The 457,196-nt window shown below is 73.0% G+C and carries 394 protein-coding genes, 1 tRNA gene, 2 rRNA genes, 10 pseudogenes and 3 riboswitches (1 of these 410 cut by a window edge); of the genes and pseudogenes, 175 read left to right on the top strand and 232 right to left on the bottom strand.

The window, feature by feature from the left end:
- The 3 genes from ACSU6Z_RS05685 to ACSU6Z_RS05695 form a co-directional block, all read right to left on the bottom strand.
- A 23S ribosomal RNA gene (locus ACSU6Z_RS05685) occupies positions 1–2,470 on the bottom strand; it reaches 652 nt to the left of the window's first position.
- Between the two features lie 306 nt (positions 2,471–2,776).
- A 16S ribosomal RNA gene (locus ACSU6Z_RS05690) occupies positions 2,777–4,303 on the bottom strand.
- The 16S and 23S rRNA genes sit together here, the layout of an rRNA operon.
- A 601-nt stretch (positions 4,304–4,904) precedes the next feature.
- Positions 4,905–5,546 (bottom strand): DNA-3-methyladenine glycosylase, encoded by a 642-nt coding sequence (locus ACSU6Z_RS05695; RefSeq protein WP_437043470.1) that lies wholly within the window; start codon positions 5,544–5,546, stop codon positions 4,905–4,907.
- A gap of 150 nt (positions 5,547–5,696) precedes the next feature.
- On the opposite strand from ACSU6Z_RS05695, the gene ACSU6Z_RS05700 reads away from it, so the two are divergent.
- The 3 genes from ACSU6Z_RS05700 (at position 5,697) to ACSU6Z_RS05710 (ending at position 7,795) form a co-directional block, all read left to right on the top strand.
- A complete protein-coding gene (locus tag ACSU6Z_RS05700) occupies positions 5,697–6,479 on the top strand; it encodes a sporulation protein (protein ID WP_437043472.1) in 783 nt (260 codons plus the stop codon).
- A gap of 72 nt (positions 6,480–6,551) precedes the next feature.
- A complete protein-coding gene (locus ACSU6Z_RS05705; protein ID WP_437043474.1) occupies positions 6,552–7,091 on the top strand; it encodes a YbhB/YbcL family Raf kinase inhibitor-like protein in 540 nt (179 codons plus the stop codon).
- A gap of 197 nt (positions 7,092–7,288) precedes the next feature.
- Positions 7,289–7,795 carry an HNH endonuclease gene (locus ACSU6Z_RS05710; RefSeq protein ID WP_437043476.1) on the top strand — a complete coding sequence of 169 codons (507 nt, stop codon included), beginning with the start codon at positions 7,289–7,291 and terminating at the stop codon, positions 7,793–7,795.
- Positions 7,796–7,901: 106 nt separating this feature from the next.
- Here ACSU6Z_RS05710 and ACSU6Z_RS05715 read toward each other — a convergent pair whose 3' ends face one another.
- The 3 genes and pseudogenes from ACSU6Z_RS05715 to ACSU6Z_RS05725 form a co-directional block, all read right to left on the bottom strand.
- Positions 7,902–8,849, bottom strand: coding sequence for an SPFH domain-containing protein (locus ACSU6Z_RS05715; RefSeq protein ID WP_437043478.1), 948 nt, complete (start codon positions 8,847–8,849; stop codon positions 7,902–7,904).
- A 158-nt stretch (positions 8,850–9,007) separates the two neighbouring features.
- On the bottom strand, positions 9,008–9,439 hold the full coding sequence (locus ACSU6Z_RS05720) for an NfeD family protein (RefSeq protein ID WP_437043480.1): 432 nt from the start codon (positions 9,437–9,439) through the stop codon (positions 9,008–9,010).
- Positions 9,440–9,811: 372 nt separating this feature from the next.
- Positions 9,812–10,342 (bottom strand): annotated as a pseudogene (locus tag ACSU6Z_RS05725) (ABC transporter ATP-binding protein); the annotation flags it as partial.
- A gap of 149 nt (positions 10,343–10,491) precedes the next feature.
- On the opposite strand from ACSU6Z_RS05725, the gene ACSU6Z_RS05730 reads away from it, so the two are divergent.
- Positions 10,492–11,280 (top strand): hypothetical protein, encoded by a 789-nt coding sequence (locus tag ACSU6Z_RS05730; RefSeq protein WP_437043482.1) that lies wholly within the window; start codon positions 10,492–10,494, stop codon positions 11,278–11,280.
- A 138-nt stretch (positions 11,281–11,418) separates the two neighbouring features.
- Here ACSU6Z_RS05730 and chpE read toward each other — a convergent pair whose 3' ends face one another.
- The 3 genes from chpE to ACSU6Z_RS05745 form a co-directional block, all read right to left on the bottom strand.
- Positions 11,419–11,664 carry a chaplin ChpE gene (gene chpE, locus ACSU6Z_RS05735; RefSeq protein WP_437043484.1) on the bottom strand — a complete coding sequence of 82 codons (246 nt, stop codon included), beginning with the start codon at positions 11,662–11,664 and terminating at the stop codon, positions 11,419–11,421.
- A 205-nt stretch (positions 11,665–11,869) separates the two neighbouring features.
- Positions 11,870–12,511 (bottom strand): response regulator, encoded by a 642-nt coding sequence (locus tag ACSU6Z_RS05740; protein WP_437043486.1) that lies wholly within the window; start codon positions 12,509–12,511, stop codon positions 11,870–11,872.
- On the bottom strand, positions 12,504–13,649 hold the full coding sequence (locus tag ACSU6Z_RS05745) for a GAF domain-containing sensor histidine kinase (protein ID WP_437043488.1): 1,146 nt from the start codon (positions 13,647–13,649) through the stop codon (positions 12,504–12,506). The genes ACSU6Z_RS05740 and ACSU6Z_RS05745 overlap by 8 nt, the downstream gene beginning before the upstream one ends.
- Before the next feature lie 903 nt (positions 13,650–14,552).
- On the opposite strand from ACSU6Z_RS05745, the gene ACSU6Z_RS05750 reads away from it, so the two are divergent.
- Complete coding sequence (locus tag ACSU6Z_RS05750; RefSeq protein ID WP_437043490.1) at positions 14,553–15,278, top strand: transglycosylase SLT domain-containing protein; 726 nt, start codon at positions 14,553–14,555, stop codon at positions 15,276–15,278.
- A gap of 93 nt (positions 15,279–15,371) precedes the next feature.
- On the opposite strand, the gene ACSU6Z_RS05755 is transcribed toward ACSU6Z_RS05750, so the two are convergent.
- On the bottom strand, positions 15,372–17,891 hold the full coding sequence (locus ACSU6Z_RS05755) for an FHA domain-containing protein (RefSeq protein ID WP_437043492.1): 2,520 nt from the start codon (positions 17,889–17,891) through the stop codon (positions 15,372–15,374).
- A gap of 244 nt (positions 17,892–18,135) precedes the next feature.
- Here ACSU6Z_RS05755 and ACSU6Z_RS05760 point away from each other — a divergent pair, with 244 nt between their 5' ends.
- Positions 18,136–19,932: a streptophobe family protein gene (locus ACSU6Z_RS05760; RefSeq protein WP_437043494.1), complete on the top strand. Its 1,797-nt coding sequence runs from the start codon at positions 18,136–18,138 to the stop codon at positions 19,930–19,932.
- A 151-nt stretch (positions 19,933–20,083) separates the two neighbouring features.
- Positions 20,084–21,316, top strand: coding sequence for a phosphoserine phosphatase SerB (gene serB, locus ACSU6Z_RS05765; protein WP_437043497.1), 1,233 nt, complete (start codon positions 20,084–20,086; stop codon positions 21,314–21,316).
- Between the two features lie 185 nt (positions 21,317–21,501).
- Here serB and ACSU6Z_RS05770 read toward each other — a convergent pair whose 3' ends face one another.
- The 4 genes from ACSU6Z_RS05770 to ACSU6Z_RS05785 form a co-directional block, all read right to left on the bottom strand.
- Complete coding sequence (locus tag ACSU6Z_RS05770) at positions 21,502–22,020, bottom strand: SixA phosphatase family protein (RefSeq protein WP_437043499.1); 519 nt, start codon at positions 22,018–22,020, stop codon at positions 21,502–21,504.
- 166 nt (positions 22,021–22,186) lie between these two features.
- Positions 22,187–22,396: a hypothetical protein gene (locus ACSU6Z_RS05775; RefSeq protein ID WP_437043501.1), complete on the bottom strand. Its 210-nt coding sequence runs from the start codon at positions 22,394–22,396 to the stop codon at positions 22,187–22,189.
- 268 nt (positions 22,397–22,664) lie between these two features.
- Positions 22,665–22,781 (bottom strand): SGM_5486 family transporter-associated protein, encoded by a 117-nt coding sequence (locus ACSU6Z_RS05780; protein ID WP_437043503.1) that lies wholly within the window; start codon positions 22,779–22,781, stop codon positions 22,665–22,667.
- 34 nt (positions 22,782–22,815) lie between these two features.
- Positions 22,816–24,198: a CynX/NimT family MFS transporter gene (locus ACSU6Z_RS05785; RefSeq protein ID WP_437043505.1), complete on the bottom strand. Its 1,383-nt coding sequence runs from the start codon at positions 24,196–24,198 to the stop codon at positions 22,816–22,818.
- Between the two features lie 115 nt (positions 24,199–24,313).
- Here ACSU6Z_RS05785 and ACSU6Z_RS05790 point away from each other — a divergent pair, with 115 nt between their 5' ends.
- Positions 24,314–25,006: a FadR/GntR family transcriptional regulator gene (locus ACSU6Z_RS05790; RefSeq protein ID WP_437043507.1), complete on the top strand. Its 693-nt coding sequence runs from the start codon at positions 24,314–24,316 to the stop codon at positions 25,004–25,006.
- Here ACSU6Z_RS05790 and ACSU6Z_RS05795 read toward each other — a convergent pair.
- The 3 genes from ACSU6Z_RS05795 to fabG form a co-directional block, all read right to left on the bottom strand.
- Complete coding sequence (locus tag ACSU6Z_RS05795; protein ID WP_437043509.1) at positions 24,984–25,364, bottom strand: hypothetical protein; 381 nt, start codon at positions 25,362–25,364, stop codon at positions 24,984–24,986. The two genes, ACSU6Z_RS05790 and ACSU6Z_RS05795, sit on opposite strands and share 23 nt — an antisense overlap.
- A 174-nt stretch (positions 25,365–25,538) precedes the next feature.
- The gene (gene fabI, locus ACSU6Z_RS05800) at positions 25,539–26,306 is read right to left on the bottom strand and encodes an enoyl-ACP reductase FabI (RefSeq protein WP_437020802.1); all 768 of its coding nucleotides are present in this window, start codon (positions 26,304–26,306) and stop codon (positions 25,539–25,541) included.
- 5 nt (positions 26,307–26,311) lie between these two features.
- Positions 26,312–27,031, bottom strand: coding sequence for a 3-oxoacyl-[acyl-carrier-protein] reductase (gene fabG / locus ACSU6Z_RS05805; protein WP_437043511.1), 720 nt, complete (start codon positions 27,029–27,031; stop codon positions 26,312–26,314).
- Positions 27,032–27,298: 267 nt separating this feature from the next.
- Here fabG and ACSU6Z_RS05810 point away from each other — a divergent pair, with 267 nt between their 5' ends.
- From ACSU6Z_RS05810 to tyrS, 3 genes are all read left to right on the top strand, one after another.
- Entirely contained in the window at positions 27,299–28,822 is a 1,524-nt protein-coding gene (locus tag ACSU6Z_RS05810) for a TldD/PmbA family protein (protein ID WP_437043513.1), read from the top strand.
- Complete coding sequence (locus tag ACSU6Z_RS05815) at positions 28,819–30,213, top strand: metallopeptidase TldD-related protein (protein WP_437043515.1); 1,395 nt, start codon at positions 28,819–28,821, stop codon at positions 30,211–30,213. The genes ACSU6Z_RS05810 and ACSU6Z_RS05815 overlap by 4 nt, the downstream gene beginning before the upstream one ends.
- A 78-nt stretch (positions 30,214–30,291) precedes the next feature.
- Positions 30,292–31,563, top strand: a complete 1,272-nt coding sequence (tyrS, locus tag ACSU6Z_RS05820; RefSeq protein ID WP_437043517.1) for a tyrosine--tRNA ligase — start codon at positions 30,292–30,294, stop codon at positions 31,561–31,563.
- Positions 31,564–31,659: 96 nt separating this feature from the next.
- Here the strand turns inward: tyrS and ACSU6Z_RS05825 are convergent, their stop codons facing one another.
- The gene (locus tag ACSU6Z_RS05825; RefSeq protein ID WP_437043519.1) at positions 31,660–31,938 is read right to left on the bottom strand and encodes a GlsB/YeaQ/YmgE family stress response membrane protein; all 279 of its coding nucleotides are present in this window, start codon (positions 31,936–31,938) and stop codon (positions 31,660–31,662) included.
- Positions 31,939–32,183: 245 nt separating this feature from the next.
- Here ACSU6Z_RS05825 and ACSU6Z_RS05830 point away from each other — a divergent pair, with 245 nt between their 5' ends.
- Positions 32,184–32,582 (top strand): DUF3099 domain-containing protein, encoded by a 399-nt coding sequence (locus ACSU6Z_RS05830; RefSeq protein WP_437043521.1) that lies wholly within the window; start codon positions 32,184–32,186, stop codon positions 32,580–32,582.
- A gap of 255 nt (positions 32,583–32,837) precedes the next feature.
- Entirely contained in the window at positions 32,838–33,074 is a 237-nt protein-coding gene (locus tag ACSU6Z_RS05835) for a hypothetical protein (RefSeq protein ID WP_437043523.1), read from the top strand.
- On the opposite strand, the gene moaA is transcribed toward ACSU6Z_RS05835, so the two are convergent.
- The 3 genes from moaA to ACSU6Z_RS05850 all read right to left on the bottom strand — a co-directional run bounded on the left by moaA (position 33,071) and on the right by ACSU6Z_RS05850 (position 36,198).
- Positions 33,071–34,060, bottom strand: a complete 990-nt coding sequence (moaA, locus tag ACSU6Z_RS05840; RefSeq protein WP_437043525.1) for a GTP 3',8-cyclase MoaA — start codon at positions 34,058–34,060, stop codon at positions 33,071–33,073. The two genes, ACSU6Z_RS05835 and moaA, sit on opposite strands and share 4 nt — an antisense overlap.
- Positions 34,061–34,225: 165 nt before the next feature.
- On the bottom strand, positions 34,226–35,845 hold the full coding sequence (locus ACSU6Z_RS05845; protein WP_437043527.1) for a solute symporter family protein: 1,620 nt from the start codon (positions 35,843–35,845) through the stop codon (positions 34,226–34,228).
- Positions 35,842–36,198, bottom strand: coding sequence for a DUF485 domain-containing protein (locus tag ACSU6Z_RS05850; RefSeq protein ID WP_437020784.1), 357 nt, complete (start codon positions 36,196–36,198; stop codon positions 35,842–35,844). The genes ACSU6Z_RS05845 and ACSU6Z_RS05850 overlap by 4 nt, the downstream gene beginning before the upstream one ends.
- A 324-nt stretch (positions 36,199–36,522) precedes the next feature.
- Here ACSU6Z_RS05850 and ACSU6Z_RS05855 point away from each other — a divergent pair, with 324 nt between their 5' ends.
- The 7 genes from ACSU6Z_RS05855 to ACSU6Z_RS05885 all read left to right on the top strand — a co-directional run bounded on the left by ACSU6Z_RS05855 (position 36,523) and on the right by ACSU6Z_RS05885 (position 44,252).
- A complete protein-coding gene (locus ACSU6Z_RS05855) occupies positions 36,523–38,055 on the top strand; it encodes a S8 family peptidase (protein ID WP_437043529.1) in 1,533 nt (510 codons plus the stop codon).
- 242 nt (positions 38,056–38,297) lie between these two features.
- Entirely contained in the window at positions 38,298–39,302 is a 1,005-nt protein-coding gene (locus ACSU6Z_RS05860) for a CopD family protein (protein ID WP_437043531.1), read from the top strand.
- 159 nt (positions 39,303–39,461) lie between these two features.
- Positions 39,462–40,448 (top strand): DEDDh family exonuclease, encoded by a 987-nt coding sequence (locus tag ACSU6Z_RS05865; protein ID WP_437043533.1) that lies wholly within the window; start codon positions 39,462–39,464, stop codon positions 40,446–40,448.
- A 91-nt stretch (positions 40,449–40,539) separates the two neighbouring features.
- Complete coding sequence (locus tag ACSU6Z_RS05870) at positions 40,540–40,773, top strand: hypothetical protein (RefSeq protein WP_078957636.1); 234 nt, start codon at positions 40,540–40,542, stop codon at positions 40,771–40,773.
- A gap of 48 nt (positions 40,774–40,821) precedes the next feature.
- Positions 40,822–41,616 (top strand): SURF1 family cytochrome oxidase biogenesis protein, encoded by a 795-nt coding sequence (locus tag ACSU6Z_RS05875; protein ID WP_437043535.1) that lies wholly within the window; start codon positions 40,822–40,824, stop codon positions 41,614–41,616.
- A gap of 93 nt (positions 41,617–41,709) precedes the next feature.
- Positions 41,710–43,491 (top strand): glycoside hydrolase family 15 protein, encoded by a 1,782-nt coding sequence (locus ACSU6Z_RS05880; RefSeq protein WP_437043537.1) that lies wholly within the window; start codon positions 41,710–41,712, stop codon positions 43,489–43,491.
- 5 nt (positions 43,492–43,496) lie between these two features.
- Positions 43,497–44,252: an SDR family oxidoreductase gene (locus tag ACSU6Z_RS05885; protein WP_437043539.1), complete on the top strand. Its 756-nt coding sequence runs from the start codon at positions 43,497–43,499 to the stop codon at positions 44,250–44,252.
- Between the two features lie 66 nt (positions 44,253–44,318).
- On the opposite strand, the gene amaP is transcribed toward ACSU6Z_RS05885, so the two are convergent.
- From amaP to ACSU6Z_RS05910, 5 genes are all read right to left on the bottom strand, one after another.
- Entirely contained in the window at positions 44,319–44,906 is a 588-nt protein-coding gene (gene amaP, locus ACSU6Z_RS05890; protein WP_437043541.1) for an alkaline shock response membrane anchor protein AmaP, read from the bottom strand.
- Positions 44,903–45,538, bottom strand: a complete 636-nt coding sequence (locus ACSU6Z_RS05895; RefSeq protein WP_437043543.1) for a DUF6286 domain-containing protein — start codon at positions 45,536–45,538, stop codon at positions 44,903–44,905. The genes amaP and ACSU6Z_RS05895 overlap by 4 nt, the downstream gene beginning before the upstream one ends.
- Positions 45,535–45,918 (bottom strand): hypothetical protein, encoded by a 384-nt coding sequence (locus ACSU6Z_RS05900; protein WP_437043545.1) that lies wholly within the window; start codon positions 45,916–45,918, stop codon positions 45,535–45,537. Before ACSU6Z_RS05900 ends, ACSU6Z_RS05895 begins: the two co-directional genes overlap by 4 nt.
- Positions 45,915–46,100: a hypothetical protein gene (locus ACSU6Z_RS05905; protein WP_437043547.1), complete on the bottom strand. Its 186-nt coding sequence runs from the start codon at positions 46,098–46,100 to the stop codon at positions 45,915–45,917. The genes ACSU6Z_RS05900 and ACSU6Z_RS05905 overlap by 4 nt, the downstream gene beginning before the upstream one ends.
- Positions 46,101–46,199: 99 nt before the next feature.
- Positions 46,200–46,667 carry an Asp23/Gls24 family envelope stress response protein gene (locus tag ACSU6Z_RS05910; RefSeq protein WP_437043549.1) on the bottom strand — a complete coding sequence of 156 codons (468 nt, stop codon included), beginning with the start codon at positions 46,665–46,667 and terminating at the stop codon, positions 46,200–46,202.
- 87 nt (positions 46,668–46,754) lie between these two features.
- Between ACSU6Z_RS05910 and ACSU6Z_RS05915 the strand changes: the two genes are divergently transcribed.
- Positions 46,755–47,489: a nucleopolyhedrovirus P10 family protein gene (locus ACSU6Z_RS05915; protein WP_437043551.1), complete on the top strand. Its 735-nt coding sequence runs from the start codon at positions 46,755–46,757 to the stop codon at positions 47,487–47,489.
- A 106-nt stretch (positions 47,490–47,595) separates the two neighbouring features.
- Here ACSU6Z_RS05915 and ACSU6Z_RS05920 read toward each other — a convergent pair whose 3' ends face one another.
- The 6 genes from ACSU6Z_RS05920 to ACSU6Z_RS05945 all read right to left on the bottom strand — a co-directional run bounded on the left by ACSU6Z_RS05920 (position 47,596) and on the right by ACSU6Z_RS05945 (position 54,712).
- Positions 47,596–48,408: an enoyl-CoA hydratase/isomerase family protein gene (locus tag ACSU6Z_RS05920; RefSeq protein WP_437043553.1), complete on the bottom strand. Its 813-nt coding sequence runs from the start codon at positions 48,406–48,408 to the stop codon at positions 47,596–47,598.
- A 142-nt stretch (positions 48,409–48,550) separates the two neighbouring features.
- Positions 48,551–48,772, bottom strand: coding sequence for a helix-turn-helix domain-containing protein (locus ACSU6Z_RS05925; protein ID WP_029385158.1), 222 nt, complete (start codon positions 48,770–48,772; stop codon positions 48,551–48,553).
- A gap of 335 nt (positions 48,773–49,107) precedes the next feature.
- Positions 49,108–50,706: an ABC-F family ATP-binding cassette domain-containing protein gene (locus ACSU6Z_RS05930; RefSeq protein ID WP_437043555.1), complete on the bottom strand. Its 1,599-nt coding sequence runs from the start codon at positions 50,704–50,706 to the stop codon at positions 49,108–49,110.
- A gap of 163 nt (positions 50,707–50,869) precedes the next feature.
- Positions 50,870–52,270, bottom strand: coding sequence for a hypothetical protein (locus tag ACSU6Z_RS05935; RefSeq protein WP_437043558.1), 1,401 nt, complete (start codon positions 52,268–52,270; stop codon positions 50,870–50,872).
- Between the two features lie 416 nt (positions 52,271–52,686).
- Positions 52,687–53,811, bottom strand: a complete 1,125-nt coding sequence (locus tag ACSU6Z_RS05940) for an alpha/beta hydrolase (protein WP_437043560.1) — start codon at positions 53,809–53,811, stop codon at positions 52,687–52,689.
- A 157-nt stretch (positions 53,812–53,968) separates the two neighbouring features.
- Positions 53,969–54,712: a class II aldolase/adducin family protein gene (locus tag ACSU6Z_RS05945; protein WP_437043562.1), complete on the bottom strand. Its 744-nt coding sequence runs from the start codon at positions 54,710–54,712 to the stop codon at positions 53,969–53,971.
- Positions 54,713–55,194: 482 nt separating this feature from the next.
- Between ACSU6Z_RS05945 and ACSU6Z_RS05950 the strand changes: the two genes are divergently transcribed.
- The 9 genes from ACSU6Z_RS05950 to cobI all read left to right on the top strand — a co-directional run bounded on the left by ACSU6Z_RS05950 (position 55,195) and on the right by cobI (position 67,923).
- Positions 55,195–56,454 carry an anion permease gene (locus tag ACSU6Z_RS05950; protein WP_437043564.1) on the top strand — a complete coding sequence of 420 codons (1,260 nt, stop codon included), beginning with the start codon at positions 55,195–55,197 and terminating at the stop codon, positions 56,452–56,454.
- Between the two features lie 34 nt (positions 56,455–56,488).
- A complete protein-coding gene (locus ACSU6Z_RS05955; protein WP_437043567.1) occupies positions 56,489–56,710 on the top strand; it encodes a hypothetical protein in 222 nt (73 codons plus the stop codon).
- A gap of 134 nt (positions 56,711–56,844) precedes the next feature.
- Positions 56,845–56,987, top strand: a riboswitch (cobalamin riboswitch).
- A gap of 109 nt (positions 56,988–57,096) precedes the next feature.
- Positions 57,097–58,071, top strand: a complete 975-nt coding sequence (locus tag ACSU6Z_RS05960; RefSeq protein WP_437043569.1) for a cobalamin biosynthesis protein — start codon at positions 57,097–57,099, stop codon at positions 58,069–58,071.
- Positions 58,068–59,579: a cobyric acid synthase gene (locus ACSU6Z_RS05965; RefSeq protein WP_437043571.1), complete on the top strand. Its 1,512-nt coding sequence runs from the start codon at positions 58,068–58,070 to the stop codon at positions 59,577–59,579. The genes ACSU6Z_RS05960 and ACSU6Z_RS05965 overlap by 4 nt, the downstream gene beginning before the upstream one ends.
- The gene (gene cobN, locus ACSU6Z_RS05970; protein WP_437043573.1) at positions 59,576–63,229 is read left to right on the top strand and encodes a cobaltochelatase subunit CobN; all 3,654 of its coding nucleotides are present in this window, start codon (positions 59,576–59,578) and stop codon (positions 63,227–63,229) included. Before ACSU6Z_RS05965 ends, cobN begins: the two co-directional genes overlap by 4 nt.
- Entirely contained in the window at positions 63,226–65,238 is a 2,013-nt protein-coding gene (locus tag ACSU6Z_RS05975; RefSeq protein ID WP_437043575.1) for a putative cobaltochelatase, read from the top strand. Before cobN ends, ACSU6Z_RS05975 begins: the two co-directional genes overlap by 4 nt.
- The gene (gene cobO / locus ACSU6Z_RS05980) at positions 65,238–65,837 is read left to right on the top strand and encodes a cob(I)yrinic acid a,c-diamide adenosyltransferase (RefSeq protein WP_437043578.1); all 600 of its coding nucleotides are present in this window, start codon (positions 65,238–65,240) and stop codon (positions 65,835–65,837) included. Before ACSU6Z_RS05975 ends, cobO begins: the two co-directional genes overlap by 1 nt.
- On the top strand, positions 65,834–67,186 hold the full coding sequence (locus tag ACSU6Z_RS05985; RefSeq protein ID WP_437043580.1) for a cobyrinate a,c-diamide synthase: 1,353 nt from the start codon (positions 65,834–65,836) through the stop codon (positions 67,184–67,186). The genes cobO and ACSU6Z_RS05985 overlap by 4 nt, the downstream gene beginning before the upstream one ends.
- Positions 67,171–67,923, top strand: a complete 753-nt coding sequence (gene cobI / locus ACSU6Z_RS05990; RefSeq protein ID WP_437043582.1) for a precorrin-2 C(20)-methyltransferase — start codon at positions 67,171–67,173, stop codon at positions 67,921–67,923. The genes ACSU6Z_RS05985 and cobI overlap by 16 nt, the downstream gene beginning before the upstream one ends.
- A gap of 89 nt (positions 67,924–68,012) precedes the next feature.
- On the opposite strand, the pseudogene ACSU6Z_RS05995 reads toward cobI, so the two are convergent.
- Positions 68,013–68,267: pseudogene (locus tag ACSU6Z_RS05995) on the bottom strand (permease); the annotation flags it as partial.
- Positions 68,268–68,445: 178 nt separating this feature from the next.
- Here ACSU6Z_RS05995 and cobM point away from each other — a divergent pair.
- The 6 genes from cobM to cobC are packed head-to-tail and all read left to right on the top strand — an operon-like array spanning position 68,446 to position 74,757.
- Positions 68,446–69,264: a precorrin-4 C(11)-methyltransferase gene (cobM, locus tag ACSU6Z_RS06000; protein WP_437043584.1), complete on the top strand. Its 819-nt coding sequence runs from the start codon at positions 68,446–68,448 to the stop codon at positions 69,262–69,264.
- 5 nt (positions 69,265–69,269) lie between these two features.
- Positions 69,270–70,511: a precorrin-6y C5,15-methyltransferase (decarboxylating) subunit CbiE gene (gene cbiE / locus ACSU6Z_RS06005; RefSeq protein ID WP_437050195.1), complete on the top strand. Its 1,242-nt coding sequence runs from the start codon at positions 69,270–69,272 to the stop codon at positions 70,509–70,511.
- Positions 70,508–72,193 (top strand): precorrin-3B C(17)-methyltransferase, encoded by a 1,686-nt coding sequence (gene cobJ, locus ACSU6Z_RS06010; RefSeq protein WP_437043586.1) that lies wholly within the window; start codon positions 70,508–70,510, stop codon positions 72,191–72,193. The genes cbiE and cobJ overlap by 4 nt, the downstream gene beginning before the upstream one ends.
- A complete protein-coding gene (locus ACSU6Z_RS06015) occupies positions 72,190–72,795 on the top strand; it encodes a precorrin-8X methylmutase (RefSeq protein WP_437043588.1) in 606 nt (201 codons plus the stop codon). Before cobJ ends, ACSU6Z_RS06015 begins: the two co-directional genes overlap by 4 nt.
- Complete coding sequence (locus ACSU6Z_RS06020; protein ID WP_437043589.1) at positions 72,792–73,706, top strand: sirohydrochlorin chelatase; 915 nt, start codon at positions 72,792–72,794, stop codon at positions 73,704–73,706. Before ACSU6Z_RS06015 ends, ACSU6Z_RS06020 begins: the two co-directional genes overlap by 4 nt.
- On the top strand, positions 73,696–74,757 hold the full coding sequence (gene cobC, locus ACSU6Z_RS06025; RefSeq protein WP_437043591.1) for an Rv2231c family pyridoxal phosphate-dependent protein CobC: 1,062 nt from the start codon (positions 73,696–73,698) through the stop codon (positions 74,755–74,757). The genes ACSU6Z_RS06020 and cobC overlap by 11 nt, the downstream gene beginning before the upstream one ends.
- A gap of 222 nt (positions 74,758–74,979) precedes the next feature.
- Here cobC and ACSU6Z_RS06030 read toward each other — a convergent pair whose 3' ends face one another.
- Positions 74,980–76,071 carry an amidohydrolase family protein gene (locus tag ACSU6Z_RS06030; RefSeq protein ID WP_437043593.1) on the bottom strand — a complete coding sequence of 364 codons (1,092 nt, stop codon included), beginning with the start codon at positions 76,069–76,071 and terminating at the stop codon, positions 74,980–74,982.
- Between the two features lie 53 nt (positions 76,072–76,124).
- Between ACSU6Z_RS06030 and ACSU6Z_RS06035 the strand changes: the two are divergent.
- Positions 76,125–76,414: pseudogene (locus ACSU6Z_RS06035) on the top strand (transposase); the annotation flags it as partial.
- 151 nt (positions 76,415–76,565) lie between these two features.
- Here the strand turns inward: ACSU6Z_RS06035 and ACSU6Z_RS06040 are convergent.
- A complete protein-coding gene (locus ACSU6Z_RS06040) occupies positions 76,566–77,756 on the bottom strand; it encodes an MFS transporter (protein ID WP_437043595.1) in 1,191 nt (396 codons plus the stop codon).
- A 123-nt stretch (positions 77,757–77,879) separates the two neighbouring features.
- The gene (locus tag ACSU6Z_RS06045; RefSeq protein WP_437043596.1) at positions 77,880–78,476 is read right to left on the bottom strand and encodes a TetR/AcrR family transcriptional regulator; all 597 of its coding nucleotides are present in this window, start codon (positions 78,474–78,476) and stop codon (positions 77,880–77,882) included.
- A gap of 286 nt (positions 78,477–78,762) precedes the next feature.
- Between ACSU6Z_RS06045 and ACSU6Z_RS06050 the strand changes: the two are divergent.
- The 7 genes and pseudogenes from ACSU6Z_RS06050 to thpD form a co-directional block, all read left to right on the top strand.
- A pseudogene (locus ACSU6Z_RS06050) lies at positions 78,763–79,069 on the top strand (transposase); the annotation flags it as partial.
- Positions 79,028–79,207: pseudogene (locus ACSU6Z_RS06055) on the top strand (hypothetical protein); the annotation flags it as partial. The pseudogenes ACSU6Z_RS06050 and ACSU6Z_RS06055, both read left to right, overlap by 42 nt.
- A 196-nt stretch (positions 79,208–79,403) precedes the next feature.
- Entirely contained in the window at positions 79,404–80,504 is a 1,101-nt protein-coding gene (locus ACSU6Z_RS06060; protein ID WP_437043598.1) for a pyridoxal-phosphate-dependent aminotransferase family protein, read from the top strand.
- A gap of 343 nt (positions 80,505–80,847) precedes the next feature.
- Entirely contained in the window at positions 80,848–81,363 is a 516-nt protein-coding gene (gene ectA / locus ACSU6Z_RS06065; protein WP_437043601.1) for a diaminobutyrate acetyltransferase, read from the top strand.
- Between the two features lie 104 nt (positions 81,364–81,467).
- A complete protein-coding gene (ectB, locus tag ACSU6Z_RS06070; RefSeq protein ID WP_437043603.1) occupies positions 81,468–82,739 on the top strand; it encodes a diaminobutyrate--2-oxoglutarate transaminase in 1,272 nt (423 codons plus the stop codon).
- Positions 82,740–82,798: 59 nt separating this feature from the next.
- Positions 82,799–83,197 carry an ectoine synthase gene (locus tag ACSU6Z_RS06075; RefSeq protein WP_437043604.1) on the top strand — a complete coding sequence of 133 codons (399 nt, stop codon included), beginning with the start codon at positions 82,799–82,801 and terminating at the stop codon, positions 83,195–83,197.
- A gap of 6 nt (positions 83,198–83,203) precedes the next feature.
- Entirely contained in the window at positions 83,204–84,100 is an 897-nt protein-coding gene (thpD, locus tag ACSU6Z_RS06080; protein WP_437043606.1) for an ectoine hydroxylase, read from the top strand.
- An 80-nt stretch (positions 84,101–84,180) separates the two neighbouring features.
- Here the strand turns inward: thpD and ACSU6Z_RS06085 are convergent, their stop codons facing one another.
- The 3 genes from ACSU6Z_RS06085 to ACSU6Z_RS06095 form a co-directional block, all read right to left on the bottom strand.
- Positions 84,181–85,224 (bottom strand): aminotransferase class V-fold PLP-dependent enzyme, encoded by a 1,044-nt coding sequence (locus tag ACSU6Z_RS06085; RefSeq protein WP_437043608.1) that lies wholly within the window; start codon positions 85,222–85,224, stop codon positions 84,181–84,183.
- Between the two features lie 96 nt (positions 85,225–85,320).
- Positions 85,321–86,034 carry a DsbA family oxidoreductase gene (locus ACSU6Z_RS06090; protein WP_437043610.1) on the bottom strand — a complete coding sequence of 238 codons (714 nt, stop codon included), beginning with the start codon at positions 86,032–86,034 and terminating at the stop codon, positions 85,321–85,323.
- Between the two features lie 240 nt (positions 86,035–86,274).
- The gene (locus tag ACSU6Z_RS06095) at positions 86,275–87,804 is read right to left on the bottom strand and encodes an aldehyde dehydrogenase (NADP(+)) (protein ID WP_437043611.1); all 1,530 of its coding nucleotides are present in this window, start codon (positions 87,802–87,804) and stop codon (positions 86,275–86,277) included.
- Positions 87,805–87,963: 159 nt separating this feature from the next.
- Between ACSU6Z_RS06095 and ACSU6Z_RS06100 the strand changes: the two genes are divergently transcribed.
- Together ACSU6Z_RS06100 and ACSU6Z_RS06105 are read left to right on the top strand one after the other, a co-directional pair.
- Positions 87,964–88,737 (top strand): IclR family transcriptional regulator, encoded by a 774-nt coding sequence (locus ACSU6Z_RS06100; protein ID WP_437043612.1) that lies wholly within the window; start codon positions 87,964–87,966, stop codon positions 88,735–88,737.
- Positions 88,738–89,027: 290 nt separating this feature from the next.
- Complete coding sequence (locus ACSU6Z_RS06105) at positions 89,028–90,485, top strand: peptidoglycan D,D-transpeptidase FtsI family protein (protein WP_437043614.1); 1,458 nt, start codon at positions 89,028–89,030, stop codon at positions 90,483–90,485.
- Positions 90,486–90,540: 55 nt separating this feature from the next.
- Here ACSU6Z_RS06105 and ACSU6Z_RS06110 read toward each other — a convergent pair whose 3' ends face one another.
- From ACSU6Z_RS06110 to ACSU6Z_RS06190, 17 genes are all read right to left on the bottom strand, one after another.
- A complete protein-coding gene (locus ACSU6Z_RS06110; protein WP_437043616.1) occupies positions 90,541–91,602 on the bottom strand; it encodes a dienelactone hydrolase family protein in 1,062 nt (353 codons plus the stop codon).
- Entirely contained in the window at positions 91,589–92,698 is a 1,110-nt protein-coding gene (locus ACSU6Z_RS06115; protein ID WP_437043618.1) for a pectinesterase family protein, read from the bottom strand. The genes ACSU6Z_RS06110 and ACSU6Z_RS06115 overlap by 14 nt, the downstream gene beginning before the upstream one ends.
- A gap of 111 nt (positions 92,699–92,809) precedes the next feature.
- Complete coding sequence (locus tag ACSU6Z_RS06120; protein WP_437043620.1) at positions 92,810–94,135, bottom strand: pectate lyase family protein; 1,326 nt, start codon at positions 94,133–94,135, stop codon at positions 92,810–92,812.
- A 30-nt stretch (positions 94,136–94,165) separates the two neighbouring features.
- Positions 94,166–94,966 (bottom strand): rhamnogalacturonan acetylesterase, encoded by an 801-nt coding sequence (locus tag ACSU6Z_RS06125; RefSeq protein ID WP_437043621.1) that lies wholly within the window; start codon positions 94,964–94,966, stop codon positions 94,166–94,168.
- 82 nt (positions 94,967–95,048) lie between these two features.
- Positions 95,049–96,410 (bottom strand): ABC transporter substrate-binding protein, encoded by a 1,362-nt coding sequence (locus ACSU6Z_RS06130; RefSeq protein ID WP_437043623.1) that lies wholly within the window; start codon positions 96,408–96,410, stop codon positions 95,049–95,051.
- Positions 96,411–96,470: 60 nt separating this feature from the next.
- The gene (locus tag ACSU6Z_RS06135) at positions 96,471–98,477 is read right to left on the bottom strand and encodes a pectinesterase family protein (RefSeq protein ID WP_437043625.1); all 2,007 of its coding nucleotides are present in this window, start codon (positions 98,475–98,477) and stop codon (positions 96,471–96,473) included.
- A 35-nt stretch (positions 98,478–98,512) separates the two neighbouring features.
- Entirely contained in the window at positions 98,513–100,021 is a 1,509-nt protein-coding gene (locus ACSU6Z_RS06140; protein ID WP_437050197.1) for a family 43 glycosylhydrolase, read from the bottom strand.
- Positions 100,022–100,026: 5 nt separating this feature from the next.
- A complete protein-coding gene (locus ACSU6Z_RS06145) occupies positions 100,027–100,872 on the bottom strand; it encodes a PmoA family protein (protein WP_437043627.1) in 846 nt (281 codons plus the stop codon).
- Complete coding sequence (locus tag ACSU6Z_RS06150) at positions 100,869–102,047, bottom strand: Gfo/Idh/MocA family protein (protein WP_437043628.1); 1,179 nt, start codon at positions 102,045–102,047, stop codon at positions 100,869–100,871. The genes ACSU6Z_RS06145 and ACSU6Z_RS06150 overlap by 4 nt, the downstream gene beginning before the upstream one ends.
- Positions 102,044–103,339: a pectate lyase family protein gene (locus tag ACSU6Z_RS06155; protein ID WP_437043630.1), complete on the bottom strand. Its 1,296-nt coding sequence runs from the start codon at positions 103,337–103,339 to the stop codon at positions 102,044–102,046. Before ACSU6Z_RS06155 ends, ACSU6Z_RS06150 begins: the two co-directional genes overlap by 4 nt.
- Positions 103,336–104,232: a carbohydrate ABC transporter permease gene (locus tag ACSU6Z_RS06160; protein ID WP_437043632.1), complete on the bottom strand. Its 897-nt coding sequence runs from the start codon at positions 104,230–104,232 to the stop codon at positions 103,336–103,338. The genes ACSU6Z_RS06155 and ACSU6Z_RS06160 overlap by 4 nt, the downstream gene beginning before the upstream one ends.
- Positions 104,229–105,164 (bottom strand): carbohydrate ABC transporter permease, encoded by a 936-nt coding sequence (locus tag ACSU6Z_RS06165; protein WP_437043634.1) that lies wholly within the window; start codon positions 105,162–105,164, stop codon positions 104,229–104,231. The genes ACSU6Z_RS06160 and ACSU6Z_RS06165 overlap by 4 nt, the downstream gene beginning before the upstream one ends.
- Before the next feature lie 137 nt (positions 105,165–105,301).
- Complete coding sequence (araD, locus tag ACSU6Z_RS06170) at positions 105,302–107,032, bottom strand: L-arabinonate dehydratase (protein ID WP_437050199.1); 1,731 nt, start codon at positions 107,030–107,032, stop codon at positions 105,302–105,304.
- A gap of 14 nt (positions 107,033–107,046) precedes the next feature.
- A complete protein-coding gene (locus ACSU6Z_RS06175; RefSeq protein ID WP_437043637.1) occupies positions 107,047–107,955 on the bottom strand; it encodes a dihydrodipicolinate synthase family protein in 909 nt (302 codons plus the stop codon).
- Entirely contained in the window at positions 107,952–108,620 is a 669-nt protein-coding gene (locus ACSU6Z_RS06180) for a GntR family transcriptional regulator (RefSeq protein WP_437020672.1), read from the bottom strand. Before ACSU6Z_RS06180 ends, ACSU6Z_RS06175 begins: the two co-directional genes overlap by 4 nt.
- Positions 108,621–109,395: 775 nt before the next feature.
- The gene (locus tag ACSU6Z_RS06185; RefSeq protein WP_437043639.1) at positions 109,396–110,559 is read right to left on the bottom strand and encodes a hypothetical protein; all 1,164 of its coding nucleotides are present in this window, start codon (positions 110,557–110,559) and stop codon (positions 109,396–109,398) included.
- A complete protein-coding gene (locus tag ACSU6Z_RS06190; RefSeq protein ID WP_437043641.1) occupies positions 110,556–111,497 on the bottom strand; it encodes a 5-dehydro-4-deoxyglucarate dehydratase in 942 nt (313 codons plus the stop codon). Before ACSU6Z_RS06190 ends, ACSU6Z_RS06185 begins: the two co-directional genes overlap by 4 nt.
- A gap of 239 nt (positions 111,498–111,736) precedes the next feature.
- On the opposite strand from ACSU6Z_RS06190, the gene ACSU6Z_RS06195 reads away from it, so the two are divergent.
- Both ACSU6Z_RS06195 and ACSU6Z_RS06200 read left to right on the top strand, forming a co-directional pair.
- Complete coding sequence (locus tag ACSU6Z_RS06195) at positions 111,737–112,546, top strand: NAD-dependent epimerase/dehydratase family protein (RefSeq protein WP_437043643.1); 810 nt, start codon at positions 111,737–111,739, stop codon at positions 112,544–112,546.
- Positions 112,547–112,645: 99 nt separating this feature from the next.
- Positions 112,646–113,836 carry a TerD family protein gene (locus ACSU6Z_RS06200; RefSeq protein WP_437050200.1) on the top strand — a complete coding sequence of 397 codons (1,191 nt, stop codon included), beginning with the start codon at positions 112,646–112,648 and terminating at the stop codon, positions 113,834–113,836.
- Positions 113,837–113,921: 85 nt separating this feature from the next.
- Here the strand turns inward: ACSU6Z_RS06200 and ACSU6Z_RS06205 are convergent, their stop codons facing one another.
- The 3 genes from ACSU6Z_RS06205 to ACSU6Z_RS06215 all read right to left on the bottom strand — a co-directional run bounded on the left by ACSU6Z_RS06205 (position 113,922) and on the right by ACSU6Z_RS06215 (position 117,836).
- The gene (locus ACSU6Z_RS06205; protein ID WP_437043645.1) at positions 113,922–114,500 is read right to left on the bottom strand and encodes a TetR/AcrR family transcriptional regulator; all 579 of its coding nucleotides are present in this window, start codon (positions 114,498–114,500) and stop codon (positions 113,922–113,924) included.
- Between the two features lie 115 nt (positions 114,501–114,615).
- Positions 114,616–116,064, bottom strand: a complete 1,449-nt coding sequence (locus ACSU6Z_RS06210; RefSeq protein ID WP_437043646.1) for an alkaline phosphatase PhoX — start codon at positions 116,062–116,064, stop codon at positions 114,616–114,618.
- A 329-nt stretch (positions 116,065–116,393) separates the two neighbouring features.
- Positions 116,394–117,836 (bottom strand): hypothetical protein, encoded by a 1,443-nt coding sequence (locus ACSU6Z_RS06215; protein ID WP_437043648.1) that lies wholly within the window; start codon positions 117,834–117,836, stop codon positions 116,394–116,396.
- A 417-nt stretch (positions 117,837–118,253) separates the two neighbouring features.
- On the opposite strand from ACSU6Z_RS06215, the gene ACSU6Z_RS06220 reads away from it, so the two are divergent.
- Positions 118,254–120,080, top strand: a complete 1,827-nt coding sequence (locus ACSU6Z_RS06220) for an endonuclease/exonuclease/phosphatase family protein (protein ID WP_437043650.1) — start codon at positions 118,254–118,256, stop codon at positions 120,078–120,080.
- 313 nt (positions 120,081–120,393) lie between these two features.
- Here the strand turns inward: ACSU6Z_RS06220 and ACSU6Z_RS06225 are convergent, their stop codons facing one another.
- Positions 120,394–120,828: a DUF3618 domain-containing protein gene (locus ACSU6Z_RS06225; RefSeq protein WP_437043651.1), complete on the bottom strand. Its 435-nt coding sequence runs from the start codon at positions 120,826–120,828 to the stop codon at positions 120,394–120,396.
- The gene (locus tag ACSU6Z_RS06230; protein ID WP_437043652.1) at positions 120,825–121,244 is read right to left on the bottom strand and encodes a phage holin family protein; all 420 of its coding nucleotides are present in this window, start codon (positions 121,242–121,244) and stop codon (positions 120,825–120,827) included. The genes ACSU6Z_RS06225 and ACSU6Z_RS06230 overlap by 4 nt, the downstream gene beginning before the upstream one ends.
- Positions 121,245–121,407: 163 nt before the next feature.
- On the opposite strand from ACSU6Z_RS06230, the gene ACSU6Z_RS06235 reads away from it, so the two are divergent.
- Positions 121,408–121,923, top strand: coding sequence for a dihydrodipicolinate synthase family protein (locus ACSU6Z_RS06235; RefSeq protein ID WP_437043654.1), 516 nt, complete (start codon positions 121,408–121,410; stop codon positions 121,921–121,923).
- Here ACSU6Z_RS06235 and ACSU6Z_RS06240 read toward each other — a convergent pair.
- A complete protein-coding gene (locus tag ACSU6Z_RS06240) occupies positions 121,908–122,132 on the bottom strand; it encodes a hypothetical protein (RefSeq protein ID WP_437050201.1) in 225 nt (74 codons plus the stop codon). The genes ACSU6Z_RS06235 and ACSU6Z_RS06240 overlap by 16 nt on opposite strands.
- 422 nt (positions 122,133–122,554) lie before the next feature.
- Between ACSU6Z_RS06240 and ACSU6Z_RS06245 the strand changes: the two genes are divergently transcribed.
- Both ACSU6Z_RS06245 and ACSU6Z_RS06250 read left to right on the top strand, forming a co-directional pair.
- Positions 122,555–123,217, top strand: coding sequence for a fascin domain-containing protein (locus ACSU6Z_RS06245; protein ID WP_437050203.1), 663 nt, complete (start codon positions 122,555–122,557; stop codon positions 123,215–123,217).
- A gap of 164 nt (positions 123,218–123,381) precedes the next feature.
- Positions 123,382–124,221, top strand: a complete 840-nt coding sequence (locus ACSU6Z_RS06250; RefSeq protein ID WP_437043655.1) for an arginase family protein — start codon at positions 123,382–123,384, stop codon at positions 124,219–124,221.
- A gap of 398 nt (positions 124,222–124,619) precedes the next feature.
- On the opposite strand, the gene dapD is transcribed toward ACSU6Z_RS06250, so the two are convergent.
- The 11 genes and pseudogenes from dapD to ACSU6Z_RS06305 all read right to left on the bottom strand — a co-directional run bounded on the left by dapD (position 124,620) and on the right by ACSU6Z_RS06305 (position 132,976).
- Positions 124,620–125,609: a 2,3,4,5-tetrahydropyridine-2,6-dicarboxylate N-succinyltransferase gene (gene dapD / locus ACSU6Z_RS06255; RefSeq protein ID WP_437043657.1), complete on the bottom strand. Its 990-nt coding sequence runs from the start codon at positions 125,607–125,609 to the stop codon at positions 124,620–124,622.
- A 107-nt stretch (positions 125,610–125,716) separates the two neighbouring features.
- Positions 125,717–125,845: pseudogene (locus ACSU6Z_RS06260) on the bottom strand (TetR family transcriptional regulator); the annotation flags it as partial.
- Positions 125,846–125,928: 83 nt separating this feature from the next.
- Entirely contained in the window at positions 125,929–126,249 is a 321-nt protein-coding gene (locus ACSU6Z_RS06265; RefSeq protein ID WP_437043659.1) for a DMT family transporter, read from the bottom strand.
- Between the two features lie 100 nt (positions 126,250–126,349).
- Positions 126,350–126,688, bottom strand: coding sequence for a metal-sulfur cluster assembly factor (locus ACSU6Z_RS06270; protein WP_358781251.1), 339 nt, complete (start codon positions 126,686–126,688; stop codon positions 126,350–126,352).
- Positions 126,685–127,152: a Fe-S cluster assembly sulfur transfer protein SufU gene (gene sufU, locus ACSU6Z_RS06275; RefSeq protein ID WP_437043662.1), complete on the bottom strand. Its 468-nt coding sequence runs from the start codon at positions 127,150–127,152 to the stop codon at positions 126,685–126,687. The genes ACSU6Z_RS06270 and sufU overlap by 4 nt, the downstream gene beginning before the upstream one ends.
- 16 nt (positions 127,153–127,168) lie before the next feature.
- Positions 127,169–128,425, bottom strand: a complete 1,257-nt coding sequence (locus tag ACSU6Z_RS06280) for a cysteine desulfurase (protein ID WP_029386122.1) — start codon at positions 128,423–128,425, stop codon at positions 127,169–127,171.
- The gene (gene sufC / locus ACSU6Z_RS06285) at positions 128,422–129,186 is read right to left on the bottom strand and encodes a Fe-S cluster assembly ATPase SufC (RefSeq protein WP_358781248.1); all 765 of its coding nucleotides are present in this window, start codon (positions 129,184–129,186) and stop codon (positions 128,422–128,424) included. The genes ACSU6Z_RS06280 and sufC overlap by 4 nt, the downstream gene beginning before the upstream one ends.
- A 7-nt stretch (positions 129,187–129,193) precedes the next feature.
- Complete coding sequence (locus tag ACSU6Z_RS06290; RefSeq protein WP_437043665.1) at positions 129,194–129,511, bottom strand: non-heme iron oxygenase ferredoxin subunit; 318 nt, start codon at positions 129,509–129,511, stop codon at positions 129,194–129,196.
- Positions 129,508–130,734, bottom strand: a complete 1,227-nt coding sequence (gene sufD, locus ACSU6Z_RS06295; protein WP_437043666.1) for a Fe-S cluster assembly protein SufD — start codon at positions 130,732–130,734, stop codon at positions 129,508–129,510. The genes ACSU6Z_RS06290 and sufD overlap by 4 nt, the downstream gene beginning before the upstream one ends.
- A gap of 83 nt (positions 130,735–130,817) precedes the next feature.
- On the bottom strand, positions 130,818–132,239 hold the full coding sequence (gene sufB / locus ACSU6Z_RS06300) for a Fe-S cluster assembly protein SufB (RefSeq protein WP_437020632.1): 1,422 nt from the start codon (positions 132,237–132,239) through the stop codon (positions 130,818–130,820).
- Positions 132,236–132,976 carry a helix-turn-helix transcriptional regulator gene (locus ACSU6Z_RS06305; protein ID WP_437043669.1) on the bottom strand — a complete coding sequence of 247 codons (741 nt, stop codon included), beginning with the start codon at positions 132,974–132,976 and terminating at the stop codon, positions 132,236–132,238. Before ACSU6Z_RS06305 ends, sufB begins: the two co-directional genes overlap by 4 nt.
- A gap of 161 nt (positions 132,977–133,137) precedes the next feature.
- On the opposite strand from ACSU6Z_RS06305, the gene ACSU6Z_RS06310 reads away from it, so the two are divergent.
- Genes ACSU6Z_RS06310 through ACSU6Z_RS06325 form a run of 4 tightly spaced genes read left to right on the top strand, consistent with a single transcriptional unit; the run spans position 133,138 to position 136,738 of the window.
- A complete protein-coding gene (locus ACSU6Z_RS06310) occupies positions 133,138–133,950 on the top strand; it encodes an aminoglycoside N(3)-acetyltransferase (protein WP_437043671.1) in 813 nt (270 codons plus the stop codon).
- A 30-nt stretch (positions 133,951–133,980) separates the two neighbouring features.
- A complete protein-coding gene (locus tag ACSU6Z_RS06315; RefSeq protein WP_437043673.1) occupies positions 133,981–134,904 on the top strand; it encodes an ABC transporter ATP-binding protein in 924 nt (307 codons plus the stop codon).
- 50 nt (positions 134,905–134,954) lie between these two features.
- The gene (locus ACSU6Z_RS06320) at positions 134,955–135,671 is read left to right on the top strand and encodes an ABC transporter permease (RefSeq protein WP_437050204.1); all 717 of its coding nucleotides are present in this window, start codon (positions 134,955–134,957) and stop codon (positions 135,669–135,671) included.
- Between the two features lie 53 nt (positions 135,672–135,724).
- The gene (locus tag ACSU6Z_RS06325; RefSeq protein WP_437043676.1) at positions 135,725–136,738 is read left to right on the top strand and encodes a COX15/CtaA family protein; all 1,014 of its coding nucleotides are present in this window, start codon (positions 135,725–135,727) and stop codon (positions 136,736–136,738) included.
- Between the two features lie 191 nt (positions 136,739–136,929).
- Here ACSU6Z_RS06325 and ACSU6Z_RS06330 read toward each other — a convergent pair whose 3' ends face one another.
- The 3 genes from ACSU6Z_RS06330 to ACSU6Z_RS06340 form a co-directional block, all read right to left on the bottom strand.
- Positions 136,930–138,039 (bottom strand): amidohydrolase family protein, encoded by a 1,110-nt coding sequence (locus tag ACSU6Z_RS06330; RefSeq protein WP_437043677.1) that lies wholly within the window; start codon positions 138,037–138,039, stop codon positions 136,930–136,932.
- Positions 138,040–138,159: 120 nt separating this feature from the next.
- A complete protein-coding gene (locus tag ACSU6Z_RS06335; protein WP_437043679.1) occupies positions 138,160–138,492 on the bottom strand; it encodes a hypothetical protein in 333 nt (110 codons plus the stop codon).
- 122 nt (positions 138,493–138,614) lie between these two features.
- Positions 138,615–139,601, bottom strand: a complete 987-nt coding sequence (locus ACSU6Z_RS06340) for a heme o synthase (RefSeq protein ID WP_437050206.1) — start codon at positions 139,599–139,601, stop codon at positions 138,615–138,617.
- 595 nt (positions 139,602–140,196) lie between these two features.
- Between ACSU6Z_RS06340 and tkt the strand changes: the two genes are divergently transcribed.
- From tkt to pgl, 5 genes are read left to right on the top strand one after another with little or no spacing between them, the layout of a single operon-like run.
- Positions 140,197–142,299 (top strand): transketolase, encoded by a 2,103-nt coding sequence (gene tkt / locus ACSU6Z_RS06345; protein ID WP_437043681.1) that lies wholly within the window; start codon positions 140,197–140,199, stop codon positions 142,297–142,299.
- 34 nt (positions 142,300–142,333) lie between these two features.
- Positions 142,334–143,452: a transaldolase gene (tal, locus tag ACSU6Z_RS06350; protein WP_437043683.1), complete on the top strand. Its 1,119-nt coding sequence runs from the start codon at positions 142,334–142,336 to the stop codon at positions 143,450–143,452.
- Between the two features lie 4 nt (positions 143,453–143,456).
- Positions 143,457–144,980: a glucose-6-phosphate dehydrogenase gene (zwf, locus tag ACSU6Z_RS06355; RefSeq protein ID WP_437043685.1), complete on the top strand. Its 1,524-nt coding sequence runs from the start codon at positions 143,457–143,459 to the stop codon at positions 144,978–144,980.
- Complete coding sequence (gene opcA / locus ACSU6Z_RS06360) at positions 144,977–146,029, top strand: glucose-6-phosphate dehydrogenase assembly protein OpcA (RefSeq protein WP_437043687.1); 1,053 nt, start codon at positions 144,977–144,979, stop codon at positions 146,027–146,029. Before zwf ends, opcA begins: the two co-directional genes overlap by 4 nt.
- Complete coding sequence (pgl, locus tag ACSU6Z_RS06365) at positions 146,026–146,808, top strand: 6-phosphogluconolactonase (protein ID WP_437043689.1); 783 nt, start codon at positions 146,026–146,028, stop codon at positions 146,806–146,808. Before opcA ends, pgl begins: the two co-directional genes overlap by 4 nt.
- A 413-nt stretch (positions 146,809–147,221) precedes the next feature.
- Here pgl and pgi read toward each other — a convergent pair whose 3' ends face one another.
- From pgi to ACSU6Z_RS06430, 13 genes are all read right to left on the bottom strand, one after another.
- Complete coding sequence (pgi, locus tag ACSU6Z_RS06370; protein WP_437043691.1) at positions 147,222–148,877, bottom strand: glucose-6-phosphate isomerase; 1,656 nt, start codon at positions 148,875–148,877, stop codon at positions 147,222–147,224.
- 73 nt (positions 148,878–148,950) lie between these two features.
- A complete protein-coding gene (locus tag ACSU6Z_RS06375; protein ID WP_437043692.1) occupies positions 148,951–150,219 on the bottom strand; it encodes an MFS transporter in 1,269 nt (422 codons plus the stop codon).
- Between the two features lie 159 nt (positions 150,220–150,378).
- Positions 150,379–150,714 (bottom strand): RNA polymerase-binding protein RbpA, encoded by a 336-nt coding sequence (locus ACSU6Z_RS06380; protein ID WP_003976875.1) that lies wholly within the window; start codon positions 150,712–150,714, stop codon positions 150,379–150,381.
- 216 nt (positions 150,715–150,930) lie between these two features.
- On the bottom strand, positions 150,931–151,167 hold the full coding sequence (gene secG / locus ACSU6Z_RS06385; RefSeq protein ID WP_437043694.1) for a preprotein translocase subunit SecG: 237 nt from the start codon (positions 151,165–151,167) through the stop codon (positions 150,931–150,933).
- A gap of 98 nt (positions 151,168–151,265) precedes the next feature.
- Positions 151,266–152,054, bottom strand: coding sequence for a triose-phosphate isomerase (gene tpiA / locus ACSU6Z_RS06390; protein WP_437043697.1), 789 nt, complete (start codon positions 152,052–152,054; stop codon positions 151,266–151,268).
- 6 nt (positions 152,055–152,060) lie between these two features.
- A complete protein-coding gene (locus ACSU6Z_RS06395) occupies positions 152,061–153,272 on the bottom strand; it encodes a phosphoglycerate kinase (RefSeq protein ID WP_437043699.1) in 1,212 nt (403 codons plus the stop codon).
- A 179-nt stretch (positions 153,273–153,451) separates the two neighbouring features.
- Positions 153,452–154,459, bottom strand: a complete 1,008-nt coding sequence (gap, locus tag ACSU6Z_RS06400; RefSeq protein WP_437043701.1) for a type I glyceraldehyde-3-phosphate dehydrogenase — start codon at positions 154,457–154,459, stop codon at positions 153,452–153,454.
- A 226-nt stretch (positions 154,460–154,685) separates the two neighbouring features.
- Positions 154,686–157,640: a M14 family zinc carboxypeptidase gene (locus tag ACSU6Z_RS06405; RefSeq protein WP_437043703.1), complete on the bottom strand. Its 2,955-nt coding sequence runs from the start codon at positions 157,638–157,640 to the stop codon at positions 154,686–154,688.
- Between the two features lie 148 nt (positions 157,641–157,788).
- Positions 157,789–158,778 carry a DNA-binding protein WhiA gene (gene whiA, locus ACSU6Z_RS06410; protein WP_437043704.1) on the bottom strand — a complete coding sequence of 330 codons (990 nt, stop codon included), beginning with the start codon at positions 158,776–158,778 and terminating at the stop codon, positions 157,789–157,791.
- On the bottom strand, positions 158,769–159,845 hold the full coding sequence (locus tag ACSU6Z_RS06415; protein WP_437043706.1) for a gluconeogenesis factor YvcK family protein: 1,077 nt from the start codon (positions 159,843–159,845) through the stop codon (positions 158,769–158,771). Before ACSU6Z_RS06415 ends, whiA begins: the two co-directional genes overlap by 10 nt.
- The gene (rapZ, locus tag ACSU6Z_RS06420; RefSeq protein ID WP_437043708.1) at positions 159,842–160,870 is read right to left on the bottom strand and encodes an RNase adapter RapZ; all 1,029 of its coding nucleotides are present in this window, start codon (positions 160,868–160,870) and stop codon (positions 159,842–159,844) included. The genes ACSU6Z_RS06415 and rapZ overlap by 4 nt, the downstream gene beginning before the upstream one ends.
- Complete coding sequence (gene uvrC / locus ACSU6Z_RS06425; RefSeq protein WP_437043710.1) at positions 160,867–162,930, bottom strand: excinuclease ABC subunit UvrC; 2,064 nt, start codon at positions 162,928–162,930, stop codon at positions 160,867–160,869. The genes rapZ and uvrC overlap by 4 nt, the downstream gene beginning before the upstream one ends.
- A 132-nt stretch (positions 162,931–163,062) precedes the next feature.
- Positions 163,063–163,482 carry a Rieske 2Fe-2S domain-containing protein gene (locus ACSU6Z_RS06430; protein WP_437043712.1) on the bottom strand — a complete coding sequence of 140 codons (420 nt, stop codon included), beginning with the start codon at positions 163,480–163,482 and terminating at the stop codon, positions 163,063–163,065.
- Between the two features lie 211 nt (positions 163,483–163,693).
- Here ACSU6Z_RS06430 and ACSU6Z_RS06435 point away from each other — a divergent pair.
- Positions 163,694–164,601: pseudogene (locus ACSU6Z_RS06435) on the top strand (carbohydrate kinase family protein).
- Between the two features lie 192 nt (positions 164,602–164,793).
- Here ACSU6Z_RS06435 and uvrA read toward each other — a convergent pair.
- Complete coding sequence (gene uvrA, locus ACSU6Z_RS06440) at positions 164,794–167,835, bottom strand: excinuclease ABC subunit UvrA (RefSeq protein ID WP_437043714.1); 3,042 nt, start codon at positions 167,833–167,835, stop codon at positions 164,794–164,796.
- Positions 167,836–168,059: 224 nt separating this feature from the next.
- Here uvrA and ACSU6Z_RS06445 point away from each other — a divergent pair, with 224 nt between their 5' ends.
- Positions 168,060–168,746: a maleylpyruvate isomerase family mycothiol-dependent enzyme gene (locus ACSU6Z_RS06445; RefSeq protein WP_437043716.1), complete on the top strand. Its 687-nt coding sequence runs from the start codon at positions 168,060–168,062 to the stop codon at positions 168,744–168,746.
- A 305-nt stretch (positions 168,747–169,051) separates the two neighbouring features.
- A complete protein-coding gene (locus ACSU6Z_RS06450; RefSeq protein WP_437043718.1) occupies positions 169,052–169,708 on the top strand; it encodes an MBL fold metallo-hydrolase in 657 nt (218 codons plus the stop codon).
- A 68-nt stretch (positions 169,709–169,776) separates the two neighbouring features.
- On the opposite strand, the gene aroQ is transcribed toward ACSU6Z_RS06450, so the two are convergent.
- Positions 169,777–170,250: a type II 3-dehydroquinate dehydratase gene (gene aroQ / locus ACSU6Z_RS06455; RefSeq protein WP_437043719.1), complete on the bottom strand. Its 474-nt coding sequence runs from the start codon at positions 170,248–170,250 to the stop codon at positions 169,777–169,779.
- A 104-nt stretch (positions 170,251–170,354) separates the two neighbouring features.
- Between aroQ and ACSU6Z_RS06460 the strand changes: the two genes are divergently transcribed.
- The 3 genes and pseudogenes from ACSU6Z_RS06460 to ACSU6Z_RS06470 all read left to right on the top strand — a co-directional run bounded on the left by ACSU6Z_RS06460 (position 170,355) and on the right by ACSU6Z_RS06470 (position 172,220).
- A complete protein-coding gene (locus ACSU6Z_RS06460) occupies positions 170,355–171,401 on the top strand; it encodes a S66 family peptidase (RefSeq protein WP_437043721.1) in 1,047 nt (348 codons plus the stop codon).
- A 118-nt stretch (positions 171,402–171,519) separates the two neighbouring features.
- Positions 171,520–171,678 (top strand): annotated as a pseudogene (locus ACSU6Z_RS06465) (MFS transporter); the annotation flags it as partial.
- A 164-nt stretch (positions 171,679–171,842) separates the two neighbouring features.
- Positions 171,843–172,220 (top strand): nuclear transport factor 2 family protein, encoded by a 378-nt coding sequence (locus ACSU6Z_RS06470; RefSeq protein WP_437043723.1) that lies wholly within the window; start codon positions 171,843–171,845, stop codon positions 172,218–172,220.
- A 188-nt stretch (positions 172,221–172,408) separates the two neighbouring features.
- On the opposite strand, the gene ACSU6Z_RS06475 is transcribed toward ACSU6Z_RS06470, so the two are convergent.
- The 5 genes from ACSU6Z_RS06475 to ACSU6Z_RS06495 all read right to left on the bottom strand — a co-directional run bounded on the left by ACSU6Z_RS06475 (position 172,409) and on the right by ACSU6Z_RS06495 (position 179,640).
- Positions 172,409–173,410, bottom strand: coding sequence for a TerC family protein (locus tag ACSU6Z_RS06475; protein ID WP_437043725.1), 1,002 nt, complete (start codon positions 173,408–173,410; stop codon positions 172,409–172,411).
- Positions 173,411–173,698: 288 nt separating this feature from the next.
- Positions 173,699–175,738, bottom strand: a complete 2,040-nt coding sequence (locus ACSU6Z_RS06480) for a TerD family protein (RefSeq protein ID WP_437043727.1) — start codon at positions 175,736–175,738, stop codon at positions 173,699–173,701.
- Positions 175,739–175,820: 82 nt separating this feature from the next.
- Complete coding sequence (locus ACSU6Z_RS06485) at positions 175,821–176,396, bottom strand: TerD family protein (protein ID WP_437043729.1); 576 nt, start codon at positions 176,394–176,396, stop codon at positions 175,821–175,823.
- 171 nt (positions 176,397–176,567) lie between these two features.
- Positions 176,568–178,721, bottom strand: coding sequence for an excinuclease ABC subunit UvrB (gene uvrB / locus ACSU6Z_RS06490; protein ID WP_437043730.1), 2,154 nt, complete (start codon positions 178,719–178,721; stop codon positions 176,568–176,570).
- A gap of 40 nt (positions 178,722–178,761) precedes the next feature.
- On the bottom strand, positions 178,762–179,640 hold the full coding sequence (locus tag ACSU6Z_RS06495; RefSeq protein WP_437043732.1) for an MHYT domain-containing protein: 879 nt from the start codon (positions 179,638–179,640) through the stop codon (positions 178,762–178,764).
- Positions 179,641–179,917: 277 nt separating this feature from the next.
- Here ACSU6Z_RS06495 and ACSU6Z_RS06500 point away from each other — a divergent pair, with 277 nt between their 5' ends.
- Both ACSU6Z_RS06500 and ACSU6Z_RS06505 read left to right on the top strand, forming a co-directional pair.
- The gene (locus tag ACSU6Z_RS06500) at positions 179,918–180,799 is read left to right on the top strand and encodes a glycerophosphodiester phosphodiesterase (protein WP_437043734.1); all 882 of its coding nucleotides are present in this window, start codon (positions 179,918–179,920) and stop codon (positions 180,797–180,799) included.
- Positions 180,800–180,881: 82 nt separating this feature from the next.
- The gene (locus ACSU6Z_RS06505; protein ID WP_437043736.1) at positions 180,882–181,436 is read left to right on the top strand and encodes a methylated-DNA--[protein]-cysteine S-methyltransferase; all 555 of its coding nucleotides are present in this window, start codon (positions 180,882–180,884) and stop codon (positions 181,434–181,436) included.
- Positions 181,437–181,751: 315 nt separating this feature from the next.
- On the opposite strand, the gene ACSU6Z_RS06510 is transcribed toward ACSU6Z_RS06505, so the two are convergent.
- Complete coding sequence (locus tag ACSU6Z_RS06510; RefSeq protein ID WP_437043738.1) at positions 181,752–182,180, bottom strand: VOC family protein; 429 nt, start codon at positions 182,178–182,180, stop codon at positions 181,752–181,754.
- A 101-nt stretch (positions 182,181–182,281) separates the two neighbouring features.
- Between ACSU6Z_RS06510 and ACSU6Z_RS06515 the strand changes: the two genes are divergently transcribed.
- Both ACSU6Z_RS06515 and ACSU6Z_RS06520 read left to right on the top strand, forming a co-directional pair.
- Positions 182,282–183,190 carry a pseudouridine-5'-phosphate glycosidase gene (locus ACSU6Z_RS06515; protein WP_437043740.1) on the top strand — a complete coding sequence of 303 codons (909 nt, stop codon included), beginning with the start codon at positions 182,282–182,284 and terminating at the stop codon, positions 183,188–183,190.
- Positions 183,187–184,089, top strand: coding sequence for a carbohydrate kinase family protein (locus ACSU6Z_RS06520; RefSeq protein ID WP_437043741.1), 903 nt, complete (start codon positions 183,187–183,189; stop codon positions 184,087–184,089). The genes ACSU6Z_RS06515 and ACSU6Z_RS06520 overlap by 4 nt, the downstream gene beginning before the upstream one ends.
- Positions 184,090–184,220: 131 nt before the next feature.
- On the opposite strand, the gene ACSU6Z_RS06525 is transcribed toward ACSU6Z_RS06520, so the two are convergent.
- A complete protein-coding gene (locus tag ACSU6Z_RS06525; protein ID WP_437043743.1) occupies positions 184,221–185,015 on the bottom strand; it encodes a methyltransferase domain-containing protein in 795 nt (264 codons plus the stop codon).
- 307 nt (positions 185,016–185,322) lie between these two features.
- Between ACSU6Z_RS06525 and ACSU6Z_RS06530 the strand changes: the two genes are divergently transcribed.
- The gene (locus ACSU6Z_RS06530; protein WP_437043744.1) at positions 185,323–186,450 is read left to right on the top strand and encodes a magnesium and cobalt transport protein CorA; all 1,128 of its coding nucleotides are present in this window, start codon (positions 185,323–185,325) and stop codon (positions 186,448–186,450) included.
- Positions 186,451–186,490: 40 nt separating this feature from the next.
- Here the strand turns inward: ACSU6Z_RS06530 and ACSU6Z_RS06535 are convergent, their stop codons facing one another.
- Positions 186,491–187,123 carry a uridine kinase gene (locus ACSU6Z_RS06535; protein ID WP_437043746.1) on the bottom strand — a complete coding sequence of 211 codons (633 nt, stop codon included), beginning with the start codon at positions 187,121–187,123 and terminating at the stop codon, positions 186,491–186,493.
- A gap of 108 nt (positions 187,124–187,231) precedes the next feature.
- Between ACSU6Z_RS06535 and ACSU6Z_RS06540 the strand changes: the two are divergent.
- A pseudogene (locus tag ACSU6Z_RS06540) lies at positions 187,232–188,106 on the top strand (hypothetical protein).
- Here the strand turns inward: ACSU6Z_RS06540 and ACSU6Z_RS06545 are convergent.
- The 3 genes from ACSU6Z_RS06545 to ACSU6Z_RS06555 form a co-directional block, all read right to left on the bottom strand.
- Positions 188,069–188,872 carry an SAM-dependent methyltransferase gene (locus ACSU6Z_RS06545; RefSeq protein ID WP_437043748.1) on the bottom strand — a complete coding sequence of 268 codons (804 nt, stop codon included), beginning with the start codon at positions 188,870–188,872 and terminating at the stop codon, positions 188,069–188,071. The pseudogene ACSU6Z_RS06540 and the gene ACSU6Z_RS06545 sit on opposite strands and share 38 nt — an antisense overlap.
- A gap of 212 nt (positions 188,873–189,084) precedes the next feature.
- The gene (locus ACSU6Z_RS06550) at positions 189,085–189,360 is read right to left on the bottom strand and encodes a DUF397 domain-containing protein (RefSeq protein WP_437043749.1); all 276 of its coding nucleotides are present in this window, start codon (positions 189,358–189,360) and stop codon (positions 189,085–189,087) included.
- A complete protein-coding gene (locus ACSU6Z_RS06555) occupies positions 189,361–190,221 on the bottom strand; it encodes a helix-turn-helix domain-containing protein (protein ID WP_437043751.1) in 861 nt (286 codons plus the stop codon).
- 249 nt (positions 190,222–190,470) lie between these two features.
- On the opposite strand from ACSU6Z_RS06555, the gene ACSU6Z_RS06560 reads away from it, so the two are divergent.
- The gene (locus ACSU6Z_RS06560; RefSeq protein WP_437043753.1) at positions 190,471–191,202 is read left to right on the top strand and encodes an ATP-binding protein; all 732 of its coding nucleotides are present in this window, start codon (positions 190,471–190,473) and stop codon (positions 191,200–191,202) included.
- A 5-nt stretch (positions 191,203–191,207) separates the two neighbouring features.
- Complete coding sequence (locus ACSU6Z_RS06565) at positions 191,208–191,633, top strand: hypothetical protein (protein ID WP_437043754.1); 426 nt, start codon at positions 191,208–191,210, stop codon at positions 191,631–191,633.
- Positions 191,634–191,830: 197 nt separating this feature from the next.
- Here the strand turns inward: ACSU6Z_RS06565 and ACSU6Z_RS06570 are convergent, their stop codons facing one another.
- From ACSU6Z_RS06570 to ACSU6Z_RS06590, 5 genes are all read right to left on the bottom strand, one after another.
- Complete coding sequence (locus tag ACSU6Z_RS06570; protein ID WP_437020542.1) at positions 191,831–192,016, bottom strand: hypothetical protein; 186 nt, start codon at positions 192,014–192,016, stop codon at positions 191,831–191,833.
- A gap of 386 nt (positions 192,017–192,402) precedes the next feature.
- A complete protein-coding gene (locus tag ACSU6Z_RS06575) occupies positions 192,403–193,776 on the bottom strand; it encodes an amidohydrolase (protein ID WP_437043757.1) in 1,374 nt (457 codons plus the stop codon).
- 177 nt (positions 193,777–193,953) lie between these two features.
- Positions 193,954–194,733, bottom strand: coding sequence for a nucleotidyltransferase domain-containing protein (locus ACSU6Z_RS06580; protein WP_437050208.1), 780 nt, complete (start codon positions 194,731–194,733; stop codon positions 193,954–193,956).
- Positions 194,734–194,895: 162 nt separating this feature from the next.
- The gene (gene pip / locus ACSU6Z_RS06585; protein WP_437043759.1) at positions 194,896–195,858 is read right to left on the bottom strand and encodes a prolyl aminopeptidase; all 963 of its coding nucleotides are present in this window, start codon (positions 195,856–195,858) and stop codon (positions 194,896–194,898) included.
- A 37-nt stretch (positions 195,859–195,895) separates the two neighbouring features.
- Positions 195,896–196,627, bottom strand: a complete 732-nt coding sequence (locus ACSU6Z_RS06590; RefSeq protein WP_437043761.1) for a uracil-DNA glycosylase — start codon at positions 196,625–196,627, stop codon at positions 195,896–195,898.
- A gap of 93 nt (positions 196,628–196,720) precedes the next feature.
- Between ACSU6Z_RS06590 and ACSU6Z_RS06595 the strand changes: the two genes are divergently transcribed.
- Both ACSU6Z_RS06595 and ACSU6Z_RS06600 read left to right on the top strand, forming a co-directional pair.
- Positions 196,721–197,335 (top strand): RNA-binding S4 domain-containing protein, encoded by a 615-nt coding sequence (locus tag ACSU6Z_RS06595; protein ID WP_437043762.1) that lies wholly within the window; start codon positions 196,721–196,723, stop codon positions 197,333–197,335.
- A 226-nt stretch (positions 197,336–197,561) separates the two neighbouring features.
- The gene (locus tag ACSU6Z_RS06600) at positions 197,562–197,831 is read left to right on the top strand and encodes a DUF6343 family protein (RefSeq protein ID WP_437043764.1); all 270 of its coding nucleotides are present in this window, start codon (positions 197,562–197,564) and stop codon (positions 197,829–197,831) included.
- Positions 197,832–197,896: 65 nt separating this feature from the next.
- Here ACSU6Z_RS06600 and ACSU6Z_RS06605 read toward each other — a convergent pair whose 3' ends face one another.
- From ACSU6Z_RS06605 to rpsA, 4 genes are all read right to left on the bottom strand, one after another.
- Complete coding sequence (locus ACSU6Z_RS06605) at positions 197,897–198,277, bottom strand: tetratricopeptide repeat protein (RefSeq protein WP_437043766.1); 381 nt, start codon at positions 198,275–198,277, stop codon at positions 197,897–197,899.
- 49 nt (positions 198,278–198,326) lie between these two features.
- On the bottom strand, positions 198,327–198,965 hold the full coding sequence (coaE, locus tag ACSU6Z_RS06610; protein ID WP_437043768.1) for a dephospho-CoA kinase: 639 nt from the start codon (positions 198,963–198,965) through the stop codon (positions 198,327–198,329).
- A gap of 132 nt (positions 198,966–199,097) precedes the next feature.
- A complete protein-coding gene (locus ACSU6Z_RS06615; RefSeq protein WP_437043770.1) occupies positions 199,098–200,036 on the bottom strand; it encodes a PAC2 family protein in 939 nt (312 codons plus the stop codon).
- 735 nt (positions 200,037–200,771) lie between these two features.
- Positions 200,772–202,262, bottom strand: a complete 1,491-nt coding sequence (rpsA, locus tag ACSU6Z_RS06620; RefSeq protein ID WP_437020524.1) for a 30S ribosomal protein S1 — start codon at positions 202,260–202,262, stop codon at positions 200,772–200,774.
- 363 nt (positions 202,263–202,625) lie between these two features.
- Here rpsA and ACSU6Z_RS06625 point away from each other — a divergent pair, with 363 nt between their 5' ends.
- Entirely contained in the window at positions 202,626–203,456 is an 831-nt protein-coding gene (locus ACSU6Z_RS06625) for a class I SAM-dependent methyltransferase (protein WP_437050209.1), read from the top strand.
- Between the two features lie 83 nt (positions 203,457–203,539).
- Positions 203,540–206,128 carry an ATP-dependent helicase HrpB gene (gene hrpB, locus ACSU6Z_RS06630; RefSeq protein ID WP_437043772.1) on the top strand — a complete coding sequence of 863 codons (2,589 nt, stop codon included), beginning with the start codon at positions 203,540–203,542 and terminating at the stop codon, positions 206,126–206,128.
- A 49-nt stretch (positions 206,129–206,177) separates the two neighbouring features.
- On the opposite strand, the gene ACSU6Z_RS06635 is transcribed toward hrpB, so the two are convergent.
- Entirely contained in the window at positions 206,178–207,983 is a 1,806-nt protein-coding gene (locus tag ACSU6Z_RS06635; protein ID WP_437043774.1) for a lytic murein transglycosylase, read from the bottom strand.
- Positions 207,984–208,252: 269 nt separating this feature from the next.
- Here ACSU6Z_RS06635 and ACSU6Z_RS06640 point away from each other — a divergent pair, with 269 nt between their 5' ends.
- A complete protein-coding gene (locus ACSU6Z_RS06640) occupies positions 208,253–209,107 on the top strand; it encodes a DUF4184 family protein (protein ID WP_437043776.1) in 855 nt (284 codons plus the stop codon).
- On the opposite strand, the gene ACSU6Z_RS06645 is transcribed toward ACSU6Z_RS06640, so the two are convergent.
- Together ACSU6Z_RS06645 and polA are read right to left on the bottom strand one after the other, a co-directional pair.
- The gene (locus ACSU6Z_RS06645) at positions 209,028–209,441 is read right to left on the bottom strand and encodes a hypothetical protein (RefSeq protein WP_437043778.1); all 414 of its coding nucleotides are present in this window, start codon (positions 209,439–209,441) and stop codon (positions 209,028–209,030) included. The two genes, ACSU6Z_RS06640 and ACSU6Z_RS06645, sit on opposite strands and share 80 nt — an antisense overlap.
- Positions 209,442–209,808: 367 nt before the next feature.
- Positions 209,809–212,532 (bottom strand): DNA polymerase I, encoded by a 2,724-nt coding sequence (gene polA, locus ACSU6Z_RS06650; RefSeq protein ID WP_437043779.1) that lies wholly within the window; start codon positions 212,530–212,532, stop codon positions 209,809–209,811.
- Between the two features lie 253 nt (positions 212,533–212,785).
- Here polA and ACSU6Z_RS06655 point away from each other — a divergent pair, with 253 nt between their 5' ends.
- The 7 genes from ACSU6Z_RS06655 (at position 212,786) to ACSU6Z_RS06685 (ending at position 222,528) form a co-directional block, all read left to right on the top strand.
- The gene (locus tag ACSU6Z_RS06655) at positions 212,786–215,065 is read left to right on the top strand and encodes an FdhF/YdeP family oxidoreductase (RefSeq protein WP_437043781.1); all 2,280 of its coding nucleotides are present in this window, start codon (positions 212,786–212,788) and stop codon (positions 215,063–215,065) included.
- A 66-nt stretch (positions 215,066–215,131) separates the two neighbouring features.
- Positions 215,132–215,620, top strand: a complete 489-nt coding sequence (locus ACSU6Z_RS06660; RefSeq protein WP_437043783.1) for a hotdog fold thioesterase — start codon at positions 215,132–215,134, stop codon at positions 215,618–215,620.
- A 1,166-nt stretch (positions 215,621–216,786) separates the two neighbouring features.
- Complete coding sequence (locus ACSU6Z_RS06665; RefSeq protein WP_437043785.1) at positions 216,787–218,019, top strand: branched-chain amino acid ABC transporter substrate-binding protein; 1,233 nt, start codon at positions 216,787–216,789, stop codon at positions 218,017–218,019.
- Positions 218,020–218,133: 114 nt separating this feature from the next.
- Positions 218,134–219,066, top strand: coding sequence for a branched-chain amino acid ABC transporter permease (locus tag ACSU6Z_RS06670; protein ID WP_437043787.1), 933 nt, complete (start codon positions 218,134–218,136; stop codon positions 219,064–219,066).
- 5 nt (positions 219,067–219,071) lie between these two features.
- Positions 219,072–220,898: a branched-chain amino acid ABC transporter permease gene (locus ACSU6Z_RS06675; protein WP_437043788.1), complete on the top strand. Its 1,827-nt coding sequence runs from the start codon at positions 219,072–219,074 to the stop codon at positions 220,896–220,898.
- Between the two features lie 5 nt (positions 220,899–220,903).
- Positions 220,904–221,815 (top strand): ABC transporter ATP-binding protein, encoded by a 912-nt coding sequence (locus ACSU6Z_RS06680; protein WP_437043790.1) that lies wholly within the window; start codon positions 220,904–220,906, stop codon positions 221,813–221,815.
- Positions 221,812–222,528, top strand: a complete 717-nt coding sequence (locus ACSU6Z_RS06685; protein ID WP_437043792.1) for an ABC transporter ATP-binding protein — start codon at positions 221,812–221,814, stop codon at positions 222,526–222,528. The genes ACSU6Z_RS06680 and ACSU6Z_RS06685 overlap by 4 nt, the downstream gene beginning before the upstream one ends.
- Before the next feature lie 61 nt (positions 222,529–222,589).
- Here ACSU6Z_RS06685 and ACSU6Z_RS06690 read toward each other — a convergent pair whose 3' ends face one another.
- Positions 222,590–223,246 carry an ANTAR domain-containing response regulator gene (locus ACSU6Z_RS06690; protein ID WP_437043794.1) on the bottom strand — a complete coding sequence of 219 codons (657 nt, stop codon included), beginning with the start codon at positions 223,244–223,246 and terminating at the stop codon, positions 222,590–222,592.
- Positions 223,247–223,348: 102 nt separating this feature from the next.
- On the opposite strand from ACSU6Z_RS06690, the gene ACSU6Z_RS06695 reads away from it, so the two are divergent.
- A tRNA-Leu gene (locus tag ACSU6Z_RS06695) sits at positions 223,349–223,421 on the top strand.
- A 476-nt stretch (positions 223,422–223,897) separates the two neighbouring features.
- Here ACSU6Z_RS06695 and pyk read toward each other — a convergent pair.
- Positions 223,898–225,325 (bottom strand): pyruvate kinase, encoded by a 1,428-nt coding sequence (pyk, locus tag ACSU6Z_RS06700; RefSeq protein WP_437043796.1) that lies wholly within the window; start codon positions 225,323–225,325, stop codon positions 223,898–223,900.
- Between the two features lie 351 nt (positions 225,326–225,676).
- On the opposite strand from pyk, the gene ACSU6Z_RS06705 reads away from it, so the two are divergent.
- Complete coding sequence (locus ACSU6Z_RS06705; RefSeq protein ID WP_437043798.1) at positions 225,677–227,479, top strand: bifunctional metallophosphatase/5'-nucleotidase; 1,803 nt, start codon at positions 225,677–225,679, stop codon at positions 227,477–227,479.
- Between the two features lie 109 nt (positions 227,480–227,588).
- Here the strand turns inward: ACSU6Z_RS06705 and ACSU6Z_RS06710 are convergent, their stop codons facing one another.
- The 5 genes from ACSU6Z_RS06710 to ACSU6Z_RS06730 form a co-directional block, all read right to left on the bottom strand.
- Entirely contained in the window at positions 227,589–229,013 is a 1,425-nt protein-coding gene (locus ACSU6Z_RS06710; protein WP_437043799.1) for a lysine N(6)-hydroxylase/L-ornithine N(5)-oxygenase family protein, read from the bottom strand.
- Entirely contained in the window at positions 229,010–230,368 is a 1,359-nt protein-coding gene (locus tag ACSU6Z_RS06715; protein WP_437043801.1) for a pyridoxal phosphate-dependent decarboxylase family protein, read from the bottom strand. The genes ACSU6Z_RS06710 and ACSU6Z_RS06715 overlap by 4 nt, the downstream gene beginning before the upstream one ends.
- A gap of 175 nt (positions 230,369–230,543) precedes the next feature.
- Positions 230,544–231,368 carry an NmrA family NAD(P)-binding protein gene (locus ACSU6Z_RS06720; protein WP_437043803.1) on the bottom strand — a complete coding sequence of 275 codons (825 nt, stop codon included), beginning with the start codon at positions 231,366–231,368 and terminating at the stop codon, positions 230,544–230,546.
- Positions 231,369–231,478: 110 nt separating this feature from the next.
- Positions 231,479–233,974 (bottom strand): aminopeptidase N, encoded by a 2,496-nt coding sequence (gene pepN, locus ACSU6Z_RS06725; protein WP_437043804.1) that lies wholly within the window; start codon positions 233,972–233,974, stop codon positions 231,479–231,481.
- Between the two features lie 129 nt (positions 233,975–234,103).
- Positions 234,104–234,454 carry a chorismate mutase gene (locus ACSU6Z_RS06730; protein WP_437043807.1) on the bottom strand — a complete coding sequence of 117 codons (351 nt, stop codon included), beginning with the start codon at positions 234,452–234,454 and terminating at the stop codon, positions 234,104–234,106.
- A 509-nt stretch (positions 234,455–234,963) separates the two neighbouring features.
- Between ACSU6Z_RS06730 and ACSU6Z_RS06735 the strand changes: the two genes are divergently transcribed.
- Positions 234,964–235,869 carry a hypothetical protein gene (locus ACSU6Z_RS06735; protein WP_437043809.1) on the top strand — a complete coding sequence of 302 codons (906 nt, stop codon included), beginning with the start codon at positions 234,964–234,966 and terminating at the stop codon, positions 235,867–235,869.
- Positions 235,870–236,087: 218 nt separating this feature from the next.
- On the opposite strand, the gene ACSU6Z_RS06740 is transcribed toward ACSU6Z_RS06735, so the two are convergent.
- A complete protein-coding gene (locus tag ACSU6Z_RS06740) occupies positions 236,088–236,429 on the bottom strand; it encodes a MerR family transcriptional regulator (protein ID WP_437043811.1) in 342 nt (113 codons plus the stop codon).
- Between the two features lie 69 nt (positions 236,430–236,498).
- On the opposite strand from ACSU6Z_RS06740, the gene ACSU6Z_RS06745 reads away from it, so the two are divergent.
- Both ACSU6Z_RS06745 and ACSU6Z_RS06750 read left to right on the top strand, forming a co-directional pair.
- Positions 236,499–237,365: an aldo/keto reductase gene (locus tag ACSU6Z_RS06745; RefSeq protein WP_437043813.1), complete on the top strand. Its 867-nt coding sequence runs from the start codon at positions 236,499–236,501 to the stop codon at positions 237,363–237,365.
- 361 nt (positions 237,366–237,726) lie between these two features.
- The gene (locus ACSU6Z_RS06750; RefSeq protein ID WP_437043815.1) at positions 237,727–238,632 is read left to right on the top strand and encodes a chitosanase; all 906 of its coding nucleotides are present in this window, start codon (positions 237,727–237,729) and stop codon (positions 238,630–238,632) included.
- A gap of 256 nt (positions 238,633–238,888) precedes the next feature.
- Here ACSU6Z_RS06750 and ACSU6Z_RS06755 read toward each other — a convergent pair whose 3' ends face one another.
- The 3 genes from ACSU6Z_RS06755 to ACSU6Z_RS06765 all read right to left on the bottom strand — a co-directional run bounded on the left by ACSU6Z_RS06755 (position 238,889) and on the right by ACSU6Z_RS06765 (position 246,070).
- Positions 238,889–240,352, bottom strand: a complete 1,464-nt coding sequence (locus ACSU6Z_RS06755) for a glutamate synthase subunit beta (protein WP_437043817.1) — start codon at positions 240,350–240,352, stop codon at positions 238,889–238,891.
- Positions 240,345–244,886, bottom strand: a complete 4,542-nt coding sequence (gltB, locus tag ACSU6Z_RS06760; RefSeq protein WP_437050211.1) for a glutamate synthase large subunit — start codon at positions 244,884–244,886, stop codon at positions 240,345–240,347. Before gltB ends, ACSU6Z_RS06755 begins: the two co-directional genes overlap by 8 nt.
- Positions 244,887–245,338: 452 nt before the next feature.
- Entirely contained in the window at positions 245,339–246,070 is a 732-nt protein-coding gene (locus ACSU6Z_RS06765; RefSeq protein WP_437043818.1) for a VIT1/CCC1 transporter family protein, read from the bottom strand.
- 289 nt (positions 246,071–246,359) lie between these two features.
- Between ACSU6Z_RS06765 and ACSU6Z_RS06770 the strand changes: the two genes are divergently transcribed.
- The 7 genes and pseudogenes from ACSU6Z_RS06770 (at position 246,360) to ACSU6Z_RS06800 (ending at position 254,231) form a co-directional block, all read left to right on the top strand.
- Positions 246,360–247,613, top strand: a complete 1,254-nt coding sequence (locus ACSU6Z_RS06770; protein ID WP_437043820.1) for an ADP-ribosylglycohydrolase family protein — start codon at positions 246,360–246,362, stop codon at positions 247,611–247,613.
- On the top strand, positions 247,610–248,884 hold the full coding sequence (locus tag ACSU6Z_RS06775; RefSeq protein WP_437043822.1) for an ADP-ribosylglycohydrolase family protein: 1,275 nt from the start codon (positions 247,610–247,612) through the stop codon (positions 248,882–248,884). The genes ACSU6Z_RS06770 and ACSU6Z_RS06775 overlap by 4 nt, the downstream gene beginning before the upstream one ends.
- An 8-nt stretch (positions 248,885–248,892) precedes the next feature.
- Complete coding sequence (locus ACSU6Z_RS06780) at positions 248,893–250,239, top strand: ADP-ribosylglycohydrolase family protein (RefSeq protein ID WP_437043823.1); 1,347 nt, start codon at positions 248,893–248,895, stop codon at positions 250,237–250,239.
- Positions 250,227–251,594: an ADP-ribosylglycohydrolase family protein gene (locus ACSU6Z_RS06785; RefSeq protein WP_437043825.1), complete on the top strand. Its 1,368-nt coding sequence runs from the start codon at positions 250,227–250,229 to the stop codon at positions 251,592–251,594. The genes ACSU6Z_RS06780 and ACSU6Z_RS06785 overlap by 13 nt, the downstream gene beginning before the upstream one ends.
- Before the next feature lie 35 nt (positions 251,595–251,629).
- Positions 251,630–252,094 (top strand): annotated as a pseudogene (locus tag ACSU6Z_RS06790) (PfkB family carbohydrate kinase); the annotation flags it as partial.
- Entirely contained in the window at positions 252,091–253,326 is a 1,236-nt protein-coding gene (locus ACSU6Z_RS06795; RefSeq protein WP_437043826.1) for a CaiB/BaiF CoA transferase family protein, read from the top strand. The pseudogene ACSU6Z_RS06790 and the gene ACSU6Z_RS06795, both read left to right, overlap by 4 nt.
- Positions 253,323–254,231 (top strand): HpcH/HpaI aldolase/citrate lyase family protein, encoded by a 909-nt coding sequence (locus tag ACSU6Z_RS06800; protein WP_437043827.1) that lies wholly within the window; start codon positions 253,323–253,325, stop codon positions 254,229–254,231. Before ACSU6Z_RS06795 ends, ACSU6Z_RS06800 begins: the two co-directional genes overlap by 4 nt.
- 64 nt (positions 254,232–254,295) lie before the next feature.
- Here ACSU6Z_RS06800 and lgt read toward each other — a convergent pair whose 3' ends face one another.
- From lgt to hisI, 10 genes are all read right to left on the bottom strand, one after another.
- Positions 254,296–255,282 (bottom strand): prolipoprotein diacylglyceryl transferase, encoded by a 987-nt coding sequence (lgt, locus tag ACSU6Z_RS06805; protein WP_437043828.1) that lies wholly within the window; start codon positions 255,280–255,282, stop codon positions 254,296–254,298.
- 108 nt (positions 255,283–255,390) lie between these two features.
- Positions 255,391–256,164: a DsbA family protein gene (locus ACSU6Z_RS06810; protein ID WP_437043830.1), complete on the bottom strand. Its 774-nt coding sequence runs from the start codon at positions 256,162–256,164 to the stop codon at positions 255,391–255,393.
- An 86-nt stretch (positions 256,165–256,250) separates the two neighbouring features.
- The gene (trpA, locus tag ACSU6Z_RS06815; protein WP_437043832.1) at positions 256,251–257,066 is read right to left on the bottom strand and encodes a tryptophan synthase subunit alpha; all 816 of its coding nucleotides are present in this window, start codon (positions 257,064–257,066) and stop codon (positions 256,251–256,253) included.
- Complete coding sequence (trpB, locus tag ACSU6Z_RS06820; RefSeq protein ID WP_437043834.1) at positions 257,063–258,349, bottom strand: tryptophan synthase subunit beta; 1,287 nt, start codon at positions 258,347–258,349, stop codon at positions 257,063–257,065. Before trpB ends, trpA begins: the two co-directional genes overlap by 4 nt.
- Before the next feature lie 330 nt (positions 258,350–258,679).
- Complete coding sequence (gene trpC, locus ACSU6Z_RS06825) at positions 258,680–259,489, bottom strand: indole-3-glycerol phosphate synthase TrpC (protein ID WP_437043835.1); 810 nt, start codon at positions 259,487–259,489, stop codon at positions 258,680–258,682.
- A gap of 174 nt (positions 259,490–259,663) precedes the next feature.
- A complete protein-coding gene (locus ACSU6Z_RS06830; RefSeq protein ID WP_437043837.1) occupies positions 259,664–260,137 on the bottom strand; it encodes a DUF2752 domain-containing protein in 474 nt (157 codons plus the stop codon).
- 184 nt (positions 260,138–260,321) lie between these two features.
- Positions 260,322–260,588: an HGxxPAAW family protein gene (locus tag ACSU6Z_RS06835; protein WP_437043839.1), complete on the bottom strand. Its 267-nt coding sequence runs from the start codon at positions 260,586–260,588 to the stop codon at positions 260,322–260,324.
- A gap of 197 nt (positions 260,589–260,785) precedes the next feature.
- Positions 260,786–261,427, bottom strand: coding sequence for a TIGR02234 family membrane protein (locus ACSU6Z_RS06840; protein ID WP_437043841.1), 642 nt, complete (start codon positions 261,425–261,427; stop codon positions 260,786–260,788).
- A 41-nt stretch (positions 261,428–261,468) separates the two neighbouring features.
- The gene (locus ACSU6Z_RS06845; RefSeq protein WP_437043843.1) at positions 261,469–262,992 is read right to left on the bottom strand and encodes an anthranilate synthase component I; all 1,524 of its coding nucleotides are present in this window, start codon (positions 262,990–262,992) and stop codon (positions 261,469–261,471) included.
- Between the two features lie 11 nt (positions 262,993–263,003).
- Positions 263,004–263,408: a phosphoribosyl-AMP cyclohydrolase gene (gene hisI / locus ACSU6Z_RS06850; RefSeq protein WP_437043844.1), complete on the bottom strand. Its 405-nt coding sequence runs from the start codon at positions 263,406–263,408 to the stop codon at positions 263,004–263,006.
- A gap of 82 nt (positions 263,409–263,490) precedes the next feature.
- Between hisI and ACSU6Z_RS06855 the strand changes: the two genes are divergently transcribed.
- Positions 263,491–264,126 (top strand): TIGR03085 family metal-binding protein, encoded by a 636-nt coding sequence (locus ACSU6Z_RS06855; protein ID WP_437043846.1) that lies wholly within the window; start codon positions 263,491–263,493, stop codon positions 264,124–264,126.
- A gap of 31 nt (positions 264,127–264,157) precedes the next feature.
- Here the strand turns inward: ACSU6Z_RS06855 and hisF are convergent, their stop codons facing one another.
- From hisF to hisD, 8 genes are read right to left on the bottom strand one after another with little or no spacing between them, the layout of a single operon-like run.
- Entirely contained in the window at positions 264,158–264,913 is a 756-nt protein-coding gene (gene hisF / locus ACSU6Z_RS06860; RefSeq protein WP_437043848.1) for an imidazole glycerol phosphate synthase subunit HisF, read from the bottom strand.
- Positions 264,910–265,314: a RidA family protein gene (locus ACSU6Z_RS06865; protein ID WP_437043850.1), complete on the bottom strand. Its 405-nt coding sequence runs from the start codon at positions 265,312–265,314 to the stop codon at positions 264,910–264,912. The genes hisF and ACSU6Z_RS06865 overlap by 4 nt, the downstream gene beginning before the upstream one ends.
- Positions 265,311–266,036 carry a bifunctional 1-(5-phosphoribosyl)-5-((5-phosphoribosylamino)methylideneamino)imidazole-4-carboxamide isomerase/phosphoribosylanthranilate isomerase PriA gene (priA, locus tag ACSU6Z_RS06870; RefSeq protein ID WP_437043852.1) on the bottom strand — a complete coding sequence of 242 codons (726 nt, stop codon included), beginning with the start codon at positions 266,034–266,036 and terminating at the stop codon, positions 265,311–265,313. The genes ACSU6Z_RS06865 and priA overlap by 4 nt, the downstream gene beginning before the upstream one ends.
- Positions 266,037–266,040: 4 nt before the next feature.
- Entirely contained in the window at positions 266,041–266,685 is a 645-nt protein-coding gene (hisH, locus tag ACSU6Z_RS06875) for an imidazole glycerol phosphate synthase subunit HisH (protein WP_437043854.1), read from the bottom strand.
- Between the two features lie 5 nt (positions 266,686–266,690).
- Positions 266,691–266,855, bottom strand: a complete 165-nt coding sequence (locus tag ACSU6Z_RS06880; protein ID WP_437043856.1) for a hypothetical protein — start codon at positions 266,853–266,855, stop codon at positions 266,691–266,693.
- Entirely contained in the window at positions 266,852–267,445 is a 594-nt protein-coding gene (gene hisB / locus ACSU6Z_RS06885; RefSeq protein WP_437043858.1) for an imidazoleglycerol-phosphate dehydratase HisB, read from the bottom strand. The genes ACSU6Z_RS06880 and hisB overlap by 4 nt, the downstream gene beginning before the upstream one ends.
- Complete coding sequence (locus ACSU6Z_RS06890) at positions 267,442–268,566, bottom strand: histidinol-phosphate transaminase (RefSeq protein WP_437043860.1); 1,125 nt, start codon at positions 268,564–268,566, stop codon at positions 267,442–267,444. Before ACSU6Z_RS06890 ends, hisB begins: the two co-directional genes overlap by 4 nt.
- Positions 268,563–269,888 (bottom strand): histidinol dehydrogenase, encoded by a 1,326-nt coding sequence (hisD, locus tag ACSU6Z_RS06895; protein ID WP_437043861.1) that lies wholly within the window; start codon positions 269,886–269,888, stop codon positions 268,563–268,565. The genes ACSU6Z_RS06890 and hisD overlap by 4 nt, the downstream gene beginning before the upstream one ends.
- Before the next feature lie 207 nt (positions 269,889–270,095).
- Between hisD and ACSU6Z_RS06900 the strand changes: the two genes are divergently transcribed.
- From ACSU6Z_RS06900 to ybaK, 3 genes are all read left to right on the top strand, one after another.
- Positions 270,096–271,673, top strand: coding sequence for an oxidoreductase (locus tag ACSU6Z_RS06900; RefSeq protein WP_437043863.1), 1,578 nt, complete (start codon positions 270,096–270,098; stop codon positions 271,671–271,673).
- Between the two features lie 338 nt (positions 271,674–272,011).
- Positions 272,012–272,752 (top strand): LON peptidase substrate-binding domain-containing protein, encoded by a 741-nt coding sequence (locus ACSU6Z_RS06905; protein ID WP_437043865.1) that lies wholly within the window; start codon positions 272,012–272,014, stop codon positions 272,750–272,752.
- A gap of 43 nt (positions 272,753–272,795) precedes the next feature.
- The gene (ybaK, locus tag ACSU6Z_RS06910) at positions 272,796–273,296 is read left to right on the top strand and encodes a Cys-tRNA(Pro) deacylase (RefSeq protein ID WP_437043868.1); all 501 of its coding nucleotides are present in this window, start codon (positions 272,796–272,798) and stop codon (positions 273,294–273,296) included.
- A gap of 43 nt (positions 273,297–273,339) precedes the next feature.
- On the opposite strand, the gene ACSU6Z_RS06915 is transcribed toward ybaK, so the two are convergent.
- From ACSU6Z_RS06915 to ACSU6Z_RS06930, 4 genes are all read right to left on the bottom strand, one after another.
- Positions 273,340–274,047, bottom strand: coding sequence for an AAA family ATPase (locus ACSU6Z_RS06915; RefSeq protein WP_437043870.1), 708 nt, complete (start codon positions 274,045–274,047; stop codon positions 273,340–273,342).
- A gap of 34 nt (positions 274,048–274,081) precedes the next feature.
- Positions 274,082–274,903, bottom strand: a complete 822-nt coding sequence (locus tag ACSU6Z_RS06920) for an ABC transporter permease (protein WP_437043872.1) — start codon at positions 274,901–274,903, stop codon at positions 274,082–274,084.
- Positions 274,904–275,049: 146 nt separating this feature from the next.
- Positions 275,050–276,024: an ABC transporter ATP-binding protein gene (locus ACSU6Z_RS06925; RefSeq protein ID WP_437043873.1), complete on the bottom strand. Its 975-nt coding sequence runs from the start codon at positions 276,022–276,024 to the stop codon at positions 275,050–275,052.
- Between the two features lie 142 nt (positions 276,025–276,166).
- On the bottom strand, positions 276,167–277,387 hold the full coding sequence (locus tag ACSU6Z_RS06930) for an NYN domain-containing protein (protein ID WP_437043875.1): 1,221 nt from the start codon (positions 277,385–277,387) through the stop codon (positions 276,167–276,169).
- Between the two features lie 224 nt (positions 277,388–277,611).
- Between ACSU6Z_RS06930 and ACSU6Z_RS06935 the strand changes: the two genes are divergently transcribed.
- Positions 277,612–277,779, top strand: coding sequence for a hypothetical protein (locus ACSU6Z_RS06935; protein WP_437043877.1), 168 nt, complete (start codon positions 277,612–277,614; stop codon positions 277,777–277,779).
- Between the two features lie 110 nt (positions 277,780–277,889).
- Here the strand turns inward: ACSU6Z_RS06935 and dnaE are convergent, their stop codons facing one another.
- The gene (dnaE, locus tag ACSU6Z_RS06940; protein ID WP_437043879.1) at positions 277,890–281,429 is read right to left on the bottom strand and encodes a DNA polymerase III subunit alpha; all 3,540 of its coding nucleotides are present in this window, start codon (positions 281,427–281,429) and stop codon (positions 277,890–277,892) included.
- A 255-nt stretch (positions 281,430–281,684) separates the two neighbouring features.
- Between dnaE and ACSU6Z_RS06945 the strand changes: the two genes are divergently transcribed.
- The 4 genes from ACSU6Z_RS06945 (at position 281,685) to ACSU6Z_RS06960 (ending at position 286,527) form a co-directional block, all read left to right on the top strand.
- Entirely contained in the window at positions 281,685–283,034 is a 1,350-nt protein-coding gene (locus ACSU6Z_RS06945) for a DUF2252 domain-containing protein (protein ID WP_437043880.1), read from the top strand.
- An 87-nt stretch (positions 283,035–283,121) separates the two neighbouring features.
- Positions 283,122–283,826 carry a hypothetical protein gene (locus ACSU6Z_RS06950; RefSeq protein ID WP_437043882.1) on the top strand — a complete coding sequence of 235 codons (705 nt, stop codon included), beginning with the start codon at positions 283,122–283,124 and terminating at the stop codon, positions 283,824–283,826.
- A 79-nt stretch (positions 283,827–283,905) separates the two neighbouring features.
- Entirely contained in the window at positions 283,906–284,751 is an 846-nt protein-coding gene (locus ACSU6Z_RS06955; protein ID WP_437043883.1) for a thioredoxin domain-containing protein, read from the top strand.
- A 90-nt stretch (positions 284,752–284,841) separates the two neighbouring features.
- On the top strand, positions 284,842–286,527 hold the full coding sequence (locus ACSU6Z_RS06960; RefSeq protein ID WP_437043885.1) for an alkaline phosphatase D family protein: 1,686 nt from the start codon (positions 284,842–284,844) through the stop codon (positions 286,525–286,527).
- Here ACSU6Z_RS06960 and ACSU6Z_RS06965 read toward each other — a convergent pair.
- Entirely contained in the window at positions 286,512–287,117 is a 606-nt protein-coding gene (locus ACSU6Z_RS06965) for a dienelactone hydrolase family protein (RefSeq protein ID WP_437043887.1), read from the bottom strand. The two genes, ACSU6Z_RS06960 and ACSU6Z_RS06965, sit on opposite strands and share 16 nt — an antisense overlap.
- A gap of 107 nt (positions 287,118–287,224) precedes the next feature.
- On the opposite strand from ACSU6Z_RS06965, the gene ACSU6Z_RS06970 reads away from it, so the two are divergent.
- Positions 287,225–288,337, top strand: a complete 1,113-nt coding sequence (locus ACSU6Z_RS06970; RefSeq protein WP_437043889.1) for a mechanosensitive ion channel family protein — start codon at positions 287,225–287,227, stop codon at positions 288,335–288,337.
- 69 nt (positions 288,338–288,406) lie between these two features.
- Here the strand turns inward: ACSU6Z_RS06970 and ACSU6Z_RS06975 are convergent, their stop codons facing one another.
- From ACSU6Z_RS06975 to ACSU6Z_RS06995, 5 genes are all read right to left on the bottom strand, one after another.
- Positions 288,407–289,993 (bottom strand): Na+/H+ antiporter, encoded by a 1,587-nt coding sequence (locus tag ACSU6Z_RS06975; RefSeq protein ID WP_437050212.1) that lies wholly within the window; start codon positions 289,991–289,993, stop codon positions 288,407–288,409.
- A 165-nt stretch (positions 289,994–290,158) separates the two neighbouring features.
- Entirely contained in the window at positions 290,159–290,629 is a 471-nt protein-coding gene (locus ACSU6Z_RS06980) for a GNAT family N-acetyltransferase (RefSeq protein ID WP_437043891.1), read from the bottom strand.
- Positions 290,626–291,570, bottom strand: coding sequence for an RluA family pseudouridine synthase (locus tag ACSU6Z_RS06985; protein ID WP_437043893.1), 945 nt, complete (start codon positions 291,568–291,570; stop codon positions 290,626–290,628). The genes ACSU6Z_RS06980 and ACSU6Z_RS06985 overlap by 4 nt, the downstream gene beginning before the upstream one ends.
- A gap of 75 nt (positions 291,571–291,645) precedes the next feature.
- Positions 291,646–292,368, bottom strand: coding sequence for a signal peptidase II (lspA, locus tag ACSU6Z_RS06990; RefSeq protein ID WP_437043895.1), 723 nt, complete (start codon positions 292,366–292,368; stop codon positions 291,646–291,648).
- 89 nt (positions 292,369–292,457) lie between these two features.
- Positions 292,458–293,330, bottom strand: a complete 873-nt coding sequence (locus ACSU6Z_RS06995) for a TraR/DksA family transcriptional regulator (RefSeq protein WP_437043896.1) — start codon at positions 293,328–293,330, stop codon at positions 292,458–292,460.
- 559 nt (positions 293,331–293,889) lie between these two features.
- Here ACSU6Z_RS06995 and ileS point away from each other — a divergent pair.
- Positions 293,890–297,090 carry an isoleucine--tRNA ligase gene (ileS, locus tag ACSU6Z_RS07000; protein WP_437043898.1) on the top strand — a complete coding sequence of 1,067 codons (3,201 nt, stop codon included), beginning with the start codon at positions 293,890–293,892 and terminating at the stop codon, positions 297,088–297,090.
- Between the two features lie 205 nt (positions 297,091–297,295).
- Here the strand turns inward: ileS and ACSU6Z_RS07005 are convergent, their stop codons facing one another.
- The 16 genes from ACSU6Z_RS07005 to rsmH all read right to left on the bottom strand — a co-directional run bounded on the left by ACSU6Z_RS07005 (position 297,296) and on the right by rsmH (position 314,919).
- Positions 297,296–298,405 (bottom strand): DivIVA domain-containing protein, encoded by a 1,110-nt coding sequence (locus ACSU6Z_RS07005; RefSeq protein ID WP_437020381.1) that lies wholly within the window; start codon positions 298,403–298,405, stop codon positions 297,296–297,298.
- Positions 298,406–298,458: 53 nt separating this feature from the next.
- Positions 298,459–298,743: a YggT family protein gene (locus tag ACSU6Z_RS07010; RefSeq protein WP_007448661.1), complete on the bottom strand. Its 285-nt coding sequence runs from the start codon at positions 298,741–298,743 to the stop codon at positions 298,459–298,461.
- Between the two features lie 61 nt (positions 298,744–298,804).
- Entirely contained in the window at positions 298,805–299,446 is a 642-nt protein-coding gene (gene sepF, locus ACSU6Z_RS07015; protein ID WP_437043900.1) for a cell division protein SepF, read from the bottom strand.
- 129 nt (positions 299,447–299,575) lie between these two features.
- A complete protein-coding gene (locus ACSU6Z_RS07020; protein ID WP_437043902.1) occupies positions 299,576–300,295 on the bottom strand; it encodes a YggS family pyridoxal phosphate-dependent enzyme in 720 nt (239 codons plus the stop codon).
- A gap of 6 nt (positions 300,296–300,301) precedes the next feature.
- Positions 300,302–301,030 carry a peptidoglycan editing factor PgeF gene (gene pgeF / locus ACSU6Z_RS07025; RefSeq protein ID WP_437043904.1) on the bottom strand — a complete coding sequence of 243 codons (729 nt, stop codon included), beginning with the start codon at positions 301,028–301,030 and terminating at the stop codon, positions 300,302–300,304.
- The gene (gene ftsZ, locus ACSU6Z_RS07030; protein WP_437043906.1) at positions 301,027–302,250 is read right to left on the bottom strand and encodes a cell division protein FtsZ; all 1,224 of its coding nucleotides are present in this window, start codon (positions 302,248–302,250) and stop codon (positions 301,027–301,029) included. Before ftsZ ends, pgeF begins: the two co-directional genes overlap by 4 nt.
- Before the next feature lie 287 nt (positions 302,251–302,537).
- Complete coding sequence (locus ACSU6Z_RS07035) at positions 302,538–303,332, bottom strand: cell division protein FtsQ/DivIB (RefSeq protein WP_437043908.1); 795 nt, start codon at positions 303,330–303,332, stop codon at positions 302,538–302,540.
- A 32-nt stretch (positions 303,333–303,364) separates the two neighbouring features.
- Complete coding sequence (murG, locus tag ACSU6Z_RS07040) at positions 303,365–304,462, bottom strand: undecaprenyldiphospho-muramoylpentapeptide beta-N-acetylglucosaminyltransferase (protein ID WP_437043910.1); 1,098 nt, start codon at positions 304,460–304,462, stop codon at positions 303,365–303,367.
- Positions 304,463–304,468: 6 nt separating this feature from the next.
- Positions 304,469–305,821 (bottom strand): putative lipid II flippase FtsW, encoded by a 1,353-nt coding sequence (gene ftsW / locus ACSU6Z_RS07045; protein WP_437043912.1) that lies wholly within the window; start codon positions 305,819–305,821, stop codon positions 304,469–304,471.
- Positions 305,822–305,895: 74 nt separating this feature from the next.
- Entirely contained in the window at positions 305,896–307,314 is a 1,419-nt protein-coding gene (gene murD, locus ACSU6Z_RS07050; RefSeq protein WP_437043915.1) for a UDP-N-acetylmuramoyl-L-alanine--D-glutamate ligase, read from the bottom strand.
- A complete protein-coding gene (gene mraY / locus ACSU6Z_RS07055; protein WP_029386498.1) occupies positions 307,296–308,369 on the bottom strand; it encodes a phospho-N-acetylmuramoyl-pentapeptide-transferase in 1,074 nt (357 codons plus the stop codon). The genes murD and mraY overlap by 19 nt, the downstream gene beginning before the upstream one ends.
- Entirely contained in the window at positions 308,366–309,772 is a 1,407-nt protein-coding gene (locus tag ACSU6Z_RS07060; RefSeq protein ID WP_437043917.1) for a UDP-N-acetylmuramoyl-tripeptide--D-alanyl-D-alanine ligase, read from the bottom strand. Before ACSU6Z_RS07060 ends, mraY begins: the two co-directional genes overlap by 4 nt.
- 4 nt (positions 309,773–309,776) lie before the next feature.
- Entirely contained in the window at positions 309,777–311,297 is a 1,521-nt protein-coding gene (locus ACSU6Z_RS07065) for a UDP-N-acetylmuramoyl-L-alanyl-D-glutamate--2,6-diaminopimelate ligase (RefSeq protein ID WP_437050214.1), read from the bottom strand.
- Positions 311,298–311,471: 174 nt separating this feature from the next.
- Complete coding sequence (locus ACSU6Z_RS07070) at positions 311,472–313,466, bottom strand: peptidoglycan D,D-transpeptidase FtsI family protein (protein ID WP_437043919.1); 1,995 nt, start codon at positions 313,464–313,466, stop codon at positions 311,472–311,474.
- A complete protein-coding gene (locus tag ACSU6Z_RS07075) occupies positions 313,463–313,921 on the bottom strand; it encodes a hypothetical protein (RefSeq protein ID WP_437043921.1) in 459 nt (152 codons plus the stop codon). Before ACSU6Z_RS07075 ends, ACSU6Z_RS07070 begins: the two co-directional genes overlap by 4 nt.
- Before the next feature lie 41 nt (positions 313,922–313,962).
- Positions 313,963–314,919 carry a 16S rRNA (cytosine(1402)-N(4))-methyltransferase RsmH gene (rsmH, locus tag ACSU6Z_RS07080; protein WP_437043922.1) on the bottom strand — a complete coding sequence of 319 codons (957 nt, stop codon included), beginning with the start codon at positions 314,917–314,919 and terminating at the stop codon, positions 313,963–313,965.
- 471 nt (positions 314,920–315,390) lie between these two features.
- Here rsmH and ACSU6Z_RS07085 point away from each other — a divergent pair, with 471 nt between their 5' ends.
- From ACSU6Z_RS07085 to ACSU6Z_RS07100, 4 genes are all read left to right on the top strand, one after another.
- On the top strand, positions 315,391–315,912 hold the full coding sequence (locus ACSU6Z_RS07085; RefSeq protein WP_437043924.1) for a beta-class carbonic anhydrase: 522 nt from the start codon (positions 315,391–315,393) through the stop codon (positions 315,910–315,912).
- A gap of 262 nt (positions 315,913–316,174) precedes the next feature.
- A complete protein-coding gene (locus ACSU6Z_RS07090) occupies positions 316,175–317,212 on the top strand; it encodes an AAA family ATPase (protein ID WP_437043926.1) in 1,038 nt (345 codons plus the stop codon).
- Positions 317,212–318,570 carry a DUF58 domain-containing protein gene (locus ACSU6Z_RS07095; RefSeq protein ID WP_437043928.1) on the top strand — a complete coding sequence of 453 codons (1,359 nt, stop codon included), beginning with the start codon at positions 317,212–317,214 and terminating at the stop codon, positions 318,568–318,570. Before ACSU6Z_RS07090 ends, ACSU6Z_RS07095 begins: the two co-directional genes overlap by 1 nt.
- Entirely contained in the window at positions 318,570–320,939 is a 2,370-nt protein-coding gene (locus tag ACSU6Z_RS07100) for a transglutaminaseTgpA domain-containing protein (protein ID WP_437043929.1), read from the top strand. The genes ACSU6Z_RS07095 and ACSU6Z_RS07100 overlap by 1 nt, the downstream gene beginning before the upstream one ends.
- A 133-nt stretch (positions 320,940–321,072) precedes the next feature.
- On the opposite strand, the gene ACSU6Z_RS07105 is transcribed toward ACSU6Z_RS07100, so the two are convergent.
- The 3 genes from ACSU6Z_RS07105 to ACSU6Z_RS07115 form a co-directional block, all read right to left on the bottom strand.
- Positions 321,073–321,468: a DUF3040 domain-containing protein gene (locus ACSU6Z_RS07105; protein WP_437043931.1), complete on the bottom strand. Its 396-nt coding sequence runs from the start codon at positions 321,466–321,468 to the stop codon at positions 321,073–321,075.
- 277 nt (positions 321,469–321,745) lie between these two features.
- Positions 321,746–322,516: a methyltransferase gene (locus ACSU6Z_RS07110; RefSeq protein WP_437043933.1), complete on the bottom strand. Its 771-nt coding sequence runs from the start codon at positions 322,514–322,516 to the stop codon at positions 321,746–321,748.
- 274 nt (positions 322,517–322,790) lie between these two features.
- Positions 322,791–323,351, bottom strand: a complete 561-nt coding sequence (locus tag ACSU6Z_RS07115; RefSeq protein ID WP_437043935.1) for an SAV_6107 family HEPN domain-containing protein — start codon at positions 323,349–323,351, stop codon at positions 322,791–322,793.
- Positions 323,352–323,502: 151 nt separating this feature from the next.
- On the opposite strand from ACSU6Z_RS07115, the gene ACSU6Z_RS07120 reads away from it, so the two are divergent.
- From ACSU6Z_RS07120 to ACSU6Z_RS07135, 4 genes are all read left to right on the top strand, one after another.
- Positions 323,503–324,261 carry an ATP-binding cassette domain-containing protein gene (locus ACSU6Z_RS07120; protein ID WP_437043937.1) on the top strand — a complete coding sequence of 253 codons (759 nt, stop codon included), beginning with the start codon at positions 323,503–323,505 and terminating at the stop codon, positions 324,259–324,261.
- Positions 324,233–326,317: a YhgE/Pip family protein gene (locus ACSU6Z_RS07125; protein WP_437043939.1), complete on the top strand. Its 2,085-nt coding sequence runs from the start codon at positions 324,233–324,235 to the stop codon at positions 326,315–326,317. The genes ACSU6Z_RS07120 and ACSU6Z_RS07125 overlap by 29 nt, the downstream gene beginning before the upstream one ends.
- 46 nt (positions 326,318–326,363) lie before the next feature.
- On the top strand, positions 326,364–326,996 hold the full coding sequence (locus ACSU6Z_RS07130; protein WP_437043940.1) for a TetR/AcrR family transcriptional regulator: 633 nt from the start codon (positions 326,364–326,366) through the stop codon (positions 326,994–326,996).
- A gap of 459 nt (positions 326,997–327,455) precedes the next feature.
- Complete coding sequence (locus tag ACSU6Z_RS07135; protein ID WP_437043941.1) at positions 327,456–328,952, top strand: phytoene desaturase family protein; 1,497 nt, start codon at positions 327,456–327,458, stop codon at positions 328,950–328,952.
- Positions 328,953–328,976: 24 nt separating this feature from the next.
- On the opposite strand, the gene ACSU6Z_RS07140 is transcribed toward ACSU6Z_RS07135, so the two are convergent.
- The 6 genes from ACSU6Z_RS07140 to ACSU6Z_RS07165 all read right to left on the bottom strand — a co-directional run bounded on the left by ACSU6Z_RS07140 (position 328,977) and on the right by ACSU6Z_RS07165 (position 334,137).
- A complete protein-coding gene (locus ACSU6Z_RS07140; protein WP_437043942.1) occupies positions 328,977–330,002 on the bottom strand; it encodes a hypothetical protein in 1,026 nt (341 codons plus the stop codon).
- 56 nt (positions 330,003–330,058) lie between these two features.
- Positions 330,059–330,982, bottom strand: coding sequence for a methylenetetrahydrofolate reductase [NAD(P)H] (metF, locus tag ACSU6Z_RS07145; RefSeq protein ID WP_437043943.1), 924 nt, complete (start codon positions 330,980–330,982; stop codon positions 330,059–330,061).
- 136 nt (positions 330,983–331,118) lie between these two features.
- The gene (thiE, locus tag ACSU6Z_RS07150; RefSeq protein WP_437043944.1) at positions 331,119–331,775 is read right to left on the bottom strand and encodes a thiamine phosphate synthase; all 657 of its coding nucleotides are present in this window, start codon (positions 331,773–331,775) and stop codon (positions 331,119–331,121) included.
- 250 nt (positions 331,776–332,025) lie between these two features.
- Positions 332,026–332,391, bottom strand: a complete 366-nt coding sequence (locus ACSU6Z_RS07155) for an Rv2175c family DNA-binding protein (RefSeq protein WP_164391998.1) — start codon at positions 332,389–332,391, stop codon at positions 332,026–332,028.
- Positions 332,392–332,474: 83 nt separating this feature from the next.
- Entirely contained in the window at positions 332,475–333,731 is a 1,257-nt protein-coding gene (locus tag ACSU6Z_RS07160) for an NAD(P)/FAD-dependent oxidoreductase (protein WP_437043945.1), read from the bottom strand.
- Positions 333,732–333,774: 43 nt separating this feature from the next.
- Entirely contained in the window at positions 333,775–334,137 is a 363-nt protein-coding gene (locus tag ACSU6Z_RS07165) for a hypothetical protein (RefSeq protein WP_437043946.1), read from the bottom strand.
- Between the two features lie 52 nt (positions 334,138–334,189).
- Positions 334,190–334,301, top strand: a riboswitch (TPP riboswitch).
- On the opposite strand from ACSU6Z_RS07165, the gene thiO reads away from it, so the two are divergent.
- The 5 genes from thiO to ACSU6Z_RS07190 all read left to right on the top strand — a co-directional run bounded on the left by thiO (position 334,299) and on the right by ACSU6Z_RS07190 (position 339,517).
- On the top strand, positions 334,299–335,468 hold the full coding sequence (thiO, locus tag ACSU6Z_RS07170) for a glycine oxidase ThiO (RefSeq protein WP_437043947.1): 1,170 nt from the start codon (positions 334,299–334,301) through the stop codon (positions 335,466–335,468). (Overlaps the previous riboswitch by 3 nt.)
- Positions 335,465–335,665 carry a sulfur carrier protein ThiS gene (thiS, locus tag ACSU6Z_RS07175; protein ID WP_358781900.1) on the top strand — a complete coding sequence of 67 codons (201 nt, stop codon included), beginning with the start codon at positions 335,465–335,467 and terminating at the stop codon, positions 335,663–335,665. Before thiO ends, thiS begins: the two co-directional genes overlap by 4 nt.
- A gap of 3 nt (positions 335,666–335,668) precedes the next feature.
- The gene (locus ACSU6Z_RS07180; RefSeq protein WP_437043948.1) at positions 335,669–336,463 is read left to right on the top strand and encodes a thiazole synthase; all 795 of its coding nucleotides are present in this window, start codon (positions 335,669–335,671) and stop codon (positions 336,461–336,463) included.
- 88 nt (positions 336,464–336,551) lie between these two features.
- A complete protein-coding gene (pknB, locus tag ACSU6Z_RS07185) occupies positions 336,552–338,522 on the top strand; it encodes a Stk1 family PASTA domain-containing Ser/Thr kinase (protein ID WP_437043949.1) in 1,971 nt (656 codons plus the stop codon).
- A 92-nt stretch (positions 338,523–338,614) separates the two neighbouring features.
- Positions 338,615–339,517: a deoxyribonuclease IV gene (locus tag ACSU6Z_RS07190; protein ID WP_437043950.1), complete on the top strand. Its 903-nt coding sequence runs from the start codon at positions 338,615–338,617 to the stop codon at positions 339,515–339,517.
- 122 nt (positions 339,518–339,639) lie between these two features.
- On the opposite strand, the gene ACSU6Z_RS07195 is transcribed toward ACSU6Z_RS07190, so the two are convergent.
- On the bottom strand, positions 339,640–340,272 hold the full coding sequence (locus ACSU6Z_RS07195; protein WP_437043951.1) for a sulfite oxidase-like oxidoreductase: 633 nt from the start codon (positions 340,270–340,272) through the stop codon (positions 339,640–339,642).
- Positions 340,273–340,448: 176 nt separating this feature from the next.
- On the opposite strand from ACSU6Z_RS07195, the gene bfr reads away from it, so the two are divergent.
- Positions 340,449–340,967, top strand: coding sequence for a bacterioferritin (bfr, locus tag ACSU6Z_RS07200; protein ID WP_437043952.1), 519 nt, complete (start codon positions 340,449–340,451; stop codon positions 340,965–340,967).
- 21 nt (positions 340,968–340,988) lie between these two features.
- Here the strand turns inward: bfr and ACSU6Z_RS07205 are convergent, their stop codons facing one another.
- Together ACSU6Z_RS07205 and ACSU6Z_RS07210 are read right to left on the bottom strand one after the other, a co-directional pair.
- On the bottom strand, positions 340,989–341,237 hold the full coding sequence (locus tag ACSU6Z_RS07205) for a (2Fe-2S)-binding protein (RefSeq protein WP_437043953.1): 249 nt from the start codon (positions 341,235–341,237) through the stop codon (positions 340,989–340,991).
- 156 nt (positions 341,238–341,393) lie between these two features.
- Positions 341,394–342,749 carry a class II 3-deoxy-7-phosphoheptulonate synthase gene (locus ACSU6Z_RS07210; protein WP_437043954.1) on the bottom strand — a complete coding sequence of 452 codons (1,356 nt, stop codon included), beginning with the start codon at positions 342,747–342,749 and terminating at the stop codon, positions 341,394–341,396.
- A gap of 164 nt (positions 342,750–342,913) precedes the next feature.
- On the opposite strand from ACSU6Z_RS07210, the gene ACSU6Z_RS07215 reads away from it, so the two are divergent.
- Positions 342,914–342,970 carry a trp operon leader peptide gene (locus tag ACSU6Z_RS07215; protein WP_437035471.1) on the top strand — a complete coding sequence of 19 codons (57 nt, stop codon included), beginning with the start codon at positions 342,914–342,916 and terminating at the stop codon, positions 342,968–342,970.
- A 106-nt stretch (positions 342,971–343,076) separates the two neighbouring features.
- A complete protein-coding gene (locus tag ACSU6Z_RS07220) occupies positions 343,077–344,969 on the top strand; it encodes an anthranilate synthase family protein (protein ID WP_437043955.1) in 1,893 nt (630 codons plus the stop codon).
- Here the strand turns inward: ACSU6Z_RS07220 and ACSU6Z_RS07225 are convergent.
- From ACSU6Z_RS07225 to ACSU6Z_RS07245, 5 genes are all read right to left on the bottom strand, one after another.
- Entirely contained in the window at positions 344,921–345,916 is a 996-nt protein-coding gene (locus ACSU6Z_RS07225) for a 2-hydroxyacid dehydrogenase (RefSeq protein WP_437043956.1), read from the bottom strand. The genes ACSU6Z_RS07220 and ACSU6Z_RS07225 overlap by 49 nt on opposite strands.
- Positions 345,917–346,054: 138 nt before the next feature.
- Positions 346,055–347,083 (bottom strand): 6-phosphofructokinase, encoded by a 1,029-nt coding sequence (locus ACSU6Z_RS07230; RefSeq protein ID WP_437043957.1) that lies wholly within the window; start codon positions 347,081–347,083, stop codon positions 346,055–346,057.
- A gap of 100 nt (positions 347,084–347,183) precedes the next feature.
- The gene (locus ACSU6Z_RS07235; protein ID WP_437050216.1) at positions 347,184–347,831 is read right to left on the bottom strand and encodes a response regulator; all 648 of its coding nucleotides are present in this window, start codon (positions 347,829–347,831) and stop codon (positions 347,184–347,186) included.
- 50 nt (positions 347,832–347,881) lie between these two features.
- Complete coding sequence (gene macS, locus ACSU6Z_RS07240; protein WP_437043958.1) at positions 347,882–349,111, bottom strand: MacS family sensor histidine kinase; 1,230 nt, start codon at positions 349,109–349,111, stop codon at positions 347,882–347,884.
- Between the two features lie 75 nt (positions 349,112–349,186).
- A complete protein-coding gene (locus ACSU6Z_RS07245) occupies positions 349,187–349,960 on the bottom strand; it encodes a lysophospholipid acyltransferase family protein (protein ID WP_437050218.1) in 774 nt (257 codons plus the stop codon).
- A 216-nt stretch (positions 349,961–350,176) separates the two neighbouring features.
- Between ACSU6Z_RS07245 and ACSU6Z_RS07250 the strand changes: the two genes are divergently transcribed.
- Together ACSU6Z_RS07250 and ACSU6Z_RS07255 are read left to right on the top strand one after the other, a co-directional pair.
- Positions 350,177–350,980 carry an alpha/beta hydrolase gene (locus ACSU6Z_RS07250; RefSeq protein WP_437043959.1) on the top strand — a complete coding sequence of 268 codons (804 nt, stop codon included), beginning with the start codon at positions 350,177–350,179 and terminating at the stop codon, positions 350,978–350,980.
- Positions 350,973–351,593 (top strand): hypothetical protein, encoded by a 621-nt coding sequence (locus ACSU6Z_RS07255; protein WP_437043960.1) that lies wholly within the window; start codon positions 350,973–350,975, stop codon positions 351,591–351,593. The genes ACSU6Z_RS07250 and ACSU6Z_RS07255 overlap by 8 nt, the downstream gene beginning before the upstream one ends.
- A 145-nt stretch (positions 351,594–351,738) precedes the next feature.
- On the opposite strand, the gene ACSU6Z_RS07260 is transcribed toward ACSU6Z_RS07255, so the two are convergent.
- From ACSU6Z_RS07260 to ACSU6Z_RS07285, 6 genes are all read right to left on the bottom strand, one after another.
- Positions 351,739–352,497 (bottom strand): endonuclease/exonuclease/phosphatase family protein, encoded by a 759-nt coding sequence (locus ACSU6Z_RS07260; protein WP_437043961.1) that lies wholly within the window; start codon positions 352,495–352,497, stop codon positions 351,739–351,741.
- A gap of 88 nt (positions 352,498–352,585) precedes the next feature.
- The gene (locus ACSU6Z_RS07265; protein ID WP_437020300.1) at positions 352,586–353,539 is read right to left on the bottom strand and encodes an ROK family glucokinase; all 954 of its coding nucleotides are present in this window, start codon (positions 353,537–353,539) and stop codon (positions 352,586–352,588) included.
- A 123-nt stretch (positions 353,540–353,662) separates the two neighbouring features.
- Positions 353,663–354,199 (bottom strand): DUF5304 domain-containing protein, encoded by a 537-nt coding sequence (locus tag ACSU6Z_RS07270; protein ID WP_437043962.1) that lies wholly within the window; start codon positions 354,197–354,199, stop codon positions 353,663–353,665.
- Positions 354,200–354,301: 102 nt separating this feature from the next.
- Positions 354,302–355,474, bottom strand: a complete 1,173-nt coding sequence (locus ACSU6Z_RS07275; RefSeq protein WP_437043963.1) for an ArsA family ATPase — start codon at positions 355,472–355,474, stop codon at positions 354,302–354,304.
- 44 nt (positions 355,475–355,518) lie between these two features.
- Positions 355,519–355,962 carry an SRPBCC family protein gene (locus ACSU6Z_RS07280; protein ID WP_437043964.1) on the bottom strand — a complete coding sequence of 148 codons (444 nt, stop codon included), beginning with the start codon at positions 355,960–355,962 and terminating at the stop codon, positions 355,519–355,521.
- Between the two features lie 126 nt (positions 355,963–356,088).
- Complete coding sequence (locus ACSU6Z_RS07285) at positions 356,089–356,886, bottom strand: metallophosphoesterase family protein (protein WP_437043965.1); 798 nt, start codon at positions 356,884–356,886, stop codon at positions 356,089–356,091.
- A gap of 307 nt (positions 356,887–357,193) precedes the next feature.
- Here ACSU6Z_RS07285 and ACSU6Z_RS07290 point away from each other — a divergent pair, with 307 nt between their 5' ends.
- On the top strand, positions 357,194–358,990 hold the full coding sequence (locus ACSU6Z_RS07290; RefSeq protein ID WP_437043966.1) for an AMP-dependent synthetase/ligase: 1,797 nt from the start codon (positions 357,194–357,196) through the stop codon (positions 358,988–358,990).
- A gap of 43 nt (positions 358,991–359,033) precedes the next feature.
- On the opposite strand, the gene ACSU6Z_RS07295 is transcribed toward ACSU6Z_RS07290, so the two are convergent.
- Positions 359,034–360,176, bottom strand: coding sequence for a glycosyltransferase family 4 protein (locus ACSU6Z_RS07295; protein ID WP_437043967.1), 1,143 nt, complete (start codon positions 360,174–360,176; stop codon positions 359,034–359,036).
- Positions 360,177–360,294: 118 nt separating this feature from the next.
- Between ACSU6Z_RS07295 and ACSU6Z_RS07300 the strand changes: the two genes are divergently transcribed.
- On the top strand, positions 360,295–361,530 hold the full coding sequence (locus tag ACSU6Z_RS07300) for a glycosyltransferase 87 family protein (protein ID WP_437043968.1): 1,236 nt from the start codon (positions 360,295–360,297) through the stop codon (positions 361,528–361,530).
- A 111-nt stretch (positions 361,531–361,641) separates the two neighbouring features.
- Here ACSU6Z_RS07300 and ACSU6Z_RS07305 read toward each other — a convergent pair whose 3' ends face one another.
- The 3 genes from ACSU6Z_RS07305 to ACSU6Z_RS07315 all read right to left on the bottom strand — a co-directional run bounded on the left by ACSU6Z_RS07305 (position 361,642) and on the right by ACSU6Z_RS07315 (position 365,162).
- Positions 361,642–362,844, bottom strand: a complete 1,203-nt coding sequence (locus tag ACSU6Z_RS07305) for a hypothetical protein (protein WP_437043969.1) — start codon at positions 362,842–362,844, stop codon at positions 361,642–361,644.
- Between the two features lie 44 nt (positions 362,845–362,888).
- Positions 362,889–363,905, bottom strand: a complete 1,017-nt coding sequence (locus ACSU6Z_RS07310; RefSeq protein WP_437043970.1) for an NlpC/P60 family protein — start codon at positions 363,903–363,905, stop codon at positions 362,889–362,891.
- A gap of 213 nt (positions 363,906–364,118) precedes the next feature.
- Positions 364,119–365,162 (bottom strand): NlpC/P60 family protein, encoded by a 1,044-nt coding sequence (locus ACSU6Z_RS07315; protein ID WP_437043971.1) that lies wholly within the window; start codon positions 365,160–365,162, stop codon positions 364,119–364,121.
- A gap of 224 nt (positions 365,163–365,386) precedes the next feature.
- On the opposite strand from ACSU6Z_RS07315, the gene ACSU6Z_RS07320 reads away from it, so the two are divergent.
- Together ACSU6Z_RS07320 and ACSU6Z_RS07325 are read left to right on the top strand one after the other, a co-directional pair.
- A complete protein-coding gene (locus ACSU6Z_RS07320) occupies positions 365,387–366,508 on the top strand; it encodes an IS630 family transposase (protein ID WP_437043972.1) in 1,122 nt (373 codons plus the stop codon).
- A 155-nt stretch (positions 366,509–366,663) separates the two neighbouring features.
- On the top strand, positions 366,664–367,380 hold the full coding sequence (locus ACSU6Z_RS07325; RefSeq protein ID WP_437043973.1) for a VOC family protein: 717 nt from the start codon (positions 366,664–366,666) through the stop codon (positions 367,378–367,380).
- 128 nt (positions 367,381–367,508) lie between these two features.
- On the opposite strand, the gene ACSU6Z_RS07330 is transcribed toward ACSU6Z_RS07325, so the two are convergent.
- On the bottom strand, positions 367,509–368,852 hold the full coding sequence (locus tag ACSU6Z_RS07330; protein WP_437043974.1) for an NYN domain-containing protein: 1,344 nt from the start codon (positions 368,850–368,852) through the stop codon (positions 367,509–367,511).
- A 64-nt stretch (positions 368,853–368,916) separates the two neighbouring features.
- The gene (locus ACSU6Z_RS07335) at positions 368,917–369,156 is read right to left on the bottom strand and encodes a hypothetical protein (protein WP_437043975.1); all 240 of its coding nucleotides are present in this window, start codon (positions 369,154–369,156) and stop codon (positions 368,917–368,919) included.
- Between the two features lie 156 nt (positions 369,157–369,312).
- On the opposite strand from ACSU6Z_RS07335, the gene ACSU6Z_RS07340 reads away from it, so the two are divergent.
- The 7 genes from ACSU6Z_RS07340 to ACSU6Z_RS07370 all read left to right on the top strand — a co-directional run bounded on the left by ACSU6Z_RS07340 (position 369,313) and on the right by ACSU6Z_RS07370 (position 375,618).
- The gene (locus ACSU6Z_RS07340; protein WP_437043976.1) at positions 369,313–370,092 is read left to right on the top strand and encodes a rhomboid family intramembrane serine protease; all 780 of its coding nucleotides are present in this window, start codon (positions 369,313–369,315) and stop codon (positions 370,090–370,092) included.
- Positions 370,089–370,370, top strand: coding sequence for an Lrp/AsnC family transcriptional regulator (locus ACSU6Z_RS07345; protein ID WP_437020277.1), 282 nt, complete (start codon positions 370,089–370,091; stop codon positions 370,368–370,370). The genes ACSU6Z_RS07340 and ACSU6Z_RS07345 overlap by 4 nt, the downstream gene beginning before the upstream one ends.
- Before the next feature lie 97 nt (positions 370,371–370,467).
- On the top strand, positions 370,468–370,815 hold the full coding sequence (locus ACSU6Z_RS07350; protein WP_437043977.1) for a small secreted hydrophilic protein: 348 nt from the start codon (positions 370,468–370,470) through the stop codon (positions 370,813–370,815).
- The gene (locus ACSU6Z_RS07355) at positions 370,721–372,238 is read left to right on the top strand and encodes an ATP-binding protein (RefSeq protein WP_437043979.1); all 1,518 of its coding nucleotides are present in this window, start codon (positions 370,721–370,723) and stop codon (positions 372,236–372,238) included. The genes ACSU6Z_RS07350 and ACSU6Z_RS07355 overlap by 95 nt, the downstream gene beginning before the upstream one ends.
- Positions 372,235–372,900: a response regulator transcription factor gene (locus ACSU6Z_RS07360; protein ID WP_437043981.1), complete on the top strand. Its 666-nt coding sequence runs from the start codon at positions 372,235–372,237 to the stop codon at positions 372,898–372,900. The genes ACSU6Z_RS07355 and ACSU6Z_RS07360 overlap by 4 nt, the downstream gene beginning before the upstream one ends.
- A 57-nt stretch (positions 372,901–372,957) precedes the next feature.
- Positions 372,958–374,373, top strand: a complete 1,416-nt coding sequence (locus ACSU6Z_RS07365) for an SLC13 family permease (RefSeq protein WP_437043983.1) — start codon at positions 372,958–372,960, stop codon at positions 374,371–374,373.
- Between the two features lie 33 nt (positions 374,374–374,406).
- Positions 374,407–375,618 carry a glycerate kinase gene (locus ACSU6Z_RS07370; protein WP_437043985.1) on the top strand — a complete coding sequence of 404 codons (1,212 nt, stop codon included), beginning with the start codon at positions 374,407–374,409 and terminating at the stop codon, positions 375,616–375,618.
- Here ACSU6Z_RS07370 and ACSU6Z_RS07375 read toward each other — a convergent pair.
- The 6 genes from ACSU6Z_RS07375 to ctaE form a co-directional block, all read right to left on the bottom strand.
- Positions 375,564–376,940 (bottom strand): aminotransferase class V-fold PLP-dependent enzyme, encoded by a 1,377-nt coding sequence (locus ACSU6Z_RS07375; protein WP_437043987.1) that lies wholly within the window; start codon positions 376,938–376,940, stop codon positions 375,564–375,566. The two genes, ACSU6Z_RS07370 and ACSU6Z_RS07375, sit on opposite strands and share 55 nt — an antisense overlap.
- A 194-nt stretch (positions 376,941–377,134) precedes the next feature.
- Positions 377,135–377,251, bottom strand: a riboswitch (SAM riboswitch).
- A 79-nt stretch (positions 377,252–377,330) separates the two neighbouring features.
- Positions 377,331–378,395 (bottom strand): anthranilate phosphoribosyltransferase, encoded by a 1,065-nt coding sequence (gene trpD, locus ACSU6Z_RS07380; protein ID WP_437043989.1) that lies wholly within the window; start codon positions 378,393–378,395, stop codon positions 377,331–377,333.
- Positions 378,396–378,524: 129 nt separating this feature from the next.
- Positions 378,525–380,162: a cytochrome bc1 complex cytochrome b subunit gene (gene qcrB / locus ACSU6Z_RS07385; RefSeq protein ID WP_437043991.1), complete on the bottom strand. Its 1,638-nt coding sequence runs from the start codon at positions 380,160–380,162 to the stop codon at positions 378,525–378,527.
- Entirely contained in the window at positions 380,159–381,211 is a 1,053-nt protein-coding gene (gene qcrA, locus ACSU6Z_RS07390) for a cytochrome bc1 complex Rieske iron-sulfur subunit (RefSeq protein ID WP_437043993.1), read from the bottom strand. The genes qcrB and qcrA overlap by 4 nt, the downstream gene beginning before the upstream one ends.
- Positions 381,208–382,017: a cytochrome bc1 complex diheme cytochrome c subunit gene (qcrC, locus tag ACSU6Z_RS07395; RefSeq protein ID WP_437043995.1), complete on the bottom strand. Its 810-nt coding sequence runs from the start codon at positions 382,015–382,017 to the stop codon at positions 381,208–381,210. The genes qcrA and qcrC overlap by 4 nt, the downstream gene beginning before the upstream one ends.
- Before the next feature lie 65 nt (positions 382,018–382,082).
- Complete coding sequence (gene ctaE, locus ACSU6Z_RS07400; protein WP_358781861.1) at positions 382,083–382,703, bottom strand: aa3-type cytochrome oxidase subunit III; 621 nt, start codon at positions 382,701–382,703, stop codon at positions 382,083–382,085.
- Between the two features lie 189 nt (positions 382,704–382,892).
- Here ctaE and ACSU6Z_RS07405 point away from each other — a divergent pair, with 189 nt between their 5' ends.
- Positions 382,893–383,294, top strand: a complete 402-nt coding sequence (locus ACSU6Z_RS07405; protein WP_358781860.1) for a hypothetical protein — start codon at positions 382,893–382,895, stop codon at positions 383,292–383,294.
- Between the two features lie 15 nt (positions 383,295–383,309).
- On the opposite strand, the gene ACSU6Z_RS07410 is transcribed toward ACSU6Z_RS07405, so the two are convergent.
- The 4 genes from ACSU6Z_RS07410 to ctaC form a co-directional block, all read right to left on the bottom strand.
- Positions 383,310–384,584 carry an Ig-like domain-containing protein gene (locus ACSU6Z_RS07410; protein ID WP_437043998.1) on the bottom strand — a complete coding sequence of 425 codons (1,275 nt, stop codon included), beginning with the start codon at positions 384,582–384,584 and terminating at the stop codon, positions 383,310–383,312.
- A 131-nt stretch (positions 384,585–384,715) separates the two neighbouring features.
- Positions 384,716–385,114, bottom strand: a complete 399-nt coding sequence (locus ACSU6Z_RS07415; protein WP_437044000.1) for a cytochrome c oxidase subunit 4 — start codon at positions 385,112–385,114, stop codon at positions 384,716–384,718.
- A complete protein-coding gene (gene ctaD / locus ACSU6Z_RS07420) occupies positions 385,111–386,847 on the bottom strand; it encodes an aa3-type cytochrome oxidase subunit I (protein WP_437044003.1) in 1,737 nt (578 codons plus the stop codon). The genes ACSU6Z_RS07415 and ctaD overlap by 4 nt, the downstream gene beginning before the upstream one ends.
- Positions 386,844–387,803: an aa3-type cytochrome oxidase subunit II gene (ctaC, locus tag ACSU6Z_RS07425; RefSeq protein ID WP_437044005.1), complete on the bottom strand. Its 960-nt coding sequence runs from the start codon at positions 387,801–387,803 to the stop codon at positions 386,844–386,846. The genes ctaD and ctaC overlap by 4 nt, the downstream gene beginning before the upstream one ends.
- 236 nt (positions 387,804–388,039) lie before the next feature.
- Between ctaC and ACSU6Z_RS07430 the strand changes: the two genes are divergently transcribed.
- Positions 388,040–389,422: a cysteine desulfurase/sulfurtransferase TusA family protein gene (locus ACSU6Z_RS07430; protein WP_437044007.1), complete on the top strand. Its 1,383-nt coding sequence runs from the start codon at positions 388,040–388,042 to the stop codon at positions 389,420–389,422.
- A gap of 24 nt (positions 389,423–389,446) precedes the next feature.
- Here ACSU6Z_RS07430 and ACSU6Z_RS07435 read toward each other — a convergent pair whose 3' ends face one another.
- A complete protein-coding gene (locus ACSU6Z_RS07435) occupies positions 389,447–390,421 on the bottom strand; it encodes a carbohydrate kinase family protein (protein WP_437044009.1) in 975 nt (324 codons plus the stop codon).
- Between the two features lie 132 nt (positions 390,422–390,553).
- On the opposite strand from ACSU6Z_RS07435, the gene ACSU6Z_RS07440 reads away from it, so the two are divergent.
- Together ACSU6Z_RS07440 and ACSU6Z_RS07445 are read left to right on the top strand one after the other, a co-directional pair.
- Positions 390,554–390,763, top strand: a complete 210-nt coding sequence (locus ACSU6Z_RS07440; protein ID WP_437044011.1) for a hypothetical protein — start codon at positions 390,554–390,556, stop codon at positions 390,761–390,763.
- A gap of 163 nt (positions 390,764–390,926) precedes the next feature.
- Positions 390,927–392,474, top strand: a complete 1,548-nt coding sequence (locus tag ACSU6Z_RS07445; RefSeq protein WP_437044014.1) for a hypothetical protein — start codon at positions 390,927–390,929, stop codon at positions 392,472–392,474.
- An 81-nt stretch (positions 392,475–392,555) separates the two neighbouring features.
- On the opposite strand, the gene ACSU6Z_RS07450 is transcribed toward ACSU6Z_RS07445, so the two are convergent.
- Positions 392,556–392,912: an iron-sulfur cluster assembly accessory protein gene (locus ACSU6Z_RS07450; protein ID WP_028422454.1), complete on the bottom strand. Its 357-nt coding sequence runs from the start codon at positions 392,910–392,912 to the stop codon at positions 392,556–392,558.
- 337 nt (positions 392,913–393,249) lie between these two features.
- Here ACSU6Z_RS07450 and nadA point away from each other — a divergent pair, with 337 nt between their 5' ends.
- On the top strand, positions 393,250–394,434 hold the full coding sequence (gene nadA / locus ACSU6Z_RS07455; RefSeq protein ID WP_437044016.1) for a quinolinate synthase NadA: 1,185 nt from the start codon (positions 393,250–393,252) through the stop codon (positions 394,432–394,434).
- Positions 394,435–394,656: 222 nt separating this feature from the next.
- Here nadA and ACSU6Z_RS07460 read toward each other — a convergent pair whose 3' ends face one another.
- The 5 genes from ACSU6Z_RS07460 to ACSU6Z_RS07480 form a co-directional block, all read right to left on the bottom strand.
- Positions 394,657–397,776, bottom strand: coding sequence for an efflux RND transporter permease subunit (locus tag ACSU6Z_RS07460; RefSeq protein ID WP_437044018.1), 3,120 nt, complete (start codon positions 397,774–397,776; stop codon positions 394,657–394,659).
- A gap of 174 nt (positions 397,777–397,950) precedes the next feature.
- Complete coding sequence (locus tag ACSU6Z_RS07465) at positions 397,951–398,637, bottom strand: response regulator (RefSeq protein ID WP_437044020.1); 687 nt, start codon at positions 398,635–398,637, stop codon at positions 397,951–397,953.
- Between the two features lie 18 nt (positions 398,638–398,655).
- Positions 398,656–399,885 carry a sensor histidine kinase gene (locus ACSU6Z_RS07470; protein WP_437044022.1) on the bottom strand — a complete coding sequence of 410 codons (1,230 nt, stop codon included), beginning with the start codon at positions 399,883–399,885 and terminating at the stop codon, positions 398,656–398,658.
- 128 nt (positions 399,886–400,013) lie between these two features.
- On the bottom strand, positions 400,014–400,295 hold the full coding sequence (gene pspAA, locus ACSU6Z_RS07475; RefSeq protein WP_437044024.1) for a PspA-associated protein PspAA: 282 nt from the start codon (positions 400,293–400,295) through the stop codon (positions 400,014–400,016).
- 40 nt (positions 400,296–400,335) lie between these two features.
- The gene (locus ACSU6Z_RS07480) at positions 400,336–401,121 is read right to left on the bottom strand and encodes a PspA/IM30 family protein (protein ID WP_358781841.1); all 786 of its coding nucleotides are present in this window, start codon (positions 401,119–401,121) and stop codon (positions 400,336–400,338) included.
- Positions 401,122–401,436: 315 nt separating this feature from the next.
- On the opposite strand from ACSU6Z_RS07480, the gene ACSU6Z_RS07485 reads away from it, so the two are divergent.
- From ACSU6Z_RS07485 to ACSU6Z_RS07495, 3 genes are all read left to right on the top strand, one after another.
- Positions 401,437–402,036, top strand: a complete 600-nt coding sequence (locus ACSU6Z_RS07485) for a DUF3043 domain-containing protein (protein ID WP_437044027.1) — start codon at positions 401,437–401,439, stop codon at positions 402,034–402,036.
- A 74-nt stretch (positions 402,037–402,110) separates the two neighbouring features.
- A complete protein-coding gene (locus ACSU6Z_RS07490) occupies positions 402,111–402,881 on the top strand; it encodes a class I SAM-dependent methyltransferase (protein WP_437050219.1) in 771 nt (256 codons plus the stop codon).
- A 217-nt stretch (positions 402,882–403,098) separates the two neighbouring features.
- Positions 403,099–404,196: a S1C family serine protease gene (locus ACSU6Z_RS07495; protein ID WP_437044029.1), complete on the top strand. Its 1,098-nt coding sequence runs from the start codon at positions 403,099–403,101 to the stop codon at positions 404,194–404,196.
- A gap of 39 nt (positions 404,197–404,235) precedes the next feature.
- On the opposite strand, the gene ACSU6Z_RS07500 is transcribed toward ACSU6Z_RS07495, so the two are convergent.
- Positions 404,236–404,448 carry a hypothetical protein gene (locus tag ACSU6Z_RS07500; protein WP_437044031.1) on the bottom strand — a complete coding sequence of 71 codons (213 nt, stop codon included), beginning with the start codon at positions 404,446–404,448 and terminating at the stop codon, positions 404,236–404,238.
- 206 nt (positions 404,449–404,654) lie between these two features.
- Here ACSU6Z_RS07500 and ACSU6Z_RS07505 point away from each other — a divergent pair, with 206 nt between their 5' ends.
- Positions 404,655–405,854, top strand: coding sequence for a bifunctional adenosylcobinamide kinase/adenosylcobinamide-phosphate guanylyltransferase (locus ACSU6Z_RS07505; protein ID WP_437044033.1), 1,200 nt, complete (start codon positions 404,655–404,657; stop codon positions 405,852–405,854).
- Here the strand turns inward: ACSU6Z_RS07505 and ACSU6Z_RS07510 are convergent.
- A complete protein-coding gene (locus ACSU6Z_RS07510) occupies positions 405,843–406,883 on the bottom strand; it encodes a class I SAM-dependent methyltransferase (protein ID WP_437044035.1) in 1,041 nt (346 codons plus the stop codon). The two genes, ACSU6Z_RS07505 and ACSU6Z_RS07510, sit on opposite strands and share 12 nt — an antisense overlap.
- A gap of 234 nt (positions 406,884–407,117) precedes the next feature.
- On the opposite strand from ACSU6Z_RS07510, the gene cobT reads away from it, so the two are divergent.
- The 9 genes from cobT to ACSU6Z_RS07555 all read left to right on the top strand — a co-directional run bounded on the left by cobT (position 407,118) and on the right by ACSU6Z_RS07555 (position 420,225).
- Entirely contained in the window at positions 407,118–408,254 is a 1,137-nt protein-coding gene (gene cobT / locus ACSU6Z_RS07515; protein WP_437044038.1) for a nicotinate-nucleotide--dimethylbenzimidazole phosphoribosyltransferase, read from the top strand.
- An 8-nt stretch (positions 408,255–408,262) separates the two neighbouring features.
- Complete coding sequence (locus tag ACSU6Z_RS07520; protein ID WP_437050220.1) at positions 408,263–409,093, top strand: adenosylcobinamide-GDP ribazoletransferase; 831 nt, start codon at positions 408,263–408,265, stop codon at positions 409,091–409,093.
- Between the two features lie 531 nt (positions 409,094–409,624).
- On the top strand, positions 409,625–411,172 hold the full coding sequence (locus ACSU6Z_RS07525; protein ID WP_437044040.1) for a leucyl aminopeptidase: 1,548 nt from the start codon (positions 409,625–409,627) through the stop codon (positions 411,170–411,172).
- Positions 411,173–411,465: 293 nt separating this feature from the next.
- The gene (gene lpdA / locus ACSU6Z_RS07530) at positions 411,466–412,854 is read left to right on the top strand and encodes a dihydrolipoyl dehydrogenase (protein ID WP_437044042.1); all 1,389 of its coding nucleotides are present in this window, start codon (positions 411,466–411,468) and stop codon (positions 412,852–412,854) included.
- A gap of 61 nt (positions 412,855–412,915) precedes the next feature.
- The gene (gene sucB, locus ACSU6Z_RS07535; protein WP_437044044.1) at positions 412,916–414,790 is read left to right on the top strand and encodes a 2-oxoglutarate dehydrogenase, E2 component, dihydrolipoamide succinyltransferase; all 1,875 of its coding nucleotides are present in this window, start codon (positions 412,916–412,918) and stop codon (positions 414,788–414,790) included.
- Positions 414,791–414,982: 192 nt separating this feature from the next.
- Positions 414,983–415,615 carry a GntR family transcriptional regulator gene (locus ACSU6Z_RS07540; RefSeq protein WP_437044046.1) on the top strand — a complete coding sequence of 211 codons (633 nt, stop codon included), beginning with the start codon at positions 414,983–414,985 and terminating at the stop codon, positions 415,613–415,615.
- Positions 415,616–415,876: 261 nt separating this feature from the next.
- The gene (gene aceE, locus ACSU6Z_RS07545; RefSeq protein WP_437044048.1) at positions 415,877–418,579 is read left to right on the top strand and encodes a pyruvate dehydrogenase (acetyl-transferring), homodimeric type; all 2,703 of its coding nucleotides are present in this window, start codon (positions 415,877–415,879) and stop codon (positions 418,577–418,579) included.
- A gap of 55 nt (positions 418,580–418,634) precedes the next feature.
- Positions 418,635–419,627 (top strand): helix-turn-helix transcriptional regulator, encoded by a 993-nt coding sequence (locus ACSU6Z_RS07550; RefSeq protein ID WP_437044050.1) that lies wholly within the window; start codon positions 418,635–418,637, stop codon positions 419,625–419,627.
- 79 nt (positions 419,628–419,706) lie between these two features.
- Complete coding sequence (locus ACSU6Z_RS07555; RefSeq protein WP_437050222.1) at positions 419,707–420,225, top strand: DUF4240 domain-containing protein; 519 nt, start codon at positions 419,707–419,709, stop codon at positions 420,223–420,225.
- 16 nt (positions 420,226–420,241) lie between these two features.
- Here ACSU6Z_RS07555 and ACSU6Z_RS07560 read toward each other — a convergent pair whose 3' ends face one another.
- Positions 420,242–421,018 carry a peptidoglycan recognition protein family protein gene (locus tag ACSU6Z_RS07560; protein WP_437044052.1) on the bottom strand — a complete coding sequence of 259 codons (777 nt, stop codon included), beginning with the start codon at positions 421,016–421,018 and terminating at the stop codon, positions 420,242–420,244.
- Positions 421,019–421,188: 170 nt separating this feature from the next.
- The gene (locus ACSU6Z_RS07565) at positions 421,189–421,677 is read right to left on the bottom strand and encodes an N-acetyltransferase family protein (protein ID WP_437044054.1); all 489 of its coding nucleotides are present in this window, start codon (positions 421,675–421,677) and stop codon (positions 421,189–421,191) included.
- Between the two features lie 70 nt (positions 421,678–421,747).
- Here ACSU6Z_RS07565 and ACSU6Z_RS07570 point away from each other — a divergent pair, with 70 nt between their 5' ends.
- Together ACSU6Z_RS07570 and ACSU6Z_RS07575 are read left to right on the top strand one after the other, a co-directional pair.
- Positions 421,748–422,644 (top strand): TIGR01777 family oxidoreductase, encoded by an 897-nt coding sequence (locus tag ACSU6Z_RS07570; protein ID WP_437044056.1) that lies wholly within the window; start codon positions 421,748–421,750, stop codon positions 422,642–422,644.
- A 204-nt stretch (positions 422,645–422,848) separates the two neighbouring features.
- Complete coding sequence (locus ACSU6Z_RS07575; RefSeq protein ID WP_437044058.1) at positions 422,849–424,276, top strand: NAD(P)/FAD-dependent oxidoreductase; 1,428 nt, start codon at positions 422,849–422,851, stop codon at positions 424,274–424,276.
- 40 nt (positions 424,277–424,316) lie between these two features.
- Here ACSU6Z_RS07575 and ACSU6Z_RS07580 read toward each other — a convergent pair whose 3' ends face one another.
- Positions 424,317–425,795 (bottom strand): regulator, encoded by a 1,479-nt coding sequence (locus ACSU6Z_RS07580; protein ID WP_437044060.1) that lies wholly within the window; start codon positions 425,793–425,795, stop codon positions 424,317–424,319.
- 207 nt (positions 425,796–426,002) lie between these two features.
- Here ACSU6Z_RS07580 and lipB point away from each other — a divergent pair, with 207 nt between their 5' ends.
- From lipB to ACSU6Z_RS07600, 4 genes are all read left to right on the top strand, one after another.
- Positions 426,003–426,845 (top strand): lipoyl(octanoyl) transferase LipB, encoded by an 843-nt coding sequence (gene lipB / locus ACSU6Z_RS07585; RefSeq protein WP_437044062.1) that lies wholly within the window; start codon positions 426,003–426,005, stop codon positions 426,843–426,845.
- 117 nt (positions 426,846–426,962) lie between these two features.
- Complete coding sequence (gene lipA, locus ACSU6Z_RS07590; protein ID WP_437044064.1) at positions 426,963–427,928, top strand: lipoyl synthase; 966 nt, start codon at positions 426,963–426,965, stop codon at positions 427,926–427,928.
- A gap of 252 nt (positions 427,929–428,180) precedes the next feature.
- The gene (locus tag ACSU6Z_RS07595) at positions 428,181–428,384 is read left to right on the top strand and encodes an SCO2195 family GlnR-regulated protein (RefSeq protein ID WP_437044066.1); all 204 of its coding nucleotides are present in this window, start codon (positions 428,181–428,183) and stop codon (positions 428,382–428,384) included.
- A 66-nt stretch (positions 428,385–428,450) separates the two neighbouring features.
- The gene (locus ACSU6Z_RS07600; protein WP_437044068.1) at positions 428,451–429,152 is read left to right on the top strand and encodes a DUF4191 domain-containing protein; all 702 of its coding nucleotides are present in this window, start codon (positions 428,451–428,453) and stop codon (positions 429,150–429,152) included.
- 87 nt (positions 429,153–429,239) lie between these two features.
- On the opposite strand, the gene ACSU6Z_RS07605 is transcribed toward ACSU6Z_RS07600, so the two are convergent.
- Positions 429,240–429,707, bottom strand: coding sequence for an RDD family protein (locus tag ACSU6Z_RS07605; RefSeq protein WP_437044070.1), 468 nt, complete (start codon positions 429,705–429,707; stop codon positions 429,240–429,242).
- A 231-nt stretch (positions 429,708–429,938) separates the two neighbouring features.
- Between ACSU6Z_RS07605 and glnA the strand changes: the two genes are divergently transcribed.
- Positions 429,939–431,348 (top strand): type I glutamate--ammonia ligase, encoded by a 1,410-nt coding sequence (gene glnA / locus ACSU6Z_RS07610; protein ID WP_437044072.1) that lies wholly within the window; start codon positions 429,939–429,941, stop codon positions 431,346–431,348.
- An 89-nt stretch (positions 431,349–431,437) separates the two neighbouring features.
- Here glnA and ACSU6Z_RS07615 read toward each other — a convergent pair whose 3' ends face one another.
- A complete protein-coding gene (locus ACSU6Z_RS07615) occupies positions 431,438–432,400 on the bottom strand; it encodes a hypothetical protein (protein WP_437044075.1) in 963 nt (320 codons plus the stop codon).
- Positions 432,401–432,806: 406 nt separating this feature from the next.
- Here ACSU6Z_RS07615 and ACSU6Z_RS07620 point away from each other — a divergent pair, with 406 nt between their 5' ends.
- The 3 genes from ACSU6Z_RS07620 (at position 432,807) to ACSU6Z_RS07630 (ending at position 435,144) form a co-directional block, all read left to right on the top strand.
- Positions 432,807–434,006, top strand: a complete 1,200-nt coding sequence (locus ACSU6Z_RS07620; protein WP_437044077.1) for a hypothetical protein — start codon at positions 432,807–432,809, stop codon at positions 434,004–434,006.
- Positions 434,007–434,473: 467 nt separating this feature from the next.
- Positions 434,474–434,737 carry a hypothetical protein gene (locus ACSU6Z_RS07625; protein WP_437044079.1) on the top strand — a complete coding sequence of 88 codons (264 nt, stop codon included), beginning with the start codon at positions 434,474–434,476 and terminating at the stop codon, positions 434,735–434,737.
- A 149-nt stretch (positions 434,738–434,886) separates the two neighbouring features.
- Positions 434,887–435,144, top strand: coding sequence for a hypothetical protein (locus ACSU6Z_RS07630; RefSeq protein WP_437044081.1), 258 nt, complete (start codon positions 434,887–434,889; stop codon positions 435,142–435,144).
- Between the two features lie 236 nt (positions 435,145–435,380).
- On the opposite strand, the gene ACSU6Z_RS07635 is transcribed toward ACSU6Z_RS07630, so the two are convergent.
- Complete coding sequence (locus ACSU6Z_RS07635; RefSeq protein ID WP_437044083.1) at positions 435,381–435,695, bottom strand: hypothetical protein; 315 nt, start codon at positions 435,693–435,695, stop codon at positions 435,381–435,383.
- A gap of 188 nt (positions 435,696–435,883) precedes the next feature.
- On the opposite strand from ACSU6Z_RS07635, the gene ACSU6Z_RS07640 reads away from it, so the two are divergent.
- From ACSU6Z_RS07640 to ACSU6Z_RS07670, 7 genes are all read left to right on the top strand, one after another.
- Positions 435,884–436,243, top strand: coding sequence for an arsenate reductase family protein (locus tag ACSU6Z_RS07640; RefSeq protein WP_437044086.1), 360 nt, complete (start codon positions 435,884–435,886; stop codon positions 436,241–436,243).
- Positions 436,244–436,569: 326 nt separating this feature from the next.
- On the top strand, positions 436,570–437,601 hold the full coding sequence (glnII, locus tag ACSU6Z_RS07645; protein ID WP_437044088.1) for a glutamine synthetase: 1,032 nt from the start codon (positions 436,570–436,572) through the stop codon (positions 437,599–437,601).
- Positions 437,602–437,745: 144 nt separating this feature from the next.
- Positions 437,746–437,868 (top strand): hypothetical protein, encoded by a 123-nt coding sequence (locus ACSU6Z_RS07650; RefSeq protein WP_437044090.1) that lies wholly within the window; start codon positions 437,746–437,748, stop codon positions 437,866–437,868.
- A 157-nt stretch (positions 437,869–438,025) separates the two neighbouring features.
- Positions 438,026–438,616: a winged helix-turn-helix domain-containing protein gene (locus ACSU6Z_RS07655; RefSeq protein WP_437044092.1), complete on the top strand. Its 591-nt coding sequence runs from the start codon at positions 438,026–438,028 to the stop codon at positions 438,614–438,616.
- A gap of 325 nt (positions 438,617–438,941) precedes the next feature.
- Positions 438,942–439,466 (top strand): tetratricopeptide repeat protein, encoded by a 525-nt coding sequence (locus tag ACSU6Z_RS07660; RefSeq protein WP_437044094.1) that lies wholly within the window; start codon positions 438,942–438,944, stop codon positions 439,464–439,466.
- A 49-nt stretch (positions 439,467–439,515) separates the two neighbouring features.
- The gene (locus tag ACSU6Z_RS07665) at positions 439,516–441,447 is read left to right on the top strand and encodes a hypothetical protein (protein ID WP_437044096.1); all 1,932 of its coding nucleotides are present in this window, start codon (positions 439,516–439,518) and stop codon (positions 441,445–441,447) included.
- A 361-nt stretch (positions 441,448–441,808) separates the two neighbouring features.
- Positions 441,809–442,525, top strand: coding sequence for a TetR/AcrR family transcriptional regulator (locus ACSU6Z_RS07670; protein ID WP_437044098.1), 717 nt, complete (start codon positions 441,809–441,811; stop codon positions 442,523–442,525).
- A 163-nt stretch (positions 442,526–442,688) separates the two neighbouring features.
- Here ACSU6Z_RS07670 and ACSU6Z_RS07675 read toward each other — a convergent pair whose 3' ends face one another.
- The 4 genes from ACSU6Z_RS07675 to ACSU6Z_RS07690 all read right to left on the bottom strand — a co-directional run bounded on the left by ACSU6Z_RS07675 (position 442,689) and on the right by ACSU6Z_RS07690 (position 450,972).
- A complete protein-coding gene (locus ACSU6Z_RS07675; RefSeq protein ID WP_437044100.1) occupies positions 442,689–443,051 on the bottom strand; it encodes a 5-carboxymethyl-2-hydroxymuconate Delta-isomerase in 363 nt (120 codons plus the stop codon).
- A 53-nt stretch (positions 443,052–443,104) separates the two neighbouring features.
- On the bottom strand, positions 443,105–448,507 hold the full coding sequence (gene pulA / locus ACSU6Z_RS07680) for a pullulanase-type alpha-1,6-glucosidase (RefSeq protein ID WP_437044102.1): 5,403 nt from the start codon (positions 448,505–448,507) through the stop codon (positions 443,105–443,107).
- 131 nt (positions 448,508–448,638) lie between these two features.
- Positions 448,639–450,021 (bottom strand): alpha-amylase, encoded by a 1,383-nt coding sequence (locus tag ACSU6Z_RS07685; RefSeq protein ID WP_437044104.1) that lies wholly within the window; start codon positions 450,019–450,021, stop codon positions 448,639–448,641.
- Positions 450,022–450,189: 168 nt separating this feature from the next.
- Positions 450,190–450,972, bottom strand: a complete 783-nt coding sequence (locus tag ACSU6Z_RS07690) for an SDR family NAD(P)-dependent oxidoreductase (RefSeq protein WP_437044106.1) — start codon at positions 450,970–450,972, stop codon at positions 450,190–450,192.
- Between the two features lie 138 nt (positions 450,973–451,110).
- Here ACSU6Z_RS07690 and ACSU6Z_RS07695 point away from each other — a divergent pair, with 138 nt between their 5' ends.
- Positions 451,111–451,698, top strand: coding sequence for a TetR/AcrR family transcriptional regulator (locus ACSU6Z_RS07695; RefSeq protein ID WP_437044108.1), 588 nt, complete (start codon positions 451,111–451,113; stop codon positions 451,696–451,698).
- A 76-nt stretch (positions 451,699–451,774) separates the two neighbouring features.
- Here ACSU6Z_RS07695 and ACSU6Z_RS07700 read toward each other — a convergent pair whose 3' ends face one another.
- The 4 genes from ACSU6Z_RS07700 to ACSU6Z_RS07715 all read right to left on the bottom strand — a co-directional run bounded on the left by ACSU6Z_RS07700 (position 451,775) and on the right by ACSU6Z_RS07715 (position 456,989).
- Entirely contained in the window at positions 451,775–453,529 is a 1,755-nt protein-coding gene (locus tag ACSU6Z_RS07700) for a glycoside hydrolase family 13 protein (RefSeq protein WP_437044110.1), read from the bottom strand.
- A 157-nt stretch (positions 453,530–453,686) separates the two neighbouring features.
- Positions 453,687–454,601 carry a sugar ABC transporter permease gene (locus tag ACSU6Z_RS07705; protein WP_437044112.1) on the bottom strand — a complete coding sequence of 305 codons (915 nt, stop codon included), beginning with the start codon at positions 454,599–454,601 and terminating at the stop codon, positions 453,687–453,689.
- Between the two features lie 7 nt (positions 454,602–454,608).
- Positions 454,609–455,613, bottom strand: coding sequence for a carbohydrate ABC transporter permease (locus ACSU6Z_RS07710; RefSeq protein WP_437044114.1), 1,005 nt, complete (start codon positions 455,611–455,613; stop codon positions 454,609–454,611).
- 107 nt (positions 455,614–455,720) lie between these two features.
- On the bottom strand, positions 455,721–456,989 hold the full coding sequence (locus ACSU6Z_RS07715; protein ID WP_437044116.1) for an extracellular solute-binding protein: 1,269 nt from the start codon (positions 456,987–456,989) through the stop codon (positions 455,721–455,723).
- Positions 456,990–457,196: the final 207 nt, after the last annotated feature.

Genomic DNA, 457,196 nt, shown 5'->3' on the forward strand with positions numbered 1-457,196 from the left:
GTTAAACTACCCATCAGACACTGTCCCTGATCCGGATCACGGACCCAGGTTAGACATCCAGCACGACCAGACTGGTATTTCAACGACGACTCCACCCCAACTGGCGTTGGAACTTCACAGTCTCCCAGCTATCCTACACAAGCCGAACCGAACACCAATATCAAACTGTAGTAAAGGTCCCGGGGTCTTTCCGTCCTGCTGCGCGAAACGAGCATCTTTACTCGTAGTGCAATTTCACCGGGCCTATGGTTGAGACAGTCGAGAAGTCGTTACGCCATTCGTGCAGGTCGGAACTTACCCGACAAGGAATTTCGCTACCTTAGGATGGTTATAGTTACCACCGCCGTTTACTGGCGCTTAAGTTCTCAGCTTCGCCTGGACGAATCCAAGCTAACCGGTCCCCTTAACGTTCCAGCACCGGGCAGGCGTCAGTCCGTATACATCGCCTTACGGCTTCGCACGGACCTGTGTTTTTAGTAAACAGTCGCTTCTCGCTGGTCTCTGCGGCCACACCCAGCTCCGGCAGCACGTGCCTTCACCAGACGTGGCCCCCCTTCTCCCGAAGTTACGGGGGCATTTTGCCGAGTTCCTTAACCATAGTTCACCCGAACGCCTCGGTATTCTCTACCTGACCACCTGAGTCGGTTTAGGGTACGGGCCGCCATGAAACTCGCTAGAGGCTTTTCTCGACAGCATAGGATCATCCACTTCACCACAATCGGCTCGGCATCAGGTCTCAGCCCCATGTGCGACGGATTTACCTACCGCACGGCCTACACCCTTACCCCGGGACAACCACCGCCCGGGATGGACTACCTTCCTGCGTCACCCCATCACTCACCTACTACCAGCTCGGGCCACCGGCTCCACCACTCCGACCTCGTCCGAAGACTCGGCCGACGGCTTCACGGGCTTAGCATCACTGGATTCGATGTTTGACGCTTCACAGCGGGTACCGGAATATCAACCGGTTATCCATCGACTACGCCTGTCGGCCTCGCCTTAGGTCCCGACTTACCCTGGGCAGATCAGCTTGACCCAGGAACCCTTAGTCAATCGGCGCACACGTTTCTCACGTGTGAATCGCTACTCATGCCTGCATTCTCACTCGTCAACCGTCCACAACTACCTTCCGGTGCTGCTTCACCCGGCAGACGACGCTCCCCTACCCATCACAGCAGGCGTTGGCCCGTATGCTGCAATGACACGACTTCGGCGGTACGCTTGAGCCCCGCTACATTGTCGGCGCGGAATCACTAGACCAGTGAGCTATTACGCACTCTTTCAAGGGTGGCTGCTTCTAAGCCAACCTCCTGGTTGTCTCTGCGACTCCACATCCTTTCCCACTTAGCGTACGCTTAGGGGCCTTAGTCGATGCTCTGGGCTGTTTCCCTCTCGACCATGGAGCTTATCCCCCACAGTCTCACTGCCGCGCTCTCACTTACCGGCATTCGGAGTTTGGCTAAGGTCAGTAACCCGGTAGGGCCCATCGCCTATCCAGTGCTCTACCTCCGGCAAGAAACACACGACGCTGCACCTAAATGCATTTCGGGGAGAACCAGCTATCACGGAGTTTGATTGGCCTTTCACCCCTAACCACAGGTCATCCCCCAGGTTTTCAACCCTGGTGGGTTCGGTCCTCCACGAAGTCTTACCTCCGCTTCAACCTGCCCATGGCTAGATCACTCCGCTTCGGGTCTTGAGCGTGCTACTCCACCGCCCTATTCGGACTCGCTTTCGCTACGGCTACCCCACCCGGGTTAACCTTGCAACACACCGCAAACTCGCAGGCTCATTCTTCAAAAGGCACGCAGTCACGAGAGTGAAGCAAGCTCCACTCCGACGCTCCCACGGCTTGTAGGCACACGGTTTCAGGTACTATTTCACTCCCCTCCCGGGGTACTTTTCACCATTCCCTCACGGTACTATCCGCTATCGGTCACCAGGGAATATTTAGGCTTAGCGGGTGGTCCCGCCAGATTCACACGGGATTTCTCGGGCCCCGTGCTACTTGGGTGTCTCTCAAACGAGCCGCTGACGTTTCGACTACGGGGGTCTTACCCTCTACGCCGGACCTTTCGCATGTCCTTCGCCTACATCAACGGTTTCTCACTCGTCTCACGGCCGGCAGACCGTGAAAGAGAGATCCCACAACCCCGCATACGCAACCCCTGCCGGGTCTCACACGCATACGGTTTGGCCTCATCCGGTTTCGCTCGCCACTACTCCCGGAATCACGGTTGTTTTCTCTTCCTGCGGGTACTGAGATGTTTCACTTCCCCGCGTTCCCTCCACACTGCCTATGTGTTCAGCAGCGGGTGACAGCCCATGACGACTGCCGGGTTTCCCCATTCGGACACCCCCGGATCAAAGCCTGGTTGACGACTCCCCGGGGCCTATCGCGGCCTCCCACGTCCTTCATCGGTTCCTGGTGCCAAGGCATCCACCGTGCGCCCTTAAAAACTTGGCCACAGATGCTCGCGTCCACTGTGCAGTTCTCAAACAACGACCAGCCACCCGTCACAACCCGCCGAAGCAGACCTTTACCGGGGCCGGCGACTGAAGGCGACCTTGCGGCCGAACCCTCAGACACCCAACAGCGTGCCCGACACCCCTCGCTGACAAGAACCACGTTCCACGCCGAAGCAGTACTAGCGCTCTCATCATCCGAAGTGTGCCGAGTAGTCAACGTTCCACCCATGAGCAACCAGTGCGAGACGTTCGCTCGCATGCTGGCCTCTGACCCGGACAAGTCCGAGTAAGAAGTGCTCCTTAGAAAGGAGGTGATCCAGCCGCACCTTCCGGTACGGCTACCTTGTTACGACTTCGTCCCAATCGCCAGTCCCACCTTCGACAGCTCCCTCCCACAAGGGGTTAGGCCACCGGCTTCGGGTGTTACCGACTTTCGTGACGTGACGGGCGGTGTGTACAAGGCCCGGGAACGTATTCACCGCAGCAATGCTGATCTGCGATTACTAGCGACTCCGACTTCATGGGGTCGAGTTGCAGACCCCAATCCGAACTGAGACCGGCTTTTTGAGATTCGCTCCACCTCACGGTATCGCAGCTCATTGTACCGGCCATTGTAGCACGTGTGCAGCCCAAGACATAAGGGGCATGATGACTTGACGTCGTCCCCACCTTCCTCCGAGTTGACCCCGGCGGTCTCCCGTGAGTCCCCAGCACCACAAGGGCCTGCTGGCAACACGGGACAAGGGTTGCGCTCGTTGCGGGACTTAACCCAACATCTCACGACACGAGCTGACGACAGCCATGCACCACCTGTACACCGACCACAAGGGGGACCCTGTCTCCAGGGTTTTCCGGTGTATGTCAAGCCTTGGTAAGGTTCTTCGCGTTGCGTCGAATTAAGCCACATGCTCCGCCGCTTGTGCGGGCCCCCGTCAATTCCTTTGAGTTTTAGCCTTGCGGCCGTACTCCCCAGGCGGGGCACTTAATGCGTTAGCTGCGGCACGGACGACGTGGAATGTCGCCCACACCTAGTGCCCACCGTTTACGGCGTGGACTACCAGGGTATCTAATCCTGTTCGCTCCCCACGCTTTCGCTCCTCAGCGTCAGTATCGGCCCAGAGATCCGCCTTCGCCACCGGTGTTCCTCCTGATATCTGCGCATTTCACCGCTACACCAGGAATTCCGATCTCCCCTACCGAACTCTAGCCTGCCCGTATCGACTGCAGACCCGGGGTTAAGCCCCGGGCTTTCACAACCGACGCGACAAGCCGCCTACGAGCTCTTTACGCCCAATAATTCCGGACAACGCTCGCGCCCTACGTATTACCGCGGCTGCTGGCACGTAGTTAGCCGGCGCTTCTTCTGCAGGTACCGTCACTTGCGCTTCTTCCCTGCTGAAAGAGGTTTACAACCCGAAGGCCGTCATCCCTCACGCGGCGTCGCTGCATCAGGCTTGCGCCCATTGTGCAATATTCCCCACTGCTGCCTCCCGTAGGAGTCTGGGCCGTGTCTCAGTCCCAGTGTGGCCGGTCGCCCTCTCAGGCCGGCTACCCGTCGTCGCCTTGGTGAGCCATTACCTCACCAACAAGCTGATAGGCCGCGGGCTCATCCTGCACCGCCGGAGCTTTCCAGCCTCACGGATGCCCGTGAAACTCGTATCCGGTATTAGACCCCGTTTCCAGGGCTTGTCCCAGAGTGCAGGGCAGATTGCCCACGTGTTACTCACCCGTTCGCCACTAATCCACCCCCGAAGGGGCTTCATCGTTCGACTTGCATGTGTTAAGCACGCCGCCAGCGTTCGTCCTGAGCCAGGATCAAACTCTCCGTGAATGCTTCCCCGTACTCGGGGCGACACACACGAGAGCGGTGCGAGAGGAGGAATAATCCTCCCGCACACAGCATCCTCGCTGTGATTTTTCAAAGGAACCTCGACCATCGGAAAGATCCGACGGACGGGGCATCAACATATCTGGCGTTGACTTTTGGCACGCTGTTGAGTTCTCAAGGAACGGACGCTTCCTTCGTACTCACCCTCTCGGGCTTTCCTCCGGGCGCTTCCCTTCGGTGTCTCCGACTCTATCAGATCGTTTCCCGATCCGATTTCCTCGGTGCTTTCCAGGTTCCCGCTTCCGCGTTTCCCTTTCCGGCGATCCCGACTTTATCAGATCCTTTCGGGCCTGATTCCCAGTCAGCGGGAGTCGTCTGAGGCTTCCGGACTTCCGCCCGTCGGCCTTTCGACATTCACTACGTTAGCCGATCTCCCTGCGGACTCATAATCGAGTCCTGCGAGTCCGAATTCAGGCATGCGGACACGCCGAATTCATCCCCGTCGAGGGAGAGTCGTAGGTAGTGGGTTGGCCGCTTCGGCTGCAGGCGATTGCCGTACCCGGTTCAGCGGCTCGGAATACACTACGCATCCTGCGTCGGCGTGTCAACTGCGGCGGCGCCTCGGGGTGTGGGGGCGATATGGACTCACCGTCGGGTCGTCGGTGATCCAGAAGCGCCAGGGGTGGACGCCGCCCTCGCCGGCCACTCCGGTGCGCGGGCCGCTGCTGACCTGGTCGCGCGGTGCGGGGGCGCCGGTGAAGATGCTCAGGGGAGCGTCCTCGGCGGAACAGGCGTCCGCGCCGTCCAAGGTCCGGTCCACGTCCAGGGCGGTGGCGAGACGGGCGGGACCTTTGGCCAGTTCCTTGTCGTTGCGGGCCGAGAGCCGACGGGTGCGGGCCAGTTCGGCGCCCTCGATGATTTCGCCGGCACGGAGCAGAACGCCGCTCGCCCGGCCTTCGGGACCGCACACGAGGTTCATGCAGAACCACATGCCGTAGGTGAAGTAGACGTACACGTGTCCGGGAGGGCCGAACATCACCGCGTTGCGGGCCGTGCGACCGCGGTAGGCGTGGGAACCGGGGTCGTTCGGGCCGTCGTAGGCCTCGACCTCGGTCAGGCGGAGAGCGATCGGACCGTCGGGGGTGCTGCGGACGAGGACGCGGCCCAGGAGGTCGGGGGCGACGTCGAGGACGGGCCGGTCGAAGAAGCTCCTGGGCAGGGGCGTACGGTCAGGCGTCGCGATCATGCCGTACGAGCGTACTGCAGACGAGTGCCGCACCGGGGGACAGGCGACCCCCCGCCTTGCCGGGCGGGAAGCGGAACCGGGCACGGCCGGATCGCGTTCCTAGGGGACAGATGTCCGCGGTGACCAGCCGTCCACTGATAAGGGAGAGACATGGCGTTCAAGAAGCTGCTCGCGAGCCTGGGAGCCGGCGGGGCTTCGGTCGAGACGGTGCTGAACGAGGTCAACGTCGTTCCCGGCGGTGTCGTCCAGGGTGAGGTGCGGATCCAGGGCGGGTCCGTCAACCAGCAGATCGAGACGCTCTCGGTCGGGCTGCAGGCCAAGGTCGAGGTGGAGAGCGGCGACCAGGAGTACAAGCAGGACATCGAGTTCACGAAGGTGCAGCTCGGCGGTGCTTTCGAGCTCCAGGCGAACGCCGTGCACGCGGTGCCGTTCGGGTTGGAGATCCCGTGGGAGACGCCGATCACGATGATCGACGGACAGCCGCTGCGCGGGATGAACATCGGTGTGACCACGGAGCTGGCGATCGCGCGGGCCGTGGACTCCGGCGACCTGGACCCGATCAACGTGCACCCGTTGCCGGTGCAGAAGGCGATCCTGGACGCCTTCGTCCAGCTGGGCTTCCGGTTCAAGAACGCGGACCTGGAGCGCGGCCACATCCGGGGCACGCGGCAGAAGCTGCCGTTCTACCAGGAGATCGAGTTCCTCCCGCCGCAGCAGTACCGGGGGCTGAACCAGGTGGAACTGAGCTTCGTGGCCGACGAGCACGCCATGGACGTCGTCCTGGAGATGGACAAGAAGCCGGGGCTGTTCAGCGAGGGGAGCGACACGTTCCGGTCGTTCCAGGTGGGGCTGAACGACTACCAGGCGACCGACTGGGCGGCGTACCTGAACCAGTGGCTGTCCGAGGTCGGCAGCAAGCGCAACTGGTTCTAGGCTCGGGAACTACCGATTCCGCCGATCGGCGGAATCGGGAATCCCCCCAGGAACCGATCAGGAGGTACCGAGGTGACCGAGCTGAAGAGGCCGCCGCTCCCCCATGACTTCCATCCGCCCGTGCCGTCGTTCACGGTGACGAGCGAGGACGTCGAGGAGGGCGCGAGGCTCAAGGACGCTCAGGTCTACGCGGAGGGCAACACCTCGCCGCAGCTGCGGTGGGAAGGCTTCCCGGCCGAGACCAAGAGCTTCGCCGTGACCTGCTACGACCCGGACGCCCCGACGGGCAGCGGGTTCTGGCACTGGGTGGTGTTCGACATCCCGGCCTCGGTGACCGAGCTGCCGGCGGGTGCGGGCAGCGGGAAGTTCGAGGGGCTGCCGGAGGGTGCCGTCCAGGTCCGCAACGATTACGGCACCAAGGACTTCGGCGGTGCCGCGCCGCCGGCCGGCGACGGCCCGCACCGGTACGTCTTCACCGTGTACGCCGTGGACCAGGAGAAGCTGGGGCCGGACGCGGACGCGACGCCCGCGGTCGTGGGTTTCAACCTGCGGTTCCACACGATCGCGCGGGCCCAGCTGATCGGTGAGTACGAGGTGCCCGCCCACAGCTGATCGGCCGAGCGTTCACGGAACGTTTGCCCGTCTCCGGTCTTGGAAGTGATCGGAGACGGGCATTTTTTTGTTGCCGGGGGGCGGCGGGGTTCCCTCGTGGGGGCAGCGGATATTGCGTTGTCCCTCCCGGTGTGCCCGGCCAGAGTTGATCCCAGCCCGCCAGGGGGTGGGCCGGTGCACACGGGAGGTGGGCTGGTATGCGGGACACGCTGGTGCTGAACGCGAGCTTCGAGCCGCTGTCGACGGTGACGCTGAACCGAGCCGTCGTTCTGGTGCTTCAGGACAAGGCCGTCGTCGAACAGGCCCACCCCGAAGTGCGGATGCGGGGAGCGACGGTCGACATACCGGCGCCCCGGGTGATCCGGCTCTGCCAGTACGTACGGGTGCCGTTCCGAAGACGAGCGCCGTGGTCGAGGCGGGGTGTGCTGGTCCGGGACCGGCACCGGTGCGCGTACTGCGGCGGGCGCGCGACGACCGTGGACCACGTGGTGCCGCGGTCCCAGGGTGGGCAGGACACGTGGCTGAACACGGTCGCCGCGTGCGCGCAGGACAACCACCGCAAGGCCGACCGGACGCCGGAGGAGGCGGGGATGACGCTGCTGCGGCAGCCGTTCGAGCCGACGCCGGCGGACGCGATGCTGCTGGCGCTGGGACAGGAGGACCTCTCGGCGCTGCCGGACTGGTTGGCTCTGGGCGCTGCGTGACGAGCGCCGCGAGGACTTGAGGGGCTGATCGGCTGCGGGGGGGCCGGTCGCGCGGTGCCCCGCGTCCCTCGGGAGGGCGCGGGGCACCGTGTGCCGGGAGCGGCTGTCAGTCGATCGACGGCTTCTCGCGGCGTTCCGTGCCGCTGTTGCCGTTGCCGCCGTTGGCCGAACCGCCGCCCATGGCGCCGAAGTTGCCCACGGCGCCGGACAGGCCCTTGAGTGCGTCCCCGATCTCGCTGGGGACGATCCAGAGCTTGTTGGCGTCGCCTTCGGCGATCTTCGGCAGCATCTGGAGGTACTGGTAGGAGAGCAGCTTCTGGTCCGGGTCTCCGGCGTGGATGGCCTCGAAGACCGTGCGGACGGCTTGGGCCTCGCCCTCGGCGCGCAGCGCGGCGGCCTTGGCCTCACCTTCGGCGCGCAGGATCTGGGACTGCTTCTCGCCCTCGGCGCGCAGGATCTCGGACTGCCGGACACCTTCGGCCTGGAGGATCGCGGCGCGCTTGTCACGGTCGGCGCGCATCTGCTTCTCCATCGAGTCCTGGATGGAGGTGGGCGGCTCGATCGCCTTGAGTTCGACGCGGTTGACGCGGATGCCCCACTTGCCGGTGGCCTCGTCGAGGACGCCGCGCAGGGCCGCGTTGATCTCCTCGCGGGAGGTCAGGGTCCGTTCCAGGTCCATGCCGCCGATGATGTTGCGCAGCGTGGTGACGGTGAGCTGTTCGATGGCCTGGATGTAGCTGGCGACCTCATAGGTGGCGGCCCGGGCGTCGGTGACCTGGTAGTAGATGACGGTGTCGATGTTGACGACCAGGTTGTCCTGGGTGATCACCGGTTGCGGCGGGAACGGGACTACCTGTTCACGCAGGTCGATGCGGTTGCGGATGGTGTCGATGAACGGGACGACGATGTTGAGGCCCGCGTTCAGGGTCCGTGTGTAGCGGCCGAAGCGCTCGACGATGGCGGCGCTGGCCTGTGGGATGACCTGGATCGTCTTGATCAGGGCGATGAAGACCAACACCACCAGGATGATCAGGACGATGATGACCGGTTGCATCGTCGTTCCCCGTCCCCTTCTCCGTCTTCGCCCCTCGGCGCTTTCGGCAGCTCTTGCGAATCGTGCACGATCTTACGGCTGTTGAAGATCTTGCTGGTCGAGTCTGACAGACCGTCGCGTGCCCTGGGGGGAGTTCGCGCCACTTGCGTCAGGGGGGATCACAGGACGATCGCCGTGGCCCCCTCGATGTCCACGACGTCCACCTCCTGCCCCACTTCGTAGGCGCGGCCGGTGTCGAGGGCGCGCGCGGACCAGACTTCGCCGGCGAGCTTGATCCGGCCGCCGGAGCCGTCGACGCGCTCCAGGACGACGGCCTGTCTGCCCTTCAACGCCTCGACACCGGAGACCAGTTGGGGCCGCTGGCGGTGGTGCCGCGCGGCGATGGGCCGCACGACGGCGATGAGGGCGACCGAGACGACGGCGAAGACGAGGACCTGGATCACGAGGCCCGCGCCCAGTCCGGAGGCGACCGCGGCGGCGACCGCGCCCACGGCGAGCATCCCGAACTCCGGCATCGCGGTCACGACGAGCGGGATTCCGAGCGCTGCCGCGGCGACGAGCCACCACACCCATGCGTCGATGTTGGTCACATGGTCATGGTAGGTCCGCGAGCCGGGGCGCGGACAGGGCGCCGTGCGGCTCACGGCGGCATCCGGCCCGCGCACCGGCGCGGTGTCGGCGGGTACCGGGAAGGGTCAGGACAGCGGGAGGCCCTGGGCGGTCCAGCGGTCCCCGACCCGCTCGACGACGAGCGGCAGACCGAAGCAGAGGGAGAGGTTGCGGGAGGTGAGTTCGAGCTCGATCGGGCCGGCGGCGAGGACCTTGCCCTGACGGATCATCAGGACGTGGGTGAAGCCGGGGGCGATCTCCTCAACGTGGTGGGTGACCGTGATCATCGAGGGGGCGATCGGGTCGCGGGCGAGGCGTCCGAGACGGCGGACGAGGTCTTCGCGGCCGCCGAGGTCGAGGCCGGCGGCGGGCTCGTCGAGGAGCAGCAGTTCGGGGTCGCTCATCAGGGCGCGGGCGATGAGGGTGCGCTTGCGCTCGCCCTCGGAGAGGGTGCCGAACCGGCGGTCGAGGTAGTCGGACATGCCGAGGCGGTCGAGGAAGGCTCGGGCGCGCTGTTCGTCGATGTCCTCGTAGTCCTCCCGCCAGGTGGCGGTCATGCCGTACGCGGCGGTCAGGACGGTCTGCAGGACGGTCTGGCGCTTGGGGAGCTTGTCGGCCATGGCGATGCCGGCCATGCCGATGCGCGGACGCAGTTCGAAGACGTCGGTGCCGGGCCTGCCGAGGGTCTCGCCGAGGATGGTGGCGGTGCCCGTGGTGGGGTAGAGGTAGCTGGAGGCGACGTTGAGGAGGGTGGTCTTGCCGGCGCCGTTGGGGCCGAGGATGACCCAGCGCTCGCCCTCCTTGACCGACCAGGAGACCTGGTCCACCAGAGCCCGGCCCTCGCGGACCACGGATACGTTCTGAAGCTCCAGAACATCGCTCATGAGCGCGTTGTCTCCCCTTGCAGTGTGGCCGGTCTCGGCTGTCGCGTACGCCTGTGGCTCGGTGGACCCGCCGGTGGGCGGGGCCCTCAACGAATCTACGCCACCGGTCGGCTTATCCGTTCCATCGGTCCGGTCCTTAGGGTGGGGGCATGCTCTCGGAACCACGTTCAGGCCGACTGGCCGCCTGGGGAAATGCCCTTCTCGCCGGACTTGTCGCTCCGGATGACGCGGCGCTCGCGATCGTGGGCGAGGACGCGGTGCACCGGGTGGAGGGGCTGCCGGGCGAGTCGGCGCCGGTCGGGCTCACGCTCGCGCTGGGGCGGTTGCGGACGCTCGGCGCGACCGGGCTGCGGGTCGCGCTGCCCGCGCCGGGGCATCCGCTGGGGCTGAGCGGGCCGCCGGAGTTCAACGCGCGGGCGCTGGAGGCGGAGGAGGCGGTGGTCTGCCACGGCACCGCGCTCGGGCTGGTACCCGAGGTGTACGAGGCCGGGCCCGAGGGCGATGTGCACGTGGAGGTCGTCTGGCACTGCCTACCGGTGCGGCAGGCGCCGCCCGCCGACGTGCCCTCGCTCGGGGAGGCGGAGCGGGAGCTGGCCGAGGCGCTGCGGGAGGCGACCGAGGTGCTGACGCGGCTGGACGTGGCCGCTTCGGGGCCGGTGGCGCAGGCGGCGATCGAGGCGTACCGGGCGCGGGCGGAAGCGGGGCGTCAGGTGCTGGCGCCGGGGTATCCGCCGCGGGCGGTGCGGGTGCTGGAGCTGGCGCAACGGGTCGGGGCGCTGATCTCGCTGGCGCACGGCAGTGGACACGGGGGCGCGGTCAGCGCCTCGGAGATGGCGGCGCGGTCGGCCGCTTTGCGGCCGGTGGAGCGGACGGCTCGGCGGGCGCAGGTGGCGGCGTACAACTCCGTCGTGGAGGAACGGGAGCGGGGGGCACGGTGACGGGTGGCCGGCATCCGGTGGCGGGGCCGTGCTCGGGGTTTCCCGGCGCCGGAACCTGACGCCGGGGGCGCCGGACCCTGACGACCGGCCTCCCGGGCGAGCCCGGGAGGCCGTGGTCCGCGGCGGCTCCGCGACGGGTCAGCGGTTGACGCCGAGGTTGCCGAAGGCGGGGTTCAGCACACCGACGACGTTCACGCTGTTGCCGACCGCGTTCACCGGGACGTGCACCGGCACCTGGACGAGGTTGCCGGAGAGGACGCCCGGCGAGCCCTCGGCCTTGCCGTGGGCGACGGCGCCGTCGGTGGCGGAGGCCATCCCGGCACCGGCGGCGAGCAGCCCACCGGTCACCATCGTCACAGCGGCTGCCTTCTTCAGGTTCTTCACTTTCAAGCCCTCCTTGCGACGGCTGCGGCAGTCGCCGCAGCACGCACTGGAGAACGGCCGGGGTTCGCGGAGGATGCGCCATCCGGGTGACATTCCCACGACGGTATGAATCTCGGCTCGGAGCGGAACCCTCCGTACTGCCGCGGCGTCGCGTCGGCGTGGTCGCCGTGGCCGGTGGGCGGTGAGTGGCGGGCGAGCCGGTCGGTCAGCCGGTCAGGCCGTGCCGTACGGCCCACAGGGCGGCCTGGGTGCGGTCCGCGAGGTCGAGCTTCATCAGGATGTTCGAGACGTGCGTCTTCACGGTCTTCTCGGAGAGGACCAGCGCACGGGCGATCTCCCGGTTGGAACGGCCGTCCGCTATCAGACCGAGCACCTCGCGCTCCCGGTCCGTGAGCGTGCCCGCCCTGCTCTGGCCGGTGGTGCCCGCCTCCTGGGACAGCAGTGCCTTCGCGACCTCGGGCTGGAGCAGGACGTGCCCGGCGTGCACGGAGCGGATGGCGCCGGCGAGCGCGTCGGGGTCGATGTCCTTGTAGACGTACCCGGCGGCGCCCGCGCGCAGGGCCGGGACGACGGTGCGCTGCTCGGTGAAACTGGTGACGACCAGCACGCGCGCGGGGTTCTCCAGCTCACGGAGTCTGCGCAGTGCCGCGACGCCGTCCATGCCCGGCATCTTGACGTCCATGAGGATCACGTCGGGTTTCAGCTCCTCGGCGCGGTCGACTCCCTCGGCGCCGTCCGCGGCCTCGCCCACCACCTCTATGTCGTCCTGCACCTCCAGGAAGGTGCGCAGGCCCCGGCGGACCACCTGGTGGTCGTCGACGAGCAGCACCCTGATCGCGTCAGCCACCGGGAACCTCCATCTCGATCGTGGTGCCCTTGCCGGGCGCCGATTCCACGGTCAGCGCGCCACCGACGCCGCTGGCCCGGTCCCGCATGGAGACCAGGCCCAGATGGCGTCCCGCGCGGCGGACCGCCTGCGGGTCGAAGCCGCCGCCGTCGTCCGTGACCCGCAGGAGCGCACCGGCGCCGTGGCGGTCCAGGGTCACGTCGACGTGCCGCGCCCCGGAGTGCCGCAGGGCGTTGTGCAGCGCTTCCTGGGCGACGCGCAGCAGCGCTTCCTCCTGGGCGGCGGGCAGGGCGCGCACGTTGCGGCCGGTGAAGGTCACGCGCGCGCTGTGGGCGCGGTCCAGGACCTGGGTCTGGGTGCGCAGGGTGGCGACGAGGCCGTCCTCGTCGAGGGCGGCGGGACGCAGCTCGACGACGGCGGCACGCAGTTCGTCGGCGGCTTCCGCGGCGAGTGCGGCGACCTGCTGGAGCTCGCCCTTCGCGCGGGAGGGGTCGCGGTCCACCAGACGGGCCGCGGCCTGGGCGGTCAGACGCAGGGAGAAGAGCTTCTGGCTGACCGCGTCGTGCAGCTCGTGGGCGAGGCGGGAGCGCTCCTCGGCGATGGTCAGCTCGCGGCTGCGCTCGTACAGGCGCGCGTTGGTGAGGGCGATCGCCGCGTGCTGGGCGAGGATGCCGAGCAGGTCCTCGTCCTCCTCGGTGAAGCCGCAGCCGCCCTGGGGCTTGGGGCAGTTCTTGTTGGCGAGGAAGAGGGCGCCGAGGACCTCGTCGCCGTCGCGGACGGGCAGGCCCAGGAAGTCGGCGAGATCGGGATGGGCGGACGGCCAGCCCTCGAAGCGGGGGTCCTCGCGGACGTCGGCGAGGCGCTCGGCCCTGGCCTCGTGCAGCATCGCGGCGAGGATGCCGTGCTGACGCGGCAGCGGGCCGATGGCCTTCCACTGCTCGTCGCTGACGCCATCGACGACGAACTGGGCGAAGCCGCCGTGGTCGTCGGGGACGCCGAGCGCGGCGTACTGGGCGTCGAGCAGCTCGCGGGCGGAGGAGACGATCGTCTTGAGGACGTCGCGCACCTCCAGGTGCCTGCTCATGGCCAGCAGCGCGGAGCTCACCGCGGCGAGGCCGGACCGGGGGCCGTGACTCATGTCCTCACGGTACCGGCGAGGGGTGACAGCGCGGATCGGACCTGTGACGGCCGTCGCCCGGGACGGTGGACGTAGGGCCGGGGGCCCATCCCCCGGGGCCGCTCCCGTCCCCGGGGGGAGGAAGCGGCCCCGGAATCGTGACGGGCACGGGCGCGAGCGGGCGGACACGGCCGGCCACGCGCGCGTGGCGGTGCGCTGCGGACCGTCCCCTCCCGTCCGGGGCGGCCTGGCGGGGGCCGGGCCACGAGGCCCGGAGCGGAGGGACTGACGTACTCCGCGCGTGCGGGCGCGTGCGCGTGCGGGCCCGCGGACAAGGGCGGACGGCCGGACCGGGCGCGGTGGCGGGTCCCCCTCCCGGACGTGGGACACGTCCGCGGGCCGACGAGGGCGCCTCCATCGGGCCGGCTCCTCACGGGCGCGGGCGCGGGGGCACGGGCCGGTGAAGGCGCACGGGCCGTTGTCCTGCCGCGTCCGGGGGCGGCGGCCGGTGCCGCATGCCCCGGTGGGGCGGAGCCGCGCCGCCAGGTGGCCGCCGCGGTCGCGGTGAGGCACCGACAGCCTCGTCCAGGCACTCACAGAGAGCATTGCTTGAGCAACTAAGGGTGAGAGGGACAGGGGGGCGGTGTGAGGCCGCGCATAGGGCGCAGATCACCTACGAAGAGGAGTAGGAGAGCAAGACGCCCCTTTTGAGCGGCGCAAACAATCCCGTCTGCCCGGTTTTACCCCACCCTGATCCACTACCCGGGATCGTACGTCACACCTTTGCCACGAATTTTTGCGGCCGCTAAGAATTGCTCACGTCGCTCAGCGCTGCAGGTCCCTTCCGCGGCGTTTGTGCCGGAAGCACCACCGTCCCCGTTGGACATGAGCGACCTCCGCGCTACACGAAGAGGTCCCCTTCCCATGCCCAAGAACTTCCTTGCCCGTGGCCTTGGTCTTCCCCTGGCCCGCAATCGCAAGATCGCGATCGCCGGTGTCGGCACGCTGGGCGCCGCCGCCCTCGCCTTCTCCGCGGTGCCGGGCGGCGGGCAGACGACCACGGCCGAGGCCGCCGCCCCGGCCAAGGTGGCGTACAGCACCGAGCAGATCCAGGGCGTCAAGGCGGGCATCACCGACCAGCTCGCCGACGCGAGCGAGAAGGCCGCCTCCATCGAGGCGAAGAAGAAGGCCGCCGACGAGGCCGCCGCGAAGAAGAAGGCGGCCGCCCGGGCCGCCGCGGAGAAGTCCGCCCGGGAGCGCCAGGCGCAGGAGGCCGCGAGCCGCTCCGCCAAGCGCGCCCCCGTCAAGCAGGTCTCCGCGAAGACCTACCCGGACAACCTCGACGGCTGGATCCGCGAGTCGCTCGCCATCATGAGGAAGCACGGCATCCCGGGCACGTACTCGGGCATCCACCGCAACATCATGCGGGAGTCCTCCGGCAACCCGATGGCCATCAACAACTGGGACATCAACGCCATCAACGGCATCCCGTCCAAGGGCCTGCTCCAGGTCATCCCGCCGACCTTCAAGGCCTACCACGTGCCCGGAACGTCCTGGAACATCTACGACCCGGTCGCCAACATCACCGCCGCCTGCAACTACGCGGCCGACCGCTACGGCTCCATGGACAACGTCAACAGCGCCTACTGAGAGGCCGGCGCGGACCTCTTCTCGCGATCACCGACGCCGAAGGGCGGCACCCCCCTGACGGGATGCCGCCCTTCGGCGTCGTGCGGCCGGATCCTACTTGCGCATGACCTCGGGCTCGTGGCGGCGCAGGAAGCGTGCCGCGAGGAAGCCGCAGATCACGCCGAGGGCGATGAGCGCGAGCATGTCGGCGGTCCAGGCACCCGCGGTGTGCTCCCACAGCGGGTCGGGGCCGGCGCCGTCCTCCGGCGGGCTGATCCTGTTGAGGTCCAGCGTGGCGCCGGCGGCGGCGACCGCCCAGCGGGAGGGCATCAGGTACGAGACCTCGTTGGCGCCGGCCGCGCCGTTCAGGGCGAACAGGCAGCCGGTGAAGACGACCTGGACGATCGCGAACATGACCAGCAGCGGCATGGTCTTCTCCGCGGTCCTCACCAGCGACGAGACGATCAGACCGAACATCATCGAGGTGAAGCCGAGCGCCATGATCGGCAGGGAGAGCTCGATCAGCGTGGCGCCGCCGAGGACCAGCCCCTCCTCGGGGATCTCCCGGCCCGCGAAACCGATGACGCCGATCAGCAGGCCCTGCGCCACGGTGATCAGGCCGAGGACGGACACCTTCGACATCAGGTACGCCGACCGGGACAGGCCGGTGGCGCGCTCCCGTTCGTAGATGACCCGTTCCTTGATCAGCTCGCGGACCGAGTTGGCGGCCCCCGCGAAGCAGGCGCCGACGGCGAGGATCAGCAGGACGGTGGTGGCCGTGCCGTTCGGGACGATCCGGCCGCTCCCCGGTTCGGGCGGATCGGGCAGCAGGCCGTGGCCGGGGTCGATGAGCAGGCTCACCGCGCCGAGGACGGCGGGCAGGATCACCATCAGTGCGAGGAAGCCCCGGTCGGAGGCGATCACCGACAGGTAGCGGCGCACCAGGGTGCCCCACTGGGAGAACCAGCCCTGCGGCTTCGGCGGCCCGACCGCCCGTGAAGGCGGCGTGTGTACGGGCTGCGGGGCGGCGGCGTCGACCTCCGCGGCGTACAGCCGGTAGTGGTGCGAGCCCTTCCAGCGGCCCGCCCAGTCGTAGTCGCGGTAGTTCTCGAAGGCGGAGAAGACGTCGGCCCAGGAGTCGTAGCCGAAGAAGTCCAGCGCCTCCTCGGGCGGGCCGAAGTAGGCGACCGCGCCGCCCGGTGCCATCACCAGCAGCTTGTCGCACAGCGCCAGCTCGGCGACGGAATGGGTGACGACCAGGACGGTACGGCCGTCGTCGGCCAGGCGCCGCAGCAACTGCATGACGTCGCGGTCCATGCCCGGGTCGAGGCCGGAGGTCGGCTCGTCCAGGAAGATCAGCGACGGCTTGGTGAGCAGTTCCAGGGCGACGGAGACGCGCTTGCGCTGGCCGCCGGAGAGCGAGGTGACCTTCTTGTCCTGGTGGAGGTCGAGCTTCAGCTCGCGCAGCACCTCGTCGATGCGGGCGTCGCGCTCGGCGGCCGTGGTGTCGGCCGGGAAGCGCAGCTTGGCCGCGTACTTGAGGGCCTTCCTGACGGTCAGTTCCTTGTGCAGGATGTCGTCCTGCGGGACCAGGCCGATGCGCCGGCGCAGCTCGGCGAAGTGCTCGTAGAGGTTCCGGTCGTCGTAGAGGACCTCGCCCCGGTCGGCGGGCCGGTAACCGGTGAGCGCCTTCAGCAGGGTCGACTTGCCGGAGCCCGAGGGGCCGATGACCGCGATCAGCGACTTCTCGGGTACGCCGAAGGAGACGTCCTTGAGGATCTGCTTGCCGCCGTCGACCGTGACGGTCAGACGGCGGGCGGAGAAGGACACCTCGCCGGTGTCGACGAACTCCTCCAGCCGGTCGCCGACGATCCGGAACGCGGAGTGCCCGATGCCGACGATGTCGGCCGGGCCGAGCGTGCGGGAACCGCCCTTGGGGATCTGCCGGCCGTTGACGTACGTGCCGTTGTGCGACCCCAGGTCGCGGATCTCGAAGCGGCCGTCGGGCGCGGCGTGGAACTCGGCGTGGTGGCGGGAGACCTGGAGGTCGGAGACGACCAGGTCGTTCTCCAGGGCGCGGCCGATGCGCATCACGCGGCCGATCGCGAACCGGTGGAACGTGGTCGGGCCGCGGTCGCCGTGCCCCGGCGGCGCCCCCGCGCCGCCGGGGCCCTGCTGCCGGGGGACGTGCGGCGCGGGCCGCTGCCGCGGGCCGGGGTCCTTCCGGGCGGGCTCCTGCGGGGCGGCCGGGGTCTGCCGGGCAGCAGGGCCGGGGTTCACGCCCTGTGCGGCGTAGGGCTGCCGAGGCCGGGGCCGGACCCGGGGTGCGTCCGCGTCGGCCGCGGCGGCGGACAGGTTCAGCCGCGGTCCGTCGGTGGCGTTGCCCAGGTGCACCGCCGTGCCGGGTACGAGTTCCAGCCGCTGGATCCGCCGTCCCTGCACGAAGGTGCCGTTGGTGCTGCCGTGGTCCTCGAGGACCCAACTGCGGCCGTCGAAGCTGATCGTGGCGTGGCGCCAGGAGACCCTGGCGTCGTGGAACACGATGTCCCCTTGCGGATCGCGTCCGAGGGCGTAGGACGCGGACGGATCGAGCGTCCACGTCCGTCCGTCGGTTTCCAGTACGAGTTCCGGCACTCCATGCCCCACTGAGTTGTCCCCCGAATTGCCCCCATCACAGGGAGTCTAGGGATGTCGAACATCGGGAGGAACTATTTCAGGCTCGGTCCCCTGGCCGGAACTCGGGCCTTGCAGAGACCGTGTACGTGCGCATCCGAGGACGCCGTTGACGGGGCCGGAAACTACCCGGACAGTGGTAATCCACGCGAGGAGGACACACGCGGCGGAATGCCGCGCCGCCACCGCGGATCGGGGGTCTGCCATGAGCGCGTCCACGAGCAGCGGCGCCGTGGGCCGCGGCGCGAAGGTGCCCTGGGGGGACGTGGTGCTGTCCGCGATCGCCTCGGTGAGCTGGGCGTTGATCGGCATGGCCGGCACGGCCGCGCTCGGGTTGCATCTGCTGCGGGCGGACGCGGCCGGCTCGTTGGGGTCCATGACCGCGGCGGTCGTGGCGCTCGCGTCGGGTGGGTCGGTCACGCCGTCCGGGGACGTGTCGGTGTTCGGGTTGACGGGGGCGGAGGCGACCACCGCCATCGAGATCACGCCACTGGGCGTGAGCCTGGTCGGCGCGGTGCTGCTGTCCTTCTTCTTCCTGCGGTCCCTGCGTGCCGCGGGAGTCGTGGTGTCGCCGGCCGAACTCCTCGCGCGCGCGGGCGCGGTGGTCGCGTTGTACGTGGCGATGCTGGGCGCGTTGGCGTGGGCGGGGCGGGACGCCGTCACGATCGACGGCGGCTCGCTGGGGCCGGACGGTCCTGCGGGCGGTGGTGACGGCAGCGGCGCGGACGGGGACGGTGCCGGAATTCCGGACCTCGGCGACCTCGGGGAGTGGGGGGACCTCGGGGGGCTGCTGCCGGACCGGGTGGGCGACCTCGCCGGCGCGCAGGCGGCCGTGGGTTTCACCGTGGACACCGCGCCCAGCCTGCTGGGCGGGCTCGGCTGGTCGGCCGGGGTGCTGCTGATCGCCCTGCTGGCCTCGCGCCGCACTCCCCTGCCGCGTGCCTGGCAGGCCGTGCACCACGTGGTGCGTCCAGCCGTGTCCGCCCTGGTGACGGTGTTGCTGGTGGCGGTGGCGGCGGGGCTCTCGGCGGCGGCGTACGCGGCGGCCGGTGACGACCGTCCGGAGCGGATCGCGGGCGCCGCGCTGCTGGGCACGCCGAACGGCGTGTGGCTCGGCCTTCCGATCGGCCTGTTCGTGCCGTGGGAGGGGCGGGCCACGGAGGGGGCGGCGCGCTTCCTGCCGGATCCGCTGGACGAGCTGCTGGGCGCGCGCTCCGACGAACCGGTCGTCCTGGCACGGCTGGCGGAACTGGACGGGAGGGTGTGGCTGCTGGGGGTGGCGGCCGCCGCGGCGATGCTGCTGGCGGGGGTGCTGACGGCGGTGCGGACGCCGGTGGCGGTGGCGCGGACGCCGCCGGTGGGTACCGGCGCCCAGGTGGCACGGGGGCCGGGCGCGCTCGGTTTCGCGGGGCGGTGCGCGCTGCGGCTGGGCACCGCGACCGCGCTGGTGCTTTCGCTGTCGGTCCGGTTGACGGAGGTGTCCGTGCAGGCATCGCTGTCGGTCCTCGGCTTCGACGCGTTCGGCGCCGGGGTCGAACTGCGCGGGCATCCCGGCATGGCACTGCTGCTCGGTGCCGCCTGGGGCGCGGGGGCGGGTGCCGCGGGAGCGCTGCTGGCGTGGGTGAGCGGAGCCGCGGGGCGGCAGGTGGTGGTGCCGGGCGGAGGAGTGCGGAGCGGGCCGGGTGCGTGGGGGCCGCCGGACGGCGGTGGCGGGGAGGCGGCGGGGGGTGCCCCTCCGCCGGGGGCGCGTCCCGTCGAGGAAGCGGGGCGGCCGGGGGACCCGTCGGAGGCCGGCCGGCGGCAGCCCGTCGGGGACGACGTGTACGGCGCGCCCACGGTGACCCGGCCGATCGGACCGCTTCCGCGCGCGCCCCGGCGGCCACCGGACTCCGGTGGGCGGCGGCGGTCCCGGTGGGGTGAGGCTTTGCCGCCTCCCCCTCCACCGCCCCCTCCCCCTCCACCGCCGCCTCCGCCGCCGCGGCGGCCGGGTGGCGGGGGATGACCCTCGGGGGACGGATCGCGGAACCCCGGAAGGGGGGTCGTGGAAGCGGAACGTGCGGGCACCCGCCGTCCGGGCCGCGCCCGTCGCTCCCTGTCCGGCAGGCGGACCTCGGGGGCGGAAGGCGCCGCGTGCCGGATACGGTGGGAACACCATGAGCGCATCGCAGACCTCTGACGTCCCCACTCTCCTTGTCAAGATCTTCGGCAAGGACCGGCCGGGCATCACGGCCGGCTTGTTCGACACCCTCGCCGCCTACTCCGTCGACGTGGTCGACATCGAGCAGGTCGTCACCCGTGGCCGGATCGTGCTGTGCGCGCTCGTGACCGAGCCGCCCCGGGGGCTGGAGGGCGATCTGCGGGCGACCGTCCACAGCTGGGCGGAGTCGATGAAGATGCAGGCGGAGATCATCTCCGGTATCGGTGACAACCGGCCGCGCGGCCTGGGCCGCTCCCTGGTGACGGTCCTCGGGCACCCGCTCACCTCCGAGGCCACGGCTGCGATCACCGCCCGGATCACCAAGGCCGGCGGCAACATCGACCGTATCTTCCGGCTGGCCAAGTATCCGGTGACGGCGGTCGAGTTCGCCGTGTCCGGCGTGGAGACCGAAGCGCTGCGCACGGCCCTGGTGACGGATGCGGCGGCGCTCGGTGTCGACGTCGCGGTCGTGGCGGCCGGGCTGCACCGCAGGGCGCAGCGCCTGGTCGTCATGGACGTGGACTCCACGCTCATCCAGGACGAGGTCATCGAGCTGTTCGCCGCGCACGCCGGCTGCGAGGATCGGGTCGCCGAGGTGACGGCGGCCGCGATGCGCGGGGAGCTGGACTTCGAGCAGTCGCTGCACGCGCGTGTGGCGCTGCTGGAGGGACTGGACGCCTCGGTGGTGGAGAAGGTGCGCAGCGAGGTGCGGCTGACGCCGGGCGCGCGCACCCTGATCCGTACGCTGAAGCGCCTCGGCTGCCAGGTGGGCGTCGTCTCGGGTGGGTTCACGCAGGTCACCGATGATCTGAAGGAGCGCCTGGGGCTGGACTTCGCCCAGGCCAACACGCTGGAGATCGTCGACGGGAAGCTGACGGGACGGGTCACCGGCGAGATCGTGGACCGGGCGGGCAAGGCGCGGCTGCTGCGCCGGTTCGCGGCCGAGGCCGGCGTGCCGCTGTCGCAGACGGTGGCCATCGGCGACGGCGCCAACGACCTGGACATGCTGAACGCGGCCGGTCTCGGGGTCGCCTTCAACGCCAAGCCGGTGGTGCGCGAGGCCGCGCACACGGCGGTGAACGTGCCGTTCCTGGACACCGTCCTGTACCTGCTGGGCATCACCCGCGAGGAGGTCGAGGCCGCGGACACGCTCGAGCAGGACCCGGAGGCGGACCCCGGCCGGCGCTGAACCGCCCCGGCGGGCGGCCGCGACCGCCAGGGGAGCAGCAACCGCCGTACCACTGTGCGCGCCGCGCCCGCCACGGACGCCCCGGAGCCGGTGCCGCATCGGTGCCCGGCCCCTGCCGTGCGGTCCGGTCCCGCCCGTGGACCGCTCCGGCCCGGTCCGTCCCCGGGCCCGGTCCGCGAGCCGGGTCAGTCGGCCGGCGCCCAGTAGTCGAGCAGCGTGGCCACGCCCGGTTCCAGGGTCTTCCAGGGGCCGGTGAAGGAGAGCACGGCGAAGGCGGCGGTCGGGAATCCGCGGCCGGCCATCCTGGCGCGGGCGTTCTCCTCGGCCGAACCGGCCAGGATGTCGGTGAGCCCCTGGATCCCCGGGTTGTGGCCGACCAGCAGGGCGTTCTGCACATCGTCGGGGGTCTCGTTGAGCACGGCGATCAGCTCGCCGGGCGAGGCTTCGTACACCCGCTCCTCATAGACGGTTTTCGGCCGGTGCGGGAACTCCTGGACGGCAAGCTTCCAGGTCTCGCGGGTCCGGGCCGCGGTGGAGCACAGGGCCAGCTCGAACGGGATGCCGGTGTCGGCCAGTCGGCGTCCGGCCTCTGCGGCGTCCTTGCGGCCCCGCTCGGCGAGCGGCCGCTCGTGGTCGGTCACCTGTGGCCAGTCGGCTTTCGCATGCCGGAAGAGGACGATCCTGCGGGGTTCTGCGACGCTCATGGAACCCAGCTTCGCATGAAACAGGCCACGAGGCGCAGGGAGTTGACATGCGGTTCCACCGCTGGGCACCCGGCCGCGCGTCCGGCCCGGCGCCCGTTCCCCCGTGCCCGCCCACCGGCGCCGACGGGGCCGGCGATTTCCCGCGGCCGGTTCCGGAGGGCAGGACTCAGCGCGCGATCAGCTGCCGCGCCCACTCCAGGAGGCGGGTGAGCGCCTGCTCGGCGGGGGCCGCGTGGGCCTCCGCCGGGTCGAGTATCAGCAGGAGCAGGGTGACGAAGGCGAGCGTGGGCAGGGCCAGCGCCCACCAGGGCAGCCGGATCTCGGCGCCGTCGCCCCGGGGCGCCGGGTGGGGCCGGGTGTGCGTACGGGCCGGCATGGGTGCCTCCGATGATCTCCGAGCGCCGTGGACCGGGGGGCCCGCGGACGGCGGCCCGTCGTGCGGTTTCGGCCCGTGGTCCGCCTGGTGCGGCCACATCTCGAAGTTACGGAATCCGCGGCCCCCGGCCCATCCGGAGATCCACCCACTCGACCCTGACCCCTGCCCCCTAGGGGACAGGGGGGCAGGCCCCACCACCGGCCGGACGCGCGGAGGCCGGCCCCGTCCCCGCCGCCCGCGCGCGGGGGGGTACGGGCGGACAGCGCGGTCAGGGAGAGGCGATCGACGCGATGATGCCGATGATCAGGAAGATCCCGAAGAAGGCGCCGAAGACGAGCAGCATCTTCTTCTGACCGTGCTGGGGATTCGGGTCGAGGACTGGCATGGGCCCAGTGTCGCACCCCCGGCCGGCCCCGGGATCAGCGGCCCGCCTCGTCCTCCACCGTGCGGTCGCGTCCCGCCAGGACACCGACCGCCATCTGCGGCACCATCAGGGCCGTCATCAGCGCGATCGGCAGACCCCAACCACCGCTGTGCTGGTAGAGCACGCCCACCAGGAGCGGACCCGGAATGGAGATCAGGTAGCCGGTGCTCTGCGCGAAGGCCGACAGCTGGGCGACGCCCGCGCCCGTCCGGGCCCGCATCCCGACCATGGTCAGGGCGAGCGGGAAGGCGCAGTTGGAGACGCCGAGCAGCACCGCCCAGGCCCAGGCACCGCCGGCCGGGGCGAAGTACAGGCCGGCGTACCCGGCGAGGCCGCACCCGCCCAGCACCAGGACGATCGGGCCCTGGTTCGGCAGCCGTGCGGCGACGCGCGGGATGACGAAGGCGAGCGGCACGCCCATCACCATGGTGACGGCCAGCAGCAGTCCGGCCGTGCCGGCGGAGACGCCCGCGTCCCGGAAGATCTGCGCCATCCAGCCCATCGTGATGTAGGCGGCGGTGGCCTGGAGCCCGAAGAAGACGGCGAGCGCCCAGGCGGTGCGGCTGCGGGTGATCCGCAGCGCGGGCCGCCCGGCGGCCCGCGGCTCGCCCTGCGGTTGGGGCCGCACCTCACGCGCGGGCTCCGCGGCCCGTGCGCGGGCCTCCCCGGCGGTGGGCGCCTCCCGGTCCCGCACGAACGCCAGCCACGGCAGGACGGCCGCCACCGCGAGCACGGCCCACACCGCGAGGCCGGGCTGCCAGTCGCCGCCCAGCGCCTCCGTCAGGGGCACGGTCGCCGCGGCGGCGACCGAGGTGCCGAAGGCGAGCGCCATCGAGTACAGGCCGGTCATGGAGCCGACCCGGTCGGGGAACCAGCGCTTGACGATGACCGGCATCAGGACGTTGCTGACCGCGATGCCCATGAGCGCCAGAGCGCTGGCGGCCAGGAAGCCGGGCGTGCCGCCCGTGTACGGGCGCATCAGCAGACCGGCGGCGATGGCCGCCATGCCCGCGCACACCACCGCGCCGGGGCCGAAACGGCGGGCCAGCCGCGAGGCGGTGACGCCGAAGACGGCGAAGCACAGCGGGGGGACCGAGGTGAGCAGCCCCGCCACGCTGCCGCTCATGCCGAGCCCGTCGCGGACCTCTTCCAGGAGGGCGCCGAGGCTGGTGATGGCGGGGCGGAGATTGAGCGCGGCCAGCACGATGCCGAGGACGAGCAGGCGTGTCGTCCACGCCGTCCACGCGCGCGGGGACGGCTTCTCCGGCACGGCGTGCCCACCGGGCTCCCCGGCCTCCCGGGCCCTGGGCGCGGCCGAGCTGACGGCGGTCGTGGACTTCGGCGTCCGGGGTTCCTCACTAGCCATGAGCCCCATCATAGAATCATGGGATGATTGGTTGTGCGTTCCGCGGTGTCCGCGAAGGCTCCGGCGAACCCGGCGCTCCCGCGGTCCCGGGCCGCCCGCGGCCGGAACCAGCGTGCGAAGGTGTGCCATGCCCTTGAGCCATCCCCGTCGTTCGGCACTGTCCGAGCAGGTCATCGCCGCGCTGCGGCAGCAGATCACCTCGGGCGAGTGGCCGGTCGGCTCGCGCATCCCCACGGAGCCCGAGCTGGTGGAGCAGCTCGGGGTCGCCCGCAACACGGTCCGCGAGGCGGTCCGCGCGCTGGCCCACAACGGCCTGCTGGACATCCGCCAGGGCTCCGGCACGTACGTCGTGGCGACCAGCGAGCTGGCGGGCGTGATGCACCGCCGCTTCGCCGGAGCCGACCCCCGGCACGTCGCCGAGCTGCGTTCCACGCTGGAGTCGGCCGCGGCGCGGCTGGCGGCCGAGCGGCGCACGGAGAAGGACCTCAGGCAGCTCGACGCGCTGCTCGCGCGCCGGGAGGAGGCGTGGCGGTCGGGCGACGCGGAGGCGTTCGTGGCGGCGGATGCCACCTTCCACCTGGCCGTGGTGGCCGCTTCCCACAACGACGTCATGACCGCGATGTACGCGGACCTCGGCGAGGTGATGCGGGACTGGCTGCGCGAGGACGTCGGCGAGGCGCTGACACCGGAGACGCACATGGACCACGCGCGGCTGGTCGACGCGATCCGCGCCGGTGACGCCGACACCGCCCAGGCGGAGGCGGCGGGCTATCCGTTCCTGTGCCGGCCGGGCCGGGTCAGCCCGCCCGGCGGTGGCTGACCCAGGCGGAGCCGACCTCATCCCAGCAGCGGCCGGTCAGCCGTACGGTCTGCGCGGGACCGGCCTCCACCGGGGCTCCGTCGCCGTCGAGGTCCCACCAGTGGACGCACTCGACGTGCAGACTCACGTGATCGGGGTCGGGATAGGGGTTGTGGCAGTAGGCGGTGACCCGGGAACCGGTGACGCGGAGCCGGCACGCGGCGCCGAAGGGACGGGACGGGTCCGCCTCCTCCCCGGCGGACACGCGCGCGGGGGGCACGGCGCCGTCCGGGCGGGCGTGGGCCGCCGCCGCGTACGGCGGGGCCGTCACGCAGACGACGGCGACGGTCGCTGAGGCCAGGCTGCGGAACAAGCGCACAAGGGGACCTCCTCGGCCGTGCTGGGGAGGGGGGCGGCGGGGTGGACCACCTCTTCCAGAGTGCCCGTGACCCGGCCCGCACCGCCCGGCCGGCTGCGCCGAACGGGTGACGCGCCGAGGGCCCGCACCCGGCCGGGTGCGGGCCCTCAACGGCGGGCCGGGCGGCGTGCGCGGTTAGGCGCCGATGGCGTGCAGGCCGCCGTCCACGTGGATGATCTCGCCGGTGGTCTTGGGGAACCAGTCGCTCAGCAGGGCGACCACACCGCGGCCGGCCGGCTCCGGGTCCTTCAGGTCCCACTCCAGCGGGGAACGGGAGTCCCACACGGAGGCCAGCTCGCTAAAGCCCGGGATGGACTTGGCGGCCATCGAGCCGATCGGGCCCGCCGAGATCAGGTTGCAGCGGATGTTCTGCTTGCCCAGGTCGCGCGCCATGTAGCGGCTGGTGGCCTCCAGGGCGGCCTTGGCGGGGCCCATCCAGTCGTACTGCGGCCAGGCGTACTGGGCGTCGAAGGTGAGGCCCACGACGGAGCCGCCGTTCTGCATCAGCGGCAGGCAGGCCATGGTCAGCGACTTCAGGGAGTACGCCGAGACGTGCATGGCGGTGGCGACCGACTCGAACGGCGTGTTCAGGAAGTTGCCGCCGAGGGCGTCCTGCGGCGCGAAGCCGATGGAGTGCACGACGCCGTCCAGGCCGCCCAGCTCCTCGCCGACGAGGTCCGCCAGGCGCCCCAGGTGCTCGTCGTTGGTGACGTCGAGCTCGATGACCTTGGTGGGCTTGGGCAGCTTCTTGGCGATGCGCTCGGTCAGCGTGGGCCGCGGGAACGCGGTCAGGATGATCTCGGCGCCCTGCTCCTGGGCCAGCTTGGCCGTGTGGAAGGCGATGGAGGACTCCATCAGCACGCCGGTGATCAGGACGCGCTTGCCCTCGAGAATTCCGCTCATGGTGATCAGTGACCCATTCCCAGTCCGCCGTCAACGGGGATGACGGCTCCAGTGATGTACGAGGCGTCGTCCGAGGCGAGGAACCGCACCGTCGCGGCGATCTCCTCCGGCTGCGCGTACCGGCCGAGCGGGACCTGCGACACGATGGCGGCGCGCTGGTCCTCGCTGAGCGCCTTGGTCATGTCGGTGTCGACGAAGCCGGGCGCGACGACGTTGAAGGTGATGTTGCGCGAGCCCAGTTCCCGGGCGAGCGAACGCGCGAAGCCGACCAGGGCGGCCTTGGAGGCGGCGTAGTTCGCCTGTCCCGCCGAGCCGAGCAGCCCGACCACTGACGAGATGAGGACGACGCGGCCCTTCTTGGCGCGCAGCATGCCGCGGTTGGCGCGCTTGACGACGCGGAAGGTGCCGGTGAGGTTGGTGTCGAGGACGGAGGTGAAGTCCTCCTCCGACATGCGCATCAGGAGCTGGTCCTTGGTGATGCCGGCGTTGGCGACGAGGACCTCGACGGGGCCGTGCGCGTCCTCGATCTCCTTGTAGGCCTGCTCCACCTGCTCGGTGTCGGTGATGTCGCACTTGACGGCGAGGACGCCCAGATCCGTCAGGGCCGCGGGCGGCTCGCCCGAGCGGTACGTGATCGCGACCTTGTCGCCGGCCCCGGCGAACGCGCGGGCGATGGCGAGGCCGATGCCCCGGTTGCCTCCGGTGACGAGAACCGAGCGGCTCAACGGATCACCCTTTCCATAGCGGTTTGGTACCCCGCCCGAACACCTGGACGACAGGTGGCGATGACAGGCGGCTTCCTCGAAAACCTATCGGTCGCCGTGGCGCGGCGGACAATCGGGCACCCACAGTGGCTTGGGGGGCTCACTGTCGGGTCCCTACAGAAAAGGCCGGGATCCTCGGGGAAAGGTGTGGCCCGCGGACCGGCCCGCGCGACATGATCGGGGCATCCATCAGGTCACCACGGCCCACGACAGCAGGGAGAGACCTCGGTGCCCCATACCATCGACGAAGCCTTCACGGCCCTTCCCCTGAGGGCCCTCGCCGACGCCGCCCTGGCCCGCGCGCGGGCGCTCGGGGCCGAGCACGCCGACTTCCGGCTGGAGCGGGTGCGCAGCGCCTCCTGGCGGCTGCGGGACGCCCGGCCCGCCGGGTCCTCGGACACCACCGACCTCGGCTACGCGGTGCGCGTGGTGCACGGCGGCACCTGGGGCTTCGCCTCCGGTGTCGACCTGACGATGGACGCCGCCGCCAGGGTGGCCTCGCAGGCGGTGGCGATGGCGAAGCTCTCCGCCCAGGTGATCAGGGCCGCCGGATCGGACGAGCGCGTCGAGCTGGCCGACGAGCCGGTGCACGCCGACCGGACGTGGATCTCGTCGTACGAGATCGACCCGTTCACCGTGCCCGACCGGGACAAGGCCGGGCTGCTGGCCGAGTGGAGCGCGCGGCTGCTGGCGGCCGACGGGGTCGACCACGTGGACGCCTCGCTGCTGACCGTGCACGAGAACAAGTTCTACGCCGACACGGCCGGGACCGTGACGACCCAGCAGCGGGTGCGGCTGCATCCGCAGCTCACCGCGGTGTCGGTGGACGACTCCAGCGGCGGGTTCGACTCCATGCGCACCCTCGCGCCGCCGGTCGGGCGCGGCTGGGAGTACCTGACCGGCACCGGCTGGGACTGGGACGCCGAGCTGGCGCGGATGCCCGAGCTGCTCGCCGAGAAGATGCGGGCGCCGAGCGTCGAGCCGGGCCGGTACGACCTGGTCGTGGACCCCTCCAACCTGTGGCTGACCATCCACGAGTCCATCGGGCACGCCACCGAGCTGGACCGCGCCCTCGGGTACGAGGCCGCCTACGCCGGCACCTCCTTCGCCACCTTCGACCAGCTCGGCAGGCTCCGCTACGGCTCGGAGCTGATGAACGTCACCGGCGACCGCACCGCCGAGCACGGCCTGGCGACCGTCGGGTACGACGACGAGGGCGTCGAGGCGCAGGCCTGGGACCTGGTGAAGGACGGCACGCTGGTCGGCTACCAGCTCGACCGGCGGATCGCGCGCCTGACCGGCTTCGAGCGGTCCAACGGGTGCGCGTACGCCGACTCCCCCGCCCATGTGCCGGTGCAGCGCATGGCCAACGTGTCGTTGCGGCCGGATCCGGCCGGAGGGTCGACGCAGGACCTGATCGAGGGCGTGGAGCGGGGCATCTACGTCGTCGGGGACCGGTCCTGGTCGATCGACATGCAGCGGTACAACTTCCAGTTCACCGGGCAGCGCTTCTTCAGGATCGAGAACGGGCGGCTGACCGGCCAGCTGCGGGACGTGGCCTACCAGGCGACGACCACCGACTTCTGGGGGTCCATGGCGGCCGTCGGCGGCCCGCAGACGTACGTCCTGGGCGGCGCGTTCAACTGCGGCAAGGCCCAGCCGGGGCAGATCGCGGCCGTCTCGCACGGCTGCCCGTCCGCCCTCTTCAAGGACGTCACCATCCTCAACACCACCCAGGAGGCCGGCCGATGAGCGCGCCCGCGACCAAGCCGCACGAGATCGTCGAGCGGGCCCTGGAGCTGTCCCGGGCCGACGGGTGCGTCGTCATCGCCGACGAGCACTCCACCGCCAACCTGCGCTGGGCCGGCAACGCGCTGACGACGAACGGCGTCACGCGCGGGCGCACGCTCACCGTCGTCGCCACCGTCGACGGCCGGGAGGGCACCGCCTGCGGGGTGGTGTCGCGCTCCGCCGTCACCGCCGGCGACCTGGAGCCGCTGGTGCGGGCCGCCGAGGACGCGGCGCGCGGGGCCGCCCCCGCCGAGGACGCGCAGCCGCTGGTCACGGGGGTGCCGGCGTCGCCCGACTTCACCGACGCGCCCGCCGAGACGTCGTCGGCGGTCTTCGCCGGCTTCGCCCCGGCGCTCGGGGATGCGTTCGCCCGCGCGCGTGCGGGCGGCCGGGAGCTGTACGGCTTCGCCCGCCACGAGCTGGTGTCGACGTACCTGGGGACGTCGACGGGGCTGCGGCTGCGGTCCGACCAGCCCACCGGGACGCTGGAGCTGAACGCCAAGTCGCCCGACCGCACCCGGTCGGCGTGGGCCGGGCGCTCCACCCGGGACTTCGAGGACGTCGACCCGGCGGCGCTCGACGCCGAGCTGGCCGTACGCCTGGGCTGGGCCGAGCGGCGGGTGGAGCTGCCCGCGGGCCGGTACGAGACGCTGCTGCCGCCGACCGCGGTCGCGGACCTGCTGATCTACCAGCTGTGGTCGGCCTCGGGGCGGGACGCCGCCGAGGGGCGGACGGTGTTCTCCAGGCCGGGCGGCGGCACGCGCGTGGGCGAGCGGCTGAGCAGGCTGCCGCTGACCTTGCGCAGCGATCCGCGCGAGCCGGGGCTGGAGACCGCGCCGTTCCTGGTCGCCCACTCCTCCGGCGGCGACCGGTCCGTGTTCGACAACGGGCTGCCGGTCGGTGCCACCGACTGGATCCGCGACGGGGAGCTCACCCGCCTGACGACCACGCGGCACAGCGCTGCGCTGACCGGGCTGCCCCTGGCCCCGGCGCTCGGGAACCTGGTCCTGGAGGGCGGCGAGGACCTCTCCCTGGAGGAGATGGTCGCGGGCACCGGACGGGGGCTGCTGCTGACCTGCCTGTGGTACATCCGCGAGGTCGACCCGGCGACGCTGCTGCTGACCGGCCTGACCCGGGACGGCGTGTACCTGGTGGAGAACGGCGAGGTGACCGGCGAGGTCAACAACTTCCGGTTCAACGAGTCGCCGGTGGACCTGCTGGGCCGGGCCACGCAGGCCGGGCGCACGGAGAAGACGTTGCCGAGGGAGTGGGGCGACTGGTTCACCAGGGCCGCGATGCCCCCGCTGCGGGTGCCGGACTTCAACATGAGCTCGGTCAGCCGGGGCGTCTGAGCCGTCGGCGACCCCCCATAGACTGGGGGGACCCGCCACCACGGGGATCCTGTTCACCGTTCAAGGAGACATACGACCGTGACGGACATCGTCGACGAGCTGAAGTGGCGCGGGCTGTTCGCCCAGTCCACTGACGAGGACGCTTTGCGCAAGGCGCTCGCGGACGGTCCCGTCACCTACTATTGCGGCTTCGACCCGACCGCGCCGTCCCTGCACGTGGGGCACCTGGTGCAGGTGCTCACCCTGCGCCGGCTCCAGCAGGCCGGTCACCGGCCGCTGGCGCTGGTCGGCGGCGCGACGGGCCTGATCGGCGACCCCCGCCCCACCGCGGAGCGCACGCTGAACGACCCGGAGACGGTCGCCGGCTGGGTGGAGAAGCTGCGCCGCCAGATCGAGCCGTTCCTCTCCTTCGAGGGCGAGAACGCGGCCGTGATGGTCAACAACCTCGACTGGACGCAGGGCCTGTCCGCGATCGAGTTCCTCCGGGACGTCGGCAAGCACTTCCGCGTCAACAAGATGCTGACGAAGGAGTCCGTCGCCCGGCGCCTGGAGTCCTCCGAGGGCATCAGCTACACCGAGTTCAGCTACCAGCTGCTGCAGGCGACGGACTTCCTCCAGCTGTACCGCCGCTACGGCTGCACGCTCCAGCAGGGCGGCAGCGACCAGTGGGGCAATCTGACGGCGGGCCTGGACCTGATCCACCGGCTGGAGCCCGGCGCCACCGTGCACGCCTACGCGACGCCGCTGATGACCAAGGCGGACGGCACCAAGTTCGGCAAGACCGAGGGCGGCGCCGTCTGGCTCGACCCGGAGATGACCACGCCGTACGCGTTCTACCAGTTCTGGCTGAACACGGACGACCGGGACATCTCGCGGTACATGCGGATCCTCTCCTTCAGGTCCCGTGAGGAGCTGGAGGAGCTGGAGCGGCAGACCGAGGAACGCCCCCAGGCCCGGGCGGCGCAGCGGGCGCTGGCCGAGGAGCTGACGACGCTGGTGCACGGAGCCGAGCAGACCGCCGCCGTGATCGACGCGTCCAAGGCCCTGTTCGGCCAGGGCGAGCTGGCGGAGCTGGACGAGCGGACGCTGGCCGCGGCCCTGTCGGAGGTGCCGCACATCCGGGTCGCCGAGCTCGGCGCTCCGGTCGTGGACCTGTTCGCCGAGGTCGGCCTGGTCGCCAGCAAGTCCGCCGCACGCCGCACGGTCAAGGAGGGCGGCGCCTACGTGAACAACGCGAAGGTGTCCTCCGAGGAGGCGGTCCCCGCCCGGGAGGACCTTCTGCACGGACGCTGGCTGGTGCTGCGCCGGGGCAAGAAGAACCTGGCCGCGGTGGAGGTCACGGGCGCGTAGCGCCCGGGGGTGGGCATCCACGCGGGTGCCCACCCCTTCCCGGCTTCCCCCGGCTCCTCCGGCAGGCCGGTGCCGGGGAAGCCGTCGTGCGCCGGCTCAGGCCCGCTGCTTGCGCTTTCCCAGCGTCGCCCGGTACAGCGCGTCGCCGGCGGCGACGATGAGGATGGCGGCGACGAGCTGGAAGACGTGGCGCCACCAGTCGATGCCCCTGGTCGCGGCGACGCCGAGCGCCCGGGCGATCGCGTTGCCGGCGATCGCCCCGAGCAGGCCGAAGAGAGTGGTCAGCCACAGAGGACTGTGCTGCTTGCCTGGGATGATCGCTTTGGCGAGCATGCCCAGCACGAATCCGACGATGATCGCCCACAACCAGCCCATGACTGCCTCCTCGTACGGCTTGACGCGAGCATCACCGCCAGTGTCGGGCCGTACCGCGTCCGGCGCATGCCGGGAGGCGGCCGTACGCGGTACGGGGCACCGCCGCTTCCCGGGCACGGGTGCCCCGACCTCGTGGGAGACGCGGACGCGGCGTACCGTGGGAGCTGTCCGGGACCGGTGTCCCCGAGCGGTCGCGGACGGCTGCGCGGCGGGGAGAGTCCGAGACGGGCGGATGGTGGAATGTGATGCGGAAGCAGCATGCCGGCGGCAACGCCCAGGTGTTCCGGATCACCGGAGCCCGGACGGGCCTGGCGGAGGATGTGCGCGGGCGGCAGCGCCGGTACGTGATCTCGATGTCGGCCCGTACGCTGTCGGTGATCCTCGCGGCCTGCCTGTGGAACGTGGAACGGCACGTCGCGGTCGTGGCGCTGGTCCTCGGCGTGATCCTGCCCTACATCGCGGTGGTGATCGCCAACGCGGGACGGGAGAACGCGCCCTCGCTGCCGTCGACGTTCGTGACGGCACCGACGCGGCCCATGATCGCGCCGCCGCGGGCGGACGAGGGCTCCGCGCGATCCGCCCCGGAAGACGTCGTGTCCGAAGCGGTGCCGGGCGCGCGAGGCGAGCCCCGTCACCAGCCGTGACGGTGGCGGCCCGCCGGCCGGCGAAGGTCACCGCCGCATCAAGCTCAAGAAAAGCTCAGATCAATCATGTTGTTCCGGTGCCGGGCGACGGGTGAGCCGTGACATACTTCGTAGGCGCTCCGCATCCCCCGTCGGAGCGACGGACCGACGCCGGGCAGCTCCCCCCGTGGCTGCTCGGCGTCGCCTTTTCCCCCCTTTTTTCCGGCCCTTCCCGGGTCTTCCCGGCGTGACCGTACGCAGTTGTGAGACGAACCTGTGAGTGACGAGACCACCCCGATCTGTTCCGCCAAGGGCTGCCGCGCCGCCGCCGTGTGGGTGCTGGCATGGAACAACCCCAAGATCCACACGCCGGAGCGCCGCAAGACGTGGCTCGCGTGCGAGGAGCACCGGGAGCACCTGTCCCAGTTCCTCGGGGTGCGCGGGTTCCTGAAGGAAGTGGTCCCGCTGGCGGAGTGGGAGTCCCGTGACGGCGCCCGGGGCGCCGCCGGCTAGCCGCCGATCGCCGACATCGGGCGGTCGGGCTGGACGAACGACGGGTCGTCCAGGCCGGCGCCCGCCTTCTTGCCCCACATGGCCAGGCGCCAGATGCGGGCGATCTCCTCGTCCGCGGCGCCGGAGCGCAGGGCCGCGCGCAGGTCCGTCTCCTCGGTGGCGAACAGACAGGTGCGTATCTGGCCGTCGGCGGTCAGGCGGGTGCGGTCGCAGGCGGCGCAGAACGGGCGGGTGACGGAGGCGATGACGCCGACCCGGTGCGGGCCGCCGTCGACGATCCAGCGTTCGGCCGGTGCGGAGCCGCGCTCCTCGGCATCCTCGGGGGTCAGCTCGAAGCGGGTGCGCAGCGAGGCGAGGATGTCCCCCGCGGTGACCATGCCGTCGCGCTTCCAGCCGTGCTGGGCGTCCAGCGGCATCTGCTCGATGAAGCGCAGCTCGTAGTCGTGCTCGACCGCCCAGGCGAGCAGGTTGGGGGCCTCGTCGTCGTTGAGTCCTGGCATCAGGACCGAGTTGACCTTGACCGGGGTGAGACCGGCCTCGTGGGCGGCGGAGAGGCCCTCCAGGACGTCCTTGTGGCGGTCGCGGCGGGTGAGGGCCTTGAAGACGTCGGGGCGGAGGGTGTCCAGCGAGACGTTGACCCGGTCCAGGCCGGCCGCCCTCAGGGCCGTCGCCGTGCGCTTGAGGCCGATGCCGTTGGTGGTGAGGGACGTCCGGGGGCGCGGGTCGAGGGCGGCGACGCGCTCGACGATGCCCACCAGGCCGGGGCGCAGCAGGGGCTCGCCGCCGGTGAAGCGGACCTCCTCGATGCCGAGGGAGGTGACCGCGATGCCGATGAGGCGGACGATCTCGTCGTCCGTGAGCAGGTCGGGCTTGGCCAGCCACTGCAGGCCCTCCTCGGGCATGCAGTAGGTGCACCGCAGGTTGCAGCGGTCGGTCAGCGAGACCCTCAGGTCGGTGGCCACTCGGCCGTAGGTGTCGATGAGCACGTGGGGCCCCTCCCTCGACGCGGATCGGTGGAGCGCTTCCCTCCTCCGATACCCGCGAGCCTACGCGACCGCACCGACAACGGCAGCGGCCCGATCCCACGGCTGTGGCCCGGCCCCGTCGCGGGATCAGCACACCGATCCACGACGGGGCCGCGCCGGGCGGGTTCAGTGGGCGCCGGTGCCGGTCAGGGACCGTACCTCCAGCTCCGCGTACTTGCCGGCGTCCGGCTCCTCCTTGGACAGGGCCGTGCCGAGCCAGCCCATCAGGAAGCCGAACGGGATGGAGACGATGCCCGGGTTCTTCAGCGGGAACCAGGCGAAGTCCACGCCGGGGAACATCGCCTTGGGGTCGCCGGAGACGACGGGCGAGAACAGCACCAGGCCGACGGCGACGATCAGGCCGCCGTAGATCGACCACAGCGCGCCCCGGGTGGTGAACCGCTTCCAGAACAGGCTGTAGAGGATCGTCGGCAGGTTGGCGGAGGCGGCGACGGCGAAGGCCAGGGCGACCAGGCCGGCCACGTTCAGGTCGCGGGCGAGGGCGCCCAGGCCGATGGAGACGACGCCGATGAAGAGGGTCGCCCAGCGGGCCGCGCGGACCTCCTCCGCGCCGGTGGCCTTCCCCTTGCGGATGACGTTGGCGTAGATGTCGTGCGCGAAGGACGACGACGAGGCGAGGGTGAGGCCGGCGACGACGGCGAGGATGGTGGCGAAGGCGACCGCCGAGATGGTGGCGAGCAGGGCCGCGCCCCAGGCCGAGTCGACACCGCCCAGGTGCAGGGCGAGCAGTGGCGCGGCCGTGTTCCCCGACGGGTTGGACGCGATGATCTCCTCCTGGGAGATCAGCGCGGCGGCGCCGAAACCGAGTGCGATGGTCATGAGGTAGAAGGCGCCGATGATGCCGATGGCCCAGTTGACGGACTTGCGGGCGGCCTTGGCGTTGGGGACGGTGTAGAAGCGGATCAGGATGTGCGGCAGGCCGGCGGTGCCGAGCACCAGGGCGATCCCCAGGGAGATGAAGTCCAGCTTGGAGGTGCCGGTGGCGCCGTACTGGAGGCCGGGCTCCAGGAAGGCGGCGCCCTTGCCGCTGTTCTCGGCGGCCCGGCCGAGCAGGTCGGAGATGTTGAAGTTGAACTTCAGCAGCACCAGGAAGGTGATTAGGAGGGTGCCGCCGATGAGCAGCACGGCCTTGACCATCTGGACCCAGGTGGTGCCCTTCATGCCGCCGATGGACACGTACACGATCATCAGGATGCCGACGAGGGCGACGATGAGGATCTTGCCGGCGTCGGAGGTGATGCCGAGGAGCAGCGAGACCAGGACGCCGGCGCCCGCCATCTGGGCCAGCAGGTAGAAGATCGACACCACGATGGTGGAGGTGCCGGCGGCGGTGCGCACCGGGCGCTGGCGCATCCGGTAGGCGAGGACGTCGCCCATGGTGTAGCGGCCGGAGTTCCTGAGCGGCTCGGCGACCAGGAGCAGGGCGACCAGCCAGGCGACGAGGAAGCCGATGGAGTACAGGAAGCCGTCGTAGCCGAAGATGGCGATGGCGCCGGCGATGCCGAGGAAGGACGCGGCCGACATGTAGTCGCCGGAGACGGCGAGTCCGTTCTGGAAGGCGCTGAACTGCCGTCCGCCGGCGTAGAAGTCGGCGGCGTCCTTGGTCTGGCGGCCCGCCCAGACGGTGATGACGAGGGTCGCCAGGACGAAGACCGCGAACAGGGAGATGATCAGCGGCCGGTGCTCGCTGGCCTCGTTGGCCGCGAGAGTCGTCGCGAGGTTCATGCGCCGCCCTCCATCCGGGACTTGATGGCCTCGGCCTTGGGGTCGAGCTTGGCGGCGGCGTGCCGCGAGTACCACCAGGCGATGAGGAACGTGGTGACGAACTGGGCGAGGCCCAGGACGAGGGCGACGTTGATGTTGCCGAACAGCCTGGCGCCCATGAAGCCGCCGGCGTAGTTCGACAGCAGCACGTACAGCAGGTACCAGGCGACGAAGGCGATCGTCAGCGGGAAGGCGAAGGAGCGGAAGGAACGGCGCAGTTCACCGAAGTCCGCGCTCTGCTGCACCTCGGTGAACTCCTCGGTGGAGGGGAGCCGGTGCTGCTCCTTCGAGGGGGGCGGTGCGTCGGTGGCCACGGAGTCTCCTCGTACGACGGACATGACGGCTTGGACCTCACAGTGATGTGGATCACCTGAGCCGGGTCGCGATGGTAGGCGCCCGGGGTGCGATCCGACAGGGGGCACGACGCTGCTCGTGCCCCCTGTCCAACGTCACGGCGCGAAGCGGGTACCGGTTCACGTCCCCGGTCCACTTTCCCAAGTCCCGCAAGTCGCTCCCCGTCGGCCATTGCTGACCAGCGAGTTCGGGCGATAGCTTCACTCTGCACTACCCGTCATGTACCTGCCCGAGGACCACGCGTGTCCCGGGCCGGTTTCGTTTCCGGATGATGTGGAGACCCCATGGCTCATCTGCCTTCCCGGCGCCGGCTCGCCCTCGCCGTCCCGGTCGTGCTGTCGCTGACCGCCTCGCTCGGCTTCCTGCCGGCGGCCGCGTCGGCCGCCCCGGGCGCCGCGCCCGCCGCGCGGACCGCGAACGCGCCGGAGCTGGCGTACGTCGTCAACACGTCGACGGACCACCGCACCATCGCGTCGGTGAAGAAGGCGATCGCGGCGGCCGGCGGCAGCGTGGTGGCCACGTACGAGAAGATCGGCGTGTTCGTCGTCCACTCGGCCGACCCCGACTTCGGCCGGCAGATACGCACCGCGCGCGGGGTGCAGTCGGCGGGTGCGACGCGCACCGCGCCGCTGACCGCCGCGGGGACCACGGACGAGGGCGCGGCGGAGGTCCTGACGAAGGAGCAGGCCGCGCGGATCGCGCGGGCCTCCGCCGCCGAGGCGGGCAGCGAGCCCCTCGAAGCCGACCAGTGGGACCTGCGCGCGATAGGCGCCGACAAGGCCGCGCGGATCAACCCGGGCAGCAGCAAGGTGACCGTCGCCGTCATCGACACCGGCGTCGACGACACCCATCCGGACCTCGCCCCGAACTTCTCCGCCGCCCAGTCCGCCAACTGCGTCGGCGGCAAGGCGGACACCAGCGAGGGCGCCTGGCGGCCGTACACCGCCGAGGACTACCACGGCACGCACGTGGCCGGCGAGATAGCCGCCGCCCGCAACGGCGTCGGCGTGGCCGGTGTCGCTCCGGGCGTGAAGGTGTCGAGCATCAAGGTGAGCGACCCGGACAGCGGCCTGTTCTACCCCGAGAACGTGGTGTGCGCCTTCATGTTCGCCGCCGACCACGGCGTGGAGATCACGAACAACAGCTACTACGTGGACCCGTGGCTGTACAACTGCATGGACGACCCCGACCAGCGGGCCATCGTCGACGCGGTCAACCGGGCCCAGCTGTACGCCCAGCGCAAGGGCACCCTTCACCTGGCCGCGGCGGGCAACTCCAACCACGACCTCGACGCCGACGCGATCGTCGACAAGACCAGCCCCAACGACTCCACGCCGGTCGTGCGGACCATCGACCCGCACAAGTGCTACGACGTGCCGACCCAGCTGCCGGGCATCGTCACGGTCAGCGCGACGGGCGTGCAGAACCTCAAGTCGTACTACTCCTCCTACGGCCGGGGCGTGGTGGACGTCGCGGCACCGGGCGGCGACCGGCTCTACCAGCTCCCGGACACCCCGTCGAAGGACGGCCGCATCCTGTCCACCATGCCGAACGACGAGTACGCCTTCCTGCAGGGCACGTCGATGGCCTCGCCGCACGCCGCGGGCGTCGCCGCGCTGCTGAAGTCGAAGTACCCGCACGCCACCCCCGCCTGGCTCCAGGCGCTGCTGAAGGCGCAGGCGGACAACCCGGGCTGCCCGGCGTCGTACGACCAGAACGGTGACGGCACCCAGGACGCGGTGTGCGAGGGCGGCAAGCGTGACAACGGCTTCTACGGGGCCGGCATCGTCAACGCGCTGCGTGCGGTGACGAAGTGACGAAGTGAGGCGCACGCGCGCGTGGGGCCGGGCCGGCTCCTCCCGGCACGAGGGCCGATCGCGCAGGGGGCGCACGCGCGCGTGGGGCCGGGTGGCGCGCCCGGCCCCGCGCCCGGGCCGGTCCGGCTGGCCGGAGCGGCCGGGCCGGGCGGGGCTGAAAACATCCCACCGAGCGGAATGCCGTACCACCGGTTGTTTTCCTCGACTTGCCCGGTTCTGCGCGAGCTGGTGAAGATCTTGAGGTGACCCTGATAAGACCCACCTCCCGGGTGGCCGGCGGCGGGCAGGCCCGGCGCTCCGGCACCGGCCGGGCCGCCGCGGCCCTGGTCCTGGTGGCGCTGGCCGCGCTCGTGCCGCTGCTCGGGCCGTCCCCCGCGCTGCACGGGACCGGGGAGGCCGCCGCGCCCGGCACCGGCGGCATAGCCCTGCTGCGCACGGTGCTGTTCGCGGCGCTGAGCGTCCCCGTGGGCGAACTGTTCGTCAACCGGCTGGCCCGGTCCCTCCCCGGCGCTCCCCCGCGCCCGCCCCGCAGCTGGTCCCCCCACGCGGCCGCCGCCGGTGCCGTCGCGGCGCTGGGCCTCGCTTCGGTGGTGGCCACCGGCAACCTGGTGCCGCACGGTCTCGCCGACATCGACGTCGGCGGCCTCCACCAGTCCCGCGACGGCAAGCTGGCGCTCCTGGAGGTCAACGCGTTCCTCCTGGCCGGGCTGTGCGCCGCCTCGCGCCGGCCGGCCTCCCAGATCTGGCCGCTGGCCGCCGTCGCCGTCGCCGAGGCCCTGCGCGCCCATCCCGTCACCGAGCACACGCCGCTGATCGGGTCCGGGCTGACGCTGGTGCACCTGACCTGTGCCTCGCTGTGGGCGGGCGGGCTGCTGCACGCGCTGCGGACGCTGCGGCGGTGGGGCGGCGACGGGCCCGGAGCGGCCCTGCTGGGCCTCTACGCGCGCGTGGCGGCCGTGCTGCTCGCCGCCGTCACGGCGACGGGCGTGTGCAGCACGCTGCGCCGGATGCCCCCGGGGACGATCGCGGACCAGCTGACGGGTACGGCGTACGGGCGCGTGCTGCTCGCGAAGGCACTCCTCGTGGCGGGCGTCGCCGTGCTCGCCCTGTGGGCGAGGATCCGGCTGGGCCGGGCGGCCGACCCGCTCACCGCCTGCTCCCCCGCGCGCGCGGAGGTCGCGCTCCTGGGGCTGGTCGTCGCGGTGTCGGGGCTGCTGACGGCGGTTCCGGTGCCGATCCGCTGGTGATCCGGCGCCGCCCGTGGACCACCCGGCCGGACGGACCCGGGCAGGAGCCGCCGGCAACGCCACCGAAGGGCGCATATCGGCCATTGCCGACTCCGCGGACGCGGGCCGGGAGCACCTGAGGGACGGTCCTGTCAGTCGCGGCCCGTATCCTCAGGGACCATGCTCGAAGACCCCACGACCGCAGTGCCCTCTCCCCCGGTGTGGCCGGCCGCGTACCCGCGGGGATACGCGGTCGTCGACGTGGAGACCACCGGCCTGGCCCGCGACGACCGGATCATCTCCGCGGCCGTCTACCGGCTGGACGCGCGCGGCGAGGTCGAGGACCACTGGTACACGCTGGTCAACCCCGAACGCGATCCGGGTCCGGTGTGGATACACGGTCTGACGAGCGAGGTGCTGGAAGGGGCGCCCCTGTTCCAGGACGTCGCCGAGGAGTTCGCGGCCCGGCTCGAGGGCCGGGTGCTGGTCGCGCACAACGCCGTCTTCGACTGGCAGATGATCGCCCGCGAGTACGCGCGCGCCCGGCGCGAGGCCCCGGTGCGGCAGCGGCTGTGCACCATCGCGCTCTCCAAGGAGCTCGGCCTGCCGCTGCCCAACCACAAGCTGGAGTCGCTGGCCGCCCACTTCGGCGTCGTCCAGCGGCGGGCGCACCACGCGCTGGACGACGCGCGCGTGCTGGCGGAGGCGTTCCGGCCCAGCCTGGCCGCCGCGGCGGCGAGCGGCATCCGGCTGCCGCTGCACGAGTGCCGGCCCCTGACCGAGTGGTCGGACCGGCCCGCACCCCCGACCGGACGGCAGGCGGGGTACGGCGGCTACCGGGCGAGCAGCTGGCGCCCCTCCCGCAAGAGGCCCGCGTGCCCCTACCCCAATCCCGGACGGTACGAAGCGGGCAAGCCCCTCAAGCAGGGCATGCGGGTCGCCTTCTCCGGCGACACCTCGACCGAGCGGGAGCTGCTGGAGGACCGGGCGGCCGAGGCGGGGCTGCACGTCGCCACCAGCCTGTCCCGGCTGACCAGCCTGCTGGTCACCAACGACCCGGACTCGGGCACGTCGAAGGTGGTCAAGGCGCGGCAGTACGGGACGCCGATCGTGGACGAGGCGGCCTTCGGCCAGCTGCTGCGGGACGTCGAACCGGCGGACGGCTGAACCGGGCGGGACCCGCGCGGACGGGTGATTGCCGGGCGACTCGCCCGGCGTCCGCTCGCCCGCGCCACGGCTACGGCTCACCCTGTGGCCCATGGCGACATGCGAAGTATGCGGCAACAACTACGGAATGACCTTCGAGGTCCACGCCCAGGGCGCGGTGCACGTCTTCGACTGCTTCTCCTGCGCGATCCACCGCATGGCCCCCATCTGCGAGCACTGCCGGGTGCAGATCATCGGGCAGGGCGTCGAGGTCGAGGGCCACTGGTACTGCGGCGCCCACTGTGCCCGCGCCGAGGGGAAGGCGGGAATCGTCGACCGGGTCTGAGCACCACCCGGGTGAGGACACCCCACGCCCGGGTTGTACCGTCGTGGGGTGTACCGCTTCCTGCTGTCCCGCCAGTGGGTGATCCTCACCCTCGTGGCGCTCGCGCTCGTCCCGACAATGATCGAGCTGGGCTTCTGGCAGCTGCACCGCCACGAGCACAAGGTCGCGCTGAACCGGGTGATCGCCGCCTCCCTGGCGGCCGAGCCCGTACCCGCCGAGTCGCTGACCGCGCCCGGCGCCGCCGTCGAGCGGGACAAGCTGTACCGCCGGGTGACGGCGACGGGGCACTTCGACACCGCCGACGAGGTCGTCGTACGCCGCCGTACCAACGCCGACGACGAGGTCGGCTACCACGTGCTGACCCCCTTCGTCCTCGACGACGGCAAGGTCCTCCTGGTCAACCGGGGCTGGGTCCCCGCGGACGGCCCGAGCCAGACCGCATTCCCGAAGATCCCGGCGCCCCCGAAGGGCGAGATCACCGTCACCGGCCGGATGATGCCGGACGAGACGACCGAGGACAGCGGCATCAAGGACGTGCGGGGCCTGCCGGCCCGCCAGATCATGCTGATCAACAGCCGGCAGCAGGCCGAGCGCCTCGGCAGGCAGGTCCTCGGCGGCTACGTCGAGCTGACCGCGCCCGAGCCCGCGGGCGGCACGCCCGAACCGATCCCGGCCCCCGACCACGACGACATCGGCCCGCACCTGGCCTACGCCGTCCAGTGGTGGCTGTTCGCCGCGGCCGTCCCGTTCGGCTGGTTCCTCCTGGTCCGCCGCGAGGCCCGCGACCGGGCGGGGAAGGCGGCCGAGGAGGAGACCGAGCGGGCGGAACCGGCGGCGGTGTAGCGTCCGGCCCGCTCCGCCGCCCCCGGCGTCCGGTCCTCCTGATTGCTCCGTCACCCGCGGGGAAGACGGAAGACCGTGCATCCTCCTGTACCCGTGCATCCCCGCATAGAGGACTACGCGCTCATCGGCGACGAGCAGGCCGCGGCCCTGGTCGGCAGGGACGGGTCCGTCGACTGGCTGTGCCTGCCCCGGTTCGACTCGGCGGCCTGTTTCGCCAAGCTGCTCGGTGACGAGGACAACGGCCACTGGCGCATCGCCCCCCGGGGCGCCGAGCTCTGCACCCGGCGCGCCTACCGCCGCGACACCCTCGTCCTGGACACCGAGTGGGAGACCGACGAGGGCGCGGTCCGCGTCACCGACTTCATGCCGCAGCGCGACCGCGCCCCGGACCTCGTGCGCATCGTGGAGGGCCTGCGCGGCGAGGTCACCATGCACAGCGTGCTGCGGCTGCGCTTCGACTACGGCTCGATCGTGCCGTGGATGCGCCGCACCGACGGCCACCGGGTGGCCGTCGCGGGCCCGGACGCGGCGTGGCTGCGCAGCGAGCCGGAGGTCCCCACCCGGGGCCACGACTTCGGGACGCACTCCGAGTTCACCGTCGCCGCCGGCGAGAAGGTCGCGTTCGTCCTCACCTGGCACCCCTCGCACGAGCCGCGCCCCGTGCAGATCGACCCGTACGAGGCGCTGCGCCACAGCGTCGACGACTGGCGGGCGTGGGCGGCCCGCTGCCGTTACGAGGGCCCGTACCGGGACGCCGTGGTGCGCTCCCTGATCACGCTCAAGGCGCTCACCTACAAGCCGACCGGCGGCATCGTGGCCGCCCCCACCACCTCGCTGCCCGAGGAACCGGGCGGCGTCCGCAACTGGGACTACCGCTACTGCTGGCTGCGCGACTCGACCCTCACCCTGGGCGCGCTGCTGGCGGCCGGCTACCTGGAGGAGGCGGAGGCGTGGCGCGACTGGCTGCTGCGCGCGGTCGCGGGCAACCCGTCGGACCTCCAGATCATGTACGGGCTGGCGGGTGAGCGGCGGCTGCCGGAGTTCGAACTGCCGTGGCTGTCGGGGTTCGACGAGTCGACGCCCGTGCGGATCGGGAACGACGCCGTGAACCAGCTCCAGCTGGACGTGTACGGCGAGGTCATGGACACCCTGACGCTGGCGCACAAGGCGGGCCTGCCCGACAAGCCGCAGATCTGGCAGCTCCAGCGCTCCTTGATGAGGTTCCTGCGGACGGCGTGGCGGCAGCCGGACGAGGGGCTGTGGGAGGTGCGCGGCGGGCGCCGCCACTTCGTGCACTCCAAGGTGATGGTCTGGGTGGCCGCCGACCGGGCCGTGCGCGCCCTGGAGGAGTACCCGGAGCTGGAGGGGGACCTGGAGCAGTGGCGCGCGCTGCGCGAGGAGGTGCACCGCGAGGTGTGCGAGCGCGGCTACGACCCCGAGCGGGGCACCTTCACCCAGTCGTACGGCTCGCGCGAGCTGGACGCCGCTCTGCTGTTCATCCCGCGCGTGGGCTTCCTGCCGCCCGACGATCCGCGGGTCCTGGGCACCATCGACGCCGTCGAGAAGGAACTGACGCGCGACGGACTGGTGCGCCGCTACAGCACCGAGGACCCCGTCGACGGGCTGCCCGGCGGCGAGGGCACCTTCCTGGTGTGCTCCTTCTGGCTCGCGGACGCCCTGCACATGGCGGGCCGCACCGACGAGGCCAAGAAGCTGTTCGAACGGCTGGTGGGGCTCGCCAACGACGTGGGGCTGCTGGCCGAGGAGTACGACCCGGCGACCGGCCGCCAGCTCGGCAACTTCCCGCAGGCCTTCAGCCACATCGGCCTGGTCCACACCGCCCTCGCCCTGTTCGGGGGCGAGAGGGCAGGATAGGGGCCATGGATCTTGGACTGAAGGACCGGGTGTACGTCGTCACCGGCGCCACCCGGGGCCTGGGCAACGCCGCCGCGCGGGAACTGGTCGCCGACGGCGCGAAGGTGGTCGTCACGGGGCGGGACGAGAGGAGCGTCGCCGACGCCGCATCCGCGCTGGGCCCGAACGCGGTCGGCGTGGCCGCCGACAACGCCGACCCCGAGGCGGCCGGACGGCTGGTCGCCGCCGCGCGCGAGCACTTCGGCGCCTTCCACGGTGTCCTGGTCAGCGTCGGCGGGCCGCCGCCCGGCTTCGTCGCCGACACCACCGACGAGCAGTGGCGGGCGGCGTTCGAGTCGGTGTTCCTCGGCGCGGTGCGCCTGGCCCGGACGGCCGCGGCGGAGCTGGGGGAGGGCGGTGTCATCGGTTTCGTGCTGTCCGGCTCGGTGCACGAGCCGATCCCGGGGCTGACCATCTCCAACGGGCTGCGCCCGGGACTGGCCGGCTTCGCCAAGTCCCTCGCGGACGAACTGGGCCCGCGCGGCATCCGCGTCGTCGGTCTGCTGCCGGGCCGCATCGACACCGACCGGGTGCGGGAGCTGGACGGGATGTCCGCCGACCCCCAGGCGACGCGTGCGGCGGCCGAGTCGCGCATCCCGCTGCGCCGGTACGGCGCCCCGGACGAGTTCGGCCGCGCGGCGGCGTTCCTGCTGTCCCCGGCGGCGTCGTACGTGACAGGCGTCATGCTGCCGGTGGACGGCGGCGTGCGGCACGGGTTCTAGGGGGCTGCCGCCCCGTCCGCCGTTCAGGTCCGATCGTCCGGCCGGTCGTCCGGCCGGTCGCAGCGGTCAGCCGACGCGTTCGGCGCGGTGCCGGACGCCCTTGAGCCGTACCTCCGTCGGCAGGGAGGCGAGCCCCACGGCCTCCCGGGCGTGGGCCAGCGGGCCGGTGGTGAAATCGCGCAGCGCGCTCTCGGGGTCCAGGTGCGGCGCGAGCAGCAGCCGTACGCGGGACCGGGGGGCGCCGCGCCGCCCGGTGAGCCGCACGTGCGCGCGTTCCACGCCGTCCGGGCGGCCCGCCTCCGCGGCCAGCGCGCCCTCCAGGGCCCGTGCGCGCAGCACCGCGCCCTCGCCGTCGCCGGTGTCGACGAGGACCTCGTCCAGGCGGTGCCGGCGCAGGACCGAGGCCAGCCACCACAGGGCGAGCAGCAGGAGCACGGCGAGCGCGGCGAGGACTACCGGCCACCACCAGTCGGCCTCCCGCCAGCGGGTCCGTTCGGCGTCGCCGAGCAGCACGTCGCGCCGGCCGTCGTGGATCCACCAGGAGGGCGCGGGGGCGCCCAGTCCGACGGCCAGCACGGAGCCGCCGAGGACGGTCAGGACGAGGCCCACGGCCCCGAGCAGGACACGGTTGACGGTGGTGCGCACCGCCCTCACCCCTTCCGTCCGGGCCGCGCCACCCGCACCGACAGGGCGGGCGGGTGGGCCAGCCCGAGTCCGTGCACCGCGTCGGTGAGCGCGGTGCCGAGGTCGGCGCGGACGGCGTCCGGTTCCCGGAAGTGCGCGACCGCGCGGACCTTCGCCCTCCGCCGGCCCATCCGCACCTGGGCCGACTGCACGCCGGGGACCTCCACGGCCCGGTCGCGCAGCACCCTGGCGGCGGCGTCCCGGTGGAGTGCGGCGCGTACGTCGGGGCGGGTGCGCCGCATCGGCAGCAGGTCCCGCAGGCCGGGGGTGGCGGCCAGGAGCAGCAGCCAGAGCCCGAGCGCGGTGGCGGCGCCCGCGCCGATCAGCACCCAGGCGTCCTCCAGGGGCCGCCGGGCGAGCTGACGGGCCAGCTCCCGGCGCCAGGCCATGGCGGGCCGGTCGGCGCGCACGGCGGCGACGTCGTACAGGAAGGCACCCGCGAGGAACAGGAGCAGCAGGGCGGCGATGCCCGCGGGGACGCGGCGCGCCGACCAGAGGCGGCCGGCTCGCCCGGGGGCGGGGGCGGGCGGCTGCCCGGGGTCCGCCGTCTTCTCCAGGACCGGCGGCCGCCCGGTGCCCCGGGTGCCCTGGGGTTCGGTCATCGCGTCCTCCCCTGCGCCGGGCGGTGTTCCGGTGTCGGGTGCAGCCGTTCCACCAGGACGGCGACCTCCGGCACCCTCATGCCCGCCAGCGTGCCCACCCGCTCGACGACCCGGCGGCGCACCCGGCCGCAGCGGGCGCCGATGTCACCGGGGTAGCCGAGTTCGACGTGGACGCGGACCCGGGCCGTGTCGCGGTGCACGACGACGGTGGCGCGGGGGCGCGACGCGTCCGGCGGCAGCTCGCCCACCGCCTCGCGCGCCGCCTGGGCGGCGATCTTCGCGACGACCCGGTCGGCGATCGTGGTGGCACCGCGCTCCCCGGGCGGGACGACGGCCGGGGGTTCGCGGAGCTCACCGGCGCCCGTGCTCACGCCGGTCACCGTCGGCGGTCGCCGCGTGCGTGGAAGAAGTCGCCGAGCTCCCAGTCCCCCTCCAGGAACCGGCCGACGACGAGGCCGACGGCACCCAGGGCCGCCACCAGGAGGAACGCGCCGAAACCGCCGAAGTATCCGGCGAAGCCCAGTGCCATTCCGGCGATCACGCCGATCGCGGCCATGCTCATGGTGCGCTCCTCAGCTCCTCGAGCCGTTCGGGTGTGCAGGTGTCCAGGCCTTCGGGCGGCGGGCTACGCGGCGGGGTCGCGCGGCCGCTCGGCGAAGGATCACTGGAGCCGGGGCTCCGGTGCCTCTTCCTCCTCTTCGTCCGGGAGCTTGACGTCGCTCACCGCGATGTTGACCTCGACCACTTCCAGGCCGGTCATCCGCTCCACCGCGGCGATCACGTTCTCCCGCACGTCCCGGGCGACGTCGGAGATGGGCACGCCGTACTCGACGACGATCTCCAGGTCGAGCGCGGTCTGCTTCTCACCGACCTCGGCCTTCACGCCGCGCGTCACCGACTTGGTCCCGCCGGGCACCCGGTCGCGTACGGCTCCGAAGGTGCGCGACATGCCGCTGCCCATGGCGTGCACGCCGTCGACGTCGCGTGCGGCCATCCCGGTGATCTTCTCCACGACACCGTCGGCGATGGTGGTCCGCCCGCGGGAACCGGGGTCCGTCCCGCCCCGCCTGGCACTCTGCGCCTTGACCGCCCCGCCCGGATCCTGGTTCCGCTCCGTGGTCTCGCTCATGGCCGTACGTCCCTCTCGGTCGTCGTTCCCCGACCACGGTAAGCGGGGCTCCGCGGCCGCGCGCCCGGGATACGGCAGGCTGAAGGAATGACGACGGCGAACCGGTTGGCACAGGCGGTGCGGGATCAACTGGGGCTCGGCAGGTTCCTGCCCCTGGGCGGGCCGCGGGACGGCTCGTGGATCACCGAGCGGGCGGTACGGGGAGTGCTGCGGGATGCGGTGCGGGGTGTGGCGGGCGTGCGCGTGGGCGGCCTGCGGGTAGCGCCCGCCGATCCGCACGGCGCGGACGAGCCGGTCGTACCGCCGCCGCCGAGCGCCCTGCCGCCCGGGCCGCTGCGGGTGTCGGCCGACTGCGCGGCGACGGTGTCCGAGCCGCTGCCGGTGGTGGCCGCCCGCCTGCGCGCGGCGCTCGCGGCGGCGGCGACGCGGCGCCTGGGCCTGACGGTCGAGGAGGTGGACCTGCGGGTGACCGGACTGCTGGAGGACCCGGACGACGAGGCCGCGCCGCGGGAGGAGACGGCGCGCGAAGAGGGCGCGCGGGAGGCGCCGGCCGCCGTTCCGGCGGAGGGCGACGAGGGCCGGGTGGCGGCCGCCGCGCTGGCGGTCGCCGGCGTGACCCGGCTGACGGCCCTGCTGGGCCGACCGGTCCGCATCGGCGGACGCGCGCGGGAGGCGGCCCTGGCGCGCCGGTACGTCCGGCTGGAGTGCGCGGTGGGCGCGGACCACCGGACCGTGGACGTGACCCGGCGGGTCCGCACGGCGGTGTCGAAGGCCCTGCCGGACCACCCGGCGGTGACGGTCCTGGTGACGGCGGTCGAGTGACGGGGCCGCGGGTCCGGGCGGCCTTGGTCCGGCCCCCGGCACCCCGGCCCCCGGCACTTCGGACGCCGTCGCCTCGGCGCTTCGCGGCCCCGGGAGCCGTCCCGGGCTATTCGCCGAGGCCGGCCAGGTCCCGCAGGCGGCGGGCCTGGGCGGCCCGCTCCGCGGCGCGCTGGGCCTCGTAGTCCCGGTCCGGTGCCCCTTGCAGCAGGGCCTTGGTCTCGATCACGGCGTCGCGCGGCGCGGCGAGGACCGCCGACGCCAGGTCCCGCACGGCGCCGTCGAGCTGGTCGGCGGGTACCGCGAGGTTCGCCAGCCCCGTGCTCACGGCCTCGTCGGCCAGGACGAACCGCCCGGTCACGCAGATCTCCAGCGCGCGGGCGTATCCGACCAGCCGCACCAGCGGGTGCGTACCCGCCAGGTCGGGGACGAGGCCGAGGCCGGTCTCGCGCATGGCGAGCTGCGCGTCGTCGGCGACGACACGCAGGTCGCAGGCGAGGGCGAGCTGGAAGCCGGCCCCGATGGCGTGTCCCTGCACGGCGGCGATCGACAGGATGTCACCGCGCCGCCACCAGGTGAACGCCTCCTGGTACTCGGCGATGGTCGCGTCCAGCTCGGCGTCGCCGCCGCGCGCGAGGTCGAGGAAGGACGGCTCGCCGTCGAAGCCCTCGGGCGTGAACGCCTGCCGGTCGAGCCCGGCCGAGAAGGACTTGCCCTCGGCCCGCAGGACGACGACGCGCACGGACCCCGGCAGCCGCCGGCCCGCATCGGTCAGCGCCCGCCACAGGGCGGGGCTCTGCGCGTTGCGCTTGGCCGGGTTGTTCAACGTCACCGTGGCGATCGCGTCGTCGACGGTGAGCCGTACGCCGTCCTGATCGAGGACGGGGCTTTGCGAACCGTGGTCCTGCGCGGGCGAAGCCATGGGGCGCCTCCGATGGGTGCACTCGTCCGAGGGCCGTGCGGAACTCCGCACGGCCTTCCTAAGTGACTGCACAGTAACCACCCGGTCGGCCGGGAGACCGACCGGGTGGCCACCATCGAAGCCGAGGGGCCGCCCGGGGAGATCAGGCCGATGGGGCCTTCTTGCCCCGTGTCGCCCCGCCGCGCCCTCGCAGCGTGACCCCCGATTCACTGAGCATGCGGTGCACGAAGCCATACGAGCGGCCGGTCTCCTCGGCCAACGCCCGGATGCTCGCACCGGCGTCGTACTTCTTCTTCAGGTCTGCCGCGAGCTTGTCGCGCGCGGCGCCGGTCACCCGGCTGCCCTTCTTCAGAGTCTCGGCCACCCGTGCCTCCTCATGGGAAGTGCGCTCTGGTCTCCTCATGATCACCCCTCCGGGGCCTGATGGCCACCCATTCGGCAAGGTCTGTGAGACAAGTCCGTGACGACAGGAGCGCGTACCCACACACGGAATGCACCATTCCACACCAAGGCGTCCGGAGGGCCGAACAGATTGTTCCGCGAAGTGGCAGGTCAGGGGGGTGCGGAGGCCGGCTCCCCGACAGAGGGGGGACCGGCCGTGTGATCGGTGTAGGACACACCTCGGTACGAGGAGATCTCACACAGATGATGGATCACGGCTCGGCCGAATGATCCATACGCGGGGGATCATCCGTTCGATCAAGCGAGGGCGACGAGGTCCGCGTAGTCGGCGCCCCACAGGTCCTCGACACCGTCCGGCAGCAGGATGATCCGCTCCGGCTGGAGCGCCTCGACGGCGCCCTCGTCGTGGGTGACCAGCACGACCGCGCCCTTGTAGGTGCGCAGGGCGCCGAGGATCTCCTCGCGGCTGGCCGGGTCGAGGTTGTTGGTGGGCTCGTCGAGCAGCAGCACGTTGGCGGAGGACACCACGAGGGTGGCCAGCGCCAGGCGGGTCTTCTCGCCGCCGGAGAGGACGCCGGCCGGCTTGTCGACGTCGTCGCCGGAGAACAGGAACGAGCCGAGCACCTTGCGGACCTCGACGAGGTCCATGTCGGGGGCGGCGGAGCGCATGTTCTCCAGGACCGTGCGGTCCGGGTCGAGGGTCTCGTGCTCCTGGGCGTAGTAGCCGAGCTTGAGGCCGTGCCCGGGGACGACGGCGCCCGTGTCGGGCTGCTCGACGCCCGCGAGCAGGCGCAGCAGGGTCGTCTTGCCGGCGCCGTTGAGGCCGAGGATGACGACGCGGGACCCCTTGTCGATGGCCAGGTCGACGTCGGTGAAGATCTCCAGGGAGCCGTACGACTTCGACAGGCCCTCGGCCCTCAGCGGGGTCTTGCCGCAGGGCGCGGGCTCGGGGAAGCGGAGCTTTGCGACCTTGTCCTGCCGGCGGACCTCCTCCAGGCCGGACAGCAGCTTCTCGGCGCGGCGGGCCATGTTCTGCGCGGCGACCGTCTTGGTGGCCTTGGCGCGCATCTTGTCGGCCTGGGCGTTGAGCGCGGCGGCCTTCTTCTCGGCGTTCTGCCGCTCCCGCCTGCGGCGCTTCTCGTCGGCCTCGCGCTGCTGCTGGTAGAGCTTCCAGCCCATGTTGTAGATGTCGATCGTGGCGCGGTTGGCGTCCAGGTAGAACACCTTGTTCACGACCGTCTCGACCAGGTCGACGTCGTGGGAGATCACGATGAAGCCGCCGCGGTAGGTCTTGAGGTAGTCGCGCAGCCAGACGATCGAGTCGGCGTCGAGGTGGTTCGTCGGCTCGTCCAGGAGCAGGGTGTCCGCGTCCGAGAACAGGATCCGGGCCAGCTCGACGCGGCGGCGCTGGCCGCCGGAGAGCGTGTGCAGCGGCTGGCCCAGCACCCGGTCGGGCAGGTTCAGCGCGGCGGCGATGGTGGCGGCCTCGGCCTCGGCGGAGTAGCCGCCCTTGGTGAGGAACTCCGTCTCCTGGCGCTCGTACTGCCTCATCGCCTTGTCGCGGGTGGCGCCCTGGCCGTTGGCGATGCGCTGCTCGTTCTCGCGCATCTTGCGGATCAGGACGTCCAGGCCGCGCGCGGAGAGGATGCGGTCGCGGGCGAGCACGTCGAGGTCGCCGGTGCGGGGATCCTGCGGGAGGTAGCCGACCTCGCCGGAACGGGTGATGGTGCCGGCGGCGGGGACACCCTCGCCGGCGAGGCACTTGGTGAGGGTGGTCTTGCCGGCGCCGTTGCGGCCGACGAGGCCGATGCGGTCGCCCTTGGTGACGCGGAAGGTGGCGTTTTCGATGAGGACGCGGGCACCGGCGCGCAGCTCGATGCCGGAAGCGGAGATCACGGACAGACTCCTGGGCGGTGGGGAGGGCGGGATGGGCGGCTGAGGACGGTCCCGCCGTCTAATGCGCGAGGAGAATGGCCATGGGGCCAGTCTAACGGGGGCGCGCAAGCGCTTTTCCCGGCCCGCGGCGCCGCGGGCCGCCGACCCGGCCGGCGGGACCGGATCAGGTGCCGCCCGTGTGCACCTGGAACGCCGCCCGGCGCACGGCCTTGGCCAGGGCCGGGTCGGGGTGCGCGGCGGCCAGCGCCACCAGGACCTGCACGGTGCGGGGATGGCCGACGGCCCGCACCTCCTCCAGCAGCGCCGGGACGGTGGGCTGGATCGCGGACTCCAGGTGCCGCACCAGCATCGGGGCCTCGCCGTGGTCGGCGACGGCGGCGGCGGTGTCGACCCACAGCCACGTGGCCTCCTCCCGGGTGAGGACCTCGTGGGCGTCCTCCGGGTCGGCCCCGTCGTGCTCGGCCAGCCACAGCAGGGCGTAGGGCCGCAGGGTCGGCTCGTCGAGCACGGCGCGGACGTCGGGCTCGGCCGGGGCGCCGACCACGCGCAGCGCCTCGAAGGCGAGGCCGCGCAGCAGGGCGTCGTCGCCGCGGGCGGCCGCGAGCAGCTCGGTGACGGCGCTGCCGACGGGGCGGGCGGCGAGCCAGGCCCGGTACTCGGCGCGGGCCGCGTTGGGGCGGAGCTGCGCGCAGCCGCGGAGCATGTCCTCGGCGGACTGCTCGATGTTCCCGGCGGGGCTCTGCGCGGCGACGCAGATCTGCTCCAGCTTGACCCAGACCGCCCAGCTGCCGAGCGGGGTGAGCGTGGCCTGCCCGTCACCGTAGGTGAGGGCGCCGACCGAGGCGAGGGCGCGCAGGGCCCAGTCCAGGAGCGGGGCGAGCGGGGTGTCGTCGCCGGGCGTGGGGGCCTCGGGCCGGGGGTGCGGGCCGTAGGAGACCTCGCAGCGCTCGGTGCGCAGTTCGGTGACGCGCTGCTCCAGGAGGTCGAGGAGCTGTGCCAGGGGGACGGGCCCGGCGGACAGCTGGAGGAAGGAGAGCACCTGGGGCATGGCCGAGACGACCTCGGCGACGGTGGCCGGCTCGTGGTCCGAGGGCTCGGGGTAGGCGAGCGACCAGGCGTCGAAGAGGGCGACCCAGCCGCGCAGGGCGGCGTTGTCGTCGCGGTCCCAGGCGCGCAGCCGCCAGCCGGGGCGGGCGCTGTCGCCGTGCACCTCGACGAGACCGGCCAGGCGGGCGATGTCCCAGTCCGCGCGGACCTGGGCGACGGTCAGGCCCAGCTCGGCCGCGGCGCGCTCGGCGGTCGCGTCGGAGAGCGTGGCCTTGCCGTCGGAGGACGCGCCCGCCCGGCCGGGGCCGAGGGCGGCGTCGGCCCAGCGGGCGACACGGACCGCGCCGGCCAGACCGGAGCGAGCCATCCTGGCCAGCTCCGGCCGGGCCGGTGTGCCCTCCGGGGGGCGCGGTGCGGGGCGGCGCGGGTGCCGCTGGTTCACGGCTCTGGGGGCGGCGGCCAGGGGTCGCGGGCGGACGAGTCGAAGCCTGGAGTCGCGCGGGATACGGGACGTCACGGGTGCAGTCTTCCGGTTGACGGTCCGAAAACCCAAACGGAATGTCACGGCGGGCGACGGGGATGGCCAACGCAACCATGTGCGGGTGGGGTGCGGGAGAGGTCCGGACCAGGGGTGGGGCCCTAAGCGGAATGACCGGGGCGGGCTGGGGCCGGAGGGGCGCGGGCGCGCGGAGGGGTGAGCGGGGCGAAGGACCGGTGGTGTGCCGCCGTCGGGTGGCACGGGAGATCACGGCCGGGCGGGGTGCGGACGTCGGGACCGGTGATCGGCGCGGCCGGGTGGCGCGCCGGGCGGGCGGCGACGGCAGCGCACCGTGGGCAGGCGGCGACGGCCGCGCACCGGGGGCAGGCGGCGACGGCCGCGCACCGGGGGCGGGCGGTGACGGCCGCGCACCGTGGGGGGGCGGCCCCGTGGTCTCACATCAGCGGGGTGAGGAAGCGCCGCAGGGTCTCCTCGTAGATGTCGGGGGCGGCGTTCCACATGGCCGCGTGCGGGGCCCGGGCGACCGTGCGGAGGGAGATCAGGCGGGGGCGGGCCGCGGCGAGGCGGCGCGAGAGGTGCCAGGGGGCCACCGTGTCGTCCGGGCCGTGGATGATCAGGGCCGGGACCGCGAGGTGGTCGCGGCCGGCGTCGGCGACGCGGCCGGCGTGGAATCCGGCGCGGCCCCGGGCGGCGCGGACCGCGAGCGGCAGCAGGACCCCCGGCGCGTGCCGGGCCGCGGCCAGGGAGCGCAGGGTGGTCTCCCAGCTGAGGACCGGGGAGTCCAGGACGATCCCCGCGATCCGGTCGCGCACCCCGGAGTGCAGGGCGGCGCGCAGGGCCATGGTGGCGCCGGTGGACCAGCCGAGCAGGACGATCCGCCGGGCGCCGTACCGCAGCGCGTAGCGGATCGCCGCGTCCAGGTCGTGCCACTCGCTCTCGCCGAGGTGGTTCAGGCCGTCCGGCGGCCGGGGCGCGCCGAGGTCGCCGCGGTAGGAGAGGGCGAGCACGGGCAGGCGCAGGCCGTGCAGGAGGCCCATGAGGTTCAGGGTGTGCTCCCGGGTGGTGCCCAGGCCGTGCACGGCGATCACCCAGGTGTCGCGGGAGGACGGCACGAACCAGGCCGGCAGCGGGCCGAGCTCGCCGGGGATGTCGACGTCGGCGTGGTCCAGGCCGAGGGCGGTGCCCGGGTCGCCGACGTGCAGGTTCGGGGTGAGCCACACCTTGTCGCCGGGCCGCAGGGTGCCGTGGGTGACGCGTTCGAGGCGGCGTACGACGGTGTCGGCGGGGTGCCGGGCCGTGTCGAGGACGGGGCCCACGACCGCGTGGGAGCCGTCGCCGGCGAGGCCGTAGCGACCGGGCCGCAGCGCGGCCGGGTCCCGGGTGAGCGTGATCTGCCCGGCGGCGGTGCCGTGCACGGTGAGCCGGGGTTCGGTGGGCAGGGGCCGGCCTGCGGGCGCCTTGAGCGCGGCGTCGCTGGCGAGCCGGCCGGCGACGACGCTGGCTGTGCCGGCGGCCAGGGCTGCGGTGACGGCGGTGGCCGCCGCGGTGACGGTGCGCACGTCCTCCAGTGTCCGGGCGGAACCGGCGACCGGCCAGTGGGCGGGCGGCCGGGGGTGACGGGGAGGGGCAGCGGCCGGGAAGGGAACCGGCGTGCGCGGGGGCGTGCGGGCGGTGGCGCACCGCCCGCACGGGAACGGGAGGGGGAGGCGGTGGCGGTCACCCCCGGGATGCCGGCCGCCGGCTCCCCTGGCCGTAGTCCCGCAGCTTCTCGCCGACCTCGGCGAGTTGCTCCTCCGTCAGCAGGGACGGTGCCAGGCCCGGTACGGAGGAGGCGGTCAGCCACAGGCGGCACATCCACTCCAGCTGGGCGGTGCGGTCGTAGGCCTGGTCCAGGGTGGCGCCGTGGGTGAGCGTGCCGTGGTTCTGGAGGAGGCAGCCGAAGCGGCCGGCGAGGGCGTGGAGCATGTTCTCGGCCAGCGCGCCGGTGCCGTACGTGGCGTACGGGGCGACCCGGACGGGGCCGCCGAGGGCGGCGGCCATGTAGTGGATCGGCGGGAGCTCCCGGACGAGCGTGGAGACGGCCGTCGCGTGCACGGCGTGGGTGTGGACGACGGCGCGGGCGCCGGTGGTGCGGTACACGGCGAGGTGCAGGGGCAGCTCGCTGGTCGGGGCGAGGGTGCCGAGCACCTGGCGGCCGTCGAGGCCGACGCCGGTGACGTCCTGCGGCGTCAGCCGGTCGTACGGCACCCCCGACGGTGTGACCAGGACGGTGTCGCCGACGCGCACCGAGACGTTGCCGGACGTGCCGACCACCAGCCCCTCGGCCGCCGTCCGCCGGGCCGTGGCGACCAGGGCCTCCCAGGCGCGCGCCTCCTCGGGCCGGGCTCCCCTCTCCCGGGCCCCGTCCGCGCCCCGCGCCCCCTCCGGGGCGTCCTGCCGGTTCCATGAGTGCTCGGTCATGCCGCGATCCTCCCAGGTGCCGTCCGGGCCGTCCGCCGGCCGGGGGCACCGCGGGCGGCGCCCTGCGTGAGCGCCGACGGCGGCCGGACGCCGCCCCCGGCGCTCGGCACAGCGTACGGACCGGGTGCGGCCCGTACGGCGGGGGAAGCGCCACGGCCCGGACCGCGGAGGGGCCGGCCGGGCGGGCCGCCCGCCACAGCGCGTCGGCCGGCCGGCGTGGCTCCCGGCCGTACGACGGCGGTCGGCGCCTGCGGAGGTGACCAGGATCTCCTCGGCGGTTCCGCGGTCCGGCCGGGGAGGCCCGCCGCGGGCGTCCGGGCCCGTGCTCAAGGGGCCGTCGGGGTGCGAGCCGGGCACGGCTGACGCAAGAGGGAGCGGTGGCCCCGCTTCCGGACATCGCTCCGCTCCCCCGAGTTCATCTTCCGTTCACCCTTGTTACCTACGTTCGAGCAGCCAATGACCTCGAACGATTGCCTGGGTAAATGGAAAGCTTCTCGCTGATCCTCGCGATTGTGGTGGTAACCGCACTCGCGTTCGATTTCACGAACGGTTTCCACGACACCGCGAACGCGATGGCGACCACCATTTCGACCGGTGCCCTGAAGCCCAAGGTCGCGGTGGCCATGTCCGCCGTCCTCAACCTCGTCGGCGCCTTCCTGTCCGTGGAGGTCGCCAACACCATCTCCAAGGGGCTCGTCGACGAGAGCGGCATCCGCCCCGAGGTCATCTTCGCCGCCCTGGTGGGCGCGATCCTCTGGAACCTGCTGACCTGGCTGGTCGGCCTTCCGTCCAGCTCCTCCCACGCCCTCATGGGCGGCCTGGTCGGCGCCACCGTCGCCTCGGCGGGCGTCGGCGCGGTCCACGGCGACGTGCTCGTCACCAAGGTGCTCCTCCCGGCCGTCGCCGCCCCGGTCGTCGCGGGCCTCGCGGCCCTGGTCGCCACGCGGCTGACGTACACCCTCGGCAGGAAGGCGGACGGCGAGGCCGCCAAGAAGGGCTACCGCGCCGGGCAGATCGCCTCCGCCGGGCTGGTGTCGCTGGCCCACGGCACCAACGACGCGCAGAAGACGATGGGCATCATCACCCTGGCGCTGGTCGCCGGCGGCACCCTGGCCCCCGACTCCGACCCGCCGATGTGGGTCATCCTCTCCGCGGGCCTGGCCATCGCGCTCGGCACCTACCTCGGCGGCTGGCGCATCATCCGCACCATGGGCAAGGGTCTGACCGACCTCCAGCCGCAGCAGGGCTTCGCCGCCCAGACCAGCGCCGCCACGGCCATCCTGGCCTCCTCCCACCTGGGCTTCTCCCTCTCCACCACGCACGTCGTCTCCGGTTCGGTGATGGGTGCGGGCCTCGGCCGCAAGGGCGGCGTCGTGCGCTGGTCCACGGCGACGCGGATGTTCGCCGCCTGGGGCCTGACCCTGCCGGCCGCGGCCCTGGTCGGCGCGCTCGCCGAGTGGGTCTGCGGCCTCGGCGACTGGGGCACGGCGCTCGTCGCGGTCTTCCTGGTCGCCTCCAGCGCCGCGATCTGGAAGATCTCCCGCCGCGAGGTCGTCGACCACACCAACGTCAACGACACCGAGGACGGCGGGAGCGCCGAGCCGGCCGGTGTGGTCACCACCGCGATCGCCGCCGTGACCCCGCCCCCGGCGGGCGCCGCCGGAGAGTTGACCGCCACCATCCCGGCCCAGGTCTCCGCCGCCCCCGACGCCAAGGCCCCCTCGGCCGCCACCCCCGTCTGAGCCCGCGCTCACCCGGTACGAAGGAAGAAGCAGGATGAAGATCGACTGGGCAGCCCTCGGCTCCGTCTTCGGGGTCAGCCTCGTGGTCACCGTGGCCCTGGTGGCCCTGTTCACCCTGGGCATCGCCGGGCTCTCCCGCCGGGAGCGGACCGCCGCCCGGGGCGGCTCCGCGGCCCTCGCGGTCACCGGCGCCTACGCGTGCTTCGCGGCCTGCGCGGCGGCGGTGGCGTACGGGATCTACCTGATCGTCGTCTGACCGGCGGCGCGCACGCGCGGAAGCGGGGTGCGGGACGGTGATCCGTCCCGCACCCCGCTTCCGCGCGCCCGGGGCACACCCGCCGCGTGTGGGCCTTCGCACACTCCCCCTGTGCAGGTCAACGGCAAGTTGACTGGTGTTCGCGGGCCGTGGTGGACTGCCTGGGCCATGTACGGCGGCAGGAGAGGAAGGCCGGTGTGAATCCGGCGCGGTCCCGCCACTGTGACCGGGGTGGAACCCCGGGAGCCAGGAACTCTCACCGCCGGTCTCGTCGAACCAGGGCGTGGACACCCTGAGTGAGGACACAACGCGATGCTCGGCTGCCGTTCGAGGTTCAGTACCAGGCCTCTCCCCGCCTTCCCCGACCGTGTGACCGGCTGAGCTCCATGCGTGCCGAACGCGTCTTCGCGTACGGCGCCGCCGCGGGCCTCCTCGGCGACCTCCTCCTCGGCGATCCCCGCCGCGGGCATCCGGTCGCCGCGTTCGGCCGTGCCGCCGGTGCCGTGGAACGTGTGCTCTGGCGGGACCACCGCGGCCGGGGCGCGGTCCACACCGCCGTGTGCGCCGGCGGTGCCGTGGCGCTCGGCGCCCTCGCCTCCCGCGCCGCACGCCCCTGGCCCGCCGCCTCCGTCGCGCTGACCGCCACCGCCACCTGGGCCGTCGTCGGCGGCACCTCGCTCGCGCGCGAGGCGCGCGCCATCGGGCGGGCGCTGGAGGCGGGCGACGTCGAGGCCGCCCGCCGGCGGCTGCCGCACCTGTGCGGGCGCGATCCGCAGGCCCTGGACGCCGACGGGATCGCGCGGGCCGTCGTGGAATCCGTCGCCGAGAACACCTCCGACGCGGTGGTGGGCGCCCTGGTGTGGGGCGCCGCCGGCGGGGTGCCGGGCCTGCTCGGCTTCCGGGCCGTCAACACCCTCGACGCCATGGTCGGCCACAAGTCGCCCCGGTACCGCCGCTACGGCTGGGCCTCCGCCCGTCTCGACGACCTGGCCGGCTGGCCCGGCGCGCGGCTGACCGCCGCCCTCGCCGCCGTCGCCGGCGGGAACCCGCGCGGCGCCGTGCGGGCCTGGCGGGCCGACGCCGTCAGGCACCCGAGCCCCAACGCCGGGCCCGTCGAGGCGTCGTTCGCGGGCGCCCTCGGCGTCCGGCTCGGCGGGACGCTGTCGTACGGCGGGCGGGTGGAGCACCGGCCCGTGCTCAACGGGGCCGCGGGCCGGGCCGTCCGCGCCGGCGACATCGACCGGGCGGTACGGCTGTCCCGGCGCGTGGGCTGGCTGGCGCTGGGCGTGTGCGCGGGCGCGCGGCTGCTGGCGTCGGGCCTCGTGACGTCGCGCCCGCCGAAGAGAGGACACGGATCATGAGAAGCGGGGGCCTCCTCGTCGCCGGCACCACCTCCGACGCCGGCAAGAGCGTCGTCACCGCCGGAATCTGCCGGTGGCTGGTGCGGCAGGGCGTGAAGGTGGCGCCGTTCAAGGCGCAGAACATGTCGCTGAACTCGTTCGTGACGCGCGAGGGCGCCGAGATCGGGCGGGCGCAGGCGATGCAGGCGCAGGCATGCCGGATCGAGCCGACCGCGCAGATGAACCCGGTGCTGCTCAAGCCGGGCGGCGAGCAGAGCAGCCAGGTGGTGCTGCTGGGCAAGCCGGTCGGCGAGCTGAGCGCGCGCGGCTACCACGGCGGCCGGCAGCAGGCGCTGCTCGGCACCGTCCTCGACTGCCTGGCCGAGCTGCGGGGCGCGTACGACGCGGTGATCTGCGAGGGTGCGGGCAGCCCGGCGGAGATCAACCTGCGCCGGACCGACATCGTGAACATGGGCATCGCCCGGGGCGCCGGACTGCCCGTGGTGGTCGTCGGCGACATCGACCGCGGGGGCGTGTTCGCCTCGTTCTTCGGGACGGTGGCGCTGCTCGCGCCGGAGGACCAGGCGCTGGTCGCCGGGTTCCTGGTGAACAAGTTCCGCGGGGACGTGTCCCTGCTGGAGCCGGGCCTGGAGATGCTGCACGGCCTCACCGGGCGGCACACCTACGGGGTGCTGCCGTTCCGGCACGGGCTCGGCATCGACGAGGAGGACGGGCTGCGCGTCTCGCTGCGCGGCACCGTGCGGGAGTCCGCCGTCGCGCCGCCGGTCGGCGAGGACGTGCTGCGGGTCGCCGTCTGCGCGGTCCCGCTGATGTCCAACTTCACGGACGTGGACGCGCTGGCCGCCGAACCGGGTGTCGTGGTGCGGTTCGTGGACCGGCCGGAGGAGCTGGCCGACGCCGACCTCGTGGTGGTGCCGGGCACCCGGGGCACGGTCCGGGCGCTGGACTGGCTGCGGGAGCGGGGGCTCGCGGACGCCCTGCGGCGCAGGGCCGCCGAGCAGCGGCCCGTGCTCGGCGTCTGCGGCGGCTTCCAGCTGCTCGGCGAGCACATCGAGGACGACGTCGAGAGCCGCCGCGGCCACGTGGACGGGCTCGGCGTCCTGCCGGTGCGGGTGCGGTTCGCCCGCGAGAAGACCCTCGCCCGGCCGGTGGGCGAGGCCCTCGGCGAGCGGGTCGAGGGCTACGAGATCCACCACGGCGTCGCCGAGGTCACCGGCGGCGACCCCTTCCTGGACGGCTGCCGGGTGGGCCAGACCTGGGGCACCCACTGGCACGGCTCGCTGGAGTCGGACGGCTTCCGGCGGGCGTTCCTGCGCGAGGTGGCGGCCGCCGCGGGCCGCCGCTTCGTGCCGGCCCCGGACACCTCGTTCGCCGCGCTGCGCGAGGAGCAGCTCGACCGGCTCGGCGACCTGATCGAACAGCACGCGGACACGGACGCGCTGTGGCGGCTCATCGAGTCCGGCGCGCCGCAAGGACTGCCCTTCATCCCCCCGGGAGCGCCCGCATGAGCACAGTGTTGTTGTTGTCGACCGCCGACACGGATCTGCTGGCGGCCCGGGCCTCCGGCGCCTCCTACCGGATCGGCAATCCGACCCGGGTCGACGTGCGGGAGGAGCTGCCCGCGCTGCTCGACGGCGCGGACATCGCCGTCGTACGGCTGCTGGGCGGCAAACGCGCCTGGGAGGACGGGCTCGCCGCGCTGAAGGCGTCCGGCGTGCCGACCGTGCTGCTGGGCGGGGAGGCCGTGCCGGACGCGGAGCTGATGGCCGAGTCCAGCGTGCCCGCCGGTGTCGTCGCCGAGGCGCTGAAGTACCTCGTGGAGGGCGGCCCGGCGAACCTGGCCGAGCTGGCGCGGTTCCTGTCCGACACCGTGCTGCTCACAGGCGAGGGGTTCGCCGCGCCCCACGCGATGCCGGAGTACGGCGTGCACGGCGCGTACGAGCGGCGGGAGGGCCGCCCGACGGTCGGCGTGCTCTTCTACCGCGCGCACGAACTGAGCGGCAACACCGCCTTCGTGGACACCCTGTGCGAGGCGATCGAGGCGCACGGCGCCAACGCCCTGCCGGTGTACTGCGGTTCGCTGCGCGGTGCCGACGCCGGGCTGTACGAGCTCCTGGGCCGGGCGGACGCGCTGGTCGCCACCGTCCTGGCCGCCGGCGGCACGCACGCCTCGCAGGCCTCGGCGGGCGGCGACGAGGAGGCCTGGGACGTCGGCGCGCTCGCCGAGCTGGACGTCCCCGTGCTGCAGGGGCTGTGCCTCACCTCCTCGCGCGCGGCGTGGGAGGAGTCGGACGCCGCCCTGTCCCCCATGGACGCGGCGATGCAGGTCGCCATCCCCGAGTTCGACGGCCGGCTGGTCACCGTCCCGTTCTCCTTCAAGGAGCAGGGCCCCGACGACGTGCCCGTGTACGTCGTCGACCCGGAGCGGGCCGCGCGGGTCGCCGGGATCGCCGTACGGCACGCGCGCCTGCGGCACAAGCCGAACGCGCGGAAGAGGATCGCGCTCGTCTTCACCGCCTACCCGACCAAGCACTCCCGGGTCGGCAACGCGGTCGGCCTGGACACGCCCGCCTCGGCGGTGCGGGTGCTGGACGCGCTGCGGGACGCCGGGTACGCCGTCGACGGGTATCCGGACAACGGCGACGAGCTGATCCACCGGCTGATCGAGGCCGGCGGGCACGACGTGGAGTGGCTGACGGAGGAGCAGCTGGCCGCCGCGCCCGCCCGGGTGCCGCTGGCCGACTACCGGGCGTGGTTCGAGAAGCTGGACCCCGGGCTGCGGGAGGCCATGCGGGAGGCGTGGGGCGAGCCGCCGGGCTCGCTGTACGTCGACGGCGACGACATCGTGCTGGCGTCCTTGCAGTTCGGGAACGTCGTCGTCATGATCCAGCCGCCGCGCGGCTTCGGCGAGAACCCGATCGCGATCTACCACGACCCGGACATGCCGCCGTCGCACCACTACCTGGCGGCCTACCGGTGGCTGGAGAACAGCTTCGGCGCCGACGCGATCGTGCACATGGGCAAGCACGGCACGATGGAGTGGCTGCCGGGCAAGGGCCTCGGGCTGAGCGCCGGCTGCGCGCCGGACGCCGTCCTCGGCGACCTCCCCCTGGTCTACCCCTTCATCGTCAACGACCCCGGCGAGGGCACCCAGGCCAAGCGGCGCGGGCACGCGACGGTGGTCGACCACCTCGTCCCGCCGATGGCCCGCGCCGACACCTACGGCGACCTGGCCAAGCTGGAGCAGCTCCTGGACGAGTACGCGCTCGTCAGCGACCTGGACCCGGCGAAGGCGCCGGCCGTGCGGGCGCAGATCTGGACCCTGGTCAAGGCGGCCGAGCTCCACCACGACCTGCACGTCGACGAGCAGCCGGACGACGACGAGTTCGACGAGTTCGTCATGCACATCGACGGCTACCTGTGCGAGATCAAGGACGTGCAGATCCGCGACGGCCTGCACGTCCTGGGCGGCGGGCCGGTCGGCGAGCCGCGCGTGAACCTGGTCCTGGCCGTGCTGCGCGCCTCGCAGGTGTGGGGCGGGCAGGCGAACGCGCTGCCGGGCCTGCGGGCCGCGCTGGCCGAGCACTTCGGACTGGTGGAGAAGGAACTGCTGGCCGCGCCGGGCGCGCCGGTGAAGGTGCCGGCGGAGCTGACGGACCTGGTGGAGGGCCCGGCACGGACCGCCGCCGACGCGATCGACCTGCTGGAGCAGCTGTGCCGGCGGGTCGCGGAGGGCATGGAGGCGCGGGCGTGGGACGCCGGCGCCGTACCGGGCCTGGTGCGCGAGGTGCTCGGCACCGAACTGCCCGACGCCGTCGCCGTGCTGGAGTTCGCCTGCACCGAGGTCGTCCCGCGCCTGGCCCGCACCACCGACGAGATCGGGCACATCCTGCGGGCGCTCGACGGCGGGTACGTGCCCGCGGGCCCCTCCGGGTCGCCGACCCGGGGCCTGGTCAACGTCCTGCCGACCGGCCGGAACTTCTACTCCGTCGACCCCAAGGCGATCCCGTCCCGGCTGAGCTGGGAGGTCGGCCAGTCGCTCGCGGACTCGCTGGTGCAGCGGTACCTGCAGGACACGGGCGCCTACCCGAAGTCCGTCGGCCTCACCGTGTGGGGCACCTCCGCGATGCGCACCCAGGGCGACGACATCGCCGAGATCCTCGCGCTGCTGGGGTGCCGCCCGGTGTGGGACGACGCCTCGCGCCGGGTCACCGGCTTCGAGATCGTCCCCCTGGCGGAGCTGGGCCGGCCGCGCATCGACGTCACCGTGCGGATCTCCGGCTTCTTCCGCGACGCGTTCCCGCACGTGGTCGGGTTGATCGACGACGCGGTGCGGGCGGTGGCCGAGCTGGAGGAGCCCGCCGAGTCCAACTACGTGCGGGCGCACGTGGAACAGGACACCGCCGAGCACGGCGACCGGCGCCGGGCCACCGCCCGCGTCTTCGGTTCCAAGCCGGGCGCCTACGGCGCGGGCCTGCTGCCGCTGATCGACGCCCGCAACTGGCGCTCCGACGCGGACCTCGCCGAGGTGTACGCGGTGTGGGGCGGCTACGCCTACGGGCGCGGGCTCGACGGGCGCGCCGCGCGCGGCGACATGGAGAAGGCGTTCCGGCGGATCGCGGTCGCGGCGAAGAACGTGGACACCCGCGAGCACGACCTGGTCGACGCGGACGACTACTTCCAGTACCACGGCGGCATGGTCGCCATGGTGCGCCACCTGACCGGCGAGAGCCCCGAGGCGTACGTCGGCGACTCCGCCACCCCCGACCAGGTGAGGACCCGCACGCTGGGCGAGGAGACGCACCGCGTCTTCCGCGCCCGGGTGGTCAACCCGCGCTGGATGGCGGCGATGCGGCGCCACGGCTACAAGGGCGCCTTCGAGATGGCGGCCACCGTGGACTACCTGTTCGGGTACGACGCCACGGCCGGGGTCGTGGACGACTGGATGTACGAGAAGCTCAGCGCCGAGTACGTCTTCGACCCGGAGAACCGGGACTTCATGAAGAAGTCCAACCCGTGGGCGCTGCGCGGGATCACCGAGCGGCTGCTGGAGGCCGCCGACCGAGGGCTGTGGGCGGAGCCGGACGCGGACACGCTGGAGCGGCTGCGCGCCACCTACCTGGAGCTCGAAGGCGACTTGGAGGGCGACGACAAGTGACCACCCCGTTCCCGTTCACGGCCGTCGTCGGCCAGGACGACCTGCGGCTCGCGCTGCTGCTGAACGCCGTCTCCCCGGCGGTCGGCGGAGTGCTGGTGCGCGGGGAGAAGGGCACCGCCAAGTCGACGGCCGTGCGGGCGCTGTCGGCGCTGCTGCCCGCGGTGGCCGTCGTGCCCGGGTGCCGTTTCTCCTGCGACCCGGCCGCCCCCGACCCGGGCTGCCCGGACGGCCCGCACGAGCCGGGCGCCGGGACCGAACGGCCCGCCCGCATGGTGGAGCTGCCGGTCGGCGCCTCCGAGGACCGGCTGGTCGGCGCGCTCGACATCGAGCGGGCGCTCGCCGAGGGCGTGAAGGCGTTCGAGCCGGGCCTGCTGGCCGACGCGCACCGGGGCATCCTCTACGTCGACGAGGTCAACCTCCTCCACGACCACCTGGTCGACCTGCTGCTGGACGCGGCGGCGATGGGCGCGTCGTACGTGGAGCGCGAGGGCGTCTCCGTGCGGCACGCCGCCCGGTTCCTGCTGGTCGGCACCATGAACCCCGAGGAGGGCGAGCTGCGGCCGCAGCTCCTGGACCGGTTCGGGCTGACCGTGGAGGTCGCCGCCTCGCGCGAACCCGACCAGCGGGTGGAGGTCGTGCGGCGCCGGCTGGCGTACGACGACGATCCGGCCGGCTTCGCGGCGCGCTGGGCCGAGGAGGAGGCCGCCGTACGGGCGCGGATCGCGGCGGCGCGGGAGCTGCTGCCGTCGGTGCGGCTCGGCGACGGGGCGCTGCGGCAGATCGCGGCGACCTGCGCGGCGTTCGAGGTGGACGGCATGCGCGCCGACATCGTGATGGCCCGCACGGCGACCGCGCTGGCGGCGTGGGCCGGGCGCACGGACGTCCTCGCGGAGGACGTGCGGCAGGCGGCCCTGCTGGCCCTCCCCCACCGGCGGCGGCGCAACCCGTTCGACGCGCCGGGACTGGACGAGGACAAGCTGGACGAGACGCTGGAGCGGTTCGGCGGGCAGGACGGGAACGACGACGACCCCGACCCGGACGGCGGCCCCGGCGGGCCCGGCGGCGGGGGCGGGCAGCCGCCCTCCCAGGGCCCCGAGGGTCCCGGGGGCGGTGACACCGCCGCGCGGCCCGAGGCTGGCGGGGAGGGGGAGCCGCAGCCGTCCGGCGCCGGGGAGCAGCCCGCCGCGCGGGCCGCGGAGCCGTTCCGCACGAAGGTGCTGAGCGTGCCCGGTATCGGCGAGGGCACCGCCGGGCGCCGGTCGCGGGCGCGTACCGAGCACGGCCGGACCACCGGCGCCCGGCGCCCGCGCGGGGCGCTGACCAGGCTGCACCTGGCGGCGACCGTGCAGGCCGCCGCCCCGCACCAGCGGGCGCGCGGGCGCAGCGGCCCGGGGCTCGTGGTGCGCCGGGACGATCTGCGGCAGACGGTGCGCGAGGGCCGCGAGGGCAACCTCGTGCTGTTCGTCGTGGACGCCTCCGGGTCCATGGCCGCGCGGCAGCGCATGGGCGCCGTCAAGGGCGCCGTGCTGTCGCTGCTGCTCGACGCCTACCAGCGGCGGGACAAGGTGGGGCTGGTGACCTTCCGGGGTTCGGCCGCCGAGGTCGCGCTGCCGCCCACCTCCTCCGTGGACGCCGCGGCCGCGCGGCTGGAGTCGTTGCCCACCGGCGGCCGTACGCCGCTGGCCGCCGGGCTGCTCAAGGCGCACGAGGTGCTGCGGGTGGAGCGGCTGCGGGACGCGGCGCGGCGGCCGCTGGTGGTCGTGGTGACGGACGGGCGGGCCACGGGCGGCCCGGAGCCGCTGCTGCTGGCCTCGAAGGCGGCCGGGCTGCTGGCGGCCGAGAAGGTCGCCTCGGTCGTCGTGGACTGCGAGTCCGGGCCGGTGCGGCTGGGGCTCGCCGGGAAGCTCGCCGGCGAGCTGGGCGGGACCGCCGTGACGCTGGAGGAGCTGCGCGCCGACAGCATCGCCGCTCTGGTGAGGGACGTACAGGGAAGCAGGAGGGCCGCGTAGTGCCGCAGGGACAGCCGAGCGTGATTCCGGACGATGGTCTGACGACCCGTCAGCGGCGCAACCGTCCGCTGGTGGTCGTGCACACGGGCGTCGGCAAGGGCAAGTCGACCGCCGCCTTCGGGCTGGCGCTGCGCGCCTGGAACCAGGGGTGGCCGATCGGGGTGTTCCAGTTCGTCAAGTCGGCGAAGTGGAAGGTCGGCGAGGAGCGGGCGCTGCGGGTGCTCGGCGACTCCGGCGAGGGCGGGACCGTCGCCTGGCACAAGATGGGCGAGGGCTGGTCCTGGGTGCAGCGCGACGCGCAGATGGACAACGAGGAGAAGGCCCGGGAGGGCTGGGAGCAGGTCAAGCGGGACCTGGCCGCCGAGACGTACCGGCTGTACGTGCTGGACGAGTTCGCCTACCCGATGCACTGGGGCTGGGTGGACACCGACGAGGTCGTGGAGGTGCTGCGCGGCCGGCCCGGCACCCAGCACGTGGTGATCACCGGGCGGAACGCGCCGGGGAAGCTGGTGGACTTCGCCGATCTCGTCACCGACATGTCCAAGGTCAAGCACCCGATGGACGTGGGGCAGAAGGGGCAGAGGGGCATCGAGTGGTGACCTTCGCCGTTCCCCGGCTGGTCATCGCCGCGCCCTCCTCGGGGAGCGGCAAGACCACCGTCGCCACGGGGCTGATGGCCGCGTTCGCCGCGCGGGGACTGACCGTCTCCCCGCACAAGGTCGGGCCGGACTACATCGACCCCGGCTACCACGCGCTCGCCACCGGGCGCGCGGGACGCAACCTCGACGCCTACCTGTGCGGGCCCGAGCTGGTCGGACCGCTGTTCCTGCACGGGGCGCGGGGCTGCGACATCGCCGTCGTCGAAGGTGTGATGGGCCTGTACGACGGGGCCGCCGGGGAGGGGGAGCTGGCGTCCACCGCGCAGGTGGCCAAGCTGCTGCGGGCGCCGGTGGTGCTGGTGGTGGACGCGTCCTCGCAGTCGCGGTCGGTGGCGGCGCTGGTGCACGGGTTCGCGTCCTGGGACCCGCGGGTGCGCATCGGGGGCGTGATCTTGAACAAGGTCGCCTCCGACCGGCACGAGGAGCTGCTGCGGGACGCGCTGGACGCGTCCGGGGTGCCGGTGCTGGGCGTGCTGCGACGGGCGCCGCAGGTGGACACGCCGTCCCGGCACCTGGGGCTGGTGCCGGCCGCCGAGCGGCAGGCGGCGGCGGTGGAGGCGGTGGCCGCCATGGCCGCGCAGGTGCGGGCCGGGTGCGACCTGGAGGCGCTGGAGGCGCTGGCGCGGACGGCGGGCCCGGTGCCCGGCGACCCGTGGGAGCCGCCCGCGGCCGGGGTCGGCGGGACGCGTGCGGTGGTCGCCGTCGCCGGGGGCCCCGCGTTCACCTTCTCCTACGCCGAGCACGCCGAGCTGCTCGCCGCGGCCGGTGCCGAGGTGGTGCCGTTCGACCCGCTGCGGGACGAGGCGCTGCCCGAGGGGACGCGCGGACTGGTGATCGGGGGCGGGTTCCCGGAGGTGTACGCCGACGAGCTGTCCGCCAACGAGCCGCTGCGCGGGGCGGTCGCGGAGCTGGCGGCGGGCGGGGCGCCGGTCGCCGCCGAGTGCGCGGGGCTGCTGTACCTGTGCCGGGAGCTGGACGGGCGGCCGATGTGCGGGGTGCTGGACGCCACCGCCCGGATGTCCGAGCGGCTCACCCTCGGCTACCGGGACGCGGTCGCGGTGTCCGACAGCGCGCTCGCGGCGGCGGGGACGCGGATGCGGGGGCACGAGTTCCACCGGACGGTGGTGGAGCCGGTGGCCGGGTCCGCTCCCGCCTGGGGGGTGCGCGCCCCGCGCCGGCGCGTCGAAGGTTTCGTACAGGGCGGTGTGCACGCGAGCTACCTGCACACGCACTGGGCGTCCGAGCCCGGTGTCGCCCGTCGGTTCGTGGAGAGGTGCCGGACGTCATGAGCGGCGTGAACAGCAGGCTGGTCGGGGTCGGGGTGGGGCCCGGGGACCCGGAGCTGGTGACGGTCAAGGGGGTCAACGCGCTGCGCGCGGCCGAGGTCGTCGTCGTGCCCGTGATGGACACGGGCGAGCGGGGACGGGCCGAGGCGACGGTGCTGCACTACGTGCCCGGGGAGAAGGTCGTCCGGGTGGTGTTCGCGCTGAACGAGCGCACCGACCGGGCGCGGCGCGAGGCCGCCTGGGACGCGGCGGGCGAGCGGGTGGCCGGGCTGCTGCGGCGGCACGGCAGCGTGGCGTTCGCGACGATCGGCGACCCCAACGTGTACTCGACGTTCACCTATCTGGCGCAGACGATCGCCTCCCTGGTGCCCGGGACGGTGGTGGAGACGGTGCCCGGCATCACCGCGATGCAGGACCTCGCGGCGCGGTCGGGCGCGGTGCTGACGGAGGGGACGGAGCCGCTCACGCTGGTGCCGGTCACCGCCGGTTCGGCCGTGCTGAAGGAGGCGCTGAACGGGCCGGGGACGGTCGTGGCCTACAAGTTCGGCCGGCAGGCCGGCGAGGTCGCCGAGGCGCTGCGGGAGACCGGGCGGCTCGGCGACGCGGTGTGGGGGTCGGCGCTCGGGCTGGAGGAGGAGTCGATCCGTCCGGCCGCCGAGCTCGACGGTGCTCCGCTGCCGTACCTGTCGACGCTGATCGCGCCCGCCCGGCGCGACGGCGGGCGCGGCGGCAAACTGTGAACCGGCCGTCGCGGGGCCCGGGCTCGCTCGGCGACGCCCACCACCAGCCGGACGAACGCCGCCCCGGCGACCGTGCGCAGCGGGGTCGAGCGGGCGGCGAGCAGGCGTTCCACCAGGTGGGCGAGGAGGAACCCGGCGACGGACAGCAGCAGCGCCTCCGGAACGGCGAACACCTCGCCGCCGGCCGCCTCCGGGGCCTCCGGCAGCAGGTCCAGGCCGACCGCACCGGGCATCAGCCCGCCGGCCAGGCCCGGCACCAGGTGGCGGCGGTCGGTCACGCGCCGTGCCGTCCAGCCGCCGGCCGACGTCGTCGGGAACGCGCCGAGCGCGACGAGGACCGCCATGGGCCCCTGCCATCCGATCGCCGCGTGGTCGCGCACGTCCGCCACCGGCAACCGCAGTACCCGTAGGACTCCGCCGCTCCCGGCCGCACGCGCGGCGCTCCCGGGAACGGGCGGCGCTTTCAGCATCTCCCGGCTCCTCAAGGGGTCGGCAGGACTTCCAGGAGAGGACCGATTCCCCATGGCCGATGCCCCCACCGGCAAGGTGACCTTCGTCGGTGCCGGCCCCGGCGCCGCCGATCTGCTGACGTTCCGGGCCGCGCGCGCCATCGCCGAGGCCGACGTGGTGATCTGGGCGGCGAGCCTGGTGCAGGCGGAGGTCCTCGAGCACGCGCGCGAGGACGCGGAGGTCCTCGACTCGGCGACGATGTCGCTGGAGGACGTCGTCGCCGTCTACCGCCGCGCCCACGACGAGGGCCTGCGGGTGGCCCGCATCCACTCCGGCGACCCGGCGCTGTGGGGCGGTACGCAGGAGCAGCTCGACCGGTGCCACGAGATCGGCATCGCCACGGAGGTCGTCCCGGGCGTGTCGTCGTTCTCCGCGGTGGCCGCGCTCGCACAGCGGGAGCTGACCGTTCCGGAGGTCGCGCAGTCGGTGGTGCTGACCCGGCTGGGCGGCGGCAAGACGCCGATGCCGCCCGGCGAGGAGGTCCGGGAGTTCGCCCGGCACGGCACCACCATGGCGATCTTCCTGTCGGCCGCCCGCAGCGGGCAGCTGGTGCGGGAGCTGCTGGAGGGCGGCTACCCGACGACCACCCCGGTCGTCGTCGCCTACCAGGCGACCTGGCCGGAGGAGCTGGTCGTGAAGTGCACGATCGGCACGCTGGAGGAGACGGTCAAGGAACACAAGCTGTGGAAGCACACGCTGTTCCTGGTCGGCCCGGCGCTCGACGCGCACGGCACCCGCTCGCACCTGTACCACCCCGGTCACTTCCACGGCTACCGCAAGGCCGACCCCCAGGCCCGCCGGGCCCTGCGCGCGCGGGGTGCCAGCACGTGACGGCGGTGATCACCGTCGTCGGCACGGGGACGGGGGCGGCGCGCGCCGAGGACGTCGCCGGGGCGGACCTCGTCGTCGGCGGGCGGCGGCACCTGGACGCCGTACCGCTGCCCGAGACGGCCGAGCGGGTGGTGCTCGGGCCGCTGGCGCCCGCGCTGGAGACCGTCGCGCGGTACGTGGCACGGGACCGGCGGGTCGTGGTGCTGGCCTCCGGCGATCCGGGGTTCTTCGGGATCGTGCGGGCGCTGGCCGAGCGGTTCGGCGCCGAGCGGCTGGAGGTGCGGCCCGGGGTGTCGTCCGTGGCCGCGGCGTTCGCGCGGGCCGGGCTGCCGTGGGAGGACGCCGTGGTGGTCAGCGCGCACGGGCGCGACCTGCGCACGGCGGTCGCCGTGTGCCGGGCCCGGCCGAAGGTCGCCGTGCTGACCGGGCCGGGCGCCGGTCCGGCGGAGCTCGGGGCGGCGCTGGAGGACACCGGGCGGGTCCTGGTGGTCGCCTCCGCGCTGGGCGACCCCCGGCGGGAGCGGGTGGAGCGGGTGACGCCCGCCGAGGCCGCCGCCCGCGACTGGGGCGGCGCGGTCAGCGTCGTGCTGTGCCTGGACGAGGCGCGGGCGCTGGGACCGGTGCGGACGGTGGCGGGGCCGGACGCCGGGCCCGCCGGGTGGGCGCTCGCGGAGTCCGCGTTCGCCCACCGCGACTCGATGATCACCAAGTTCGAGGTGCGGGCGCTGGCCCTGGCCCGGCTCGGACCCCGCCTCGGCGACCTGGTCTGGGACGTCGGCGCGGGCTCCGGCTCGGTGGCCGTGGAGTGCGCGCGGCTCGGTGCCGCCGCCGTCGCCGTGGAGAAGACCGCCGACGGCGTGGAGCGGATCCGCGCCAACGCCGCCGCGCACGGCGTGGACGTGCGCGTGGTGCACGGGCAGGCGCCGGACGCCCTGTCCGGCCTGTCCCCCCTCGACGACCCGGACGCCGTGTTCGTCGGCGGCGGCGGCAGCGAGTTGCCCGCCGTCGTGGCGGCGTGCGCGCGGCGGGCCCGGCGCACGGTGGTCGTGGCGATGGCCGCGCTCGACCGGGTGCCGGCCGCGCGCGGCGCGCTCACCGCCGCCGGGTTCGACTGCGACGGCGTGCTGCTGCAGTCGTCGCGGCTCGCGCCGCTGCCGGGGGACGTGACCCGGCTCGCGGCGACCAACCCCGTCTTCCTGCTGTGGGGCACGCGGCCCCACGCCCGTACCGAAGGAGTTCCCCAGTGATCGGCCTCATCTCCGCCACCGCGGCGGGAGCGGCTGCCCGGGACCGGCTGGCCGCGGCCTGGCCGGACCGCACGCGTGTGTACGACGGTCCCGTCGCGGACGCCGTACGGACCGCGTTCGCCCAGTGCGAGCAGCTCGTGTGCTTCCTGGCCACGGGTGCCGTGGTCCGGCTGGTGGCGCCGCTGCTCGGGGACAAGCGGACCGACCCCGGTGTGGTGTGCGTCGACGAGGGCGGGCGGTTCGCCGTGTCGCTGGTCGGCGGGCACGGCGGTGGCGCCAACGATCTCGCGCGCGCGGTGGGCGAGGTGCTGGGCGCGCAGCCGGTGGTGACGACGGCGACGGACGCGGCCGGCCTGCCCGGCCTGGACACCCTCGGCCTGCCGGTGGAGGGCGATGTCGCCGCCGTGTCGCGGGCCCTGCTCGACGGCGAACCGGTCGCCCTGCGGTCCGAGGTGAACTGGCCGCTGCCGCCGCTGCCGGTCGCCGACGACGGCCCGTACACCGTCCGGGTGACGGACCGGCTGGTCGAGCCCGCCGAGCGGGAGGTGGTGCTGCGCCCGCCGACCCTGGTCGTGGGCGTCGGCGCCTCCAGGGGCGCGCCCGCCGAGGAGGTGCTCGCCCTGATCGAGGACGCCCTGCGGGACGCCGGTCTGTCCGCGGCGTCGCTCGCCGAACTGGCCACCGTGGACGCCAAGGCCCAGGAGCCGGGGATCGTCCGGGCCGCCGAACGGCTCGGGGTGCCCCTGGTGACGTACTCCGCGCGGGAACTGGCGGACGTGGCGGTGCCCAATCCGTCCGACGCGCCGCTCGCCGCCGTCGGCACCCCCTCGGTCGCGGAGGCGGCGGCCCTGCTGCGCGGGGGCGAACTCCTCGTCCCCAAGCGGAAGTCGGCCGCCTCCCCCGCGATGGCGACCTGTGCCGTCGCGCGGCGGCCGGGGCGCGGGCGGCTCGCGGTGGTCGGGCTCGGGCCGGGCGCCCGCGACCTGCTCACACCGCGCGCGAAGGCGGAGCTGCGGCGCGCGTCGGTGCTGGTCGGGCTGGACCAGTACGTCGACCAGATCCGCGACCTGCTGCGGCCCGGCACCCGCGTCCTGGAGTCCGGGCTCGGCGCCGAGGAGGAGCGGGCCCGCACGGCCGTGGCCGAGGCGCGGCGCGGGCACGCCGTGGCGCTGATCGGCAGCGGGGACGCGGGCGTGTACGCCATGGCCTCGCCCGCGCTCGCCGAGGCGTCCGACGACATCGACGTGGTCGGTGTGCCGGGCGTGACGGCGGCGCTCGCGGCCGGGGCGGTCCTGGGGGCTCCGCTGGGCCACGACCACGTCTCGATCAGCCTGTCCGACCTGCACACGCCGTGGGAGGTCATCGAGCGGCGGGTGCGGGCGGCGGCCGAGGCCGACCTCGTCGTGACGTTCTACAACCCGCGCAGCCGGGGCCGCGACTGGCAGTTGCCCAAGGCGCTCGCGATCCTCGCCGGGCACCGGGAGCCGGCGACGCCGGTCGGTGTCGTCCGCAACGCCTCGCGGCCCGACGAGTCCAGCCGGGTCACGACGCTCGCCGCGCTGGACCCGGCGACGGTCGACATGATGACGGTCGTGACGGTGGGCAACACCGCGACCCGCGAGATCGCGGGCCGCATGGTGACGCCGCGCGGCTACCGCTGGCAGGAGGGACCCACCCCGTGAACCGTGTCGTGCACCCCATCGAGCAGGAGTCCTTCCGGCGGCTGCGCGCCCGCCTGGACACCTCGCGCTTCCCGCCGCTGACGCGGGCGGTGGTGGAGCGGGTCATCCACTCCGCGGCCGACCTGGAGTACGCGGACGACCTCGTGATGGCCGAGGACGACCTGGTGGCGGCGCACGCGGCGCTGCACGCCGGGGCGCCCGTCGTCGTGGACGTGGAGATGGTCGCGGCCGGGATCACGCGCCGCGAGACCGTGTGCCGGCTGAGGGACGCCGTCGCGGGCCCCGGCCTGACCCGGTCCGCCCACGCCATGCGGCTGGCGTACGAGCAGGTCGGCCCCGGCGCGCTGTGGGTGATCGGCTGCGCGCCGACCGCGCTGGAGGAGTTGCTGACCCTGGACGCCTCCCCCGCGCTCGTCATCGGGCTGCCCGTCGGTTTCGTCGGCGCGGCCGAGTCCAAGGCGGCGCTGCGCGCCAGCGGACTGCCCGCCGTCAGCAACGTGTCCGAGAAGGGCGGCTCGGCGGTGGCCGCCGCCGCGCTCAACGCCCTGCTGTACCACCCCGTTTCCCCCGCGGAGCCGGAAGAACCCGAGGAGAACCTGTGACCACCCCGCCCGCCCTGCTCATCGCCGGCCACGGCACCCGGGACGACGCCGGAGCCGAGGCGTTCCGCGACTTCGTGCGGGAGCTGGGGCGCCGCCACCCCGAGCTGCCCGTCGCCGGCGGCTTCATCGAGCTGTCCCCGCCGCCGCTGGGCGAGGCCGTCGCCGCACTGGTCGAGCAGGGGGTGCGCCGGTTCGCCGCCGTGCCGCTGATGCTGGTGGCCGCCGGGCACGCCAAGGGCGACATCCCGGCGGCGCTGGCCCGCGAGAAGGAGCGCCACCCGGGCATCTCGTACACGTACGGACGTCCGCTGGGTCCGCACCCGGCGCTGCTGGACGTGCTCCAGCGGCGGCTGGACGAGGCGGTCGACCCCTCCTGGGACCGGTCCGAGGTGACGGTGCTGCTGGTGGGGCGCGGGTCGACGGACCCGGACGCCAACGCCGAGGTGTTCAAGGCGGCGCGGCTGCTGTGGGAGGGCCGCGGGTACGCGGGCGTGGAGACGGCGTTCGTGTCGCTGGCGGCGCCGGACGTGCCGAGCGGCCTGGACCGGTGCGCGAGGCTGGGCGCCGGGCGGATCGTGGTCCTGCCGTACTTCCTGTTCACCGGCATCCTGCCGGACCGGGTGCGGCGGCAGACCGAGGAGTGGGCCGCCGCGCACCCGGGTACCGAGGTGCGGTCCGCGGACGTGATCGGGCCCGAGCCGGAGCTGCTGGACCTGGTGTGGGAGCGGTACGAGGAGGCCGTCGGGGGTGATCTGCGGATGAACTGCGACTCCTGCGTGTACCGGATCGCGCTGCCCGGTTTCGAGGACAAGGTGGGGCTGCCGCAGCAGCCGCACTTCCACCCCGACGACGACGGCCACCACCACGGGCACCACCACGGCCACGGGCACGCGCACTCCCATGCGCACTGACGGCGACGACGGCGGCCACGACCTGCGGCACCACGGGGACGCCGAGGTCCGCGACGGCGGCTTCGCGCTGGTGGACCTCGCGGTCAACGTGCGCGCGGGCACGCCGCCGGACTGGCTGCTCGCCCGCCTCGCCGACTCGCTCGGCTCCCTCGCGGCCTACCCGGACGGGCGGGCCGCGCGGGCGGCGGTGGCGGCGCGGCACGGGCTGCCGGTGGAGCGGGTGCTGCTGACGGCCGGGGCGGCGGAGGCGTTCGTGCTGCTGGCGCGGGCCCTGAAGGTGTCCCGGCCGGTCGTGGTGCATCCGCAGTTCACGGAGCCGGAGGCGGCGCTGCGGGACGCGGGGCACGCGGTCGGCCGGGTGGTGCTGCGGGAGGCGGACGGCTTCCGGCTCGACCCGGCGGCCGTGCCCGAGGACGCCGACCTGGTGGTCGTCGGCAACCCGACCAACCCGACGTCCGTGCTGCACCCCGCCGACGCGATCACCGCCCTCGCCCGTCCCGGGCGGACGCTGGTGGTGGACGAGGCGTTCATGGACGCGGTGCCGGACGAGCGGGAGGCCCTGGCCGGGCGCACGGACGTGCCGGGACTGGTGGTGCTGCGCAGCCTGACCAAGACGTGGGGGCTGGCCGGGCTGCGGATCGGGTACGTGCTGGCGGCGCCGGAGACGGTCGCGGAGCTGGAACGGGCCCAGCCGCTGTGGCCGGTGTCCACGCCCGCCCTCGCGGCGGCCGAGGCGTGCGTGGGGCCGCGGGCGCTGGCGGAGGCCGCCCGCGCGGCCCGCCGCATCGCCGCCGACCGGGCGCACCTCGTCGCCGGGCTCGGGGAACTGGCCCCCGCGGGGCTGCGGGTGACCGGGCCCGCCGAGGGTCCCTTCGTCCTCGTCCGGCTGCCGGAGGCCGCCGCCGTGCGGCACCGGCTGCGCGGCCTGGGGTACGCGGTCCGGCGCGGGGACACCTTCCCGGGGCTCGGCGCGCAGTGGCTGCGGCTGGCGGTCCGGGACCGGGCGACGACGGACGGCTTCCTGGCGGCGCTGCGGCGGGCGATGGGCTGAACCGGTGGGCGGCGCCCTGCGGGCGGGGCCGGTGGGCGGCGCCCCGCGGGCGGGGCCGGTGGGCGACGGCGGTCGGCGACGGCCCGCGGGGGTGAGGCGGCGAGCGGCGGCGGCCCGCCGGGGAACCACCGGCGTCGCGGGGGCACCTCGCTCCATCGCGACGCTCCGGCGAGCGCGTGCGAGTGGAGCGGCACGGGTGCTCCCCGGCGCCACGCGCGTCGGCTACCCGACGATCCGCCCGTTCAGCACCACCCGGCGCGGAGCGGCGAGCACGCGCACGTCCGCGCGCGGGTCCTCGTCGTAGACCACCAGGTCCGCCGGGGCGCCCTCCTCCAGGCCGGGGCGGCCCAGCCACTCCCGGGCGGCCCAGGTCGTCGCCGACAGCGCCCGCAGCGGGGGGATGCCGGCGGTGACGAGTTCCGCGACCTCGGCCGCCGCCAGGCCGTGCGGGAGGGCGCCGCCCGCGTCGGTGCCGACGAAGACGGGGATGCCGGCGTCGTAGGCGCTGCGCACGGTGTCGTAGCGGCGCTCGTGCAGTCGGCGCATGTGGGCCGACCAGCGGGGGAACCTGGCCTCTCCGCCGTCGGCGAGCCGCGGGAAGGTGGCGATGTTGACGAGGGTGGGGACGATGGCGACGCCCCGCTCGGCGAACAGGGGGATGGTGTCGTCCGTCAGGCCGGTGGCGTGCTCGACGCAGTCGATGCCGGCCTCGACCAGGTCGCGCAGGGAGTCCTCGGCGAAGCAGTGGGCGGTGACGCGGGCGCCCAGGCGGTGGGCCTCGGCGATGGCCGCCCGGACCGCCTCGCGGGGCCAGCAGGCCGACAGGTCGCCGAGGTCGCGGTCGATCCAGTCGCCGACCAGCTTCACCCAGCCGTCGCCGCGCCGGGCCTCCCGGGCGACGTACGCGACGAGCTCCTCCGGCTCGATCTCCCAGGCGTAGTTGCGGATGTAGCGGCGGGTGCGGGCGATGTGCCGGCCGGCCCGGATGATCTTCGGGAGGTCCTCGCGGGCGTCGGTCCAGCGGGTGTCGGAGGGCGAGCCCGCGTCGCGGATCAGGAGGGTGCCCGCGTCGCGGTCGGTCAGCGCCTGCTTCTCGGCGACGTCCCGCTCGACCGCGCCGTGCCGGTCGAGGCCGACGTGGCAGTGCGCGTCGACCAGGCCGGGCAGCGCCCAGCCCTCGACGGTGCGGACGTCTCCGGCCGCGGCGGGACGGTCGTACGAGATCCGGCCGCCGACCACCCACAGCTCGTCGCGGACGTCCTCCGGCCCGACGAGCACCCGCCCCTTCACGTGCAGCACCGCGCGATCGCTCATGTCCCGCACCTTAGAGGTAGTTGCAATTGGTGTGATCGGTGGTCCGCGTATCCGTGACGATCGTGGAACGTTTGGTCCCCGATGGGCTGTGGGAGTTGTGCCAGCGCGTGGTGCCGGTAGCACCGGTCCGGCCACAAGGCGGTGGCCGGACCGGTGCTACGGCGACCGGGGGGTTTTGGCAGCAATCATGTCCGTGGCTACCTCCGGCTGTACCTGGCGACGGACTCCGGAGACGTTCGGACCGTCCTGGTCGACCGTGTACCGACGGTTCACCGAGTGGAGCAGGGCTCGGGCCTGGGCCAAGCCGCACCGGCTGGTGCTGGACGGACTCGGCCGGGGGGACACCGGTGGACTGGTGAGCGCACCGTGAGCCGGCCGGGCGGCTTCCGTCGGTTGCACCGCCGTTACGAGCGCAAGGCCGAGCACTTCCTCGCCTTCACCGCATTGCCGTGGCCGTCATCTGCTACCGCCGCCTTGCCGGGTGACGCAATGGCTCACACTCGTTCTGTCTGCTCGGCAGGGCGCGGAGAGGCAAGGCCTGTTGCGGGGGCGGAGCGGCGGGCGAGCTCGGGCAGGACTGTGGCCAGGCCCAGCAGTGCCATGGCCGCGCCGAGCCAGAGCGGGGCGCGCAGCCCCCAGGCGTCGATAGCGACGGCCCCGGTGGAGGAGCCGAGGATGATGCCGAGGGTGATGAAGGAGGAGTGGACGGTGTTGACCAGCGGGCCGGCGTTTCCGGTGCGCTGGACGCGGGTCACCATGGCCGGGTTCATGGTGACGCCGACCAGGCCGATGCCCATCATGCAGATGACGGCCGGCACGGGCAGGTCGGCGAGGATGGCGAAGCCGGTCAGAAACACGGCGTTGAGAGCGAGGCCGATGGCGAGGACAGGGTTGGTGTGGCGGTCGGCGAAGCGGCCGACGATGTTGTTGCCGACGACGGTGGCGGCGCCGTAGGCGATCAGCAGGAGGGGGATGGTGCCGGTGGAGAAGCCGGTGAGGTCGGTGAGGATGGGGTTGAAGTAGCTGAAGGCGGAGAAGGTGGCGCCGATGATGAGCGTGCTGGTGGACAGCACCAGCCACAGCTTGGGCTTCTTGAAGACGCCGACCTCCTGCCGGAAGCCGCCGCCGCCCATGGCGCGCTCGATGCGGGGCACGCCGAACCAGGTGGCCACGGCGGCGATCACGGCGATGAGGCCGATGGTCCAGAACGCCGCGCGCCACCCGAAGCGCTCGCCGACCAGGGTGGAGACGGGCAGTCCGAGCAGGGTGCCGAGCATGAGGCCGTTCATCGCGACGGCGATCGCACGGCCGCGGATCTCGGGGCGGGTGATCTGGGCGCACATCGAGATGCCCACGCCGAAGAAGGCCTGTGAGGCGATGCCGGTGATGATCCGCGCGGCCATCATCGTGGAGTAGCCGGTCGCGGTGGCAGCCAGGAGGTTACCCGCCAGGAAGATGGCGAACAGCGCCATCAGTGCCGTCCGCGGCATAAGTTTTATGAGAGCCACGGTGAGGAACGGCCCGCCGGCCGCCATGGCCACCGCGAACGCGGTGATGAGGTATCCGATCTGCGGGATGGTCGCGTTCAGGCCGTCGGCCATCTGCGGCATCAGTCCGGCGACCACGAACTCGCTGGTCACCATGGCGAAGATGCCGAGTGCCAGGACGTACACGGCACGGGGCACGGTCTTGTCTCCTCGGGGTGGACGCCACCCGGCGTGGGGGCCGGGTGGCGTGGTGACGAAGGGTTATGGATTGGTCAGTTCAAAACATGGACATGTGTAGGCATCGCCCGGGTGGCGCGCGGGTCAGTGGGTCAGTGCGTCGAGGGCGACTTCGGCGATCGACTCCAATGCGGTCCGGTCGGCCCCGCCCTGGCTGGAGATGCGCATGCCTCCGATCGCCGCGTTGACGAAGCGGGCCAGCGCTCCGGCCTCCCGCCGGGAGGTGATGCTGCCGTCACGGCGGCCTTCCTCGATCACCGCGCGCAGCGCCGCGAGCCTGCGGGCCGTGTCGCGCTCCAGCAGTTCCGCCGCCCGGCTGTCGCGAGCGGCTAGTTCGACTGTGGTGTTCACGGTCAGGCAACCAAGGCCGCGGCCGCCGACACGGCGCTCGGCCTCGCCGTCGATGACCATGGCGAACAGGCCGCGGATGCGGTCGGCGGCACGGCGCCGCGTGTCCTCCAGGACGGCCAGCTGGGCGGTGGTCATGGTGTCGATGTAATGGGCCAGCGCACGCTCGAACAGGTCGTGCTTGCTCTTGAACGTGTTGTAAATGCTGCTGCGCCCCAGCCCGGTGGCTTCACACAGGTCCTGGGTGGAAGTGGCCTCGTAGCCCTTCTCCCAGAACGTATGCATCGCCGCGTCCAGGGCCCGTTCCTCGTCGAACATCCGCGGTCGGGCCATGCCGCCAGCTTAGCTATTTTGAATCGATCGTTGCAATACATGCTTGCAAGCCTCCCGCTCACCACCACCTGAGGCCCACGGTGCGGAGCGAGCCGGCGGGACCGCCCGGCCCCTCATCGAAGCCCCTCCTCCTGGACGCGACGCCCCTGCAGCCATCCCCTCGCCAAGCGCAACGGCGTCCAAGCGGGCGGTTCGTGAGTCTTTGGGTGGTCCTGCTGTCGCCTGGTGGTGTGGCGGCAGGGCGGAATCCGCCGGTCCATGGGTGCTGATCTGGTGATGTGACCGGGTGAGTGAACGCAAGCCGTACCCGAGTGACTTGCCGGACGAGCAGTGGTCATCGATCGAACCGGCGATCACCACGTGGAAGGACCGGCACCGCTCGGTCAGCGGCCACCAGGGCGCCTACGGCATGCGGAAGATCGTGAACGCGATCCTCCACCAGGGGCGAACCGGCTGCCAGTGGGCTTATCCCCCGCACGACCCGCCGCCCAGGAACGCGACGTACCACCACTTCGCCGCCTGGCGAGACGACGGCACCGATCAGGTCATCCATGAACTCCCGCGCTGCCGGGTCCGTGAACGCGCCGGCCGAGGAGGAGGCGCCCGCCGCGGCCGTCGTGCCGCGGCGGAAGCCGGTGGGGCCGCGCCGGGCGGTGCCCCACCGGGACGACGCGGCCGGGGTCGGGGTGTTGCCGGTGGACTACCAGGCGTTGATGGCCGCCGCCCTGGAGCAGGTCACCCGATCCAGGACGCCGTTCGCACCGGACCGAGCACACGACCGGACAGGGAACGGCCGGTCAGACGGTGGGTGAGGGGGTGCCGGAAGGGCCGGTCCCGGACGTCCGGCCGCGGGGGCGCCGCGGGCTGCGGCTAGTCTCGGACCCGTCCGTTTCCGCACCACCTGCCGTGAGCGAAGAGAGCACCGCCGTGACCCACCCCTTCCTGGACCTCGCCCCCTTGAGCGCCGACCGCTTCGCCTCGATCGAGGACCGGGTGGCGCGGCTGCTCGGCACCGCTCAGGAAGTCGTGATCATGCAGGGCGAGGCACTGCTGCCGCTGGAGGGCGCGATCCGCGGGACGGCCGGTCCCGGCACCACCGCGCTGAACGTGATCACCGGGCCGTACGGCCGGACCTTCGGCGACTGGCTGCGGGACTGCGGGGCCACGGTGCACGACCTCGCCGTCCCGTTCCACACGGCGGTCACCGCCGACCAGGTCCGCCAGGCCCTCGCCGCGCATCCGGAGATCGACTTCGTCTCCCTGGTGCACGCGGAGGCGGCCACCGGCAACACCAACCCGGTCGCGGAGATCGGCGAGGTGGTGCGGGAGCACGGCGCGCTGTTCTACCTGGACGCGGTCGCCTCCGTCGGGGCCGAGCCGGTGCTGCCGGACGCGTGGGGCGTGGACCTGTGCGTGATCGGGGCGCAGAAGGCGATGGGCGGTCCCGCCGGGGTGTCGGCGGTGTCGGTGAGTCAGCGGGCGTGGGCCCGGATGGCGGCCAACCCTCGGGCACCGCGCCGCTCCTACCTCTCCCTGCTGGACTGGAAGGAGCGCTGGATCGACGGCGGGCGCAGGGCACTGCCGCACGCGCCGGCGCAGCTGGAGATGCTGGCGCTGGAGGCGTGCGTGGAGCGGATCGAGGCCGAGGGGCTGGAGTCGGTGATGGCGCGGCACGCGTCGGCCGCGGCGGCCACCCGGGCCGGGGCGCTCGCGCTGGGCGGCGGCCTGGAGCCGTACGTGTACGACGCCCGGGACGCGGCGCCGGTCGCCACCACGCTGCGGACCCCCTCGGGGGTGGTCGCCTCGGAGCTGGTGGCGCGGGCCCTGCGGTCCGACCCCGCGCTGCCGCTGGCGGCGGGCGGGGGCGCGCTGGCCGCGGAGATGATCCGCGTGAACCACTACGGGCCGGACGCCACGCCCGGGGCCGTGCAGGGCAGTCTGGCGGCGCTGGGCTCGGCGCTGGCCGAGCAGGGGCTGGACGTGGACCTGGAATCCGCCCGGCGGGCCGTGGAGGAGGCCTGGAAGTAGGCCCGGCCACACCGAATTCACGGCAATTTCGGAATTCACCCGGAGCACAATTCCACAATTCTTTTCGGGGTAGCTTCCCGTCTTCTCCTGCCCACTCCTCCCGAGGCTAAACGCGTGGATTAGGTGAACACCGATCGACGCGGTCCGGGCGGATCTTGTGAAGGCGGCGCGCGTGTGACGCGTTACACATAGCGTTCGTTTTGCCCGTTAATTTCCGGACAGAACACCCCATATATCCGGCTCGTCGCGCAGGCGTCACGCCCGCGCGATAACACGAAACGCGCCTGTACGTAACCCCGCCCGGCGATGCGATTTCATTTTCCGCTGGGTAAATTCATTTCGCATGACTGCCGCACAAGCAGACCTGCAGATCGACTCTCCGACGGTGGCGGACGGAGCCGCGCTGTGGCGGATGGCCAGGGATTCGAAGGTCCTCGACCTGAACTCGTCGTACAGCTATCTGCTGTGGTGCCGGGACTTCGCCGCCACGTCGGCCGTCGCCCGTGACGAGCGCGGGGAGGCGGTCGGCTTCGTCACCGGCTACGTGCGGCCGGACCGCCCCGACACGCTGCTGGTGTGGCAGGTGGCGGTGGACGAGGCCCGTCGCGGGCGCGGGATCGCCGCCGCGCTGCTCGACGGGCTGGCCGCGCGGACCGTCGCGGAGCGCGGGCTGTCCGCCGTGGAGACCACCATCACGCCGGGCAACACCGCCTCCGAGCGGCTGTTCACCTCGTTCGCCGAGCGTCACGGCGCCCGGCTGGAGCGCGAGGAGCTGTTCGGCACGGCCCTGTTCCCCGACGGCCCGCACGAGCCCGAGGTCCTGTACCGCATCGGCCCCCTGTCCGCCTCCTCCTTCTGATCCGTCGTACCCAGTCCCCCCTTCACCCCGGCATCGCACCGGTTCCCCTTCGTCCGTGCCGGGCTTCCTCCCACCGACCCTCACCCGACGAGGAGCGATCCGACGTGACCATCACCCAGCCCGACCTGAGCGTCTTCGAGACCGTGGAGTCCGAGGTGCGCAGCTACTGCCGCGGCTGGCCCACCGTCTTCGACCGCGCGCAGGGCAGCCGCATGTACGACGAGGACGGCCGCGCGTACCTGGACTTCTTCGCCGGCGCCGGCTCACTCAACTACGGCCACAACAACCCGGTCCTGAAACGGGCGCTGATCGACTACCTGGAGCGGGACGGCGTCACACACGGGCTCGACATGTCGACCACCGCCAAACGCGCCTTCCTGGAATCCTTCCAGGACTTCGTCCTGCGCCCCCGCGACCTGCCGTACAAGGTCATGTTCCCGGGGCCGACCGGCACCAACGCCGTGGAGGCCGCGCTGAAGCTGGCCCGGAAGGTGAAGGGGCGCGAGTCGATCGTGTCGTTCACCAACGCCTTCCACGGGATGTCGCTGGGCTCGCTCGCCGTGACCGGCAACGCCTTCAAGCGGGCCGGCGCCGGTGTCCCGCTGGTGCACGGCACGCCGATGCCCTTCGACCACTACCTCGACGGCCGGGTGCCGGACTTCCTGTGGTTCGAACGGCTCCTGGAGGACCAGGGCTCGGGCCTCAACCACCCGGCCGCCGTGATCGTCGAGACCGTGCAGGGCGAGGGCGGCATCAACGTCGCCCGGCCCGAGTGGCTGCGCTCCCTCGCCGAGCTGTGCGAGCGGCGGGACATGCTGCTGATCGTCGACGACATCCAGATGGGCTGCGGCCGCACCGGCGCGTTCTTCTCCTTCGAGGAGGCCGGCATCACGCCGGACATCGTCACCGTCTCCAAGTCGATCAGCGGCTACGGACTGCCCATGTCGCTGTGCCTGTTCAAGCCCGAGCTGGACGTGTGGGAGCCGGGCGAGCACAACGGCACCTTCCGCGGCAACAACCCCGCGTTCGTCACCGCCACCGCCGCGCTCGGCGCCTACTGGGCCGACGGCGCGGCGATGGAGAAGCAGACCCGCACGCGCGGCGAGCAGGTCGAGCAGGGCCTGATCGCCATCACCGAGGAGAACCTCGCCGACGTCAAGGAGTACCGGGGCCGCGGCCTGGTGTGGGGCCTGGAGTTCCACGACAAGGAGCGGGCGGGCCGCGTCGCCCGGCGCGCCTTCGAACTCGGCCTGCTGATCGAGACGTCCGGCCCCGAGAGCGAGGTCGTCAAGCTGCTCCCGGCCCTCACCATCACGCCCGAGGAGCTGGACGAGGGGATGGAGACCCTCGCCCGCGCGGTCCGCGAGACCGCCTGAACCCCGGTCCCCGACCGCGCACCCCCACGTATCCCCCACCTAGGAGGCATCGCAGCACCGTGATCGTCCGTTCGTTCAAGGAGATCGAAGGCACCGACCGGCACGTGAAGGCCGCGTCCGGCACCTGGGAGAGCAAGCGCATCGTCCTCGCCAAGGAGAAGGTCGGCTTCTCCCTGCACGAGACGATCCTGTACGCGGGTACGGAAACGGACATGTGGTACGCGAACCACATCGAGGCCGTCGTCTGCACCAAGGGCGACGCCGAGCTGACCGACCGCGAGACCGGGGAGACGTACCACATCACCCCGGGGACCATGTACCTCCTCGACGGCCACGAGCGGCACACGCTCAAGGTCAAGGAGGACTTCCACTGCATCTGCGTCTTCAACCCGCCCGTGACCGGACGGGAGGACCACGACGAGAACGGCGTCTACCCCCTGCTCACCGAGGAGGTGTGAGTCACCGTGACCACGACCGCGACCGTCACCGACCTCTACCCCAGCCGCGGCACCGCGGAGGTGTCCGTCCCCCGGCAGGACCCGGTGGTCTGGGGCGCCCCGGACACGCCCGGCCCGATCGCGCCGGCCGACCTGCTGTCCTATGAGCGCGACGGCTTCCTCGCCGTCGACCAGCTCATCGGCCCGGACGAGGTGGACGTCTACCGGCGGGAGCTGGACCGGCTGGTGAGCGACCCGGGGATCCGCGCCGACGAGCGCTCGATCGTCGAACCGAAGTCGAAGGAGATCCGGTCCGTCTTCGAGGTCCACAGGATCAGCGAGGTCTTCGCGGGCCTGGTGCGCGACGAGCGGGTCGTGGGCCGGGCGCGGCAGATCCTCGGCTCGGACGTGTACGTCCACCAGTCGCGGATCAACGTCAAGCCGGGCTTCGGCGCCAGCGGGTTCTACTGGCACTCGGACTTCGAGACCTGGCACGCCGAGGACGGGCTGCCCCGCATGCGCACGGTGTCGGTGTCGATCGCGCTGACCGAGAACCACGACACCAACGGCGGGCTCATGATCATGCCGGGGTCGCACAAGACGTTCCTCGGCTGTGCGGGCGCCACGCCGAAGGACAACTACAAGAAGTCGCTGCAGATGCAGGACGCGGGCACGCCGTCCGACGAGGCGCTGACCGAGATGGCCTCCGCGTACGGCATCAGGCTGTTCACCGGCAGGGCCGGGTCGGCGACCTGGTTCGACTGCAACGCCATGCACGGCTCGGGCGACAACATCACGCCGTTCCCGCGCAGCAACGTCTTCATCGTGTTCAACAGCGTGGAGAACACGGCGGTGGAGCCGTTCGCGGCGCCGGTGCGGCGGCCGGAGTTCATCGGGGCGCGGGACTTCACCCCGGTGCGGTGAGCGTGTGAGACGGCCACCGGGCCGGTGCCTTCCCCCTGCGGGACGCGGAGGCACCGGCCCGGCCGTGCGGACGGGGCGCCCTACAGGGCGTCCAGCAGCCGGTCGACGTCCTGCGCCGTGTTGTACACGTGGAACGCGGCCCGCAGGTTGCCCGCCCGGTCGGAGACCTGGATGCCGGCCCGGCCCAGCTCCTCCCGCCGGTGGCCGAGGCCGGGCACGGAGACGATCGCCGAACCGGGCGCGGCCACCGGCTCGTGGCCCAGTGAGGCCAGTCCGTCGCGGAACCGGTCGGCGAGCGCGAGGTCGTGGGCGTGCACGGCGTCCACGCCGAGCTCCTCCACCAGTGCCAGGGACTGCCGGGCGCCGGTGTACGACAGCAGCGCCGGGCTCTCGTCGTACCGGCGTGCCGAGCGGGCGAGTTCGGCCACCGGGCCGTAGGTGCTGTCCCAGGGGCGCTCGCCGGCGGCCCAGCCCGCGAACAGCGGCGTCAGACCGCCGAGGTCCTCGGGAACGACGAGGAAGGCGACGCCGCGGGGGCAGAACACCCACTTGTAGGCGACCACGGCGACGTAGTCGAAGTCGCCGGCGGCGAGCGGCAGCCAGCCGGCCGACTGCGAGGCGTCGACGAGCGTCCGCGCCCCGTGCGCCCGGGCGGCGTCGCGCAGCGCGGCCAGGTCGGCGATCCGCCCGTCGGCGGACTGTACGGAGCTGACGGCGACGAGGGCGGTGTCCGGGCCGACCGACTCGGCGATCAGCTCCAGCGGCACGGCCCGCACCTTCAGGTCGCCGCGCATGTGGAAGGGGTTGACCAGGGAGCTGAAGTCCCCCTCGGCGGTGAGGACTTCGGCGCCCGCGGGCAGCGAGGCCGCGATCAGGCCGCTGTAGACGGCGACCGACGCCCCGGCGGCGACGCGGGTGGCGGGGACACCGGCGATCCGGGCGAAGGCGGCCCGGGACGCCTCCACGTCGGCGAACAGGTCGGACGGCTCCCCCGCCGCCGCGGACGCCATGGCGTCCCGCATGGCGACGACGGTGCGGGCGGGCAGCAGACCCAGAGCGGCGGTGTTGAGGTAGGTGTTCCTCGGGGCGAACTCGGCGCGGACGAGGCTGTCGAAGGTCTCCATGCCCTTACTGTGCGGCTTCCCGGGACCCCGGTCCATGCCTCCGTCTCGCGCGTTCCCCCCCCAGCGGGGCTTGTACGGGGCGTTCCGTCCGCGGGTTCAGCCCCGCTCGGGCACCGCGCAGCCGTCGGGGCCGCAGGCGTCGCCGCCGCCGTCGACCATCGTCAGCGGGGACCGCGCCTGCCAGGCCCGGCCGAGGGCCTGCGCGAAGACCTCGACGGGCTGGGCGCCGGAGACGCCGTACGCCCGGTCCAGGACGAAGAACGGAACGCCCCGCGCGCCGAGTTCGGCGGCCTCCCGCTCGTCGGCGCGGACGTCGTCGGCGTAGGCGGCGGGGTCGGCGAGCACCGCGCGGGCGGCACCGGCGTCCAGCCCGGCGGCGGCGGCGAGTTCGACCAGCCGCTCGTCGTCGGCGAAGACGGACCGCTCCTCGGCGAAGTTGGCCCGGTACAGGGCGTCCAGGAGCGCCTCCTGCCTCCCCTCGGTCTTGGCGAAGTGCAGCAGGCGGTGCATGTCGAAGGTGCTGCCGTGGTCCCGGCCGCGGGTGCGGTACGGCAGGCCCTCGGCGGCGGCCTGTGCCCCGAGGTTGTCCTCGCCGGCCTGGGCCTGGGCCTCGCTCATGCCGTACTTGGCGGTGAGCATCGTCAGCACCGGCTGGACGTCGTCCTTGGCGCGGCCGGGGTCCAGTTCGAAGGAGCGGTGCACCACCTCGACGCCGTCGCGGTGCGGGAAGGCCGCCAGCGCCTTGTCGAAGCGGGCCTTGCCCACGTAGCACCAGGGGCAGGCGATGTCGCTCCAGATCTCGACGCGCATGTCTCGGCTCTTCTCCCGGGGATCGTACGGGCGCGGAGAACCTCTCCGCGCCCGTAGGTGAACGTTCAAGCGTCCGGTGGCATTCCCGGACGGCTCGGGAGACGGCGGGGGGTGGCCAGGCGGGTGTACTGCGCGCGGCAGGCGCTCGGAGCGAGTCCGGTGCGGCGGACCGGATGGGCGCGGAACGGGCCGGCGGGAGGCGGCCCGACGGGGGCCCGGCGGACCGGGCCCCCGCGGGGGTCAGCGCTCCAGCCGCCCGTCGAACCGCCGGGGCAGCCCCAGCGGGTTGTCGTCCCGCAGCTCCGGCGGCAGCAGCGCCTCCGGCGCGTTCTGGTAGACCACCGGCCGCAGCCACCGCTCGATGGCCGTGCCGCCCACCGACGTGGACGTGGAGGTCGTCGCCGGGTAGGGGCCGCCGTGGTGCTGGGCGGGCGCCACCGCGACCCCGGTGGGCCAGCCGTTGACGAGCACGCGCCCGGCCAGCGGGGTGAGCTCGGCGAGGATCTCGGCGCCCCGGCCCTGCCCCGCGGCCTCCCCCTCGGAGAGGTGGACGGTCGCGGTGAGGTTGCCGGGCAGGCGGGTGAGGACGGAGCGGACCTCGCCCTCGTCCTCGTAGCGGGCCACCACGGTGACCGGGCCGAAGCACTCCTCCAGCAGCAGGTCGTGCTCGCCCTCCTCGGCCAGCCGGCTCGCCGGCACGGCCAGGAAGCCGGCGCTGACGGTGTGCTCGTCGCCCGCGCCCGGGGTCACCGGCGCCTCGACGTCGGGCAGCTGGGCGCGCTCGGCGACGCCGGCGACGAAGTTGTCGCGCATGCGGTGGTCGAGGAGGACCCCGGCGCCGGTGCCGGCGACACCGTCGGCCAGGGACTTCACCAGGCGGTCGCCCGCGTCGCCGGAGGGGACGAGGACCAGGCCGGGCTTCACGCAGAACTGGCCGACGCCCAGCGTCATGGAGCCGGCCAGCCCCGAGCCGATCTCCTCGGCGCGCTCGGCCGCGGCGGCCTCGGTGACGACGACCGGGTTCAGGGAGCCCAGCTCGCCGTGGAAGGGGATCGGGACCGGGCGGGCGGCGGCCGCGTCGAAGAGGGCGCGGCCGCCGCGGACGGAGCCGGTGAAGCCGGCCGCGGCGATCAGCGGGTGCTTGATCAGCTCGATGCCCGCCTCGAAGCCGTGCACCAGACCCACGACGGCCTCGGGGACGCCGTGCCGGGCGGCGGCCCGGCGCAGCACCGCGGCGACCTGCTCGGACAGGGCCGGGTGGTCGGGGTGGGCCTTGACCACGACCGGGCAGCCCGCCGCGAGCGCGCTCGCGGTGTCGCCGCCGGGGACGGAGAAGGCGAAGGGGAAGTTGGAGGCGGAGTAGACGGCGACGACGCCGAGGGGCACCTTGTAGCGGCGCAGGTCCGGGACGGGCGGGGTCGCGGTGTCGTCGGGGTGGTCGATGACCACGTCGAGGAAGGCGCCCTCGTCGACGATGTCCGCGAAGGCCCGCAGCTGGTAGCAGGTGCGGGCGAGTTCGCCGGTCAGGCGGACCGTGCCGAGCGCGGTCTCGGCGTCGGCGGTCTCGACGAGGCCGTCCTTGGCCGCCTCCAGTTCCTCGGCCGCGGCGCGCAGGAACGCCGCGCGGACGCCGCGGTCGGCGAGGGCGCCGCGCGCGTCGTGCGCGGCGCGGACGGCGGCGTCCACCTCCTGGGCCGTGGCCTCCACCGCAACCTGTTCACGCTGCTTCCCGGTTCGGGGGTCGACACTCCAGACTGGTGCTGCTGCCACGCGGGCCCTCCCTCTGATGCCGCATGCGAGTCGCATGCATGCCGCAGGATGTACGTCATCCATCAGGGACGTTCGATATACTGAACGCTGTCTCTGATGATGAATGGCTGTTCGGAGACTATATCTCCAGCTTCCCGTCGAACGAAGGGGTCAACGGCGATGGCGGCAGGCGAGACAGGCGGCGGGGCGCAGGTCAAGTCCGCGGTGCGGACGGTGGAACTGCTCGAATACTTCGCCGGGCGCCCCGGGATGCACTCCCTGGCGGCGGTCCAGGAGGCCGTCGGCTACCCCAAGTCCAGCCTGTACATGCTGCTGCGCACCCTCGTGGAGCTGGGCTGGGTGGAGACGGACGCGACGGGCACGCGGTACGGCATCGGCGTACGGGCGCTGCTGGTGGGCACCTCCTACATCGACGGCGACGAGGTGGTCGCGGCGGCCCGTCCGACGCTGGACCGCCTCTCGGACGACACCACCGAGACCATCCACCTCGCCCGCCTGGACGGCACCAACGTCGTCTACCTCGCCACCCGCCAGTCCCAGCACTACCTGCGGCCCTTCACCCGGGTCGGCCGCCGGCTGCCCGCGCACTCCACCTCCCTCGGCAAGGCGATCCTGGCCACCTGCTCCGACGAGCAGGTCCGCAAGATGCTCCCCGAGACGCTCCCGGCGCTGACCGAGAACACCATCACCGACCGGGAGGAGCTCATCGAGGAGCTGCACCAGGTACGGGAGCAGGGCTTCGCCGTGGACCGCGAGGAGAACACGCTGGGGCTGCGCTGCTTCGGCGTGGCGATCCCCTACCGCACCCCCGCGCGGGACGCGATCAGCTGCTCGGTGCCGGTGGCGCGGCTGACGCCCGCGCACGAGCAGACGGTGAAGGACGCGCTGTTCGACGCGCGTGACCGGCTGACGCTGGCGACCCGGAGGCTCTGACCGGCGCGGGTGGCGCCGCGCGCCCTGCCGGCCGAGGTGCCCGAGCGCCCGCTGTACGCGCGCGGCGGGTGCCGGAGAAGTGCGGGTTCCGCCTCACCGCCCGGACGCGGGGGTTCGCCCGGGCCCGCGGTGCGGGGAACCGACGAGGTCGCGCCGGCGCCGGAGGGCCGAGCGGCACCTCCGGGGCGACCGGCCGGACACCCCGGACACCGGCGGCTTCCATGAACGGATGATGAGAAATCCGGCCGGAAGGGAACGTTCCACCCTCGTCCGTTCGTCCTGTCGGCGGGATGAACACGACGATCAGGCGCGCATCGGTCTTCACGCTGCTCCTGGTGCTCGCCCTGCTGGTCAGGGCGACCTGGGTGCAGTTCTACCAAGGCCAGGCACTCGCGGACGACAAGGACAACCGGCGCAATGCGATCAAGACGTACGCGGAGCCGCTGGGGGACATCATCGTGGCCGGGGAGGCGGTCACCGGTTCGGCCCGGACGGAGGGCGGCGACCTCGCGTACAAGCGGACGTACGGGAACGGCGAGCTGTACGCGGCGGTGACGGGCTACGCCTCGCAGGCCTACGCGCCCACCCAGCTGGAGGGCATCTACGCCGACCTGCTCAACGGCACGGACAACCGGCTGAAGACCGTGATGGACACGGTCACCGGAAAGCGGGCCGACCCGGGCCACGTGGTCACGACGATCGACCCGGACGTGCAGCGGGCCGGGTACGAGGCGCTCGGGGGCAAGAAGGGCGCGGCCGTCGCGATCGACCCGAAGACGGGCAGGATCCTCGCGGTCGTCTCGACGCCGTCGTACGACCCCTCGGCGCTGACCGACGCCAACACCGCCGGGACGGCGTGGAAACGGCTCAACGCCGACCCGGACAAGCCGCTCACCAACCGGGCGCTGCGCCAGCCGCTGCCACCGGGCTCGACGTTCAAGCTGGTGGTCGCGGCGGCGGCGCTGGAGGACGGGCTGTACTCGTCGGTGGACCAGCCCACCGACAGCCCCGACCCCTACCGGCTGCCGGGCACGGTCCGGGACCTGACCAACGAGAACCCCAGCGCCCCGTGCGAGAACGCCACGATCCGCACCGCGCTCCAGTACTCCTGCAACAACGTCTTCGCCAAGATGGCGGTCGCCCTGGGCCAGGACAAGGTGAGGGCGATGGCGGAGAAGTTCGGGTTCAACGACGAGACGCAGGACGTGCCGGTGCGCGCGTACCCCAGCGTCTACCCGTCCGGCATGAACGACTCCGAGACCGCCCTGACGGGCATCGGCCAGTTCGACGTGACGGCGACCCCGCTGCAGATGGCCATGGTCTCCGCGGCCCTCGCCAACGGCGGCGAGCTGGTCTCCCCGCACATGGTGGCGCAGATCACCGACGGCAACGGCGACGTGCTGGAGGACTACGACGACGGCGCGGAGACGAAGCGGATCGTCGGTTCCGCCACCGCCGAGCAGCTGGAGTCGGCGATGCGGACGGTGGTGGAGGAGGGCACGGGCTCCAACGCGCAGATCGCGGGCGCGACCGTCGGCGGCAAGACGGGCACGGCCCAGCACGGCGAGAACAACAGCAAGACGCCGTACGCCTGGTTCACCTCGTACGCCACCTCGGACTCCACCGGCGAGGAGGTCGCCGTGGCGGTCCTGGTCGAGCAGTCGGACGCGGCCCGCTCCGAGGTCAGCGGCAACGGGCTGGCGGCGCCGGTGGCCAAGGCGATGATGGAGGCGGCGCTGAAGGGCTAGAACCGCCGGCCTCCCGGGCGGGGCGGCGGTGGCCCGCGGCCGGGTTGCGGCCGCGTCACGCAGCGGCGTCCAGCCAGGCGAGGACCTCCTCCTGCATGCGGACGGTGAAGTCGTGGCCGGCTGCCGGCCACAGCTCCGTGCGCAGCCGCTCCCCCGCGTGGAGGGAGCCCCACACGGCGCGCAGCCTGGCGTGCGCGGCCCGCACGCCCTCGGGGGTGAACAGCGGGTCCCGCCCGCCGTTGAGGAACAGCATCGGCTTGGGGGCGGCGAGGGACGCCACGTCCGGGATGTCCAGGTACCGGGCGAGCCCGGGGTGGAGCATGTGGAACGCCGACTGGCCGCGCAGGGTGTTGTTGCCGGGCACCGTCAACCCCTTCAGCCCGGTCATCCAGCACACGCTCGCCGCGGCCGTGACGGCGTCGCTGAGGGCGGCGGCCTGCCAGGCGCGGTAGCCGCCCAGGGAGAAGCCGAGGGCCGCGACCCGCCGGGCGTCCACCCGGTCCAGCCCGGCGAGGAAGGCGGCGGCCCGCTCGTCCTCGCGGGCCAGCAGACCGGCGAGCGAACTGCCGAGGTGGTAGAGGTTGCTCGCCAGTGCCTGCTGCCGCTCGTAGACGAGGGGGCCGCGCTCTCCCCAGCCGAGGGCGTCCAGGCAGAGCACCACGTGGCCGCGCCGGGCGAGTTCGTCGCCGAGGAAGCGCCCGCCGTAGCACTGCCGCGTCCACTGGCGGGCGGAGGCGAGGCGGGTGTCGTCGTACCAGGGCCGGACCAGTTTCTCCTTGCCGATGTCGAACCGGGAGCCGTGGTCGTGCAGGAGGAGGACGGCCGGGAAGGGGCCGGTGCCGTGCGGGGTGAGCAGGACGCCGGGGACGCGTTCGTAGCGGGTGAGGGAGACGGTCACCCGCTCCCGCGTGTAGCCGTCGGCCTCCGCGCGGTCGGTGAACTCCGGGGCGTACGGGGTGCCGTCCTGCCGGTCGACGAGGAGCAGTTCCTCGACCTTGGCGCGGGCGGCGCGCCGCCAGGTGCCGAAGTCGCGGATCGGCGAGGTGCCCCAGGCGAGCGGGAAGCGCAGCTCGTCCCTCAGCGCCCAATGGAAGCCGGGGAGGTCACCGGCGAGCATAGGGCCGCCAGTCCCCCAGGTACGCCTCGCGGGTGTGCGCCGCCGCCTCGGCACGGTCGAGCTGGGGCCGGTTCTCCGGGACGGTGATCGAGGCGCCGGGGCCGGTGTTGCGGTACTCCGCGAAGCGCATGCTCTGCCAGGGGTGGGCGTCGCGCATGTTGGCGTAGGGCGCGACCGCGTCGATGCCGGGGCCGAGGTGGGTGTCGCGGACGGTGAGCATGGGGTGGGCGGTGGGATCGGAGCTGGGCACCCAGGGACGGGCCAGCTTGTAGAAGCCGTCGGGGGCCTCGCTGGTGATGCGGCTCCTCGTCACCAGGTAGCCGCGCGGGTTGGCGCCCGCGGTGGAGGGCGCGAAGACGAAGCCGTAGGGGGCGCCGGACAGGTCGGTGCGGTCCAGGGTGCGGAAGTGGCAGTGCTCGAAGACGGCGGTGGCCCGGCCGAAGACGAAGTCGACGTCGCCCTCGGCGTAGCAGTGGGCGAAGTACTGGCGGGCGAAGGCGCCCAGGTCGCGGGTGTCGGCGTACAGGGTGTCCTGGTGGCCGAGGAAGCGGCAGTGGTGGAAGGCGGAGCGGTCGCCCTGCACCTTGAGGGCGACGGCCTGGGTGCCGGTCGTGCCGGGGTGGTCGGCGCGCAGCCAGTCGTTGGCGAAGGTGATCCGGTGGGCGGTGAAGCCGTCGGCCTGCACGGTGACGGTGGCCGAGCCGCTGGTGCCGTACGTGCCGCCGCCGGGCCTGGGGGTGCCGGCCGCGTTGTCGTACACGATCACGACGTCGCGGGGGTCCTCACCGGCGCCGATCCAGGTGGCCCCGGTGCGGCCGGCGTCGACGGAGACCGTCTCCCGGTAGGTGCCGGGGGCGATCACCAGGGTCCGGCCGCTGCCGGTCGCCGCGGTCACGGCGGCCTGGACGGAGGTGAAGTCGCCGCGGCCGTGCGGATCGACGTACAGGGTGCCGGGGGTGAGCCGGGCGGCCGGGGAGCCGTACCGCCCGAAGGGGCGGGGACGGGCCGCGGCGGGGACGGCGGCGAGGCCGAGCGCGGCGCCGGCGCCGGCGCCGGCCAGGAGGAGGCTTCTGCGGGAGAGGGGAGGGCGGTGCATGGGTGTGCTCCTTCGGGGGTGCGCGGGTGCGGGACCGGCGGTGGAACCGGTGGCCGGGGCCGGTGGGCCGGGGCGGTGCGGGCGCCCCGGCCCGGTCGGGGTGACCCGGCGTCAGCGCAGGCGGCCGGCGCCCGCGCCGTGGCCGACGATCGCGGGGACCGCCTTGGCCGGGTGGACCGTGGTGCGCAGGGTGGGGGTCCAGCCCGCACCCGACTGGAGGGTCTCCTGCGGGATCTCCGCGTTGTGCACGGCGATCAGGTCGACGGTGCGGCCGTTGACGCGGTTGTGCGCGGCGGTGACCGGCGCCTCGCTCCACTTCTTCAGGACCTTCGCGGGACTGATCCCCTCGGGCAGCGTGAAGGCGTTGTGCTCGGCGACGAGCCGGGACTCCTTGCCGATGCCGAAGCTGTAGGAGTACGACGCGTCGGCCACGAAGTGGTTGTTGTACGAGTCGACCTGGCCGAAGCGGATGCGGGGCGCGCGCTCGACGAGGTTCTCGAACAGGTTGTGGTGGAAGGTGACCTTCAGGTGCCCGCGGTCGACGGCGGCGGCGGACTCGCCGTCGCTGTTGCCGATCAGGATGGTCTTGTCGTGGTCGGCGAAGACGTTCCAGGAGGCGGTGACGTGGTCGGCGCCGCGCACGACGTCCAGCTGGCCGTCGTGCTGCTGGTAGAGCATGCCGAAGTAGGTCGGTGCCGCGCGGTCGGGGTGCTCGCCGTCGGTGAAGGTGTTGTGGTCCAGCCAGACGTGGGTGGAGCCGTACACGACGGCGCTGTCGTACTCGGAGTTCCAGTTGCCCTTGCTGCCGTCGGTGGGGTCCCACTGCGGGAAGCAGTCCAGGGGGCTCTCGAAGGTGAGGTTGCGGACGATGACGTTGTCCACGCCCTTGATCTGGAGGCTGGCGCCCTTGAAGCCGGCGCCGCGGCCGACGCCGATGATCGTGGTGTTGGCGGGGACGTTCGCCTTGATGGCCCGGTCCTGGCGGGCGGCGGAGGCGCGGCGCAGGCCCTCGGGGCTGTCGGCGGGCTCGCCGCTCAGGTCGGTGTCCAGGCCCCACTTCTCGGGTGCGTACTTCTCCAGGTAGGCGTCGAAGTCGTAGCCGGGCACGGCGAAGGCGTCGCAGCCGTCGGCGGCCGCGTCGATGGTGCCCTTCACCTTGATGATCTTCGGTGCGCTGCCGCCGGCGGCGAGGGCGGCCTTGAACCCGTCCCAGGTGGTGACGGTGTACACGTGCTCGGCGTCGGCGGCGGCACCGCCGGTGGTGCCGGTGCCGTGGGAGGCCCAGCCGTCGTTCGCCGGGAGGGTCTGGCGGGCGGGGTCGCGGGCGCCGTCCCGGGCCTGGGCGGCGGTGCCGGTCAGGGCCAGCACGAGGGCGGTGCAGCCGGCCAGCACCACACCCTTCCTTATTACATGGGCATGACACACAGATCCGTTCACGGTGCGGCTCTCCTTCTCGCGGTCGGGGGGTCAGGCGGTGGCCGGTGCCGGCCAGTCGATCCAGGACGCGGGGATCTCCTCGTCCAGCCGGCGCACGTCCCGGGGCGCCAGCACCCGCGTGCGCAGCAACTCCCGGGCGACCAGCCGGGCCACCTCGATCGCGCCCGGCGGGTTGAAGTGCGTGTTGTCCTGCTCGGCGGGCGTCCAGTTGAAGTACGCCTTGGTGGCCTCCACGCCGAGCCGCTGCCACAGCTCCAGCGACAGTGCCTGGACGTCCAGCAGGGCCACGCCCTCCTCGGCGGCCAGCGCCCGCATCGCCGCCGGGTACTCGCCGTGGCTCGGCACGGCGATGCCCTCCGCGTCGAACCGGCGCCGCTCCACGGGCGTGGCGAGCACGGGCCGCGCCCCCCGGGCCCGGGCGCCGTCGACGTACCGGCGCAGGTACTCCTGGTACGTCGTCCAGGGCTCGGTGTACCGGGAGGGGTCGGTGGCCTTCTCGTCGTTGTGCGCGAACTGGGCGAGGAGGAAGTCGCCGGGCCGGATCACGTCGAGGATCGCGTCGAGCCGTCCCTCGTCGACGAAGCTCTTCGAACTGCGGCCGTTCACGGCGTGGTTGGCGACGGCCAGGTCCCGCCGCAGGAAGAACGGCAGGGCCATGCCCCACCCGGTCTCGGGGGCGGCGTCGGCGTACTTCGGGGCGGCGGTGGAGTCGCCCGCGATGTGGAGGGTGCGGGGGCGGGGGGCGGCGGCCCCGGCGGTGCCGGCGGCGCCGAGGACGAGCGGGACGGCGGCGACGGCCGCGGTGGCCATCCGTCTGCGGGTGAGGGTCATGCCGGTGCCTTTCGACAGGTGACGTCGGGTGCCGCCGGGGACGGCCCGCGCGCCGCGGGCCGTCCCACGGTGGGGGCCGGGATCAGCCGTTCTGCTGCTTCCACTCGGCCTGCGCCTCGTTGAGCTGCTCGGCCATCTGGTCCAGGAAGTCCTTGGCGCTCATCTTCCCGAGCAGCACCTTCTGGAAGTTCGGCTCGTTCTCGGCCTTGGAGATGGTGTTCCAGTCCGGCAGGTAGTACGGCAGCTGGACGATGGTCGTCGACCCGTCCGACAGCGCGTCGGCCGCCAGCTTCGTCGGCTCCGCCTCGGAGACCCAGGCGTCCTTCGCCGCCTCCGTGTTCGCCGGCACCTGCCCGGCCGACTCGTTGAACTTCGAGTTCTCCTCGTGGCTGAGGGCGAACTCGATGAACTTCCAGGCGGCCTCCTTGTTCTTGGAGCTCTTGAACAGGGCGAGTCCGTCGACCGGGTTGGAGACCTGGACCCGCTTGCCGCCGGGCCCGGTCGGCTGCGGGATGCCCCGGAACTTGTCGGTGCCCAGCGCCTTGACGTGGTCCTGGTACGACCCGAGGTTGTGATTGAGCATGCCAATCCGGCCGGAGTCCCACTGGGCGACCATCTTGGTGAAGTCATTGTTCAGGTCGGCGGCCGGGGTGACCTTCTTGTAGAGGCCGGCGTACTTCTCCAGCGCCTTCACGTTCCTCGGGTCGTTGACCGTGGTCTTCTCCTCGCCCGAGTCCCAGAACGAGGTGATGCCGGACTGCCCGTACATCGCGTCCAGGGCCTGGGCGATGGAGCCGGCGCCGCCGCGGATGGTGTAGCCGAACTGGTTCCTGCCCTTGTCGGTGAGCTTCCGCGCGGCCTCGAAGAAGTTGTCCCAGGTGGTCGGCGCGTCCAGCCCGGCCTCCTCGAACAGGTCGGTGCGGTAGTACAGCACGCCGTTGTTGGCGGAGGTCGGCACCGAGTACAGCTTGCCGTCGCCTCCGCCGGCCGCCTTCATCGACTCCAGCATGTCCTCGTTGAGCCTGCCGTTCAGGGACGACCCGGTGACCCGGTAGTCCAGCGGCTCCAGCACGCCCTGCGCGGCGAACCCGGCGAGCATCGCGGTGCCGACGCCGCCGACGTCCGGCAGCCCGCCGCCCTGGATGGCGGTGTCGACCTTGGACTGGTACTCGGTGGAGGCGATGCCGACGTACTCGACGTCGATGTCCGGGTTCGCCTTCTCGAAGTCGGCGATGATCTCCTTCCAGATGTCGGTGCGGACACCGCCGTTGTTGTCCCAGAAGACGATCTTGCCCGTGCCGCTGCCCTCGGCGCCCTTGTCGCCGCCCACCCCGCTGCCGTCGTCACCGCAGGCGGTGGCGGTCAGCGCGAGCACGGCCCCCAGGGCGACGGCGGCCGACGTCCGGCGCCTGCCTGTGCTGTTGCTGCGAATGCTGATCTTCATTGGTCGGCTCTCTTCTTCAGGATCCAGCGTCGGATGTGCGGTGCGTGTGTGCGGGGGGGATCAGTGGCGGGTGTGCGGCGCCCAGCCGTCCGTGCCCTTCAGGTACGCGGCGACGGTGTACCCGCGTGCCTCCTCGGCCCCGAGCTGCGGCCGGTCCGCGGTGACGGCCGCGCCCGGCCCGCTGTTGCGGTACTCGGCGAAGCGGGCCTCCCTCCACGAGAAGCCGCTCATGTCGGTCCACGGCGCGGCCTTGATCGCCGCGGGCAGCCAGGTGTCCCGGATCAGCACCTGCCCGACGGCGTCCGGGTCGCCGCCCGGGTGCCAGGGCCGCCCGAGGTGGAAGGTCCCGGCGGGCGCGTCGCTCACGATCCGCGACCCGGTGATGAGGAACCCGTACGGATTGCCCTTCCAGGTGGAGGGAGCGGTGATGTAGCCGTTGTTGGTGTCCGAGCCGCGGCTCAGCGCCCTGATGACGCTGTGCTCGACGACGGTGGTGGCCCGTCCGTAGAGGAAGTCGACGTCTCCCTCGATGAAGGAGTCGCGGATGTAGACCCGGCTGACGGTGGTCGGCTTCGGGCTGTCGGTCATCAGGGTGTCCTGGTTGCCCAGGAAGGCGGTGTCCTCGAAGACGATCCGGTCGCCGGTCGTCTTCACCGCCAGCGCCTGCTCGCCGTTCAGTTCGTGTGCGGCCTCGTCGAAGTCGTTGGCGAAGGTGAGGTTGCGCGCCGTGACGTCGTTCGCGGCGATGCGCACGGTGGCACTCCCGGTGGAGCCGCCGTACGCGGCGGGCGTGTCATGGACGATGACGGTGTCGGACCGCTCCTGTCCAGTCCCCTGCAGCGAGATGTTCGGCTTGGCCGCCGGGATGTACACCTTCTCGCGGTACGTCCCCGGCGCCACGGCGATCACCACCCGGCCGTCGTTGCCGGCGGGCACGGCGTCCACGGCCGCCTGCACGGTGGGGTGGTCGGCCGGGACGCGCAGCACCACGGCGTCCCCGATCTGCTTCTGCGGCCCGGAGAACCGCTTGACCAGCGCCGGGACGGCCGCCGCCGGGTCCGGCCGGTAGGCGTAGAAGGCGTGCGGGTCGAACGCCTCGCCCCACTCGTCGTGCCGCCCGGTGGTGTTCCTCAGGATCGACCCGCGCTCCACCAGCTCGGCGCTCGCGTCGGCCTGGTAGGGGTGCTGGACGTCCTGGTAGTAGCTGTTCTCGATGACCATCCTGGTCCTGCCGCGCGACCAGTTCCCGTACGTCCACACCGGGTCGCCGGGGTCCGCCTGGGCGGTCAGGTAGTTGTTGTACAGGTGCGCGTAGGCGGCGTTGTCCACCGACGGGTTGCGCTGCTTGGTGCGGGAGAACCAGTTGTGGTCGATGGTGATCTGCGTCTTGACGTTGCTCGTCCAGCCGATGCCGAAGGTCTTGTTGTTGTCCTCGAAGCGGTTGTAGGAGACGGTCACGTACTCGCTGTCCTTGCGGATGTCGAGCTGCCCGTCGCAGATGTTCGCGAAGCGGTTGTGGTCGACCCACACGTGGTGGACGGCGTCCATCTGGATGCCGTCGAAGTCGGTGTCCTTGCAGTCCCAGTCGCCCTCGACCGCCGAGTCGCGGATCGTCAGGTTGCGGATGATCACGTTGTGGGTGCCGGGGCCCAGGTGCAGCTCGCCGTGGACGAGCTCGGCGGTGTCCCCCACGCCGACGATCGTCTTGTCCGAGGCGACCTCGATCCGCGCGCCGAACGGCTCGGCGGCGATCGAGCCCCGCACCCGGATGACGTACGGTTCCCCGGCCGCCGCGTACTTCGCCAGCGCCGCCTGGTCGGTGACGGTGACGACCTTGCCCCCCGCGCCGCCGGTGGTGCCGCCGGCGAGGGAGGCGAACCCGTGCGCGACCTCGGACCAGCGGTCCGGGCCGGCTCCCTGGACGGAGCCGGCGGACGGGCCGGCCGGGGCCGGCCCGGCGGCCCGGGCCTCCCCGACCGTTCCGAGGGCCAGGGCGGCGGCCAGGCCGAGGACGGCGGCCAGGGTTCTGCCCGGCTGGGACAAGCGCTTGCTGGGGAGGTGCGGCATGGCGGCTCCAACAGGCTCGCGGATGGGGTGGGACGTCACAGGGCTCTGATGCGGAACTGGGTGAAGGCGGCCGCCCCGGCGTGCCCCTCGCCGGCGGGCGCGAGCGCGAACAGGCCGAGCAGCGCGCCGACCCAGCGCCAGGGGGTGGCGGCGAAGACCTGGCCCGCCTCGCGGAAGCCGTCACCGACGTCGCAGGAGAAGCGGCAGCGCGCGCCCGCACCGATCTCGATGCGCAGCCGGGCTTGTGCCTCGGGGGCGAGCCGCGCGTGGGCGGCGTCCCGTTCCTGGTCGGCCACCGCCTCCGCGAACCGCTGCACGAGGTGTACGTGCCCGTCCGCGCCCCGCTGGAGCCCGATCCAGCGGTACGCGTCCCCGAGTACCGCCAGCCCGGCCCGCGCGCCCGGCTCCTCGCTGTCCAGCCGCAGTCCCACCTCGACCACGCAGGGCAGGCCGGGCAGCCGCTGGGTGAGCACGTTCGGCAGTTTGCGCAGGTCGTGGGCGTCGGCCGAGCGGACGCAGGTCAGCTTCAGCCCGTCACCGGAGTGCTGGGTGGCCCAGCCCTCGCGCGGGTTGGCCGTCCACTGCCACTGGCGTCCGTACCGTCCGCCGGGAAAGTCGTCGTCGGTGGCGGGCGCGGCGGACGGCTGCGGCGGGAGACCGGGCCTGCGGTGCTCGGTGACGGGGGCGCCCTCGTCGCCGAGGACCGGCCAGCCGTCGTCGTCCCAGCGCATCGGCTGGAGGTGGACGACCCGGCCGTAGGCGCCGCGCTGCTGGAAGTGCAGGAACCAGTCCTCGCCGGAGGCCGTGCGCACCCAGCCGCCCTGATGCGGCCCGTTGACGTCGGTGTCCTTCTGCTCCAGGACGACCCTCTCCTCGTACGGCCCGAAGAAGCCGCGCGAGCGGAAGGCGCCCTGCCAGCCGGTCTCCACGCCCCCGGCCGGGGCGAAGATCCAGAACCAGCCGTCGTGCCGGTAGAGCTTGGGGCCCTCCAGGGTGAACCAACCGGGGATGCGGTCGGCGTCGACGATCACCTCGCCCTCGTCGAGGAGCCCGGTGGCGTCGGGGCGCATGCGGTGGCCGGTGAGGCGGTTCTTGACGCCGGAGCGGGACTTGGCCCAGGCGTGCACGAGGTACGCCTCGCCGGTCTCCTCGTCCCACAGCGGACACGGGTCGATCAGTCCCCTGCCCGGCTTCAGCAGGTGCGGGCGGGTCCACGGGCCGCGGATCCCCGGGGCGTTGATCTGGAAGATGCCCTGGTCGGGGTCGCCCCAGAAGATCCAGAAGCGGTCGTCGTGGTGGCGCAGGGACGGGGCCCACACGCCGCAGTCGTGGCGGGGCGCCGCGAACCGCTCCTCCGGTTCCAGCCGGTCCAGGGCGTGGCCGACGAGGGTCCAGTTGACCAGGTCGCGGGAGTGCAGCAGCGGCAGGCCGGGGGCGCGGCCGAAGCTGGAGGCGGTCAGGTAGAAGTCGTCGCCGACGCGGACCACGTCCGGGTCGGACCAGTCGGCGTTCAGGACCGGGTTGCGGTAGGTGCCGGGGTCCACGGAGGTCACGGGCTCACCGCCTTGCGGACGAGGGTGGCGGCGCCGCCGGCGTCGAGGCGGCCGTCGGCGACGACGGTGACGATCCGGCGGACCACGGTGTCGCCGGGGGCGATCGCGAGTCGTTCGTCGTGCGCCAGGGACGAGCCGACGCCGGGGTACTCCGCGGTGCGGACGAACCAGGGGTCCCGGCGGGTGCGGTCGGTGGCCCCGGCGAAGACCAGCGACCAGCCCCCGCCGGTCAGGGCCAGCCAGTCGGCGCACCGGCCGTGGACCGCTTCCTCGCCCTCGGCGTCGGCGGTGAAGACGTCCGGCGCGGCGGACTCCTTGCGGGCCCGCCAGAAGAATCCGCCGTAGGCCGCGCCGGGGCGTCCGTTGGTGGCGGGGCTGCCGATGGTGAGGGGGCCGGAGGTGGTGTTGGTGAGGGAGAAGGTGAAGTCCAGCGACCAGGCGGTGTCGGTGAGGGCGCCGGCGGCGACCGTGCGGCGCTCGCGCAGCAGCTCGCGCCCGTCGGCCACCCAGCGCAGCTCCTCGACGAAGCCGTCCGGGTCGCGCAGCTGGAAGGCGGTGTGCCGCTGGCTGCCGTGGTTGTCCAGCTCGGTCGGCCCCCGGTCGCGGACGAAGGTGCGCCCGCCCCAGAAGTTGTGCCCCTCGACGTCGGGAACGGCGACACCGACGCCGAGGTGGTGCAGGTGGTCGGCCGGACTGAGCTCGGTGACCGCGGTGCCGGCCAGGGTGGTGACCGGGTGCAGGTACGGGCGCGGGGAGAGCCGGTCGGGCAGGGTGGGCCGGGTGACGTACCGGCCCACCGGGCGGCCCGCCACGCGCAGGACGAGGTGGTCGTCGTCGGTCATCGGGTGCTCACCTCCTTCGGGGCGGCCGGGCGGGCCCAGGGGGCGCCCAGCTCGGAGTAGAGGGCGAGGGTGTCGGCGGCGGCGGCCACGAGGGCGTCGATGCCGGGGACGACGCGGCGGTCCTCACCGGGGACGCGGCGCCAGGCGGTGTCCGGCAGCGGCGCCGGGTCGGGGGCCCGCCGGATCTCCTCCACCACCCGCATGAAGGCGCCGGTCGCCGCCGGGGGGACCAGGAGGCCGGCGCCGGTGGTGAGGTGGCCGACGAGGTTCTCCAGCAGGTCGGTGCGGCCGTGGACCTGCTCCACGGGACCGTGGTCGGCGCGCTGGAGCAGCACGCGGTCCTGCTTGTACCAGAAGGTGATCCGGCCGCGGCTGCCGTGCACCAGGACGTACGGCTCGTCCGGCCGTTCGGCGCACAGGGTGGCGGCGACGGTGACCCGGTGGCCGGGGGCGGTGGTGATCCGCACGCAGGAGGTGTCGTCGGCCTCGATGGCGTTGGCGTGCAGCAGTTCGGTCTCGATGCCGGTGACGTCCTCGGCGCCGGTGGTGCCGCCGAGGGCGAGCGCGGTGGCGACGGCGTGCGCGAGGGGGTTGGTCAGCGCCCCGTCGACCACGTCGGCGCCGTCCAGCCGCCGCCGGCCCGCCCAGGGCGCCCGCCGGAAGTACGCCTCGTCCCGCGCCCAGGCGCCCGCCCCGCCGATGCCGGTCACCTCCCCGATCACGCCGTCGGCGATCAGCTCGCGGATCGCCGGGACGGCGTGCGAGCCCAGCGACTGGAACCCGATCTGGCAGGCGACGCCCGCCGCGGCGATCCCGTCGGCCATGCGGCGGAACTCGGCGTACGACGGCGCCGGCGGCTTCTCCAGCAGCAGGTGCACGCCCCGTTCGGCGGCGGTGAGCGCGAGATCGGCGTGGGTCGGGATCGGCGTGCAGATCACGGCGACCCGCGCACCGGTGGCATCGAGCAGGGCGCCGAAGTCGGCTGACTGCTCCGGGAGTTCGCCGCCGAACTCCTCCTCCGTGAGCGGAGTCAGCTCGCAGATGCCGGCCAGCCGGACGAGGCCCCGGTCCTCTAGGCGGCGGATGTTGGCGACGTGCCAGCGGCCGTGGCCGCGGGCGCCCGCCAGGACGACCGGGACCGGCGCGCCCGTCTGATCGGTGGTCGGACCGGTCATCGGACCCTCCCCGCGCCCGCCCCGCGCGCCACCGCCCGGTCGGCCGCCGCGGCGCCGTCCACCGGACCGTGCAGGGCGGGCGTCCAGCCGACGTCGGCGGTCAGGTCGCGCTCGCTGCCCGAGTTGTAGGCGTTGTTGATCGCGAGCAGGTCGACCGGGTAGCCGTTGAAGAGGGAGCCGGAGACGTGCAGGGCGGTGCCGTTCCAGCTCTTGACCAGGTCTGCGGCCTCCACGTGGGCGGGGGTGGTGAAGGCGTTGTTCTCGGCGTATATGCGCGACTCGGTGGAGACGCCGATGGAGTAGCGGTGGTCGTGGGCGTCGTCCGGGACGACGTACCGGTTGTTGTACAGGTGCACCTGGCCGAAGCGGACGCGCGGGGCGCGCTGGACGACGGAGTCGAACTCGTTGTGGTGCAGGGTGACCCGGAGCTTGCCGCGGTCGCCCGTGACCGTGTCGCCGCTGCCGATGAGCATGGCCTTGTCGTGGTCGGCGAACCGGCTCCAGGAGACGGTGACGAGGTCCGAGCCGTTGGTGATGTCCAGCAGGCCGTCGTGGCGCAGGTGGTTGCGGGCGAAGTACGCCGGCTCCCCCTCGTCCGGGTGCCCCTTGTCGGAGGCGGTGACGTGGTCGATCCAGACGTGGGTGGCGTTGTCGAGCCAGAGCGTGTCGTAGGAGGCCTTCCAGTCGCCGAGGCCGCCGGTGTTGGGCTGCCAGGCGGGGAAGCAGTCGTAGGCGTCGCGCAGTTCGAGGTTGCGGACGATGACGTTGTCCGCGTTCTCGACCCGGAGGGCGGCGCCCTTGAGGACGGCGTCGTCGCCCAGGCCCACGAGGGTGGTGTTGGAGCCGACGGGCAGGACGACCCGCTCGGCCTGGCGGGCGGCGGACGCCCTGCGGGCCTCCTCCTGCGGCCCGGAGGGCCTGGCGGCGCCCCAGGTGCGGGGGTCGTAGGCGGCCAGGTACTTCTTCAGGGCGTAACCGCCGGTGGCGTAGTCGGCGCAGTCCAGGCGGCGGCCGGAGTCGTCGGTGTTGACGTCGATGGTCCCGGCGATCTTGATGATCTTCGGGGTGCCGCTGCCGCCGTCCAGGGCGCGGACCAGCCCGGCCCGGTCGGTGACGGTGTACACGTGGGCGTCGTCGGCGGCGGCGCCGCCGATGGTGCCGCCCTCGGCCGCCGCCCAGCCGTCGTAGGGGGCCAGGGTGTCGCGGCCGATGTCGCGGGCGTCGTCGGCGTGGGCGGGGACGCACAGCAGGCCCAGCAGGCCGAGGGCCGCGGCGCAGTGCCGGAGTCTCATCCCTTCACCGCCCCCGCGCTGAAGCCGGTGATCAGCCACTTCTGGATGAACGCGAAGACGATCACCACGGGCACGGCCGCGATGATGCCGCCGGCCGCGAGGGCGCCGAGGTCGACGCTGTCCGCGCTCATCAGGGTGTTCAGACCCACCGGGATGGTCTGCTTGCTCTGGTTGTTGAGGAACATCAGGGCGAACAGGAAGTGGTTCCAGGAGTGGACGAAGGCGAAGGAGCCGACGGCGATCAGGCCCGGCCGCAGCAGCGGCAGCACGATGACCCGGAACGCCCGGAACCGGTTGCAGCCGTCGACCCAGGCCGCCTCCTCCAGCGAGTACGGCACGTTCTTGATGAAGTTGCTGATCAGGATCATCGACAGCGGGAGCTGGAAGACCGTCTCGGCGATGATGACGCTGCCGAGGGAGTTGATCATCCGGAGCTCGGCGAAGATCTCGAACAGCGGGACCAGCAGCAGCGCGCCCGGCACGAACTGGGAGCAGAGCAGGGCCAGCATGAACCCCTGCTTGATCTTGAAGTCGAACCGGGCGAGGGCGTAGCCGCCGGCCAGCGCGACGACCGTCGTCATCACCAGGGTGGCGAGGCCCACCAGCAGGCTGTTGCCGAAGTAGGTGCCGAAACTGCGCTCGGTCCACACCTTCTCGAAGTGCTCGAAGGTCATCGGCCAGGGCACGAGCGAGGTGGAACCGGCCGGGCGCAGGGAGAACAGCAGGATCCAGTAGAAGGGGATGAGGGTGAAGACGAGGTAGACGCCGAGCGGCAGGTAGACCTGCCAGCGCGGGACCTCGTCCCAGGCGCGGTGGCGCTTGGCCGGCCGCGGCGGCTCGGGGGCGGCGCGCAGGGGGGCGGGCGCCACCTCGGTGGCCTCCTTGGTGATCACTTGTTGTCGCCTCCGAACTTGCTCAGCCGCAGGTAGACCATCGAGCAGAAGAGCAGGATCACGAACGCCACGGTGGTCAGGGCCGACGCGTAGCCGAAGTCGTGTGCGTCGACGGACGTGTTGGCGATGTACAGCGGCAGCGTCGTGGTCTCGCCCGCGGGTCCGCCGCCGGTCAGGGTGTAGAGCAGGTCGACGTTGTTGAACTCCCACACGGCGCGCAGCAGCGTGGACAGGATGATGGCGTCCTTCAGGTGCGGCAGCGTGATGTGCCAGAACTGCTTGATGCGGCTCGCCCCGTCGACCTCGGCGGCCTCGTACAGGTCCTTGGAGACGGACTGGAGGTCGGCGAGGATGAGGATGGCGAAGAAGGGCACGCCGCGCCACAGGTCGGCGACGATCGCCGCCGGGAAGACGGTGGAGGTGTCCGACAGCCAGCTCGTGCCGTAGTCGCCGACGCCCAGGTCCGCGAGGTAGCGGGTGATGCCGGTCTGGGAGTTGTAGAGCAGCACCCAGATCGCGGAGGTGAGGACGCCGGAGACGGCCCAGGGGGAGAAGACCAGGGCGCGGCCCAGGGCCCGGCCCGCGAAGGTCTGGTTGACGATGAGCGCCAGCGCGAGCCCGAACAACAGCTGGAGGCCGACCTCGACGAAGACCCACTTGGCGCTGAAGACGAGGGTGTCCCAGAACTGCGGGTCGTCGGTGAAGATGCGGACGAAGTTGTCGAGGCCCGCGTAACCGTTCCGCCACGGCTTGGTGGGGTTGTACTCCTGCAGGCTGTAGTAGAAGACGCTGATCACCGGGTAGGCGATGAAGCCCAGCATGAGCAGGGCCGCCGGGGCGATCAGCAGGTAGGGCAGCCTGCGCGGCGTGGCGGAGGCACGGCGCCGCCTCGGTGGCGCGGGCGGTTTCGCCACGGCTGCGGCTTGGGCCATGACTGTTCTCCGTTCTCGTACGTCGTGCGGTGCGTGTGGGGTGCGTGGGGCTTCCCGCCGATCGGGGAGGAAGCGCTTTCTATTCGGAGTGCGGGAGTCCGGCCGCCGCGTGGCGGCCGGGACGAGGGGGTGGGGGATCAGCCCGCGTACGGGTCCTGCACGGTCCCCGGCCGGGCGAGGAACTCGAAGTCGCAGCCGGTGTCGGCCTGGGTGATCTGGTCGAGGTAGAGGGCGCCGTAGCCGCGCTCGTACGGCACCGGCGGCGGCGTCCAGGCGGCCCGGCGGCGCTCCAGTTCCGCGTCGTCCACGTGCAGGTGCAGGGAGCGCGCCTCCACGTCGAGGGTGATCAGGTCACCGGAGCGGACCAGCGCCAGCGGCCCGCCGACGTACGACTCAGGCGCCACGTGCAGCACGCAGGCGCCGTAGCTCGTGCCGCTCATCCGGGCGTCGGAGATCCGCACCATGTCCCGCACCCCCTGCTTCAGCAGGTGGTCCGGGATCGGCAGCATCCCGTACTCGGGCATGCCCGGGCCGCCCTTGGGACCGGCGTTGCGCAGCACCAGGACGCTGTCGGCGGTGATGCCCAGGGACGGGTCGTTGATGGTGCGCTGCATGGTCCTGTAGTCGTCGAAGACGACGGCCGGACCGGTGTGCTTGAGCAGGTGCGGCTCGGCGGCGATGTGCTTGATGACGGCGCCGTCCGGGCACAGGTTGCCGCGCAGCACGGCGACCCCGCCCTCCCGCGCGACCGGGTTGTCCCGGGTCCGGATGACGTCGTCGTCGTGGACGAGGGCCCCGGCCAGCTGCTCGCGCAGCGTGTCGTGGCAGACCGTGGGCCGGTCCAGGTGGAGCAGGTCCGGGATGCGGGAGAGGAACCCGGGCAGACCGCCGGCGAAGTGGAAGTCCTCCATCAGGTACGTCCGGCCGCCCGGCCGGACGTTGGCCAGCACCGGGACCCCGCGGGCGAGCCGGTCGAAGTCGTCCAGGGTCAGGGTGACGCCCGCCCGGCCGGCCATGGCGATCAGGTGGATGACGGCGTTGGTGGAGCCGCCCAGGCCGAGCACGGTGGTGACCGCGTCCTCGAAGGCGTCCCGGGTGAGGAACCGCGACAGCCTGCGGTCCCGGTGGACCAGGGCGACGGCGGTCATCCCGGCCCGCGCGGCCATCCGGTCGTGCCCGGAGTCGACGGCCGGGATGCTGGACGCGCCGGGCACGGTCACCCCGAGCGCCTCGGCGGCGGCGGTCAGCGTGGACGCCGTGCCCATCGTCATGCAGTGGCCGGGCGAGCGCGCCAGGCCGCTCTCCAGCTCCTGCATCTCGCAGTCGCCGATGAGGCCGGCCCGCTTGTCGTCCCAGTACTTCCACATGTCGGTGCCGGAGCCGAGGGTCTCGCCCCGCCAGTGTCCCGGCAGCATGGGCCCGGCCGGGACGAAGACGGCGGGCAGGTCGACGGAGGCGGCGCCCATGAGCAGGGCGGGCGTGGACTTGTCGCAGCCGCCCATCAGGACGGCCCCGTCGACCGGGTAGGACCGCAGCAGCTCCTCGGTCTCCATCGCGAGCATGTTGCGGTAGAGCATCGGGGTCGGCTTCTGGAAGGTCTCGCTGAGGGTGGAGACCGGGAACTCGAGGGGGAAGCCGCCCGCCTGCCACACCCCGCGCTTGACGGCCTGGGCGCGGTCGCGCAGGTGGACGTGGCAGGGGTTGATGTCCGACCAGGTGTTGAGGATCGCGATGACCGGCTTGCCCAGGTGTTCCTCGGGCAGGTAGCCGAGCTGGCGGGTGCGGGCCCGGTGGCTGAAGGAGCGCAGGCCCTCCGTGCCGTACCACTGGTGGCTCCTGAGCTCCTCGGGACGCTTCCGGCCGGCCATGTCGTTCGTGTCGGTCATATCGACCACCCGGCGACGATGGCGGCGACCTCCGCGCGCGCGCCCTCGGGCAGCGGCCTGCTCGGAGGGCGGACCTCCCGGCGGCACAGCCCGAGCGAGGCGAGGGCCTCCTTGACGACGGTGACGTTGTCGGCGGAGCCGTTGGCGGCGCGCAGCTCCTCGAAGCGGCGGATCTGCTCCCACACCTTCATGGCGGCCGGGTAGTCGCCCGAGCGCAGCGCCGAGAGCATCTCCAGCGAGACGGCCGGGGCGACGTTCACCAGGCCGGAGGTGAAGCCGGTGGCGCCCGCGGAGAAGTACGAGGGGGCGTACGGCTCGGCGAGCCCGGCCACCCACACGAACCGGTCCAGTCCGGCGTCGCGCGCGAAGGCGGCGAACCTGGCGGCGTCGGGGACGGCGTACTTCACGCCGATGACGTTGGGGCAGGCGTCGGCGAGCTCGGCCAGGCGGGCCCCGGTGAGCTGCGCGTTGCGGACGTAGGGCACGACGCCCAGCTCGGGCACGGCCTCGGCGATGGCGCGGTGGTAGTCGACCCAGCCGGCCTGGGAGACGTACGGGTGGGCGGGCTGGTGGACCATCACCATCTGCGCGCCCAGCTCGCGGGCGTGCCGGGCGGAGGCGACGGCGGTGGGCACGTCGTGGCCGACGCCGACCAGGATCGCCGCCCGGCCGCCGGCCTCCTCGACGGTCAGCTCGGTGACCAGGCGGCGCTCGGCGGGGGTGAGGGCGTAGAACTCGCCGGTGTTGCCGTTGGGGGTGAGGGTGGTGATGCCGGCGTCCAGGAGGCGGCGCAGCAGCGCCCGGTGGGTGGCGGTGTCGACGGAGCCGTCCTCGGCGAACGGTGTCACCGGGATCGCCACCACGCCGGCCAGGGCCTCCCGTTGGCCCTCGAACGTCGTTGTCATGCCTGACCGTCCTCTCCCTGGGTCGCGGTTCCCGCCTCGGGGAAGGCCCGCTCGACGAACGACGCGATGTGCGCGTGCAGGGCGCTCGCGGCGCCGTCCGCGTCACCGGCGAGGGCCAGCCGCAGGATCTCCCGGTGCTCGGCCGCCTCCTGCTCCCAGGAGGGGTCGGCGGCCCAGGCGACGGCGGAGACGAGGGCCGCCTGGTCGCGGACCTCGTCGAGCATCCGGCCGAGCAGCGGGTTGCCGCACGGCAGGTACAGGGCGCGGTGGAACTCGCGGTTGGCCAGCGACCGTTCGGCGGTGTCGTCGGCCTCGTCGGCCCGGGCCAGGGCGTCGCGCGCGGCGTCCAGGGAGGCCCCGCGGCGCACGGCGCGCCGGAGCGCCTCGGGCTCCAGGAGCAGCCGCACGTCGTAGACCTCGTGCGCCATGTCCGCGTCCACCATGCGCACCGTGACGCCCTTGTACTGGCTCATCACGACCAGTCCGGTGCCGGCCAGGGTCTTGAGCGCCTCGCGCACCGGGGTCTTGGAGACCCCGAACTGTGCGGCGAGCTCGGTCTCGACCAGGGCCTGACCCGGCGTCAACCGTCCGGTGAGGATGCGGCGTTTGATCTCCTCCAGCACGTACTGCGTGCGGGAGGGGATCGGCGTGGGGACAGAGGTCATGCGCGCCTCTCGGTCTCGCGTCCGGGATGGACCGCGGGTTCGGGACTCGTGCCGGATGCCGCGTATCTGATCTCGCGTATCGCGTCTCATATATGACGTACGAAGTACGACGCGTTGAAGGTAGGAGCGGCTCTGTGTTTCGTCAATGCTTCCGGCAAAGGAAGTTGAGGTTGCGACTTGGCGGGCCGGCGCCCGAACGCGGAGGGCGCGTTCCTCCCGCGCGGTGATGCCCGGCGCCCGGCGCTCCGGGGTGCGACAGGAATCCGTTCGCCTTCGCGACGCACGCAGACGGGAGGCGCGGGCGGGGTGAGCCCGCCGCACACCGGTCCGTACACCGCGGGGAGCAGGCATGAAGTGTGAACGCGCGCGGATGTGAGATCCGGAACGGATTCGACGCGCCGAGGTGATGTGCCGCCGCAAGTGTGCGAAGCCGCCGGGGTCGGCGGCTGTCCCGGGTCGCGCCCGCCCGCTCCGGCCGCCCGCTCCGACGGCGGGGCGTCGGCCGGGACCGGTACGGCCGGTCCGGGATGCCGCCGCGGTCCGGGGCGTCCGCGGCGGCGGGGAAGCGGTGCGGAATCCGCGGCGGCGGGGAAGCGGTGCGGCGTGCGGAGGGAACCGCGCGGAGGGCGCCACGGGGGGCACCACACGGAGAAAACCGCGCGGGGGCACCACGGGTGCCGCACGAGGAAGGCCGCCCCGGAGGGCGGCCGGGGCGGCACCGGTGGGACCCACCGGCCGCCGGGCCGGAGCCGGCGGGGGCGGTGCCGCCGTTGCCTCAGCTCCCGGCGAGCGCCGCCCGCACCGCCTCCAGGTCCCCGTCCGACGCCAGCCCGGCGTGGTACAGCCGCAGTTCCGTCGCGCCGAGCTCCCGCGCCTCGGCCGCGTCCGCCGCGAGGGTGCCGGGGCTGCCGCCCATGCCGGAGACGACGGTGAAGTTGGCGGCGAGGACGGCCCCCGCACGCCCCTGCTCGGCGAACGGCGCGAGCAGGCCCGCGCCGCCCGTGCAGGGCACGACGACCCCGTCCGCGACGGACAGGACGTGCGCGGGATCGACACCGGCGTTGGCGCCGCAGTGGTACGACACCGGGTCGGCGTGCAGCAGGACCTGGAAGCCGTCGGGCGCGGCGGCGCGGACCGCGGCGACGGCCGCCTCCTGGAGGGTGCGGGCGGTGGTGTCCCGCCACGCGCGCGTGGCGTTCGCCCGCGCCTCGCCGAGCAGCTTCTCCACCCCGGCCCAGCCCCCGTCGGACGGCGCTCCCCGCCACACCGGTTCCAGCGCGGCCCGCACGGCCGCCGCCAGTTCGTCGGCGTCCAGGCCCCGCTCCCCGTACCCCTCCCGGCAGGCCGGGCAGAAGCACAGCGACATCAGGTACTGCCCGGCGTCGCCGAGGCCGACGCCGCCGGTCTTGTCGTGGGCGTGCAGGTGGGCCAGCCCGTACCAGCCGAGGGACTCCAGTTCGGTGCCGCGCGCCCCGGGCCGTACCGCCGCCTCGGCGGCCAGGTCGGTCAGGTACGCGCGCGTGGCGGGCTGCGCGATGCACGGCGCCCACGGGTAGCGGTCGCCGTAGGCGTTGACGACCGAGGTGTCCGGGTGCTCGGCGCCCAGGCGGGAGTTGTGCGCGAGCACGACCCAGGTGTGGACCTCCAGGCCGGCCCCGGCGAGCGCGGCGGCGGCCTCGCCGTAGGCGTCCCCCGGCGCCCAGTCGCCCGCCTCGTACGGGCGCAGGGGCCGTCCCGCCCAGCGGTCGTCGGGCCGGTAGAGCACGGCGGCGTGCTCGGCGGTGACGATCCGGTGGCGGGGGTGGCGGGGGGTCAGCGCGCGCGTGGAGTGGTAGGCGGCGGCGAGGGTCGCCTGCCGCACGCCGAGGGAGGCGAGCCGCGCGGGCGCCCCGGGGTCCCCGTTGACGTCCCAGGGGTAGACGAACGCCGAGGCCTTCACCGGTCCTCCTCCAGCAGCGCGTACCCGCGCTCGATGATCCGGGCGAGTCGCTTGACGTGCTCGTCGGCGGGTTCGTGCAGCGGCGGCCGCACCTCCCCCACCTCCAGGCCGCCCAGCCGCACCCCGGCCTTCACCAGGGAGACGGCGTAACCGGCGCCCTGGGCGCGCAGGTCGCAGAACGGCCCGTAGAAGCCGTCCAGCAGGCGCCGCGCGGTGGTGTCGTCGCCGGTCTCCAGCGCCCGGTGGAAGGCGAGGGCGATCTCGGGGGCGAAGCAGAACACGGCGGAGGAGTAGAGCGTGACGCCCAGGGCGCGGTAGGCGAGCTGGGTCTGCTCGGCGGTCGGCAGCCCGTTGAAGTACAGGAAGTCGCCGGGGGCCTCCGCGCGGACGGCGCTGACGGTCCGCTGCATCAGGCCGAGGTCGCCGACGCCGTCCTTGAGGCCGACGATCCCGTCCGTGCGGGCCAGTTCGACGACCGTGCGCGGGGTGAACACCGCGTTGTCCCGCTGGTAGACGATCACCGGCAGCGAGGTCGCGGCGGCGATCTCGGCGTAGTGCCGCAGCAGCCCCTCCTGCCCGGCCACCACGAGGTACGGCGGCATGGCGAGGAGGCCGTCCGCCCCGGCCTCCTCGGCGAGCCGCGCGTAGCGCACCGCGAGCGCGGTGCCGTACCCGGCGCCCGCGACGACCGGCACCCGGCCCCCGGCCGCCTCCACGGCCGCCCGGACGCACACCTGGAACTCCTCCGGCGTCAGCGCGTGGAACTCGCCGGTGCCGCAGCAGGCGAAGACGGCCGCGGCGCCCGCCTCCACGCCGCGGCGCACGTGCGCGCGGTAGGCGTCGAGGTCGACCGCGCCGTCCGGGCCGTACGCGGTGACGGGGAAGAACAGCGGGCCCGTGGGGACGGCGAGCCGGGCGGCGAGAGGGGCTGACGTCACGGGCTCTCCCATTCCATGTCCATGATCCGCTTCCATGTTTATGATCAGTGTCCATATTTCTGAACGCCGCCACGCTAAGCGGCCCTCTGCGGGCCGGTCAAGCGCGCCTCCCCCGCGACGTCGGCGAATTCCCTGCTCCGGCCGGACACTTGACGAGTGACGCCCCCGCTCTTTAGCGTGCCCAAGCATATGAATGCCGTACGTCCATGTGTACGGCCGCCGATGCAAGGAGACCGAGGATGCCCGCTCCCCGCACCGTTCTGCTCACCGGCGCCGCCGGCGGCCTCGGCACCCTGATGCGGGACCTGCTCCCCTCCTACGGCTACACGCTGCGCCTGTTCGACGTGCGGCCGGTCGAGGGCGAACCGGACGCGATCACCGCCGACCTCGCCGACCGGGACGCCGTGCGCGAGGCGGTCCGGGGCGTCGACGCGATCATCCACCTGGCGGGCATCTCCCTGGAAGCCCCCTTCGAGAAGATCCTGAAGGCGAACATCGAGGGCACCTACCACCTCTACGAGGCCGCCCGCGAGGAGGGGGTGCGCCGCGTCGTCTTCGCCTCCTCCAACCACGCCGTCGGCTACACCCCCCGCCCGCAGGGCGACGACCCCCTCGTCCCCGTCGACACCCCCCGCCGCCCCGACACCTTCTACGGGCTGTCGAAGTCCTTCGGCGAGGACCTCGCCCAGCTCTACTGGGACAAGCACGGCCTGGAGACCGTCTCCGTGCGCATCGGCTCCTGCTTCCCCGAGCCGACCAGCGTGCGCATGCTCTCGATGTGGATGAGCCCCGCCGACGGCGCCCGCCTCTTCCACGCCGCCCTGACCGCCGAGAACGTCGGCCACACCGTCGTCTACGGCTCCTCCGCCAACACCCGGCTGTGGTGGGACCTGTCCTCCGCGCGGGCGCTCGGCTACGACCCGCAGGACGACTCCGAGCCGTACGCCGCCAAGCTCATCGCCGAGCAGGGCGAACTCGACCCGGACGACCCGGCGCACGCCTGCCTGGGCGGCCACTTCGTGACCGACCCGCCGATCTGGCCGTACTGAGCGGGGCCGCCCGCCCCGTCCGGCCGCCCGCCGAACGGCCGGACGGGTCCGTAAGGGAACGGTAAAACGAGCTCACTCGTTACTCGTGGCATGACAGCTATGACCCCCGGCTCGAACATCCCCCTCCCCGTCACCCGCGTGACGGTGGACGTCGCCGCCCCGGTGCGGCTCGACGTATCGGGCCTGCTGCTCACCGCCGACGGCAAGGTGCGCTCCGACGACGACTTCATCTTCTACAACCAGCCCGCCGGTCCGGGCGTGACCTACCGCTCCGGCGGCGGCACCGCCCCGGACGCCATCACGGTGGACACCGCCGCCCTCCCCCCGGGCATCGAGAAGATCGTCGTCACCGCCAGTCCCGACGCCCCCGGCCAGACCTTCCAGGGCATCGAGCCGACGGCCACCCTGCGCAACGCGGACGACGGCTCCGCGCTGGCCACGTTCACGCCCCCGCAACTGGGCACCGAGACGGCCCTGGTGATCGTGGAGATCTACCTGCGCAACGGCCAGTGGAAGGCCCGTGCCGTCGGCCAGGGCTACGCCAACGGCCTCGCGGGCATCGCCACCGACTTCGGCGTGACGGTGGAGGAGCCGGCCGCCCCGGCCCAGCCGGTGACGCCCCCGCAGCCGGTCACCCCGCCGCCGGCCGCCGCGCGGCCCCCGGCGACCCCCCAGGCCCCGCCGGCGCCGGCCGCGCCCGCCCCCGGCGCCGGGAAGATCAACCTGGACAAGGGCCGCGTCAGCCTCCAGAAGAACCAGACCGTCTCCCTCGTCAAGGGCGGCCGTCCCCTGCTCTCGCAGGTCAGGATGGGCCTCGGCTGGGAGCCGGCCTACCGCGGCAAGGACATCGACCTGGACGCCTCCGTCATCGCCTACGGCCCGCAGCGCAACCACGTCGACAGCTGCTACTTCGGCAAGCTCCAGATCGTGAACGGCGCGATCCGGCACTCCGGCGACAACCTCACGGGCGAGGGCGGCGGCGACGACGAGGTGATCACCGTCGACCTGGGACGCCTGCCGCAGGAGGTCACCGGCCTGGTCTTCACCGTCAACTCCTTCTCCGGCCAGAAGTTCACGGAGGTCGCCAAGGCGTACTGCCGCCTGCTGGACGGCGCGACCGGCGAGGAACTGGTCCGCTTCGACCTCACCAGCGCCGAGCCGCAGACCGGCGTGATGATGGCGAAGCTGATCCGCCAGTTCTCCGGCGAGTGGGAGATGACGGCGATGGGCGAGTTCGTGAAGTCCCGCACCGTGCGCGGCATGGTGAAGCCGGCGGCCAAGGCGCTGTAGCGGCGCGCACGGCTCCGAGGGCGCCCCTGGCCGGGGGCGCCCGGCCCCGCCGAGGAGCGCCGGCCCGCCCGAGGGCATCCGCCGGTCAGCTCCCCGTCCCCGCCCGCAGTCCCTCCGTCAGCAGCGACAGGTACCGGCGGATGGCCTTCCCCTCCCCGTCCGCCAGCTCCGACGCGGTCGCCACCCCGTGGGCCAGCCGCAGCACCTCGACGGGCTCGACGTCCCGCCGCAGCGTCCCCTCCGCCTGGGCCGCCCCGACCAGCCGTGCCGCCGCGCCCCTGACCGCGTCACCGCACGCGGAGACGGCCGCCGGGCCGCCGTCCGCGACGGCCGGCCCCAGCAGCGCCCTCAGCCCGCGGACCCGGATCATCCCGGCGGCGAGTTCGTTCAGCCACTCCACCAGCGCCTCGCCCGGCGCCCGCTGGGCCGCGAGGACGTCGGCGCGCGCCGCGATCGCCTCGATCCGGTCCAGGTACACGGCCTCCAGCAGCGCCCGGCGGGTCGGGAAGTGCCGGTACAGCGTGCCGGAGCCGACCCCCGCCCGCCTGGCGATGTCGTCCAGCGACGCGCCCTCCCCGTGCTCGGCGAAGGCCTCGGCGGCCACCTCCAGCAGTCGCTCGTGATTGCGCCGGGCGTCCGCGCGCATGGACCTGACCCGCGTCATCCAGCCACTCCTCGCCAACCGGGGCCGCTCCCCGCATCGTATCGGGCGGGAAGCGGCGGCCGCCCAGGTCACACGGGCGGCCCGGGGGCGCCGGCGCGGCGCACCGCGCGCGTCCTCAGCGCCGCTGCCGCTTCCAGGGCCCCGTGATGGCGAGCAGGATGCCGGGCGTCTGGATGTTGGCGAAGAGGGTCCTGCCGTCGGGCGAGAAGGTGACGCCGGCGAACTCGCTGTACTCGGGCTCCTCCTCCGTCCCGACGTTCAGCTCGTTGCGGGCGATCGGATAGGTGCGGCCGCTGTCGGTGGCCCCGAGCAGATGCTGGACGCCGTCGCCGTCCTCGGCGACGACCAGGCCGCCGTAGGGGGAGACGGTGATGTTGTCCGGGCCGTCGAAGGCGCCGTCCCGCGAGGGGTCGGCGTTGACGCCCAGGAGGACCTTCAGGGTGAGGGTGCGGCGCCTGGGGTCGTAGAACCAGACCTGGCCGTCGTGCGCGGCGCCCGGGCTCTCGGCACGGGCGTAGGAGGAGACGATGTACGCCCCGCCGTCACCCCACCACATGCCCTCCAGCTTGCGGGCGCGGGTGATCTGCCCCTCGGTGAACTGCTTGCGGACGGAGGCCGTCCGCGCGTCGCGGTCGGGTACGTCGATCCAGTCGACGCCGTAGACGGTGCCGGTCCTCGTGGCGCGGGAGAGGTCGTCGACGAACCGGCCGCCGGAGTCGAAGCACTTGAAGGCCTGGAGGCGTCCCGCGTCGTCGGCGAGGGCGCGCAGCCGGCCGCGGCCGTGCCGGAAGCCCTCCGGCGGGGTCCAGCGGTACAGCAGGCCGTTGGGGTTCGAGGCGTCCTCGGTGAGGTAGAGGTGGCCCCGCTTGGGGTCGACGACGACGGCCTCGTGGGCGTAGCGGCCCAGCGCCTTGACCGGCCGGGGATCGCGGTTGGCGCGGCGGTCGGCGGGGTCGACCTCGAAGACGTAGCCGTGGTCCTTGGTCATGCCGTTGGAGCCGGCCCTGTCCTCGGTCTCCTCGCAGGTCAGCCAGGTTCCCCAGGGGGTGCTGCCGCCCGCGCAGTTGGTGGAGGTGCCGGCGATGCCGACCCACTCGGCGACGTGACCGCCGGGACGGACCTCGACGACCGTGCAGCCGCCGGAGGCCGCCGGGTCGTAGACCAGGCCCTCGGTGAGCGGCACGGGGTGGTCCCAGCGGGAGCGGGGGCCGCCCAGTTCGTGGTTGTTGACGAGGAGGGTGGTGCCGCGGGGACCGTCGAAGGCGGCCGTGCCGTCGTGGTTCGAGGGTGTGTACTCGCCCGACTCCAGCTTCGTCCTGCCGCTGTGGGTGAGGATCCGGTACGTGAACCCGGCCGGCAGGGCGAGGATGCCGTCCGGGTCGGGGACGAGCGGGCCGTAGCCGACGCCGCCGTGCCCGCCCGCCGGCTCCTCCCCCACGCTCTCGGTGTCCGTGGACGCCAGCGCGTTCGGGGCGGAGGCGAGGGCGCCGACGCTGCCCGCCAGTGCGATGCCGGCACCGGTGACCGCGGATCGTCTGGCGAAGTCCCTGCGGGTAAGCGACATGGTGTCTCCTGTGACGGTGGGCGGACCGTGGAGGGCGGCGGACCTGGCTTCGCCGCCACCGTTCCGCCCGCGTCTGAACACCGGTTGAACACCGCGGAACGTCACCGGTCCCGCTTGCGTGAACCCACGCGCGTCCCTCCGCCGCCGGCGGGGCGCGGGGCGGCGGGTGCCCGGTGCCCTCCGGGCACCCGCCTGCGGACACGTACGGCGGCGGGGGCGGGGTCCGCCCGCCCCCGCCGCCGGTGCCGGCACCGGACGGGGACGAGCCCCTCCCGCGTCCGCCTGCGGCGAGGGCGCGGGGCCGGGGGCGGACCACCGGCCCCGCGGGCTCAGCCCGCCCGCTGGGACCGCGCCTTGAAGGCCGCCTTCCGGGCCTCCTTGGCGATCTTCTTGTCGGGGTGCAGCCGTCCCATCGCCTCCAGGACGTCCGCGGTGGCCGGATGGCCCACCCGCCAGGCCGTGTCGAAGAACCCGCCGTGCTGCCGGGCCAGCCCCTCCACCAGGGCGCGCAGCTCCTGCGAGTTGCCCTCGGCGTCGAGCTGGGCGGCCACCGTGTCGATGGTGAGCCAGAACACCATCGCCTCCGACGGGGCGGGCACGTCCCGGGCGCCGTGCTCGGTGAGCCACACCCGGGCCAGCCCGCCCAGCTCGGCGTCGTCGAGGACCTCCCGCAGGGCCGGTTCGGCGTCGGCACCGACCAGGGACAGCGCCTGCTGGCAGCGCAGCCGCCGCAGCGGGGCCCCGGCGTCCGAGCCGCGCGCCGCCGCCAGCAGCTCGCGTGCGGCGGCGAGGGGTTCCCGGCGGGCGAGCCACTGCTCGGTCTCGGCCTGCGCCGCCGCCGGCCCGAACGCGGCCGTCCCGTCGAGCAGCGCGTCGGCGCCCTTGTCCGCGAGGTCGCCGACCGCGGGCGCGGCGAAACCGGCCTCCAGCAGCCGGGCCCGCAGCCCGTACAGCCCGAGCGGGGTGAGCCGGACCATGCCGTAGCGGGTGACGTCCATGTCGTCGCCGGACGCCGCCGGCTCCTCGGCCGTGTCCCCGCCCTCGCCCTCCGCCAGGAGGGCCTCGTCGACCGGCGTGTACTCCACCAGACCGGCCGGCTCCAGCAGCCGGAACTGCCCGTCCAGCCGCATCATCGCGTCGGACACCTGCTGGAGCACGTCGTCGGTGGGCTCGGCCATGCCGTCGGGCACCAGCACCGACGCGGCCAGCGCGGGCAGCGGCACCGGGCCGCCGCCGGGGCCGTCCTCGCCGACGGTGAGGAGGTACAGGTTGCCGAGCACCCCGTCGAGGAACTCCGCCTCCCCCTTGGGGTCGAAGTCCAGGGACGACAGGTCGACCTCGCCGCCCTCGGCCATCGCGTCGACGATCCCGCCCAGGTCGGGCACGCTCGCGTCGGCGAGCACCGTCTCCAGCACGCCGAGCCACACCCGGAGCACCTCGCGGGGCGAGCCGCCGGTGAGCAGCGCGAGGTCCGCGCCCGCCGCGACGGTGCCCTCCTCCTCGTCGACGATCTCCACCAGCCCGGTGTCCACGGCGACCCGCCAGGCCTCGCTCGCGTACGCCGCGGCGTCGCCCCCGCTCAGCCCGAGCGCCTCGGCCGCCGCCGGAAGCTGCTCGTCGAGGAGCCCGCCCCCGGCGTCGACCCGGGTGTCCGGCCCGGCCCAGCGGGCCAGCCGCGCGGCCCGGGAGAGCAACGGCGTGGACAGCGCGTCGCGGGCCAGCTCCGCTTCGGCGTGCAACCGCGCCGGCGGCAGGGGGGAGCGGTCTGACATCGGCTGTTTCTCCTAGCGCGCCTCGAAGGCCGTACGCCCGCCTCATGGGCCGTACGCCCGTCCGGAAGGTTCGTACGACCACCTGGGGGGTTCGTACGACCACCTGGTACGCCGCGCGCCCACCGGGCCGCGCGGCTCAACCGCTCAGCCTAGACGGGTTTCGCCCCATGCCGCCCGGTTCATCTGCCCGTCGGCCGCCGTACATGGCCGAAACCTTGACAACGGGCTTGGCCAGGCAGGAGATTGACGCGCGTAGAGCCGTAGGACACGTGTTCCTCACGTCGTCCGCACTTCCTGCGCGCCTCACCGTGCGCACGTGATCGCCCGCGTCCCACGGCTCACTCCTGCCCCACCTTCCGTTCCACCGTCCGTTCCGCCCTCGTCCCGGCGTTCCGTCACGTCCCCGGAGGGGATCCCTTGCCGAGCAAGTCGTCCACGCGGCTGGCCGCGCTCACCGTCGCCGCCGTCTGTTCCGCCGCGTCCACCGTCGTCCTCAGCGCGCCCGCGCACGCCGATTCCGTGCGCATCCACGACATCCAGGGCACCACCCGCATATCCCCGTACGCCGGCGAGCAGGTCACCGGCGTGACCGGGATCGTCACCGGCGTGCGCGCCTACGGCTCCTCCCGGGGCTTCTGGATGCAGGACCCGTCCCCGGACGCCGACCCGGCCACCAGCGAGGGCGTGTTCGTCTTCACGTCCTCCACCCCGAAGGTCGCCGTCGGCGACGCGGTCGCCGTCTCCGGCACGGTGACGGAGTACGTGCCCGGCGGCACCTCCTCCGGGAACCAGTCGCTGACCGAGATCACCCGTCCCACGGTCACCGTGGTCTCGGGCGGCAACGCGGTCCCGGCCCCGGTGACCGTCGACGCCGCCGCCGTGCCCGACCGGTACACGCCCGACGGCGACCCCGCCGCGAAGGGCTCGGTCAACGGCCTCCCCCTGCGCCCGGACCGGTACGCCCTGGACCGCTACGAGTCCTGGGAGGGCATGAACGTCTCCGTCGCCGACGTGCGCGTGGTGGGCGCCACCGACCCGTACGCCGAGCTGTGGGTGACGGTGAAGCCGGACGAGCACCGCAACCGGCGCGGCGGCACCGTCTACGGCTCCTACACCGCCCAGAACACGGGCCGGCTCCAGATCCAGTCCCTCGGCCGGGCCGCCGACTTCCCGAAGGCGGACGTGGGCGACACCCTCGCCGGCACCACCACCGGCCCGCTGGACTACAGCCAGTACGGCGGCTACACCCTCGTCGCCCGCGAGCTCGGCGCCCTGCGGAGCGGCGGCCTGGAACGTGAGACGACGCGCCCGCAGCGCAGCGGCGAACTGGCGGTGGCGACGTACAACGTCGAGAACCTCGACCCCTCCGACGACACCTTCGCCGCGCACGCCGACGCGATCGTGCACCACCTCTCCTCGCCGGACATCGTGTCCCTGGAGGAGATCCAGGACAACAACGGCGCCACGGACGACGGCACGGTGGCCGCCGACGAGACGATGGCCCGGCTGATCGACGCGATCGTCGCGGCGGGCGGCCCGCGCTACGACTGGCGCTCCGTCGACCCCGCCGACAAGGCCGACGGGGGCGAGCCGGGCGGCAACATCCGCCAGGTGTTCCTGTTCGACCCGGAGCGGGTCTCCTTCACCGACCGCCCCGGCGGCGACGCGACCACCGCGACCGGGGTGACGCGGGTGCGCGGCAAGGCGGCCCTGACCGTCTCCCCCGGCCGGATCGACCCGGCGGACCCGGCCTGGGCCAACAGCCGCAAGCCGCTGGCCGGCGAGTTCGTCTTCCGCGGCCGGACGGTCGTCGTCGTCGCCAACCACTTCGCCTCCAAGGGCGGCGACCAGGGCCTGACCTCCCAGTACCAGCCGCCGGCGCGGAGCTCGGAGACCCAGCGCCACCTCCAGGCGAAGGCCGTCAACACCTTCGTCAAGGAGATCCTCGCCGTCCAGAAGAACGCGGACGTCGTCGTGCTCGGCGACATCAACGACTTCGAGTTCTCCACGACCACGCGGATCCTGGAGGGCGACGGCGAGCTGTGGTCGGCGGTCAAGTCGCTGCCGAGGAGCGAGCGTTACTCGTACGTCTACCAGGGCAACAGCCAGGCCCTGGACCAGATCCTGGTGAGCCCGTCGATCCGGCGCGGCGACGGGCTGGAGTACGACAGCGTGCACCTGAACGCCGAGTTCCACGACCAGATCAGCGACCACGACCCGCAGGTGCTGCGGTTCCGCCCCTGACGGTCCGGGCCTGGCGTTCGGGGGTCCCCGCGCGCCAGGCGCCGAAGAGGGGCGCCACGGGGTCGGCGCGGGTGGGACCGGGATGCGCTGCGGTGACTGCGGTACGGCGGGTCGTGCCGGGCTCCAGGGGTCGGTGTTCGAAGGCGGTCGTCGGGCGCACGCCCACTCGTCGGCCTCGACCGGACGCGACGTCAAGGGCCCGGACGCGGGAGGCCGGGCGACCGGAGGCCGCGGCCGGAACCGTCAGGGGCGAGGGCGTGGGGGAGGGAGCCCTGGAACCCGCCGCGCCAGGGCCCCTTCCCCGCCGGCCGGATCAGCGGTGCCCGTTGTGCCGCCGCCGCAGCACGCCCGCCGCGACCACGGCGCCCGCCGCCGCGCCCGCGAGCAGGACCGGACCCGGGTGCCTGCGCCCGGCCCGCACCACGTCGCGGACCGGCCCCGGCGCCTTGTGCTCCACGGTGTGGCCCGCCCGGCTCGCCCGTTCCTGCACCGCGTGCCCGGCCTGGGCGGCGCTGCTGCGCAGTTGCACGGTCATCGCCCCGGCCCTGTCCCTCAGGTCGGCGGCCCGTGCCTTGGCCCGGCCCTTCACGTCCACCTTGCCCGCCAGTTCCTCGACGGTGTCGCCGAGTTCGTGGCGGGTCTGTTCGATCTGCCGCCGCAGTTCGTCGGGGCCCTTGGCCCCACCGACCGCCTGCCCTGCCCGCCCTGTCCGGTCCGTCCGTCCTGTCGGATCCATCGGTTCCGTCATCGATGCGCCCTTTCCCTGATCTCCTCCACGTCGGCCCTGACACTGCCGAGGGTCGCCTCGGGCGTGGGGGGCGCGGCACGCCGAAGCTGGGCGCGTCCGGCCACGGCGAGCAGGCCCGCGATCGCGAACAGCACCGCCGTCACGATGAGCGCCGCGGCCCAGACGGGCAGCGCCAGCGAGAGAGCGGCGACGGCCGTGCCGGCCAGGGCGAACAGACCGACGTAGGCGACGGCGCCCGCGGCACCGAGCATCCCGCCGCCGCGTCCGGCACGCTTCCCCTTCTCGGCCAGTTCCTCCTTGGCGAGGGCCACTTCCTGGCGTACGAGCCGGGAGAGCTGCTCGCTGGCCTGACCCACCAGTTCGCCCACGGAGTGGTGCCCGTCGTGGACGGGCCTGGGTGCTGTGGTCCCGGTCACGGTGTTCCGCCTCCTCTCGGTTCGGGACACCCGGGTACCCGGGCCGGGCGGCGCTACCCCTCCCCCGCGCCGTCGGCACCACCTCCACACTGAAGCATTGCTTACTCATATGCCGTAGCAGATTTAAGTGGAGCTACGGGGTCTTTCCGCCGAGACTGCTCCCATGACGACGGACCGCCCCTCACCCCCGCCCTTCGGCCGCACGCTCTGCGCCATGATCACGCCTTTCACCGAGACGGGCGCCCTCGATCCCGACGGCGCCGCGCGCCTCGCCGCCCACCTGGTGGAGCGGGGCTGCGACGGCCTGGTGCTGTCCGGCACCACGGGTGAGTCGCCCACCACGACCGACGCCGAGAAGGCCGCGCTCATCCGGGCGGTACGGGAGGCGGTCGCCGACGTCGCCCCGGCCGGGATGCGCGCCGTCCTGGACGCCTTCGACGCGGGCGACACGGCCCGGGCCGCCCGGCTCCAGCGGCGGGCCGTGCCGCTGATCGAGCGGATGATCGCGGCCGGCCTGCCCGGCACGGTCACCGCCAAGAGCCTCCTCGCCGCCCTGGGCCTGCCCGCGGGCCCGGTCCGCCCGCCCCTGCGGCCCGCCGGCCGGGAGGCGGCCGACGGGCTGCGGGCGGCGTACGAGGAGTTCCTCAACGCGTCCGAAGAAGGTCAGTTCCAGGCGTAACCGTCACCGAAGAGCAGCGTGTGCTCCAGCACGTCCTCCATCGGGTCGTCGACCTGGCCGACGTTGACCAGTGCCACCCGGGGACCGTTGTGCGAGGCCGTGTTCGTCTCGTCGGCGTGCGCGGCCCCCGCCGGGAGCCAGCACACCACCGCCGCGGCGCCCGCCCCGGTCAGCCAACGCGCCACGGTCCTCGCCCGCTCGTTCGTCATGTCAGGCATCTACGGCCCTCGTTTCGTCGGTTCGGCGTCTGATCGGACTCTGCGTCCACCTGTTCATCTGCCAGAACCACCGGAAGGTCACGCCCCGGATCAGGACGGCCCGGGCGCGGCACGGCCGTGACGCGAACGGGGAGTTTCACCGGCCTTAACGGAGAACAGCGGAATCAGAAATGCAACGCGACCCTTTCCGGAAGTCCCCGAAGTACCGCGAAATCACTGCTGGAAATCGCGTCACGGAGGTTACGCTTGGCCGGCTTCGCCGAGTGGCGCAGCACCTGCCGAAGCGCCCGGGGAGGGGCGCCGACCGCAGTCGCCGGGGGGCGTGGATGAATTCGGAAACGGCACAGCCGCGCAGACAGATCCTCACCCCTCGAAATCCGTTTGACGAAATGTGAGGAAGACCTGTGCGACGCATGACCTCCGTCCTGGTGTCCCTGAGCGCCCTGCTGGCGGCCTCCGCGCTGACCGTGCCCGTGGCCCAAGCCGCCCCGCAGGCCGACCGGCCGGCCGCCGTGCCCGCCGGGTGGGAGGCGGTGGACGGCACCGAACTGGCGCGGATGAGCGAGGAGAAGGCCGCCCGGGACGCGGCGCCCGCCCCCGGTGACGGTGCCTCCGCCCTGGCCGCGGAACCCGAGCTGATAGCCATGCAGTCGGCCCGCAACAACCAGTTCGTGGCCACCGAGAAGAATTACGCCGCCCCGAACACCGGCGTGCTGCGGGCCCGTTCCCTCGAATACAGCGGTTCCTGGGAAGGCTTCGCCTTCGAATGGGACGAGACCACCCAGACGTACGCCCTGAGGTCCCTCGCGAACAACCTCTACGTGGCGGTCGAGAAGAACTACACCGGCAGCGCGCAGAACGTGCTGCGCGCCCGCTCCACCAGCGTGGGCGGCTGGGAGCGGTTCATCGTGTACTACAACGAGGAGCTGGACCGCTTCGCCCTCCAGTCCACGCTGAACGGCCTCTTCGTCGCCATGGAGAACAGCTACACCGGCTCGCTCCAGTACGCCCTGCGCGCCCGCTCCACCGACGTCTCCGGCTCCTGGGAGGAGTTCGTCCTCTACAACCTCGTCTGACACCCGGGCGTCCCCGGTGCCCGCGCGGAGTACGCGGGCACCGGGGACGCCCGCCTCCCGCCGGTGGGGGCGGTCACGACCGCGTGACACCCGGGCGACGGGGCTTGCGGGACGGCCGGTGACGCGGCATAGGCTGCGGCGATCACCGTGGAGGGGAGATCTCCGTGTCCGGTCGGGTCGTACTCGAGGTGGCGCAGTGGCAGGGATCGGGGGCCGCGACCGCCGAGCGGTTGCGCAGGGGGGCCGCCTGGCTTGCCGGGTTGATTCCCGCGGGCCGGCGGCGCACGGTCGCGCTCGACGAGGGCGCCGGGAACACGCGGGGCGGCGTACGCAACGCCGACGTGCTGGAGCGGCACCTGCGAGCGGTGCGCGAGGCGCTGGCCGAGGTTCCACCGGGTGAACCGACCGTGACCGTCGGCGGCGACTGCGCGGTCGATCTCGCCCCGGTCGAAACCGCGCTCTCCGCGTTCGGGGACCGGCTGGCGCTGGTGTGGTTCGACGCGCACGCCGACCTCAACACCCCGCGGTCCTCGCCGTCCGGAGCCTTCCACGGCATGGTGCTGCGCGCGCTCATCGGCGACGGGCCCGAGGGCCTGCGCCCCGTGCGGAGCCTGCCGGCCGACCGTGTGGTGCTGGCGGGCGCCCGGTCACTGGACCCGGGCGAGCGGGACCTCGTCGAGCGTCGCGGCATCCGGCACCTCGGCGTCGGGCAGCTGACGCGACCGGATCCGCTCCTGGCCTCGGTGCGCGCCACCGGCGCCGAGGCGGTGTACGTCCACATCGACCTCGACGTCCTCGACCCACTGGTGTTCCCGGCCGTCGGCACGCCCGAGCCCGGCGGACTCGGCGTCGAGGACCTGCTCGCGGCGGTGCGGGCGCTGACGGAGGAGTTCACACTCGCCGGCATCGCGCTGACCGAGTACGAGCGGACGGAGGACACCGGCCGGGAGGAGGCCGTGCTGCGGCACATCGTCGACGGACTCTTCGGATCCGACCTGCGCTGAACAGCGTCCCCGCGCCCGCGCTCCCCATCGGGCCGAAACCCGTCCCCCGCCTCCGCCCCGGACGGCCGCGCCCGGCCCGTTCCCGGTCTCCCGCCGCTCGGCCCCGAGCCACGACCGCGCTTCGGGGCGGGACGCCGAGCCTGCGCGGCCGGCCCGGCCGGACCCTCGCGGACCGGCCGTACGGGACGCCGCGGATCGGCACCACCGGCTGCCGAACGGGTACCCGGCCGGCCGGGCCGGTCAAAGCGGGGGGCGCCCGTGGCGGCGGCACCGCCACACGAGCGCCCTCCCCGGCCGTCCCCGAACCACGGAAGGACGCTCCGCGACCGGCGCCGACAGCCCGGCAGCGGACCGGGACGCTGATCGGCAGGGCGGCCGCGGATCACGGCCGCCCGTGCTCAGTTGTGGCTGTGCAGGACCTCGTTCAGCCCGCCCCACACCGCGTTGTTCGGCCGGGCCTCCACGGCGCCGGTGACCGAGTTGCGGCGGAAGAGGACGTGGGAGGCGCCGGACAGTTCGCGGGCCTTGACGACCTGGCCGTCGGGCATCGTCACGCGGGTGCCGGCGGTGACGTACAGGCCGGCCTCGACCACGCACTCGTCGCCCAGCGCGATGCCGACGCCCGCCTCGGCGCCGACCAGGCAGCGCTCGCCGATGGAGATGACGACGTTGCCGCCGCCGGAGAGGGTGCCCATCGTGGAGGCGCCGCCTCCGATGTCGGAGCCGTCGCCGACGACGACGCCCGCGGAGATGCGGCCCTCGACCATCGACGTGCCGAGCGTGCCGGCGTTGAAGTTGACGAAGCCCTCGTGCATGACGGTGGTGCCCTCGCCGAGGTACGCGCCGAGGCGGACCCGGTCGGCGTCGGCGATGCGCACGCCCTTGGGGGCGACGTAGTCGGTCATGCGGGGGAACTTGTCGACGGAGGTCACCTGCAGGTGCAGGCCCTCGGCGCGGGCGTTGAGGCGGACCTTCTCCAGGTCGTCGACGGCGACCGGGCCCAGCGAGGTCCAGGCGACGTTGGCGAGGTGGGCGAAGATGCCGTCCAGGTTCTGGCCGTGCGGCTTGACCAGGCGGTGGGAGAGCAGGTGCAGACGCAGGTAGACGTCGTGGGCGTCGACCGGCTTCTCGTCGAGCGAGGTGATGACCGTGCGGACCGCGACGACCTCGACGCCGCGGCGGGCGTCCGGGCCGATCGCCGCGGTCGCGCCGCCGCCGAGCAGCTGGGCGGCCCGCTCGGCGGAGAGCCGCTCGGTACCGGACGGACCGGGCTCGGCGACCAGCTCGGGGGCGGGGAACCAGGTGTCGAGGACGGTGCCGTCGGAGGCGATCGTGGCGAGGCCGGCGGCCACGGCGCCGGTGGTGCGGGGAGCAGTCGTGTCGGTCATGAGGGCAACCTAACCGCCCGGGGGCCGGGGAGGCCAACTCGGGCCGCGGCCGTCTCGCGTACCGGGCGGGGCGCCCTCCGCCTACGTCCCCGACCTGCGGAAACGCCCCGTGCCGACACCTCGCGCGCGTACTTCTCGTCGCAGGACGTGCCGGTCGGGGGCACCTGGAGGCAGATGCCGTCCGCCAGGGCGACCAGGGCCCGTGCCGTGGCCGGGTCCGCGCGGCGGACGAGCGGTTCGGCGACGCCTCCGGCCCCCGCCACCCGGACCGCCGCGTCGCCGGTCCGCTGCCGCCGTCCGGGGCCGTGGCGGCGGGGCGTCAGTGCGCTCCGCCCAGGTTCAGCACCACCACGCCGACGATGATCAGCCCGATGCCGGCGGCCTTGGCGAGGGTCATGCCCTCCCCCAGGAACACGATGCCGATGGTGGCGATGGCGGCCGTGCCGACGCCGGACCAGATGGCGTAGGCGGTGCCGACGGAGAGGGTCTTCAGCGTCTGCGCGAGGAGCCCGAAGGAGATCAGGTACCCGAGGAGGGTCAGCAGCGACGGCCACAGCCTGCTGAAGCCCTCGCTGTACTTCATGGCGGTGGTCCCGGCGACCTCGGCGGCGATGGCTCCGGCCAGCAGCAGGTATCCCATCCGCACGAGCGTACACAACGGGGTGGCGGCCGCCGGGGAACGAGGAACGGCGGCACCCGAAGGCACCGCCGCCACCCCGTACTCGCCGTACCGCTGCGCCTCAGACGTTGAACCCGAGCGCCCGCAGCTGCTCGCGCCCGTCGTCCGTGATCTTGTCGGGGCCCCACGGCGGCATCCAGACCCAGTTGATGCGCAACTCGTTGACGAGGCCGTCCGTGGCGGACCTGGCCTGGTCCTCGATGACATCGGTCAGCGGGCAGGCCGCCGAGGTCAGGGTCATGTCGACCGTGGCGATGTTCGACTCCTGGTCGATGTGGATGCCGTAGATCAGGCCCAGGTTGACGACGTCGATGCCCAGCTCGGGGTCGACGACGTCCATCAGGGCCTCGCGGAGCTCCTCCTCCGAGGCCGGCTTCATCTCCACGGTGTCGCTGCTCATGCCGTCTTCCTTTCGGCGTCGGCGCCGCCCAGCGCCTGGGCCGTCGCGTCCTTCCAGGCCATCCAGCTCAACAGGGCGCACTTGACCCGGGCCGGGTACTTGGACACCCCGGCGAACGCGACCGCGTCCTCCAGGACGTCCTCCATGGCGTCGTCGGGCTCCATCCGGCCCTTGGACTGCATCAGCTCCAGGAAGGTCTCCTGGATCCTCCGCGCGTCGGCGAGGTCCTTGCCGACGAGGAGTTCGTTCAGTACGGAGGCCGAGGCCTGGCTGATGGAGCAGCCCTGGCCCTCGTACGACACGTCGGTGATGGTCGTGCCGTCGTACTTCACGCGCAGCGTGATCTCGTCGCCGCACGTGGGGTTCACGTGGTGCACCTCGGCGTCGCCGTCCCGCAGACCACGCCCGTGGGGGTTCTTGTAGTGGTCCAGGATGACGTCCTGGTACATGGAGTCCAGCTTCACCTTGTCAGCACGCCCTTCAGCCGAAGAAGTTCCGTACGTGCTCCAGGCCGTCGACGAGCGCGTCGATCTCGGCCGGCGTGGAGTACAGATAGAACGACGCTCGCGTGGTCGCAGGAATTCCGTAGCGCAGGCAGACCGGGCGCGCGCAGTGGTGTCCGACGCGGACGGCGATGCCCTGCTCGTCGAGGACCTGGCCCACGTCGTGCGGGTGGATGTCACCGAGGGTGAAGGAGATCGCCGCACCCCGGTCCTCGGCCGTGGTCGGGCCGATGATGCGCAGGCCGGGAACCTCCGCCAGCCGCTTGACCGCGTACTCGGTGAGCGCGTGCTCGTGGGCGAGGATCTTGTCCATGCCGATCGAGTTGAGGTAGTCGATCGCCGCGCCGAGGCCGACCGCCTGCGCGATCGGCGGGGTGCCCGCCTCGAACTTGTGCGGGGCGGGGGCGTAGGTCGACGAGTGCATCGACACGGTCTCGATCATCTCGCCGCCGCCGAGGAACGGGGGCAGGTCCTCCAGGAGCTCCTGGCGGCCCCACAGCACGCCGATGCCGGTCGGGCCGCACATCTTGTGGCCGGTGAAGGCCACGAAGTCGGCCTGGAGGGCCTGCACGTCCAGCGGCATGTGCGGCGCGGCCTGGGAAGCGTCGACGCAGACCAGCGCGCCGACCTCCTGGGCGCGGCGGATGATCGCCTCGACCGGGTTGAGCGTGCCCAGGATGTTGGAGACCAGCACGAAGGAGACGACCTTGGTCTTCTCGGTGATGACCTCGTCGATGTTGGACAGGTCCAGGCGGCCGTCGTCGGTGAGGCCGAACCACTTCAGCTTCGCGCCCGTGCGCTGCGCGAGCAGCTGCCAGGGCACGATGTTGGAGTGGTGCTCCATCTCCGTGATGACGATCTCGGTCTCGTGGTCCACCCGGTAGGGCTCGTCGGCCCAGCCGAGCATGTTGGCCACGAGGTTGAGGGACTCCGAGGCGTTCTTGGTGAAGATCACCTCGTCGCGCGAGGGCGCGTTGATGAACTCCGCGACCTTGTCCCGCGCACCCTCGTACAGCGCCGTGGCCTCCTCGGCGAGGACGTGCACGCCACGGTGGACGTTGGCGTTGTGCTGCTCGTAGTACTCGTCGAGGACGTCGATGACCTGGCGCGGGGTCTGCGAGGTCGCGGCGTTGTCGAGGTAGACGAGCTTCTTCCCGTCGTGGAGCACTCGGTCCAGGATCGGGAAGTCCTTGCGGATCGCCTCGGTGTCGAGGAGGCCCGGCAGCTGTGTCACGCGGATACGCCACCCTTCGTGTACGCCTCGTAGCCCTCGGCCTCCAGCTTGTCGGCCAGCTCGGGGCCGCCCGACTCGACGACCCTGCCGTTCGCGAAGACGTGGACGTGGTCGGGCTTGATGTACCGCAGGATGCGCGTGTAGTGGGTGATCAGCAGGGTGCCGACCTCGCCGGTCTCGCGCACGCGGTTGACGCCCTCGGACACGACGCGCAGCGCGTCGACGTCCAGGCCGGAGTCGGTCTCGTCGAGGATCGCGACCTTCGGCTTGAGCAGTTCGAGCTGGAGGATCTCATGGCGCTTCTTCTCACCGCCGGAGAAGCCCTCGTTGACGTTGCGCTCGGCGAAGGCGGGGTCCATGTTGAGGCGCTCCATGGCCTCCTTGACCTCCTTCACCCAGGTGCGCAGCTTGGGGGCCTCGCCGCGGATGGCGGTGGCGGAGGTGCGCAGGAAGTTGGAGACGGAGACGCCGGGGACCTCGACCGGGTACTGCATGGCGAGGAACAGGCCGGCGCGGGCGCGCTCGTCGACGGACATCTCCAGGACGTCCTCGCCGTCGAGGGTGACGGTGCCGCCGGTGATCGTGTACTTGGGGTGCCCCGCGAGGGAGTAGGCGAGGGTCGACTTGCCCGAGCCGTTGGGGCCCATGATGGCGTGCGTCTCGCCCTGCTTCACGGTGAGGTCGACACCCTTGAGGATTTCCTTCGTGCCGTTCTCGACCTCGACGGTGACGTGCAGGTCTCGGATTTCAAGCGTTGCCATGGGTGCCTCAGGACTCCTGGGTGAGGGAGACGAGCACGTCGTCCCCTTCGATCTTTACGGGGTATACGGGGACCGGACGCGTCGCCGGAAGACTGTCGGGCTTGCCGGAGCGCAGGTCGAAGCGCGAGCCGTGCAGCCAGCACTCGATGTGGCAGTCGTCGACCTCGCCCTCCGAGAGCGAGACGTTCGCGTGCGAGCAGATGTCGTGGATCGCGAACACCTCCCCCTCGGTCCGCACGATGGACACGGGCGTGCCGTCGAGTTCCACCCGCTTCGGGGTGTCCTCCTCCAGCTCGCCCAGTCCGCAGGCGCGTACGAAGGTCATGCGACCGACGCCTCCAGCTCCTGCTCGATCTTGGTGAGGAGGCGCTCCTCGATGTCCGCGACGCCGATCTGCTGGACCAGCTCGGCGAAGAAGCCGCGGACCACCAGGCGGCGGGCCTCGTGCTCCGGGATGCCGCGGGCCATCAGGTAGAAGAGCTGCTCGTCGTCGAAGCGGCCGGTGGCGGAGGCGTGGCCGGCGCCGACGATCTCGCCGGTCTCGATCTCCAGGTTGGGCACCGAGTCGACGCGGGCGCCGTCCGTGAGGACGAGGTTGCGGTTCATCTCGTAGGTGTCCGTGCCCTCGGCCGCGGCCTCGATGAGGACGTCGCCGATCCACACCGCGTGCGCGTCGTCGCCCTGGAGGGCGCCCTTGTAGACCACGTTCGACTTGCAGTGCGGGACGTTGTGGTCGACGAAGAGGCGGTGCTCCTGGTGCTGGCCCTTGTCGGTGAAGTACAGGCCGAACATCTCGACCTCGCCGCCGGGCCCGGCGTAGTTCACGCGCGGGTGGAGGCGGACCAGGTCGCCGCCGAAGGTGACGACCACCGACTTGAAGGAGGCGTCCCGGCCGACGAGGGCGTTGTGCTGGGCGGCGTGGACGGCCTTGTCGTCCCAGTCCTGGACGGAGACGACGGTCAGCTTGGCGCCGTCGCCGAGGACGTAGTCGACGTTGGCGGCGAGCACCGCGTCACCGGTGTGGTCGATGACCACGACGGCCTCGGCGAAGGCGCCGAGCTCGACGACCTGGTGGCCGTAGGCGACCCCGCCCTCGCCGTGCACGGTGATGCGGATGGGCTCGGTGAGGACGGTCTCCTTCGGCACGGTCACGACCGAGGCCTGCTCGAAGGCGGAGTACGCCTGGGCGGCGACGCGGTCCACGGGGGTGCCCGCCTTGCCGAGCCGGGCGTCGTCGCGGCCGACGGTCTCGACGGTGACGCCCTCGGGGGCCTCGACGGCGATCTTGACGCCCGCGCCAGTGGCGACGGCGGTGCCGTCGTGCAGGCCGCGCAGCCGCTCCAGCGGCGTGAACCGCCACTCCTCCTCGCGGCCGTGCGGGACCGGGAAGTCGGCCACGTCGAAGGACGGGGGCGCGCTCATGCGCGTGGCGACGGTGGAGTCCGCCTCGGCGGCCACCGCGATCGCACCGGCGGTCGTGGAGCCGACCGGTGGGGGTCCCCCCGCCGTAGCGAAGCCGGAGGTGGGGGAGTTCTGAGCCTCAGCCATGGCTGTCGTAGTGCTCGCTTTCCGTTACGTGTAAAGGGCTTGACGGGGACGGCGGGGCGGCGCGGGGCCGCCCCCGGCCGGCGTTAGCCGACCGCGCCCTCCATCTGCAGCTCGATCAGCCGGTTGAGCTCCAGCGCGTACTCCATCGGCAGCTCCTTGGCGATCGGCTCGACGAAACCGCGCACGATCATCGCCATCGCCTCGTCCTCGCTCAGGCCGCGGCTCATCAGGTAGAAGAGCTGGTCCTCGGAGACCTTGGAGACGGTCGCCTCGTGGCCCATGGACACGTCGTCCTCACGGACGTCCACGTAGGGGTACGTGTCGGAGCGGGAGATCGTGTCGACGAGCAGCGCGTCGCACAGGACGTTGGACTTCGAGCCCGGGGCGCCCTCGCCGATCTCGATCAGACCGCGGTAGGAGGTGCGGCCACCGCCGCGCGCGACGGACTTCGACACGATGTTGGACGAGGTGTTGGGGGCCATGTGGACCATCTTGGCGCCCGCGTCCTGGTGCTGGCCCTCGCCGGCGAAGGCGATGGACAGGGTCTCGCCCTTGGCGTGCTCGCCCATCAGGTAGACGGCCGGGTACTTCATCGTCACCTTGGAGCCGATGTTGCCGTCGACCCACTCCATGGTCGCGCCCTCGTACGCCACGGCGCGCTTGGTGACCAGGTTGTAGACGTTGTTCGACCAGTTCTGGATGGTCGTGTAGCGGCAGCGGGCGTTCTTCTTGACGATGATCTCGACGACCGCGCTGTGCAGCGAGTCGGACTTGTAGATCGGGGCGGTGCAGCCCTCGACGTAGTGCACGTAGGCACCCTCGTCGACGATGATCAGGGTCCGCTCGAACTGGCCCATGTTCTCGGTGTTGATCCGGAAGTAGGCCTGGAGCGGGATCTCCACGTGCACGCCCTTGGGCACGTAGATGAAGGAGCCGCCCGACCACACGGCGGTGTTCAGCGCGGCGAACTTGTTGTCACCGGCCGGGATGACGGTGCCGAAGTACTCCTTGAAGAGCTCCGGGTGCTCCTTCAGCGCCGTGTCGGTGTCCAGGAAGATGACGCCCTGCTCCTCCAGGTCCTCGCGGATCTGGTGGTAGACGACCTCGGACTCGTACTGGGCCGCGACACCGGCGACGAGGCGCTTCTTCTCCGCCTCCGGGATGCCCAGCTTGTCGTACGTGTTCTTGATGTCCTCGGGCAGGTCCTCCCAGGACTGGGCCTGCTTCTCCGTGGAGCGCACGAAGTACTTGATGTTGTCGAAGTCGATGCCCGACAGGTCCGAGCCCCAGTTCGGCATGGGCTTCTTCTCGAAGAGCTTCAGGCCCTTGAGGCGGAGCTTGGTCATCCACTCGGGCTCGTTCTTCTTCGCGGAGATGTCCCGGACGACCTCCTCGTCCAGGCCGCGACGTGCCGACGCACCGGCCTCGTCCCGGTCGGCCCAGCCGTATTCGTACTTGCCCAGGCCCTCGAGCTCAGGGTGGGCAGTCTCCGTGGGGAGAGTCATGCGGGGTTCCTCCCGGCCGTGCTTGCAGATGCGTGGTGAGTGGTCTTGGAAAGACGCGAGGTCCTCGGAATGAACGTGGTGCAGACCCCGTCGCCGTGGGCGATGGTCGCCAGTCGCTGCACATGTGTACCGAGCAGCTCGGCGAAAAATTCCGTCTCGGCCTCGCACAGCTGCGGGAACTGTTCGGCGACGTGGGCGACCGGGCAGTGGTGCTGGCACAACTGCTCACCCTGCTGCGGGTGGGGCGCGCTCCGCGCGGTAGCAGCGTACCCGTCCGCGCTCAAGGCCTTGGCCAGCGCTTCGGCCCGCTCCTCCGGGGCCGCCGCCTCGACCGCCTTACGGTACGCGCTCCCCTGGGCGGCGATCCGGTCCCGGGCGAAGGCGGCGACCGCCTGCTCCCCGCCCTCCCGCTGGGCGATCCAGCGCAGGGCGTCCACGGCGAGCTTGTCGTACGACTGGTCGAAGGCGTCCCGGCCGCAGTCCGTCAGGGCGAACACCTTCGCGGGCCGCCCGCGCGTGCGCGTGCCGTAGACCCGGCGGTCGCGGGCCTCGACGACGCCGTCGGTGACGAGCGCGTCGAGGTGCCGGCGCACGGCCGCCTGGGTGAGGCCCAGCCGCTCGGCGAGTTCGGCGACGGTCGACGGCCCGTGATCCAGGATGGACCGCGCGACCCGGTTGCGGGTGGACCGCTCACCGGTCGCGAGCTCCTCGTGGGGGGCCTCGCCGACGTTTTTCACAACGCCATTGTTGCGTAATTCGCCGGAGCCGGGCAAGCCGCTCCCCAGGCGCCCGATGGTGCCGTGCGTCACTTAGGCATACCTAATCTGACCTGCGGAAACGATCTCCGGTCGGGCAAACCGGTGGCATGCCGGGAGCGCTTCCGGGACACTCCCGAACCATGCCCGCGCCCTCTCCCACCGGCCCCCTCGTCACCCGGGGCACCCTCGCCGCGCACCTGCGCGAGCTGGGCGTCCGCCCCGGCGAGACCCTCCTCGTGCACTCCTCCCTCAGCTCCCTCGGCTGGGTGTGCGGCGGTGCCGTCGCGGTGGTGCAGGCCCTGCTGGACGTCCTCACCCCCGGCGGCACGCTGGTGGTCCCCACCCAGACCGGCGAGCTGTCCGACCCGGCGCTGTGGCGCGACCCGCCGGTGCCCGAGGAGTGGTGGGCGACCGTCCGGGCCGCGATGCCCGCGTACGACCCGCTGATCACCCCCTCGCGCGGAGTCGGTGTGATCCCCGAGACCGTGCGGACCTGGCCGGGCGCGCTGCGCAGCGCGCATCCGCAGACCTCGTTCGCGGCCCTCGGTCCGCGCGCGGCGGCGGTGGTCGGGGACCACGCCCCCGACTGCCGGCTGGGCGAGCGCAGCCCGCTGGCGAAGCTGGAGGCGATGGGCGCGCGGGTGCTGCTGCTCGGCGCCGGATACGGCACCTGCACCAGCTTCCACCTCGCCGAGTACCGGATCCCCTCCCCCCTCGTCGAGGTCGGCCGCCCGGGGCCGTACGGCTGGGAGGTGGTGACCGAGGTGTCGATCACCTCCGAGCGGTTCGACGAGCTCGGGCACGACTTCGAACGGGACCGTCCCGTCGTGCGGGGCAGGGTCGGGGCGGCCGAGGCACGGCTGTTCCCGGTGGCCGACGCGGTGGCCTACGCCGAGCGGTGGCTGGCGGTGCACCGGCCGCGCGAGGCGGACTTCCTGCACCCGCCCCGCTGAGCGCCCGCGCGCCTCCCTAGACTCTGGACCATGCGAAGCGAGCCCGTGGTCCAGGTCCAGGCCCTGGTGAAGCGGTACGGCACGAAGACCGCGGTGGACGGCCTCGACCTGGTGGCCCGGGCAGGCGTCACCGCCGTGCTCGGCCCCAACGGGGCGGGCAAGACGACCACCGTCGAGACCTGCGAGGGGTATCGGAGGCCGGATTCCGGCACGGTGCGCGTCCTGGGCCTCGACCCCGTCCGGCAGGCCGCCGAGCTGCGGCCCCGCATCGGGGTGATGCTCCAGTCCGGCGGCGTCTACTCCGGCGCGCGGGCCGGCGAGATGCTGCGCCACGTCGCGAGACTGCACGCGCACCCGCTGGACGTGGACGCCCTCGTCGATCGCCTCGGCCTCGGCTCCTGCGGCCGGACCCCCTACCGCCGCCTGTCCGGCGGCCAGCAGCAGCGCCTCGCGCTGGCGATGGCCGTCGTCGGACGCCCGGAACTGGTCTTCCTGGACGAGCCGACCGCCGGTCTGGACCCGCAGGCCCGCCGCGCCGCCTGGGACCTGGTGCGCGACCTGCGCGCCGACGGCGTCTCCGTGATCCTCACCACCCACTACATGGACGAGGCCGAGCAGCTCGCCGACGACGTCGCCATCGTCGACGCCGGCCGGGTCATCGCCCAAGGCTCCCCGGAGGAGCTGTGCCGCGGCGGCGCCGAGAACACCCTCCGCTTCACCGGCCGCCCCGGCCTGGACGTCGGCTCGCTGCTCAAGGCCCTGCCCGCGGACTGCGCGGCCACCGAGCTGACCCCGGGCTCGTACCGGGTCGTCGGCAAGGTCGACCCGCAGCTGCTCGCCACCGTGACGTCCTGGTGCGCCCAGCACGGGGTGATGCCGGACAGGATCTCGGTGGAGCGGCGCACCCTCGAAGACGTCTTCCTCGAGCTCACCGGCAAGGAGCTGCGTTCGTGACCGCCACCGGGACGTACACGCCGAAACCCGGCGCGGCCCCCCTCCCCCGCATGATCGCCGCCCAGGCCGCGCTGGAGACCAGGATGCTGCTGCGCAACGGCGAGCAACTGCTGCTGACGGTGGTCATCCCCACCCTGCTGCTCGTCCTGTTCAGCTCGGTCGACGTCGTGGACACCGGCGAGGGCGAGGCCGTCGACTTCCTCGCGCCCGGCGTCCTCGCGCTCGCCGTGATGTCGACGGCGTTCACCGGGCAGGCCATCGCGACCGGCTTCGAACGCCGGTACGGGGTGCTGAAGCGGCTGGCCGCCTCCCCCCTGCCCCGCTGGGCCCTGATGACCGCGAAGACGGTGTCGGTGCTGGTCACCGAGGTGCTCCAGGTGGTGCTGCTCACGGTGATCGCCTTCGCGCTGGGCTGGTCGCCGCACGGCAGCCCCTTCGCCGTCCTGCTGCTCCTGGTCCTCGGTACGGCGGCCTTCTCCGGCCTCGGCCTGCTCATGGCGGGCACGCTGAGGGCCGAGGCGACCCTGGCCGCCGCCAACCTGGTCTTCCTGCTGCTGCTCGTCGGCGGCGGCGTGATCGTGCCACTGGAGAAGTTCCCGGACGCCGCGCGGGACGTCCTCGGCCTGCTGCCCATCTCCGCGCTCTCCGACGGGCTGCGGGACGTGCTCCGGCACGGGGCCGGGATGCCGTGGGGCGACCTGGGGATCCTGGCGGTGTGGGCGGTCGTGGGGCTGGCCGCGGCCGGGAAGCTCTTCCGCTGGGAGTAGGGGACCGCCCCGGCGCGGACCCTCGTGAACGCGTGCACAAGCCCCCGCCTACCATGGAGCCCGTGCCAAACGTGACCCGCGCAGACGCGGCAGCCGCCGTGCGCAACCCGCTCGCCTTCATCGCCGCACGCTGGACCCCCGCTGCCCGGACGGTCCGGCGGGCGGCCCTGTCCGCGCTCGTCATGTCGGTGGTCATCGTCGTCACCGGCGGTGCCGTGCGCCTGACCGGGTCGGGCCTGGGCTGCCCCACCTGGCCCAAGTGCACCGACGACTCCCTCACCGCCACCAGCGAGATGGGCCTCCACGGAGCCATCGAGTTCGGCAACCGCATGCTGACGTACGTGCTGTGCGCCGCCGTCGGCTGGGCGATCATCGCCGCGCGCTCGCAGAAGCCGTACCGCCGCGGCCTGACCCGGCTGGGCTGGGCGCAGTTCTGGGTGGTGATGGGCAACGCGGTCCTCGGCGGCGTCGTCGTCCTCGTGGGCCTCAACCCGTACACGGTGGCCGCCCACTTCCTGCTCTCCTCCGCCCTGATCGCGGTCGCGACCGTGATGTGGCAGCGCGCGCGGGAGGGCGACGCGGCACCCCGTCCGCTGGTCGGCGCGTCCGTGCGGCAGCTGGTGTGGGTCCTGGTCGCGGCCTCCGTGCTGCTGATCGCGGTCGGCACGGTCGTCACCGGCTCCGGGCCGCACGCGGGCGACTCCAGCGAGGTCCCGCGGATGCCTCTGGACTGGGAGACGGTGACCAAGCTGCACGCCGTGCTGGCGTGGATCGTGGTGACGCTGACGTTCGCGCTGTGGTTCGTGCTGAAGGCGGTGGACGCGCCGCGCGGGCCGCTGGGCCGGACCCGGGACCTGTTCCTGATCCTGCTCGCCCAGGGAGCGGTGGGCTACGTCCAGTACTTCACCGACCTGCCCGAGATCCTCGTCGGCCTGCACATGCTCGGCTCCGCGGTCATGTGGATCTGGGTGCTGCGGGTCCTGCTGTCGCTGCGGGAGCGCCCGATCGCCGAGCCGTCGCCGGAGGCCCCCGCTCCCGCGGGCCGTTTCGAGCCCGCCTCCCGCTGACCCCGGACGACCGGCTCCAGAAGACCGGCTTGAGCGGCCGGCTCGGGCGGCCGGCTCGGGCGAGTGGCCCGAGCGTGCGCCATGGCGGGCAGGGAGCGGCCCCGCCCCGCCGCGGGGCGAACCCGGTCACGCCCGGCGGAGGCCGTTCCGGCGGCGCACACCGCCCGCCCCGCCCCGGCGCCGTCCGGGCGTCACCCCTCCAGCCCGTACACCCGCCTCGCGTTCCCCGCCGCGATCATCCCCGCCACCCGCTGCGCGTCCCCCGGCGACCACGCCCCCTCGGCCACCCAGGGGCCGAGGACCCGTCCGAGGGCCTCGCGGAACAGGCGGGCGCCCACCACGTGCAGCTCCGGCAGGGCCCGGGCGCCGCTGGAGAAGAGGATCTTGCCGAAGGGGGCCAGTTCCAGGATCTCCGCCAGGACGGTCGCCGCGCGGGCGCCGGTGCGGGCCAGGGCGGCCCCCGAGTCGACGTAGACGTGCGGGAAGACGCCCGCGAGGTGGGCGGCGTGACGGTGGTACGGGTAGCCGTGCAGCAGGATCAGATCGGTGCCGAGACCGGCCGTGGCCCGGATGAAGTCCGTCAGCAGGAGCGGGTCGGCGCGGTCGATGCGCGGGCCCGGCGCGCCGAGCCCGGCGTGCAGCTGGAGGGGCAGGCCGGAGGCGACCGCGATCCACAGCAGGTGCCGCAGCAGTACCGGGTCGCTCAGTTCCCCGCCGACCCGGCGTCCGGCCAGCCAGCGCCCGGCGGCCTCGCGCACCTCCCCCGGCCCCGGTGGCTCGGGCGCGAGCGCCAGGCCGTGCCGCAGGCCCGCCACGGAGGCGAAGGCCACGGCCTGCGCGGCGGCGGCGTGCACGGACTCGGCGAGGTTGGCGAGGAAGGAGTCGACCGTGCCGGAGGTGTCGGCGACCTGCTCGGCCAGCGGCTCCAGGCGGACGATCTCATGGGCCTCGGCGTCCCCGGCGGAGGCCATCTCGCCGGGGCCGGTGAGGTCGCCGGGCAGGCCGGTGTCGACCAGGTACGTCGTGACGCCGCTGCCGCGCAGCAGCCTGCGGGCCGCCTCCAGGACGCCGAGCTCGCGGCGCCGGGCCAGGTAGCGGGCGGGCGGGCAGTGCGGCTCCAGGCCGAGCAGGGGCGGGCACCAGCGGCGTACCGCGAACCCCGTCTGGGTGTCGAACAGGGTGGTGCCGGGCGCCGGCGGACCCTCGGTGTGCGCCAGCCGGGCCTCGAAGGTGCCGAGGCCGAGCTCCGTCCTCAGGACGCCGTGACAGTACTGGTCCACGAGGGACGGCGTGTCGATCATGCGGACTCCCCCGCGGCGGAACCGTGTCCTCGGACCGTATCGTCACGGCCCCCTACGGTCCTAACGGGTGAACCGGGTGTCAGGTGTTGCTCTCCCGCGCCCGGTGCGGAAAGGCGGCGGTCAGCCGTCGCTCCTGCCGCCGACCTGGATGCCGGCCATGCGGCTCCACTCGTACGGCCCGGTGCGCACCTTGGCCGCGAGCTCGCCGTCGAAGGACTCGTGGACGGTGATCCCGGCCTTCTCCACCGCCTTCTCGGCGATCGCGTGACTGGGCGCGACCAGGTCGCCCCAGCCGCCGTCCTCGCCGACGAGGACGATCCGTGCCCCGCGCTGCCCGAGGTGGGCGACCTGGCCCTCGGCGCCGCCGTGGGCCCGGGAGAAGGCGGTGATGTGCTTGGCGAGCCGGGCCGCGGTGCGCTCGGCCTTGGGATCAGCCTGCTGCGTGTCTGCCATGGCCAGGATGCTACCGGCGGGTAGAGCGAACGGCGATGCCCTGGGCGCGTGGCCTTGGCCACGCGCCCAGGGCATCGCCCGGTCGGGGAGCGGTCCCGGCGACGGTCCCCGCCGGGAGGGCGTCAGCGCAGGAAGGGGTCGACGGCGATCGCCAGGAACAGCACCGACACGTAGGTGATGGACCAGTGGAACAGGCGCATCTCCTTGAGCTTGGCGCCCGTCACCTCGGCCTTGGCGCGGTTCTGCAGCGCGTGCGCCTCCCACAGCCACAGGCCGCCGGCCAGCAGGGCGACCACCGTGTAGAACCAGCCGGTGTAGCCGAGCGGCGTCAGCAGCAGCGACACGACGACCATCACCCAGCTGTAGGCCACGATCTGCCGGGCGACGACCTTGTTGGAGGCGACGACCGGGAGCATCGGCACGCCCACGCGCGCGTAGTCGTCCTTCACCTTCATGGACAGCGGCCAGTAGTGCGGCGGCGTCCAGAAGAACATCACCAGGAAGAGGATGACGGGCGCCCACGACATGGAGTTCGTCACCGACGACCATCCGATGAGCACCGGCATGCAGCCCGCGATGCCGCCCCAGACGATGTTCTGCGCGGTGCGCCGCTTGAGGATCATCGTGTAGACGACGACGTAGAACAGGAGGGCGCCGAGCGAGAGCCAGGCCGACAGCCAGTTGACGGTGAGGCCGAACAGCAGCGTCGAGACGACCGCCAGGGCGATGCCGAAGGCCAGGCACTCGCGCGGGCCGACCATTCCGGTGACCAGGGGGCGCTGCGAGGTGCGCTCCATCAGCGCGTCGATGTCCCGGTCGATGTACATGTTCAGCGCGTTCGCGCCGCCCGCGGAGAGGTAGCCGCCGAGGCAGGTGAGCAGCACCAGCTTCAGGTCCGGCACGCCCTGCTCGGCGAGGAACATCACCGGAACGGTGGTGATCAGCAGCAGCTCGATGATCCGCGGCTTGGTCAGAGCCACGAACGCCTTGACACGGGCCCCGAACGGCCGGTGGCTCGGCTTCTGGCTCGCCCCGAGCTCCCCCATTGCCCCAATGGCGTGGGAGGGACCCCCACCCACTGGACGGGATTCGACGGCCGTCACGCACACCCCTGACAGAGACATCCCAGCGAGCCCCCCGAGTGAAGCGGCGGTAAAGGCTCGCGCGTACCACGCCACTGTAGACGTTGCCCATACCCCGGCCTTCGCGGGGGTGGGGTCGTGTTGGGCGGTGCGCTCCGGGGCGGGCGGCCGGGAGAGCCCCGGTACGCGCCGGACCGTCCGCCGACGGGGTGACCGCCGAGCGCGGACGGTCCCGGACGAGCGGCCGCCGGACGGGCCGTCCGGCGCACCCGGGCGGACGCGCGGCGGGAGGGGGCGGGAGGGGTGGTGGACGGGCGCGGAAAAGCTCGGGTGGGCACCCGCCCCGCGGGTACGGAAAGGCACGGACGAGTGGTGATCCGACGGGCGCGGAAAAGCTCGATTGAGCGGTCATATGAGCGATCCCGTATTCACTTGCCCAATGCCGTTTCACCCGGTCGGGAGGCGGACTTCCCCGAGTCCCGGCAGTCTGGAAACACCCGGGAAAACGCACGTGTTTACGGGGGTAGGCTCGACAGCGGCCGGCCGACGTCCGGAACGCCGGCAGCCGGTGGGCGCGTACGTCCGCCGGCATCCGACATGTGGAGAGGAGCCCTGACCCAGGGTGAGCACCAAGCCGACCACCACAGACCTCGAGTGGACCGAGTTGGACCAGCGGGCCGTCGACACCGCCCGCGTCCTGGCCGCCGATGCCGTACAGAAGGTCGGCAACGGCCATCCCGGTACGGCGATGAGCCTGGCGCCCGCCGCGTACACCCTCTTCCAGAAGGTGATGCGGCACGACCCGGCGGACCCGGACTGGGTCGGGCGGGACCGTTTCGTCCTGTCCGCCGGCCACTCGTCCCTGACCCTGTACACCCAGCTCTACCTGGCCGGCTTCGGCCTGGAGCTGGACGACCTGAAGGCGTTCCGCACCCACGGTTCGAAGACGCCGGGTCACCCCGAGTACGGGCACACCGCGGGCGTGGAGACCACCACCGGCCCGCTGGGCCAGGGCGTCGCCAACGCCGTCGGCATGGCGATGGCCGCCCGCTACGAGCGCGGCCTGTTCGACCCGGACGCGCCCGCGGGCGAGTCGCCGTTCGACCACTTCGTCTACTGCATCGCCGGTGACGGCTGCCTCCAGGAGGGCATCTCCGCCGAGGCGTCCTCCCTGGCGGGCCACCAGAAGCTCGGCAACCTGATCCTGCTGTGGGACGACAACCACATCTCGATCGAGGGCGACACCGAGACGGCCGTCTCCGAGGACACCGTCAAGCGCTACGAGGCCTACGGCTGGCACGTGCAGCGCGTCGCGCCGAAGCCGGACGGCGACCTGGACCCCAAGGCGATCTACGACGCCATCCAGGAGGCGAAGAAGGTCACGGACAAGCCGTCCTTCATCGCCATGCGCTCCATCATCGCCTGGCCCGCCCCGAACGCGCAGAACACCGAGGCCGCGCACGGCTCGGCGCTGGGCGAGGACGAGGTCGCGGCCACCAAGCGCGTCCTCGGCTTCGACCCGGAGAAGACCTTCGAGGTCGCCGACGAGGTCATCGCGCACACCCGCAAGGCCCTGGACCGGGGCGAGGCCGCCCGTGCCGTGTGGGAGAAGTCCTTCCAGCAGTGGCGGGACAACAACCCCGAGCGCGCCGCCGAGTACGACCGCATCGCCAAGGGCGAGCTGCCCGCCGGCTGGGAGGAGAAGATCCCGGTCTTCGAGACGGGCAAGGGTGTCGCCACCCGCGCCGCGTCCGGCAAGGTGCTCCAGGCGCTGGGCGCGGTCGTCCCCGAGCTGTGGGGCGGCTCCGCCGACCTGGCCGGCTCGAACAACACCACCATCGACAAGACGTCCTCCTTCCTCCCGGAGGGCAACCCGCTGCCGGAGGCCGACCCCTACGGCCGCACGATCCACTTCGGCATCCGCGAGCACGCGATGGCCGCGGAGATGAACGGCATCGCCCTGCACGGCAACACCCGCATCTACGGCGGCACCTTCCTGGTCTTCTCCGACTACATGCGCAACGCCGTGCGCCTGTCGGCCCTGATGCACCTGCCGGTGACGTACGTGTGGACGCACGACTCCATCGGCCTGGGCGAGGACGGCCCGACCCACCAGCCGGTCGAGCACCTGGCCTCGCTGCGCGCCATCCCGGGCCTGAACGTCGTCCGCCCGGCCGACGCCAACGAGACCGCCATCGCCTGGCGCGAGATCCTCAAGCGCTGGACGAAGGAGTTCGGCAAGGGACAGCCGCACGGTCTGGCCCTCACCCGCCAGGGCGTGCCGACGTACGAGCCCAACGAGGACGCGGCCCGCGGCGGCTACGTGCTGTTCGAGGCAGAAGGGCCCTCCGGGCAGAGCGCCGAGCCGGAGGTCGTCCTCATCGCCACCGGTTCGGAGGTGCACGTCGCCGTGGAGGCGCGCGAGCGGCTCCAGGCCGACGGCGTGCCCACGCGCGTGGTGTCGATGCCGTGCGTGGAGTGGTTCGAGCAGCAGGACCAGGGGTACCGGGACAGCGTCCTGCCGCCGTCCGTGAGGGCCCGTGTCGCGGTGGAGGCGGGCATCGGACTGACCTGGCACCGGTACGTCGGGGACGCCGGCCGCATCGTTTCGCTGGAGCACTTCGGCGCCTCCGCCGACGGCAAGGTCCTCTTCCAGGAGTACGGCTTCACGGCCGAGAACGTCGCCGCCAAGGCGAGGGAATCGATCGCCGCAGCCCAGCGCTGACGCTCGTATACGACACGTAGGAGATGCATTTTCCATGACAGACGCACTCAAGCGCCTCTCCGATGAAGGCGTCGCGATCTGGCTGGACGACCTGTCCCGCAAGCGGATCACGTCCGGCAACCTGGCCGAGCTGATCGACCAGCAGCACGTCGTGGGCGTCACCACCAACCCGACGATCTTCCAGAAGGCGATCAGCGAGGGCGACGGCTACGACCAGCAGCTCTCCGACCTGGCCGCCCGCAAGGTGACGGTCGAAGAGGCCGTCCGCATGATCACCACGGCGGACGTCCGCGACGCCGCCGACATCCTGCGCCCCGTCTTCGACGCCACCGGCGGCAAGGACGGCCGGGTCTCCATCGAGGTCGACCCGCGCCTGGCGCACGACACCAGGGCCACGGTCGCCGAGGCCAAGCAGCTGGCCTGGCTGGTGGACCGGCCCAACACGCTCATCAAGATCCCCGCCACCGAGGCGGGCATCCCGGCGATCGCCGAGGTCATCGGCCTGGGCATCAGCGTCAACGTCACGCTGATCTTCTCGCTGGAGCGCTACCGCAAGGTCATGGACGCCTTCCTGACCGGCCTGGAGAAGGCCAAGGAGCGCGGTCTGGACCTGCCGCGGATCCACTCCGTGGCGTCCTTCTTCGTGTCCCGCGTGGACACCGAGATCGACAAGCGGATCGACGCGCTCGGCACCGACGAGGCCAAGGCGCTGCGCGGCAAGGCCGCCCTCGCCAACGCGCGCCTGGCCTACCAGGCGTACGAGGAGGTCTTCTCCTCCGACCGCTGGAAGGCCCTGGAGAAGGCGGGCGCCAACAAGCAGCGTCCGCTGTGGGCCTCCACCGGCGTGAAGGACAAGGCGTACAGCGACACGATGTACGTCACCGAGCTGGTCGCGCCCAACACGGTGAACACCATGCCGGAGGCCACGCTGCTGGCCACCGAGGACCACGGCGAGATCACCGGCGACACCGTCTCCGGCACCTACGAGCAGGCCCGCACCGACCTCGACGCGGTCGAGAGGCTCGGGATCTCCTACGACGAGGTGGTCCAGCTGCTGGAGGACGAGGCCGTCGACAAGTTCGAGACCTCCTGGAACGACCTGCTGAAGTCGACCGAGGCGGAGCTGAAGCGCCTCGCCCCCTCGGAGGGCTGACACATTGTCAAGCAGCAACCCGCTGCGTGACCCCGCAGACCGGCGGCTCCCGCGTATCGCGGGGCCGTCGGGTCTGGTCATTTTCGGCGTCACGGGCGACCTGTCCCGCAAGAAGCTCATGCCCGCCGTGTACGACCTCGCCAACCGGGGTCTGCTGCCGCCGGGCTTCTCGCTCGTCGGCTTCGCCCGCCGCGACTGGGAGCACGAGGACTTCGCCCAGGTCGTGCACGACGCGGTCAAGGAGCACGCGCGCACGCCGTTCCGCGAGGAGGTCTGGCAGCAGCTCATCCAGGGCATGCGGTTCGTCCAGGGCACCTTCGACGACGACGAGGCGTTCGAGCGGCTGCGCTCCACCATCCAGGAGCTGGACGCGGCGCAGGGCACGGGCGGCAACTTCGCCTTCTACCTCTCCGTGCCGCCGAGTGCCTTCCCGGTGGTCATCCAGCAGCTGAAGAAGCACGGCCTGGCCGACCAGACCGGCGGTTCCTGGCGGCGCGCGGTGATCGAGAAGCCGTTCGGCCACGACCTGAAGTCGGCCGAGGAGCTCAACGCGATCGTCCACGAGGTCTTCGCCCCGGACCAGGTCTTCCGCATCGACCACTACCTGGGCAAGGAGACCGTCCAGAACATCCTGGCGCTGCGCTTCGCCAACCAGATGTTCGAGCCGGTCTGGAACCGCTCGTACGTCGACCACGTGCAGATCACGATGGCCGAGGACATCGGCATCGGCGGCCGGGCCGGCTACTACGACGGCATCGGCGCCGCCCGCGACGTCATCCAGAACCACCTGCTCCAGCTCCTGGCGCTGACCGCGATGGAGGAGCCCGCCTCCTTCGACGCCGACGCGCTGGCCGCGGAGAAGACCAAGGTGCTGGGCGCGGTGAAGCTGCCCAAGGACCTGGGCCGGGACACCGTGCGCGCCCAGTACACGGCGGGCTGGCAGGGCGGCGCGAAGGTCATCGGCTACCTCGACGAGGAGGGCATCGACCCGAAGTCGAAGACCGACACCTACGCCGCGATCAAGCTGGGCATCGACAACCGCCGCTGGGCGGGGGTCCCCTTCTACCTGCGCACCGGCAAGCGGCTGGGCCGGCGGGTGACGGAGATCGCGGTGGTCTTCCAGCGCGCCCCGCACTCCCCCTTCGACACGACGGCGACCGAGGAGCTGGGCTCCAACGCCGTCGTCATCCGGGTCCAGCCCGACGAGGGCGTCACCGTCCGGTTCGGCTCGAAGGTGCCGGGCACCTCCATGGAGATCCGGGACGTGTCGATGGACTTCGCCTACGGCGAGTCGTTCACCGAGTCCAGCCCGGAGGCGTACGAGCGGCTCATCCTGGACGTCCTCCTCGGCGACGCCAACCTCTTCCCGCGCACCGAGGAGGTCGAGCTGTCCTGGAAGATCCTCGACCCGATCGAGGAGTACTGGGACGCCCACGGTTCGCCCGCCCGCTACCCGGCCGGCACCTGGGGGCCCGCCGAGGCGGATCAGATGCTGGAGCGAGACGGACGGAGCTGGCGCCGGCCATGAAGACGGACCTCACGGACACCACGGCCAGCAAGATCAACAAGGCGCTGGTGCAGGGTCGCCGCGCCATCGGCACACCCGCCGTCGGCATGGTCCTCACGCTGGTCATCGTCACGGACGAGGAGAACGCCTACGACGCGCTGAAGGCCGCCAACGACGCCTCGCGCGAGCACCCCTCGCGCACGCTCGTGGTCGTCAAGCGCGTCTCGCGCTCGCCCCGCGACCGTACGACGTCCCGGCTGGACGCCGAGGTGCGGGTGGGCGCGGACGCGGGCACCGGCGAGACGGTGGTGCTGCGGCTGTACGGCGAGGTCGTCGACCACGCCCAGTCGGTGGTGCTGCCGCTGCTGCTGCCGGACGCCCCGGTGGTGGTGTGGTGGCCGGTGAACGCGCCGCTGAACCCGGCCGACGACCCGCTGGGGTCGCTGGCCCAGCGCCGCGTCACCGACAGCTACGCCGCCGAGGACCCGATCCGGGAGCTCACCGCCCGGGCCGGTGCCTACACCCCGGGCGACACCGACCTGGCCTGGACCCGGATCACGCCGTGGCGCTCGATGCTGGCCGCCGCCTTGGACCAGGTCTCCTGCGAGGTGCGGGCCGTCGAGGTGGAGGGCGAGGAGTTCAACCCGAGCTGCGAGCTGCTGGCGATGTGGCTCGCGGACCGGCTGGACGTCCCCGTCAAGCGGTCCCGGTCCGACGGGCCGGGTCTGACCGCGGTCCGCATGGAGACCACCTGCGGTCCGATCGTCCTGGACCGCGCCGACGGAACGCTGGCCAATCTGTCCATCCAGGGTCAGCCCGACCGCGCGGTGGCGCTCAAGCGCCGGGAGACGGCCGAGCTGATCGCCGAGGAACTGCGGCGGCTGGACCCGGACGACACCTACGCGGCGGCGCTGCGCTACGGCGTGGACCGGCTGATCACGGCCCCGGGCCCGGATCCGGTGGCGAGCGAGGAACCGGTGGCGGTGCCGGAACCCGAGGAGGAGGCGGCGAAGGCGCCCGCGAAGCGGGCGGCCAAGAAGGCACCGGTGAGGAAGGCGGCGGCGAAGTGAACACCCCCCAGCTGGTGGTGCACCGGGACAAGGAGCTGATGGCGCAGGCCGCGGCGGCCCGGCTGATCACCAGGATCGTGGACGCGCAGGCCTCCCGGGGCTCGGCGTCCGTGGTGCTGACCGGCGGGCGCAACGGCAACGGCCTGCTGGCCGCGCTGGCGGCGGCCCCGGCCCGGGACGCGATCGACTGGAGCCGTCTGGACCTGTGGTGGGGTGACGAGCGCTTCCTGCCGGAGGGCGATCCGGAGCGCAACGTCACACAGGCCCGCCGGGCCCTGCTGGACGCGGTGCCGCTGGACCCCGAGCGGGTGCACGCCATGCCCGCCTCGGACGGCCCCCACGGCTCGGACGTGGACGCCGCGGCCGAGGCGTACGCGCGGGAGCTGGCGCGGGCCGCCGCACCGGAGAACCACGGGCCGGTCCCGGCCTTCGACGTCCTGATGCTGGGCGTCGGCCCGGACACGCACGTCGCCTCGCTCTTCCCGGAGCTGCCGGCCGTGCGGGAGACGGAGCGCACGGTGGTCGGCGTGCACGGCGCCCCCAAGCCTCCGCCGACCCGCGTCACCCTCACGCTCCCCGCGATCCGCGCGGCGCGCGAGGTGTGGCTGCTGGCCGCCGGCGAGGACAAGGCGCAGGCCGCGGCGATCGCCCTGTCCGGCGCGGGCGAGATCCAGGCCCCGGCGGCGGGGGCGTACGGCCGTGCGCGCACCCTGTGGCTGCTGGACGCGGCGGCGGCCTCGCAGCTGCCGCGCTCGATGTATCCGCCGGCGTCGGCGTGAGGGCCGCGGCCGGCTGAACCGGCGCGCACGCCGAAGCGGCCGGGCTCCCCCTATGGACGGGGAGTCCGGCCGCTTCGCCGTCGTCGCGGTCGGGCGGCCGTGTCCGGTCCGCCCGGGCCCGGGTGGCGAGAGCGCCGGGCCTGCCCGAAGGCGCTCACACGGCGTGCGCTGCCGGCCGTCCGGACGGCCGACGGGGGCCGCCCGGACGGGCGTGGGGTGAAGCCGGAGCCGGGCAGGCCGGGAGCAGTTCCGGCGCCTTCCGGAGGGCACGGTGCCACCGGTCGTGGTGCTCCGCGCGGCGGGGGCTGCCGGTGCCCGTTCCCTCCCGCGTCCTCGGCAGGTGCCGGTGGCCGGGTCCGAGGCACAGGACGGCGTCGGGCGGAGCGCGGACGCGCTCGGCCCGTCGGCCCCCGTCACTGCCGGCCGCGCAGCTCCCGGTAGGCCGCGACGAGGGCGGCGGTGGACGGGTCGAGGCCGGGTACGTCGGTGCCTTCGGTGAGGGCGGGTTCGACCCGCTTGGCGAGGACCTTGCCGAGTTCGACGCCCCACTGGTCGAAGGAGTCGATGTTCCAGATCGCGCCCTGGACGAACACCTTGTGCTCGTAGAGGGCGACGAGCTGGCCCAGGACCGAGGGGGTCAGTTCCGCGGCCAGGATCGTCGTGGTCGGGTGGTCGCCCTTGAACGTGCGGTGCGCCACCTGCTCCTCGGGCACGCCCTCCGCGCGCACCTCCTGGGCGCTCTTGCCGAAGGCGAGCGCCTGGGTCTGGGCGAAGAAGTTGGCCATCAGCAGGTCGTGCTGGGCGGCGAGCTCCCGGCTCAGCCCGGCCACCGGCCGGGCGAAGCCGATGAAGTCGGCCGGGATCAGCTTGGTGCCCTGGTGGATGAGCTGGTAGTAGGCGTGCTGCCCGTTGGTGCCGGGCGTGCCCCACACCACCGGACCGGTCTGCCACTGCACGGGGCGGCCGTCGCGGTCGACCGACTTGCCGTTGGACTCCATGTCCAGCTGCTGCAGGTAGGCGGTGAACTTGGACAGGTAGTGCGAGTACGGCAGCACCGCGTGCGACTGGGCGCCGAAGAAGTTGCCGTACCAGATCCCCAGCAGGCCCAGGATCAGCGGGGCGTTGGCCTCGGCCGGGGCGGTGCGGAAGTGCTCGTCGACGATGCGGAAGCCGTCGAGCATCTCGCGGAAGCGGTCCGGGCCGATGGCGATCATCAGCGACAGGCCGATCGCCGAGTCGTAGGAGTACCGGCCGCCGACCCAGTCCCAGAACTCGAACATGTTGGCCGTGTCGATGCCGAACCCGGCGACCTTCTGCGCGTTCGTCGACAGCGCCACGAAGTGCTTGGCCACCGCCTTGTCGTCACCGTCCAGCCCGGCCAGCAGCCAGGCGCGCGCCGAGGTGGCGTTGGTGATCGTCTCGATGGTGGTGAAGGTCTTGGAGGCGATGACGAACAGCGTCTCCGCCGGGTCCAGGTCCCGCAGCGCCTCGTGCAGGTCGGCCCCGTCCACGTTGGACACGAAGCGGACCGTCAAGGAGCGGTCGGTGTAGGCGCGCAGCGCCTCGTAGGCCATCGCCGGGCCCAGGTCGGAGCCGCCGATGCCGATGTTGACGACGTTGCGGATGCGCTTGCCGGTGTGACCGGTCCACTCGCCCGAGCGGACCCGCTCGGCGAAGTCGGCCATCTTGTCCAGCACGGCGTGGACGGCGGGGACGACGTTCTCGCCGTCGACCTCGATCACCGCCTCCCGCGGCGCGCGCAGCGCGGTGTGCAGCACCGCCCGCCGCTCGGTCGTGTTGATCTTCTCGCCGCGGAACATCGCGTCCCGCAGCCCGAACACGCCCGTGGCGGCGGCCAGCTCCTGGAGCAGGGCGAGGGTCTCGTCGGTGACCAGGTGCTTGGAGTAGTCGATCCGCAGGTCACCGACGCGCACCACATACCGCTCCGCACGGGAGGGATCCGCGGCGAACAACTCGCGCAGATGCGTCTCGCCGAGCTCCTCGCGGTGCTCGGCCAGCGCGGTCCATTCGGGGGTCTGGTTGAGCCTGGTACGGCCGTCTGCGTTCATTCGGACTTCCGCCTTCTTCCTTGCCTGTCCGGGCTGCCGGGTACCTGCCCGCTGCCGGTTCCAACCTAATTGATCAGCGGTGTGTCCGACCTGTCGTCGTGCCGTCGTCGGGCGCGACGACGCCCGCGGCCGGCTCGGCCGCGGGTATCAGCGCGATGACGGACAGGACGAAGAAGGCGGCGGCGAGCAACGCCGGGGTGTTCGGCCCCCAGGCACCGGCGACGGCTCCGCCGAGCAGCGCGCCCACCGGCGTCCCGGCGACCGCGAGCGTCCGGAACGCCGAGGAGACCCGGCCGAGCGTCCCGGCGGGACTGTGCTCCTGCATCAGCGTGGTGGTGGCGACGTTCCACACCATGCCCATGAACCCGAAGACGGCGAGGGCCGCCATCAGCGCGGCCAGGCTGTGCACCGTCCCCATGACGGCCAGCGCGCCGGTCTGCACCGCCCCCGCGACCAGCACCCCACGCCCGCGTCCGGTCCGCGCGGTGAACCGGTTGCCGACGAGACCCGCGCCCAGGCCGCCGACGGTGTACGCGGTCGTCGCCGCCGCGTATCCGGCGGTGCCGGCGTCCAGCCAGTGGGTCACCAGGAGCACCAGGGTGGCGACGAGGGCCCCCATGCCGACATTGCACAGGGCGGTGGCGGCACACAGCCCGCGCAGGACACGGTCGTTCGCCAGGGTGCGCAGCCCCTCCGCGATCTCACGGCGCAGGGTGCTGCCCGCGGGCCGCGCCGCCCGTTCGGGCGGGGCGGTCCGCAGCGAGGCCACCAGCGCGGCGGCCGCCAGGAAGGTGACGGCGTCGGCCGCGAAGGGAAGGGCGGCGCCCGCGGTCAGCAGCAGTGCCACCGCGGGCCCGCCGAGCAGTCCGCCGGCGACACGCTGACCGGTCATCAGGCGTGCGTTGGCGCTGCCGAGCGCCTCACGGCCCACCAGGGAGGGCAGCAGGGCCGTCGCCGCGTTGTCGAAGAGCGTCTGCAGGGTGGTGAGGACGAAGGACAGGGCGATGATCAGGGCGATCGAGGCGTGTCCCAGGGCGACGGCCATCGCGAAACCGGCGACCAGCAGGCCGCGCACCACGTCCACGGTCCACATCGCGCGCCGTCCGTCCACACGGTCGGCCACGACCCCGCCGAGCAGACCGAACAGAAGCCACGGGAGGTACCCGCAGGCGGTGACGGCCGTGACGAGCAGCGGATCGTCCGTCAGCGAGACGGCGAGCAGGGGCAGCGCGGCCGTCCGCAGCGCGTCACCGAAGGCGGACAGCACCGCGGCGCTCCACAGCCGCCCGAACCCCCCGCGCCACGCGGGGACACCGGTACCCGCCGCCTCGACCACCGTCACCGCTCCCCCTCACGATCCGCCGATGCACGAACCGTACGGGGCACCACCGACAACCGGTCCGCGGCCGGACGGTGCCGGGGCGAAAGGAGCCGGCGGAGGGAGCCGGCGAAAAGAGCTCCGGCCGGGCAACTGTCGCAGTTGCCCGGCCGGACCCGACTCCTAGATCTCGCCCCGCAGTTTGGCGAGCGCCTCGGCGAGGATCGCCTCGCCGTCCGCGTCGCTGCGCCGCTCGCGCACGTACGCCAGGTGCGTCTTGTAGGGCTCGGTGCGGGGCGGGTCCGGCGGGTTGTCCCGGTCCTGCCCGGCCGGGAAGCCGCAGCGGGGGCAGTCCCAGGTTTCGGGGACCTGTGCGTCGCTGGCGAAACTCGGCTGCGTCTCGTGCCCGTTGGAACACCAGAAGGAGATGCGCAGACGCGGCGCGGACTCGCCGCGCTCGGCCTCGCCCATCGGCCCCGCCCCGACCCGGCTTCCTCGAATCGCGTTGCCACTTGCCACGGTCGTAACTCCCTGCGTGATGGTGCCGCGAAGCGAGTCGGCGTTCCGCTTCGCCGCGAGCGCCTCAGTCTACGTAAGGCTCAACGCGCGTCCAGTGATGGGAGTTACAGGCCCCCCGCCCACAGACGCAAGCCCCATGATAGGCCGCGCCGGGAGGCGCGTACCCGTACATGGGGCCTTACGTGGGGAATGTGCGTGCCGCGGGCGCGGTGCCGTTCAGCTGTTCCCCTTCATCACCAGGCCGAGCACCATGATGCAGCCGAACCACAGCAGACCGACCACCACGGTGATCCGGTCGAGGTTGCGCTCGGCGACCGAGGAGCCGCCGACGGACGACTGCATGCCGCCACCGAACATGTCGGAGAGGCCGCCGCCCTTCCCCTTGTGCATCAGCACCAGCAGAATCAGCAGCAGGCTGAAGACGATCAGGGCGATCGAGAACCCCAAAACCACGGCTGGACCAACTTCCTCGGATTCCGATGGACGACGGGGACATGGTGGCAGGCCACCATGTCCCCGCAAGGGTACGACGGATCCCCGTCAGCGCCCACTCACTGGTCGCGGAAGCGCACGATCTTGACGAACTCGTCCGCGTCCAGCGAGGCGCCGCCGACCAGGGCGCCGTCGATGTCGGCCTGCGCCATGATCTCCGCGACGTTGCCGGACTTGACCGAGCCGCCGTACTGGATGCGGACCTTTTCGGCCACCTCCTGGGAGTACAGCTCGGCGATCTTGCCGCGGATGGCGGCGCAGACCTCCTGGGCGTCCTCGGCGCCGCAGACCTTGCCGGTGCCGATGGCCCACACGGGCTCGTAAGCGATCACGATCGTCTCGGCCTGCTCGGCCGGGAGGTCCTTCAGACCGCCCTCCACCTGGGCGAGGGTGTGGGCGACGTGGTTGCCCGCCTCGCGGACCTCCAGCTCCTCGCCGACGCACAGGATCGGGATCAGGCCGTGCTTGTAGGCCGCCTTGACCTTGGCGTTGACCAGTTCGTCGGTCTCACCGTGGTACTGCCGCCGCTCGGAGTGGCCGACGGCGACGTAGGTGCACTTCAGCTTGGCCAGCATCGGGCCGGAGATCTCGCCGGTGTAGGCGCCGCCGTCGTGGGCGGAGATGTCCTGGGCGCCGTACTTGATCCTCAGCTTGTCCCCGTCGACCAGGGTCTGCACGGAGCGCAGGTCGGTGAAGGGCGGCAGGACGGCGACCTCGACGGCCTCGTGGTCCTTGTCGGCCAGGGCGAAGGCGAGCTTCTGGACGTGGGCGATGGCCTCCAGGTGGTTGAGGTTCATCTTCCAGTTGCCCGCCATGAGCGGCGTGCGTCCTTGGGCGGAAACAGTCATCGAGGGTCAGTCCTCCAGTGCGGCGAGGCCGGGGAGCGTCTTGCCCTCGAGGTATTCGAGGGAGGCGCCGCCTCCGGTCGAGATGTGGCCGAATGCCTTCTCGTCGAAGCCCAGGGTGCGCACGGCCGCGGCGGAGTCGCCGCCGCCGACCACGGTGAAGCCCTGGGACTCGGTGAGGGCCTGGGCGACCGCCTTGGTGCCCTCGGCGTAATCGGGGTGCTCGAAGACGCCCATGGGGCCGTTCCAGAAGACGGTGGCCGCGTCGGCGAGCTTCGAGGCGTACAGCTTGCGGGTCTCGGGACCGATGTCCAGACCCTCCTGGTCGGCCGGGATGGCGTCCACGGCGACGGTGGTGGGGTTCGCCGGGGCCTTGGTCTTCAGGTCCGGGAACTCGGCGGAGACGAGCACGTCGACAGGCAGGACCAGCTCGACGCCGTTCTTCTCGGCCCGCTCCATGTACTCGGTGACGACCGGGATCTGGTCCTCCTGCAGGAGGGAGATCCCGACCTCGTGGCCCTTGGCCTTGAGGAAGGTGTAGGCCATGCCTCCGCCGATGAGCAGCCGGTCGGCCTTGCCGAGCAGCTGGTCGATGACGGCGAGCTTGTCGGAGACCTTGGCGCCGCCGAGGGCGACGACGTAGGGCCGCTGGACGTCCTCGGTGAGCTTCTTCAGGACGCCGACCTCGGTGGCGATGAGGTACCCGGCGTAGTGCGGCAGGCGCTTGGGCAGGTCGAGGACCGAGGCGTGCCCCCGGTGCACGGCGCCGAAGCCGTCGCCGACGTAGACGTCGGCGAGGCCGGCCAGCTTGTCGGCGAAGGCGGCGCGCTCGGCATCGTCCTTGCTGGTCTCACCGGCGTTGAAGCGCAGGTTCTCCAGGACGGCGACCTGGCCGTCGGCGAGGGCGGCCACCGTGGACTCGGCGGAGGCGCCGACCGTGTCCTCGGCGAAGCGGACCTCGGCGCCCAGGAGTTCACCCAGGCGCTTGGCGGCCGGGGCCAGGGAGAAGGCCGGGTCGGGGGCGCCCTTGGGGCGGCCGAGGTGGGAGGCGACGACGACGCGTGCGCCCGCCCCGGCCAGGGCCTTGACGGTGGGCAGCACGGCGCGGATGCGGCCGTCGTCGGTGATGGCGGTGCCGTCCAGCGGCACGTTGAGGTCGGCGCGGACGAAGACCCGCTTGCCCGCGACGCCTTCGGAGAGGAGTTCGTCGATCGTCTTCATGCAGGGGCTCCTGGGGAGGGCTGGTGATCGCTCGGTGCGCTCGGCGACCGCTCCATGATCTCTCAGTGGTCGCCCGGCACCCGGAGGAGGGGGCTGATCTGTACGCGAGTCAGGGCCCGGACGGCGCGCGACGCGCCGCCCGGGCCCTGGTGCTCACCTCAAGCTGCCTGCTCTGCCGGTCAGAGCTGGTTGCCGACGAAGACCGTCAGGTCGACGAGGCGGTTGGAGTAGCCCCACTCGTTGTCGTACCAGCCGATGACCTTCACGTTCTTGCCCTCCTGGACCATGGTCAGGGAGGAGTCGAAGGTGCAGGACGCCGGGGCGTTGACGATGTCGGAGGAGACGATCGCGTCCTCGGTGTACTCGAGGATGCCCTTCAGTTCGCCCTCGGCGGCCTTCTGGAAGGCGGCGTTGACCTCTTCCTTGGTGACCTCGCGGGAGAGCTCGACGACCAGGTCGGTGACCGAACCGGTCGGGACCGGGACGCGCATGGCCATGCCGTCCAGCTTGCCCTTGAGCTGCGGCAGGACCAGGGCGGTGGCCTTGGCGGCGCCCGTGGTGGTCGGGATGATGTTCTCGGCGGCGGCGCGGGCGCGGCGCAGGTCCTTGTGCGGGAAGTCCAGGATGCGCTGGTCGTTGGTGTACGCGTGGACCGTCGTCATCAGGCCCTTGACGATGCCGAAGTTCTCGTCGAGCACCTTCGCCATCGGCGCCACGCAGTTGGTGGTGCAGGAGGCGTTGGAGATGACGTGGTGGTTCGCCGGGTCGTACTGGTCCTGGTTGACGCCCATCACGATGGTGACGTCCTCGTTCTTCGCCGGGGCGGAGATGATGACCTTCTTGGCACCGCCGGCGATGTGCTTCTCGGCGTCTTCCTTCTTGGTGAAGATGCCGGTCGACTCGATCACGACGTCGACGCCCAGCTCGCCCCACGGGATGTCGGCGGGGTTGCGCTCGGAGAGGACCTTGATGGTCTTGTCGCCGACGGTGATGGTGTCCTCGGTGTGCGAGACCTCCTGCTTGAGGCGGCCGAGGATGGTGTCGTACTTCAGCAGGTGAGCGGTGGTCGCGGTGTCACCCAGGTCGTTGACAGCCACGATCTCGATGTCTGCACCCTGCTCCAGCAGCGCGCGGAAGTAGTTACGACCGATGCGGCCAAAGCCGTTGATGCCTACGCGGATCGTCACGAACCGATCTCCTCGTTGGTAGCCGGCTCTCGATGTGCCGGCGAGCTGTATTGGGATGTCCCCGACCACCCCCGACCCTACCTCTCCCGCGCCTCGGGGGTGACATCGAGATGCCCCATACACGGCATGGCGGTCCGTACCCACCGGTAGGGTACGGACCGCCCGGACAGGAACAACGGATCACCTGTGGTGACTACACGAAGTCACCGCACGGCGACCCGGCGGGTCATCCCTCCAGCGCCGTGAACGCCTTGCGCAGCAGGGCCGCCCGGTCGGCCGCCGAGGGCAGGTGCTCCAGGCCGAAGCCCAGCAGCACGGTGTCCCGCGTGGTGACCGCTCCGTAGGTCCGGAAGAGCGTCCCGGTGCGGGCCCAGTCCTTCAGGGCAGTCGGGCTGCCCGGGGGCGGCCCGGCGGTCCGCCAGGCGCCCAGTGACGTCTCGAAGCCCTCCGTCTCGGTCGCGGTGCCACCCACGACCAGGGAGGCCTCGTCGGCCAGGACGCCGCGTCCGCCGGTGCCGGAGTCGGTGACGTAGCTCAGGGAGAGTTCCACCTTCTGCCCGGCGTATGCGCTCAGATCGAACTCGACCTGCCGCCAGCCGCCGGAGGAGCCGGTGAGGCTGTGCCACGCCCCGCTGGTGCCCCGCGCCGTGCAGCCGCCGTCGGCCACGGTCAGGTACCGCTCCAGCCAGGGGTGCGCCCCGACGTAGTACCCGGCCGCGCACTCCGCCGGCACGGCGGTGCCGGTCGCGCCGCCCGCCTCGGGGAGCGTGGTCCAGTCGTCGGCCCCGGCGGTGCGGGCCTCGGCCAGGACGTGGTCGTAGCCGCTCTCGGTGTCCCACAGCAGCCGGGTGCGCAGCGCCGGCCCGTCGGCCGCGCCCACGCCGGTGAGGTCGATGGTGCGGGTGAGCCGCTTGTAGGCGTTGTCGGTGTGGACGGCGGCGGCCATGTACGCGCCCGCGTACGGCCCGTAGGGGGCGGCCGTCCCGGCGAACCGTCCCGCGCCCGCGCTCGCGAACTGGGGGAAGGAGGCGACGGGCAACTCCTCGGAGGTGACGCTGTAGGTGCCCGCCCGGTCCAGCGGGTTGCCGGGCGCGTCGGCGAGCGGGGCGGTGAGGCCGTCGAGCCCGCCGGAGCCGGTGAACCCGGTCGCCGCGGGGGTGGAGGTGCGGGTGTAGGCGCCGAGGTAGTACTGGCTGAAGTCGTCGGACAGGGTGCCGTCGCCGAGGTCGACGCTGCCGCCGGCCTGCTCGCCCGCCTCGATCAGCTTGCCGCCCTCGTTGAGGTAGGCCCGGAGCCGGAGCTGGGTGGCGATGCCGGGCACGCCCGCGCCGGTGTGGTGGACGACGGTCTCGAAGTGGCTCAGGACGCCGAGCGCGTCGGGCGCGCCCTGGGTGGCGACGTCCCAGACGGCGGCCCGGTGGCCGGCGGCCCTCAACGCGTCGACGTAGGTCCGGGTCTGCGTGGCGGCCATGCCCTCCTCGGCGACGACGAGGACGTCGGCGCGCGGCCGCTGGGCGACCGTATAGGTGAAGTGCTCGCTGGAGACCTTCCTTCCGCTTCGGGTCTCGCCGGTGAACCACACCTCGACCTTGTCGCCCGGCTCGCCGTCCTTCACCTTCGCCCGGTACTCGTCGAAGTGGAGGTTGTCCTCGCCGCCGTAGCGCTCGCCGCCCTTCCAGGGCCTGAGTGCCATGTCGTGCGTACGGCCCCCGTCGACGCGGTACTTGAGCTCCTTGTCCCGCAGCGACTTGCGGGCGACGACGGAGACCTCCTGGTCGCCGCCGCCCGCGTACGAGGTGGGGAACGCCGCCGGGGTGAAGTCGGCGGTCTCCAGACCGACGGCGGAGGCGGGCCGGTCGGGGTGGGCGGCGGACTCGGCGACGGAGAGCGCGAAGGGGACGTTCTTCTCGAATTCCTGCTGGATCAGCCGCTCGTCGTCCGGGAAGGTGAAGATGGAGCGGCAGTCGGCCGCGTTCCACTCGTCGTTCGGATCGGCGTCGGAGACGCTCTGGCAGGTCGACATCTCGGGGGTGAACATCGCCATGCCGTTGACGTTGGCCGCGTGGCCGTCCGCCTCGCCGTTGGTGGTGTACAGCTCGGAGGAGAGCTGCGGGCGGTAGCCGGGGATCGCCGAGTTCCCCGGGGTGCCGGCGAGGGCCTCGTAGAGCACGTCGTCGGGGGTGCGGGTGGCGACCTGCCAGCCGACGCCGTAGAGGAGGAGTTCGGCGGCGGAGTGGTAGTTGATGCCGTACTGGAAGCCGATCCGCTTCTGGAGGGCGTCCAGCGCCTGGGTCTCGGGCTCGGAGTTGGGTCCGGCGCCGCGGTAGGTCTGGCTGGTGGGGTCGGGCGACGAACCCTCGTCGTCGTAGCCCCACTTGTAGGCGAAGTTGCGGTTGAGGTCGACGCCGTCGCCGGCGGTGATGGCGCCGTCGCCGTTGACGTCCCGCAGGTTCTTGCGCCACAGGCGGGTGTCGTCGCCCTGGAAGGTGTAGTCGTAGCCGTCGGGGTTGGCCGACAGGACGAACCACAGCTCGGTGGTGTCGACGATCCTCTTGATGCGCCGGTCCGTCTCGTAGCGGTCGAGGTAGTGGTGGAGGAGCCGCCTTGTCATCTCCGGCGTGATCCACTCGCGCGCGTGCTGGTTGGACAGGTACAGCACGGCGGGCTTGGAGCCGTCCTCGGACCTCTTCGCGCCCTTGGTGAGTTTCAGGGCGAGGATGTCCTGGCCCCGGACGGTCCTGCCGATGGACACGACCTTGGTGAGGCCGGGGTTGTCCCGGGCGGTGCGGAGGATCTCCTCTTTCAAGCCGCCCTTGCCGCCGTACGGCCGGAACACGCCCTCGGCGGCGTCCTCGACGCGCGCCTCGGCGCGGCTGTTCAGGGTGTGCTCGGTGAGGTCGACGCCCTGTCTCTCCAGCTTCCCCGCCTGCCGGTCGGTGAGGTGGAGCTCGACGGTGCCGGTACCCCGGTCGGGTACCTGCCCGCCGAGTTCGTGACCGTCCTGGCCGGCCGCCAGCAGCAGGGGTACCTGCTTCCTGGTGACGTCGGCGCGGAAGACCTTCACCTCTTCCGCGTCCGGGCCCGCGGAGCCGGCGGGCCGGGCCTGGGCGGCGGGCGCGAGGCCCGCTCCGCCGAGCAGCAGCGCGCCGACGGCGAGGATCGATCTCGCTCTGTGTCTCATGAACCCCCCTCACGGTGGTTCGCCACGGCAGCGAACAGGTTGCCAGGCTCATGACACTCCATGATCGAGTCAAGGGCGCGTCGACGACACGGGAAAGCCGGTGCCGACCACCCGTGTGGCGGTCGGCACCGGCGGTGGGGCGCGGTGGTCAGCCGGCGAGGTTGTCGGCCAGTTCCTCGGTGAGGTTGGCCTCCGTACCGGGGATGCCGAGGTCTGCGGCGCGCTTGTCCGCCATGGCCAGCAGGCGGCGGATGCGGCCGGCGACGGCGTCCTTGGTCAGCGGCGGGTCGGCGAGCGCGCCCAGCTCCTCCAGGGATGCCTGCTTGTGCTCCATGCGCAGGCGCCCTGCGGCGGCGAGGTGCTCGGGGACGTCGTCGCCGAGGATCTCCAGCGCGCGCTGGACCCGGGCGCCGGCGGCGACCGCCGCGCGGGCGGAGCGGCGCAGGTTGGCGTCGTCGAAGTTGGCCAGCCGGTTGGCCGTGGCGCGGACCTCGCGGCGCATCCGGCGCTCCTCCCAGGCCAGCACGGACTCGTGGGCGCCGAGCCGGGTGAGCAGGGCGCCGATCGCGTCGCCGTCACGGACGACGACCCGGTCCACGCCGCGCACCTCGCGGGCCTTGGCGGCGATCGACAGGCGGCGGGCGGCGCCGACCAGGGCGAGCGCGGCCTCGGGGCCGGGGCAGGTCACCTCCAGGGAGGAGGAGCGGCCCGGCTCGGTGAGCGAGCCGTGCGCCAGGAACGCCCCGCGCCAGGCCGCCTCGGCGTCGCAGGTGGCCCCCGAGACCACCTGCGGGGGCAGCCCGCGGATGGGGCGGCCCCGGCCGTCCACCAGGCCGGTCTGGCGGGCCAGCTGGTCGCCGCCCGCGACGACCCGCACCACGTAGCGCGAGCCGCGGCGCAGTCCGCCCGGTGCCATCACGATCAGCTCGGAGGCGTGGCCGAAGATCTCCAGGATGTCCCGCTTGAGGCGGCGGGCCGCCATCGCGGTGTCCAGCTCCGCCTCGATCACGATGCGCCCGCTGACCAGATGGAGGCCGCCGGCGAACCGCAGAACGGCGGATACCTCCGCCTTTCTGCAGCAGGTCCGGGTGACGGGGAGCCGGGAGATCTCGTCCTTCACCGCTGCCGTCATCGCCATGGGCCGATCCTTCCATGCATCCGAAAAATACGGTCGTACGCGGCGGCCAGCAGCTCGGGGTCGTGCCGTGGGGTCCCGTCGGTCCGGGCCACCGGCGCCAGCTCCACCGCGGCGCCGAAACGCTTGGCGGCGTCGGTCAGCAGGTCGCGGTCGGGCACGGCGGCCTCGTCGGCCAGCACCACGTCCAGGGCGAGTTTAGGGGCGTGTCGTCCCAAAACCTCCAAATGACGCTGCGGGGAAAAACCCTCGGTCTCCCCGGGCTGCGGGACGAGGTTCAAGGAGAGCACCCGGCGCGCCTTGGTCTGCACGAGCGCGTCCAGCAGCTCGGGCACCAGCAGGTGCGGGATGACGGAGGAGAACCAGGAGCCGGGGCCGAGGACGACCCAGTCCGCGTCGAGGACGGCGTCGACGGCCTCCGGGACGGCGGGCGGGTCGTGCGGCACTAGGTGCACGGACTGCACCTCGCCCGGGGTCAGGGCGACGGTCGCCTGCCCCCGCACGGTGTCCACCTCCTCCGGCCGGTCCGGGTCGTGGCCCTTGACGAGGGCCTGGAGCTCCAGCGGCACGGCGGACATGGGCAGCACGCGGCCCTGCGCGCCGAGCAGCTTGCCGACCAGGTCCAGGGCCTGGACGTGGTCGCCGAGCTGCTCCCACAGGGCGACGATCAGCAGGTTGCCCACCGCGTGGCCGTGCATCTCCCCCTTGGACTGGAAGCGGTGCTGGATGACGCGGGCCCAGGTCTGGCCCCAGTCGTCGTCACCGCACAGCGCGGCCAGCGCCTTGCGCAGGTCGCCGGGGGGCAGCACGCCCAGCTCGTCGCGCAGGCGCCCGCTGGAACCGCCGTCGTCGGCCACGGTGACGACGGCGGTGAGGTCGCCGGTGATCCGGCGCAGCGCGGCGAGCGAGGCGGACAGGCCCATGCCGCCGCCGAGGGCGACGACCTTGGGCTGGGTGCCCCGGCGGCGCGGCTTGCCGCCACGGGACTCCGCGAAGCGGCCCCCGCGTCCTCCCCGTCCCTCGGGCACCACCCGGCGCAGCCTGCTCAGCCGCGGAGTACGTCCTGTCATTCCCGTCCCATGTCCCGGTGTACGACCACCGTCTCCACACCCTCGGCGGCGAGCCGCGCGGCGAGCTTCTCGGACATGGCGACGGAGCGGTGCTTGCCGCCGGTGCAACCGACGGCGATGGTCACGTAGCGCTTGCCCTCACGACGGTAGCCCGTGGCAACGAGCTGGAGCAGCTCGGTGTACCGGTCGAGGAACTCCTTGGCACCGGGCTGGTCGAAGACGTACCCCGACACCTCCTCGTTGAGGCCGGTGTACGGGCGCAGCTCCGGGACCCAGTGGGGGTTGGGCAGGAAGCGGCAGTCGACCACCAGGTCGGCGTCGACGGGCAGGCCGTACTTGTAGCCGAAGGACATCACGGTGGCCCGCAGCTCGGGCTCCTCCTCGCCGGCGAACTGGGCGTCCATCTTGGCGCGCAGCTCGTGCACGTTGAGGCTGGAGGTGTCGATCACCAGGTCGGCGTCGCCGCGCAGCTCGCGCAGCAGCTCCCGCTCGGCGGCGATGCCGTCGACGATGCGGCCGTCGCCCTGGAGGGGGTGCGGGCGGCGCACCGACTCGAAGCGGCGGACCAGGGCCTCGTCGGAGGACTCCAGGAAGACGATCCGCCGGGTGACACCGCGGGCGTCGAGGTCGGCGAGGGACTCGCGCAGGTTGTCGAAGAAGCGGCGGCCGCGGACGTCGACGACGACCGCGATCCGGGCGACGTTGCCCTGGGAGCGGGCGCCGAGCTCCACCATGGTGGGGATCAGCGCGGGCGGGAGGTTGTCGACGACGAACCAGCCCAGGTCCTCCAGACACTTGGCGGCCGTGGAGCGGCCGGCCCCGGACATGCCGGAGATGATCACCAGCTCGGGGATGGCCGCCTCGGGGCCCCCGGCTGTTTCCTTGCCCGTACTCACCTGTGCTCCGTTGTCGTGGTGCTGCTCGTGGCGCCGGTCGGGGGAGTCCGCCCGGCCGGCGGGGTCCTCGCCCGTCTGCTGGTGGGCCCGGTTCCGCCGAGCCGCGGACCGGGTGTCGTGCTCGGTCATCTCTCCTGCCCCCGTCGTTCGTCCGGGACACCCGCGGTCACGGGTTCCCCCGGGGCACCGGCCGTCGCCTCGGGTGCCCCGTCCTCGTCTTCCATGATCTCTCCGGTCGCCGTGTTCACGGCGGGCGCGGCCGGGGCCGCCCGGACGAGGGCCGCGGCGACGGTCTCGGCCGTCTTCCTGCCTATGCCGGGTACCTCGCAGATCTGGTCGATCGTCGCGGACCGCAGCTTCTTCAACGAACCGAAGTGCTTGATCAGCGCCTGCTTGCGGGTCTCGCCCAGGCCTGGCACCTCGTCCAGGGGACCGGCGCGGAAGCGCTTGGCGCGCTTGCTGCGCTGGTAGGTGATCGCGAAGCGGTGGGCCTCGTCGCGGACGCGCTGGAGCAGGTACAGGCCCTCGCTGGTGCGGGGCAGGACCACCGGGTCCTCCTCGGCGGGCAGCCAGACCTCCTCCAGGCGCTTGGCCAGTCCGCACACGGCGATGTCGTCGATGCCCAGCTCGTCCAGGGCCCGCCGGGCGGCGGCCACCTGGGGCCGGCCGCCGTCGACGACGACGAGCTGCGGCGGGTACGCGAAACGCCGGGGGCGGCCCTCCTCGTCCTTGAGCTCGTCCACGGGGCCGTCGGCGGCCTCCCCCCCGTCCGCCCACTCCCCCGTCCTCTCCTTCTCGGCGAGGTAGCGGCGGAAGCGCCGGGTGACCACCTCGTGCATGGACCGGACGTCGTCCTGCCCCCGGAAGCCCTTGATCTGGAAGCGGCGGTACTCGCTCTTGCGGGCCAGCCCGTCCTCGAAGACCACCATGGACGCCACCACGTCGTCCCCCTGGAGGTGCGAGATGTCGTAGCACTCGATCCTCAGGGGCGCGCCGTCCAGGCCGAGGGCGTCGGCGATCTCCTCCAGGGCGCGCGAGCGCGTGGTCAGGTCGGAGGCGCGCTTGGTCTTGTGCAGGGCGAGCGCCTGCTGGGCGTTGCGCTGCACGGTTTCCATGAGGGCCCTCTTGTCGCCGCGCTGCGGAACGCGCAGGGAGACCTGGGACCCGCGGCGCCCGGCGAGCCACTCCTGCGCCGGTTCCACCGGGTCGGGCAGGGCGGGGACCAGGACCTCCTTGGGCACGGCGTCGCCGGTCTCCTCGCCGTACAGCTGCTGGAGGGCGTGCTCGACCAGGGCGCCGGTGGTGATCTCCTCCACCTTGTCGGTCACCCAGCCGCGCTGGCCGCGCACGCGTCCGCCGCGCACGTGGAAGATCTGGACGGCGGCCTCCAGCTCGTCCTCCGCGACGGCGATCAGGTCGGCGTCGGTGGCGTCGGCGAGCACGACCGCGTTCTTCTCCATGGCCTTCTTCAGGGCCCCGATGTCGTCGCGCAGCCGGGCCGCCCGCTCGTACTCCATCTCCTCGGCGGCCTCGGTCATCCGCTGCTCCAGGCGCCGGATGTACGTCCCGGTGCGGCCGGTCATGAAGTCGCAGAACTCCTCGGCGAGCTCGCGGTGCTCCTCGGCGCTCACCCGCTCCACACAGGGCGCGGAGCACTTGCCGATGTAGCCGAGCAGGCAGGGGCGGCCGGTGCGGGCGGCGTTCCTGAAGACGCCGGCCGAGCAGGTGCGCACCGGGAAGACGCGCAGCAGCAGGTCGACCGTGTCGCGGATCGCCCACGCGTGGGCGTACGGCCCGAAGTAGCGCACGCCCTTCTTCTTGTGGCCGCGCATCACCTGCACGCGCGGGAACTCCTCGTTCATCGTCACCGCGAGGTAGGGGTAGCTCTTGTCGTCGCGGTACTTGACGTTGAACCGGGGGTCGTACTCCTTGATCCAGGAGTACTCCAGCTGCAGCGCCTCGACCTCCGTGGACACCACGGTCCACTCCACGGACGCGGCCGTGGTGACCATGGTGCGGGTGCGCGGGTGGAGGTTGGCCAGGTCCTGGAAGTAGTTCGCCAGGCGCTGGCGCAGGCTCTTCGCCTTCCCGACGTAGATCACCCGGCGGTGCTCGTCACGGAACCTGTACACCCCGGGGGAGTCCGGGATCTCGCCGGGCCTGGGGCGGTAGCTGGAGGGGTCGGCCATGACTCACACCCTACTGGCGGGGACCGACACCGCGGCGGTGCCGTGGGCGGCGCCGGCGAGGCCGTGGAGCACGGCTGCCGGCCCCGGCTCCCGGCGGCCGCCCGGAGGACCCCCGGGTGGCGGCGCGTCCGCTCAGGCGTCCGGGCCTGCGACGATCCTGCCGTTCTCGGACCGCACCGGCAGTTCCTTCAGCGGCGCCGTGGCCGGGGCCTGGAGCACTTCGCCGGTCCGGGCGTCGAACTCGCTGCCGTGACAGGGGCAGACCAGGGTGGTGCCCTTCAGCTTGTTGATCGGGCACCGCGCGTGCGTGCAGATCGTGCTGTAGGCCTTCAGGGAGCCGTCCCCGTCCCGGCTGACGACCACGTTGTGGTCCCGGTACAGCGTGGCGCTCCCCGGGGCGACCTCCTTCTCGTCCCCGAGTTCGACGGGGGCGGTCGGCCGCGCGGGCCCCGCGTCACCGGGTGAGCAGGCGGCGGCGCCGAGCCCGGCGACGGGGGTGAGGGCGACTCCGCGCAGGAGGGTGCGGCGGCTCGCGGAGGGTCGGCCGGGCATCAGGGTCTCCACTGGTCGGACGGTGGTGCATGCCGACCATACCCGCAGGGGCCGAGGCCGGCGGGGGCGGGTCGCACGGGTGTGAAGACGCGGAGGCCGGGGCCCGCCGCGCCGGACCGCGCGGCCCCGGTGTGTCATAGTCCACCGTCCACGTGCGGCTGCCCCGGTCGTCCCGGCGAAGCCCGCGCACCACTTCCGGAAAGGACCTTTCGTGATCGTCGTCGCCGGTGAGGCACTGATCGACCTGGTACCGCGGGGCACGGGCGCGCTCGCCGCGCTGACACCGGCGCTCGGCGGCGGCCCGTACAACACGGCCGTGGCGCTGGGACGCCTCGGCTCCCCCACCGCCTTCTGCTCCCGGGTCTCCGCGACGCCTTCGGCGAGGCACTGCTGGACCGGCTGCGCGCGACCGGCGTGGACGTGTCGCCGGTGCAGCGCGGGGACGAGCCGACGACGCTCGCCGTCGCCTCGGTCGGCGCGGACGGCTCGGCCGCGTACTCCTTCTACGTCGAGGGGACGGCGGACCGGTTGTTCCGGGTGCCCGCCGCGCTGCCGCCCGGCACCCGGGCGGTCTCCTTCGGCACCTGCTCGCTGGTGCTGGAGCCGGGGGCGAGCGCGTACGAGGAACTCCTGCGCGACGCGGCGGCACAGGGGCTGTTCACGGCGCTGGACCCGAACATCCGGGCGGAGCTGATCCCGGACCCGGACGCCTACCGGGCGCGGTTCGAGAGCTGGCTGCCGTCGGTGTCGCTGCTGAAGCTGTCCGTGGAGGACGCCGAGTGGCTCGGCGGCACCCCGCGGGAGTGGCTGGCGGCCGGCCCGGCGGCGGTCGTGGTCACCCGGGGCGGGGACGGGCTGACCGCCCACACCCGTGACGGCGGCGTGTACGAGGTGCCGGGCGAGCGGGTCGAGGTGGCCGACACCATCGGTGCGGGCGACACGGTGAACGCGGCGCTGCTGCACGGGCTGGCGCAGCGGGACGCGCTCAGCGCGCGGGCGCTGGCCGCGCTGGGTCCGCGGGACTGGGCGGGGCTGCTGGGGTTCGCGGCGCGTGCGGCGGCCGTCACCTGCTCGCGCGCGGGTGCGGAACCGCCGTACGCCCACGAACTGCAGGCGTGACGGCCGCAGCTCGTGCGGGCCGGCGGGGCGCCGCCGGCCCGGCCGGACTTCGCTCCCGGTCCGCTCGGTGAGGTCGGGAGGCTCCGGCCGGACGCGCGGTTCGTGGAGCCGGAGGGCACCCGGGGAGCGTCGGCGCGCCGTGTCCCGAGGGACACGGCGCGCCTGCGTGTGCGGCCCGGCCGCCCGGTGCGGTCAGTCCTTGCCCGCCCGCGTGGACTTCCCGGCCGCTGCCTTCCCGGTGGCCGTCTTCTTGGCGGCGGTCTTCTTGGCGGCCGTCTTCTCGGCGGCGGTGCCGTCGACCCTCTTGGTGGCGGTCTTCCTGCCGGTGGTCCCGGCCGCCACCGTCTTCGCCGCCTTGCGGGGGGCCTTGGCGGGGGGCGCGTCGCTGATCCGGTCGGCTCCGAGGATGTCCCGCAGGAACTTGCCGGTGTGGCTGGCCGGAACACCGGCGACCTGCTCGGGCGTGCCCTCGGCGACCACCAGGCCACCGCCGGCGCCGCCCTCGGGGCCCATGTCGACGATCCAGTCGGCGGTCTTGATCACGTCGAGGTTGTGCTCGATGACGATGACCGTGTTGCCCTTGTCGACCAGGCCGGACAGGACCGTCAGCAGCTTGCTGATGTCCTCGAAGTGCAGGCCGGTGGTCGGCTCGTCCAGGACGTAGACCGTGCGCCCGGTGGAACGGCGCTGCAGCTCGCTGGCGAGCTTCACGCGCTGTGCCTCACCGCCGGACAGCGTGGTCGCGGACTGGCCGAGCCGGACGTAGCCGAGACCGACGTCGTTCAGCGTCCTGAGGTGGCGGGAGATCGCCGGGACGGCCTCGAAGAAGTCCATGGCCTCCTCGATCGGCATGTTCAGGACGTCGGCGATGGACTTGCCCTTGTAGTGGACCTCCAGGGTCTCCCGGTTGTACCGGGCGCCGTGGCAGACCTCGCACGGGACGTACACGTCCGGGAGGAAGTTCATCTCGATCTTGATCGTGCCGTCGCCCGCGCAGTTCTCGCAGCGGCCGCCCTTGACGTTGAAGGAGAACCGGCCGGGCATGTAACCCCGTACCTTGGCCTCGGTCGTCTCGGCGAACAGCTTGCGGATGTGGTCGAAGACGCCGGTGTACGTCGCCGGGTTCGACCGCGGGGTGCGGCCGATGGGCGACTGGTCGACGTGGACGACCTTGTCGACGAGATCGTCGCCGTCCACGCGCGTGTGCCGGCCGGGCACGTTCCTCGCGCCGTTCAGCTCACGGGCCAGGTGCGTGTACAGGATGTCGTTGACCAGGGTCGACTTGCCGGATCCGGACACGCCCGTGACGGCGGTGAAGACGCCCAGCGGGAAGGACACGTCGATGTCCTTCAGGTTGTTCTCACGGGCGCCGTGCACGGTGAGCCGGCGGGACGGGTCGACCGGGCGCCGGGTGTCGGGCAGCGGGATGGACTTCCTGCCGGACAGGTACAGACCGGTCTGCGACTCGGTGTTGGCGAGCAGCTCCTTCAAGGAGCCGCTGTGCACGACCTTGCCGCCGTGCTCGCCGGCGCCGGGGCCGATGTCGACGATCCAGTCGGCGGTCTTGATGGTGTCCTCGTCGTGCTCGACGACGATGAGCGTGTTGCCCATGTCGCGGAGCCGCACCAGGGTCTCGATCAGCCGGTGGTTGTCGCGCTGGTGCAGGCCGATGGACGGCTCGTCGAGGACGTACAGGACGCCGACGAGGCCGGAGCCGATCTGGGTGGCCAGGCGGATGCGCTGGGCCTCGCCGCCGGAGAGCGTGCCGGCCGCGCGGTTCAGCGAGAGGTAGTCCAGGCCGACGTCGACCAGGAACCGCAGCCGCTCGTTGACCTCCTTCAGTACGCGCTCGGCGATCTTCTTGTCGCGGTCGCTCAGCTTCAGCTCGCCCAGGAAGTCCGCGCAGTCACTGATCGACATCGCGGAGATGTCGGCGATCGACTTGCCCTCGACGGTGACGGCGAGGACGACGGGCTTGAGGCGCGTGCCCTCGCAGGTGGGGCAGGGCACCTCGCGCATGTAGCCCTCGAAGCGCTCCCGGCTGGCGTCGGACTCGGCCTCGCTGTGCCGGCGCTTGACGAACGGCACGGCGCCCTCGAAGGCCGTGGTGTAGCGGCGCTCGCGGCCGTACCGGTTGCGGTAGCGGACCTCGACCTGCGTCTTGTGGCCGTGGAGCAGGGCCTTCTTGGCGCGCTGCGGCAGACCCGCGAAGGGGATGTCCGTACGGAAGCCGAGTGCGTCGGCGAGGGCGCCGATCAGGCGGCCGAAGTAGTCCTTGGTGTGCCCGTGCGACCAGGGGTGGATGGCACCCTCGTCGAGGGACTTGTCCGGATCCGGGACGATCAGCTCCGGGTCGACCTCCATGCGCGTGCCGATGCCGGTGCAGTCGGGGCAGGCGCCGAAGGGCGAGTTGAAGGAGAAGGAGCGGGGCTCCAGCTCCTCGAAGGAGAGGTCGTCGTACGGGCAGTACAGGTGCTCCGAGTACATGCGCTCGCGCTCGGGGTCGTCCTCGGGGAGGTCGACGAAGTCGAGCACGACCATGCCGCCCGACAGGCCGAGGGCGGTCTCCACGGAGTCGGTGAGGCGGCGCTTGGCGGAGTCCTTCACCGTGAGGCGGTCGACGACCACCTCGATGGTGTGCTTCTCCTGCTTCTTCAGCGTGGGCGGCTGGGAGAGCTGGACGGTCTCGCCGTCGACCCGCGCGCGGGAGTAGCCCTTGGTCTGGAGATCGGCGAAGAGGTCGACGAACTCGCCCTTGCGCTCGCGCACCAGCGGGGAGAGCACCTGGAAACGGCTGCCCTCGGGCAGCTCCAGGACCTTGTCGACGATGGCCTGCGGCGACTGGCGCGAGATGGGCCGGCCGCACTCGGGGCAGTGCGGCTTGCCGATGCGCGCGAAGAGCAGCCGGAGGTAGTCGTAGACCTCGGTGATCGTGCCGACCGTCGAGCGCGGGTTGCGCGAGGTCGACTTCTGGTCGATGGAGACCGCCGGGGAGAGGCCCTCGATGAAGTCGACGTCCGGCTTGTCCATCTGGCCGAGGAACTGCCGGGCGTAGGAGGAGAGCGATTCCACGTAACGCCGCTGGCCCTCGGCGAAGATCGTGTCGAAGGCCAGGGAGGACTTGCCCGACCCGGACAGACCCGTGAAGACGATGAGCGAGTCACGCGGCAGGTCGAGCGAGACATTCCTCAGATTGTGCTCGCGCGCGCCACGGACGATGAGACGGTCGGCCACGCCGGTCCGCACCTTTCTTGGGAGAAGTGACAGGGGCGGGGCCCCCGTGCTTTCTCAGACTAGGGGGAGCCACTGACAACGCCGGTCGGATTCACGGGTTGCCAACAAACCCCGGACATCCAGCATGCCCGACGCCGCATTCGACGATATAGGATGCACATTCGATTTACGGGGAGGCTCCGCCTGCTTCACCCGAAGGAGTGGCGCGGTCTAGGGTCAGGACCATGATGGATCACGCGCATGACCTGGCGTCTGTACGTGACGCTACCGAGCGGCTGCTCACCGCGCTCGGCGGACTGGACGACGCGTCTGTGACGCAGCCGTCACGGCTGCCCGGCTGGAGCCGGGGGCACGTCCTCGCCCACCTCGCCCGCAACGCGGACGCGCTGGTGAACGTCCTCGAGGGGCGTCCCATGTACGCCTCCGCCGAGATCCGGGACGCCGACATCGAGCGGGACGCCCCGCGCCCCCTCGGGGTCCACCTCGCCGACCTGCGCGAGAGCGCGGCCCGCTTCCAGGACGCCGGCGCCGTCCCGGCGGACTGGTCCCGCACGGTGGCGCTGCGCAACGGGGTCACCGACTCCGCGTCCAGCGTGCCGTTCCGGCGCTGGGTGGAGGTGGAGCTCCACCACGTGGACCTCGGGATCGGCTACGAGCTGGAGGACCTCCCGGCGGAGTTCACCGAGCGGGAGACCGACTTCCTCGCCGAGCGGTTCACCGGCCATCCGGACGTGCCGCCCACCCGCCTCACCGACGGCACGCGCGCGTGGAGCACGGGCCGGGAGGCGGACGCGCCCGCGGTCACCGTCACCGGGAGCGGGGCGGACCTGCTCGGCTGGCTCTCCGGGCGCCGCGAGGGGGCGGGGCTGACGGTGACGGGCGGCCCGCTCCCGGCGCTGCCCCCGCTGTAGGCGGGCGCCCCCCGGCGGGTCGCCCGCCGGGGGGCGTCCGCGACCGGGGCCGCCGTTCGGGCGGGGTCGCGGGGAAGTGGCGTCGCCGGTCGGCGCCGGCGAGCGGGGTCCGGTGCGTGCGGCTGCGAGGCGGAGGAGGAAGTCGACACCGCCGACACCGCCGACACCGCCGACACCGCCGACACCGGCAATACCAGCAATACGGGTGAAGTGGGGCGTCGGCGGGTGGCGGCGACGCGGCGGACGCACGTGCCGGGCCCCGCCTGTGCGGCACGCTCCGAACGACAGCCTCTAGGCTGGCCGCCATGACGTACAGCGGAGAGGTGAGGGTCGGCGGGCCCGCCGACGTGCACGAACTCAAGGACCTGATGATCACCAAGATCGCGGTCGGCCCGATGGACAACAACGCCTATCTGTTGCGTTGCCGGGCCACGGACGAGCAGTTGCTGATCGACGCCGCCGACGACGCCGGGACCCTGCTGGGCATGATCGGCGGCGACGGTGTCGCGTCCGTCGTCACCACCCACCGCCACGACGACCACTGGCAGGCGCTCGCCGAGGTCGTCGCCGCCACCGGCGCCCGCACGTACGCGGGCCGCCACGACGCCGAGGGCATCCCCGTGCCGACCGACGTCCTGGTCGACGACGGCGACACCATCCGGGTGGGGCGGGTGGAGCTGACCGCGCGCCATCTGGTCGGGCACACGCCGGGCTCCATCGCCCTCGTCTACGACGATCCGCACGGACACCCCCACGTCTTCACGGGGGACTGCCTCTTCCCGGGCGGCGTGGGCAACACCCACAAGGACCCCGAGGCCTTCGCCAGCCTGCTCCACGACGTGGAGACGAAGATCTTCGACGTCCTCCCGGACGAGTCGTGGATCTACCCCGGGCACGGCAACGACACCACCCTGGGCGCGGAACGCCCGCATCTGCCGGAGTGGCGCGAACGCGGCTGGTGAGCGGGCGCGGGACGCGCGCGTGGGCGGCGTCCCCGGCGGCCGGGCCGGGAAGCGGGCCCTCCCCCGGCTCACGCCTCGGCCCGTGCCGCCCCCGCCAGTGCCGCGACCCGCTCCACGCCGAAGACGTAGCCCTGCGCTCCGCACCCGGCGATGACCCCGTCGGCGCGCAGCGAGACGTACGAGTGGTGCCGGAACGACTCCCGCTGGTGGATGTTGGAGATGTGGACCTCCACCACCGGCAGTCCGTCGCAGGTGTTGAGCGCGTCCAGGATCGCCACGGACGTGTGCGAGTAGGCGGCCGGGTTGATCACGATCCCGCAGTGGTTCAGCCGTGCCTCGTGGATCCAGTCGACGAGCTCGCCCTCGCTGTTGGACTGGCGGAAGTCCACCGTGCCGCCGTGCGCGGCCGCCGCCTTGGCGCACATCTCCTCGATGTCGGCGAGGGTGTCGGAACCGTAGATCTCCGGCTGGCGCCGGCCGAGCAGGTTCAGATTGGGTCCGTTGAGGATCATGATCGGGGCGTTGGCCAGGGTGCGGGGCACGGTTCCTCCGGTCCGTTCGGGGGTCGGGCGGTGCGTACGGCGACCGCTGCTCGACCCGGTTTATCACGGTGCCCCGGCAGGCGGGCCGGCCGTACCCTCCCGTCATGACGACGCCCTCGTACCCGCCCAAGCCCTCGCCGGGCGACCGTGTCGCGGTGATCTCGCCCTCCGCCGGCCTGCCGGGGCTCTTCCCGTTCCCGTACGAACTGGGACTGGAGCGGTTGCGCGGGGAATTCGGCCTGGAACCCGTCGAGTACCCGGCCACGCGGAAGATGGGCTCGACGCCGCGGGAACGGGCGGAGGACGTCCACGCCGCCTTCGCCGACCCGGACGTCCGGGCCGTGATCGCGTCGATCGGCGGCGAGGACCAGATCACCGTGCTGCCGTTCCTGGACCGCGAGTTGATACGGGCCGACCCGAAGCCGTTCTTCGGGATGAGCGACAACACGAACCTGCTCGCCTTCCTGCGCAACACGGGTGTCGTCGGTTACCACGGCGCGTCCGTGATGTGCGAGCTGGGCCGCCCTGGCGCCCTGCACCCGCAGACCGCCGACTCCCTGCGGGCGGCGCTGTTCACCTCGGGACCGTACGAGCTGCGGCCCGCCGGCCGCTGGAGGGACGTCGACCGCGACTGGGCCGACCCGGCCACCTTCGACGAGGAACCGGAGACCCGGCCCGGTACCGGGTGGACGTGGGTCGGCGCCGACCGGGTGGTGGAGGGCCGCGGCTGGGGCGGCTGCCTGGAGGTCCTCGGCGGGCTGCTCATGGCCGACCGGGAGATCCCGCGGGAGCCGGCGGAGCTCGACGGCGGCGTGCTGTTCCTGGAGACGTCGGAGTGGATGCCGAGCGCCGCCGAGGTCTTCCGCACCCTGCGGAACATGGGCGAGCGCGGTCTGCTGCGGCGCTTCCCGGCGCTGCTGATGGGCCGCCCCAAGACGTGGTCCCTCGAGCGTCCCACCAGCCCCGAGGAGGCCGCCCGTTACGCCGCCGAGCAGCGTGAGGCCGTACTGCGGGCCCTGCGGGCCTACGCTCCGGACACCACGATCGTCTTCGACGTGGACTTCGGGCACACCGATCCGCAGCTCGTCCTCCCCTACGGGGGCGTCATCCGTGTGGACGGACCCGCCCGGCGCATCACCGTCACGTACTGACCGGCGCGTCACCGTCGCGTACGAACCGGCGCGTCATCGTCATGTGCCGTCCCGCGCGACCCTTGCGCCACTCCTGTGCGCCCCGCGACCCGCCATCACGGTGGGTGGTCGTCGCGGCGTGAGCGATGTACGTGCTGTGAGGGCACCCTCCGTGCTCCGGCTCGCCGCCGCGTCGCTCGCCGGGACGGCGATCGGGTCCCACGACTTCTTCGTCGACGGGGCCGCGGCGGCGCTGGTCCCGGGGCCGCTGTTCTTTCCGGCCTTCTCGCCGGTGGCGGCGGGGCAGCCCGCCCCGGGCTGACGAGGGTTGCCGAGGTCACCGCCGGCCCCGGGTTCCGGTGGCCCGCTCGCGGCCGGCTGTTCCGTCCGGGGAGGCTCGCCCTGTCCGGAAGACGGCTCACACAAGGGCCGTTGCCGCGATTGGACTGGTATTACTGGTGCATGCACGAAGAGGCCGCGCAGTCCGCGATCGACACGTTCATCTCCGCGTTCAACGCCTCGCACGACAGTTATGTGACCGGGTTGCTCTCCCAGGCTCTGACCTCGGATGTCATCTTCTGGGGACCGTTGGGACGCAGCGAGGGGATCGAGGCGGTCGAACGTTTCGTACTGGACATCCGGCACCATCCGGCGGGGACCGGCACGATGGTGCGCTGCTCGGCGGTGGACATGCCGGACGAATGGGCCCGCTACCAGTGGGTCTTCACCACGCCGGACGGAGGTCCCCGCCTGGCGGGCACAGATGTCGTCCATCTGCGGCGGAGCCTCATCGACCAGGTCATCATCTTCGCGGGAGAGATCAAGCCGTCCGTCGCCTGAGCCGGCCGCGAGGGGACCGGTCCGTCCGGACGACCGGTGGCCCTCGTGTCCGTCCCGCGTGCCGCCGCCCGCCGGGGCGTTCCCGGCGGGGAGCGAGGACCGTGGATGCGCGAGCACCGGCAGGGGCGGTCGGCTCTGTGCCGCTCGCCCCTGCCGGTGCCGCGGGTCCCGGCTTGCGGAGGGGCGGGTCAGGCCTCGACGCTGTCCTTCGCGGCGTCCTCGCCTGGCGCACCCGCCGCCTCGGCCTCCGCCTGCTTCCGCGACGCCCTCAGGCTGGTGATCGTGGTGACGATCAGGACCGCGCAGATCACGCCCAGCGAGACCGGAATGCTGATCTCCGGGACGTGGACCCCGGACTCGTGCAGAGCGTGCAGCACCAGCTTCACGCCGATGAAGCCGAGGATGATCGACAGGCCGTAGGAGAGGTGGACCAGCTTCTTCAGCAGGCCGCCGATGAGGAAGTACAGCTGCCGCAGGCCCATCAGGGCGAACGCGTTGGCCGTGAAGACGATGTACGGGTCCTGGGTCAGGCCGAAGATCGCCGGGATCGAGTCGAGCGCGAAGAGCACGTCCGTGGTGCCGATCGCCAGCATCACGACCAGCATCGGGGTCATGACCCGCTTGCCGTTCTGCCGGATCCACAGCTTGGTGCCGTAATAGCGGTCGGCGACACCGAAACGGCGTTCGGCCGCCTTGAGCAGCTTGTTCTCCTCGTACTCCTCGTCCTGCTCCTCGGCCCGTGCCTCCTGGATGAGCTTCCAGGCGGTCCAGATCAGGAAGGCGCCGAAGAGGTAGAAGACCCAGGAGAAGCTGGCGATGATCGCGGCACCGGCCGCGATGAAGATCGCCCGCAGGACCAGGGCTATGAGGACGCCCACGAGCAGCACCCGCTGCTGGTACTGCGAGGGCACGGCGAACTTCGCCATGATCAGGACGAAGACGAAGAGGTTGTCGACGCTCAGCGACTTCTCGGTGATGAAGCCGGCGAAGAACTCGCCGGCGGGGCGGCCACCGCCGAAGACGAGCAGGCCGATCCCGAAGAGACAGGCCAGCGCGATCCAGACGGCCGTCCAGGTGCCCGCTTCCTTGATCGACACATCGTGCGGCTTGCGCCCGATGAAGAAGTCGACCGCGATCAGTGCGGCGAGGCCCACGATGGTGAGGACCCACAGGGTCAGGGAAACTTCCACTACGCCTCCGGCAGTACGTAACACGGCGGATGTCAGCGTCGTCGCTGCCGGAGGTCTCTTCCACCCGCTGACCCTGGACGCGCCCGACGCGTCCGGGTCCGCGGGCCGACGCCCCGGGATCTGGCCTGATCCGTATTGACGGGTACGCCGCAGCAGACAGGGAGTACTCCCCTCCGTACGAAGAACAGTACCCCAATCCCCAAGGGACGGTAAAGAGAATCGCAAAAGAAAGGTCAAAAGCCCTGCTCATGATGGCTTTGCATGGTCTTGACGCAAAGGCGGCGGCAGTCACCACCGCCCGGTGCGGCGGGCCGCGGCGACCCGCGTGAGCACCTGCTGGAGCACCTGGCCGCCGGGCGGCGGGAGCGGCGGTTCGTACGTCCAGGCGTGCCCGACCCAGGGGTCCGCGAGGTGGTCGTCGGCCACCGGGGGCAGGCGCAGCAGGGAGCGCCACAGCGGGTCGAGCAGCGGTCCGTACCCGGCGGACTCCTCGCGGTCGGCGACCACCATCAGATGGACGCCGACGGGCGGGCCCTCGTCCGCGAGGTAGCGCAGCCGGTTGACGGCCCGGTCGTCGAAACCGTGCGGGAAGTCGTGGACGACCAGGAGGTGCCGGGAGGTGTCGAAGCCGCGCGGAAGGGAGTCGGCGGCGCCGCCGCGCACCGCCATCTGCAGCAGGTCGACGCGCTGGGTGAGCCGGGCCAGCGCGTCCGCCACTCCCGCGGCACCGAGCGCGGGCGGCTCCGCCAGCGCCCCGGTGCGCACCAGCGGGGCCAGCGCCTGCGCGCCGGAGCCGGCCGGGTCGACGACCCGCACGGTGAACTCGCCCGCCGGATGGGCGGCGAGCAACCGGGCCGTGTGCGCCACCGCGGTCTCCAGCGCGCGGCGCCGCAGCTCGTGCGCGTCGACGAACGAACCGTCGAGCGATTGCGAGCGCCCGCTGTCGATCCACAGACCGCGTTCCAGCGGCAGCCGGACGAGCATCGGGATCCGTATCCGGTCGGCCTCGGGCAGGTGGAGGTCGCCCAGGCGCAGGGCCATGGGCATTCCCGTGGGCACCTGGTAGGCGTGCCAGACGGGGCTGTCCCAGCGCGCGTACGCCGGTGGCAGCGCGGGCTCGACGACCTCGGCCTCGGCGGTGAGCTGGGCGAGGTCCCGGTCGAGGACCTCCCGGGCCTGGGAGACGAGCCGGTCGTGCCGGGCGCGGGCCGCCTCCCTGGCGGCGTCGCCCTGTCCGCTGATCCGGCTGCGCGGGTCGCGGAGGACCTGGTCGAGTTCCTTCTCCCGGCGCGAGTCGGCGAAGTCGACGGCGCTGCGGTAGGCGGCGACGGTGCGGGCCAGGTCCTCGAACATGCCCCACACCTGGTTGTAGAGCCGCTCGTCCATGGTCCAGCCGGTCGCGTCGCCCGCGACGGGACGGGCGGGCTGTCCGGGCGCGGCGGGCGGCGAGGCGGGCGGGGGCGGAGGCGGCGCGCCGTGGCGGCGGGGGTGGCTGTAGTCGATCGGGCCGCCGGCGGCGGGCGGGGGCGGCTGGGTGACGGCGGAGGGGTCCGCCGCCCCGGCTCCGTCCGGGTACGGCGGTGGTGACGCGGGCTGCTCCGGGGGGCCGGGTGGCTGGGCACCCTGCGCGGGGCGCGGGTCGCGGGGAGGCGCCGCCGGTGCGGGTCCGGGGACGCCCTGGGGTGCGGCGCCGCCGTGGTGCGGCTCGGGCACCGGCGCTGTCGCCTGCCGGGCGCGGTCGCCGTCCACCGTGTGCGGCGGGGCTTCCGGCACCGAGCGGACCGGCCCCCGGGCCACCGCCTCCGCGATGCCGGCGGCGAGGTCGTGGGCCCGGGGCAGGCCCTGGTCGGTGAGGAGTTCGGCGAGGCCGCCCGCGTAGCCCTGGCCGACGGCGCGCACCTTCCAGGTGCCCCGTCTGCGGTAGAGCTCCAGGGCGACCACGGCCGATTCGGCGTGCAGGCCGGTGACGGTGTAGTCGGCGATCCCGGCGCCGTCGAGGCCGGTGACCGCGAGGAAGGGGGCGGCGACGGCACCGAAGCGGGAGGGGCCGCCGGCGGGCAGGGCGAGCAGCACGGCGACGCGGTGCGCGGCGTCCGGCACGGCGTCCAGGTCCACCGCGAGGCGATGGCCGGCGGCGGCCTGCCGGGGGACCTCCAGGCCCGGCAGGACGGGCGCGCCCGGATGGGCCACCCATTCGGGGCCGTGGACCCTGCCGTCGGCGTCGCCGAGTGTGGCACCGGCCACGACCGGCGTGCCGGCCGAGACCCGGATCTCCAGACGGGTCCGGTCAAGCGGGTGGTTCTGCCCCCGCACCAGCTCGGCCGCCATCGCCTTCTCCCCCTGTGTCCGCTCCTGGTGTGCCGTGTGCCGCCCGCTCGTCCGCGCCCGCCTCAGGCGGACGCGGCCCGGATCACAGGACGGGCAGGATGGCCGGCATCAGGTCCTGGAAGGTGCGTCCGTTGGCCGGGGAGCCGAGGGCGGTCATCGTCCAGCCCGCGCCCGTGCGGTGGACCTTCGCCATGATCTGGGCGGTGTAGGAGCCGCCGCCGGCCAGCGTGTAGCGGGCGAGCTCCTGGCCGTTGGTCTCGTCGACCAGGCGGCAGAACGCGTTCTGCACCTCCTGGAAGGTCTGGCCCGTGAAGGAGTTCACGGTGAAGACGATCTGGTCGATGTGGACCGGGACGCGCTGGAGGTCGACGAGGATCGCCTCGTCGTCGCCCTGCCCGACACCGCCGACGAGGTTGTCCCCGGTGTGGCGCACCGAGCCGTCGTCGCTCACCAGGTGCCGGAAGAACACGACGTCGACCGGCTGCCTGTCCGCGAACAGGACGGCGGAGGCGTCGAGGTCGACCTCGCGGGTGCGGGAGCCGAACAGGCCGCGCCGGGGAGCCGCCTGCCAGCCGAGGCCCATGCGCACCGCGGTCAGGCTGCCCCCGTCGTTCTTCTGCAGACTGATGGCCTGACCCTTGGTCATGTTGACGGTCACGCGCTGTTTCCCCTCTCGAACAGTCCCCTGTCGCCGCGCTGCCCGCGGTTGACGAGAACACTACGCAGGGCCACCGACGGCGTCGCGCTGCGGACCGCGCTTTGTGTCGGTCTTGCAACACAGCGCCCCGGGCGGGGCGCCGGTCCGGTGCGGACCGGCGCCCCGCCGCCGTCAGGACAGGCCCGCCTCCCGCATCTGGCGGAGTTCCTTCTTCATCTCCGACACCTCGTCGCGCAGCCGGGCGGCGATCTCGAACTGCAGGTCCGCGGCGGCGGCCCGCATCCGTGCGGTCAGTTCCTCGATCTGCTCGGCGAGCTCGGCCGCGGGACGGTCGGTGGGCGCCGTCGCCTCGGCCTTGCGCCTGGCGGACTTCCCGGACCCGGCGCCCGGGCCCGTGGCGGCCTTGCCACCCAGGGAGGGCACGGGGGCCTTGGCGCCCTTGCCGTCCTTGGACTTGCGGTATCCCGAGCCGAGCAGTTGCTCGGTGTCGATGTCCTCGCGGGCGATCTGCGCGACGATGTCGTTGATCTTCTTCCGGAGGGGCTGGGGGTCGATGCCGTTGGCCTTGTTGTACGCGACCTGCTTCTCCCGGCGGCGGTTGGTCTCGTCGATGGCCCTCTCCATCGCCGGGGTGATCTTGTCCGCGTACATGTGGACCTGACCGGAGACGTTGCGCGCCGCGCGGCCGATGGTCTGGATCAGGGAGGTGCCGGAGCGCAGGAAGCCCTCCTTGTCGGCGTCGAGGATCGCCACCAGGGACACCTCGGGCAGGTCGAGGCCCTCGCGCAGCAGGTTGATGCCGACCAGGACGTCGTACTCGCCGCTGCGCAGCTCGCGCAGCAGCTCCACCCGGCGCAGGGTGTCGACGTCGCTGTGCAGGTAGCGCACCTGGATGCCGAGCTCCAGGAAGTAGTCCGTGAGGTCCTCGGCCATCTTCTTGGTGAGGGTGGTGACCAGGACGCGCTCGTCCTTCTCGACCCGCTTGCGGATCTCGTGCACCAGGTCGTCGATCTGGCCCTCGGTGGGCTTGACGACGACCTCCGGGTCGACCAGGCCGGTGGGGCGGATGATCTGCTCGACCACGCCGTTCGAGCGGGAGAGCTCGTAGGTGCCGGGGGTCGCCGACAGGTAGACCGCCTGCCCGACGCGCTCCTGGAACTCCTCCCACTTGAGCGGACGGTTGTCGAGGGCGGAGGGCAGCCGGAAGCCGTGGTCGACGAGGGTGCGCTTGCGGGAGGCGTCGCCCTCGTACATGGCGCCGATCTGCGGGACGGTGACGTGGGACTCGTCGATGACGAGCAGGAAGTCGTCCGGGAAGTAGTCCAGCAGGGTGTTCGGCGGGGAGCCGGGCAGGCGGTCGTCGAAGTGCATCGAGTAGTTCTCGATGCCGGAGCAGGTGCCGATCTGGCGGAGCATCTCGATGTCGTACGTCGTGCGCATCCGCAGGCGCTGGGCCTCCAGGAGCTTGCCCTGCTTCTCCAGCTCGGCCAGGCGCTCGGCCAGCTCCTTCTCGATCCCGTTGATCGCCCGTTCCATGCGCTCGGGTCCGGCGACGTAGTGGGAGGCCGGGAAGACGTACAGCTGCCGGTCGTCGCTGAGGATCTCGCCGGTGAGCGGGTGCAGGGTGGACAGGGCCTCGATCTCGTCACCGAACATCTCGATGCGGACGGCGAGCTCCTCGTACACCGGGAAGATCTCGATGGTGTCGCCGCGGACGCGGAAGGTACCGCGGGTGAAGGCGGTGTCGTTGCGTGTGTACTGGATGTCCACGAAGCGGCGCAGCAGCTCGTCCCGGTCGATCTCGTCGCCGACCCGGAGGGGGACCATGCGGTCCACGTACTCCTGCGGGGTTCCCAGGCCGTAGATGCAGGAGACGGAGGCGACCACGACCACGTCACGGCGGGTGAGCAGCGAGTTCGTCGCGGAATGGCGCAGGCGCTCGACCTCCTCGTTGATCGAGGAGTCCTTCTCGATGTAGGTGTCCGACTGCGGGACGTACGCCTCGGGCTGGTAGTAGTCGTAGTACGAGACGAAGTACTCGACGGCGTTGTTCGGCAGCAGCTCGCGGAACTCGTTGGCCAGCTGGGCGGCCAGCGTCTTGTTCGGCGCCATCACGAGCGTGGGGCGCTGGAGCTTCTCGATCATCCACGCGGTGGTGGCGGACTTGCCGGTGCCGGTGGCTCCGAGCAGGACGACGTCCTTCTCGCCTGCTTCGATGCGCCGGGCGAGCTCGGCGATGGCCGCGGGCTGGTCGCCGCTGGGCCGGTAGGGACTGACGACCTCGAAGGGCGCCACCGTGCGTTCGATGTGGGAAACGGGCCGCATGTCATCCACCGTACGGCCCCGCACTGACAACGGGTCCGGATCACCGGTTCTGCGGGATGCGGGGACGCCTGCGCGCCAGGTGGCGGCGGGGGCGCGGCCATGGGTGGCGGGCCGCCGGGCCGGCCGTGTCGTGGACCGCGGGGCGGGCGGGGACGCCCGGCCTGCGGTCGGTCTGCGCTCCGGCGGGTTCGCCCATGACCGCCAGCGGGTCGAAGATCACGACGATGCCCGCGAGGACGAGGAAGGCCAGCGGCCCGATCATCATGGGCGCGATCAGGGCCGCGGCCGACTCGCCGGAGGCGGGCTCGGCCGTGCCGTGGAGGTGGACCCTGAGGGCGGCCATACCCGTGTAGTGCATGCCGCTGACGGCGAGCCCCATCACCAGGCTCGCGCCCACGCTCCACAGGAAACCCCGCACCTGTCCGACCGCCCACAGGGCGGCGGTGGCCGCGGCCATGGCGATGACGACGGACACGCCCACGGTGAACGTGTTGTACCGCAGCTCCCCGTCGAGGCGCATACCGGCCATTCCCAGGTAGTGCATCGAGGCGATGCCCAGGCCCGTGATGGTGCCGCCGGTGAACAGGGCCGCTCCGCGCGCGCCCCGGTAGCCGACGATGAAGATCCCGACGCCGACCATGACGATGGCGACGGCCAGGCTGGCGAACGTCATCGCCATGTCGTACCGGATCGGCGTGCCCTCGATCGTGAACCCCATCATGGCGATGAAGTGCATGGTCCATATGCCCGAGCCGATCGCCGCCGAGCCGAGGGCGAGCCATCCGGGGCGCCAGGACCGGGCGACCCGCATGGTTCTGGTGGTGCAGCGCAGGCCGAGAGCTCCACCGAGGCAGGCCATGAGGTAGGCCACCAGCGGTGTGACGAGTCCGTAGCTGAATCCGTCGACCGTGCCCTGCATGCGCGGCTACCTTTCCGCCCTCTTCCATCCGGAATGATCCGATGTACGCCCCTTCCCAGCACCGCGCGAGCGGTCAGGGTTGAGGCAGAGAGTATGACTCCCACCGGAATGGTCGAACGATTTTCTGGCAAAGAAACACGGCTTTGCCCCACTTGTGCGGCCTCAGTGAGCGGAGTTGAGCAACTCCATTCAGTCTGTGGCCATTCTGCACCCGTCTGCCGTTGCCCCTCCGCTGTCACAGTGGAGCTGTCCGTGAACCTCGGCGTGAGGAGTACGCATGCACGCGCGCGCAGTTGCCGTCACGACCACCGCACTCCTGGGAGCCCTCCTGCCGGCCGCCGCCTCCCCCGCCCACGCCGTCGGCAGCGGCACACGGCCGCCCACGGTCGTCGCCCACCGGGGCGCCTCGGCGTACGCGCCGGAGAACACCCTGGCCGCCGTGGACAAGGCCGCCGAGCTGGGCATCCGCTGGGTCGAGAACGACGTCCAGCGCACCAAGGACGGTGAGCTCGTCGTCCTCCACGACGACAGCCTGCGGCGCACGACCGACGTGGAGGAAGTCTTCCCCGACCGGGCGCCCTGGAAGGTGAAGGACTTCACCGCCGCCGAGATCGCCCGGCTGGACGCGGGGAGCTGGTTCGGCCCCGCGTACGCGGGCGCGCGCGTGCCGACGCTGGAGCAGTACGTGAGGCGCGTCGAGCACCACCACCAGAAGCTGCTGCTGGAAATCAAGAACCCCGGTCTGTACCCGGGCATCGAGCGGCAGACCCTCAAGGTCCTCGCCAACGAGGGCTGGCTGGACCGGCGGCACGTGGCGAACCGGCTGGTCGTGCAGAGCTTCGGCGCGGACAGCATCCGGACCGTCCACGAACTGAAGCCGGCCGTCAGGACCGGTTTCCTCGGCACACCGCCCGTGGCGGAACTGCCCTCGTACGCGTCCTTCACCGACCAGATCAACCCCTCCCACGGCTCCCTCTCCGCGGACTACGTGGCCGCCGTGCAGGCGTTCACCGGTCCGCACGGCAAACCGCTGGAGGTCTTCGCCTGGACGGTCGACGACGCCGACCGCGCCCGGCAGGTCGCCGGCTACGGCGTCGACGGCATCATCACCAACAAGCCCGACGTGGTGCGGGAGGCGGTGCGCGGAGCCGGGGGGTGAGCCCCGCGCCCGAAGGGAACGGACTGCCGTACCGGTCTCCGCTCCCCCGGGCCCTGTCGGTGGCGGGCCGTACGGTGGGCGCATGGACGGCCAAGGGCAGGACGAGCGGCACGTCGTGTGGACCGTCGTGGGCACCGGCATCGGACCGTTGCTGCTGGCGGCGACCGGCGAGGGGCTCGTCAACGTCGTGTTCCACGCCACGGACCAGGTGTGCGACCGGGCGCTCTCCCGGTTGGCGTCCCGGCTGGGCGCCGGGCCCGTCCGGGCGCCCGGCTCCCCGCTGCTGGGCGAGGCGACACGGCAGGTCGAGGCGTACTTCACGGGGGTGCGGCGCGACTTCGACCTGCCGCTGGACTGGTCGCTGATCTCGGGCTTCAGCCGGGAGGTGCTGCGGGAACTGGCCCGCGGGGTCCCGTACGGCTCGGTCGTCGGCTACGGCGACCTCGCCCGGCGCGTCGGCCGGCCCGACGCCTCGCAGGCCGTGGGAGTGGCGATGGGCTCCAATCCGCTGCCGGTCGTGGTGCCGTGCCACCGGGTCGTCGGGAGTGACGGCGGGATCGGCGGATTCGGCGGCGGCCTGGAGACCAAGCGCAGGCTCCTCGCCCTGGAGGGCGTGCTGCCCGAGCCGCTGTTCTGACGGTCCGGGCACGCCCGCCCCGGTGGGTGCCGGCCCGCAGGACCGCTGAGGATCCTGCCGTGGCCGCCCCACTCGTCCCGGACCGCCGGTAGGTGCCGACCGGCCCGAAGCGGTGCGGGGCGGGCGCGGTGCCGAGGCCTTCGGCACCCTTCCGGCGCCGCGGGGCGGCGTTCGCCCGTCGCGCAGCGGCGTCCGGCGCGTCTCCCGGCGTGCCGGGCCGGAAGCACTCGCACCGGACGTACCCGGGCTTCCGGCCGGTGCGGCGGAAGCGCGTGCCGGGCGCCACCAGGGAGGCGAACGCCGCTTGCGGGGGCGCTAATCGTAGTGACGGGCCTCGACGATGTTGCCGTCCGGGTCGCCGAAGTAGAAGTTGCGCCTGGCCTTCCCGCGCGCGCCGTAGGAGTCGTGGGAGAAGTCCGTGACGGGAACCGCCTGTTCCCGCAGGCGGGCGTGCAGGGCCTCGAAGTCGTGCCGCGGCAGCGACAGGCAGACGTGGTTGACCGGGTGGCCGGCGCCGCTCGCGGCGCCCGGGAGCATCGTCATGCGCTCTGCGAGACCGAGCGGCGCGAGGTCGAAGATGGTCTCCTCGTTGAGGCGCACGGAGGGGAAGGACACGGTTCCCCGGGTGTACTCGTCGACCCTCAGCGGTTCCATGCCGACCGCCTTCTCGTAGAAACCGGCCGAGGCTACCGGGTCGCGCACCCACAGGACGACATGGTCCAGGCGCATGGTGTTGTCCGTCATGGTGCACAGGCTCATGCCCCCGTCCGCGGGGCGCAAGGGGTTTGCCCCGGGGCGGTGCCCGCCAGGGATGAGGGAGGACCGACGGACGGGAGGCGGGGCCCATGGTGCTGGTGGTGTCGGAAGAGGTGCGGGAGGCGGTCGGTACGGGCCGTCCGGTGGTGGCCCTGGAGTCCACGATCATCGCGCACGGACTGCCCCGCCCGCGCAACCTCCAGGTGGCGCTGGAACTGGAGGAGGCGGTACGGGAGGAGGGCGCGGTACCCGCGACGATCGCGGTGCTGGACGGCCGGCCCCATGTCGGCCTGGACGGGGAGCAGGTGGAGCGGATCGCGCACGAGGACGGCGTCCGCAAACTGGGCCACCGCGACCTGCCGCTCGCGGTGGCGCGCGGGGCGAGCGGCGCGACCACGGTGTCGGCGACCGCCCTGCTGGCCGCCCGGGCGGGCGTACGGGTGTTCGCCACCGGAGGGCTCGGGGGCGTGCACCGGCAGTGGGCGGTGACGCAGGACGAGTCGGCCGACCTCGGCCTGCTGGCCCGCACACGGATCACGGTGGTGTGCGCGGGCGTGAAGTCGATCCTGGACGTGGCGGCGACCTTGCAGCGCCTGGAGACGCTCGGCGTGGCGGTGGCCGGCTACCGCACGGACCGGTTCCCCGGCTTCTACCTGTCCGACTCGGGACATCCGGTGGACTGGAGGCTGGACACACCCGGGCAGGTGGCGGAGGTGATGCGGGCCCAGGACGCGCTCGGCGCGCCGGAGTCGGCGCTGGTCGTCGCCAACCCCGTTCCGGAGGACGAGCAACTGGATCCCGGGCTGCACGCGCGCGTGCTCGCCGACGCGCTGCACGCGTGCGAGGAGGAGGGCGTCACCGGCCAGGCGGTCACGCCCTTCCTGCTGGACCACCTGGTGCGCCGCACGGACGGAGCCTCGCTGAGCGCCAATCTCGCCGCGGTGCGCGGCAACGTCCGGCTGGCGGCACGCGTCGCGGCGGCCTGGGCCGGGGCATGACCGGCGGGCTGCTGGTCGTCGGGGACGTCGTCACGGACGTCGTCGCCCGGCACCACGGGCCCCCGGCGGCGGGGACGGACACGCCCGCCTCGGTCCGTACGCTGCCGGGCGGGGCGGGTGCCAACGTGGCCTGCTGGGCCGCCCACCGGGGATGCGGGGACGTGCGGCTCCTCGGGCGGGTCGGCGCGGACGCGGCGGCCTGGCACGAACGGGAGCTGGCCGCCTGCGGCGTACGTCCCTTCCTGGCCGTCGACGCGGAGATGCCGACGGGGACGGTGATCTGCCTGGTCGACGCGGACGCCGGCGGGGAGCGGACGTTCCTCACGGACGGCGGGGCGTCGCTGCGGCTCGCGCCCTGCGACTGGTCGGACGCGCTGCTGGACGGCGCCGTCCGCCTTCACCTGTCGGGCTACCTGCTCTTCTCGGAGTCCGGCCGCGCACTGGCCGCGGTCGCCGTCGGATCGGCACGCGCGCGTGGAGTGCTGGTCAGTCTGGATCCCGCGTCGGCGGGCTTCCTCGCACGGCTCGGCACCGGTCGTTTCCCGGCGCTCGTCGAGGGGGTGGGCGTCCTGCTGCCCAGCCGGGACGAGGCACGTCTGCTCACGGGGCTGCCCGACCCGGCGGACGCGGCGGCCGAACTGAGCCGGCACGTCCCCCTGGTGGTCGTCAAGCTGGGCGGTGCCGGTGCCGTGGTGGCCCGCTCGGGCAGCGTGTACGCGCGGGTGCCCGCCGTTCCGGCGACCCCCCGGGACACCACGGGCGCGGGTGACGCCTTCACGGGCGCCTTCCTGGCCTCGCTGCTCGCGGGCGCCGGTCCGCGGGAGGCGGCGCGGGAGGGGTGCCGGGCGGGCGCGCGGGCGGTGGAACGGGTGGGCGGCAGGCCGCCCGGGACGGGGTGACGGCCGCCGACGGGCCGGTCCGGTCTCCGCGACGTCGTCGGCGAGCGGTGCCGCCCTGCCGTCCCGGCCCGGGGCCGCGCCCCGCACCGCCCTCGGGCCGGGGCCCGCCGCCGGGTTCCGGGCACCCCCGTCTACGCCTTGCGCCCCCACGCCGAGATCATCGGGGCCGTCGCCAGGTCCATGGCGCCGGACGTCACGTTCGCGAGATGGCGGTCGATGTCCTCGTCCGTGACCAGCCCCGCGGTGACGAGCTGGTCGCGCACCTGGCTGATCGTGGCGGACTCCAGGGCGGCGCAGGCCGGCGAGGTGATCGGGAAGTAGGCGTCGGCCTCCACGCGGCGCAGGCCGGCCTGCCTGAGCAGGCGCGGGAGCGTGCGGCCGTAGGCGAGGTCGGCACCGTGGTGGGCGAGCAGCCGGCGCAGGCCGTGGCGGACCCGGTTGGCCAGTTGCTGCTCCGGACCGTGCTCGTCCGGGCAGGACAGCGGCTGCAACGTGGGGTCGGCGTCCTCGACCAGGAGGCGCCCGCCCGGCCGCAGGGACTCCACCATCGACCGCAACGCCCTCTTCCGGTCCTGGACGTGGACGAGGACGAGCCGGGCGTGCACCAGGTCGAAGCCCTCGCCCGGCGGTTCCTCGGCCCCCACGTCGTGGAGGCGTACCTGGACCGGTGGGCGGGCCGCCGGAGCGAGCCGCGAGGTGTCGATGTCGGTCGCGACGACGCGTCCTGTCGGGCCGACCTTCTTGGCCAGCCAGGACACCACGGAGGTGCCGCCGGCGCCGACCTCCCAGCAGCGCCAGCCGGGCCCGACGCCGAGGGTCTCCAGGTGCCGGAACGTCGTGGGGTCGAAGAGCGCGGCGGCGGCGTCGAAGTGGTCCGCCGCCTCCGGTCGCCGGTGGGTGAGGAGATGTCCATCGGTGTGCGTCATGCCGCGATCATCCCAGTTGCCCGGGTTGTCCGGAGCGGTCGACGCTCCGGTGGGGCGGGGGGGGCAGGGGCCCCGGGCGCCGGAGCGCGCGGTCCGGCTCGCAGGAGGCCCTCACGAGTCGTCGGCGAAGGGCCCCGTCCACGGCGCGGGCGCCGCGCCGCCCCGCCGAACTCCGTTTGTCCACAGCCGGGAACAAAGCGGAACGGCGTCTGCCCACAGGCCGGCCCGCCGACCGCGCCGGCCTGGCAGACTGGCACGCCGGGGCGCGGGGAGCACGGCGCCGGGGGATCCACGCGAGGAGATCCAGATGTCCATGGCAGGGAACCTGCGGAAGGTCACGGGCCTCGGCCGGGCCGGCGGTCTCCGCAGGGTGGCGCGGCTGGCCCGGCGGCGTCCGCGCGTCGACCTGAGCCACCCCGCCCGGTCCCCGCTGGGCTCCTCGGTGGTGAACTGCGTGACCTACCGCGACGGCGTCCGCACCGATGGCGGCGGCGATCCCGTCGACGCCGTGCAGCGGGTCCGCGAACACGGTGACGGCTTCGTCTGGCTGGGCCTGTACGAGCCGACGGACCAGGAGTTCGCCGGCATCGCCGACCTCTTCGACCTGCATCCGCTGGCGGTCGAGGACGCGGTCGAGGCCCATCAGCGGCCGAAGCTGGAGTGGTACGGCGAGACGCTCTTCGCCGTGTTCAAGACGGTCTGCTACGTCGAGCACGAGAAGCTCACGGCCACGAGCGAGGTCGTGGACACCGGCGAGATCATGGTGTTCGCCGGCCGGGACTTCGTGGTGACGGTGCGGCACGGACGGCACGGGTCGCTCGGCCCGCTGCGCGAGGATCTGGAATCGGATCCCCGGCAGCTCGCCAAGGGGCCGTCGGTGGTTCTGCACGCGATCGCGGATCACGTGGTGGACGACTTCCTGAGCGTCATCGACGCCGTGCGGGAAGACATCGACACGGTGGAGACGGAGGTGTTCGCGGAACACGGAGCGCGGGTCGACCCGGGACGGATCTACCAGCTCAAGCGTGAACTCCTGGAACTGAGGCGTGCGGTGGTGCCGCTGGGGCGGCCGCTGGAGGAACTCGCCACCCGGCCGAACCGGGTGGTCGCCCCGGAGATACAGGCCTACTTCCGCGACGTCTCCGACCATCTGCTGCGGGCCGCCGAACAGATCGCCGCCTTCGACGAACTGCTCAACTCGATCCTCCAGGCCCACCTCGCCCGGGTCACGGTCGCCCAGAACGAGGACATGCGGAAGATCACGGCCTGGGCCGCGATCATCGCCGTGCCGACCATGGTCTGCGGCGTGTACGGCATGAACTTCGACCACATGCCGGAACTGCGCTGGCGGTACGGCTACGGCCTGGCCGTCGGCGTCATCACCCTGGCCTGCCTGGCCCTGTACCGCGGTTTCCGGCGCAACGGCTGGCTCTGAGGGCGGCGCGGACGGGACGGCGCGGGTCCGGCGGAGCCCGTCAGCCGTTCCACGCCGGGTGGCGTGGGTCGTCGGCACGCACCAGGACGTCGGCGGTGGCAGCGGGGTCGGTCTCCCGCTCGTACCGCTCGAAGGCGGGCAGGGTCCACCGCTCGGCGTCGGGGGTCCGGCGGCGCAGGGCGCCGGGGGTCAGGAGGATGTGGACGCTCAGGTCGAAGGGGAACCAGTGGCGCAGGAGGAAGGGACCGTGAAGCAACAGGGGGGCACCGGGCGGGAGGTGGACGTAGGGACTGCGTGTGGCACGGTCGGTGACGGGGTCCCACAGGTCGGGCAGGACGCGTCCGTCGCCGCCCGGTTCGAGGGGGCCGAAGACCTCCCGCCAGAGCGCACCGGTGTCGTACCAACCGCTGTAGTAGGACTCGATGTCCTGGCGTCCGTGCTCCAGGCGGACGGACGCCGGGCGCAGGAAGCCCTCGGCGGCGACGACGAGCGAGGGGCGTCCGCGCAGGCGCAAGGCCTCGAAGACGCGCTCGGCGAGGTCGCCCGGGCGGGCGGCCGGGGCGCCGTCGAAGGCGACGCGCGGCCACGAACCGCCGTCGGCCGGCCGCAGATCGAGCAGTCGCTCGGCGAGCAGGTCGCCGAGCCGGTCCCAGGTGATCGCTTCCAGTCGCACAGGGCCCATGATGCGCCAGTCGTCCTTCGGCGGCGGACGGGGACCGGCCACAGGTGCCTCGTCGCGGTCGCGCGCGGGTCGCCCGGCCGACGGGGGAATGACCTCCGCATGGCGTCTTTTCCAACCCCCTCCCCCTCTCCGGTTCCCCCGCCGCGTCCCGGGCTCGTCGTGTTCCGGCCGGTCAAGCGGCGGCGCTGCGCCACGTGCCGCCGCGGGCCGCTGTCCCTGCTCCTGCTCGAGGAGGGCGCGCCGCACTGCCTGGACTGCGCCGACCTCGGCCACTTGGTCTACCTGCCGCGCGGCGACACGGCTCTGACCCGCCGATCGCGCGAGGAGAGCGCCCTGTGGGCGGTGGTGGTGCGGTTCAACCGGCGCCGGGGCCGTTACGAGCGGCAGGGCCTCCTGGTCGAGGAGGAGCGCCGCCCGGTGCCGCACGGCCTGCCACCCCGCACGCAAGGAAGCCGGCCATGGCCGATCCCAAGGGGTTCCTGACCACGCCCCGCCGGGACCGGCCCCGCAGACCGGCGGCGGAGCGGGTCCGGGACGAGGTGTGCCGCCCCGGGGCGGTGCTGCCCCTCGTCGGCGAGCAGGCCGGCCGCTGCGTGGACCGCGGCGTCCCCTTCTGCCACGAGGCCTGTCCGCTGGGCAATCTGATCCCCGAGTGGAACGGCCTGGTCACCCCGGGGAACTGGCGGGCGGCGAGCGACCGGCTGCACGCCGCGAACGACTTCCCCCAGTTCACCGGGAGGTTGTGCCCGGCGCCGTGCGAGGCGGGTTGCGTGCTCGCGATCAACCAGCCGGCGGTCACCATCAAGGACGTCGGGTGCGCCATCGCCGACCGGGCCTGGGAGGAGGGCTTCACCCGGCCGGTCCCGCCCGGGCGGCTGTCCGGCAGGACGGTGGCGCCCGGCGCGAGGCCCGGTGCCGGCACCGGGCCGGCCGCGGTCAGGGCTTGCGCCCCACCGCGCCGTACCCCGGGATGATCCCGTCCTCCTGTCCGGGAACCGGCTCGCCCAGTTCGGGGTGCCACCGGTGGGGCACCTCGACGCCCGGTTCGATCAGTTCCAGGCCGTCGAAGAAGCGGGTGAACTCCTCGCGGGAACGCAGGGCCAGGGTGACGCCCGCGGCCTTGAGCTTCTCGGTGGCCGCCCGCGACTCCTCGGGCGTGAAGTCGGCCGTGGCGTGACTGATCACGAGGTGACTGCCGGAGGGCAGTTCGGACAGGAGCCTGCGGACCAGGTCCCGAGCGCCGTCCTCGTCGGGGACGAAGTGCAGCAGCGCGATGAGCGACAGGGCGACCGGCCGGCCGAAGTCGAGGACCTTGCGTGCGCCGTCCAGGATGGCCTCCGGCTCTCGCACGTCGGCCTGCAGGTATTCGGTCACTCCCTCGGGGGTGCCGCGCAGCAGGGCCGCGGCGTGGGCCAGCACTATGGGGTCGTTGTCGCAGTAGACGACGCGCGCGTCCGGCGCGACCTCCTGGGCCACCTGGTGGAGGTTGGGTTCGGTCGGTATGCCGGTTCCGATGTCCAGGAACTGCCGGACACCGGCCCGGGCCAGCCAGCGTGTGGCACGGTGCATGAAGGCGCGGTTGACCCGGGCCATCACCGGGACCCTCGGGTCGAGGGCGAGCATCTGCCGGCCCATTTCCTCGTCGACCGGGTAGTTGTCCTTGCCGCCGAGGTACCAGTCGTACATCCGTGCGGGGTGGGGTCTGGTCGTGTCGATCCCGGTGGGGTGCTGCCCGGTCATGGCGTACTCCGTCACGTCGAGTTGAACGTCGCTTTGAACGTCGGGGTGTCGCGGGGGTGGGTGGCCGACGAAGCGTCAGGTCCCTTTGGTTTCTCATCCATGTGGTGTCCGATCCGTGTGGTGTCGGGTCGGGCGGAAAGGCGGGGAAGCACTGAGCAATCACGCATAGTCATGCATAGTCATGCAGAGGAACCAAGCCGCTGGAAGCGGAGTCAGGACAGCAGGAAGTCAGCCTCCCCCGCCTTGGCGCCCCTGATGAAGGCCGTTATCTCGTCGGACGTGTAGATCAGCGCCGGCCCGTCGGGATCGGTGGACTGGCGCAGGGCGATCCGGCCGTCGGCCAGCTTCATCGCCTCCAGGCAGTTGCCGCCGTTGCCGCCGCTCCACGGCTTGTGCCAGCCCTCGCTGCCCAGTTCACGGGCGGGCATACCGTTGTAGATGCGCTCACCGAGGATCCGCGGCGCGGACTGGGGCATGGTGCGTTCCATTCACAACTCCTTGCGGAGATCCCGGAGGATCTCTTTCGTACGGTGTGCCGTGGCGGCCTGCGCCGCCATGCGGTCCATGACCTCCAGGTGGGTCGCCACCTCGGTGCGCGCGTCGAGGTAGACGGCGCCGGTCAAGTACTCGCTGTAGACCATGTCCGGGAGTTCCGGCACGGCGAACCGGAACAGCACGAAGGGCCCGTACGTGCCGGGGTGCGGCCCGTTCGCGAACGGGGCGACCTGCAACGTCACGTGAGGCAGCGCGGTGGCCTCCAGCAGCTTGTCGATCTGGGCGCGCATCACCCCGGGCCCCCCGACCGGACGGCGCAGCACGGTCTCGTCCATCACGACCCACAGCCGGGGCGCGTCCTCGCGGGTGAGCAGCTGCTGCCGCCGCATGCGCAGGGCGACGTGGCGCTCGATGTCGTCGGGCCGGGTCTGGCCGATGGCACCCGACATCAGCACCCCGCGCGCGTAGTCCTCGGTCTGCAGCAAGCCGGGAACGAAGTGGGGTTCGTAGCTGCGGATGAGACTGGCCGCGCCCTCCAGGCTGACGTACATGGAGAACCAGCCGGGGAGGATGTCGTGGAACCGCTGCCACCACCCTGGCTTGTTGGCTTCCTCGGCCAGCTCGACGAACGCCTCGGCCTCCTCGTCGGGGACGCCGTACGCCTTCAGCAGCAACTGGAGATACGGGATCTTGAGCGCGACCTCGGCCGTCTCCATGCGGCGGACCGTGGCGGGGGCGACACGGAGGATGCGCGCGGCCTCCTCGCGCTTCAGCCCGGCGCGTTCCCGCAGGTCCAGCAGGCGCCGGCCGAGGACGACCTGGCCGACCGTCGGCGCGGACCGCGGCTCACTCACGCTCCACCTCCACCTCCACGAAGGGTCCTGTACGGGTGACGGGCGCGCCGGTCGGCCGCGCCGGTGGCCGACGGTCCGCCGGCAGCCCCATTCTCAGACGCCTGCGAAGCCCTGGGCAGACCTTCGACGGTCCGAAGTGGCGCCGCTCGACGCGCCGTTGCGAGCAGTGTGCCACGCCTGTCCACCGCGTCACGCAGCACTCTGCATTTTTCAGAGTGACTCTTGCCAAGTGTTCTCGGCGGGGTGATAGTGGCAAGCGTGATTCCGCCTGCGCCTTTAGGAACAGACGCCGCCGAAAGCCTCGCCGGCCTCGGTGCCGCTTCGGAAGCCCGGCCCTCCCGGGCACTCCCCGAGCGCCGGTTCCGCTTCGAACTGGCCGCGCATCCGGGCTCTCCCGCACAGGCCAGACGCCTGACGCGGGCCCGGCTGACCGGCTGGTCCGTGTGCGAGGACACCTGCGACACCGCGGCCCTGGTGGTCTCCGAGCTGGTCACCAACGCGATCGTGCACACCGCCGGCCGCCATGTCGTGTGCGAGCTCCGCGAGGAGGACGACCTGGTGCGCATAGCCGTACGCGATGAAGGGTGCGCCGCCGGGCGGCCCCGGGCCGCCCGGCGGCAGCCGGAGGAGGAACACGGTCGAGGACTGCTGCTGGTCGACGCCCTGTGCCACGCCTGGGGTGCCTACGAGCACGGCCCGGGGCTGGTGGTCTGGGCCGAACTTCCCCGCACGGTCGGCGCGCCGCCCGACCCGTCCGGCCCCCGGGGCGATCTGGGCTGGGGCGCCCGCCCCAAGCCGGGCCCTTCCGGTGGGCAGGACGAGGCCGACGAGACCGATGACACCGAGACATCCGAGAACTCCGGAAGCTCCGGCTCCGGCTCCGGCTCCGGCTCCGGCTCCGGCTCCAGCTCCAGCTCCAGCTCCAGCTCCAGCTCCAGGGAGCAACGAGCGCACCGGGAAGCGGGGGCCGAGTGGCTGTGAGGCCCATGTCCGGTACCCGCGCGCTCGGGCTGGACACGCTCGTCCGCCTCCAGCGCGGGCTGCGCCGGCCGGGGCCGATCCAGCGGCTGCCCGTACCGGACGGCATGACGGCCCCACTGGGCTGTGACGCGGTGGCGGTGCCCGCCCGCTTCGGACCCTTGGTGATGCCCCGGCTGCCCCGTGTCGGATGCGTCTACGCCGACGAGGCGCACTGGTGGTGGATCGTCCCCTCCGACTCCGACTACGCCCTGGAGTGGCCCGCGCCCGCCCGGTACGCCACCGGCGCGGTCCTTCCGGACGTCCCGGACCTGCCCGGTCTCATCCACCGCCCGGACGGCACACTCCCCTATACGCCGCCGATCCCGCTCTACCTGGCGCTGTGCCGGCTGACCGGGACCACCCCGGTGTGGTCGAGGCCGGTGAACGCGTAGGCGTTCCGCGAGGCACCGGCAGCCCCTCCGGACGCGGACCGGCGGAGGCGGGGGCGGACCGGCGGGACCGCGGTCGCGTCCGGCACCGCGGGCCGTCCGCCGGCGGCAAGCGAGCGTCCGCCCGGCGGCCCCCGGCGGTGTGCCGTACGGCCCGGCTCGCGTGACGTGGGACGACGACGCGGCCGGGCGGTGCCGCGTCAGGCGGCGACGTCGTCGGCGGGGCCGTCGCTCCTCACGATCACCAGGAACATGTCCGTCGCGAGGTCCATGACGACCTCCGCGGGAAGGCCCTCCAGACGTCGCGCATGAGCGAACTCCTCCGCCGGCCAGGACCCCCGCGGACCGCCGGCGGGAAAGCGTTCGAGCACTGTCCGCCCGTTCACCCGCACCTCCAGGTAGCGCTGTAGTCGTAGAGTTAAACGCCAACCATGGGGCATACGCCTCGGGCAGTGACGGTACTGAGACGTAGTTGACACCTGTTCACCGCGACGAGTGAGGGGATTCTCGCCCTTACGGCCGTTTCCCTCACCCTGCGCACCAGTCCTCGTACTCGTCGTGACGGTGGATCCGCCCACTTCGCGCGGGCGCCCCGAAAGCCGTCGCGCACCCCTCGGGTTCCTCTCCCCTCCTCCCGCCGGCCGGACGCGGTCGAGTCCGGCCGGCTGGTGGCGGAGCCGAACCCGCCGCTGCGGGGGCGGATTTCCCCCGGGCTCCCCTCCGGACGCTCACCCCGGCCCCCTCCCGGGCTTTCGTCCCGGTGTCCCGCCCTTCAGGTGTCGTACCGCTGGACGCGCCGGCCGTGTCCGCGGTCGACGAGCGCGGGCAGCCGCTCCCCCAGCTCCCGGACGACGGCCGGCAGGTCGAGGGTGAGCAGTTCCCGGTCGCGCATGAGGATCCGCCCGTCGACGATCGTCGTGCGGACGTCGGAGGACCGGGCACTGTGGACGAGGGTGGCGGCGAGGTCGTGGACGGGCTGGGTGTGCGGACCGGCGAGGTCGACGAGCACGAGGTCGGCCCGCCGCCCCGGCGCGATGCTGCCGACCGCGTCGGCGAGGCCCACCGCGCGGGCGCTCTGCAGCGTGGCGTGGTGCAGGGCCTGGCGTGCTGTCAGCCACCGGGGGTCGCCCTCGGCGGACTTCTGGACCAGGGAGGTGAGCGCCATCGACTCCCACACGTCGAGGGAGTTGTTGGAGGCGGCGCCGTCCGTGGCGAGTCCCACGGGGATGCCGAGGTCGCGCAGGGCACGGACGGGCGTGGTGGTGGGCCAGGCGAACTTGAGGTAGCCGCGGGGCGCGCTGGCGACGGCCGTACGGCCGCCCGCGCGCGCGAGGACCGGCAGGTCGCGTTCGACGATGCCGGTGCCGTGGGCGATGAGGACGTCGGTGCCGAGGATGCCGGTGCGTTCCAGGACCTCGATGGGGGTGGCGCCGTGCCGGGCGAGGCTGGTGTCGGTCTGGGCTCGGTTCTCGGCGGCGTGCAGGTGCACGGGCAGGCCGTGGGCGCGGGCGAGGTCGGCGGTGGCGGCGAGGTCGGCGTCGTCCACGGTGTAGGGGGCGTGCGGGGCGAGGGCGGTGGTGATGCGGCCGCCGGCGGCTCCCCGGTGGCGCAGGGCGAACTCCAGGGACGCCTCCCTGCCCCGGGCGCCCTGCGAGGAGAAGTACACCTGGCCGAGGTGGGCCCGCAGTCCGCACTCGGCGGCGACGGCGGCGACCGCGTCCATCGCGAAGTAGTGGTCGGCGAAGCAGGTCACCCCGCCGCGGATCATCTCCGCGCAGGCGAGCCGGGCGCCGAGGGCGACGTCCCGCTCGGTCAGGTTGGACTCGACGGGCCAGACGACGTCGTTGAACCACTCCTCGGTGGGCAGGTCCTCGGCGAGCCCGCGCAGCGCGACCATCGGCGCGTGCGTGTGACAGTTGATCAGTCCGGGCAGGGCGACCTGGCCGCGCGCGTCGATCCGCTCACGGGCCGGAAGCCCGTCGGCCCCGGCGGCGGAGGTCACGGATTCGATGACTCCGTCACGTACGACGACGGCGGCGTCCTCCTGGAACGTGACCTGTTCCCGGTCGTCGTGGAGGAGGACGGTGCAGCCCGTGACGACGAGGTCGGCGGGCCCGGCGGCCCGCGGTGCGGCGGAAGGCGTCATCTCGCCAACGTACGGCGCCGGGACCCGGCGGACCGGGACGACGCGGGACCCGGCGACGGGGACGGCGCGAGGACGACGGACCGAGGACGGCACGAGGACGACGGACCGAGGACGGCACGAGCCTCGTGAACCGGGGGCCCCACGGAGCCGGTGGGCCCCGGCCGGCGGACCCGGCTCCTACGCGGCCGGCGGCCGGACCTTCTCCACGGCCCGGCCGAACAGCGCCCCGGCGTCGGCGACCGCCCGGCACAGCGCCTGCGGATCCGGCCGCAGGCCGCCCAGGAGTGCGTCGGTCGCGCCCAGCCCGGCCCGCTCCACCAGCCCCTTCTCGTTGGTGACCCACTCACCGCGTGCCGCCAGCACCGCGTGTGCCGTCTGGGTGGCGGCGAGCGCGATCGCGCCGGCGACCTGGGTGAGGGCGCCCTTGGGGGCGTGTCCGGCCCCGGCGTAGGCGAGGGTGGCGGCGGCCATGCCGTACCAGCGTTCGGGGGCGGTCCGGCGCAGCGGCTCCGGGTAGGCGGGGCGGGGCAGGGTGCCCCGCAGCACCCGGTTGACCGCGAGTTCCGCGACGACCAGGTAGGTCGGGATGCCGGCCAGGTGGAACATCAGTGGCTCGATGCCGAAGCGCCCGGCCTCCGCCTCCGTCCGCGCGTGCTCGACGACGTCGAGGTCCCGGTAGTGGACGTCGACCCGCCGCCCGTCGATCGTCAGCCAGGCGCCCCCGTTGAAGACGCCGCCGCCCCAGCCGCCGATCTCGGAGGCCTCGCCCTCCCAGCCGACGGCGCGGAGGGTGGCGGGATCGAAGGCGCCCCGGTAGTAGATCGCCAGGTCCCAGTCGCTGTCGGGGCGGTGGCTGCCCTGGGCACGGGAGCCTCCGAGCGTCACGGCCCGGACGGCGGGGAGGGCGGCGAGACGGTCGGCTGTGGTGTCGAGGAAGGTCCGGTCCGCCGGGTCCATGGGATGGCCGGCGGAGTTCGCGGAAGTGGTGGGGTCCGTGGGGGAAGTCACTGCTGCGGCTCTTTCGGCAGGAGGGGTGGCGTCGGCGGGCGGCGTATGCGGATCCCCGCTCGCGCCGCAAAGGATCGCGTGGGCGGACCCGCCTTGCCGTGAACACCCTTCTTACCCCTTGGCGTACTTGTCCGTCGCCGCCACCAGCAGATCAGCCACTGCGGGCGCGCCCGCGCCGTGCCCGGCCTCGTCCACGACCAGCAACTCGCTCGCCGGCCAGGCGTGGTGCAGCCGCCAGACGGTGCCGAGCAGGTTGCCCGGGTCGAGGCCGCCCTGGACCAGGGTGCCGGGGATGTGCCCGATCAGATGGGCGTCGCGCAGGACGACGCCCTCGTCGTTGCCCTCGCCCAGGAAGTGGCCGTTGCCCCAGTAGTGGGTCACGGTCCGCGCGAAGCCCATGCGGAAGACCGGGTCCTCGTAGCGCTCCACCGAGCGCGGCGGGGCCGAGGCGATCGCCGTCTCCCAGTCGGTCCAGACACGCGCCGCCCGCTCCCGCACCCGCGGATCGGGGGATTCCAGCAGCCGGTTGTACGCGGCGGCGAGGTTGCCGTCCCGCTCGTCCTCCGGCAGCCCGGACAGGAAGCGTTCGAAGGCGTCCGGGAAGAACCTGCCGAGTCCTCTGGTCAGCAGGGTGACCTCGGCGTCGGAGCCGGTCGCGACCGCCGTGAGCACCAGCTCGGTCACGGCGCCGGGGTGCGTCTGCGCGTACCGCAGCGCGAGCACCGACCCCCACGACGCGCCCCAGACCAGCCACCGTTCGACGCCCAGGTGCCGGCGCAGCAGCTCCAGGTCGGCGATGAGGTGGGCCGTGGTGTTGACGCCCATGTCGGTGTCGTACGCGCTCGCGTGCGGCGTCGAACGCCCGCAGCCCCGCTGGTCGAACAGCACGACCCGGTACGCGTCCGGGTCGAAGAACCGCCGCAGCGGCGGCGTGCAGCCGGACCCCGGGCCGCCGTGCAGAACCACCGCGGGCTTGCCGCGCGGGTTGCCGCAGACCTCCCAGTGAACGCGGTTGCCGTCACCGACGTCGAGCATGCCGTGGTCGTACGGTTCGATCTCCGGATAGAGGCCCATCGGAGCACCCTAGGGCCGGTACGGCGGCGCGGACACCTCATTTCGGGCCACACCGGCCGGATTCAGGGGCCGGCTGTGGCGGCAGCCCCGCCGCATCGGCCGCCGCGCGCAGCACCTCCCGCAGCATCGCGGGCGTGAGCCTGCCGGTGAACGTGTTGCGCTGGCTGACGTGGAAGCACCCGAAGAGGTCGATCCCGTCGAGGGGGACCCGGGTGCCGTGCGCGAAGGCCGGCCTCGGCCTGGGCACGCTCCAGCCGGCCTCGGCGAACGCGGGCAGCGCGGCCCGCCAGCCGAAGCCGCCGAGCACGACCGCGGCTCGCAGGGTCGGCCGCAGCAGCCCCAGCTCCCGCACGAGCCACGGCCGGCAGGTGTCCCGTTCCCCGGGGGTGGGCTTGTTGGCGGGCGGGGCGCAGTGCACCGGCGAGGTGACGCGCACGCCGTACAGTTCCAGGCCGTCGCCGGCGGCGACGGAGGTGGGCTGCGAGGCGAGACCCACGTCGTACAGCGCCTCGTACAGCACGTCGCCGGAGCGGTCGCCGGTGAACATCCGGCCGGTGCGGTTCCCGCCGTGCGCGGCCGGGGCGAGCCCGACGACCAGCAGGCGGGCGTCCGGCGGGCCGAAACCCGGCACCGGCCGGCCCCAGTACGTCCAGTCGGCGAAGGCGGCCCGCTTCGTGCGCGCCACCTCCTCCCGCCAGGCGACCAGCCGTGGGCAGGCCCGGCACTGCACGATCCGTTCATCGAGTACGGCGAGGCCGCTGGTGTCCATGCGCCCACCGTAGGACGCCCGCTCACCCGGCGGGTCACGCCGTCCGGTGATCGGCGGACCCGGGGGCCGGGCCGGGGAGCTAAGGTCGGGGGCATGGTTTCCGAGCGTGACGAGGACACATGCGGCGGGACGGCCGGCCCGGGGGAATCCTCCGGGGCGCGGACCGACGGCAGGACCGGGGCCGGGGACCGGACCGGAAACGGGAACGGGCAGGGCGGGGCGACCGGCGCGTCCACCGGTGGCGGCACCGGTGCCGCGGCGCCCGCCGTCGACCCGAGGACCGCCGCCGCGATCGCCGCCGCCGAGGCGGCCGGGCCGCAGAACGGCGGGACCGTCCGCATCGACAGCTGGATCTGGGCCGTACGCCTGGTCAAGACCCGGTCGATCGGCGCGACCGCCTGCCGGGGCGGCCACGTCCGCGTCAACGGCGAGCGGGTGAAGCCCGCGTACTCCGTGCGCGTCGGCGACGAGGTGCGCCTGCGGCACGAGGGCCGGGAGCGGATCGTCGTCGTCAAGCGGCTGATCCGCAAGCGGGTCGGCGCCCCGGTGGCCGCCCAGTGCTACATCGACAACTCCCCGCCGCCACCGCCGCGCGAGGCCATCGCTCCGGCAGGCGTCCGCGACCGCGGCGCGGGCCGCCCGACCAAGCGGGAGCGCCGGGAGTTGGAACGCCTGCGCGGACTGGGCGGCCGCCCCGAGGGACGCTGACGTCCGCGGGCCCGCGTACCCCACGTGCGCCGGGTTCGCCCCCTCGCCGGCCGGCTCCACCGACGGGATCCGCACGTGCGGGCGCCGGGGACCGTCCGCTCCCTCGCCGTCCCCGCGAGCGCCCGGCGACCTCCGAACCCCCCTGGAGAACGCCCCGCGCGAGGAGTACGTTTCCAGCAGGAGCGGTGGTTCCGACACGTACGGACGGCGAAGGTGCGTACGGGCGATGAGGACGCGTACGGGCAGTGAACCGGTGACCGCGCGCAGTGCGCTGCGGGCGCGCTTGTGGCTGTGCGTGTGGGGCACGGCCTGGACGGCCGTCGGAACGGTCGCGTTCGCCCTCACCGGGCACCCCGGCTGGGCGGCGGCCTGCGCGGCGCTGTGGCTGGTCGCCGCGGTCGACCTGGCCCTCGTCCTCGGACACGTCCGCCGGGGCCCGCACTACCAGCCGGGCCGCGACGTCCCGCCGTACCGCCCGCCCGACGATCCCCCGTAGGGGGCGCCCCGTGGGGCGGGCGGTCCCGGCGAGCGGGATTCGGCCGCCCGGGCGGCTCAGGCGGCTCAGGCGTCGAAGTTCGCCCGTTGCAGGTACTCGGGGTTGGGGTCCAGGGCGGCCGCCAGGCGGAAATGGCGCCTGGCCTGGTCGGGGCGCCCCTGGCGCTCATAGGTCCGGGCGAGTGCGAAGTGCGCGAACGCGTTGTCCGGCTCGCGCTCCAGGACCACGGTGAACTCCAGCTCCGCGGGCCGCAGTTGCGCCGCCAGGAAGAAGGCCCGCGCGCGCAGCAGCCGCGCCGCGGTGTTCTCGGGGTGGGCGGCGACGACCTTGTCGAGCAGCTTTACCGCGCCCCGCGGGTCCCGCGCCGCGAGGAGCTGCTCGGCGGCGCGGAAGTCGATGACGTGTGTCTCCGGGGTGCGTCCGGTGGAACCACTGATCTCGGGCACGGCACAGTCCTTCCCTCGCTGGGGAGGTCCAACGCCCGTGCGCGTACCGCTATTCCCGGGACGGCCGGGGACGGCGGGGCGTGCGGCCGGGCGCGTGCGCTCTGCGGATCAGCTCGGCCCACACCTCCCTCACCCGGCGCCGCAGCTCCTCCAGCGGTACGTCGTTGTCGATGACGATGTCCGCGATCTCCCGGCGCTGCTCGCGCGTCGCCTGGGCGGCCATACGCGCGCGTGCGTCCTCCTCGCTCATCCCGCGCAGGCGCACCAGCCGGTCGAGCCGGGTGGCGGGGTCGGCCTCGACGACGACCACGACGTCGTACAGCGGCGCCAGGCCGTTCTCCGTGAGGAGCGGGACGTCGTGGACGACGACGGCGTCCTCGGCGGCGGCCTCCTCCAGCTCGCGGGAGCGGGCGCCGACCAGGGGGTGCACGATCGCGTTGAGGGCGGCCAGCTTCCGCGGGTCGGCGAAGACGAGGGAGCCCAGCTTGGGCCGGTCCAGCGCGCCGTCCTCGGTGAGCACCTCCTCACCGAAGGCCGCCACCACCGCGGCGAGCCCGGGCGTCCCGGGCTCGACGACCTCGCGCGCGATGCGGTCCGCGTCGATCAGCACGGCCCCGCACTCGACGAGCAGCCGCGACACCTCGCTCTTGCCGGCGCCGATCCCACCGGTCAGGCCCACGGACAGCATGGCCGCCCCTCCACCCTCACCCCCCGCCGACGCGGGGAAGACTTGCCGACTCCGATGCCGCCGGTCAGACCCACCGGGCCGGCCCGCAGGGGCGGGACCGGGTGGGACGCGGCCGTCCGGCAGCGTATCCGATCAGCCGTCCCCCTCCCGCTCCGCCAGGAACTTCTCGAACTCCCGCCCGATCTCCTCGGCCGAGGGGATCTCGACGGGCTCGGCGAGCATGTTGCCGCGGGTCTCGGCGCCCGCGGCGGCGTCGTACTGGTGCTCCAGACCCTGGACGAGCGCGGTGAGCTCCTCGTCGCCCTCGCGGATCTGCCGTTCGATCTCCGTCTGCGTGCGGTGGGCGTCCGTGCGCAGGGAGTGCGCGATGCCGGGCAGCACCAGGCCGGTCGCCGCCGTGATGGCCTCCAGGACGGTCAGCGCCGCGTCCGGGTACGGCGATCGGGCGATGTAGTGCGGCACGTGCGCGGCGACGCCCAGGACGTCGTGCCCGGCCTGCAGGAGCCGGTGCTCGATCAGCGACTCGGCGCTGCCGGGCACCTGGGCCTCCTCGAAGGGGCTGCGGTGGCCGGGGACGAGATCGGTGCGGTTGCCGTGCGGGGTGAGGCCCACGGGACGGGTGTGCGGGACGCCCATGGGGATGCCGTGGAAGTTCACGGACAGGCGGACGCCGAGCCGCTCCACGATCTGCCGGACGGCCGCGGCGAAGCGCTCCCACTCCACGTCCGGCTCGGGGCCCGACAGCAGCAGGAAGGGCGCTCCGGTGGCGTCCTGGACGATCCGCACCTCGATGGCGGGGTCCTCGTAATCGGTCCAACGGTCGCGTTTGAAGGTCAGCAGCGGGCGGCGGGCCCGGTAGTCCACGAGCCGGTCGTGGTCGAAACGGGCCACGACCTGGTGGGGCAGCGAGTCGAGCAACCGGTCGACGATCTGGTCGCCGGTCTCACCCGCGTCGATGTATCCGTCGAAGTGGTAGAGCATGACAAGGCCGGCCGACTCCTGGGCGAGCGCCATGTCGACCACGGCCAGGCCCTTCGGCTCCCATGCGTACAAACCCTGCGGATCAAGCACAGTGACCGCTCCTCCTCGTGTTCGTACGGCACAACGTGTCACGGGGCGCGGGCATTCCCCGCCACGTCCCTGGCCAGGCCCTTCCTCGCCCCTTCCGCACGCGCGCGGCCGGGCGCCGCGGTGAGGGCACGCGCGCGCGGAAGGCGTCACGACGGCGGCACGCGCCGCACCCCGGAGCCCAGGTGGTGCGGGCTCCCGGCGGGATGCCGGGCGGCGGGGCGGCGACGCGGTGGTCGGCGCCGATCGCCCTCGTACGGCCGTCCCGGGTGCAGGTGACGGTGACGCCCCGTCCGGTGGGCGCGAAGTCGCTCGCCCCGGGGGCGCGGAAGGGCTGTTCCCGCTGGGCGGCCCGGGCGGTGGGGGCGAGGCCGCGGGCCCCCGTGGTGGCGGACACGGCGCCGGCGCCGCCGGCCGGTCCGGCGTCGCGCGGGAGGGACCGGCGTCCCGTCCCGTCGGTCCGCCGCGTCCCGGAGGTCCGCCGGGTCCGGGCCATGTGCCGGCTCCCCTTCCGATCAGGAAATGACCGGGGAAGCCTCCCAGGGTGCCGTTACGGGCCGGCGCCCTCCCGCGTATCGCACGCGTTTCCGATCGTGCGTGCGGCAGGGGCGCACCTGTCGAGGGAGAGCCCGCGGGCCGGGTCCACCGGGCGCGCCCATGCCGAAGGCCCGCACCCGGAAGGGGTGCGGGCCTTCGGACCAGGAGCTACCGCCCGGTCACGAGCGGCTCAGCGTGCGCTCAGCTCTGGCCGCCGGCCAGCTTCTCGCGCAGCGCGGCCAGCGCCTCGTCCGACGCCAGCGCACCGGAGGTGTCGCCGCCCTCGGAGGAGTACGAACCGCCGGACGCGGCCGGAGCGGCGGCCTCGCCACCCTCGGCAGCGGCCTGGGCGTCCGCCTCGCGGGACTTGATGACCTGCGCCTGGTGCTGCTCGAAGCGGGCCTGCGCCTCGGCGTACTGGCGCTCCCACTCCTCGCGCTGCTTCTCGTAGCCCGGCAGCCAGTCGTTGGTCTCCGGGTCGAAGCCCTCGGGGTAGATGTAGTTGCCCTGGTCGTCGTAGGACGCGGCCATGCCGTACAGGGTCGGGTCGAACTCGACCACCGACGGGTCGGCGCCGAAGGCCTCGTTGGCCTGCTTCAGCGAGAGGCTGATGCGGCGACGCTCGAGGTCGATGTCGATGACCTTGACGAAGATCTCGTCGTTGACCTGGACGACCTGCTCCGGGATCTCCACGTGGCGCTCGGCCAGCTCGGAGATGTGGACCAGACCCTCGATGCCCTCGTCCACGCGGACGAACGCGCCGAACGGAACCAGCTTCGTGACCTTGCCGGGCACGACCTGGCCGATCTGGTGGGTGCGGGCGAACTGCTGCCACGGGTCTTCCTGCGTCGCCTTCAGCGACAGGGAGACACGCTCGCGGTCCATGTCCACGTCGAGGACCTCGACGGTGACCTCCTGGCCGACCTCGACGACCTCGGACGGGTGGTCGATGTGCTTCCAGGACAGCTCGGAGACGTGGACCAGGCCGTCGACGCCACCCAGGTCCACGAAGGCACCGAAGTTGACGATCGAGGAGACGACGCCGGAGCGGACCTGACCCTTCTGCAGGGTCGTGAGGAAGGTCTGGCGGACCTCGGACTGGGTCTGCTCGAGCCAGGCGCGGCGGGACAGGACCACGTTGTTGCGGTTCTTGTCCAGCTCGATGATCTTCGCCTCGAGCTCCTTGCCCACGTAGGGCTGGAGGTCGCGGACACGGCGCATCTCGACCAGGGAGGCCGGGAGGAAGCCGCGGAGGCCGATGTCGAGGATGAGACCACCCTTGACGACCTCGATGACGGTACCGGTGACGATGCCGTCCTCTTCCTTGATCTTCTCGATGGTGCCCCAGGCACGCTCGTACTGGGCGCGCTTCTTCGAGAGGATCAGACGGCCTTCCTTGTCCTCCTTCTGGAGGACCAGGGCCTCGATCTCGTCGCCGACGGCGACGACCTCGTTCGGGTCGACGTCGTGCTTGATCGAGAGCTCGCGACTGGGGATGACACCCTCAGTCTTGTAGCCGATGTCGAGCAGGACCTCGTCCCGGTCGACCTTCACGATGACGCCGTCGACGATGTCGCCGTCGTTGAAGTACTTGATCGTCTCGTCGATCGCGGCGAGGAACGCTTCCTCGTTACCGATGTCGTTGACCGCAACCTGGGGGGTGGTGGCGGTGGTCTCGGTGCTGCTCGTCATGTGGTAAAGGGCTCCGGTACGGACATTGAAGTCGTAGGTACTGCTCACGCTGGAGCCCGTTTCGCTCTGCAGAAGCCGGACAGCCAAGGAAGCGCCAATCCGGACACCAGGTGACCGGCGGCGCCTCGACAACCGAGGGGACATACAACAGATGCGAGCGCAGCCTGCTCCGTCTGAGGTGCGCAGGCCCGCAGCGCAACTTGTAGCATACGGGGGCGGCCGGGCAGGGTCAATGCGCGAAGCCGCGCACTCGGGGCGGATCGCCGCATTCCCGGCAGAAAACGTGTCGCGCGGGGCCGCCCGGGACGCGTGATGTCCGTTTCGTGACGCCCCGGGGGCCGCTGGACGGGAGCGAGGCCGCAGATTAGTACGAAGGAGCCGATCATCCAAGAACCCGATGCGCCCGAGCCGGAGGCCACCCGCCGTGACGCCGGTGTCGCGGAGAGCGCCCGCGCCAACCGGGGCTGGTGGGACCGCAACGCGGACGAGTACCAGGTCGAGCACGGCACCTTCCTCGGCGACGACCGCTTCGTGTGGGGTCCCGAGGGCCTGGACGAGGTGGAGGCCGGGCTGCTCGGCCCGCCCGGGGAACTGGAGGGCAGGGACGTCCTGGAGATCGGCGCCGGCGCCGCCCAGTGCTCGCGCTGGCTGGCCGGCCAGGGCGCCCGGCCCGTCGCCCTGGACATCTCGCACCGGCAGCTCCAGCACGCGCTGCGCATCGGCGGGACGTTCCCCCTGGTGTGTGCCGACGCGGCCGCGCTGCCCTTCGCGGACGGCTCCTTCGACCTGGCCTGCTCGGCGTACGGCGCGCTGCCCTTCGTCGCCGACCCGCGGCTGGTCCTGCGGGAGGTGCGCCGGGTGCTGCGCCCCGGCGGGCGTCTCGTCTTCTCCGTGACCCACCCCATCCGCTGGGCCTTCCCGGACGAGCCGGGGCCCGAGGGCCTGTCCGTCTCCTCCTCCTACTTCGACCGCACGCCCTACGTCGAGCAGGACGAGGACGGCCGCGCGGTGTACGTCGAGCACCACAGGACCCTCGGCGACCGCGTCCGGGACGTCGTGGCGTCCGGCTTCCGCCTGGTGGACCTGGTCGAGCCCGAGTGGCCGGCCTGGAACACCTCCGAGTGGGGCGGCTGGTCGCCGTTGCGGGGCGGCCTGATCCCGGGAACGGCGATCTTCGTCTGCGAGCGGGACTGAGCACCCGCCGAGCCGGCGGGAGCGGTCCTCCCCGGCCCGTACGCGCGTGAAGGCGGTTCCGCGGGGCGTACGACACTGGGAGCGTGATCCGTTACGACGCCCTGGACGCCCTGCCCGTACGCGAGGCCCTGCCCGCCCTGCACGACGCCCTGGACGGGCACGGCACCGCGGTCCTCGTCGCGCCGCCCGGCACCGGCAAGACGACGTTGGCGCCGCTCGCGCTGGCGGGGCTGCCGGGCGCAGGGCCCGCGCGGCGCGTAGTCGTGGCCGAGCCGCGGCGGATCGCGGCGCGGGCGGCGGCCCGGCGGATGGCGTGGCTGCTGGGCGAGAAGGCCGGCGGGACGGTGGGGTACACCGTGCGCGGGGAGCGGGTGGTGGGGCGGCACACGCGCGTGGAGGTCGTCACGACCGGTGTGCTGCTGCAGCGGCTCCAGCGCGACCAGGAGCTGGCGGGAGTGGACGTGGTGGTGCTCGACGAGTGCCACGAGCGGCACCTGGACGCGGACATGGCGGCGGCCTTCCTGTGGGACGTACGGCAGACGTTGCGGCCGGAGCTGCGGCTGGTGGCGGCGTCGGCGACGACCGACGCGCAGGGCTGGGCGCGGCTGCTGGGCGGGGCGCCGGTGGTGGAGGCGCGGGGGACCTCGTATCCGGTGGACGTGGTGTGGGCGCCGCCTGCGCGGCCGGTGCGTCCGCCGCACGGGATGCGGGTGGACCCCGCGCTGCTGGCCCACGTGGCGTCGGTGGTGCGGCGGGCGCTGGCCGAGCGCGAGGGGGACGTGCTGTGCTTCCTGCCCGGCGTCGGGGAGATCGCGCGGGTCGCCGGGCAGCTCGGCGATCTCGCGGACTTCGGGGACGTCGAGGTGCTCCAGGTGCACGGGCGGGCCCCGGCGGCCGTGCAGGACGCGGTGCTGGCGCCGGGGGGACGGCGCCGGGTGGTGCTGGCGACCTCGGTGGCCGAGTCGTCGCTGACGGTTCCCGGGGTACGGGTGGTCGTCGACTCGGGGCTGGCGCGGGAGCCGCGGGTGGATCACGCGCGCGGGCTGAGCGCCCTGACGACGGTACGGGCGTCGCGGGCCTCGGGGCGTCAGCGGGCGGGACGGGCCGGGCGCGAGGCGCCGGGGGTGGTGTACCGCTGCTGGTCCGAGGCCGAGGACGCCCGTCTGCCGCGTTTCCCCTCCCCCGAGATCCAGGTGGCCGACCTGACGGCGTTCGCGCTGCAGGCGGCGTGCTGGGGCGATCCGGACGCCTCCGGGCTGGCGCTGCTGGACGCGCCGCCGGCCGGGGCGATGGCGGCGGCGCGGTCGGTGCTGGCGGCCGTCGGGGCGGTCGACTCCGCGGGGCGCGCCACCGAGCGCGGGACGCGGCTGGCGCGGCTGGGGGTGCATCCCCGGCTGGGGCGGGCACTGCTGGACGCGGGCGCCACCCGCGAGGCGGCCGAGGTGGTGGCGCTGCTCGGCGAGGAGGCGCCGCGGGAGTACGGGGACGATCTCGCCGCCGCGCTCCGGGCGGCGCGGCGCGCGGGTGACGCCTACGGGGCGCGATGGCGTGCGGAGGTGCGGAGGTTGCGGGCCGTCGCGGCGGAGGGGCCCGGTGGGGAGGCGCCCGATGGGTTCCGGGACGCCGCCGCGGCGCGAGCGCCCGGCGGTGCCCGGGCGGCCGCCGCGGCGGAGGGGGGCGGTTTCCCGGCCGCACCGGACGAAGGGCGTCTCGCCGGGATCGTGGCCGCGCTGGCCTTTCCCGAGCGGGTGGCGAAGAAGGACGGCGGCTCGTACCTCATGGCCTCGGGCACCCGGGTGGAGCTCGGGGAGGGGTCGGCGCTGCGGGGGGCGCCCTGGCTCGCGGTCGCCGTGGCCGACCGGCCGCCGGGCGAGGGGCACGCGCGCGTGCGGCTGGCCGCCGAGGTGGACGAGGAGACCGCCCGGCTGGCCGCCGCGCCCCTGTACAGCGAGGAGGACGAGGTCCGCTGGGCCGACGGCGACGTCGTGGCCCGGCGGGTGGAGCGGCTCGGGGCCGTCGAGCTGGCGGTGCGGCCGCCGGCCGGTGCCGGGTCCGGTCGCGTACGGGACGCCCTGCTGGAGGGGCTGCGGCGGGAGGGGTTCGGGCTGTTGCGCTGGTCCGAGGAGGCGCGGGTGCTGCGGCAGCGGCTCGCCTTCCTGCGGCTGCACCTGGGGGAGCCCTGGCCGGACGTCTGCGACGACGCGCTGCACGCGCGCGTGGACGAGTGGCTGGAGCCGGAGCTGGGGCGGGCCCGGCGGCGGGCCGATCTGGCGCGGATCGACGCCGGCCGGGCGCTGGCCCGGCTGCTGCCCTGGGCGACCGGGGAGGCCGCGCGGCTGGACGAGCTGGCACCGGAGCGGATCACCGTACCGAGCGGGTCCAGGGTCCGGATCGACTACGCCGACCCCGGGCGGCCGGTGCTCGCGGTGAAGCTGCAGGAGATGTTCGGGCTCCAGCGGTCACCGGAGATCGCCGGGGTGCCGCTGCTCGTGCACCTCCTCTCCCCCGCCGGCCGTCCGGCCGCGGTCACCGCCGACCTGGCCTCCTTCTGGCGGGACGGCTACCGGGGCGTCCGGGCGGAGCTGCGCGGCCGGTACCCGAAGCATCCGTGGCCCGAGGATCCGGCCACCGCCGAGCCGACCCGGTACACCAACGCCCGGCTCCGGCGGTGACCCCCCGCGTCGTACGGGTCCCCGTGTACGGGGACCCGTACACGGGGAGCTACGCGGTGGGGCTCGCCGACGGACCGGAGCCCGATGACGAGCCGGGGCTCGCCGACGGACCGGGGCTCGCCGGCGCGTCGGGCGAGGACGTCTCCCGCGCCCGGACCGTCAGCGTGACGTCGAGCGTCGCGCCGCCCGCGGTGGTGAGGCGCAGCGTGAACGTGCCGGCGGTGTCGTCCGCGTACAGCCGGGGCAGCGTCAGCAGGCCCCTGGCGTCGGTCCGCAGGTCCGAGAGGGTGCGGACGGCCTCGCCGTCGGCGTCCTCGAAGTAGGGGCCCCGGTCGTTCGCGACCGGGTTCCGCGCCGACTCGATCAGCGTCGCGGTGACGGCGACCCCGTCGGCGGCGGCGCCCTTGTACGTGGCCCTCACCTGGACCCGGTCGGCGAACGCGCCGCCCGGGTCGCAGACGAGGGCGGTGTCGTCGGTGCGGGTGAGGGAGTCGGCGACGCGCTCGGTGACACCGGCCGTGTAGTCGAGGCCGGGGACGGCGCGGCCGACGACGGTGGCGCGGACGGTGAAGGAACCGGTCCTCTCGCCCGCCCGCAGGGCGGGGGCGACGGCCACGCCGGAGCTGCCGGTGACGACCGTGGCGACGCTCTCGCCGTCGGTGAAGGTGGCGTCGGTGTCGCCGATGATCCTGTACCGGACGCGCACCTTGCCGACGGCCTCGCCGGCCGCGGTCTCGGCCCGGGTGCGGATCCGCTCGGCGAACACGTCGCCGACCGTGGCGGTGAGGCGCTCGGTGCCGGCGTCCTCCAGGTGGTGCACCGTGTCGGTGGGGGTGGGGGCCGGCGAGCCCGTGGGGGGCTGGGCGGGGGCCGGGGACCCGGGGGCGGGGTCGGCCGGCTTGCCGGGGGCGGGCGTGGACGTGCCCGGCGCGGTCGGCTTCCGGGAATCCTCGGGCGCCGCGGGTTCGCGGGTGTCCTGGGGCGACGGTTCGGGCCGGGTGGTCCGGCCGCTGCCGCCGTCGCTGCGGCCGACGGGCAGGGTGCCGGTGCCGTCGGGGATCTCGTGGGTGCCCTTGCGGTAGTACTCCATCCACCTGAGGACCGTGTTCAGGTAGTCCCGCGAGTTGTTGTAGCTGAGGATGGCGCGGTCGAGGTCGGCCTGCGTGGACAGGTCCCAGCCGTTGCGGCACAGGTAGTGGCCGGCGGCGAGCGCCGCGTCGTAGATGTTGTTGGGGTCCTTCACCCCGTCACCGTTGCCGTCGCGCCCGGCCCATGCCCAGGTGGACGGGATGAACTGCATGGGGCCGACGGCCTGGTCGTAGCTGCTGTTGCCGTCGTACGCGCCGTTGTCGGTGTCCTTGATGAGCGCGAAGCCGTTGCCGTCGAGCTGTGGTCCGAGGATCCGGCCGAGGGTGGTGCCCTCGGCGTCGACGCGTCCGCCGCGGGCCTGGCCCGACTCCACCTTGCCGATGGCGGCCAGGAGTTCCCAGGGCAGGTTGCAGCCCGGCTTGGACGCGCGCAGCGACGCCGCGGCCTTCTTGTAGGCGTCGAGGACGGTGGCGGGGATGCCCGCCTCGGCCGGTCCCTGGGTGACGGGGGTGCCGGCCACCGGCGACGTGCTCGGGCGCGGGGTGTTGAGCGGCGGCAGGTCCGTGTAGTACGGCGAGTTGCCGGTGGCGCTGTCGTCGGCGGTCCCCGTCTCCGGCGAGGGCGTCGTGTCGGCGGCGGTCCGTCTGCCGTGGTCGTCGACCGTCACACCCGGAGCCTGGGACGCGGACAGGGCCGCGACCGCGGCCGCGGCCACGGCGGTGGTCGCCGCCCCCTTGCGCAGCCTGCTGCCGAAATGCGCCGCCATAGAGTGAACCCCTCCCATGGACGCCCGGGCGTCCCTCTGTGTCCGCCTGTACTCGCTGCATTCGCCCTGTCGGACCATCGGCGCGCGCCCCGGGTTGCCCCGGAGCGGTCCCGAGGGCCGGGTGCGTCCTGTCCGCGCGTTCGACCGGTACGGTGACGCAGGCGACCCTACGACAACTTGCTGTGCACAGGCACCCGTTCGTGCCCGATTTTCACCGGTTGGCCACGTGGGGCGCGCCGCCCGACCGACGACCGACGCCAGGAGCCCCGTTGCCGTTCACCCTCAGTCACGCGGCAGCGGTGCTGCCCGCCGTGCGCATCGACGGGACCGGACGGGGAGCGCTGGTACCCGCCGTGCTCGTGGCGGGGTCCTTCTCTCCCGACATGACCTATTACGCGGCGAGTGCGGTGTCCGGGGCGATGGAGTTCGGTGGCGTCACGCACTCCGTCCCGGGCGTGTTCACGGTCGATGTGCTCATCGCCTGGGCCCTGGTGGGGTTGTGGCTGCTGGTGCGGGAACCGCTGGTGGCGCTGTTGCCGCGGGCGCGGCAGGGGCCGGTGGCCGCGCTGCTGCGGTGCGGGCGGGCACGCGCGCGCGTACGGCCCTCCCTGCTCGCGTGGTGGTACGTGTCGGCGGTGCTCGGCGCGCTGACGCACATCGTGTGGGACGCGTTCACTCATCACGACCGGTGGGGGACGCGGGTGTTCCCCGTCCTGGCCCGGGAGGTCGCGGGCTCGCCCTTGTACTGGTACGTGCAGTACGGCGGTTCCGCGGTGGCCGCGGTCGTGGTCGCCGTGTTCCTGGCCCGGGCGCTGCGGCGGGTGCCCCGGACCGAGCCGCCGGGGATGGCGGTGCTGTCGGCGCGGGACCGGTGGGGGGCCGCCGTGGTGATCGGCGGCTGCGCGGTGGCCGCGGCGGTGCGGCGGGCGACGCGGTGGTGGGACTACTGGGGGCCGGTCGCCGAGCCGTGGGAGCTCATCCCGACGGTGTGCTTCGGGGCGGGCGCGGGGCTCGTCCCCGGGGTGCTGCTGTACGCCGTGGTGGTCAGGGTGCGGCGCCCGGTCCGGGGCCCGGGCGCGTGGGGCGGTGCCGGTACGGAGCCGGGCCGTTCGCCCGTGCGCTGAACGGGCCGGCCGTGGCGGCGGACACGGTGAGGGCGGGGGCGGGGCGGGGCCGCCGCAGCAGGGTCAGGGCGAGCGCCGGATAGCCGCGGGCCAGCTCGGCCCACAGGCGCCAGGCGGGTGCCTCGCCGGTGCCCGGGGCGGCCGGGGCCCGGTGGGCGAGTCCGCGGCGCGGGCCGGCCGCGGCCCGGCGCAGGACCGTCGTGAGGGTCTCGGGGATGCGGGCGGTGCTTGCGCCCGGCGCGAGGACCGGGACCGGCGGAAGTGGCACGCGGACGGGTTCCTCGGCGCCGGCCCGCGGTGCTGCGGTCCGGTGGCGGAGCATGCGTATACCCATGCCCGCATCCTCGCGGGCGTCGGGAGCGGGGGCTTTCCCGCGGGGGCCGGCCGGGTGACGGCTCCCGCGGGCGGGACGGACGGGAGGCGGCGGCTTCCTGCGAGGGGGCGGCTTCCCCCTGCTTTCCCCGGGGAGCGGTTCCTCCGGGGGACGGCTCTCCCGGGGGCCTTTCCCCTGGGAGCGGCTTTCCGGGGCTTTTCCGGGGGCCCGCTCCCGGGAGGCCCGGGGAGGACCGTCCCCGGGCCTCCCGGGGGCGGTCGCCCGGGGGCGGTCGCCGGGCGCCTCTCCGGCGCCGTCCGCCGAGGTGCCGCGACGCGGCGGGATCGCGCCGGTGGGGTGTCCTCCCGCGCGAGGCCGTCGCCGCGGGCTAGTGCGCCGCCGACTCCCAGTCCGGGCCCACGCCCACCGACACGCCCAGCGGCACGCGGAGGTCGACCGCGGCCGCCATCTCGCGGCGGACGATTTCCTCCACCGTCTCCCGCTCCCCGGGGGCGATCTCCAGGACGATTTCGTCGTGGACCTGCAGAAGCATGCGGGACTTCAGGCCGGCCTCGCACAGCGCCCGGTCCACGCGCAGCATGGCGATCTTGACGATGTCCGCCGCCGTGCCCTGGATCGGGGCGTTCAGCGCCATCCGCTCGGCCGTCTCGCGGCGCTGGCGGTTGTCGCTGTTCAGGTCGGGCAGGTAGCGGCGGCGGCCGAAGAGGGTCTCGGTGTAGCCCGTCGCCCTGGCCTCGTCCACGACCCGGCGCAGATAGTCCCGTACGCCGCCGAAGCGCTCGAAGTAGGCGTCCATCAGGCCGCGTGCCTCGGCCGCCTCGATGTTCAGCTGCTGGGAGAGGCCGAACGCGGACAGGCCGTAGGCCAGGCCGTACGACATCGCCTTGATCTTGCGGCGCATCTCCGCGTCCACCGCCGAGGGGTCGACGGAGAACACCTGCGCGGCGGCGGTGGTGTGCAGGTCCTCGCCGGAGGTGAACGCCTCGATCAGGCCCGCGTCCTCGGACAGGTGGGCCATCACGCGCAGTTCGATCTGGCTGTAGTCCGCCGTCATCAGGGACTCGAAGCCCTCGCCGACCACGAAGCCGCGGCGGATGGCGCGGCCCTCGTCGGTGCGGACGGGGATGTTCTGCAGGTTCGGGTCCGTGGACGACAGCCGGCCGGTCGCGGCGACCGTCTGGTTGAACGTGGTGTGGATGCGGCCGTCCGCGGCGATCGTCTTGATCAGGCCCTCGACGGTGACGCGCAGCTTCGCCTGCTCACGGTGGCGGAGCATGATCACCGGCAGTTCGTTCTCGGTCTGCTTCGCCAGCCAGGCCAGGGCGTCGGCGTCGGTGGTGTAGCCGGTCTTCGTCTTCTTCGTCTTGGGCAGGTTCAGCTCACCGAAGAGGACTTCCTGAAGCTGCTTGGGCGAACCCAGGTTGAACTCGTGCCCGGCCGCGGCGTGCGCCTCCTTCACCGCCTGCTGCACGGCGCCCGCGAACATCTGCTCCATGGCCTGGAGGTGGGCCCGGTCGGCCGCGATGCCGTGCCGCTCCATCCGGGCCAGCAGCGCGGACGTCGGCAGCTCCATGTCCCGCAGCAGGTCCGCGGCGCCGACCTCCTCCAGACGGGTCTCGAACGCCTCGCCCAGGTCGAGGACGGCGCGGGCCTGGATCATCAGCGCCTCGGCCTGGGCGCCGTCGTCGGCGCCGAACGCCAGCTGGCCGTCGGCCGCGGCGGCCGGGGCCAGCTCCCGGTGCAGGTACTCCAGCGAGAGCGCGTCCAGGTCGAAGGAGCGGCGGCCCGGCTTGACCAGGTAGGCCGCCAGCGCGGTGTCCATCCGCACGCCGTCGAGGCTCCAGCCGTGCTCGGCGAAGACCCGCATCGCCCGCTTGGCGTCGTGGAGGACCTTGGGCCGGCCGGCGTCGGCCAGCCAGCCGGCGAACGCCGTGTCGTCGTCCTCGTCCAGCTGGGAGGGGTCGAACCAGGCGGCGGCCCCGTCGGGCGCGGCGAGCGCGACCTCGGCGACCGAGCCGGTGCCCAGCGCCCAGGTGTCGACGACGGCGACGCCGAGCGCCTGCGTGGCGTGCTCGGCGAGCCAGCCGGCCAGCTCACCGGTGCCGAGGACCGTGCCGTCCAGCTCCACGCCGTCCGTCACGACCGGCGTGGACTCCGCTTCCCCGGCGCCCGGGTCGACGGCGAAGAGCCGCTCCCGCAGCGACGGGTTGCGGATCTCCAGGGTGTCCAGGATCATCGCCACGGCCTTGCGGTCGTAGGGGGCCCGCGCCAGCTCGGTGACCGACCTGCCCAGCTCCACCTGCCGCTCCAGCTCGGTGAGGCGGCGGTTGAGCTTGACCGACTCCAGGTGGTCGCGCAGGTTCTGCCCGGCCTTGCCCTTGACCTCGTCGGCGCGCTCGACCAGTTCCGCGAACGACCCGAACTGGTTGATCCACTTCGCGGCCGTCTTCTCCCCGACGCCCGGGATGCCCGGCAGGTTGTCGGACGGGTCGCCGCGCAGCGCCGCGAAGTCCGGGTACTGGGCGGGCGTCAGCCCGTACTTCTCCACGACCTTCTCCGGGGTGAACCGGGTCAGCTCCGAGACGCCCTTGGTCGGGTACAGCACCGTGGTGTGCTCGCTGACCAGCTGGAAGGAGTCCCGGTCACCGGTGACGATCAGCACCTCGAAGCCCTCGGCCTCGGCCTGTGTGGCGAGCGTGGCGATGACGTCGTCGGCCTCGTACCCCTCCACCGCGAAGCGGGGGACGCTCATCGCGTCGAGCAGCTCGCCGATCAGCTCGACCTGCCCCTTGAACTCGTCCGGGGTTTTGGAGCGGTTCGCCTTGTACTCGGTGAACTCCTCCGACCGCCAGGTCTTGCGGGACACGTCGAACGCGACCGCGAAGTGCGTGGGCGCCTCGTCGCGCAGCGTGTTGGCCAGCATCGACGCGAAGCCGTAGATCGCGTTGGTCGGCTGGCCGGCCGCGGTCGTGAAGTTCTCCGCGGGCAGCGCGAAGAACGCGCGGTAGGCCAGCGAGTGCCCGTCCATGAGCATCAGCCGCGGACGGTCGCCGGAGGTGGGGTCGGTCTTCTTCGATGCTGTCTCTGCCACACCCCCGATCCTGCCACGCCGCAGTGACAGCCGGTGCCGACCGCCGCGACGCACCGGACCGCGGCCCGTCCCCCGCCGGGCGGGCGGGCCGCCTCCCGGCGGGCCCTCCCCTCGACCGGCCCGCACGCGACCGGTCCGGCGCGCGACCGGCCCCGCGCGCGTCTTTCCCCCTGCGCCCGGCCCTCCGCACCGTCCCCGGTACGTGCGAGGATCGCGGACGTACCCCACCCATGGACGCGAAGGAGTGCGCGCGATGGCCACGAAGCCGCCCAAGAGTGATCCGGTCCAGGACGCGCCGCAGGTCACCGAGCCGAAGCACGCCGCGGCGGGGTTGCCGGCCATCGGCCACACCCTCCGCGTCGCCCAGCGGCAGATGGGCGTCAGGCGCACCGCGCTGACGCTGCTGAACGTCAACCAGAAGGACGGCTTCGACTGCCCCGGCTGCGCCTGGCCGGAACCGGAGCACCGGCACACGGCGGAGTTCTGCGAGAACGGCGCCAAAGCGGTGGCCGAGGAGGCCACCCTGCGCCGCGTCACCCCGGAGTTCTTCGCCGCGCACTCCGTCACCGACCTCGCCGGCCGCAGCGGCTACTGGCTCGGCCAGCAGGGCCGCCTCACCCACCCCGTGTACCTGCCCGAGGGCGCCGACCACTACGAGCCGGTCACCTGGGAACGCGCCTTCGACATCGTCGCCGAGGAGATCGCCGCCCTCTCCGGCCCCGACGAGGCCGTCTTCTACACCTCCGGGCGCACCAGCAACGAGGCCGCCTTCCTCTACCAGCTCTTCGCTCGCGAGCTCGGCACCAACAACCTGCCGGACTGCTCGAACATGTGCCACGAGTCGTCCGGCTCGGCACTGGCGGAGACGATCGGCATCGGCAAGGGCAGCGTCCTGCTGGAGGACCTGTACCGGGCCGACCTGATCATCGTCGCCGGGCAGAACCCGGGCACCAACCACCCGCGCATGCTCTCCGCCCTGGAGAAGGCCAAGGCGAACGGCGCGCGGATCATCAGCGTCAACCCGCTGCCGGAGGCGGGCCTGGAGCGCTTCAAGAACCCGCAGACCCCCAAGGGGCTGGCCGCCGGCGCCGCGCTCACCGACCTGTTCCTGCAGATCCGCATCGGGGGCGACCAGGCCCTCTTCCGCCTCCTCAACAAGCTGATCATCGAGGCCGACGGCGCGGTCGACGAGACCTTCGTCCGCGAGCACACCCACGGCTACGAGGAGTTCGCCGAGGCGGCCCGCGCCGCCGACTGGGACGAGACGCTCGCGGCGACCGGCCTCACCCGCGCGCAGATCGAGGAAGCCTTCCGCATGGTGCTCGCCTCGAAGCGCACCATCGTGTGCTGGGCGATGGGCCTCACCCAGCACAAGCACTCCGTCCCCACCATCCGCGAGGTCGTCAACTTCCTCCTGCTGCGCGGCAACATCGGCCGTCCGGGCGCGGGTGTGTGCCCGGTGCGCGGCCATTCCAACGTGCAGGGCGACCGCACGATGGGCATCTTCGAGCGGCCCTCCCCCGCCTTCCTGGACGCCCTGGAGAGGGAGTTCGGCTTCGCCCCGCCGCGCGAGCACGGTTACGACGTCGTACGGGCCATCCGCGCGCTGCGCGACGGCGAGGCGAAGGTGTTCTTCGCCATGGGCGGCAACTTCGTCGCGGCCTCCCCCGACACCGAGGTCACCGAGGCGGCCATGCGGCGCGCGCGGCTGACCGTGCACGTGTCGACGAAGCTGAACCGCTCGCACGTCGTCACGGGCGCGCGGGCCCTGATCCTGCCGACCCTGGGCCGCACCGAGCGCGATCTGCAGGCCGGCGGCGAGCAGTTCGTGACCGTGGAGGACTCCATGGGCATGGTGCACGCCTCGCGCGGGCGGCTCGACCCGGCGAGCCCGCACCTGCTGTCGGAGCCGGCCATCGTGTGCCGGATGGCCCGCCGGGTGCTGGGCGGGAGCAGCAAGGTGCCGTGGGAGGAGTTCGAGAAGGACTACGCGGCGATCCGGGACCGCATCGCGCGCGTGATCCCCGGGTTCGAGGACTTCAACGCCCGTGTGGCCCGCCCCGGCGGCTTCGCCCTGCCGCACGCCCCGCGCGACGAGCGCCGCTTCCCGACGGCCACCGGCAAGGCCAACTTCACCGCCGCGCCGGTGGAGTACCCCGACCTGCCCGAGGGCCGGCTGCTGCTGCAGACGCTGCGCTCGCACGACCAGTACAACACCACGATCTACGGCCTGGACGACCGCTACCGCGGTATCAGGAACGGCCGCCGGGTCGTCCTCGTCAACCCCGAGGACGCCCGGAAGCTGGGCGTCCGGGACGGCTCCTACGTCGACCTGGTCAGCGAGTGGAGGGACGGCACGGAGCGGCGGGCGCCCGGCTTCCGCGTCGTCCACTACCCGACCGCCCGGGACTGCGCCGCCGCGTACTACCCGGAGACCAACGTCCTGGTCCCGCTGGACGCCACCGCGGACACCAGCAACACCCCGGCCAGCAAGTCCGTCGTCGTCCGTCTGGAACAATCGGCGACCGACTGAGCGTTTGCTCAGCCGGTGCAGCGCCGTGCCGTGCCGATCAGGACGAACGACGAACGGAGCCGACCCATGGGCGAGCAGCAGCACGTGAAGTTCCCTCAGGAGGTCATCGACGAGTACGCCGCGCTCGGTGTCGACCTGCCCGCCCTGTTCTCCGCCGGGCACCTGGGCACGCGCATGGGCGTCCAGATCCTCGAGGCGTCCGCCGAGCGGGTCGTGGGGACCATGCCGGTGGAGGGCAACACCCAGCCCTACGGGCTGCTGCACGGCGGGGCCTCCGCGGTGCTGGCGGAGACGCTCGGCTCGGTCGGCTCGATGCTGCACGGCGGCAGCTCCAAGATCGCCGTCGGGGTCGACCTCAACTGCACCCACCACCGCGGGGTCCGCTCCGGCCTGGTCACCGGCGTGGCCACACCCGTCCACCGGGGCCGCACGACGGCGACGTACGAGATCGTGATCAGCGACGAGGAAGGGCGCCGCGTGTGCAGCGCCCGGCTGACCTGCCTGCTGCGGGACGCCGGCCCCGGCGGCGACGCCCGCGCGGGCGCCACGGGCTGAACGGCTCCCGGCACGCTCCACGGCGCCGGGCGGCCGGGCCACCGCCCCGGCCGCCCGGCGTCCTGGCGTCGGGGCACGCCCCGGCCGGGGACGAGGGCACGGGGAACCGGCGCGGCCCGCTCCCGGAACCCTCCCGGGTCCGGCCTTTCCGGCCGCCGGGGCCCGGCCGCCGGGCCCCGGCGGCACCGGCTCGGGCATCCCCGGGCACGGGCACGGACACGGGCACCGGACGGCCCGGCACTCCGGCGGCGACGCCCCGGACCGCACCCGGCGAGGAGCCGTGCGCCCGTGTCGTCACCCACCGGGTGCGGGGGGCAACAGTCATGCCGGGCCCGGAGGCCAGCGGCCCTCTTACAGGACCGCGAAAAAGATAACGGGGGAGGCCGACGGCGGCCCCACGGCCACGGCGGCCACCATCCGGCGGGTCGTACACGATCCCGCGGAGGACCGCGGACACCGCACGGGGCACCGAAGAGCGCCAAGCCCCCCGCACCGTAGGCGTCCTGGCCGGTCGCGAGGCACGACAGCCGCGCCGGCCGCATCGTGGCGGCGGTCCGGGCGGGTGCCCGTGGCGGTGGGCGGCACCGGCCCGTCGGGCCGGGTGAGGACACGCACCCGTGGGACGATCCGGGGCGGTCCCCCGGCGCACTCCGCCCGCCCCGCCTTTCCGCACGGAGGCGGATTCCCTCCGTAAGATCATTTTCACCCCGCGCGTGACGGAGCACGTGGAAGCACCACGGAATGCGGTACTCCTTTTCCTGGACGCAACTCCGCGTAATGCGCACGCAATACAAGCGCACGGATTCACCCTCGGTCCGCACTGCGCACAACGCCTCTCCGACGCTTAGCAGGTCGCCTTCGGCAACGAATCCGCGTAATCACCAAAACTCCCCAGACGCCTGAACAACCCCCGTGAGTCCTGCGGGTTCCCACCATTCAGACAGGGCGAATCGGCCCGAATTCCACCCTTCTCCCCCGGCCGCACCGCTCTGCATTACGCCGTGTCATAACAAGAGCGTCACAGCATCTTCCAGACTCTCCTCCACGTTCCCCACACCCGCTTAGAGTCGCGGCCAGTCACCGCGCCGTCGGATTGTCACTTCCGCCCAGCGCTCGACTCGGCCGTTTCCACGGGGAAACGGCTGTGCCAGGGGAAAGGACTGATCGTGCGTCAACGTTCGCTCATCGCCACCACCGCCGCGCTGGCAGCGGGAGCACTCACCCTCACCGCCTGCGGCTCGCGTGACGACAACGGCGGCGGCTCGGACTCCGGCAACGGCGGCGCCAAGGTCGTCATCGGCGTCGACGCCCCACTGACCGGCGACCTGTCCGCGCTGGGCCTCGGCATCAAGAACTCGGCGGACCTCGCCGCCAAGACCGCCAACAAGAAGGAGTACGTCGACGGCGTCACCTTCGAGATACAGGCCCTCGACGACCAGGGCCAGCCCTCGGCCGGCCAGCAGAACGCCACCAAGTTCGTCGCCGACGAGGACGTCCTCGGCGTCGTCGGCCCCCTGAACTCCTCCGTCGGCGAATCCATGCAGAAGGTCTTCGACGACGCCGGCCTCGTCCAGGTCTCCCCCGCCAACACCGGCCCCGGCCTCACCCAGGGCCCCGACTGGCGCACCAAGAAGGTCCGCCAGTACAAGTCCTACTTCCGCACCGCCACCACCGACGCCGTCCAGGGCCCCTTCGCCGCCCAGTACGTCTACAACGACTACAAGAAGAAGAAGGTCTTCGTCATCGACGACAAGAAGACCTACGGCGCCGGACTCGCCGCCACCTTCACCGAGGAGTTCAAGAAGCTCGGCGGTCAGGTCGTCGGCACCGAACACATCAATCCCGACAGCAAGGACTTCTCCGCCGTCGCCACCAAGGTCAAGAACTCCGGCGCCGACATCGTCTACTACGGCGGCGAATACCCGCAGGCCGGACCCCTCAGCAAACAGATCAAGGAAGCGGGCGCCAAGATTCCGCTCGTCGGCGGCGACGGAATCAAGGACCCCACCTTCGTCAAACTCGCCGGCCCCGCCAGCAAGGGCGACCTGTGCACCTCCGTCGGCGCACCCGTGGAAAAACTCGGTTCCGCCAAGCAGTTCGTCGCCGATTACAAGACGGAAGGCTACAAAGAGGGATACGCGGCCTACGGCGGCTACTCCTACGACTCCGCCTGGGCCGTCATCGAAGCCGTGAAGAAGGTCGTCGAGGACAACGGCGGAGAACTCCCCTCCGACGCCCGCGCCAAGGTCACCGAGGCCATGCAGAACGTCTCCTTCGACGGAGTGACCGGCAAGGTCGCCTTCGACGAATTCGGTGACGCCACCAACAAGCAGCTCACCGTCTACGCCGTCAAGAACGGCGACTTCAGCCCCGTCAAGACCGGAACGTACACCGGCTGACCACGCCGCACCCACAAGCCCACGAGCCGCGCGGGGCGCTGTTCCACAGGCGCCCCGCGCGCACGCGCATCCGGCCACATCCGTCGAACATCCGAAAGTCTCGGAGGACATGCGGTGAACGAACTGCCGCAGCAGCTGGTCAACGGCCTGCTACTGGGATCCATGTACGGGCTGGTCGCCATCGGCTACACCATGGTCTACGGCATCGTCCAGCTCATCAACTTCGCCCACGGCGAGATCTTCATGACCGGAGCCTTCGGCGCCCTCACGGTCTACGTGTACGTCCTGCCCGACGGCACCACCATGTGGATCGCCCTCCCGCTCATGCTCCTCGGCGCCGTCGCCGTCGCCGTCACCGTCGCCGTCGGAGCGGAACGATTCGCCTACCGTCCCCTGCGCGGCGCCCCCCGCCTCGCCCCCCTCATCACCGCCATCGGCCTCTCCCTGGCCCTCCAGCAAGCCGTATGGGCCTGGTACCCCGACGCCAAGTCCGCCCGCAGCTTCCCCCAGATCGACGGCGGCCCCTTCCACATCGGCAGCGTCACCCTCCAGACCGGCGACATCTTCCTCCTCGTCGCCGCCCCCGCCGGGATGGCCGTCCTCGCCTACTTCGTCATGAGGACCCGCACCGGACGCGGCATGCAGGCCACTGCCCAGGACCCCGACACCGCCAAGCTCATGGGCGTCGACACCGACCGCATCATCGTCGTCGCCTTCGCCCTCGGTGCCGTCTTCGCCGCCGTCGGGGCCCTCGCCAACGGCCTCAAGTACGGCCAGATCGACTTCCGCATGGGCTTCATCCTCGGCCTCAAAGCCTTCACCGCGGCCGTCCTCGGCGGCATCGGAAACATCTACGGCGCCATGATCGGCGGGGTCGTCCTCGGCATCGCCGAAACCCTCGCCACCGCCTACGTCGCCGACATCCCCGGCATGGACCAGTTCGGCAGCCAGTCCTGGGCCGACGTCTGGGCCTTCATCCTCCTCATCCTCGTACTGCTGCTCAGGCCCCAGGGCCTGCTCGGCGAACGCGTCGCGGACAGGGCGTGACACCGATGACCACACAGACCACCCCGCACGAGACCCCCGGCACCCCCACCGCCGCCCCGGCCCCCGGCCTCATCGGCCTCTCCCCCCGCATCGCACGCGCCCTCGTCACCGGCGGCGGCCTCCTCACCGTCCTGACCACCTTCCTCGCCTGGACCTGGACCCCCGCCTTCCCCGGCGACCTCACCGTCTACGGCTACCCCGGCGGCCTTCAGGTCCTCGTCCTCGCCGGCGGCACCCTCACCGCCCTCCTCGGCCTCGCCTCCCACGGTGTCAAGGGCCTGCGATGGCTCACCCCCGCCGACGCCGGCCCCGCCCTCGGACTCGCCGCCCTCGCCACCTTCGCCACCACCTGGTACACCCTCCTCGCCATCAGCTACCAGCTCGGCGGCCTCGTCAACCTCGAACCCGGCGGCTGGGCCGCCGCAGCCACCTCCCTCCTCACCCTCCTCGGTGCCCTCGCCCTCCCCTCGCCCAGACCCGAACCCGGCCCCATCGACCCCGCCGACAGCCCCTGGGAGCGCACCGGACACCGCCTCGCCCACCGCTGGCGGACCACCAGGGCGGCCTTCACCTCCCCCGCCCCCCGCCCCGTCCCCGCCCTCCCCTCCTACGCCGAAATCCTGATCATCGTCGGGATCATGGCACTCGCCCTGACCGTCTTCACCTACGGCATCGGCACCGAATACGACGAGCTCTTCGTCGGCTTCCTCATCACCGCCGGCCTCGGCTTCGCCGCCCTCCACCAGGCCGGCCTCATCGCCCACGCCTCGCAGATCACCGCACGCCACCGGAACACCACCATCTGCGGCGCCTTCGCCGCCGCCGCCCTCTTCCCCTTCACCCAGACCGACGACCAGTACGCCACCATCGGCGTCTACATCCTCATCTTCGCCACCGTCGCCCTGGGCCTGAACACCGTCGTCGGTCTCGCCGGCCTCCTCGACCTCGGGTACGTCGCCTTCCTCGGCGTCGGCGCCTATGCCGCCGCCCTCGTCTCCGGCTCCCCCAGCTCCCCCCTCGACCTCCACCTCCCCTTCTGGGCCACCGTCCTCGTCGGCGCCGCCGCCTCCCTCGTCTTCGGCGTCCTCATCGGCGCCCCCACCCTCCGCCTGCGCGGGGACTACCTCGCCATCGTCACCCTCGGTTTCGGCGAGATCTTCCGCATCACCGTCAACAACCTCGACGGCACCTCCGGACCCGACGTCACCAACGGATCCAACGGCGTCTCCTCCATCCCCAACCTCAAGATCTTCGGATGGGACCTCGGCGCCGAGCACACCTTCGCCGGCTTCACCATCGGCCGCTTCGCCAACTACTTCTTCCTCATGCTCCTGATCACCGCCGTCGTCGTCCTCGTCTTCCGACGCAGCGGAGACTCCCGCATCGGCCGCGCCTGGGTCGCCATCCGCGAGGACGAGACCGCCGCCCTCGCCATGGGCATCAACGGCTTCCGCGTCAAACTCATCGCCTTCGCCGTCGGCGCCTCCCTCGCCGGCCTGGCCGGCACCGTCCAGGCGCACGTCACCTACACCGTCACCCCGGAGCAGTACCTCTTCGCCGGCACCATCCCCCCCAATTCCGCCTTCCTCCTCGCCGCCGTCGTCCTCGGCGGCATGGGCACCATCGGCGGCCCCCTCATCGGCGCGGCCCTCCTCTTCCTCATCCCCAACAAGCTCCAGTTCCTCGGCGACTACCAGCTCCTCGCCTTCGGCCTCGCCCTCATCCTCCTCATGCGCTTCCGGCCCGAAGGGCTCATCCCCGACCGTCGCCGCCGGCTCGAATTCCACGAAGAAGCCGACGCGCCCACAGTCCTCGGCAAGACAGGGGCCTGACCACCATGACCACCGACACCACCACCAAGGACCTCCCGGGCGGCACCCCCTCCCGCGACACCGTCCTCGACGCCCGCGGCGTCACCATGCGCTTCGGCGGACTCACCGCCGTACGGAACGTCGACCTCACCGTCGGCAGCGGCGAAATCGTCGGACTCATCGGTCCCAACGGCGCCGGTAAAACCACCTTCTTCAACTGTCTCACCGGCCTCTACACCCCCACCGAAGGCGAAGTCCGCTACAAAGGCCGGATCCTTCCTCCCACATCCTTCAAAGTCACCGCCGCGGGAATCGCCCGCACCTTCCAGAACATCCGCCTCTTCGCCAACATGACCGTCCTGGAAAACGTCCTCGTCGGCCGCCACACCCGCACCAGGGAAGGATTCTGGTCCGCCGTCCTGCGCGGCCCCGGCTTCCACAAGGCCGAAGCCGCCTCCCGCCGGCGCGCCACCGAACTCCTCGAATTCGTCGGCCTCGCCCACAAAGCCGACCACCTCGCCCGCAACCTCCCCTACGGCGAACAACGCAAGCTCGAGATCGCCCGCGCCCTCGCCAGCGAACCCGGCCTCCTCCTCCTCGACGAACCCACCGCCGGCATGAACCCGCAGGAGACCCGGGCAACGGAAGAACTCGTCCTCGCCATCCGCGACCAGGGGATCGCCGTCCTCGTCATCGAGCACGACATGCGGTTCATCTTCAACCTCTGCGACCGCGTCGCCGTCCTCGTCCAGGGAGAAAAACTCACCGAAGGCGACAGCGCCACCGTCCAGGCCGACGAACGCGTCGTCGCCGCCTACCTCGGCGAGCCCTTCGAAAACGCCCCCGGCACCGGGGAGGCAGCCGAGGCCGAAGCCGCCGAAGCCCATGCCGGCACCACCCCGAAGGGCCCCGCGGCCACCAAGGAGAACGACCGATGACCGCCCTCCTCGAAGTCGAGGACCTCCGCGTCGCCTACGGCAAGATCGAAGCCGTCAAAGGCATCTCCTTCACCGTCGACGCCGGACAGGTCGTCACCCTCATCGGCACCAACGGAGCCGGGAAGACCACCACCCTCCGCACCCTCTCCGGCCTTCTCAAGCCCGTCGCCGGCGACATCAGGTTGGACGGCAGGTCCCTCAAGAAAGTACCCGCCCACCACATCGTCTCCCTGGGCCTCGCGCACTCCCCCGAAGGGCGCCGCATCTTCCCCCGCATGACCATCGAGGACAACCTCCGCCTCGGCGCCTTCCTCCGCAACGACAAATCCGCCATCGAAGAAGACATCCAGCGCGCCTACGACCTCTTCCCCATCCTGGGGGAACGGAGAGGACAAGCCGCAGGAACCCTGTCCGGCGGTGAACAGCAAATGCTCGCCATGGGCCGCGCCCTCATGTCCCGGCCCAGACTGCTCATGCTCGACGAACCCTCCATGGGCCTCTCCCCGATCATGATGCAGAAAATCATGGCCACCATCGCCGAGCTCAAGGCCCGGGGCACCACCATCCTCCTCGTCGAACAGAACGCCCGAGCCGCCCTCTCCCTCGCCGATCGGGGACACGTCATGGAAATCGGAAGAATCGTCCTCTCCGGAACCGGGCGAGAACTCCTCCACGACGAATCCGTCCGCAAGGCCTACCTCGGCGAGGACTGAGCCCGGGCACGCGAAGAGGCCCGCGCCCCCTGCCGGGACGCGGGCCTCTTCGCGGACGACGTCAGCCCTTCGACGCCTTCTTCTCCTCGGCGTCGTCGATGACCGCCTGCGCCACCTGCTGCATCGACATCCGGCGGTCCATCGACGTCTTCTGGATCCACCGGAACGCCGCCGGCTCCGTCAGCCCGTACTCCGTCTGCAGGATCGACTTGGCCCGGTCCACCAGCTTCCGCGTCTCCAGCCGCTGGCTGAGGTCCGCGACCTCCTTCTCCAGCTCCTTCAGCTCCGTGAACCGCGACACGGCCATCTCGATCGCCGGTACGACGTCGCTCTTGCTGAACGGCTTCACCAGGTACGCCATCGCCCCGGCGTCCCGCGCCCGCTCCACCAGGTCACGCTGCGAGAACGCCGTCAGCATCAGCACCGGCGCGATGCCCTCCTCCGCGATCTTCTCCGCCGCGGAGATACCGTCCAGCTTCGGCATCTTCACGTCGAGGATTACCAGATCCGGCCGGTGCTCGCGGGCCAGCTCCACGGCCTGCTCGCCGTCACCGGCCTCGCCGACGACGGTGTAGCCCTCCTCCTCCAGCATCTCTTTGAGGTCGAGCCGGATCAGGGCCTCGTCCTCGGCGATGACGACGCGGGTCGTCAGCGGAGGAACGTGCGACTTGTCGTCGTCGGGCACGTCTACGGGCTGGGGCGACTCGGGGGCGGTCACTGGGGCTCCTCGTTCAGGGCAGGGGTACTGCTGACAAGAGCCTACCTAGCTGCGGTAAGGTAGGTGCACAGCGGGTGACCGTTGACCTTTGTTTTACAGGAAGCCCCGGTAGTCCAGCGGTAGAGACACGGTGCTCAAACCACCGACAGCGTGGGTTCGAATCCCACCCGGGGTACTTTCCTTCGTTTCGAAGGTAGCACTGTTGAGCGGAGAATCGCGTTCGCGTGATCCTCCGCTTTTTGCTGTTCGCGGTGGCGACCAGCGATGCAAAGCAGCCACGTGTGCGACATGGATAGGCGTAAGCGAGCACTGGCATTGGTGGCGCGGGGCCGAAGCCTGAATTCCGTCAGCGAAGCGACCAGCATATCCCGTGCAGCCATCCGTTCAGGGCGGACGCGGATCGAGCCGTCCGTCGGCTGTGCCTCCGCGGTCGGATGCAGCACACACCGGCCCTGCTCCTTCCCCCGGCACGGCCCCGGCAGGAGACACGGGCGCCCGATCGTCCTCGCCCCCGGCGGCAGGGGATCGTCGGGGCCCAGCCCCGGGAGTTCGCCCGCGGGCCCGTCCCCTCCGACGGGTGCCGGATCATCGATGGGACCCGAACACCGAGGGCCCCGCCCGGAGGCCCCGCGGTCCGTCACGGCCCGTCGTTCAGGGTTTCTCCCCGATGCGGTGGACGCGGACCAGGTTCGTCGTTCCCGAGACGCCGGGCGGTGAGCCGGCCGTGATCACGACCAGGTCGCCCTCCCGGCAGTGGCCGTTCTCGGTGAGGAGGTCGTCGACCTGGTCGACCATCGCGTCGGTGGAGTCGACGCGCGGGCCGAGGAACGTCTCCACGCCCCAGGTCAGGCTGAGCTGGGAGCGGGTCGCCGGGTCGGGGGTGAAGGCGAGGAGGGGAATCGGGGAGCGGTAGCGGGAGAGGCGGCGGGCGGTGTCACCCGACTGGGAGAAGGCGACGAGGTACTTCGCGCCGAGGAAGTCGCCCATCTCGGCCGCCGCCCTGGCGACCGCGCCACCCTGGGTGCGCGGCTTGTTGTGTTCCGTCAGGGGCGGGAGGCCCTTGGCGAGCAGGTCCTCCTCGGCCGCTTCGACGATTCTGGCCATCGTCCTGGTCGTTTCGATCGGGTAGGTGCCCACGCTGGTCTCGCCGGAGAGCATGACCGCGTCGGTGCCGTCGATCACCGCGTTGGCGACGTCGCTGGCCTCGGCGCGCGTGGGGCGCGAATTCTCGATCATGGAGTCGAGCATCTGGGTGGCGACGATCACCGGTTTGGCGTTGCGCCTGGCGAGCTTGATGGCGCGCTTTTGGACGAGGGGGACTTGTTCGAGGGGCATTTCGACGCCGAGGTCGCCGCGGGCGACCATGACGCCGTCGAAGGCGGCGACGATGTCGTCGAGGTGGCCGACGGCCTGGGGCTTTTCGATCTTGGCGATGACGGGGAGGCGGCGGCCCTCTTCGTCCATGATGCGGTGGACGTCCTCGATGTCGCGCCCGGTGCGGACGAAGGAGAGGGCGATGAGGTCGAAGCCGGTGCGCAGGGCCCAGCGGAGGTCGGCTTCGTCCTTGTCGGAGAGGGCGGGGACGGAGAGGGCGGCTCCGGGGAGGTTGAGGCCCTTGTGGTCGGAGACGATGCCGCCTTCGAGGACGGTGGTGTGGACGCGGGGGCCGTCGACGCGGGTCACGCGCAGGGAGACCCTGCCGTCGTCGACGAGGATGCGTTCGCCGGGGGTGACGTCGGCGGCGAGGCCGGGATAGGTGGTGGCGCAGGTGCGGCGGTCGCCCTCGGTGCCCTGCTCGGTGGTGATGGTGAAGGTGTCGCCGCGTTCGAGGAGTACGGGCCCCTCGGCGAACCGGCCGAGCCGGATCTTGGGACCTTGGAGGTCGGCGAGGAGGCCGACGCTGCGACCGGTTTCGTCGGCGGCTTTGCGTACGCGGTGGTAGCGCTCCTCGTGTTCGGCGTGGGTGCCGTGGCTGAGGTTGAATCGGGCGATGTCCATTCCGGCATCGACGAGTGCTTTGATTTGATCGTATGTGGTGGTGGCGGGGCCAAGGGTGCAGATGATCTTTGCTCGGCGCATGGGGTGAGCCTATGACTTACCGGCGGGTAGAGAATTGGCCGGGCGTGACCGCTCAACGTCCTTTGGGTGAAGCGGTTTCGACAAGCGGCGAATTGTGCGCCGCGGTGCTCCGATGAGCATTCTCCGGGCGGTTTTCGGGCGTATATTCGGCTGTTCGATTCCCGCCGCGATCTGGCGGTATCGGAGCCGATGGGACAGTACGCCCCGATGTGCGGGGGGCGGCGGGGACGGAGGGCCCATCGGTCACCGGATCGCAACCTGGGGGGCCTGTCGCCGCCTGTCGGGACGGGCCAGAATCTACGCGCGTCATCGACGCGTGTCGTGATGCTCGTTCACCGAGGAGAGACAGTCATGCCGTTCAACCGCCGGAAGTTTCTGAAGAGATCCGCCGTGACGGGCGCGGGAGTCGCGATGGCCGGTGCGGCGGCGGCTCCGGCGGCCGGGGCCGCCGAGGGGCGCGGGGGCCGGGGGCCGAAGCGGTACGCGCTGACGGTGATGGGCACGACCGATCTGCACGGGCACGTCTTCAACTGGGACTACTTCAAGGACGCGGAGTACTCCGACGCCCAGGGCAACGCCCAGGGCCTGGCCCGGATCTCGACGCTGGTGGATCAGGTCCGCGCGGAGAAGGGACGGCAGAACACGCTGCTGCTGGACGCGGGGGACACGATCCAGGGGACGCCGCTGACGTATTACTACGCGAAGGTCGATCCGATCACGGCCGAGGGCGGGCCGGTGCATCCGATGGCACAGGCGATGAACGCGATCGGGTATGACGCGGTGGCGCTGGGGAACCACGAGTTCAATTACGGGATCGAGACACTGCGGAAGTTCGAGGAGCAGTGCCGTTTCCCGCTGCTGGGGGCGAACGCGGTCGACGCGAAGACGCTGCGGCCGGCCTTTCCGCCGTATTTCATGAAGACGTTCCGGGTCAAGGGCGCTCCGCCGGTGAAGGTGGCGGTGCTGGGGCTGACGAATCCGGGTATCGCGATCTGGGACAAGGCGTACGTGCAGGGGAGGCTGGCGTTTCCGGGGCTGGAGGAGCAGGCGGCGAAGTGGGTCCCGAAGCTGAGGTCGATGGGTGCGGACGTGGTGGTGGTGTCCGCGCATTCGGGGACGTCGGGGACGTCGTCGTACGGTGATCAGTTGCCGCATGTGGAGAACGCGGCGGCGAATGTGGCGCGGCGGGTGCCGGGTATCGACGCGATTCTGGTGGGGCACGCGCACGCCGAGATCGAGGAGCTGCGGGTCGTCAACGAGGAGACGGGCAGGGAGGTGGTGCTCTCGGAGCCGTTGTGCTACGCCGAGCGGCTGACGTTGTTCGACTTCGACCTGGTCTTCGAGCGGGGCCGGTGGCGGGTGGAGTCGGTGAGGGCGTCGCTGCGGGATTCGCGCACGGTGGCCGACGACCCGCGGATCACGAGGCTGCTGTCGGACGAGCACGCGAAGGTGGTGGCGTACGTCAACCAGGTGGTGGGGACGGCGACGGCCACGTTGACGACGGTGGAGGCGCGGTACAAGGACGCCCCGATCATCGATTTGATCAACAAGGTGCAGGAGGACGTGGTCCGCCGGGCGCTGGCAGGCACGGAGTACGCGTCGCTGCCGGTGCTGTCGCAGGCGTCGCCGTTCTCCCGCACGTCCCAGATCCCGGCGGGCGAGGTGACGATCCGGGATCTGTCGAGTCTGTACGTGTACGACAACACGCTGGTCGCGAAGGTGATGACGGGGGCGCAGATCCGGGCGTACCTGGAGTACTCGGCGGAGTACTTCGTGCAGACGCCGGCCGGTGTTCCGGTGGACGTGGCCAAGCTGACGAACGCGAACGGGCGGCCGGACTACAACTACGACTACGTGTCGGGGCTGCGGTACGACATCGACATCGCGCGGCCGGCCGGTTCACGGATCGGGAACCTGACCTTCGGCGGTGCTCCGCTGGAGGACGGGCAGCGGTTCGTGCTGGCGGTGAACAACTACCGGGCCAACGGCGGGGGCGCGTTCCCGCATGTGGCGTCGGCGAAGGAGGTGTGGTCGGAGTCGACGGAGATCCGTACGCGGATCGCGGAGTGGGTGACCGCGAAGGGCGTGCTGGATCCGGAGGACTTCGCATCGGTGGACTGGCGGTTGACGCGGGAGGGCGTGCCGGTGTTCTGAGCCGCCGGGACGCCGTCCGCCGGCGGGCGGGCGGGGCGGTGGTCGCGTGGTGGCCGCGTCCGGCTGCCGCGCGGCCACCGCCCGCCGTTTTCCGCCGCCGGTGGGGGTGTCACCGGTGGCCGACGAGGGGGGTGGGGGCGGGGGCCGGCCGGCGGGTGGGCGGGGTGTGGGGTTGGGGCTGGAGGCCGAAGGTGGTGAAGGCGGTGCGGGTGGGCAGGGGGTAGGGCTCCTTGCCGGTGAGGGCGTTGAGGATGGTGGCGCTGCGCCAGGCGGCGAGGCCGAGGTCGGGGGCGCCGACGCCGTGGGTGTGGGTTTCGGCGTTCTGGACGTAGACGTGGCAGCCGGAGGCGGTGATGGAGGGGTCGAGGGCGAGGCGGAAGTGCTCGTCGACGCCGGGGCGATCGCTGTCGTCGCGGTGGATGTAGGGGGCGAGGCCGGCCAGGAGGTGGTCGAGGGAGCGCTGTCGGTAGCCGGTGGCCAGGACGACGGCGTCGGTGGTGAGACGGGTGCGGGTGTTCTGCTGGGTGTGTTCCAGATGGAGTTCGATCTTGGTGGTGGCGACGCGTCCGGCGGTGCGGACGTGGACACCGGGGGTGAGGACGGCGTCGGGCCAGCCGCCGTGGAGGGCGCGGCGGTAGAGCTCGTCGTGGATGGCGGCGAGGGTGCCGGGGTCGACGCCCTTGTGGAGCTGCCATTGGGAGGGGACGAGGCGGTCGCGGACGGGTTCGGCCAGGGCGTGGAAGTAGCGGGTGTAGTCGGGGGTGAAGTGTTCGAGGCCGAGTTTGGAGTACTCCATGGGGGTGAAGGCCTCGGTGCGGCCGAGCCAGTGGATCCTCTCGCGGCCGACGGGGCGGTGGCGGAGCAGGTCGAGGAAGATCTCGGCGCCTGACTGACCGGTGCCGACGACGGTGATGTGGTCGGCGGCGAGCAGAATGTCGCGGTGGTGGAGGTAGTCGGCGGCGTGGATGACGGGGACGCCGGGGGCGTCGACGAGGGGGGCGAGGGGTCCGGGGACGCGGGGTTCGGTGCCGATGCCGATGACGACGTTCCTGGTGTGGGTGCGGCCTGAGGCTTCGATTTCCCCGTCGGCGCCGAGCCGGGTGTGGTCGATCTCGAAGACCTCGTGTTCGGGGTTCCAGCCGACGGCGTCGACGTGGTGGCCGAAGTGGAGGGTGGGGAGGTTCTCGGCGACCCAGCGGCAGTAGGCGTCGTACTCGGTGCGGTGGATGTGGAAGCGCTCGGCGAAGTAGAAGGGGAAGAGGCGTTCGCGGGTTTTGAGGTAGTTGAGGAAGGTCCAGGGGCTGGCGGGGTCGACGAGGGTGACGAGGTCGGCGAGGAAGGGGACTTGGATGGTGGCGTCGTCGATGAGCAGGCCGGGGTGCCAGTGGAAGGCGGGTCTGCGGTCGTAGAAGGCGATGTCGAGTTCGGTGAGGGGGTGGGCGAGGGCGGCGAGGGAGAGGTTGAAGGGGCCGATGCCGATGCCGACGAGGTCGCGGGGGGCGGTGGTCTCGTGGGGTGCGGGGTGGGGGGTCATCGGGAGGTGTGTCCTTCCACGAGGGCGAGGAGGGTCGTGAGGTCGCCGGGGCGGGTGGCGGGGTTGAGCAAGGTGGCTTTGAGCCAGGTGCGACCGTCGAGGCGGGCGCGGCCGAGGACGGCGTGGCCGTGGGTGAGGAGGGTGCGGCGGAGGGTGGTGACGGCGGTGTCGGGGGCGCCGGCGGGGCGGAACAGGACGGTGCTGAGGGTGGGCGTGTCGTAGAGCTCGAAGGCGGGGTGGTCCTCGATGAGGGCGGCGAGTTGCCGGGCGAGGTCGAGGACGTGGTCGACGAGGGCGCCGAGGCCGTGCCGGCCGAGGGTGGCGAGGGTGGCGGCGATCTTCAGCGCGTCGGGGCGGCGGGTGGTGTGCAGGGAGCGGCCGAGCAGGTCGGGCAGTCCCGCCTCGGTGTCGTCCTGCGCGTTGAGGTAGTCGGCGCGCTGCCGCAGGGCGGTGAGGTCGGCGGCGTCGCGGACGGCGAGGACGCCGGCGGGGATCGGTTGCCAGCCGAGTTTGTGCAGGTCGAGGGTGATGGTGTGGGCGGCGTCGAGGCCGGCGAGGCGGTCGCGGTGACGGTCGCTGAAGAGGAGTCCGCCTCCGTAGGCGGCGTCGATGTGCAGGCGGGCGCCGCGGGCGGCGCAGCGGGCGGCGATGTCGGTGAGGGGGTCGACGAGGCCGGCGTCGGTGGTGCCGGCGGTGACGGCGACGAGGTGGGGGCCGGGCAGCTCGGCGAGTGCTTCGTCGAGCGCGGCGGGGTCGAGGGTGCCGCCGGGCGCGGGGACGATCACGGGGTCGGGCAGGCCGAGGAGCCAGGCGGCGCGGGGCAGGGAGTGGTGGGCGTTGGCGCCGGTGAGCAGGCGCAGGTCCGCGCCGTGCTGCTCGCGGGCGAGGAGCACGGCGAGGTGGTTGGACTCGGTGCCGCCGCTGGTGATGAGCGCGTCGGCGGTTCCCGCCTGCCGGGCGAGGGCCTGTGTGACCAGCGCTTCCAGGGCGGAGGCGGCGGGGGCCTGGTCCCAGGAGTCGAGGGAGGGGTTGAGGGCGGACGCGGCGAGGTCGGCGGCGGTGGCGACGGCGAGGGACGGGCAGTGCAGGTGGGCGGCGCACAGCGGGTGCGCGGGGTCGGCGGCGCCTGCGGCGAAGGCGGTGATCAGGGCGGGCAGGGCGGCCGGGTCGCCGTCGTCGGGCAGGACGTCGCCGACGGCCTCACGCAGGCGGGCGGCCACCTCCTCGGGGCCGCCGGCGGGCAGCGGGCCGCGGCGGGCCAGGGTGCCGTGGCGGAGGGCGTCGAGGACGGTGTCGAGCAGGGGGCGCAGCGCGTCGGGACCGTGGGGGCCCGAGGCGAGGGGCGGCGTGCTCATGTCGTTCCTCCGGGCGGCCGCGGGACGGGGGTTCCAGCTTGTACGCGGAGAACGCGGGCACGCCCGGAATATCCAACGATCGTAACCCTGAAGGGGGTACGTCCCGTTTGGGGACGGCATGTTGGAGGTACGGGCGGGGCCCGCGGCCGTGGAGGCCTTCCGGAGTCGGGCGGGATCAGCCCCGGAAGGCGTCGGCGTGGTCGGCGGCCCACTCGGCGAAGGCGCGGGCGGGGGAACCGGTGATCTCCTCGACGGCGGGGGTGATCTCGGGGGGCGTGCCGACGGTGTCGGCGAGGCCCTGCAGCAGCCGCTCGAGCATGTGCGGCGGCACGTGCGGGAAGAGTTCGGCGCCCGCCTCCCGGGGCGGCGCCTCGACGAAGCGCAGGTCGCGGCCGAGGATCCGGCCGAGGGTGGTGACCTGGGCGGCATTGCTGATCGCCGCGGGGCCGGTGAGGCGGTGGACGGCGCCTTCGTGGCCGGTGTCGAGGAGGGCGCGTTCGGCGACGGCGGCGATGTCGTCCTCGTGGACGGGGGCGGTGAGTCCGCCGGCGTGGACACCGCGGATGCCGGTGTGCCCGGCGCGGATCTGCGGCGCGTACTGGAGGGCGTTGGTGGCGAAGGCGCCCGGCCGCAGGAAGGTGAAGTCGAGGCCGCTGTCCCGCAGTCGTCGTTCGACGCGGGCGTGCATGACGTGGATGGGGTGGGTGGGGTCGTCCGCGCCTTCCCGGATGATGCTGGAGGACAGCAGCACGACATGGCGCACGCCGGCCGCCCGGGCGGCGGGGAGCAGATCGGCGCTCTGGACGTGGAGGAACAGCTTGGTCACGCCGTCGAACAGGGTGCCGGGGTCGTCCGGCCGGACGCGGACGACCCCGGCGCCTTCGGGCAGGGCGGCACGCCGCGGGTCGCGGGTGAGCGCCCGCACGGGGGCGCCGGCGCGGAGCAGGCGGTGGACGAGGGCACGGCCGACGTTGCCGGTGGCGCCGGTCACTGCGATCACGGTGTTCTCCTGACGGTTCGGGGCCGATCCTCCTGGCTCCGTGAGCCTGGGGAGCGTGATCGGCCCCGCGCGTCGTCGCCGGGTACCAGCCGTGCCCTACGCCTCGGGACCTACTCCCCCGCCCCGCCTCGCACCCGCAACGCCCGGGCCAGGTCGTCGAGTTGATCGGCGAGCCTGCGGCGCAGGGCGGGGACGGGGTCGGCGTCGCGCAGGCACTCCTCGCCGAGCCGGAGGGTGTCGGGGTCGACGGCGTGGGCGGGGAAGGCCCAGTGGCCGGCGGCCTCGGCGATGGCGGGACCGCGGCGGGCGGCGACGGCGACCGCGTCGGTGTAGTAGCGGGGGACGTAGGCGCGGACGAGGTCGGCCTGTTCGGGCTGCCAGAAGCCCTGGGCGGTGGCGGTGAAGAGGTAGTTGGACAGGTCGTCACCGGTGAACATCTCCGCCCAGGCGCGGCACTTGGCCTCGGGGTCGGGCAGGGCGGCGCGGCAGCGGGCGGCGCCTTCCTGTCCGGCGGCGCTGGGGTCCTGGACGAGTTCGGCCTCGATGACGTCGTCGTCGACGGCGCCGAGGACGGCGAGCCGGTTCAGGACGCGCCAGCGCAGTTCGGGGTCGAGTTCGGGGCCGCCGGGGACGGTGCCCTCGGAGAACCAGGCGCTGATGGTGTCGGGCTGGGCGGCGACGTCGATGTAGTGGCGCACGGCGGTCAGGCGCAGCCCGGGGTGGTCGCCGTCCTCGGTGCGGCGCAGGAGGGCGCGGCACAGGTCGGTGAGGGTGGCCAGGGCGGCGGGCCGTTGTCCGGGGGTGAGGTAGCGGTCGGCGATGTGGGTGGTGGCGAAGGCGAGGACGCCTTGGACGAGGGCGACGTCGGTCTCGTGCGGGAGGTGGGTGCGGGCGGCGTCCAGGTAGGCGGTGGGCGCCAGTTCGCCGTCGCGGACGGCGTCGCGCAGGGCGTTCCAGACGACGGCGCGGGTGAGGGGGTCGGGCAGGCCGCGGAGGTGGGCGCCGACGGTGGCGGAGGATTCGGGGTCGAAGCGGATCTTGGCGTAGGTGAGGTCGCCGTCGTTGAGCAGGAGCAGGGCGGGGCGTTTGCCGATGGGGCGGGGCTCGGTCTGGGGGATGTCGAGGTCGAGGCGTTCGCGCAGGGTGAGGCGGCCGTTGTCGGTGAGGTCGCGGTCGTAGAGGCCGACGGCGATGCGGTGGGGGCGGCTGCCGGTGTGGCCGACGGTGAGGGCGCAGGTGCCGTCGGTGCCGGGGGTGACGGTGGGGGTGAGGGTGTCGACGCCGGTGGTGCGCAGCCAGGCCTCGGCCCAGGCGTGGACGTCGCGGTCGGTGGCGGCGGCGAGGGAGTCGATGAAGTCGGCGAGGGTGGCGTTGGCGAACCTGTGGCGGGCGAAGTGGGTGTTGATGCCGGCGAGGAAGTCCTTCTCGCCGAGCCAGGCCACCAGTTGCCGGAGTGCGGAGGCGCCCTTGGCGTAGGAGATGCCGTCGAAGTTGAGGAGGGCGGAGGCGGTGTCCTCGACGTTCTCGGGGGCGACGGGATGGGTGGTGGGGCGCTGGTCGGCGTCGTAGCCCCAGGCCTTGCGGGCGACGCCGAACTCCGTCCAGGGGCCGCCGAAGCGGGTGGCCTCGGCGGTGGTCTGGTAGCCCATGTACTCGGCGAAGGACTCGTTGAGCCAGATGTCGTCCCACCACGTGAGGGTGACGAGGTCGCCGAACCACATGTGGGCCATCTCGTGGGCGATGACCATGGCGCGGGTCTGGCGTTCGGCGTCGGTGACGGCGGAGCGGTAGACGAACTCGTCGCGGAAGGTGACGAGGCCGGGGTTCTCCATGGCGCCGGCGTTGAATTCGGGGACGAACGCCTGGTCGTAGGAGTCGAAGGGGTAGGGCTCGTCGAACTTCTCGTGGTAGCGGTCGAAGCAGGCGCGGGTGACGTCGAGGATCTCGTCGGCGTCGAGGTGGGGGGCGAGGGAGCGGCGGCAGTGGACACCGAAGGGCAGGCCGCGGTGCTCGGTGCGCACCGAGTGCCAGGGGCCGGCCGCGACGGCGACGAGGTAGGTGGAGATGAGGGGGGTGGTGGCGGCCTTCCAGACGCCGCCGCCGGTGTGTTCGGTGATGCCGTTGGCGAGGACGCTCCAGCCGGCGGGGACCTTGACGGTCAGGTCGAAGACGGCCTTGAGGTCGGGCTGGTCGAAGGCGGCGAAGACCCGCTGGACGTCGTCCATGAACATCTGGGTGTAGACGTAGGTCTCGCCGTCGGCGGGGTCGGTGAAGCGGTGCATGCCCTCGCCGGTGCGGGAGTAGCGCATGGTGGCGTGGACGCGCAGTTCGTGCGCGCCGGGGGCGAGGTTCCTCAGCGGCAGCCGGTTGCCGTCCAGGGTCTGCGGGTCCAGGGGCTGTCCGTCGAGGGTGACGGAGCGCAACTCGGCGGGTTTGACCTCGACGAAGGTGTCCGTGGTGTCCTGTCCGTCGCGGACGGTGAACCGGACGGCGGTGCGGGAGTCGAAGGTCTCGTCGCCACCGGTCAGGTCGAGTTCGACCGTGTAGCGGTGGACGTCGAGGAGCTGGGCACGGGTCTGCGCTTCGTCGCGCGTCAGTACGGACATGCTGCTCATGCTGCCTGATCCGGTCGGCACGGCACAGGGGCGGACGGGGGACGCGGGCCGGGCCCGGTCCCGCCGGCGGGTGCCGCGTTCCCCGGGCGTGCGCCCCCGGGGGTGGCGTCGCGGCCGGGGTCAGCCGGTCGCGGGGGCCCGGCCGTTGCCGGTGTCCTCGGCGATGCGCTCGTGGTGGCGGATCACCTCGGCGATGATGAAGTTCAGGAACTTCTCGGCGAACGCCGGGTCCAGCTTGGCGCTCTCGGCGAGTGCGCGCAGGCGCTCGATCTGCCGGGCCTCGCGGGCGGGGTCCGCGGGCGGCAGTTGGTGGCGGGCCTTGAGGTGGCCGACCTGCTGGGTGCATTTGAAGCGCTCGGCGAGCATGTGGACGACGGCCGCGTCGATGTTGTCGATGCTGTCGCGCAGCCGTGCCAGCTCCTCGCGGACGGCGGGGTCGACGTCACCGGTACCGGTGTTGCTGGTGGTCATGGGGGGTCAGCCTACGGGCGCCCGGCCGGCCGCGCCGGTGCGTCTCATTCCTTGACGATCCCGGCGGCCCCGGCGTTCCCGCCGGCACCGGCGGCCCGTGCGGCCGCGCCGGATGCTCCCCTCCTCCGCCGCGCGCATCGGCCGGCTCCCCCGGCCCGCGTGCCGCCGGTCCTCGCGCCCGCGGCAGGCCGGCGGCGCACGGCGGGCCCCGGGTCCGGGCGGTGAGTTCGCCGGCCGGGGCGCCCGCGGCGTCGGTGAGGCGGTCCCGGTTCCCCGGCGCCGGTGGCCGCGGCGCCGAGGACGGCGAGCCCGCCGTCGAGGCGCTGTTCCGCGGCGTCGTCCCCGCCGCCCGCCCGCGGTGCCGGCGGCGGAGCACCGCCCGCCGGTCACGCCCCGGATCGCGCCGGGGGCGGCGGGGCGGTGCCGGCCGGATTCCGGCCGGCGGGCGGGCCCCGGCCGCGTCCTGCCCGTACAGTGGAGTCGGGTTCAGGCGTCTTGGGGGTTCGGGCGTGGCGAACGGCGGACCGGTCGAGCACGGCTACCCGCACCTGGAGACGGTGCGGGCCGCCCTCACCGCGCTGTACAAGCGGTTGTCGTACGACACCATCCGGACGTTCTCCACCAGTGTGGCCCCCGCCGACGTGGCCTTCTGCGACACCGACGACCTGTACTTGGGCGCGCAGCGGGTGGCCCGCGAGCTGGTGCGGCACTACCGGTTGCCGGACGCCCGGCTGATCGTCGGCTTCCGTGAGATGACGCACGCGGCCAACGTCGAACTGGCCGCCGGGCCGGAGTACTTCGTCGAGCTGAACGACCGCTTCCGTACGCACCGCCGGGACATCGGCGCGGCCCTCGCGCACGAGGTGATGCACGTCTACCTGCACCGCCTCGGCCTGTCCTTCCCCGGCACGCGGGACAACGAGATCCTCACCGACACGGCGGCGGCGTACCTGGGCGCGGGGTGGCTGCTGCTGGACGCGTACCGGCAGGACGCGGTGTCGTCGCAGAAGCTCGGCTATCTGACGCCGGAGGAGTTCGGTTACGTCCTGGCCAAGCGGGCGCTGGTCTTCCACGAGGATCCGTCGGTGTGGTTCACCAGCCCGCAGGCGTACACGGCGTACGTCAAGGGCAGGCAGCGGGCCCTGCGGGACGAACAGCAGCCGCCGCTGACGGCGGCGGGCTGGGCGGGCCGCCGCCGCTACGCCCGGGACCGCCGCCGTGCCCAGGACCGCCACGCCGCCGGTCCGGGGACGGACGCGGCGTACGCGTTCACCCCCGGGGGGCCCGACGGGCACGGCCCGCTGCGGGTGTCCTTTCCCTGCCCGACGTGCCGGCAGTGGATCAGGGTGCCGGTGCGGGGGCGGGTGCGGGCGCGGTGCGCGCTGTGCCGGACGGTGTGGGAGTGCGACACCTGAGGTCCGGTCGTCGAGCTCCCGTCGTCGTCCGGGGGGGGGCGGCCCCGCGGCGTTGGGCACGTGCTCCCGGCGTCGCGGCCGGAAACCTCGCACCGGATGCGCTGAAGGCCTTCGGCGGTGCGGCGAGCGCGCGCCGGACGCCGGGGCGGGGCGGACGTCGTCCCGGCGGCCCGGTGGCGTGGGCGGGCCCGGGGAGCCCGGCCGCCCCGGCGCGCCGTTCAGTCGGCCGGGGCCAGCAGGCGGGTCAGCGACCGGCGGGAGTCCTGGAGACGGGAGATCCGCTCCTCGATGCCGTGCAGCTGGTCGAGGAGCAACGGGGTCAGGCAGGGCTCGACCTCGGCGTCGCTGCCGCACACGCAGTCCAGGACCTCGCGGATCACTCGGGTGGGCAGGCCCGCGTCGAGCAGGGCGCGGATGCGGCGGACGGTCCGGGGCGCGTCGGCGCCGTAGACCCGCTGGCCGCCGGGGGTGCGCGCGGCGTCGAGCAGGCCCTGTTCCTCGTAGTAGCGCAGCAGCCGGACGCTGACTCCGGTCGCGCGGGACAGCTCTCCGATCCTCATGTGATCCCCCTCACTCCCCCTCGCCGGGACTTGAAGCTCACATCCATGTGAGCTCCTACGGTCGCGGACATGACGAACTCGACGATATTCCGAATCGGTGGCGACCTCGAAGTACGGCGGATCGGTTACGGCACGATGCGCCTGGCGGGCGCCCCGCACGAACGGGGCGGCATGACCGCTCCCATCTGGACGGCGCCCACCGACAGGGCGGAGGCGATCGCCCTGCTGCGCCGGGCCGTCGACCTCGGGGTGAACCTCTTCGACACCGCCGACGCCTACGCCCTGGGGGCCGGCGAGGAACTGCTGGCCGAGGCCCTGCACCCCTACCGCGACGGTGTGGTGGTCGCGACCAAGGCGGGGGTGCTGCGGCCGAGTCCCACGGAGTGGATCACGCACGGCCACCCCGCCTACCTGCGCCAGCAGGCCGAGCTGAGCCTGCGGCGGCTGCGCACCGACCGCATCGACCTGTTCCAGCTGCACCGCATCGACCCCGCCTACCCCCTCGCCGACCAGGTCGGCGCGCTGCGGCAGTTGCAGGAGGAGGGCAAGATCCGGCACATCGGGCTGTCGGAGGTGACGGTGGAGGAGCTGACGGCGGCCTCGCGGATCGCGCCGGTCGTGAGCGTGCAGAACGTCTACAACCTGGCCGAGCGCGGCCACGACCCCGTGATCGACCACACCGCGGAGCGCGGGATCGCCTTCCTGCCGTACTTCCCGATCGCGCGGGGCGAGCACACGGCGGACGGCGGCCCGCTGGCGGCGGTCGCCGAGGAGGCGGGTGCCACCCGGTCCCAGACGGCGCTGGCCTGGCTGCTGCACCGCGCCCCGAACGTGATCCCCATTCCGGGCACCTCCTCCCCCGCCCACCTGGCGGAGAACGTGGCCGCCCTGCGGGTGTCCCTGACCGAGGAACAGGTCAAGCGCCTGGCGGCCTGAACCCCTGGCCGCCCCGGCCCCGGGCCGCTTCGGGGCCGGCGGCCCCGAAGCGGCATGCGAGCGTCCCCCACCTGGCCCCGACCGCCCCGCCCTCCACCGGCGTCCGTGGTTCGTCCGCCGCCGCGCCCGCGGGCTCCCCGCAGGCGCGCTGCGGCGGTTCGGGCGGGCCGGGGAGCCGCTGCCCGGCCGGGCCCTCCCCCCGGGAGGGCCGCCTCGGGGGGCTGCCGAGAGGTGGCGCGGCGGCGCTCGCGTACGCTCCCCGGGACGGGCGGCGGGCGCCGGCGCGCGCGGGGCCGCCGGTGGCGCCGGCGGCAATGGCGGCGGCCCGGGTGCCGGAGCTGACAGATGGAGGTCTTCCCCAGTGAAACGCGGTGGTGTGCTGTTCCTCGCGGCCGTTCCGCTGGCCGTGGCGGCCACGGCCTACTTCCTCGCGCCCGGCGGCTCGCGGGAGTCGCCGGCGAAGCCGCCCGCGTCCACCGTCGAGGCGGGCCGCGAGCACGCCAAGAGCCGGGCCGAGCAGGAGCTGGCGGCGGACGACGCGGTGATCGCCGACCTGCCGGCGGGACTGGCCGACCCGGCGAAGAAGGAACTGGCGCAGCGGCTGGTGGCGAGCGCGGAGCACTCCACGCTCGACTGGCGCAGCACGTACGGCAGCATCGACGACCCCGGCGACGGCCAGGGCTACACGGCGGGCATCATCGGCTTCTGCACCGGCACCCACGACCTGCTCATGCTGGTCGAGCGCTACACGCGGGACCACCCCGGCAACGGCCTGGCACCGTACCTGCCCGCCCTGCGGAAGGTGGATGGCACCGATTCCCACGAGGGCCTGGACCCCGGTTTCACGGCCGCCTGGCAGGCGGAGGCGAAGCTCCCGCAGTTCCGCGCGGCGCAGGAGGAGGAACGCGACCGGGTCTACTTCGACCCGGCGGTCCGCCTGGCCAAGCTCGACGGGCTGGGCACGCTGGGGCAGTTCGTCTACTACGACGCGATGGTCCACCACGGCCCCGACACCGACCCGGACGGCTTCTACGGCCTGCGCGAGCGTGCCATGCGCCAGGCGGACACGCCCGCCGAGGGCGGCGACGAGAAGGCCTTCCTGGAGGTCTTCCTCGACGTGCGCCGCGCGGCGATGAAGGCCAGGCGCCCGGCCATCGACACCTCCCGCGTCGACACCGCCCAGCGCCGCTTCCTGGCCGCCGGGAACCTGGATCTGGCGACGCCGCTGGTGTGGGAGATGTACGGCGAGACGTTCCGGGTGCCGTAGGGACCGCCGGCCCGCGCCGCGTGTCGCGCGTCCCCGCGAAAGGAGGCGGACGCAGACGGCCCGGCCGCCGGCGGAGCGGGTCCGGCGGCTCGCCCCCGCGGGCGTCCCGGCCGTCGCCGCGGCCGTCGTCGTCGGCCGGGCGCCGCCCGGCGGACGACCGGACGTGCGGCGGCGCCTGCCCAATCGTCCGGTCGGGGACAGGGGCAGGCGCCGTCTGTGTTCCGTACGCCTTTGTACGGGACGTTTCCTCGGGCCGTCAGACCGCGAGCGCGCGGTCGGTCGGCCGGATCGGGGCCGGCAGGTCGCTGGACCCGGTCAGGTAGCGGTCGACGCCGCGGGCGGCCGAGCGGCCCTCGGCGATCGCCCACACGATCAGGGACTGCCCGCGGCCGGCGTCGCCGGCGACGAACACGCCCGGAACGTTGGTCTGGAAATCGGCGTCGCGGGCGATGTTACCGCGTGCGTCGAGCTCCAGCCCGAACTGGTCCACCAGGCCGTTGTCCCGGTCGGTGCCGGTGAAGCCCATGGCGAGGGTGACCAGCTGGGCGGGGATCTTGCGCTCGGTGCCCGGCTTGGGGGTGAGCCTGCCGTCGACGAACTCGACCTCGGTCATGTGCAGCCACTGCACGTTGCCGTCCTCGTCGCCCTCGAAGTGGGTGGTGGAGACGGAGTAGACCCGCTCGCCGCCCTCCTCGTGGGCCGAGGTGACCTTGTAGAGCATGGGGAAGGTCGGCCACGGCTGGGAGACCGGGTCCCGCTCCTCGTTCGGGCGGGGCATGATCTCCAGCTGGGTGACGGAGGCCGCGCCCTGGCGGTGGGCGGTGCCCACGCAGTCGGCGCCGGTGTCGCCGCCGCCGATGACGACGACGTGCTTGCCCTCGGCGGAGATCGGCGGGGTGACGTAGTCGCCCTCCTGGACCTTGTTGGCCAGGGGCAGGTACTCCATCGCCTGGTGGACGCCCTTGAGCTCGCGGCCGGGGACCGGCAGGTCGCGGGCGGTGGTGGCGCCGACGGCCAGGACGACCGCGTCGTACCGCTTCCTCAGGTCGGTCGCCGACAGGTCGCGGCCGATCTCGACGCCGGTGCGGAAGCGGGTGCCCTCCGCGCGCATCTGCTCGATGCGGCGGTTGATGTGCCGCTTCTCCATCTTGAACTCGGGGATGCCGTAGCGCAGCAGGCCCCCGATGCGGTCCGCGCGCTCGTACACCGCGACCGTGTGGCCCGCCCGGGTCAGCTGCTGGGCGGCGGCCAGGCCCGCCGGGCCCGAGCCGACGACGGCGACGGTCTTGCCGGACAGGCGCTCGGGGATCTGCGGGGCGACGTCCCCGGTCTCCCACGCCTTGTCGATGATGGAGACCTCGACGTTCTTGATGGTGACCGGCGGCTGGTTGATGCCGAGCACGCACGCCGACTCGCACGGAGCCGGGCACAGGCGGCCGGTGAACTCCGGGAAGTTGTTGGTGGCGTGCAGGCGCTCGGAGGCGGCCCGCCAGTCCTCGCGGTAGGCGTAGTCGTTCCACTCGGGGATCAGGTTCCCCAGCGGGCAGCCGTTGTGGCAGAACGGGATGCCGCAGTCCATGCACCGGCTGGCCTGCTTGCTGATGATCGGCAGCAGGGAGCCGGGGACGTAGACCTCGTTCCAGTCCTTGACGCGCTCCTGGACGGGGCGGGTCCTGGCGACCTCGCGGCCGTGGTTGAGAAAGCCCTTGGGATCAGCCATTGGTCGCCGCCTCCATCATCTTCTCGGTGATCTCGGTCTCGGAGAGACCGGCTCGCTCGGCGGCGTCCTTGGCGGCGAGCACTGCCTTGTACGTACTGGGGATGATCTTGCTGAAGCGCTCCGCGGACGCGGACCAGTCGGCGAGCAGCTTCCCGGCGACCGTGGAGCCGGTCTCCTCGGCGTGGCGGCGCACCACGTCGTGCAGCCACTGCTTGTCGGTGTCGTCCAGCGCCTCGATCGCGCCGAGGTTGCCGGCGTTGACGTTGTCGCGGTCCAGGTCGATGACGTACGCGATGCCGCCGGACATGCCGGCCGCGAAGTTGCGCCCGGTCTCGCCGAGGACGACCGCGTATCCGCCGGTCATGTACTCGCAGCCGTGGTCGCCCACGCCCTCGGAGACGACCAGCGCGCCGGAGTTGCGGACGCAGAAGCGCTCGCCGACCTTGCCGCGCAGGAACATCTCGCCGCCGGTGGCGCCGTAGGCGAGGGTGTTGCCGGCGATGACGCTGTACTCGGCGAGGTGGTCGGCGCGCCGGTCCGGGCGGACGATGATCCGGCCGCCGGACAGGCCCTTGCCGACGTAGTCGTTGGCGTCGCCCTCCAGGCGCAGGGTGACGCCGCGCGGGACGAAGGCGCCGAAGGACTGGCCGGCGGAGCCGGTGAAGGTGATGTCGATGGTGTCGTCGGGCAGGCCCGCACCGCCGAACTTCTTCGTCACCTCGTGGCCGAGCATGGTGCCGACCGTGCGGTTGATGTTGCGGATGGCGACCTGGGCGCGCACCGGCTGGGCCTCGGTGGCGTCGTTCGCGGCCAGGGCGTCGGCGGCGAGCCTGATCAGCTCGTTGTCGAGCGCCTTCTCCAGGCCGTGGTCCTGGGCGACGATCCGGTGGCGGACGGCGCCCTCGGGCAGCTCGGGCACGTGGAGCAGCGGCTCCAGGTCGAGGCCCTGCGCCTTCCAGTGGTCGACCGCGCGGGTGACGTCGAGGACCTCGGCGTGGCCGACGGCCTCCTCGATGGAGCGGAAGCCCAGCTCGGCGAGGAGCTCGCGGACCTCCTCGGCGATGAACCGGAAGAAGTTCACCACGTACTCGGCCTTGCCGGAGAACCGGTCCCTGAGGGTCGGGTTCTGGGTGGCGATGCCGACCGGGCAGGTGTCCAGGTGGCACACGCGCATCATGACGCAGCCGGAGACGACCAGCGGAGCGGTGGCGAAGCCGAACTCCTCGGCGCCGAGCAGCGCGGCGATGACCACGTCCCGGCCGGTCTTGAGCTGGCCGTCGGTCTGGACGACGATCCGGTCGCGCAGGCCGTTGAGCAGCAGGGTCTGCTGGGTCTCGGCCAGGCCGAGCTCCCAGGGGCCGCCCGCGTGCTTGAGGGAGGTCAGCGGGGAGGCGCCGGTGCCGCCGTCGTGGCCGGAGATGAGAACGACGTCCGCGTGCGCCTTGGAGACACCGGCGGCGACCGTGCCGACGCCGACCTCGGAGACCAGCTTGACGTGAATGCGCGCCTGGGGGTTGGCGTTCTTCAGGTCGTGGATCAGCTGGGCGAGGTCCTCGATGGAGTAGATGTCGTGGTGCGGCGGCGGCGAGATCAGGCCGACGCCGGGGGTGGAGTGACGCGTCTTGGCGACCCACGGGTAGACCTTGTGGCCGGGCAGCTGGCCGCCCTCGCCGGGCTTGGCGCCCTGGGCCATCTTGATCTGGATGTCGTCGGCGTTGACCAGGTATTCGCTGGTGACGCCGAAGCGGCCGGAGGCGACCTGCTTGATGCTGGAGCGGCGGGCCGGGTCGTACAGGCGCTCGGGGTCCTCGCCGCCCTCGCCGGTGTTGGACTTGCCGCCGAGCTGGTTCATGGCGATGGCGAGGGTCTCGTGCGCCTCCTGGGAGATGGAGCCGTACGACATGGCGCCGGTGGAGAACCGCTTGACGATCTCGCTGGCCGGCTCGACCTCCTCGATCGGGATCGGCCCCCGGCCGGACTTGAAGCCGAACAGGCCGCGCAGCGTCATGAGCCGCTCGGACTGCTCGTTCACGCGCTCGGTGTACTTCTTGAAGATGTCGTAGCGGCCGGTGCGCGTGGAGTGCTGGAGGCGGAAGACCGTCTCCGGGTCGAACAGGTGCGGCTCGCCCTCGCGGCGCCACTGGTACTCGCCGCCGATCTCCAGCGTCCGGTGGGCGGGCGCGATGCCGCTGGCCGGGTACGCCTTGGCGTGGCGGGCGGCGACCTCCTTGGCGATGACGTCGATGCCGACGCCGCCGATCTTGGTGGCGGTGCCGTTGAAGTACTTCTCCACGAAGGCCTCGTCCAGGCCGACGGCCTCGAAGACCTGGGCGCCGCGGTAGGAGGCGACGGTGGAGATGCCCATCTTGGACATGACCTTCAGCACGCCCTTGCCGAGGGCGTGGATGAGGTTGCGGATGGCCTGCTCGGGCTCGATGCCCGGCAGGAAGGTGCCGGCGCGGACCAGGTCCTCGACGGACTCCATCGCCAGGTAGGGGTTGACGGCGGCGGCGCCGTAGCCGATGAGCAGGGCGACGTGGTGGACCTCGCGGACGTCGCCGGCCTCGACCAGCAGGCCCACCTGGGTGCGCTGCTTGGTGCGGATGAGGTGGTGGTGGACGGCCGCGGTGAGCAGCAGCGACGGGATCGGCGCGTGCTCGGCGTCGGAGTGCCGGTCGGACAGGACGATCAGGCGGGCGCCGTTGGCGATGGCGGCGTCGGCCTCGGCGCAGATCTCCTCGATGCGGGCGGCGAGGGCCTCGCCGCCGCCGTGCACCCGGTACAGGCCGGACAGGGTCGCGGCCTTGAAGCCGGGCATGTCGCCGTCGGCGTTGATGTGGATGAGCTTGGCCAGCTCGTCGTTGTCGATGACCGGGAAGGGCAGCGCGACGCTGCGACAGGACGCGGCGGTCGGCTCCAGCAGGTTGCCCTGCGGGCCCAGCGACGAGCGCAGGCTCGTCACGAGCTCTTCGCGGATGGCGTCCAGCGGCGGGTTGGTGACCTGCGCGAACAGCTGGGTGAAGTAGTCGAACAGCAGCCGCGGGCGCTCGGAGAGGGCCGCGATGGGCGAGTCGGTGCCCATGGAGCCGATCGGCTCCGCACCGGTCTTGGCCATCGGCGCGAGGATGACGCGCAGCTCTTCCTCGGTGTAGCCGAAGGTCTGCTGGCGGCGGGTGACCGAGGCGTGGGTGTGGACGATGTGCTCGCGCTCGGGCAGGTCGCCCAGCTCGATCTCGCCGGCCTCCAGCCACTCGGCGTACGGCTTCTCCGCCGCGAGCCGGGCCTTGATCTCGTCGTCCTCGATGATGCGGTGCTCGGCGGTGTCGACGAGGAACATCTTGCCGGGCTGCAGGCGGCCCTTGCGGACGACCCTGGCCGGGTCGATGTCGAGGACGCCGACCTCGGAGCCGAGGACGACGAGGCCGTCGTCGGTGACCCAGTAGCGGCCGGGGCGCAGGCCGTTGCGGTCCAGGACGGCGCCGACCTGGGTGCCGTCGGTGAAGCAGACGCAGGCCGGGCCGTCCCAGGGCTCCATCATCGTGGAGTGGTACTGGTAGAAGGCGCGGCGGGCCGGGTCCATGGAGTCGTGGTTCTCCCACGCCTCCGGGATCATCATGAGCACCGAGTGGGGCAGCGAGCGGCCGCCCAGGTGCAGCAGTTCCAGCACCTCGTCGAAGGAGGCCGAGTCGGAGGCGTCGGGGGTGCAGACCGGGAAGATGCGCTCCAGGCTCCTGCCGTCGGAACCGAACAGGTCGGAGACGAGCTGGGACTCGCGGGCGACCATCCAGTTGCGGTTGCCCTTGACCGTGTTGATCTCGCCGTTGTGCGCGACGAAGCGGTAGGGGTGTGCCAGCGGCCACGACGGGAAGGTGTTGGTGGAGAACCGGGAGTGCACGAGCGCGATCGCGGAGGCGAAGCGGCGGTCGGACAGGTCCGGGAAGAAGGGCTCCAGCTGGCCGGTGGTCAGCATGCCCTTGTAGACGAGGGTCCGCGCGGACAGCGAGGGGAAGTAGACGCCGGCCTCGCGCTCGGCGCGCTTGCGCAGCAGGAACGCCTTGCGGTCCAGGGCGATGTCCCGGTGGACGCCGTCCGTCACGAAGAGCTGGCGGAAGACCGGCATGGTCGAGCGGGCGGTGGCGCCCAGCAGGTCGGGGGTGACCGGGACCTCGCGCCAGCCGAGGACGGTCAGGCCCTCGTCGGCGGCGATCGTCTCGACCCGTGAGACGGCGTCCTCGGTGCCCTCCACCGGCAGGAAGGCGATGCCGACGGCGTAGGCGCCGGCCTCGGGCAGCTCGAATCCGGCCACCTCGCGCAGGAACGCGTCCGGCACCTGGGACAGCAGGCCGGCGCCGTCACCGGAGTCGGGCTCGGAGCCGGTGGCTCCGCGGTGCTCCAGGTTGCGCAGCACGGTGAGTGCCTGGTCGACCAGGGTGTGGGACGCCTCGCCGGTGAGGGTGGCGACGAAGCCGACGCCGCAGGCGTCGTGCTCGTTGCGGGGGTCGTACATACCCTGCGCAGCAGGGCGAGCATCCATGGACGACCAGTTCAGGCCGTTCGTGGAGTGCTGGGACGGCTGGCGCGGCGTACGCATCGGCTCTCCCGTCGTCGTCATGTGGCATGTGGCAGGTGCCGAGGGACGACGTTGGCCCTCTGCGGAGATCTACGGTGAGATCGAAATTTCGTGCAGGTTACATGATGGGGCGATTCCCGGGAACCGGATACTCCGTTCCATCATGCGGACACCGCAGGGTCGCGGGCGGGGTGCCGTGCCCGGCGGGAGAAGCTGGGGGAACCGGCACGGACACGGTCCGGTCGGACCGGGGCCCGGCGGCCCGGAGGGGGTGGGAGAGGGCTTCGTCGCCCGCCCCACAGGCGCGCGGCGGGCCTCGTTGCCCGCAGCGCTTACGGCTCATGCCCGGCGGTCACGCGGCCGAAACCAGCAGGTAACGACTACTTATGCGAACCGGCGCATAAGTCCGAGCCGCGCTATCCTACGGCCGTTCCGAACAAACTGCCCAGGGCGTACGTCACACCCGCCGCCGCCCCGCCGAGGGCGAGCTGCCTGAGGCCGCTGTACCACCAGGTCCGCGCGGTCACCCGGGCCACCACCGCGCCGCACAGGAAGAGCCCGAGCAGCGCCAGCGCCACGGCGGGCCACAGCGCGCCGGCCCCGAGCAGGTAGGGCAGGACGGGCAGCAGGGCACCCAGCGCGAAGGACCCGAAGGACGACACGGCCGCGACCAGCGGCGACGGCAGGTCGCCCGGGTCGACGCCCAGCTCCTCGCGGGCGTGGATCTCCAGCGCCTGCTCGGGGTCGCGCGACAGCTGCCGGGCCACCTCGCGGGCGAGTTCCGGCTCGACGCCCCGGGCCGCGTAGAGGGCGGCGAGCTCGGCCTCCTCGTCCTTGGGGTGCTTCCTCAGCTCCCGCCGCTCCACCTCCAGCTCGGCCTCGACGAGCTCGCGCTGCGAGGCGACGGAGGTGTACTCGCCGGCCGCCATGGAGAAGGCCCCCGCGGCCAGGCCCGCCAGCCCGCTGAGCACGATGGCCTGCCGGCCGGCGGCCCCGCCCGCGACACCGGCCATCAGGGCGAGGTTGGAGACCAGGCCGTCCATCGCGCCGAAGACGGCGGGGCGCAGCCAGCCGCCGCTCACGTCCCGGTGCGTGTGGTTGTCGCGGTGCGCCTCGTGCAGGGCCGCTTCGGTCTCGATGATGGCCATGAGCCTTCCCCAGGTGAGGTCCGGGGAGCCGCCGCGGGCTCCCGAGCGCCCTACTTGGACGTAATCCAACTTTCGACAACACCCAATCTACGCCGATCCTTCCCCGCCTGCCAGCCAGGAAAGGCTGCGCTTACCTGCGGCTTCGCCTTCGTGCGCTCATCCGTGGGAGGCAGTGCGCAGATGTCGACCGGGTGACGCTGAGGTCACCGAGGCTGGGTGGGACACCGCACCGGGGACAGTTCCGCAAAGGGCCCGGCGCCTTCCGGGGCGCCCCCTGAGAGGAGGCCGCATGGCATCGACCGCCCGCTTTCCCTCGGTCCCGGCGCCCCAGGACGCCGGCGGCCTCCGCGAACGGGCGCGCGGCGCGCTGCTCGGCCTGGCCGTCGGAGACGCCCTCGGCGCCCCGGCCGAGAACCTGAAGCCCTCCGAGATCCGCGCCCGCTGGGGCCGCATCACGGGATACGTGGCGAAGGAGCCGTACGGCACCGACGACACCGAGTACGCGATCCTCTCCGGCCTCCTGCTGGCCCGGCACGGCTGCGCGCTCACGCCCGCCCACGTGGAGGCGGCCTGGCACGAGTGGATCGCGGACCGCGACGAGGGACCCTTCCGGGGCGCGGGCTTCAGCGAGCGCGGCACCCTGGAGAACCTGCGCCGGGGCCTGGCGGCCCCCATCTCCGCCCAGCACCGCCACGCCTGGAGCGACGGCCTGGCCATGCGGGCCGCGCCGTACGGGGTGTTCGCCGCGGGCCGCCCCGCCGAGGCGGCCCGGCTGGTGGCGATCGACGGTTCGGTCAGCCACGACGGCGAGGGCATCCACGGCGGCCGGGCGGTGGCGGCGGGCGTCGCGGCCGCCATGGCGGGGGCGCCGGTCCCCGCGGTCGTCGCCGCCGCCCTGGCCGTCGTGCCGGACGACTCCTGGACGGCCCGCTGCCTGCGCCGGGCCGTGACGGCGGCCCACCGCGGCGAACGCGCCGTCCGCTCCGCGGTGGTCGTCGGCGGCTACCCCTGGACCGACCTGGCCCCCGAGGCCGTCGCCCTCGCCTTCGGGGCGTACGCGGCGGCCGACGGCGACTTCCGGGACGCCGTCCTGACGGCGGTCAACATGGGGCGCGACGCCGACACGACCGCCGCGGTGGCCGGCGCCCTGGCCGGGGCGACGCGGGGCGAGTCCGCCATCCCGCCGGAGTGGGCCGCCGCGATCGGCCCGGCCCGCGGCAGCTGCCTGCCGGCGATGGCCGGCCACCACGTGCTGGAGGTGGCGGACCTGCTGACGCGCGGGAACCCCGCCGGACCGCCCCCGCGTCCCGGCGGACGGCCCTCCTCCGGGCCGGACGGGTTCGCGCCGGCCCCGGGCTCACGGGCCGGCGAGGGACCGCCACCACCTCCGCCGGCGCCCGCACCCGCGCCCGTGGGCGCTTCCGGCCCGGGCGCACCCGGCCCAGGGGCGTGCGCCCCGGGCCCGGCGCCCGCACCGGCCGCCTCCACGCCCGCGCCCGCGCCCCTCCGCTCCCCGGCCGGCCCGGCGGAGGCCCGGCCGTGACCCGGACCCGCCCGGCGGGCGACGAACCGGCCACGACGTCCTACGTCGCCCCGCCCGGCACGCCGCGACAGCCACCGCCCGCCGGGAACGGCCACCACCCCGGCCCCACCGCACCGGCGCCGGCCGGCTCCCCCGCCCCGCCCCGCGGCACCCGCCGCCCCCGCCGCGTCGAGGGCCTCCTGCTCGGTCTCGCCGCCGGTGACGCCGCCGGCTGGCCGGCCGGCCGGCACCGGGCCGCGCGGATGCCCGAGTGGACCCGGCGCCTGACCCGCGAACTGGACACCTTCGCCGAGCGGAACGCGACCACCACCCTCCCCGTGCCCATCGCCCTCAACCAGCCGCCGGAGCCGCTGCGCCTGGGCCCCTCGGACGACGCGGAGTGGGCGGCGTTCGCGGCGGAGGCGGTGCTGCGGGCCGGGGACGACACCGCGCTCGGGGACCTGAGCCGCGAATGCCGGATGCGGGCCGCCATCGACCTGACCTGGAACGCCGTCGCCGGCGAGGTCGCGGCCGCCGCCGAACGCGCCCCCGAGGCGGAGTCCGCCGTCCTGCCGCTGCGCGCCCGGATCTCGGTGCGGGCCGGCCTCGGCAACCTCGCCACCGGCCTGCGCCCGCCCGCCACCGGCCACGACAACCCACACTACTTCGACGACGCGGCCTGCGTCCGCGCCTGCGTCCTGGCCGTCGCCCACCCCGGCGACCCCGAGGGCGCCGCCGGCCTCGCCGAGTTCGACGCCCGCTACACCCAGGACGGCGATGGCGTGCACGGCGCGCGGGCGATGGCGGCGGCGCTCGCGTGCGCCCTCGCCGGCGACGGCGTACAGGCCTGCGTGGCGGCCGCCCTCGCCGAGCTGCCCGAGGGGACGGAGATCGGCCGCAACGCCCGGCAGGCGCTGGCGCTGGCGGCGGACGCCGGGAGCGCCTTCGCCCTGGTCCCCCTGTTGGAGCACCGGATCGTCGACCACGTCTACAGCTACGGCATCGCCGCCGCCGAGACGGTGCCGGTCGCCCTCGCCCTGGCCACCGCCGCCCGGGGCCGGATCGCGCGGGCGGTGCCGGCGGCGGCCTGCCTGTCCCGGGTCGCGGACTCCGCCCCGGCGCTGGCGGGCGCCCTGACCGGTGCCCTCGGCGGCGGCGCGGCGATTCCGGCGTCCTGGCGGGACGCCTGCCGCACGCTCCCCGGATGCGTCCTGCCCCGGCTCACCGGCACGGACCTGGTGGAACTCGCCGAACTCCTCGAAGCCACGCAACCGGCCCGCCCCGGAGGATGATGCGACCCATGACGCCCGAATCAGAAAAAAGCGCGCGAAGTGCTCGAACCGGGACGGCGAGCCTGGCGGAGCGGATCACCGGCGCCCTGGTCGGCGCGGCCGTCGGCGACGCGCTCGGCGGCCCCGTCGAGGGCTACTCACCCGAGCAGATCCTCGAACGGCACGGCGGCCGCGTCCAGGGCGTGGTCGGCCCCTGGCACGGTGACGCCTGGCGCACCGCCCGCCCCCTCGCGCCGTACCACAAGGGCGACGGCCACGTCACCGACGACACGTTGATGACGCACGCCCTGGTTCGGGTCTACGCCGCCGTCCGCGACCACCTGGACGCCTACGCGGTCGCCGAGCACCTGGTCCCGGACCTGATGACGCACCCGCGCTGGATCCCCGAGCTGGAGGCCGAGGCGCTCCCCCTCCAGCGGATCTTCCTCGCGGAGAAGTGGCTGGTGGCCCGGTTGCACTACGGGCACGCCGACCCGCGCGAGGCCGGTGTCGGCAACATCGTCAACTGCGGTGCCGCGATGTACATGGCACCGGTCGGCCTGGTCAACGCCGCGAACCCGGCGGGCGCGTACGCCGAGGCGCTCGACGTGGCGGGTGCGCACCAGTCGTCGTACGGCCGGGAGGCGGCCGGTGTCCTCGCGGCGGCGGTGGCGGCGGCGTGCGCGCCCGGCGCGACCCCGGAGTCGGTGGTGGCGGCCTGCCTGTCCCTGGCGAAGGACGGCACGCGGGCGGCGATCGAGCGGGTCTGCGAGACGGCCTCCCGCCACTCGGACTTCGAGTCCGCGCTGGCCCCGCTGCGGGCGGCGGTGGCCCCGTACGACACGGTGGGCCCCGACTACCGCGCCCCGTCCCTGAACGCGCGCCGCCCGTCCCGGCTGCACGCCCTCGAGGAACTGCCCGTCGCGCTCGGCATGCTGGTCGTCTCCGGCGGCGACTACCGCCACGCGGTGCTCGGCGCGGTGAACTACGGCCGTGACTGCGACTCCATCGCCACGATGGCGGGGGCGCTGTGCGGGGCCCTGGGCGCCGCGGTCCCGAGGGACTGGGCGCGGACGGTCGCGAAGGCGAGCCGCCTGGACCTGTGGGGACCGGCGGCCACCCTCACCGAGGTGGCCCGGGAGGTCTTCGCCCGGGACGTCCGCCGGCGCCACGCCCACGAACAGGCGTTCGCAGCACTCGACACGCGGGCCGGCGCGGAGCCCGGCCCGCCGGCCTCCCCCGGCCCCCGCGCACGGGACGTACGGGCCGCACGCGCGGACACGCGCGAGCGGGCGGGCGGGGGCGGTCCCGGACCCGCGACCGCCCCCGCGGCCGGGCCACCGGCGGGGACCGGGAGCCCGGCGTGCTCCGGCTGACCTGGGTCCAGCCCGAGGACCTGATCGGCCACGAACTGCGCCAGGCGGCCCTGGACGGCCGCGAACCGTCGGCGATCGCGGCGCGCTGGCGGGCGGCGGGCGGCTGCGACGCCCCGGCCCGGGCGGGCGCGTCGCCCGGACCCGCCTCCCGCTCTCTGCGCCTGCTGGCCCTCGACCTCCTGGACGAACTGGCCGGCCTGCCCAGCGCTCTGGCGGACGCCGAACCGACGGACCTGGCACGGATCAGGGCCCTGTGCCCGCGGTGGCCGGCCCCCTCCGGGCCCGCCCCCTCCGCTCCCCTGCGCACCCGCCTGGAAGCCGCCTGGCTCGGCCGGGCCGTCGGCTGCCTCCTCGGCAAACCCGTCGAGAAGCTCCCCCTCGACGGCATCCGCCGCCTCGCCCGGGCCACCGGGAACTGGCCCCTGTCCACGTACTTCACCGCCCGCGGCGTCCCCGAGCACCTCGCCGCGCGCCACCCCTGGAACCGCCGCTCGGCGGCGACCTCCCTCGCCGAGAACATCGACGGCATGCCCGAGGACGACGACCTCGACTACCCCCTGGTCAACCTGCTGCTCCTGAAGCGCCACGGCCGCGCCTTCACCACCGCCGACGTGGCCCGCGTCTGGCTGGACGAGCTGCCCGCCGGCCGCACCTTCACCGCCGAACGCGTCGCCTACCGCAACCTGCTGTGCGGCCTGGAACCCCCGCACACCGCCCGCCACCGCAACCCCTTCCGCGAGTGGATCGGCGCCCTGATCCGCGCCGACGTGCACGGCTGGACCAACCCCGGCGACCCGGGCGCCGCGGCCGGACAGGCCCACCGCGACGCGGTCCTCACCCACACCGCCAACGGCGTCTACGCGGCGATGTTCGCGGCGGCCGTCATCGCCTGCGCCGCCACCGGCTCCCACGACGTCCACACCTGCCTGCGCACCGGCCTCGCCGTCGTCCCGCCCGGCTCGCGCCTGGCCCGCGCCGTCCGCCACGCCATCCGGCTCGCCGGGACCCACGACGACTTCGACGACGTCGTCGACGCCCTCCACGCCACCCACTCCCCCGCCCACCACTGGGTGCACGCCGTCCCCAACACCGCCCTGATCGCCGCCGCCCTCACCCACGCGGACGGCGACTTCACCGGCTCGATCTGCCGCGCCGTCTCCGGCGGCTGGGACACCGACTCCAACGGGGCGACGGCCGGCAGCGTCGCCGCCCTGCTGGCCGGCTCCCCCGCCGCCCTCCCCGGCCGCTGGACGGCCCCCCTCAAGAACCGCCTGTCCGCCTCCGTCGCCGACTTCGACGGCACCGGCTTCGACGCCCTCGCCCACCTCACCCACCGGGAGGCCACCCGCCCATGACCGACATCGTCGTGCCCGGCGGCACGAACGTGGATCTCGTCGCCGGCGCCCGGACCGCCCGCGCCCACGGCGTCCGCACGCTCCCCACCCCCGCCCCCGCCCGGCCGCTGCCGCCCGAACTCCTCGACACCACCGGCCCGTTGCCCCCCACCCGGCACGAGGCCGCCGCGCTCACCGGCCCGACCGACCCGCGCCGGGCGGCCACCGCGCTGCTGGAACGGGTGCCCGAGGCGGTCCTCGCCCCGGGCGCGGCGGGCAGTCCGTACGCGGCCCGAAGCGCCGGGCCGCCGACGGTGCCCGCGCCCCGGGTCGCCGCCGTGGACTCCACCGGCGCCGGCGACACCTTCGCCGGCGCGCTCGCGGTGGCGCTCGGCGAGGGCCGGCCCGTGCGCGAGGCGCCGGCGTGGGCGGCCGCGGCGGCGTCCCTGTCCGTGCGGCGGCCCGGGGCGCCGGTGCCGATGCCGTGCCGCACCGGGATCGAGTCGAGGTACACGTCATGACCCACGCCACCCCCCTGCCCCCCGCCGGCCCTCACCGCCCCGGCCGCCCCGCGCCCCTGTCCGGCCTGCGCGTCCTGGACCTGGCCACCCTGTTCGCCGGCCCGCTCGCCGCCACCCTGCTCGGTGACTTCGGTGCCGAGGTCGTCAAGGTCGAGCACCCCGCGAAACCCGATCCGTCGCGCGGTCACGGCCCCTCGAAGGACGGCGTGGGCCTGTGGTGGAAGATGCTCGGCCGCAACAAGCGCGCCATCACCCTGGACCTGTCCAGACCCGGCGGCCGCAGGACCCTGCTCCGCCTCGCCGCGACCGCCGACGTGATCGTGGAGAACTTCCGCCCCGGCACCCTGGAGCGGTGGGACCTCGGCTGGGACGAGCTGTCCGCCGTCAATCCCCGCCTGGTCCTGGCCCGCGTCACCGGCTTCGGCCAGTTCGGCCCGTACGCGCACCGGCCCGGCTTCGGCACCCTGGCCGAGGCGATGAGCGGCTTCGCCGCGATGACCGGCGAACCGGACGCGCCGCCGACCCTGCCGCCGTTCGGCCTCGCCGACTCCATCGCGGGCCTGGCCACCGCGTACGCCGTGCTGACCGCGCTCGCCGCCCGGGACCGCACGGGTGAGGGGCAGGTCGTCGACATGGCCCTGATCGAGCCGATCCTGACCATGCTGGGCCCGCAGCCGATCTGGTACGACCAGCTCGGTCACGTCCAGCCGCGCACCGGCAACCGCTCCCAGAACAACGCCCCGCGCAACACCTACCGCACCGCCGACGGCACCTGGGTCGCCGTCTCCACCTCCGCGCAGTCGGTCGCCGAACGCGTGATGCGCCTGGTGGGCCGCCCCGATCTGACCGGCGAACCGTGGTTCGCCACCGGCGCCGGCCGCGCCCGCCACGCCGACGTCCTGGACGAGGCGGTCGGCGGCTGGATCGCCCGCCGCACCCGCGCCGACGTCCTGGTCGCCTTCGAGGAGGCCGAGGCGGCGGTGGCCCCCGTGCAGGACGTCCGCGACGTGATGGCCGACCCGCAGTACCGGGCCCTGGGCACCATCACCACCGTCGACGACCCCGAACTGGGCCCCCTACGCATGCAGAACGTCCTCTTCCGCCTCTCCGCCACCCCGGGCGCGATCCGCTGGGCGGGCCGCCCGCACGGCGCGGACACCGAGGAGGTCCTCACCGAGCTGGGCCTGAGCCGCACCGACGTCAAGGCGCTGCGCGAGGAGGGCGCCGTATGACCCGTACGACGGCCGCCGCCGGGCCCGGCACGCCGACCTCCGCTCCCGCTCCGGCGCCCATCGGCCCGCCCCACCCGCCGGCCGTCCCCCTGACCTGGCTGTACGCCCCCGGCGACCGCCCCCAGGTGGTGGCCAAGGCCCTGGCGGCGGGGGCCGACGTGGTGGTGGTCGACCTGGAGGACGCGGTCGCCCCGGAGCGCAAGGGGTACGCCCGCGCGGCCACCGCCGATCTGCTCGGCGAGGCCCGGTCGGTGCCGGTCCACGTCCGGGTGAACGCCCTGGACGGCCCGCTGGCGCGGGCGGATCTGGCGGCGGTGGCCGGCCTGCCCGGCCTGTGCGGGCTGCGGCTGCCGAAGGTGACCTGCCCGCAGCAGATCGCCGCCGCCGCCGAGGCCACCGCCCGGACCGGCGCGGACGGCCCGCCGCTGTACGCGCTCCTGGAGTCCGCTCTGGGCGTCGAACGGGCCTACGCCCTCGCCCGTGCCCACCCCGCCCTGCGCGGCATCGCGCTCGGCGAGGCGGATCTGCGGGCCGACCTGGGCGTGCGCGGGGACGCCGGTCTGGACTGGTCCCGCTCCCGGGTGGTGGTGGCGGCGCGGGCGGCGGGCCTGGCCCCGCCCGCGCAGTCGGTCCATCCCGACACCCGCGACCTGGAGGGGCTGGCGGTCTCCTGCGCCCGCGGCCGGGCCCTGGGCTTCCTGGGCCGCGCGGCCCTCCACCCCCGCCAGCTGCCGGTCATCGAGCGCGCCTACCTGCCCACCGCGCGGGAGCTGGAGGAGGCGGAGACGATCGTGGCGGCGGCGACGGGCCGGCCGGGCGCCCAGGCGCTGGCGGACGGCCGCTTCGTCGACGCGGCCGTGGTGGCGGCGGCCCGGCGGACCCTGTCGCTGGCCCGCCGCCCCTGACGCGCGCCGAGGGCGCCCGGGAATCCCCGGGCGCCCTCGGCGCTGTACGGCACGGGGCCGGACGTCAGCCCTTCTCGGCCGAGTCGGCCTTGTCCTGCGCCTTGCCCGTGCCGGCGTCCTTCGCCCGTTCCGCGTCCGTGCCGGCGTCCTCGTCGGCGTCCGTGCCGGCGCCGGAGGAACCGGACGGCGCGTCACCGGACCTGCCGTCCCTCTCGTCCCCGTCGCCGAAGTCCTCCGCACCCGGCTCGACGACGGCCTCCCGGCCCGGCCGCTTCCTCGCCGACACGACGATGTACGTCACCGCCAGCAGGAACACCACGAGCGCGGTCCAGTTGTTGAGCCTGAGGCCCAGGATGTGGTGGGCCTCGTCGACGCGCATGTACTCGATCCAGAAGCGGCCGGCGCAGTACGCGGCGACGTACAGCGCGAACGCCCGCCCGTGGCCGAGCCCGAAGCGGCGGTCGGCCCAGATCACCAGCAGGGCGACGCCGATGCACCACAGCGACTCGTACAGGAAGGTCGGGTGGTAGGTGCCCGGGACCCGCCCGTCCGCCGACGAGGTGATCTCCACGGCCCACGGCAGATCGGTCCTGCGCCCGTACAGCTCCTGGTTGAACCAGTTGCCCCAGCGGCCGATGGCCTGCGCGAGGGCGATGCCGGGTGCGACGGCGTCGGCGTACGCGGGCATCGGGATGCCGCGGCGGCGGCAGCCGATCCACGCGCCCAGCGCTCCGAGCGCGATCGCGCCCCAGATGCCGAGGCCGCCCTCCCAGACCTTGAAGGCGTCCACCCAGTTCCGGCCCTCGCCGAAGTACAGCTCGTAGTCCGTGATCACGTGGTAGAGCCGGCCGCCGACCAGGCCGAAGGGAACGGCCCAGACCGCGATGTCGGCCACCGTCCCGGACCGTCCGCCACGGGCGATCCAGCGCCTGTTGCCGAGCCAGACGGCAACGAAGACGCCGATGATGATGCAGAACGCGTAGCCGCGCAGCGGGACGGGGCCGAGGTACAGCACCCCGCGCGACGGGCTGGGAATGTAGGCAAGTTCCATGGCAGGGTCGACGCTACCGTGCCGGGCGGGACCGGTGGCGGGCGGCCCGGCTACGGGTCCGTAACGGGCGGGCGCCGCCCGCGCCCCGTCCCTCGCTCATCCCTTGGCTCATCCCCCGTTCGCGTCCTGCACCAATTGCTTGAGCCTGGCCGGTGTCATCGAGCGGTCCTGGTAGATGTTCCTGCCGTCCAGCAGCACGGTCGGGGTACCGCGGAAATCGCTCTCGCGGAAGGCCTCGGCGGACTTGTCGACCCAGCCGTCGTGCGTGCCGTTCTCCACGCACCGGCGGAAGGCGGGCGTGTCGAGGCCGTCGACCTTCCCGGCGAGCTCGATCAGCTTGTCGTTCCGTCCGAACGCGTCGTCGGTCTCGGCGGGCTGGTTGTCGTACAGCACGTCGTGGTACGGCGTGAACTTCCCGGCGTCCTGGGCGCAGGCCGCCGCGTTGGCCGCCTTGCGGGAGCCGCTGCCGCCCATGCCGCCGTCGATGATCGTCGCCAGCCGGTACTCGACCCTGAGTTGCCCGGCGTCGGCCAGTTCGTGGATCGTGGAGCGGTAGGCCTGCTCGAAGCTCTTGCAGGCCGGGCAGCGGAAGTCCTCCCAGACGGTGAGCGTCGACCGGGCGCTCGCCCTGCCGACCGGGATCACCAGGCTGTCCTCGCCCTGGGCGCCCGAGGGGGCGACGACCGGGCCCGCGGTGTCGCCTTCGTCCTTGCCCGCGTTGGCGGCGATCACGCCGATCACCGCCGCGAGGCCGAGGACGCAGACCACGCTCGCCCCCACGATCAGTGCGCGCCGTCGCTTCTCCGCGCTCCTCTGCTTCTCGCGCTCGGCCGCCAGCCGCTCCCGGGCGGTGCGCTTTCCGTCACGGTTCTTCTCGCTCACACCCCGCAGAACGAACCGGGGAGGCGCACCGCGCCTCCCCGGTCCCAGGTCCACTCGTACGGGGGACCCGTGTGAACCGCCGCCTGTCACGCCTGTCCGCGCACGCCCTTGGCGAGGTCCCCCGCCAGCGCGCGGACCGCCTCGACGCCGGCCGCGTGGTCGGGGGCGTCCAGCATCCGCTTGACGAAGGCCGAGCCGACGATCACGCCGTCGGCGAAGCCGGCGACCTCCCGGGCCTGGGCGGCGTCGGAGACGCCGAGCCCGACGCAGACGGGCAGGTCGGTGGTGGCGCGGGTGCGCCGCACCAGGTCCTCTGCCTGCGAGCTGACCGAGGCGCGGGTGCCGGTGACACCCATGAGGGAGGCGGCGTAGACGAAGCCGCTGCCGGCCGCGGTGATCTCGGCGAGCCGCTCGTCCCTGCTGCTGGGCGCCACCACGAAGACGGTGGCGAGGCCGTGCTTCTCGGCGTGCTCCCGCCACAGCGCCGACTCCTGCACCGGCAGGTCGGGCAGGATGCACCCGGCGCCGCCCGCCTCGGCGAGTTCGGCGGTGAACCGCTCGACGCCGTAGCGGTCGATGGGGTTCCAGTACGTCATGACGAGGATCGGCTTGCCGGTGGCCTCGTACGCCTCGCGGACGGTGCGCATCACGTCGGCGATCCTCACGCCGCCGCGCAGGGCGATGTCGTCGGCGGTCTGGATGACCGGGCCGTCGAGGACCGGGTCGCTGTGCGGCAGGCCGACCTCGACGACGTCGGCGCCGCCCTCCAGGGCGGCCTTGACCGCGTCGATGCCGCCGTCCACGGTGGGGAACCCGGCCGGGAGGTAGGCGATGAGGGCGGAGCGGCCCTCGGACTTCGCCGCGGCGAGGGTGTCGTTCAGCAGCCGTACGTTCCCGCTCACTTGGCGTCTCCCTCGATCTCGGCGGTGGCGCCGGCCTCGTCGGCGGCGACCTCGGCGTCGGTGTCGTACAGCCCGAAGTAGCGGGCGGCGGTGTCCATGTCCTTGTCGCCGCGACCGGAGAGGTTGACGACGATCAGCCCGTCCCTGCCGAGCTCCTTGCCGACCTCCAGGGCGCCGGCCAGCGCGTGGGCGCTCTCGATGGCCGGGATGATGCCCTCGGTGCGCGACAGCAGGCGCAGGGCCTGCATGGCCGCGTCGTCGGTGACCGCGCGGTACTCGCCGCGGCCGGAGTCCTTCAGGTAGGAGTGCTCCGGGCCGATGCCCGGGTAGTCCAGGCCGGCCGAGATGGAGTACGGCTCGGTGATCTGGCCCTCGTCGTCCTGGAGGACGTAGGAGCGGGAGCCGTGCAGGATGCCGGGCTCGCCGGCGGTGAGGGTCGCGGCGTGCTCGCCGGTCTCGATGCCGTGCCCGGCGGGCTCGCAGCCGATGAGGCGGACGGAGGCGTCCGGGATGAAGGCGTGGAAGAGGCCGATGGCGTTGGAGCCGCCGCCCACGCAGGCGATCGCGGCGTCGGGCAGGCGCCCGGCGCGCTCCAGGATCTGGCGGCGGGCCTCGACGCCGATGACGCGGTGGAAGTCGCGGACCATGGCCGGGAAGGGGTGGGGGCCGGCGACGGTGCCGAAGAGGTAGTGGGTGTGGTCGACGTTGGCGACCCAGTCGCGGAACGCCTCGTTGATGGCGTCCTTCAGGGTGCGGCTGCCGGACTTCACGGCGATGACCTCGGCGCCGAGCATGCGCATGCGGGCCACGTTGAGGGCCTGGCGCTCGGTGTCGATCTCGCCCATGTAGATGGTGCAGTCGAGGCCGAAGAGGGCGCAGGCCGTCGCCGTCGCCACGCCGTGCTGGCCGGCGCCGGTCTCCGCGATCACGCGGGTCTTGCCCATGCGCTTGGTGAGCAGGGCCTGCCCCAGCACGTTGTTGATCTTGTGGGAGCCGGTGTGGTTGAGGTCCTCGCGCTTGAGGAAGACGCGGGCGCCGCCTGCGTGCTCGGCGAACCGGGGCACCTCGGTCAGGGCGCTGGGGCGGCCGGTGTAGTGGACGAGGAGGTCGTCGAGTTCGCGGGCGAACTCGGGGTCGGCCTTGGCCTTGTCGTACTCGACGGCGACCTCGTCGACGGCGGCGACGAGCGCCTCCGGGATGAACTTGCCGCCGAACGCGCCGAAGTAGCCCTCGGCGCTGGGGACGTGACCCTCCGGGTCGGGAACGAAGAACTCGCTGGGCATGCGGAAGAGCCTCACGGTGAGTGTGGGTGAGCACGGATCGCCGTGGGGGCGGGGGTGGTCAGCGGCCGGCTGCGGGCCGTGTGGGGTCGCTCGCGCCCACGCGGCGACGTCGCGTGTCCGGGCCTGGCCCCGCGCCCCTTTCGGGGCGCTGCCATCGCCGCCCGTTCACCTGCCCGGGCTCGTCCCCGATCACGTACCGCACCCGGCGTCCGTGGACCCGGCGCGCGGGCGCGCGGCAGCCGCGCGGGCGGCAGCCGCGGGCCAGGCGCGCGTACGGGTCCCTGGCCGGCAGGGTGATCGGGGGCTTCATCGGGGCCAAGCCTACCGGGGTCAGTCCCGCCCGTGCCGCAGTGCGGGATGTTCGCCCGCCGCCACCAGGTCGGCGACCGCGGTCTTCGGGTCCTTGCCGGTGACGAGGGACTCGCCGACCAGGACGGCGTCGGCGCCGGCGTTGGCGTAGGCGATCAGGTCGTGCGGGCCGCGGACGCCGGACTCGGCGACCTTGACGATGCCCTCGGGAATCTCCGGGGCGACCCGCTCGAAGGTGCCGCGGTCGACCTCCAGCGTCTTCAGGTTGCGGGCGTTGACGCCGATCACCTTGGCGCCCGCGTCGAGGGCGCGGTCGACCTCGTCCTCGTCGTGCACCTCGACCAGCGGGGTGAGGCCGATGGACTCGGCGCGCTCGATGAGCGACTCCAGGGCCGACTGGTCGAGGGCGGCGACGATCAGCAGCGCCAGGTCGGCGCCGTACGCGCGCGCCTCCCACAGCTGGTACGACGTGACGATGAAGTCCTTGCGCAGCACGGGGATGTCCACGCGCGCGCGGACCGCCTCCAGGTCCGCCAGCGAGCCGCCGAAGCGGCGCTGCTCGGTGAGGACGGAGATGACGGCCGCGCCGCCCGCCTCGTAGTCGGCGGCGAGCCCGGCCGGGTCGGCGATGGCGGCCAGCGCGCCCTTGGACGGGCTGGAGCGCTTGACCTCGCAGATCACCTTGACGCCGTCGCCGCGCAGCGCGGCCAGGCCGTCCTTGGGTGCGGGTGCCTTGGCCGCGCGCTCCTTGAGCTCGTCGAGGCTGACGCGCGCCTGCCGCTCCGCGAGGTCGGCACGGACTCCGTCGATGATCTCGTCGAGCACACTCACGCGAGCGGCCCCCTTCCAACGGTTGGCTTCATGCGGACGCTTCCGTTCCGGCACCTCGCCGCGTCGGGCGGATCACCAGGCGGAACCGATGGTCCCTGTGATGGTATCCGCTGGCCGGCACGGGCCCCGCATCCGGTGGACGCCGGTCCCGCCACCCGGACGTCCGCGCCGTGGTCAAGGGTGGAGCCAGCCACCGAACGGCAGGTTCCGGACGATGGTGAAGACCAGCAGCAACGCACCCGCCGCCCACACGTACCGCGGGGCGGGGTCGATCCGCAGGGGACGGCCGCGTGCCGCGCGGACCACCCAGACGGTCCACAGCACGGCGAAGCCCACATAGCCGAGGACGGCGGGCGCGTTGGCCTGCAGCGCCGCCGTGAGGTCCCCGTGGGCGAAGGCGTGGGCGCTGCGCAGGCCGCCGCAGCCGGGGCAGTACAGGCCGGTGAGGCGCAGCAGCGGGCAGGCCGGGTAGTGGCCGGGCTCGTTGGGGTCCACGGCCCCCACGTAGGCGAAGGCGCCGGCGACGGCCGCGAGCACGCCGGCCGGTACGGCGAGCCGGGCGGCGGCGCGTAGGCCGGCCGGCGGGGTCGGCGGGGTCGCCGCCGTGCGGTGCGTGATGTTCCGGCTGTCGGCGTCCACGTCCCGCATTGTGCCCCGCGCGGGGCGGCGGCGCGCGGGGCACAGGGCGCACACGCGCGTGGAGGGGCGGCCGGCACCCGGATGTGCCGGCCGCCCCTCCACGGAACCGCGCCCGGCCCTGCGCACGCGGTCCGTCCGCGGCGGGCCCGGCCGGAAGGCCGCAGCGGACCCCGTACGGGACGCCGTGGGAGGATCAGCCCTCGACGCTCGCCGGCCGGCGCTTGTCCGCCTTCTCCTTGTCCGTGGCCAGGTGCACCGGGTGGGTGTCCTTCGGCTGGCCGAGGCCCATCGCACGCATGATGGCGCCGACGACACCGCCGAGGAGCACGACCGCCACGCCGGCCCAGAAGCCCACGGGCTGGGCCATCACCGTGAAGACGCCCGCGATGCAGAAACCGATGAAGGCGATGATGACACCGGTCCAGGCGGCCGGGGTGTGACCGTGGCTGCTGCCCGCCATTGCTTGCTCCTCGTTGCTGTGTACGTGTCCGAGCGGGACGCTCGTGCGCCCATTGTCCCGCACCCGCGCGCGCGCAGTGATCGGGGGTGCTCCCCGGTACGCGGGAGGGCAAGACCCGTCGGGCACCGGGCCCGGGTGCCGCGCGTGGACGGGTGCCCACGCGCGTGCGGGCGAACCTTCGCGCGGACGGGCCGCGGTCAGGCGCCGGTCGGGTCCTCGCCCCGGTCGAGGGCCTTCCACAGATCCTCGGGGCGGTCGGGGTCGACGGCGGTGGCCGCACGGCGCGGGCGGGGGGCGCCGGTGCGCTCGTAGCGGCCCGACATCGCGGGCCACAGCCGGCCGTAGCGCAGGGCGAGCAGCCCGGCCAGCAGGATCAGGGCGCCACCCGCGGCGGCGGCGTAGGGCCAGGCGGTGTGGGTGAGGGCGTCCACGGTGGCGGCGGTGTCGCCGGAGGCCTTGGCCGCCTGGTCGTCGAGGGCGGACCCGTCGGAGGCACCGGTGAGGGCCGCGGCGACGGTGCCGGCGCCGCACAGGGCGAGCAGCCCGGCGACGACGACGCGCCCGGCGCGGCGGACGGCGAAGACGGCGACGAGCGCGGCGAGGCCCACTATGGCGAGCGCCGCGGGGACGCCGGTGACGTCGCTTCCCCTGGCGGTCAGCGGGAAGGTGCCGCCGGCCACCGACGCGGTGCCCGCCGCCCACTGCTGCCGGGTGGCCAGCAGCGCCACGGCCGCGCCCAGCGCGCCGCACAGCAGGGTGAGGGCGAGGCTGCGGCGGCCGGTCCGGGCGGGACGGGCGGCTTCGGTACGGGGGTGCGGTACGGCAGTCACGTACTCCACTATCGCCCGAACCCCGGGCGAACCGTCACCCGGGGTTCGCCTCAGGCCCTTCCCAGCCGGTTCGCCGTGTGGACGGCCCGCAGGACCGCCGCCGCCTTGTTGCGGCACTCGGTGTCCTCGGCGACCGGGTCGGAGTCGGCGACGACACCGGCGCCCGCCTGCACGTAGGCGGTGCCGTCGCGCAGCAGGGCGGTGCGGATGGCGATGGCCGTGTCGGAGTCGCCCGCGAAGTCGAGGTAGCCGACGCAGCCGCCGTACAGGCCGCGGCGGGAGGGCTCCAGTTCGTCGATGATCTGCAGGGCGCGCGGCTTGGGCGCCCCGGAGAGGGTGCCGGCCGGGAAGCAGGCGGTCAGCACGTCGAAGGCGGTCCGGCCCGGCGCGACGCGGCCGGTGACGGTGGAGACGATGTGCATGACGTGCGAGTAGCGCTCGATCGACATGAAGTCGACGACCTCGACGGACCCGGGCTCGCAGACCCGCCCCAGGTCGTTGCGGCCCAGGTCGACGAGCATGAGGTGCTCGGCGCGCTCCTTGGGGTCGGCGAGGAGTTCCTCGGCGAGGGCCTGGTCCTCCTGCGGGGTGGCGCCGCGGGGCCGGGTGCCGGCGATGGGGTGGAGCATGGCCCGCCCGTCCTCGACCTTGACCAGTGCTTCGGGGGACGAGCCGACGACGTCGAACCCGTCGAAGCGGAACAGGTACATGTACGGGGAGGGGTTGGTGGCCCGCAGCACCCGGTAGACGTCCAGGGCGCTCGCGGCGCACGGCGTCTCGAAGCGCTGGGAGGGGACGACCTGGAAGGCCTCCCCGGCCCGGATGCGCTCCTTGATGTCCTCCACGGCCGCCTGGAAGTCGGGGCCGCCCCACCGCGCGGTGTACTCGGGCAGCTCGGAGGGCGGCAGCACGGCCGGGGGCTGGGCGACCGGCCGGGACAGGTCGGCCTCCATGGCGTCCAGGCGGGCGACGGCGTCGGCGTAGGCCTCGTCGACGCCGGTGTCGAGGTCGTTGTGGTTGATCGCGTTGGCGATCAGCAGGACGGAGCCCTCCCAGTGGTCCATGACGGCGAGGTCGCTGGTGAGGAGCATGGTGAGTTCGGGCAGGCGCAGGTCGTCCCGGTCGCCGGGGCCGACCTTCTCCAGACGGCGCACGATGTCGTAGCCGAGGTAGCCGACCATGCCGCCGGTGAAGGGCGGCAGGGCGAGGTCCTGGGCGAGGTCGCGGGGGGTGTGCAGGGTCTCGACGGTGGCGCGCAGCGCGGCGAGCGGGTCGCCGCCGGTGGGGACGCCGACGGGCGGGGTGCCGAGCCAGTGGGCCTGCCCGTCCCGCTCGGTCAGCGTGCCGGCGCTGCGCACGCCCACGAAGGAGTAGCGGGACCACGAGCGTCCTCCTCCAGGGCTGAACGCCTGGGAGGTACCCCCGTCGGCGGACTCCAGCAGGAAGGTGCCGGGGCGCTCGGCGGCCAGCTTGCGGTAGAGCGCGACCGGCGTGTCGCCGTCGGCGAGGAGCTTGCGGGTGACCGGGATGACCCGGCGGTCGACGGCCAGCTTGCGGAACGTTTCGAGGTCCATGGCGGCCGACCCTACTGATCCGCGGGCGCCGCGCCGGAACCGGCGCCGCCGCCGTCGCGGAGCAGCACGTCGGCGTCGAAGCAGGTGCGGGCGCCGGTGTGGCAGGCGGCGCCGACCTGGTCGACCTTGACCAGGACGGTGTCGGCGTCGCAGTCCAGGGCGACGGACTTCACCCACTGGAAGTGGCCGGAGGTGTCGCCCTTGACCCAGTACTCCCGGCGGCTGCGCGACCAGTAGGTGCAGCGGCCGGTGGTGAGCGTGCGGTGCAGCGCCTCGTCGTCCATCCAGCCGAGCATCAGCACCTCACCGGTGTCGTACTGCTGGGCGATGGCGGGCAGGAGGCCGTCGGGGCTGCGCTTGAGGCGCGCGGCGATCTCCGGGTCGAGGCGGCTGGGCCGGGAGGGCGTGCTGGTCATGCCGACCATTGTGCCGCGCGCCCGCGGTACGTCCTTGCCGCGTTCGCTGTGCGGACGCGCCACCCGGCCGTACGCTGACTCCATGTCGACATTCGCCAAGCGTGAACGGCTTCTGCTGGCCGACCTGCTGGAGACGGCCGGACCCGACGCCCCCACCCTGTGCGAGGGCTGGCAGACCCGTGACCTCGCCGCGCACGTGGTGGTGCGCGAGCGCCGGCCCGACGCGGCCGGCGGCACCCTGATCAAGCAGTTGGCGACGCGGCTGGACCGGGTGATGGAGGAGTACGCCGCGAAGCCGTACGAGGAGCTGATCCGGCTCATCCGCACCGGTCCGCCCCGCTTCTCGCCCTTCTCCCTCAAGCAGGTCGACGAGGCGGCGAACACCGTCGAGTTCTACGTCCACACCGAGGACGTCCGCCGCGCCCAGCCGGACTGGACGCCCCGTGAGCTGGACCCGGTCTTCCAGAACGCCCTGTGGTCCCGGCTGGAGCGCACCGCCCGCCTGGTGGGCCGCGGTGTCCCGACCGGCCTGGTGCTGCGCCGCCCCGACGGCCAGACGGCGGTCGCCCACCGCGGCACACCGGTGGTGACGGTGACCGGCGAGCCGTCCGAGCTGCTGCTGTTCGCCTTCGGCCGGCAGGACGCGGCGCGGGTGGAGCTGGACGGGGAGAAGGACGCGATCGCCCGGCTCCGGGAGACCAGGCGGCTCGGGATCTGACCTCGGCGGGGCGGCCGCGCCCGGCGCGGGGTCACCGCACCGGGTGCCCCGCCTCCCGCAGCGTCTGCTTCACCTGGCCGATCCGCAGGTCGCCGAAGTGGAAGACGGAGGCCGCCAGGACCGCGTCCGCGCCCGCCGCGACGGCCGGCGGGAAGTCGGCGAGCCGGCCGGCGCCGCCGGAGGCGATCACCGGGACGGTGACGTGCTTGCGGACGGCGGCGATCATCTCCAGGTCGTAGCCGTCCTTCGTGCCGTCGGCGTCCATGGAGTTCAGCAGGATCTCGCCCGCGCCCAGCTCGGCCGCCCGGTGCGCCCATTCGACGGCGTCGATGCCGGTGCCGCGCCGGCCGCCGTGGGTGGTGACCTCGAAGGAACCGGTCCCGGTACGGCGGGCGTCGACGGACAGGACCAGCACCTGGCGGCCGAAGCGTTCGGCGATCTCGCGGATCAGGTCGGGGCGGGCGATGGCGGCGGTGTTGACGCCGACCTTGTCGGCGCCCGCGCGCAGCAGCTTGTCGACGTCCTCGGCGGTGCGGACGCCGCCGCCGACCGTGAGCGGGATGAAGACCTGCTCGGCGGTGCGGCGCACCACGTCGTACGTCGTCTCGCGGTCGCCCGACGAGGCGGTGATGTCCAGGAACGTCAGCTCGTCGGCGCCCTCGGCGTCGTACACCTTGGCCATCTCGACGGGGTCGCCCGCGTCGCGCAGGTTCTGGAAGTTGACGCCCTTGACGACCCGGCCGCCGTCCACGTCCAGGCAGGGGATGACTCGGACCGCCAGGGTCATGACTGCTCGGCTCCTCTGAATGCCTCTATCTCGACTTCGACCAGGATGCGCGGGTCCACGAAGCCCTCCACCACGAGGAGGGTGGACACCGGGCGCACCCGGTCGAAGATTTCCTTGTGGGCGCGGCCCACCTCGTCCACGTCCCGGGCGTGCGTCAGGTACATCCGGGTGCGGATCACGGACTCGACGCCGAGCCCGAACCCGCCGATCGCCTCGAGCGCGCTGGTGAAAGCCGTCCTGGCCTGTTCGTACGGGTCGCCCTCGCCGTACAGCACGCTGCCCCTGAAGGAGGTCGTGCCCCCCACCAGGACGCGGTCGCCCGCCGCGACGGCGCGTGCGAAACCGAAGGACTCTTCCCAGGGGCTCCCGCTCTGCGCGCGCCGCACGGCTTCGGATGTCATGACGACACGGTCTCCAGGGCCTCTTCCAGGGTGAACGCCTTCGCGTACAGCGCCTTGCCGACGATGGCGCCCTCGACGCCGAGCGGGACCAGCCCGGCGATGGCGCGCAGGTCGTCCAGGGAGGATACGCCGCCGGAGGCGACGACCGGGCGGTCGGTGGCCGCGCAGACGTTCCTCAGGAGGTCGAGGTTGGGGCCCTGGAGGGTGCCGTCCTTGGCGATGTCGGTGACGACGTACCGGGCGCAGCCCTCCTTGTTCAGGCGCTCCAGCGTCTCGTAGAGGTCGCCGCCGTCGCGGGTCCAGCCGCGGCCGCGCAGGGTGGTGCCGCGCACGTCGAGGCCGACGGCGATCTTGTCGCCGTGCTCGGCGATGACCTTGGCGACCCACTCGGGGGTCTCCAGGGCGGCCGTGCCGAGGTTGACGCGGGTGCAGCCGGTGGCGAGGGCGGCGGCGAGGGTGTCGTCGTCGCGGATGCCGCCGGACAGCTCCACCTTGATGTCCATGGCCTTCGTGACCTCGGCGATCAGCTCCCGGTTGTCGCCGGTGCCGAACGCGGCGTCCAGGTCGACCAGGTGCAGCCACTCGGCACCCGCCTGCTGCCAGGCCAGGGCGGCCTGGAGCGGGGATCCGTAGGAGGTCTCGGTGCCGGACTCGCCGTGCACGAGGCGGACGGCCTGGCCGTCGCGGACGTCGACGGCGGGGAGGAGTTCGAGCTTGGCCATGTCTCTACAGGGTTCCGATCCAGTTGGTGAGGAGCTGGGCGCCGGCGTCGCCGGACTTCTCGGGGTGGAACTGCGTGGCCCACAGGGCGCCGTTCTCCACGGCCGCCACGAACGGCTTGCCGTGCGTGGACCAGGTGACCTTGGGCGCGGTCAGGGCCGGGTTGTGGGTCTCCAGCGACCAGTCGTGGACGGCGTAGGAGTGCACGAAGTAGAAGCGCGCGTCCGCGTCCAGGCCGGCGAACAGCTCGGAGCCGGCCGGCGCCTCCACGGTGTTCCAGCCCATGTGGGGCACGACGTCGGCCTGGAGCGGCTCGACCGTGCCGGGCCACTCGTCCAGGCCCTCGGCCTCCACCCCGTGCTCGATGCCGCGGGCGAAGAGGATCTGCATGCCGACGCAGATGCCCATGACGGGGCGCCCGCCGGACAGGCGGCGGTCGATGATCCAGTCGCCGCGCGCCTCCCTCAGGCCCTGCATGCAGGCGGCGAAGGCGCCGACGCCGGGCACCAGCAGGCCGTCGGCGTTCATCGCCTTGTCGAAGTCGCGGGTGATCTCGACGTCGGCTCCCGCGCGCGCGAGGGCGCGCTCGGCGGAGCGGACATTGCCGAAGCCGTAGTCGAAGACGACGACCTTCTTCGAGGGTGTGCTCACCGTGCTCAATTCCACACCTCCAGACGCAGGACCCCGGCGACCAGGCACATCGCGGCGCCGACGGAGAGCAGCACGATCAGGCTCGCGGGCATCTTCTGCTTGACGAAGGAGATGATCCCGCCGACCAGGAAGAGGCCGACGACGATCAGGACGGTCGAGGTGCCGTTCACAGCGCGCCCTTCGTCGAGGGCAGGATGCCGGCGGCCCGCGGGTCGCGCTCGCTGGCGTAGCGCAGGGCCCGCGCCAGCGCCTTGAACTGGCACTCCACGATGTGGTGCGCGTTGCGCCCGTAGGGCACGTGCACGTGCAGGGCGATCTGGGCCTGGGCGACGAAGGACTCCAGGATGTGCCGGGTCATCGTGGTGTCGTACTCGCCGATCATCGGCGCCATCTTCTCGGGCTCGGTGTGCACGAGGTAGGGGCGGCCGGAGAGGTCGACGGTGACCTGGGCGAGGGATTCGTCCAGCGGGACCGTGCAGTTGCCGAAGCGGTAGATGCCCACCTTGTCGCCGAGGGCCTGCCGGAAGGCGGCGCCCAGCGCGAGGGCGGTGTCCTCGATGGTGTGGTGGGAGTCGATGTGCAGGTCGCCCTCGGTCTTGACGGTCAGGTCGAACAGACCGTGCCGGCCGAGCTGGTCGAGCATGTGGTCGTAGAAGCCGACCCCGGTGGAGATCTCCGTGCGGCCGGTGCCGTCGAGGTCGATCTCGACGAGGACCGACGTCTCCTTGGTGGTGCGTTCCACGCGTCCTACGCGGCTCATGCGTTCAGCTCCTTCTTCAACTCACGGACCGCGTCGAGGAACGCGTCGTTCTCCTGTGGCGTCCCGGCGGTGACGCGCAGCCATCCCGGTACGCCGTTGTCCCGGACCAGGACGCCCCGGTCGAGGATCCTCCGCCACGCCGCGTGGGCGTCGGCGAAGCGTCCGAACTGCACGAAGTTCGCGTCCGATTCCGTCACCTCGTAGCCGGCCGCGCGCAGTTCGGCGACGAGCCGGTCCCGCTCGGCCTTCAGCTGCTCGACGTAGGCGAGCAGCGTGTCGGTGTGCTCCAGGGCGGCCAGCGCGGTGGCCTGGGTGACGGCCGACAGGTGGTACGGCAGCCGGACGAGCTGGAGGGCGTCGACGACGGCCGGGTGCGCGGCGAGGTAGCCCAGGCGCAGGCCCGCCGCGCCGAACGCCTTCGACATCGTGCGCGAGACGACGAGGTGCGGGCGCCCGTCGAGCAGCGGCAGCAGCGAGCCGCCGTGGCTGAACTCGATGTACGCCTCGTCCACGACCACCATCGACGGCTTGGCCGCCTGCGCGGCCTCGTACAGGGCGAGGACCGTCTCGGGCGGGACCGCGGTGCCGGTGGGGTTGTTGGGGGAAGTGATGAAGACGACGTCCGGGCGGTGCTCGGCGATCGCCTTCTCGGCGGCGACCGGGTCGATCGTGAAGTCCTCGGCGCGGGGACCGGAGATCCAGCCGGTTCCGGTGCCGCGCGCGATGAGGCCGTGCATCGAGTACGACGGCTCGAAGCCGATCGCGGTGCGGCCCGGGCCGCCGAAGGTCTGCAGCAGCTGCTGGATGACCTCGTTGGAGCCGTTGGCGGCCCACACGTTCTCGACGCCGACGGGGTGCCCGGAGGTCTTCGTCAGGTAGGCGGCGAGCTGGGTGCGCAGCTCGACCGCGTCCCGGTCGGGGTAGCGGTTCAGGCTGCGGGCGGCCTCGCGCACCCGCTCGGCGATCCGCTCGACCAGCGGCTCGGGCAGCGGGTACGGGTTCTCGTTGGTGTTCAGCCGTACGGGCACGTCGAGCTGGGGCGCGCCGTAGGGGGTCTTGCCGCGCAGCTCGTCACGGACGGGGAGCTCGTCCCAGGGGGACGCGGGGGTGTTGCCGGTCACTTGCCCTCGGGAACCTTCCAGTCGAACCGGGCCTTGATCGCCGCGCCGTGCGCGGGCAGGTCCTCCGCCTCGGCCAGCGTCACCACGTGGTGCGCGACCTCGGCCAGCGCGTCCCTGGTGTAGTCCACGACGTGGATGCCGCGCAGGAAGGACTGGACGGACAGGCCGGAGGAGTGGCAGGCGCAGCCGCCGGTGGGCAGGACGTGGTTGGAGCCGGCCGCGTAGTCGCCCAGCGAGACCGGGGCCCAGGGGCCGATGAAGATCGCGCCGGCGTTCCTGACGCGGTCGGCGACCGCGGCGGCGTCGGCGGTCTGGATCTCCAGGTGCTCGGCGCCGTAGGCGTCGACCACGCGCAGTCCCTCGTCGATGCCGTCGACGAGCACGATCGCGGACTGCCTGCCGGACAGGGCCGGGCGGATCCGGTCCTCGACGTGCTTGGCCGCGGCGGTCTGCGGGGCCAGTTCCTTCTCCACCGCGTCCGCCAGTTCCGCGGAGTCGGTGACGAGGACGGCGGCGGCCAGCGGGTCGTGCTCGGCCTGGCTGATCAGGTCGGCGGCGACGTGCACCGGGTCGGCGGTGTCGTCGGCGAGGATCGCGATCTCGGTCGGGCCGGCCTCGGCGTCGATGCCGATCTTGCCGGTGAAGTAGCGCTTGGCCGCGGCGACCCAGATGTTGCCGGGGCCGGTGACCATGTTGGCGGGCGGGCAGGACTCGGTGCCGTGGGCGAACATCGCGACGGCGGTGGCGCCGCCGGCGGCGTACACCTCGTCGACGCCGAGCAGGGCGCAGGCGGCGAGGATCGTCGGGTGCGGCAGGCCGCCGAACTCGGCCTGGGCGGGAGAGGCCAGGGCGATCGACTCGACGCCGGCCTCCTGCGCGGGCACGGCGTTCATGATCACGGAGGACGGGTAGACGGACCGGCCGCCGGGGGCGTACAGGCCGACGCGCTCCACCGGCACCCACTTCTCGGTGACCGTGCCGCCGGGCACGACCTGGGTGGTGTGGGTGGAGCGGCGCTGGGCGCGGTGGACGAGGCGGGCGCGGCGGATCGACTCCTCCAGGGCCGCGCGCACGGCCGGGTCGAGCCGCTCCAGGGCGTCGGCGAGCGCCTGCCGCGGCACCCGGACGGATTCCAGCCGTACGCCGTCGAACTGTTCGGCGAAGTCGATCAGCGCCGCGTCGCCGCGATGATGCACGGCCTCGCAGATGGGACGCACCTTCTCCAGGGCGGCCGCTACGTCGAAGTCGGCTCGGGGCAGCAGGTCACGCAGGGCGGGGCCCTCGGGAAGGGCGTCGCCGCGCAGATCGATTCGGGAGATCACGCAACCAATTCTCTCAGACCCGCGTCCGGCACCGTCCGCGCGTATCAATGACTGATACGGAACGTGGCGGAAACCACCCTCGGCGCCGCCCGCGCCCCGCCGCCCGGAAGATCCCTTTCACGTTGTGTGTTCGAGGTGTCACAGACCGGGCATGAACGGTTGTACCGGAAGCCGACTCGCGAGTAGCGGGGGACGGAGGCAAGTGCCGTGACCGAGGGGACCGGGCCCGGCCCCGGGGACCTGCCGGAGGACCTGACCGCCGCGGAGGCCGGCATGTGGCAGGCCTTCCGCAACGGCAGCGTGTACGACCTGAGCAGCGGGGACGCGCTGGCCGACGATCCGCACGGCGGGCGGCCGTGGGGCCCCGAGCGGACCGTGCGGGCGCGGATCGTGTGCTGGCTGCTGCTGGACGGGCCGCCCGCCCTGGCGGGCCGTGTGTCGTCGCTGAAGCTCGTCGGCGTGCGGATCAGCGGCGCGCTGGACCTGGCGGGCGGCACGGTCGCGCCCTACGTCGAGATGCGCGGCTGCCGCTTCGACCGGGACGTCCTGCTGCCGGAGGCGCGCTTCACCACCGTCCGGCTGGTGGACTGCTCGGTGCCGCGGCTGGAGGCGGCCCGGGCGCAGACCGAGGGGGACCTGCACCTGCCGCGCTGCCGCTTCCACCGCGGCATCCGGCTCACCGACGCCCAGATAGGCACGGATCTGCTGCTCAACCAGGCGATCGTGCACCGGGACCGCAGCGGCCGGTCGATCGCCGGGGACGGTCTGAGCGTAGGGCAGGACCTGCAGGCCGAGATGCTGGAGTCGCACGGCGAGCTGAGCCTGCGCGGCGCCACCGTCGGGGTCTCGCTGAGCCTGCGCGGCGCCCGGCTCAGCAACCCCCTGGGCCGGCTCGCGCTGAACGCACCCCAGCTGTCGGTCGAACGCACCCTGTACCTGACCCCGGCGGGTATCGGCAGCCCGCTGCTCAGCGGTACCACCCCGGCGGAGGGCATCCGGGTGCAGCGGTTCGAGTGCGAGGGCGGGATGCGGCTGGACGACGGGCGGTTCGGCGACGCGGTCGACTTCGAGCAGGCCCGGTTCACCCTCACCGACGGTCAGGAGCTGTCGCTGCGCCGGGTGCAGACGCCCGAGCTGCGGTTCCTCGGGGAGCGCCCGGCGCGCGGCCGGGTGGTGCTGTCGGGGGCGCGGGTGGTCAACCTGATGGACCGGGTGGACAGCTGGCCGGGTCCGGGCCGGCTGCACATGGGCGGCTTCTGCTACGAGAACCTGGTGCCGCGGGGCCCGTTCCCGCTGGCCGAGCGGCTGGAGTGGGTGTCCGCCGCGACCGCCGAGTACAACCCCGAGCCCTACGAGCGGCTCGCGGCCGTGCTGCGGGCCGGGGGCGAGGACGAGGACGCCCGCGAGGTGCTGCTCGCCAAGCAGCGCCGGCGCCGCGAGAGCCTGCCGCTCGGCCCCAAGCTGTGGGGATACGCGCAGGACTGGACGGTCGCCTACGGCTACCGGCCGGGCCGGGCCGCGGTGTGGATGGCGGTGCTGTGGGCGGCGGGCTCGGTCGCCTTCGCGCGCGCCGGGCACCCGCCCGTGAAGGGGGACGAGCATCCGGCGTGGGATCCCGCCCTGTTCTCCCTCGACCTGCTGCTGCCGGTCATCGACCTGGGCCAGGTCGGCTCCCGGCAGCTGTGCGGCGGCTGGCAGTGGCTGGCCGCGGCGATGGTCCTGCTGGGCTGGGTCCTGGCGACGACGGTGGCGGCGGGGGCGACCCGGCTGCTGCGCCGCAACTGAGGCTCCCGCCGGCCGCGGCGCCCGGGAACCGGTGACGTGAACGCGGCGGGGCCTCGCGGTCACGCGGTCGGCGGCGTACCCGGCCGCGGCCCGCCTCCGTACGTGCCGCTGCGCCTGGAGCGCCGGGCGGACGCCCCGGAGCAACCGCGCCCGACCGGCCCGTACGCCGCCTCCTTCCCCCGGGGCCGGGACGCGGACGATCCGCTCGGCCGGTTCCCGGAGGTGCGCCGCGGGGTCCGCGCGGCGGTCGCCTCCGCGCCGGTGGCGGCGGGTTCCGGCCGTCCCCGATACGGGCACGGCGCCCGTGTCCGGTGCGTCGGCCATTAGGCTTCTGCGTCGTGACCACCGTCCGGCTCCCCCTGTTCCCGCTGAACTCGGTGCTGTTCCCGGGGCTCGTGCTCCCGCTGAACGTCTTCGAGGAGCGCTATCGCGCCATGATGCGCGAGTTGTTGAAGACGCCCGAGGACGAACCGCGCCGGTTCGCCGTCGTGGCGATCCGCGACGGCCACGAGGTGGCACCGAGCGCGCCCGGCATGCCCGATCCGACGACGCTGCCCGCGCGGGGGCCGGCCGCCGGGTTCGGCACCGACCCGGCCAAGGCGTTCCACAAGGTGGGCTGCGTGGCGGACGCGGCGACCATCCGGGAGCAGCCCGACGGCACCTTCGAGGTGCTGGCGACCGGGACGACCCGGGTGCGGCTGCTGTCGGTGGACGCCTCGGGCCCGTTCCTGACGGCCGAGCTGGAGCCGCTCGCCGAGGAGCCCGGGGACGAGGCCGGCGCGCTGGCCGAGGGGGTGCTGCGCGCCTTCCGCCAGTACCGCAAGCGGCTGGCGGGGGCGCGGGAGCGGTCGCTGGCGACCGGTGCCGACCTGCCGGACGAACCGGGTGTGGTCTCCTACCTGGTGGCCGCCGCGATGATGCTGGACACCCCCACCAAGCAGCGGCTGCTCCAGGCGCCGGACACCGCGTCCCGGCTGCGCGACGAACTGAAACTCCTTCGCGCGGAGACGGCCATCCTCCGTACGCTGCCGTCGTTGCCCGCGTCGGACCTGACGCGCGGCTCCACGAGTCTCAACTGACGCACCCGGGCGACGAGCCCGGACGAGTACGGGAACGGGCCGGATGGCGAAGAAGGCGAAGAAGCAGCAGGCCGGTGGGACGCCCGCGACGGTGGCGCTCACCGCGGCCGGGGTGGACCACACGGTCCACTCCTACGAGCACGACCCCTCCCACCCCTCCTACGGCGAGGAGGCCGCCGAGGCGATGGGCGTCTCCCCCGACCGGGTCTTCAAGACGCTGGTGGCGGACGTGGACGGGGCCCTGACGGTGGCGGTGGTCCCGGTGGCGGGCCGGCTGGACCTGAAGGCGCTGGCGGCCGCGGCGGGCGGCAAGCGCGCGGCGATGGCCGACCCGGCGCTGGCGGAACGCGCCACCGGCTACGTCCGCGGCGGGATCTCCCCGCTCGGCCAGCGCAGGAAGCTGCCGACGGTCCTGGACGCGTCGGCGGCGGCGCACGGCACGATCTGCGTCTCCGCCGGCCGCCGCGGCCTGGAGGTGGAGCTCGCCCCCGGCGACCTGGTCCGGCTGACGGACGCGGTCCTCGCGCCCATCGGACGCGTGTGACCTCCCGCCGGGCGCGCCCCGGCGCCGGGGGCCGCCGCTCGGATCACGCCGCGGACGCGGGGGGCTTCCCGTGCGGGTCGCGCGGCCCCGCGCAGGGGTCCTGGGGATACGGTCCCCCCTGCTGGTACGGGTCGGGGTCGCGCGGCCCGAACAGCGCCGTGAGGCCCAGGTGGACCAGGAGCGCCGCCAGGGACCACGCCAGCAGCGCGCCCTTCGCCCCGAGCTGCAGCGGTGCCGGGAACGTCACGCCCCGGCCCACCTCCTTGGCGTGGGCTATCACGTCCTGGCCGGGACCGAGCCACACCCCGACCCGCCACGCCAGCAGGGAGCCGAGGACGCCCCCGACCCCGAGCGCGACCACCAGCGGCACGCCCCCGCGCCGCCGCAGCAGGAAGACGAGGACCGCGCTGACCACGCCGAAGGCCAGCGCCAGCAGAGTGAACGTCCCGTCGACGCCGACGGCCTGCTCGCCCTCGGTGTCCTTGAGGTAGACGACCCAGTTCCCGCCGGTCGGCTCCCCGACCAGGGGCACGCTCGGCGCCAGCCGCCACCACACCACCCCGAGCAGCACCCCGGCGAGCGTCACCCCGAGGGCCGTCACGAGGGCCTCGCGCACCTCGGTCCTCATCCCGGGGCCGTCCTGTCCGTACGCGCCGCCCATCGGGTGCGCGCCGGCCGGCGGCACCAGCGGGTGGTGCCGGTGCGAGGAGTGGTCGTGCGGGGGTGGAGGCGGAGTCAGAGGTGCGGTCACCCTGACATCGTGCCAGGCCCGCCCGTGCGGTGCGTCACCGGACGGCCGCCCGGCGGTAGGCCCAGGTGGCGACGGCCAGCGAGACCACGCCGACCGCCCCGCACACGGCGAGGTCACCGAGGACGAAGGCCCAGTCGGGCCCGTCCTCGAAGGTCCGGGCGAAGGCCTCCACGCCGTACGTCGACGGCAGCAGGTCCCGCGCCAGGCGCACCGCCTGCGGCATCCGCTCGGCCGGCAGCACGCCCAGCAGCAGCGCCGCCGACATGCCCAGCTGCCCCAGCAGCGTGGCCAGCTCCGGACGCGGCGCGAGCAGGCCGAGGGCCGCCCCGAGGCCGGCGAGCGCGGCCCCGGCGAGCGGGATCACGGCCGCGAGCACCCACAGGTGCGCGAGCGGCAGCCCGAACAGCACGCATCCGAAGACGGCGGTCACCACGGTCCCCGGCACGGTGAAGGAGGCGTACGCGCCCGCCGCGCCCAGCACCACCGCGGCCGGGGGCACCGGCAGCGTCGCGTAGTGGTCGAGCCCGCCGCTGGCGCGCAGCTGGCCGAAGTACTGGGCGAGCAGGTTCAGCGCGACGAACGCCACGACGAGCACCGACGACCCGGCGACCACGGTCCGCGCCTCGCCGCCGCCGTCGACGACGCCGCGCATGAGGATCATGATCCCGATCGACTGGAAGGTCGCCACGAACAGCAGCGGGATCCGCGCCACGCGCGCGCGGGAGAGCTGGGCCCGGTAGACCGCCGCCAGCGAGGGCCACAACCGCGCCTTCGGCCCGAGCTCGGCCGCCGGCGCACCGGGCTCCCCGGCGGCCACGGCGCCACCCGTCAGGACATCGGCGGGTACGACACTCACGTCGTGCTGCTCCTCTTCACTGAGGTCACTGAAGTCGCTGGAGACACTGGAGTCGCTGAGGCGGCCGGGGCTGGTGGGCCACTGGTGGTGCCGCCCTGTCCGGCGCGTGCGGAAGCGACCGGCCCGTGCGCTCACGGCCCGGTCGCTCACGCCTTCACCAGCCCCTGCCGGGCGGCACCGCCCAGCGCCAGGTACACGTCCTCCAGGCTCGGGGTGGCGAGCGTGAAGTCGTCCAGGGCGGCGAAGGCGGCCCCGCCGGTGACGGTGGCGACGACCGCGCGGGCCTCCTCGGGGCCGAGCCGGAGCGTCCAGCGGCGCCCGGACTCGGCGGCGCGGTCGCGCAGCGCGGCCACCTCGGGCACGTGCAGCGGCGCCGTCTCGCGCCACACCAGGTCGACGCGGACCTCGCCGGCGACCTGCTCCTTCAGCCCGGTGGGCGTGTCGCAGGCGATCACCCGGCCCCGGTCGAGGACGGCGACCCGGTCCAGGACGGTCTCGGCCTCGATGACGTTGTGGGTGACCAGCAGCACGGTCGTGCCGCGCTCGGCCCGTCGCCGGTCGACGGCGGCCCACACCGCCCGCCGCGCCACCGGGTCCATGCCGGTGGTCGGCTCGTCCAGGACGAGCAGCGGGCGCTCCCCCACCAGCGCGGCGGCGAAGCAGGCCAGGCGCCGCTGCCCGCCGGACAGCTTCTTCAGCGGGCGCCCGGCGATCGGGGCGAGGCCCAGCTCGTCGAGTACGGCGTCCCGCTCGGACCGTGCCCGCCGGGCGTCCAGGCCGCGCAACCGGCCGGTGGTCTCGGCGGCCAGCGACACGGTCAGCTCGTCCAGGGCGGTGGATTCCTGCCCGAGGTAGGCGAGGATCCGCGAGGCCCGCTCCGGGTGCCGCACGATGTCGTGGCCGAGGATCTCCACGGTGCCGGCGTCGGGCCGCATCAGCCCGGTCAGCTGCCGTACCAGGGTGGACTTGCCGGCGCCGTTGGGACCGAGCAGCCCGAAGATCTCCCCGCCCCGGATGTCCAGCCGGACGTCGTCGGTGGCCCGCACCTCGGGCGTCGCGGGGGCGCCGCGCCGGCCGCGCACGGCAGGGTAGGTCTTGGTCAGCCCGCGCACCACGCACACGGCATCATCACGGTGCCGAGATGTCTGTGCCGCGCGCGTACTCACAAGGGACGAGCCTACGGGGTCGGCGTGCCCGCGCCGCTCCCGGGTGGCCCCATGAGTGCCGGTTCGGCCCAGCCCCCACTCCCCGCGGGGGCGCGGCTCACTCCCCCGCGGGGGCGCGTTCGACCGCCGTCCGCTGGTCGATCTCCCGCCAGAACCCGGCCCGGATCGCGTACCGGTCGTGCTCGTCGATCTGGTCGTCCTTGTGGGCGAGCAGCCCGAAGCGGGCGGCGTAGCGCAGCAGTTCGCCGTCGATGCGGTGCGGGATGCGGGGGTACATGCCCGAGAGCTTCTGGAGGTGCGCCTGGTCACCGAGGCGCTCCACCCAGCGGCGGGCGAAGACCTGCCCCACCTCGTAGGGGTCGCCGCCGACCGTGGTGATGTCCTCCTCGCGGTCGGCCCACCGCTGCTCCGCGGTGGTGAGCTGGGCGAGCGTCGGCATCGAGGCGGCCTCGGGGGGCTCGGAGACCGGGCGGTCGACCCAGCCCTTGTCGGAGGACCAGCGCAGGGTGGCGGAGGCGGGCTGCGGGGCGGTGTGCTGGGGGCCGGGGGCGCGCAGGGCGGCGAGGTCCTTGGGGGTGGGCACGCCCTTGGCGGTGGCCGGTACGCGCTCGGCGCCGCCGTTGCGCGCGGCGGTGGACGCCGTCGGGTGCGGGGGCTCCTCGGCCGGCCGCTGCGCGGGGGCGGGCAGCGCGGACTCGGGCAGCGGCGCGGAGAGGATCGCGGCGATCTCGGGGCGGGGCTCGGGCGGCGGCGCGCACACCCCGGTGAGCTCCTTGGCGCGTACGGCCCTGGTGATCCACGTGCGGTCCAGCACGCGCCGCTCGTCGGCCTCGGCGACCAGGTCCTCGGACTGGTTGTAGTCGCCGTCGGCGGCCTGCACGGCCCACAAGTGGACGGCGACGCCGTGCTCCTTGGCCGCCATCATGCCCGGCAGCAGATCGCCGTCGCCGGTCACCAGCACGATGTCGGAGCAGGCGCGGTTGCGGGCCAGCTCGGTCAGCTCGGCGTGCATGGCGGCGTCCACGCCCTTCTGCGCCCAGCGGCCGTCGCTGCGGGTGAGCGCGCCGAGCCGGACGGTGACCCGGGGCATCACGCGCAGCCGGCGGTGCTCGGGCTGCGGGACGCGGTCGGGGGCGCCGTCGAACCAGTAGATGCGCAGCAGGGGCTGCCGGGTGTCGGCCTCGGCGCGTTCGCGGAGGCCTTGGATGAGGGCGGCGTGGTCGACGGTGATGCGGGACCGCGAGGGCTCCCCGGCGAGGAGACTGGCGGCGGCCCCCAGCAGATACCCGGCGTCCACCAGGACGATGCAGCGGTCCACGCGATCCACCCTCTTTCCGGGAGGTTTGCTTCGGGCTTGCTTCGAGTCTGCCCGACCGCACCGGGGTTAACGGTCCGAACTCGATCTTCGGCGTGGCGTTTCCGCGCTTCGCGCGCCGACGACCCCTGTCACAGACGGTAATTACCCGACATGCGTTCTTTATCGCCGTATGTGAATCTGGTCCCGGCCCTGGCCCCTAGATCCCCCACAGGAGGCAGATCACCATGGCCAAGAACAAGAACCGTGACCGCAGGCAGCAGCGGGCCGAGCGCGCCCCCCAGTCGTCCCGGCCGTCCGCGCTGGAGCCGCCGGACGAGCAGCGGACCTCGCAGGCGGCGCCCGGCGACATGGCCGCCCGCAAGGGCCGGCAGAAGCGCTTCGGTCACAACTGAGTCCGCGTGTCGGGCCGTCGGGGTCCGGGCACATGACACGAGGGGCGCACCCGTTGCCGGGTGCGCCCCTCGTGCGCGCCGCGTGCCGACCGACGGCCCCGGCCGGTTCCCTAGCCGGCCAGGCAGGACGGGCCGAGCAGCACCTTCAAGTCGCCGAACAGGGCCGGGTCGGGCTTGACCCGGTGCCGGTCCAGGCGCAGCACCGTCGTCCTGGTCGGGCCCTGGAGCTTGATCCGCACCTCGCTGTCGCCCTTGTGGTGGGTGAGGATCTCGCCGAGGCGGCTGACCATGGGCGGGGTGACGCGGGTGGCCGGGATGGTCAGGACCACGGGCGCGTTGGCGCCGGCGTTGGACAGGTCCGGGACCATCAGCTCCATGGCGACCAGCCGCGGCACGTCCTCCCGCTTGTCGAGGCGGCCCTTGACGAAGACGACGGCGTCCTCGACGAGTTGGGTGGACACCAGCTGGTAGGTGGCCGGGAAGAACATGCACTCGATGGAACCGGCGAGGTCCTCTACGGTGGCGATGGCCCAGGCGTTGCCCTGCTTGGTCATCTTGCGCTGCAGGCCCGAGATGATGCCGCCGATGGTGACGACCGCGCCGTCGCCGAAGTCGCCGCCGGTGAGCTGGGAGATGCCCGCGTCGGCCTTGTCGGACAGGACGTGCTCCAGGCCGAACAGCGGGTGGTCGGAGACGTACAGGCCGAGCATCTCCCGCTCCTGGGCGAGCAGATAGGTCTTGTCCCACTCGTCGGTGGAGAATTCCACGTCCAGCCCGAAACCGGGCTCGTCGCTCTCCTCCTCGCCCATGCCGCCGAAGAGGTCGAACTGGCCCTCGGCCTCCTTGCGCTTGACCGCGACCACGTTGTCGATCATCGGCTCGTACTGTGCCATGAGGCCCTTGCGGGTGTGGCCCAGCGAGTCGAAGGCGCCGGCCTTGATCAGCGATTCGGTGGTGCGCTTGTTGCAGACGACCGCCTCGACCTTGTCGAGGTAGTCGGGGAAGGAGGTGTACTTCCCCTTGGACTTGCGGCACCGGATGATCGACTCGACCACGTTGGTGCCGACGTTGCGCACCGCGGACAGGCCGAAGAGGATCACGTCGTCGCCCTGGGCGGCGAAGTTCGCCTCGGACTCGTTGACGTTGGGCGGGAGCACCTTGATGCCCATGCGGCGGCACTCGTTGAGGTAGACGGCCGACTTGTCCTTGTCGTCCTTGACGGAGGTGAGCAGGGCGGCCATGTACTCGGCGGGGTGGTTCGCCTTCAGGTACGCCGTCCAGTACGACACCAGGCCGTACGCGGCGGAGTGCGCCTTGTTGAAGGCGTAGCCGGCGAAGGGGACCAGCACGTCCCACAGCGCCTGGATGGCCTCGTCGCTGTAGCCCTTCTTGCGGGCGCCCTCCTGGAAGAGGACGAAGTTCTTCGCCAGTTCCTCGGGCTTCTTCTTGCCCATGACGCGGCGGAGGATGTCGGCCTCGCCGAGCGAGTAGCCGGCGATGATCTGGGCGGCCTTCTGCACCTGCTCCTGGTAGACGATCAGGCCGTAGGTGACGTCCAGGACCTCCCTGAGCGGCTCCTCCAGCTCCGGGTGGATCGGGGTGATCTCCTGCTGGCCGTTCTTGCGCAGGGCGTAGTTGATGTGCGAGTTCATGCCCATCGGGCCCGGCCGGTACAGGGCCGAGACGGCGGAGATGTCCTCGAAGTTGTCGGGCTTCATCATGCGCAGCAGGGAGCGCATGGGGCCGCCGTCGAACTGGAAGACGCCGAGGGTGTCGCCGCGCTGGAGCAGCTCGAAGGTGGTCGGGTCGTCGAGCGGGAGGCTGAGGAGATCGATGTCGATCCCCTTGTTCGCCTTCACCATCTTGACGGCGTCGTCCATGATCGTGAGGTTGCGCAGGCCCAGGAAGTCCATCTTCAGCAGGCCGAGCGACTCGCAGCTCGGGTAGTCCCACTGCGTGATGGTGACGCCGTCGGTGTGCCGGACCCAGACCGGGACGTGGTCGACGATCGGCTCGCTGGACATGATCACGCCGGCGGCGTGCACGCCCATCTGCCGCACCAGGCCCTCGACGCCGCGCGCGGTGTCGATGACCTTCTTCACGTCCGGCTCGTTCTCGTACATCGAGCGGACCTCGCCCGCCTCCGAGTACCGGGGGTGGTTCGGGTCGGTGATGCCGGACAGCGGGATGCCCTTGCCGAGGACGTCGGCGGGCATGGCCTTGGTGATGCGGTCGCCCATCGCGTACGGGTAGCCCAGCACGCGCGCGGAGTCCTTGATCGCGTTCTTGGCCTTGATGGTGCCGTAGGTGCCGATCTGGGCGACCTTGTCGGCGCCGTACTTCTCGGTCACGTACCGGATCACCTCGGCGCGCCTGCGCTCGTCGAAGTCGATGTCGACGTCGGGCATCGAGATGCGCTCGGGGTTGAGGAACCGCTCGAAGATCAGACCGTGCGGGATCGGGTCGAGGTCGGTGATGCCCAGCGCGTAGGCGACGATCGAGCCGGCCGCGGAGCCGCGGCCGGGGCCGACGGCGATGCCCTGCTTCTTGGCCCACATGATGAAGTCGGCGACCACGAGGAAGTAGCCGGGGAAGCCCATCGAGATGATGACGTCCATCTCGTACTCGGCCTGCTTCATGCGGTCCTCGGGGATGCCGCCCGGATAGCGGCGCTCCATGCCGCGGCGGACCTCCTCCTGGAACCAGGTGACCTCGGTGTAGCCCTCCGGGATGTCGAACTTCGGCATCAGGTCGCGCTTTTCGAACATGCCGGTGGTGTCGACCATCTCGGCGATCAGCCGCGTGTTGGCGCAGCCCTCCTGCCAGGCGTCGGAGGAGTCGATGGCGTACATCTCCTCCGTCGACTTCAGGTAGTAGCCGGTGCCGTCGAACTTGAAGCGGTCCGGGTCGGAGAGGTTCTTGCCGGTCTGGATGCACAGCAGCGCGTCGTGCGCCTGCGCCTCGTGCGCGTAGGTGTAGTGCGAGTCGTTGGTGACCAGCGGCGGGATGCCCAGTTTCCGGCCGATCTCCAGCAGGCCGTCGCGGACCCGGCGCTCGATCTCGATGCCGTGGTCCATCAGCTCCAGGAAGTAGCGGTCCTTGCCGAAGATGTCCTGGTAGTCGGCCGCCGCTTTGAGGGCCTCGTCGAAGTGGCCCAGGCGCAGCCGGGTCTGCACCTCGCCGGAGGGGCAGCCGGTGGAGGCGACCAGCCCCTCGGACCACTGGGCGATGGTCTCCTTGTCCATCCGGGGCCACTTCTGCAGCCAGCCCTCGGCGTAGGCGTCGGAGGACAGGCGGAAGAGGTTGTGCAGGCCCGTCTTGTCGGTGGCCCAGATCGTCTTGTGCGTGTAGCCGCCGGAACCGGAGACGTCGTCCCGCTTCTGGTGCGGCTGGCCCCAGAGGATCTTGCGCTTGTTGCGGCGCGACTCCGGCGCGACATACGCCTCGATCCCGATGATCGGGGTGATGCCCGCCTTCTGCGCGGAGTGGAAGAAATCGTACGCGCCGTGGAGGTTGCCGTGGTCGGACATGGCGATGTGCGTCATGCCCATCTCGTTGCACGCGTTGAACATGTCCTTCAGCCGCGCGGCACCGTCCAGCAGCGAGTACTGGGTGTGGACGTGCAGGTGCGTGAACGGCGGCTTCGACACGTGCGGCCTCCTGGGGGAACGCGGGGCGACAGGCTGCGGACAGTCTGGGGGTCAGCCTCGAAGTCTATGCCCCGGCACCGACACCCGGCGGGCTCACCCGCGTACCGCCGCACGAGGGCGCCGGGCACTCGGAGGGGCCGCCGTACGTTGGTCCGGGCGGGCCTTCCTCGCCGTGCGCGGTGGAAGCCGCCCCGCACCTGCGAGAACGCCCGCCCCACCCGTCACGCACCACCCCGCACCAGGAGGCACCCAGCGATGTCGGTCCCGCAGCTCGACGAGGAGCACCGCGGCGAGGAGATCCTCGCCGTCTTCGACACCGCCTTCGGCGAGCTGCTCGCCGCCGACCCGGCCGCGTTCCGCGTGAAGTTCCGGAAGATGGCGGCGTCCGCCTTCGCGTTCTACCGGGGCACGGCGTGCCTCTTCTACCACGACCTGGCCGCGGAGCACGCCGGGCGTGGCGGCGGGGGGACCTCCGGCGACCCCTACCTGGACGAGCGCACCTCCCGCGTGTGGATCCACGGCGACCTGCACGCGGAGAACTTCGGCACGTACATGGATTCGACCGGCCGACTGATCTTCAACGTCAACGACTTCGACGAGGCCTACGTCGGCCCCTTCACCTGGGACCTCAAGCGCTTCGCGGCCTCCGTCGCCCTGATCGGGTACGCCAAGGCGCTCAGCGACGGGCAGATCACCGAGCTGGTGCGGATCTACGCGGACTCCTACCGCGAGCGGATCCACGCCCTGGCCACCGGCGCCAAGAGCGAGGAGGTGCCGCCGTTCACGCTGGACACGGCGACCGGGCCGCTGCTGGACGCGCTGCGCGACGCCCGTTCGCTGACCCGCTTCGGGCTGCTGGACTCGATGACGGAGATCCGCGACTTCGAGCGCCGCTTCGCGCCGGGCGGCGGCGCCGTCGAGCTGGACGCCGCCACCCGCTACAAGGTGCTGGCGGCCTTCGACGGCTACCTGGAGACGCTCCCGGAGTCCTCCCTGACCCGCCCGGACTCCTACCGAGTGAAGGACGTCGTCGGCCGCCGCGGCATCGGCATCGGCTCGGCCGGGCTCCCGTCGTACAACATCCTCCTGGAGGGCAACAGCGACGCCCTGGAGAACGACGTCGTGATCTACATCAAGCAGGCCCAGACCCCGGCCGTCTCCCGGCACGTCACCGACCGGGCGATCCGTGACTACTTCCAGCACGAGGGCCACCGCACGGTGATCTCCCAGCGCGCCCTCCAGGCCCACGCCGACCCGTGGCTGGGCTGGACCGAGCTGGACGGCGCCGGCCAGCTGGTCGCCGAGGTCTCGCCGTACGCCGTCGACCTGGACTGGGGCGACATCGACGACCCGGAGGAGATCGCCGAGGTCGTCGCCGACCTGGGCCGGGCCACGGCCGCCATGCACGCGGCGGCGGACGACCAGTCCGGCGAGTCCCTGGTGCCGTTCTCCACCGAGCGGGCCATCGACGCGGCGATCGCAGCCGACGAGGACGGCTTCGCGCCGCTGCTGGTGGACTTCGCGCACGGTTACGGGGCACGCGCGCGTGCCGATCACCGGATCTTCGTGGACCTGTTCCGCAACGGCCGCATCCCGGGGCTGTGAGCGTAGGCTCTCCCGGAAGGCTCCCCGGGTTCACAGGAACCCTTTAGGAGCCCCCTACCGACCCCCGTGACACACTCTTCTCTCGCTATGGACATATCCGGGACCCCGCTCAGAGCCGTACGCGCGGCGCTGTTCACGGCACTCGTCGTGACGCTCAGCACCGCGTCGCACGTGCTGCTGTCGCAGGTCCCGCTGCCGTTGAACACGGTGGCCGCGATCGCCGCCGCCGTGTTCGTCCCGGCGTACGCCCTGGCGGGCCGCGAACGCTCCTTCGGGCGGATCGCGGCCCTGCTGATCCCGCTGGAGCTGGCCGCCGACACGGTCTTCACCGCCGGCCAGCACCTGTGCTACGGCGCGGCGGGCGGCCCGGTCACCGGCCCGCTGCGCTCCGTCGGCCTCCACGTGCTGTGCGGGGTCGGCACCGGCGTCGGCCCCGGTCTGACCGCACCGCTGACCCGGGTGGCCGGCGCCGACACCGACCGGCTCGCCGCCGCCCTCGCGCACGCCGGCCCCGCCACCCCCTGGCTGCTGCTCGGCGCGCACATCGGCGTCGGGCTGCTCGCGGCGGCCTGGCTGCACCGCGGCGAGCGGGCGCTGACCCAGCTGCTGCGGGCCGTGGCCGCGACCACGTTCCGGCCGCTGCTGCTGGCGGTGGCGGCCGTGACCGTGCGGCGGGCGCCCGCCGTGCGCCGGCCGGCGCGCCCGGCCCGCCCCGCCGCCGCGGCCCGCGACCGGATCCTCATCCACTCCCTGGGACGGCGCGGACCGCCGCGCTCGGCCGCCTTCGCCTGAGCACCCCCACCGAGCACCAGCAGCCCCCCTTACGTTTTCCGCACACCCCCGTGTGCGCGTCCCCATGGAGACCACCACCATGAGCAAGCGGAACAGCCAGGCGGCGAAGACGGCGGCCCGTGAGCGCCTGCGCCTGGAGCGCGAGCGCCAGGCCAAGCGCGAGAAGGCCAAGCGGCAGATCGTCGTGGCCTGCTCCGTCGTCGGCGTCCTGGCGATAGCCGGCGGCATCGGCTACGCCGTCGTGCAGGCCAACAAGCCCTCCCACTGGGAGACCGTCGCGGACGACAAGGTCGTCGCCCCGGCCCACACCACGGGCGAGAACGGCACGACCGTGACGATCGGCAAGAGCGACGCGAAGAAGACCCTCAAGCTCTACGAGGACCCGCGCTGCCCGGTCTGCGCCGCCTTCGAGCAGTCCGTCGGCTCCACCCTCGAGAAGGACGTCGAAGCCGGCAAGTACAAGATCCAGTTCGTCGGCGGCACCTTCCTCGACGGCGACACCGAGAAGGAGGGGAAGTTCGAGGTCGGCTCGCACGGCGAGGGGTCGAAGAACGCGATGAGCGCCCTGGGCGCCGCCCTGAACGTGAGCCCCGAGGCGTTCCTCGACTACAAGGCCGCCCTCTACTCCGCGAAGTGGCACCCCTCGGAGAGCGACGACAAGTTCAAGGACGACGACCACCTCATCGAGATCGCCGACAGCGTCCCCGCGCTGAAGGGCAACGCCACGTTCCGCAACGCCGTGAAGAAGGGGACGTACGACGCCTGGGCGCTGGCCATGTCCCAGGCGTTCAACGACAACAAGGACGGCGTCACCGGCACGCCGACCCTGGTGATGGACGGCAAGCAGCTCACCGGCCCGGACGGGAACGTGCCCATGACGGCGAAGGACTTCACCGACGCGGTCGACGCCGCGCTGAAGGCCTGACCGCGCGGACACCGACCCGGCGTTGAAGAGCGGGCGAACTTTCGGGAGTTCGCCCGCTCCTATCCGTACCGATCAGTAATCTGATCGGCCGTGACCAGTCGACACAGATCATCCGCATCCGACGGCCCGCGGTCCGCCGCGCCCGCCGGCCCCCTCGCGCCGAGCCGCCGCACGGTCGTCAAGGCCGCGACCGCCGGCGCGGTCCTCGCCGCCCCGCTCACCGCGGCCGTCCCCGCCGGCGCCGCCGACGCCGCGCCCGCCTTCCTGCACGGGGTGGCCTCCGGCGACCCGCTGCCCGACGGCGTCCTGCTGTGGACCCGGGTGACGCCGGTGCCCGAGGCCGTGCCGGGCTCCGGCACCGGCCCCGACACCGAGGTGGAGTGGGTCGTCGCCCGGGACCGGTCGTTCACGGACATCGTCGCCAAGGGTTCCGTCACCGCGACCGCCGCGTCCGACCACACCGTCAAGGCGGACGTCCGCGGCCTGGAACCCGCCACCGATTACTGGTTCCGCTTCTCCGCCGGGGGCACCGACTCCCCCGCCGCCCGCACCCGTACCGCGCCGGCGGCCGACGCGGCCGTGGCGGGCCTGCGCTTCGGCGTGGTGTCCTGCGCCAACTGGGAGGCCGGCCGCTTCGCCGCCTACCGCCACCTCGCGGCCCGCGGCGACCTGGACGCCTGGCTGCACCTGGGCGACTACATCTACGAGTACGGCACCGGCGAGTACGGCACCCGCGGCACCGTCGTCCGCCCGCACGCCCCGGCCCACGAGATCCGCACGCTCGCCGACTACCGCGTACGGCACGGCCGCTACAAGACGGACCCCGACCTCCAGGCCCTGCACGCCGCCGCTCCCGTGGTCGCCATCTGGGACGACCACGAGTTCGCCGACAACACCTGGTCGGGCGGTGCCGGGAACCACACCGAGGGCGCCGAGGGCGCCTGGTCCGCGCGGCAGGCCGCCGCCAGGCAGGCCTACTTCGAGTGGATGCCGGTACGCCCGGCGATCGCGGGCACCACCTACCGGCGCCTGCGGTTCGGCAGGCTCGCCGACCTGTCCCTGCTGGACCTGCGGTCGTTCCGCTCCCGGCAGGCCGCGATCGGCGACGGCGACGTCGACGACCCGGACCGCACCCTCACCGGCCGCGCCCAGCTGGACTGGCTCAAGGCCGGGCTGCGGGCCTCCGACACCACCTGGCGGCTGGTCGGCAACTCCGTGATGATCGCGCCGTTCGCCGTCGGCTCGCTCACCGCCGACCTGCTCCGCCCGCTCGCCGAGCTGCTGGGCCTGCCCCGGGAGGGCCTCGCCCTCAACACCGACCAGTGGGACGGCTACACCGACGACCGCCGCGAGCTCCTCGCCCACCTGCGGACCCACGCCATCCGCAACACGGTCTTCCTGACCGGCGACATCCACATGGCGTGGGCCAACGACGTGCCCCACGACGCCGGGACCTACCCGCTGTCCGCCTCCGCCGCCACGGAGTTCGTCGTCACCTCGGTGACCTCCGACAACCTCGACGACCTCGTGGGGGCCCGCGAGGGCACGGTGTCCGCCGTCGCCGCGCCGCTGATCCGCGCCGCCAACCGGCATGTCCACTGGGTCGACACCGACCGCCACGGGTACGGCGTGCTGGACCTCACGGCCGAGCGCGCGCAGATGGACTACTACGTCCTGTCCGACCGCACGGCGGCGGACGCGACCGCGTCCTGGGCCCGCTCCTACCGCACGCGCAGCGGCACGCAGCGGGTCGAGCGCGCCTACTCCCCGGTCTGACCGGGCCGGGAGCGCTCGTCCTCCAGGGAGCCGAGGAAGCCGAGCGCCACCCGCCAGGTGGCCTCGGCGGCCTCCTCGTCGTAGTCCGGCAGGTCGGGGTCGGTGTAGAGGTGGCCCGCCCCGGCGTACCGGTACACCTCGACGTCGGCGCCGGCCCGGCCCATCTGGAGGTACCAGGCGCTCAGCCACTCGTCCGGCTCGAACGGGTCCGGCTCCGCCACGTGCAGCTGGACCGGCAGGCCGTCCACCGAGGCGTTCGGCGCGAGGTCGGAGGTGCCGTGCAGGAGGAGCAGCCCGCGCGCCTTGTCGTCACCGAGGGCGAGGGTCTGGGCGATCGAGGCGCCGAGCGAGAACCCGGCGTAGACCAGCCCGCGCTCCGAGTAGGGCGCGGCGGCCAGCACGGCCCGCTTCAGCAGCTCGTCCTTGCCGATGCCGTCCTGGAACGCCATGCCCTCCTCGACCGTGTCGAACGTGCGCCCCTCGAAGAGGTCCGGCGTCCACACCTGGTGTCCGGCGGCGCGCAGCCGGTCCGCGGCCTGCCGCACCGCGGGCCCGAGGCCATGGGTCGAGTGAAAGAGCATGATGTTCATGAGGCCATGGTGCCAGCCGGGTCCGACGGTGCCGGGCGGCATCCCTACCCACGAGCGCCGCGAAGTCACATGTTCGGTCCCCCGCGGTCCCGGTTACGTTCGTGGGCATGGAGAACATACTCCGCCCGCTGACCGTGGTCGGCGGCTCGGTCGTGCTGACCCTCGTCATCGGCTGGGCCACCGATCTGCTGCTGCGCAAGGCCGGCCAACGCGACCACGACACGCCGCTGTGGGGACTGCTGCGCCGCGGCCGTATCCCCTACCAGCTCGTCCTGTGCGCCGCCCTGCTGAAGGGGACGTACGTCGAGGCCGGGCTGTTCCCGTCCCACCGGACCGGCATCGACCGGACCCTGACGCTGGTGCTGATCGGTTCGGTCGCCTGGCTGGTCGTCAGGATCGCCGCGGCGATCGTCGAGACGTCCTACACCAGCTACGCCAACGCCCGGGCGCAGCGCGACCCGGCCCGGGTGCGGCGCGTGCGCACCCAGGTGACGCTGATCATGCGGGTGGTCTCCGCGGTCGTCGGCGTGGTGGCGGGGGCCTCGATGCTGTTGACGTTCCCGGACATGCGCACGGCGGGCGCCTCGCTGCTCGCCTCGGCCGGCGTCCTCGGCATCGTGGCCGGCATCGCCGCGCAGTCCACGCTGAGCAACCTGTTCGCGGGGCTGCAGATCGCCTTCGGCGACATGGTGCGCATCGGCGACACGGTGGTGGTGGAAGGCGAGTGGGGCACCGTCGAGGAGATCACGCTGACGTTCCTGACCGTGCGCACCTGGGACGAGCGCCGGATCACCATGCCGGTGTCGTACTTCACCTCGAAGCCGTTCGAGAACTGGTCGCGCGGCACGCCGCAGATGACCGGCATCGTGTACTGGCATCTCGACCACACGGCGCCGCTGGACGCGATGCGCGACAAGCTCCGCGACATCCTGCGCGCGTGCCCCGCCTGGGACGGGCGCGCCTACGACCTGACGGTCACGGACACCACCCCGACCACCATGCAGGTGCGGGCCCTGGTGACGGCCAAGGACGCCGACGACATCTGGACGGTGCGGGTGACGGTCCGCGAGCAGATGATCCGCTGGCTGGCCGAGGCGTACCCCCACGCGCTGCCCCGCGTCGCCGTGGGGGACGCGGTCCCGCCGGCCCGCGACGGCCTGCGCCGCCCCTCGCCCGACGGGGCCGCGCGCCGCCTGCCCGAGCAGGCGCGGCGCCGCTGACGGGCGGCGCGAGACACCGCCGGGGACTTCGGGGCCCGCTCCCGCCGCGGTCGCCCCGGGCCCGGTGCGTCACCGCAGGCTGCGGACGTCCAGATGCCGCAGCACCCGGTCCACGATCTCCGGGTCGGCGCCGGGCTCGCTGCGCGCCGCGAGCACCTCGTGGCGCGCGGCGCTCAGCAGCTCGCCCTGGATCCGCCGGATCCGCTTCACCCGCCGCGCCCGCTGCTCGTGCGCCTCGCGCCGCTCCTCGCCCCCGATGTCCGGGCTGATCCGCAACCCGATGTCGTGGGCCCGCCGCAGCATCTGCTCGGACAGCTCCTCCGGCAGCTCCTCGACCGCCTCGATCTCCTTCAGCCGCCGCTTCGCCGCCCTGGCCGCCCGCACGGCCAGCTCCTTCTCGAACGCCTTCTCCCGCTCGGTGTCGGCCCGCACCCCGAGCCGGTTCACCAGCCACGGCAGGGTGAGCCCCTGGAGCAGCAGCGTCACCATGATCACCCCGAAGGCGATGAAGACGATCTCGTCGCGGTTGGGGAAGGGACTGCCGTCGTCCGTCTCGAGCGGGATCGCCAGGGCCAGCGCCACCGAGGCGACGCCCCGCATCCCCGACCACCACATGACGACGGTCTCCCGCCAGCTCGTCGGGATGTCCTCGTCGTGGTCCCGGTTGGCGTGCAGCCGCTTCGTCAGCCAGGTCGCCGGCAGCAGCCACAGCAGCCGGACGAGGACGACGACGGCGGCGACCGCCGCGGCCCAGCCGAGCAGCTCGCCCCAGCGCCCGGAGGCGGTGCGGACGGCGTTGTGCAGTTCCAGGCCGATGAGCCCGAAGGCGACCCCGGTGACGAGCGTGTCGACGACGTCCCAGACGGTGTGCCCGGCGAGCCGGGTCATCACGTCGTCGGCGTCGGCCGCGTGCTCGGCGAGGAACATCGCGGTGGTGAGCACGGCGAGCACTCCGGAGCCGTGCAGCTCCTCGGCCAGGACGTAGCTGACGTACGGCACCAGCAGCGTCAGCCCGATCTGCAGGGTGGGGTCGTCCAGCAGGCCCAGCAGCTTGCTCGCGCCCCAGCCCAGGACGAGCCCCACGGCGACGGCGACGACGGCGGACAGCACCAGGTCCAGGCCCGCCCGCCACGGCGAGAAGGTGCCGCTGACGGCGGCGGTGATGGCCACGTGGTACAGGACGATGGCCGTCACGTCGTTGAACAGCCCCTCGCCCTCCAGGATGGAGACGAGCCGGCGCGGCAGCCCCAGCTGTCCGGCGACGGCGGTCGCCGCCACCGGGTCGGGCGGCGCCACCAGCGCGCCGAGGGCGAAGGCGGCGGCGATCGGCAGCCCCGGCACGATCGCGTGGGCGGTGGCGGCCACGCAGGCCATGGTGACGAACACCAGCGCCACCGCGAGCAGGAAGATCGGCCGTTTGTTGGCCGCGAACTGCCGCCAGGACGTCCGCCGCACGGCCGCGTACAGCAGGGGCGGCAGCAGCAGGGGCAGGATGAGGTCGGGCGGGACGTCGACGTCGGGCACGAAGTCGAGCAGCGCCAGGACGATGCCGACGACCGTCATCAGCACCGGCGCCGGCAGCCCGAGGCGGTTCCCCACCGGAACGCTCAGCACGGCCCCGAGCAAGAGCAGGAACAACAGGGCCAACTGATCCACGGTCAGCACTCCGGCGATCTGGGTGTTCACACGGCGGACTTCAAGCCTGCCACGACACCGCGCTCACCAGCCTCTTCCGTCCCCTGCGCCGCATGGCGCGGCGGACCGGCGGGCCGCGGGGCGCACCGGATCCGGTGCGTCACGGAGCATCCGGAACCCGGCGGGTCACAGAACGCGCCGCATCGCCCGGTGCGGGATCCCCGCGTCCGGGAACTGCGGGCCGTACGCCTCGTAGCCGAGCCGCTCGTAGAACCCCAGCGCGTGGGTCTGCGCGTGCAGGTCCAGCGCCGTGAGCCCCCGCGCGCGGGCCGCCTCCTCGATCGCCCGCACCAGCGCCGCCCCGACGCCCAGCCCGCGGGCGGTCCGGGTCACGGCGAGCCGGCCGAGGGAGCCGACGGAGGGCCCGTCACCGGTCTTGGCCGCGGCGGCCTCGCCGTGCAGCAGCCGCCCGGTGCCGAGCGGCACGCCGTCCTCGCGGATCGCCAGGACGTGCACCGCACCGGCGTCGTACGCGTCGTACTCGATCTCCTCGGGGACCCCCTGCTCGACGACGAAGACCTCCTTGCGCACCGCGAAGCAGGCCTCCCGGTCGGCGAGGTCCCCGGCGACGCGCACCGCGTACGGACCCGCGCTCATGCCCAGGTCTCCTCGCGGACCCGGTCGAGAGCCTGCTGCAGGTCCTCGGGGTAGTCGCTGGTGAACTCCACCCACTCGCCGCTGCCGGGGTGCTCGAAGCCGAGCCGCACGGCGTGCAGCCACTGCCGGGTCAGGCCGAGGCGCTTGGCGAGGGTCGGGTCGGCGCCGTACGTCAGGTCGCCGACGCAGGGGTGCCGGTGGGCGGCCATGTGGACGCGGATCTGGTGGGTGCGGCCCGTCTCCAGCTTCACGTCGAGCAGGGAGGCCGCGCGGAACGCCTCGATCAGGTCGTAGTGCGTGACGGACGGCTTGCCCTCGGCGGTGACCGCCCACTTGTAGTCGTGGTGGGGGTGGCGGCCGATGGGCGCGTCGATGGTGCCGCTGGTCGGGTCGGGGTGGCCCTGGACGAGCGTGTGGTAGCGCTTGTCGACCGTGCGCTCCTTGAACTGGCGCTTGAGCGAGGTGTACGCGCGCTCCGACTTGGCGACCGCCATCAGGCCGGAGGTGCCGACGTCCAGGCGGTGCACGATGCCCTGGCGCTCGGCGGCGCCGGAGGTCGAGATGCGGTACCCGGCGGCGGCGAGCCCGCCGATGACGGTCGGGCCGGTCCAGCCGGGCGACGGGTGGGCGGCCACCCCGACCGGCTTGACGATCACGACCACGTCCTCGTCGTCGTGCACGATCTCCATGCCCTCGACCGGCTCGGCGACCACCTGCACCGGCGCGGGCGCCTGTGGCATCTCGACCTCCAGCCAGGCCCCGCCGCGCACCCGCTCCGACTTGCCGACCACCGACCCGTCGACCGTGACCTTCCCCGCCGCCGCCAGCTCGGCGGCCTTGGTACGGGAGAAGCCGAACATGCGGGAGATGGCGGCGTCGACGCGCTCGCCCTCCAGGCCGTCGGGCACGGGCAGGGTACGGATCTCGGGAATCGTGCTCACCCGTCGAGTATGCCGGACGGGTCCGGCACTCCCGTACGCGTGCCCGGGCCCCGCCCGCTCCCGCCCGGCCCTCGCTCAGCCCTTGTGGACGGTCCCGTCCGGATCGAGCCCCCGGAAGGACAGCAGCACGATCAGGATGCCGCCGCAGACGATCGCCGAGTCGGCGAGGTTGAAGACGGCGAAGTGCTTGGGCGCGATGAAGTCGACGACCGCGCCCTCGAAGACGCCGGGCGAGCGGAAGATCCGGTCGGTGAGGTTGCCGAGCGCCCCGCCGAGCAGCAGGCCGAGCGCGATCGCCCACGGCAGGCTGTAGAGCTTGCGGGCCAGGCGGGCGATCACGACGATGACCACCGCCGCGATCACCGTGAAGATCACGGTGAAGGCCTCGCCGAAGCCGAAGGCCGCACCCGCGTTGCGGATCGCCTCGAACCTCAGCCAGTCGCCGACGATCTCGACGGGCTCGTGGTGTTCCAGCTTGGCGACCACGATCATCTTGCTGATCAGGTCGAGGGCGTACGCGATCGCGGCGACGGAGAACAGCACGGCGATCCGGCGCCCGCCGCGGGGCCGCCCGGCCGCACCGCCCTCGGGCGCGGCCCGGTCCGCCGCGGGCACGGCCGCCTCACCGGTGCCGCCGGCGCCCTCGGTGCCGCCGGCGCCGGGCCCGCCGGCCGGGGGCCCTGCCGTCCCGGCAGCGGACCGCTCGCCCGGCGCGGCGGCCCCCTCCGGCCGCTCCTGCCCGGGCCGCGCCGCGTCCGGGGTGTCCGGCGTACCGATGATGCGCTCCGCCTCTGCCACGTGAGTCCCTCAACCTAGGTGCCTGACTGAGGACGAGGGTACGGTACGCCCTGCGCGGCCCACGTGCTCAGGACGCGAACGGCGGCCGGTCAGTACCGGCGCTCCTGCTTCTGCTTGCACTCCACGCACAGCGTCGCCCGCGGGAAGGCCTGCATGCGGGCCTTGCCGATCGGGTTCCCGCAGTTCTCGCACAGGCCGTACGTCCCCGTGTCGAGGCGTTCCAGGGCGCGCTCGGTCTGGGTGAGCATCTCGCGCGCGTTGGCGGCGAGCGCCAGCTCGTGCTCACGCGTGATGTTCTTGGTGCCGGTGTCCGCCTGGTCGTCGCCCGCGCCGTCCCCGGAGTCGCGCATGAGGCCCGCCAGCGCCTGCTCGGAGGAGGCGATCTCGGCGCGCAGCCGTGTCTGCTCGGACAGCAGTTCGTCGCGCGCCTCCTCCATTTCCTCCGGGGTCCAGGGGTCCTCCCCGGGACGCACCGCGAGATCGCCGGGCTCCGCCGCGGCGCCCCGTGCCTTCGGCACAGCGCTCTTCGCCGCCGTGGCCGTGCCAGGGGTCTTCTTCGCAACCACCGTCGTGGCTCCCGTCTGCTCCGCGGCCTGAGCCGCGCCCGCCTTCTTGGCCGTGCTCTTCCTTCCGGCGCCGCTCCCGGCGGCGTCCGTCGCGGCACCGCTCCCGCCGGCACCGGCGGCTCCCTTCGCACGGGCCGCCTTCCTCCCGGGCGCCTTCTTCACCGGGGCCCTGCCGGCCTCCTCCCCGGTGACCTTCTCCCCGGCCTTCCCGGCCGCCTCCTCCTTCCCGGCCCGGCCCGCGGCCCCGGTCGTCCGTGCGCCCTTCTTCCCGCCCGCCCCCTCGCCCGGCCCCCCTCCGGAGGCGCGCGCCCCTCCGCCGGCAGGGGCCGCACCACCGGAGGAACCCGTGGACGCACCGGACCCCGACTGCTGTACGGCGGTCCTCTTCACCACCATGGCCGCGGCCCCCTCACATATTGTGATCTTGCTCGTGAATCGTGCTGGGACGATAAATCGACTCGAGTCCCGCGGCAACGGGGCGCACCGCCCGATTCGCCCGCCTCGCGGATGCCGCTCGGCCGACCTGCATGCGTTGTGCCCAGCTCCCGGCCGGGTATGCCGCCGGGCCGGACGTCCCGGGGCCCGGACGCCGCCCCCCTCCGTTCGGGGCATGCCGGGCCGTGGCGCGCGCCGCTCCCGCCCCGCGCGAAAGCCGGTCGTCCGCCGTCCGCGCGGCGCCGTACACTGGGCGGAGCGAGAAGCGTGGATGGGGACGAGTAGCGGCGTAGGCAGCCCAGAGCGACCCGGGGACGGTGTGAGCCCGGGGGCGAGCGCGACGTGAAGATCACCCCGGAGCCGCCGGAAGAAAGCCGCGCAGCACCAGGCGCGGCGAGTAGAACCGGCATCGCGACCTCAATGAGGGGGCTCACCGGAGCGCGTGCGGCGCACGCCGTGCCGGGGGGCCAAGGAGGGTGGTACCGCGGGAGCCCGCCGCACACGAAGCGGCGTACGCAGCATGACGGCTCTCGTCCCTCCGACGGAAGGCAGCACGTCCGCCGGAGGAAGCCCGTTGAATACGCCGCCGCAATACCGCCAGGTACCCGCCCAGGTCGACCTGCCCGCGCTCGAGCGCGCCGTGCTCGACTTCTGGCATGAACAGAAGATCTTCGCCAAGAGCCTGGAACAGTCCGCGGGCCGTCCCGAATGGGTGTTCTACGAGGGTCCGCCCACCGCCAACGGCATGCCGGGTGCCCACCACATCGAGGCCCGCGTCTTCAAGGACGTCTTCCCCCGCTTCCGCACCATGCGCGGCTACCACGTGGCCCGCAAGGCCGGCTGGGACTGCCACGGCCTCCCGGTGGAGCTGGCGGTGGAGAAGGAGCTGGGCTTCTCCGGCAAGCAGGACATCGAGGCGTACGGCATCGCCGAGTTCAACGCCAAGTGCCGCGAGTCGGTGACCCGCCACACCGACGCCTTCGCCGAGCTGACCACCCGCATGGGCTACTGGGTCGACCTCGACGACGCCTACCGGACCATGGACCCGGAGTACGTCGAGTCCGTCTGGTGGTCGCTGAAGGAGATCTTCACCAAGGGCCTGCTGGTCCAGGACCACCGCGTCGCCCCCTGGTGCCCCCGCTGCGGCACCGGCCTGTCCGACCACGAGCTCGCCCAGGGCTACGAGACGGTCGTCGACCCCTCCGTCTACGTCCGCTTCCCCCTCACCTCCGGCCCGCTGGCCGGCGAGGCCGCGCTCCTGGTGTGGACGACCACGCCCTGGACCCTGGTCTCCAACACCGCCGTCGCCGCCCACCCCGAGGTCACCTACGTCGTCGCCACCGACGGCGAGGAGAAGCTCGTCGTCGCCGAGCCGCTGCTCGCCAAGGCCCTCGGCGAGGGCTGGGAGAGCACGGGGCAGACCTTCACGGGCGCCGAGATGGAGCGCTGGGGCTACCGGCGCCCGTTCGAACTGGTGGAGTTCCCGGCCGAGGCCCACTTCGTGGTCAACGCCGACTACGTCACCACCGAGGACGGCACGGGCCTGGTCCACCAGTCCCCCGCCTTCGGTGAGGACGACCTGCGGGTCTGCCGCTCCTACGGCCTGCCGTTGGTGAACCCCGTCCGCCAGGACGGCACCTTCGACGCGGACCTCCCCCTGGTCGGCGGCGTCTTCTTCAAGAAGGCCGACGAGAAGCTCACCGAGGACCTCGACCGCCGCGGGCTGCTCTTCAAGCACCTCCCCTACGAGCACAGCTACCCGCACTGCTGGCGCTGCCACACCGCGCTCCTGTACTACGCGCAGCCGTCCTGGTACATCCGCACCACGGCGATCAAGGACCGCCTGCTGCAGGAGAACGAGAGGACCAACTGGTTCCCGGACACGGTCAAGCACGGCCGGTTCGGCGACTGGCTGAACAACAACATCGACTGGGCGCTGTCCCGCAACCGCTACTGGGGCACCCCGCTGCCGATCTGGCGCTGCGAGGAGGGCCACCTCACCTGCGTCGGCTCCCGCGCCGAGCTCACCGAGCTGACCGGCACCGACCAGTCCGGCCTCGACCCGCACCGCCCCTACATCGACGAGGTGACCTTCACCTGCACCCACGAGGGCTGCTCCCTGGAGGCGGTCCGCGTGCCGGAGGTCATCGACGCCTGGTACGACTCGGGCTCGATGCCGTTCGCGCAGTGGGGCTACCCGTACAAGAACAAGGAACTGTTCGAGTCCCGCTACCCGGCGCAGTTCATCTCCGAGGCCATCGACCAGACCCGCGGCTGGTTCTACACCCTCATGGCGATCGGCACCCTCGTCTTCGACAAGTCGAGCTACGAGAACGTCGTCTGCCTCGGCCACATCCTCGCCGAGGACGGCCGCAAGATGTCCAAGCACCTGGGCAACATCCTCCAGCCGATCCCGCTCATGGACCAGCACGGCGCCGACGCCGTCCGCTGGTTCATGGCGGCCGGCGGCTCCCCGTGGGCGGCGCGCCGCGTCGGCCACGGCACCATCCAGGAGGTCGTCCGCAAGACGCTCCTCACCTACTGGAACACGGTCGCCTTCCAGGCGCTGTACGCCCGCACCTCCGGCTGGGCCCCCTCCGAGGCCGACCCGGCCCCGGCCGACCGGCCGCTGCTGGACCGCTGGCTGCTGTCCGAGCTGCACGCCCTGACCGACCAGGTCACCCAGGCCCTGGAGGGCTACGACACCCAGCGCGCCGGCAAGCTGCTGTCCGCGTTCGTCGACGACCTGTCCAACTGGTACGTGCGCCGCTCCCGCCGCCGCTTCTGGCAGGGCGACAAGGCCGCGCTGCGCACCCTGCACGAGGTCGTCGAGACGGTCACGAAGCTGATGGCGCCGCTGACCCCGTTCATCACCGAACGGGTCTGGCAGGACCTGATCGTGCCGGTCACCCCGGACGCCCCGGAGTCGGTTCACCTGTCCTCCTGGCCCGAGGCGGACCCGGCCGCCGTCGACCCGGAGCTGTCGCAGCAGATGCTGCTGGTCCGCCGGCTCGTGGAGCTGGGCCGCGCCACGCGCGCCGAGTCGGGCGTCAAGACCCGCCAGCCGCTGAAGCGGGCGCTGATCGCGGCGACGGGCTTCGAGTCCCTCGCCCCCGAGCTGCGCACGCAGATCACGGAAGAGCTGAACGTCGAGTCCCTGGCCTCCCTCTCCGAGGTCGGCGGCAGCCTGGTCGACACCACCGCCAAGGCCAACTTCCGCGCGCTCGGCAAGCGCTTCGGCAAGCGCGTCCAGGACGTGGCCAAGGCCATCGCGAACGCGGACGCCGCGGCGCTCTCCCTGGCCCTGCGCGAGGGCACGGCGTCGGTCGAGGTCGACGGCGAGACGATCGCCCTCGCCCCCGACGAGGTGATCATCACGGAGACGCCGCGCGAGGGCTGGTCGGTCGCCTCCGATTCCGGTGCCACGGTCGCGCTGGACTTGGAGATCACGGAGGAACTGCGCCGCGCGGGTCTCGCCCGGGACGCGATCCGCCTGATCCAGGAGGCCCGCAAGAACAGCGGCCTCGACGTCGCCGACCGCATCGCCCTGCGCTGGACGGCCACGGACCCGGCGACCATCGCCGCCCTGACGGACCACTCCGCCCTGATCGCCGACGAGGTCCTCGCCACGGACTTCGCCCAGGGCGAGGCGGACGGCGCGTACGGCGAGCCCTTCACCGACGAGGGCCTGACCCTGACGTTCCGTCTGCGCAAGGCGTAAGCACCCGGCACACGCCACGAGGGCCCGGCCCCGCCTCGAAGGGCGGGGCCGGGCCCTCACTGCTCGCCCGCCGCCGGGGCCCGGCGGCGGGCGAGCCCCGGTCAACCCGCGTAAAAAGGGCGAGGCCCCGGATTCTGGGATCCGGGGCCTCGCCCAGTGAATGCTGCCGACGCCTACTGCGTACCCACGGCCGCCGGGGCCGCCGTCAGTTGTCGTCCTCGTCGATGAGGAACCCGCGCATCGGCGAGGGCGCCTGTCCCATCGGGGACGGGCCCTGCGGACGCACCGGCGCCATCGGCTGGGTCATCGCCGGGGACATCTGCTGCTGACCGCCGTAGGAGGGGCCGGACGACGAGCCCGGACCACTGCCCATCGACTGGTTGCCGCCGTAGGACGGGGCACTCGCGCCGGCCGGGGCCATGGAAGGCGCCGGGGACGGCGGGAGGGAAGCCGTCGCGGGCGTGCGCGGCGGGGCGAGCGAGTCGTCGGCCTGGGTCTCCAGCTGGCGCAGCTGCGACTCCAGGTAGGACTTCAGCCGCGTACGGTACTCGCGCTCGAAGCCGCGCAGGTCCTCGACCTTGCGCTCCAGCGTGGCGCGCGCGGATTCCAGGGAGCCCATCGCGACACGGTGCTTCTCCTGCGCGTCCCGCTCCAGGGCGTCGGCCTTGGCCCGGGCGTCGCGTTCGAGGCCCTCGGCACGGCTGCGCGCCTCACCGACGATCTTGTTGGCCTCGGAACGGGCCTCCGCGATCGCCTGGTCGGCGGTCTGCTGCGCCAGCGACAGGACGCGAGCCGCGCTGTCGCCGCCGGGACCCTGGCCCATCGGGCCGGGACCGCCCATGGGGCCGCCCATCGGACCGGGACCCATCTGCCCCTGCATGGGGCCGCCCTGACCCATCGGACCAGGACCCTGGCCCATCGGGCCGGGACCCTGCGGGCCTCCCTGACCGCCGGGACCGGCGGGCAGCTGCGGGGCACCGCTCGGCAGCTGGGGCGGGCCGCCCATGGGGCCGGGACCGCCCATCTGCTGCTGCGGCGGGCCCGATATCCCGGCGGGTACCGGAGCGCCGGGACCTCGCATGCCCTGCTGCTGGTCCTGTTGCTCCGGGGGCTTGCGCATGTTCTGCTGGTTCTGCGCGGCGGCGCGCGTGGCGGCGGCCAGCTTGGCGCGCAGATCCTCGTTCTCGCGGAGCAGGCGGGTCAGTTCGGCTTCGACCTCGTCGAGGAAGGCATCGACCTCGTCCTCGTCATAGCCTTCTCGGAGGCGGACGGTCGTGAACTGCTTGTTCCGCACGTCCTCGGGGGTCAACGGCATCTCTTCACCTCAACGTAGTCGTCGGCATTCGGCAAGACCGTAGTTCACATCGCTCACAGCCGGCTCACGATCGAGATCAGGATGTAGACGATGATCATCAGTACGAAGAAGGACAGGTCGAGCGCCACGCCCCCGAGACGCAGCGGCGGGATGAACCGCCGCAGAAGCTTCAGCGGTGGATCGGTGACAGTGTAGGTGGCCTCCAGAACGACCACCATCGCCTTGCCGGGTTGCCACGAGCGGGCGAACTGGAAGACGTAGTCCATGACCAACCGGAAGATGAGCACGATGAGGAAGCACATCAGCGCGATGTAGACGACATCCAGGACCACGCTCATGACCTGTGCTTCCCTCTCCCCTGATCCGATCTCGGATCCTTGCTCTCACCGGTAATGCGTCTCAGCTCTGGTTGAAGAACCCGCCCTCTGCGATGCGGGCCTTGTCCTCCGCCGTGACATCGACGTTAGCAGGCGACAACAGGAAAACCTTCTGTGTCACCCGCTCGATACTGCCGTGAAGACCGAACACCAGACCGGCCGCGAAGTCGACCAGCCGCTTGGCGTCCGTGTCGTCCATCTCGGTCAGATTCATGATCACCGGGGTGCCCTCACGGAAGTGTTCCCCGATGGTACGGGCTTCGTTGTAGGTCCGCGGGTGAAGCGTGGTGATCCGGTAAGGCTCTCGTTCCGACACGACCTTGGGCATGATCACCGGTGCGCTCTTCTCCAGGCTCGCGCGTTCTTGTGTGATGGATGCCACGGGCGCGATGCGCGCCGGGCGCCCGGATTCAGCGGGGAGCGAAGCGGCGCGGGAGACCGGCTCGCGCGGCGCGGGCGGCTGGACGATTCGCACCTCTTCGTCCCTTTGGGGCTGATGTGAGCCGTGCGGCTGATGCGACGGTTCGTGCCGCCGGTGGTCCCGCTCCGGCTCCGGGTCCAGTTCGGGCTCGAAGTCGTCGTCGGGGTCGAACCCCCGGCCGTCGTACCCATCGTCCTCCACGAGGCCGAGGTAGACCGCCATCTTGCGCATCGCGCCGGCCATGCTCTGAGTCCTCCGCTCTGTGGTGGATCGGCTGACGACTGCCAAGTGCCCGCGATCCACGAGGTCGTTACGTCCGCCTTTCGGCGGCATTGACCATATTTTCTGCTGTGGTCCGACTTCTTGGCGACGTTACCCGAGCCCGGGGCGGACTCCGAGTACCGCGGTGCCGACGCGCACATGTGTCGCCCCGGCGGCCACGGCCTGTTCGAGGTCCGCGCTCATTCCCGCCGAGACCATGTTCGCAGCCGGATGGACCCGGCGCAGGTCGGTCGACAAATCCATGAGCGACTCGAACGCCGCTTGTTGACGCCCGGCGTACTCGCCGGTGAGCGGGGCGACGGTCATCAGCCCGTCGAGCCGCAGCCCCGGGGACCGGGTGATGAGGTCGGCCAACTCTTCGATTCCCCCGGGGGCCACGCCCCCGCGCTCCCCGCGCCCGCTCTCGCCGGCGTCGAGGGCGACCTGAATGAGGCACCCCACCTCGCGCCCGGCCCGCACGGCCTCCTTCGACAGAACCGTGACGAGCCTGGAACGATCGACGGACTGCACGTGATGCGCGTAACCGACCACGGAACGCACCTTGTTGGTCTGCAACTGGCCGACAAAATGCCAGGTAAGGGGCAGATCCGCACATGCGGCAGCTTTCGGGGCCGCGTCCTGGTCGCGGTTCTCGGCGACGTGGCGGACACCGAGCTCGGCGAGGATCCGCACGTCGCTCGCCGGGTAGGTCTTGGTGACCACGATCAGGGTCACGTCCTCGCGGGGGCGTCCCGCCGCCGCACACGCGGCGGCGATGCGCTCCTCCACCTTCGCCAGATTCGCGGCGATTTCGTCCTTACGGTCCGTCATGCCCCATCAGTCCAGCCAGACATAGCCCGCGAGCCGCCCGGTGGTGCGGTCGCGGCGGTACGAGAAGTGGTCGTGCGATTCCAGCGTGCACACAGGTGAGTGCGCCCGGTCGTGCACCCCGAGGCGCTGAAGCTGCGCGTGCACGCCGGCGCTCACGTCGACCGCCGGCGTGCCCCAGCTCGTCTCGGCGTGCGCCGCCGGCTCGACGGCGGCCACCTCGGCGCGCAGCGCCTCCGGCACCTCGTAGCACCGCCCGCACACGGCGGGCCCGGTACGGGCGACGATCCGGGCGGGGTCGGCGCCGAGACCGGTCATGGCCCGCACGGCGGCGGGGACGACCCCGGCGACCATGCCGGGCCGGCCCGCGTGGGCCGCGGCGACGACCTTGGCGACGGGGTCGGCGAGCAGGACGGGCACGCAGTCGGCGGTGAGGACGGCGAGGGCGAGGCCCCGCTCGGCGGTGACGATCGCGTCCACCCGGGGAACCGGACGGTCCCCCCAGGGCCCGTCGACCACGGCGACGTCGGCACCGTGCACCTGGTTCATCCAGACCACGCGGGCCGCGTCCAGACCGAGGGACTTGGCGGCCAGTTCGCGGTTGGCGGTGACGGCGGCGGGGTCGTCACCGACCGCGCCGCCGAGATTGAGCTCCTCGTACGGAACGGCGCTCACCCCGCCCCACCGGTCGGTGAAGGCGAAGTGCGCGCCGTTCGCGGTGTCGCGCTGTCCTATCACTTGAGGAAGTCCGGCACGTCCAGTTCCTCGGCCGCACTGTCCACGTAGGTCCGCGTCGGCGGGACCGGGGGCGGCGAGGCGACCGGCGGCAGGTCGGTCACCGGCTCGGGGGCGGGAGGCTCGGGCTCCTCCTTGGGCTTGACGCTGCCGAGCGAGCCGAAGGTCGGGCGGCTCTCGGTCTGCCGGGCCGGCGCGGGCTCCTCGCGCCGGGGAGCGGCGGGAGCGGGCGGGGCCGAGGCCGAGCCGAGGACGTTGTCCCGGCGGGCCGGCGGCTGGCCGCCGTCGAACCCGGCCGCGATGACGGTGACCCGCACCTCGTCGCCGAGGGCGTCGTCGATCACCGCACCGAAGATGATGTTGGCCTCGGGGTGGGCGGCCTCGCTGACCAGCTGGGCCGCCTCGTTGATCTCGAACAGGCCGAGGTCGGAACCGCCGGAGATGGAGAGCAGCACACCCCGGGCGCCGTCGATGGACGCCTCCAGCAGCGGCGAGGAGATCGCCATCTCGGCCGCGGCCACCGCGCGGTCGTCGCCGCGGGCCGAGCCGATGCCCATGAGGGCCGAACCGGCCTCGGACATGACCGACTTCACGTCGGCGAAGTCCAGGTTGATCAGGCCGGGGGTGGTGATGAGGTCGGTGATGCCCTGCACACCGGACAGCAGCACCTGGTCGGCGGACTTGAACGCGTCGAGCACGCTGACCTGGCGGTCCGAGATGGACAGCAGCCGGTCGTTGGGGATGACGATGAGGGTGTCGACCTCTTCGCGGAGTTCGGCGATGCCGTCCTCGGCCTGGTTCGCGCGGCGCCGCCCCTCGAAGGTGAACGGGCGCGTGACCACGCCGATGGTGAGGGCGCCCAGCGAGCGTGCGATGTTGGCCACGACGGGCGCGCCGCCGGTGCCGGTGCCGCCGCCTTCACCGGCCGTCACGAAGACCATGTCGGCCCCCTTGAGGACCTCCTCGATCTCCTCGCGGTGGTCCTCGGCGGCCTTGCGGCCGACGGCCGGGTTGGCTCCGGCGCCGAGTCCGCGGGTGAGTTCACGGCCGACGTCCAGCTTGACGTCGGCGTCGCTCATCAACAGAGCTTGCGCGTCGGTGTTGATGGCGATGAACTCGACGCCCTTGAGACCGACCTCGATCATCCGGTTGATGGCATTGACACCACCGCCGCCGACACCGATGACTTTGATGACTGCGAGGTAGTTCTGCGGTGCTGCCACGTCGAAGGCCTCTCGCCTCGAGTTACGTGTCGTCGAACTCTCGTGACGCGCTGCGCCCGAGACCCGACGACTGATGCCGAATGGGACGGTCCGTATTGCCGACCCGAACCCTAACCCTGAAGTTTAGGGTTACCAGTGTGCCTGTTCCCTGGAGTCTTCCGAACAGGACACTAAGTCGACAAGCGGCGCGCGTTCAACGAACACGCCGAACCTCCCGTTTTTCTTTTCACCCTATGTGATCAGCCGTGGCGGCGCCCAACCAGGGTGCTGGCCTGCACGGATGCGCGTCAACTCCCGGCTGACGCGGGGGCCGTGGGGACGCTCACGTCGAAGTGCCGCGCGCCGGGCTGGGCTTTCATCAGCGCGGTCAGCGCGCGGGCCTTCTCGTCGCTCTCCTCGCCGCTTCCCCAGACGACGGTCCGGCCGTCGCGCAACCGGAGCGAGATGTCGTCGTACGAACGGACCTTGACGACCTGTGTGCTGCGGGCGACCGCGGCCGGGAGCCGGCCGGCGACCCGTACCGCCTCGCGCGTCAGCCGGTCCTCCCCGAAGCGGCGCAGACTGGCCGCGGCCGGACCTTGGCGGGAAAGCGCCAATTCCAGCAGGGGCACACCTTTCGGGGCGCGGGAAACCGTGGCGAATCGGACACCTTCATCGTCCACTTCGACGAAGCTCCCGCCTTTTCGGACCAGGAGGACCGGGGTACGTTCGGTCACTTTCAACCTGATTTCGTCCGGCCAGGAGCGAACCACGTCAACGGCGTCGATTCGGAGCGACTTTTTCAGCAGCCGGGCTTCGATCGCCTCGGTGTCGACGGAAATCAACGGGTCCCCGACGGGCACACCGGCGGCCTCGCGCACCTGAGCGGGTGTCAGGACGCGTGTGCCGGAGACCGAGACGCGTTCCACGCGCAGCCAGTCGGAACCGTACAGGGCCCAGCCGGTCCCGGCGCCGGCGATCACCAGGGCGACGGCCAGGACGGCGATCGTACGAGGGCGGGGGGCCCTCGGCCGTCGCGGGCGGGGCGGGCCGGACGACTCCCGCCGGCGTTCACCGCGTTCGGCGGTGGTCGTTCCGGCCACGCTCCCTGCCCTCCGTCATCCGTCGTCCGTGCCTAGCGGTGCGCGCGACTGGCGGCGATCGCCTCGTACACCATGCCGACGAGCAGGTCGTCGGCGTCCCGCCGGCCGAACTCGGCGGCGGCGCGGGACATCTCGTACAGCCGGTGCGGGTCGGCGAGCACGGGCAGGACGTTCTGCTGCACCCACTCCGGGGTGAGGTCCGCGTCGTCGACCAGCAGGCCGCCGCCGGCCTTGACCACCGGCTGGGCGTTCAGCCGCTGCTCGCCGTTGCCGATGGGCAGCGGGACGTAGGCGGCCGGGAGCCCGACGGCGGAGAGTTCGGCGACGGTCATCGCGCCCGCGCGGCAGAGCATCATGTCGGCCGCGGCGTACGCGAGGTCCATCCGGTCCAGATAACTTACCGGGATGTACGGAGGCATCCCCGGCATCTGGTGCACCTGCGGCAGTTCGTTCTTCGGACCGACCGCGTGCAGGATCTGGATGCCGGCCTGCTGGAGCCAGGGCGCGACCTGCTGGACGACCTCGTTGAGGCGGCGGGCGCCCTGCGAGCCGCCGGAGACCAGCAGCGTCGGCAGGTTGGGGTCGAGCCCGAAGGCGGCGCGGGCCTCGGGGCGCACGGCGGCCCGGTCCAGGGTCGCGATGGTGCGGCGCAGCGGGATCCCGATGTACCGGGCGCCGCGCAGCTTGCTGTCGGGGGTGGAGACGGCGACCTGGGCGGCGTACCGGGAGCCGATCTTGTTGGCGAGGCCGGGGCGGGCGTTGGCCTCGTGGACGACGATCGGCACGCCGAGCCGCTTGGCCGCGAGGTAGCCGGGCAGGGCGACGTAACCGCCGAAGCCGACCACGACGTCCGCCTTGGTGCGCTCCAGGATCTGCTCGGCCGCCTTGATGGTGCCGCGCAGCCGGCCCGGGACGGTGATCAGCTCGGGGGTGGGCTTGCGGGGCAGCGGCACGGCCGGGATGAGCGCCAGCTCGTAGCCCCGCTCGGGCACGAGCCGGGTCTCCAGGCCGCGCTCCGTGCCCAGGGCCGTGATCCCCACCGTCGGATCCTGCCTGCGCAGGGCGTCCGCGAGTGCGAGCGCGGGCTCGATGTGGCCGGCGGTGCCTCCACCGGCGAGGACGACATGCACCGAAATTCACCGCTCTCCGGACGTGCGCACCGCCGAGGTGCGCCGTCGCATCGTGTTCCATCTCCGAGGTCCCTGCGGGCCCCTGGCCCCCCGCTTTTTACCAAAACGAGGTTGCCGCATCGCAAGCGCCGCCCGCGCAGCGGGCTCGTCGCGCGCGAACGCGATCAGCAGCCCGATGGCGAACATGGTCGGCAGCAGGGCGGATCCCCCGTAGGAGAACAGCGGGAGGGGGACACCGGCGATCGGCAGCAGACCGAGCACCGCACCGATGTTGATCACGGTCTGGGCCATGATCCAGGTGGTCACACCTCCCGCGGCATACCTCACGAAGGGGTCCTCCGTGCGTCCGGCCACGCGGATACCCGCATAGCCTAGAGCCGCGAAGAGGGCGAGCACCGACAGCGTCCCCGCCAGACCCAGTTCCTCACCGGTGACGGCGAAGATGAAGTCGGTGTGCGCTTCGGGGAGTTGGCCCCATTTTTCCACACTGGCGCCGAGGCCGGATCCGAACAGTCCGCCCGAGGCGAGGGCGTAGATGCCGTGCGCGGCCTGCCAGCAGGCGTCACCCGGGCCGGGATCGGTCTCGCCGAGACAGCCGAGCCGCGCCATGCGGTTGGGGCTGGTCTTGATGAGGATCACACCGAGCAGCGCGGCGACCGACAGCACACCGGCGAACAGCCGCGTGGGCGCGCCCGCGAGCCACAACAGGCCGAACAGGATCGCCGTGAGGATGATCGCCGTGCCCATGTCGCCGCCGAGCATGATCAGCCCGAGCAGCAGCAGGGCGAGCGGGACCAGCGGCACCAGCATGTGCTTCCACTGCGTCAGCAACCGCTTGCCCTGCTTGCGGGCGAGCAGGTCGGCGCCCCACAGCACCAGCGCCAGCTTGCCGAACTCGCTGGGCTGGAGCTGGAAGGGCCCCCCGATGGAGATCCAGTTCTGGTTGCCTTTGATCGACATGCCGATCCCGGGCACCTGCACCAGGACCATCAGGAAGATCACGCCGGCCAGGATCGGGTAGGCCAGCGCCCGGTGCAGCTTCACCGGCATCCGGGAGGCGGCGAACATCAGGGCGCCGCCGATCAGGGCCGCCAGGAACTGCTTGCGGAAGAAGTACGAGCCGGGCAGGGACAGTTGCAGCGCGGTGATCTGCGAGGCCGAGTAGACCATCACCAGGCCGAGCACGGTGATCAGCAGGCTGCCGCCGAGGATCAGGTAGTACGCGGTCAGCGGCCGGTCCCAGGCGCGGCGCGCGCGGGTGTGCAGGCGCAGAAGGGCGTTCTCGCGCGACGGTCCCGGCGCGGCGGGCCGTTTGACGGCCCGCTGCACGGGCGGACGCCCGGTGCGGCTACCGGGCATCGCAGCCCCCGTCGTACGTCGGCCTCGACGGTCCCACGCGTCCCTCCCAAGGTCGCCCGGCGCAGGCGGCCGGGTCAGGCGCCGAGTTCGCGAACGGCCTGCGCGAACGCGTCACCGCGCTTGTTGTAGTTGGCGAACATGTCCATGGAGGCGCACGCCGGGGCCAGCAGCACCGTGTCGCCGGGCCGGGCGAGCCGCCGAGCCTCCCGGACGGCCTGGAGCATCGCCCCAGTGTCGGTCCGGTCGAGGTCGACGACGGGTACCTCCGGGGCGTGTCGCGCCAGGGCTTCGCGGATCAGGGCGCGGTCGGCGCCGATGAGGACGGCCCCGCGCAGCCGCTTCGCCGCGCCCGCGACCAGTTCGTCGAAGGTCGCGCCCTTGGCGAGCCCGCCGGCGATCCACACGACCGACTCGTACGCCGCCAACGAGGCTTCGGCGGCGTGGGTGTTGGTGGCCTTGGAATCGTCGACGTACGCCACCCCGTCCACGTCCGCCACGTGCGCGATGCGGTGGGCGTCCGGCCGGAAGGCCCGCAGGCCGTCCCGTACGGCCGCCGCGGGCACGCCGAAGGCGCGTGCCAGGGCCGCCGCGGCGAGGGCGTTGGCGATGTTGTGCGGCGCGGGCGGGTTGACGTCGGAGACCTCGGCGAGTTCCTGGGCGTTCCTGTGCCGGTCCTCGACGAAGGCGCGGTCGACCAGGATGCCCTCCACGACGCCGAGCTGGGAGGGGCCGGGCGTGCCCAGGGTGAAGCCGACGGCCCGGCAGCCCTCCTCCACGTCGGCCTCGCGCACCAGGTCCTCGGTGGCCTTGTCGGCGGCGTTGTAGACGCAGGCGACGCGGTTGCCCTCGTAGACGCGGCCCTTGTCGCGCGCGTACGCCTCCATGGAGCCGTGCCAGTCGAGGTGGTCGGGGGCGAGGTTGAGCACGGCGGCCGAGTGGGCGCGCACGGAGGGCGCCCAGTGGAGCTGGTAGCTGGACAGCTCCACGGCCAGGACGTCGTAGCGCTCCTCGCCGGTCACCGCGTCCAGCAGCGAGACGCCGATGTTGCCGACGGCGGCCGTGCGCAGGCCCGCCGCCCTCAGGATGGAGGCGAGCATCTGGACGGTCGTCGTCTTGCCGTTGGTGCCGGTGACGGCGAGCCAGGGAGCGGCATCGGGGCCGCGCAGGCGCCAGGCCAGTTCGACGTCGCCCCAGACCGGGACCCCGGCCCGCTCGGCCGCCGCGAACAGCGGCTTGTCCGGCTTCCAGCCGGGCGCGGTGACGATCAGCTCGGTGGCCTCGGGCAGGGTGTCCCCGTCGCCGAGGCGCACGGTGATCCCGAGCTCCTCCAACCCGGCCGCCTGGGCCCGGGCCCGCTCGTCGTCGCCGTCGTTGACGACGGTGACGCGTGCGCCCAGGCCGTGGAGGACCTTGGCCGCGGGGACCCCGGAGACGCCGAGTCCGGCGACGGTGACGTGCTTTCCCTGCCAGTCGGTCACTTGTCGGCCGCCCATCCCGCGTAGAAGAGGCCCAGTCCGACGATCACGCAGATGCCCTGGATGATCCAGAAGCGGACCACCACCAGGACTTCGGACCAGCCCTTGAGTTCGAAGTGGTGCTGGAGCGGCGCCATCCGGAAGACGCGCTTGCCGGTGAGGCGGAAGGAGCCGACCTGGATCACCACGGACATGGTGATCAGGACGAACAGGCCGCCGAGGATGGCGAGCAGCAGCTCGGTGCGCGAGCAGATCGCCAGGCCCGCGAGCACGCCGCCGAGCGCGAGCGAACCGGTGTCGCCCATGAAGATCTTGGCCGGCGAGGTGTTCCACCACAGGAAGCCCAGGCAGGCGCCCATCAGCGCGGAGGAGACGACCGCGAGGTCGAGCGGGTCGCGCACCTCGTAGCAGGCGCCCGGGTTGGTCAGCTCCAGCGCGTTGGCGCACGACTCCTGGAACTGCCACACGCCGATGAAGGTGTAGGCGCCGAAGACGAGGACGGAGGCGCCGGTGGCCAGGCCGTCCAGGCCGTCGGTGAGGTTCACGCCGTTCGACATCGCGAGGATCATGAACAGCGCCCAGACCACGAACAGCACCGGGCCGATGGTCCAGCCGAAGTCGGTGATGAACGACAGCTTGGTGGAGGCCGGGGTGTTGCCGCGGGAGTCGGAGAACTGCAGCGCGAGCACCGCGAAGGCGATGCCGACGATGAGCTGGCCGGCCATCTTCGCCTTGGCCCGCAGACCCAGCGAACGCCGCTTGACGATCTTGATGTAGTCGTCGAGGAAGCCGACCAGGCCCATGCCGACCATCAGGCCCAGCACCAGCAGGCCCGAGTAGGTCGGCGGCTTGCCGGTGATCACCTTGCTCAGGAAGTAGGCGGCGACCGTGGCCAGGATGAAGGCGATGCCGCCCATGGTCGGCGTACCGCGCTTGCTGGCGTGCTCGCGCGGGCCGTCGTCACGGATGTACTGGCCGTACCCCTTGCGCGCGAGCAGCTTGATCAGCAGCGGTGTGCCGACCAGGGTCAGGAACAGGCCGATGACACCCGCGAACAGGATCTGATTCATCATCGGGCTGCGACCTCACCCTCGGCACCGGTCTCGAGCAGCGCCTCGGCCACCTTCTCGAGCCCGACCGAACGGGACGCCTTCACGAGTACGACGTCCCCCGGGCGCAACTCGCTGCGCAACAGGTCGACCGCCGCCTGTGCGTCGGACACGTGCACCGACTCCTCACCCCACGAACCCTCGTTATATGCGCCCAGTTGCAGCCAGGCGGCTTCCCTGCCGCCGACCGCGACGAGCTTGCTGACGTTGAGCCGGACGGCGAGCCGTCCGACCGCGTCGTGCTCGGCGAGCGCCTCGTCCCCGAGCTCGGCCATCTTGCCGAGCACCGCCCACGTACGGCGTCCCTTGGCCATGGCTGCCAGGGCGCGCAGGGCGGCCCGCATGGACTCGGGGTTCGCGTTGTAGGCGTCGTTGACGATCGTCACGCCGTCCGGGCGCTCGGTGACCTCCATCCGCCAGCGGGAGAGGGAGCCCGCCTCGGAGAGCGCGACGGCGATCTCGTCTGCGGACATGCCCAGCTCGTGGGCGACGGCGGCGGCGGCGAGCGCGTTCGACACGTGATGCTCACCGTACAGGCGCATGGTCACGTCACTTGCACCGGAGGGTGTGTGAAGCCTGAAGGAGGGCTGTCCGTTGTCCGTGAGTCGCACGTTCTCGGCGCGAACGTCCGCTTCGTCGGACTCTCCGAAAAAGATCACCTTCGCCTTCGTTCGGGAGGCCATGGCGCGTACGTAGGGGTCGTCCGCGTTGAGGACGGCCGTGCCGTCCTCCGGAAGCGCCTCGACGAGTTCGCCCTTGGCCTGGGCGATCTGCTCACGGCCGCCGAACTCGCCGATGTGGGCGGAGCCGACGTTGAGGACGAGACCGATCTTCGGGGGGGTGAGTTCGGTCAGGTACCGGATGTGGCCGATGCCGCGGGCACCCATCTCCAGGACGAGGAACCTCGTCTCGTCGGTGGCGCTCAGCGCGGTCAGCGGCAGCCCGATCTCGTTGTTGAGCGAGCCCGGCGTGAACACCGTCGGTGCCTTGCGCCGCAGCACCTGGGCGATCAGGTCCTTGGTGCTGGTCTTGCCCGCGGAGCCGGTGAGGCCCACGAGGGTGGCGCCGAGGCGGCGTACGACGTGCCGGGCGAGGGCGCCGAGGGCGGCCTGGACGTCGTCCACGACGATCGCGGGCACGCCGACGGGGCGGGTGCCGAGCACGGCCACCGCTCCCGCCTCGACGACGGCCCGCGCGAAGTCGTGGCCGTCCACGCGCTCGCCCGCGAAGGCGACGAAGAGGCTGCCGGGCCCCGCCTCGCGGGAGTCCCGGACGACCGGTCCGGTGACCTGGACGGACGGATCCGGTATGTCGTGCGTCTGCCCGCCGACGACTTCTGCGATCTCGGCGAGGGAGAGGGCGATCACAAGTTCATCCCTGGGTTTTCTGGATTGCTTCGCGAAGCACCTGGCGGTCGTCGAAGGGACGGACCACCCCGGCGATGTCCTGGCCCTGCTCGTGGCCCTTGCCCGCCACCAGCACGGTGTCGCCCGGCTGCGCGCGGGCGACGGCGGCGGCGATGGCGGCGGCCCGGTCCTCGAAGACCTGGACCTCGCCGCGCTCGTGCGCGGGCACGGAGGCCGCGCCCTGGAGCATGGTGGCGAGGATGGCGAGGGGGTCCTCGGAGCGGGGGTTGTCGGAGGTCAGTACGGCGGTGTCGGCGAGCCGGGCCGCGGCGGCGCCCATCGGGGCGCGCTTGGTGGTGTCCCGGTCGCCGCCGCAGCCGAGGACGACGTGCAGCCGGCCCCCGGTGACCTTGCGCAGGGCGCGCAGGACGGACTCGACGGCGTCGGTCTTGTGGGCGTAGTCGACGACCGCGAGGTACGGCTGCCCGGCGTCCACGCGCTCCAGCCGGCCCGGCACGCCCGGCACGGCGGCGACGCCGTCGGCGGCGGCCTGCGGATCGAGGCCGGCGGCGGCGAGGGCGACGATCGCGGCGAGGGTGTTCGCCACGTTGAAGGGGCCGGCCAGCGGCGACCGGGCGGCGATCCGTTCGCCGTGCGGGCCGGCCGCCGTGAACGTCGAGTCCATCGGCCCGACCCGCACGTCCTCGGCCCGCCAGTCGGCGTCCGGGTGGCCCTCGGCGGAGTAGGTGACGACCGGGACGGTCGCCTCCGCGGCGAGCCGGCGGCCGTACTCGTCGTCCACGTTGACCACGCCCAGCCTGCTGCGCCGCGGCGTGAACAGCTGTGCCTTGGCCCGGAAGTAGTCCTCCATGTCGGAGTGGAACTCCATGTGCTCCGGGCTGAGGTTGGTGAAGACGGCGACGTCGAAGACGCAGCCGTCGACCCGGCCGAGGACGAGGGCGTGGCTGGAGACCTCCATGGCGACCGCCTCGGTGCCGCGCTCGCGCATGACCGCGAAGAGGGCCTGGAGGTCGGTCGCCTCGGGGGTGGTGCGCTCGGACTTGATGCGCTCGTCGCCGATGCGCATCTCGACCGTGCCGACGAGACCGGTGGTCCTCGCCGTCCGCAGGCCGCCCTCGACGAGGTAGGCGGTGGTGGTCTTGCCGGAGGTGCCGGTGATGCCGATCTGGAGCAGGTCGCGGCCCGGGTGGCCGTAGATCGTGGCCGCCAGCTCGCCCATGTGCCCGCGCGGGTCGTCGACGACGAGGACCGGCAGGCCGGTGGCGGCGGCGCGCTCGGCGCCGGAGGGGTCGGTCAGCACGGCGGCGGCGCCGAGGCCGGCGGCCTGGGCGACGAAGTCGGCGCCGTGGGCGCGGGCCCCGGGCAGGGCGGCGTACAGGTCGCCGGGGCGGACGGCGCGCGAGTCATGGGTGATGCCCGTGACGTCGGCGTTCTTCTCCGGCGCGGTGACACCCAGCTGATCGGCGAGTTCCGCGAGGGGTGTGGCGGAGACCTGCACCGGCCGGGGCGGACCCGGATATGTCACGGGGTGGCCCTTCTGGGTGGTTCGGGACTGATCAGCGTGTGGCACGGCGGTGAGCGTACCGGGCGCGCCCGCTTCCGGGCGAAGTGAGGGGCGGGGGGCTTCCTGGTTCCCGGAATCGGGGGTGATCGTTGTCACGGGGTGGTTCCTGGTGGCTCGGTCCTGCATCGGTGCTGATCAGGGTTTGAAGGTGACCGGGAGGTTCGCGGGGGCGGCGCCGGTCGGCGGGACCTGGAGGGTCTTCAGGGCGAACTCCATCACCTGCTTGTAGACGGGGCCGCAGATCTGGCCGCCGAAGTAGCTGCCCTCGGTGGCGTTCTGGATGGCGCAGTAGACGGTGACGCGGGGCTTGTCGGCGGGCGCGAACCCGGCGAACGACGAGGTGTAGCCGTGGTACTTGCCGGTGGCCGGATCCACCCGGTTGGCGGTACCCGTCTTGCCCGCCACCCGGTAGCCGGGGATGCGCGCCTTGGTGCCGGTGCCCTCCTCGTCGTCCACGACGGACTCCAGCATGCGGGCCAGGGTCTTCGCCGTCTTCTCGCTGACCACCCGTGTCCTCTCGGGCTCGGGGGCGGGGGTGAAGCGCCCGTCGGGGCCCTTGGTGCCGCGCACGAGCGTGGGCTCGACGCGGACGCCGCCGTTGGCGATGGTCGAGTAGACGGACGCCGCCTGCAGGGCGTTGATGGACACGCCCTGGCCGAAGGGGATCGTGTACTGCTGCGAGGTCGACCACTGGTCGGGCGGCGCGAGGATGCCCTTGGTCTCGCCGGGGAAGCCGAGCCCGCTGTAGCTGCCGAGACCGAACTTGCGCAGGTAGGAGTAGAGGACCCGGTTGGCCTCCCGCTGGGTCTTGCCGAGCTGTCCGGTGGCCAGGATGGTGCCGATGTTGCTGGACTTGGCGAGCACGCCGTTGAGCGTGAGGTACCAGGTCGGGTGGTCGACGTCGTCCTTGAAGAGCCGGTCGCCGCGGTGCAGCCGGTTGGGCACGACGACGTGGGTGGTCGGCGTGGCCGCGTTCTCCTCCAGCACGGCCGCCATCGACATCACCTTGGCCGTGGAGCCGGGCTCATAGGCGTCCTGGAGCGCCGCGTTGCCGAGCGCGGCCGGGTCGGCCTCCGAGAGGTTGTTCGGGTCGAAGCCGGGCGAGTTCGCCATGGCGAGGATCTCGCCGGTGCGGGTGTCCTGGACGATGACGTAACCGCCGTCCGCCGCGGACTCCCTCACCTGCTCGGTGATGGCGTGCTGGGCGGCCCATTGGATGTCGCGGTCGATGGTGAGCTCGACGTCGCTGCCGGGCACGGCGGGCGTCTCGTTGGCGCCGATCGTGGGCACCTGACGGCCGCCGGACTGGGCGTAGCGGATCTCGCCGTCCTCGCCGGCCAGCGTCTTGTCCAGCTTCCGCTCCAGACCGCCGCTGCCCTCGCCCTCGGAGTTGACCCAGCCCAGGATCCCGGCGGCGAGGTCGCCGTTGGGGTAGATCCGCTTGCTGCTGGGATCGGCGAAGACGCCCGCCAGGACGTTGACGGCGGAGTCGTCCTTCTCGGCCTTCTTGGCGAGCGCGGTCTTCAGGTCCTTGATCTGGTTCCAGACCTCCGGGGTCTTGCCGCGGGCGAGCCGGACGTAGCGCAGCTCCTTGTTCTCCGGGCGGAGCCTGGCGGCCAGTTCCTCCTGGTCCTCGCCGAGGATCGGGGCGAGGAGGGCGGCGGCCTGCTCCGGCCCGTCACCGATCTTCAGCTGCTCGCGCGTGAACATCGTCGGGTCGGCGGTGATGTCGTAGGCGTCCACGGTGGAGGCGAGGGCGACGCCGTTGCGGTCGGTGATGCCGCCGCGCTCGGCGGGCAGGGTGTGGACGACGTACCGGTTCTGTTCGGCCTTGGCGACGTACGTGCTCGCGTCGACGGCCTGCACCTGCAGCAGCCGTACGACGAAGGCGGTCATGACGAGGGTCAGCGCCAGGCCGATCATCCGCAGCCGGGGGCGGGGGCTGGCCAGCTTCAGGGGGCGCGAGGCGGCCTGGCGGGGCGGGGCCGGGCGGCGGGCCGGGCGGGCGCCGGGGCCCGGGCGCCGCTGGGTTCCGGGACGGCGCTGGGCGCCGGGGCGGGCCGGCCGGGCGGGCCCGGGCACGCGGCGGCGCGGCGGTTGCCTGCCGAAGTCGTCGACCACTTCCGTCACCTGCCAGGGGTCGTGGAGGGCATGGGCGTGGCGGCCGGGGCGGGCGCGGTGAGGGCCTCGGGGGCGAGGACGAGCGGGGTGGCCGCGGCGGAGGCGGGGCCGGGGACGCCCTTGACGGTGCCGTCCGGCTCCAGGAACGCCGGGTCGCCACCGGGCACCATGCCGAGCTCGCGGGCCCGGCGCAGCAGGGCCTGCGGGGCGGAGTAGGCGTCGATGTCCCGCTGGAGGGACTGCTCCTCGTCGGTGAGGCTCTTGGTCTCCTCCTTCAGGTCGTCGAGCTGGAAGGAGCCCTCGCTCAGGGCGGAGTTCAGCATCAGCAGCCCGATGAGGCCGCCGCCGAGGAGGACGACGACGAGGAGGACGAAGGGGGTACGGGCAGCCTGCCCGCCACCCGGCGGGAGGAGCCGGGCGAGCCTGGCCGCCCTCCCCTTCAGTTCGGGTTTCTTCCCGCTCACGCGCTCCCCTCCCGGCCGGGGCGCCGCGCCTGCGCCCGGTTTCACTCGGCGTCCTCCCTGATGCGCTGGGCCCCGCGCAACCGGGCCGGCGCCGCTCGCCGGTTCTCGGCGATCTCCTCCTCGGTGGGAAGTTCGGCACCGCGGGTGAGCAGCTTGAGCCGGGGCGCGTAGCGCTCGGGGACGACCGGCAGGCCGGGCGGGGCGGTGTTCGCGGCGCCGGCCGCGAAGACCTGCTTGACCAGCCGGTCCTCCAGGGAGTGGTACGACAGCACCGCGATCCGCCCGCCTACGGCGAGCGCCTTGACGGCTGCCGGGATCGCCCGCTCCAGGACGGACAGCTCGCCGTTGACCTCGATGCGCAGCGCCTGGAAGGTGCGCTTGGCCGGGTTGCCGCCGGTGCGCTTGGCGGCCTGCGGCAGCGCGTCGCGGATCAGCTCCACCAGGCGGGCGCTGGTGGTGAACGGTTCCTTCTCGCGCTCGCGCACGATCGCGGCGACGATCCGCTTGGCCTGCTTCTCCTCGCCGTAGGCGCGCAGGATCCGCACCAGCTCGCCGGGCGGGTAGGTGTTGAGGACCTCGGCGGCGCTGATGCCGGTGGTCTGGTCCATGCGCATGTCGAGCGGGGCGTCCTGCGCGTAGGCGAAGCCGCGGTCGGCCTCGTCGAGCTGCATGGAGGAGACGCCCAGGTCGAACAGGACGCCCTGCACGCGCGGGACGCCGAGCCGGCCGAGGACGTCCGGCAGTTCGTCGTACACGGCGTGCACCAAGGTGGCGCGCTCCCCGTGGGGCGCGAGGCGCTCGCCGGACAGGCGCAGGGCCTCCTTGTCGCGGTCCAGGGCGATGAGCCGTGCCCCGGGGAACCGCCGCAGCAGTGCCTCGCTGTGCCCGCCGAGGCCGAGCGTGCAGTCGACGACCACCGACCCCGGCTCCTCGAGGGCGGGCGCCAGCAGGTCCAGGCAGCGCTGGAGCATCACCGGGACGTGTCGACTCTGGCTCAAGGGGGCCTCTCAGATCCGGTGAGCGGTACGCACCGCCGGGTCCCCGCCCGCTCGTGCGGTGGAGACGGCCCGCCGGCGCCGGAAGCGTCAGCCGACCGGGAGCGGGAGGAGGCCGAGCCGTACGTACGCGCCGCGCACGTGGGAAGTCTCCGGCAGCGGCGCCGGGGTCTCCGTGGAATTTCAGTCAGCGGGAAGAGCCTCGCCTCCCGCTTCGCGTCACTTTAGTCCACCGTGTCGCCCGGTCAATCAACCGGCCTGCGCGTCGCGGAAGCCGCGGGCGGAGAGCGGCACGGCCCGGGACTTCACCCGTACGGGTGAGGGCGCACCACTCCTGGGGATGAGTGGGCCGTGACGCCCCGCTGACCGCCTCCGCCGCTTTGCGCCCGCCGTCGCGTCCCCGCCCGCCCCCGTTCTCCGTTCACCCCCCCCTCTTGCGCACCGGGAGGGCGCCTGACCAGTACGGTTTTAACCATGACGAACTCTGCATCGGTTCCCGCCGACTCCGCCACCGACCGCTTCCTGGAGGCGAACGCGCGGTACGCCGCCGCCTTCGCCGACGCCGGCCTCGACTCCCGCCCCGCCCTGCGCACCGCCGTCGTGGCCTGCATGGACGCTCGTCTGGACGTGACCGCCGCGCTCGGCCTGAACAACGGCGACTGCCATGTCATCCGCAACGCGGGCGGCGTCGTCACCGACGACGTGCTCCGCTCCCTGACCATCAGCCAGCGCAAGCTGGGCACCCGCAGCGTGGTCCTGGTCCACCACACGGGCTGCGGCATGGAGACCCTCACCGAGGACTTCCGCACCGAACTGGAGAACGAGGTCGGCCAGCGCCCCGCGTGGGCGGTGGAATGCTTCCAGGACGTCGACCAGGACGTGCGGCAGTCGATCGAGCGGGTGCGCACCTCGCCGTTCCTGCCGCACACCGACGACGTGCGCGGCTTCGTCTACGACGTGAAGACGGGCCTGCTGCGCGAGGTCACCCCCGCCTGACCGCCCCTCCCGCCCCGGAACACCCCGCCGCACAAGCGCCGCAAAAGGCCCGAAGGGCCGACATGTCGCGGGCAGTTGTCCACAGGCGAGTGACACGAATCGGTAACGGCGGCAAGAATGCGGGGAGTGGCGTCGCGCGGAACCATTCACGCGTGGTGTCCGTGTTTCGGGGCGGGCCGGTCCGCAGCGTCGCGCACCGGTCCGGAAAGCTGGGGTACCCCTTGCTCCTTGGCGAGCGCGGGGAAGGGCCGAGGAGGGCCGGGTGACGACCTATGACGATCGAGCGAGCCTCACAGACCTGACCGCCGTGGCCGAGCGCGTGCGCGGTTCGGTGGAGGGCGTGATCGAGGGCAAGCCCGAGGTCGTACGGCTTTCGCTGACCGTGCTGCTCGCCGAGGGACACCTGCTGATCGAGGACGTCCCCGGGGTCGGCAAGACCATGCTCGCCAAGGCGCTGGCACGGTCCGTCGACTGCTCGGTGCGGCGCATCCAGTTCACGCCCGACCTGCTGCCGTCGGACATCACCGGCGTGTCGATCTGGGACCAGCAGCGCCGGGACTTCGAGTTCAAACCGGGCGCGGTCTTCGCGCAGGTCGTGATCGGCGACGAGATCAACCGCGCCTCGCCCAAGACGCAGTCCGCGCTGCTGGAGTCGATGGAGGAGCGGCAGGTCACCATCGACGGCCAGACCTACGAACTGCCCAGCCCCTTCATGGTGGTGGCGACGCAGAACCCGGTCGAGATGGAGGGCACCTACCCGCTGCCGGAGGCCCAGCGCGACCGTTTCATGGCGCGGGTCTCGGTGGGTTACCCCAGCGCGGAGGCCGAGCTGCGGATGCTGGACGTGCACGGCGGCGTCTCGCCGCTGGAGGACCTGCAGCCGGTGGCGCACGCGCACGAGATCGTGAAGCTGATCGAGGCGGTCCGGGGCGTCCACGTCGCCGAGCCGGTGAAGCGGTACGCCGTGGACCTGGTCGCCGCCACGCGCGCCCACCCCGACCTCAGACTCGGCGCCTCCCCGCGGGCCACGCTGCACCTGCTGCGCGCGGCGAAGGCGTCCGCCGCCCTGAGCGGCCGGGAGTACGCGCTGCCGGACGACGTGCAGGCCCTCGCCGTCGCCGTCCTGGCCCACCGGCTGCTGCCCACCGCCCAGGCCCAGCTCAACCGCCGTACCGCCGAGCAGGTCGTGCAGGAGATCCTCCAGCGCACCCCGGTGCCCGCGGCGCCCCCGCAGCCGAGCGGCTACGGCCTGGCCCCCGACGGCCCGGTGTACGGCCGGCAACCGCCGCGGAGGCTGTGATGTCCGCCGGGGGGACGGGGCGGGCGGAGACCGGCCGGGGAGGCCGAAGCGGTCTGCGCACCGCCCTGGCCGGCCTGACCACGCGCGGGCGCTCCTTCCTCGCCGCCGGTGTCGCCGCCGCCGTGTGCGCCTACACCCTCGGCCAGAGCGACCTGCTCCGTGTCGGGCTGCTGCTGGCGGTGCTGCCGCTGGTGTGCGCCACCGTGCTGTACCGCACCCGCCACCGGGTCGCGGGCAGCCGCCGCCTCTCCCCCGCGCGGGTCCCCGCCACCGGCGAGGCGCGGGTCCACCTGAGCGTGGAGAACGTCTCGCGGCTGCCCACCGGCCCGCTGATGCTCCAGGACCGGGTGCCCTACGTGCTCGGGCCGCGCCCCCGCTTCGTGCTCGACCGGGTCGAGGCGGGCGGCCGGCGCGAGGTGTCCTACCGGGTCCGTTCCGACCTGCGCGGCCGCTATCCGCTGGGGCCGCTCCAGCTGCGCCTGTCCGACCCGTTCGGGATGTGCGAGCTGACCCGGTCCTTCTCGGCGCACGACACCCTGACCGTGATCCCGCGCGTGGTGCCGCTGCCGCCGGTCCGCCTCGGCGGCGAGGCCAAGGGGTACGGCGACGGGCGGCAGCGTTCGCCGGCCCTGGCGGGCGAGGACGACGTGATCCCGCGCGGGTACCGCTACGGCGACGACCTGCGGCGCGTGCACTGGCGCTCCACCGCCCGGCACGGCGAGCTGATGGTGCGCCGCGAGGAGCAGCCCCAGCGCGCCCGCTGCACGGTGCTGCTCGACACCCGGGGCGTCGCCTTCGACGGCGCGGGCCCGGACTCCGCCTTCGAGTGGGCGGTCGCGGGCGCGGCCTCGGTGCTGGTGCACATGCTGGAGCGGGGCTTCGCGGTGCGGCTGCTCACGGACACCGGCAGCACGGTGCCCGGCGAGGGCGCCGGCGGGTTCGCGGAGGCGGGCCAGGGGACGGCGGACGCGGCCGGGCTGATGATGGACACCCTCGCGGTGATCGACCACTCCGACGGCACCGGGCTGTCCCGGGCCCACGACGTGCTGCGCGGCGGCGAGGGGTTGCTGGTGGCGTTCTTCGGCGACCTCGACGAGGAACAGGCCGCGGTGGCCGCGAGGATGCGGCGGCGCAGTGGGGGCGCGGTCGCCTTCGTCCTGGACAGCGGGACCTGGCTGCGGGAACCGGCCGACGTGCCCGGCCCGTCGGACCGGAGCGGGAAGTGCCTGCGGAGGCTGCGCGAGGCCGGCTGGACGGCCCTCGGGGTGGAGCGGGGCGCCTCCTTGGAGGAACTGTGGCGCCTGGCGGACCGGGACCGCGCGGGTGCCGCCGCGGCGGGTGGCGGGGAGGGCGCGTGATGAGCGGACGGGGACGGTTGGCGCTGTGCGCGTGGGCGGCCACGCTGACGGCGGCCTGTGCGCTGCTGCCGCTGGTCGACCCGGCCACGTGGATCCTCCAGGCCGCGATCCTGCTGGCGATCCAGTCCGGGGTGGGCGCGGCGTGCCGGCGCGTGCCGCTGGCCCGGCCGCTGACCGTGGTGGCGCAGAGCGTGACCCTGCTGGCGCTGCTGACGCTGGTCTTCGCCCGCGAGCAGGCTCTCGCCGGGCTGGTCCCCGGGCCCCGGGCCCTCGGCCGCTTCGGCGACCTGCTGCAACAGGGCGCCGACGACATCGCGCGGTACGCGATCCCGGCCCCGCTGGAGTCCGACGGCATCCGGCTGATGCTGGTCGGCGGGGTGCTGCTCGTCGGGCTGCTGGTGGACGTGCTCGCGGTGACCTTCCGCGGCGCGGCACCGGCCGGGCTGCCGCTGCTGGCGCTGTACTCGGTGGCCGCGGGACTGTCCGACGACGACATCGACTGGCTGTGGTTCCTGCTCGCGGCGGCCGGCTACCTGACGCTGCTGCTGGCCGAGGGGCGGGAGCGGATCGCCCGGTGGGGACGGGTCTTCGGCGGCGCGCCGGGCGGCGCCCTCGCCCCGGTCCGCACCGGGCGGCGCATCGGCGCGGTCGTCCTCGGCATCGCCGTGGTGGTGCCCCTGGCCCTGCCGACGATGCGCGGCGGGCTGCTGGACGACGCCGGCCCGGGCGTGGGCTCCGGCACCGGGAGCGGCGGCACGATCTCCGCGGTGAACCCGCTGGTCTCCCTGCGCGACAGTCTCAACGTGGACGAGAACCGCCAGGTCCTGTCGGTGCGGACCAGCGCCAGGAGCCCCTCCGACCTGTATCTGCGCATCGTGTCCCTGGACGACTTCGACGGCACCACCTGGAAGCCGTCCAGACGGCAGATCACCGCCGTCCCGGACGACGCCTTCCCCGCCCCGCCCGGCCTCGGCCCCGACGTCAGGCGCGCCCGGATCGAGACGACGATCGGCGCCGCGGACTGGTACGCCCAGGACTGGCTGCCGATGCCGTATCCGCCGAGCGGTGTGCGGGTCGGCGGCGACTGGCGCTACGAACCGGTCGGCATGACCCTGGTCGGCGACCACGGGCAGAACACCCGGGGCCTGACGTACGAGGTCAGGAGCCTGGACGTGCAGCCGACGGCGGAGCAGCTCGCCGGGGCTCCGGGGCCGCCGGCGGCCCTGGCGCGCGAGTACACCGAGCTGCCCGGCTCGCTGCCGGCGGTGGTCTCCCGCACCGCCCGCGCCGTCACCAGGGGCTCGGCGAACGACTACGACCGTGCGGTCAAGCTCCAGGAGTACTTCACGGTCACCGGCGGTTTCCGGTACGACACCCGGGTGCAGGTCGGCAGCGGCTCCCAGGCGATCGCCCGGTTCCTGCGGGACAAGGAGGGCTTTTGCGTCCACTTCTCCTTCGCGATGGCGGCGATGGCCCGCTCCCTGGGCATACCGGCGCGCGTGGCGGTCGGTTTCGCGCCGGGGACGCCGCAGGCGGACGGCTCGATGTCGGTGACGCTGCGCGACGCGCACGCCTGGCCCGAGCTGTACTTCGAGGGCGTGGGCTGGACCCGCTTCGAGCCCACTCCCACCCGGGGCACGGTGCCGTCGTACACCGTGCCGGACGTGCCCGGTACCGCGCTCCCGGACGTCGCGCAGCCGTCCCGGGAGGCGTCGGCGGCGCCCTCGGCCGCGCCGTCGGCGAGCGAGAGCTGCGCGGTGGAGCAGGAGAGGGCGCGGGCGTGCGTGAGCGAGTCGCAGCAGGCCGCGCCGGCCCAGGACGACGACGGCCCGAAGTGGCACGTGGTGCCGCTCCGGGTCCTCGGCGCTCTCGCCGTACTGCTGATACCCCTGTCACCGCTGCTGTGGCGGCAGCGGATGCGGGCGGTGCGCCTGGGGGCGCACGGCCGGACCGGGGCCGGCGAGGCACCGCGCACCCTGGCGGTCTGGCAGGAGCTGGCCGACACGGCGTGGGACTTCGGGATCGCGCCGGACGAGTCGCAGACCCCGCGCAGGGCCGCGGCCCGGATCGTCCGGCTCGGGCGTCTCGACCCACGGGCCGCGGCGGCGGTGCACCGGGTGGCGGACGCCGTGGAGCAGGTCCTCTACGCCCCCCGGCCCCGCCCGGCGGCGGGACTCGCCGACGACGTCCGCCAAGTGACGGCCGGGCTGCGCGCCGCGGCCGGCCGCGGCGCGCGGCTGCGGGCACGGTTCGCCCCGCGTTCCGCCGTACGGGTGATCTGGGCGGCTTCGGCCTGGTGGGCCGGTGCGCAGGCCCGGGCCGCCGCCGTACGCCCGGCCCTGCGCCGGCCGTCCCGGCAGCGGGGCTGAGCGACGGGCCGTCCGCGGCGGGGAAGGACATGGCGGACATGGGTGAGGGGGCGGCCACCGGTCGGTGGCCGCCCCCTCACCCATGTCCTCGTCTGTGCCCGGTGGGCGTCGTCGGTGGGCCGTCGCTCGTCGGCTAATGGCCCCGTTCGTCGCGGCGCCGCTGCCACCGCTCCTCGATGCGGTCCATCATGGAGCGCCGCTGCCGTGCCTGATGGCGGGCGTGCGGGGCACCGGCCGCCGGCTGTTGCTCACCCGGTTTGGGGGCCTTGCGCCAGCCGGTCACGGCGAGGACCGCGCAACCCAGCATGACGAGGAAGCCCACCACACTGAGCCAGACCTGCTTGGCGACCATTCCTGCCATGAGGAGCGCAATACCTGCGAGGAAGCCCGCGACCGCCTGGTAGACCCGCCGCCGGGTGTACGTACGCAGCCCGCTTCCCTCAAGCGCCGACGCGAACTTGGGATCTTCGGCGTACAGCGCTCGCTCCATCTGCTCGAGCATGCGCTGCTCGTGCTCCGAGAGCGGCACGGAGTCCTCCTCATCGTGCAGTCGCCGGGGCGACCCTGGGGGGTCTCTTCAGGATAGGCAGGGAATCGCCCCCGTGAAACCCGCCCCTCTGCGCCAATTGGCCAACCGGACTCCGTCACGGACGCCCCGGCTCGCTGAGACTTCCATTCCCCAGCGGCCGGCCCGTCATGCCGGGCGGTCTCCCTCGATCATACGGCGCCAAGCCCCCGTTCGGAGGGCCTGTGGCGTACTCCATCCGCGGCTGCGCCGCTGATCAGCGGCGCGGCTCACAGGTACCTCAGGTCCCGGCGGTCACCGGTGTCTCACCAAGCACGTGAAGCTGCGTGGCCACGGAGTGGAAGGCCTGGAGCTCGGCCGCGGCGGCCTCCAGCTTCAGCAGCGCGTCCAGGGCCCCGGGCTCGGTGTCCACCAGGACGCCGGGGACCAGGTCGGCGAAGACCCGCACCCCGTGCACGGCGCCGACCCGCAGGCCCGCGCCCTCGACCAGGCCGGTGAGCTGTTCGGCGGTGAAGCGGCGCGGCATGGGATCGCCCGTGCCCCAGCGGCCGTCCGGGTCCTCCAGGGCCCGCTTGGCCTCGGTGAAGTGGCCGGCGAGGGCCCGTGCCAGCACGGCGCCGCCCAGTCCGGCGGCGAGCAGGCTCAGGACGCCCTCGGCGCGCAGGGCGGCCACCGCGTTGCGGACGCCCTCGGCCGGGTCGTCGACGTACTCCAGGACGCCGTGGCACAGCACCGCGTCGTAGCCGCCGCGCTCGACGACGTCGAAGAGGCCGTGGGCGTCGCCCTGGACGCCCTGCACGCGGTCGGCCACTCCGGCCTCGGCGGCGCGGCGCTCCAGGGCGAACAGCGCGTTGGGGCTGGGGTCGACGACGGTGACGCGGTGGCCGAGGCGGGCCACCGGCACGGCGAAGTTGCCGCTGCCCCCTCCGGTGTCGAGGACGTCGAGCACCTGGCGACCCGTGGCCTTGACCCGGCGGTCGAGGGCGTCCTGGAGGACTTCCCAGACCACGGCGGTACGGAGGGAAGCGCGGGGGCGCATCGGGTCCGACACGGCAGTTTGACTCCTCGGCACGGCACCGCCTCTCGTGTACGGCGGAGCGAACGGGGTGCCTCCCGGCCCGACTGCGGGAAGGAAGGCTGCTTTCAGGCGCTCCCCACCCTATTGCCTCAGGCGTCCCGCGCGGTCACTGCGGTGCGGTCGCCCGGTGCCGGTGACCGGCACCGACGCCCGGCCGGGCGGAACCGGCGGCCACCGGCCGGGGCGGCCCGGTGGGCGAGGCGCGCGGCCGGGGGCGGGGTGGGATCCGGGCCGGCCCGTCCGGGGGTCAGCCCGCGTCCGGCAGGCCGCCGCCCCGGTCGCCGTCCTTCGGCCGGTCCGTGTCCGGACGGGGCTGGGGCAGGACCGGCTGGAGGTGCAGCATCCGCTCCACCAGGCGCAGGAACATCGACACGTCCCGTATCAGGTCGTCGGCGTCGCGGCTGCCGGCCGCGCCCTCGATGCCGGCCTCGGCCCGGGCACGGCGGGCGGCGCCCGAGGCGAACAGCGCGCTCCACTCGGTGAGCTCGGGCGCGATCTCGGGCAGGACGTCCCAGGCGCTGCGGATGCGGGCCCGGGCCCGGGGCGTGCTCTCCGGCCGTCCCCGCGCGGCGAGGACGGCCGCGGCGGTGCGCAGAGCGGCGAGGTGGGCCGTCGCGTACCGCTCGTTGGGGATCTCCAGGGCGGCGGCCTCCTCCAGTCCGGCACGGGCCTGGGCGAGCAGATCGAGGGCGGCGGGCGGGGCCGTGGCCCGGCGGAGCACGGGATGGACGTCGCTCGGCGGGCCGGCCGGTGAGGGGGCAGGGCCGGTGGCCCGGCGCCGGCGGGCGGCTGCGGACGGGTGGGCCATGACGAACCTCCTGTCGTCTGCGTGACGGCACTGTGGCCGTATGTACCCATCGTGAGGTATGCCACTGACAATCCGTTCTGACCTGGACTTTTGCCCCGATCGAAGGTTCGGGTTAGTTTTTGCACTGACCAGTCAGTGCAAATAGCGTCGGATGCAGGGGGAAGCGTTGGGAGGAGCCGCCGTCACCGCGAGGGGGCTGGGCCTGAGAGGACCCCGCGGGTGGGCGTTCCGCGGGATCGACATCGAGGCGGGGCCCGGCTCGCTGGTCGCGCTCGAGGGGCCGTCGGGGTCGGGCCGCACCTCGTTGCTGCTCACGCTGACGGGGCGGATGAAGCCCACGGAAGGCACCGCCGCGGTGGGCGGGGCGGTGCTGCCGCGGCAGATGGCGGCCGTGCGGCGGCTCGGCGCCCTGGCGCACGTGCCGGGCGTCACCGACCTCGATCCGGCCCTGACCGTCGAGGAGCACCTGCGCGAGCGCGCGCTGCTGGAGCGCCGGTTCGGCGGTTCGCCGCGCGCGCTGCTGCGGCCCCGCGGCGCGCGGGCGGCGGAGAGCCGGCTGCGGATCGACACCGCGCTGGCCGCCGCCGGCCTGGCCCCGGACTCCCTGCCCAAGGGCTCCCGGACCGCCGTACGGGACCTGGAGCGGCCGGAGGCGCTGCGTCTGTCGGTCGCGCTGGCCCTGATCGGCCGCCCGCGGCTGCTCGGCGTCGACGACGCCGACCTGAAGCTCTCGGACGCCGAGAGGGAGGGGGTCTGGGACCTGCTCGGGGCCCTGGCCTCGTCCGGTACCACGGTCGTCGCCGTGTGCAGCGAGGCGCCCAAGGGCGCCGTCACCGTCTCCACCGGCGGCAGCCGGCACGACCGGCGGAAGGAGAGGGCCGATGCGCTCGCCGAGACTGGCCGCGCTTGAGCTGAGGCGCTTCGGGCGCGGCCGGCTGCCGCGGGCCGCCCTGGTCGCGCTGCTGGTGCTGCCCCTGCTGTACGGCGCGCTGTACCTGTGGTCCTTCTGGGACCCGTACGGCCGCCTGGACCGCATCCCCGTCGCGCTCGTGAACGACGACAGGGGCGCGACCGCCGGCGGGGAGCGGCTCACGGCGGGCGACGACATCGCGGGGCGGCTGCGCGACAGCGGCACCTTCGACTGGCACGAGGTGAGCGCCGCCGAGGCCCGGGAGGGCCTGGAGGACGGCAGGTACTACCTGTCGCTCACCCTTCCCGCCGACTTCAGCGAGCGCATCGCCTCCGGCCCGGGCGACTCCCCGAAGGCGGGCGCCCTCCAGGTCCGCACGAACGACGCGAACAACTACATCGTCGGGCAGATCTCGCGCACGGTGTTCGCCGAGGTGCGCCGGGCGGCGTCCACGAAGGCGTCGCGGTCGTTCCTGGACCGGATCTTCATCTCGTTCTCCGACATCCACGACAGGACCGTGGAGGCGGCGGAGGGGGCCGACACGCTCAAGGGCGGGATCGGGAAGGCGGAGCAGGGCTCCGAGGACCTCGCCGGCGGTCTGGGGGACGCCAAGGACGGCAGCGGCGAGCTGGCCGAGGGGGTGAAGGAGCTCCACCGGGGCGCGGCCGGCCTCCGGGACGGGGCCCGGCGGGTCGCGCAGGGCACGCGGGCCCTCGCCGACAAGGTCGACGGCGTCGCCGGCAGGGTGGGGCCCCTCCTGAAGGAAGACGAGGAGGCCATCGCGGACACCGCCCGGTTCGTCGCCGACGCCTCGGGGGCGGTCCGCGGCGACCTCGGATCCCTGGCGAAGAGGGCGCGGACCGCCGCCGGCGACGCCCGCGCGGACGCCGCGGCCCTGGCCGGGGTCCACGCGGCGCGCTGCGAGGGGGCCGCGCCGCCCGACGCCGCCTGCTCCGACCTGGAGAGGGCCGAGGAGGCCGCCGCGGGCGTGGCGGCCGTCGCCGACGACGTGGACGCGCTGGTCACGCGGCACCAGGGCGATCTGGAGGAGCTCGACAAGCACCTCGCCACCCTCCAGAGGCAGGCGCAACTCCTGGCCGACCGCGCCCCGCACCTGTCCGAGGAGCTCGACGACGCCGTGGCCCGGATCGACCGGCTGAACGAGGGCGCGGAGAAGGTCGCCGCGGGCGCCGGGGAGCTGTACCGGGGGCTCGGCACGGCCGAGGCCGGAGCCGTAGCCCTGGACGAGGGCGTCGGCGAGTTGAAGACGGGCGCCGACGACCTCAGCGGCGGACTGTACCGGCTGGCCGACGGCTCGGAGAAGCTCGCCGGCGGGCTGCACGACGGCGCCGGGCGGATCCCCGACTACGGCGACGAGGAGCGCGACGCGCGCACCGGCGTGATGGCCGACCCGGTCCGGCTGGTCTCCCGGGCCCTGCACGAGGCGCCCAACTACGGCACCGGTTTCGCCCCGTACTTCATCCCGCTGTCCCTGTGGGTGGGCGCCATGGTGGCGTACATGGTGATCGCGCCGATGAACCGGCGCGCGCTCGCCGCGGGTGCCCCGGCGTGGCGGATCGCGCTGGCGGGCTGGCTGCCGGTGGTGGCGATCGGGGGGCTGCAGACGGTTGCGCTGATGTCGGTGCTGCACTGGGCGGTCGGGCTGGAGACGGCCCGGGCGGCCGGGACGGTGGGCTTCCTGTTCCTGGTGACGGCGTGCTTCGCGGCGATCGTGCAGTGGCTGAACGCGCGCTTCGGGGCGGCGGGCCGCATCCTCGTCCTAGCGCTGCTGATGCTGCAGCTGACCTCGGCGGGCGGCACGTACCCGGTGCAGACCAGTCCCGGCTTCTTCAACGCCCTCCACCCGTTCCTGCCGATGAGTCATGTCGTCGAGGCGCTCAGGCGGCTCATCACGGGCGGTGGTCTGCAACCGGTGTGGCACGCGTGCGTGGTGCTCGTCCTCTTCACCGCCGCCGCCCTCGCGCTGACCGCGCTGTCGGCCCGACGCCGGCAGGTGTGGACCCTGGACCGGCTGCATCCGGAGCTGAGCCTGTGAGCCCTGGGGTGAAGGCCCCCGGGGGGTGCCTGTGACAATCGGGGCCATGGAAAGCAGCACCACCGCCTCGTCCGGCGGCAGCAGGCGCGAGGCCACCCGGCAGAAGCTCTACGAGGCGGCCGTCACCCTCATCGCCGAGAAGGGGTTCTCCGCGACCACGGTGGACGAGATCGCCGAACGGGCCGGGGTCGCGAAGGGCACGGTCTACTACAACTTCGCCAGCAAGTCCGTCCTCTTCGAGGAGCTGCTGCGGCACGGCGTGGGGCTGCTCACCGCCTCCCTGCGCGAGGCGGCCGAGCACACGGCCCGGGAGGGCGGCGGCAAGGTCGACGCCCTGGACGCGATGATCCGCGCGGGGCTGGTCTTCATCGACCGCTACCCGGCCTTCACCCAGCTGTACGTCGCCGAGCTGTGGCGCACCAACCGGGCCTGGCAGTCCACGCTGATGGTGGTCCGGCAGCAGGCCGTCGCGGTCGTCGAGGAGGTGTTGCGCGACGGTGTGGAGGGCGGCGAGCTCAGCGAGGGGATCGACGTCCCGCTGACCGCCGCCGCGCTGGTCGGCATGGTCCTGGTGGCCGCGCTGGACTGGAAGTCGTTCCAGCCGGAGCGCTCCCTCGACGAGGTGCACGCGGCCCTGTCCCGGCTGCTCCAGGGGCGGGTGAGCGGCCGGCGTCCCTGAGGCCCCGGCGCACGCGGGAGCGCCGGCCCGGTGTGGCCGCGTCCCCCGCGGGCCACCGCCGGACCGGCGCTCCCTCGTGCTCCCCCGTGTGTTCCCCCGTTTCCGGTGGTCCCCCGGGTCTTCCCCCGTGCCTCGCTCCCGCCGACCGTGCCGGCGGAAGGAGCGGACCCGGGGCCGCCCCGTTCCGGCGCCCCGTGCCGCCGGTGCCGGAGCCGCGCCCCCGTCCGTGCCCCCACTCTCTCGTTTCCGCAGGTCGGGGCCCATCCGCGCGCGTACTTATCTCCCGCACTAGGTACGGGTACTCAGTCCTGCGCACCCGTCCTCACGTCGTCGCGCCGCCGGCTGGGTCGGACGACGTCCGCGCGCGTACCGCCCCGCCCGCCCGGCGCGGGCGGGAGCGCCGAAGGCGGCGTGCACCCTCGGGCGGAACTGCCGGCGGCGGCCGATAAAGTCCCGGACATGGCACGGATTGCGGTGATCGGCGCCGGGATGGGCGCGATGGCGGCCGCCGCCCGGCTGGCCGTGGCGGGCCACCGGGTGGCGGTCTACGAGCGGACGGAGACGTACGGCGGCGCGGTGCGCCGCTTCGAGCGGGACGGTTTCTCCTTCGACACCGGCCCCGGGCTGCTGCCCCTGCCCGCGGTCTGGCGCGATCTGTTCGTCAAGACCGGCAAGGAGCCGCTGGAGGAGTGCGTCGACCTGGTCCAGGTCGACCCGTCGGCGCGGCACGTGTTCGCCGACGGCACCGAGGTCTCGGTGCCGAACGCCTCCCGCGCGGGTGTCGTCGCCGCCCTGGACGAGGCGCTCGGCCGGGGCGCCGGGCAGCGCTGGGGCGACTTCCTGGTGCGGGCCCGCGAGGCCTGGGACCGGACGCGCCGGCCGCTCCTCGAGGAGCCGCTGTGGCCCGACTGGCGCGTGCTGGGCGAGCGCGAGCCCTACCCGGCGGTCCCGCACAAGCGGCTGCTGCGCACCCGCCGGGCCGGCACGCTCGCCGAGGTCGGCGCCTGGGAGCTGCGGGACGCCCGGCTGACCGCCCTGCTGGAGAGCCACGCGCTCGCGTACGGCCTGGATCCCCGCGCCACCCCGGCGAGCGCCGCCGTGCTGCCGTACATGGAGCACGCCTTCGGCACCTGGTACGTGCGCGGGGGGCTGCGGGAGCTGGCTCGCGCGGTGTACGAGCGGTGCCTGGCGCGCAGGGTCGACTTCCGCTTCGGGGCCGAGGTCACCGGCATCGCCGGGAAGGACGGCCGGGTGGCGGGCGTGGAGCTGGCCGACGGGACGGTGGCGGAGGCCGAGTACGTGGTCGCCGGGGTCGCCCCCGGGGTGCTGGCCCGCCTCGCGGGCGAAGCGGAGGTCCGGGGCGACGGCGAGGTGCCCCCGCAGCGCGGGACGGCGAGCCGGCTCACCGTGCTGCTGGCGCTGCGGGGCGCGCGCCCCGAGGGCGCGGCGCACCGCACGGTGGTGCACGCGCCGGACCGGGACGCCGAGCTGGAGGCGGTGTTCGGGGCGGCGCCGGGCGTGGCCGCGCGGCCGACGGTCACGGTTTTGCGGCCCGACGATCCGCGGCTGGTCCCGGACCGGGAGCACGAGGCGGTCACCCTCACCGCGGTGGTGCCCGCGCGGCCCGGCGCGCAGGACCGGGCGCACGCCGATGACCTGATCACCGCCGCCGAGAGGGCCCTGCCCGGTCTGCGCGACCGCCTGCTGTGGCACGAGGTGCGCACGCCGGCCGAGATCGCGGAGGCGACCGGCGCCGAGGGCGGTGCGGTTCCGGCGCCGGCTCTGGCCGCGGGCGGCGGCCGGCTGCTGCACCCGTCGAACGGCACGCGTCTGGGCGGCCTGTTCACGGTGGGCGGCTGGTCGCACCCGGGGGGCGGTCTGCCGCACGCCGGGATGTCGGGCGCGCTGGTCGCGGGGCTGATCGTGGAGGGGCCCGGGTTCCGGGGCTCCCGGTGAGCGGCCGGGGGCGGCCCGGCCGCCTCAGTAGCGGTACTGCTGCTCGTCGTAGCCCGGCGCCTGCGGCTGCCCGCCGCCGTGGTACGGGTACGGCTGCTGCTCCTGCGGGAGCTGCGCGCCGTAGGGCTCGTCGGTGCTGCGCTGCTGCGGCACCCACACGCCGCCCGGCGGCGTCTGCCCGTGTCCTTCGGCGGCGTACGGGTCCTGCCCGTAGCCCTGCTGGTCGCCGTAGCCCGTGTCGTAGGGGGTGCCGCCGTAGGTGCGGGTGCCGATGTACGGGTCGGAGTAGGCGGCGTACTGCCGGTCGCCCACGGTGTCGTAACCGTATCCGTGCCCGCCCTGGCCCGCGGGGTCGTAGGCGTGGGGCCGGTCCTCGGTCCGGGCGGCCGGCGCGTGCGGGGACGGGGCGTGGCCGGGGTCGCCGTACAGGCCGTACGCGCCGGTGCCGTCGGGCAGGGGCTGCGACTCGTACACGGCGGTGGTCTCCGCGTCCGTGGGCGCGACGGGGCGCGCGGGGGTGAAGACGTCGTCGCTGTCGTAGTCGGCGTGGCCCTCGTAGTCGGCGTGACCGTCGTAATCGGCGTGGCCCTCGTAGCCGCCGTGGCCCTCGTAGCCGCCGCGGCCGTCGTAGTCGGCATGGCCGTCGTAGTCGGCGTGACCGTACGACACGCGGTCGTCGGCCGGCGCGCGGCCGTCGTCGCCGTCGCCGCCCTCGGCCGCCTCCAGGCCGGAGACCTGCAGGGTCGGCTCCCGGCGGCCCCGTCCCGCGCGGCGGCGCCGGTCGCCGGTCAGCTTCGGCGCGGAGACCGCCCAGCCGGCCGCGAAGCCTCGGCGGAACGACAGCGTGACGTAGGTCTGGCCGACCGCGAAGGCGGCCGCGCCCAGTCCGATGACGACGACGGACGGGATGAGCACACCGACCACGACACCGAGGAAGCCCGCGAAGGCGAGCAGCCGCCAGCGCAGGCGTGCCTTGTACTGCAGCAGCACCTCACCGAGCAGCCACAGCGCGACGATGCCGAACGCGATGTAGAGGACCGTCCAGCCCATGTACGCCCCTCTCCCAGTGGACGCTTCGCAGTGTGTCGTACACGCGTGCGACCGGTCTATTCCTGCGGTGGATGGTGCAGGCCCAGGTTCTCGTAGATCTCGAGCGTCGCCGTGGAGTTGTTGAGCGTGATGAAGTGCAGACCCGGCACTCCCTCGGCCAGCAGCCGCGCGCAGAACTCCGTGGCGAAGTCGATGCCAATGGAGCGTACCGCCGCCGGATCGTCCTGTGCCGCGAGGATCCGCTCTTTCAACTCGTCCGGGAAGGAGGCGTTGCTGAGCCTGGGCAGCCGCTCCAGCATCTTCACGCTGGTCACCGGCATGACCTCGGGGATGATCGGGGTCTCGCAGCCGGCCGCGGCGACCTTGTCGCGCAGCCGGAGGTAGGACTCCGGCTGGAAGAACATCTGCGTGATCGCGTAGTCGGCGCCGGCCCGGCACTTGTCGACGAAGTGGGCGACGTCCGCGTCCCAGTCGGCGGAGCGCGGGTGCATCTCCGGGAAGGCCGCCACGCCCACGCAGAAGTCGCCGGACTCCTTGATGAGGCGGACGAGTTCGGCCGCGTAGGTCAGGCCCCGCGGGTGCGGGACCCACTCGCCCATCGGGTCGCCGGGTGGGTCGCCGCGCACGGCCAGCATGTTGCGGATGCCGGCGTCGGCGTACTGGCCGATGATGTTGCGCAGCTCCGCGATGGAGTGGTCGACGGCGGTGAGGTGGGCGACCGGCGTCAAGGTGGTGTCGGCGACGATCTGCTGGGTCTCCTTGACCGTGCCCGCCCGGGTGGAACCGCCGGCTCCGTAGGTCACGGAGACGAAGTCGGGAGCGACCGCCTCGACCCTCCGCAGCGCGCTCCACAGGTTCTTCTGCCCCTTGGGGGTCTTCGGCGCCGAGAACTCGAACGAGTACGTCGTCTTGCCGGCGGCGAGGATGTCGCGCACGGTCCGTGCGCGATCAGTCCTGGTGGATGCGGTTCCGAGGGCCATACGGGCAGGTTAGCCAGGGGGCGTCGGTCCCCCAACCGAGGACCGGCGATTTGCCCGATATGCCGACTTGTTGTCCATCCCTTGGACAGTCCCGCCGCGAACGGGCCCCGGCCGGCCGCCGCACCCGCCGCGGCCGCTACGCCTGCCGCAGCCGTTTCGCGAACTCGGCCGCCGCCGCGCCCGGGTCGTCGGCCTCGGTGATCGCGCGGACGACGACGACGCGCCGGGCGCCCGCCTGGAGGACCTCGTCGAGGTTGCCGAGGTCGATGCCGCCGATGGCGAACCAGGGGCGCTCGGTGCCGAGCGCGGCGGTGCGGCGGACGAGGTCCAGGCCGGGCGCGTGGCGGCCGGGCTTGGTGGGGGTCGGCCAGCACGGGCCGGTGCAGAAGTAGTTCACGCCTTCCTGGACGGAGGCCGCGGCGGCCTCGGACTCGGCGTGGGTGGAGCGGCCGATGAGCACGTCGTCGCCGAGGATGGCGCGGGCGGCGGGCACGGGCAGGTCGCCCTGGCCGAGGTGGAGGACGTCGGCGCGGGCGGCGTGGGCGACGTCGGCGCGGTCGTTGACCGCGAGCAGCCTGCCGTGCCGGGCGCAGGCGTCGGCGAAGACCTCCAGGTGCTCCAGTTCCTCGGCCGCCTCCATGTCCTTGTCGCGCAGCTGCACGATGTCGACGCCGCCGGCCAGCACCGCGTCCAGGAACTCGGGCAGGTCCCCCTGACGGGTGCGGGCGTCCGTGCACAGGTAGAGCCGGGCGTCGGCGAGCCGGGCGCGTGCGGTGGCGGCGGTGTCGGGCATGCGGGTGTCCCCCGGGGGTCGGTGGTGTACGGGAATTCCGGTCGCGGGTGGTGCGGGGATCCCCGTCGGTGGGTGGGGCGGGGATCACCCGCCGCGACGGGCGTGCGGGGCTCCCCGGTCGTCGGTGGTGGCGGGGCGCCCCGTCACGGGTGGCGTGCGGGCCTTCGCGGGCCGGACGGTGAGGTGCTCCCGTGACCGGCCACGGCCGAGGGCCCCGCCGTCCGACCCGCGGGCCGGACGGCGGGCCGGATCAGACGGCGAGCGCCTGAGCCCGGCGCTTCACCTCCGTGCCGCGGTTCTCGCGCAGCGCCTGCGCGGGGGTGCCGGGCAGGGTCGGGTCGGGCGTGAAGAGCCACTCCAGCATCTCCTCGACCGTGAAGCCGTCGTCCCGCAGGAGCGTCAGGGTCCCGGACAGGCCCTTGACGACCTTGTCCCCGTCGATGAAGTCCGCAGGGACGTGCAGCGCGCGGTTCTCACCGCGGCGTACGGCGATGAGCTGGCCGTCCTTCACCAGCTGCCGCACGCGGGTCACCTCGACACCGAGCATCTCGGCGATGTCGGGCAGGGTGAGCCAGGCGGGCACGAGAGCATCGATCTTTGCGTCAATCTCGGTCACGCCTCCAGCCTGCCATCCGGCACCGACAGTGGGAAACCGGACCCCGCCCCGCCCGGGGGGAGGCGCCCGGCCGCCTCCCGGCGTCAGGCGGTGGCCGACTTCGGCGGCCGGGCCGGGTCCGCCAGCAGCACCGGGTCCACGGGCACCCCTGCCTCGATCAGCCGCCTGCCCTGGGCCAGGTCCCGGGGGCGCCCCACCGCCAGCAGGGCGACCAGCCGGTCCTCCCGCAGCCAGCACACGCTCCAGGCGGCCCCGGACGGGTCGCCGCGCCACAGGGTGGTGTCGGCCGCGGCGTGGTGGCCGGCGTACTGGACGAAGCGGCCGAACTGCTCGGACCAGAAGTACGGCACCGGGTCGTAGGCCGCCGCGGCCCCGCTCACGATGTCCGCGGCCACCGTGCGCGGCCCCTGCAGGGCGTTGTCCCAGTGGTGGACCAGCAGGCGTGCGCCGTAGCGGGCCGACGGGAAGGAGGCGCAGTCGCCGACGGCGTAGACGTCCGGTACGGAGGTGCGCAGGCGGTCGTCGGCCACGACCTCGCCGTGCGCGCCGAGCGCGACGCCGGAGCCGGCGAGCCAGGCGGTGGCGGGCCGGGCGCCGATGCCGACGACGACGGCGTCCGCGGGCAGCCGCGTCCCGTCGCCGAGGACCACCGCGCCGGGCTCGACGCGCTCCACGCGCGCGTGGGTGCGCAGTTCGGCGCCGGCCTCGGCGTACCAGGCCGCCATCGGCGCGGCCACCTCGGCGGGCAGCACCCCGGCGAGCGGGCGGTCGGCGGCCTCCACGACGGTCACCGCGCAGCCCGCCTCGCGCGCGGCCGTGGCGAACTCGGCGCCGATCCAGCCCGCGCCGACGACCACGACGTCGTGCCGGCGGGCGAGGACCGGGCGCAGCCGTTCGGCGTCGTCCAGGGTGCGCAGCAGGTGCACGCCGGGGACGCCCTCGGCGCCGGGCAGCCGGACCGGTTCGGCGCCGGTGGCCAGGACGAGGACGTCGTACGGCACGGGCCCGGCGGAGGTGTCCAGGACGTGCGCCCCGGGGCGCAGGCCCAGTGCCTCGCAGCCCAGCCTCAGGTCGATGCCGAGTGCCTCGAAGTCGAGGTCGAAGGCGGAGCCCTCGGCCGTGCCGAGCAGGATCGCCTTGGACAGGGGAGGCCGGTCGTAGGGCTGGTGGGGTTCGGCGCCGATCAGCGTCACGGTGCCGGTGAAGCCCTGTTCCCGCAGGGCGGCGGCGGTCTGCACGCCCGCCATGCCGGCGCCCACCACGACCACGCGGCGCGGCGCGGACGCTCCCGTCCCTCCCGTTCGCCCCGGCTCCCCCGGTTCCTGCGTCTGCTCGCTCACCCGATCACCATAGACCGCGGCGGCCCGGACCCTTGAGGAGGCGTCAGCCGGTTCCGGTGCCCGCCCGCCCGGCGACCTGCTCCACCACGCTGGTCCCGCCGCCCGTCCGCGACTCCCACTCCCAGGTCTCCTCCAGCCGCACCCGCCCGTCGGGCAGTTCCACGACCGTCGCGACGCAGTGCCCCGACGACGTGGTGCCGTCGGGCCGGAGCTGCACGTACCGGAAGTCGAGCCGGTCGCCCTCGCGCGTGCCGACCAGGAAGCCGCGCACGACGTCACCGCCGGCGTACTCGGCCCAGACCTCGCCCTCCCGTTCGTGGTAGGCGAACCGGGTGCGGGTCCCCACCTGGCCCGGCGCCTGATCGGCGACGGGAGCGAGGACGAGGCCTTCGAGCGAACGGGTCATGGGCGGAGGCTCCCTTACAGGCGCGCGGGACCAAGGGCTAGGGTGGCCAACGTAAAGCACTCGCGGGAGCCCGGACGCACCGGGCTGAGAGGGAGGCTGGCGGCCTCCGACCGTACGAACCTGATCCGGGTCATGCCGGCGAAGGGAGGGGCTGGACGCCCATGTCACCCACGTCCGACACATCCGACGTCCTGGTCGTCGGGGGCGGGATCATCGGCCTGGTCACGGCCTGGCGGGCCGCGCAGCGCGGGCTCGCCACGGCAGTCGTGGACCCCGAGCCGGGCGGCGGGGCCGCCCGGGTGGCGGCCGGGATGCTGGCCGCCGTCACGGAACTGCACTACGGCGAGCAGACCCTGCTCGCCCTGAACGTCGCCTCGGCGCGCCGGTACCCGGAGTTCGCGGCCGAGCTCACCGAGGCCACCGGCCACGACCTCGGCTATCGCCGCTGCGGCACCCTCGCCGTCGCCCTGGACTCCGACGACCGCGCCCACCTGCGGGAGCTGCACGCCTTCCAGCTCCGGTCCGGCCTGGAGTCGGAGTGGCTGTCGGGGCGCGAGTGCCGGCGCCTGGAGCCGATGCTCGCGCCGAGCGTGCGCGGGGGGCTCGGAGTCGACGGCGACCACCAGATCGACCCCCGGCGCCTGGCCGCCGCGCTGGTGGCCGCCTGCGAGCGGGCGGGCGTGGTCTTCCACCGCGCGTGGGCCGAGCGGCTCACCGTCGTCCGGGACCGGGCGACCGGCGTGGTCACGGCCGACGGCACGGCGCTGGCGGCCGGGCGGACGGTCCTGGCCGCGGGCAGCCTCAGCGGACGGCTCGCGGGTGTCCCGGACGCCGTCCTGCCCCCCGTACGGCCCGTGAAGGGGCAGGTCGTGCGGCTGACGATGCCGGGCGGGCGGCCACCGCTGCTGAACCGGACGGTACGGGCCGTGGTGCGCGGCAACCCCCTCTACCTGGTGCCCCGGGAGAGCGGCGAACTCGTCGTCGGGGCGACCAGCGAGGAGATGGGCTGGGACACGACGGTGACCGCGGGCGGTGTGTACGAACTGCTGCGCGACGCCCACGAGCTGGTCCCCGGCATCACCGAGCTGCCGCTGACGGAGACCCTGGCGGGCCTGCGCCCCGGCTCCCCGGACAACGCGCCGCTGCTCGGCCCGACCGCGCTGGAGGGCCTGCTGCTGGCCACCGGCCACCACCGCAACGGCGTGCTGCTCACCCCGGTCACCGGCGACGTCATGGCGCACGTCCTGACCACCGGCGACCTCCCCGCCGAGGCCCGCCCCTTCACCCCCGCACGCTTCACCACCCCCGCACTCACGGAGCAGCCCGCATGAACGTCCTGGTCAACGGGGAGCCGCGCGAGGTGGCCCCCGGCACGGCCCTCGACGCCCTGGTGAGGACCCTCACCCAGGCACCGTCCGGAGTGGCCGCCGCCCTGAACGAGACCGTCGTCCCGCGCGCGCAGTGGCCCGCCACGGCCCTGTCCGACGGCGACCGCGTCGAAGTCCTCACCGCCGTCCAAGGAGGCTGACCCATGGCCGACGATCCCTTCGTCCTCGGCGGGACGACCTTCACCTCCCGCCTGATCATGGGCACGGGCGGGGCGCCCAGCCTCGACGTGCTGGAGCGGGCGCTCGTCGCGTCCGGCACGGAGCTGACGACGGTCGCGATGCGGCGCGTGAACCCCTCGGTGCACGGCTCGGTCCTCTCGGTGCTGGAGAGGCTCGGCATCCGGGTGCTGCCGAACACGGCCGGCTGCTTCACGGCCGGCGAGGCGGTGCTGACCGCCCGCCTCGCGCGCGAGGCCCTCGGCACCGACCTGGTCAAGCTGGAGGTCATCGCCGACGAACGCACCCTGCTGCCCGACCCGGTCGAGCTGCTGGAGGCGGCCGAGACACTGGTCGACGACGGGTTCACGGTGCTGCCCTACACCAACGACGACCCCGTGCTGGCGCGGAAGCTGGAGGACGTCGGCTGCGCGGCGATCATGCCGCTGGGGTCGCCGATCGGCTCCGGGCTCGGCATCCGCAACCCGCACAACTTCCAGCTGATCGTGGAGCACGCGCGCGTGCCGGTAATCCTGGACGCGGGCGCGGGCACGGCGTCGGACGCGGCCCTGGCGATGGAGCTGGGGTGCGCGGGTGTGATGCTCGCCTCGGCCGTGACGCGGGCGCAGGAGCCGGTGCTGATGGCGGAGGCGATGAGGCACGCGGTGGAGGCGGGCCGGCTGGCCCGGCGGGCGGGGCGCATCCCCCGCCGCCACTTCGCCGAGGCGTCCTCGCCGGTGGAGGGCCTGGCCCGGCTGGATCCGGAGCGGCCCGCGTTCTAGGGCGGCGCCGGCCGCGGGGCCACCGCGGCCAGCCCGGCCGCCGCTTCCGCGGTGAGCGGTGCCGGCGGCGGCTCGTAGACTCGCCTGCGTGGACACGACCCTTCAGGACCCTCTGGTCGGGCAGGTGCTCGACGGCCGGTACCGCGTCGACGCGCGGATCGCGGTCGGCGGGATGGCCACGGTCTACCGGGCCGTGGACACCCGCCTGGACCGCGTGCTCGCGCTGAAGGTGATGCACCCGGCGCTCGCGGCCGACGCCTCGTTCGTCGAGCGGTTCATCCGCGAGGCCAAATCGGTGGCCCGGCTCGCCCACCCCAACGTCGTCCAGGTCTTCGACCAGGGCACCGACCGGGCGTACGTCTACCTGGCCATGGAGTACGTCTCCGGCTGCACCCTGCGCGACGTGCTGCGTGAGCGCGGGGCGCTCCAGCCGCGGGCCGCGCTGGACATCCTGGAGCCGGTCCTGGCCGCCCTGGGCGCCGCCCACCGCGCGGGGTTCGTCCACCGGGACATGAAGCCGGAGAACGTCCTCATCGGGGACGACGGCCGGGTCAAGGTGGCCGACTTCGGGCTCGTCCGGGCCGTGGACACGGTCACCCACACCACCGGGGCCGTCCTCGGCACCGTCTCCTACCTGGCGCCCGAGCAGATCGAGCAGGGCACCGCCGATCCGCGGGTCGACGTGTACGCGTGCGGTGTCGTCCTGTACGAGATGCTGACCGGCGCCAAGCCGTACGACGGCGGTTCCCCCGCCCAGGTGCTCTACCGGCACCTCCACGAGGACGTGCCGCCGCCGTCGGCCGCCGTGCCGGGCATGCCGTACGAGCTGGACGGGCTGGTCGCCTCCGCGACCGCCCGCGCCCCGCAGGACCGGCCGCACGACGCCGTCGCGCTGCTGGCGCTGACCCGCCGGGCCCGCGGGGCGCTCACCGCCGAGCAGCTGGACGCGGTGCCGCCGCGGGCGCTGGCCGCGGAGCACGACAACGCCGAGGACCGCACCAGCGTGATCCCCCGCGCCCTGACCGTGCCCCGGCCGCTGCCCGTCGACGGGGACGGCGGGGACGGCAGGGAGCACGAGGGGAGCGGGGAGGACGGGGCCGCGGCGGACGGGGTCCACCGCACGCGCCGGCTGGAGCCCCCGTCCCCGGCCGCCGCGCCGCGCCGCCGCCCCGCCGTCCGGCGCGGCCCCCTCGCGATCGTCGCCGCGGTGCTGCTCGTGCTCGGTGCCGGCACGGGCGTGTGGTACATCAACTCCGGCCAGTTCACCAAGGTGCCGCCGCTGCTGGAGAAGACCGAGGCACAGGCCCGGGACCGGCTGGAGGAGGCCGGCCTGGAGGTCGGCACGGTCCGCCGCGCCCACAGCGACACGGTCGAGCGCGGCGCGGTCATCGACACCGACCCCGGGCCGGGCGCCCGCATCCGGGGCAACGACGCGGTGTCGCTCACCGTCTCCGACGGCCCCGCGTTCGTGGAACTGCCCGATCTGGCGGGCTACCGGCTGGACAAGGCCCGGTCCGTGCTCCGGCAGGAGGGCCTGGAGCCCGGCATGGTCACGCGCGCGTTCAGCGAGGACGTCCCCGAGGGCTTCGTGGTCTCCACCGACCCGGCGACGGGCACGCGGATGCGCGCGGGCGCGGCGGTCGCGCTCACCGTCAGCAAGGGCCGCCCGGTGGAGGTGCCGGACGTCACCGGCGAGGACCTGGAGGACGCGAAGACCGCCCTGGAGGAGGCCGGCCTGAAGGTCCGGATCGCCACCGACCAGGTCACCTCCGAGCACGACAAGGGCCAGGTCGCCCGGCAGTCGCCCGGCGAAGGGCGCCGGGTGGCCGAGGGCGACACCGTGACGCTGACCCTGTCCAAGGGCCCGGAGATGGTCGAGGTCCCGGACGTGGTGGGCGACAGCGTCGACGACGCCCGGCGGAAGCTGGAGGGCGCCGGTTTCGAGGTCGAGGAGGACCGCGGCCTGCTCGGACTGTTCGGCGACACCGTCAGGAGCCAGTCGGTGGAGGGCGGCGAGCCGGCGCCCAAGGGATCGAGGATCACTCTCAAAATCCGCTGACCGGAGCGGATCGGACCGCGGGCTGGATCCGCGGGCCGGACCGCTCCGGGAGCTCGGACGGGATCGTTCCGCACTCGTGCCACCCTGAATGGGTGAAGAGTCAACGCCCCGTCCCCTCCCCCTCGGCCTCCCCGGCCCGCACCCGCAATCCCGTCGGCGCCCACGTCCCCGTCGCCGGGGGCCTGCACTCCGTGGGCCTGTCGTACGCCCGCGACCTGCGGGCGGAGGCCGTGCAGGTCTTCGTCGCCAATCCGCGCGGCTGGGCCACGCCGACCGGGAACCCGGGGCAGGACGAGGCGTTCCGTGCGGCGTGCGCGGCCGAGTCGATCCCCGTGTACGTCCACGCCCCCTATCTGATCAACTTCGGCTCGCACACCGAGGCGACCGTGGAGCGGTCGGCCGGGTCGCTGCGGCACTCGCTGCGGCGCGGCCGGGAGATCGGCGCGCTCGGCGTCGTGGTGCACACCGGGAGCGCGACCGGCGGGCGGGACCGGTCCGTGGCGCTGCGGCAGGTACGGGAGCACCTGCTGCCGCTGCTCGACGAACTGGACCACGACGACGACCCGTACCTGCTCCTGGAGCCGACGGCCGGCCAGGGCGCCTCCCTGTGCTCGCGGACCTGGGACCTCGGGCCGTACTTCGAGGCGCTGGACGCCCATCCGAAGCTGGGCGTGTGCCTGGACACCTGCCACGTCTTCGCCGCCGGCCACGACCTGACCGGCCCCACCGGCATGCACCGGACCCTGGACCTGCTGGTGGACGCGGTCGGCGAGGGACGGCTGAAGCTGATCCACGCCAACGACTCCAAGGACGTGGCGGGCGCCCACAAGGACCGGCACGCGAACATCGGCGCCGGCCACATCGGCGAGGACCCGTTCCGCGCGCTGATGACGCACCCCGCCACCGCCGGCGTACCGCTGGTCATCGAGACGCCCGGCGGCAAGGAGGGGCACGCGGCGGACGTGGAGCGGCTGAAGAAGCTGCGCGAGGGATGAGCCCCGCAGGAGTCCCCGCTCCCTGAGGGAGTCCCGGGAACCCCCCGGGGGCGTGCGGTTCCCGCTCGGCGCGGGAGCCCTCGTCCGGCTCCGGGCCCTCGTGCGGCGGGAGCACCGGGAGGTCAGAGCTCGGGGCCGTCCCCGGGCTCCTCCTGGTAGGAGTAGCGCTGCTCCTTCCACGGATCGCCGATGTTGTGGTAGCCGCGCTCCTCCCAGAAGCCGCGGCGGTCGGCGGTCATGTACTCCACGCCGCGGACCCACTTGGGGCCCTTCCAGGCGTACAGGTGCGGGACGATCAGCCGCAGCGGGAAGCCGTGCTCGGCGGTCAGCAGCTCGCCGTCCTTGTGGGTGGCGAAGAGCGTGCGCGACGAGGCGAAGTCGGACAGGCGCAGGTTGGAGCTGAAGCCGTACTCCGCCCACACCATCACGTGGGTGACGGTGGGCGCGGGCGGGGCGATCTCCAGGATCGTACGGGCCGGGATCCCGCCCCACTCGGCCCCGAGCATGCTGTACTTCGTGACGCAGTGCAGGTCGGCCACGACGGTGGTGTACGGCAGGGCCGTGAACTCCTCGTGGGTCCAGCAGTGCTTCTCCCCGCCGGCGGTGGCGCCGAAGACCCGGAACTCCCAGCGCTCGGGCCGGAACCTGGGGACCGGTCCGTAATGCGTGACCGGCCAGCCGCGCTGCACCCGCTGCCCCGGCGGAAGCTCGGACCGCGCCGCTTCTCCAGATTCACGCTCCACCGGCTGACCCATGCCTCCATCCTGACAGACCGGGACCGATGCACCCGACCCGGCCACCCCCGAAACGGACAACTCCCAACAAGCATGCCCTTACTTACTAAGTAAGTACTTACTGGACGATCTTCTGTAACGGTGACATCATGCGGCGGCAGGCTCCCCGTTCCCTCGACGTGGAAGGAAACCCCGCCATGCAGGGCGATTCCGAGGTCATCGAGCTGCTCAACGAGCAGCTGACCGCCGAGCTCACCGCGATCAACCAGTACTTCCTGCACTCCAAGCTGCAGGACCACAAGGGGTGGACGAAGCTCGCGAAGTACACGCGCGACGAGTCCTTCGACGAGATGCGGCACGCCGAGATCCTCACCGACCGGATCCTGCTCCTGGACGGCCTGCCCAACTACCAGCGGCTGTTCCACGTCCGGGTCGGCCAGTCGGTGACGGAGATGTTCCAGGCGGACCGGCAGATCGAGGCGGAGGCGATCGACCGGCTGCGGCACGGCGTGGAGGTGATGCGCGCCAAGGGCGACATCACGTCCGCCAACGTCTTCGAGGCGATCCTCGCCGACGAGGAGCAGCACATCGACTACCTCGACACCCAACTGGACCTGATCGAGAAGCTGGGCGAGTCGCTCTACCTGTCGACGGTCGTCGAACAGAGCCGGCCGGACTCGTCCGGCCCCGGCACGGAGGGATTCCCGACCCACTAGGCGCGCCGTCCGGAGGGACCCTCAGGCGGCGTCGGGCAGCTCCGCCGCCGCGAGCCGGGCGAGGGCCGACTCGCCCCGGTCGGCCGGTTCCCGGCGCGGGCAGGCGCCGCGGCCCAGCAGCGCCTGGATGCGCCGCACACAGCCGCCGCAGTCGGTTCCCGCCTTGCAGGCGGAGGCGATCTGCCGGGGGGTGCACGCCCCGGCCTCCGCGTGCTTCCTCACCTGTTCCTCGGTGACACCGAAGCAGCTGCAGACGAACACGCGGTCCACCTCCCGACGGGGTTCCTGGGTCGTGCCACCACCCGCTTCCTCGGTGAGGCAAACCTAACCTTACCTGTCGTGCAGAGACCGCAAAAGCCGCGTGGGGCGCGGATCGTGTGATCCGCGCCCCACGCGGGACGCCCTGTGCCCGCAGGGGCGGGGCCGTCACTGGTCCCGGTACATCTCCGCGACCAGGAACGCCAGGTCCAGCGACTGGCTGCGGTTCAGCCGCGGGTCGCAGGCGGTCTCGTAGCGCTGGTGCAGGTCGTCGACGAAGATCTCGTCGCCGCCGCCCACGCACTCGGTGACGTCGTCGCCGGTCAGCTCCACGTGGATGCCGCCCGGGTGGGTGCCGAGCGCCTTGTGGACCTCGAAGAAGCCCTTGACCTCGTCGAGGACGTCGTCGAAGCGGCGGGTCTTGTGGCCGGAGGCCGCCTCGAAGGTGTTGCCGTGCATCGGGTCGGTCACCCAGGCCACGGTGGCGCCGGAGGCGGTGACCTTCTCGACCAGCTCGGGGAGCTTGTCGCGGACCTTGTCCGCGCCCATGCGGACGATGAACGTCAGCCGGCCCGGCTCGCGCTCGGGGTCCAGGCGCTCGATGTACTGCAGCGCCTCCTCGGCCGTGGTCGTCGGGCCGAGCTTGATGCCGATGGGGTTGCGGATCTTCGACGCGAACTCGATGTGCGCGTGGTCCAGCTGGCGGGTGCGCTCACCGATCCACACCATGTGCGCCGAGACGTCGTACAGCTGCCCGGTGCGGGAGTCGACCCGGGTCAGCGCCGTCTCGTAGTCGAGCAGCAGCGCCTCGTGCGAGGAGAAGAACTCGACGGTCCTGAACTCCTCCGGGTCGGCCCCGCAGGCGTGCATGAAGTTCAGCGCGTTGTCGATCTCGCGGGCGAGCTGCTCGTAGCGCTGGCCGGACGGCGACGACTTCACGAAGTCCTGGTTCCAGGCGTGCACCTGGCGCAGGTCGGCGTAGCCGCCGGTGGTGAAGGCGCGCACCAGGTTCAGCGTGGAGACCGAGGCGTGGTACATGCGCTTGAGCCGCTCGGGGTCCGGGATGCGGGACGCCTCGGTGAACTCGAAGCCGTTGACGGAGTCGCCCCGGTAGACGGGCAGGGTGACGCCGTCGCGGGTCTCGGTCGGCTTGGAGCGCGGCTTGGAGTACTGACCGGCGATCCGGCCCACCTTCACCACCGGCACGGAGGCCGCGTAGGTGAGGACGGCGCCCATCTGGAGCAGCGTCTTGAGCTTCGCCCGGATCTGCTCGGCGGACACCCCGTCGAACGACTCGGCGCAGTCACCGCCCTGCAGCAAGAACGCCTCTCCCCGGGCGACCGCCGCCATGCGCGCGCGCAGCTGGTCGCACTCGCCGGCGAATACCAGGGGGGGATACGTCTCGAGCTCGGCGATCACATCGCGCAGAGCCTCGGCATCCGGGTACTCGGGCTGCTGCGCCGCGGGCAGGTCTCGCCAAGTCGCCTGAGTGGCGACGCTTCGGGAATCAGCGTTCACGGTCACGCGCCCAACCCTACGCGCTCGGCCCCGCCGCCCATCGCCTCGCTCAGCCTGTGAGACGGGCCCGCCCCGCGGCGGCGCACACCGGCGCCCCGCGCCGGGGGACACCACGCGCGGCGACGCGGAGACCGGGCCGCACCACGGCGATCTCGTGTAACCTGCGTCCCATGTTCGCGCACCCGACCCAGAACTGGTGGTGGACCGCTTCTCCGGCGGCCCACTGATCGCGCGTACGCACCGACAACGCCGAAGGCCGCCCGAGGGGCGGCCTTCCGCGTTGTGGACGCCGGGGCCGTTCCTCACACCGACACACCGACGGAAGAGGAACCCATGGACCTGGACCCGCACCTGGCACGGCTCGCGCACGACGACCGTCCCTTCGCCCTGCTCCGCCGCCGCACCCCGGGCCGTGACCACGACACCGTGGAACTGCTGCTCGGCCCGGTCGCGGCCTACGACCGGCTCGCCCGCCTCCCCGAGGAGAGCCTCGCGCTCGTCCCCTTCCGGCAGATCCGCGAGCGCGGCTTCGACGTCCGCGACGACGGCACCCCGCTGCTGGCGCTCACCCCCGAGGAACGGTACGAGATCCCGCTCGCCGCGGCCCTGGCACAGCTGCCCGCGCACGACGTCCGCGTCGAGGACGGCGGGTTCGACACCGGTGACGAGGAGTACGCGCGGATCGTCGGGCGGGTGCTGGAGGAGGAGATCGGGCGGGGCGAGGGCGCCAACTTCGTGATCCGGCGGACGTACGAGGGGCGGATCCCCGGATTCGGGCGGGCCGACGCGCTGGCGCTGTTCCGGCGGCTGCTGGAGGGCGAGCGGGGCGCGTACTGGACGTTCGTCGTGCACACCGGGGAGCGGACGCTGGTGGGGGCGAGCCCCGAGGTGCACGTGCGGATGTCCGGCGGCACCGTCGTGATGAACCCGATCAGCGGGACGTACCGCTATCCCGCCGAGGGGCCCACTCCCGAGCACCTGCTCGGCTTCCTCGCCGACGGCAAGGAGATCGAGGAGCTGTCGATGGTCGTCGACGAGGAGCTCAAGATGATGTGCACGGTCGGCGACATGGGCGGGGTGGTCGTCGGGCCGCGGCTGAAGGAGATGGCGCACCTGGCGCACACCGAGTACGAGCTGCGCGGCCGGTCCTCGCTGGACGCGCGCGAGGTGCTCAAGGAGACCATGTTCGCGGCGACCGTGACCGGCTCGCCGGTGCAGAACGCCTGCCGGGTCATCGAACGGCACGAGACCGGGGGCCGCGGCTACTACGCGGGGGCGCTGGCGCTGCTCGGCCGGGACTCCGGGGGCGCCCAGAGCCTCGACTCCCCCATCCTCATCCGCACCGCCGACATCGGCGCGGACGGGCGGCTGCGGGTGCCGGTCGGCGCCACGCTCGTGCGCGGTTCGGACCCGGCGGGCGAGGTCGCCGAGACGCACGCGAAGGCGGCGGGGGTGCTGGCCGCGCTGGGGGTCGTGGAGCGGCGGCCCCGCGCGGGGGCCGCCCGGGGGCGGCTCGCCGACGACCCGCGCGTGCGGGCCGCGCTGGACGGGCGCCGGGCCTCGCTCGCCCCGTTCTGGCTGCGGATGCAGGAGCGGTCCGACGCGCTCAGCGGTCACGCCCTGGTCGTCGACGGGGAGGACACCTTCACGGCGATGCTCGCGCACGTGCTGCGCTCCGGCGGGCTGGACGTGACCGTCCGGCGGTACGACGAGCCGGGGCTGCGCCGGATGGTGCTCGCGCACCCGGGACCGGTGGTGCTGGGGCCCGGTCCGGGGGACCCCTCCGACGCGGCCGACCCCAAGATGCGGTTCCTGCGCGCCCTGGCCGCCGACGTCCTGCGGGACCACCCGCACGGCGTCCTCGGCGTCTGCCTCGGGCACGAGCTGATCGCGGCGGAGCTGGGGCTGGACATCGTCCGCAAGGAGGTCCCGTACCAGGGGGCGCAGACGCGGATCGACCTGTTCGGGCGGCCGGAGACGGTCGGCTTCTACAACAGCTTCACGGCGCGCTGCGACGACGAGGCGGCGGCGGAGCTGGCCGCGCACGGTGTCGAGGTGAGCCGGAGCGCCTCGGGCGAGGTGCACGCGCTGCGCGGTCCGGGCTTCGCCGGGGTCCAGTTCCACCCGGAGTCGGTGCTGACGCTGAACGGCGCCGCGATCGTGCGGGAGCTGGCCGGTCAGCTCCGCGGCACCAGCACGTTCTCCGAGCGGCGGCCGGCCCGGTAGTCCAGGACGTTCCTCACCGTGGCCTCGACGATCTGGCCGACGGCGTCCTCGGTGTAGTACGCCTGGTGCGAGGTGACGAGGACGTTGGGGAAGGTGACGAGGCGGGCCAGGGTGTCGTCATCGACGGCCTCCAGGGACTTGTCGAGGAAGAACAGGCCCGCCTCGGCCTCGTACACGTCCAGGCCCACACCGGTGAAGCGGCCCTCGCGCAGTTCCCGGACCAGGGCGGCGGTGTCGACGAGGCCGCCGCGGCTGGAGTTCACCAGGATCGCGTCGTCCTTCATCGTCTTCAGGGCGTCCGCGTCGATCAGGTGCCGGGTCTCCGGCATCAGCGGCACGTGCAGGCTGACCAGGTCGGACTCGGTGAGCAGCTGCTCCTTGGGGAGGTAGCGCATGCCGAGTTCCATGCAGGCGGGGTTCTCGGCGACGTCCCAGCCCAGCAGCCGCATGCCGAAGCCGTGCGCGATCCGGGCGAACGCCTCGCCGATCTTGCCGGTGCCCAGGACGCCCGCGGTGCGGCCGTGCATGTCGCGGCCCATCAGCCCGTCGAGGCGGAAGTCGAAGTCGCGGGTGCGGGTGGCGGCCCGCACGATGCGGCGGTCGACGGCCATGGCGAGCGTCCAGGCGAACTCGGCGACCGAGTACGGCGAGTAGTACGACACCCGGGCGATCGTCATGCCGAGGCGTTCGGCCGTCCTCAGGTCGATGTTGTTGAAGCCGGTGGAGCGCTGGGCGACCATGCGGGTGCCGCCCCCGGCCAGGGTCTGCAGGACGCCCGGGCCGAGGTCGGCGTTGACGGAGGTCGAGACGATCTCGTGGCCGGCCGCGATGGGGGCGGTGTCCCCGGTGAGGAAGACGTCCAGGCAGCGGATGTCGTGGCGGCCCTGGAAGGCCTGCTCGATCAGCGGCTTCTCGTCGGCCTGGACGCCGAAGGCGAGGATCTCCACGACCGCTCCCGTTCTGCCGGCTTCGGCGCGTACGACCGCCAAGCGGTGCCGTGCGGCGGCCTACGGTGCCGAATATACGGTCCGCGGCCCGGCGGCGCCGTTCGAAGGCGGCGGCCGGTCCGGCGCCCCCGGGGAGGCTCAGCCGAAGAGGACGCCGGCCTCCTCGTACAGTGCCGGATCGACCGTCTTCGGCCGGGCCGTCGCCTCGGCGAGGGGCACCCGGACGATGTCCGTGCCGCGCAGGGCGACCATCGTGCCGAAGTCGCCGTCGTGGACGCAGTCGATGGCGTGCAGGCCGAAGCGGGTGGCGAGCCAGCGGTCGAAGGCGCTGGGCGTGCCACCGCGCTGGACGTGGCCGAGGACGGTCGTACGGGCCTCCTTGCCGGTGCGTGTCTCGATCTCCTTCGCCAGCCACTCCCCCACGCCGGACAGCCGCGCGTGGCCGGGGGAGTCCCGCGACCGGTCCTCGAGCACCATGTCGCCGTCCCCGGGCCTCGCCCCCTCGGCGACGACCACGATCGGGGCGTAGGAGGCGCGGAACCGGGAGGTCACCCAGGCGCACACCTGCTCGACGTCGAAGCGCTGTTCGGGGATGAGGATGGCGTTGGCGCCGCCGGCCAGACCCGAGTGGAGGGCGATCCAGCCGGTGTGCCGTCCCATCACCTCGACGACCAGGGCGCGCATGTGGGACTCGGCGGTGGTGTGCAGCCGGTCGATGGCCCCGGTGGCGATGCCGACGGCGGTGTCGAAGCCGAAGGCGCAGTCCGTGGCGGCCAGGTCGTTGTCCATGGTCTTCGGCACGCCGACGCAGGGCACTCCGTACTCGTCCGCCAGGCGCGCGGCGACGCCGAGGGTGTGCTCGCCGCCGATCGCGACGAGCGCGCCGATCCCCAGCCCGGCGAGGGTGTCCTTGATCCGCCGGATGCCGTGCTCGTGCCGGAACGGGTTGGTCCGGGAGGAGCCGAGGATGGTGCCGCCGCGGGGCAGGATGCCGCGCACGGCGGGGATGTCGAGGCGGACGGTGTCGCCTTCCAGGGGACCGCGCCAGCCGTCCCGGAAGCCGGTGAAGGCGTAGCTGTACTCCTGTACGCCCTTGCGGACGATGGCCCGGATGACGGCGTTGAGCCCGGGGCAGTCGCCGCCCCCGGTCAGTACTCCGACCCGCATGGGATGTCCCTTCACCGCGGTTGCCGTGCGTGTGCCGCATGCGAACGGTACGGGTGGCGCGGGTCGCTTCGGCAGGGCGCGCGGGGGCGGTCCGGCCGGGTCACCCGTCGTCGAGGCCGCGTTCGATCGCGTACCGCACCAGTTCCACGCGGTTGTGCAGCTGGAGCTTGCCGAGGGTGTTCTGGACGTGGTTCTGCACCGTGCGGTGGGAGATGACGAGGCGCTCGGCGATCTGCTTGTAGCTCAGGCCCTTGGCGACCAGGCGCAGCACCTCCGTCTCCCGCTCGGTCAGCCGCGGCGCCTTGGGGGTGCCGGTGTCCGGTGCGGGCGCCGGTTCGGAGGCGAGCCGGCGGTACTCGCCGAGGACCAGCCCGGCCAGGCCCGGGGTGAAGACCGGGTCGCCCGCGGCGGTGCGGCGCACCGCGTCCTGCAGCTCCTGGGTGGAGGCCGACTTCAGCAGGTAGCCGGTGGCGCCCGACTTCACCGCCTCCAGCACGTCCGCGTGCTCGCCGCTGGCCGACAGCACCAGGACGCGCACCTTCGGGTCGGCGGCCACGACCTCCTTGCAGACCTGCACGCCGGGCTTGCCGGGCAGGTTCAGGTCGAGCACGAGGACGTCCGGCGCGGTGGCCCTGGCGCGGCGCACGGCCTGGTCGCCGTCGCCCGCGGTGGCGACCACCTCGAAGCCGGACTCGGACAGGTCGCGGGCGACGGCGTCGCGCCACATGGGGTGGTCGTCGACCACCATCACCGTGATCGTGTCCTGCCGGTCCTGCCCGTCCTGCGTGGTCTGCGTCGTCACCGCTCCGCCTTCCCCCGTGCGTCCCTCGCGCCGTTCGCGTCCTTGGGGACCTTCAGTTCCACTTCCGTGCCCTGTCCCGGCACCGAGATCAGCTCCGCGCTGCCGCCCAGGTCGCGCAGCCGCCCGCGGATCGACAGGGCCACCCCCAGCCGCCCCTCGCCCTCGGCCTGCGCCAGCCGGCCCTCCGGGATGCCGGGTCCGTCGTCCCGAACGGTGACGATCACCTCGTCCGGTTCGTCCTCGACCAGGATCCACGCGCGCGCCTGCTCCCCGGCGTGCCTGCGGACGTTGTCCAGGGCGGCTCCCACGGCGGCGGCGACCTCGCGGGCCGCGGCCGGGGCCAGCGGGACGGGCGCCCCGGGCTCGGCGAGGCTGACGCGCGAGCCGGCGTACGGGGCGAGCAGGGCGCGCAGGTCGACGGGGCCGTCCTCGCCACCGTCCTCGGCGGCCCGTACGGCGGTCCCCCCGGCGGCGTCCTCCGGCACCCGGGAGACGGGCACCACGCCGCCGGAGACCAGCGTGCGCAGTGCCACCTCCTGCTCGCCGGCGAGGCGCCCCAGCTCGGCCGCCTCGCCGCCGATGACGGCGCCGCGCCGCTGCACCATGGCCAGCACCTGGAGCACGCTGTCGTGGATGTCCCGGGCGAGGCGCTCCCGTTCCCTGGTCGCCGCCTCGATCTCCAGGGCGCGGGCGAGGGTGCGCTCGGAGGCGCGGGCGACCTCGACGACGTACCCGATGGCGATGGAGGCGACCCAGACGAGGATCACGTTGTGCACCGTGTCGCGGGCCGGAGCGCCGCGCTCGATCAGGTTGGCGGCGGCGACGAGGGTGGAGGCGAGGGCAGCCCAGCGCCAGCCGCCCTTGATGGCGAAGGCCAGGACGGACCCCGCGGTCCATATCGACGGCAGGGTCGGGCCGCCGGCCGTGATCCGCTCGTGGGTGTCGGCGAGGGGGGTGAGCAGGATCCCGGTGAGGGCGAGGGCCAGGTCCGCGGCGAGGAACCGCTTGGTGCAGCTCGCCGCGCTCGCGACCCTCGGGAGGGTGGCCAGCGTCCACACGGACAGCACGGCGTAGTAGGCCACCGCCAGCCAGGGGCGGGTGAACTCGTCGTACGCGGTGGCGAACAGGCCGATGGCGTACAGCATCGTGAGCACCCGGTAGCCGGTGAGCGCGTGCCACAGCGGCTGCTCGACCGACATTCTCCTGACCGACTCGCGCCTGGCCATGTCCCCCACCCCCGGCCCCGGTCCCGCGCGGGACCGGGGCCGCTCCTTCTCCGCGCTTTCCTGTTCCGCGCTTTCCTACTCCGCGCCGTTCCTCTTCGCGCTTTCCTTCTCCGCCTGGTCCTCCTCGGCCCGGGCGAACGCGGCCCTCGCCGCCTTGCCCGCCTCCTTCTCGGCCTTCGCCGCCTCCGCGAGCTGCCGCTTCATGGCGGTCGCGTACACGTCGACGTACTCCTGGCCGGAGAGCTTCATGATCTCGTACATGACCTCGTCGGTCACCGCGCGGAGCACGAAGCGGTCGTGCTCCATGCCCTGGTAGCGGGTGAAGTCCAGGGGCTTGCCGATGCGGATGCCCGGGCGCATCAGCTTCGGGACGACCTTCCCCGGCGGCTGGATCTTCTCGGTGTCGATCATGGCGACCGGGATGACGGGGGCGCCCGTGGCGAGCGCCACGCGCGCGAGGCCGCCGGGCTTGCCGCGGTACAGGCGCCCGTCGGGCGAGCGGGTGCCCTCGGGGTAGATCCCGAACAGCTCGCCGCGCTCCAGGACCTGGATACCGCTCCTGATCGCGGCCTCACCGGCGCCGCGCGCGCCGGAGCGGTCCACCGGGAGCTGGCCGACGCCCTTGAAGAACGCGGCGGTCAGCCGGCCCTTGACGCCGGGCGTGGTGAAGTACTCGGCCTTGGCGATGAAGGTGACCTTGCGGTCCAGGACCGCGGGCAGGAAGAAGGAGTCGGAGAACGACAGGTGGTTGCTGGCCAGGATCGCGGGGCCGTCGGCGGGGACGTTCTCCAGGCCCTCCACCCAGGGTCGGAAGGCAAGCTTGAGCGGCCCCCCGATGGTGACCTTCATCGCGCCGTACAACAACCGAGTGCCTCCTGTGTGTGTCGAACAGACCTTAACCCGCTCCGCCGCCCGGAGGGGCCGACGGCCCTGGTCGGTGCCGGTGCCGTCGCGTACGGTGAAGTACCTGCAACCGGCGGCGTGCCCGCCCCGTCCCGAACAGACGACGTGCCAGCCCCTTGACGCCCGCGAACCCTCGCGGCCACACGAAGAGGAGACCGAAAGGTGCCGGTCCTCCCCGGAGCCGAGCCGTACCGCCACGAGGGCGGGGAGGCCGGTGTCCTGCTCTGTCACGGCTTCACCGGTTCCCCGCAGTCGCTGCGCCCCTGGGCGGAGTACCTCGCCGCGCGCGGTCTGACCGTCGCCCTGCCGCTGCTGCCGGGGCACGGCACGCGCTGGGAGGACATGCGGCTCACCGGCTGGCAGGACTGGTACGCGGAGGTGGACCGCGAGCTGCGCGCCCTGCGCGAGCGCTGCGCGCGGGTCTTCGTGGCCGGCCTGTCCATGGGCGGCGCCCTGGCGCTGCGGCTGGCCGCGAAGCACGGGGACGCGGTCGCCGGCGTGATGGTCGTCAACCCCGCGAACAAGGTGCACGGCCTGTCCGCGTACGCCCTGCCCGTCGCCCGCCACCTCGTCCGGTCGACCAAGGGCATCGCCGACGACATCGCCCGGCCGGGCGGCACCGAGCTCGGCTACGACCGGGTGCCGCTGCACGCGGCCCACTCGCTGCGCGCGTTCTTCCGTCTCGTCGACGGCGAGCTGCCGCAGGTCACCCAGCCGCTGCTGCTCCTGCGCAGCCCGCAGGACCACGTGGTGCCGCCGGCCGACTCCGCGCGCGTCCTGAGCCGCGTCTCGTCGACGGACGTGACGGAGGTCCTGCTGGAACAGAGCTACCACGTGGCGACGTTGGACCATGACGCCGAGCGGATCTTCGAGGAGAGCGCCGCGTTCATCGGCCGGCTCGCGCCCGGCGCCGTCGGGGTGGCGGGGCCCGGTCTCGGTGAGGAAGGGACGAGGGCAGGTGGCTGAGCACGACTTCGAGCGCGAGGACCGCGAGGACCGCGAGGGCGGGGGGAAGCCCGAGCCCGAGGAGCGGAACGCGCCCTTCGACGAGGACGCGGCCTGGGCGGCCATCGTGGCCGGATACGGCGAGGAGCCGCCGGACCCGCCGGGCGCCAAGCCGTTCAAGTCGGTGGAGGACCTGGCGCTGCTGGAGGCCGCGGTCAACGACGACGAGCCGGTGAAGCCGGCGCAGGACGGGCCCTCGCCGGCCGCGCCGCTCGGCGGCTCGGTCTCCTTCGCGCCCGGCGTCGGCCCGCGCGACTACTCGCTGTCCGAGCCGCCCGGCGGCTTCGACGGGGCCGACGGAGACGGTGAGGAGGGCGAGGACGACGAGGGTCACTTCGTGCCGCCGGAGCCGCCGCCGCTGCCGCAGGCCGACGCCACCGCCAAGTTCGCCTGGCTGGCGGTGATCGGCGGACCGCTGCTGCTGCTGGCGGCGGTGCTGCTGCGCTGGGACATGACCTGGTGGCTGGCGACGCTCGGCATCGGCGGCTTCCTGGGCGGCTTCGCCGCGCTGGTGGCCCGGATGCGCACCGACGACGAGGACGGCGACGACCCGGGGCGGGGAGCGGTGGTCTGACCCGGGCACCGGTGACGTCCGGCCGCTCCCGGTCCTCCCTGCGGCGCAGGGCCCGGTGACGGCGCGCCCGCCGGTCCCCCGGTTTCCCGCACGGCGGGAAACCGGGGACGGCGGCGCCCCGTGGTCCGCCGGCCTCCCGCGCCCCCTACGCGGCGGGGACCCTGAGCGCGGCCAGCACCGGCAGGTGGTCCGTGGCCGCGCGCAGGTCGGCCCGCGTCACCCCCGGCAGGTCCAGGGGCACGCCGCAGCCCAGGACCTCGATGCCCGAGGAGGCGAAGAGGGCGTCGATGCGCTGGTGGGGGTCGGTGGAGGGGGAGGTGTACTCGCCGCCCCAGGGCGCCGCCTCCCGGCAGTCCCGCAGCTCCCCGGCGAGGCGGCGGAACGTGCGCCCGTCGGGCCGCTCGTTCAGGTCGCCGCCCGCGATCACGTGTTCCACGCCCATCGCGGCGAGCCGGTCGAGCAGCAGTCCGCCCTGGGCGTACCGCTCGTCGTCCCGCAGCGACAGGTGGCAGCTGAGCACGCCGAGCCGGGCGCCCGCGAAGCGGACGACGGCCGTCGCGAAGCCCCGCCGGTGCAGGCCCGGGGTGAGCGGCAGCAGCACGTCCTCGGTGCGTTCGACGGTCGCCCGCAGGGAGCACAGGATCGCCGGGCCGGCGGCCGTGGCCCCACCGGTGAGGACGACCAGCCCCGACGCGGCGGCGAGCCGGGCGAGCTTCTTGCGCCAGCGGAAGAAGCGGGGGGCCTCCTGCACCAGGACGAGGTCCGGGGCGCACGCGGCGACCACCCGGGCGAGGGCGCCGGTGTCGTCGCGCATCGAGCGGATGTTGTAGCTGAGGACGCGGACGACGGCGGACCCGTCGTCGTCCGTGCGGGAGCCGGGGAGCAACTCGGTCGCGTTCGCCATGACGATCAAGATACGCCCGCGCCCGCCGCCCCGGGACGGGGACGGCGGGCGCGGGCGTGCGGACGGGAACGCGCGTGCGCGCCGCGCGTCACATGATCGGGTCGGGCTCCCGCGCCAGGTCCGCCGCGCCGACCAGACCGGCCTTGTTGCCGAGCTGCGCGGCCAGCACGTCGGCCACCGGACGCCAGTTGCCGCCGACCAGCCAGCGCTTGTACGACTTGCGGATCGGGCCGAGGACCAGCTCGCCCTCGTCGGACAGGCCGCCGCCGACGATGAAGGCGGACGGGTCGAACAGGGAGGCCAGGTCGGCCAGGCCCGCGCCGACCCAGCGGGCCAGCTCGCGGTAGGAGTCCACGGCGACCGGGCAGCCCTGCCGGGCGGCCATGGAGATGTGCTTGCCCTCGATGCCGTCGGGGGTGCCGTCGCCCAGGCCCAGCAGCACGTCGGCCTGCTCGGGGGTGGCGTTGGCGCGCTGCTTGGCGTACCGCACGAGGGCGCGGCCGGAGGCGTACTGCTCCCAGCAGCCCTGCGAGCCGCAGCCGCACAGCAGGCCGTCGGGCACCATGCGGATGTGGCCGAACTCGGCGGCCACGCCGAAGTGACCGCGGCGCAGCTTGTTGCCGATGACGATGCCGCCGCCGAGGCCGGTGCCGAGTGTGATGCAGATGACGTTCCGGTGGCCCTTGCCGGCACCGAACTTGTACTCGCCCCAGGCCGCCGCGTTGGCGTCGTTCTCCACGACGACGGGGAGGCCCACGCGGGCCTCGACCTTCTCCTTCAGCGGCTCGTTGCGCCAGTCGATGTTGGGCGCGAAGTAGACCTCGGAGCGCTGGCGGTTGACGTAGCCGGCGGCGCCGATGCCCACGCCGACGATCTCGTGCCCCGCGCGCGCGCCCTCCACCGCGGAGGCGATGGCGTCCACGATGCCCTCGGGCGTGCCCGGGGTCGGCACCTTGAAGGTCGAGAGGATGTTGCCTTCCTCGTCGACCACGCCGGCCGCGATCTTCGTGCCGCCGATGTCGACGCCGATGGTGAGTCCCATGAATCCCTCAGTTTCGGTCGAGCCCCGCTACGGCCAACCGTACCCGAGGCCCCGCCGTGAGTGTCCGGTCGGCCGTCCGCACGAGGGCGGGCCCGGCGGCCCGGGGACCCTTCCGCGGGGTCGTCAGTCCAGGTCGATGCGTTGTCCCGGGCCGGTTCCCTCGCCGCCGTCGCGGCGTTCGCCCCGCTCGTCCGCGGCCTCGTCGCGGCCGGCGGTCCAGCGCCGCTCCTGGGCCTGGACGGCCGAGCGGTAGGCGGCGAGCAGTTCGCCGCCGGCCGCCGCCAGGTGGTCGAAGACGTCCGGATTGCGTTCGATGACCGGCTCCACGGCGGCCCTGGCCTGCTGGACGACCTGCCGGACCACCTGCTGGGCGGCGGGCCCGGCGACCGCGCCGAGCAGGGGTGTCTGGAGCCCGGACAGCTTGTCGGCGACGGTGTCGACGAGCTTGCGCAGCTCCTCGGCCGCCGAACCGGGCGGCGCCCCGTGCCGGGCGCGGCGGCGGGCCTTCTCGGCCTCGAGGTCCTCGGCGCAGGCCGTGGCCCACGCGTCGGCGTCGGGCGTCTTCCCCCGGGGCCGCGACGCCGCTCCGGCGGGAGGGACCGCCGTCCCGTCGGCCGGCTCGTCCCGGGCGGCGTCGGGCGGGGGGAACTCTTCGCTCATGACGACACTCCTGACTGCGGCCGGTTGCGGCTCGTCCGGCGGCGCGGGTGCGGCCCGGCCACGGTTCGTCCCTACGACGTTACCCGAACGGGGGCGGGCGCTTCACCGGCTCCGCGGCCACAGCGCGGGGTCGGGGGCGAAACGGACCTTCAGCTCGCCGTCGCGCAGGGCGGCCCCGTCGACGGTGCAGCGGCGCAGCGCCGACGGCAGCGGGACGATCCGGCGCAGCGGTCCGGCGGCGACGACCAGTTCGTCGCCGCGCCGCACCAGGTCGAGTTCCTCGCGCCGGGCGCCGGGCAGCGGGATGCGCCAGACGAGCACCCCGTCCTCGTCGAGCCGGTCGGCGACGGGCCACTCCACCGGGGGCGTGCGCGGGGTGACACCGGGCACGGCGAGCGCGGTGAGGTCGTCCGCCCCGCGCGGGTCGCGCCCGAGGTGGGGGACGCGGTGCACGTCGTACGTCTCCCGCCACTCCTCCAGGGCCTTGCGCTGCTGGGCGACGGGCGCGGCGAGCCAGCTGTCGGCGGGGGCGTCCTCGGGCAGGACCCGGTTGGCCACGAGCGCCTCGACGGGCAGGCCGCGCAGGGCGAGGCCGAGGGCGGTGGCGCGGACGGCGTCGGCGCCGGCGGGGCCGGGTTCGGCGACCAGCCGGACGGCGGTGGAGCGGTCGGCGAGGACCGCCTCGGCGGCGGCGAGTTCGGTGTCCCAGCGGGCGGCGGTCTCGTACAGCGCCTCGGCGGGCATGGGGACGCCGGCGAGGCGGCCGAGGACGGGGCGCAGGGCGCGGGCCGCCTGCCGTTCGGGCGGCAGCAGCCGGCGCAGGTAGCGGCGCAGTTCCTCGGGCAGAGCGAGCAGGGCGAGGGCGCGCGGGGCGGCCGGGAGGTCGACGACGAGCAGGTCGTGCCGTTCGGCGAGGGCGCCGTCGCGCAGGGCGCGCAGCAGGGCGAGCTCCTCGGCGCCGGGCAGCGGGGTGAGTTCCTCGGGGTCGAGGCGGGCGGAGCCGAGCAGGCCGAGGGCGGAGGCGGCGCGGTCCTGGAGGGCGGCGAGGTCGTCGCGGAAGCCCTGGGCGGGGTCGGGCCGCCAGGCGGTGAGGTGCGGCGCGGCGGACACCGGGTCGGGGCCGGTCGGGGTCCCGAGGGCGGCGCCGAGGGTGTCGTCGCGGTCGGCGCCGAGGAGGAGGGTGCGGGTGCCCTCACGGGCGGCGGCCAGTGCGGTGGCGGCCGCGACGGTCGTACGACCGCTGCCGCCCGGGCCCGTGATCAGGATGGTGCGCATGGGGGTGAACGGTACCCGCGGGCGCCGTCCGCGGACCGGGGCGGCTACCGCGCGCCCGACTCCACACGCTTCTTCAGCCCCGCCAGGGCCCGGTCGATGATGACCTTCTCGGCCTTCCGCTTGATCATGCCGAGCATCGGGATCTTGACGTCGACGGTCAGCCGGTAGGTGACCTCGGTGGCGCCCTGGCCGACCGGCCTCAGCAGGTAGGAGCCGTCGAGCGAGCGCAGCATCTGGGACTTCACCAGCGTCCAGGACACCTCGTGGTCGCCGGTCCAGGTGTAGGCCAGCGTCTGGTCGTCCTTGATGGCGCCGGCGTCCATGACGAGACGGACCTGCTCGGCGCGGCCCCGCTCGTCGGTCCCGAGGACCTCGGCCTCCTTCACCTCACCGGTCCAGTCGGGGTAGCGGGCGAAGTCGGCGATCACCCCCATGACGTCGGCCGGTGCCGCCTCGATGGTGATGCTCGAGCTGGTGTGTTCCGCCATCGCCGTGGCTCCTCCAGATGCGGCCGCTGGTGCAGTGTGTGTGCAGCGTGAAGGCTACCGCGCGCGGACGGGGCCCAGGTCACCCCGGGCCGCGCGCCCCGGCCCGCGCGCCCGGGCCGCCGGGGTTCACCACCGGAGCACCCACGGCTCGCCCGTCGACGCGAAGTGCCCGACGTTGACGCACTCGGTCGCCCCGATCCGCATGCGCCGCGCCAGCGGCTGGTGCACGTGCCCGAACAGGGCGTACTTCGGCCGGGTGCGGCGGATGGCGTCCAGCAGCGCCCGGCTGCCCCGCTCGAAGCGCCGCGCCACCGTGTCGTACACCAGTTCCGGCACCTCCGGCGGGATGTGCGTGCACAGCACGTCGACCTCGCCCACCGCCTCGATCTTCGCCGCGTACTCCTCGTCGGATATCTCGTACGGCGTCCTCATCGGGGTGCGCAGGCCGCCGCCGACGAAGCCGAAGACCCGGCCGCCGATCTCCACCCGCTCCCCGTCCAGGACGGTCGTGCCGGGGCGGGCGTACTCCCGCCACAGGTGCGGCATGTCGACATTGCCGTAGGTGGCGTACGTGGGGGTGGGGAACGCGGCGAACAGCTCGGCGTACTGCCTGCGCACCGCCTTCTCCACGACGGCGGCCCGGTCGCCGTCGACGCCCGCCCACAGCCGGGCCCCGAACTCCCGCGCCTCGGCGAAGCGGCGGGCGGTGCGCAGCTCCACGATGCGGTCGGCGTTCTCCACGCCGAACAGGTCGGGGAAGATGCCGCGCGAGTGGTCGGCGTAGTCGAGGAAGAGGACGAGGTCCCCGAGACAGACCAGGGCGTCGGCGCCCTCGCCGGCGCGGGCCAGGTCGCGGGCGTTGCCGTGCACGTCGCTGACCACGTGGACGCGCGCGGTCGGATTGCCGGAGGATGTCGGTGCCATGGCGATCCAGCGTAGGTGCGCGCGACAACCGTGAACAGTGGCGGCCCACCTGCGGTTACTGGCTGGTCGGTCCCCGCGTGGACTACTGTGCGCGTCGGGAAACCCCACCCGTGTGACGCAGCGAACATCTCCCCGGGACCCCCTGTCGGAGACGCCATACCGGCGGGTAACGTCCGGGCAGTCCAGTCGTGCTCAGGGGCTCGCACTGCGCACGGCAGGCGATCCCCCGAGCACCAGCCCGAGCCTTGGACCGCATCGTCGCATCACACAACGTCGTGGCGCCGGCGCCCTATGAGGAGCAGCAGTCTTGCGCGAGTTCAGCCTTCCGGCCCTGTACGAGGTCCCCGCGGACGGGAATCTGACCGACATCGTCCGCAGAAACGCCGCGCAGCACCCCGACGTCGCCGTGATCGCCCGCAAGTCGGGCGGTGCCTGGCAGGACGTGACCGCCCGCGCGTTCCTCGCCGAGGTGCGCACCGCCGCCAAGGGCCTGATCGCCGCCGGGGTGCAGCCGGGCGACCGGGTGGGACTGATGTCCCGCACCCGTTACGAGTGGACGCTGCTGGACTTCGCGATCTGGAGCGCGGGCGCGGTCACCGTGCCGGTGTACGAGACCAGCTCGCCGGAGCAGGTGCAGTGGATCCTCGGCGACTCCGGCGCGACCGCCTGCGTCGTGGAGTCGGCGGAGCACGCCGCGACCGTGGAGTCGGTGCGCGAGCAGCTGCCCGAGCTCAAGCACGTGTGGCAGATCGAGGCCGGGGCGGTGGAGGAGCTCGGGCGGCTCGGCCGGGACGTCACGGACGAGACGGTGGAGGAACGCGGCTCGGCCGCCAAGGCCGACGACCCGGCGACCATCGTCTACACCTCCGGCACCACCGGCCGTCCCAAGGGCTGCGTGCTCACCCACCGCAACTTCTTCGCCGAGTGCGGCAACGTCGTGGAGCGGTTGCGCCCGCTGTTTCGCACCGGCGAGTGCAGCGTGCTGCTCTTCCTGCCGCTCGCGCACGTCCTGGGCCGGCTGGTGCAGGTCGCACCGATGATCGCGCCGATCAAGCTGGGCTGCGTCCCGGACATCAGGAACCTCACCGAGGAGCTGGCCTCGTTCCGGCCGACGCTGATCCTCGGCGTGCCGCGGGTCTTCGAGAAGGTCTACAACGGGGCGCGCGCCAAGGCGCAGGCCGAGGGCAAGGGCAAGATCTTCGACAAGGCGGCGGACGCGGCGGTCGCCTACAGCAAGGCGCTGGACACCCCGTCCGGCCCGTCGTTCGGCCTGAGGCTGCGGCACTGGGTCTTCGACAAGCTCGTCTACGGCAGGCTGCGCGCGGTCCTCGGCGGGCGCGGCGAGTACGCCATCTCCGGCGGCGCCCCGCTGGGCGAGCGCCTCGGGCACTTCTTCCGCGGCATCGGCTTCACCGTCCTGGAGGGCTACGGCCTGACCGAGTCGTGCGCGGCCACCGCCTTCAACCCCTGGGACCGGCCGAAGATCGGCACGGTCGGGCAGCCGCTGCCGGGCTCGGTGGTCCGCATCGCGGACGACGGCGAGGTGCTGCTGCACGGCGAGCACCTGTTCAAGGAGTACTGGAACAACCCGGACGCGACCGCGGAGGCCCTGGCCGACGGCTGGTTCCACACCGGTGACCTCGGCACCCTCGACGAGGACGGCTATCTGAGCATCACCGGCCGCAAGAAGGAGATCATCGTCACCGCGGGCGGCAAGAACGTCGCCCCGGCCGTGATCGAGGACCGCATCCGCGCGCACGCGCTGGTCGCGGAGTGCATGGTGGTCGGCGACGGGCGGCCGTTCGTGGGCGCGCTGATCACCCTCGACGAGGAGTTCCTCGCCCGCTGGGCCGCCGACCACGGCAAGCCGGCCGGTTCCACGGCGGCGGCGCTGCGCGAGGACCCGGACCTGCTCGCGGCGGTGCAGGCGGCGGTCGATGACGGCAACGCGGCGGTGTCGAAGGCGGAGTCGGTGCGCAGGTTCCGTATCCTGCCGCACCAGTTCACGGAGGAGTCGGGGCACCTGACGCCGTCGCTGAAGCTGAAGCGGAACGTGGTGGCGAAGGACTACGCGCACGAGATCGAGGCGATCTACGCGAAGTAGCGCGCCCGCGGGCGGTGCGGGACCGACGAACCCCGCACCCGGCTCACAGCAGCGCCCGGAGCCGCTCCGCCAGCAGGTCCCACCGCCACTTCTCCTCGACCCAGGCCCGCCCCCGCTCCCCCATCCGGCGGCGCAGTTCCGCGTCGCCGAGCAGGGCGACGATCCGCTCGGCGGCCTCCTCGGGCACGCCGCCGCGCACCACCCAGCCGGTCTCGCCGTCCAGCACCGCGTCCGGCGCCCCGCCGGAGTCGCCGGCGACGACGGGCAGCCCGGTGGCCGAGGCCTCCAGGTAGACGATCCCGAGCCCTTCGACGTCCAGCCCGCCGCGCCGGGTGCGGCACGGCATGGCGAACACGTCGCCGGCGCCGTAGTGGGCGGGCAGTTCCTCCCAGGGCACGGAGCCGGTGAAGCGGACGGAGCCGGCGACGCCGCTCTCCCGCGCGAGCCGGCGCAGCTCCTTCTCGTAGGGCCCGCCGCCGACGATCAGCAGCACGGCGTCGGGCTCGGCGGCCAGGATCCGGGGCATGGCCCGGATCAGCGTGTCCTGTCCCTTGCGCGGCACCAGCCGCGAGACGCACACCACCACGGGCCGGTCGGTCAGCCCCAGCCGCGCCCGCACCTCGTCACCGCCCGAGTCGGGGTGGAAGGTCTTCTCGTCCACTCCGGGCGGCAGCTGCACCATCCGCCCGGCCGCCCCGGCGCCGAGCGCGCCGGCGATCCGCGACCGCGTGTACTCGCCGAGGTAGGTGATCGTGTCCGTGGACTCCCCGATCCGCCGCAGCAGCCGCCGTGCGGCGGGCAGCTGGGCCCAGCCCGCCTCGTGCCCGTGGGTGGTGGCCACGATCCGCTCGGCGCCCGCCCGGCGCAGCGCGGGCGCCATGAGCCCGAGCGGCGCCGCCGCCCCGAACCACACGGACGTGCATCCGTGTTCGCGCAGCAGCCCGACGGCCCGCCGGGTCGCCCCGGGTGTCGGCAGCAGCATCGTCGTGGTGTCCCGTACGACGGTGAAGGGCTGCTCGGCGTCGAAGGCGGCGGTCGCCTCCGCCCCCTCCCGGCTCCGCTTCCAGGTGGAGGCGTAGACCACCAGCCGCTGCGGATCCAGGCGCAGCGCCATGTTGTGCAGGAACGCCTGGATGCCGCCCGGCCGCGGCGGGAAGTCGTTGGTCACGATCAGGGTCTTGTGCATCACCGCCGACCCTACCGAACCCTCCGGCGCGCGCCGGGCCCCGGCCGGGCCTGTGGCCGCTCACAGCCGGCCGGGTCATCATGGGCCCATCGGCGGCGCGCAAAGGGGCGAGGAGCAGGTGGAGACGACGAACCCGAGGCGGTCCCCGGGCCTCCTCCTGGCGGCCTGGGCCGCGACGAGGCTGGTCCTGCTGCTGTTCGTGTTCAAGGTGTACGTCTTCCCGGGCCCGGACGTCACCGGCGACGTCTCCGTCATCTACCGGGGCTGGTACGGCGTCCTGCGCACCGGAACGTTCCCGCTGGACGACGTCACCTGGCAGTACCCCCCGGCCGCCGCCCTCGCGGTCCTCTCCCCGGCCCTCCTGCCGTTCCTCGACTACGCGACCGCCTTCTTCGTCCTCGCCTGCCTGGCCGACCTGGCCGTCCTCGCCCTGCTGGCGCGCGCGGGCCGGCGCTCCGGCGGGACGCCGCGCGGCGCCTGGGCGTGGGTGGCGGGCGTCCCGCTGCTGGGGCCGACGGTGTACGCGCGCTACGACGTGATGGTCACCGCGGTGGCGGTGGCCGCGCTGCTCGCCGCCGCCCGGCACCCCCGGCTGGCCGGGGCCCTGGTGGCCCTGGGGGCGCTGCTGAAGGTGTGGCCGGCGCTGCTGCTGCTCGGCGACCGCAGGCGCGGTTCCTGGGCCTTCGCCGCGGCGACCGGCGCGGCGCTCGCGGCCCTGTTCGCGCTCGCGATGCCCGGGGCGTTCGCGTTCCTGGGCTTCCAGCGGGACCGGGGCACGGAGGTGGAGTCGCTGGGCGGGCTGGTCCTCCACGTGGCCCGGCACGCCGGCTGGGAGGGCGAGGTGCGGCTCAACTACGGCTCGGTGGAGTTCCTCGGCCCGTACGTCGACGTGGTGAGCGCGGCCGCCCTGGCGCTGACGGCGGTGGCCTTCGGCTGGCTGCTGCTGTGGCGGCTGCGGGCGCGGCGGTTCACGGCGCACACGCTCGCCGACGCGGCGTTCACGGCGGTGCTGATGTTCACGGTCACCAGCAGGGTCCTGAGCCCGCAGTACTTGGTGTGGCTGATCGGGCTGGCGGCGGTGTGCCTCTCCTTCGGCGCGAGCCGGATGCGGCTGCCGGCCGGCCTGGTGCTGGCGGCGAGCGCCGTGACGGTGCTGGAGTTCCCCGTCTGGTTCGCGCACGTCGTCGCCGGCGACCTGCTCGGCACCGCTTTGCTGTTCGCCCGCAACGGCCTGCTGGTGGCCGCCGCGCTCACCGCGGCCCGCGTGCTGTGGTGCCAGACCGTGCCGCGCCGGACGCCCACGCGCCTGCCCGCTCAGACCGCCCGCGCCCGGCAGGCCCCGGTCTCCTCCTGACCCCGGCTCCGCCGCGCCGGCGGCTCGCGCGGCGGCAGTCCGTCCGCCGCGGCCACCGGCCGGCCGAGGGCCCCCTGCGAGGTGGCGGGCCGAAGGAGCGCGTCGAGGCGCTCAGCGGCCACGTCCGCCCAGGTGCGAGCGCACGTACTCCCGCCACCGCGCCGTGAATTCCTCCGGCGAGGTCCCCAGCACCCGCGCCATCGCCTCCTCCACCGCGCCCTCGCGCCGCTCGTGCGCGCCCACGGCGCGGTAGAACGCGCCCAGTTCCGCCTCGCCCCAGCGTTCGGCGATCATCCGGCACGCCGTCCACCCGGCCTCGTAGGCGCGCGCCAGCTCGGCGGAGTCCCCCGTGAAGCCGAAGTCCCCGTCCCGCGGCAGCGCCTCCGGCACCCGCCCCGCGGCGAGGGCCCGGGACAGCTCCGGCGCGATCTGCGCGGGGGTGCGCCCGCTGCCGCGGTAGGCGGCCCAGTCGGCGTACCCCTCGGACAGCCACAGCGGGGTCGCGGCGGTGGTGTGGGAGCGGGTGGCGACGTGGGTGGTCTCGTGGGTGAGGACCACCTGTCTGCCGAGGGGGCCGAGCAGGCCGTACGCGTCGGGGTTGACGACGATCCGGTCCGCGGGCGCGCTCGTGCCGCCGCCCGTCCCGCCGGTGGTGACGGCCGCGATCCCGCGGTAGGAGGAGGCGGGCGAACCGAGCAGGCCCGCCATGTCCCGGAGCGAGCGCGGTACGACCACGACGACCCGCCGGGGCCACGGCTCGCCCCAGGCGTCGTCCACGGCCGGCACCGCCCGGTCCGCCAGCCCGGCGAAGCCGCGCAGCGCCTCGTCGGACTGCCCGACCCCCAGGACGATGCCGTGCGCGCCGCGGACCACCCGCACCGGCCCCTGGTCCCACGGCAGCCGGGCGGACCGGGCGGCGGGCCGGTCGGAGCCGACGTACCACCGTCCGTCCTCCCCGCGGCTCAGCCGCAGGGTGCGGCCGGCGGTGGCGGGGGCAGGGTCGTGGCCCGCGAGGCGGTAGCGCAGCCGGACGTCGGCGGTGGCGGTGTCGCCGGCCCGCTCCAGGCGGGTCACCTCGTACGACCAGGCGGCCAGTGGTACCTCGCGCAGACGGGCGAAGTCGGCCGGGGTGCCCGTACGCGCGAAGGCGGCCTCGTCACCGGCGAGGACGGCCGCCGCCCGGCGGTCCAGCAGCTGCCGCACCTCGGCCGTGGCGGTGCCGGCGGCGGGCCGGCCGCCGCACCCCGCCGGAAAGACCAGCAGCAGGCACAGCGCCAGCGCTCCGGATGCCGACGCCCGCCTTCGACCAGCCACCTCCCGATCGTACGGGCGCGGCGCGAAGCGGCGCCGGACGGGCGTCAGACCCTGGTGACCGAGGAGATCGGCATCATGCCGACCGGGTCGTAGCGCACCGGCGCGCCGGGGTGGGGCGCGTGGATGACCTGGCCGTTGCCGACGTACATGCCGATGTGGCCGGCGTCGTTCCGGTAGGCGACCAGATCGCCGGGCCGCATCTGGGAGAGGGGCACCCGCCGTCCCGCGCCGGCCTGGGCCTGCGAGGTGCGCGGCAGGGCGACACCGGCCTGCGCGTACGACCACTGCATCAGCCCCGAGCAGTCGAAGCCGGAGGGCCCGCTGGCACCCCAGACGTAGGGCCGGCCGAGCGCCGAGCGGGCCGCGGCGACGGCGGCCGCCGCGCGGCCCGAGGCCGGGACGGCGCCGGCGGCGGCCCCGGGCAGGTCCGTGCGGGAGGCGCGGGCGGCGCGGTCGTAGGCGGCGCGGTCGTCGTCGGGGAGGGAGTTGAGCAGACGCCGGGCCTCGGCCAGCTTCCGCTCGACGGTCCGCTTGTGGGTGGCGGCGGCCCTGCGGCTCTCGTCCAGCGCGGTGAGCTTGCGGGCGGCCTCCGCCCGGTCCCGGGCGAGCCGGCGCAGGGCCGCCCGGAGCTCCTTGAGCTCCCCGGCCTGGCGGGTGCCGATCCGGTCGAGCACGGACGCCTTGTCCAGGTAGTCCTCCGGCTCCGCGGAGAGCAGCAGGGCGAGGGACGGGTCGAGGCCGCCGGAGCGGTACTGGAGACCGGCCAGCGAACCGAGCGCCTCCCGCAGGGTGTTGACCCGATCCTGGTGCCGGGCGATCCGGTCCTGCCGGAGGCGGACCTGCTCGCGCAGGGCGTCGGCGCGTTCGTCGGCCTCGTTGTAGGCCTCGGTCGCCTTCTCGGCCTCCTCGTAGAGGCGGTCCACCTCGGCGCGGGTCTCGTCGTGCGGCGCGGCTCCGGCCGGTGCGGCGCCCAGCGCGACGGCGACGGCGGACAGCAGCCCGGCTGCGACACGGGCGCCCCGGTCGGACCCGGACGGGACAAGGCGGCGATGGGACCCCACGGGAAGCCGCGCTCCTTCCGCTTGCGGACAGGGAAACGCGGCAGACAGTAGCCCCGTGCCGGGGTGCCGATCCAACGCCCCGGCAGGGCGCGCAACGCGGACGCCCCGCCTCTGACGCAGGTCAGCGGCGGGGCGGGGAGCCGGACACGGTTTCCGTGATTCGCCCGTTCGGGCGGCATACCGTGCGGGTTTCGGGGGTACCCGAGGGATCGGTCAGACCCGCACGCCCCACATGAACGGACCACCGATGGTGCTCATCGACTCGTACCGCACGACCGTACCGGTGCGGGGGGCGTGCAGGACCTGGCCGTTGCCGGCGTACAGACCCACGTGGTGCAGGTCGTTGAAGAAGAAGACCAGGTCGCCGACCTTCAGGTCGTTGACGGAGTAGATGCGGGTGCCGATGCCGGACTGGGCCTCGGAGGTGCGCGGGATGGAGACGCCGGCCTGGGCGTAGGCCCAGGAGGTCAGGCCCGAGCAGTCGTAGGAGGAGGGGCCGGTGGCGCCGTAGACGTACGGCGAGCCGATCTTGCTCTGGGCGGCGGCGAAGGCGGCGGCGGCGCGGCCGGAGGCGGTGGCCGTGGGGCCGCCGGTCAGGACCTGGCGCTCGCTGCTGCGGGTGGCGCGCTGCTCCTCGGCCGCCAGGGCCGCCTTCTCCTGCGCGGTGAGGCTGTTGAGCAGCTTCTGCGCGGCGGCGAGCTTGCCCTGCACCTCCTTCTTCTTCCTGCCCAGCTCGGTGCGGGTGGCGTCGAGGTCCTTGAGCTTCTCGGACGCCTCGGCGCGCTGCTGGGCGAGGTCGCGCTGCTTGACCTGGATCTTCCTGAGCGCCTCGACCTGCTGGCCGCTGAGCTGGTCCAGCGTGGAGGCCTTGTCCAGGTAATCGTCCGGGTCGGCGGAGAGGAACAGCTGCAGCGACGGGTCGATGCTGCCGGTGCGGTACTGGGAGGCGGCCGCCATCCCCAGGCCCTCGCGGAGCTCGTTGAGCTCCTCCTGGCCGCGGGCGACGTTGTCCTGGATGGTGGAGATCTCCTCCTGGAGCTTCTCCTGCTTCTCCTTGGCCCCGTTGTACTTCTCGGTGGCCTTCTCCGCCTCTTCGTAGAGCTTGTCGACCTTGGTCTTGACCTCGTCCTTGCTCGGCTTCTCGCTGGGCGCCGCGTTGGCGGCCTGGGAGCTGAGGGCGACGGCAGCGGCGGCTGCGGTGGTCAGCACGGTCACGCGGGCGCGACTGGGCTGCTTGGGTCGACGGTGGGACGCCACGGAGGTGAAACCCTTCTTTTGAGTGATCACCCGCTCGGAGGTTCGTCGCCTGACCCTAGTGACCTTCTTGTGATCAGTTCAAATCCTCAGCTGAAAAATCTCGTCACACCCAGCATTCTATGCACTCAAGTAGCAGTCCGTGACGCCTAGTGCTGTGACCGCATAGGTTCGCCGGGTTCGCGGTTGGATGGGCGGTGACGTCCGTTCCGACCGCTGGAGGTGTGATGGCCGAGCCTGTGCGGGTGCGCAGACTGACCGACCAGGAGGGGCAGAAGCTGCAGCAGATCGTGCGTCGGGGCAGTGCCAGCTCGGTGCGCTACAGACGGGCGATGATGCTGCTCGCCTCGGCCGGCGGGAACCGCGTCCCAGTGATCGCCCAGCTGGTCCAGGCCGACGAGGACACGGTGCGGGAGGTGATCCACCGGTTCAACGAGATCGGCCTGGCCTGCCTGGACCCTCGATGGGCGGGAGGCCGTCCCCGCCTGCTCACCCCTGACGACGAGGACTTCGTCGTCCAGACGGCCACCACCCGCCCCACCAAGCTCGGCCAACCCTTCACACGCTGGTCGATCCGCAAACTCGCCGCCTACCTGTGTCGCGTGCACGGACGTCGGATCCGGATCGGCCGTGAAGCCTTACGGTGCCTGCTCCGGCGCCGCGGGATCACCTTCCAGCGCACCAAGACCTGGAAAGAGTCCCCCGACCCCGAACGCGAGGCCAAGCTGGACCGCATTGAGGAGGTGCTCGAACGCTTCCCGGACCGGGTTTTCGCCTTCGACGAGTTCGGCCCCCTCGGGATCCGGCCTACCGCGGGCTCGTGCTGGGCGAAGCAGGGCAGGCCCGACCGCCTGCCGGCGACTTACCGCCGCACTCACGGCGTCACCTACTTCCACGGCTGCTACTCGGTCGGCGACGACCGCCTGTGGGGCGTCAACCGTCGCCGCAAGGGCACCGCCAACACCCTGGCCGCGCTGAAGTCGATTCGCGCTGCCGAACCCGACGGCGCCCCGATCTACATCATCCTGGACAACCTCTCCGCCCACACCGGAGCGGACATCCGCCGTTGGGCGAAGAAGAACAAGATCGAGCTGTGCTTCACCCCGACCTACGCCTCCTGGGCCAATCCCATCGAAGCGCACTTCGGACCGCTGAGGCAGTTCACCCTGGCCAACTCCGACCACCGCAGCCACCCTGCACAGACCCGGGTCCTGCACCGCTACCTGCGCTGGCGCAACGCCAACGCCCGCCACCCCGACCTACTCGCCGCCCAGCGCAAGGAACGCGCCCGCATCCGCAGCGAGAAAGGCATTCGCTGGGGTGGACGCCCCCTGACGGCCGCAGCCTGATCCAGACCGGCGAAGACTGGACACGCCTGCGAAGGCTCGAATCGTTGCTGCAGGAACCGGTTTGCCGCCGGCCCTGCTACGCAGCGCAGCCGAAAATCTCTTGCGGAGTCGTCCGAGCACCCGATATCCAGCATCGAGACGACAAGGAGCACAGGATGACGACCCGTCTGGGTTCACTGAACGAGTTCTGCTGGATGGATCTCAAAACCCGTGACTTAGCCGGCACCGCCACCTTCTTCTCGAAGACGCTGGGCTGGCACTTCGCAGTGGACGAGAAGGACTGGCGAAAGGCCACCAAGATAGCTATCGACGGCCACCTGATCGGCAGCGTGAGCGATCTGGCGAACCCAGTCTACCCACCGGGAACACCCGCCCACATCGCCTACTACTTGGCAGTCGACAACGTCGATCGCCGCGCCGAAGTGGCGACGGTGAACGGCGCTCGCCTTGTCGTACCTCCCTTCGACGCCGGCGATCAGGGACGCATGGCGACATTGGTCGATCCGGTAGGTGCCGCCTTCTCTCTGTGGCAGCCACGCGACTTCACCGGATGGCAGTTCCCGTCCCACTTGGCGGGTGCCCCGCACCGTATGGTCCTGAAGTGCGACCAGCCTGAGAAAGCCCGGCATTTCTACGACAAGACGACGGGAACCTCTCTGAACTGCGCCGATTTCATCGCTACATGTGGACCTAGTGCATCCGTTCCGCAGTGGGAACTTGCGGTCGACGTCGAGGATCTGGACAGCGTCGTCGTACGCGCACAGGAACACGGCCAAGACTCGGCCACCTGGTCCGAGAAAACCGGTCGTCGTGTTGTGCGGTTGAGCAGCCCGGAGGGGCTGACACTCCTGGTTCGCCGCCTTGAGCAGTGACTCGGCCGTCGATCAGACGGCGCTCGCATTCTGGCCCAACCCGGCAGACCTATGCGGTCACAGCACTAGTTGACGCTACGCCCTCCACCATTGGCGTCAATCCGGACAAGCAGACCGTACGTTGACCTTCAGGACAGCCGCTTCAGGAGCACCGCGGACGCGACCGGCCGGGCCCCCGCGCGCGCCACGCCGTCGGCCACCTCCCGGTCGGTGGAGGCGACGACGACCGGCCGGCCCGGCGGCTCGGCGCGCACCAGCTGGCGGATCAACTCGTCGGCGGTGACGCCCGGCTTGGAGAACAGCACCCGCACCCCGCGCGGCGGCGCCAGCAGCACCGGCGCCGCGAGTTCGGCCCCGTCGAAGACGCACGTCACCTCGGCACCGGTCTGGGCGGCGAGCTGCGAGAGCTGCCCGAGCAGCCGCAGGCGCTGCTTCTCCAGCGGCATCTGCGGATAGCCGGTCTTGGTGACGTTGTAGCCGTCGACGACCAGATGCACCTGAGGCAGCGCCAGGAGCTGGTCGAGGATGGCGGGGTCGTGTTCCGACAGGGCGCGGGCCGCGATGTCCTTCGGCGTCATCCGGCCGGGTTCGACCGCGTCGACCGTGTCGGCGGGCCGCACCGACACCGGCGGCAGCGCCAGCTCGCGCCGCAGCCCCTGGGCGGCGTCCAGCAGGGTGTCCAGCAGCAGCCGCACGCGCATGTCCTCGACGCTGCGCCCCTCGCGCGCCGCCCGGCGCGCGGCCTCCAGGGCGGCCTCCGTCTCCCCGAGCCGCGCCTTGAGCCGCCGGGTCTCGCTCTCGGCGGCGGAGACCTGCGTCTGGCTCTCGGCACGCACGGCGTCGATCTCCGCCCGCGCCTTGCGCAGCGCCGCCTCGCCGCGCTTGACGTCGCTGAGGGCCGAGCGCAGTTTGCGGTGGAGGGACTCGGCCTCCTTCTTCGCGGCGTCCAGTTCGGCGCGCAGCCGCTCGGTCTCGCTCCTGGTGTGCTCGCGGGCCCGGGCCAGCTCGGCGCGCAGCCGCTCCAGCTCGGCCCGGTTCTCCTCGTCGGCCCGCTCGGCGTGCGCCCGCTGGGCCTCCTCGCCGGCGGCGGTCACCAGCTTCACCCAGCCCGCGGGGCGCAGTACGTAGGCCGCGGCCGCCACGTCGAGCGGATCCGCGGCCGGGGGCGGGGAACCGGAGTCGAGGGCACCGGCCAGCTCCGGCTGGGCCTCCCGGAACATCTCGCCGATCCGCTGCCGGAACAGCGGGTCGGTCTCCAGTGCCGCGGCCATGGCGTTGCCCGCGAACTTGGCGCGCCGGTTCGGCGCGAACCGGGCGTACTGCCGCAGTTGTGCGGGCAGTTCGGCGAGCGTCAGCCCGCCGAAGCCGTCGGACACGATCTGCACGACCCTGCGCCGCACGCCGTCGGGCAGCGGACGGTCGAGCACCTCAGCGGCGCCGTCGCCCGGCCCCCCGCCGTGTGTCTCCGCCATCCGTCACCCCAATGCCTCCGCGCGGCCCGGTACGGTGCGGGCCGCCCTGCCCGGGCCGCTCCCCTCAGGAGCCGGCGCCCGGCCTGTCCACGAGTTCCACCTGGTCCACGGCGTTGCACCAGCGGCACCGCACCGACTCGATGGTCTCACTGACCACCTCGCGCTCCTCGACCGTGGGCTCTCCGGCCAGATCGAGGTGGACGTACTCGACGACCTTCGACGAGCGGGTCACGTCGAAACGGGTGAGGTTGCCGCAGAGCGCGCAGCGCCACCGCGTCGAGCCGGTCGGCAGGGGAACCGTCATCGTGACTGTTCGCTTTCTTCCAGTGTCCGCGACGCGCCGGCCTTCCCGGTGCGTGTGGCTCGTAACCCTACGGCCTGCCGGGTCCGCGGCGCCCGCCCGCCCACGACGGCGAGGCGGTCCGTACGGTTGCGTCCGGTTACGTCATGCTCTGTGTTCATGATCCGCAAGTGGAGCGCGGCCGCCGGCCGCGGGAGCGGGGCGGGCCGGGCGGCCGGGGCCGCCGGAAGGGGCCGCCCCGCCCGGCGCGCGCAGGCGCCGGTGACGTACGTGCTGATGGCCGTGTGCTGTCTGGTCTTCCTGGTCGGCCCGGCCTCGGGCCTCGATCCGGCGTACGGCTCCGGCGAGGCGCTGCTCGCCGCGCAGCGCGCCTGGTTCCGGCGCTGGGGGGTGGTGCCGGCGGAGCTGTTCGCGGGCTCCCCGCGAGCCGTCCTCACGCCCGCCACGGCCCTGTTCGTCCACGGCGGCTGGGTCCACCTGCTCGGCAACATGCTGTTCCTCCACGTCTTCGGTCCGATGACCGAGGAGCGGATGGGCCGGATCCGGTTCCTCCTCTTCTACGCCGCCTGCGGCTACCTGGCACTGCTGGGCTACGCGGTGGCCAACGCCCACTCGCAGCAGCCCCTGGTCGGCGCCTCCGGAGCGATCTCGGCGGTCCTCGGCGCGTTCCTGTTCCTGTTCCCGCGGGCCCGGGTGACCAGCCTGCTGCCGTTCCTGTTCTTCCTGCCGCTGCGCTTCCCGGCGTGGCTGGTGCTGCCGTTCTGGGCGTCCCTGCAGTGGCTGGCCGCCGGGCGGGCGGGCAGCGGGCCGGGGGTGGCGTACCTGGCCCACCTGGTGGGGTTCGGGCTGGGATTCGGCTGGGCGTGGGTGCTGTTCGGACCGGGGACTAGAGTGAGGAACGCCCCAGCGACGGCCCCCGAGGGAGAGAACCAGCCGTGATCACCGCGATCGTCCTCATCAAGACCAGCGTGGACCGCATTCCCGAGATCGCGGAGCGGATCGCCGCGCTGGAGAACGTCAGCGAGGTCTTCTCCGTCACCGGCACCTACGACCTGATCGCCATGGTGCGGGTCAGGGAGCACGAGGAGCTGGCCGAGGTCATCCCGGGCCGGATCAGCAAGATCCCCGGCGTGGAGGGGACCGACACCCACGTGGCGTTCCGGACGTACTCGCAGCACGACCTGGAGGCGGCGTTCGCCATCGGGCTCGACAGCTGACGGCGGATGCCGGCCGGGGCGGTCGCCGGCCGGAAGATGAAGGGTTCTTCATCCGGGACTCATCCGGGACGCCGGGCACCGGGGGCAGGATCGGGGCATGGTCTTCTCCCGCCGGATGGCGGCGCTGGCCGCCGTCGTGCTGATCCCCCTGGGCATCGCGGCGACGAGCTTCGCCCTCGCCGACAACCCCGAGTCCCCGAAGGTCCCGTCCAGGGTGGAGCTGGACAGCGGCTCCCCCACGGCCACGGCCACGGGTACGCCCGCCGCCACCGCCACGGGTCCCGGGCCGACGCCGGGCGACGAGGTCGTCTCGCGGCCTCCGGTGACCGACAGCCCCGCGGGGGACGACGATGACGACGACCGCAGCGGGCCCGCAGCCACCCCGGGTGCCGAAGACGACGACGCCGACGCCGACGCCGACGACGGTTCCGGCGCCGACGGCTGACGGGCCGCGCCGGCGCCTGTCGGCGCGGGTCCGCATCCTGCTGTGGCTGCTGCTGGTCATGGCCGTCGCGCTCACCTCGGTCGCCACGACCACCCGGTCGATCCTGCTGCGGGACGCCGACGCCCGGGCCGCCGCCGAACTGTCGCAGGAGGCGCACGAGTTCATCAACTTCCAGGAGCGCAGCGCCGATCCGGCGACCGGCCGCCCGTTCAGCGATCCGCGACGGCTGCTGCGGACGTACCTGGCGGGGCAGTACGCCGATCCCGAGGAGGAGCTGATCGGCCTCGCCGGACGCCGGGGCTCGACGCCCGCGAAGCTGGTCCAGGACCGCGAGGTCCCCGTGCGGCTGCCCCTGTACCGGGACACCGCCGGCCTGCGGAAGATCTTCGACTCCCCCGGCTCCACCGGCACCCTGCGCCGCGCCTCGGGCGAGGTCCGCTGGGCCAAGGTCGCCGTCGCCCGCCCCGGCGGCGAGCCGGACGCGGCGTTCGTCGTCGCCGTCCACCCGGTGCACGAACACGCCCGCGTGGAGCAGGTCTTCCGCATCCTGCTCGTCATCTCCGGCCTCGCCCTGCTGATGACCACCGGCATCGGCTGGATGGTCGCCGGCCGCATCCTCGAACCCGTACGGCTGGTGCGGGCCACCGCCGCGGAGCTGACCGAGCGGGACCTCACCCGCCGTATCCCGGTGCACGGCCACGACGACATCGCCGCCCTCGCCGAGACGTTCAACGCGATGCTGGACCGGCTGGAGCAGGCCTTCGCCGCCCAGCGCCAGTTCGTCGACGACGCCGGGCACGAACTGCGCACCCCCATCACCATCGTGCGCGGCCACCTGGAGCTGATGGGCGACGACCCGGCCGAGCGGGAGGAGACCGTCCGCCTGGTCACCGACGAACTGGACCGGATGAGCCGGATCGTGGAGGACCTGCTGCTGCTCGCCAAGGCCGAACGCCCCGACTTCGTCGCCCCCGAGCCGGTCCAGCTCGCCGAACTGACCGCCGACGTCTACGTCAAGGCCCGCACCCTGGGCGACCGCGACTGGAGGCTGGCCGAGGTCGCCGACCGGGAGGTGCGACTGGACCCGCAGCGGATCACGCAGGCGATGGTGCAGCTCGCGCAGAACGCCGTGCAGCACACCGCGCCGGGCCAGACCATCCGCATCGGCTCCCGCGCCGGGGAGCCGGGGATCGAGCTGTACGTCGCCGACTCCGGCCCCGGCGTCCGGCCGGAGGACGCCGAGGTGGTCTTCGAGCGGTTCCGGCGCGGCGCCTCCCGGCGCGGGGCGCGCGGCTCGGGCGCCGGACTGGGGCTCGCCATCGTCAAGGCGATCGCGGAGGGCCACGGCGGCCGGGTCCGCCTGCACGACACCGAGGGCGGCGGCGCCACCTTCGTCCTCACCCTGGAGGAGACACGCCCATGACCCGCATCCTCATCGTCGAGGACGAGGAGCGCATCGCCTCCTTCGTCGAGAAGGGCCTGCGCGCGGGCGGTTTCACCACCACCGTCGTCGGAGACGGCGACGCCGCCTACGAATACGCCCTGACCGGCGGCTTCGACCTGATCGTCCTGGACATCGGCCTGCCCGGCCGGGACGGCTTCACGGTCCTGCGCGAACTGCGCGAGGCACGCGTGACGACCCCGGTGATCGTGCTGACCGCGCGGGACTCCGTCCGGGACACGGTGGCCGGTCTGGAGGGCGGCGCCGACGACTGGATGACCAAGCCGTTCCGCTTCGAGGAACTCCTGGCCCGGGTGCGCCTGCGGCTGCGCACGGCGGCCCGGGCGCCGGAGGTGACGGTGCTCAGGTCCGGCGAGCTCTCCTTGGACCTGCGCACCCGCCGGGCGCGGGCCGGGGAGCGGACCGTGGACCTGACGGCCCGTGAGTTCGTGCTGCTGGAGCTGTTCCTGAGACACCCGGGGCAGGTGCTGTCCCGCGAACAGATCCTGTCCCATGTGTGGGGGTACGACTTCGACCCCGGCTCCAACATCGTGGACGTGTACGTGCGGGCGCTGCGCAAGAAGCTCGGGGCGCGGCAGGTGGAGACGGTCCGGGGGATGGGGTACCGGCTGCCCGTCACGTGAAGCTCCCTTCATGTGCGGCTCATCGGCGGCTCACCGCCCGCGTGGACCCTCGGTGCTGTGACGCCGAATCTCCGCTCGACCGCGGCCGCGTGCGTGGCGCTGTCGCTGTGCGCGCTGCTGGCGGTCCCCGCCGGCTCCCCCGCCCTCGGCGGGGACGCCCGCATCACCCTGGCCGTGTTCGCGCTGGCGACCTGCGCCTGGATCGGCACGTCGATCGACGACACCTACATCGCGCTGGGTGCCGGACTCGCGCTGACCGTGACCGGCGTGATCAGCAGCGACACCCTCTTCGGCACCCTCGGCGACTCCACCGTGTGGCTGCTGATCTGCGCGTTCGTGCTGGCCGCCGCGGTGACCCGGACCGGGCTCGCCGGGCGGGCGGCGGTGTTCCTGGTGAGCGGGGCGCGCACGGTGCGGCAGCTGGCGCACCTGACGACGGCCGCGCTGGTCGTCACGGCGTTCGCGGTGCCCGCCACCTCCGGCCGGGCGGCGCTGGCGCTGCCGGTGTTCCTCGCGCTGGCCGAGGTCCTCGCCGGCCGCAAGCGGCTGGTCGTGATGCTGGCGCTGCTGTTCCCGACGGTGATCCTGCTGTCGGCGGTGGCGACCCTGATCGGCGCGGGCGCGCACCTGATCACCGTGTCGGTGCTGTGGGAGGCGGTCGGGGAGCGGATCGGCTTCACCGAGTGGCTGCTGCTGGGCCTGCCGCTGGCCGTCGTCTCCTCCCACCTGGCGGCGGAGGCGGTGCTGCTGACGGTGACCCGCCGCGCCGACCGCGCGGCCCCCGTCCGCGTCACCGCGCGGGAGATCCAGCGGCACAGCGACAGCCCCGTCACCGGTCCCTGGGCGCAGGAGGAGAAGCGCTGCGCACTGCTGCTGGCCACGGTCGTGGTGCTGTGGTGCAGCGAGCCGCTGCACCGGGTGCCGCCCGCCGTCGTCGCGCTGATCGGCGCGGTCGTCGCCGCCTCCCCGGCCCTGGGCACCGTGAGGCTGAAGGACGCTCTGAAGACGGTCCCCTGGTCCCTGCTGCTGTTCATGGCGGCGACGATGGCCATGGGCGTGGCGCTCGCCGACTCGGGCGCGGCGAAGTGGCTGGTGGCGGGGGTGCCCTCGGACGTGGCCCCGCCCGTCTTCCTCATGGCCGTCGTCGCGGTCGGCACGGCGGCCCATCTGGTCCTCCAGTCCCGTTCGGCCCGTTCCTCGGTACTGGTGCCGCTGGTGATCGCCGCGGCCGCGGGCGCCGGGGTCAACCCGGTGGCCGCCGCGCTGGCGTCCACGGCCGCCGCCGGGTTCTGCCACACCCTCCCGGCTTCCGCCAAGCCCGTCACGCTCTTCTCCGACCTCCCCGGCACCCCTACCTACACCCCGCGCGACCTGCTGCGCCTGTCCGCCGTGCTGGCGCCGCTGACCGCCGTGCTCGTCTGGCTGTTCGCCGTCGCCGTCTGGCCGCTGCTCGGCGTGCCCGTGACCCGCTGAGGCCCGCCCGGGCCCGCACCGAAGGAGCCGTCCATGCCGTCCTCGCTGAACCGTGTCGTCATCGCCCCCAGCGGCTTCAAGGAGTCCCTGTCCGCCCAGGCCGCCGCCGACTCCATCGCCGCGGGCGTGCGCCGTGTGCTGCCGGACGCCGAGATCGACCTGATCCCGCTGGTGGACGGCGGTGAGGGCACCGCCGTCGCGCTGTCCGCCGCGACCGGCGGGCGACTGGTCGCGCTGCCCGCCACCGGCCCGCTCGGCGAGCGGATCGGCACCCACTTCGCCCTCCTCGGCGGCGGGGACACGGCCGTGGTGGAGATGGCGGCGGTCGCCGGCCTGTCCCTGGTGCCGCGCTCCCTGCGCGACCCGGGCGCCACGACCACGTACGGCGTCGGCGAGCTGATCCGCGCCGCGCTCGGCACCGGGGTGCGGCGCGTGCTGGTCGGCTGCGGCGACTCGGGCACCTGTGACGGCGGCGCGGGCGCCCTCCAGGCGCTGGGTGCCCGCCTACTGGACGCGGACGGATTCGAACTACCGCGAGGGGGAAGGGAGTTGACGCGTCTTGCCCGTATCGACCCGTCCGGGCTCGACCCCCGCCTGGGCGACGTGGAACTGCTCGTCGCCTGCAACCCGTACAACGTGCTGTGCGGCGAGCGGGGCGTGGCCCGCGTCTTCGGCCCCCAGAAGGGCGCCACCCCCGCCCAGGCGGAGCAGCTGTCGGACGCGCTGGAGAACTGGGCCTACGTCCTCACCCGCGACTTGGGGGCCACCGGCACCGGCCTGCGCCTGGGGCCCGGCACCGGCGCCTCCGGCGGCCTGGGCGCGGGCCTGGCCGCCCTCGGCGCCCGCCTGCTGCCCCGTTTCGACGTACTGCTGGACCACCTGGACCTGGACGCCCGCCTGGCCCGCGCCGACCTGGTCGTCACCGCCGAGGGCGCCCTCGACCGCCAGACGCCGCGCGGCAAGGTCCCCGCCGAGGTGGCCCGCCGCGCCAAACGCCACGGCCGCCCGGTGCTGGCGCTGGCGGGCACGCTCGGCGAGGGCGCGCACGAGGTGCCGGGCGTGGACGCCTGCCACGGCATCCTGCCCGCCCCGATGGCCCTGGCGGAGGCGCTGCTGCGGGCCGCCGAGCTCCTCACCGACGCCACCGAGCGCGCCCTGCGGATGATCCTGCTGGGCGCCCGGCTGCCGGCTCACGCGGCCGCGGCGGAGGTGTCCGGCACGCACCGCCCGTCCTCGGTGCGGTAGTTCCACCGGGCGCCGTCGCGCACGAGTTCCCGCACGGCGGTCAGGAAGCGCTCCACGTGCTCGTCGGGCGTGCCCGCGCCGAAGCTGACCCGGACGGCGTCGAGGGACTTCTCGCCGGGCGCCGCCTCGGGGGCGCCGCACTCGCCCTGCGCCCGCGGGTCGCCGCCGAGCAGGGTGCGCACCAGCGGGTGGGCGCAGAACAGGCCGTCGCGCACGCCGATGCCGTACTCGGCCGACAGGGCGGCGGCGAAGTGGGAGCTGTTCCAGCCGTCGACGACGAAGGAGAGCACGCCGACGCGCGGGGCGTCGTCCCCGAACAGGGAGAGCACCTTGACCTCGGGCACCCGGGCCAGCCCGTCCCGCACCTTGCCGATCAGGTGCTGCTCGCGGGCCACCAGGTCCTCGAACCCGGCCTCGGTGAGGGCCTTGCAGGCGGAGGCGATGGCGTGGGCGCCGATGACGTTGGGCGATCCGGCCTCGTGGCGGGCGGCGCCGTCGTGCCACTCGACGTCCACTCCCCCGTCGGCGCGGCGGGCGACCCGGCGGCTGGCGCCGCCGCCCGCGAGGTAGGGCTCGGCCTCGCCCAGCCAGTCGGCGCGGCCGGCCAGCACACCGGAGCCGAAGGGGGCGTACAGCTTGTGCCCGGAGAAGGCGACCCAGTCGACGTCGAGGTCGCGGACGCTCACCGGGTGGTGCGGGGCGAGCTGGGCGGCGTCCAGCACGATCCGGGCGCCGTGCGCGTGCGCGACGGCGGCCAGCTCCCGCACCGGCCACAGCTCGCCGGTGACGTTGGAGGCGCCGGTGACGCAGACCAGGGCCGGGCCGTGAGGGTCGCGGCCGGCCAGGGCGCGCTCCAGGATCTCGACGGCCTGGCGGGGGGTGCGCGGGGCGTCGAGGCAGGTGACGTCCGCGTTCCGCCAGGGCAGCAGGGAGGCGTGGTGCTCGGTCTCGAAGACGAGGACCCGGCAGCCGGCCGGGAGCGCGGCGGCGAGCAGGTTGAGGGAGTCGGTGGTGGACCGGGTGAACACCACCTGGTCGGTGTCCCGGCAGTCCAGGAACTCGGCGACGGCCTCGCGGGCGTTCTCGAACAGGTCGGTCGACAGCCGCGAGAGGTACCCGGCGCCGCGGTGCACGCTGCCGTAGTAGGGGGCGTACGCCGCCACGTCGTCCCAGACCCGCTGGAGCACCGGGGCGCTGGCGGCGTAGTCGAGCGCGGCGTAGGTGACCTCGCCACCGGTGACGAGCGGGACGGTGACGTCCCGGCCCAGGACGGGCAGCGGGTCGCAGAGGGACGGGGCGGCGGCAGCGGTGGAGACGGACATGGGGGAACTCCCGTACAGGCAGGCGGAACTCACCGCGCGAGCGCACACGGCTCGAGCGCGGGAGGACGCGGAAGGAAGCGAAGGGGGGTGTGCGGAGGCGGGGCTCTGCGGCCCTAACGCATTCGCTTGCTCACGGAAGGCTCCCTCGAACGACCAGGACCCCTGGCCCCACGCCCACTCGGAAGCGTGTGAGGGGTCCGCGCTTGCCGCAGACCCTGCTGTCTGCGGCCTGGTCTTCACCCGGGGCACCCCGCCACGGACGGAGGGTTGCCGGACAGCCGGCCGGGGCCGCATGACTGTCGCTCATGACCTGGAGAGGAACGTACGGGAAGGGACCGACGTCCCGCAACCCCGGTCCGGATCGCGGGACGTACGGCGCACCCGCCGCGGTCACGCGTTGCTGGCGGCCACCCAGCGCTCCAGGACCCGCCGGGCCGCGCCGGAGTCGATCGACTCGGCCGCCTTCTCCATCCCGGCCCGCAGCTGCTCCGTCAGGGATGCCTCGCCGGGCGCCAGCGCCACCAGGGCGGCGGCCGCGTTGAGCAGCACCGCGTCCCGCACCGGCCCGCTCTCCCCGTTGAGCAGGCGCCGGGCCACGTCGGCGTTGTAGGAGGCGTCGGCGCCGCGCAGCGCCTCCACCGGGACCGGCTCGATGCCGACGTCCCGGGGGTCGAAGACCTCCTCGGTGACCTTGCCGTCCCGGACGATCCACACGCGGGAGGTGGCGGTCGTGGTCAGCTCGTCGAGGCCGTCGTCGCCGCGGAAGACCAGCGAGGAGTGGCCGCGTTCGGCGAAGACGCCGGCGATGATCGGCGCCATCCGGGCGTCGGCCACACCGATCGCCTGCGCCCTGACCTTGGCCGGGTTGGTCAGCGGACCGAGGAAGTTGAACACCGTCCGGATGCCCAGCTGGCCCCGCGCCGCCGCCACGTGGCGCAGCGCGGGGTGGAACTTCACGGCGAAGCAGAAGGTGATCCCGGCCTCCTCCGCGACCTCCGCCACCCGACGCGGCGTCAGCTCCAGATTGACGCCGAGCTTCTCCAGGACGTCCGAGGCGCCCGACGCCGACGACGCGGCCCGGTTGCCGTGCTTGACGACCTTCGCGCCCGTCCCGGCGACCACGATCGCCGACATGGTGGAGATGTTGACGGTCTTGGCGCCGTCGCCGCCGGTGCCGACGATGTCGACCGTCCGTCCCGGCACCTCGATCACCTTGGCGTGGTCGTACATCGTGCGGACCAGACCGGAGATCTCCTCCACGGTCTCGCCCTTGGACCGCAGCGCCACCGCGAACCCGGCGATCTGCGCGTCGGTCGCCTCGCCGCGCATGATGACGTCCATCGCCCAGGCGGTGTCGTCGGCGGACAGGTCCCGGCCGTCCAGCAGGCCGTTCAGCAGGGCGGGCCAGGAACGGCCCGCCGCGGTGTCGCCTCCAGCGGGGGTCACAGCGCTCATCAGCCGCTCCTGGGTCGTGTCGCAGGGTGTAGAGGACTCCGTCCCCACCCTATCCAGCCGCGGGGACGGCGAAGGGCCCCGTCCGGGGAACGGACGGGGCCCTTCGTGTGGCGTGGCGACGCTCGGGGATCAGTGGTGGCCGTGGCCGCTCGTGATCTCCTTGTACTCCTCGACGGTCGGCTTCGGGATCTGGGACTCCTCGCCGTAGTAGGCCTTGCTGAGCTTGGCGCGCAGCTTCTCGGATCCCTTCACCTTGCGCTCGACACCGTTCTCGTCGACCGTCGGGCCGATCTCGACCGGCTTGTACTGCTCGTGCGCGGTGAGCGTGTACAGGTGCTCCTGGCTGAGCGGCTCGTGCACCTCGATGAACTCACCGTGCGGCAGGCGCTTGATGATGCCCGACTCGCGGCCGTGCAGCACCTTCTCCTTGTCGCGGCGCTGGAGACCGAGGCAGATCCGCTTGGTGATGATGAACGCGATGACCGGGCCGACGAAGAAGCCGATGCGGACGAACCAGGTGACCGCGTTGATCGAGAGGCGGAAGTGGGTGGCGATGATGTCGTTGCCACCGCCGATCAGCATGATCATGTACGCGGTGATCCAGGCCACGCCCAGGGCGGTGCGCGTCGGAGCGTTGCGCGGCCGGTCCAGGATGTGATGCTCGCGCTTGTCGCCGGTGATCCACGACTCGATGAAGGGGTAGACGGCGATCGCCGCGAGGAACAGCCCGAACAGCACCAGCGGGACGAAGACGCCCAGGGCCAGCGTGTGACCCCAGAAGTCGATCTCCCAGCCGGGCATGGCGCGGACCAGACCCTCGGCGAAGCCCATGTACCAGTCGGGCTGGGCGCCGGTGGAGACCTGGTCCGGGCGGTACGGGCCGAGCACCCAGATCGGGTTGATGGACGCGATGCCGCCGAGGATCGCGACGACACCGAAGACCAGGAAGAAGAAGCCCCCGGCCTTGGCCATGTAGACCGGCAGCAGCGGCATGCCGACGACGTTCGTGTTGGTCCGTCCGGGACCCGCGAACTGCGTGTGCTTGTGGTAGAAGACCAGGATCAGGTGGGCGACCACCAGACCGAGCATGATGCCCGGCAGCAGCAGGATGTGGATCGAGTAGAACCGGGCGACGAAGTCGTCGCCGGGGAACTCCCCGCCGAACAGGAACATCGAGATGTACGTGCCGACGATCGGCACGGACAGGATCGCGCCCTGCGTGAAGCGGACACCGGTGCCGGAGAGCAGGTCGTCCGGGAGCGAGTAGCCGGTGAAACCGGTGAACATGCCGAGGACGAACAGCAGGAAGCCGAACAGCCAGTTGATCTCACGCGGCTTGCGGAACGCGCCGGTGAAGAACACGCGCATCATGTGCACGAACATGCCGGCGAGGAAGATGACGGCCGCCCAGTGGTGGATCTGCCGGATGAGCAGACCACCGCGCACGTCGAAGCTGATGTCCAGCGTCGACTTGTACGCCTCGCTCATCAGCTGGCCCTGCAGCGGGACGTAGCTGCCGTGGTACTCCACCTCGTTCATCGACGGGTGGAAGAACAGCGTCAGGTACACACCCGTGAGGATGATGATGAGGAAGCTGTAGAGGCAGACCTCGCCCAGCATGAAGGACCAGTGGTCCGGGAAGATCTTCCGCATGTTGGCCTTGGCCAGGGAGTAGATCCCGAGCCGGCCGTCGGCCCAGTCGGCGACGCGCTCGCCGGCCGGTGCCTTCCCGCGAGAGCGGGGCTGTGTGCTGGTGTTGGTGCTCATCCGCGCTCCCAGAAGGCAGGACCGACGGGCTCCGCGAAGTCGCCGAGCGCTTCGAGGTAGCCCTCGTCGTTCACACCGATGCGCAGCTGCGGCAGCGGGTGACCGGCGGGGCCGAAGATCACCCGGGCGCCGTCGGAGAGGTCGAAGGTGGACTGGTGGCAGGGGCACAGCACGTGGTGCGTCTGCTGCTCGTACAGGGAGATCGGGCAACCGACGTGGGTGCAGATCTTCGAGTACGCGACGATGCCCTCGTGCGACCACTCGAGTTCGCGCTTGTCCTTGATGTCCTCCGGCTGGAGCCGGACGATCATCAGAGCGGCCTTGGCGATCTCGTTCTGGAAGCCGTGGTCGTGCTCCTCCAGGCCCTCGGGCTTGGCGAAGGTGAGCGAGCCGACGGCGACGTCGGACGGGCGCAGCGGCTCGTTCGTGTTCATGTTGACCAGCAGCTTGCCCTTGGACCACAGGGTGTGGCGCAGCTTCTCCTCGGGCAGCGGACCGAGGTCGCGCAGCAGGACGACACCGGACAGCGGCACCAGGGTGAGCGCGCCGAACATGGTGTTGCGGATCAGCTTGCGACGGCCGAGCGCGGACTCCTTGGCGCCCTGCCTGAAGTCGGCGTGGACCTTCGCGCGGACCTCGGGCGAGGCCTCGACCGGGTGCCGGTTGTCGGCGAACTCCACGTCGGACATCAGGGTGCGGGCCCAGTGGACCGCGCCCACGCCGATGCAGAGCAGCGCCAGGCCCAGGGTCAGACCCAGGGCGAAGTTCATCGCGTTGATGTGGCCGATCGGGAAGACGTAGATCGACTTGTCGTGCGGGATCGCCACGAACGAGGCGATGAAGCCGATGGTGGCCAGCATCGACACCGTGAACAGCAGGGCGACGGTGCGCTCGGACCGCTTGGCGGCCCGCTCGTCGACGTCCTGGATGCGGTGCTCGTGCGGGGGCAGGCCCGGGTCGGCGAACGGGTGCTTCTCGTCCGCGACCTCGCCGTGCGTGCGGTCCTGCGCTGCGGGCAGGTTCTTTTCGGGAATGTCTTGGCTACTCATGACTTCTTGGCCTTTGCGGTCCGGGCGGCGACCCACACGGCGATGGCGATGAGGGTGCCGAGGCCGAAGATCCAGCCGAAGAGTCCCTCGGCGACCGGCCCGATGCCACCCAGCTCCAGACCGCCATGGCTCACGGTCTCGTCTCCGTTGACCGCGTTCAGGTACGCGATGATGTCCTTCTTGTTCTGCTCCGACAGGGTGCTGTCGGGGAAGGAGGGCATGTTCTGCGGGCCGGTCAGCATGGCCTCGTAGATGTGCTTCGGGTCGGCGTCCTCGAGCGACGGCGCGTACTTGCCGTGCGTCAGCGCGCCGCCCTTGCCGGTGAAGTTGTGGCACTGCGCGCAGTTGGTGCGGAACAGCTCGCCGCCCTCGGCGCTGTCGGCGCCCTCGGGGCCGTACTGCTCCTTGGTCGGGATGGACGGGCCGGGGCCCAGCGAGGAGATGTACGCGGCCAGCTGGTCGATCTGGGCCTGCGAGTAGATCCTCCGCTTTTCCGGGGCCTGCGCGCCCGGCTGCTGGGCCGGCATGCGGCCGGTGCCCACCTGGAAGTCGACGGCCGCGGCGCCCACGCCCACCAGGCTCGGACCGTCGGTGGTGCCCTGACCATCGGTGCCGTGGCAGCTGGCGCAGCCGACCGAGTAGAGCTTCTTGCCCTCGTCGATAGCGAGGGACTGGGCGGTTTCGTCGGCCTGCGCCTTGTCCGCGGGTGCGAACGCGGCGTACAGCCCCCCGGTGCATGCCAGCGCGAGGAGTAGGACGACGAGCGCCGCCAGCGGGTGGCGTCGTCGTGCGGAGAGCTTTTTCACGGATTACCCCGGTGTCAGGATCTTCTGCGTCGATGCTTCTGGGATTGCGCGGGAGCGGGCCGCGACTACTTGATCATGTAGATCGTGGCGAAGAGGCCGATCCAGACGACATCGACGAAGTGCCAGTAGTAGGACACGACGATGGCGGCGGTCGCCTGCTCATGGGTGAACCTCCGGGCCGCGTAGGTACGGCCGAGGACCAGCAGGAAGGCGATGAGACCGCCCGTCACGTGCAGGCCGTGGAAGCCGGTGGTCAGGTAGAAGATCGAGCCGTACGGGTCGGAGGAGAGCGAGAGCCCGTCCTTCTTGACCAGTTCGGTGTACTCGAAGACCTGACCGCCGATGAAGATCGCACCCATGATGAAGGTGACGATGAACCACATCCTGAGCTTCTTCACGTCACCGCGCTCGGCGGCGAACACGCCGAGCTGGCAGGTGAGGGAGGAGAGCACCAGGATCGTGGTGTTCGTCAGGGAGAACGGGAAGTTCAGCGCGTGGGCCTTCTCGGACCAGAAGTCCGGGCCGGTCACCGAACGCAGGGTGAAGTACATCGCGAAGAGGGCCGCGAAGAACATCAGCTCGGAACTCAGCCAGATGATGGTTCCGACGCTGGTGAGGTTCGGCCGATTGACCGACGGGTGCGCGTGCCCGGTTTCTACTGTCGTTGCTGTCGCCACGACCGACATTATGTCGGTCGCTTATCCCGCCCTCACTCCGGGGGGTGCCGTTCGGAGTGTCCGTCCTCCGTGTACTGCCCGTATGGCTCATCCAAGCGGTGTCCGGACCGGTACTGAGGGGGGTCGGGAGGGAGTAGCATCCGCGCAACGGGCCTGTCCGTACGACATACGCCGCTCTGCGTAAGTATCGGAGGAACCATGCAGCCTACCGCCACGGTCCTGGTCTACAGCGACGACTCCACCACCCGGGAACAGGTACGGCTCGCCACCGGCCGCCGGCCGGCCCCGGACGCGCCCGTCGTGGAGTTCGTGGAGTGCGCGACCCCGGCCGCCGTCGTCAGGGAGCTGGACAAGGGCGGCATCGACGTCTGCGTGCTGGACGGCGAGGCCGTGCCGATGGGCGGCATGGGCGTGTGCCGGCAGATCAAGGACGAGGTCTTCCGGTGCCCGCCGGTGCTGCTGCTGATCGGCCGCCCGCAGGACGCCTGGCTGGCCACCTGGAGCCGCGCGGACGCCGCCGTGACGCTCCCGGTGGACCCGGTGGAGTTCGCCTCCGCGCTGGCGTCCCTGCTGCGGCAGAAGCGGTTGCAGGGCGTCTGAGCCCGGCGGGGCGGTTCACACCGCCGCCGGGCGCAGCCGCGCCACGTCCTGGGGGCGGGGGCCGGCGGGTTCGCCGCCCGTCAGGGCGCTGCCCGCGCGCCACTTGTCCCAGTCGAGGTTCCAGTCGCCGAAGCCGTTGCCGAACGGCGTCATGGTGTCGCCCTGGGAGTTGACCACCTCGACCAGGTCGCCCTCGCGGACGGTGCGGAAGAACCACTCGGCGTTGCCGGTGCTCATCCCGACGCAGCCGTGGCTGACGTTGGCGCTGCCCTGGGAGCCGACCGACCAGGGCGCGGCGTGCACGTACTCGCCGCTCCAGGTGACCCGGGTGGCGAAGTGGACGGGCAGGTCGTACGAGTCCGGCGAGCCCTCGGCGATGCCGACGGTACTGCTGCGCATGCGTACGAAGCGTTCCTTTCCGAGCACGACCTTGACGCCGTTGCGGGTCTCGAAGCCGGGCTTGCCGGTGGTGACGGGTATCCGCCTGATCTCCTCGCCGTTGCGGTAGACCGTCATGGTGTGCGCGGCGGCGTCGGTGACGGCGATGACCCGGTCGCCCGTGGTGAACCTCAGCGGCTCGGCCCTGCCGCCCCACATCCGGTCGCCGATCTTGATGCCCTCCAGGGTGCTGTGCGCCTCGACGGTGGCGCCGGCGGGCCAGTACTCCCTGGGCCGGTAGTGCAGTTCCCTGTCGTCCACCCAGTGCCAGGCGCCCTCCGTCGCGGGCGTGGAGCGCACCTTCAGGGCGTTCTCGACGACGGCGCGCTGCGCCGGTTCCCTCACCGGCTCGCTCAGTTCGGCCGTCAGGGGCCGGCCGACGCCGTACGTGCCCGCCTCGGGTCCGAAGACGACGTCCAGGCGCTTCTTGGCGGTGGGCCTGCCGGTCTCGAAGGCGAGGACCGCGCGGCCGGGCGCCCCGTCGCCGTTCTCGGTGCTGACACGCACCGTGTAGCGGGCGCCGGCGGCCAGCGGCGAGGTGCTGTGCCAGCGGGTGCCGTCGGCGGAGAGCTCGCCCGCCACGTACCGCCCCGCGGCGTCGTGGGCCGTGACGTCCGTGATGCGCCCGTCGGAGTCCTCGGCGACGACCTCCAGGGGCTTGTCCGGGTCGACCTTCCCCCCGGCGCCGGTGGGGCCGTCGAAGGAGATCCGGTCGGCCGCGTCGTACGGCGCGGCGGCCAGCGGGTCGCCGTCGTCGTCGCAGCCGGCGGCGCCCGCGCCGAGGGCGATCACCAGCACCGTGCAGGCGGCAGTGACGCGCCGGCGTGCCGAGGGGGGAACTATGTGGCTCATGGCCCCACGCTAGGAAGTCCCGCCGGGGACGGCGCGCCGGGCAAGCCGGACGGATGAACGCCGTTGGGGCAAAAGAAGGAGCCCGGACGCTCCTCGCGGAGTGTCCGGGCCCTTCGGGCACACGGGATGTGCTACTGGGTGCGGTTCTCACCGCGGTAGTACTCGAACACCCAGCCCCACAGGCCGATCAGCATCAGCGGCGCCGAGAAGAACATCAGCCACCAGCCGACCGCGACGCTCAGGAAGGCGAACGCGCCACCGATGCCCAGGGACAGCGGCTGCCAGCTGTGCGGGCTGAAGAACCCCAGCTCGCCGGCGTCGTCCGCGACGTCCGCGTTCTTGTCGTCCTGCGCCCCGACGTCCACCCGCTTGGCCGTGAAGCCGAGGTAGAAGCCGATCATGATGGCCAGGCCGAACGCCAGGAAGAGGGCGGTGGTACCGGCCGGCTCCTTCGACCACAGGCCATAGACGACCGCCATGACCAGGATGAAGGCGCTCAGCCACATGAACATCTTGCCCTGGATCTTCACTTGCCGGCCTCCTTGCCGCCAGCGAGGGCCTTGTCGTCGTGGCCGACGTTCTCGAGCTGGTCGAGAGCGGCGATCTCGGGGTGGTGCAGGTCGAACGCCGGGGATTCGGAGCGGATCCGGGGCAGGGTGAGGAAGTTGTGCCGCGGCGGCGGGCAGGAGGTCGCCCACTCCAGCGAGCGGCCGTAGCCCCACGGGTCGTCGACGCCGACCGGCTTGCCGTACTTGGCCGTCTTCCAGACGTTGTAGAAGAACGGCAGGATCGACAGGCCCAGCAGGAACGAGCTGATCGTCGAGATCATGTTCAGGGCGGTGAAGCCGTCGGCCGCGAGGTAGTCCGCGTACCGGCGCGGCATGCCCTCGGCGCCCAGCCAGTGCTGGACCAGGAAGGTGCCGTGGAAGCCGATGAACAGCGTCCAGAAGGTGATCTTGCCGAGGCGCTCGTCGAGCAGCTTGCCGGTGAACTTCGGCCACCAGAAGTGGAAGCCGGAGAACATCGCGAAGACGACGGTGCCGAAGACGACGTAGTGGAAGTGGGCCACCACGAAGTACGAGTCGGAGATGTGGAAGTCCATCGGCGGCGAGGCCAGGATGACGCCGGTCAGACCACCGAAGGTGAAGGTGATCAGGAAGCCGGTCGCCCACAGCATCGGCGTCTCGAAGGACAGCGAGCCCTTCCACATCGTGCCGATCCAGTTGAAGAACTTCACACCGGTCGGCACCGCGATCAGGAAGGTCATGAAGGAGAAGAACGGCAGCAGCACACCGCCGGTGACGTACATGTGGTGCGCCCACACCGTCACGGACAGACCCGCGATCGCGATGGTCGCGCCGATCAGGCCCATGTAGCCGAACATCGGCTTGCGGGAGAAGACCGGGATGACCTCCGAGATGATGCCGAAGAACGGCAGCGCGATGATGTACACCTCGGGGTGGCCGAAGAACCAGAACAGGTGCTGCCACAGCAGCGAACCGCCGTAGGCCGGGTCGAAGATGTGCGCACCGAACTTGCGGTCCGCCTCCAGCGCGAACAGGGCCGCGGCCAGGACCGGGAAGGCCAGCAGGACCAGCACACCGGTCAGCAGCACGTTCCAGGTGAAGATCGGCATGCGGAACATGGTCATGCCCGGCGCGCGCATGCAGATGATCGTGGTGATGAAGTTGACCGAGCCGAGGATCGTGCCGAAGCCGGAGAAGGCCAGGCCCATGATCCACATGTCGCCGCCGACACCCGGCGAGTGCACCGCGTCGGACAGCGGGGCGTAGGCGAACCAGCCGAAGTCGGCCGCGCCCTGCGGGGTGAGGAAGCCGGCCACCGCGATCAGCGAGCCGAAGAGGTACAGCCAGTAGGCGAACATGTTCAGCCGCGGGAACGCCACGTCGGGCGCGCCGATCTGCAGCGGCATGATCCAGTTCGCGAAACCGGCGAACAGGGGCGTCGCGAACATCAGCAGCATGATCGTGCCGTGCATCGTGAACGCCTGGTTGAACTGCTCGTTCGACATGATCTGCAGGCCCGGACGGGCCAGCTCGGCGCGCATGAACAGCGCCATGACGCCGCCGATGCAGAAGAACGCGAACGAGGTGATCAGGTAGAGCGTGCCGATCGTCTTGTGGTCGGTGGTCGTCAGCCACTTGACCACGACATTGCCGCGACTCTGGCGCCGGACCGGCTGCTCGTCCTCATGGTAGGACCCTGCCGCCGCGGCACCCTGGGGTTCGTTGAGGATGCTCACAGGATGTTCGACTCCCGGTTCTTCTCGTGGCCTGCCTGCTCGATGCCGGCGGGCATGTAACCGGTCTGCCCCTTCTTCACGAGTTCCTGGAGGTGCTGCTCGTAGCGCTCAGGAGAGACGACCTTCACGTTGAACAGCATCCGGGAGTGGTCGGCGCCACAGAGCTCGGCGCACTTGCCCATGAAGGTGCCCTCCTTGTTGGGGGTCACCTCGAAGGCGTTGGTGTGGCCCGGGATGACGTCCTGCTTCATCAGGAACGGCACCACCCAGAAGGAGTGGATGACGTCGCGGGAGGTCAGGACGAAGCGGACCGTCTTGCCCTTGGGAAGCCACAGGGTCGGGCCGGGGTTGCCGTTCTGCGGGTTCCGCGTGCCCGGGATGCCGCAGTCGTGGACGCCGCCGGCGTCGGCCGGGAAGTCGTCCTTGTATCGGTTCGGGATCGCGTCCAGTTCCTTGGCGGTCCTGGCGTCGCCCGAGGAACCGTCGACGGACTCGACGTAGTTGAAGCACCAGCTCCACTGGAAGCCGACCACGTTGACCGTGACGTCGGGCTTCTTCTTGAGGCTGAGCAGCTCGGACTCGTCACGGGCCGTGAAGTAGAAGAGGACCGAGACGATGATGAGCGGGACGACCGTGTACAGGGCCTCGATGGGCATGTTGTACCGGGTCTGCGGAGGGATCTCGACCTTGGTGCGGCTGCGCCGGTGGAAGAAAGCACTCCACAGGATCAAGCCCCACACCAGCACGCCGACGGCGAGCGCGGCGGCCCAGGAGCCCTGCCACAGGGAGAGGATCAGAGGAGCCTCTTCCGTGGTCGGGGTGGGCATGCCGAGGCGGGGGAAGTCCTCGTATGTGCAACCGGTGGCGGTCGCCAGGACCAGGCCCGCGGTCAGTGCCTGCAGCAGCTTCCGCCGCATCGGGCGCCGCGGCGAGCGGTCGGAGCCGTTGGGACTCACGTAGCGCCTTCCCGAGAGTCTCGCCCGCGCTGGTTGGCTGCGGCCTTCTCGCTGGTCGGTCGCCGCCCTGCGTCGGGCAGGGGTTTGGATGTTTATGCGGACCAAACCCTAGCCGACGCCATTTGGGGTCGCGCGGGGAGGGTGCCCAACGCGCCGCCGGTCACCCCGAAGGGATGGAACGTCCCCTTCCGGGCAGCTTCTGACGCCTTCTCGGGCGCCCGGGTTAGCGTGGTCGCGTGTCCTACTTCGACGCCGCTTCCGCCGCTCCCCTCCATCCCGTCGCCCGCCAGGCGCTGCTGGCCTCCCTCGACGAGGGGTGGGCCGACCCCGCCCGCCCGCACCGGGAGGGGCGGCGGGCCCGGATGCTGCTGGACGCGGCGCGCGAGGCCGCGGCGGAGGCGGTGGGGTGCCGTCCGGACGAACTGGTCTTCACCTCCTCGGGCACCCGGGCGGTGCACGCGGGCGTCACGGGCGCGCTGGCCGGGCGCCGCCGCGCCGGGCGCCACCTGATCGTGTCAGCGGTCGAACACTCGTCTGTTCTGCACGCGGCCGAGGCGCACGAGGCCGGCGGCGGCACGGTCACCGAGGTCGCGGTGGGCCGGACGGGAGCCGTGGACCCCGCCGCGTACGCCGCGGCCCTGCGGGCGGACACGGCGCTGGCCTGCCTGCAGTCGGCCAACCACGAGGTGGGCACCGAGCAGCCGGTGGCCGAGGTGGCCGAGGCGTGCCGGGCCGCGGGAGTGCCGCTGCTGGTGGACGCGGCGCAGTCGCTGGGCTGGGGGCCGGTGGCGGGCGACTGGTCGCTGCTGGCCGCCAGCGCCCACAAGTGGGGCGGGCCGTCGGGGGTCGGGCTGCTCGTCGTCCGCAAGGGGGTGCGGTTCGCGCCGCAAGGACCGGTGGACGAGCGGGAGTCGGGGCGGGCGTCCGGGTTCGAGAACATCCCGGCGATCGTGGCCGCGGCGGCGTCGCTGCGGGCGGTACGGGCCGAGGCGGCGCGGGAGGCGCGGCGGCTGCGGGAACTGACGGACCGGATCCGGACGCGGGTGCCCCGTCTGGTGCCGGACGTGGAGGTGGTGGGCGACCCGGTGCGCCGGCTGCCCGGGATCGTCACCTTCTCCTGCCTCTACGTCGACGGGGAGGCCCTGCTGCACGAGCTGGACCGGTCGGGCTTCTCCGTCTCCTCGGGATCGTCCTGCACCAGCAGCACCCTGGTGCCCAGCCACGTCCTGAAGGCGATGGGGGTGCTCAGCGAGGGCAACGTCCGGGTGTCGCTGCCACCGGGGACGCCGGCCGAGGAGGTCGAGCGGTTCCTGGAGGTGCTGCCCGGGGCGGTGGCGGGGGTGCGGGAGAAGCTGGGGACGCCCGTGCCCGCGGCCGGCGCGCGGCAGGGGGGCGGCGAGGTCGTGGTCGACGCGGTCGGCAGGCGCTGCCCGATCCCGGTGATCGAACTGGCCAAGGTGATCGGTGACGTGCCGATCGGCGGCACGGTCCGGGTCCTGGCGGACGACGAGGCGGCCCGGCTGGACATCCCGGCGTGGTGCGAGATGCGGGAGCAGGAGTACGTGGGGGAGGAACCGGCGGACCGGGGCACGGCCTACGTGGTCCGCCGGGTGTCCTGACCCCCGGCCCTCCGGGCCCGCCGCTCAGCCCAGGTGCGCCCGGACCTCGGCGGCGGCCTGGTCGCCGTACGCCTTGGTGAAGCGCTCCATGAAGTGGGCGCGGCGCAGCCGGTACTCCTGGGTGCCGACCGTCTCGATGACGAGGGTGGCCAGCATGCAGCCGATCTGGGCGGCGCGTTCCAGGCTGACGCCCCAGGCCAGGCCGGAGAGGAAGCCGGCGCGGAAGGCGTCGCCGACGCCGGTGGGGTCGGCCTTGCGCTCCTCCTGCGGGCAGCCGACCTCGACGGTCTCCCCGCCGGCCCGCTCGATGCGCACGCCGCGCGAGCCGAGGGTGGTGACGCGGTGGCCGACGCGGGAGAGGATCTCCTCGTCGCTCCAGCCGGTCTTGGACTCGATGAGGCCCTTCTCGTACTCGTTGGAGAACAGGTACGTCGCCCCGTCCAGCAGGATGCGGATCTCGTCGCCGTCCATGCGGGCGATCTGCTGGGAGAAGTCGGCGGCGAAGGGGATGGACCGCGCGCGGCACTCCTCGGTGTGGCGGAGCATCGCCTCCGGGTCGTCGGCGCCGATGGAGACCAGGTCCAGGCCGCCGACGCGGTCGGCGACGGTCTTCAGCTCGATCAGGCGGGCCTCGCTCATCGCGCCCGTGTAGAAGGAGCCGATCTGGTTGTGGTCGGCGTCGGTGGTGCACACGAAGCGGGCGGTGTGCAGGGTCTCGGAGATGCGGACGGAGTCGGTGTCCACGCCGTGGCGCTCCAGCCAGGCCCGGTACTCGCCGAAGTCCGCGCCCGCGGCGCCGACCAGGATGGGCCTGGTGCCGAGTTGGCCCATGCCGAAGGCGATGTTCGCGGCCACGCCGCCCCGGCGGACGTCGAGCTGGTCGACCAGGAAGGAGAGCGAGACCGTGTGCAGCCGGTCCGCGACGAGCTGGTCGGCGAAGCGGCCGGGGAAGGTCATGAGGTGGTCGGTGGCGATGGAGCCGGTGACTGCGATGCGCACGACGTGGACTCTCCGAAAGGGACGCGGGGGTTGACAGTTCACGCTACCCGGTCGGCCCGGGGCTCCGAAGCGGACCAAACTACCCGATAGTAGACCTTTCTTCGCGGGCCGGGGCGTGCCTACGGTTCCGCTATGACGAATCCGAAGGACCCCGCCCCCGCCCCGGCCGCCGACGAGGGCGGCCTGGAGTCGCTGCGCGGCGACTGCGCCCGGATGGTGCCGCACTGGGCCGCCCCCGAGCGGGCGCCCTCCCGCCCGGGCTCCCCGCCGCTCCCGCACGGCGTGTCCGTGCCGCCGGCGTCGGCCCGGCTGCTGGACGCCCTGCCGGACTACGGCGGCTGAGGCCGGACGGCCCGACGGGCCCCGCACCCCGGGGAACCGGACGCTCCCCCGCCGCGTCCCATCGCCGTCCCCCGAGAAGGGGACGCGGGACACGACCCGCCGGCGGCCCGCGGGCGACCGCGCCGGATCACCGGGCCGGCCGGGCAGCCGAAGGAGCGATGCGGTGAACACCGAGCGACCCGACCACGACGACGCCGGGGCCGGCGCGGAGGCGGTCCCCGGCACGTCCGGGCCGACCGGCGCCGTACCGGCCGGCTCCCGGGCCCCGGCCGGTACGGGCGCGGGGCGCGGGCGGCCGGCGCGGCGGCGCTCCGCGGTCGTGGCGTCCGTCGCCGCGGCCGTGCTGCTCGTCGGCGGCGGCGGTGCGTACCTCGCCGCGGGCCCGCCCGGTCCGGACCGGCCCGCGGCGGCCGGCGGGAGCGGCGGCGCTCCCCCGCCGCTCGCCCTCGACGGCCCCCCGGCCCCCGCGGACGGCGGCCCGCCCGGCATCGCGCCCGGTGAACCCGACCCCCGCGGCGTCGTCCACCTGGCGCGGGGCGCGCTCCCGCGGGGGCCCGGTTCGGCACCCGTGTACCGGGCGGAGGGCGAGGTCACCCGGGACGAGGTGGCCCGGCTGGCGAAGGCGCTCGGCGTCGAGGGGACGCCGGTGACGCGCGGGCGGGCCTGGACCGTCGGGACGGCCGGGGACGGTATGGGGCCGTTCCTGCGGGTGGAGCGCCGGGCCCCGGGCGACTGGGCGTTCCACCGGTACGCGCCCGGCACCGACGACTGCGCGGGCACGGCCGCGTGCGCCGAGGATCCGGGCGCCCCGGCGGGCGGCCTCGTGAGCGAGGCGGAGGCGACGCGGGCCGCCGCGCCGGTGCTGGCGGCGGCGGGCTGGCGGGACGTCTCCTGGGACGCGGGCCAGGTCCTGGGCGGCCGGCGGGTCGTGACCGCCGAACCGCGGGTGGGCGGGTTGCCCACGTACGGCTGGACGACGGGCCTGACCGTCGGCGCGGGCGGCGAGGTGACCGGCGGCAGCGGCCGGCTGAAGGCGCCGGTGAAGGGGGACGTCTATCCCGTCCTGACGGCGAGGAAGGCGCTGGCACTGCTGAACGCGGCACCGGCGGCCGGGGCGCGCGGGGGCATCGGCGGCTGCGCCGGCCCCGTACCGCTGGAGGGCGATCCGCGGACGGCGGCCTGCGGGCCGTCGGCACGGAAGGGGACCGCCACCGTGGAGCGCGCGGTGTTCGGGCTGGCCGCGCACTCCGTGCGGGGGCGGCCGGCGCTGGTGCCGTCCTGGCTGTTCGAGGTGCGGGCGCCGGGCGCGCGGGACGCCTCCACGGTGGTGTATCCGGCGGTCGACCCGGCGTACCTCGCCCCGGCCGGGCCGACGCGGGGACCCTCCGGCGAGCCGGCTCCGGCGCCGTCCGTGCGGGACGTGGAGGTGGAGAGCTACACGGCCGAGGGCACGGAGCTGACCGTGGGCTTCACGGGCGGGGTGTGCGCCGCGTACGAGGCGGAGGCGGCCGAGAGCGGGGACGAGGTGAGGGTCACGGTGACCGAGACCTCGCAGCCGGAGGAGGTGTGCGTCCTGATCGCCGAGGAGCACCACCTGACCGTGCGGCTCGAGGAGCCCCTGGGCGGCCGGAGGGTGGTGGGGTCGGACGGCGGGGAGATCCCGCTGGAGAGGAAGGGCGCGCGGCTGCCGGTGCCGTCCGGGGCCCGGTGACGGCGCCGGGAGCGGAACGAGGGCGGCGGCCCGGGGAACACCCCGGGCCGCCGCCCTCGTCCGGTGCCCTGGGGCAGCGGCTCAGCTGAAGGAGTCGCCGCAGGCGCAGGAACCGGTCGCGTTCGGGTTGTCGATCGTGAAGCCCTGCTTCTCGATGGTGTCCACGAAGTCGATGGTCGCGCCGCCCAGGTAGGGGGCGCTCATGCGGTCGGTGACGACCTTGACCCCGCCGAAGTCCTTCTCCACGTCGCCGTCGAGGGAACGCTCGTCGAAGAAGAGCTGGTAGCGCAGGCCGGAGCAGCCACCGGGCTGGACGGCCACGCGCAGCGCGAGGTCGTCACGGCCTTCCTGGTCGAGCAGGGCCTTGACCTTGGCCGCGGCGGCGTCGGTCAGGATGATGCCGTCGGTGACGGTGGTGGTCTCGTCCGATACGGACATCTACATCTCTCCCGGGTTGTACGGAGACTGCTTGCCGACGGGTGCAACCGGCGGCGCCGCGGATTCATTCCGGGCGAGCCCCGGGTTCCTCCTCGGCTTCCCTTCATGCTCGCACACGGACCGGTGGGCGGACAGGGCCGTGGGCGGCCCGCGGACGGCCCGGGCGGCGCGGCGCCGGGATTCACGTCACACCGACACGATGGGCATCGTCAAACTGACGTGAACCGGTTATGATAGATAACGTCAATTCGACGAAAAGTCGAAACGGTGTCCCGCTTGTCCCGCCGGGTCCGGTCCCACCGGCCCGGCGAGCCGCAGAACAGAAAGGGTGCGTGTCGTGACCACCGCCCAGACCCAGGAGCTCGACGTAACGCCGACGCCCCTCGCCCTGCTGCTCCTCGGCCGCGAGGCCGATCCGAGGAGCGAGCGCGGCGTGGAGTGTCCCGGCGACCTGCCCTCGCCCTCCGACCCGGATCTGGTCGAGCGCGCCCGCGCGGCCAAGGAGAAGCTCGGGGAGAAGGTCTTCGTGCTCGGTCACCACTACCAGCGCGACGAGGTCATCCAGTTCGCCGACGTCACGGGTGACTCCTTCAAGCTGGCCCGGGACGCGGCCGCGCGCCCCCAGGCCGAGTACATCGTCTTCTGCGGCGTGCACTTCATGGCCGAGTCGGCGGACATCCTGACCTCCGACGACCAGAAGGTCGTCCTGCCGGACCTGGCCGCCGGCTGCTCGATGGCCGACATGGCGACGGCCGAGCAGGTCGCCGAGTGCTGGGACGTGCTGACCGAGGCCGGCGTGGCCGAGCAGGTCGTGCCGGTGTCGTACATGAACTCGTCCGCGGACATCAAGGCGTTCACGGGCAGGCACGGCGGCACCATCTGCACCTCCTCCAACGCCGAGCGCGCGCTGCGGTGGGCGTTCCGGCGGGGCGGGAAGGTGCTCTTCCTGCCCGACCAGCACCTGGGCCGCAACACCGCGGTGCGGGACATGGGCATGTCCCTGGAGGACTGCGTCGTCTACAACCCGCACAAGCCGAACGGCGGCCTGAGCGCGGACGAGCTGCGCGCGGCGAAGATGATCCTGTGGCGCGGGCACTGCTCGGTGCACGGCCGCTTCAGCCTGGAGTCGGTCCGGGAGGTGCGCGCCCGCATCCCCGGCGTCAACGTCCTGGTCCACCCCGAGTGCCGGCACGAGGTCGTGGCCGCCGCCGACCACGTCGGGTCGACGGAGTACATCATCAAGACCCTGGAGGCGGCCCCGGCCGGCTCCAAGTGGGCGGTCGGCACCGAGCTGAACCTCGTACGACGGCTGGCGAACCGTTTCGCCCCCGAGGGCAAGGAGATCGTCTTCCTCGACAGGACCGTCTGCTTCTGCTCGACGATGAACCGCATCGACCTGCCGCACCTGGTGTGGGCCCTGGAGTCCCTGGCGGAGGGCACCCTCGTCAACCGCATCGAGGTCGACAAGGAGACCGAGGCGTTCGCCAAACTGGCGCTGGAGCGGATGCTGGCCCTGCCGTAGCGGCCCCCGCCCGTACGCGGTGAAGGGCGCCCCCCGGCGTGGGGGCGCCCTTTCGCGTCACCGGCCGGACCTCCCGGTGCGCTCCTCGCGGGACGTGTGGGCCGGTGTCGTCCCGGCCGCCCCCGGACCGCGTTCGTCACGGCCTCCAGGGACCGGACCCACCGACCGGTCCCGGGTCTCCCCCGGGGCGGGCCCCTGAGGACCGGTCGGTGGGTCCGAAGGTCAGACCCCGGCCGGTTCCGGCTCGTCCGAGGGCGACGCCGGCCGGGACGCGCCGGCCGCCTTCCTCGCCGCCCGCTTCCCCGCGCGCCGCTCCTTGCGCAGCTCCAGCATCGCGTAGAGCGTCGGCACCAGCAGCAGGGTCAGCAGCGTGGAGGTGACCAGGCCGCCGATCACGACCACGGCCAGCGGCTGGGCGATGAAGCCGCCCTCACCGGTGACGCCGAGGGCCATCGGCAGCAGGGCGAAGATCGTCGCCAGGGCCGTCATGAGGATGGGACGCAGGCGGTGGCGGCCGCCCTCGATCACCGCCTCGACGACGCCGTACCCCTGCCGGCGGTACTGGTTGATCAGGTCGATCAGCACGATCGCGTTGGTGACCACGATGCCGATCAGCATCAGCATGCCGATCATCGCGGGCACGCCCATCGGGGTGCCGGTGGCCACCAGCAGGCCGATCGCGCCGGTCGCCGCGAACGGGATCGACACCAGCAGGATCAGCGGCTGGGCCAGCGAGCGGAAGGTGCCGACCAGCAGCATGAACACGATCGCGACGGCCGCCAGCATCGCCAGGAAGAGGTTGGTGAACGCCTCCTCCTGGTCCGCGGAGACACCGCCGATCTCGGCGGTGGCGCCCGCCGGCAGGTCCAGCGCGTCGATCTCGGTCTGGAGCCGCGCGCCGACCGCGCCGGTGTTGTCACCGGTCGGCTTGGCGGTGATGGTGGCCGCCCGCCGGCCGTCGATGCGGGTCATCGACACCGGGCCGTCGACCAGCTTCACGGTGGCGATGTCGCCGAGCTTCACCGGGCCCAGGGGCAGTGCCCTCAGCTCGGCGAGCGTGTCGACGGGCTTCGCCGACCTGATCACGACGTCGCGCTCGGTGTCGTCCAGGACCGCCTTGGCGGCCGGGGTGCCGCGCACCGCCTGGGCGACGGCCGCGCCGAGGGCCTGCTCGGTGAACCCGGCCCGGGCGGTGCGCTCGTCGGCCCTGACCGAGATCCGCGGCACGCTCTGCGCCAGGTCGCTGGTGACGTCGGTGACGTCGTCGAGCCCGGCGACCGTCTCGCGGACCTCCTCGGCGGCCTCGCGCAGCACCCCCGGATCGGACGCCTTGACGACCACGCGCAGGTCCTGGCTGCCGAAGCCGTCCCCGGCGGAGACGGTGGTGGTGCCGATGCCCTCGAGCTTCGCCAGGCCCTCCTCGATGTGGTCCCGGACGTCCTCGTAGGAGGCGTCGTCCTCCAGCATCACCTGGTAACTGGCCTGGTTGGTGTCGGTGCCGCCGCCGAAGGCGGCCATGAAGCCGGACGATCCGACCGTGACCTGGTAGTCCTTGACGCCGTCGGTCCCGGCGATCAGCTTCTCGACCTTCCTCGCCCGGGCGTCGGTCCCCGCGAGGCTGGTGCCCGGTGCCAGCTCCTGCTTGACGTTGAGGACCTTCTGCTCGCCCTGGTCGAAGAAGTTGGTCTTCAGCAGCGGCGCCATGCCGAAGGTGCCGATCAGGACGACGGCCGCGATGGCCACGCTGGTGAGGCGGCGCCGGGTCGCGAACCGCAGGACCGGGACGTAGGCGCGCTGGAGGCGGCTTCGGGCCTCCTTCTCCTCCGCCTGGCGGCGGGCCTGTGCGGCGTCCTCGGGGGTGCCCTTGGGGGCGCGCAGGAACCAGTACGACAGGACCGGCACCACGGTCAGGGACACCAGCAGCGAGGCGAGCAGCGCGGCGGTGACGGTCAGGCTGAACGAGCCGAACAGCTCGCCGACCATGCCGCCGACCAGGCCGATGGGCAGGAAGACGGCCACCGTGGTCAGGGTCGAGGAGGTCACCGCGCCCGCGACCTCGCGGACCGCCTTGAGGATGGCCTCCTGGCGTTCCTCGCCGTAGCCGAGGTGCCGCTTGATGTTCTCCAGGACCACGATCGAGTCGTCGACGACCCGGCCGATGGCGATGGTCAGGGCGCCCAGCGTGAGCATGTTCAGCGACAGGTCGCGCGTCCACAGCACGATCAGCGCCAGCACCACCGACAGCGGGATGGACACGGCGGTGACGAGGGTGGAGCGGATCGACGCCAGGAAGACCAGGATGACGAGGACGGCGAAGACCAGTCCGAGGGCGCCCTCGGTGGTCAGGCCCTCGATGGACTTCGACACCGCCGGGCCCTGGTCGGCGACGACGGTGAGGGTCGCGCCGGAGCCGAGGTCCTCGCGCAGCCCGGGCAGCTTGTCCTCGACGGCGTTCGAGATGGCGACCGCGCTGCCGTCGTGGTCCATGGTGACGGTGACGGCGAGGCTGGGCCTGCCGTTGGTGCGGGTCAGGGAGGTGGCCTCGGCCTCCTCCTGGGTGACGGTGGCGACGTCGCCGAGACGCACGGGCCTCTTCGCGCCCTCGCCGGTGACCATCAGGTCCCGGATCTGCTCCAGCGAGGTGAAGCCGCCGCCGACCTGCACGGTGCGGTTGGCGCCGCCCTCGTCGAAGGAGCCGGCCGGGACGGTCGCGCCGCCCGCCTGGAGGGCCTGGGACAGCGCCTGCGGGGTCAGGCCGGCCCTGGCCAGCTTCGCGTCGTCGGGGGTGACGGCGACCCGGAGGTCGCGGACGCCGTCGACGGTGACCCGGGCGACGCCCTCGATCTCCCTCAGCGCCGGGACGACCGTCTTGTCGAGCTGGTCGGCCAGGGCCTGCTGGTCCTTGCCGGAGGCGGCCGCCAGGACCACGGTCGGCATGTCGTCCGTCGAACCGGCGACGACCTGCGGGTCCACGTCGTCCGGGAGCTGGGCGCGGACCCGGTTGACGGCCTGCTGGACGTCGGCGACGAGCTGCTGGGTGTCGTTGCCGTAGTCGAAGGACGCCATGATCACGGCGGTGCCCTCGCTCGCCGTGGAGGTGACGCCGGAGATGCCGTCGACGGCTTCGAGGCTGTCCTCGATGGGCTCGACGACCTGCTTCTCGACCACGTCCGGCGGGGCACCCTGGTAGGGCGCCAGCACCGACACCATGGGCAGCTCGATGGTGGGCAGCAGCTGCTGCTTGAGCTGGGGTATCGCTATCGCCCCGAAGACGAGCGCGACGATCGACATCAGCCCGGTCAGGGCCCGTTGTGCGAGGCTGAATCTCGACAGCCAGGACATGGGTCAGGGTCTCTCTTCTGTGGCCTGGGCGGAGGAGGGGCACACGGGAGCGCCGGGAGCGAACACGTGTCTGCCCACCCCGCCACCCTGGCCCATGGACGGCCCCGTTCCCTAGGCCCCAGGTCCCGTTCCGCGTCCGGCGCGTACTCCGGCCGCAGTACGCCCGGTCAGGGCTCACTCCACCCTCGGACGGACCAGCCCCGACTCGTAGGCGATGACCACCAGTTGTGCCCGGTCGCGGGCGCCCAGCTTGGCCATGGCCCGGTTGACGTGCGTCTTCACGGTCAGCGGGCTCACCTGGAGCCGTTCGGCTATCTCGTCGTTGGAGTGGCCGCCGGCGACCTGCACCAGCACCTCGCGCTCCCGTCCGGTCAGCGCGTCGAGCCGCTCGAAGCGGGCGGGGTCGCGGTCCGCTGCCTCCGCGGTGTCCTGCTGGGCCAGGAAGCGGGCGATCAGCCCTTTGGTGGCGGCCGGGGACAGCAGGGCCTCGCCGCCGGCCGCCACCCGGATCGCGTTCAGCAGTTCGGCGGGCTCGGAGCCCTTCCCCAGGAAGCCGGAGGCGCCGGCGCGCAGCGACCGCACCACGTAGTCGTCGACCTCGAAGGTGGTCAGGACGACCACGCGGACGTGGGCCAGGTCCGGGTCGGCGCCGATCATACGGGTGGCGGCCAGACCGTCCGTGCCCGGCATGCGGATGTCCATCAGGACGACGTCGGCGCGCCGCTCCTTGGCGAGCCGGACCGCCTCGGCCCCGTCGGAGGCCTCACCGACCACCTCCATGTCGGGTTCGGAGTCGACGAGCACCCGGAAGGCGCTGCGCAGCAGCGCCTGGTCGTCGGCGAGCAGGACACGGATCGTCATACGTCATCCCCCGGATGCCTAGGGTGCCTCGGCCGACCGGGCCGCCTCGGCGCGGTGGGCGACCGGCAGGATCGCATGGACGCGCCAGCCGCCGCCGTAGCGGGGCCCGGTGGTGAGGGTGCCGCGCACGGCGGTGACGCGCTCGCGCATGCCGAGCAGGCCGTGCCCGCCGCCGTCGGTGCCGGGGGCCCGGGCGCCGTCGCCCCCGTCGTCGAGGACGGTGATCTCGATGTTCGGTCCCACCCGGACCACGCTCACCTCCGCCCTGGCCCGCGGCCCGGCGTGCTTCTGCACGTTGGTCAGGGCCTCCTGCACGACGCGGTAGGCGGCGAGGCCGACCGCGGTGGGCAGTTCGGTGCCCTGGTCGGCGCGGGCGACCTCGACGTGCAGGCCGGCGTTGCGGAAGGTGCCGGCGAGTTCGTCGAGGCGGTCCAGGCCGGGGGCCGGCTCGGTGGGGGCCTCGGGGTCGCCGGACTGGCGCAGCAGGCCGACGGTGGCGCGCAGCTCGTCCAGCGCGGAGCGGCTGGCCTGCCGTACGTGGGCGAGGGCCTCCTTGGCCTGGTCGGGCCGCTTGTCCATGACGTGGGCGGCAACACCCGCCTGGACGTTGACCAGGGCGATGTGGTGGGCGACGACGTCGTGCAGGTCGCGGGCGATGCGCAGCCGTTCCTCGGCGACCCGGCGGCGGGCCTCCTCCTCGCGGGTGCGTTCGGCCCGCTCGGCCCGCTCCCGGATGGCGTGCACGAAGGCGCGGCGGCTGCGGACGGCGTCGCCCGCGGCGGCGGCCATGCCGGTCCAGGCGAAGATGCCGAGGTTCTCCTGGGCGTACCAGGGCAGCGGCCCGGCGGACATCGCGGTGCCGGTGAGCGCGGCCATGGTGAGCAGGCCGACGCGCCAGGTGGTGGGGCGGTCGGTGGTGGCGGCGACGGTGTACAGGGCGACGACCGCGGACATGACGACGGGGGCGCGGGGGTCGCCGGTGACGCACTCGGCGACGGAGACGGCGCCGGTCACGGCGAGGACCCCCATCGGGGCGCGGCGGCGCAGGACGAGGGCCGCCGCGCCGAGCGCCATGAGGACCAGGCTGAGCGGGTCGGGGGTGCGCACGGCCCAGGTGATGCCGTCGGGGCCGTGCGAGTCCACGAAGGAACCGGCGACCATGCAGGCGAGGACGGCCGCCGCCAGGGCCGCGTCCACCGCGAGGGGGTGCGCGCCGATGCGGCACCGGGCGCGGTCGAGGGTGCTCACGGCCGTCCACGGTAGCCGGACCGGGCGCCGGCGTGTGCGGGCCCCGGGGCGGGAGCGGCCGTCACCGGCCCGGACGCGCCCGCGCCGCCGGAAGCCGCCGCGAGCCGCCGGGCCCCGCCCGGCACCGCTCAGGCGCCCGGGAACAGCCCGTCGTCGCTCAGCAGTTCCCGGACCTCCTCCAAGGTGGCGTCCTGGGACGGCAGGATGAGGTCCGACGGCTCCAGCGCGTCGTCCGGCAGGGGCTCGCCCAGTTCGCGGACCTTGGCCAGCAGCGCCCCCAGCGTCGCGCGAAAGCCCGGCCCGTCGCCGTTCTCCATCTCGGCCAGGAGCTCGTCGTCCAGCGTGTCCAGCTCGGCGAGGCGGTTGTCGGCCAGCCTCACCTGCCCCTCCCCCATGATCCGTACGATCATGTCGCCCTCCTCGGCGTGGGCCCCGGCCGTCGAAGGACGGCTACTGCTTGTCGAAGCGCGGGGTGTCCTGCGGCTGCTGCTGGGCCTGCTGCGCCCCGGTGCCGCCCTCGATGGCCTGCTGCCCACCGGTCGTGCCACCGGCCAGTTCGGCCTTCATGCGCTGCAGCTCCAGCTCTACATCCGTACCACCGGAGAGCCGGTCCAGCTCGGCCTGGATGTCGTCCTTGTGCATGCCGGAGGGGTCGTCCAGCGCGCCGGAGGCGAGCAGTTCGTCGATGGCGCCGGCGCGGGCCTGGAGCTGGGCCGTCTTGTCCTCGGCGCGCTGGATGGCGAGCCCGACGTCGCCCATCTCCTCGGAGATGCCGGAGAACGCCTCACCGATCCGGGTCTGCGCCTGGGCCGCCGTGTACGTGGCCTTGATCGTCTCCTTCTTGGTGCGGAAGGCGTCGACCTTGGCCTGGAGCCGCTGGGCCGCCAGGGTGAGCTTCTCCTCCTCGCCCTGGAGGGTGGCGTGCTGGGTCTCCAGGTCGGTCACCTGCTGCTGGAGGGCTGCGCGGCGGGAGAGCGCCTCGCGGGCCAGGTCCTCCCGGCCCAGCGCCAGCGCCTTGCGGCCCTGGTCCTCCAGCTTGGAGGACTGCGACTGGAGCTGGTTGAGCTGGAGCTCCAGGCGCTTGCGGGAGGTGGCGACGTCGGCGACGCCGCGGCGGACCTTCTGCAGCAGCTCCAACTGCTTCTGGTACGAGTAATCGAGGGTCTCGCGCGGGTCCTCGGCCCGGTCCAGGGCCTTGTTCGCCTTCGCGCGGAAGATCATCCCCATACGCTTCATGACACCGCTCATGGGCTTCGCGCGCCCCCTTCTGGCCGACTCCAGCTCCAGCGACTGCAACAGAACCCACAGTACGGGCCCTGCTTCCATTACCGCACTGTTCGGGGGCGGATGCGCTCATCCCCAAGGACGACCGCGCCCCCTCCCGATCCGGCGCAGGGAGGAGGTGGTTCCCCGTGGTGCGCGGGGTGCGCCGTCCGGGAAGTCCCGGGCCGTACGCAACGTCCCCTCTGTCCCCATACAGACGACCGGTGTTGCCGGATCGTTCCCCGTGGGGCTGGGGTCCATGCCCCGCACCCCGTACCCTTGGGCTTTGTGTTCCGTAGCCGTGTCAAGGAAGAGAAGGCCCCGGCCGCCGACAAGGCGCCGCTGACCGACTCCAAGCAGCCCCGCGACCCGCAGGCCCCCAAGGGCCGCCCGACGCCCAAGCGCAGTGAGGCCCAGACCCGGCGCCGCAGCGTCGCCAGCACGTCGATGACGCGCAAGGAGGCCGCCCGGCGCCAGCGCGAGGAGCGGCGGGCGGCGCTGGAACGGCAGCGTCAGGCGCTCGCCAGTGGTGACGAGCGGTACCTGCCGGCGCGCGACAAGGGCCCGGTCCGCCGCTTCGCGCGGGACTTCGTCGACTCGCGGTTCAACATCGCGGAGTGGTTCCTGCCGATGGCGGTGGTCATCCTCGTCCTGAGCATGGTCCAGGTGCCCGCGATGCAGAACGTCGCGCTGCTGCTGTGGCTGGTCGTGATCGTGCTGATCGTGATCGACTCGTTCGTCACCGGCTTCCGCCTCAGGAAGCGCCTGAACGAGCGGTTCGCCGGCGAGAACAAGCGCGGCGCGGTCGCCTACGCCCTGATGCGTTCCCTCCAGATGCGCCGGCTCCGGCTGCCCAAGCCCCAGGTCAAGCGCGGGGAGCGGCCCTGAGCACGTCACCGTTCACCCCGGGCGCGGCCCAGGCCCGGCCGGGCGGGCTGCGGGACGTGGTCCGCCAGGAGCTGGTGGCCCGGCAGCTGGACGAGCAGATAGCCGACCGGTTCCCGGTCGGGCGGCGGCTGCGGGTGCTCGACGTGGGCATGGGCCGGGGCACGCAGGCGCTGCGCCTGGTGCGCGCCGGGCACCACGTGACCGGCATGGAGAAGGACCCCGCGATGATCGCCGCGGTCCGCGGGGCGCTCGCCGGGCAGCCCGAGGGCATCCGGGAGCGGATGCGGATCATCGAGGGCGACGGCCGGGACACCGGTGTGCACTTCCTGCCGGGCAGCTTCGACGTGGTGCTGTGCCACGGCGTGCTCATGTACGTCGAGGAGCCGGATCCGCTGGTGGCCGGGCTCGCTCGGATGCTCGCCCACGGCGGCCTGCTGTCGCTGCTGGTGCGCAACGGGGACGCCCTGGCGATGCGGCCCGGCCTGAACGGCGACTGGGCGGGCGCGCTGGCCGCCTTCGACACCACCGCCCGCCTCCCCCACCCCCGGACGGACCCGGACGGGGAGACCCCCGTCCGCCCGGGACCCGGCGGCCGGGCGGACCGGCTCGCCGCCCTGACGGCGACGCTGGCCGGGATCGGCGCCCCGCTGCACGCCTGGTACGGGGTGCGGGTCTTCACCGACACGGTCGGGGGCGCCTCCCGGGCCCCGGAGGCACCCGGCGAGGACGACATCCCCGTACCGGACGACATCGAGACCCTGCTGGCGGTCGAGGAGCGGGCCGGACGGACGGACCCGTACCGCGGGGTGGCGGCGCTGCTGCACCTGTGCGGAGTGCGGGGCTAGGGGCCTTCCGGGGGACCTCCGCGGAGGAAGCGGCCTCCGGTGCGTGCCCCCGCCGCGCGGGGCGAGGGGCCATGGGTCGGAGCCACCTGGCCCCTCGCCCCGCGCGGCGGGAAGGGGTGCCGGGCGTCGCGGCGCCGCGGAGATCGCCGAAAGCCCCCTGAGCCCGTTCGGGCGTTCACCGAAGGCCGGTCGGGAGGCGCGCGGTGAGACTGCGGGCATGGACGCTTCCCGCTCCCGCGCCGCGCGGCTCGTCGCCTCCCCGGCCGCGTTGGCCTGCTGCGCCGTGGTCCTCGCCGGGTGCTCCGTTCCCGGCGCCCCCGCCGCGCTCCCCCCGTCCGCCGCCCCGCGCGAGCACGGGCAGGCGGCCACGCGGGCGGCCGTGCCGGGGGCGGTGCGTGACCTGGAGGCCGACTACCGGAGGGTGATCAGGGACGTGCTGCCGTCGGTGGTGCAGATCCAGGCCCGGGACGACCTCGGGTCGGGGATCGTGTACGACGACCGGGGGCACATCGTCACCAACGCGCACGTCGTCGGCCGGGAGCGGGCCTTCCGGGTGACGACCGCCCACAGCGAGGACCCGCTGTCCGCGCGGCTCGTCCACTCCTACCCCGAGCAGGACCTCGCCGTCATCCGGCTGGACCGGGTTCCGGACGGGATGCGGCCGGCGGTGTTCGGGGACTCCGCGAAGGTCGAGGTGGGGCAGATCGTACTGGCGATGGGCTCGCCGCTCGGTCTGTCGTCGAGCGTGACGCAGGGCATCGTGTCGGCGACCGGGCGGACCGTCACCGGGAGCGGCGACGGGGGCGGTACGGGCGCGACCCTCGCCAACATGGTGCAGACGTCGGCGGCCATCAACCCCGGCAACAGCGGCGGCGCCCTGGTGAATCTGGACGGGCAGGTCGTCGGCATCCCGACGCTCGCCGCGACCGACCCCGGCCTCGAGGGCAGCACGGCGCCCGGCATCGGGTTCGCGATCCCGGCGTCGACGGTGCGGAAGATCGCCGACCAGATCGTCCGGGACGGCCGGGTCACCGACTCGGGCCGGGCGGCGCTCGGCATCACCGGCCGTACCGTCGTCGACGACTCCTACCGGGCCGTCGGCGTGGCCGTCGTCGAGGTGCGCGACGGCGGCGCGGCCGACCGGGCGGGCCTGCGCGCCGGGGACGTCGTCACCGGGCTGGGGGACGCGGACGTCACCACCCTCACCTCCCTCGCCGAGGCGCTGGCGCCGCTGCGGCCGGGCCGGCGGACGACGGTGACGTACACGCGCGACGGCAGCGAGCGGACGGTCGGGGTGACGCTGGGCGAGCAGTGAGCGTCCCGGGGCGGCCGGGCCGCCCCCGGGACGGCCCGGCTACGCGTCCTCGGCGTGCAGGCTCATCGGCCCGTAGACCTCGGTGGCGTCCTCGAACAGCCGTACCTGGTCGGCGCCGCCCTCCTTCAGCTCCTTCCAGTGCTCCCCGACCCACGACTCGGCGTCGCCCTGGGTGGTGAACTCCTCCGGCTGCACCGCGGGCCGGACCTCCGCCCCGTCGGCCGTCTCGAACCGCCACGTCCATGCCGCCATGTACGCCTCCAAGATGTGAGCACCTGCGGAGCGGAAGCCGGATCCTGGCCCGCCCGCCCCGCAGCCTATGCGGTGCGGCGGACGCGTGAGCGGGGTACGGCCGGCGAAGCACCCGGCGGCGCGGGCGGGCCGCCGGCCGTCGCCCTCACGTGCCCCTCGGGGGGCTCGGGCGCGCAGGACCCGCGGCGCCACGGGAAAATCGGTGCGTGGACGTGACTCTGCTCGGCACCGGTGCCCCCGCGGGCCTGCCCCGCCCCGACTGTCCCTGCGCGGCCTGCGCCGCCGCGCTGGGCGAGGACGCGCGCGCGGCGACCGCGCTGCTGGTGGACGGGGCGCTGCTGTTCGACCTGACGCCCGGCGCCGCGCTCGCGGCGGCGCGGGCCGGACGCTCCCTGAGCGGAGTGGCGCAGGTACTGCTGTCGCATCCGCACGACGGGCCGGCGGTGGAGGTGCCGGCCGGACTGCCGCAGCCGGGCCGGGTGCCGGACGGACGGGAGCTGGCGCTGCTGACGGGTCATCGGGTGCGGGCGGTGGCGCTGGACGCGCCGGGCACGGGGTACGCGGTGACCGGGCCGGAGGGGCAGCGGCTGCTGTTCCTGCCGCCGGGCGGCGCGCCCGCCGGGCTCCGGGATCCCGCCGAGCCCTACGACATGGTCGTCGCGGACGTGGTGGGGCGGCCGGACGCGCTGGCGAGGCTGCGGGCGGTGGGGGCGGTGGGTCCGACGACGGACGTCGTCGCCGTCCACCTGGACCACGACGTGCCGCCGGGGCCGGAACTGCGGCGCCGCCTCGCGGCGGCCGGGGCGCGGGCCGTGCCGGACGGGGCGACGCTGGTGGTGGGCGCCTACGAGGACGTGCCCGACGTGCCGCGGCGGACGCTGGTGCTGGGCGGCGCCCGGTCGGGGAAGTCGGTGGAGGCCGAGCGGCGGCTGGAGGCCTTCCCCGACGTGCTGTACGTGGCGACCGGCGGCACCCGCGGCGGGGACACCGAGTGGGCGGCGCGGGTCGCCGCGCACCGGGAGCGCCGCCCGGGGTCGTGGCGGACGGCGGAGACGTGCGACCTGGTGCCGCTGCTGAGGCAGGACGGGCCGCCGCTGCTGATCGACTGCCTGTCGCTGTGGCTGACGGACGCGATGGACTCCGTCGGGGCGTGGGACGACGCGGAGTGGGCCGGCGGTGGCGAGCGGGCGCTGAGGGAACGGACGCGGGAGCTGACGGACGCGGTGCGCGCGACCCGGCGCACCGTGGTCGCCGTCTCCAACGAGGTGGGGTCGGGGATCGTCCCGGCGACGGCGTCGGGCCGCCGCTACCGGGACGAACTGGGCCGGCTGAACGCGGCGTTCGCCGGCGAGTGCGAGCACGTGCTGCTGGTGGTGGCGGGACAGGCGCTGCCGCTACGGGGCTGAGGTGTCCTTGCGGGCGAGGACGCGGTAGGCGTTGGCGAACGGCGTGCGCCGGACCAGCGGCGCGAGCGCGTGGTCGGCGGCGCCCGCCGCGGCGACCAGCGGGACGGCCGCCCGCAGCAGGGCGTGGCGCGGCCCGTGCCGGGGCGGGGTGGCCCGCCGGGGGGTGCCGGGGGCGGGCAGGGCGTGGGAGAGCATCGTGCCGAGGGCGCCCGCCAGGTCGTGCGGGAGGTGCCCGGCGCGGTGGTCGACGGCGAGGACGGTGCAGCCCTGGGCCTCCAGTTCGGCGCGGAGGTTGGCGGGGGGCAGCAGGTGCGGCCGGCGCGGCTGGTCGTACGACGGCCACCAGCGGCCGAGCAGCGCCGCGAACAGGCTGCGCGGGTCGGTGGTCTCCAGCAGCAGGTGTCCGCCGGGGCGCAGCACGTGCAGCGCGGCGCGCAGTTCGGCACGCGGGTCGGGGGCGAGTTCCAGTTGGTGGAACAGGCTGACGACGTCGTAGCGGGCGCGCAGCAGGGTGCGGACGTGCGGGTCCGTCAGCCGGCCGACGAACGCCTCCTCGACGCGTTCGGCGGCGCGGGCCCGCTCCACGCGGCGGGTGGGGTCCAGGCCGTCGAAGGAGGTGTACGGGAACACCTCCCGTGCCGCGGCGGGGAAGGCGGCGTGGCCGGTGCCGACGTCGAGCCAGCTCTCCGGTTCGGGGCAGTGGCGCCGCACCGCGCGGGCGGCCGAGCGGTGGCGCCGGGGGGCGTCGGGCAGCCCCGGTCCCGGGACGCCGTGGTGGAGGGCCGGGTCCCGGTCCGTCGGCCGCGGGTTCTGGAAGGTGTGCCCGCAGTCCCGGCACTCGTCGACGGTGAACCGGCCCGGGGTGCGGCGGCGCAGGTCCCCGGTGCGCAGCCGGGTGCGCAGCCGGTGCGCGCCGCACCAGGGGCAGTCCTCGCGGCGCGGTTCGTGGGCGGGGCCCGCGCCCGCGGCGGGGGACCGGGCGGGCACGGGCGGCGGCGTGGGCGCGGAGGGCCCCGGCGGTGCGGTCATGGGTGGCTCCCGTGGCGAGGGGGTGCGGGAAGAGGGAGGGAAGGGGGCAGGGGGCGGAGAGGACGAAGGGGACGAAGGGGACGATGGGGGGGGTGAGGACCAGGGAGGGAGGGCATGCGGCAATCCGCTGCAAAACGGAACGTATGGGATCGCCATCCCGGGTGCAACGACGCCGCTCGGGCGAGGGCGCCCCGTGGCACGGCCGGGCAGGGCCGGGCCGGTACTGTTCGGCGAATGAGCTCGCTGAATCTCGACGACTTCTCCGACCTGATCGAGCGTCCCGACGGCGGGGTGCGGCGCGACGCCGAGGCGCGCCGGGAGCGTCAGGTCGTGCCGCCCGGGTCGCTGGGCCGGCTGGACGACCTGGGTGAGTGGCTGGCCGCGGCGCAGTCCGCGGTGCCGGTGCGACCGGTGGAACGGCCGCGGGTGGTGCTCTTCGCCGGCGATCACAAGATCGCCGAGCTGGGGGTCTCGGCGCGGCCCGCGGGCAGCGCCGGGGAGCTGGTCCGGGAGGTGCTGGAGGGCGGCCGTCCGGTGTCGGTCCTCGCCCGGCGCCTCGGCGTCCCGGTGCGGGTGGTGGACATGGCGCTGGACTGCGACCCCGAGTCGCTGCCGGCCGGGGTCGTGCGGCACCGGGTGCGGCGCGGCGGCGGGCGGATCGACGTCGAGGACGCCCTGACCGTCGAGGAGGCCGAGGCCGCGTTCCGGGCCGGGATGGCGGTGGCCGACGAGGAGGCCGACTCGGGGACGGATCTGGTGGTGCTCGGCGACGTCAGCGTGGGCGGCACCACCGCGGCGGGCGTGCTGGTCGCGGCGCTGTGCGGAACGGACGCGTCCGTGGTGACCGGGCGGGGCGGGCTGGCCATCGACGACCTGGCCTGGATGCGCAAGTGCGCGGCGATCCGCGACGCGCTGCGCCGCGCCCGGCCGGTGCTCGGGGACCAGCTGCGGCTGCTGGCGGCGGTGGGCGGCGCCGATCTGACGGCGATGACGGGCTTCCTGCTCCAGAGCGCCGTACGGAAGGTGCCGGTGCTCCTGGACGGAGTGGTGGGCGCCGCCTGCGCGCTGGTGGGGCAGCGGATCGCGTTCCGGGCGCCGGACTGGTGGCTGGCCGCCCACGACAGCGGGGAGCCGGGGCAGGCCAAGGCGCTGGACCGGATGGCGCTGGAGCCGCTGCTCGCCCACGGCGTGAGCGTGGGCGAGGGCACGGGCGGTCTGCTGGCGCTGCCGCTGGTGCAGGCCGCGGCGGCCCTGGCCGCCGAGCTGCCGGAGAGGCCCGGGGACTCCGGGGCGGCGCGGTCCGCCGAGGAGACGGAGCCCGCCGGGGGGCCGAGGTCCGCGCGGGAGGCGGAGGTCCCCGGGGAGGCGTGAGCCCCGGCATGCCGGCCGCCGCGGAGAGCCCGGTGACCGCCGGGTACGCTGCGCCGGTGTTCCGCAACCCCTCCTCCGACGGCCTCCGCTTCGCCTTCGGCACGCTCACCGTGCTGCCCGTCGAGGTGACCCGCTGGGACCGGCGGGCGGCGCGCGGCGGGATGCTGTGCGCCCCGCTGGCCGGGCTGGTCGTCGGGGCCGCCGCCGCGGCCGTCGGGCTCGTGCTGCTGTTCCTCGGCGCGGGGCCCCTGCTCGCCGCCGTCGCCACCACCGCCGTGCCCGCCGTGCTCACCCGGGGCCTGCATCTGGACGGACTGGCCGACACCGCGGACGGACTGGGCAGCGGGAAGCCGGCCGAGGACGCGCTGCGGATCATGAAGCAGTCGGACATCGGGCCGTTCGGCGTGATCACGCTGGTGCTGGTGCTGCCGGCGCAGGTGGCCGCGCTCGCGCAGGCGTACGGCGCTTCCTGGGCCAGGGGCGCGCTCGCCGCCGTCGTCTCGGCGGCCGCCGCCCGGCTCGCGCTCACCCTCGCCGCCCGGTCCGGGGTGCCGGCCGCCCGCCCGGAGGGGCTGGGCGCGGCGGTCGCCGGGGTGGTCCCGGTGGGCGGGGCGCTGGCCGCGGCCGCCGCCGTGACGGTGGCCGCCGGGGCGGCGGGCGCGGCCCTCGGGCCGTACGGCGCGGTGCGCGCGGCGCTCGCGGTGACCGTCGCCGCCGCCGTCGCCGACCTGCTGCTGCGGCACTGCCTGCGCCGGTTCGGCGGGGTCACCGGGGACGTCTTCGGCGCCCTCGCGGAGACGGCGGCCACGGCCGCGCTGGTGGTGCTGGCGCTGGGCTGAGCGGCCGCCGCGGACGGTGGCCGGCCGGCCCGGCGCCACGCCCCCGGTTCGCACCCCTTCGGCGTCGGACCGGGCCCGGGACGGCGGCACCGGAGGCCCCGTTCGGACCGTGCCGCGGACGCGGGGGCCGAACGACGGCCCCGGAACGGCAGTTCCCGCCGACGGAGCTCCGCGGCGCCTCCGGCGCGCCCCCGGCCCGGCGCCGTCCCGCACAGGGCGCGCCGAACACGGCGGCACCGGCCGCGAGTTGCCGCGGACCTCACGCGAGGCGGCGGGCGGAGCGCCCACCGGAACCCGGCCGGTGTGACCCGGATCACCGCATGCGAGGATCGGGAGATGACCACGGGGCCACCCACGGGTGAACACCCGCAGGAGTGAGCGGGTACCACCGCGCGCGTAGGCTCGTGCCCGGTTCCCGCCTGCCCAGGTGGGGACCGCAGCGCAGGAGCGATCTAGGGTCGGTTGTCGGGCCCGGTCGACCCACCCGCATTCGGCCACACGGACTTCACACGGAAGCGAGAATTCACCACCGTGACTGCTCTCACTCTCAGCACCGCCGCAGCGCCCGGCCTGCGGGCCGACGCGATCGTGATCGGGGTCGCCAAGGGCGCCGCGCCCAAGTCCGGGAGCCTGGTCGTGGCACCGGGCGCCGAGGCCGTGGACGCCGCCTACGACGGCGGCCTGGCCGGTGTCCTGGAGACCCTCGGCGCCTCCGGGGCCGAGGGCGAGGTGACCAAGCTGCCCGCGCCGTCCGGCTTCAAGGCGCCGCTCGTGGTGGCGGTGGGCCTGGGCGACGCGCCCGAGAAGGGCGCCGGCTACGACGGCGAGGCGCTGCGCCGGGCCGCCGGCGCGGCCGCCCGTGCCCTGACCGGGACGAAGAAGGCCGCGTTCGCCCTGCCCCTCGCCGACGCCGCCGACGCGGGCGCCGTCGGCGAGGGCGTGCTGCTGGGCGCGTACTCCTTCACCGCGTACAAGGACGTCGCGAAGAGCGGCAAGGACGCCAAGGCCAAGAACGGCAAGGCCCCGCTGGCGGAGGCCGTGCTGCTGGGCGGCAAGCCCCGCGACAAGGCGTACAAGGCGGCGATCGAGCGCGCCGTCGCCGTGTCCGAGGAGCTCAACCGCGCCCGCGACCTGGTCAACACCCCGCCGAACGACCTCGACCCCGAGGCGTTCGCCGCGATCGCGCAGGCCGCGGCCAAGGAGCACGGCATCAAGGTGCAGGTGCTCGACGAGAAGGCGCTGACCAAGGGCGGCTACGGCGGCATCCTCGGCGTCGGCTCCGGCTCGGCGTCGGCGCCCCGCCTGGTGAAGCTCTCGTACACCTCCTCCAAGGCGAAGAAGCACCTCGCCTTCGTCGGCAAGGGCATCACCTACGACTCGGGCGGCATCTCGCTGAAGCCGGCCGGGCACAACGAGACGATGAAGTGCGACATGAGCGGTGCCGCCGCCGTGTTCGCCGCGGTGGTCGCCGCCGCCCGCCTCGGCCTGGAGGTCAACGTCACCGGCTGGCTGGCGCTGGCCGAGAACATGCCCTCGGGTTCCGCGGTCCGCCCCGGTGACGTGCTGCGCATGTACAGCGGCAAGACGGTGGAGGTGCTCAACACCGACGCCGAGGGCCGGCTGGTCCTGGCGGACGCGCTGTGGGCCGCCTCGCAGGAGAAGCCCGACGCGATCGTGGACGTCGCCACCCTGACCGGCGCGATGATGCTGGCGCTCGGCAGCCGCACCTTCGGGATCATGGCGAACGACGACGCCTTCCGCGCGGCGGTGCACGAGGCCGCCGAGGAGGCCGGCGAGGCCGCCTGGCCGATGCCGCTGCCGGAGCACCTGCGCAAGGGCATGGAGTCCGCGACCGCCGACATCGCCAACATGGGCGAGCGGATGGGCGGCGGCCTCGTCGCCGGCCTGTTCCTGCGCGAGTTCGTGGGCGAGGGCATCACCTGGGCGCACCTGGACATCGCCGGCCCCGCGTTCAACGAGGGCGGGCCGTTCGGATACACGCCCAAGGGCGGCACGGGGTCGGCGGTGCGGACGCTGGTGCGGCTGGCCGAGCGGACCGCCGCCGGCGATCTCGGCTGACGCCCGTCCGGGAGCACGGCCCGTTGCGGTGATGCGCCCGCGGGAGCGCGGGGACCGGTCGCGCGGTTCCCCGCGCCCCCGAGGGGCGCGGTCCCCCCGCCCGCCACGAGGGAGCGCGGGGACGTGGGATGTCTCACACCCCGGCCCCGCGTCTCGTTCGACGGCGACAAGTGCGAAGATGGGGCCCGGCAGGACAGGGCCCCACCTAAGGGCCGAAGAACGAGCGGCCGGACACCAGCCGCCTGCCGGTCACCGACGACCGGCGCACGGCGCACATGCATGGAGGACGTGACGTGGCGAACGACGCCAGCACCGTTTTCGACCTAGTGATCCTCGGCGGTGGCAGCGGTGGGTACGCCGCGGCCCTGCGCGGGGCGCAGCTGGGCCTGGACGTCGCCCTGATCGAGAAGGGCAAGGTCGGCGGTACCTGCCTGCACAACGGTTGCATCCCCACCAAGGCCCTGCTGCACGCCGGTGAGATCGCCGACCAGGCCCGCGAGAGCGAGCAGTTCGGCGTGAAGGCCACCTTCGAGGGCATCGACATCGCGGCCGTCCACAAGTACAAGGACGACGTGATCGCGGGCCTGTACAAGGGCCTGCAGGGTCTGATCGCCTCCCGCAAGGTGACCTACATCGAGGGCGAGGGCCGCCTGTCCTCCCCGACCTCCGTCGACGTCAACGGCCAGCGGATCCAGGGCCGCCACGTCCTGCTGGCGACCGGCTCCGTGCCGAAGTCGCTGCCGGGCCTGGAGATCGACGGCGACCGGATCATCTCCTCCGACCACGCCCTCGTCCTGGACCGCGTGCCGAAGTCCGCGATCGTCCTGGGCGGCGGCGTCATCGGCGTCGAGTTCGCGTCCGCGTGGAAGTCGTTCGGTGTCGACGTCACGATCATCGAGGGCATGAAGCACCTCGTCCCGGTCGAGGACGAGAACTCCTCCAAGCTGCTGGAGCGCGCCTTCCGCAAGCGCGGCATCAAGTTCAACCTGGGCACCTTCTTCGAGAAGGCCGAGTACACCCAGGACGGTGTCAAGGTCATCCTGGCGGACGGCAAGGAGTTCGAGGCCGAGGTCCTGCTCGTCGCCGTCGGCCGCGGCCCGGTCTCCCAGGGCCTGGGCTACGAGGAGGCCGGGGTCGCCATGGACCGCGGCTACGTCCTCGTCGACGAGTACATGCGCACCAACGTCCCGACGATCTCGGCCGTCGGCGACCTGGTCCCGACCCTCCAGCTCGCGCACGTCGGCTTCGCCGAGGGCATCCTGGTGGCGGAGCGGCTGGCCGGTCTGAAGGTCGTCCCGATCGACTACGACGGCGTGCCGCGGGTGACGTACTGCCACCCGGAGGTCGCCTCCGTCGGCCTCACCGAGGCCAAGGCCAAGGAGATCTACGGCGCGGACAAGGTCGTCGCGCTCAAGTACAACCTGGCGGGCAACGGCAGGAGCAAGATCCTGAAGACCGCGGGCGAGATCAAGCTCGTCCAGGTCAAGGACGGTGCCGTGGTCGGCGTCCACATGGTCGGCGACCGCATGGGCGAGCAGGTCGGCGAGGCCCAGCTGATCTACAACTGGGAGGCGCTGCCGGCCGAGGTGGCCCAGCTCATCCACGCCCACCCGACGCAGAACGAGGCGCTCGGCGAGGCCCACCTGGCCCTGGCCGGCAAGCCGCTGCACTCCCACGACTGACGCTTTCAGTCATCGGCGCGACGACACAGACTTCCGCAATTCGTTAGGAGCAACCGAAACCATGGCGGTTTCCGTAACCCTTCCGGCGCTCGGCGAGAGCGTCACCGAGGGCACCGTCACCCGTTGGCTGAAGGCCGAGGGTGAGCGCGTCGAGGCCGACGAGCCGCTGCTCGAGGTCTCCACCGACAAGGTCGACACCGAGATCCCGGCGCCCGCCTCCGGCGTGCTGTCCTCCATCAAGGTCGCCGAGGACGAGACCGTCGAGGTCGGCGCCGAGCTGGCGCTGATCGACGACGGCTCCGAAGCCCCGGCCGCCGAGCAGGCGCCCGCCGCCGAGCAGGCCGCTCCCGCCCCCGAGCAGGCCCCCGCCCCCGCTCCGGAGCCGGCCCCGCAGGCCCAGCCCTCCACCGAGCAGGCCGCCCCCGCCCCGGCCCCGACCGCCGAGGCCACCTCCGGCGGCGGTTCCGCCGAGGGCACCGACGTGGTGCTTCCGGCGCTCGGCGAGTCCGTCACCGAGGGCACCGTCACCCGCTGGCTGAAGTCGGTCGGCGACAGCGTCGAGGCCGACGAGCCGCTGCTCGAGGTCTCCACCGACAAGGTCGACACCGAGATCCCGGCGCCCGCCTCCGGCGTGCTGCTGGAGATCGTGGTCGGCGAGGACGAGACCGCCGAGGTCGGCGCCAAGCTCGCCGTCATCGGCGCCGAGGGTGCCGCTCCGGCCGCCCCCGAGGCCCCGGCCGCCCCCGAGGCCCCGGCCGCTCAGCCGGAACCGGCCGCTCCGGCGCAGGCCGCTCCCGCGCAGGCCCAGCCCGCTCCGGCGCAGCTCGCCCCGGCTCAGGCCCCGGCCGCCCCCGCGCAGGCCGCCCCGGCCCCGCAGGCGACCGCCGCCCCGGCCCCGCAGCAGCAGGCCGCTCCGGCCCAGGCCCCGGCCGCCCCGGCTCCGGCCCAGGCCCCGGCCGCGACCGCCGCAGCCCCCGCCGCCGCGCAGGCGACGGACGAGGGCGCGTACGTGACCCCGCTGGTGCGCAAGCTCGCCGCCGAGAACGGCGTCGACCTGTCCACCGTGCAGGGCACCGGCGTCGGCGGCCGCATCCGCAAGCAGGACGTCCTGGCCGCCGCGGAGGCCGCCAAGGCCCCCGCCGCTCCGGCCCCCGCCGCCGCTGCGGCCCCCGCCCCGGCCGCCGCCAGGAAGGCGCCGAAGCTGGAGGCGTCCCCGCTGCGCGGCCAGACCGTGAAGATGCCGCGGATCCGCAAGGTCATCGGCGACAACATGGTCAAGGCCCTGCACGAGCAGGCCCAGCTCTCCTCGGTCGTCGAGGTGGACGTCACCCGCCTGATGAAGCTGCGCGCCCGCGCCAAGGACGCGTTCGCGGCCCGCGAGGGCGTCAAGCTCTCCCCGATGCCGTTCTTCGTCAAGGCCGCGGCCCAGGCGCTGAAGGCCCACCCGGTCATCAACGCCAAGATCAACGAGGCCGAGGGGACCATCACCTACTTCGACACCGAGCACGTCGGTATCGCGGTGGACTCCGAGAAGGGCCTGATGACCCCGGTCATCAAGAACGCCGGCGACCTCAACATCGCCGGTATCGCCAAGGCCACGGCGGAGCTGGCGGGCAAGGTCCGGGCCGGCAAGATCACCCCGGACGAGCTGTCCGGCGCGACCTTCACCATCTCCAACACCGGTTCGCGCGGCGCGCTGTTCGACACGATCATCGTGCCGCCGGGCCAGGTCGCGATCCTCGGCATCGGCGCCACGGTCAAGCGCCCGGCCGTGATCGAGACGGAGGAGGGCACGGTCATCGGCGTCCGCGACATGACCTACCTGACCCTCTCCTACGACCACCGCCTGGTGGACGGCGCCGACGCCGCCCGCTACCTGACGGCGGTCAAGGCGATCCTGGAGGCCGGCGAGTTCGAGGTCGAGCTCGGACTGTGATCCCGTAGCGCCCAGGTACGGCTGTACGGCGCCCCCGCCCGGAACTCCGGGCGGGGGCGCCGTCGTTCGTGTAAGCCTCGTCTCACCTGCGTGAAAGCCCCCGTATGCGCCCTTCCGCCGATGGCGCGCCGCCGTATTGTCTAAGCGTCAACGCCCTCAGGGGGCCGGTGGGCCCCTCCCTAAGGAGCCCTCATGACCGCCCCCGTCATCCACTCGCTGCGCGAACAGATCCGCGAGCACATCCTGGAAGGGATCATCAGCGGGCGCTGGCAGCCGGGCGAGCGGATCGTGGAGCGGCGCATCGCCACCGAACTGGAGGTCAGCCAGACGCCGGTCAGGGAGGCGCTGCGCGAGCTGGAGTCGCTGCGATTGATCGAGTCGGCACCGAACAAGGGCGTACGGGTGCGGAACCTGACCGCGGCCGACCTGGAGGAGAGCTACCCGGTCCGGGCCGGTCTGGAGGCGATCGCGGCGGAGCTGGCGGCGCAGCGGCTGGCCGAGGACTGCTCGGCGCTGGAGCCGCACGTCGCCGCGCTGTACGAGGCCGACCGCGAGGGCGACGGGACGGCGCAGGTCCGGCACACCGTCGGCTTCCACCGGGAGCTGGTGCGGGCCGCCGACAACTCGGTGCTGCTGCACACCTGGGAGGGCCTGGGCATCGAGGTGTTCACGGCGCTGTCCATCCGCTGGCTGGGCACGGTGCAGCAGTCGTACGCCGAGGAGCACGAGGAATTGGTGGCGGCGTTCAAGCGGCGGGACCCGCGCATCGCCGAGCTGGTGAAGGCGCACGTGCTGGGCTGCGCGCCGCGCCACGGGGAAAGCTGAGCGGCGCCTCGCTCAAACGCCTCCTCACCTGCGAAAACCGGCCCGAAATGCGGCACCCGGTGTCTTGTTCGAAGGCACCGGGTGCCTACTTTCTCGTTTTCAAGGGGTTTTCGCCTTCAACCCTTTGATCGATCATCGATCAGGGGGTTACAGTCGCCGACGGGCTTCGACCAAAGCCTCACGCCCTGTCCTGCCAAAGACCAAGGGCACCCCGAACCCTTACCGATGAGGGAACCCCCTTCGACTGAGGAAGGCGGCGACATGACCGACCCCAACGCCATCCAGCCGAGCGAGCTCGACCAGCTCCCGGACCGCGACCCCGAGGAGACCGCCGAGTGGCAGGCCTCCCTGGACGCCGTTGCCAAGGCGGCCGGGCCGCACCGTGCCGCGTACCTGATGCGCCGCACGCTGGAGCGCGCCGAGGGCGCCGGCATCGCCCTGCCGAAGCTCCTCGAGACCGACTACGTCAACACCATCCCGACCGCCGCCGAGCCCCCCGTGGACGGCGACGAGGAGATGGAGGCCCGGATCACCGCGTGGAACCGCTGGAACGCGGCGGCCATGGTGACCCGCGGCAGCAAGTACGGCGTCGGCGGCCACATCGCCACCTTCGCCTCCGCGGCCTGGCTGTACGAGACCGGCTTCAACCACTTCTTCAAGGGCAAGGAGACCGACGGCTCCGGCGACCAGCTCTACATCCAGGGCCACGCCTCCCCCGGCATCTACGCCCGCGCCTTCCTCGACGGCCGGCTGAACGAGGACCACCTCGACAACTTCCGCCGCGAGACCGGCGGCAACGGCCTGCCCTCGTACCCGCACCCGCGGCGCCTGCCCTGGCTGTGGGAGTTCCCGACCGTCTCCATGGGCCTGGGCCCGCTCTCCGCGATCTACCAGGCGCGGTTCAACCGCTACCTGACCGCGCGCGGCATCAAGGACACCTCCGCCTCGCACGTGTGGGCCTTCCTCGGCGACGGCGAGATGGACGAGCCCGAGTCGACGGCGGCGCTCGCGCTCGCCTCCCGCGAGGGCCTGGACAACCTGACCTTCGTCATCAACTGCAACCTCCAGCGCCTGGACGGCCCGGTCCGCGCCAACTTCAAGATCGTGCAGGAGCTGGAGGCCCAGTTCCGCGGCGCCGGCTGGAACGTGATCAAGACGCTGTGGGGCTCGGCCTGGGACGAGCTGTTCCAGCTCGACACCACCGGCGCGCTCGTACGCCGCCTGCGCGAGGTGCCGGACGCGCAGATCCAGACGTACCAGACCCGCGACGCCGCCTACATCCGCGAGGACTTCTTCGGCAAGGACCCGGCACTCGCCGAGATGGCGAAACTGCTGAGCGACGACAAGATCCTCGAGTGCTTCCACGTCTCCCGCGGCGGTCACGAGCCGCGCAAGGTCTACGCCGCGTACAAGGCGGCGCTCGCCCACAAGGGCGCCCCGACGGTGATCCTGGCCCAGACGGTCAAGGGCCACACCCTCGGTGAGGGCTTCGCCTCCAAGAACGCCAACCACCAGATGAAGAAGCTGACGGTGGACGAGTTCAAGGCGATGCGCGACCGCCTGGACCTGCCGATCAAGGACAGCGACTTCGTCGACGGCGTGGTGCCCTACGGCCACCCGGGCGCCGACTCCCCCGAGGTCCGCTACCTCCAGGAGCGCCGCGCCGCCCTCGGCGGCCCGGCCCCGGCCCGCCGCGTCCACCCGGTCCCGGCGCTGCCCGCCCCGGCGGAGAAGGCGTTCACCGCCTTCGACAAGGGCTCCGGCTCCCAGAACGTGGCGACGACGATGGCGTTCGTCCGTCTGATCAAGGACCTGGTGCGCGACAAGGAGACCGGCAAGCGCTGGGTGCCGATCGTCCCCGACGAGGCCCGCACCTTCGGCATGGAGTCGCTCTTCCCGTCGCTGGGCATCTACTCGCCCAAGGGCCAGACCTACGAGCCGGTCGACCGCGACCAGCTGATGTACTACAAGGAGGCCAAGAACGGCCAGATCCTCAACGAGGGGATCACCGAGGCCGGTTCCATGGCCGACTTCATCGCCGCCTCCACGTCGTACGCGACGCACGGCGAGCCGATGATCCCGTTCTACATCTTCTACTCGATGTTCGGCTGGCAGCGCACGGCCGACCAGATGTGGCAGCTCGGCGACCAGCTCGGCCGCGGCTTCCTGATCGGCGCCACCGCCGGCCGCACCACGCTGACCGGTGAGGGCCTGCAGCACGCCGACGGCCACACCCCGGTGATCGCCGCGACCAACCCGGCGTCGCTGACGTACGACCCGGCGTTCGCCTACGAGGTCGCCGTCATCGTCCGCGAGGGCCTGCGCCGGATGTACGGCGAGGCCAAGGAGGGCGAGGACCAGGACGTCTTCTACTACCTGACGGTCTACAACGAGCCGCTGCCGCAGCCGGCCAAGCCGGCCGGCCTCGGCATCGACGAGGGCATCGTCAAGGGCCTGTACCGCTTCAACACGGCGGAGTCCGCGGGCCTGACCCCGGCGGCGGGCGCCCCGCGCATCCAGCTGCTGGGCTCCGGCACGGCGATCCACTGGGCGCTGAAGGCGCAGAGGATGCTCACCGAGGAGTGGGGTGTGGCCGCCGACGTGTGGTCCGCCACCTCCTGGACCGAGCTGCGCCGCGACGCGATGGAGGCCGACGCGGCCCTCCTGCGCGGCGAGGAGCGGGTGCCCTACGTCCGCCAGGCGCTCCAGGGCGCCGAGGGCCCGGTGCTGGCCGTCTCCGACTACATGCGCCAGGTCCCGGACCAGATCGCGCAGTGGGTGGAGCAGGACTGGTCCTCGCTGGGCGCCGACGGCTTCGGCCTGTCGGACACCCGTGAGGCGGCCCGCCGCCACTTCGGCGTCGACGCCGAGTCGATCGTGGTCGCGGCCCTGGCCCAGCTCGCCAGGCGCGGCGAGGTCGAGGCGACGGCCGTGAAGGAGGCGCGCGAGCGCTACGGCCTGTAGTCCACGGTCACCAGGAGGCCCCCGCCGCGGCGGGGGCCTCCTGCATGATGGGGCCATGCGCGCTGCCCGGCTGATCAAGATGGTGCTGCTGCTCCAGTCCCGGTCCTCCATGACCGCCGCCGAGCTGGCCCGGGAGCTGGAGGTGTCGGAGCGGACCGTGACGCGGGACGCGCAGGCGCTGTCGGAGGCGGGCGTGCCGGTGTACGCGGAGCGGGGGCGGGCCGGCGGGTACCGGCTGGTCGGCGGTTACCGCACCCGGCTGACCGGCCTGCACCGCAGCGAGGCGGAGGCCCTCTTCCTCTCCGGCGTGCCGGGGGCGCTGCGCGAGATGGGGCTTCAGGACGCGGCGTCGGCGGCCCGGCTGAAGGTGTCGGCGGCGCTGCTGCCGTCCCTGCGGGACGCCCCCCGCACGGCGGCGCAGCGCTTCCACCTGGACGCCCCGGACTGGTTCAAGGAGCCCGGGACGCCCGGGCTGCTCCCGGCGGTCGCGGACGCGGTCTGGGACGACCGGCGCGTCACCGTCCGCTACCGGCGCGGACGCGACGGGGAGGAGGTCGCCCGGGAGCTGGAGCCGTACGGGCTCGTGCTCAAGGCGGGGGTCTGGTACCTGTGCGCGCGGGTCCGCGCGGACGGGGACTCCTTCCGGGTGTACCGGATCGACCGGTTCACGGCGGTGGACGCCGGTGCGGAGCGGTTCACCCGGGACGAGGACTTCGACCTGCCCGCCTTCTGGGCACGGCGGGCCGCGCAGTTCGCGCGGTCGATCCTGCGGGCCGAGGTCGTCCTGCGGCTGTCGCCGCAGGGCGTGCGCGGACTGCCGTACGCGGTGGATCCGCGCTCGGCGCGGGAGGCGCTGGACGCCGCCGGGGCTGCCGGCGCGGACGGGTGGGTGACGGTGACGCTGCCGGTGGAGTCCGAGGAGGTCGCCCACGCCCAGCTGCGGATGCTCGGGCCGGAGGCCGAGGTGCTGGCGCCGAAGGGGCTGCGGGAGCGTTTCGCGCTCGATGCGCGGCGGCTGGCCGGGCTGTACGGGGATCCGGCGCCGTGAGGCGCGGGACGGACCGCGCACAGGCGGCCGTCCCGCTCCGCGTGCGCCCCGTGCGCCCAGGGCCGATGCTGGAGCCGTGATGGACGAGACGGAGTTCTGGGAGCTGATCGACGCCACCCGCGAGGCCGCCGAGGGGGACTCCGAGGAGCAGGCCGACCTGCTCGTGGAGCGGCTGTGCCGGCTGGACCCGGAACGGGTCCTGGACTTCGCCCGCCATTTCGAGGCCCGCTACCGCCGCGCCTTCACCTGGGACCTGTGGGCCGCCGCGTGGGTGCTGCTCACCGGGGCGAGCGACGACGTGTTCGACTCCTTCCGGTGCTGGCTGATCGGCCAGGGCCGCGAGGTGTACGAGGGGGCCGTGCACGATCCCGACGCGCTCGCGGAGCTGCTGGACGACTTCGACGAGGAGATCGACGGCGACGGCGAGGAGCTCGGCTACGCGGCCGACGAGGCGTACGAGCAGCTCACCGGTTCCGTCACGCCGGACCTGGGGCTCACGCCCGCCCCGGCGGAACCGCGGGGGACGCCGCTCGACCTGGAGGACGACCGGGCGCTCGCCGAGCGGTTGCCGCGGCTGTGGGAGCGGTTCGCGGCCTGACCCGGGCCCGGGGCGCTCAGGGGGCCGGGGCCTGCCGGGGGGCCGCCGTCCGGCCCTGGAGCCGGGCCGCCCGTTCCCTGATCCCGGGGATGCGGGCGCTGAGGGCGGCCCCCGGGCAGCTGGTCCGGTAGCCGTCGTCGTGGCCCGCGACGGCGGGCATCGCGACGGCGGTGCCGGCGGCGTACCGGCTGCGGTCGTTGCTGGAGACCAGCCGGACCTGCGTGCGCGGATCGGTGCCGGACAGGCCCAGTTTCCAGGCGGCCAGCGCGGCGATCGCGTCGGTCAGCGCGCGGGGCACGGGGACGCCGGCGGTGAAGGTGCCGAGGGCGGCGATGCCGGTGGTGCGGTGGTTGAAGCCCTGGGTGTGGGCGCCGGTGACGGGGCGGTCGATGCCGCCGGCTCGGCCCTCGTAGACGGTGCCGCAGCGGTCGACGACGAAGTTGTAGCCGATGTCGTCCCAGTCCCGGGCGCCGGTCTGGCCCGCGTACAGGTCGCGCAGGATGCGGGGGGTGTCGGCGCAGTCGTAGCCGTTGGGGGTGTCGGTGTGGTGGAGGAAGACGGCGACGACCCGGTCGTCGTAGCGCGGGGGCGGCTGGCGGCGGGCGGCGTCGCCCAGCCAGTCGGAGCGGGGCACGACGGGGGGCCGGGGCGCGGTGTGCCGGGCGGCGGCGGGCCGGGCGGGCTCGGCGGCCGGGCGCTCGCCGCCGATCGTGCACAGCGCCAGCGCGACCGCGGCGGCGGCGCCGGGCAGGCAGCACAGCAGCAGCAGCCGGACGGCGTCCGGTATGTGCACCGCACGCCGCGTCCGGCCGGCGCGGCGGCCCCGGGAATGCCGGGGCCTGCGAACGACACGCATGGTCCCACTGTCCGTCCGATCCGCTCCGCCCGCGACGTGTGCGCTGCCGGCCGGTGGACCCGCCGGACCGCCGTCGCGGTTTGGCGGCGCCCTTGGCGAGGGCCGGATCAGAGCAGCGACCGTCCCATCAGCACGTCGTCGACGTACCGCCCGTCCAGGTGGAACTCCTGCGGCTGCACGCCCTCGACGACGAAGCCCTCGGACTCGTAGAGCCTGCGGGCCGCCGTGTTGGGGCCGAGGACGCGCAGGGTGATGCGGCGGGCGCCCAGGCGGCGGGCCTCCTCGACGGCGGCGCGCACCAGCGCGCGGCCGACGCCCCGGCCGCGGGCGGCGCCGTCGACGGCGAGGCCGCGGATCTGCCGTACGTGCGCGTTGGAGGCGAGCGGGGTGGGGAAGCCGAGGCGGACGTAGCCCACGAGGCGGCCGTCGGCCTCGGCGACCAGGTGGTCGCCGGGTCCGCAGGTCTCCCGGAAGAACGGCTCGTCCGGCCCCGGGCGCGGGCCGACGGCGTGCTGGTGCGACCAGGTCTCCCGGTCGAGTCGGCGCAGCGCCTCCTCGTCGTCGGGTTGGGCGGGGCGTATGCGTGTGGTGGGCATGCCGGTCACCGTACGGCCGGGCGCGAGGGTTCGTGGGGCGATCTCGGACGGTCACCGGCAGGATGGGCGCATGGAACGTTCCCGTGTCGCGGTGGCCGGCGCGTCCGGTCTCATCGGCAGCGCCCTGGTGCGGTCCCTGACCGCGGACGGGCACGAGGTGGTGCGCCTGGTGCGCCGTGCGCCCCGGGCGCCGGGCGAGGTGCGGTGGGACCCCGAGCGCGGGCAGGTGGACGCGGCCGGGCTCGCCGGGTGCGACGCCGTGGTGAACCTCGCGGGGGCCGGGATCGGCGACCGCCGCTGGAGCACGGCGTACAAGGACCGGATCCGCCGCAGCCGGGTCCTCGGCACGACGGCGCTGGCCGGGGCGCTGGCCCGGCTGGAGCCACGGCCGCGGGTCTTCGTCTGCGGCAGCGCGACCGGTTTCTACGGGGAGACCGGGGAGCGCGCCGTCGACGAGGGCGCGCCCCCGGGTGAGGGCTTCCTGCCCGCGCTGTGCGTGGAGTGGGAGGCCGCCGCGGCTCCCGTCCGGGAGGCGGGCGTGCGGACGGTGTTCACCCGGACCGGGCTGGTCGTCGCCCGCGGGGGCGGCGCCTGGGGGCGGCTGTTCCCGCTGTTCCGGGCGGGGCTGGGCGGGCGGCTGGGCGACGGGCGGCAGTACTGGTCGTTCATCGCGCTGCACGACGAGGTGGCGGCGATCCGCCACCTGATCGACCGGGACGACCTGTCCGGCCCGTTCAACCTGACCGCCCCGCACCCGCTGACGAACCGCGAGATCACCGCGGCCATGGGGCGCGTCCTGCGCCGGCCGGCGCTCCTCGCGGTGCCCGCGCCGGTGCTGCGGGCCGTGCTCGGCGAGCTGGCCGGCGAGGTGCTGGGCAGCGCGCGGGTGGTGCCGGCGCGCCTGCTGGAGTCGGGGTTCCGGTTCGCGTTCCCGGACATCGAGGGGGCGATCCGGGCGGCGGTGTGACCGCGTGACCGTGTCGCACCGCACCGCATCCAGCCGTGTCCTGGTCGCATACAAGCCTTATGCGACCGTCGTGCGACCGTGCTCTGCCTCTGTGCGACTGTTCCTGATCGATTGCAGTCCTACTCTCGTCCAGGTCTCGGGTATCCCGGGGGCCCGTTGGGGGCATGACGTCTTCAGCGGCCGCGCAACCTCGAGGAGGGGCACGTGCTTGAGCCCACGTACCAGGCGGACGTCGTCGTCGTGGGGGCCGGAGTCGCCGGACTCGCCGCGGCGCACCGGCTGACCGGCGCGGGAGTGCCGACCGTCGTCCTGGAGGCCGCCCATGGGGTGGGCGGCCGGATGGCGACCGAGAAGATCGACGGCTTCCGGCTCGACAGGATCGGACAACTGCTGTCCACGGCCTACCCCGAGCTGCGGCTCACTCCCGGGCTGGACGGCCTCGTGCTGCGGCCCTTCGCACCGGGGGTGCTGCTGCACAGCGACGGGCGCCGCCACCGCACGGGCGCCGTGGCGGGCACGGGAGGCCCCCGGGGCGCGCTCGCCGGAGGCACCAGGGGCGCGCTTCACGTCGTACGCGCCTTGGCGAGCGCGCCCAGGTCGGCGCCGGCGTCCAGGAGGCTCGCGTCCGCGCCGCGCCCGCACGGCGGGACGGCGCCGGCGCCCCGCGGCCGGGCGGGCGCTCCGCTGGGTTCCGTCGTCGACCAGGCCCGTCTCGGCGCCGCCCTCACCCGGCTCGCGGGCACGCCCGTCGACCGGCTGCTGGCCCGCCCGGAGCTGCCCGCCGCGCAGGCGCTCGCCTCCCGCGGCCTGCCCGCCCGCACGATCGACGGCTTCCTGCGCCCGCTGCTCGCCGCGCTGCTGTGCGATCCGGAGCTGACCGCCTCCAGCCGGTGCGCCGACCTCGCGCTGCGCGCCTTCGCGAGCGGACGGCTGTGCCTGCCGGAGGGCGGCGCGGAGGCCCTGCCCGAGCTGCTGGCGCGCACCCTGCCCCCGGGCACCGTGCACACCGGCGTCCGGGTCACCTCGGTGGCCGCCAACGCGGTGACGACCGCCGAGCACGGCGAGATCCGCTGCCGGGCCGTCCTGCTGGCGACCGACGCGCGGGCCGCCGCCGACCTGCTGCCCGGTCTGCGCGTGCCGGACTTCCACCCGGTGACGGTGGTGCACCACACCATGGACGAGCCGCCGGCGACCGGCGCCGCGCTCCTGCTCGACGCCGACCGCGGCGGCCCGGTCGCGCACACGGCGGTGGTCAGCCACGTCGACCCGGCGCGGGCCCCGGCCGGGCGGGCGCTGGTGTCCTCCACCGTCCTGGGCCCGCCGCCGCCCGGCGTCGACACCGCCGTACGGACGCACCTGTCGCGCCTGTACGGCCTGTCCACCTCCCGCTGGGAGACGCTCGCCGTGCACCACACCGCCGAGGCGGTGCCCGCGATGCGCCCGCCGCACGACCCGCGCCGGCCCGTGCGGCTGCTGGCGGGGCTGTACGTGTGCGGCGACCACCGCGACACCGGCACGGTGCAGGGCGCGCTGCACTCGGGGCACCGGGCGGCGGCGGCGGTCCTGGCGGACCTGGGGGCGGGCGGCTCGGCGCACACGGCCGATCCGCTGCCGACGGCCCGGGCGGCGTGACCGGGTCCCGGGCGGCGTCACCGGTCCGCACGGCACCGGCTCAGCCCAGCACCGCCACCTTGTCCCGGTACCCCCGCACCGGCGCCGCGTCCCGGTACGGCTCCAGCCGGCGCTCGAAGTCCCGGACGTACTCCGCCGCCCGTACCGACCGCATCTCCGCCGCCTGCCCGGCCGCCTCGGCGCCCAGCCGGCAGGCCTCGTCGAGTTCGCCCAGGCCGAGACGGGCGGTGGCGAGGACGACGCGGCAGAACAGGCGGCTGCGGGCGTAGGCGGGGGCGCGCAGTTGCAGGGAGCGCTCCGCGTACTGGGCGGCGGCGCGGAACTGCCGGAGGTCGCGGTGGCAGTGCGCGAACTCGTCGGCGAGCTGCGCCTCGTCGAAGAAGCGCGCCCAGTGCGGCACCTCGTCCCCGGGCCGGGCCGCCTCCAGGGCGCGCTCGGACCGCACCAGCGCGGCGGTGCAGGCCCGCACCTCGCCGAGCACCGCGTGCCCGCGCGCCTCGCAGGCGTGCAGCAGGCACTGCACCACGGACGGGACGCCGGTGCCGGCCCCCTGCTGGGCGACGCGGGCGAGCTGCACGGCCTCCCGTCCGTGCCCGAGGTAGACGGCCTGCCGGCTCATGGTGGCCAGGACGTAGGAGCCGTACGCCCGGTCGCCGGCGGCCTGCGCGAGCCGCAGCGCCTGCACGAAGTAGCGCTGCGCGAGGCCGTGGGCGGTGATGTCGTACGACGTCCAGCCCGCGAGCCGGGTCAGGTCGGCGGCGGCGGCGAACAGGCGGCGGCCGGTCTGCTCGCCGTAGGTGCCGCGCAGCATCGGCTCCAGTTCGTGCTCCAGGTAGCGCACGAGGGCCTGGCGGGCGTGGCCGCCGCCGTACATGTCGTCCAGGGCGCGGAACAGCTCGCCGACGGAGCGCAGCGCGGCGAGGTCGCCGGCGGTGACCCGCTGGCCGGGGGCGCGCTCGGCCGGGGTGCGCCGGCGGGGGGCGGGGTCCCCGTGCCCGGCCGGGGCCGGGGCCTTGGCGGTCGCGGGTGCGCGGCCCTGCGCCGGGATGCGGACGGGTGCCTCGCTACGGCCGACCTTCTCGTCGGCGCGGCCGATCAGCCAGTCCCGGCTGGGCACGACCAGGCCCGCCGGGGTGAACGCGATCTTGCGCAGTTCGGCGTGGCTGCCGGAATCCTTGCGCCACAGGCCGCTGACGATGTCGACGGCCTCCTCCGGGGAGGCGGCGAACTCCAGGCCCGCGTAGACGGGGGCGCAGGCGTCCAGCCCCAGGTCCTGGGCGGTGAGGCGGCGTCCGAGGCGCCGGGTGAAGACCTCGGCGATCAGGGCGGGGGTGGTGCCGCGGGGCTGCTGGCCGCGCAGCCACCGGGTGACGGACGTCTTGTCGTATCTCAGGTCCAGCCCGTGTTCGAGACCGAGCTGGTCGACGCGACGGGCGAGACCTGCGTTGGAGAACCCCGCTTCTGCGATGAGCGCGGCGAGCTGGCGGTTGGGAGTGCGCTGCGCGGGTCGTTCCGTCATCTGCGGTGCGGTCTCCTGCCTTCCAGGGCGAACATGCGCCCGGATTGCCTGCGAGCAGCCCTTACGGCCTGGTAACGGCGCGAATGTAGCGGAGAGTGAGCACGCCATCACAGAATTCGCCGATCATTCATCCGATCGTGTGAGGATGGGACCGGCGCCTGACGCCCCCGCCCGCGGCGGGCGCCACGAGGGCGGACGTACAGTGGCGTGGGCACGCTCCGTGCCTTACGTCTTTCCAGGGAGGCGCTTGCCGTGAGCGAGTTGCGGTTCGTCCGTATGGGGTTCGGGTCCGAGGCCGTCGAGTACCAGGAGGCGTGGGACGAGCAGCGCCGGGTGCACGCGGCGCGGTTCGCCGACGAGATCCCCGACACCGTGCTGCTCCTCGAACACCCGCCGGTCTACACGGCGGGCCGGCGCACGGCGGACGACGAACGCCCCCTCGACGGCACGCCCGTCATCGACGTGGACCGCGGCGGCAAGATCACCTGGCACGGCCCGGGCCAGCTCGTGGGTTACCCCATCCAGAAGCTCCCGCGCCCGGTGGACGTCGTGGCGCACGTACGGCGGCTGGAGGAGGCCCTGATCCGCACCTGCGCGGAGTTCGGCCTGGAGACGACCCGGGTGGAGGGCCGCAGCGGCGTGTGGGTGCTCGGCGACCCCGTCGAGCGGCGGCCCGCGCTCGGCGGCCTGTCCCTGGACTTCGACCCGCGCCTGCGCGACGAGGAGTTCGACCCCCGGCTCAACGGCCCGGAGTACGCCCCCTCCAACGCGGGCCAGCGGCGCGAGGACCGCAAGATCGCGGCCATCGGAATCCGGGTGGCCAAGGGCGTCACGATGCACGGCTTCGCGCTGAACGTGAACCCGGACAACGCCTGGTTCGACCGGATCATCCCGTGCGGGATCCGCGACGCGGGTGTCACCTCGCTGGCGAACGAGCTGGGCCGGGACGTCACGATCGACGAGGTGCTGCCGGTGGCGGAGCGGCACCTGCGGGACGTGCTGGAGAACGCCGAGCTCAAGCCGCGCGTGATCGAGAAGGCCTCCGCCTGACCGGCTCGCCCGGGCGGGGGAACGCACCCCGCGAACCCGGGGTCGGCCTCACGACGGGGCCGGTCGAACACGGGCGTACCCTGGTGTACGCCGAAGAATCGAAGTTAGGGAGCCGACGTGTCCGCAGTCGCACCCGACGGACGCAAGATGCTGCGCCTGGAGGTCCGCAACAGCCAGACCCCCATCGAGCGCAAGCCCGAGTGGATCAAGACCCGGGCGAAAATGGGTCCCGAGTACACGAAGATGCAGAACCTCGTGAAGAGCGAGGGCCTGCACACGGTCTGCCAGGAAGCCGGCTGCCCCAACATCTACGAGTGCTGGGAGGACCGCGAGGCCACCTTCCTCATCGGCGGTGACCAGTGCACCCGGCGCTGCGACTTCTGCCAGATCGACACCGGCAAGCCCGAGGCGCTCGACCGTGACGAGCCCCGCCGCGTCGGCGAGTCCGTGGTCGCCATGGACCTGAACTACGCCACCATCACCGGCGTCGCCCGCGACGACCTCCAGGACGGCGGTGCCTGGCTGTACGCCGAGACCGTGCGCCAGATCCACGCGCAGACCGCGGACCGCGAGGGCGGGCGCACCAAGGTCGAGCTGCTGGCCCCCGACTTCAACGCGGTCCCCGAGCAGCTCCAGGAGGTCTTCTCCTCCCGTCCGGAGGTCTTCGCGCACAACGTCGAGACGGTGCCGCGGATCTTCAAGCGGATCCGCCCGGGCTTCCGCTACGAGCGCTCCCTGAAGGTCATCACCGCGGCCCGCGACTACGGCCTGGTCACCAAGTCGAACCTGATCCTCGGCATGGGCGAGACCCGCGAGGAGGTCGTCGAGGCGCTCGGGCAGCTGCACGACGCCGGGTGCGAGCTGATCACCATCACGCAGTACCTGCGCCCGTCGGTGCGCCACCACCCGGTGGAGCGCTGGGTCAAGCCGCAGGAGTTCGTGGAGCTGAAGGAGGAGGCCGAGCGGATCGGTTTCTCCGGCGTGATGTCCGGCCCGCTGGTGCGCTCCTCGTACCGCGCCGGGCGCCTGTACCAGATGGCGATCGAGAAGCGCGGCACGTTCGCCGCCGCACAGGCCGTCTGAACCGGGCGCCCCGCGCAACCGTGTGAATCCAAGCACAAGAAACTACCGGCCGGTACCGGCCGGTGCGGCGCGGCCCTGACCGTCCTCGCAGATGAGGGCGTCCGTCAGGGCCGCGCCGTCGTTCGGCCCCCGCCCACCGGGGCTTCATGGGCGTTTGACCGGTCGGTCACGCCCTGGTAACACCAATCAGTGACCCTGATATCACGCCGTGTGCACCCGCACCCAGTGCCGTACCGAGGGGGGACCTCCACGATGCAGGCCGCACCCGTCCGCGCCACCGCGATCCCGTCGTTCACCACTGCCCTGCGGGCCGTCGAGTCGCTGCTCATGAGCGGCGGCCAGCGCACCGCCCGCCGCAACGCCTGGACGTCCGTCCTGGAGGACCGCCGCCGCGCCAAGGACCGGTTCGAGGCGGATCGGATCCTCCAGCAGGCGGTCGCCGCCCGCCGCTCCTGACCCCCCTCCCCGTCCCGCCGGGCACTGCCGTCGTCGGCGCCCTGGGGGCCACGTAGACTTCGTGGCATGGCGAGGAAGGACAACGCGGCGGAGGCCGCGAACCCCGGGCGACTGAAGCAGATCGCCCTGACCTACAAGATGACCCGCAAGGCCGACAAGAAGATCGGTCTTGTACTCGCGGCTGTCGGCATCATCACCTTCGGTGTCCTCCTCGCGATCGGTTTCTTGATCGGTCACCCCATCTATCTCGGCATCCTGGGCCTGCTGCTCGCCTTCCTCGCGACGGCGATCGTGTTCGGGCGCCGGGCCGAGCGAGCGGCCTTCGGGCAGATGGAGGGACAGCCGGGCGCCGCCGCGGCCGTGCTCGACAACATCGGCCGGGGCTGGACGACGACCCCCGCGGTGGCGATGAACCGCAACCAGGACGTGGTGCACCGCGCGGTCGGCAAGGCCGGCATCGTGCTGGTCGCCGAGGGCAACCCGAACCGGGTGAAGTCCCTGCTCGCCGCCGAGAAGAAGCGGATGAACCGGATCGTCGCCGACGTCCCCGTCCACGACCTGGTCGTGGGGACCGGCGAGGGTCAGGTGGAGCTGAAGAAGCTGCGCACCACCCTGCTCAAGCTGCCGCGCGTCCTGACCGGCCCGCAGGTCACCGCGACCAACGACCGGTTGCGCGCGCTGGGCGACCTGATGAGCAACATGCCGCTGCCGAAGGGCCCCATGCCCAAGGGCATGCGGCTGCCGAAGGGCGGACCGAGGGGCCGCTGACACCCCGCGTACGACGAAGGGGGCGCCCGGATCTCTCCGGGCGCCCCCTTCGTCGTACGCGGGTCGTCGTACGCGGGGGTGCGGGGGTCAGATCCGCACCTCGACCGTGCGCGCCAGCCGGTCGTGCAGGCCGCGGCCGTCGCGGTCCCAGATCAGGGCGGGGACCGCCAGGCACAGCAGCACCGAGCGCAGCAGGGCGCGCAGCGGGTTGACCCGGCCGGTGCCGAGTTCGACCACCCGCAGACCGAGCAGGCGCTTGCCCGGGGTGAAGCCGAGGGTGCCGACGGTCAGGACGCTCAGGACGAAGAAGATGACCAGCGCCCAGTTGGACGTCTCCTGGCCGTAGCCGTCCGTGATGAGTCCGTATGCGATCAAGAGGCACAGGAACCAGTCGACGGCCAGCGCGCCGATCCGCCGCCCGGGGCGGGCGATCGAGCCGGGTCCCTCCTCCGGCAGACCGAGCTCCCGGCCCCGGTACCCGAAGTCGGCACCGGCGTCCTCCATGGCCGCGCGCGGCCCGGACAGCCACGATCCGATTGCTTGCCTCTTGTCCACCCGTACACGGTACTGCGCCCGGGTATGACCGGGACGGCGAGGGGTACGCCGGAGCTACGGTGGAAGTGTCCGGACGGGTCCGCGGCGGGAGTCCGGTTAACTTCTGCGAAACAAACGGGTCACGCACGAGAAATCACCCGTCCTTAGGGTCGAGCGCAGCGTGTGCCACCCGCACTGGCCGCACGAACGATCTACCACCCCGGCGGCACGGTCGGGAGTAGGAGGAGCTGGATGTTCCAGAACGCCGACGAGGCCAAGAAGTTCATCGCGGACGAGGACGTCAAGTTCATCGATGTCCGTTTCTGCGACCTCCCGGGCGTGATGCAGCACTTCACGGTGCCCGCCGAGGCGTTCGACCCGGACGAGGAGCTCGCCTTCGACGGGTCCTCGATCCGCGGTTTCCAGGCCATTCACGAGTCCGACATGGCGCTGCGCGCGGACCTGTCGACCGCCCGGGTCGACCCGTTCCGCCGGGACAAGACGCTCAACGTCAACTTCTTCATCCACGACCCGATCACGGGCGAGCAGTACTCCCGCGACCCGCGGAACGTGGCGAAGAAGGCCGAGGCGTACCTGGCGTCGACCGGCATCGCGGACACCGCCTACTTCGGTCCCGAGGCCGAGTTCTACGTCTTCGACTCCGTGCGCTTCGCCACCGGCGCGAACGAGTCCTTCTACCACATCGACTCCGAGGCGGGCGCCTGGAACACCGGCGCCGTGGAGGACAACCGCGGGTACAAGGTCCGCTACAAGGGCGGCTACTTCCCGGTCCCGCCGGTCGACCACTTCGCCGACCTGCGCGCCGAGATCTCCCTGGAGCTGGAGCGGGCCGGCCTGAAGGTCGAGCGCCAGCACCACGAGGTGGGCACCGCCGGCCAGGCCGAGATCAACTACAAGTTCAACACGCTGCTCGCCGCCGCCGACGACCTCCAGCTCTTCAAGTACATCGTGAAGAACGTGGCGTGGAGGAACGGCAAGACGGCGACCTTCATGCCGAAGCCGATCTTCGGCGACAACGGTTCGGGCATGCACGTCCACCAGTCGCTGTGGAGCAACGGCGAGCCGCTCTTCTACGACGAGCAGGGCTACGCCGGCCTGTCCGACACCGCCCGCTACTACATCGGCGGCATCCTCAAGCACGCCCCGTCGCTGCTGGCCTTCACCAACCCGACGGTGAACTCCTACCACCGCCTGGTGCCGGGCTTCGAGGCGCCGGTGAACCTGGTGTACTCGCAGCGCAACCGCTCCGCCGCGATGCGCATCCCGATCACCGGCTCCAACCCGAAGGCCAAGCGCGTCGAGTTCCGCGCCCCGGACGCCTCCGGCAACCCGTACCTGGCCTTCTCGGCGCTGCTGCTGGCCGGCCTGGACGGCATCAAGAACAAGATCGAGCCGGCCGAGCCGATCGACAAGGACCTCTACGAGCTGGCTCCCGAGGAGCACGCCAACGTCGCGCAGGTCCCGACCTCCCTCGGCGCCGTCCTGGACCGCCTTGAGGCCGACCACGAGTTCCTCCTCCAGGGCGACGTGTTCACGCCGGACCTGATCGAGACCTGGATCGACTTCAAGCGCGCGAACGAGATCGCCCCGCTGCAGCTGCGTCCGCACCCGCACGAGTTCGAGCTGTACTTCGACGTCTAAAGGGCTGGGCTCGTTCCACATGAAGGCCGCCACCCCTCTCCGGGGTGGCGGCCTTCGCCGTGTGAACTCCGCACGGCGGACGGGGGGAGTCACTCGGCGGGCGGTTCGGGAATGCGCCAGATGATCCGGAAGCGCTCGGTGCCGATGAGCCTGAGCGGGCCCACGGGGCTGATCTGCTTGATCAGATAGCCGAAGACCATGTGCTGCGCCTCCTCCGATATCTCGTCCCAGGTTTCCGGAGTCACGGTCATCACCTCGCGCATCAGGCTCAGGTCCGACTCGTTCTCCAGCATCCTCGCCCGGTCGTCCCGATCCATCGTCTCGTCGGCGCGCATGGCCCGGATCGACGCCGCGAGGAGGTTCGGCTCCCGGCTCAGCCGCCGAAGGATCTCCTGGCAGCCATACCGGAAGGCCGCGGCCGCTTCCATGACCTCCCGGTCGGGATTGCGGTATCCGTACGGTGCGCCCTCGTCCGCCCCTACGTAGTCGCCCTTCAACACATGCAGCAAGACCCGCAGCGTGTGTTCGGCTCCCTGTTCCTCGATCTGCTTCACCATCATCCGGACCCAGTCGTCCTCCGACACCAGCGGTTCGTGAGGCACGGCAAGCGACGGGTGGATCTCGATGGCGTTGAAGGGGTTGACCAGGGCGCCCATCACCAGCTCCGGCGACCACTTGCCGTCCTCACCTCCCCAGCCACCGTTGACGAGTTCCTGGAACGATTTCAGCGCGCCCGCCTCCCCTTCACGGATCGCGCGCCACAGTGGCAGGAACCTGGCCGTCTCGGACTCCTTGTCCCGGGGCGGGCTGCACAGGCCGGCCAGGACCATGACGATGTCGTGGACGGTCTCCCAGCGCGGGACCCGTATCCCGTTGACAGCGGACCGCACGCTCTCATGGCTGGCCTCCGACAGCCGGTCGTCGCGGCTACGGATGAGCGCGCTCACCTTGCGAAAGCTCAACCGGCCTGCTGCGCGGTGCAGTTCCTGGAGTGCTGCGACCAGTTCCCGATGGGGGCCTTTGGGTTGCGGTGAGACATTGGCGGCGGCCACGCGGGGTCCTCCTCCCTGCTCGTGGTGTCAAGTTTCGCCAACACCGTAGAACCTCGGGCCCGAGTCGGGACAGCTTTCGTCAAGTTCGCCGCCGACCCGCCAAACCCGTGACTCGCGGCCGAATGGCCAGGTCAGCATGGAGAAGGCACCGATGGAATGCCGGTCTCCCAAGGAGTTGTCACGCATGCACATCCCTGCTTATGCCCATGACACGATTCGCGCTGCAATGCCCATCCGACCCACGTCTCGTCAGGTGGGCGGCTTGGACTGCTGCCTGTGTAACAAGCCGTTCGGCGAGAGCCTCGCGGCCATACCGCTCGGGCCGTCACCGACGTCCGGGCTGTTCGGGTGCCGTCCGTGTCTGACCCGGCTGGTCACCCGGGCCAGACGGGCCCGCGATGCCGCCGTGACCCAGGACGCCGAACGGGCCCGAGCGGAGGTCGCGGCCTGGCAGCCTGTGCGGAAGCGGTGCCTGGCCCGGCTTGACCGTGTGAGGGAGGCCGCAGAGGCCGTGGCCGGGCTGGCCCGGGACGGTGAGACGGAAGCACTACGGGTCGCCTGGCTGCTGATCTCACTGGAATCGGCGTATGCCTGGGTCCCCGACACCCCGGAGCCGCCCGCCTCGGTGGGGCGTGAAGACTCGGAGCTGAGGGACGGGACCTTCCGGCTCGACCTGGCCATGATCGCTGCTCGCGAGGCGGTGGCCGAGCGGCTCGCCTACCACCTGGTCAACGAGGCACAACTCGAAGAGCCGGAGATGTGTGAGGAACTGGAGTGCCCGGAAGGCTGCTCGGGACGCCATGACACCTCACACATCGATTGCGGGCCGGACGCCGTCTTCGAGGATCTGACGGAGCACGGGATCACCGTTGAGCAACCCGAACCCGAACCTCTGTCGGCCGGGCTCGCGGCGACCCTTGCGGGGAGGGCGAAGGGGGCCGAGGAGAAGCGCTTGCCTCTTCCCGGCATCGAGGAGCATGCCCCCGCCACCTTGGCGCAGGCCGGCGTCAATGCGGACGACACGGATGCGCTGGTGAGCGCGGCGGCGGTGGGTCTGGTCGCCGACGCCTGGCGTGAGGGGCCGCTGGAGATAATCCACACCGCCGACGACGGGCCGAGCAACGGGGAGATCTTCGCACAGAGCGTCGATCTGTACCGCAGAGCCCGTGCCGCGCTGATGGCCGCGCGGGACGACGGGCCAGAGGAACTCCTCAGGTTCATGGCCGTCGCCTCGGATCTGGACCTTCCATGGGCCGGCGGCTCGGGCTTCGCACTGCGGAAGGTGTCCGGCCCCTTGGCCGAGTTCGTCCAGCACGTCGGTGACCGGGTCTGGTTCACCGCGGAGGTGATGCGTGAGCAAGGCTGGCGCGCGGGGCTGCTGCACAGAGCTGCTTCGGCCGCGTTCAAGGCTCCTGCCCATTTCGGCATGCCGAGCTGGCACAACGCCGTCGCCAAGGTGATGGAACATCTCGCGGTGCTGGACCGATCAGACGCGCCCGAGGCACTGGCCAACCTCGCGGCGGTGGAGGCCGCGTTGCTCGAGGCACCCGACCGGCTGGGGGCGGCAGCCCTCGACTGGATCTCTCGCCAGACCGTACTCGCCTAGCTCGCCCGCCAACCCACCCGTCCACTGGCGGGCCTGAACCGACTGGCCCCCTCTCGGGGGTGGCGTTGAGTCACCCGGCTCGCGGAGAGTCGGTGGCGGCATTTTCCTACGGACCCCGGAACCACAGGACGCCGCGTAGGGGCGTGGTTCACCCGTCTCCGCATTTCGACACCAGTGGTTCACCAGGTGTGTGACCTGAAATGCCAGCCGGGGTGGCGTGAGGTTATCGACATGCTCACAAGCATCACCGGAACGCAGGACCGTACCCATACGGGACTCTTGAGCAAGCCCTGGCAAACCGCTAGCGGCACCGCCCTTCGTAACGGCACCCGTGGGTTGGACACCCACGCGGAGGAGCGACGAGGGCTTCGGCCCCTGCTGGTGCTCAGGGTTTTCAACCGTCCAAGGGCTTGGCAGCCTCACTGCGCGCACCGCGCCCTTGCCCGGCAAGGAGCGGAGGCCGCGCTGTGAAGTGGGACGACGTAACCCTCATCATCCTCGCCGCGTTCGGTTGCATCACGCTCCTGCTGACGCAGATCAGCGAAGTGCTGGCAAAGCTGCCGCAGATCATCCGCGCATGGCGACAAGTGCGGCACGAACTGAGCGGTGGCTCCGCCCCGGGTTCCCGAGGGTATCCGGCAGAGACCGCCCACTCGACCACAACCACGATCGAACCCAGCGACAGGGGCCGTGTCTCCGAAGAGGCCGAGACAGGACGAGGTGAAGACTGAGCCAATCGGCAAGCTCCGCCGGTGCGAGCCGTCCGGCGGCCCCCGCTCCCGCATCCCGGGACGGGGGCCGCTGTCGTGCGCACGGAAACCCCGCTTTCCTGCTTTACTGGCACGGCTGTTCGATCCAGGGGACGGGGAAAGGGATCGTCATGTCCGAACAGGACGACTGGGAGCGGGAGTTCGACCTCACGTGGGCGGACGGGGCCGAGCACAAGGAGCCCTCCGCACGGGCCCGGATGCTCGCCGCGCGGTGGAAGCACGACCCGCCCGGCCCGGTGCCGTTCCGCGCCGGTCCGGAGCCGGTGCGGGGGCGCCGGTCGTCGTGGGTGTCCACGGCGGTGGTCCTCGGGTGCGTGGCCGCGGTCATCCTGCTGCTGGGGTACGTCGACTTCCGGGCGCCCCACTGAGGGCCGTCGGCCGGGTCGGGGCGCGCGGGAACGAGTTGCCGGTCGGCGCCGGCGGGTGAGGTCCGGTACGTGCGGCCGCGGGGCGGAGCGAATCGGCGCGGACGGCGCGGAACGCCGGCGAGTGACGGCGACGCGGCGGACGCGCGCGCCGGACGACAGCCCCGGATCGCGCAAGCGCGGTGCCGGGCACCCCGCGCGGCGCGGGGTGCCCGGCACGGTCGTACGGCCGGCGGGCCTCAGCGGCCGTAGCGCATCAGGGCCCGGACCATGCGGCAGGTGGTGTCGGACGGCGGGTGGACGCCGATGAGCCGCGCGGCCTCCCGTATGGTCTCGTCGCGGGCCTGGCTCGGCAGGTGGACGCCGGAGTCGAGCAGGGCGATGGCGAGCCGCATCGCCTTGAGCCGGCGGTTGTGCGCGATGTACCACTCGCGGGGGCGGCCCGCCGGCAGCGGGCGCTTCATCACGGGCGCGTACGGCAGGTCGAGCTGGACGGGGCGGCGGGCGGTCGACTGGGTGGGCAACGGCTTGGACTTCACGGCGGCAGCGGGCACGGGCATCCTCCTGTCGCGGCCGGGGCACCGTCCGGACGACCCCGGCGACACCCTCGAACACTGCTTCAATTTTACGGTCCGGCACTGACAATCGCCCTGGCCACGGGGGCTTTCGGGGCTGCGGTGACGGGAGGGGGGAACGGGTTTTCCGCGCCCGGCGGGGGACCCGGCGAACGTACTGTGGGCGCATGGAGATCTGGATCAACCCGGCCTGTTCGAAGTGCCGCGGCGCCCTCGCCCTGCTCGACGCCGAGGGCGCCGACTACACCGTCCGCCGCTACCTGGAGGACGTGCCGAGCGAGGACGAGATCCGCGGCGTCCTCACCCGCCTCGGTCTCGAACCGTGGGACATCACCCGCACGCAGGAGGCCGCCGCCAAGGAGCTCGGCCTGAAGGACTGGCCCCGCGACGAGGCGTCCCGCGACCGCTGGGTCAGGGCCCTCGCCGAACACCCGAGGCTGATCCAGCGCCCCATCATCACGGCGGACGACGGCACGGCGGTCGTCGCCCGGACGGACGAGGCGGTGCGCGAGGCGCTGTCCCGCTGACGGACGGCGGGGACTCCTCGGCGGGCCCCCGGCAGAGGGGACGACGGGATTCGGCCGCCGGTGCCGAGGCGGCCGGCGAAGGGGCGGCGCCCTCGGCCCGCCGCCCCGCCTCGGCCGCTCCCCTCCCCCTCGGCCGGTGTCGTGCGCCCGCCGTCCCCGCGTCGTGAGGTGGGCCACACCACCCCCGGGTAACACGGGGTTCACATCCGGGCAATGGCCGGGAAACCCCCTGTTGACAGGCTGCCGGGCAGTTGAGGCGGCTCCCCGGTGCCGCAGCGCCGCAGCATCCGCGAGTGCGCGAGAACCACCCGAAGGAAGAGGCACCCGTGACCTTCAAGGCCGAGTACATCTGGATCGACGGCACCGCGCCGACGGCCAAGCTTCGTTCCAAGACGAAGATCATCGCGGGTGCCCCCGCCGGCCTGGACGCGCTGCCGCTGTGGGGCTTCGACGGGTCCTCCACCAACCAGGCCGAGGGCAACTCCTCGGACTGCGTGCTGAAGCCGGTCTTCTCCTGCCCCGACCCGATCCGCGGCGGCGACGACGTCCTGGTGCTGTGCGAGGTCCTCGACACCGACCTGACCCCGCACCCGAGCAACACCCGCGCCGAGCTGGCCGGGGTCGCCGCGCGGTTCGCCGCGCAGGAGCCGGTCTTCGGCATCGAGCAGGAGTACACCTTCTTCAAGGACGGCCACCCGCTCGGCTTCCCCAAGGGCGGTTTCCCGGCCCCGCAGGGCGGCTACTACTGCGGTGTCGGCTCCGACGAGATCTTCGGCCGCGACGTCGTCGAGGCCCACCTCGACAACTGCCTGAAGGCGGGTCTGGACATCTCCGGCATCAACGCCGAGGTCATGCCGGGCCAGTGGGAGTTCCAGGTCGGCCCGCTCGCCCCGCTGGAGGTCGCCGACCAGCTGTGGGTGGCCCGCTGGCTGCTCTACCGCACCGCCGAGGACTACGGCGTCGCCGCCACCCTCGACCCCAAGCCGGTCAAGGGCGACTGGAACGGCGCCGGCGCGCACACCAACTTCTCCACCAGGGCCATGCGCGAGGGATACGACGCGATCATCACCGCGTGCGAGTCGCTCGGCGAGGGTTCCAAGCCGCTGGACCACGTCAAGAACTACGGCGCCGGCATCGACGACCGCCTGACGGGGCTGCACGAGACCGCCCCGTGGGACCAGTACAGCTACGGCGTCTCCGACCGCGGCGCCTCGGTCCGCATCCCGTGGCAGGTCGAGAAGGACGGCAAGGGCTACATCGAGGACCGCCGCCCCAACGCCAACGTCGACCCCTACGTGGTGACCCGCCTGCTCGTCGACACCTGCTGCACGGCGCTGGAGAAGGCCGGCCAGGTCTGATCCGCCCGGTCCGTCCGCACGCGGGGGCGCCCACCTTTGAGGTGGGCGCCCCCGCGTGCGGACGGCGCCGGTTTCCGGACAGGCTCGCGTCCACGCAGTGAGAGCGGGGTCCTGCCGGGCCCCGCTCTCTGCTTCAATGGGGCCATGGCCAGCCTCCAGAACCTCATCACGCCGGGTCGCCATGACCTCGAGCCGTTCTGGCCTTCCCGTCAGCACCACGACTTCGACCGGGTGTGTCGCCGCGCGACGAACGCGCGGGCCCTCTGACAGCCGTACACCCGGCACCAGCCGTACGTACCGGCACCGGCCGATCACCCGGCCTCCGGCCCGCGCGCACCGCGTACGTCCTTCCCGGCGAGCCCGCCACGACCCGGCGGCCGCCGGTCTCCTCGACGAACCCCTCGCGCGAAAGAGCTGACCCCTCATGGCGACCACTGGCTCCCTGACCACTGCCACGCTCACCTCCACCCCCGCCCCGGCCCCGGTGACGGACGGCCCGCGGCACCGGCTGCGCTCCGTCGGCCGGGACGAGGCCGTCACCGTCGCCGACCTGCTGCCGCCCGGCGCCACCTGGCTGCCCGCGCCCCAGCACACCCTGCCCGCGCTGCCGGGGCAGCCGCCGATGGTCGGCTACCTGGTGCTGGTCCCCGCCGACCAGCAGCCGCCGTTCCCTGCGGCGGTGCCGGACCGGGCGCGGCCCGCCGGTGCCGGGTCCGGCGCGGACCCGCTGATCCGCGTCGACACCGTGCGCCGCACCGCGGTGGTCGACGGACGCGAACTCGATCTGACCTACCTGGAGTTCGAGCTGCTCGCGCATCTCGTCGCGCAGCCGCACCGGGTGCACACCCGGGACCAGCTGGTCACCACCGTATGGGGGTACGGCCACGTCGGTGACGGCCGCACCGTCGACGTCCACGTCGCCCGGCTGCGCCGCAAGCTGGGCCCCGAGCACCGGCGCGCGATCCAGACCGTGCGGCGGGTGGGGTACAAGTACGTTCCCCCGGCCGCCCGTTGACCTCTGCCGACGGCAAAGACCCGTGCCGTCCGGGTGCCGCGTCGGTCGGGACCGGCGGCATGGGACTGCCGGTCCCGGGCGGCGCCGAAGGGGACACGGAGCCGCCCGGCCGCCCGGAGGCGGCGGCGCGCTTCGCGGTCGGCGGGATGCTCGCCGACGCCCGAAGCACCCGGGCGCCGTCGCCGCCACGGCGGCCGGGCGCTCCGCTCGTGCCCGCCCCGCGTGTTCCTCCGCTCCCGCGCCCCGTCCCCTCCGGCGCACCGGGGAACGGCCCGCGTCCGAAAAGCCGGTGCCTTCACCCCTCCGCCCGTGCGAAGGTGTCCCGGTGGACGACGAGCACACCGACCGGACCTGGGACGACCGCGTGGCCGCCGCCTGGGCCGCCTTCGACGCCTACGGCGAGGACCGCGCCGCGGAGTTCCGCGCGGTGATCGACGCGCTGGCCGACGAGCTCCCCGAGGACAGCCCGCTCGGCCTGTTCGAGCGGGCCTGCGCCTGGGACTCGACGGGCCACTCGGAACGGGCCGTTCCCCTGTACCGGCGGGCGCTGGCCCGCGGACTGGGCGACGTCAGCGGCTACAAGGGCCGCCGGGCGAAGATCCAGCTGTCCAGCTCGCTGCGGAACATCGGCCGGCCGGAGGAGGGTGTCGAGCTGCTCACCCCCGAACTGGACGCCCCCTCGGATGAGTTGGACGACGCCGTACGGGCCGTGCTCGCGCTGTGCCTGGCGAGTCTCGGGCGCGACCGCGAGGGGCTGTCCCTCGTCCTGGGCGCCCTCTCCCGCCACCTGCCGCGCTACCGGCGGTCGATGGCGAACTACTCCCGGCTGCTCGTGGAACCGCGGGCGTGACGCCCCCGCCGCCGGGTGACCATCGGCCGGTCCGCTCGTTCTGCTGGGCGTGCAGCCACAGGATGTCGCCCCGAGTCCCGCACCGTCCGCCACCGCCCCGGCCGTCGACGTCGAACGGGCCGAGGCCGCGCTCGTCGAGCACTACCCGCGGCTGGTCCGGCTCGCCTACCTGGTCCTGCCACCGGGCCTGGGCCGCAGCCGCCGCGTCCTGACCGCGCACGCCCTCACCCAGCGCGCGCTGCCCCGGGGCGGCACCGAGACGCCCGTGGTCCCGTCCCAGACGGCCGGGCGCGAGACCGACCCGGGCTACGCCTGCCTCCGCCTGCGGGTGCTGCGTACGGCGCTGGAGGCGGGCCTGCCGCTGAGGCGCCGGGCGTGGCCCAAGCGGTCCCAGCTGCCGCCGCTGCTGCCCCGGGTGTGGGGCCTGAAGCTCTTCCCCCGCTCCGGCGGCGCCGACGAACTCGCCCTGGACCAGCGGCTGGCCGCCCTGTCCGGGCCCGGCCGGGCCGCGTACGCGCTGCGCGGCCTGGAGAGGCTGCCCGACGGTGACGTCCGCGGGACGCTCGCCGCGGCGGGCGTCACCGACGTGGACGCCGCACTGGGCGAGGCGGAGACGGTCCCCGGCTCGTACGCCCTGCTGGACTCCCCCGAGTTCGACCCCTGCTCGCTGGTGGCGCGGCCGACCGACCTGATGCGGCGCCGGCGGCGCGGGAAGGCCGCGCTGGTGGCGGTGGCGGCCCTGGCCGCGTGCGGGACGCTGCTCGGCCTGCCCGGCGACGGCTGGGGCCCCGACGGCGCCGCCGCCCCGCCGTACGCGCGCAACCCCGCGGCCCAGGCCGCCCTCGACCCCGGCCGGCTGACCAGGGCCGCCCCCGGCGCCTGGCGGACCTCCGCCCGCACCGACTTCTCCGTGTGGCCGGCCCGCGGGGACCTCACCGGCGACCGGGCCCTGCTGCGCCGCGCCCTCGCGGTGTGGGCCCGCCCCGGTGGGACCGTGCGGGTCTCGGCGACGCCGGGCACCGCGACCGGCGGCCCGGCCGGCCCGCCGCAGCTCCTGTACGCCGGGAACGTCGACGGCGCGCGCGTGGTGATCCTCTACGACGGCCTGCGCCTGGCCCGGTACGCCGAACCGCGGCAGGGCACGGCGGGCGCGGCCCTGGACTTCGCGCGGGTCGACGGCGCGCGCCGGGCCGAGGCGGGCGCGGTGGTCCTCGGCCGCAGCGACGGCAACGTCCGCTACCTGACGGCGCCCTGGGTGACGGGGGCCGCCGAGCGGGACCTGACCGACCCGGGGTCCGGCACGATGGACCTGACCCTGACCGACGGGGTGACCTCGCCGCTGGCCAGTCCCGTCCGGCGGGACGGCGCGTGCACGTCGTGGAACGCACTGCAGCTGGTCGACGGCTCCACCACGCGTGTGATGGCCGACCTCGGGGAGCTGGTGCCCGCCCGCCTGACCACCGGGCGGCCGGGCTCGGTCCGGGAGGCCTCCGGTGCCGAGGCGCTGCGCACCTGGGCGCCGTACGCCTGCTCGCTGGGCGCGGTGCTCGGGCAGGGCGTGCGGACGGTGAACGCCTGGGAGTTCGCCGAGCAGCCGCTGCCGGAGGCGAGCGCGGGCGGGGGTGGCGCGGCGCAGTGGGTGTGCACGCGGGCCGAGACCTGGCGGGGCCGCGGGGCGCGGGCGCTGGCCCAGTTCCGCGCGCCGGGCGACCGGTACGGGGCGGTGGCGGCCAAGGCCGCGGACGTACCGGCGTGCGGCGCGCGCGATCCGCACGTGCTGGCCGGGGTGCTGTGGAAGTCGCAGGCGGGCAACTGGTACCTGCTGGCCGCCGGCAGCCGCGACACGGGGTCGGTCAGGGCGACGGGCGGCATCGACGCCTCCTCGGACGGCAACCTGCTGACGGCGCGGGCGGAGCGGGGGGCGCGGGCGGAGCTGGAGGGCACCCTGGAGGACGGGCGGCGGGTCGGCGGACTGCGGTGAGGCGATCCCTCCGCCACCCGCGCCGGGGAGCCGCCGGCCGGCACCGGTGCCGCCGAGGAGGTCCCGTCCCTCGTCCTCACGGCGGGCGGCACCGTGATCACGCCCGCCCCGCCGATGCCGCGGGCGTTGCCGACGGGGACGGAACGGCGCTCGGAACCACCCCGTGCCGGGAACGTTCCACGCCGCGCGCGGGTCGCCGGTGCGGCGGGGGTCCGGGGCGGGCCGCGGCGCAGCGGGCGTGCGGTGGCGGTCGCGGCGGATGCCGGAAGGGAGGGACGACCGTCGGGGCGAGCCGCTGACCGGCGCGCACCGGTCGGATCGGGCCGGTTCCGAGGCCGAATCCGATCGGTAAGGTGTTCGCATGACTACCGGGGTACGCCGCCGCATGGGCGTCGAGGAGCGGCGGCAGCAGTTGATCGGCATCGCGCTGGAACTGTTCAGCCGCCGCTCGCCCGACGAGGTCTCCATCGACGAGATAGCGTCGGCCGCGGGCATCTCGCGCCCGCTCGTCTACCACTACTTCCCCGGCAAACTCAGCCTCTACGAGGCCGCACTCAAGCGCGCCGCGGAGGATCTGGCGGGCCGGTTCACGCAGCCGTACGACGGGCCGCTGGGGGCGTGGTCGCTGCGGGTGATGGGCCGCTTCTTCGACTTCGTCGACGAACACGGCCCCGGCTTCTCGGCGCTCATGCGCGGCGGCCCGGCGGTCCCGGCGGGCGCCGCCTGCTCCCTCGGCTCCGCCTCGGCGGCGTGCGCGCTCATCGACTCCGTACGGCAGGCCGCGTACACCGCGTTGCTGTCGCACCTGGGGGTGACGGATCCGCCGGCGCGGCTGGAACTGGTCGTCCGCTCGTGGCTCTCGCTGGTCGAGTCGACGGCGCTGATCTGGCTGGACGGCCGGCGCGTCCCGCGCGCCGAACTGGAGGTCCAGCTCGTGCACGATCTGGCCGCGCTGCTGGCGGTGAGCGCCGCCCACGACCGGGAGACGGACGCGCTGCTGCGCCGCGTCCTCGCGGACGAGCCGGCCGACAGCCCCTTCCGGGACCTGACCGCCCGGCTCGCCGCGCTGGTCCCCTAGGGCCTCTCGTTCGGATCATGCCGGGCTCGCGGGGCCTGGTGCCGTGCCTCGCCGCGTTGTCGTCGGTTGCCATGGCGCCCTTCTCCGCCTTGCGGTGCACGGCACCAGGTCCCGCTCCCTGATCCGACCTGATCCAAACGAAAGACCCTGGACGGCCCGGTTTCTAGGCCTCCGTCTCGAACTTCCGGTACGACGGGTCGAGGTCGCGTACCTCGGCGGAGGCGTGCAGGGCGATGCCGCCGGCCGGCTCGACGTGCTGCCGCAGCAGTTCCAGCACGGCCTCGGTGAGCCGGGCCTTGGTCTCCTCGGTGCGGCCCGCGAGCAGCCCCAGGGTGACGTGCACGACGGCGTGCCCCTCGGTGTCCGGGCCGACCGTGGTGTCCTCGGTGCGGCGGAACTGCGTCTTGCACGCGGGCGGCTTGGCCGCCGCGATGTCGACCACGGCGGTGTGCAGGGCCCGCGCGAACGCGGGCCGGTCGAAGTCGTCCGCCAGTTCGGCGGAGTAGTCGACGGTGATCTGCGGCATGAGCCCTCCTGTTCGTGAACGGCAGGGCTCACCCTAGCCGTGCGTCCCGGTGCTCAGCCGACCCGGGAGAAGACCGCGACCGTGCGCGCCGGGACGGTGAACGTGCCCGTCCGCGCCGCGTACGACGCCTCCTTCACCACCGGGTCCGCGCCCGACGCCTGCACCGGGTGCAGGCGGTGGCCGGTCCCGGCGAGCGCTGCCAGGCGCTGCTCCTGCCGCTGCGGGGTGGCGTTGAAGACGACGACCAGGTCGCCGAGGCGCATGGTGATCACGCCGGGTGTCTCGTCCGGGCCGGACAGCGGGAAGGAGAGGCGGGACTGGACCTGTCCGGCGGTGGCGAGGGAGAAGTCCCGCTCGCTCGTGCGGATCCTCAGCAGGTCCCGGTAGGCCGCCGAGGCCGCTTCGATCTGGGGGCAGCCGACCCGCACGGTGGTGAGCAGGGGCTTGGCGTACGGCCACTTGTCCTTGTTGTCGGCGGCCGGCGGCAGGCCCCGGCCGAAGCCGTTGCCGTCGGCGCAGTTCCAGTGGACGGCGTTGAACCAGTCGCCGCTGTCGTAGGAGTTGCGGTCCAGCGACTTCGAGCGCAGCAGGTCGGTGCCGGCCTGGGAGAGCGCCGGGCCCTGCGAGAGGGCGGCCGTCGCCATGGCGAGGACCTGCATACGGGCCCGGTCGTCCGCGTTCACCGAGGCGGGCAGCTTGAAGGCGAGCGCGTCGAACAGGGTCTCGTTGTCGTGCGCGTCGGCGTAGGCGAGGGCGTCGCCGGGGGCCTCGGCGTATCCGGCGGGGGCGCCGTTGTAGTCGACCTGGGAGCCCTTGACCCGCCTGCCGCCGGTGTCGGTGAAGGTGTAGCCGGCGAGGTTGCCGGTCAGCCCGACCTTGATCAGGTCCTGGTAGTGCAGCAGCCGGGCCCTCTGCTCGGCCGGGGTGCCGTTGTCCGCGTTCGGGTTGGGCTCGGTGTAGAGGCCGGAGGCGAAGCCCTGGACGCCGGGGTCGGCGTCGAAGGGGCCGCCGCCGCGCACGGCGTCGCGGGCCCGGTCGGAGAAGGTGGCGATGCCGGTGCCGGCCATGTTCTCCTGCGTGGCCTGTTCGAAGCGGGCGTCGTCGGCGACCTCGCCGAAGTTCCAGCCCTCGCCGTACAGGATGATCTCCTTGCCGTCGACGCCGTCCTTCTCCGGGGTCAGCGCGTCGAGGGCCTCGCGGACCGCGAGGATGTTGGCCTTCGGGTGGTGGCCCATGAGGTCGAAGCGGAAGCCGTCGACCTTGTACTGCTTGGCCCAGGTGACGACCGAGTCGACGACCAGCTTGCCCATCATGGCGTTCTCGGTGGCGGTGTTGGCGCAGCAGGTGCTGTTCGCGACTGAGCCGTCGGCGAGGAGCCGCTGGTAGTAGCCGGGGACGATCCGGTCCAGGACGGAGGTGTCCGCCTGGCCGCTCGCGGCGGTGTGGTTGTAGACGACGTCCATGACGACCCTGAGGCCGGCCTCGTTGAGTGCCTTGACCATCTCGCGGAACTCGACCGTGCGGGCGGTGCCGTCCGGGTCGGTGGCGTAGGAGCCCTCGGGGACCGTGTAGTGGTACGGGTCGTAACCCCAGTTGTAGGCGTCCTCGGCGGCGGCCCTGCCCACGCACTCCTGCTGCTCGGCGGAGTCGGCGGGGAGCGCGGCGAGGTCGCAGTCGACGCCGGCCTGGTCGGACTTCCGCTCGGGGACGGTGGCGATGTCGAAGGCGGGCAGCAGGTGGACGTGGGAGGTGCCCGCCTCGGCGAGCCTCCTCAGGTGCCGGCTGCCGTCGCTGTCCTTGTCGGTGAAGGCCAGGTAGGTGCCGGGGTGTTTCGCCGTCCGGTCCTCGACGGAGAAGTCCCGGATGTGCAGCTCCTGGATCTGGGCGTCCCGCAGGGGCACGGCCTTCGGCTTGTCGTACGTCGTCCAGCCGCTCGGCGCGAGCGCCTTGTCGGTGAGGTCGACGACGAGGCTCCGCTTCGAGTCGGCGGTGAGGGCGACGGAGTACGGGTCGGTGACCCTGTTGGTGACGATCTCCCGGGTGCTGGGCGCCCAGACCTTCACCACGTACCGGTAGGGCTTGCCCTTCCAGGATTTCGGGCCGGTGACGGACCAGACGCCGGTGGTGTCGTCCCGGCGCATCGGCTCGAGGGCGCCGTCCAGTTCCAGGGAGACGCTCTGGGCGGTGGGGGCCCAGAGGGCGAGGGTGGGGCGGCCGTCGCGGAACGTCGGGCCGAGGTCGGCGCCGGTGGCGTCGTACAGGTCGTCCAGCACGCCGGCGATCTGCACGCCGGTCGCCGCGAGCACGGCCCCGTCGGCCGCCTGCCGGACGGCGACGACCTGGCCGCGCAGGGCCTCGCGGACCCGGTCGCGGTCGCGCGGGTCGACGGAGTAGGCGGCGTACTCCCCCAGGTGCGGGTACTTCGCCTTCTGGGCGTCGGTCAGGGAGGTCCTCACCAGCCGCAACCGGCGCTCGTCGGTGCTGGTCAGGACGCCGTTCTGGGCCTTGATGGAGCCGGTGCGGGAATAGCGGAGCTGGGTGGAGGCGGCGCCCTCGGAGCCGTCCCAGGCGACGGTGTCCCGGTCGATCCAGACGGCCTTGGCCGTGCTCGGGTCGACGGCGGCGGCGGAGCCCGCCGGCTGCGGCAGCAGGTGCTTCTCCTCGCCGCTCACCAGCCACACCTCGTGGCCGTCGGTCCCGAGGTCCAGCAACCGGTCGGTGGGCAGGTCCTTCTCGTCGCCCTTGTGGACGATGTAGCCGAGACTGGTGGCCCCCTGGGCGAGCGGTACCTCGAAGACCGCGCCGTAGGAGTCGGTCCTCACCGGGGCGAGGGGCTTGGACCAGTCGGTGGGCTCGGCGGCGCCGCCCCACACGTGCAGGCCCCAGCCGTCGTAGTTCCCGTCGGCGCGGTGGTAGTGCAGGACGGCCTTTCCGGTGTCCTGCGCCGGGTACTCGGGCCGCTCGGTCGCCACGGTCTCCTTCCCCTGCTCGATCCACACCTCGCCGGTCCTGGTGACGTCGATGGCGCGGTCGGTGGCGACGTCCTTGTTCCCGTCCTTGTCGACCACCAGGAAGCCGACGTTCGAGGCGCCCGGCTTCAGCTTGACCCAGGCGAAGGCGCCGTAGGCGTCCCGGCCGGCGAACGGGTGGCTCCTCGGCCACTCGGTGGCCTCGCCGTCGGCGAGGTCGCCCCAGGCGTACAGGCCCCAGTCGTCGTAGTTCCCGTCGGCGCGCTTGTAGTGCACGATCGCGTGGTCGCGGGAGACCGCAGTGGGGGATTCCCCGGCGGGCGGGGTGCCCGTGGTGGAGGCGGCGGTGGCGCTCGCGGTGCGGCCGGCCGCGTCGACGACGACGGCCTTGTAGCGCAGGGCGGTGCCGGCGGGCACGTCCTCGCCGATGGTGTGGGTGACCTTGTAGGGGGCGTGGTCGGCGGTGCCGAGGGTCCGCCACTTACCGTCGCCGGTCCGGGCGGCGAAGACGACCCGGTTGAGGCCGCCGCCGTCGACGTCGGCGGTCAGCTCGGCGGTGCCGGTGGCGCCGGGGGCGGGGGCCTTCAGGGTGAGGGAGGGCCCGGTGGCGGGGGCAGGGAGCCTGCCGGTGGCCTTCAGGACGATCGCCGAGCCCGCCGGGACGGTCACGGTGATCTTCTTGTCGGCGTCGGTGCGGGCCGTGGCGCCGGTGCCGTACAGGCCGCGGAAGGTCGTGTGCGCCGACTCGGTCGGGAAGGTCGCCTTCTTCGCCTCGTCCGCGTTGTTGAGGGCGACGACGTACTCGGTGCCGGTCCTCGCGTCGGTGCGGGAGAAGGCGTAGACACCGGGGCCGTCGGCCGCGTACCGCTCGGTCTGGATCCCGTCGGCGAGCGCCGGGTGGGCCTTGCGGAGCTCGGCGAGGGCGCTGATCTGCTCGTAGAGCGGTGCCCGCGTGTCGTAGGCGTCCTCGGCGTGGGTGCGGTCGGTGCCGAGCTGGTCGTCGTCCAGGTAGTCGGCGGTGCGGGAGGCGAACATCGGCTGGCGGGCGTCCTTGTCGCCGCCCGCGCCGGTGAAGCCCTGCTCGTCGCCGTAGTAGACCACCGGGTTGCCGCGGCTGAGGAACATCAGCTCGTTGGCCAGCTTCGCCTTGCGCAGCAGCCCGGCCTCGTCCGCGCCCGGGTCGTCCTGCCTGAGGAAGGTCCCGATGCGGCCCATGTCGTGGTTGCCGAGGAAGGTGACCTGCCCGTAGGCGTTGGCCTTGCCGGTCGTGTACTTCCAGTCGTCACCGAAGACCGACGCGAGCTTCCTGGCGCTGCCGCCCTGGGAGACGTAGGCGCGGGCCGCGTCCTGGAAGGGGAAGTCGAGGGTGGCGTCGAGGCGGCCCCGGGTGACGTAGGGGGCGGTGACGGCGGTGTCGGCGGAGTAGACCTCGCCGAACATGAAGAAGTCCTCCCGGCCCCGCTTCGCCGCGTAGGCGTCCAGCGCGGTGGCCCACTGGGTCCAGAACTCCATGTTGACGTGCTTGACGGTGTCGATGCGGAAGCCGTCGATGCCGAAGTCCCGCACCCAGCGCTGGTAGATGCGCTCCATGCCCTTCACGACCTCGGGACGCTCGGTCCACAGGTCGTCCAGGCCGTTGAAGTCGCCGTACGTGGCCGATTCGCCGGCCCAGGTGGAGTCGCCCCGGTTGTGGTACATCGTCGGGTCGTTGAGCCAGGAGGGCACCTTGAGGTTCCTCTTGGCGGCGGGCACGACCGGGGTGCGCGGGAAGGAGTCGGCGTCGACCCGGGGGAACTTCCGGGAGCCGTCCGCGTAGTCGGCGTCGTCGAAGGGCTCGCCGTCCTTCGTCAGGTACGGGAAGGCGCCCTTGGAGAGGTAGTCGTAGGACTTCTCCTCGTAGTCGACGACGTCGGCGGTGTGGTTGGTGATGACGTCGAAGAAGACCTTCATGCCCTTGGCGTGCGCCTTGGAGACGAGGTCCTTCAGGTCCTCGTTGGTGCCGAAGTGCGGGTCGACCCGGGTGAAGTCGGTGATCCAGTACCCGTGGTAGCCCGCCGAGGCGTTCGCCCCGGTGCCCTGCACGGGCTGGTTCTCGAAGATCGGAGCCATCCAGAGGGCGGTGGTGCCCAGGCCCTTGATGTAGTCGAGCTTCTCCGTCAGGCCCTTGAGGTCGCCGCCCTGGTAGAAGCCCTTGTCGGTGGGGTCGTACCCGGTGGTGAGCCGGGAGCCGGTCAGGCCGCCCTCGTCGTTGCCGGCGTCACCGTTGGCGAAACGATCCGGCAGGACGAAGTAGAACTGCTCGCGGGTGGCGTCGTGCCGGGTGGGCTCGGCGGCGAGCCGCGCGTCCGACGGAGGAGGCGGCGGGGTGGCCGCGCGGGCCGTGAGCGGCTGGACGAGAACGGCGGCCAGGGCGGCGGCGGTGACGGCCGCGACCCGTCTCGCGTGCGGGGTGCGGCGCGTCGGCGGCGCCGGCCTTCTGGGTGTCACGGGCGTGAACTCCTTGCGCTTGCGGCTCATTCGGGTCCGACCCCGGCGCGACGGTAACCGCCGCGCAAGGCTTACAGCAAGGGTCGTGAAAATAACGGAAAGGAATTTCACGACCCTTGCCGCGGCGGAGGTCAGCAGCTCGACTTGCCCGCGTACACGGCGAGGGCCGTGTTGCCGCCGAGGGTCGCCGTGAGCTGCCCGGAGCCGTTCACGGTCACCGTCCGGTCGCCCTGCACGTCGCAGTAGGTCCCGGCGGGCAGGGACGTCTGGTAGGTGCGGGTCAGGGTGGCGGACTCGTGGTTGAGGGCCACGAAGCCCTTGCTCCCCCGCCCGAACGCGATGGCGTCGCCGCCGTTGTCCCACCAGTTCGTGACCGCCTCGCCCCGGGTGGCGTTGCGGAAGGCCACCATGGACCTGATCTCCGGCCAGGCGTGCTGGCACTTCCAGCCGTCCTGCCAGCAGGCGTTCACCCGGCCTCCGCCCGGCGGCCCCGCGTCGTGGTCGGAGAACTCGTAGCCGGAGTGGACGTCGGGCGCCCCGTACGGCCAGGCCAGCATGAAGACGTTGGCCAGGGTGTAGTTCGCGCCGTCCTTGTAGCTGAGGGTGGAGCCGTTGCGCTCGGTGTCGTGGTTGTCGACGAAGACGCCGGCGGAGCCGCTGCCCAGGTAACCCCAGCCCTCGCCGTAGTTCCTCAGGTAGGCGAGGTTCTCGCTGGTGAACACGCGCTTGAGGTCGTAGGCGTACCGGAACTCCTGCACGTCGCCGTTGCCGGTGTACTCGCCCGGCTGGACGGCCTCTCCGCTGCCGAAGATGACCTCCTGCTTCCAGTACGCGGACGGGTTGGTCAGACGTGACTTGATGTTCGCGAGGTCGGCGGCCGGGATGTGCTTGGCCGCGTCGATCCGGAAGCCGTCAACGCCGAGGGAGAGCAGGTCGTTCAGGTACCCGGCGACGGTCTTGCGGACGTACTCCTCGCCGGTGTCGAGGTCGGCCAGGCCCACCAGTTCGCAGTTCTGGACGTTGGCGCGGTTGCGGTAGTCGGTGATCTGCGCGGTGCAGTCGTCGAAGTCGTACGAGGAGTACAGCCCGGGGTAGGCGTACTTCGTGTACGACGAGCCGCCGGTGCCGGTGCCGCTGCCCGCCGACATGTGGTTGACGACCGCGTCGACGACGACCTTCACGCCGGCCGCGTGGCAGGTGTCCACCATGGTGCGGAAGGCGGTGCGGTCACCGAGCCGGCCGGCGATCCTGTAGCTGACGGGCTGGTAGGAGGTCCACCACTGCCCGCCCTGGATGTGCTCGGCGGGCGGGGAGACCTGGACGTACCCGTATCCGGCGGGGCCGAGGGTGTTCGTGCACTCGCGGGCGACGGAGGCGAAGTCCCATTCGAACAGGACGGCAGTGACGTCCTTGGGACCGGGTGGGGCGGCCTGCGCCGATGTCGGGATCATGACAAGGGAAGCCGCGAGGGCGAGGGCCCCGGAAAGAAACCTGGGGAGTTTTCTGCGTGCCATGTGGGGTTCCTTCTTCTTCGAAGGTTCTTGCTGCAAGGTTGCTGAAACCTTGCGGTGCCGCAGATGTTAAAGGTTCATTCACCGGAGGGGCAGTGGTCGGGCGGAAGTCGTGGGAGCCGGGGTCCTCCGGGGCGCCGCGGCCGAGCGCCGCGCGGAGGACGGCCGAGGCTAGGCGGTCTTGACCGCTCCGCCGTCGATGACGTGGTCGGCGCCGGTCGTCGCGGCGGCGAGCGGTGAGGCGAGGTAGGCGACGAGGGCCGCGACCTCGTCCGGTTCGACCAACCGGTCGATGAGCATGCCCATCGCCCTCGGCAGCCCGGCCAGGAGTTCGGCGTGCGGGACGCCCGCGGCCGCGGCGAGGCCGGCGCCGTAGCCGGTCGGGCTCTCCCACATGTCGGTGCGGACCGGCCCCGGCGAGACGGTGTTCACCCGGATCCCCCGCGGACCGAACTCCTCGGCCAGGGCCTTGCCGAACGCGGTGACCGCGGCCTTGGCCACCGCGTAGGCGATGGGCCCGCCATGCGGGACGCGGGCGCTGATGGAGGACACGTTGACGATCGCACCGCGGGCGGCCAGCAGCGCGGGCAGGGCGGCGCGGGTGACGCGGACGCCGGTGAAAAGGTTCAGGTCCACCACCTGGGCCCATTGGGCGTCGGTCAGGTCGAGGAAGCCCCCGGTCAGGTCGCCGTCACCGCCTCCGACGTTGTTGACGAGGATGTCCAGGCCCCCCAGTTCGGCCACGGCCTCGGTCAGCAGGCGCTCGGCCCCGGCGGGTTCGGACAGGTCGACCGCCACGGGCGTCGCACCGGTCGCCTCCAGTTCCGGGGTGGGGCGGCGGGCGGCGGCGACGACCCGGACGCCTTCGGCGGTCAGGGTGCGCACGACGGCCAGCCCGATCCCCCGGCTGGCGCCCGTCACCAGGGCGGTCTTGCCGTTCAAGTGCAGGTCCATGGCGTTCCTCCGGAACAACTCGCATCAACCGCGTTGCGATGAGCGTATGACATGCATCATGAGTGTTGCAAGTATCTGTTGACCTGCCTCATTGCCGTACACTCATGGAGTCACCGCCCACCCGGAAGGTCCTGCCCCATGGCGCCGCCCGCCTCCGCCAGACCGATGCGAGCCGACACCGAACGCACGGTGCGCGCGATCCTCACAGCCGCCGAGCGGGTCCTCTCCGCCAACCCGGCGGCCACGATGGAGCAGATCGCGGAGGCCGCCGGGGTCGCGCGGACCACCGTCCACCGGCGGTTCGCCTCGCGAGAGGCGCTCGTCAGGGCACTGGCCGCATGGGCGGCCCAGCAGTTCCACGACGCCGTCACAGCCGCCCGGCCGGACACCGCCCCGCCCGCCGTCGCGCTCTACCAGGCCACCGCGAACGTGCTCCGCGTAAAGGCCGGGTGGGGTTTCGCCATGGGCGCCCTGCCCACCGACGCCCCCGAGGTCGCGCGCGTGCACGCCGACGTACTGGCCCAGTGCGAGCGGCTGTTCATCCGCGCCCGTGACGCCGGACTGCTCCCCTCCGACGCCGATCTCGACTGGGCGCGGCGGGTCTACTACGCCCTCATCCACGAGGCCGCGGCCCAGGCCCCGGACACCGACGCCGCCGTGGACGCCCTCGCCACGCGCGTCGTCGACACCCTGCTGCACGGCGTCGGCAAGCCGGCCACCGCCTGATCACCGCCCGGTCGCACGAGGGCCCGCCGCTCCCCGGTCGGGAGCGGCGGGCCCTTCCGTCGACCGGTCGCGGCCGTCAGGCCTGCGTCCACCACACGGTCGTGTCGGCGGGCACCTTCGCCTCGCCGCCCGCCTCGGTCACCTCGCCGCTGGCCAGCAGCATCCGCCCGTACGCGGGCATCGCCACCGACTCGCCGGTGGTGTTCGCGACGCACACGAACGCGCCGCGCCGGAAGGCCAGCACGCCCTCGGGCGCCCGCAGCCACTCCACCGCGTCACCGGCCCCCAGGTCGGGCTGCTCGCGGCGCACGGCCAGCGCGGCCCGGTACAGCTCCAGCGTCGAGCCGGGCACGCCGGTCTGCGCCTCGACGCTCAATTCGCCCCAGCCCTCCGGCTGCGGCAGCCAGCTGCCGCCGCCGCCGAAGCCGTACGACGGCCCCGTGCGCGTCCAGGGGATCGGCACCCGGCAGCCGTCGCGGAAGCCGTCCTGTCCGGCGCCGCGGAAGTACGCCGGGTCCTGGCGCACCTCGTCGGGCAGGTCGACGACGTCGGGCAGGCCGAGCTCCTCGCCCTGGTAGATGTAGGCGGAGCCGGGCAGCGCCAGCATCAGCAGCGTCGCCGCGCGCGCCCGGCGCAGCCCCAGTTTCCGGTCGCCGGCCAGGCGGATCTGGGTGCCGAGGCCGGGCGGGTTGGCGAAGCGGGTGGCGTGCCGGGTGACGTCGTGGTTGGACAGCACCCAGGTGGCCGGCGCCCCGACCGGGCGCATCGCCTCCAGGGTGCGGTCGATGACCCGGCGCAGCTCCTCGGCGTCCCAGGGGGTGTCCAGGTACTGGAAGTTGAACGCCTGGTGCAGCTCGTCGGGGCGGACGTAGTTGGCGGTCCGCTCGATGGTCGGGGTCCACGCCTCGGCGACGAAGATGCGGCCTCCCGTCTCCCGCCCCCGCCCGTCCGCGGAGGGCCCCTCGGGCCTCATGGCGTCCGCGTACTCGTCGAGGATGCGGCGCCACTGCCGGTAGATCTCGTGCACGCCGTCCTGGTCGAAGAACGGCATCACGTCGTTGCCCAGCAGCTTCACCTGGTCGCGGGTGCCCAGGTCCGGCAGGCCCGCGGCCTTGACCAGGCCGTGGGCGACGTCGATGCGGAAGCCGTCGACGCCCATGTCGAGCCAGAAGCGCAGGATGGAGCGGAACTCGTCGCCGACGGCCGGGTGGTCCCAGTTGAAGTCGGGTTGCTCGGGGGCGAACAGGTGCAGGTACCACTCGCCGGGGGTGCCGTCGGGTTCGGTGACCCGCGTCCAGGCGGGCCCGCCGAAGATGGACTCCCAGTCGTTGGGGGGCAGCTCGCCGTTCTTCCCCTTGCCGGGGCGGAAGTGGTACCGCTCCCGCAACGGCGAGCCGGGGCCGTCGGCGAGCGCCCGCTTGAACCACTCGTGCTGGTCGGAGGAGTGGTTGGGGACCAGGTCGACGATGATGCGCAGGCCCAGCCGGTGGGCGTCGCGGATGAGGGCGTCGGCGTCGAGCAGGGTGCCGAACATGGGGTCGACGGCCCGGTAGTCGGCGACGTCGTAGCCGGCGTCGGCCTGCGGCGAGGCGTAGAAGGGGCTGAGCCACACGGCGTCCACGCCGAGGTCGCGCAGGTACGGCAGGCGGGTGCGTACGCCTTCCAGGTCGCCCATGCCGTCGCCGTCGCTGTCGGCGAAGCTGCGCGGGTAGACCTGGTAGATCACCGCGTCCCGCCACCAGTCGCGGCGCTTGGCGACGGCGGCCAGGGCTGGGGATCCCCCCTGCTCGAAGAGCTGGGGGGAGGGTGCCGGGGCGGAGTGCTGGCTCATGGCGTCCTTGGTGCGTAACGGATGTGTCATCGGTCTTCGGTGCGGGGCCTTCGGACGGGCGGAGGACGACGAGGCGGCCGCGGTGACAGCGGGGTCGGATGGCGCACCGCGGCCGCCGCCCGCACGGACAGCCGTGCGGGAGTCCCCGGCCGGGGCGTCACCCCTTGGTGCCGCCCGCGGTCAGGCCGGTCACCAAGTTTTTCTGTACAAGGTAGAAGAAAGCGGACACGGGGACGGCGATCAGCACGGCGGTGGCGGCCATCAGGTTGCGCTGGGCGTCGTGTTCGCTGACGAAGCTCTGCAGGCCGACGGCGAAGGTGTACTTCGTGTCGGACAGCATGAACGTGGACGCGAAGGCGACCTCGCCGAAGGCGGTGATGAAGCTGTAGAAGGCGGCGACCGCCAGGCCCGGCCGGGCCAGGGGCAGGATCAGCCGGAAGAAGGTGCCGAACGGGGTGAGCCCGTCCACGCGTCCCGCCTCGTCGATCTCGAACGGGATGGTGTCGAAGTAGCCCTTGAGCAGCCAGGCGCAGTACGGCACCGCGGTCGAGCAGTAGACGAGGATCAGGCCGAGGTAGCTGTCGACGAGCTGGAGCCGGGAGAGGATCTGGTACATCGGCACGATGAGCACGGCGATCGGGAACATCTGCGTCAGCAGCAGCACCCACATCATCTTGCGGTAGCCGGGGAAGCGCATGCGCGAGACGGCGTAGCCGGTGGTGGCGGCCACCAGGACGCCGATGGCGGTGGTGCCGAGCGAGACGATCAGCGAACTCTGCAGCCAGTCGAAGAAGTTCGTTCTCCCCAGGACGAACGTGTAGTTGTCGAGCGTCATCTTGCCCCAGATGCGCTCGGGGTGGAGGTAGTCGTCCTTGTCGGGGCCCAGGGACAGGTAGACCAGCCAGGCGATGGGGAACAGCGCGATCAGGCTGGCGAGGGAGAGCACGCCGTGGGAGGCGAGGGTCGCGGCCGGGCCGCGCCGGCCGCGCGGCCGGACCTTGCGGGGTGCGGCGGCCGGCGCGGGGCCCTGTTCCGCCGGGCCGGTCGCCTGGGTGACGGTGGTGGTGGTCATGGATGCCTCAGATCGCGAGCTGCTGCTCGTTGCGGTTCAGCCAGCGGCGGTAGACGGAGGTGAAGACGATCAGGACGGCCAGCAGCAGCATGCCGTAGGCCGCGGACTGGGCGAATTCGCGCGGCTGCTGCCCGAAGCCGAGCTGGTAGGCCCAGGTGACCAGGATCTGCGCGTCCGGCGCGGTGTTGCCGAACAGCAGGAAGATGATCGCGAACTGGTTGAAGGTCCAGATGATGCCGAGCAGGACGACGGTGGAGCCGACCGAGCGCAGACCGGGCAGGGTGACGTGGCGGAACCGCTGCCAGGCGTTGGCCCCGTCCATCTCGGCGGCCTCGTAGAGGGAGGCGTCGATGGACTGCAGGCCGCCCAGGAGGGAGACCATCATGAACGGCACCCCGCACCAGGTGTTGACCATGATCGCGGCGAACCGCTGCCAGAAGGTGTCCTCCAGCCACTGCGGCGTCGGCAGGTGCAGCGCGTCGAGCGCGGAGTTGACGATGCCGGCGTCGGCCAGCATGAAGCGCCAGCCGAAGACGGTGACGAAGGTGGGCACGGCCCAGGGCAGGACCAGGATCAGCCGGTAGAAGGTCCGGCCGCGCAGCTTCTGGTTGAGCAGCAGGGCCAGGCCCAGGCCGATGGTGTAGTGCAGGGTGACGCAGGCGGCCGTCCAGACGACGGTCCAGATGAAGTGCGACCAGAACCGGTCGTAGGCGGTCTCGCCCCACAGGATGTCGGCGTAGTTGTCGAACCCGACGAACTCGTAGGTGGCCTCGATCTCGTTGACGCCGATGGTGCGGGCGGAGTTGAGGCTGTCGGCGTCGGTGAGCGTGAGGTAGAAGCCGTAGGCCAGGGGGTACAGCACGAGGACGCCGAGGACGATCACCACCGGCGCGATCATGGCGTAGGCGTACCAGTGCCTCCGGTAGGCGTTCTTCAGGCGCCGGCCCAGCCCGGGCGGCGGCGTGCGGTCACCGCGGCGCTTGCCGGTCGCGCGGTCGATGGCGACTGTCATGGTTCGACAACCTTCTCGGAATCCTGCGGATCAAGGGGTACGGCGCACGGGCCGGCGGCCGCCGGGTCCCCTCCCCCGGAGTCGGGGGACCCGGCGGCCGCGCGGGCTCACTTGCCGAAGTCCGGCACCAGCTTGGCGATGGCCGTCTCGGCGTTCCTCAGCCCCTCGTCCAGGGACACCTTGCCGCCGGCGATCTTGGGCAGTTCGTCGTCCAGCGGGGTCCACAAGGAGCTGTACTCGGGCAGTGCCGGGCGGGGCCGCGCGGCGGCCAGGACGCTCTGGTAGCCGGCGATGCCCGGGTCGGCCTTGACCTTCGCGGTGTAGGCGTCCTCACGCGTCGGCAGGGTGGAGTTCTTCAGCGCGACGGTCTCCTGCGCCTTCGCCGAGGTCATGAACTTCACGAACGTCAGCGCGGCCTTCTGGTGCGCCTCGTCGGAGCCGGCGTACACGGAGAGGTTGTGGCCGCCGGTCGGGGCGCCCGCCTCGCCGGTGGAGCCGGCCGGGACGGTGGCGATGCCGAGGTTGTCCCTGTCCTTGAACGCGGAGCCCTTGTAGAAGTTCGTGATCTCCCACGGGCCCTGGATGATCGAGGCGACCTTGCCGCTGACGAACGCGTCCTGGATGTGGGCGTAGGCGTCGGCGGTGGTGTCGGCCTTGTGCAGGCCCTTGCCGTCGAACAGGCCCTGCCAGGTGGCGTAGGCCTTCCTGGCCGCGGGCGAGGCGACGGTGATCTTCTTGGCGTCGACGTCGACGGTGTCGGTGCCCTCGCCGTGCAGGAAGGGCTGGGCGTAGTAGCCCTGGGTGGAGCCCCAGTAGCCGTCGACGCCGGTCTTGTCCTTGATGGTGGCGGCGGCCTTCTTCAGGTCGCCCCAGGTCTTGGGGACCTCGACGCCGGCCTTGGCGAACAGTTCCTTGTTGTAGACGAGGGCCAGGGTGTCGGTGACCAGCGGGACGCCGTAGGTCTTGCCCTCGTACTTCGCCTGCTCGATCAGGCTGGGCTGGAACTTGTCCTGGTCGGCGAGGGCCTCGGTGCCGTCCAGCGGCAGGAAGAAGCCCTTCTTGGCGAAGGCGGGCGTCCAGCCGACCTCGGAGCGCAGCACGTCCGGGGCGCCCTTGGAGCCGGCGGCGGTGTCGAACTTGTTCTGCGCCTGGTCGAAGGGGACGTTGACGTAGTCGACCTTGATGTCCTTGTGGGCGGCTTCGAACTCCTTGACCAGGGCGCGGTACGTCGGCGCCTCGTTGGTGGCGTTGGAGGTGTCCCACCAGGTGATCGTGACCGGTCCGCCCGACTCGCTGTCGCCGCCGTCGCCGCCGCAGGCCGTCGCCGCGAGGGCCAGGGACGCCACCAGCGCGGTGGCCGCTATGCCACGCCGCATGAGTTCTCCTTGAGGGTGAAAGCCCGAGTGGTGCAGGGGACGGTCCCGTCGCCGTTCCTGCCGACTTGCCGACCGCGCCGTTGCCGCCGTCGGGCGACGTGAACGTAACAGCGTGGAAAGCTTCACGAAAGACCTTGCAGAAAAAAAGTGCAAGGACCGGAGAGTTATCTCTCCGTAACCCGCTCTCCCCTCCTCCCGAACGGCTGT

Source organism: Streptomyces sp. enrichment culture (assembly GCF_964273145.1).
In the GTDB taxonomy this organism is placed as follows: domain Bacteria; phylum Actinomycetota; class Actinomycetes; order Streptomycetales; family Streptomycetaceae; genus Streptomyces.

Coding starts and splice junctions, on each gene's coding strand:
- ACSU6Z_RS05695 (WP_437043470.1), bottom strand. CDS start 5,546: ATGATCGCGACGCCTGACCGTACGCCCCTGCCCAGGAGCTTCTTCGAC.
- ACSU6Z_RS05700 (WP_437043472.1), top strand. CDS start 5,697: ATGGCGTTCAAGAAGCTGCTCGCGAGCCTGGGAGCCGGCGGGGCTTCG.
- ACSU6Z_RS05710 (WP_437043476.1), top strand. CDS start 7,289: ATGCGGGACACGCTGGTGCTGAACGCGAGCTTCGAGCCGCTGTCGACG.
- ACSU6Z_RS05715 (WP_437043478.1), bottom strand. CDS start 8,849: ATGCAACCGGTCATCATCGTCCTGATCATCCTGGTGGTGTTGGTCTTC.
- ACSU6Z_RS05730 (WP_437043482.1), top strand. CDS start 10,492: ATGCTCTCGGAACCACGTTCAGGCCGACTGGCCGCCTGGGGAAATGCC.
- ACSU6Z_RS05745 (WP_437043488.1), bottom strand. CDS start 13,649: ATGAGTCACGGCCCCCGGTCCGGCCTCGCCGCGGTGAGCTCCGCGCTG.
- ACSU6Z_RS05750 (WP_437043490.1), top strand. CDS start 14,553: ATGCCCAAGAACTTCCTTGCCCGTGGCCTTGGTCTTCCCCTGGCCCGC.
- ACSU6Z_RS05760 (WP_437043494.1), top strand. CDS start 18,136: ATGAGCGCGTCCACGAGCAGCGGCGCCGTGGGCCGCGGCGCGAAGGTG.
- serB (WP_437043497.1), top strand. CDS start 20,084: ATGAGCGCATCGCAGACCTCTGACGTCCCCACTCTCCTTGTCAAGATC.
- ACSU6Z_RS05770 (WP_437043499.1), bottom strand. CDS start 22,020: ATGAGCGTCGCAGAACCCCGCAGGATCGTCCTCTTCCGGCATGCGAAA.
- ACSU6Z_RS05775 (WP_437043501.1), bottom strand. CDS start 22,396: ATGCCGGCCCGTACGCACACCCGGCCCCACCCGGCGCCCCGGGGCGAC.
- ACSU6Z_RS05780 (WP_437043503.1), bottom strand. CDS start 22,781: ATGCCAGTCCTCGACCCGAATCCCCAGCACGGTCAGAAGAAGATGCTG.
- ACSU6Z_RS05785 (WP_437043505.1), bottom strand. CDS start 24,198: ATGATGGGGCTCATGGCTAGTGAGGAACCCCGGACGCCGAAGTCCACG.
- ACSU6Z_RS05790 (WP_437043507.1), top strand. CDS start 24,314: ATGCCCTTGAGCCATCCCCGTCGTTCGGCACTGTCCGAGCAGGTCATC.
- fabI (WP_437020802.1), bottom strand. CDS start 26,306: ATGAGCGGAATTCTCGAGGGCAAGCGCGTCCTGATCACCGGCGTGCTG.
- ACSU6Z_RS05815 (WP_437043515.1), top strand. CDS start 28,819: ATGAGCGCGCCCGCGACCAAGCCGCACGAGATCGTCGAGCGGGCCCTG.
- ACSU6Z_RS05825 (WP_437043519.1), bottom strand. CDS start 31,938: ATGGGCTGGTTGTGGGCGATCATCGTCGGATTCGTGCTGGGCATGCTC.
- ACSU6Z_RS05830 (WP_437043521.1), top strand. CDS start 32,184: ATGCGGAAGCAGCATGCCGGCGGCAACGCCCAGGTGTTCCGGATCACC.
- ACSU6Z_RS05845 (WP_437043527.1), bottom strand. CDS start 35,845: ATGAACCTCGCGACGACTCTCGCGGCCAACGAGGCCAGCGAGCACCGG.
- ACSU6Z_RS05855 (WP_437043529.1), top strand. CDS start 36,523: ATGGCTCATCTGCCTTCCCGGCGCCGGCTCGCCCTCGCCGTCCCGGTC.
- ACSU6Z_RS05865 (WP_437043533.1), top strand. CDS start 39,462: ATGCTCGAAGACCCCACGACCGCAGTGCCCTCTCCCCCGGTGTGGCCG.
- ACSU6Z_RS05870 (WP_078957636.1), top strand. CDS start 40,540: ATGGCGACATGCGAAGTATGCGGCAACAACTACGGAATGACCTTCGAG.
- ACSU6Z_RS05885 (WP_437043539.1), top strand. CDS start 43,497: ATGGATCTTGGACTGAAGGACCGGGTGTACGTCGTCACCGGCGCCACC.
- ACSU6Z_RS05895 (WP_437043543.1), bottom strand. CDS start 45,538: ATGACCGAACCCCAGGGCACCCGGGGCACCGGGCGGCCGCCGGTCCTG.
- ACSU6Z_RS05905 (WP_437043547.1), bottom strand. CDS start 46,100: ATGAGCATGGCCGCGATCGGCGTGATCGCCGGAATGGCACTGGGCTTC.
- ACSU6Z_RS05910 (WP_437043549.1), bottom strand. CDS start 46,667: ATGAGCGAGACCACGGAGCGGAACCAGGATCCGGGCGGGGCGGTCAAG.
- ACSU6Z_RS05915 (WP_437043551.1), top strand. CDS start 46,755: ATGACGACGGCGAACCGGTTGGCACAGGCGGTGCGGGATCAACTGGGG.
- ACSU6Z_RS05920 (WP_437043553.1), bottom strand. CDS start 48,408: ATGGCTTCGCCCGCGCAGGACCACGGTTCGCAAAGCCCCGTCCTCGAT.
- ACSU6Z_RS05945 (WP_437043562.1), bottom strand. CDS start 54,712: ATGACCGAGCACTCATGGAACCGGCAGGACGCCCCGGAGGGGGCGCGG.
- ACSU6Z_RS05950 (WP_437043564.1), top strand. CDS start 55,195: ATGGAAAGCTTCTCGCTGATCCTCGCGATTGTGGTGGTAACCGCACTC.
- ACSU6Z_RS05955 (WP_437043567.1), top strand. CDS start 56,489: ATGAAGATCGACTGGGCAGCCCTCGGCTCCGTCTTCGGGGTCAGCCTC.
- ACSU6Z_RS05960 (WP_437043569.1), top strand. CDS start 57,097: ATGCGTGCCGAACGCGTCTTCGCGTACGGCGCCGCCGCGGGCCTCCTC.
- ACSU6Z_RS05965 (WP_437043571.1), top strand. CDS start 58,068: ATGAGAAGCGGGGGCCTCCTCGTCGCCGGCACCACCTCCGACGCCGGC.
- cobN (WP_437043573.1), top strand. CDS start 59,576: ATGAGCACAGTGTTGTTGTTGTCGACCGCCGACACGGATCTGCTGGCG.
- cobM (WP_437043584.1), top strand. CDS start 68,446: ATGGCCGATGCCCCCACCGGCAAGGTGACCTTCGTCGGTGCCGGCCCC.
- cobC (WP_437043591.1), top strand. CDS start 73,696: ATGCGCACTGACGGCGACGACGGCGGCCACGACCTGCGGCACCACGGG.
- ACSU6Z_RS06030 (WP_437043593.1), bottom strand. CDS start 76,071: ATGAGCGATCGCGCGGTGCTGCACGTGAAGGGGCGGGTGCTCGTCGGG.
- ACSU6Z_RS06045 (WP_437043596.1), bottom strand. CDS start 78,476: ATGGCCCGACCGCGGATGTTCGACGAGGAACGGGCCCTGGACGCGGCG.
- ectA (WP_437043601.1), top strand. CDS start 80,848: ATGACTGCCGCACAAGCAGACCTGCAGATCGACTCTCCGACGGTGGCG.
- ACSU6Z_RS06085 (WP_437043608.1), bottom strand. CDS start 85,224: ATGGAGACCTTCGACAGCCTCGTCCGCGCCGAGTTCGCCCCGAGGAAC.
- ACSU6Z_RS06090 (WP_437043610.1), bottom strand. CDS start 86,034: ATGCGCGTCGAGATCTGGAGCGACATCGCCTGCCCCTGGTGCTACGTG.
- ACSU6Z_RS06100 (WP_437043612.1), top strand. CDS start 87,964: ATGGCGGCAGGCGAGACAGGCGGCGGGGCGCAGGTCAAGTCCGCGGTG.
- ACSU6Z_RS06105 (WP_437043614.1), top strand. CDS start 89,028: ATGAACACGACGATCAGGCGCGCATCGGTCTTCACGCTGCTCCTGGTG.
- ACSU6Z_RS06110 (WP_437043616.1), bottom strand. CDS start 91,602: ATGCTCGCCGGTGACCTCCCCGGCTTCCATTGGGCGCTGAGGGACGAG.
- ACSU6Z_RS06115 (WP_437043618.1), bottom strand. CDS start 92,698: ATGCACCGCCCTCCCCTCTCCCGCAGAAGCCTCCTCCTGGCCGGCGCC.
- ACSU6Z_RS06125 (WP_437043621.1), bottom strand. CDS start 94,966: ATGACCCTCACCCGCAGACGGATGGCCACCGCGGCCGTCGCCGCCGTC.
- ACSU6Z_RS06130 (WP_437043623.1), bottom strand. CDS start 96,410: ATGAAGATCAGCATTCGCAGCAACAGCACAGGCAGGCGCCGGACGTCG.
- ACSU6Z_RS06135 (WP_437043625.1), bottom strand. CDS start 98,477: ATGCCGCACCTCCCCAGCAAGCGCTTGTCCCAGCCGGGCAGAACCCTG.
- ACSU6Z_RS06145 (WP_437043627.1), bottom strand. CDS start 100,872: ATGACCGACGACGACCACCTCGTCCTGCGCGTGGCGGGCCGCCCGGTG.
- ACSU6Z_RS06150 (WP_437043628.1), bottom strand. CDS start 102,047: ATGACCGGTCCGACCACCGATCAGACGGGCGCGCCGGTCCCGGTCGTC.
- ACSU6Z_RS06155 (WP_437043630.1), bottom strand. CDS start 103,339: ATGAGACTCCGGCACTGCGCCGCGGCCCTCGGCCTGCTGGGCCTGCTG.
- ACSU6Z_RS06165 (WP_437043634.1), bottom strand. CDS start 105,164: ATGGCCCAAGCCGCAGCCGTGGCGAAACCGCCCGCGCCACCGAGGCGG.
- araD (WP_437050199.1), bottom strand. CDS start 107,032: ATGGCCGGCCGGAAGCGTCCCGAGGAGCTCAGGAGCCACCAGTGGTAC.
- ACSU6Z_RS06175 (WP_437043637.1), bottom strand. CDS start 107,955: ATGACAACGACGTTCGAGGGCCAACGGGAGGCCCTGGCCGGCGTGGTG.
- ACSU6Z_RS06180 (WP_437020672.1), bottom strand. CDS start 108,620: ATGACCTCTGTCCCCACGCCGATCCCCTCCCGCACGCAGTACGTGCTG.
- ACSU6Z_RS06195 (WP_437043643.1), top strand. CDS start 111,737: ATGCCCGCTCCCCGCACCGTTCTGCTCACCGGCGCCGCCGGCGGCCTC.
- ACSU6Z_RS06200 (WP_437050200.1), top strand. CDS start 112,646: ATGACCCCCGGCTCGAACATCCCCCTCCCCGTCACCCGCGTGACGGTG.
- ACSU6Z_RS06205 (WP_437043645.1), bottom strand. CDS start 114,500: ATGACGCGGGTCAGGTCCATGCGCGCGGACGCCCGGCGCAATCACGAG.
- ACSU6Z_RS06210 (WP_437043646.1), bottom strand. CDS start 116,064: ATGTCGCTTACCCGCAGGGACTTCGCCAGACGATCCGCGGTCACCGGT.
- ACSU6Z_RS06215 (WP_437043648.1), bottom strand. CDS start 117,836: ATGTCAGACCGCTCCCCCCTGCCGCCGGCGCGGTTGCACGCCGAAGCG.
- ACSU6Z_RS06225 (WP_437043651.1), bottom strand. CDS start 120,828: ATGACGGAACCGATGGATCCGACAGGACGGACGGACCGGACAGGGCGG.
- ACSU6Z_RS06235 (WP_437043654.1), top strand. CDS start 121,408: ATGACGACGGACCGCCCCTCACCCCCGCCCTTCGGCCGCACGCTCTGC.
- ACSU6Z_RS06240 (WP_437050201.1), bottom strand. CDS start 122,132: ATGACGAACGAGCGGGCGAGGACCGTGGCGCGTTGGCTGACCGGGGCG.
- ACSU6Z_RS06245 (WP_437050203.1), top strand. CDS start 122,555: ATGACCTCCGTCCTGGTGTCCCTGAGCGCCCTGCTGGCGGCCTCCGCG.
- dapD (WP_437043657.1), bottom strand. CDS start 125,609: ATGACCGACACGACTGCTCCCCGCACCACCGGCGCCGTGGCCGCCGGC.
- ACSU6Z_RS06265 (WP_437043659.1), bottom strand. CDS start 126,249: ATGGGATACCTGCTGCTGGCCGGAGCCATCGCCGCCGAGGTCGCCGGG.
- ACSU6Z_RS06270 (WP_358781251.1), bottom strand. CDS start 126,688: ATGAGCAGCGACACCGTGGAGATGAAGCCGGCCTCGGAGGAGGAGCTC.
- sufC (WP_358781248.1), bottom strand. CDS start 129,186: ATGGCAACGCTTGAAATCCGAGACCTGCACGTCACCGTCGAGGTCGAG.
- ACSU6Z_RS06290 (WP_437043665.1), bottom strand. CDS start 129,511: ATGACCTTCGTACGCGCCTGCGGACTGGGCGAGCTGGAGGAGGACACC.
- sufD (WP_437043666.1), bottom strand. CDS start 130,734: ATGGCTGAGGCTCAGAACTCCCCCACCTCCGGCTTCGCTACGGCGGGG.
- sufB (WP_437020632.1), bottom strand. CDS start 132,239: ATGACTCTCCCCACGGAGACTGCCCACCCTGAGCTCGAGGGCCTGGGC.
- ACSU6Z_RS06310 (WP_437043671.1), top strand. CDS start 133,138: ATGCCCGCGCCCTCTCCCACCGGCCCCCTCGTCACCCGGGGCACCCTC.
- ACSU6Z_RS06315 (WP_437043673.1), top strand. CDS start 133,981: ATGCGAAGCGAGCCCGTGGTCCAGGTCCAGGCCCTGGTGAAGCGGTAC.
- ACSU6Z_RS06320 (WP_437050204.1), top strand. CDS start 134,955: ATGATCGCCGCCCAGGCCGCGCTGGAGACCAGGATGCTGCTGCGCAAC.
- ACSU6Z_RS06325 (WP_437043676.1), top strand. CDS start 135,725: ATGGAGCCCGTGCCAAACGTGACCCGCGCAGACGCGGCAGCCGCCGTG.
- ACSU6Z_RS06330 (WP_437043677.1), bottom strand. CDS start 138,039: ATGATCGACACGCCGTCCCTCGTGGACCAGTACTGTCACGGCGTCCTG.
- ACSU6Z_RS06335 (WP_437043679.1), bottom strand. CDS start 138,492: ATGGCAGACACGCAGCAGGCTGATCCCAAGGCCGAGCGCACCGCGGCC.
- tal (WP_437043683.1), top strand. CDS start 142,334: ATGACAGACGCACTCAAGCGCCTCTCCGATGAAGGCGTCGCGATCTGG.
- opcA (WP_437043687.1), top strand. CDS start 144,977: ATGAAGACGGACCTCACGGACACCACGGCCAGCAAGATCAACAAGGCG.
- pgi (WP_437043691.1), bottom strand. CDS start 148,877: ATGAACGCAGACGGCCGTACCAGGCTCAACCAGACCCCCGAATGGACC.
- tpiA (WP_437043697.1), bottom strand. CDS start 152,054: ATGACTGTTTCCGCCCAAGGACGCACGCCGCTCATGGCGGGCAACTGG.
- ACSU6Z_RS06395 (WP_437043699.1), bottom strand. CDS start 153,272: ATGAAGACGATCGACGAACTCCTCTCCGAAGGCGTCGCGGGCAAGCGG.
- ACSU6Z_RS06405 (WP_437043703.1), bottom strand. CDS start 157,640: ATGAGACACAGAGCGAGATCGATCCTCGCCGTCGGCGCGCTGCTGCTC.
- whiA (WP_437043704.1), bottom strand. CDS start 158,778: ATGGCGATGACGGCAGCGGTGAAGGACGAGATCTCCCGGCTCCCCGTC.
- ACSU6Z_RS06415 (WP_437043706.1), bottom strand. CDS start 159,845: ATGACAGGACGTACTCCGCGGCTGAGCAGGCTGCGCCGGGTGGTGCCC.
- rapZ (WP_437043708.1), bottom strand. CDS start 160,870: ATGACCGAGCACGACACCCGGTCCGCGGCTCGGCGGAACCGGGCCCAC.
- uvrC (WP_437043710.1), bottom strand. CDS start 162,930: ATGGCCGACCCCTCCAGCTACCGCCCCAGGCCCGGCGAGATCCCGGAC.
- ACSU6Z_RS06430 (WP_437043712.1), bottom strand. CDS start 163,482: ATGCCCGGCCGACCCTCCGCGAGCCGCCGCACCCTCCTGCGCGGAGTC.
- ACSU6Z_RS06445 (WP_437043716.1), top strand. CDS start 168,060: ATGATGGATCACGCGCATGACCTGGCGTCTGTACGTGACGCTACCGAG.
- ACSU6Z_RS06450 (WP_437043718.1), top strand. CDS start 169,052: ATGACGTACAGCGGAGAGGTGAGGGTCGGCGGGCCCGCCGACGTGCAC.
- ACSU6Z_RS06460 (WP_437043721.1), top strand. CDS start 170,355: ATGACGACGCCCTCGTACCCGCCCAAGCCCTCGCCGGGCGACCGTGTC.
- ACSU6Z_RS06470 (WP_437043723.1), top strand. CDS start 171,843: ATGCACGAAGAGGCCGCGCAGTCCGCGATCGACACGTTCATCTCCGCG.
- ACSU6Z_RS06480 (WP_437043727.1), bottom strand. CDS start 175,738: ATGGCGGCCGAGCTGGTGCGGGGGCAGAACCACCCGCTTGACCGGACC.
- uvrB (WP_437043730.1), bottom strand. CDS start 178,721: ATGCGGCCCGTTTCCCACATCGAACGCACGGTGGCGCCCTTCGAGGTC.
- ACSU6Z_RS06495 (WP_437043732.1), bottom strand. CDS start 179,640: ATGCAGGGCACGGTCGACGGATTCAGCTACGGACTCGTCACACCGCTG.
- ACSU6Z_RS06500 (WP_437043734.1), top strand. CDS start 179,918: ATGCACGCGCGCGCAGTTGCCGTCACGACCACCGCACTCCTGGGAGCC.
- ACSU6Z_RS06505 (WP_437043736.1), top strand. CDS start 180,882: ATGGACGGCCAAGGGCAGGACGAGCGGCACGTCGTGTGGACCGTCGTG.
- ACSU6Z_RS06510 (WP_437043738.1), bottom strand. CDS start 182,180: ATGACGGACAACACCATGCGCCTGGACCATGTCGTCCTGTGGGTGCGC.
- ACSU6Z_RS06515 (WP_437043740.1), top strand. CDS start 182,282: ATGGTGCTGGTGGTGTCGGAAGAGGTGCGGGAGGCGGTCGGTACGGGC.
- ACSU6Z_RS06520 (WP_437043741.1), top strand. CDS start 183,187: ATGACCGGCGGGCTGCTGGTCGTCGGGGACGTCGTCACGGACGTCGTC.
- ACSU6Z_RS06525 (WP_437043743.1), bottom strand. CDS start 185,015: ATGACGCACACCGATGGACATCTCCTCACCCACCGGCGACCGGAGGCG.
- ACSU6Z_RS06530 (WP_437043744.1), top strand. CDS start 185,323: ATGTCCATGGCAGGGAACCTGCGGAAGGTCACGGGCCTCGGCCGGGCC.
- ACSU6Z_RS06545 (WP_437043748.1), bottom strand. CDS start 188,872: ATGACCGGGCAGCACCCCACCGGGATCGACACGACCAGACCCCACCCC.
- ACSU6Z_RS06550 (WP_437043749.1), bottom strand. CDS start 189,360: ATGGAACGCACCATGCCCCAGTCCGCGCCGCGGATCCTCGGTGAGCGC.
- ACSU6Z_RS06565 (WP_437043754.1), top strand. CDS start 191,208: ATGTCCGGTACCCGCGCGCTCGGGCTGGACACGCTCGTCCGCCTCCAG.
- ACSU6Z_RS06575 (WP_437043757.1), bottom strand. CDS start 193,776: ATGACGCCTTCCGCCGCACCGCGGGCCGCCGGGCCCGCCGACCTCGTC.
- ACSU6Z_RS06580 (WP_437050208.1), bottom strand. CDS start 194,733: ATGGACCCGGCGGACCGGACCTTCCTCGACACCACAGCCGACCGTCTC.
- pip (WP_437043759.1), bottom strand. CDS start 195,858: ATGGGCCTCTATCCGGAGATCGAACCGTACGACCACGGCATGCTCGAC.
- ACSU6Z_RS06590 (WP_437043761.1), bottom strand. CDS start 196,627: ATGGACACCAGCGGCCTCGCCGTACTCGATGAACGGATCGTGCAGTGC.
- ACSU6Z_RS06595 (WP_437043762.1), top strand. CDS start 196,721: ATGGTTTCCGAGCGTGACGAGGACACATGCGGCGGGACGGCCGGCCCG.
- ACSU6Z_RS06600 (WP_437043764.1), top strand. CDS start 197,562: ATGAGGACGCGTACGGGCAGTGAACCGGTGACCGCGCGCAGTGCGCTG.
- coaE (WP_437043768.1), bottom strand. CDS start 198,965: ATGCTGTCCGTGGGCCTGACCGGTGGGATCGGCGCCGGCAAGAGCGAG.
- rpsA (WP_437020524.1), bottom strand. CDS start 202,262: ATGACGAGCAGCACCGAGACCACCGCCACCACCCCCCAGGTTGCGGTC.
- ACSU6Z_RS06635 (WP_437043774.1), bottom strand. CDS start 207,983: ATGGCGGCGCATTTCGGCAGCAGGCTGCGCAAGGGGGCGGCGACCACC.
- ACSU6Z_RS06645 (WP_437043778.1), bottom strand. CDS start 209,441: ATGGGTATACGCATGCTCCGCCACCGGACCGCAGCACCGCGGGCCGGC.
- ACSU6Z_RS06655 (WP_437043781.1), top strand. CDS start 212,786: ATGGCCACGAAGCCGCCCAAGAGTGATCCGGTCCAGGACGCGCCGCAG.
- ACSU6Z_RS06660 (WP_437043783.1), top strand. CDS start 215,132: ATGGGCGAGCAGCAGCACGTGAAGTTCCCTCAGGAGGTCATCGACGAG.
- ACSU6Z_RS06675 (WP_437043788.1), top strand. CDS start 219,072: ATGACCACACAGACCACCCCGCACGAGACCCCCGGCACCCCCACCGCC.
- ACSU6Z_RS06680 (WP_437043790.1), top strand. CDS start 220,904: ATGACCACCGACACCACCACCAAGGACCTCCCGGGCGGCACCCCCTCC.
- ACSU6Z_RS06685 (WP_437043792.1), top strand. CDS start 221,812: ATGACCGCCCTCCTCGAAGTCGAGGACCTCCGCGTCGCCTACGGCAAG.
- pyk (WP_437043796.1), bottom strand. CDS start 225,325: ATGCGCCGAGCAAAGATCATCTGCACCCTTGGCCCCGCCACCACCACA.
- ACSU6Z_RS06705 (WP_437043798.1), top strand. CDS start 225,677: ATGCCGTTCAACCGCCGGAAGTTTCTGAAGAGATCCGCCGTGACGGGC.
- ACSU6Z_RS06710 (WP_437043799.1), bottom strand. CDS start 229,013: ATGACCCCCCACCCCGCACCCCACGAGACCACCGCCCCCCGCGACCTC.
- ACSU6Z_RS06715 (WP_437043801.1), bottom strand. CDS start 230,368: ATGAGCACGCCGCCCCTCGCCTCGGGCCCCCACGGTCCCGACGCGCTG.
- pepN (WP_437043804.1), bottom strand. CDS start 233,974: ATGTCCGTACTGACGCGCGACGAAGCGCAGACCCGTGCCCAGCTCCTC.
- ACSU6Z_RS06730 (WP_437043807.1), bottom strand. CDS start 234,454: ATGACCACCAGCAACACCGGTACCGGTGACGTCGACCCCGCCGTCCGC.
- ACSU6Z_RS06740 (WP_437043811.1), bottom strand. CDS start 236,429: ATGAGGATCGGAGAGCTGTCCCGCGCGACCGGAGTCAGCGTCCGGCTG.
- ACSU6Z_RS06745 (WP_437043813.1), top strand. CDS start 236,499: ATGACGAACTCGACGATATTCCGAATCGGTGGCGACCTCGAAGTACGG.
- ACSU6Z_RS06755 (WP_437043817.1), bottom strand. CDS start 240,352: ATGGCTGATCCCAAGGGCTTTCTCAACCACGGCCGCGAGGTCGCCAGG.
- gltB (WP_437050211.1), bottom strand. CDS start 244,886: ATGGATGCTCGCCCTGCTGCGCAGGGTATGTACGACCCCCGCAACGAG.
- ACSU6Z_RS06765 (WP_437043818.1), bottom strand. CDS start 246,070: ATGGCCATCATCGAGACCGAAGCGGCCCTGCACGAGGCGCACCGCGAC.
- ACSU6Z_RS06770 (WP_437043820.1), top strand. CDS start 246,360: ATGGCATCGACCGCCCGCTTTCCCTCGGTCCCGGCGCCCCAGGACGCC.
- ACSU6Z_RS06780 (WP_437043823.1), top strand. CDS start 248,893: ATGACGCCCGAATCAGAAAAAAGCGCGCGAAGTGCTCGAACCGGGACG.
- ACSU6Z_RS06795 (WP_437043826.1), top strand. CDS start 252,091: ATGACCCACGCCACCCCCCTGCCCCCCGCCGGCCCTCACCGCCCCGGC.
- ACSU6Z_RS06800 (WP_437043827.1), top strand. CDS start 253,323: ATGACCCGTACGACGGCCGCCGCCGGGCCCGGCACGCCGACCTCCGCT.
- lgt (WP_437043828.1), bottom strand. CDS start 255,282: ATGGAACTTGCCTACATTCCCAGCCCGTCGCGCGGGGTGCTGTACCTC.
- trpB (WP_437043834.1), bottom strand. CDS start 258,349: ATGCCCAGCGAGTTCTTCGTTCCCGACCCGGAGGGTCACGTCCCCAGC.
- ACSU6Z_RS06830 (WP_437043837.1), bottom strand. CDS start 260,137: ATGCGGGACGTGGACGCCGACAGCCGGAACATCACGCACCGCACGGCG.
- ACSU6Z_RS06835 (WP_437043839.1), bottom strand. CDS start 260,588: ATGGCGGGCAGCAGCCACGGTCACACCCCGGCCGCCTGGACCGGTGTC.
- ACSU6Z_RS06845 (WP_437043843.1), bottom strand. CDS start 262,992: ATGGACCTCGAAACGTTCCGCAAGCTGGCCGTCGACCGCCGGGTCATC.
- hisI (WP_437043844.1), bottom strand. CDS start 263,408: ATGACCAGCACGCCCTCCCGGCCCAGCCGCCTCGACCCGGAGATCGCC.
- ACSU6Z_RS06855 (WP_437043846.1), top strand. CDS start 263,491: ATGTCGACATTCGCCAAGCGTGAACGGCTTCTGCTGGCCGACCTGCTG.
- hisF (WP_437043848.1), bottom strand. CDS start 264,913: ATGACCCTGGCGGTCCGAGTCATCCCCTGCCTGGACGTGGACGGCGGC.
- ACSU6Z_RS06865 (WP_437043850.1), bottom strand. CDS start 265,314: ATGACATCCGAAGCCGTGCGGCGCGCGCAGAGCGGGAGCCCCTGGGAA.
- priA (WP_437043852.1), bottom strand. CDS start 266,036: ATGGCCAAGCTCGAACTCCTCCCCGCCGTCGACGTCCGCGACGGCCAG.
- hisB (WP_437043858.1), bottom strand. CDS start 267,445: ATGAGCCGCGTAGGACGCGTGGAACGCACCACCAAGGAGACGTCGGTC.
- ybaK (WP_437043868.1), top strand. CDS start 272,796: ATGGCGAAGAAGGCGAAGAAGCAGCAGGCCGGTGGGACGCCCGCGACG.
- ACSU6Z_RS06935 (WP_437043877.1), top strand. CDS start 277,612: ATGGCCAAGAACAAGAACCGTGACCGCAGGCAGCAGCGGGCCGAGCGC.
- ACSU6Z_RS06945 (WP_437043880.1), top strand. CDS start 281,685: ATGTCGGTCCCGCAGCTCGACGAGGAGCACCGCGGCGAGGAGATCCTC.
- ACSU6Z_RS06950 (WP_437043882.1), top strand. CDS start 283,122: ATGGACATATCCGGGACCCCGCTCAGAGCCGTACGCGCGGCGCTGTTC.
- ACSU6Z_RS06955 (WP_437043883.1), top strand. CDS start 283,906: ATGAGCAAGCGGAACAGCCAGGCGGCGAAGACGGCGGCCCGTGAGCGC.
- ACSU6Z_RS06965 (WP_437043887.1), bottom strand. CDS start 287,117: ATGAACATCATGCTCTTTCACTCGACCCATGGCCTCGGGCCCGCGGTG.
- ACSU6Z_RS06970 (WP_437043889.1), top strand. CDS start 287,225: ATGGAGAACATACTCCGCCCGCTGACCGTGGTCGGCGGCTCGGTCGTG.
- ACSU6Z_RS06980 (WP_437043891.1), bottom strand. CDS start 290,629: ATGAGCGCGGGTCCGTACGCGGTGCGCGTCGCCGGGGACCTCGCCGAC.
- ACSU6Z_RS06995 (WP_437043896.1), bottom strand. CDS start 293,330: ATGGTGGTGAAGAGGACCGCCGTACAGCAGTCGGGGTCCGGTGCGTCC.
- ileS (WP_437043898.1), top strand. CDS start 293,890: ATGACGGCTCTCGTCCCTCCGACGGAAGGCAGCACGTCCGCCGGAGGA.
- ACSU6Z_RS07005 (WP_437020381.1), bottom strand. CDS start 298,405: ATGCCGTTGACCCCCGAGGACGTGCGGAACAAGCAGTTCACGACCGTC.
- ACSU6Z_RS07010 (WP_007448661.1), bottom strand. CDS start 298,743: ATGAGCGTGGTCCTGGATGTCGTCTACATCGCGCTGATGTGCTTCCTC.
- sepF (WP_437043900.1), bottom strand. CDS start 299,446: ATGGCCGGCGCGATGCGCAAGATGGCGGTCTACCTCGGCCTCGTGGAG.
- ACSU6Z_RS07020 (WP_437043902.1), bottom strand. CDS start 300,295: ATGACGGACCGTAAGGACGAAATCGCCGCGAATCTGGCGAAGGTGGAG.
- ftsW (WP_437043912.1), bottom strand. CDS start 305,821: ATGCCCGGTAGCCGCACCGGGCGTCCGCCCGTGCAGCGGGCCGTCAAA.
- murD (WP_437043915.1), bottom strand. CDS start 307,314: ATGGGCGGCCGACAAGTGACCGACTGGCAGGGAAAGCACGTCACCGTC.
- mraY (WP_029386498.1), bottom strand. CDS start 308,369: ATGATGAATCAGATCCTGTTCGCGGGTGTCATCGGCCTGTTCCTGACC.
- ACSU6Z_RS07085 (WP_437043924.1), top strand. CDS start 315,391: ATGACGAACTCTGCATCGGTTCCCGCCGACTCCGCCACCGACCGCTTC.
- ACSU6Z_RS07095 (WP_437043928.1), top strand. CDS start 317,212: ATGTCCGCCGGGGGGACGGGGCGGGCGGAGACCGGCCGGGGAGGCCGA.
- ACSU6Z_RS07100 (WP_437043929.1), top strand. CDS start 318,570: ATGAGCGGACGGGGACGGTTGGCGCTGTGCGCGTGGGCGGCCACGCTG.
- ACSU6Z_RS07115 (WP_437043935.1), bottom strand. CDS start 323,351: ATGGCCCACCCGTCCGCAGCCGCCCGCCGGCGCCGGGCCACCGGCCCT.
- ACSU6Z_RS07120 (WP_437043937.1), top strand. CDS start 323,503: ATGCAGGGGGAAGCGTTGGGAGGAGCCGCCGTCACCGCGAGGGGGCTG.
- ACSU6Z_RS07125 (WP_437043939.1), top strand. CDS start 324,233: ATGCGCTCGCCGAGACTGGCCGCGCTTGAGCTGAGGCGCTTCGGGCGC.
- ACSU6Z_RS07130 (WP_437043940.1), top strand. CDS start 326,364: ATGGAAAGCAGCACCACCGCCTCGTCCGGCGGCAGCAGGCGCGAGGCC.
- ACSU6Z_RS07135 (WP_437043941.1), top strand. CDS start 327,456: ATGGCACGGATTGCGGTGATCGGCGCCGGGATGGGCGCGATGGCGGCC.
- ACSU6Z_RS07140 (WP_437043942.1), bottom strand. CDS start 330,002: ATGGGCTGGACGGTCCTCTACATCGCGTTCGGCATCGTCGCGCTGTGG.
- metF (WP_437043943.1), bottom strand. CDS start 330,982: ATGGCCCTCGGAACCGCATCCACCAGGACTGATCGCGCACGGACCGTG.
- thiE (WP_437043944.1), bottom strand. CDS start 331,775: ATGCCCGACACCGCCGCCACCGCACGCGCCCGGCTCGCCGACGCCCGG.
- ACSU6Z_RS07165 (WP_437043946.1), bottom strand. CDS start 334,137: ATGACCCGTTCGCTCGAAGGCCTCGTCCTCGCTCCCGTCGCCGATCAG.
- thiO (WP_437043947.1), top strand. CDS start 334,299: ATGTCACCCACGTCCGACACATCCGACGTCCTGGTCGTCGGGGGCGGG.
- thiS (WP_358781900.1), top strand. CDS start 335,465: ATGAACGTCCTGGTCAACGGGGAGCCGCGCGAGGTGGCCCCCGGCACG.
- ACSU6Z_RS07180 (WP_437043948.1), top strand. CDS start 335,669: ATGGCCGACGATCCCTTCGTCCTCGGCGGGACGACCTTCACCTCCCGC.
- ACSU6Z_RS07195 (WP_437043951.1), bottom strand. CDS start 340,272: ATGGGTCAGCCGGTGGAGCGTGAATCTGGAGAAGCGGCGCGGTCCGAG.
- bfr (WP_437043952.1), top strand. CDS start 340,449: ATGCAGGGCGATTCCGAGGTCATCGAGCTGCTCAACGAGCAGCTGACC.
- ACSU6Z_RS07220 (WP_437043955.1), top strand. CDS start 343,077: ATGGACCTGGACCCGCACCTGGCACGGCTCGCGCACGACGACCGTCCC.
- ACSU6Z_RS07230 (WP_437043957.1), bottom strand. CDS start 347,083: ATGCGGGTCGGAGTACTGACCGGGGGCGGCGACTGCCCCGGGCTCAAC.
- ACSU6Z_RS07235 (WP_437050216.1), bottom strand. CDS start 347,831: ATGGTGGTCGACGACCACCCCATGTGGCGCGACGCCGTCGCCCGCGAC.
- macS (WP_437043958.1), bottom strand. CDS start 349,111: ATGGCCAGGCGCGAGTCGGTCAGGAGAATGTCGGTCGAGCAGCCGCTG.
- ACSU6Z_RS07245 (WP_437050218.1), bottom strand. CDS start 349,960: ATGAAGGTCACCATCGGGGGGCCGCTCAAGCTTGCCTTCCGACCCTGG.
- ACSU6Z_RS07260 (WP_437043961.1), bottom strand. CDS start 352,497: ATGGCGAACGCGACCGAGTTGCTCCCCGGCTCCCGCACGGACGACGAC.
- ACSU6Z_RS07265 (WP_437020300.1), bottom strand. CDS start 353,539: ATGGGACTCACCATCGGCGTCGACATCGGCGGCACGAAGATCGCGGCC.
- ACSU6Z_RS07270 (WP_437043962.1), bottom strand. CDS start 354,199: ATGAGCGAAGAGTTCCCCCCGCCCGACGCCGCCCGGGACGAGCCGGCC.
- ACSU6Z_RS07275 (WP_437043963.1), bottom strand. CDS start 355,474: ATGCGCACCATCCTGATCACGGGCCCGGGCGGCAGCGGTCGTACGACC.
- ACSU6Z_RS07280 (WP_437043964.1), bottom strand. CDS start 355,962: ATGGCGGAACACACCAGCTCGAGCATCACCATCGAGGCGGCACCGGCC.
- ACSU6Z_RS07285 (WP_437043965.1), bottom strand. CDS start 356,886: ATGGCACCGACATCCTCCGGCAATCCGACCGCGCGCGTCCACGTGGTC.
- ACSU6Z_RS07295 (WP_437043967.1), bottom strand. CDS start 360,176: ATGCACAAGACCCTGATCGTGACCAACGACTTCCCGCCGCGGCCGGGC.
- ACSU6Z_RS07320 (WP_437043972.1), top strand. CDS start 365,387: ATGGCCGAGCCTGTGCGGGTGCGCAGACTGACCGACCAGGAGGGGCAG.
- ACSU6Z_RS07325 (WP_437043973.1), top strand. CDS start 366,664: ATGACGACCCGTCTGGGTTCACTGAACGAGTTCTGCTGGATGGATCTC.
- ACSU6Z_RS07330 (WP_437043974.1), bottom strand. CDS start 368,852: ATGGCGGAGACACACGGCGGGGGGCCGGGCGACGGCGCCGCTGAGGTG.
- ACSU6Z_RS07335 (WP_437043975.1), bottom strand. CDS start 369,156: ATGACGGTTCCCCTGCCGACCGGCTCGACGCGGTGGCGCTGCGCGCTC.
- ACSU6Z_RS07340 (WP_437043976.1), top strand. CDS start 369,313: ATGATCCGCAAGTGGAGCGCGGCCGCCGGCCGCGGGAGCGGGGCGGGC.
- ACSU6Z_RS07350 (WP_437043977.1), top strand. CDS start 370,468: ATGGTCTTCTCCCGCCGGATGGCGGCGCTGGCCGCCGTCGTGCTGATC.
- ACSU6Z_RS07355 (WP_437043979.1), top strand. CDS start 370,721: ATGACGACGACCGCAGCGGGCCCGCAGCCACCCCGGGTGCCGAAGACG.
- ACSU6Z_RS07360 (WP_437043981.1), top strand. CDS start 372,235: ATGACCCGCATCCTCATCGTCGAGGACGAGGAGCGCATCGCCTCCTTC.
- ACSU6Z_RS07370 (WP_437043985.1), top strand. CDS start 374,407: ATGCCGTCCTCGCTGAACCGTGTCGTCATCGCCCCCAGCGGCTTCAAG.
- ACSU6Z_RS07375 (WP_437043987.1), bottom strand. CDS start 376,940: ATGTCCGTCTCCACCGCTGCCGCCGCCCCGTCCCTCTGCGACCCGCTG.
- trpD (WP_437043989.1), bottom strand. CDS start 378,395: ATGAGCGCTGTGACCCCCGCTGGAGGCGACACCGCGGCGGGCCGTTCC.
- qcrB (WP_437043991.1), bottom strand. CDS start 380,162: ATGAGCACCAACACCAGCACACAGCCCCGCTCTCGCGGGAAGGCACCG.
- qcrA (WP_437043993.1), bottom strand. CDS start 381,211: ATGAGTAGCCAAGACATTCCCGAAAAGAACCTGCCCGCAGCGCAGGAC.
- ctaE (WP_358781861.1), bottom strand. CDS start 382,703: ATGTCGGTCGTGGCGACAGCAACGACAGTAGAAACCGGGCACGCGCAC.
- ACSU6Z_RS07405 (WP_358781860.1), top strand. CDS start 382,893: ATGCAGCCTACCGCCACGGTCCTGGTCTACAGCGACGACTCCACCACC.
- ACSU6Z_RS07410 (WP_437043998.1), bottom strand. CDS start 384,584: ATGAGCCACATAGTTCCCCCCTCGGCACGCCGGCGCGTCACTGCCGCC.
- ACSU6Z_RS07440 (WP_437044011.1), top strand. CDS start 390,554: ATGACGAATCCGAAGGACCCCGCCCCCGCCCCGGCCGCCGACGAGGGC.
- ACSU6Z_RS07450 (WP_028422454.1), bottom strand. CDS start 392,912: ATGTCCGTATCGGACGAGACCACCACCGTCACCGACGGCATCATCCTG.
- ACSU6Z_RS07460 (WP_437044018.1), bottom strand. CDS start 397,776: ATGTCCTGGCTGTCGAGATTCAGCCTCGCACAACGGGCCCTGACCGGG.
- ACSU6Z_RS07465 (WP_437044020.1), bottom strand. CDS start 398,637: ATGACGATCCGTGTCCTGCTCGCCGACGACCAGGCGCTGCTGCGCAGC.
- pspAA (WP_437044024.1), bottom strand. CDS start 400,295: ATGATCGTACGGATCATGGGGGAGGGGCAGGTGAGGCTGGCCGACAAC.
- ACSU6Z_RS07480 (WP_358781841.1), bottom strand. CDS start 401,121: ATGAAGCGTATGGGGATGATCTTCCGCGCGAAGGCGAACAAGGCCCTG.
- ACSU6Z_RS07495 (WP_437044029.1), top strand. CDS start 403,099: ATGGACGCTTCCCGCTCCCGCGCCGCGCGGCTCGTCGCCTCCCCGGCC.
- ACSU6Z_RS07500 (WP_437044031.1), bottom strand. CDS start 404,448: ATGGCGGCATGGACGTGGCGGTTCGAGACGGCCGACGGGGCGGAGGTC.
- ACSU6Z_RS07510 (WP_437044035.1), bottom strand. CDS start 406,883: ATGACCGCACCGCCGGGGCCCTCCGCGCCCACGCCGCCGCCCGTGCCC.
- cobT (WP_437044038.1), top strand. CDS start 407,118: ATGAGCTCGCTGAATCTCGACGACTTCTCCGACCTGATCGAGCGTCCC.
- ACSU6Z_RS07520 (WP_437050220.1), top strand. CDS start 408,263: ATGCCGGCCGCCGCGGAGAGCCCGGTGACCGCCGGGTACGCTGCGCCG.
- sucB (WP_437044044.1), top strand. CDS start 412,916: ATGGCGGTTTCCGTAACCCTTCCGGCGCTCGGCGAGAGCGTCACCGAG.
- ACSU6Z_RS07540 (WP_437044046.1), top strand. CDS start 414,983: ATGACCGCCCCCGTCATCCACTCGCTGCGCGAACAGATCCGCGAGCAC.
- aceE (WP_437044048.1), top strand. CDS start 415,877: ATGACCGACCCCAACGCCATCCAGCCGAGCGAGCTCGACCAGCTCCCG.
- ACSU6Z_RS07550 (WP_437044050.1), top strand. CDS start 418,635: ATGCGCGCTGCCCGGCTGATCAAGATGGTGCTGCTGCTCCAGTCCCGG.
- ACSU6Z_RS07555 (WP_437050222.1), top strand. CDS start 419,707: ATGGACGAGACGGAGTTCTGGGAGCTGATCGACGCCACCCGCGAGGCC.
- ACSU6Z_RS07565 (WP_437044054.1), bottom strand. CDS start 421,677: ATGCCCACCACACGCATACGCCCCGCCCAACCCGACGACGAGGAGGCG.
- ACSU6Z_RS07570 (WP_437044056.1), top strand. CDS start 421,748: ATGGAACGTTCCCGTGTCGCGGTGGCCGGCGCGTCCGGTCTCATCGGC.
- ACSU6Z_RS07580 (WP_437044060.1), bottom strand. CDS start 425,795: ATGACGGAACGACCCGCGCAGCGCACTCCCAACCGCCAGCTCGCCGCG.
- ACSU6Z_RS07595 (WP_437044066.1), top strand. CDS start 428,181: ATGCAGGCCGCACCCGTCCGCGCCACCGCGATCCCGTCGTTCACCACT.
- ACSU6Z_RS07600 (WP_437044068.1), top strand. CDS start 428,451: ATGGCGAGGAAGGACAACGCGGCGGAGGCCGCGAACCCCGGGCGACTG.
- glnA (WP_437044072.1), top strand. CDS start 429,939: ATGTTCCAGAACGCCGACGAGGCCAAGAAGTTCATCGCGGACGAGGAC.
- ACSU6Z_RS07630 (WP_437044081.1), top strand. CDS start 434,887: ATGTCCGAACAGGACGACTGGGAGCGGGAGTTCGACCTCACGTGGGCG.
- ACSU6Z_RS07640 (WP_437044086.1), top strand. CDS start 435,884: ATGGAGATCTGGATCAACCCGGCCTGTTCGAAGTGCCGCGGCGCCCTC.
- ACSU6Z_RS07650 (WP_437044090.1), top strand. CDS start 437,746: ATGGCCAGCCTCCAGAACCTCATCACGCCGGGTCGCCATGACCTCGAG.
- ACSU6Z_RS07655 (WP_437044092.1), top strand. CDS start 438,026: ATGGCGACCACTGGCTCCCTGACCACTGCCACGCTCACCTCCACCCCC.
- ACSU6Z_RS07670 (WP_437044098.1), top strand. CDS start 441,809: ATGACTACCGGGGTACGCCGCCGCATGGGCGTCGAGGAGCGGCGGCAG.
- ACSU6Z_RS07675 (WP_437044100.1), bottom strand. CDS start 443,051: ATGCCGCAGATCACCGTCGACTACTCCGCCGAACTGGCGGACGACTTC.
- ACSU6Z_RS07685 (WP_437044104.1), bottom strand. CDS start 450,021: ATGGCACGCAGAAAACTCCCCAGGTTTCTTTCCGGGGCCCTCGCCCTC.
- ACSU6Z_RS07690 (WP_437044106.1), bottom strand. CDS start 450,972: ATGGACCTGCACTTGAACGGCAAGACCGCCCTGGTGACGGGCGCCAGC.
- ACSU6Z_RS07695 (WP_437044108.1), top strand. CDS start 451,111: ATGGCGCCGCCCGCCTCCGCCAGACCGATGCGAGCCGACACCGAACGC.
- ACSU6Z_RS07700 (WP_437044110.1), bottom strand. CDS start 453,529: ATGAGCCAGCACTCCGCCCCGGCACCCTCCCCCCAGCTCTTCGAGCAG.
- ACSU6Z_RS07705 (WP_437044112.1), bottom strand. CDS start 454,601: ATGACCACCACCACCGTCACCCAGGCGACCGGCCCGGCGGAACAGGGC.
- ACSU6Z_RS07710 (WP_437044114.1), bottom strand. CDS start 455,613: ATGACAGTCGCCATCGACCGCGCGACCGGCAAGCGCCGCGGTGACCGC.
- ACSU6Z_RS07715 (WP_437044116.1), bottom strand. CDS start 456,989: ATGCGGCGTGGCATAGCGGCCACCGCGCTGGTGGCGTCCCTGGCCCTC.